Here is a 449,367-nt window from a genome sequence, read left to right as displayed (position 1 = left end):
CGGGCCCGCGACCCTCGACGTGCGGCTCGCGACCACCGCGCCGCAGACGACGATCTGGGCCGTCGTCTCGGACGTCGGCCCCGACGGCGTCCCGCACGCGGTCGCGAGCGGGCGCCTGAGCAGCGACTACCCGCGGATCGACCGCGCCGCCTCGCTCGTCACGGGTGGCCACGTGGTGCAGCCCTACGGCGTGTACGGGGCCCGGACCCCGGCGCCGATCGGCCACGGCCGGCTCTACCACGTGGAGCTGTGGCCGATCGGCAACCGCTTCGCCGCCGGCCACCGCATCCGCCTGCACCTCCTCGGCGCATCGGCGGCGTCCTTGCCCGGGCTGCCCGCGGTCGACACCGTGACGGTCGGCGGCCGTGACGGCGCCCGGCTGCTGCTGCCCGCGCTGCCCGGCAGTGACCTACGCGCCGCCCTCGGGGGCGGCCGGAGGACGGACGTCCGAAGGTAGGGTGCCGGACGATGAGCGAGCCCGAGCAGCTGACCATCGACGCCAACGGCCTGAGCTTCGGGGCTCTGGCCTGGGGCGACCCCGACGCGCCCCTCGCGCTCCTGGTCCACGGCTACCCCGACACGGCCTGGACCTGGCGCCACCTCGGGCCCCACCTCGCCGAGCGCGGCTGGCGCGCCGTCGCCCCGTTCACCCGCGGCTACGGCCCGACCGACCTCGCCCCGGACGACCGCTACTTCATCGCGGACCTCGCGGAGGACCTGCTCGCCCTCCACACCGCGCTCGGGGGCGACGGGCGCTCGGTACTCGTCGGCCACGACTGGGGTGCCGTCGCGACGTACGGCGTCACCGCCCGGGAGCCGCGGCGCTTCGCGAAGTACGTCGCGCTCTCCATCCCGCCGACGCCGGCGATGCTCAAGCCGTGGACCCGCCGCGCGACGCTCGGCATCGGGGCCCGTCAGCTGCGGCTCAGCTGGTACTTCGTCTACAACCAGCTGCCCGGCTCGGTCGGTGGGCTGGACCGCGTCATCCCGAAGCTCTGGCGCGACTGGTCACCGGGCTTCGACGGCCGTGAGGACGTCGACCGCGCCTTCGCGGCCCTCGACTCCCCCGCCCGCCGCCGCGCCGCCCTGCGCTACTACCGCAACAACCTGCAGCGCGGGCTCAAGGCGACGTTCACGCTGCCCGTCGGCGCGCCCGTCCTCTACCTCCACGGCGCCGACGACGGCTGCATGCAGGCGGAGATCATCGAGCACTTCCCGGACTCGCTCCCGGCGGGCAGCCGCCACGAGGTCGTCCCCGGCCTCGGGCACTTCATGCAGCTCGAGGCCCCGGAGCGCATCAACCCGCTCATCGCCGAGTACCTCGGCACCCCGGCCTGACGCCGGCCTAACGCACGGCGTACGTCTGGCCGGCCGCCTGCAGCCGGTCGACGAGCACGTGGCCCATCGCGGTCGACGGCGTGAGGACGCCGGCGGCGGGCGGCAGCCGGTCCTCGTCGAGCGCGAGGGCGAGCGCGGCCTCCCCGAGCATGACGGCGGTCGCCTTGTAGCCCGGGTCGCCCTTCGCCTCGGCGTCGCAGACGAGGCGGGTGCCGCCCGTCGTCTGCGCGTGGACCTCGATCGCGAAGAAGCCGCGCTCGCGGTCACGCTCGGACGGGCCCTCGCCGGGGTCGGGGAGCACGTGGTCGATGACCTTGCGGGTCGGGCCGAAGGACAGGCCGGCCATCAGCGCGCCGACACCGGCCGCGATGCCGCCCGCGATGACCGGGCCGAGCGGCAGGCCGCCGGTCGCCATGAACTCGCGGTAGCGCAGTCCCCGGCCGTAGGCGTGACCCTGCAGCGCGTTGCTCCGGCGGACGACGCGCGTGTTGATCGTGCCCATGACGAACGGGGCGAGGAAGCCGCCGAGCGCCGGGTCGTGCTCGACGCCCATCGGGTCGCGCTGCGGGCCGAGATCCGGCTCGGCCTCGCGGTCCGGGCTGAGCGCGTACGGATCGAGGAGGATCGCGCGGCTCGTGCGGTCGCGGCGCGCCTCGTCGAGCTGGCCGCGGAGCGAGTCGACGGTGCCGCCGCTCACGCCGCCGCGCACCTTCTTCACGACGTACGTCGTGTCGGTGAGCGTGCCGAGCCCGCGCTCGCGGGCGGCCTCGGCCAGGAGGAAGACGCCGAGGTCGGACGGGATCGAGTCGAAGCCGCAGGTGTGGACGATGCGGGCGCCGGTCGCCTGCGCGCGCTCGTCGTGGTCGTCGATCGCGCGGCGCATGAAGAGAACCTCGCCGGTGAGGTCGGCGTAGTGGGTCCCCGCCTCCGCGCAGGCGGCGACGAGCGGCAGCCCGTAGCGGAGGTACGGCCCGACGGTCGTCGCGACGGCGCGGGTGCTCTGCGCGAGCGCGAGCAGCGCGGCCGGGTCGGCGCTGTCGGCCACGACGATCGGCCAGTCGGCCGCCCGCGGGCCGAGGCCCGACCGCACCGCCTCGAGCTTCGCCCGCGAGCGGCCGCCGAGCGCGATCCGCGCGCCCTCGGGGGCGTGGGCGGCGAGATACTCGGCGGTGAGGCGGCCGACGAAGCCGCTGGCGCCGAAGACGACGACGTCGTGGTCACGACCGGTGCGGGAGACGCTCATGGACGCGACCGTACCGGGTCGATCCGGCCAACCTGCGCCCGCTCGCGGCGTTGACGGGGTATGCGCCACCCCTCCCGTCTGCTGCCCGCGGCCGTCGCCGTCGCCGCGATCGCCGCCTCCGCCCTCCCGGCCTCCGCCTCCGCCTCCGCCGACATGATGGGCGCGGACGACTCGATCGCGACGGCCTTCGGGCCGCTCGTCCCCGGCACCCTCTACAGCGGCGCCTTCCGCAGCGACGCGGACACCGACTACCTCGCCTTCGACGTCGCGAAGGCCGGCGACCCCGTCCACTTCGACGTCGCGAACCTCACGCCGTCGTGCCCGTCGCCCGACGCGAACGGGTGCCCCGTGTACGCGACGCTCATCGATGCCGGCGGTCAGCAGGTCGGCGGCGAGGGCAGCGGCGCGGGCACGGGCGCCGTCACCGTCGACGCGCACACCGACGTCATCGACTGGACCTTCGGCGGCCCCGGCCGCTTCTACGTCGCGATGGACTCCGGCGTCGCCGGGACGAGCTACTCGATCCGCCTGAAGCCGCCCGCCGCCGTCGCGCCCGTCGTCAAGCTCCTCCGGACGACCCTCCTCGCGCACGGCCGCGGGGTGAAGGCGCGCCTCGGCCTCGGCACCCCCCTGCGGTCGGCGAAGCTCACGCTCAAGACCAGGACCGGGGCGATCCTCGGCGTCACGCGGCTCGCCGCCACGCCGGCCGGGACGCGCACCGTCACCGTGCGGCTCAGCGCCACCGGGCTGCGGCGGCTGGCGAAGAAGCGGTCGCTCGCCGTGACCCTCCGCGTCGCGGCGACGCCCGTCAGCGGGACGCCGCTGACGGTGACGAAGGCGCTGCGGCTGCGGCGCTGAGGTTCATCGGGTGGTGGCACGCCGCAAGGTGGCCGCCCCCGAAGTCACGCAGCGGGGGCGCCGTCGTCGCGCACTCGTCGGTCGCCAGCGGGCAGCGGGTGTGGAAGCGGCAGCCCTTCGGCGGATCGATCGGGTTCGGCGGCTCGCCGGTCGCCACCGTCCGTGTCCGAGCCCGGTTACGCCGCGGATCCGGGATCGGGATCGCCGACAGCAGCGCGTCGGTGTACGGGTGGATCGGCCGCGAGTACAGCTCGCTCGCAGGCGAGACCTCCATGAGCTTGCCGAGGTACATCACCGCGATGCGGTCGGAGACGTGGCGGACGACCGAGAGGTCGTGCGCGACGAAGACGTAAGCGAGCCCGAACTCCTGCTGCAGGTCGTCGAGGAGGTTGATGACCTGCGCCTGGATCGAGACGTCGAGCGCCGAGACCGGCTCGTCGAGCATGAGGACCTGCGGCTGGAGCGCAAGCGCACGGGCGATGCCGATCCGCTGCCGCTGGCCGCCCGAGAACTCGTGCGGGAAGCGGTTGACGTGCTCGGGGTTCATCCCGACGCGGGCGAGCAGCTCTCGGGTCTCCCCCGCCACCGCGTCCCGCCCGACGCCCCGCAGGCGCAGCGGCGTGGCGAGGATCTGGCCGACGCGCTTTCGCGGGTTCAGTGAGGCCTGCGGGTCCTGGAAGACCATCTGCAGCTCGCGGCGGACCGGGCCGAGTCGGCGGCGGCCGGCGTGGGTGATGTCCTCGCCGCGGAAGCGGATCTCGCCGCCGGTCGCGTCGGTCAGGCGCGCGAGCGTGCGGATGAGCGTGCTCTTGCCGCAACCCGACTCCCCCACGATGCCGAGCGTCTCGCGGTCGGCGAGCGTGAACGAGACGCCGTCGACGGCGTGCACGACGCCGCGGCTGCGGCCGAAGAGCGCCCCGGAGCGGAGCGGGAAGTGGACCTCGAGGTCGCGGACCTCGAGCACGGGCTCGCCGGCGGCCGGCGCGGTCGCGGGGTGGTCCGGGACCGGAGCGCCCTGGGCGGCGCCGTCCGTTGTCATGCGATCACCGTCCCCTCGGTCCGCAGGCCGATGCGGCCGTCGGTCTCGCGCTGCGCCCGCTTGGTCGCGGGCTCGAGCCAGCAGCGATCGCAGTGCCCGGGCGACCCGGGGCTCCGCGCGACGAGCGGTGGCATCTCGCCGCACCGGTCGAACGCCTCCGGGCAGCGCGGGCGGAAGTGGCAGCCCGCCGGCGTGTTCAGAAGCGACGGCGGGGTCCCGGGGATCGCGGGCAGCCGGACGCCGAGCGGCCCGTCGAGCCGGGGGATCGACCCGAGCAGGCCCCACGTGTACGGGTGCTGCGGGTCGTAGAAGAGCTCGTCGAGCGTGCCCTGCTCGACGATGCGCCCGCCGTACATGACGAGGATGCGGTCGGCGATGTCGGCGACGACGCCGAGGTCGTGCGTGACGAGGATGACGCCGGCGCCGGTCTCGTCGCGGAGGGTGCGCAGCTGCTCGAGGATCTGGGCCTGGACGGTGACGTCGAGCGCCGTCGTGGGCTCGTCGGCGATGAGGAGCTGGGGCGAACAGCTGAGCGCCATCGCGATCATCACCCGCTGGCGCATGCCGCCCGAGAACTCGTGCGGGTAGGAACGCAGCCGCTCTCGCGCGTGCGGGATCCCGACGCGCTCCATGAGCGCGACGGCGCGGTCGAGCGCCGCGGCCTTCGGGATCTTCTCGTGGGCGAGGATCTGCTCCACGATCTGGTCGCCGATCCGGTAGACGGGGTCGAGGGACGTCATCGGGTCCTGGAAGACCATCGCGATCTCGGCGCCGCGGACCCGCCGCAGCTCGTCCGCCGACGCGCCGACGAGCTCGTGGCCCCCGAGCTGGGCGGTCCCGCCGAAGCGCGCGTTCGGGGACCGCGTGAGGCCCATGAGCGTCATCGCGGTCACCGACTTGCCCGAGCCGGACTCGCCGACGATCGCGACGATCTCGCCGCGGCCCACGGTGAACGAGACGTCGCCGACGGCCTGGACGATGCCCTCCTCGGTCGCGAAGGAGACCGACAGGCCGTCGACGACGAGCAGCGGGTCGGTCGCGTCCGCCGCGGCCGGAGCGGCGGCGGGTGCGGGATCGGGCGTCACAGGCGGATCCTCGGGTCGAGCAGGGCGTACACGACGTCGACGACCGCGCTGAGGATGACGACGGCGAAGGCCCCGAGCATCGTGATGACGAGGATCGGCGGGACGTCGAGGCGGGAGATCGACTCGGCCGCGTACTGGCCGATGCCGTGGAGGTTGAAGACGGACTCGGTGAGGATCGCGCCGCCGCCGATCGCGGCGGCGAAGTCGAGCCCGAAGAGCGAGATGATCGGGATCATCGAGTTGCGCAGGACGTGCTTGACGAGCACGCGCCGCTCGGTGAGGCCCTTCGCTCGCGCGGCGCGCACGTAGTCCTCCCCGAGGGTGTCGAGCACGGTCGAGCGGAGCACGCGCGAGTAGACCCCGATGAAGAGGACCGACAGCGCGGTCCAGGGCATGATCAGGTGGGTGAACCACCCCCACGGGTCGTCGGTCAGCTTCACGTACCCACCGAGCGGGAAGAGGTGCCACTTGTAGCCGAGGTAGTAGAGCATCACCGCCCCGAGCAGGAAGACGGGGGTGGAGACGCCGACGAGCGCGAGCACGGTGAGGAAGCGATCGAGCCACCGCCCCGCCGAGATCGCCGACAGCAGCCCGAAGACGATGCCGAAGCCGAGCCAGATGACGGCGGCCCCGGTGACGAGTGAGATCGTCGCGGGCGCGTCCGCCCTCACCTCGTCGAGGACGTTCAGCTGCTGCGTGTACGACGTCACCTTGCCGGTGAGGATGAGCTTCATCGTCTTGCCGTACTGCTCGTAGATCGGCTTGTCGAAGCCCCACTGCTCGCGCACGTCCTGCACCTGCTGCGGGGTGGCAAGGCGGCCGGCGAGCCGCAGCGCCGGATCCCCGTTCGGGATCGCCTGGAAGATGAGGAAGGTCAGGACCGAGATCGCGAAGAGGACAGCGACCACGGACGCGAGGCGGTTGACGACGAAGCGTCCCATCTCAGTGCTCCAGGTGGACGGTGGCCCGCGGGTCGAGCGCGTCGCGCACACCGTCACCGAAGACGTTGATGCCGAGGATCGTCAGGACGAGCATCCCGCCGGGCACGAACGTCAGGTGGATCGCGCTCGGGATGAGGCGGATGCCGTCGCTGATCATCGTTCCCCACGACGGGTTCGGGTCCTGGACGCCGGCGCCGAGGTAGGAGAGCGCGGCCTCCAGGAGGATCGCGTTCGCGACGATGAGCGGGACGAAGACGATGATCGTCGAGAGGAGGTTCGGCAGGACCTCCGAGACGAGGATGCGCGCGTGCGAGAGGCCCTGCGCGCGGGCGGCGTCGATGAACTCCTTCTCGCGCAGGCTCAGCGTCTGCCCGCGCAGCGGCTTGGCGACGTACGGGACGTAGACCACCCCGATGATGACCGCGGGGACCATCAGTGAGTTGCCGTGCAGCTGGAAGAGCCCGAGATTGAGCCCGCCGACCGCGATCGTCACCCCCAGCGCGACGCCGAGCAGGACGGCCGGATAGGCCCAGATGAGGTCGAGGACCCGGGCGAGGACGGCGTCGGTGAAGCCGCGGAAGTAGCCGGCGGCGGCGCCCATGAGCGTCGCGAGGATCATCGTGATGAGCGTCGCCACGCCCGCGACCTCGAGCGAGTTGCGCCCGCCGTAGAGCAGCCGCACCGCGACGTCGCGGCCGTTCGCGTCCGCCCCGAGGAAGAAGCGGCCGTGCCACGTCGGGCCGATCGGGATGCCGTCGGTCGAGACGACGTCGGTGAGCTTCCCGCCGACCTTCACCTGGTCGGTGATGTGGTTCTCGGTCGGGCCGGTGTGCGCGATGTGGTGCGCGTACACCGGCGCGAGCAGGCAGAGCACGACCATGAGCACGAAGATCGCGCCGAAGACGAGCGCGACGCGGTTGCGCTTCAGCCGCAGCCACGCGAGCCGGTAGGGCCCGATGCCCGCGGTCCCGGCATCCGCGTCCGCCTGGAGGGCGGACGGGATGCCGGCCGTGAACTCGGTGCCGGCGGCGCCTCGGGCCGCGGGGTTCGCCGACACGGTCCTGCTACCCCCCGACCGACCAGCTGGTCCAGTCGTTGCCGTACACGGGGCTGACGATCGCCGACTTGTAGTCGATCTTCGTGGACATGAACTTCGGGATGACGAGGTAGCCGTAGTTCGCGAAGTACGCCTTCTGCTCGACGTACTTGTCGAGGGCGGCCCAGCGCGGGGCGGCCTTGGCGAGATCCGCGGCCGGCACCTTGTTCAGGTAGGCGAGCTCGCTCTGGATGTGCGGGTCCTTCACCTGACTGAAGTTCTGGTTGTTCGTCTGCTGGATCGAGTTCTTGTCGAGCAGCAGGTAGAAGTCGGACGGGTTCGGGAAGTCCTGGTTCCAGTCGGCGAAGCCGGTCTGGGGGTCGGACTTCAGGTTGCCGATCGTCGGGAAGTACGCGGCGTCGGCGATGAGCTTCGTCGTCGCCTTGAAGCCGAGCTGGTTCAGGACGCTCGTGTAGTAGTCGATGTACTCCTTGCGCGGGGAGCGGTTCTGCCCCCACACCGTGACCTTCGCGCCGAACTCGCCGGACTTCTTCAGGAGCGCGCGGGCCTTCGCGAGGTCGGGCTTGGCGTTCGGGTCGCCGGCCGACGGGCAGGGGCCGTCCGGGTGGCCCTGCATGCCCGGCGGAAGGAAGAAGCAGCCGGGCTGCAGCGTGCCCGAGGAGAGCCGCGAGATCGCGCGCCGGTCGATCGCCATGTCAACGGCCTGCCGCGCCATCTGGTTGTTGAACGGCTTGGTCTGCGTGTTCATGAAGAAGTAGTACGTCGAGACCGCGGGCACCTGGCTGAAGCGGTCGGACGCCTGGTTCTTCGCCTGGGCGAGGAGGGACGGGGGCAGCGTGTCGAAGTTGTCGAACACGTCCGCGGAGTTGTTGAGCACCTGCTCGGCCTCGAGCTGCGTGTTGGAGACGATCTTGACGTTGACCGTGACCTTCGCCGCCGGGATGCCCGGGATGTTCATCTTCGCCCACTGCGGATTCGGGACCGCGGTGAACGACCGGTTCGGGACGACGTCCTTGATCATGTATGGCCCGACGCCGGGCGGCGGGTCGTTCGAGAGGTTCTTCACGGCGGTACCGCTCGGGACGAGTCCGGCGGCGGGAAAGGCGAGGACGTTGAGGAACGCTCCGTACGGCTGCTTGAGCGTGATCGTGATCCTGCCGGTGGCGTCGTCCGCCTTGATGCCGGAGATCGTCTTGCTCTGCTTCTTGTCGAAGGCGTCGGCGCCCTTGATGTTGCCGGTGAAGAACGACTTGCCGCCCCAGTTCAGGCGGATGCTCCGCTCGATCGTCGACGTGAAGTCCTTCGCCTTGACCGGCGTGCCGTCGGAGAACACGAGCCCCTTGCGGAGGGTCATCGTGTACGTCTTGCCGTCGCTCGAGATCTTCGGCAGCGCGTCGGCGAGGCCGGGGATGACCTGCGTGCCGGCGGTGCCGTCGGCGTGCGCATAGGTGTAGAGGCCCGTGTACGTGATCCAGTGCGGCTCGGCGCCCTGGGTCGTATAGGCCTCGCCCGGATCGAGGTAGTCGGGGGCGGTGCCGAACAGGGCGGTGACGCTGCCACCGGGCTTGCCGGTCGCGGCGGGGGTTCCGGAGGACGTGGTGCCGGCGGTGGTGCCCGCGGCGGTCGAGGTCGAGGACGACGAACCGGACCCGCAGGCGGTGAGCCCCAGGGTCAGGCCGGCCGCTGCGACGGCAGCGGCGGTGAGGACGTGCGGACGTGCGGACAAGTCGAGAGGCTCCTTCGGAGGTCGGCGATCGGGGTGCGGAGCTGGCCGGACGGCGGCGGAGTGTCGTTGGTCCGGTGACCAGACCTTCCAATCCTTATCCGGAGATAAACGCGCCGACAAGGCCTACGCGCACGGCACCGACTGAACAAATCGAGGGGCGGTGCCGCTTTTCGGCGATTCTCCCGAGACACAACCGTTCGTATGAGAACGTGCTCGGCGGCCGGCGGTGCGCAGGGTGAGCGGCGACTCATCGCGCGATCGATGAGGATCTCCTTCGTTTCGGGAACATCGGTCGAGCCGCCGTGATCTTCGCGCGCCCATGGTGTCTCCTGGCTGAAGCGGCGTCCCACCTGCCGCCCGAACCGACCGGAAAGCCCCATGCGCAAAACCCTCATCACCGCCGCGACCGCCCTCGTCGCGACCTCCGCCCTCGCCGGCACCGCGTCCGCGGCGACCGTCAAGGGCATCGTCGTCCACACGAGCCGGCACGCCCACTCGTTCGTCGTCGCCGGCCCGGCCGGCCGGCTCACTGCCGTCCACACCACCCGCCACCTGAAGGCCGGCCGCGGGGTTACCGTCCACGGGCGCACGCTCGCCAACGGGACGTTCGGCGCGAGCAGCGTGCGCCTCGGCTCCCGGCTCACCCGCGCCCGCGTCCATGGCGTGGTGACCTTCGCCGACCGGGCCCACCGGCAGTTCGTCGTCTCCGCCCGCGGCGTGTCGCTCGTCGTCACCGCGGCCCGCCACCGCGCGTCGGCTGCGTCGGACCCGGTGCCGCCGGTCGGCACGACCGTCACCGCGACGACGACGATCGACGACCAGGGTGACCTCCAGGCGCAGAAGGTCCAGGAGGACGGGCAGGACACCGGCACGACGGATCTCGAGGGTCAGGTCCTCGCGGTCGACCCGGTGGCGCGCACGCTGAGCCTCAGCGCCGACGACGACGGCGAGATCACCGGGGCGGCGATCACCGTCGACCTCCCGGCGACGTTCGACATCACGCAGTACCACGTGGGTGACGAGCTCGAGCTCGTCGTCACCCCGAACGGGGACGGCACCTACACGGCGGTCGGCGACTCGCAGGACGGGAACGCGCAGCAGGCCGACGACCAGGGCGACGACCAGGGCGACAACGGCGACAACGGCGAGGACGGCTCGGGGTCCCGGACCGGGGCCGCGCCCGGCGTCGCCCGTCCGTCCGGCGACGCCTCCCAGGGCTCCGGCTCGGACGGGGGCGGCGACGACTGACGCACCGCGACCGGCGGCGGCACTACCCTGGCCCGCGTGTCAGGTGCCGCCGCCCGTCGCCCGGCCGGCCTCGTCGCCGGCCTCCTCGCGCTCGCGGGCGCGGCGCTCGTCGCCGCGTCCGGGACCCCCGCCCCCGCCGCGGCGGCCGCGGGGTGCACCGTGCCCGCCGCCGGCACGCCGAGGCTCCGCGTGGACCCCGCGTGGCCCCCGGTGGACCTCCACGTCCCGAAGGGCCTGCCGCCCGGGGTGCGTCCAGCGGTCGTCGTCGTCCTCGGGGGCGTGAACCAGCCGGGCCGGGCGATCGCGCGGCTCACCGGCTACTCGGCGCTCGCCAACCGGCGCCACTTCCTCGTCGCGTACCCGACGGCCCGCGGCGCGCGGCCGGCGTGGGACTTCGCGTCCACGCCCGACGACCCCGACGTCGATTACCTGCGCAAGGTCATCGGGGTGCTGGCCGGCCCCGGCGTCTGCGCCGACCCGACGCGCGTGGTCATCACCGGGATGTCGAACGGCGGCGGCATGACGGCGCGGATGGCCTGCTCGGCGGCCGACCTGCTCGCCGCCGCGGCGCCGGTGTCGGGCGGCTACTCGACGCTTCCGGACTGCACGCCTGCCCGCCCGCTCTCGATCCTCGAGATCCACGGGGCCTCGGACCCGATCGTCCCGTACAACGGCAAGGGCCCGGCCCACGCCGGCGCCGTGCAGACGTATGTCGACGGGTGGCGCGCACGCGACGGCTGCGGCGGCACCCCCGTGACGAAGGCCCTGACGCCGGCCGTCACCCAGGCGCGCTGGGCCTGCAGCACGGGCACGATCGTCGAGAACGACCGCGTCGCGCACCTCGGGCACGACTGGGCCGGCGAGGACTCGCAGCGGCCGTTCAGCGCGACGGTCGCGACCTGGCAGTTCCTCTCCGCGTTCCGGAACGCGGGCGCCGGCCGCTGAGGGCGGGTCGGCCCTCCTCGCCGGCCCCGGTAGCGTCCCGCGGCGATGCCCGCCGCCGTGCCGTTCACCCACCCGCTCCGCGTCCGCTACAACGAGTGCGACCCGCAGGGCGTCGTCTTCAACGCGAACTACGTCGTGTACGTCGACGTCACGATCACCGAGCTGTGGCGGGCGCTGTTCGGCTCCTACCAGCGGTTCGTCGAGGCGACGGGCGTCGACGTCGTCGTCGCCGACCTGCAGCTGCGGTTCCGTGCTTCCGCGCGCTTCGACGACGAGCTCGAGGTGACGCTGACCCCGGCGCTCACGTCGGCGTCGTCGGTCACCTCGCAGATCGCGATCGACCGGTCGGGCACGCGGATCCTCGAGGGGACGATCCGCCACGTGTGCGTCGACGCGCGGGCGCTCACGAAGGTCCCGGCGCCGGCGCTCATGCGCGACGCCCTCGGCGCGGCGGCCGCCGCCTGATCACGGCCGGCCCTCAGGAACCTCTCAGGAAACACGCAGGCTCGGGCCAGCCGCGGGCCGCAGACTGCCCGTCATGAGCAGCCTCTCCCCGCACCTTTTCTGGATCACGAGCCGCGCGGCCGGCATCTCGGCGATGGTCTTCGCGAGCATCTCCGTGGGGCTCGGCCTCTCGATGGCGGCGAAGCTCGGCAAGGGCCGCCTCTCCGACCGCCGCACCCTCCACGAGGCGCTCTCGATCGGCGTGATGATCTCGATCGTCGTCCACGCCGTGTCGCTCCTCTTCGACGCGTACCTGCACCCGAGCGTCGCCGACATCACGATCCCGCTCGTCTCCTCCTACCACACGATCTGGATGACGATCGGCATCGTCAGCGGCTGGGGCATGATCGCGTTCGGGCTGGCCTACTACGCCCGCCGGCGTATCGGCCCGAAGCGCTGGAAGGTCGTGCACCGCTTCACGCTGCTGACGTGGCTCGGTGGCCTCATCCACACCCTCGGCATGGGGACGGACGCCGGGGCGCCGTGGTTCCTCGCGCTCGTCGCCCTGTCCGTCGCCCCGAGCCTCGTGCTGCTCGGACTCCGCGTCGCCCCCGCGCTCCAGGATCGCACCGTGCCGCGCCCCGCCGCTCCCCGAGCCCGCCCCCGCCCCCGCCCGACCACCGTCCCCTGAGCACGGAGTCGGTCCTCACGCTCACAGGAACCTCCCAGCCGGCTCTCAGCCCCCTCCCTCCGACCACCGTCAGATTGACCGTAATGACCTCCACCCCCGCCCCCACCCCCCGGCCCGCACCGCGCCCGCCGAAGCCCGCCGCCCTCGTCCGGAAGGCCCGCATCCGGCGGATGCGGACCCGCGTCGCCGTCGGCGTCACCGCCGCGTTCGTCGGCACCTGGGGCGTCGTCGCGACGGAGGTCGCCGCGTCGCGCACGACGACCGGCACCGCCGTCGCCTCCGCTTCGACGGGCAGCGCGCACGCGGCGTCCACCGGGACGGCGGGCACCGCGCCGGACCCGACGAGCGGCACCACGGCCGGCACGAGCGCGACGAGGAGCGCCTCCCCGAGCCCGGCGGCGGTCACGACGAGCCAGTCCTGACGGCCGGCGCCGCGACCGGTCCCCGCGGCCGGCGGGGATGGATTACGTTTGCGCGATGAACGCCCGGAGCCTCAACGTCTGTGCCGCGGCCGGGGTCATCTCCCTCGTCCTCATCCTCGTCGGCTTCGTCTGCGCCGACTTCATCCCGCCGCCGAAGGCGAGCTGGTCGGCGGACCACCTCGCCGCGTTCTACGGCCACCACACCGACCTCAAGCGCTTCGGCATCCTCGTCCTCGTCGTCGGCACGATGGGCTTCGCGGGACTCGTCGCCGGGATGTCGTCGGTGCTCGACCGCATCCCGGGCGGCGCGACGCTCAGCCGGCTGCAGATGGTCACCGGTGCCGTCGGCACGCTGTGCCTGCTGCTCTTCGCGATGCTCCTCGGCGTCGCGGCCTTCCGCACCGACCGCTCCGCCGAGATCACGCAGGCGTTCCACGACGCCGGCTGGTTCATGGCCTTCCTGTCCGCCCCGCCGTTCGCGATGCAGGCGCTGACGATCGCCGGCGGCGTCATCGGCGATCCGAGCCCGGCGCCGGTCCTCCCGCGGTGGTTCGCCTACGCGAACGCCGCCTTCGGGTCGCTGCTGCTCCCGGGTGCGCTGCTGCTGTTCTTCAAGACGGGCCCGTTCGCGTACCACGGGCTCATCAGCTTCTGGCTGCCGCTCGTCGACTTCGGCGCCTGGATGCTGCTCATGGCGTGGGGCATCCGGCAGCTCGCGCGGGCGGACGCCGCCGTGGCGCCCGCCGTCGCGTAGGCCGTCGCTCAGGCCTTCGCGCCGGCGTGCGCCCCCGCGGGGGCTCTCGCCAAGGGCTGTCGAGCGCTGTCAGGTCCGTGTGTCGGCCCGGACCCACCGGGTAGCCGAACCCTATGAGCCAACGTACGAACCGAGGCCCGATCGGTGCGCTGGTCGGGGCCGTCAAGGAGAAGGCCGGCGAGATCCTCGACCGGGGCGACCTGGCCCGGGAGGGCCGCCTCCAGCAGGAGCAGGGCGCCGCCGACGCGCGTGCGCGGGAGGCCGAGACGCGGGCCCAGGCCGCCCAGGAGCGCGCCGACATCGCCGAGGAGCGGGCCGCCGTGCACGCCGAGGCCGGCAAGCTGCGCGCCGGCGCCCACGAGGATCGCGCCGACGCCGCCGCCGAGGCCGACCGGCGCGAGCAGCACGCCGGCGCGGCAGCCGACCAGGCGCGCGCGGAGCGCGCGGCGACCGCCGAGCGGCGCGCCGCGGAGACCCGCGAGGCCGCCGCCGACCGCCTCGACCCCGATCAGGAGGAGACCGCATGAGCCCCGTCACCACCGTCCCCCGTCACGCCGTGCGCCTCGGGCTCGCGGTCGCCGGCATCCCCGCGCGCCTGGCCGGATCCCCGCCGGCCTACGACCGGGCCGACGCCGCGATCCGCGACACCGCCGGCCGCTGGCTCGGCGACGAGGGCCTGCGCCTGGACGCCCGGCGCAAGCGCGCCGCCGCGGCCGCGCGCAAGGACGCCCGGCGCCTGGACACCGACGCCGACCGTCGCGAGGCCGCCGCGGAGGAGCGCCGTGAGGAGCGCGACGCCCGCGCCGAGGACCTCGCCGCGCGGCGACGCCGGAACGCGGCGGCCGCCGCCGAGGCCGAGCGGGCCGCCGGCGACAGGCGGGCTCGCAGCGAGCGGGCGACCGCCCTGCGCGAGCGGGAGGCCGCGCTCGATGCGCGCGCCGAGGCGCAGCGCCAGGCGGACGAGGCCGACCGCCTCGCCGCCGCCGCCGACACCGCGAAGACCGCCCGCAGGTCGCGCTGAGGGCGCGCGCCGGGCGGCGGTGACCGGCGTCAGGCCACGCCCGCCCGAGCCGCCCGCCCCCCGGCGGCGTGCGGCCAAGTGGGGGGATATGACCCACGAGACCGCACGCCGGGCTTGGGGGGCGGCGGCCGCTCAGGCCTCGCCGAGCGGGTCGACGGCCGGGCCCTCGAGCACCGTGCCGTCGCAGCCGAACCGCGACCCGTGGCACGGGCAGTCCCAGCTCTGCTCGTCCCCGTTCCAACGGACCTCGCAGCCCAGGTGCGTGCACGTCGCCGAACGACGGTGGACGACCCCGTCGCGATCGCGGGCCACCGCCACCGCGCGGCCCCGGACGCGCTCGACGCGACCCTCGCCCGGCGCGAGCGGCGTGTCCGGCGTCCCCCCGCGCAGCAGCGTGGCGAGGCGGTCGCCGACGAGGTGGCGCTGGACCGCGAGGTTGTTCGTCACGAGCGACGCGGCGCCGGCCCGCACCGCGGGCCGCCACGGGCGCAGCACGGACGTCGCCTCGGGCTGCTCCCCGGCGATCGCCTCGTCGAGCGCGGCGGCGGCGCCGGTCCCGGCGGCGAGGCCCCACTTCGCGAAGCCGGTCGCGGTCCAGAGGTGGCTCGCGCCCGGGACGTACGGCCCGACGAGCGGCAGCCCGTCGACCGGCACGAGATCCTGCGCGGACCAGCGGTAGGGCGCGGGGCCGCGCGCGCCGAGGCGCGCCACGGCCCAGTCGGTGAGGCGGCCGTAGCGCCCGTCGTCGGAGGACCGCCCCGCCGGATGGCCCTCCCCGCCGACGACGGCGTAGGTCGTGCCGCCCTCGGTGTGGCCCATCACCGACCGTGACGGCTCGTCGGCGCAGTAGGTCATGGCGGCGGGCTCGTCCGGCACGGGGACGGCGATGGCGTAGGAGCGGATGGCCTCCTGCAGCGCGAAGTGGGCGCCGCGGTCGAAGATCGGCGCGTGCGTCGCGACGACGACGTGCTCGGCCTCGATCTCCGTCCCGTCCTCGAGGACGACGCGGTACGCGCCGCCGCTCCCGCGGAGGGCCGTGACCGGCGCGCCGGTGACGAGCGAGGCGCCGGCGGCGCGCGCGGCCTCGGCGAGCCCTCCGAGGTAGCGGACGGCGTGCAGGCGACCCTGGCCGGGCAGCACGAGGCCGGCGGCGAGCTCGTCGAAGGCGACGTCCGCCGGGCCGGCCGGGCGCACGTCGATGCCGAGCCCCGCGAGCGCCTCGCCCTCCTCCTCGATCGTGTGCGCCTCCGCCGCGCTGCGCACGTAGGTCACCGCGTCGCGGGTCGCCCACGCGCCGTCGATGCGGGCCGACCAGTCGCGCACGAGGTCAAGGCCGCGGCGCTGCAGCGCGACATAGGCATCCATCCGCCCGCGGTCGTGCCTGCGGACGAGCGAGGCGTACCGCGGGGAGTGGAGCAGGCTGACCTTCCCGGTCGTGCAGCCGGTGACGCCGCCGCCGATGCGCCCGCGCTCGAGGAGCAGGACGTCCTGTCCCCGGCGCGCCTGCAGGAGCGCGAGGGTGACGCCGACGATCCCGCCGCCGACGACGCACGTCTGCACGCGGCGCCCGGCGGCCGGCCGCGGGTCCGACGGCGAGACGGGCCCGGTCTCGAGCCAGAGCGAGGTGGTGGCCGTTGGGGCGGCGACGGTCGAGGGGTGGGCGGCGGTCTCCTGGGCGGGCATCGGGACGTCGGATGCCCGTTCCGGCAAAGGTCAACCGCGCCGAACGCGCCCGGTCAGCGCGGGACGGCGGCGACGAGCGTCGCGAGCGCGGCGGTGATGCCCGCCCGGGCGGCCGCGTCGGCCACGAGGCCGTCCGGGCCGATGTCGGCCCGCGTCAGCGGGATCCGCGCGCACGCGGCATCGACCGTCATGGCGCCGGCGTAGCGCAGGACCTTCGCGAGCGAGTCGTGCGCGTCGGCGCCACCGGTCGGCGCCGCCGGGCCCGAGCAGTTGATCCAGGCCACCGGCTTCTCGTAGAGGCCGCCGTCCCCGATCGTCCACTCGAGGACGTTCTTCAGGACGGCGGGCAGCGCGCCGGCGTACTCGGGGGTGCAGACGAGCACCGCGTCGGCGGCGCCGACCGCGCGGCGGAGCGCCGCGACCGGTGCGGGCACCGCCGCGCCGGCGACGTCCGCGTCCGGGCTGAAGTGCGGCAGCGCGTCGATCGCGGCGGCGAGGCTCGCCTCGACGCCGGGCCCCGCGTCGGCCTGCGCCGTGCGGAGGACCGCGGTGTTCGTGGAGCCGTCACGGAGGCTGCCGGAGATGAGGAGCACGTGGATCGGGGGCATGGCCGGCCCCCATCCTGCCGCAGCGGGCGGGCGGGCGGTCGCCGGCGGGGACGGGGCACCGGCCCCGCCGGCTCACACCGGGACGGCGCCGGGCCCCGGCGCGGGGACCGCCCCCGGCACCGGCCCGCCCACGTGCTCGAGCGAGGCCGGCGAACCGCCGCCCTCGTGCGTGAGCCAGCGCGCGAGGCGCCACGCGCAGACGATGCTCGGCGGCATCCACAGCGGCTGCTCGGACGCCTGGCCGGCGTGGCTGTCGTTCAGGACCCGCCGGAGGTAGAGCTCCTCGCCGCCCGCGGCGAGCTTGCCGCGCAGCACCGGGCCCGTCGCCGCGCGGGGGGCGGGGCCTCCGGCCGAGCGGACGATCGCGGCCGCCGCGACGTCGGCCTGCTGCGCCGCGATCCCGCCCTGCTTGACGGTGCCCGCGACCGCGTCACCGGCGGCCCACACGTCGTCGGCGCCGGGGACGGCCATGTCGGACCCGGCCTGGACAAACCCGCGGGGGTCCGTGGCCACGCCGTGCAGCCCGGGACCCTGGACGAGCGGAAGGGCGACGACCGTGTCGGCCAGATCGGACGGGTCGGTCCCGAGGCCGACCGGGCGCCCGCAGTCGGCGGTGACGCCGTGGCGGGCGAGGAACGCGCGGATCTCCGCCTCGGCCCCGGGGCCGAACGCGTCCAGCGGCGTCCGCTCGTCCGTGACGACGCGCACGCTGCGGCCCGGGTGCTCGCCGGCGGTGAGCAGCGCGAGCTCGTAGGCGGGCAGCGTCCAGCTCGTCCGCGGGGGGACGACGATCTCGACGCTCCCGGTCTCGGCCTGCGCGAGCGTGCGCGGGAGGCTCCCGAAGCCGAGCACGCGCGTGAGCGGATAGGGCAGCGTCAGCCGTCCGCCGGGGGCGAGCAGCAGCCGGTCGTAGGGGATCTCCGCGCCGGCGGTCGTCCACAGGCGACGCGCCGCGGTGTCGACCCGGCCGATGCGTGCCGGGGTGAAGCGGGCGCCGAAGCTCGTGCAGAGCTCCACCAGGCCGAGACGCAGCGGCGGGCGGCCCCAGGGCTCACCGAGCAGCTGCGGGCGGAGGCTGAACGACGGGTGCGCGGCGACGACGTGGACGCGCAGGCGTTCCTCACCGAGGTCGCGGAGCGCGAGCACGGCCTCGATGCCCGCGATGCCGCCGCCCGCGACGACGACGTCGACCGGGCGGATCGCGGAGGCACGGCGGAAGCGCTGCGGGGTCATCGGTCCACTCCTGGCTCGGATTCGGCTCGTTCCAGCGTCCCAGCCACGACCGGGCCGGGCGTCCGTACCCCGGTGCCGACCGCGTGCGGGGAACTACCGAGCGCGCGTGCGCGCGCGCCGCACGGACGCGCGGGTTCACGCCGATGGCGCGGCCGCCGCGCGGCTTCAGGGTGTGAGCATGAGCCTCGGACCCGACCCCGAACCCCCCGGAACCCGCATGTGGCACCGTCAGGACGGAGGCCTCGGCGACCTCACCGGGCACCCGGAGCTGCTGCCGCCGGCCATGGCCCTCCATCCGCTCATGCCGTCCGCTGCCGGCCCCGCGGCCGCCACCGACCCCTCCGGCGACCCGGCGGCCCCGGCGGCCCCGGCCCACAGGGCGACCCGCTTCGTCCGCGGCGCGCGCCGCCCCGCGGCGACGACCCCGGACGTGCCGGTCAGCCTGCCCCGCTCCTGAGCGCGACGACACGCCCGCGCCCGCGCCCGCACCGGCCGCGGCGCCCGCCGCAGCGTCCGTCCCCGCCGTCACCGGCCGCGGGACGACGACGAGCGGGCACGGTGCCGAGTGCGCGAGCCGGTCGGCGGTGCTGCCGAGGACGACCCGGCGGACCGCGCCCCAGCCCCGCGAGCCGACGACGAGGAGGTCGAGCGTCCCGGCGGCCTCGGCGAGCACCGCGGCCGGGGCGCCGTGCAGGAGCCGGCCCTCGGTGCCGGCGGGCAGATCCGCGAGGACCGCGTCGAGCCGCGCCTGGGCGGCCTCGCGCACCGCCGCGGTCACGGCCACCAGGTCCACCGTCGTGGCGACGCCGCCGGTGTGGTCGGCCGGCTGCACCGGCGTCTCCCAGGCGGTCAGGACGATGAGCCTCGCGTCGTGGTCGCCGGCGATCCGGGCGGCGAGCTCGAGCGCGGCCGCCGCCTCCGGCGTGCCGTCGTAGCCGGCCCCGACGGTCGTGAGCGGGACGCAGCGCAGGCGCTCGGGCGCGATCGCCACCGGGCACGGCGCGTGGTTGAGCACGCCGCGCCCGACGTCGCCGAGCAGCAGCCGGCCGAACGCGCCGTGGTGGGCGGAGCCGACGACGATGAGGTCGGCTCCGGCCTCCTCGGCGACCTCCTGCAGCGCCCGGGCCGGGGAGCTGTCGGGGACGACGCGGAGCGTCGCGTCGGCCCCCGTGACGAACCGGCAGCCCTCGAGGGCCCGCTGGGTGTCCCGCCGCTGGAGCTCCTCGAAGCCGGCGACCGACCCGCGGGTACGGGCCGGGTCGTGCGGGTAGGCGCCGACGAGCGTGAGGCGGCCTGAGCCGAGCGCGCGCCCGAGGGCGACCGCGGCGCGGCTGCCCTCGCGGCCGTCGACGCCGACGATGACGTGGCCGAACACCGCTACCGGCGTCCCTCGAGGAAGGCGGCGAGGTGCCGGGAGGCGATCTTCGTCTCCTGCGCCCAGGCCTCCGGACCCTCGGCGGACGACGCGAAGCCCTGCTCGCGGCCGACGCGGCCGCCCACGAGGACCGGCGTGCGGCCGGTGAGCAGGAGGCCGCGGAGCTCCGCGCGCACAGGGCGAGGGGTGACGTCGGCACCGGCGGCGCGGGCGATGACCGTCGCGACCACGTCGGCCTGCTGCGCGGCGATGCCGCCGTGCTTGACCGCGAAGTCGGTCGCGTCGCCGGCCGCGTGGACGTGCTCGGTGCCGCGCACGGCGCCGAGCGGATCGACCGGGAGGAACCCGTGGGTCGTCAGCGGCAGGCCGCGGATCCCCGGCCCGACGAGCACGGGCAGGGTGACGACGCGGTCGACGTCGAACGCCTCGTGCCGCTCGGCGACGAGCACGCGCTGTCCCGAGGGGACCTGGGCGACGGCGCCCGTGCGGACGGCGATGCCGGCCTCCTGGAGGCGGGCCGCGACGGCGGCGGAGGCCTCGGGCCCGAAGACGGCGAGCGGCGCGCGCTCGGGCGTGATGAAGGTGATCCTGACGTCGGTGCAGCTGTCGTAGGCGCGCTCGGCGGTCTGCAGCGCGAGCTCGTAGAGCGGCAGCGGCCAGCTCGCGCCGTCCGGCACGACGAAGGCGATGCGGCGCACGTGGCCGGTCTCGACGTCCTGCACGAGACCGCCGAGGACGGTCCCCAGGCTGCGGTCGTCGAGCGTCGTGGCGGCGGGGTAGCTCGGGTGCATCCGGGCGCCGACGGCGATGACGAGCTCGTCGTACGGGAGCGCGGCGCCTCCGGTGGTGTGCGCGACGCGCTCGCCGGTGTCGACCCAGGCCAGGCTGTCGGTCACGTGCGTGGCGCCGGCGTCGCGCAGCAGGCCGCCGAGGTCGTGGCGGGCCGCGGGGGCGCCGGCGAACGGCTCGCGGACGGTCGACGGGCGGTCGACGTAGTCGCCGGCGGGCGCGAGGACCGTCGTCGTGACGCGGTCGCCGGCGAGCGCGCGCAGCGCGAGCGCGGCTTCCAGGGCGGCGGTGCCGCCGCCGGCGACGAGGACCCGGAGGGGCGCGGACGGGGCGGGCGATGGGGCGGCGACGTCGGCGCGGGGCGCGGTGTGGTCGGTCATGGAAGGGACGCTACGCCGCCCCGCCGGGCGCGCCATCCGGAAAGACGCCTCGGCGGATTGCGGGCTTCTACGGTCCCGGCTCAGGTGGCCGGGAGCGTGAGGACGAGCGTCGTCCCGCCGTGCTCCCCGGGCCCGATGGCGAGGTCCCCGCCGCGCAGCTCGGCCCGCTCGCGCATCCCGACGAGCCCGTACCCGGAGGTGCCGCGCACGCGCTCGGGGTCCAGGCCGTGCCCGTCGTCGGTGATGGTGAGCTCGACGGCGCCGCCGGTCACCCGCAGGCCGACGTCGACGCGGGTCGCGCCTGCGTGCTTGGCGACGTTCGTCAGCCCCTCCTGCGCCACGCGGTAGGCGGGCGTCTCGAGCTCGGGGTCCAGGCGGCGCCCGCCGAGCTCGAGGCAGACGTGGACCTCGAGGCCGTGCACGGTGGCCTGCCGCTCGACGAGCGACCGCAACGCCGGCTCTAGGCCGAGCTCGTCGAGGGCGGGGGGACGCAGATCGGCGATGATGCCGCGCAGCGCGGCGATCTGCCGCTCGACCTCGCCGATCGCGAAGGTGATCCGCTCCGGCGCGTCGGCCGGGTCGGCGCGCAGGGCCGCCGAGAGCGCGAGCTTCAGCCCGCCGAGGCCCTGCAGCGTCTCGTCGTGCAGGTCGCGGGCCCAGCGCTTGCGCTCGGCCTCGGCCGCGGCGATCGAGTCCCGCAGCCGCTGCGCCTCGACGCTGCGGGCGGTGGCGACGGCGGTGGCCGCGCTCGCCGCGAAGGACTCGAGCGCGCGTTCCTCGTCCGGGGAGAACGCCACCCCGGACGTGCCGATGTGGTCGAAGGCGGCGAGGACCCCGAGCCCGCGGCCGCGGAAGACGAGCGGGACGATGAGCGCGCTGCGCACCCCGCCGAGGCCGAAGCGGTCGGGGGCGATCGCGAGCACCGAGACGTCGTCGATGCGCAGGGATCGCCCGGTGCGCAGCGTCTCCCCGGAGGTCGACCCCTCGAGCGGGACGGCGGCGTCGGGCGGCGGGGTGGGGTTGCCGGCGTGCGCGGCGATCCGCAGCACGTCCCCGTCCACGAGCCAGATGAGCAGCGCGTCGGCCTCGACGAGGGCGCGGGCGCGCTTGACGATGAGCTCGAGGATACGGCCGAGGTCGGTCTCCCCGCCGAGCGCCAGCGCGATGTCCCGCGCGGCCTCCATCCCCCGCACGGCCCGCTCGAGGCCGACGCGCCGTTCCTCGGTGCTCTTGAAGAGGCGCGCGTTGTCGATCGCGATCGCCGCCCACTGCGCGAGGACGACGATCGCGTCGAGGTCGTCGTCGTCGAAGTCGTCGGCGTCGCGCTTCTCGGTGAGGTAGAGGTTGCCCCACGCCTCGCCGCGGATGACGATCGGCGCGCCGAGGAACCCGCGCATCGGCGGGTGGCCCGGCGGGAAGCCGTAGGAGCGCGGGTGCTGGGAGACGTCCTGCAGCCGGATGGGGACGGGCTGGTCGATGAGGAGGCCGAGGATGCCGCGCCCGCGCGGGAGGTGGCCGATGGCGTCGTGGACCGCACGGTCCTCCCCGATCGTGTGGAACTGGGCGAGGCCGGTGCGCTCGGTGTCGAGGACGCCGAGCGCGGCGTAGCGGGCGCCGCAGATGTCGCGCGCGGTCTCCAGCACCCGGGCGAGCAGGACGTCGAGATCGAGCTCGGCTGTCAGCGACCGACCGATCTCGAGCAGCTGGCGCAGCTTGTCGGGGTGGCTCGGTTCGGGTCCGCCGGACGACGTGGGTGTCGGCATCGTGTGTGAGCGGTGACACTACCGCCGCGGCCCCGTGCCAACCACCCACCCGGTTAGGGTCTGGACCCATGACGCCGATCCGCATCGTGCTCGCCGACGACCACGGTGTCGTCCGCGCCGGCCTGCGCCTCCTGCTCGACACCGACGACGAGTTCGAGGTCGTCGCCGAGGCGGCCGACGTCGACGGCGCCCTGCGCGCCGTCCTCGGCTACAAGCCCGACGTCCTGGTCCTCGACCTCAACATGCCCGGCACCCCGACGTCCCTCGAGGCGATCCCGCGCGTCGCCGAGCGCTCGCCCGGGACGCGCACCGTCATCCTCACGATGCAGGAGGACCCCGAGTACGCGCGCCACGCCCTGCGGGCCGGCGCCGTCGGGTACGTCCTCAAGGAGGCCGCGGACGCCGAGCTCGTCGAGGCGGTCCGCCGGGCCGCGGCGGGCCAGACGTACCTCAACCCGGCGCTGGGCGCGCGTCTGGCGACGACGCCCGAGCAGGCCCCCGGCCCCCCCGGCGACCTCTCCGAGCGCGAGGCGGAGGTCCTGCGGCTCATCGCCCTCGGCCACACGAACGCCGAGATCGGCGAGCAGCTCTTCCTCTCCGTCCGGACGGTGGAGACGCACCGCGCCCACATCCAGCAGAAGCTCGGCCGCTCGAGCCGCGCCGAGCTCGTCCGCTACGCCCTCGACCACGGGCTGCTCGGCGGGTCGTGACGCCCGATGGCCGCGCCCCCGATCCGGTGCGCCGGCCTCACGAAGCGCTGGGGCGCGGCGGTCGGCGTCGAGGCCCTCGACCTCGACGTGGAGCCGGGGTCGGTGACCGGCTTCCTCGGCGCGAACGGCGCCGGCAAGAGCACGACGATCGAGCTCCTCGTCGGGCTGCTGCGGCCGACCGCCGGGCAGGCGCTGCTCTGGGACGTCCCCGCCTCCGAGCCCGCGGCTCGCGCCCGCGTCGGCTACATGCCCGCGGACCCGGCCTTCTACCGGACGCTGAGCGGGCGCCGCAACCTCGACCTGCTCGCCGCGCTCCACCGTCGCGGTGCGCCGGACCGCGACATGGCCGCCGACCTGCTCGGGCTCTCCGGCCGCGACCTCGCGCGCCCGGTCGGCGAGTACTCCGGCGGCATGGTCCAGAAGCTCGCGCTCGTGCAGGCCGTCCAGCACCGGCCCGACCTCGTCATCCTCGACGAGCCCGCCAACCGCCTGGACCCGCTCGCGCACCGCCGCTTCGAGGAGCTCATCCGCCGGATCGCCGCGCGCGGCGGGACCGTCTTCCTCTCCTCCCACACGCTCTCGGAGGTCGAGGACGTCTGCGACACGGTCGCGATGGTGCGCGCGGGGCGGCTGCTCGCGCACCGGCCGGTCGCGGCGCTCGCCGACCTCGCGGCCCGCCGGGTGCGCGCGCTCTTCGACACGACGCCGCCGGCCGCCGTGCCCGGCCTCGCCGACCCCCACGTCGACGGGCACGTCCTCACCGGCCGGGTGGCCCGCGCCGACCTCGAGCCGCTCCGGGCGCTGCTCGCCACCCCCGGGCTCACCGACCTCACCGTCGAGCCCGCGTCGCTCGAGGACACGTTCATCGAGCTCTACGGGGACGGGCGATGAGGCCGTTCGTCGAGGCCGAGCTGCGGGCGCGGGCGCGGATGATCGCGGGCCTCGCGACGGGAGCGTTCACGTACCTCCTCGTGCTCGCCCTCACGTACCACTCGATCGGCGTCGTGGCGCTCGGCAACGCGTTCGGCAAGGACACGCCGCGCATCTTCACCGCGTTCAGCGGGTCGCGCTCGACGGACGTCCTCTCGCCGCACGGGTGGATGGGGCTCGGCTTCAACCACCCGATGCTCATGATCACGTCGCTCACCGCGGCGCTGGCGATCGGGACGGGGTCCGTCGCCGGCGAGGTCGACAGCGGCCGCGCGCAGCTGCTCTTCACCGCCCCGATCGCGCGCGCCCGTTTCCTCGGCGCGGCGCTCGTCGTGTGGGCGGTGGCCGAGGTCGTCATCCTGCTCGCCGCGCTCGGCGGGGCGGTGTTCGGCGGGGTCCTCTCCCCCGACCTGCGGCACGCCGGGCTGGCGAGCCTCGCCTGGGCGCCGCTCCAGCTCCTGCCGCTGACGGCGTTCGTCGCCGCGGTCGGCGTCGTCGCCTCGGCGTACGCGGACACCCGTGGCCGCGCCCTCGGGCTGGCGGTGACGCTCGTCGTCGCGGCCTACCTCGTCTCGGTCGTCGCCGGGCTCTCCTCGGCCCTCGACCCGCTCCGCTGGGCGACGCCGTTCGGCTACTACGACCCCGGGGCGGCGATCACCCGCGGCCTGCGGCCCTGGCCGTTCCTCGCGCTGACGGGCGCGGCGGTCGTCCTGCTGCTCGTCGCCCGACGCCGGCTCGCGCGGCGCGACCTCGCCTGACGCCCGCGTCGGTCGCGCGAGGCGGCGGAACGGGCCGCACCGCGCCACGACGCCGAGCGCCCGCCCACCGGATCGGGGAGGATGGGCCGCATGGGCCTCCTGTCGCTCGCGCTCCTCCCGGCCCGCACCGCGGTCGCCACCGCCGAGCTCGTGCTCTCCGGGCGCGACCTGCTCGCCGCCGACGGCCCGGTGCGCCGCCGCGACGGGCTCATCGACCGCCTCGGGGTGCTGCTCACCGAGGGCGGCGCGCTCGACTCGCTGTCGCGGCTCGGGGACCCGGCCGGGCCGCTCGCCCGCATCGAGCAGCTCGCCCGCCTGACCTCGGACGACCAGCCGCTCGGGCGCGCCCTCGCGCCCGGCGGCCCGCTCGACCGGCTGCTCGCCGACGGCGGTGCGGTGGAGCGCCTGCTCGGGGACGACGGCGCCGTCGACCGGCTGCTGCTCGACGGCGGCCCCGTCGACCGGCTCCTCGCGCCGGGCGGGCCGCTCGACCGCCTGCTCGCCGAGGACGGCGCGCTCGACCGGCTCACGATGCCCGGCGGGACGCTCGACCGTGTCCTCGAGGAGGACGGCGTGCTCGAGCGGCTCTTCGCGGTGGACGGGCTCATCGACCGGCTCCTCGATCCCGAGGGCGCCATCGCGGTCCTGCTCGAGCCCGAGTCGAGCGTCAGCCGCCTCATCGAGCACGACGGCGCGCTCGACCGCCTGCTCGCGAAGGACGGCCCGATCGAGCAGCTCGTCGCCGAGGACGGGCCGCTGAGCGCACTCGCCGGCCTCTCGGTCGAGCTCGGCAACCTCCGCGAGCTCGAGGTCGTGCTCTCGGCCCTCGCCGACCGGCTGCAGACCCTGCCCGAGCTCCCCGCCGACATCCGGGCGGTCGAGCGACGCGTCGCGGCGATCGGCGACCAGCTCGAGCGGGTCGAGCCGTCGCTCGTCACGCTCGGCGCCGTCGTCGAGCGGCTGCCCGGCGGCAAGCGCCGCGCGGCCCGGCTCGGCAGCGGCGGCAGCGGTGGGGACGACGGCGCGCCGGGGCGGCCGCGATGACGCCCGGCCCCCTCGACGGGCTCGGGACCGTCGCCCGGATCCCCGGGCACCTCGCGAGCCTCGCCCGCTTCGTCGCCGAGCGGCAGGACCGCCGGCGGGCGGACGCCGACGCGTTCGCCGAGCTCGCCCGGCGCCCGCTCCACCTCCCCGCCGGCGTCGAGCTCGAGTGGCTCGGCACCGCCGGCTACCGCCTCACCGCCGAGGGACAGACGCTCTACATCGACCCGTACGTCTCCCGTGTCCCGCCGCGCGCGCTGCTCGGCCGCCGCCCCGCCCTCGCCGACCCGCTCCTGCACGCGCGCTTCCTCACGCCGCCCGGCCCGGTCGCCGGCGTGCTCGTCGGCCACACCCACTTCGACCACGCGATCGACGTGCCGGAGCTCTGCCGGCGCACCGGCGCGACGGCGTACGGGTCGGCCTCGCTTGGCCGCCTCATGCACGCCTTCGGCGTCGGCGACCGTGCGGTGCAGGTCGTCCCGCGGCAGGCCTACGAGCTCGGGCCGTTCGTCGTCCGCTTCCACCGCAGCGCCCACTCGAAGCTCCTCCTCGGCCTCAAGGTGCCGTCCGACGGTGAGCTCACCTGCGACCACATCGACGGCTTCAACACCGGCGCGTACCGCTGCGGGCAGGTCTTCGGGATCGAGATCGAGGTCGCCGGCCTGCGCCTGTACCACCAGGGGAGCGCGAACCTCCTCGACGACGAGGTGCCGACCGGCGGCGTCGACGTCTTCCTCGCGGGCATCGCCGGGCGCCGCTTCACCCCCGGCTACTGGCCGCGCATCCTCGGCCGCCTGCAGCCGGACGTCGTCGTGGCGAGCCACTTCGACGACTTCCTGCGGCCGGTCGACGCCCCGACCGGGTTCTCGCTGAACGTCAACCTCGCGGTCTGGCCCGAGGAGATCGCGGCGGTCGGCCGCGACATCGGGGTCGCGGCCCTGCCGGCGCCGGTCAGTGGTGGTCCACGAGCTCCCGCATCCGGCGGTACTCGTCCGACGTGATCTCACGGCCGCCGAGGGTCGAGAGCGCCGGGTCCCCCGCGAGGTAGTCGGGCTCGCCCCGCCGCCAGACCGCGATGTAGCGGTAGAAGGGGACGACCGGGTGCAGGTGATGGACGAGGTGGTAGTTCTGGTAGAGCAGCAGCAGGGACGCCCAGCGCTCGCCGCCGATGCGGTTGCGCGTCGTCTTCAGGCGGTCCTCGCTCGGCTTGTGGTGCAGCCCGTGGTGCGGGAGGTAGTCGAAGGCGTAGGCGAGCCACAGGATCGCCAGCCGCGAGGGGACGAAGAGCACGACGAGCCAGGTGACGACGTTGCCCGTGGCGATGAGCGCGACCGGGACGAGGATGCCGACGAGGAGGAACGCGACGGCCTCGACCTGCTCCTTGCGCTTGCGGGTGCGCAGCCGCGGCAGGTAGAAGGTGACGTAGTGGTAGTCGATCGTGAGCCAGCGCAGCGGCTTCTGCCAGGCCGGCCCGCGCATCGTGTAGTGGTCGGGGTCATCGCCGTCGTCGTGGTTCGTGAAGCGGTGGTGCTGCATGTGGATGAAGCGCCAGACCGGGAAGGCGGCGTGCAGCGCGAAGACCGGCGTGGCCAGGCGCCCCATGAGGTCGTTGAGCCACTTGACGTTCGACGCCGAGTGGTGGCCCGCGTCGTGCGCGACGGTGAAGAGCAGGTAGCCCGCGACGGCGAGGACCGGGATCGTGATCCACGCCGACAGATCGCCGGAGACGTAGAGCACGGTCGTTGCGATCCACGTCGCCAGGCCCGCGACGAGCAGCAGCAGCGTCGGGACCGCGACGGCCGGGACGGGCTCGGCGGGGTTCGGGATCCGGCGGACGGTCACCGGGGGCTCGGCGGTCGACATCAGGGCGTGCTCCTCAGGGGACGGCGGGACAGTACGCACACCGTACGCGCCGGTGGGTCCCGGCGGTAAGGGTGAGTGCGCCCACCGCTATGTGCACATCGCACACCGCCGCGGCGGTGGACGCGCCAGGGCGCGATCAGTCGGCGAGGACGGCGGGCCCGAGGACGTCCGCGAGCAGCAGCGCGGCGTGCAGCTCGGCGGGGCGCTCGGTCGCCGGGCGGCCGCGGAGCTCCTCGGCGCGGCGGACCCGCTGGAGCACCGTGTTGCGGTGCAGCCCGAGCGCGCGGGCGGCGGCCGCGAGGCCGCCCTGCGGGGCGACGACCTCCCGCAGCGCGGCCCGCGCGCGGGCCGCCGCGGGGTCGCCGGCGGCGAGGCCGCCGAGCTCGGCGGCGACGAACGCGCGCGCCGCCTCGACGTCACGCGCGAGCAGGTCGGCGAGCGCGACGTCCGCGTAGCGGGTGACCGACGGCGCCCGGCGTTCGGCGAGCACCGCGATCCGGCGCGCGCGCTCGGCCTGGCGGCGGCTCGAGCGGAAGCCCGCGAGCCCGGCGGCGACCTCGCCGAGCGCGACGTGTGCCTCGGGCGCGGCGTCGCGGGCGGCCGCGAGCAGGAGGTCCGGCGGCGGGACGGCACGCGCGGCGGCCGGCGCCACCCAGCCGCCGAGGGCGTTCGGGCCGTCGGGCAGGAGCAGCGGGCGCGCGGTCCCGACCGCGTGGGCGACGGCGAGCGCCGCGCGCTCGAGCGGCGCCGGGTCGCCCGTCGTCCAGCAGAGGAAGGCGAGCTGCGGGCCGGCGAGCGGGCGACCGAGCGCGCGCTCGGCGGCCGCGACGTCGACGTCCTCCCCCGCGAGCACGGCGCGCACGACGTCCGCCCGGACGATCGCCGCGCGCCGCTGGCGCCGCTCGCGCTCGGCGATGTGCTCGGCCCCGACCCGCGCCGAGATCGAGTCGATGTAGTCGAAGACGAAGGCGGCGGTCTCGCGCAGGGCGGTGACGAGCCGGTCGCGGTCCTCGACGGCGTCGACGAGCGCGGCGCTCCAGCGCTCCCAGAAGAACGCGTGCCCGAGCCGGTAGAAGCGGAGCGTCGCGTCGATCCCGCCGCTGCGGCCCGCCATCTTCCGCGCGTGCTCGAGCGCGGCGACGGGCGCCTCGGTCGCCGACGCCGGGATGCCGTGCCGGATCATCGACAGCACCGCCTCGGTGTTCGACGCGCACGAGGCGAGCGTCAGCCCGGCGATCTCCGGGTCGGCGGACGCCTCCGGGATCCGCGCGGTGAGGTACTCGAACATCTCGCGCGCGATGACGTCGAGGTCGCGCGCCCACGCGCCCGCGAGCTCGCGCGCCTCGCTGATCGTGACCTCGCTCGGGGGTGAGGGGACCGGGCCCACGCGCGGAGCGTCGCACGTCGGGCCGCCGGACGGAGCCGGCGGGGCGCGGCGTCAGCCCGTGGGCGCGAGGACGATGCGGTCGCGACCGCCGCGCTTGGCCTCGTACAGCGCGGCGTCGGCTCGGGCGACGAGCGCGCCCGCGTCCTCACCGCCCTCCCAGCAGGCCAGGCCCACCGAGCACGTGCTGCCCGGGGGGACCGCGACGCGCAGCCGCTCGGCGACCGCGGTTGCCGCGGTCGGGGCGCAGTCGGCGAGCAGGACGCAGAACTCCTCGCCGCCCCAGCGGCCGAGCAGGTCCCCGCCGCGCAGCTCGGCCCGCCAGGCGACCGCGGTGCGCTGCAGCAGCACGTCGCCCGCGGGGTGGCCGTGGGTGTCGTTGTAGGTCTTGAAGCGGTCCATGTCGAGCTGGAGCAGCGCGACCGGGGCAGCCGACCGCTCGGCCCGGCAGTCCATCGCCCGGCGTTCGCCGCCCCGGTGAGCGCGTCGGTCCGGGCGAGCGCGCGTGGCGGCGGAGCCCGAGCTGGGCCTGGGCCGCGCTCGCGAGGATCGACAGCGAATCGAGCTGCTCGGGGTCGAGGGCGCGCGGCGCGGGGTCGTGGACGCACATCGTCCCGATCGCGTGGCCCTCGGAGACGAGCGGGAAGCCGGCGTACGAGCCGATCGTCCCGTCGGTCACGAACGGGTTGGCGGCGAAGCGCTCGTCGGTGCGGGCGTCGGCGACGAGCAGCGGCCGGTCGGGGTCGAGGATCGTCCACGTGCAGAAGGTCAGTCCGCGCTCGACCGCGTCGGCGGGCGTCCCGAGGCCGCGGGCGGCGCAGAACCACAGCTGGTCGGCCCCGACGAGGTTGATCTCGGCCGACGCGCTCGCGCAGATCCGGGGACGTCCGACGAGCGCGACCCCGCCGTCACGGAATACCTCCGCCGGCTCGTCACGGAGCCCGCGCGCTCGGCCTGCAGACGTCATCTGCGGCAGGCGCCGTCGGTCCGCCCGGAGTACGCCGACCTCCTCGTCCGCGCCGGGATCGACGCGATCTCGGCCCACATCGACGCGGTCGAGCGGCGCGCGGCGCCTCGTAGCCGCCGCCGAGCAGCGGTTCGTCCTCGACGCGGCGCGGGCCGGCGGCTAACGCTCGGGCCCGGCGAGCCCGAGGCCCTCGGGAGCGTGCAGCGCGAGCATGTGTCCCCGGGTGCCCGCGGGCGGCTCGCCCCGGAGGGAGACGAGCACCATCGTCGCGAAGGCGATCGGCACGGTGAGGGCCGCGGGCTGGGTCAACAGCGGCCCGGCGCCCCCGGTCGGCTCGCCGAGCGCGAGGCCGGCGAAGATCGCGGCGGTGGCGGACACGGCACCCGCGATCATCCCGCTCGCCGCGCCGCGCGCCGTGAGGCCGGTCCACCAGATGCCGAGCAGGAAGAGCGGGCAGAACGTGCTCGCCGCCAGCGCGAAGGCCCAGCCGACGAGCAGCGAGATGTCGACGTCGCGGGCGAGCACGGCCATGAGCCCAGGGACGACCATCCCGCCGGCCGCGGCGAGGCGGAATCGGCGGAAGCGCTCTCGCGGCCCGGCCCTCCCGCCGCGTGGCGCGAGGTCGTGGCTCAGCGTCCCGGCGATCGAGATGAGCAGCCCGGATGCGGTCGACGTGAACGCCGCGAACGCGCCCGCTGCCGTCAGCCCGGCGAGCAGGTCGCCGGGCAGCCCGGGCCACGCCGCCTGCGGGAGCTTCAGGACGACGAGGTCGGTCGCTCCCGTGACGTACAGCTGCGGGACGAGCGCCCGGCCGAGCAGCGAGTAGACGAACGGGAAGAGGTAGAAGAGCCCGAGCAGCCCGAGGACGCGCACCGTCGTCCGGCGCGCGGCCGCCCCGTCCGGCGAGGTGTAGAAGCGGACGAGGATGTGCGGCAGGCCCATCGTCCCGAGGAACGTCGCCAGCAGGAGCGAGTAGACGAGCAGCGGCGACGACGCGCCCTCAGCCCCGCCGACCGGCCGGGACCACGCGCGCCCCGTGCGCGCCGTCGTCCCCGCCGGAGCCGGGATGGCGGAGCCCGCGGGCAGGACGAGCTCGCCCGGGCCCAGGCGGCGGCGCGCGCCGGCCGCGACCGCGAAGGCGCGCCCGTCGAGCTGCCCCGTCGTCGCCGCCGGGAAGGTCAGCGTCCGCGACTCGCCGAGCTTTACGACGAGGCCGCCCGGCGGCGCCTGGGGGTAGGCCTGGCCGAAGAGCGCCGCCCGCCCCGGCAGGCCGCCGAGATGGATGACGAGCAGGCAGGCGGGCAGCGCGATCGCGAACGTCTTCACCCAGAACTGGTAGGCCTGCACGTAGGTCACCGACCGCATACCGCCGGCGCCGACGTTGACCGCGACGAGCAGCGCGACGACCGCGATCCCCGCCCAGTAGGGCGACCCGGTGATGACTCGCAACGCGAGGCCCGCGCCCTTGAGCTGCGGCACGAGATAGAAGTCGGCGATGAGGAGGACGACGAGCGCGGCGAGCAGGCGCATGCGCGGCGCGTCGAGCCGGGCCTCGGCGAAGTCGGGGATCGTGTACGAGCCGAAGCGCCGCAGCGGCGCGGCGACGAAGAGCAGCAGCGCGAGGTACCCGGCGGTGAAGCCGACCGGCTGCCACAGGGCCGCGGCGCCGCTCTTCATCCCGAGGCCGGCGACGCCGAGGAAGGAGGCGGCCGACAGGTACTCGCCGCTGATCGCGGCGGCGTTCCACCACGGCGTGATCGCCCGCGAGGCGACAAAGAGGTCCGACGTCGTCCGCGCGAGGCGCACGCCGTAGACGCCGACGCCGGCAGCCCCGGAGGTCGCGACCACCACCATCGCCAGCGGGATGCCGATCACGGCGGGGAGACCAGGTCGCGGAATGCCTCGTCGAGCGTCCGCGCGCGCCGCTCGTGGAGCCAGCCGAGCACGAGGAAGAGCGGGAACGGCGGTACCGCCACGAGCAGGACGGCAAGCGGGACCCCGAGCAGCTGCGTGTCCCGCAGCCAGTCCACGCGGAGCACGACGAGCGGCAGCGACCCGACGAGGCCGCCGAACGCGGCGAGCGTCAGCAGGGCAAGCTGCAGCTGGGCGCGGCGCAAGCGCCGGAGGTAGACGTCGCCGTGGGCGGTCGCGTCCGCGAGCTCGTCCCGCGGCGCGCGGCTCTGCGGCATCAGGCGCCGAGCCTCCGCCGCAGCTCCCCGACCTGCCGCCGCGAGATCGGGACCTCGCTGCCGTCGGCGAGCACGATCGCCGCCGTGCCGTTCAGCCGCGAGCGGACCTCCACCGCGCGCCGCAGGTTGACGACGTAGCCGCGGTGCACGCGGACGAACCCGAAGGGCTCCCAGCGCCGCTCGATGTCGGCCATCCGGGCGCGCAGGAGAAAGCGCCCGTCGTCGGCGTGGATGCGGACGTAGTCGCCGTTCGCCTGCAGGTAGAGGATCGACTGGCGCGGCACGAGCCGGGTGCCGCCGCCGCGGACGTTGTCGACCGGGACGACGTCCGCGTCCGCCACGGAGCCGACGCTCCCGGCGCCGCCGGGAGGCCGGGTGCCGGGGATGACCGCGTCGTCCGCGCCGCCGGCCTCCGCGGCGATGCGCTCGAGGGCGGCGTGCAGCCGCGCGCGGGCGACGGGCTTGACGAGGTAGTCGACGGCCCGCAGCTCGAACGCCTCGACCGCCGCCGACTCGTACGCGGTGACGAAGACGACCGCCGGCGGCTGCGCGAAGCGCTGCAGGACCCGCGCCACGTCGACGCCGTCGAGCCCCGGCATCCGCACGTCGAGGAAGAGCGCGTCGTACCGGCCGGCCGCGAGCATGACGAGCGCCTGGTCCCCGTCGCTCGCCGTCTCCACCCGGTCGACGAGCGGCGAGGCACGCAGGACCCGCGCGAGGTCCTCCAGCGCGGGGCGCTCGTCGTCGACGGCGAGCACTGTGAGCCCGGCGCTCAAGTCGCCCGCACCCCGGCACGGAACTTCGGCACCGTCATGACGATCGTCGTGCCGCCGCCGGCCGCGCTGCGGACCTCGAGGCCGTAGCCCTCACCGAACGTCTGCTGCATCCGCCGGTGGACGTTCGAGAGGCCGATGCCGCCGCCCGCCCCCGCGCCCGCCAGGGCGGCGCCGGCGCGCACGTCGGTCATGCCCGGGCCGTCGTCGCGGACCTCGACGACGACGTCGGCGCCGTGGTCCTCCGCCCGGATCTCGACGGTGCCGGTGCCCGGCCGGGACTCGATCCCGTGGCGGACGGCGTTCTCGACGAGCGGCTGCACCGAGAGCACGGGCACGACGGCCTGCAGGGCCTCGGGGGCGATGACGAGCCGGACGACGAGCCGGTCCCCGAAGCGGGCCTGCTCGAGCCGCAGGTAGGACTCGACGTAGCGCAGCTCGTCGGCGAGCGTCACGTACGGCCGCTCGCCGCGGAACGCGTAGCGCGTGAACTCGGCGAAGTCGGTGAGCAGCTCGCGTGCCTCGTCCGGCGCGTCATGGATGTGGGAGGCGACGGCCGCGAGGGCGTTGTAGATGAAGTGCGGCGAGATCTGCGCGCGGAGGGCACGGAGCTCGGCCTCGGCGAGGCGCTCCCCCTGCGAGGCGACGACCGCGAGCTCGACCTGGGCGGCGACGAGGCTCGCCGCCTCCCCCGCCGCGCGCGTGTCCTCGGGCGTGAGCCGGCGACTCGTCGCGGTGAACGTCACGAAACTCCCGACCCGCTCGCCTTGGACGACGAGGGGCGCGACGACCGCGGTCTGCAGGGGGCACGAGGGGTCCGGCCACACCAGGCCGTCAACGACGTGAATGCGGTCGTCCCCGCCGCCGTGCAGCGCGTCGAGGGGCGCGCCGGGCCGCAGGTGTGAGGCGCCGACGCCGGCGGCGGCGAGGATCGAGTCGGTGTCGGTGAGCGCGACGGCGTCCGCGGCGGTGAGGGCCCGCAGGTGCTCGACGGCCTTCTCGGCGCTGCGCCGGTCCAGGCCCCGGCGCAGGTGCGGGAGGGTCGCGGTGGCCGCGTGCAGCGCCGTCTCGCGCATGCCCGCGGCGGGCGACAGGACGCCGCGCGGACGGGCCACCAGGCGCCAGGCGGCGACGGCGGAGAGCGCGACGAGGGCGCCGATGAAGGCGCCGAGCAGGACGTCCATGGGCCAGGTCTCCTCGCCGCCGAGCTTACCCCGCGGTCGAGCGGCGACCGCCCAACGTCCGTTGACCACCGTTCGTCGCGCCGGGCGGTCCGCTCGTCGCGTGGACGGTCGACCGCGAGGGCGGCGCGGGAGGAGCGTACGTGGAGTCCCGCTGCCCGCAGCGTTCCGCACCCAAGGAGAGAGATCGTGCCCCCCACCCCCACCGTCACCGCCGACCAGCTCAACGTCCGGGAGCGCAGCGACCCGCACAGCGGCGCCGCCGCCGTTCCAGCGCCGGCCCCCGCCGCGATCGATCCGGTGAGGATCGCCGACCCGGGCGCCCTCGGCCTCGCCGGCTTCGCCCTCACGACGTTCATGCTCTCGATGGTCAACGCGAACTGGATCAACGCGGGCGTCGAGCCGGCTGTCTTCGGCATGGCCTTGATGATGGGCGGCCTCGCGCAGCTCCTCGCCGGCATGTGGGAGTTCCGCTCCGGCAACGCCTTCGGCGCGACGGCCTTCACCTCGTACGGGGCGTTCTGGCTCTCGTTCTGGGCGCTCGTCCAGTTCTACCTGAAGGACATCCCCGCCGCCCAGGCCGGTCATGCCGTCGGCCTCTACCTCCTGACCTGGGGCGGCTTCACCGCGTACATGACGATCGCCTCGTTCGGCACGACCCGCGCGGTGAACGTCGTTTTCCTGCTGCTCCTGCCGACGTTCCTGCTGCTCGGGTTCGGCAAGTACGGCGCCCACGAGAACATCGTCCACCTCGGCGGCTACCTCGGGGTCCTCACGGCGATCGCCGCGGCCTACGCCTCCTGCGCCTCCGTGACGAACGCGACCTTCGGGCGCACCGTCCTCCCGACAAAGCCGCTCCGCTAGAGGAGACCCCGGTCATGGAGCCCACCACCCTGCCAGCCCGTGAGCTTGAGCAGCGCCTGGAGGCGCTGCTCGACGTGCACGAGGTCCCCGTCCCGTCCGCCTTCGCCGCCGAGGCGCAGGTCACCGACCGCGGCCCGCTCGACGCCGCGGCCACCGCCGACCCCGCCGCGTGGTGGGCCGAGCAGGCCCGCGCGCTCCTCGACTGGCAGGTGCCGTTCACGCAGTCGCTCGACGACTCGCGCCCGCCGTTTTACACGTGGTTCGCCGATGGCAGGCTCAACGCGTCGGCCAACTGCCTGGACCGCCACGTCGACGCCGGCCTCGGCGGCCGCGTCGCCTTCCACTGGCACGGCGAGGAGGGCGAGACGCGCGACGTGACCTACGCAGACCTGCTCGCCGACACCCAGCGCCTCGCGAACGTGCTGCTCGACCGCGGCATCCGCGCCGGGGACGTCGTCGGCATCTTCCTGCCGATGATCCCCGAGGTCGTCGTCGCGATGCTCGCCTGTGCCCGCATCGGCGCGATCCACAACGTCGTCTTCGGCGGCTTCTCCGCCGAGGCCGTCGCGGAGCGGATGGACGTCTCCGGCGCGAAGGCGCTGATCACCGTCGACGGTGCCCGCCGCAAGGGCAAGGTCGCGGCGGTAAAGGCCCAGGTCGACGCCGCGATGGGCGACCTCGCGACGCTCGAGACGGTGCTCGTCGTCCGTCACACCGGCGTGGACTGTCCCATGACGGCCGGCCGCGACCTCGACTACGCCGAGACGACCGCCGCCGCCGAGCCGGTCTGCCCGCCCGCCGAACTCGGCGCCGAGCACCCCCTGTTCATCCTCTACTCCTCCGGCTCGACCGCGAAGCCCAAGGGCATCCTCCACACGACCGGCGGCTACCTCACCGGCGTCGCGTGGACGCACCGGAACGTCTTCGACCTGCGGCCCGACGAGGACGTCTGGTTCTGCAGCGCCGACGTCGGCTGGATCACCGGCCACAGCTACATGGTCTACGGCCCGCTCTGCAACGCGGCGACGAGCGTCATGTACGAGGGCGCGCCCGACTACCCGCACCAGGGCATCTGGTGGGAGCTCGTCGAGCGCTACAAGGCGACGATCTTCTACACCGCGCCGACGGCGATCCGCGCGTGCATGAAGTGGGGCGCCCACATCCCCGACGGCTACGACCTCTCGTCGCTGCGCCTCCTCGGCACGGTCGGCGAGCCGATCAATCCGAAGGCGTGGCACTGGTACCGCGAGGTCATCGGCGGCGGCACGGCCCCGGTCGTCGACACGTGGTGGCAGACCGAGACCGGCGCGATCATGATCACGACGCTCCCGGGCGCCCAGGCGATGAAGCCCGGCAGCGCGGGCACCCCGCTGCCCGGCGTCAAGGCCGGCCTGCGGTCGCTCACCAGCGAGGAGAGGGCCGGCGGCAACGGCATCCTCGTGCTCGAGCAGCCGTGGCCGTCGATGCTCCGCACCCTCTACGGCGACGACGACCGCTACGTCGAGACGTACTGGTCGCGCTACGGCGAGCGGACCTACCTCGTCGGCGACGCCGCGTCGATCGACTCAGGCGGGTACGTCTCGATCGTCGGCCGCATCGACGACGTCATCAACGTCTCCGGTCACCGGTTGTCGACCGCCGAGGTCGAGAGCGCGATCGTCGCCCACCCGAAGGTCGCGGAGGCCGCCGTCGTCGCGCAGACCGACGAGGACACCGGCCAGGCGATCGCCGCGTTCGTCACCCTCGAGGGCGACTACCACGGGGACGACGCGCTCGTCGAGGAGCTCCGCGCCCACGTGGCCGAGCGTATCGGCAAGCTCGCCCGCCCGCGGCGCATCCTGTGGGCCGACGATCTGCCGAAGACCCGCAGCGGCAAGATCATGCGCCGGCTCCTGCGCGACATCGCCGACGGCCGCGCTCTCGGCGACGTGACGACGCTCCGCGACCCGACGGTGATGGCCGCCCTGCAGGCGCAGATCGCCACGGCGCAGGACGACGAGTCCTAGCCCGGACCGGCGGGCCCTCCGTCCCCGGAGCTCAGACCGCCGCGCCCTCGACGGCGACGGCGGTCGCGGGCCGGGCCGCCGCCGCGGTCTGCAGCGCGTCGCGGGTGAGGACGACGAGCGCCGTCCACACGAGCGCGAAGCCGACCCAGCGGCTCGTCGGCATCGCCTCGCCCTGGACGAGCCAGCCGATGAGGAACTGCAGCACCGGCGTGAGGTACTGCAGGAGGCCGACGGTCGACAGCGGCACCCGCGTCACGCACGCCGCGAAGAGCACGAGCGGGACCGCCGTCACCGGGCCGGCCGCGACGAGCAGCAGGAGGTGGCCGGCCCCGTGGCTCGTGAACGTGCCACTCCCGGAGGCGCCGAGGGCGAGCAGGTAGCCCGCCGCCGGGACGACGAGCACGAGCGTCTCGAAGCCGAGTCCCTCGCTCGCGCCGACGTCCGCGAGCTTCTTCATGAGCCCGTACGTCCCGAACGACACGGCGAGGACGAGCGAGATCCACGGGAAGCCACCCGAGTACGCGGTGAGGACGACGACCGCGACGGCGCCGAAGCCGAGCGCGACGACCTGCGCCGGGCGCAGCCGCTCGTGGAAGACGACGACGCCGAACCCGACGCTCACGAGCGGGTTGACGAAGTAGCCGAGCGCCGCCTCGATGACGTGCCCGGTGTGGACGGCGTAGATGTAGACGCCCCAGTTCACCGCGATGAGCAGCGACGCGGCGCCGAGGAGGCGCGCCGTGCGCCGGTCCGCGGCGATCGCCCGGATGCCCCGCAGCCGCCCGGCCGCGGCGAGGCCGCCGACGACGACGACGAGCGACCAGACGACGCGGTGCGCGAGGACCTCGACCGGGCTCGCCGGGTCCAGGAGCGGGAAGTACAGCGGGAAGACGCCCCAGAGGCTGTAGGCGCCGAGGCCGAAGAGGACGCCGGAGCGCATGGGTCCAGCGTACGCGGCGCGCGCCGGCGAGCCTCGTCAGCGGCTGCGCTCGGCGCCGCCCGCGCCCGCCGTCCCCGCGCCGGGGACCGTCCCGTCGGCGCCAGCGCCCGGTCCGTCGGAGCCGGTGGCCGCCTCGTCGGCGGGGTCGGGATCGGGGTCGCGGCCGGACCGCGGCGGCTCCTCGTCGTGCTCGTCGGGGTCGGGCTCCGGGGACGGGCGCATGGCGGCTCTCCTTCGTCGATCGGCAGGTCGTCTCCCCCGTACCCGGGCGCACGCCGCCTCACGCGCGCGCGTGCGTCGCGTGGGACCCGTTCCGGGCCCCCCTTCGGCACCGCCCCAACGTTTCGCGCGCGCCCGTACCGGGCAGCAGCGATCCGTGTCGACGGTCCTTCCCGATCCTGCCGCCGCGCCCACCCCCGAGGCGTGGCGCATGCGCGCCCTCTGCGCCGGTCTGCTGCTCACCGCCGCGGTCCTCATCGGCGCGATCGCCTCCTCGTTCGCCGGCGCGGCCGGGTCCTCCGGCGGCCGGGCGCCGATGGCCGGCGTGCTCATGCCGGACGACGCCGCGTTCCGGCAGATCGCCGCCCGGCTCGTGCAGGACCACCCGGGCGTCCGCCTCGCCTCCGTCCGCATCGAGGGCGACGCCGGCCATGTCACCGTCGTCCGCGCCCGCCGCGGGCAGCCCGGGGTCCGCGCCGCCTACCTGAACCCCGGTGTGGTCCCCGTCCTCGCCCGGGCGACCGGCGCGTCGAGCGACGCGCCGACCACCGTCCGTGAGCTCCGGCTCGCCCTCGACCCGTCGACCGGCCGGCAGCGGTGGTCGCTGACGGGCACGCGCGGCGGGCAGCCGTGGCAGGCGACGGTCAACCCGAACGGGACCGACCTGCGGCACACCGCACCGGCCGCGGCCTCCTGAGTCCCGGATCGACTGCATGCGCTTCTCCGGCCTCGCCCTCGCCGTCCTCCTCTTCGCCGGCGCGCTCGCCGAGGCCCTCACCGGCGGCGGCGCCGGGTGGGACGTCCTCGCCGTCGTGACCGGCGCGCTCGTCGCCGTCGGGGTGTACGACCTCGGGCAGCGCCGCCACTCGATCCTCCGCAACTACCCGCTCCTCGGCCACGCGCGCTTCGCGATGGAGGCGATCCGGCCGGAGCTGCAGCAGTACTTCATCGAGCGCAACTACGACGGCCGCCCGTACGACCGCGACACCCGCACGGCGATCTACGAGCGCGCGAAGGGCCTCAAGGACGAGCAGGCCTTCGGCACCGAGCGCGACGTGTCCGCTCCCGGGTACGAGTGGCTGCTGCACTCGACGCATCCGCTCGACCCGCCCGACGAGCCGCCGCGCGTCCGCGTCGGCGGCCCGGACTGCACGCAGCCGTACGACATGGCGCTGCTGAACGTCTCGGCGATGAGCTTCGGCGCGCTCTCCGGCGCGGCGCTGACCGCGCTCAACCGCGGCGCGGCGGCCGGCGGCTTCGCCCACGACACGGGCGAGGGCGGCCTGACCGACCACCACCTGCAGGGCGGCGACCTCATCTGGGAGCTCGGGAGCGGCTACTTCGGGGCGCGCACCGACGACGGCCGGTTCGACGAGGCCCAGTTCCGCGAGAAGGCCGCGCACGACGCGGTGAAGTGCGTGTCGCTGAAGCTCAGCCAGGGCGCCAAGCCCGGCATCGGCGGCGTGCTGCCGGGCGCGAAGGTCACCGCGGAGATCGCGGAGGCCCGCTCGGTCCCGCAGGGCCAGACGTGCGTGAGCCCGCCCGCCCACACGGCGTTCTCGACCCCGCGCGAGCTCATCCGCTTCGTCGCCCACATGCGCGAGCTCGCCGGCGGCAAGCCGGCCGGCTTCAAGCTCTGCGTCGGCTCGCGCCACGAGCTGCTCGCCCTCGCCAAGGCGATGCTCGAGGAGGGGACCGCGCCGGACTTCATCGTCGTCGACGGCTCCGAGGGCGGGACGGGAGCGGCGCCGGCGGAGTACGAGGACCACATGGGGACCCCGCTGACGGACGGGCTGATGATGGTCCACAACGTCCTCGTCGGCACGGGCCTGCGCGACCGCATCCGGATCGGCGCGAGCGGGAAGGTCGCCACGGGCAGCGACATCGTCAAGCGCCTCGCCCAGGGCGCCGACTACACGAACGCCGCCCGCGCGATGATGATGGCCGTCGGCTGCATCCAGTCCCAGCGCTGCCACACGAACCAGTGCCCGGTCGGGGTCGCGACGCAGGACCCGAAGCGCTCGCGCGCCCTCGACGTCCCCGACAAGACGCAGCGGGTCACCCGCTACCAGCACGCGACGGTCGCCGAGGCGCAGCGCCTCATCGCGTCGATGGGGCTCGAGGACCACCGCGACGCCGGCCCGCACCACCTCATGCGGCGCGTCGACCACGTCACCTCGCGCAGCTACGCCGAGCTCTACGAGTGGCTCGCGCCCGGCCAGCTGCTCGACGAGGTCCCCGAGAGCTGGCTCGTCGACTGGGGCCGCGCCGACCCCGACCGCTTCACGCCCCTGCCCGTCCGACCCTGAGGACCCCTTGCCCACCGTCGCCGAAACGATCGTCACCGCCATCGCCGACCTCGGCGTCACCCATGTCTGGGGTGTCGTCGGGGACGCGCTGAACCCCGTCACCGACGCCATCCGCCGCGAGGACCGCGTGGAGTGGGTCGGCGTCCGGCACGAGGAGGCCGGCGCGTTCGCGGCCGGCGCGCAGGCCCAGCTCAGCGGGACGCTCGGCGTGTGCATGGGGACGGTGGGCCCCGGCTCGATCCACCTGCTCAACGGGCTCTACGACGCGAAGAAGTCCCGCACGCCGGTGCTCGCGATCTGCGGTCAGGTCCCGCTCGCGGAGCTCGGCAGCGAGTTCTTCCAGGAGGTCGACAACGACGCGCTGTTCGCCGACGTCGCCGCCTTCCACGCGACCGTCACGAGCCCCGAGCAGCTCCCGCGCCTGCTCGAGCAGGCGGTGCAGACCGCGCTCGACGGTCCCGGCGTCGCGGTCCTCACGCTGCCCGGCGACGTCGGCGGCCTCGACGCCCCCGGGCCGCCGCCGCGCTTCGCCGCGCCGCCCGCCCCCGCCCCGCCGGACCCGGCGCTCGTCCGCGCGGCCGCCGACCTCGTCGACGCCGCCTCCACGGTCACGCTCCTCGTCGGCATGGGCGCGCGCGAGGCCCGGACCGAGGTGCTCGCCCTCGCGGACCGGCTCGCCGCGCCGATGGTCCTCACGCTGAAGGCGAAGGAGGGCCTCGAGGCCGAGAACCCGTTCGCGGTCGGGCAGTCCGGCCTCATCGGCAACCCGGCCGCCCAGCACGCGCTCGACCACGGCGACGTCCTGCTCATGGTCGGGACCGACTTCCCCTACCCCGACTGGTACCCGACCGGCAAGACCGTCGTGCAGATCGACTCGCGCAGCGCGCACATCGGCCGCCGCACGCCCGTCGATCTCGGGATCGCCGCGGACGCCCGGCTGACGCTCACCGCGCTCCTCGACGCCGTCGCGGCGAAGGAGGACCGCGCGCACCTCGACGCGAGCACGGAGCGCTACGCCGAGTGGCGCACCCGCCAGGAGGCGCTCGCCGACCCGGGCCACGACGAGGACGGCGGCATCATCGCGCGCGTCCGGTCGACGTTCGACAACCCCGACGACCGCATCCGGCCCGAGGCCGTCGCGCGGCTCGTCGACCGCCACGCGTCCGACGACGCGATCTTCACGACGGACACCGGCATGTCGACGGTGTGGCTCTCGCGCTTCGTCACGCTCCGCGGCACCCGGCGCCTGCTCGGCTCCTACAACCTCGGGTCGATGGCGAACGCGATGCCCCAGGCGCTCGGGGCGCAGGCCCTGGACCGCCACCGCCAGGTCGTCGCCTTCTGCGGGGACGGCGGGCTGACGATGCTCCTCGGCGACCTGCTCACCGCCGTCGCCTACGAGCTGCCGCTACGGGTCATCGTCTTCGACAACGGCCGCCTCGGCATGGTGAAGCTCGAGCAGGAGCAGGGCGGCCTGCCGGAGTTCGGCACCCAGCTCGCGAACCCCGACCTCGCGGCGGTCGCCCGTGCCCTCGGGCTGCACGGGGTGCGCGTCGAGGATCCCGCGGGGCTCGACGACGCCCTGCGCGAGGTCTTCGCCCATCCGGGGCCGGTGCTGCTCGACGCGGTCACGAACCCGAACGAGATCGCGCTGCCCCCGAAGCTCCACGCCTCCGACGCCTGGGGCTTCGCGATCGCGAAGCTCACCGAGACGCTCGAGAGTCGTCGCTGATCGCACCGTCGTGCGATCCGGCGGTGGGAAGCCGGCGCGCCGGGTATCCGCTCGGCATGGCCGGCGATCCGTTCGACATGGAGGTCACCGCCCGCCCCGAGTCGGCGGGCACGGTGCGCCGCGCGCTGCTGCGCTGGGCGGGCCACCTCCCCGAGAAGGTCCGGACCGACCTCGTGCTCGTCGTCAACGAGCTCGTCATCAACGCGATCCGCCACGGCCCGGACTTCGGCCGGGTCCGCATCTCGCTGCGGGAGCACGACGACGAGCTCGAGGTCGGCGTGCGCGACGACAGCCTCCCGCAGGTGATCGCGCCCCGCGAGCCGGACGAGACCGGCGGCCGGGGCCTGCGCATCGTCGACACGCTGACGCAGGCGTGGGGCGTCCGCCACAACCCGACCCTGGTCTGGTGCCTGCTCCGCGCGACCGAGCCCGGCACCGGCACCGCGCCCGCCGACGCCGGCACGTCGCCCGGCCGGGAGCCGGGCGACGGCGCGGACGTCAGCTGATCGTGACGGCGGTCCCGACCGGCATGAGCTGGTCGAGGCGCAGGATGTCGGCGTTGCGCATGCGCACGCAGCCGTGGGAGACGCGGCCGGGGATGAGCTGCGGCTCATCGGTGCCGTGGATCCCGATGTAGCCGCCGCCCGGCCAGTCGGTCAGGACGTCGGAGTGGGCGCTCGTCCCGAAGGCGACGGGGCCGTACAGCCCGCTCGGGTCGCGGGGCACGAGGCGGTCACGGACGTAGAAGGTGCCGGACGGCGTCGGACGGCCCGGCGCGCCGATGCCGATCGGCGCCGTGAACACGATGCGGCCGTTGCGGACGAGCGTCGCGCGCAGCCGCCGCCGGCTGATGCGCAGCCACGTCGGCACGGAGCGCAGCTCGCCGACGGCCGAGCGCAAGATCCACCCCGTCGCCCCCGTCGGCCGGATGGGCAGCTGCACCCGCAGCCACGCCTGGCCCGCCACCCGGCGCTGGGCCAGCACGCCGACGAGCTCGTCGGTCCCGTCGCCCGTGCGCAGCGTGAGCCGGCCGACGACGCGGCCGCCACGCCCCGGCCGTGACCGCGCCACCGTGGCGCGGTCGACGAACGCGAACGTCGCGCGGTAGCCGGGGACGGACAGGCGCGGGGCCGGCGTGGCGGCCGTGGCGGCACCCACCGCCGGCAGGGCGGCGGCGGCGAGCACCGCCGCCACCGCCGCGGCGAGAGCAGCGCGGGCGCGCATCCTCACCCGGTGAACGCCGGCGAGACGCCGGAGCGGCTCGAGACCCGTGCCGCCTTCACACGGATCGTCCGGACACCGAAGCACGCGTCGGCCTGGACCGTCAGATGGCCGGCGCGGGACGGACGGATGCGGAACAGCGCGACGCCGTGCCGGTCGCTGTGCTTCGTGACCGTGCCGTCCGGGGTCGTGACGCGCACCGCGGCGCCGCGGATGAGGACGCCGTTCGCGCGGACGATGACGCGGAACGTCACGTGCTCACCGGCGACCGCCCGCACGACCCGCGGCGGCGCGACGCAGCGCGCCGGGCCGGAGCCGGCCGAGGAGCCGACGACCGGGAACGTGTTCGCGGTCGGCGCGGTCAGCGACACAGGCGCGACGGCGGGCGCGGGGGCCGGGGCCGGGGCCGGGGCCGGCGGCGTCGTGCCGGGTGCCGGCGGCGTCGTGCCGGGTGCCGGCGGCGTCGTGCCGGGTGCCGGCGGCGTCGTGCCGGGTGCGGGCGGCGTCGTGCCGGGTGCGGAGGCGGAGGCCGGGGCCGGGGCCGGGCACCTCGCCGGTGCCGGGGCGGGGCTGCCGTTGCCATTCCCGTTGCCGGCCGGGGTCCCGTTGCCGTTCCCGTTGCCGGCCGGGGTGCCGTTCCCGTTGCCGGCCGGGGTGCCGGCCCCGTTGCCGGCCGGGGTGCCGTTCCCGTTGCCGTTCGGCACGACCGGGTCGTCCTTCTTCGCCTGGCCCGGAGGGGTCGCCGGGGCGGCGCGCGTCGCGGCCGGCGGGCAGGTCGCCTGGACCGGAGCCGGGGTGGGCGCAACGACGCAGGCGAAGATCACCATGATGCCGGGGCCTTCGCCAAGGCCGGAGCCGTTGGCCCCGTGGAGCTTTATGCGCAGTCGGGCGCCGGCGGCGGACGCGGCGGTCGGCGTGATCGTGATGTGCGTCGACTGCGTCCCCGACGTGAACGTCACGCGCGCGGGGTCGAACGAGAGGTCGGCGGCACCGTCCTTGAGCACCTTCCAGTCGGCGGCGGGCGCGCCCTTGACCGGGCCCCGCGAGCTCACGTCGAGCGGCAGCACCGTGGGCACGCCCGCGGTCGCGCAGCGGTTGTACGTGACCTTGACGATGCCGTTGCCGTGGCCTTCGGCCACGACCGTGTAGCTGCCGTCCCCCGACGGCGGGACGACGTAGTCGATACGGCCCGCGAACGCCGCCGGCGCGTACGCCAGACCGGCGACCACGGCAGCGCCGAGCGCCGCCGCGGAGCGCATGTTCCGTGACATGGTGAAACCCCCTGTAGAGATGAAGCCCCGCCACCCGATGACCCTGCACCGACGGGGCGGAATGCGTTGTAACCGGATCCCGTCCCGTCGAAACCGCCGTGGTCATGGCACGTTCGCAACGGAACACGGGCCCCCGCCCGCCCCGCCCGCTCCCGCCTCTACGCGCGCCCCGGCCGCATCACGGGTTCAACTTCTCCGCGAGCCCGTCCTTCGCCTTCGCACCGAGCCGCCCGAGCGCGATCCCCATGAGCGGGTCGGCCAGCTTCCGCGCGCCCTTCAGCTCGATCTCCGCGTCGTAGGTCACCTCGCACCCGGTGCCGGACGGCGCGATCGTGATCGTGTCGGTCGAGATCGCGGAGCTGTTCTCGCCCCGGAGGACGATGCGCCCGGGGCGCTCGAGCTCGACGGTCTCGTAGTCCATCGGCGTCTCGTTGCCGAGCATCGACGTCACGACGTGGAACTGCGCGCCGACCTGGATCGGCTCGCCGTCGCTCGTGTGCGTCGCCTCGGTGATCGACGGGTCCCACTCGGCGACCGAGCGGAAGTCCGCGAGGTACGAGAACACCTCGTCGGGCGAGCGGGTCGAGGTGACGGTTGCGTTGTAGTTGGCCATGGGGCCCGGCTACCCGGCCGCCCGGCGCGCACGCGCCGCGAGGGGCCACGAGCGTGCCAGGTTGATTGGGTGCGGCGGTCCCGGGTACCGGTCAGGCATGGCCCTGACGCGCTCCTCCGGCCCGGTCCGCTGATGCTGCGATGTCCCGCGTGCGAGCGTCTGTACGGCGGCGCGACGATGGAGGTCTTCGGCCATTGCCCGCTGTGCCTCGCCGACCACGAGCGCTTCGAGCGGCTCGTGTTCGTCGACGTGACCGACCGGCCGGCCCGCCGCCCCGAGGCCCCGCGGCCCGTCGAGCCGGCGACGCGCGTGGCGATGCCCGGCCCGGCGCCGCTCGCGCCCGTCAGGCGTCGCGGCGCCTGAGCTGCACCGCCGCCGCGAGCACGAGCACCGCGGCGTAGGCGCAGAACATGCCGAAGCCGCCCCACGGCGAGAGGTGGTGCGGGTTCTCGAACGTGCTCGTCGTGACGGGGAAGCCGGCGTTGAGCGGCAGGTACGGGGAGATCGCGTCGGCGGTGGCGGACGGCAGCAGCGCGGTGATGCCGGGCAGGACGAAGAGGAGCCCGACGAGCGTCGCGATCCCGCCCGCCGTGTTGCGGGTCAGCGCGCCGAGCCCGAGGGCCATCGCGCCGAGGACGGTGAGGAACAGCGCGGTACCGACCACCGCGCGCAGCGCGCGCGGGTCGCCGATCGCCCGCTGCACGTGATGGCCGCGGACGATCGCCTCGACCGCGAAGAACGAGATGACCGTCGCGACGAGCATGAGCACGAAGCTCACGACGGCGTAGACGGCGAGCTTCGCGCCGAGCACCGGCAGCCGCCGGGGGACGGCCATCATGCTCGAGCGGATCATGCCGGTCGAGTACTCGGCGCTGATGACGAGCACGCCGAGGACCCCGATCGCGAGCTGCGCGAGGTGGTACCCGCCGACGCCGTTGTCGATCGCGTCGTACGCGATGCGGTCACGGACGCTCAGGTGCGACCAGCGGCTCATGCGGACCGCGGCGATCGCCGGCCCGAGCGCGACCATCGCGACGAACGCCGCGAGCAGCGACCAGCGCGTGGACCGCAGCGACCAGAGCTTCGTCCACTCCGACCGCAGGACCCGCGGGAACGTCACGCGGCCGCGCGGGGTGGCCGGGGCAGGGGCGGCCGGGACCGCGTTCGCGGGGACGGTGCTCATGCTGCGAGCCCCAGGTCGCCAGCGTGCTCGACCTCGATCACCGTCCTCACCTTGGCCCTCGGACCATGATGGCTTCCTGACCGCCGCTCCGGTCAGGTCGTTGTCAGGTGGGGTGGCTAGCGTCGGGGGATATGCGTCCGGCTCTCCTTCCCCTCCGGCGCGCCGGCGCGTCCGCGGCCGTCGCCGTCGCCACCGCCGCGCTGGCCGTGCTCGCTCCGGTGCTGCTCGCGGGCTGCGGCTCGTCGGGGACGCCCAGGCAGGCGTCGGCGCCGGGGCAGGCCGCAGCGGCGAAGACGCGTGCGTCCGCGCCGTCGAGGACCACCCGCGCCGGCGCCGCGGCTGCCTCCGCCGTCCCGCAGCCCGGCCGTGTCCCGCCGCCCCTGAGCCGCCACGACGTGTACGCGGCCGACCATCACGGGCACCTGAGCCCGGTCGTCGCCGGCGACCCCGCGCGCGTCTACGTTCCGAACACGAGGAGCGACACGGTCGACGTCATCGACCAGCGCACGTTCAAGATCATCCGGACGATCCCCGTCGGCCACCTGCCGCAGCACGTGACCCCTTCGTGGGACCTGAAGACGCTGTGGGTCTCCAACGACGAGGGCAACTCGCTCACGGCGATCGACCCGCGCACGTCGCGCCCGCTGCGCACCATCCCCGTGCGGGACCCCTACAACCTCTACTTCACGCCGGACGGGCGCCGCGCGATCGTCGTCGCCGAGGCGCTGCACCGGCTCGACTTCCGCGACCCGCACACGATGGCGCTGCGCAAGTCGGTGCCGGTCGCGTGCCAGGGCGCGGACCACATGGACTACACCGCGGACGGGCGCCGCGCGCTCGTCTCGTGCGAGTTCAGCGGGCAGATGATCCTCGTCGACCTGCGCGCCGAGAAGGTGCTGCGGTACCTGTCGCTCAGCCCGACCGCGATGCCGCAGGACGTGAAGCTCTCCCCGGACGGCCGGCGCTTCTTCGTCGCCGACATGGCCACCGGCGGGGTCTGGATCATCGGTGCCCGGTCCCTCCACAAGCGCTTCGAGGCGACCGGCAGCGGCGCGCACGGCATCTACGTCAGCCGCGACTCCCGCGAGCTGTACGTGAGCAACCGCGGCGAGGGCAGCATCTCGGTCCTCAACGCCGACAGCGGCCGGCGCCTGCACAAGTGGCGGCTGCCCGGCGGCGGGAGCCCGGACATGGGTGGCGTGTCGGCGAGCGGCCACGTCCTCTGGCTCTCGGGGCGCTACGACGCCGTCGTCTACGCGATCAGCACCCACGACGGACGGCTCCTGCACCGCATCCCCGTCGGGCAGGGCCCGCACGGCATGGCCGTCTGGCCGCAGCCCGGGCGCTACTCGATCGGCCACACGGGGATCATGCGATGAGGGCCCGGAACTGGACGGCCGCCGCCGTCGCCGTCACCGTCGCCGCCGCGGCCGGGTGCGGAGGGAGCAGCTCGGCGGACGCCCCAAAGGGCGCCGCCACGAGCGCCCGCCGCGGCGGTGCCGCAACCGCTGCCGCCTCGGCCACGCGCGCCGCCTCCGCGACTCCGCGCCCTGGCCCGCCGCTGGCCGGGATCCCGATCAACCGCTGGCAGGCCCTTCCCCACGCCCTGCTCTCGCGGAGCGAGGTGTCGGCGGCGCGCGTCGGGGACACGGCGTACGTCGTCGGCGGCTTCCGCAGCAACCTGCGCTCGACCGCCGCCGTCGAGGCGCTCGATCTGCGCACCTCGCGCTGGCGGCAGGCCGTCCCCCTCCCCCAGCCCCTGAACCACATGAACGCGGTCGGGTACCGCGGTGCGCTGTACGTCCTCGGGGGTTACACGCAGACCGGTGACACGAGCGCCGGCGCGACCGCCCGCTTCTGGCGCCTGGACCCCACCACGCACCGCTGGCAGCGCCTCCCTGACGCCCCCGTCGCCCGGGCGGCCGCCGGGGCCGCGGTCCTCGGCGACCGCCTCTACGTCGCCGGCGGGCGCAACGACCAGAGCACGACCCTCACGAGCCTCGCGATCTACGACTTCCGCACGCGCCGCTGGAAGGTCGGCCCGCCGCTGCACCGCGGCCGCGAGCACGTCGCCGCGGTCGCCGCCGCCGGGGCGGTCTGGGTCCTCGGCGGTCGCGCGCTCGGCCAGGGGAACTTCACCGACGTCGAGCGTTACGTCCCCGGCGCCCGCGCGTGGGAGCAGCGCGCGCCGATGCCGCTCGCCCGCAGCAGCTTCCAGGCGGTCGTCGCGAAGGGCCGGATCGTCGCCGTCGGCGGCGAGGACGCCGGCAGCACCTTCAGCGAGGTCGACGGGCTGAGCCTGAGGACCGGCCGCTGGCACCGCCTCCCCGACCTGCCCTCGGCGCGGCACGGCCTCGGCCTCGTCGCGGCCGGGCCGCTCGTCTGGGCCATCGAGGGCGGGCCGGCCGCGGGCCTGACGACGTCCGACACCGTGCAGCGCCTGCGCCTCGGGCGCTGAGGCCCGCCCCCGTCCCGCCGAGGCCCCGCCAGTCCCGCCGAGGCCCCGCCCGCCCCGCTCAGCGCAGCCGGGCCAGGAGCGCTCGGGCCTCGCTCGCCGCCTGGGCGCGAGCCGTCGCGTCCGGGCCTGCAGACCGGGTGGCGGTCGGCGCTTCGTGGTCGTCGTCGGACTCGCCGCCGTGGCTGATGAGCCAGCGCAGCGGGCTACGCCCCGCGGCGACCTCGCGGAGCGCGCCCAGCGCGCGGGCGTGCTCCTCGGGCGAGGCGTGTGGCCCGGGGCTCGGCGGTGTCGACGCCGTGCCGCGGACGGCCGCCCAGAGAATCTGGTCCATGACCGCCTGCGGCACGAGGTCGAGGTGGTCGAACGGCATCGCGTCCGACAGCGCGCGCAGCGGGGCGGCGGCGCCGTTGACCTCGTCCAGCGGCTGCGTCGGGCGGACCGCGGTGTAGCGCGTCCCCTCCACGTCGGGCTGCTCGCCGCCGGAGACGAACGCGTCGTACATCGGGACCGCGAGCGCGTCATTCGTCGACAGCGGCGCGAGGCCGGCCATGAGCTCGGCCGTGCGCAGCACCGAGTACTGGTCGTACCGGGTGTGGACGACCGCGCCCCGCCGCGTCCACGGCGAGATGACGAGCGCCGGCGCGCGGTGTGCGTCGACGTGGTCGGCGCCGTCCTGCGAGTCGTCCTCGATGACGAAGATCGCCGAGCTGCCCCAGATCGGGCTGTGGCTGATCGTGTCGACGATCTGGCCGAGGCCGAGGTCGTTGTCGGCGACGAACGCCTGCGGCGTGTAGGCGTTCTTCGTCGTGCCGTTCGAGTGGTCGTTCGGGAGGATGAGGTAGTTGAACGCCGGCACCGTGCCGGTCGCCGCCTGCGCGAGGAAGCTCGCCCGGAAGATGTCGGTCCGGCTCAGGACCCCGGTCGCGGTCCCGAGGGCGTCGGTGCGCCCGGAGTCCTGGAAGCACGAGGCGAGGTTCGCGCCCGGGCCGGCCGCCGCCAGGCAGCCGATCTGCGCCGGCCCCGGGTAGGCGTTGTCGCTGCCCGCGAGGACCTGCGGGTACGTCGGACGGCCGTCGGCGCCGAACGGGAGGATGCCCGCCGCCTGCTCGCCGTAGTTGCGGAACGTGACCTTCTGGCGGACCGCTTGGTCGAAGAGGAAGTCGTTCGGGCCGAAGGAGATCGGCGCGATCCCGAAGTCGTAGGACTTCCCCGGACGGGAGTAGTTCTGCGCGGTGCCCTTCTGGACGTAGTCGTTGGCGATCGTGCCCGCGGTGATGAGGTGGCCGTCGACGGAGACCTCGCTGTCCTCGTAGAAGTTGTCGAGCAGCGGGAAGGTCCGGGTGAGCTTGTGCGCGTTCGGCGTCATCCCGCCGGTGGGGCCCGCGACGCCGTTGTCGTCGAAGACCTCGAGGTTCGGGTCGCCGTTGCCGCGCGGGTCCGAGCCGAAGATCTGGTCGTAGGTGCGGTTCTCGCGGACGATGAGGAAGACGTGCTTGATCGGCCCGCCGCTGCGCACCGGGGTACCCGCCGGCGCGGGGCGGCTGTCGGCCGGGACGGCCTGGGCCTCAGCGGCCTTCGTCATCGCGACGACCTGCCGGTCGGTGGGCAGGGCGAGCCGCCCGAGCCGGCCGGAGAGCGCGTCCAGGACGTACTGCCCGTACACGTCGGTCGTCACCTTCCCGAATGCGCGCTTGTCCCCGGCGTAGGCGTACTGCGGGTTGGGGCCGGCGCCGAACCCCTTCCCGGCGAGCCACAGCAGGCGCGCACCGTCGGGCGTCACCGCCGCCGCCGTCGGGTAGGCGGCCGTCGGCAGCCGGCCGACGAGCGTGAGGGCCTTGAGGTTCGGGACGTACCCCGGGGCCGCCGGGCACGCCCGCACGCGGCGCAGCGCGCCGAGCAGGTGCCGGGCGACGTCGGCGCGGCGATGACGCAGCGCCGCGAGCGCCTGGCGGCGGTAGCGGACGACCTGCGCGCGCGTCGGTCCCTGGCAGGCCCGCAGCGTGCGGCCGCGGTTGGCGCGCGCGGCGCGGCGACGCGCGGCGGCGGAGGCCCGGCGGTCCGCGGCGACCCGGACGTAGCGCTGCAGCGTCGCGACGCTCGGCGGACGCACGACGGTCCGTGCCCGCGTCGCCGCCCCGGGGCCGGGTCGGTCGCGCAGCGCGACGACCGCGAGCGTGTCCTCGTTCGCGTCGGTGACGTACAGGCTCGCGCCGGCGGGATCCACGCCGAGCGCGACGGGCTCGACCCCGAGCGGCTGGCCGCTGCGCGCGACCGAGACGGTGTGCGTCACCTTCAGGGTCGAGAGGTCGACGACGGCCACGAGGTCACGCTGGCTGACCGCGACGTAGAGGCGGTCGGCGACCGGGTCGAGCACCATGCCCTCCGGTTGGCTGTTGCGGTCCCCGCGGGTGCCGCCGAGCCCGTGGACCGTGCCGACGACCTTCGCCGACGCGGGCGAGATGACCGAGACGGTGCCGTCGTAGGCGTTCGTCACGAGCAGCCGCCCGGTGCGGTCGAAGAGGGCGCCCGTGGGGTAGCGACCGACGGCGACGGCCTTCGTCGCGCCGGTCCGCGCGTCGACGAGGACCGCCTGGTCGGCCTGCTGCTCGGCGACACCGACCCAGTGACCGTCCGGCGAGACGGCGACGCCGGCGGGGTAGGCCTTCCGGACGGGCGGCAGCGACTGCACCTGGCCGGTGCCCGTCCCGCTCCCGGCCGGGAGGGTCACCGGATCCTTCTCGGTCGCGTGCCCGCTCGCGGGGTCCACGTCGAAGACGTGGAGGACGTCGCCGGCGCCACCCTTGACGGTGCCGTTGTCGCTCTTCGCGCCGGCGCTCGGCGTGCCGGACACCCAGGCGCGGTGCCCGTCCGGCGCGAACGCGACGCCGCCGAAGGCTCCCGGGAGTGGGAGCACCTGCACGACCTTGCCGGACGCGACGGAGACGATCTGGACGTCATCGCGGCCATGGCCCGAGTCGACGACCCACGCGAAGCGGCCGTCCGGCGAGAGTGCCAGCCCGGTGGGGAAGTCGCCGACCGTCGTGAGGGTCCCGATCGGGTGCAGGACGCGGCCGTTGCCGGTGGTCCGTTCCGCCGGGCCGACGCTCAGCGGCGCGGCGTGGACGGCGGCGCTGCGCCCGAGGAGGAGCGCGAGCACGACGAGGGCGGGAACGACCGGGAGGCGACGCATGTCACTCCATCCATACGTCGACCGCCCGGGCTGGTTCCTTGCCGTCACGAGATCATCACAACGCGCGGCGCCCGGGCGCTCTCATGACCGCGTCAGCGCGGCAAGGACCGCGTCGACCAGCGCCTCGGCGTCCGCCGCGGTCCTGCGCCGGCCGAGTCCGACGGCGTCGAGCACGAGCGGGCCGGCGATGAGGTCCAGGCCCAGCTCGACGTCCGCTGCCGGCGGCAGCTCGCCACGGTCGACCGCCCGTTGCAGCACCGAGCGCAGGGCACGGCGCCGGGGATCGCGAAAGCGGCGGCGGATGGCCTCCGCCAGCTCCGGCGAGCGGCGCGTGTGGGCGAGGACCTCGGAGACGATGGCGGCGACCGTCGGATCGGCGAGGGCGGCGCGCACGGCCCTCACGTAGGCGACGAGGTCGTTCCGCAGCCGCCCGGTGTCGGGCGCCGGGACCCGTTCGGCCCCGGCCTGCGCGATGAGGTCGAGCAGCATCGCGTCCTTCGAGGGCCAGCGCCGGTAGAGCGCGGCCTTGCCGACCCCGGCCCGTGCCGCGACCCGGTCCATGTTGAGGCCGGCCCAGCCGGCCGCGGCCAGCTCGGCGAAGGCGGCGTCGGCGATGGCCTCGGTCTTGTCCGGTCGCAGCACCGCGGCGCCGGCAGGTCGACGTGGTGGCATGCGCGCAGGCTATCAGCGTCGGAACTTGCAAGTTCCGACGCAGGCGCTACGCTGGGACGATGGAACTCACCAGTCTCGACGGTCCGCCCAGTCCCTGGACGGCGCAACAGCGCAGGACCCTGACGCTGACCTCCGTCGCCGCCGTCCTGCTGCTGAGCAACGTCACGAACGTGCTCGTCGCGCTGCCCGCCCTCTCCGGTGATCTCGGGCTGACGCCGGCGGACCAGCAGTGGGCCGTCAGCGCCTACGCCCTGGTGCTCGCCGCGCTGCTGCTCGCCGCCGGCGCCCTGGCCGACGACCACGGCCGCCGGCGGATGCTGCTCGGTGGCTTCGCGCTCTTCGCGGTCACGTCCCTGGCGTCCGGGCTCGCCCCGTCGGCGCTCGTCTTCATCCTCGTCCGCGGGGTGCAGGGCGCCGCGGGGGCGGCGCTGCTGTCCACGGCGATGGCGCTCATCGCCCACGAGTTCCAGGGAGCGGCGCGCCGGACGGCGCTCGGGGTCTTCGGCGCGATGCTCGGGCTCGGGCTCGCCCTCGGGCCGCTGCTGGGCGGCGCCCTGACGCAGTGGCTGAGCTGGCGCTGGGTCTTCCTCGTCAACGTCCCCTTCGCGACTGCCGCCGTCGCGTCGGGTCTCCGGACGCTGCCGGAGTCGCGTCCTGCGCTGCGCGAATGGCCGGACTGGGCCGGCGTCGCCACGCTCCTGCCGGCGCTCTTCCTGCTGATGCTCGCGCTGATCGAGGGCAACGACCAGGGATGGGCGTCACCCGCCACGGCCGCCGAGTTCGGCGCGGCAGCCGTCGCCCTCACGCTCTTCGTGCTCGTCGAGCGGCGCGGCGCGCGGCCGATGGTCGACCTCGGCCTCTTCCGGCTGCGCACGTTCACCGCCGCCGCCGTCGCGGTCTTCGCCTTCTCCGCCGCGGTGCCGGCGCTGCTCGTCTATCTCGTCCTGTACCTCGAGGGCGTCCTGCACCAGGGGCCGCTCGCCGTCGGCGCCGAGCTGCTGCCCTTCGCGGCCGTGTCGTTCGTCGCCGCCCCAGTTTCCGGCGCCCTCATCGCCCGCCTCGGCGACCGGACGCTCATCACCTCCGGCCTGCTCGTCGCGGCAGCAGGGACCTACGCCCTGCGGCGCTCGGGCGCCGACGGCTCGTGGACCGCACTGCTCCCGGGCCTCGTGCTCTGCGGCGCCGCCCAGGGCATGCTCAACCCGCCGATCACGAACGCGGCCGTCGGCGCCGTGCCCCCTGAGCGCAGCGGGATGGCCTCCGGCGTCAACAACACCGCCAGGCAGCTCGGCGTGGCGACCGGCATCGCCGCTCTCGGCGCGATCTTCCACGCGAAGCTCGGTCACCCGGCGCCCGGCCCTGGCGCGGCCGCGGCCAGCGTCGCGGCCCTGCACCTCGTCCTCCTCGTCGCCTCCGCGGTCGCCGCCGCCGGTGCGCTGGCGGCCTTCGTGCTCCTCCGCAACCTGGACGACCGACCGCCGGTCCTCGTCACCCCCTCCGTCAAAGGATCCCCCGCATGACCCCCTCACAGACCGTCCTCATCGCCTTCGACGGCTCGGCCGACGCCGCACGCGCCATCCACGTCGCCGGTGACCTCCTGCCCGGCCGCCCGGCCGTCGTGCTCACCGTCTGGGAGCCGCTGCTCGTCGCCCTGGCGCACCACCCGCTCACGGCACTGGCGCCCGTGCCCTTCTCCGCGGAAGAGGAAGACGAGCGCAGCGCCGACTCCGCGCGGCTCGTCGCCGCCCGCGGCGCCGACCTGGCGCGGTCGGCCGGCTTCGACGCCCAGGCCCTCTCCCGCGCCGACAGCCACGAGATCGCCGAGACGATCCGCGAGACCGCCGACAGCCTCGACGCTGCGCTCATCGTGACCGGCTCACGAGGACTGCGGGGGCGGAGCGCCCGTCACGGCAGCGTCTCCGAGCACGTCTTGGAGCACGCAGGACGCCCGGTGCTCATCGTTCCGTCGAGCGCCACCTGAGGCGGCCGGGCGTCGACGCCGGCACCGTCGACGCGGCCACCGGGCGGTGCGTGGCGTGGGACACCGACAGCGCCTCGGAGCGACGACCGCGAGGCTCGCATCGACGACCAGCTTCACCAGCCGCGACGTCCGGGTGCGGCCGCGGCGACCCCTTTGTGCACCGGCCGACCGTCCTCGAACCGCTGCCACCCCTCGGGCATCAAGTGGCTCCTGCCGCTGCACGCCTTCTGCTGCAACTTCGGCGGAACGCACGCCATCCACCACTTCCTCGTGCTCGACCCCTTCTACCTCCGCGAAGCCATCGCCAAGGACTGCCAGCAGGTCCTCCGGGAAGGCGGCGTCCGGTTCGACGACTACCAGACCTTCCGCCGCGCCAACCGCTTCGGCATCGGCGAAGTCGCCCTCGGCGGCGGCCACGCCGACCACTGATCGCCGGCCGTTGGCGCAAAGGCCTCGTGGCACGCGTTCAAGGCCGCCGCTCGATCGAGCGGCGGCCCGGTCCTCGCCGAAGCGCTGCTTCCGTGTGGATCCACGCGCGCCGGGCGTGCCTGCGGGAACGCCGCCCGCACTTCTCCCTCCGCGAAAAGTCGTGCTCCTCGTGGCGTCCGGGGGCAGCTCGGCGCCGGCGTTACCTCAAGGTTCCTATCGCCTGATGATGTTGTGCACCTCGAGCACCTCCGGCTCGCCGGGGTTGATGCCCACCTCAGCCAGAATCGGACGCAGGCGCTCTCCGAACGCCTCGAGCTGCTCGTGCGAATCCCAGACCTGGCTGACCTTGAGGTTGCCTTCCGAGCCAAAGCAAAGCTCGTAGTCGAGCCCGTCTGCTGGAAACACCCCCGCCTCCGTGAGCCGACGGACAACCTCGTCGTACTGCTCTGCGGTCAAAGACGCGGGCGAGAACCGAATTACCAAGCTCACGATGGGCCTCCTTTTGTGGGGTCACGCTTAGCGTAACCAGGTTCGGCGGCCGATAGCTGTTTTTTCTGTAGGCGCAGCTGGTCATACGGGCGAACGTTGGTGATCACCGGCCAGGCGGGATGGTCGACGTTCGAGGGCTGGACGCCCCGGCTTCGCGTGAACCCGAGCGTCGCGTCACTACCGCCATCTGAGCACGGCGTCGGCGGAGGGCCCCAGCTCAGGATCGTGCCGACGCTCGTGCCGGGCGAACCCGGAGTCCGCGGCCGCGCCACGCGGCGAGCAACGGGGGCGAGTACCACGCGGGCTCGTCGCCCGAGACGAACTCCTCGAGCTGTGGCGTCTGCGGTCGTGCGCCCCCCAGGAGGTAGATCCCGAGCGGTAGGAGCGTGCCGGCGATCGCGAATCCGAGTCCCACCCAGAGGGCGATGCGCGTGCCCGTGACCGGGTCTCCCCCGACGGTGAGCGCGAAGTGCGCGAAGACGGGCGCGATCATGAAGGCGGCGACCGCCCGCAGGAGCTCGACGATCGCGAACACGCGCTGAAGGGTGGCGGACGGGAGCGAGAGGCCGGCGTTGAACAGTGCGGGCGCGACGGTCGCGCCGAGGCCGACGCCGGTCAAGGCTGAGCCGATCAACGTGGTGCCCTGCGTCGCCGGGACCCGGATGAGGAACACCCCGATGCCGGCGGCAAGGAAGCCCATGCCGACCAGCGGCATGTACTGGACGGTCCGCCTGCCGATCAGGTGACCGAGGAGGTAGGCGGTGATGAGGGCGCCCGCGAGCTCGGGCAGGTAGAGCAGCCCGATGTGCAGCGGCCCGAAGCGGTTCACGAGCAGCGCGGCCGTGAGCGCGGTCGCCGAGACCGACGCCGCGGCGGCGAACAGGGCGAGGACGATGCCGGCCACCGGGATCGTGCTCGTCAGCATCGTCCGGATGGTCAGCAGCGGCCGGGAGGAGCGGTACTGGCTCACGATGAGAACGACGATGACCGCGAGGCCGCCGACCAGCATCCCCGCCGTACGCAGCTCGAGGAACCGGTGGGAGGTGAGCTCGGACGCCCCGAAAAACGCTGCGGCGGAACCGACGGCCGCCAGCAGCACCGGCAGCGGGCTGCGCGGTGCCGTCGGGTCGGCGGGCGGGACGTCCTCGAACGTGAGGACCGCGAGAACGAGCGCAGCGGCCGAGACGGCAGCGACGCCCCAGAACAACGGGCGCCAGCCGTGTGACTCCGCCTGGAGCCCGCCGATCGCCGGCCCGAGCGTGACGGCGCCGAAGATGCACATGCTCATGATCATCGCCGTCTCGCGGAAGCGCGAGGCACCGAAACCGAGGGCGAGAGGTGGAACCGCCGCGATGAGCAGGAGGCTCGTGCAGAGGCCCTGAAGCACGTGTCCTGCGATGAACATGGCCGGGTTCTGAGCAGCCGCCGCGAGGACGGAACCGACGACCAACACCGCGACGTAGACGATCATCATCCTGCGCTGGTGCAGCAGCTGGGCGAACTGCACCGCCAGCACGGTGCCGACCGCGTAGGCGGCGTTGGCCATCCCCGACGCGAGGCTCATGCCCTGGTTGCTGATCCCCAGGTCGCGCCCGATGATCGGGGTCACCGGTCCGATCGCCGCCGAGAGCGCAAGGTACGGGATCAAGGCGAACATCACCATCGCTGCCGCGGCGGGATAACGGCCCGCCCACGGACCGCGTCTTGTCAGATCTTCGCTCATGCTCCCGAGCCGTACCCATGAATCGGGTCGCTCAAGCCGTCCCCGCCACTCCGACCGTCCCCGCCGCGGACAAGGGTCGTGGCCGAAGGCCTCGCGCGCTGAGGCGATGACATCGTGCCCCTACCCAGATGACGCGCTGGTCCGCGTGCAGGCAGTCGCCGGGCCGGATGATGCGGGGGCCGGCTGGGTAAGTTCGGGGCGTGCATCTGCCGCCGAGCGTCCTGGGGCCCGGGGTCGTGGAAGGGGTCAGCCGCTCCCCGGAGCATGCGTTCAGCAAGACGAACGTGGCGTGCATCCGTCTGCTGGCCGGACTCGGGGTGGATGGTGACGCCCACTCGGGGCGCACGGTCCGACACCGGTCCCGCGTGGCCCGCGACCCAGGCCAGCCGAACCTCCGACAGGTCCACCTCATCCATGCCGAACTCCACGCCGAGCTGCGCGCGCGGCTTCGAGGTCGGTGCGGGCGCCATGGGTGAGAACGTCACGACGCGTGGGATCGACCTGCTGGACCTGCCGACCGGCAGCCGTCTCAGGATCGGAGACCAAGCGGTCGTGGAGGTCACCGGGCTACGCAACCCGTGCGCCCAGCTGGACCACCTGCAGCGCGGACTCATGGCTGCGGTGCTGGACCGTGACGAAGCAGGCAACCTGGTTCGCAAGGCCGGCGTCATGGCGATCGTCGTCGCCAGCGGCGAGGTGCGACCCCGAGACCCTGTCGTCGTGGAGCTGCCGGCGCCGCCCTACTCGCCGCTGGAACGGGTGTGACGCCGGCCAGAGGGAGTTCGCGTTGTACCCGCGACCGCACCGAGCGTACGACGTCAGAGACCGCGGCCCGTGCCGCGTCCCCTCGCTGTCGAGTGGACCTGCCCCGGCGCGCCAGACGCACGAAAGGCCCCCTGGCGAGACGGGGCGTGACATGTCCGCATCGAGGTCTCAGGCGATCACCGAAGCGACCCTTTGGCGCCACCTCCACCCTGCAGGACTACGAGATCATGCTGCGCCGCCACTTGGTCCCGTTCTTCGGCGCCCGGGCCCTTGAGCGGATCGACGCCCACCTGGTCTCCGAGTACCTGCTGGTCAAGCAGCGCGACGGCCTGGCCTCGAAGACCGTCGGAAACCAGCTGCCGTTCCTGCACGGCCTCTTCCGTCACGCGATGAAAAAGGGATGGGTCTACGCAAACCCCGTCGCCGCCGTGGACCGGCCCCGCGACCCGGAGACCGACGCCGACATCCGCTTCCTCACCCACGAGGAAGTCGAAGCGCTGCTGCGCGCGGTGCCGGCCGACAGCGAGTTCGCCTGGGTCGACCGGCCGCTGTACCTCACCGCGATCACCACCGGCCTGCGACAAGGCGAACTCGTCGCCCTCAGATGGCGTGACGTTGACTGGTCAGCGGGCGTGATCCGCGTGCGGGTGAGCTACTCCCGCGGCGAATGGGGCACCCCGAAATCCCGGCGCTCAAGCCGAGCGGTGCCGATCATCGACCGCACCGCCGCCGAGCTCGAGCGCCTCTATCAGCGCTCCAGCTACCGCGGCGATGACGCCCTCGTGTTCGGACACCCGGTCCTCGGGTCGGTGCTGGACACCTCGAAGCTGCGAAAGCGCTTCAAGGACGCCCTCACGACCGCCGGCGTTAGGCAGGTCCGCTTCCACGACCTGCGCCACACGTTCGGCACCCAGGCCGCCGCCGCGGGTGTCCCGCTCAGGACACTGCAGGAGTGGATGGGGCACCGCGACTACAAGACGACGCTCATCTACGCCGACTACGCCCCCCGCACGCACGAGAAGTCGCTCATGGAACGGGCCTTCGCCCCCACCCCGCGACTCCCGTTCCAGCCGCGGCCCGACCCCAGCCCTCAGCACGATGATGACGCCGACGGGCTGTGATGCTGAGTGCATGCAATACCTGTTCCATGTTCCGGAACATGGAACAAGTAAGGTGGTGGCCGTGCTCAAAGGCCAGGACATCGTCGTGCTCGTGCAGTTGCTCAGCGCACCGCTGGGGTGGACGATGCGCGAGCTCGGCGAAGGCCTCGGCCTCGCGCCCGGACCCGTACACCGTTCACTTGCGCGGCTCGCCGACTCCGGCCTCTACGACGCCGGGCGCCGGCGCGTGATCGCGGGCGCCGCCGAGGAGTTCCTCATCCACGGGCTGCGCTACGTCTTCCCCGCCCGCCCCCAGGGCGAGGTCCGCGGCGTCCCCACCGCCTGGGCCGCCGCCCCGTTGCGCGAGCTGCTCGCATCCTCGGACCCGCTGCCCCCGGTGTGGCCCGCTCCAGACGGCACCGTCAGGGGCCTTGCCCTTGAGCCGCTTCACCCGGCCGCACTGCTCGCCGCCCGCGCCGACCCACTCACCGGCGAGCGGCTCGCGCTGCTCGACGCCCTCCGCGCCGGCGACCCCCGCACCCGCGGCGTCGCCGCCGACCAGCTCCGTAAGCGCCTCGACCCCACCCCCGTGAGTCCAGCATGAGCATCGAGCTGCTCGAACGCGCCGCCTCCGCGCTCGCAGACCTGCGCGACGAGGTCGTGTTCGTCGGCGGCGCCACCATCGTGCTGTGGATCACCGACCCCGCCGCCCCGACACCACGCCCCACCATCGACGTAGACGTCATCGTCGAAGTCACCACCCGCCCCCAGCTCATCCGCTTTGACCAAGCCCTCCGCGACCGCGGTTTCCGCGAAGACCGCGACAGCGGCATCATCGGCCGCTGGAACCACGGCACCGACCTCATCCTCGACGCCATCCCCGCCGACGCATCACTCCTCGGCTTCGAGAACCACTGGCAACGACAGGCCCTCCCCCACGCCCAGACCAGGAAGCTGCCGAGCGGCACCACCATCCGCGCCGTCTCCCCGCCCTACCTCCTCGCCACCAAGCTCGAGGCCTACACCGGCCGAGGCCAAGGAGACCCCTTCGGCAGCCGCGACCTCACCGACGTCCTCGCCCTCTTCGACGGCCGCCACGAACTCACCGCCGAGATCGCCGCCGCCCCCACCGACATACGCACGTACATCGCCGACCAACTCAACACCTTCACCGCGATGCCCCGGTTCCTCGACGCCGTCCACGGCTCACTGGCACCCGACCCCGCCAGCCAGGCACGCGCAGACACCGTAATCCGCCCGCGGATCGACGCTGCACGCCACAAACCGACCTGATCGGCAGGGCGCGGCGCCACCCTCGCCCCGCGGCGAGCCCTGGCCTCGCAGCAGTGCGATCGACGGCGGCTGAGCTACGTGAGACGGGAAGCTGGAACGGCGCGCGGTGACGCAAGCTGAAGTGCTCTATGCACCTGACTCAGCACGGCGAAAACGGCTCGATTTCTGCGGTGAGCGGAGCATCCTGAAGCCACGGTGACTTCGACTTGAGGAGTCGGCATGTCGGCTTCGGTAGGTGTGGATCTCGTTGGTGCTCCGCGGCGTTCGCCCGCAACCGCGCCGGGCTTTCTCATCGGCCTCTACCGGGCCTTCGTGGCCGGCGGCGCCGCCTGCAGCCGCGGGAAGTACGCGCTGACGCCGTTGAACGTCCAGGGGCCTTGCGTCTTGCAGGCCGGGGCGGCACCGAAGGCCGGGACCAGGAGCGGGTTTGCGGTGTTGCGGCAGTCGTAGGACTCCAGGCCGCCGTGCTCGTAGGCGCGCGGAGGGTCCGCGCGGTGCGGGTGGTGGCGTCGGGGAGGGCGATCTTCTGGGTCCAGCGCAGCAGGTTGTGCGCGATCGCGGCGATGACGGTCCAGGCGGCGTTGGCGTTGTACTTGCCCGAAGGGAAGTGCGCGAGCGCTTGGTCTTTGAGGTCGCGGATCGCGAGCTCAACGACGGCGTGCTGGCGATGCTCGGCCTCGACAATCTGGAGGTCGTCGGTGCGGTTGGTGGCGAACGGGTAGTGCTCCCAACTCGGGAGCAACTCGCCCTGCTGGGAGAGCGTGCGAACCCGCCTGACGATCATCCGAAAGTCGCCGATCGTCGTCTCGGCGATCTGCGCGATCGACGTCTTGGGGTAGTCCTCCAACGTGGCCCAGGCGTCCTCGGGAATCGCTTCTACGAGCGCGCGAACATGGGGCTGCATGCGGATCCCGATCGAGAACTGCCAGCCGGCCCGGTCAAGCCGCACGAACGTCTTCTTCGCCCAGAACCCCGAGTCGGTGCGCATGAGCTTCTGGCCGGTGGCGCCGGCGCGGTCAACGCGGGCGATGAGCTCCTCGCAGAAGCGGAGCATGCCGCGGGAGGTGTTCGCCGAGCCCTTTCGCAGCCGGATGTGGAGGACCTCACCGGTGTCCGCGCGGGTCGCCAGGAGTGGGTGGTAGCCGAGCTGGCGGGTGTAGCCGTAGCCCGCGCCCTGCTTCTTGTAGCCGTGGACCTCACCGACGAACGAATCAACGTCGATCACCAGCCGCTGATCGCCCGGGCCGGCGCCCGCCGCCCACGCGCGTTCAAGCGCGAGGCCGAGCACCCGGTCCAGCTGCCTGACGTGCCCGAACGTGAACGCCCGCAGGAACGTCCCCAAGGTCGAGGGCGCCGCAACACGATGCCCGAGCACCGCCGCGGTCTGCCCCGACCGAAGCAGGTCGCAGTCATCGATGCAGTCCGCGCCGAGAACCATCGCCGAGCACATCGTCATGACCTTCCGGCCCGGGTTCGCCGCGCCCGGACGGTCGCCGAGATCAACACAATCGTCGACCAGCGCCTCCAGGCCGAGGCGGCCGGCGAGCAGTGCCGGGAGCATCACGCCCGCGTTCGCCACCGCCCGCGCATCATCGAACACCACGACCGCCGACTCGTTCACCATGAGGGTGACCTCCTGAGCAGAGCCGCGACAGGCGCAATCTGTCGCTTTCAAGCCCTGCTTGGGAGGTCACTTAAGCGAACCGTCCGGCGGAACGGTGGATCAAGGCTCAGCCCTCGAGCCGACCCGCCGCCGTCAGGCCATAGCCGCCGGTGCGGGTCGTCGCGCCCACCCCGGAGACTGACACGCGCGGGTCGGAGAACAGCGTCAGGCCGGCGAGGCTGCCGACGAGCGGCAGGTTCGGCTGGGCGACGAGCGCGCCGTCGACCGCCGCCACGACGGCGTCCACGCCGAGGCCGAAGGCCGTCGCGCGCAGGACCAGCTGCCCGCCGCCGCTGGCGACCGGGCTGACCGCGAACCCGGGTGGCAGGGCGCGCTGCAGGTCGGTCGCCGCGAGATAGGCGGACGCGCGCAGCGCGCCGTGGTCCTCGTGCAGCCGGAGCGCGCGCAGGCGCAGCACACCGTCCTGGAACCGGTCGATCGTGACGTCCGCCGTCCGGGCGTCCTTCGCCTGGGCGAGCAGCGCGCCGACCCGCGCCTGGGAGACGCGCAGGCTCGTCAGGTGGACGTCCACGCGGTCCGCCTGCCCCCACAGGAGCTTCACGGCGGGGAACGCGGAGACGTGGACGCGCGCGACGACGGCCTCCCCCGCGAGGCGGCCCCGGAGCAGGTGCGCGGCGACCTTCGGCAGCACGAGCTGCGCGGCGACGAGCAGAACGAGGAGCGTGCCCGCCACCGCGAGCACGCCCAAGCGCCAACGGTCCACTCAGCCGCCCGTGACGTCGCGGCGCATGAACGAGCTGAACGCGACCGCGAGCGCCGGCACCGCGTACAGCGCGCAGACCCAGGCGGCGCGGACGACCGGCGCGTAGTCCACCGGGGTGCGCAGGAAGCCCTGCCACGCGTTGAACTGCGTCGTCAGCAGGTACGGCTGCAGCGAGCCGAGCCCCGGGAGGATCGTCACGAGCTGCAGGATGAGGGAGATCATCAGCGCCCCGACGACCGCGGCAGCCGAGTTGTGGGTGAGGACGCTGAGTAGCAACGCGATCGCGACGATCCCGAGCAGCGGCATCATGTAGACGAGGAGGCTCGCCGCGATGAGCTCGATGCCCTTCGCGGAGGAGACGGTCGTCCCCGAGAGGGTGACGAGCGGGTGCAGGCCCGAGACGGCGATGCCGGCGAGGAGCGCGACGACCCCCATCGCGGTCAGGGCGACGAACGCATAAGTTGCCGCCGCGAGCACCTTGGCGACGAAGATCCGCGAGCGGTCGGTCGAGCGCGTGAGGATCGTCTTGAGCGTGCCGTTGTGGTCCTCGGCGGCGACGATGTCCCCCGCGACGAGCGACGCGATGAGCGGGAACAGCCAGATCGAGCCGAAGATGAGCAGGACCGGCGGGATCGCGAGGCCGCTCTGGCGGACGTAGCGCCCGAAGGCGACGTCGTTCGGCTGCCCGTTCTGGACGAGCAGCGCGCCGGCGAAGACGAGCGGGACGAGGACGGCGGCGCCGAGCCCGAGGTACGTGCGCTTCTGGGCGAGCAGCTTGCGCAGCTCCCAGGCGTAGACGATGCGCAGCGCCGGCATCAGGCGGCCACCGCATCGGAGTCCGCGGGGGACGATGGCGGGACGGCCGCGCCGTCCTCGGTGAGCGTGAAGAACACGTCCTCGAGCGTCGCGCGGACCGGGGTCAGCTCGAGCAGGCCGAGGCCCGCCTCGACGAGGGCGATCGAGAGCTCGCCGACGGCGGCCTCCTCCCCTTCGAAGCGCAGCGCCCCGGGCGCCGACGGCGTGTCCGGGTCGTGGGCCACGGCGGTGATGCCGCGCTGGGCCTCGACGACGCGGCGCGCCCGCTCGTCCTCCGTCGTGCGCAGCCGCCAGTGGCTGCCGGCCCGCGCCCGCAGCGAGGTGATGTCGCCCTCGTAGACGATCCGGCCGGTGCGGACGATGGCCACGCGGTTGCAGAGCTCCTCGACCTCGGGCATGAGATGGCTCGACAGCAGAACAGTCGTCCCTTCCGACGAGAGGCGCGCGACGAGCGCGCGCATGTCGCGCATGCCGGCCGGGTCGAGGCCGGTCGCGGGCTCGTCGAGCAGCAGCAGCTTCGGGTCGCGCAGCAGCGCGGCGGCGACGCCGAGCCGCTGGCGCATGCCGTGCGAGTAGCCGCCCACGCGGTGCTTCTGGCGGTCGGCCATCTCGACGATGTCGAGCGCCGCGTCGATGCGCCCGGCCGCCCCGTGCCCGTCGAGCGCCGCGAGCATCTCGAGGTTCTTGCGACCGCTGAGGTACGGGTAGAAGCGCGGCGCCTCCACGAAGCCGGCGACGCCGTCCAGCGCCCGCGCGCCCTCCACGAGCGGGTCGCGGCCGAAGAGGCGCGCCTCACCCGACGTCGGGCGGATGAGCCCGAGCAGCATGCGCAGCACCGTCGTCTTGCCGGCGCCGTTCGGACCGAGGTAGCCGTAGACGTCGCCGCGCTCGACGGTGAGGTCGACGCCCGCGACGGCAGTGACGTCGTCGTACTGCTTCACGAGCCCCCGGGCCTGGACCGGAGGCGCGCCCGCGTCGGACATGCTCACAGGCCCCGGGCCGCGGCCTCGGCGGCGGCGGGAGGCACGGACCCGGCGACGACGTACTGCACGCCGCCGCGCTCGAAGCGCAGGACGGTGCCGAGGGCGGTCGCGAGCTCGTCCGCGCTCGTGCCGTTGACGGAGACCTGCGGCAGGCCGCTGCCGCCCTCGCCGTGGTGACGGCGCGCGAGCAGCGGCAGCGTCACGTGCCCGCCGCCCGCGGTCTGGAGGATCGCGATCCCGCCAAGGCCCTTGCCGTACGTGACGAGGGCGCCGCTCTTCCCGTCGCCGAGGTGGACGAGCCGGACCGCCTGGCGGGGCAGGCCGACGAGGGTCGCCGGGGCGCTGAGGGTGAACGGGACGGCGGCCGCGACCGCTTTGGCGCCCGTCGGGTCGGCACTCTTCGACTTGCCGGTTTCGCCGCCGCTGTCGTGGCCACCGAGCTTGGAGGCGAGGTCGATACTCGTGATCTTCGCGCCGGCCGGCGGTGCCACGGCGAGGTCACGCTCGGCGACGGTGCCGTAGCTCAGGTCGGTGATCGCGAGCTCGAGCACCGGGCTCGAGGAGCCCTGCTGGTACACCGCGGCGCGCAGCGGCACGCCGGTGGCAGCGTCCCAGGCGACCTCGGCGGCGCCGACGAGGCCGCCGTCGTGGGCGGGCGCGATCCGGAGCGTGTAGGCGGAGATCCCGTGGACGTTGGACGGCATCGCGCCCGACAGGTCGAGCTTGCCCGCCGCCTCGGTGAGCTTGCGCTCGACGTCCGCGATCGTCGGGACGCCGTGCGCGTCCGCCTTCGCGCCGGAGGGGTGGGCGGCGCCCGCGTCGGCGGGGAGCTTCGCCTCGTACACGGAGTTCGACTGCTGGTCGTAGAGCGTCACCTTGTCGCGACCGACGACGAGCTGCGTGTCGCCGTTGTCGGACTGCAGCTCCAGGCGTACGCGGCCGTCACCGGACGCCCACAGCCGGCCGTTGGCGCCCTTCAGCAGCGGGCTGCCCGTCGGCAGGCTCGAGGAGTCGACGAGCTTGTCGGTGAAGGTGACCCGCGCGCTCAGCCCGGGGACCTTCGGCGCGGTCAGCGCGGCATGGAGGGCGGCCGCCAGCGGCTTCGCCGGTGGCTTGGCGCCGCCGCTCGACAGCGCGCTCGAGGCCAGGACGGCCGCCGCGATGACGAGGACGACGAGGCCGCCCGAGACGGCCAGCAGGCGCTCGGTCGACATGCGGCGCAGTGAGCTCATGTCCTCAACCTAGCCCTCGATCGTGAGGGCTCTCTGACGATTTCGGCGCCGGTGCGCCAGGAAGCCGGATCGTGAACGTGGCCCCGTCGACGGTGACCTCGCCGCCGTGGGCGCGCGCGGCAGCCCGGACGATCGCGAGGCCCAGGCCGGACCCCGGGCGGCCCGCCGCGATCGCGTCCTCGCCCCGCCAGAAGCGATCGAACGCGTCCTCCGCTGCGGCGGACGGCAGCCCGCCGCCCTCGTCGCAAACCGTCGCCGTCACCCCGGCTCCATCGCGCCCGACGGTGACGCGGACCGTGCCGCCGGCCGGGCCGTGCACGAGCGCGTTCCCCACGAGGTTGCCGAGCGCCCGCCGCAGCGCGCCCGCGTCGCCCCGGACCCACGCGGGCGCCGGCGCGTCGATGGTGACGCGCTCGTGGCCCGGCTCCTGCCCGAGGCCCCGGGCGAGCGCGGCGACGTCGACCGCCGCCTCGGCGGCGGGTCCCGGGCCGCCCGCACGGCCGCGTTCGATCGCGAGCAGATCGTCGACCAGGCGCGCCATCCGCCGCGCGTCGGCCTGCAGGTCGGCCACGACCGCCGGGTCCGCGCCGTGCCGCGCGAGGTACTCGGCGTTCCCGGCGAGCGCCGTGATCGGCGTGCGCAGCTCGTGCGACGCGTCGGCCAGGAAGCGCCGCTCGGTCGCCTGCGCCCGGTCGAGCGCCGCGAGCATCGCGTTCAGCGAGTCCGTCAGCGCCCCGACCTCCCCTGGCCCGCCGGCCGGGAGCCTAGCCTCGGCGTCCCCGCGCGCCGCGATCCGCGACGCCTCCGCCGCGAGCCGCCGCAGCGGCGCGAGGCCGCGCCGCGTCAGCAGCGCCGCGGCCGCCGCGCCGGCCGCGCCGGCGAGCAGTGCGAAGACGAGGATGAGGTGGCGCAGCCGCTCGTTGGTCGCGTCGATCCCGCGGGTCGACGCCCCGACGATGACCGCACCCCCCGCCGCCGGGCCGCCGCCGAGGTCGGCGAGGGGCGCGACGAACAGCCGCACGGACTCGCCCGAGAGCCGGCCGGTCAGCGACCCGGTGCGCCCGCGCTCGATCGCTGCGCGGACGAGCGACCCCGTCGGGAGCAGCCGTCCACCGAGCGCCGACGAGCGCGCCACGATCCGCTGCCGCCGGTCGAGCACCTCGACGGTGAGGTCCCGGCCGCCGAACGGCGCGTCGAGTGTTCCCGGCGTCGTCAGCAGCGCCGGCGCCGATGCGCTCAGCCGGGCGACGTCCGTTGCCCGCGCGCGCAGCGTTCCGTCGAGCGTCCGGCGCAGCTCGTGAGAGACGATCGTGCGCGACGCGACGCCCAGTCCCGCGACGGCGACGAAGACCGCAACCGCCGCGGCGAGCGTCACCCGCAGGCGCAGCGAGAGGCCACCGGTCATCCGGCGTCCAGGACGAACCCCACCCCGCGGACGGTCCGGATCACCGCCGGGTCGGCGAGCTTGCGGCGCAGCTGCGCGACATAGCGGTCGACGACGTTCTCTACCGCCGCCCCCCAGATCCGCTCCAGGGCGACCTCCCGCGTGACGACCTGACCGGCGTTGCGCAGCAGCAGCTCGAGCAGGTCGCACTCACGCTCGGTCAGAGCGACCGGCCGGCCGGCGAAGACCACCTGCCGCGCCGCGACATCGAGCACGAGGCGCCCGACCGTCAAGACCGTCGCGGCGTCGGCGGGCCGCGGCCGCCCGCGCCGACCGATCGCCCGCAGCCGCGCGCGCAGCTCGTCGACCGCAAACGGCTTGACGAGGTAGTCGTCCGCCCCCGCGTCCAGGCCGGCCACGCGATCGGCAATCTCGTCCCGCGCCGTGAGCAGGAGGATCGGCGCGACGACGCCGCGCGCCCGCAGTCGGCGGCAGACCGCAAGGCCATCGAGCCCCGGCATCGCGACGTCGAGCACCACCGCTTCGGGTGCGCACCGCTCGACCGCCGCCAGGGCCTGGCCGCCGTCGGCGACGGCCTCGACCTCGTGCCCGTCCGCCGCCAGCGTCCGCGCGAGCATCCGCCGGACCGACGGGTCGTCGTCGACGACGAGGATGCGCGAGCCCACCACCCCAGCGTAGTCCGGGCCGCCGGTGGCTCGCCGGCGCACGCCTCTGCCTCCGCCCGCTCAGGAACTGATCAGGTCGTGGCTGGGAGCCTGCCGCACATGAGCACTGATTCGCGCGAGGTGCCGATTGCGGGGCACCGGCTGTTCGGAAAGAACCTGCTGAACAAGGTTCCCGAGGTGACGATCTACTTCTGGATCATCAAGATCCTCTGCACGACGGTCGGCGAGACGGGGGCGGACAACCTCTCGAGCAGGTACAACCTCAGCGACGCGACGCTTGCGTATTACACGGGCGCGATCCTCGTCGCCGTCCTCGTCTTCGTTTTCGCCTTCAAGAAGTACATCCCGCTCTTCTACTGGGCCGGGATCGTCCTCATCAGCGTCGTCGGCACGCTCATCACCGACAACCTCGTCGACAACCACGGGGTCGCGCTGCACACGACGACGATCATCTTCTCGATCGCCACGCTCGCGAGCTTCGCGATCTGGTACGGCGTGGAGCGGACGCTGTCGATCCACTCGATCGTCACCCTCCGCCGCGAGGTCTTCTACTGGGTGACCGTCCTGTTCACCTTCGCGCTGGGCACCGCCGCCGGCGACTACATCGCCGAGACGAGCGGCCTGGGGTACTGGAAGTCGATCATCCTCTTCGGCGGCTCGATCGCGGTCATCACCGTCGCGCACCTGAAGTTCGGCCTCAACGCGATCTTCGCCTTCTGGGCCGCGTACGTCCTGACCCGGCCGCTCGGCGCGTCGATCGGCGACTACATGTCCCAGGCCAAGGCCGACGGCGGCCTCGCGCCGGGCACGAACACGACGAGCTACATCTTCCTCGGGACGATCCTCGCGCTCGTCGTCTACCTCAGCATCACGCGCGTCGACCAGACGCCGCCCGAAGCCGAGGCCCCCGCCGTCTGAGCTCCGCCCCGGTAGGTGGTACCGCTGCCGGCCCGTCTCGCCCCTCTGTCCGCGCCCTGAGCCCGGTCACCCGCCAAGAAGGAGTCCCGCCGTGAGCACCACCGAGAAACCCGCGCGTATCCTCGTCCTCGCCGACCGCACCGCGACCGACCCGGCCCTGCTGGAAGCGATGCGCGAGCGTGCCGCGCGCGGCCCGGCGCAGTTCCGCTTCGTCGTCCCCAACCCGGCCCCGGCCGAGTGGCACCCGATGCACCCCGAGCGGCGCGACAAGGCCGCCGAAGCCGAGCGAGCGCTGACCGAGGCGCTGCCCGCCATCGAGGAGGCCGCCGGTGGCCCGGTGATCGCTTCGGTGTCGATCCGCCACGACCCGATGGACGTCGTGGACGGCGTGATGTTCCACGAGCCGATCGACGAGATCATCCTCTCGCAGGCGTCGCACCCGATCGAGCGATGGTTCCACGTCGATCTCCCGCACCGCCTGGCCCACCTGAAGGTCCCCCTGACGGTGGTCGACAGCGCGGGCTGATCGGCCGCCGGGACGAGGCCGGCCCGCGCCCCAGCAGCCAACGCTCACGCCGGACCGCGGCGGTGCCCTACGCGACGACCGGCCCCGACGGTTGCGCTCGAGCCTACGCGGCAGCGCCGGCCGCCCACGGGGGCATGGACGCTCGCTCTACAGGTCGCGGAGTTCCTCGACGGCGGGACGCCGCAAGGCACGTAGGGTCACGATCCCGGCGGCGGCGGCTGCGGCGACGGTGAGGCCGAGCACGGTGCTGAGGTAGCCCCAGGGGATCGAGAGGTAGTCCGGTGGCGGATCGAAGACGCCGGTCAGGACCTTGATGAGCATGTCCGTGATGCCGACGGCTATCGCGGCTCCGAGGGCGAGGCCGCCGATCGTCACGAAGGCCGATTCGCCCCAGACGAACGCGCCGAGCTGGCGGCTCTTGGCGCCGAGGGCGCTGGCGATGGCGAAGGACCGTCGGCGCTCGTGGAAGCCGAGGCCGAGGGCGAGGCCGGAGGCGGCGATCGCGAGGATCAGCGCGAAGCCGAGCTCGACCGTGGTCAGGCCGCCGAGCTCGACGGCGGTGAGGTTCGAGCCCACCACTTTGCGCTGGGTGACGATGTCGGTCACCGCTGCGCTGGTGCCGACCTGCTTGCGGATCCGGGCGGCGACGGTCGCGGGGCTGGTGCCGTCGGTCTGCACCAGGAGGGTGCCGACGGCAGCAGAGCCGGTGGTCTTGGCGATGTAGCTCTGGTTGGCGATCAGGAAGGAGTCCTTGGGTGCGGTGGGGAACTCCTTGGCCACGCCGACGTAGTGGAAGGGGATCGTCTTGAGCTGCTTCGTGACGCCGTCCTGCAGGCGCAGGCGGATCGTGTCGCCGGGGCGTAGCTGGAAGTCCTTGACGGTTTCCTGGGAGACGAGCAGGTTGTCGGGGCGGGCCTGCAGCGTACGCATCAGTTGTCTTGCGCTGCCTCCGACGAACCAGCCGTTTTGGAGCTTGCCCGCGGAGAGGATCGACCGGGGCCGTACGCCATAGAGGTCCTGCAGGTCGGCGCCGACGTAGACGTAGCGATGTTGGAGCGGTTCGACGCTCCGCACGCCCGGGACCTTGGCCAGGGCGCTCGCACCGTCGGGGCCGACGAGGGTTCCCGGGGACTCGGTGACGCTGACGTCGGCGCCGTTGGTCAGGCGCGCGTCGGCTTCGGCTTGCTGCTGGTAGGTGGCGTTGAAGACCGAGGTGGAGCCGGCGAAGGCCGCGGTGAGCGCGAGCAGCGTGACGGCCCCGGCCAGCAGCCGTCGCTGGCGGCCCATCGTCGCGGCGACCGTCGGTGCCAGTTGGCCGCCGAGCGGTTTCAGCAGCCGCGCCAGAGGAGTGCGGCCGCGGACGAGGACCAGGTCGGCCATGCGGTAGGTCAGCAGGCCGGCACCGATCCAGCCGAGCACGGGTGCGGCGAGTGCGTACCAGTTGACGGAGATCTGCGGGACGCCTTCGGGGGCGAGGACGAGGTTGTAGCCGTTCTTTGACGCCTGCCAGAACACCAGGCCGGACGCGGCCAGCGCGATGAAGTCCATGCCGTAGCGGGCCCACGAGGGGCTGCGGGCGCGGCGCCCGACGGTGGCGCGCTGCCCGGCCACTGTCAGTGAGCGGGCATCACGCCAGGCGGGCACGGCGATGGCGGCGGAGGCGATCGATAGGCCACCGAGGGCAGCGCCGCCGCCCCACAGCAGCGCGGCGAGCGTTGAGGCGCCGAAGCGCGTTGTTCCGAACGTCGTCGATCCGATGATCAGCGCGGCTGCGAGTCCCGCGGCGACGCCCAGCCCGCCGGCGAGTGCAGTCTCGCCGAGCGCGACGCTGATCAGACGACGGGTGCTGGCGCCGCGGGTGCGTAGCAGCGCGGCGTCACGGCGGCGGCGGTCTGCGCCGGCGGAGGCGATGGAGGCGGTGAGCAGGGCGGCGAGGATCGCGCCGGGGACGCCGAGGAACAGGAACAGCAGCTGGGCGTAGAGGGCGTCCTTGCGTGCCTGGTCCAGGGCGGTGCCGAGGTTGTCGCCGACCAGTCCGGTGCCGGCGAGCTTGGTCTCGAGGTTGCGCGCGTGGCCGGAGACCTGGGTGTATGCCGCGCTGGGCGAGCCTGGGAGCGCCCGCGAGAGCGACGCGTGGATCTGCGTCACCACCAGGTCGGGGCGCAGCCGCGCGACGGGGGCCTCGAGCTGGGCGAAGGTGCGCTGGGGGAGCAGGATGACGTTGTCCGGCGGCGCCTGGGGCTGCGCGCCGACGGGTGCGCCGACCTGCTGGAAGAACGAGTCGGCCTGCGGTAGATCGACGACGCCGTCGACGCGGACGCTCGCCGCCGGGAGGCCGGCGCGTCCGATGCGCACCGTGTCGCCGGGCTTGGCGTGGAGGTTGGCGGCGGTCTGCTGGGCCAGCAGCACGCCGCTGCCGGTGCCCGCGAGCCCGCGTAGCGCGCCCGGGAACGTCTTCGCGTACCCGGCGGGCAGGCCGATGACCTTGCCGGGGCCGGTCTGCTGCGTACTCCGCCGGTGGTGGTGGTGGTGGCGGTCAGGCCGGTCGTGTCGGCGATGGAGACGGGCTTGGCGGCGGTGACGCCGCTGAACTGCTCGACCTGGGTCAGCAGACGCGCGGGGTCGGCGCCCTTGGCGGCCTGGACCTGCCAGTCGACGCTCACTGCGGCGCTGGCGCGGCTGGTCATCTTCGAGGTCGTCGCGGAGAGGAAGGTGCCGATCGATGCGATCAGTGCGACTCCGACGGCGACGCCGAGCGCAGTGGACAGAATGCGGCCCCGGCGGTGCAACAGCAGGCCGCGTAGCCAGGTCAGCGTGACCATGAGGACTCCTCGATCGATGCAGCGGCGGGATCCGAAAGGTCGGCGGTCGTGCGGGTGAGCTGCCCGGAGTGCAGCTGCCAGCAGACGGCGAACCGCTGTGCGATCGACATGTCGTGGGTGCTGATGACCAGTGCTGCTCCAGCGTGGTCGGCGGCCTGCAGCAGCACGTCGGTGACGACTTGGCCGCTCGCGCGGTCGAGCTGGCCGGTCGGCTCGTCGGCGAGGATCAGTGCCGGTCGCCCGGCGAGTGCGCGGGCTACGGCGACGCGCTGGGCCTGGCCGCCGGAGATCTCCTCGGGCAGCTTGTCGGCCAACCCGGCGAGCCCCAGGAGCCCTAATGCCTCACGCGCTGTGGCACGTGCGCGGGCATCGGTGTCGCCATCGAGGATGAGGGGCAGCGCGACGTTCTCGATGACCGTGAGCGGTGCCAGCAACGTCGGGCCCTGGAAGACCACGGCCACGTGCCCGGGCCGCAGGTCGTCTCGGCTGCCGATGGCCGGCCAGGTCACCTCGCCGCGGGTGGGGTCGTCCAGGCCCGCCATGAGGTGCAGCAGGGTGGACTTGCCCGAGCCCGAGGGGCCGACGAGCGCGATGCGATCGCCGGGAAGGACGACGCAGTCGGTCGGCGACAGCGCGACGGTCGCCGTTCGGCCCTGCCCGAACGTGCGGGCGGCCTGGGTACAGCGGACGAGCGGCTCTGCGGGGCTCATGCGGTGACCTCGGGTCGGGGCTCGATCCGCCCGTCGCGCAGGCGGATCTCGCGGTCGGCGGTGGAGGCGACGTCGGGGTTGTGGGTCACGAGCAGGATCGCTTGTCCGGTGTCGGCGCGTTCGCGCAGCAGCGCCAGGATGCGTGCCGCGGTGCTGTCGTCGAGCTCGCCGGTCGGTTCGTCGGCCAACAGCACCAGCGGGTCGTTCGCCAGCGCGACCGCCAGGCCCGCGCGCGCAAGCTCACCTCCCGACAGCTGCGACGGCCGCGCCCCGGCGCGGGCGGCGATCCCGCAGCGTCCGAGCAGCTCATGTCGCCAGGCCGCATTCGTCCGGCGCTGCCCGATCTGCTGCGCCAGCACGACGTTCGCGTCGACCGACAGATGCCCGACGAGGTTGGTGTGCTGATAGAGCATCCCGAGCTTGCGCGAGCGGATGTCCGCGCGGTCGGCTTCGGGACGGCGTGAGAGCCGTTCGCCGTTGAGCGTGACGGTGCCTCCATCTGGCTCGTCCAGCCCCGCCAGGCAGGCAAGCAAGGTCGACTTGCCCGAGCCAGAGGGCCCGGTGACCGCCACGAGGTCGCCGGGCTGCAAGGTCAGTGAGACGCCGCGGAGCGCCAGCGTCTCGTCATCGCCGGCGTGGTAGAAGCGGTAGAGGTTCTCGGCCTCGATCAGCGCGCTCATCGCGTGTACCGCAGTGAGTCGGTGACGATCTTCCACGGGTCGACGTTGTCGGCGCCCTTGGGGCCCGACAGCGTCAGCACCACCCGGCGGCCATGATGGAAGAACACGTAGCGCTCGACCGAGTCGGTGTGCGAGCGGCCGGTGACCGGATCCACGGGAGAAGCCGCCTGGTAGGTGATCCGGATCGCGCTGCCCGCACCCCGCGAGACCGTCGAGACAGTGCCGACCTTGAAACCCGGGACGCTCCTCGCGAGCGCGGGGATCACCGAATGCCGTGCGCCGGCGAGCGTCAACGCCGAGGTCGCGCTCCGTTGCTCCATCCGCACCCGGTTGAGCTTGTCCGTGAACGACGTCACGCCCTTGGCCGGCGTGGTCCGCGCCCACCCTTCGGGCACCTTCACCGAGAACCCCGACCCCGGGGGGCTGTAGGCGACGTACGCCTGGTTGTCGGGGATGTCGCCGGCCGGACTGACCTCAGGTCCGTTGGGGTTGACCGTCTTCGCCTGGCCAGCCCCCGAACTGCTCGATCCCGATGACGAGCCGCAGGCGCTTACCCCCGAGGCGACCATGACGACGGCGGCGAGAGCGAGAAGCGGGGAGCGCATGGGGCCTCCGGGGCCTTGAAGGTGGGACATCACGCCGGAACGGTACGAGCGGCAGGTCACCGCCCGGTCCCGGGAAGGTCAACGCCAGGTCAAACCTCGCGGGCTTCCCGCGAACCGGCGCGGATGGCCCGATACGGTCAGCTGGTGACCGCCGCCGGCATCCTCGTCGTCGAGGACGATGACGCCATCGCCCAGGGCCTGGTTCGCGTGCTCGACGCCCAGGGCTACCGCGTCACCCGTGTCGCTGCGGGCCGGCCCGCCCTCAGCGCCGCCTCGGATGGGACGGGCCTGGTGCTGCTGGACCTCGGCCTCCCGGACATCGACGGGGTCGACGTCTGCCGCCGCCTGCGCGCCGCGCGCCCGGACCTGGCGATCCTCATCCTCACCGCGCGCGACCAGGAACTCGACGTGGTCGCGGGCCTGGACGCCGGCGCCGACGACTACCTCGTCAAGCCGTTCAAGCTCTCCGAGCTGCTCGCACGAGTCCGCGCGCACCTGCGACGCGTCGCGACGGCTCCGGAGGAGAGCGACCGGCCGCCGCTGCTGCACGCCGCCGGAGTGCAGATCGACCGCGACGCCCGCCGCGTGCGCGACGGCGGCCACGACCTGGCGCTGCGCCCCAAGGAGTTCGACCTGCTGCTGCTGCTCGCCGACCACGCCGGACGGGTGGTCACCCGCGAGACGATCATGCGCGAGGTCTGGGACACCGAGTGGATGGGCTCGACCAAAACGCTCGACAACCACATCCTCACCCTGCGCGGCAAACTCACGAACGCCACCGTCACCACCCTGCGCGGCATCGGCTACCGCCTGGAGGCCTGACCGCGTTGCGCCGCAGGCTGACCCTCGCGATCGTCCTGGTAGCCGGCGCGGCGGTCACGCTGTTCGCGCTACCGCTCGGCATCGTCCTGCGCGACAGCTACCGCGACCAGGAACTCCTACGCCTGCAGCGCGACACCGTCGCCGCCGCCCGCCTGATCGACCTGAGCACCACCGCGGGCGACCCGGTCGAGCTCCCGCACGCCAGCGACCGCCTCGCCGTCTACGACGCCGCCGGCCGCCGCGTCGCCTCGGCGCCGGCGGCAGGCGGGCCGCCTCACGCCGACGCCGTGGTGCTCGACGCCGTCTCTCGCCGCCGCCCTACGAGCCGCACCGGCGGCGGTCAACTCATCGTGGCCGTCCCGCTCCTGACCGGCGAGCGCGTCACCGGTGCGATCCGGGCACAGCGAGCTGATCACGCCGTGGCAAGCCGGGCACATCGCGCGTGGCTGACACTCGCGGCCGCCGCCGGGGTCGTGCTCCTCGCCCTGCTCGCGGCGCTGCTCCTCGGACGCCGGCTGGCTCAGCCCCTGGAACGCGTCGCCATGGCGGCGCGACGCCTCGGCGACGGGGACTTCTCCGTCAGGGCCCCCGCGGCGGCATCGCCGAGGTCGACGCCGTCGCCGATGCGCTGGACCTCAGCGCCGCACGCCTCGACGAGCTCATCAGCCGCGAACGCGCGTTCAGCGCCGACGCCTCCCACCAGCTACGCACCCCGCTGGCCGCCCTGCGCCTGGAGCTCGAAGCGCTGCAGCTCACCACCGACGCCACGAGCGAGCTCGACCGGGCCGTCGTCCAGGTCGACCGGCTCGAGCAGACGATCGAGACGCTTCTGACCGTGGCACGCGACGTTCCCCGCACGAAGGTCACCAGCGACATCACGAGCGTCCTGGCGGTCACGGAGGCCCGGTGGCACGGCCCGCTCGCCGCCGAAGGACGACGGCTCACCGTCGACCGGCCGCCCAGGCCCCCGTCCGTCCACGCCGCCCCCGCGGTGATCCAGGAGATCCTCGACGTGCTGCTGGCCAACGCGCTCACCCACGGGTCCGGACCGGTGTCGCTCACGCTCCGCGACATCAACGACGAGTGGATCGCCATCGACGTCGGTGACCACGGCCCTGGATTCCCCGAGCCCGCCGACGCCGCGTTCGAGCGGCGGAGCGGCCGCAGCGACGGCCACGGCATCGGGCTGGCGCTCGCCCGCTCACTCGCGCACGCCGAGGGCGGGCGGCTGGCGATCACCCACACCGGACATCCGACGCTCCTGACGCTGACGCTGCGACGCCGTGGGGCGGCGACGCAGGCCAGCTCCGCCCCGGCGGGCCACCTCACGACGACGGCCGACGACGACCGCCCCCACCACTGACATCAGGCGGCCCAGCGGCGCCTTGCGTACGACCTTCGAGGGATGCCGCCTGCGACCTTGTCGCTAGCGCGCGGCGGCAGGTCCATCCCTGCGGCGCATAGCCAGACGGGGCTTGCGTCTCCATCATCGGTGGCATGATCACCGTGGACCATGTGACCAAGCGCTACGGGGAGCAGCTCGCCGTGGACGACCTGACGTTCACGGTGCAGCCGGGGATCGTCACCGGCTTCCTCGGACCCAACGGGGCTGGGAAATCGACGACGATGCGGATGATCCTCGGGCTTGACCGCCCGACGAGCGGGACGGTTCAGGTCAATGGGCGCTGTTACCGCGACTTCGATGCGCCGCTGCACGAGATCGGGGCGATGCTCGAGGCGCGGGCGGTGCACACCGGCCGCTCGGCGTACCATCACCTGCTGGCGATGGCCCAGACACACGGGATCGGCGCACCTCGGGTGAATGAGGTCATCGACATGGTCGGGCTGCAGAAGGTCGCCCGCAAGCGCGCGGGCGGCTTCTCGCTCGGCATGGGACAGCGTCTGGGGATCGCGTCCGCGCTGCTCGGCGATCCCCAGACGGTGATCCTCGACGAGCCGGCCAACGGCCTGGACCCCGAGGGGATCAAGTGGATCCGCGAGCTCCTGCGGCGTCTGGCGGATGAGGGCAAGACCGTCTTCCTCTCCTCCCACCTCATGAGCGAGATGGCGCTCACCGCCGAGCATCTGGTCATCGTCGGGCGTGGCCGGCTGATCGCCGACACGACCGTCGACGAGGTCGTCTCCCAGGCATCGGCGGACTCGGCCGTCCTTGTGCGCTCGCCGCAGGCCGCCGCGCTGCGCGCCGCGCTCGCGGGACCCGGGGTCAGCGTCCGCAGCGAAGAGGCCGAGGTGCTCGAGGTCCGCGGGCTGGCCGCCGAGCGCATCGGGGAGCTCGCGGCCGCGGCGCACATCGTCCTGCACGAGCTCACGCCGCAGCGCGCCTCACTCGAGGAGGCATACATGCGACTGACCGGCGACGCGGTCGAGTACCGCACGGCGTCCGCACCCGCGGCGGCGGCCGACCTGGAGCTGGTCGCATGAGCACCGTGACCGCCCCGCCCGCCCCTACCACGACGGCCTTCCGCGGCCGTGTCACGCAGGCCCGCGTCGCCCGCGCCGAGTGGACCAAGCTGTGGTCCCTGCGCTCGACGCGCTGGTCGTTGCTGTTCGCCGTCGTGGCGATGGTCGCGCTCGGCATCGGGATCTCTGCCGTGCAGATGAGCCGCTGGGGCAGCATGTCCGCCCACGACCGCGCCGTCTACGACTCGATCGACACCGGCGTGGGCGGCTACCACCTCGCGCAGCTTGCGATCGGCGTCCTCGGGGTGCTCGTCATCAGCGGCGAGTACTCGACCGGCATGATCCGCTCGAGCCTCATGGCGGTGCCCAAGCGCCTGCCGGTCCTGTGGGCGAAGCTCGGCGTGTTCACCGCGGTGACGTTCGTCCTGATGCTCGTCTCCACGTTCATCTCGTTCTTCGCGGTCCAGGCGATCGTCACCCAGCACCACCAGCAGCACGCGATCGGGGACCCGCACGCGCTGCGCGCCGTCGTCGGCACCGCGTTGTTCCTCACCGTCCTTGGCGCGCTCGGCGTCGGGCTCGGTGCGCTCGTGCGCAACACGGCCGGCGGGATCGCGTCGTTCGTCGGGCTGCTCTTCGTCCTCCCGGGCGTGACCGCACTGTTGCCGCACAGCCTCGCCGACACGATCAACCCGTACCTGCCGCTGAACGCCGGCTTCACGGTGACGACGAGCACGTTCGAGAACTCCCACCACCTCTCGACGTGGGGCGGGTTCGCCGTCTTCTGCGTCTACACGGCCGTGGTCATCGCGGCGGCCGCGGTCCAGATGGTCCGGCGCGACGCCTGACGCTACGGTGGACCGGGTGTCGCGCGCGATCAGCCAGGCGCTCCAGCGGGCGGTCGCGTTGCAGCGGCGCCGCCCGATGCTCGGCGACGCTGCGCTCGTCCTGCTCCTCCTGCTGCCGCTCGTCCCGCCGCACGTCGGGGACATGGCGACGACCTCGCACGCGCGCCTCTTCAGCATCGCGCTGACGCTGCCGCTGCTCGTGCGCCGCCGGTGGCCGCTGGGCGTGCTCGTCCTGATCGCGGCGGTGGCCGGCGTGCAGTGGGCGCTCGGCGTTCGCGCCTTCGGGGACGCGGCGCTGCTCGTCGCGCTCTACGGCGTGGCGGTCACCCAGCGGGCCCTCGTGGCGGCGACGGCCACCGTCGTCCTCGAGGTCGGCATCTTCGCGGCGGTGCTGCGCTGGGCCGGATCCGGCGGCGACGGCATGCGCGCCTTCATCGGGCTCTCCGGCCTGGCGGTCGCCGCTGCGGTCATGGGGTCGAGCACGCAGAGCCGTCGCGCCCTCGTGGAGTCCCTGCGCGAACGCGCGCAACGCCTGGAGACCGAGCGCGATCAGCAGGGCCGCCTGTCGGCCGCCGCCGAACGCGCCCGGATCGCCCGCGAGATGCACGACATCGTCGCCCACAACGTGTCCGTCATGATCGCGCTCGCCGACGGCGCCGGGTACGCGGTCTGCGAGGACCCCGAGCGGGCTCGGATCGCCATGGACGCGACCGCCCAGACCGGCCGCCAGGCACTCACCGAGATGCGCCGGCTCCTCGGGGTCCTCCGCGAGGACGAGGGCAGCCGTGACCTCGCGCCGCAGCCCGGGCTCGCACAGCTCGACGCCCTGGTAGAGCAGGTGCGCGCCGCGGGGCTGCCCGTCAGCTTCGAGGTCACCGGGGCCCCGGAGACGCTCCCGGCGGGCCTGCAGCTCGCGATCTACCGGATCGCGCAGGAAGCCCTGACCAACGCGCTGAAGCACGCGGGCGCCGACGCGTCCGCGACCGTCTCCGTGCGGCATCGCGGTGACCGGCTCGAACTCACGGTGACCGACTCCGGCGGCCGATCGCGGCCTGACAGTGGCACCTCGCAGGCGCAGGGAGCCGGATTACGGGGCATCGCCGAGCGCGCCGCGGTCTACGACGGCATGGTTCAGGCCGGACCGCGGCCCTCCGGTGGGTGGCAGGTCGCCGTCACCATTCCGATCGCCTCGGTACCCGACCCGGTGGCCGTATGACCGCGACCTCCAACACGCGCATCCTCCTCGTCGACGACCAGGAGCTGCTCCGCATGGGCTTCCGGATGGTGCTCGAGGCCCAGCCCGACCTCGACGTCGTCGGTGAGGCGCGCGACGGCGCCGAGGCGATCGACCTCGCCCAGCGCCTGCGGCCAGACGTGATCCTGATGGACGTCCGCATGCCGGTGCTGGACGGCGTAAAGGCGACCGGCGCGCTCATCGGCGCCGGCAGCCGCGCCCGCATCATCATCCTCACCACCTTCGACCTGGACGAATACGCCCACGCCGCACTACGCGCCGGAGCGAGCGGCTTCCTCCTCAAGGACGCCCCGCCCGCCGATCTGCTGTCAGCGATCCGCGCGGTCGCCAGCGGCGACGCCGTCGTCGCCCCGAGCACGACCCGACGGCTGCTAGCGACCATCGCCCACCAACTACCCGCACCGGTCGGAGCGCCACGCGGCGATGACGGCCTCGGCGCCCTGACCCCGCGCGAGCAGGAGGTCCTCGCCGCGGTCGCGCGAGGACTCTCGAACGCGGAGATCGCCGCCGAGCTCGTGCTCTCCGAGGCGACGGTCAAGACCCACGTCGGGCGCATCCTCGCAAAGCTCGAACTCCGCGACCGCGTGCAGATCGTCATCTACGCCTACGACCACGGCCTCGTCACTCCGGCATGACCGAATCCCGTCATTTCCCCCTCGGCCGCCCGCCGAGATCGCGGCAGGTTGCCCGACACCGCCCGCAACTCACTTGCCTTGAGCTCTTGCCTCGTCGGCCCCGACAGTCCCGGCCCGGAGCGCGAGAGCGGTGCGGTTCCGACAGTGCTCCCTTGCGCGCGACGAACGGCACGGCGCTGCATCCGCTGTAGGTCGACGCTCGGATCCACGCGTAGCAGCACTTCTCGAAGCAAAGACACCGGAAGGCGGGCGGGCGCTGCGGGCCGGCCGAGCGGAGAGGATCGATGCATCAATTCAGGATGCCCTCGGGGCGGCGACCCAACCCCTGAGCTGGCACATCAGGACGGCCTTTCCGCCGCCATCAGCATCAGGCGCATCGTCCCGGTCCGCAGCGCGAGGGGGATCCGGGCCAGCGAGAACGCGAAGGTGCGGTCCGGATTCGCGGAGCCCAGGAGGTAGCGCCGGGCCTCGCCGTCCGTCGCCAGGCGGCGGCCGAGGCGGCGAGCCACGATGCCCCAGGTCCGCTGCGGCGAAAACGGTGCGAGATCCTCGCTGTGCAGCAGCCGCAGGCCCGCCCCCCGGATGTACCCCTCGTACTCGCTTGCGGTGCAGAGCGTCGGCAGCCGGCCCTCCCGCGCGATCGGCCCGAGCAATCCCCGCCGCTGAAGCACTGACGGCCGCTCGCAGCCCAGCCAGTCCACGAGCACCAGCCGGCCACCCGGCGCCAGCACCCGCGCGGCCTCGCCGAACGCCCGGGGCTTGTCGACCATGTGCGACAGCGACTCGATCGCGATGACCGCGTCTGTCCCGCCGGCCTCCCGGCCGTTCTTGAGCCACGAGCGCACCTCGTACTCCGGGCCACCGCCCCGCTCCCGCGCCCACGCGGCCTGCGCCGCCGAGAGCGTGTACCCCGTCACCGAGCACCCGTGCTCCGTCGCGAGCACGCGTGAGGTCCCGCCGTACCCGCACCCCGCATCAGCCACCGTCGCGCCGGGCTCCAGAGCCGCCCAGCCCGTCACGCGGTCGATCAGCGCGCGCGTCGCCTGAGCCACGCTTTCGTTCCCGCCCGACCACAACCCGTGATGGACGTGCTCCCCCCAGATCTCGCGATAGAACCGGTCCAGCGCGTCGTAATGCCCCGCGACCGAGACCTCATCCGAACCAGCCGTGCCAGAAACGGGCATCCCCCCAGAATAGGACGATGACCACACACCGCCCCAACGGTGGTCTCGCACGTTCGCGGCGGTCGGCGTGAAGCTGTCCGTTTTTCTGTGTAGGCGGGTTGGGTAGTTAGACCATATGGATCGGGCCGTCGCTGGCGGCGGTGGTTCTGAGTCGTCTGTCTGAGGCGGGCGGTAGAAGTGGCCGGTCCCTCGCGAAGGGTCGTGGGGTGACGTTTGAGCTGTGCGGTTGCAGCCGCGCAGCGGCCCACAACCACAGAGGAGGAGACCGGCCATGACGAAGGCTAGAAGCCTCGTTGGTCTGGACGTACACGCCGCGAAGATCGTGGCGGCGGTGCTCGATGCTGAGAGCGGCGAGCTTCAGTGGTTCGCGTTGCGCGGTGACGTGCGTGAGGCGGCCAGGTTGTGCGCCGCACTGCCCAGGCCGGTGCGGGCGGCGTATGAGGCCGGGCCGACCGGGTACGGGTTGGCGCGGGAGCTCGCGGCGCGGCAGGTGTCGTGCGTGGTCGCGGCGCCGAGCAAGATCCCGCGGGCGTCGGGTGACCGGGTGAAGACTGATCGTCGTGACGCCGAACTGCTCGTGCGTTTGCTCTGGGCGGGGAAGCTGCATCCGGTGCGGGTGCCGGGCCACGAGGAGGAGGCGCTGCGCGATCTGATCCGGGCGCGCGAGGCCGTGCGGGTGGACCTGATGCGTGCCCGCCACCGGTTGTCGAAGCTGCTGCTGCGTCACGACCATCGCTTCGATGACGGCAAGGCATGGACGCAGCGCCACCGTGACTGGCTGGATCAGGTCGACCTCGTGTGGCCCGCGGCGCAGGCGACGCTGCTGGACCTGCGCGGCGCGGCCGACGTGCTCGTGCATCGCCGCGATCAGCTCGAGGCGCAGATCACGAGGATGCTTCCGAGCTCACCGTGGGGCGTGCAGGTCGCCCGGCTGCGGTGCCTTCGCGGGATCGACACGCTCACCGCCGCCGGGCTGTGCTCGGAGGTCGGCGACTTCGCCCGGTTCGCCCGGGCCGAGCAGCTCATGAGCTACATCGGCCTGGTCCCTTCGGAGCACACCACCGGCTCAAGTCGCCGCCTCGGCTCGATCACGAAGACCGGTTCCGGGCACGCGCGCCGGCTGCTCGTCGAGGCTGCCTGGCACTACCGCAAGGCGCCGCGGGTCACCAAGGCGCTGAGCGATCGCCACGACGGGCAGCCCGCCGAAGCGGTCGCGATCGCCTGGACCGCGCAGCGGCGTCTGTATCGCACATGGAACCGCCTTGAGCAGCGCGGCAAACGCCGCACGATCATCGCCGTCGCCGCAGCGCGCGAGCTCGCCGGATTCACGTGGGCGATCGGCCAGATCGAGTGACCTGAACCCGGCGACATCCCGTCGGCTGGGTCGGTGGCGGCCCGGCACCGCGCGGGGAACCCGCGGCTGAACTATGAGCAACCCGCCCTCGTCAGGGGGCCGGCCACGCCCGATGTTAGACAGCGGCTCCCCACGACGAACCCCTGGTCCTGCGGTACCCAACCCGCGCATATCAGTCTGACCGCGCGTCGCGCACAGCCTGCCGGACCGCCACCAACCCAGCCGACAGCACAGACACGAACGAGCGCTAATGCGCCACTTCGCCGACCCTACTAGGTTGACGAACGGCCGTCCATATCAGTTCGGGATCCTGTCGCCGGAATGGATCTTGAACGCGAGCAACGCCGCGGGCGCGGTGAGGAGCGGTGGCCGCTGCACGCCACGTCGTCGGGGTGGCGCGTGTCTGGTGACCGGTGAGGGATGCTTCGCCCGTGCGCCCACCAGACCCGCCCAAGGCAGATCACCGTGCCGGCCGAGGGCTCGGGTCGACGGCTCGCGTGAAGATGCTCGTGGGTGCGGGGGCCGGGACGGCCGTCGGTGCGGGTGCGGCCGCGCTCGGGGCCAGTCGAGCCTTTGCGCTGATGGGGTGGGACGCCGCCGCGCTGGTGTTCTGCGTGTGGACGTGGTGGGTCGTGTGGCCGATGGGCCCGGCGGCCACGGCAAACCATTCGCAGCGCGAGAACCCCGGCCGGCCGACGGCCGACCTGGTGTTGCTCGGAGCGGCCGTCGCCAGCCTGATCGCGGTCGGGGAAGTGCTCTTCGGGGCGTCACACGCGCCGGGAAGTCAGCGCTTTCTGCAAGCGGCGCTGGCGGTCGGTTCCATCTTCGTCTCGTGGACGCTCGTGCACACGGTGTTCACGCTGAAGTACGCGCGGGCGTATTACGCCGCTCCTGAGGGCGGCATCGATTTCAACGAGTCAGGCTCGCCGCAGTACAGCGACTTCGCCTACCTGTCCTTCACCATCGGGATGACCTTTCAGGTCTCGGACACGGACTTGGGCGACAAAGAGATTCGCCGGATCGCGCTACGCCAAGCGTGGGTGTCCTACCCGCTCGGTGCGGTCATCATCGCCGCGTCGATCAACCTGATCTCCAATCTGGCCAAGTAGGTACCCCTCTCCGGCACCCCCCACCGACGCTGGCTATTGGCATCAGGACTAGATGGAGAAGCTCATCGCCGACGGCACCCAGTCCTCACCCCGCCGGACTCAAGCCGGCGAAAGTCGCCGCGGCCGGGATGGGACGGCGGCCTCGACACGTTCACGCGACGCGTCCGCGGCACCGAGCTCTCCCAGAAGCGACGACAGCTCATCGAGCCCGTGTTCGCCAACACGAGGTTCAACCGGCGGATGGACCGCTTCTACCGACGAGGACGCTCAGCGGTGCAGACCGAATGGCGCCTCATCGCCACCACCCACAACCCTCCCAAGCCCCACCGGGCCAGCCGTCCGCAGCGCCCCGGATCCTACCCGCCTGACCATCACCGAAGTCAGCTCTACGCGTGGATCATTGGAGTCCTGGGATCACTGGCGCCGTTGCGGGCGTCGGGGACGGGACTCGACGCGACCTATCGGCGGCCGCACGTGGGCGAGGAGGGGACCAAGGTTGCCGTCCGCTGCAGTAGCTTGCTGAAGACACTCATACATCCCGGGGGGTCCCTGTCCAGGGGCTGAGAGGGCGCTTGCAAGCGCCGACCCGACGAACCTGATCTGGCTCATACCAGCGAAGGGAGGACCCATGTCACAGCGCACCACCTTCCCGTCCGACGTCGACTGCCGGACGCAGATGCGGCTGGCCCGCGACGGCGTCGTCTCGCCCGAGATGCGGCGCGTCGCCGAGCGCGAGGAGCTCCCGGCCGAGACGATCCGCGCCGAGGTCGCCCGCGGCCGGATGATCATCCCGGCGAACGTCCACCACACCGCCCTGGACCCGATGGCCATCGGCCTGAAGGCACGGGTGAAGATCAACGCGAACATCGGCAGCTCCCCGACGACCTCGTCCCTGGACGAGGAGGTCGAGAAGCTCGCGCTGTCGGAGCGCTGGGGCGCCGACACGGTCATGGACCTCTCGACCGGCAAGCGCATCGACGAAACCCGCAAGGCCATCCTCGCCGTCGCGACCGTCCCGATCGGCACCGTCCCGATCTACCAGGCGATCGAGCAGGTGAAGGCGGCGGAGGACCTCACCGGCGACGTGCTGCTGCAGGTCATCGAGCACCAGGCGCGACAGGGCGTGGACTACATGACGATCCACGCCGGCGTGCGCCTGGAGCACCTGCCGCTCTGCCGCCACCGCGTCACCGGGATCGTCTCCCGCGGCGGCGGACTGCTCGCGCGCTGGATGGTCCACCACCGCCAGGAGAACCCGCTCTACACGCGCTTCGACGAGATCCTCGAGATCTGCCGCGCGCACGACGTCACGATCTCGCTCGGCGACGGGCTGCGGCCGGGCTCGATCGCGGACGCGTCGGACGCCGCGCAGTTCGCCGAGCTCGAGACCCTCGGCGAGCTCACCGAGCGGGCCTGGGCCCGCGACGTGCAGGTCATGGTCGAGGGCCCGGGACACGTCCCCCTCGACCAGCTCGAGGCGAACGTCCGCCTGCAGCAGGACGTCTGCCACCAGGCGCCGTTCTACACGCTCGGCCCGCTCGTCACCGACATCGCGCCGGGGTACGACCACATCACGAGCGCGATCGGCGCGGCGATCGTCGGCTGGCACGGCGTGTCGATGCTCTGCTACGTCACCCCGAAGGAACACCTCGGCCTGCCCGACGCCGAGGACGTCAAGCAGGGCATGATCGCCTACCGGATCGCCGCCCACGCGGCCGACCTCGCGCGCGGCTCGGCGCGCGCCCACGCCCACGACCGAGCGCTCTCCGAGGCGCGCTTCGCGTTCGACTGGAACCGCCAGTTCGACCTCGCGGTCGACCCCGACACCGCCCGCGCGATGCACGACGAGACCCTCCCCCAGGACCACTTCAAGACCGCCGAGTTCTGCTCGATGTGCGGGCCGAAGTTCTGCCCCATGCACAACTTCCGCGACGTCGACTGGGACGCCGTCGGTCAGGCGATCACCGAGCGCAAGGCAGCACGCGCCCAGACAGGGTGACCGCAACCAAGCGACCAGCGGTGCCACCGGCACACCGGAGCGGTGATCAACGACGGTCCGCCCGTTGAAAACGTCGTCGGGTGTACACGTCAGCGGGATGGTGTGGGGCCGCCCGTGATGATGCCGGTGCGGATGATTGACATAGACCACGACGGCGGCGGCGCGCACGCGGCGCCTGTCGCTGAGCGCAGCGAGCGGCGTAAGCCAGGTGGCGTACCAGGGCAGCACCCACGTGGAAGCGCAAAGCAGCGCCAGGGTCGTCCAGCCCGCGCCGGCAATCCAGTCCGATCCGCGGCGCGTACGGATCAGGCAGACCGCGAGGCAGACCAAGACACCGGCGAGCAGGATGAGACGGACCACGCCGCTGACGGCCGGCTGATGGAGGACTCCGGCGCTGACCTCCGGGACGCTCACGGTGAGTGGCATCCACGTGACGGCCTCGACGATGAGTAGTGCTGTCGAGCTGGAGGTACGACGTTCCCCTCGAGTGCCCAGGGCGCGGCTGTGACCCAGGCCGGGCCGCACGCGCCTGTAGAGCCCGTGGAGGTAGGTGCCCTTGCCGCGGGTTGCGACGAGCGCGGCTTCGTGCAGCGCGATGCCGAGCCACTTCGGACCTTTGCGGGTGCGGCCGGAGCGTCGTCTGGAGGTCTAAGGCAGCCAGAACGCCTCATGGCTGAGGGTGTCGGCTTGCGGCGCGGGACTCGGTTTCGGGTCGATCTCCGTTGGGCCGCGAGCGCTGAGACGCGGCCCGGGAGACGAGGGCGCGGTCGTTGGACTTGCACAGCTAAGTCCCTCGAAAATCCATATCCGGCGCAGCTCCGCAGTCGGTTCGAGCAGTCACGCCGAGAAGGGAGGCATGTTTCGTCGAACCGCCGGCATCGCCGCCCTCTCCATCCTGCTACTCACCGCGGCTTCACCCGCGTCGGCTCTTCGGAGGGCGAGTCACAAGGGTTGGCCGAACATCTCCGGCATGCTGCTGATGAACAAGCACGACCAGACACGACCGCTGGACGCAAGGCCGGGCCAGGACCCGTTCGACGGCACCGACCCAAGCTATCGGTGCGACGGGGAGCATCAGTTCCAGGGGTGCTTTATCCAGGCTGGAGCCTGCCTCGCTCATCTAGTGCATGCTGACCTCTGCCTGCTCGCGCCGGTCGTGGGCTCTGCGCCTGTGCACAATGAACTGCTTGGCGGCGACGAGGACGACACGATCCACGCGGGGCCATGGGGTGACGTGATCTGGGGTGACTTCAAGCCGAGCGGCCAGCCGTCCTCGCAAACGGACGCGCTGTACGGCGGGCCCGGGCCGGACTTCATCTACACGAGCCACGGGACGAACGTGGTCCACACCGGCGGCGGGAGCGACGTGGTGCATGCGCACTTCGGCCAGGGGGAGATCTTCTGCGAATCGCCGACGACGATCGTCTACCTGAGCCATCGGTCGAGCAGGCTCTACGCGCTGCACGGCTGCCGCCGCACGAGCTTCCGTCCGGCCGGCACCGAGCTGGTCCCAGGCACGCGATGACCGGTCGACGGTGTGGCGGACTTCGGGATTTCGGTCGTTCAGATCCAGACGCCCGCCCCTCCGGGGGGCGGATTTCACGCGAAACATGAACAAAAAAGCTGCACAGAACGGAGTTGACTCGGAAAGGAAGAAACTCGAAATGCAAGTCATATCCGTTGGATTCGCTAGGAGAACTTTCGTGCAAGGCTCGATGCTGCTGTTGGCTCAGGGTGAGGGAAAAGCCATCACTTATTGGTGCACGTGCCGCACGCGGCACGCAGCGGGCGCGCGATCGGGCCGACATCTGCGGCGGACGAGGCGTTCGCAGGCCGGGGGCATGCGGCCATGACGAAGACTCAGGCACCGAACGGCCTCGCGACGATCGATTGCGTCGTCGCGGACGATCACGAGATGCTGCAGCGCGGACTGGTGCAGCTGCTCGAAGCCGAGGACGACATCCGGGTCACCGGTCGCGCGTCCACTCTTGCCCAGGCACGGCGTCTGACGGAGTCCCGCAAGCCGCAGGTGCTCGTCGTCGACATGCAGATGCCCGACGGGTCGGGGATCGACCTCTGCGAGACGCTGCGCGGTTCCGCGACGAAGGTCCTGCTCTACTCGGCCCATGACAAGGCAGACCTCGTCGAGGCCGCGCTCGAGGCGGGGGCCCTCGGATACGTGCTCAAATCGGGCCCTCCGCAGGTGATCGTGCAGGCGGTTCGCCTCGTGAACGACGGGGGCCACTACATCGACGCGGTCCTCGCTCCGAAGCTGCTCCGCCGCAGCCAGGAGCGCCGAGCGGTGCTGTCGTTCCGCGAGCGCGAGGTGCTGCAGCTCCTGAGTCAGGGCAGCACGACCGGCGAGGCCGCGCTGCACCTGCACCTGAGCCCGGCGACGATCCGGTCCTACGCCGAGAACGCGATGTCGAAGCTCGGGGTGGGCAACCGCACCCATGCGGTCGCCCAAGCGCTGCGGCGAGACCTCATCAGCTGATGTGGCTGACCACGCCCGTGGAACTTGACGCGTCGGGGATCTTCCGGCGCCTGTTCGACGCGCATCCGCATCCGGCGTGGGTGATCGCCGACCGCGAACGCCGCGTGGTCGCCGTGAACCCGTCGGCGCTGGAGGTCTACGGGGTCGTCCCGACGCCGGCGGTGCCGTTGTTCCTCGGCAGCGAGGGCCCGACGCGCTCGTCGTCGGTGGGGCCCGGGTCCCCGGACGCCGGCGGGGCGATCCGGCGGTATCGGGATCGTCACGGCGCACGGACGTGGGTCGAGGTGGCGGAGATCCCGCTGGGCGAGCTCAGCGGCGAGCGCATCACGCTCGTCTGGGCGCGCGACGTGACCGAGCGGCACCTTGGTGATGATCGGCGGCGCCTGCTGGAGGCGGCCGTCGAAGCGGCGGGCGAGATCATCCTGGTGACGTCCTCGTGGGGCGGCGGCGGCGAGCGTGCGCCCGTCGTCGTCTACGCCAACGGCGCCCTCGAGCGCGTGACGGGATGGTCGGCCCAGTCGCTCCTGGGCCGAAGCATCCTGCGCCTGGTGCATGCGGACACCGACCGCCGCGCGCTGGACGCGATCGGACAGGCGCTGGAGCGCGAGGCCTCGGTCGCCCTCGACGTCCACGTCCGTCACCAGAGCGGCGCGGGATTGTGGATGGAGGTGACCTTGTCGCCCCATCGGGACCTAAACGGCGAGGCCGGGTACTTCGTCTGGACGCTACGCGACGTGACCCGTCGCCGCCTGCTTCAGGAGCAGCTCGTCCACGCCAGCGGGATGGATGCCGTGGGGCGCGTGGCGGGAAGCCTCACCCACGACTTCAACAACCTCCTGACGATCATCGCCGGCTCCACGAGCCTGGCCCAGCAGGCCGCCGCGGGCGACGATGCGCGGCGCGGGTACCTCCACGAGATCGAAATGGCGACCACCCGTGCCCGCGCGCTGACCGGGCAGCTGCTGGCCGTCAGCCGGAGCGGCGGCCGCAACCTCGAGACGCTCGATGCGTCGCTCGTCCTGCGGGACCTCGTACCCCTCATGCAGCGGCTGGCGGGGCCGGAGGTGCTCATCGAGGTCCAGCTCCCGGCGCAGCACCGGGTCATCTGCGTCGACCGCGCGCACCTCGAGCAGCTCATCCTCAACCTCGTCGCGAACGCCCGCGACGCGCTGCCGCAGGGGGGCACCATCAGCGTCCGGCTCGACGTCGAGGGCACGAACGTGCGTATCAGCGTCTGCGACGACGGGTGCGGGATGGACCCGCTGACGCTCGAGCGTGCGCGTGAGCCCTTCTTCACGACGAAGCCGCGCGGAAAGGGCACCGGGCTGGGGCTGTCGACCGCGCATCTGCTGACCGAGCAGTACGGGGGACGGCTGGAGCTCGAGAGCGTGGTCGGTGAGGGGACGGCGGTTGCCGTGATCCTGCCCGCCGAGGCGCCGGCGCCGCCGACCGCGCCGGAGGTTGCCGGCGCGATGGGCCCGAAGGCCGATGCGACGCCGTCGGTCCTGCTCGTCGAGGATGACCCGTCGATCCGGCTGCTGCTCGGGCTGTCGCTCCGCGAATCGGGCTGTCGCGTGCGCGAGGGGGACGGCACCGAGCCGCCGGCGACCCTCGTGGCCGATGGCCCGTACGCCCTCGTGATCAGCGATCTGAACCTCGGGACGGGGACCGCACGCGGCCTGCTGGACCTCGTCCGCGAGACGCAGCCACAGGTCCCGATCCTCTGCATCTCCGGCTACAACGCGGCCGGAGGGCTCGCCGGCGTCGAACCGCGTCCGACGCTGCTTCCCAAGCCGTTCAACCTCACGGAGTTCTCCGGCGCCGTCCAGCAGCTGCTCGTCTCGCGGCACGGGGCCGACTGCGCGCCGCGGGATGCCGGCGTGCCTTCGTGAGCCGCCGGCCACGACCGGCGGGGGCCGGGCGACGACGGTTCCCAAGACGCCGGCCACGCGGTCCCCGGAGCGAGGTGTGAGCCCGGGCAGCGGAGGACATCATGAGGTGATGTTCTCTCGATTCGTGGCTCGTTCGCCGGTGGGCGTCCTGGTCTTCGGGACGGCTGCCGCGGAGCACTGGATGGCGATGTCGGGAGCCTCGTCGCAGACGATCGTCGTGAGCGACCGTCCCGAGGCGCTGCGCGGGTGCGCGGTGCTCGTGGTGGACCTGACGACCCAGGCGGACCCGCTGGCCGCGCTCGCCGCAGTGGCGAAGGCGCCGTCGGCGTCCGTCGTCGCGGTGGTCGACGCCGGATCGCCCGAGCTAGACGCAGAGCTGCGGGAGGCGGGCGCGGACGCCGTGGTCGGCAGCGCCGAGGGAGCGCTGCTGTACGCGATGGCCTGCGGTCTGGCCGTCCGCCTGCACGACGGGCTCGTGCAGTCGCTGACGAGCGCGCGCCTGCAGCTGTCGATGGTCGCCCCCGGCTCCGCGGCCGACACGTCGGCGCTGCAGGCGGTGAGCGAGGCGCTTGACGTCGCCAGCGACCAGCTGTCGGCGGTGGTGCGCGCCCTCCACGCGGTCTTGCAGGCGGCCTGAGGCGCACCCGCGCGCCTGGTCATCGGCGGTGGCGGCGCCGCGTGCGGTCCGCTCGCGCGGACGCCCGGCCGTGCTTGCGACGTGTGGTCGCGGGCCGGCGACCGCGACCCGGGGTCCGATGCGGTCGCGCGGCCGGGATCGACGCCGCCGGGCACGGCTGCACCGGGACGTCGGGCCCGTCGACATCGACGCCGGCGGGCGTGTGCCAGACGACGCGGGTCGCGGCGGGGGTGCCGGGCAACCAGCGCAGCAGCGCGTCGTCGTCGCCGATGGGGACGGGCCCGGTCGCGCTCGGTGGCATCGCCATGGTGGCCGCGCTCGGGACGGTGGCCCAGCCCGCCCCGGACTGCACCTGCACCGTGGCCGTAGTCCCCGCCTGCGCGCCCCGCAGCCGCGCCCACACCCGCGTGAACGGGGTCTTCCCGCGCCTCGCGCACTGGGCGAACGTCGGTGTCCGGAACGCGGTCGCGGCGGGCTTCGGGGTGCCGTCGGCGAACCAGAGGCCCGTCTGCCAGTCACCGAAGGCGCGCATCCTCGGGCCGGCCGGGCCGGCGGGCCGATCCTCGAGCAGGAACTGGGGCCACATCTTCACGCCGGGGGTCGACGTCCCGAGGAACTCCGCCCAGGCGAGCAGGCGCGCCTGGTCGGCCAGCGATGCGAAGCCTTCCGGGTCGGGGGTCTTCGTCTCGTACCCGTACTCGGTGAGGTAGAGGTCGGACGCGTGGCTGCCGACGAGGCGCCCACGCTGCACGAGCGCGACGAGGGTGTCGTGCAGGGCGGCGGTGCGCGCGACCGGGAGCAGGTCGGGGTCGCGGGGAGCGCGGTCGGGGTCGGTGTGGAGCGAGTAGGGGTGGTGGGCCCACCCGTCGCTCGGGACGGGTTTGAAGTCGGCGCAGGCCCCGGTGGTGATGGGCTGCAGCTGCGCGTCCACGCAGGCGAGCTCGCGGAGGAAGCGCAGCGGCGGCACGCCGGATCGGCCCGGCACGGAGGAGCCCATGGACGACGTGCCGCCGATGAGCACGGTCGTGCCCGGGGAGACCGCCTTCACGGCCGGGTAGGCGGCGGCGACCATCGCCCGGTAACGGATCGGCGAATCCGGCTGCAGGGTTCCGTCGCGCTCCCGCCACTGCGGCAGGACGAAGCCGGGGTGGTTGGGCTCATTCCAGAGGGTGTACAGGTCGACGCGCGGCAGCGGGTCGGCAGCGGGCGGCGCCGCGGCGGGCGCGCTCACACGCCGATGGCCCAGGAGGGCGCCGAGCAGGTCGGGAGCGGCGGCGCCGGCCGGCGGGGGGACGACCTGGTCGGCACGCGGCACGTAGTCGCCGCGGTACCGGCGGGCGACGGCGGCGGCGAAGGCGGCGAACTGGCCCGGATCGATGTCCGTGCGGAAGCGCGCGAGCGGATCGTCCTGCGACGCGGTGGCCCAGCGGGGCGCCCAGAAGCCGATGTCGATCATCGGCTTCAGCCCGGCGGCGGCCACGAGCGTCACCGCGCGGTCGAGGTTGTCCCAGGCGTGAGCGGGATAGGCGTCGGGGTCGCTGCCGTCGAAACCCGCAGGGGGCTGCTGATCGAGGGCGTCGGGCGCGATGACCGACCAGCCGGCGGTGAGCCGGATCCGGTCGATCCCGATCGACGCGGCGCGGCGCAGTGCGTCCTGGATCGCCGCGGGGTCGCGGTGGAGGAAGATCGCGTCGTCCTGGAGCACGGTCGACGGGGGCGCGGCACGCCCGGAGTCGGGGATCGCGGCGAGGAGCACCCCGATCACGAACATGGCAGAGACGAGGAGCAGTTTGCGCATGACGGGTGTTCCTGGCAGACGGAGGTGGATGGGCGCGCGAGCGATGCGGGCGGCCCGACGACGTCGTCGGGCCGCCCGCGCGGGGGGCAGTCGTCAGTGGCTCCGCGTGCGGGAGCGGAGGTGGGCCGCGGTCGCTGCGCTGCCGCCGAGGTGGGCGTCGAGGCCGGCGACGATGCCGGCCACCACGTCGGCGGAGGCGCCCACGTCCACGGTGCCGTGCGCCGACACGGACGCGGTCGGCACCGCGTCGAGGGTCTGCGAGATCGACGCGCTGCCTCGCGACATGGTGTCGAGGGTGCTCTGGAGCCCGGCGTCGGCGGTGGCCGTGGCCGCGCCGAACACGGTCCGGACGTGCGCGATGATCGCGGCGCGGACCGCGAGCCCGACGCTCATCGCCTGCACGACCGCCGCGTGGGCACGCCCCGTGAGCTGGTCCAGCGACGCCGAGACGCGATCCATGAGGTCGACGCTGTTCTGGTCGGCTTCGGCCACCGACGCCGCGAGTGACGCGTCCGTGCCGAGATCCGCGCGGGCGGCGAGGCTGGCGTTGACCGATGCGGCGAGGGCGACGTCCTGGCGGACCCCGTTCGCGGCGGCGACGGCGAGGCGACCGTTGGCGCCCTCGGCGACGTCGGCGAGCACGTGCACGTCGTTGTCGACGGTCGCCGAGAAGTGGCTGGCGGTCTGCGCCGCGAGGTCGGCTTGCGCGTGCGCGGCGACACCGGCGGCCAGGGTGGCGGCCTGGCGGAGCTGCGTCTGCGACTCGCGCAGTGCACTGCGCGCCTTACCAGCCGCGGACGCGGCGAGCTGGTCGGCCTTGGCGGTGGACAGCTGTGCGTGCGCCTGCAGCGCCACGGACGCGGAGGCCTGTGAGGCGACGCTGGTACTCGCCGAGGACGCCTGAGCGGTCGCGGTCACGGGCAGCGTGGTCGCGGCGAGCGCGGTGATGAGGCCGGCACGTCGCAGGACGGAGGTGGTGATCAGCATGGAGGAGCTCCTGTTCGTGGCTGGCGGTTACGGTGCGCCAGCCGGGTCACGGTCCTCATCGGTCCTGCGTCCGTCGTCCGGCCACCGCAGCCCTCGCCGAACTTGGCCCCGATCGCCGGGCGGTTCGGCACCGAGGTCGGAGGTGGCCCCACCCGCGGGTGGGGGGAGCGCGCCGACGGGTGCCGGGTGCGCCTACCGCCGTTCTGCGGGAGCCGGGTCCGTCGCGGGTGGCGGCAGCACCGCCGCATGCGGACCGCAACACACCGACGCAGGGGAGCCGAGCAGCGGTCGGTGGAGGTGCTCACCGGGTCGCGATGCGGCCGAAGCTGAGCACGGCGAGAAACCGGATGGTGCGGCGCAGGGCCGCACGACGGTCGCCCGAGGAAACGAGAAGCCGTGTCCATCATGACCCCGCCCCGCACGCCGGCGCCGACCGAGTCCCGTGGCGGTCAGGCGATCGACGTCGCCTACCAGCCGTTCATCGAGTTCCGCACCGGAGCCATGGTCGGGGCCGAGGCGCTCGCGCGCTTCCCGGGCCGGTCGACCGCCCACGTGCTCCGCCGCGCTGAACTCACAGGGCGCAGCGAGGCGATCGACCTCGCGGTCCTCCGGCGGGTCATCGACGAGTTGCAGGGCGACCCCGGGCAGACCCTGCCCGTCTACGTCAACGTCTCGTCGGCGTCGATCCCGCTTCCCGGGTACCTGTCGACGGTGCGTCGCTGGCTGCGGGCCGCGCCCGGCGTCGGGCCGCGCCTGGTCTTCGACGTCACCGAGACCGCTCCGCTCCCGGGCGCCACCGCGGTCCGGCGGTTCGTCGGGGCGATCCGTGAGCTCGGCGCCCGGATCGCCGTGGACGACGTGCCCGCGGGCTACGACCGGGTGTACGCCATCAGCCTGCTGCAGCCGGATGTCGTGAAGCTCGACGGCGACACCCTCCGCCGCTCGCTCGAGGATGCGTCCGAGCGCGTGCGCATCGAGGCGATGACGATCATGGCCCACGACCACGGGGCGACCCTGATCGCCGAGGGCATCGAGGCGCCGGTGCACGTGGAGGCGGCCCTGCGGTTCGGCGCCGCGATCGGCCAGGGCTACCACCTCGGACGGCCGCGATGCTGCCCGCTCGCCGACGTCCACCCGTTCCAGCTGTGATGAGGCGTCGTGCCGCGGGGCGGGGCGTGGCTGCGACCGGCGCACTGCTCACCGCGCTGGTCGCCGCCACGCCCGCTGTCGCGCGCAGGACCGACGATCCACTGCGGGCGACGCAGTGGTATCTCGACGCAACGGGAGCTGATCTCGCGCAGCGTGCCGGTACCGGCACCGGGGTCACCGTCGCCGTGCTCGACACCGGGGTCGATGCGGCCCATCCCGACCTCGCCGGGGCGGTTGTCAAGGGCCCGGACCTCATCGGCGGCGACGACGACCCGTCCGACGCGACCGGTCATGGCACGGCCGTCGCCGGCATCATCGCGGCCCGCGCGCACAACGGCATCGGCATCCAGGGAGCGGCTCCCGGCGCGCGCGTCCTGGCGATCCGGGTGATCGACGCCAAAGGCGGGGGCACGACGGACACGGTCGCGCGCGGGATCGATGCTGCCGTCGCCGGCGGCGCCCAGGTCATCAACCTGTCGCTCGGCGTGGCCCCGGACGCCGTGGCGGCGCTCCTCCCCGACAGCACGATCGTCGAGGCGATGGACCGAGCGGCGAACGCGGGCGTCGTGATCGTCGCCGCAGCGGGTAACAACGCCCAGCCCCTGTGCGCGCAGCCGCTCGTGCAGGTGCGGATCCTCTGCGTCGGCGCCGTCGATCGCCGGCGACGGCTTGCGAGCTACTCGAACTTCGGGCTGCGCGTGGATCTCGTGGCGCCGGGCGGCGAGATCGGCGGGCCGGACGAGGCTATCGTCTCGACGCGGATGGGCGGCGGGTACGCCGCGGTGGCCGGCACGTCCGACGCGGCACCGCAGGTCTCGGCGACCGCGGCGATCCTGATGGGCCTGGGGTTCACCTCCGCCCAGGCCATCGATCGCATCGAGGCGACCGCCCGGGATCTCGGGACCCCGGGCGTCGACTTCACCTACGGGCACGGCATGCTCGACATGGCGGCAGCGGTGCGGGATCTGGGTTTTCCTCCGGCAATGCAGCACCGTCAGCTGCACGTTCCGGCTGACGGAGGCTCCTGTCGGGCTTCGCGGTCGGTCGCCGAGGCGTCGTTGGTCGCGCGGGGCATCAGGATCCGCTGCCGACTTGCATCGACAGCCCGTCGGCGGGTGCGGATCTTCACGAGCCGCGGCCTGACCCTCGGCAGCATCAGCAGTGTGGTGCGCCGAGGGGTTCGGACGACGCTCCTGGTGCACGTGACCGCTCGTCGGCTGTGCACAACGCGATGGCGCAGGACGCGGATACTGCTGTGGCGCGTGTCGGGGTCGCACGAGAAGAGCGTGAACGGGCGCATCAAAGTCCGAGCCGGGGCACATAGATGCAATGCGGAGCCCACCAGGAGCGGGAGCGCCTCAGGGTCGTCGGACGACTCGAGGCGCTCCTCGAGCACTCTGGGTGCATCTCGGAGCAGGTGACGGGATGCCGGGCGGGCCAACAGCATCGCGCGTCGCCGGCCCGCGTTCCATCCCCGGCCCTGAGTCACGTCGCGTGACGAGGCTGTTGCTTAACTCGTCCGGTCTGCGTCGGAGAATTCGGTCATGGCGCAACGGTTTGTGTCGGCCGATCGCGATCAGGAGTGGCTGCTGCCACCGTCGATGCGCGACTGGCTGCCGGAGGGGCATCTGGCGTGGTTCGTGATCGAGCTCGTCGACGAGCTGGACCTGTGCGAGTTCGCTGCGGTGTATCGCCAGGACGGTCAGGGCCGGCCGCCGTTTGATCCGGCGGTGATGGTCGCGCTGCTGGTCCACAGCTACTGCGTCGGGGTTCGGTCCTCGCGGCAGATCGAGCGTCGCTGTATGGAGGACGTCGCCAGCCGGGTCGTCGCCGGTGGCCTGCAGCCGGATCACGTCACGATCGCGCGGTTCCGCTCACGGCATCAGGACGCGTTGGCCGGCCTGTTCTCGCAGGTCCTCGGCGTCTGCGCCAAGGCCGGCCTGGTGCAGGCGGGGACGGTCGCCATCGATGGCACGAAGGTGTTGGCCAACGCGTCGCTGTCGCGGTCGATGACCGTCGAAGGGCTGCGAGCGGAGGCGGAGCGGATCCTCGGTGAGGCCGAGCGGGTCGATGCGGCGGAGGACGCCGCGCTCGGCGAGCATCGCGGCGATGAGCTTCCCGACGAGCTTGCAAATCCACGGACTCGTGCGGGCCGGATCCGCAAGCTGCTGGACGAGGTCGAGGCGGAGCAGCAGGCCGTCAAGGACTCCCGTGCTGAGCGGATCGCTCGTTATGACGAAGCGGTCGCGCGAGGGCGCCGTCCTGAGGGCCGGGTTGTGAGCCGCAACCATGACGAGCGCGAGCTTCGTGTCCTGCGCAAGAAGGTCAACGTGACCGACCCCGACAGCCGGATCGTGCGCAGCCCCCGCGGCCTGATCCAGGGCTACAACGCGCAGGCGACCGTCGGCGAAGGGCAGATCGTGATCGCAGCGAGGATCGCGCCGGGCGCCGCGGACCAGACCCAGCTTGGGCCGATGATCCAGGCCGCCCGCGAGGAGCTCGCCGCGGCCGGGATTCAGCAGACCGTGCAGCGGGTGCTGGCCGACAGCGGCTACTGGAACACGCCCCAGATGACCGCAGCTCAGCAAGCGGGGATCGAGACGATCGTGCCGCCCACCAGCCAGCGCGGTGAGAAGCCCGCCCGAAAGCGCAAGCCGCCACGGGGCGAGCACGCCGACCGGATCAACGGGTTGCTAGCCACGCCGGAGGGCCAACGGATCTACAAGGCCAGGCAGTACACGGTGGAGCCGGTGTTCGCCTACGTCAAGCACCTACGCCGCATCGACCGATTCTCAAGACGCGGCAGGGCTGCCGTGGAAGCCGAGTGGCAGTTGATCACCGCCACGCACAACGTCCTGAAGCTGCACAGGGCGGCGACCGTCGCAACGTGAGACCACGGCACTGGGGCTCGCGAGCGCCAGCGACCGCCACGGTCATGGCCGCGACCGACGGTGCTCCCACATCGACCAAAGGTTGAGCAACAGGCTCCTCACACGACTTGACTGGGGCTGGCTCGGCTACCGGCGTATGGTGGGTGCTGGCTAGGCCGGGTGGGGAGCCGGTCTGGGCGTACGGGGGATGTCTCGTCAACGCATCTGCGGCGATACATCGTGCATGACCTCGTCAGCCGCCCGGAACGCCGCGTACCTCCGCCCGCCTCTTAAGCACGGGAGCGGCCAGCGGCTGTCTCCCCGAGCCAATGCAGGGGATGAGGAGGCGGTCGGCCTTCCGACGATGGGATGTCAGCCGGAGCCGCGGGCGACCGCACCTGAAGATCGTCGCATGCACGTGCGGACCGAGATCGCGCGATCTCCCAGCGGTCTCACGTTGAACGAACTTCGGTTGCGCATCCCGGGTCCTGCAGGACTCGTCAGCGTGGCCCTCATCGAATTGGAGAACGATGGGATGGTGTGGTTGAACGGCACGCGGTGGTCGTTGGTCGCCACTAGATGGTTCGTTCCACGGCGGGGGCGGAGGAGTCGGGTAGGCAGGTGACATAAGCAGGCAGGTCGAAGTCGGCGGTGCTATCTCGCCAACGCCGACCCTGGGGGCCTCGATGGACGCCGACCTCGACCTGCTGCTGATCGCTGTTTACTGCACCTGCGACGATCTCCTGCCTGCGAAGGGCAAGAACGCCAAACGGATCTTGACCGACGCGGAGGTCGTCACGTTGAGCGTGGCTCAGCAGGTACTGCGGATCAGCTCTGACGAGCAGTTCTGGGCGATGGCACCGCATCGCTTGGGGCACCTGTTCCCGCGACTGCCCAAGCGCCCGGGTTTCGTCAAACGCCGCCAGCGCCTGTCGGACAAAATCGAAGCGCTGATCCTCGAGTTCGCCCGCCACACCAACGGCTTTGACGACGACCTGCTCGTGGTCGACAGCACACCGGTCGAATGCGGTCGCTCGGTCGAAACGACGCGCCGCAGCGCCCTGGGCAACGCCGCGGAGTACGGCTACTGCGCCAGCCATTCCCGCTTCTTCTGGGGCTTCCGCCTGCACGGCCTGTTCGCGACCGACGGCACTCCACGCGCCCTTGCCCTGACCTCCCCGAAAACGGGCGAACGAGACGTCGCGCTGGACATGCTCGCCCGCTGCCACCGCAACGGCCCGGTCACCGTCATCGGCGACAAGGGCTACTCCGGCCGCGACTTCCACGCCCAAGCCTCCGCGCTCGGCGCCACGATCGTCCGCCCCCGACGCAAGGACGAGGCCGGCAAAGAGCCGCACCTGGCCCCGATCCGGCAATGCGTGGAATCGATCTTCTGGACATGCAAAGACATGCTCAACCTCGAGGACCACCGCGCCCGCGAGCTCCACACGCTCCGCACCCGCCTGGCCGCCAAGTTCCTCGCTCTCACCGCCGCGATCGCTCTCAACGAACGCCTCGGCCGCCCACCACGCAACCTCACTGCCTACTACGCCTGACCGATCCGTGGAACGAACCATCTAGTCGCAGAGTGGAGTTCCCCCGGTTTCGTGGACATCTGATGGCTGAGGTTGCTCAGCCCGAGAGGATGTCTGCATATGCCCAAGGTCCCGCCGTACTCGTTGGAATTCCGCCTGGAGGCCGTTCGGCTCCTGCGGTCCAGCGGCCGCACCGTCCCGCAGCTGGCGAAGGAGCTCGGAGTCTCGGAAGGGTCGCTGCGCAGCTGGCGCGAGCAGCTTGACGCTGACGAAGGTCGCTCGGAGGGCCTGAGCACCAGCGAGCGCGAGGAGCTGCGGCGCCTGCGCAAGGAGAACCGGATCCTCGCGGAGGAGCGTGAGATCCTAAAAAAAGCAGCGGCCTTCTTCGTGGCAGAGAACAAGAACCGGTGATCGCCTTCCGGTTCGTTCTGGCGAACAAGGCCTGCCACTCGATCAGCCTGATGTGCCGTGTGCTCGCGGTCTCGCGCTCGGGCTATCACGCCTGGATCGTTCGGCCGCCGTCGGCCCGGGCCGTCGCTGACGCGGCGCTCACCGACCAGATCTCGGTCATCCACACGGACGCGCTGAAGACCTATGGCTCCCCGCGGATCCATGCCGAGCTGCGGCTGCAGCACGACGTTCTGGTCGGCCGCAAACGCGTGGAGCGGCTGATGCGCAACGCCGGCCTCTCGGGCCTGCACAAACGACGGCGCGGACGCACCACGATCCGCGTGCAGGGCGTGCGGACCGCACCCGATCTGGTGGAGCGCGACTTCAACCCGACCCGGATCAACCAGCTGTGGGTCGCCGACATCACCTACATCCGCACGTGGGAAGGGTGGCTCTACCTGGCGTCGGTGATGGACTGCTACAGCCGCCGGATCGTCGGCTGGGCGATGGCCGATCACATGCGCGCCGAGCTCGTCATCGACGCGCTGGAGATGGCCGTCGCCAGGCGCCGGCCCGACGGGCGGCCGATACATCACAGCGACCAGGGCGGGCAATACACGTCTCTGATCTTCACCCAGCGCTGCCGCAGCGTGGACATCGACATCTCGATGGGATCCAAGGGCGACTGCTACGACAACGCCGCGATGGAGAGCTTCCACGCGAGCCTGAAGAAGGACCTCATCCACCGCCGCTCGTGGCCGACCAAGACCGAGGCGCGAACAGCGGTGTTCGGCTACATCGAGACGTTCTACAACCGCCGCCGACGCCACTCCCGCCTCGGGATGCTCAGCCCCGTGGACTACGAGAACACCCCTCTACGCGATACGGGAACGGCTTTCTCCCCCTCCCCCGACCAGACCCTGTTGACTACAACAACGGCCGCTCACGCGGCCTAACCCCGACCTGTCCACCAGACCGGGGGACTTCCAGTTCGTGGTGGGTTTGAGGTGAGTCTCGCCACTGCAGTGGCCCCACCGCGGAACGGAGGGATCGGTGGCCACTTTGGCCACGGGGATCACCACCTGCCCGAACCGGGGCGCGGCGCTGCACCCCACCGTCCGCCTGTCCGAAACGATCAAGTAGTCGTCCGCTCGGACCATTCACGAAACGGCTTGGTGCTGGCACGGTGGCCGCATGAAGAACTTCGACGGCAGGGTCTGTGTCATCACCGGCGCCGGGTCAGGGACCGGGCGGGCGCTCGCACTGGAGTTGGCGGGGCGTGGCGCGCGACTGGCGGTCTGGGATATCGACGCCGCCGACGCTGAGGCGACCGCGGCTGCGTGCGCGAAGCTCGGCGCGGACGCGAGGGGCTACGCGCGGGATGTCGCCCAGCGCGACGAGGTCCAGGCCCACGCCGACGAGGTGATGTCCGATTTCGGGCTCGTCAACCTCGTCGTCAACAACGCCGGCGTCGGCGTTACCGCCGAGTTCCTGGATCGCAAGAAGGCCGCGGCATGAGCACCAACGGCACACCACGAACGCCACAGATCGCGATCATCGGCGCCGGAATGTCGGGGCTGTGCATGGCCGCCAAGCTCAAGCTCGCCGGCATCGAGTCCTTCACGATCTACGAGAAGGCCGACAGCCTCGGCGGCACCTGGCGCGACAACAACTACCCAGGCCTGACGTGCGACGTCCCTTCGCGCTTCTACCAGTTCCGCTTCGCCCCGAACCCGGACTGGTCGCAGTGGTTCTCGGCCGGCGATGAGATCTGGCGCTACTTTGACAAGGTTGCCGATGACCTCGACATCCGTAGGCACGTCGAACTCGGCCGCGAGGTCACGGCAGCGCATTTCCAGAACGGCCGCTGGGAGCTTGACTTCGCCGACGGCCGCTCCGCGAGCGCCGACTTCCTCGTCTCCGCCTGCGGGATCCTGCGAATCCCGCGCTACCCCGAGATCGACGGCCTGGACTCGTTCACCGGCGCGGTCTTCCACTCGGCACGGTGGGACCACGACGTCCCCCTCGACGGCAAGCGCATAGCCGTCGTCGGCACCGGGTCGACCGGTGCGCAGATCGTCTCGGGGCTGGCCGGTGTGGCCGGTGAGGTCAAGCTGTTCCAGCGCTCGGCACAGTGGATCTTGCCGATGTTCAACCCGCGCGTCAGCAGCCTGACGCGCTGGCTGCATCGGCGGTTCCCGGCACTGGACAGGGTCGCCTACGACAGCTTGCGGGCAGGTGCTCACCGGGTGGCCCCAGCGCTGACCGCTCCCGGCCCCAAGCGCTCGGCCATCCAGGCGATCTGCCGTCTGCATCTGCGCACGGTCCGCGACCCGGCGCTGCGCGCCGCGCTGACCCCCGACTATCAGCCGATGTGCAAGCGGCTGGTCGCGTCGTCGGCGTTCTACAAGGCAATCCAGCGCGACGACGTCGCGCTGGTGACCGATGGGATCGAGCGCATCGAGCCGGCGGGCATCGTCACGACTGACGGCACGCTGCACGAGGTCGACGTGATCGCCCTGGCGACCGGCTTTGACGCGCACGCGTTCATGCGCCCGATGCAGCTCACCGGCAACGACGGGCTGACGCTCACCGAGGCGTGGAAGGACGGGCCGCGCGCGTATCTGACCGTCGCGCTGCCGGGGTTCCCGAACTTCTTCACGCTGATGGGGCCGCACAGCCCGGTCGGCAACTACAGCCTCACCGAGATCGCCGAGACCCAGGCCGACCACGTCCTGGCCTGGATCGAGCGCTGGCGCGCCGGGCAGCTCGACACGGTCGCGCCGACCGAAGACGCGACCACCCGCTTCAACGCCGACATGCGCGCGGCGATGCCCGGCACCGTCTGGAGCACCGGTTGCAGCAGCTGGTATCTCGGCGCCGACGGTGTCCCCGAGCTGTGGCCATGGACGCCGGACCGCCACCGCGCGATGCTCTCCCAGCCGCGCTTGGAGGACTATGAGATCCATTCCACTGAGCGGGTCGCAACGCCCGCTGCATGATGGCGCTCTGGCACGCGTTCCAGGCGCTCGTGTCGTCCTCGGTCCCGCGGAATGCCGCGGCCGCGCCCTGGGGTGAGCACCCCGGAGCCGAGTTGATAGTTTCGGACAATGCCGAGCGACGGGCAGCCTTCGTGGGATTTCCGGCGCGCCCCGGCCGCGGCACGCATGATCGTCGAGACCGGCGTGGCGCACGACGTATCAGCGCAACGCCTGCTGCGCGGCACCGGCCTTTCGTTGGATGATCTGCACGACGGCGAATCGCTGCTCGAGGCCGGCCAGGAGCTCGCGATTGCGCGTAACCTGATCGGCTGCGCCGGCGACCGCCCCGGCCTGGGCGTCGACGCCGGCCTGCGCTACACCGTTGCGAGCGCCGGCATCCTCGGCTTCGCGCTGCTCGCCAGCCCGACGGTCCGAGCCGCCATCACCGTCGCCCTGCGCTACGTCGCGCTCAGCTCGGCGTTCGTGCGGCTGTCACTGGAAGAGAACGACACCGAGGGACGCATCGTTTTCGCCGACGACGAGATCCCGGCAGACGTCCGCGCCTTCCTCTTCGACCGGGACCTCGCCGCGACCATGCAGATCGCGCCGCTGCTGGTGGGCGACCTCAACCAGGCCTCCGTCCGTGCTGAGTTGCGTGTTGATCGCGCCCGCGGCCAGCCACTCGGCGGTGCGCTGGCCGGCGTCTCGGTCAAGTTCGGAATGCCCGAGAACGCGATCGTGTTCGCGCGCCGGGTGCTCGACCAGTCACTGGCGTCGGCAGACGCCCACACCGCCGACATGTGCGAACGCCAGTGCCGCGAGATGCTCCAGCGCCGCCAGCGGCGACACGGCATGGCCGCGACGGTGCGATCGCGCCTGCTACGCGACCCCGCCGACCAACCCTCGATGCAGGCCGTCGCCCAACAGCTCCACGTCGACCCCAGGACGCTGCGCCGCCACCTCGAACGCGAAGGCACATCGTTCCGCGCGCTCGTCACCGAGGTCCGCGAGACGCTCGCCATCGAGCTGCTGTCCAACACCGGCCTCACCGTCGACGAAGTCGCGACCCGCCTGGGCTACTCCGAGACCGCCAGCTTCACACACGCCTTCAAACGCTGGCGCGGCGCACCACCCAGCCACTTCCGCCGCCGAGCATGACCCGATCGCTGTTGCCACCCGTGTTGCCACCCACGGGGTTCGATCAGCACCGAAAATGCCCTCCAGCACGGGGGGTCTCGGAGCGCGCCGGAGAGCGCACCCAAGAGGATTCGAACCTCTGCTTCCACGGTCAGGCGATCGTCGACTCGACCACGCAGGTGATCGTCGCCGCCCGACGCGTTCGCGATGGCTGCTGACTGCCCGCTGCTTGACCCGATGCTCGAGCAGCTCACCGAGAACCTCGCCGCAGTAGACGCCGAACTGCCCGCCGACGTCGCGTTGACCGCCGATGCGGGCTACTTCTCCGAAGCCAACGTCGACAGCGACGCGGAGCACGACCTGGACGCCTACATCGCGACCGGCCGCCTCAAGCACGACGAGCCACCAGACCCCGAACAGCCGCTCCCGGATCACGCCACAGTCCGTCTCCGTCCGACCGGACGTCTACTGTGAAACGGCGCCCGTCGCGCGTCACCTTCAAGGTGGTTCCCTGAGTTCGTTCTTCGTCCTTCAGCAAGCTGAAGAATCCCTGCTCAGGCGGACAGTTCCGCGGCCCCGATCATCGGGGCCGCACCTGTCTCATGCCCAATCCGGGCTAGACACCACCCAGGACGCCCGTCGCATGCTGACCTGCGGCACTTCGGCCGCCCGCAGCCAGTGGCAGTTCGGATGCGCGATCCACAAACCTCCTCAAACTGCACCGCAACGGCGGCTTGGCGCTCATCCCGACCGGGTAGCGGCCTCCGGACGGGACCCACAGGCCCGCTCACGCCCGACACGGCCGCGCAGCACTCGCGGTGCAGCACCGGACCAGCGCCGCACAGACCACGACATGCTCGCCAGCCTGATCCTACGCTCCGGGCCGGGCGCGACCGCACGCCCACACCCACACGCACCACGAAAGCGCGTAACAACCCACGCACCTAGACTTTCGCTCGATGCCCGCCCGATCGAGACTTCCACTGCTCGCCGTGCTCGCCATGTTGCTCCCAGCCGCTCCGGCGATCGCTGACGGCGACCCCGCGAGCGACACGCTGCCGAGCGCAGCGGTCTTCCTGCCCTATGCGCCCCCCGTGCAGTCGCAGACCGCGACACGGCTTGGGGCACTGTTGCGCGAGGCGACGCGCGAGCGCCTCGCGATCAAAGTCGCCGTCATCGGCTCGCCCGCCGATCTCGGCGCGGTCACGTCGCTGTTCGGGCATCCGCAGGCCTACGCGACGTTCCTGGGCCGCGAGATCCAACCCTACCTCCGAGAGCAGCACTCCAGCCTGCTGATCGCCATGCCGGCAGGCTTCGGGCTCATCGGCCCTGCCGCAACGACGGCGGCTCAACGAGCGCTCGCGGCGTCGAGGCGTCCGATCTCGGCCGACTCAACCACGCTGACCGCCGCCGCGACCGCCGCCGTCGAACGCGTAGCGGTCGCCGACGGTCTCCGCCTCGTCCACCCCGCCCTGACCGGCGCCAGACATGGCGACCACGCGACGCGCACCGCTTACCTGCTGTCGCTGGCGGCCGTCGTCGCCGCGGCAGTTCTCCTCGCCGCGCGCGTTCGCCGCCCGGCGCCCGGCGCGCTTGCCCGATGAGACGCTCCGCGCTCCTCGCGACAGCGATTGCGGTGGCCGTGGGCACCTGGCCGGCCGCGGCCGGCGCGCACGGCCTGTCAAGCCCACCGGGAGTGCCGGTGCCCGGCTACCTGTTCGCGTGGGCCGCGTCGATCGTGCTCGTCGCATCGTTCTGGGGGCTTGCGCGGCTGTGGAACGAACCCCGGCTGGAGGGTGCTCCGTCGCGCTGGGTCGCCAGCCTTCCTGCTGCGCTGGAACCGTGCTGCGGCGCCCTCGGCGTCGCGATGTTCGCGGGCCTGATGTACTGCGGCCTGGCCGGGTCGGCCGACCCGGACGGCAACCTGCTTCCCGCATTTGTCTACGTCGTCTTCTGGATCGCGCTCGTGCCGCTGAGCCTGCTCTTGGGCGACGTGTTTGCGCTGTTCAACCCGTGGCGAGCGATCGCGCGCGGCACGGGATGGCTGACCCAGCGCGCCGGCCCCGGGCGGATCGGCGCCCCGCTGCCCTACCCTGACCGCCTCGGCCGCTGGCCCGCAACCGCGGCGATCTTCGCCTTCGCCTGGCTCGAACTGGCCTACACCCACCGCGGGGACCCTTCGACCCTGGCACAACTCGCACTGACCTACGCCGGCGTGCAACTTGTCGGCATCGCGTTCTTCGGAGTCGACGCCTGGACCTCGCGCGCCGACGGCTTCGCCGTCTACTTCAACCTCTTCGCACGCCTCTCTGCGCTGCGCCGCCTCCCGCGCGAACTGCGCCGCCAGCCGCTGCTCAGCGGGACGACGACGCTCACCGCGGTCCCCGGCACCGTTGCGCTGCTGTGCGTCATGCTCGGATCGACCGGCTTCGACGGGCTCTCGGGAACGCTGCCGTGGCGCGATCTCGCGCCGCACCTGCAACACACCTTCACCCGCCTGGGCCTGAGCCTCCCGACGGCTTCCGAAGCGGCGGCGTCGCTTGGGCTCATCGTCATGATCGCCGTCATCGCCGGCGTCTTCGCACTCGGCGTGCGGGGCATGCGCGCCGAACTCGGCACGCGTCGATCCGTCGCGCTGACGCGCGCGTTCGCGCACTCCCTGATCCCGATCGCATGCGCCTACGCACTCGCGCACTACCTCACGTTCCTGCTCGTCCAAGGCCAGGCGATCGCCGCGCTCGTCTCCGACCCGCTCGGCCACGGCGCGGACCTCCTGGGCACAGCCCACTGGACGATCGACCCGCGCCCGCTTCCGCGCGGCATCATCTGGGGCCTACAGGTCACAGCGCTCGTCTCTGGCCACATCGCCGGGCTCATCCTGGCTCACGACCGCGCCCTCGTGCTGTTCCCCGACCACCGCCGCGCCGCGCGGTCCCAACGCTGGATGCTGGCCGTGATGGTCGGCTACACCAGCTTCGGCCTGTTTCTGCTCGCCTCCGCCGCGAAGTGACCGCGCTGCCGGGACTGCTCTGCGATTGAGTGCGCCGCCTGAGCCCCAACCCCAAGCGGGCGGCGTTCCATGCCCGCAAGCCCACGCCGACGGGCAGCATCCCGATGTCGTCCAACTATGCCGACGTCGGCATAGTTGGACCTATGCCGAGGACTCGGTCCGGGGCAGGCGTGGTGGGGCTCTGCCGGTCGATCGCGTCGGCATGGTCACAGGGCTTCGAGGAAGGCGAGCAGCGTGTCGGGCGGCTGCTAGCGGCCGGGGGCGATGTCGGTCGGGGTGACTCTGGCGAGGGCGCGTTCTTTGATGGTCAGGTCGGCGTGGAGGTAGGTCTGGGTGGAGCGAACGTCGGCGTGTCCGAGCCAGAGCGCGATGACCGTGGTGTCGGCTCCGGCCTGAAGCGACGTCATCGCGCAGGTGTGCCGCAGTACGTGCGGATAAATGTCCTTGCCGGAGCGATGGGCAGCTTTTCGTCGCGGTGGCGGTGTGCAGGGTGATGCTGGGTGTGGACATCCGAAGTGGCGACCTGCCGCGGCTTGAAGAACCGCTCAAGGCTGCGGGTCTCCGCGCACGCTCCTGCTCGACCGACTGAGCCCCCACCAGCGTCAACTGACCTGCGGCGTGCGACCTTGCGAGTCCATGGCGTCGCGGGCGTTGGTCCTCACCCGGGAGCTCGAGCCGCCGCCCACGGTCGGGATCGTCCCCGGCGCGCACACATCTACCTGCGGACCCGGCAGCGAGCGCCGCGCCAGTTCCCGGTCACGGTGTCCAGCACCGCAACCGCCGCCCTGGACACATGCTAATCCAGCCCACCCAGCGACATGGCCGGCGCCCTCCATCGACGTGGTCATCCACCACGCGGTCCACGCCGTCGTGGTGGTCAGTCAAGCCCACGACCTCGCCGGAGGCTCGCCGGCCCTCTACCTTTCCGGGACCCGACACCCACTGGAGTCTGGGCCGCCGGGCGCCGCCGCCGGAGGGTCCGGCGGCGGCTGGCCCGTCGCCCGTCATATCAGACCCGCTGGATGATCGTGCCGGTCCCGAACCCGCCGCCGCAGCACATCGTGATCAGACCGAGTTCGTGGTCGGCCCGCTCGAGTCGTTCAGCAGCGTGGCGGTCAGCCGGGTCCCCGTCGAGCCGACAGGGTGCCCGAGCGCCATCGCGCCGCCGTTGACGTTTGTCTTCTCGAGATCGGCCCCGAGCTCGCGCTGCCATGCCAGGACCACCGAGGCGAACGCCTCGTTGACCTCCATCAGGTCGAGGTCGTCGATGGTCAGGCCGGTGCGCCTGAGGAGCTTCCGCGTGGCAGGGATCGGACCGGTGAGCATGATGATCGGATCGACGCCGACGGTCACCTGATCGACGATGCGCGCGCGCGGGACGAGGCCGAGCCGATCGACGGCGTCGCGCCCCGCGAACAGCACCGCCGAAGCGCCGTCGGAGAGCTGCGAAGACGTGCCGGCCGTGATCCGTCCGTCCTCCTTGAACACCGTGCGCAGAGCGCCGAGGCTCTCCATCGAGGTCGTCGGGCGCAGCCCTTGGTCCAGGGCGACCGTGCCGTGTGGGGTCTCGACCGGAACGAGCTCACGGGCGAAGCGGCCCTCTTCGGCAGCCTGCACTGCCCGTGCATGGGAACCGACGGCAAGCTCGTCCATCGCTTCGCGTGAGATGTCCCACCGATCGGCGATGAGCTCCGCGCTCAGGCCCTGTGGGATGAAGTCGTAGCGCTCCAGCAGGTCCGGAGGCCATGGCGAGCCGTAGAGGTCGGAGACCTTGACGTGGGCGTCGATCGGGATGTGCTGCATGTGCTCCACACCCGCCGCGACGACCACGTCCAGGGTCCCGGACGCGATCATCGCGGCGGCGAACGCCATCGCCGACTGCGCGGAGCCGCACCGCCGGTCGACCGTAGTCGCCGGGACCTCGTAGGGGTAGCCGGCCGCCAGCCAGGCGCTCCGCGCGATATTGCGCGACTGCTCGCCGAACTGGTTCACGCAGCCCGTCATCACGTCGTCGACCTCCGCGGGCTCGATGCCGGACCGGTCCATGAGCGCGGTGAGGCACTCCCGCAGAAGCGTGACCGCGTGCGTGTCGCGGAAGGCGCCCTTTTCGGGATGGGCGCGGCCGATCGGCGTGCGAACCGCATCGACGACGAAGACCTCGCGGCCGTGTTGCAGGAAGGGCGACGTCACGTTGCTCATGGCACTCCACCGTCACTTTCTCGTTGGGTTCCGCGCTTGACGCGGCCTTGGCGCACACCTACCGCCCGACCACGTCCGGCGTGCACTATTCGGTAACGGCCGTTATCGTTGGGACGCGAGCGGAGCGCGAGCCTATCCCGCGTCGGCTGTTACGACCAGGACGCTCCACACATCGAGCGAAGGAGAACGTATGTTCACCAACCCGACCACTGTGACGAACGTCAAGAGGGCATGAGCAACCGCACTTTCGTGGTCGGCGTCGGCATGACGAAGTTCGACAAGCCCGACACCAAGGAGGGCGACTACCCGGACTGGGCCAACGAGGCCGGCGAGATGGCGCCCGCCGACGCCGGCCTTCCCTATGAGAAGGTCGAGCAGGCGTTTGCCGGCTACTGCTACGGCGATTCGACCGACGGTCAACGGGCGATCTATCAACTCGGTCTGACCGGCATTCCGGTGGTCAACGTGAACAACAACTGCTCCACCGGTTCAAGCGCGCTCTACATAGCGCGCCAGGTCATCAATGGTGGGCTGGCCGACTGTGCGTTGGCGATCGGATTCGAGAAGACGGAGCGCGGCTCCCCCGGCATGAGATACACCGACCGCACGCAGGCGATGGACAAGCACATGGAACGCATGTCCGAGATTCGTGCGCCTGAGGAGGTGCCGTTCGCCCCGCAGATGTTCGGGAGCGCGGGCCGCGACCACATGCAGAAGTACGGCTCGACGGCGGACCAGTTCGCGTGGATCGGGTGGACGGACCACAAGCACTCCGTCGACAACCGATACGCTCAGTTTCAGGACGAGCACAGCCTTCAGGACATCAAGGAGGCGCGGATGATCCACGCCCCGCTCACGAAGCTGCAGTGCTCGCCGACGGGCGACGGCAGCGCGGCGACGATCGTCGTCTCCGAGCGCTTCGTCGATGAGCACGACCTATGGGACCGCGCGATCGAGATCGCCGGCCAGGCGATGGTGACCGACCTCTCGTCGACGTTCGACGAGACAGCCGACTGCATCACGATCTGCGGGTCGGACATGAGCGCCGAGGCCGCCCGCAAGGCGCACGCGGAGGCAGAGGTCGATGCTGTCCAGGTCGATGTGTGCGAGCTCCACGACTGCTTCTCGGCCAACGAGTTGATCACGTACGAGGCACTCGGCTTCGCCGCCGAACGCGAGGGACACCTACTCGTCGACCGTGAGGCGACGACGTATGGCGGAGATGGCCCGGTCGTCAATCCGTCGGGGGGCCTGATCTCCAAGGGGCATCCCCTCGGAGCCACCGGGCTCGCTCAGTGCGCGAGCCACCGGCCTCGCTCAGTGCGCCGAGCTCACCTGGCAGCTGCGCGGCACAGCCGACAAGCACCAGGTGCAGGGCGCGAAGATCGCGCTGCAGCACAACATCGGGCTCGGCGGTGCTGCGGTCGTAACGGTCTACAGGCCGGTCTCGTGACCCCCTCGCACGTCGGCCTCTCATGAGCACGCTTCGCGGCAAGACCGCCATCATCGGCTGTGGGCTCTCCCCCGTCGGCCGCGTTCCCGGGCGCAGCCCGCTGTGGCTCGCCGCCGACGCCGCGAACACAGCGCTGGAAGATGCAGGGTTGACGAAGTCCGATCTGGACGGCGTGCTGTCTGCGGGAGCGTTCGCCTCACCGTTTCACCGCTTCAGCGTCGCGCTGAGCGAGTACCTCGGTATCCAGCCGACGTTCTCGAACACGCTTCAGGTCTCGGGCGCGACGGCAGCGACGGCATTCGGTATCGGCGCCGCCGCGATCGCCGGCGGCCTGGCGCGCTACGTCCTCGTCGCTGCCGGGGACAGCCTGCTCACGGGCCTGACGCCGGATCTCGCGCTGCGGTCGATGAGCGAAAGCCGTGACCAGCAATACGAGATGCCGTTCGGGATCCCGGTCGCGAACACGTTCGCGATGACGGCGCATCGCCACATGAGGGATTACGGCACCACGCCCGAGCAGCTCGCGCAGGTCGCGGTCGTCCACCGAGAGCACGCCGCCCGCACGCCGGGCGCTCAGATGACCGCGCCGATCACCATCGATGACGTGCTCTCGTCGAAGATGGTGACGACGCCCTACCACAAGCTCGACTGCTCGCTGATCTCCGACGGCGGTGCAGCGTTCATCCTCGCCTCGGCCGAGGACGCCGCCTCGCTCGGGATCGAGAACGCCGTCTACCTCCTTGGTGCCGGCGAGGCGTACACGCACGAGCACATCTTCCTGATGCCGTCGATCACGTCGACCGGCGCTGCGCTGTCGAGTGCCAAGGCGTACGCGATGGCGGGCTGCACCGCGTCAGACATCGACGTCGCCGGCGTCTACGACTGCTTTACCGGGACGGTCATCATGGCGCTCGAGGATCTCGGCTTCTGCGCCAAGGGTGACGGCGGCCCGTTCGTCGCCGATGGCCACATCACGTACGGAGGCACCGTGCCGGTCAACACCCATGGCGGACTGCTCTCGTTCGCGCACGCCGGCCTCCCCGGGTCGCTGTTTCACTTCCACGAGGTCATCGCTCAGCTCCGTGGCGCCTGCGGTGACCGCCAGGTCCCCGACGCGGAGCTCGGCCTCGTGCACTGCCTCGGCGCCGGCTGGGCGGCGAACGCCACCGTCATCCTCGGCACCGAGGCCACGCGATGATCACGCCCGAGCAGGCCGCCGCGAAACCGCTGCCGATGCCGGACGCCGACACCGCCGAGTTCTGGGCCGGGCTGGCCCGCGGCGAACTGCTGCTGCAGCACTGCCTGTCGTGCTCTGCGATCCATTACTACCAGCAGGGCATGTGCCGGATCTGCGGCTCCAGCCACCTCGAGCACCGCGCAGCGAGCGGCCGCGGAACCGTGCACTCTTTCAGCGTCGTGCACCGGGCGCCGGGACCGGCCTTCAAAGACGAGACCCCCTACGCCGTCCTGCTGGTCGAGCTCGAGGAGGGCCCCCGGATGATCAGCCGGTTGGTCGCGGGGGCAGACCCGAGCGTCGTGGACTTCGACATGACGGTCCAGCTCGTGTGCGTACCGGTGGATGAGGGCGTGACGCTGCCCTGCTTCCGTCCGGCCTGACGGCGGGCGCACCACGCTCCCACGCACGCCAGGGAGGCGCCTTCCGGCGGCCCCCTCCTGTGCTCCCGAGACGGCTGCTGCGTGTTACCTCAGGTGCACCATCGCGTCCCGCCGGATCGGAGCACAGATCAGCGCGTCGTCGGTGGTCACCATAAGGCCCCGTCATGGGTGACATCTCGTGCTGGATCGTGTATCCGTCGACGTCGAAGCCGACCTCTTCGCTGACCTCTCGGAGCCGATCTCGAGCTTGACGGTCGGCTCGCAGCACAGGTTGGTGGCGACGATGGCCTCGCCCCGATCCGTGATGGAGTGCAACCGCTCGACGGAGCTCCGCGTCGGCTGCCGCGCGGGATGCTCGAGCCAGCGCTCTTCCACTGACGCCGTCGGGAACTCGTCGAAGTGCGGCTGGAGGTCCATCGCGGAGAGCACGCAGGACTGCGCCGCGATTCTCAAGCTGAGCACTGCGACCGTCGTGACGTGGGACGTCGGCCGCGTCGGCGTCGACACGTCGGCCGGTCTCGCGGCGAAGACCCTGATGCTCGCCGGCGGCGAAGATCTGCGGCTCGACCTGGACATTGATCTGGACGACGACGAACTGGACGACGGGTCGTCCGTCGCAGCGGTCTCGATCCGCGTCACGACCGCGGCCGAGTGGCGCTCCACCAGCGCCGTGCCGCGGTCCCGATCGACCTGATCGTCACATGACCGCTACGCGGCCGACTCGGCCTCGGCGGGGTCGATCACCGCGAGAATCATCCCCGCCTCGACCTGCTGCCCGGCCTCGACCGGAATCTCCGTGACGGTGCCCGCGACCGGCGCGACGATCTCATGCTCCATCTTCATCGCCTCGATGACCAGCAGCGGGGTCCCGCGCTCGACCGCGTCCCCGGCCTCGACCGTCACCCGCAGGACGGTGCCCGGCATCGGCGAGGAGAGTGACCCGGCGGCCGCCTCGTCCTCGACGTCCGGGAACCGCGGCAGCTCGACGAAGTGGCACTGACCAAAGCCGGTGTTGACCCACCAGTGCTCGCCGACGTGATGGACGCGATAGCGGCGGACGACCCCGTCGACTGCGAGTTCCACGGCGTCCGGCCGGCAGCCATGGACCTCCAGCCCCTCCGGCTCCTCCCCGTCGATCCGGATCCGCCAGCCGGCCCGCTCGAGGCGGTGCTCGACGAGCACCGGCCCCGCAGGGCCCTCCAGAGTGGTCGGCTGCAGCTGCGAAGGGTTGTTGCGAAAGCCACTGGGAACGCGCCGAAGCACCCCCGCCGTGGCGCGCCGTTCGGCCTGTCCCGCCAGCGCGACGGCCACGGCGCACAGTTGTGCCTGCAGACCCGCGAGCAGCGGGGCCCCGAGCACGGATGCTGGGTGGCGCTGCAGGAAGTGGGTGTCGATGTCGCCCGCCAGGAACTCCGGATGCTCGAGCAGCCGCACCAAGAAGTCCCGGTTGGTCACCAGGCCGTGCAGCTCGCTGTCCCGCAGCGCGCGAGAGAGTCGCCGTGCAGCGTCCTCCCGCGTCGTTCCGCGGGCGACCACCTTCGCGATCATCGGGTCGTAGTAGACGCCGATCTCGGAGCCGGAGGCCACGCCGGCGTCGACGCGGATCCCCGGTGCAGCTGGGATCTCGAACCGGTCAAGCCGGCCGGTCTGCGGCAGGAAGTCGCGCTCGGCGTCCTCGGCGTATAGCCGCACCTCGATTGCGTGCCCGGTCAGCTTCGGCTCGAGGGCCGACGGCGGCAACGGGGCACCCTCGGCGACCTGAATCTGCAGCTGGACGAGGTCCAGGCCGGTCACGAGCTCGGTGACCGCGTGCTCGACCTGAAGCCGTGTGTTGACCTCCAGGAAGAAGAACTGACCTCCGGGGGACAGCAGGAACTCGACGGTCCCGGCTCCGACATAGCCGAGCGCCTTGCCAGCCGCCGTCGCGGCGTCGCACATCCGCCGGCGGAGCGCCTGGTCCAGTGCGGGCGAAGGGCTCTCCTCCAGGATCTTCTGGTGGCGCCGCTGGATCGAGCACTCACGTTCGAACAGGGCCACGACGTGGCCGTGATGGTCGCCGAAGATCTGGATCTCCACATGACGGGAGTTCTCGACGTAACGCTCGAGGAACAGCGTGTCGTCCCCGAAGGCGGAGAGCGCCTCTCGCCGGGCCGCGGCGACCGCCGAGATCAGGCCAGCCGGATCACCGACCACCCGCATGCCCTTGCCGCCTCCGCCGGAGGAGGCCTTCGCCAGGAGCGGCCAACCCAGGGCGTCGGCCTCGGCGGTCAGCACTTCAGCGGAGATCCCCTCGGTTACGGTGAAGCCGCCCAGGACCGGGACCCCGGCCGCGGCCATGAGCTTCTTGGCTTCGATCTTCGAGCCCATGGCATCAATCACCTCGGGCGACGGCCCGACGAACGCGATCCCTGCCGTCGCGCAGCGTCGAGCCAACTCGGCGTTCTCGGCGAGGAAGCCGTATCCGGGGTGGATCGCGTCGGCGCCGGTCCGCTCCGCCGCGGCGATGATCGCGTCGATGCGCAGGTACGACTCGGCGGGTGTCGATCCGCCGAGCACAACGATCTCGGTGGCCTCGGCGGCGAACGGCGCATGGCGATCGGGGTCGGAGACCACGGCGACCGTGGCGATGCCGAGCTCGCGACAGGACCGCATGATGCGCCGGGCGATCTCACCGCGATTGGCCACGAGCAGCTTGTCGATGCGGCGAGTGGTGACGGCGGCCACGGGCGGCTGGGTGCGGGGGGTGCGGGGGGTGTCCTCTATGGTCATCTCATCGCTCACATCCGGTAGGCGCCGTAGGTCTCGGCACCTTCGATCGCGTTGTTGTGACACGCCGAGAGGGCCATCCCGAGGATCGCCCGGGTGTCGCGAGGATCGATGATCCCGTCGTCGTAGATCCGGCCGCTGTTCTGCAGAGCGGTGGACTCGACGTCGATCTGCTGCTCGACGCGGTCCCGCATGGCCCGGTCGGCGTCCTCGTCGAAGGCCGTGCCTCTTCCCTTCGCCGCAGCCTGCGCCACGATCGACAGCACACCGGCGAGCTGCTGCGGGCCCATGACCGACGAGCGGTAGTTGGGCCAGCCGAACAGGAAACGCGGACGGTACGCGCGCCCCGACATCCCGTAGTTCCCGGCGCCGTAGGAGGAGGCGGTGTTGAGCGTGATGTGCGGAACCGTGCTGTTGGAGACCGCGTTGATCAGCATCGCTCCGTGCTTGATGATGCCGCCCTGCTCGTATTCCTTGCCGACCATGAAGCCGGTCGTGTTCTGCATGAAGATGAGGCTGGTCTTCTTCTTGTTGGCGAGGAGGATGAACTGTGTGGCCTTCTGCGCCTCCTCCGAGAAGAGGATCCCGCGCTGGTTCGCGAGGACGCCGACGGGATAGCCGTGGATCGAGGCCCAGCCGGTGAGCAGCGAAGTTCCGTAGAGCGGCTTGAACTCGTCGAAGCGCGACCCATCGACCACGCGGGCGATTACCTCACGCATGTCGAACGGGACCCTGACGTCTGCCGACGCGAGACCGAGGAGCTCCTCGGCCTCGTAGATGGGCTCATCGTCCGGCTCCGAAGGTGCCGGTCCGAGCTTGCGATGATTCAGCCGGCGCACGATGTCGCGGGCGATCCGCAAGCAGTCGTACTCGTCGACGGCCATGAAGTCCGCCAGCCCGGACACGCGCGCGTGCATCTCGGCTCCCCCGAGCTCCTCGTCGGTGGACTCCTCGCCGGTCGCCATCTTCACCAGCGGGGGACCGCCGAGAAACACCTTGGCGCGCTTCTCGACGAACACCGTGTACTCGCACATGCCAGGCACGTAGGCGCCGCCGGCGGTCGAGTTCCCGAAAACGAGTGCGAGCGTCGGGATGCCGGCCGCTGACAGCCGCGTGAGGCTGCGGAACATCTCCCCGCCCGGGACGAACATGTCCACCTGCGTCGGCAGATCCGCGCCGCCGGACTCGACGATGTTGATGAATGGAAGACGGTTTTCGCGCGCGATGTCCAGGGCCCGGAACAGCTTGCGAAAGGACCACGGGTTGGACGCCCCGCCGCGGATCGTCGGATCGTGGGCGACGATCATGCACTCGACGCCTTCGACGACGCCGATACCGGTGACCACCGACGCGCCGACCTCAAAGTCGCTGTGGGTCGCGGCAAACGGCATCAGCTCGAGAAACGGCGCATCGCGGTCCAGCAGGAGCTCGATGCGCTCGCGCGCAAGGAGTTTCCCACGCTCACGGTGCCGCGCTACGTACTTCTCGCCGCCCCCGGCCCGCGTGCGCTGGAGTCGCTGCTCGAGTTGCTCGATCATGGCGAGCAGCGCCGCTCGGTTGCTACGGAACTGCTCGTTCTCCACGAGCCGTGATTTGAGCGTGATCACCGTGGCCCCACTTCCCGAGCGTCGACGTGAACCATCGTTATGCGTCTCACGCCGCGGACGATATAGGCTCGTCGGCAGAGCGTCTGAAATCGCGCGCAGAGCGACAGGCGATCGATGACCCGCCAGGTCACCACGTCGCTCAGATGCGTTAACCATCATTGGACCACAGGGGGTTGGAATGGACGGGAATCTGAGTTGGGTGCTGGATCGGGCGACACGGATCGCGGGCGCGAACATCGCCGTCATCGACGGCGACAGGCGCTTCACCTACCGCGAACTGGACCGTCGCGTGGCCGGCCTCGACGCGGGACTGGCGGCCTTGGGCATCCAAGGTGGCGACGTCGTCGGCGTCCTGGCGCTGAACTCACATCGCCATTTCGAACTCTGGCACGCGGTCCCCCGGGGCGGTGCGGTCCTCAACGACCTGAACATCCGCCTCGCCGCGGCCGAGTTACGGTACATCCTCGAGGATGCCGACACCGCGGCGCTGTTCGTCGACGATGCGTTCCTGCAGGTCGGCTCCGAGCTCGCGGCGGAGATCGCGAGCATTCGGCATCTCATCTACGCCGGGGATGGCGTCGCGCCGGCCGGCACACTCAGCTACGAGGAACTCGCCGCGACCGCGCCACGGCCTGCGCCCACCCTCCCGCCCGACGCGCTGGCCGGGATCTTCTACACGGGTGGCACGACCGGCCGACCCAAGGGGGCGATGCTCAGCCACGCGAACCTGCTGGCCAACGCCAAGCACGTGTTGACCGGCTTCGGCTACGAGAGCGACGACCGCTACCTGCACGGCGCGCCGATGTTCCACCTTGCCGACGGCGCCACCACCTACGCGCTGACCTGGGTCGGTGGGACGCATGTGATGGTGCCGACCTTCGACGCCGCGCTCGTCGCGCACACTATCCAGCAGGAGCGGGTGACGATATCCACGCTCGTCCCCACGATGATCAACATGCTGATCAACCTCCCGGACCTGGACACGTACGACCTCTCCTCCGTCAGGCGCCTGAATTACGGTGCGTCGCCAATGCCCGCTCGGGTCCTGACCGACGCAATGGGCAAGCTCGACTGCGAGTGGGCGCAGGCCTACGGCATGACCGAGGCCTCCCCCCTCGTCACGATCTGCTCCACGGAAGACCACCGCCGCGGAGCTGCCGGCGAGGAGCCCTATGCCACGCGGATGCGGTCAGCGGGCCAGCCCGTCGTCGGCGTCCAGGCCGAGGTCCGCCGGCTCGACGGCAGCGCCGCCGAGGTCGGCGAGCCTGGCGAGATCTGGGTGCGCGGACCCAACGTCATGCAGGGCTACTGGCGCCGCGAGGAGGAGACCACCGCCGCGCTCGACGCCGAGGGCTGGTACCACTCCGGCGACGCCGCGTATCTGGACGCGGACGGGTACATCTTCATCGTCGATCGCGTCAAGGACATGATCATCTCCGGCGGCGAGAACGTGTACTCGACCGAGGTCGAGAACGCCATCCACATGCACCCCGACGTACTCGAGGCGGCGGTCTTCGGCATCCCCGACGAACGCTGGGGCGAGCGGGTCCACGCGGTCGTCGTACGCAAGCCCGGCGGGACCGTCGACGAGGCCGGCATTGTCGAGGCCTGCCGCGCGCAGATCGCCGGATTCAAGCTCCCACGATCGGTCGAGTTCTCAGCCAACCCACTCCCCAAGTCCGGTGCGGGCAAGGTGCTCAAACGTGACCTCCGCGAGCCGCACTGGAAGGGCATGGACCGCCGCGTCTCCTGAGCGGGCGTGCGGGCACCGGCGCGGCCGGTGCCCGCACGCGGTCCTATGGCGCGGTGATGACGTCAGACGCCGCGATCAGCGAGGAGGTGTTCTCCTCCACGCGCTCCGGGCTCGACGCGATCGATGGCGTGTACATCATGGCGTGGTCGATGACGCCTTCGTACCGCTTCAGGCCATCCCGGATCTCCTCGGGCGTGGACCCGGTCACGGACATCGCGTCGATCATGTCGTCGCTGACGGCTGCCACCATCGCCGCCATGTCGCGCCGCCCGAATGCCTCGCGGATCTTCTCGCCTTCCGCCGTGAAACCACAGACGTCGAGGATCACGTCGTATGTCTTGACGGACGAGTAGAAGGCGATCTGCGCCGCCGCCTCACGACGTGCCTGCCCGACGTCCGGGTGCAGAGCGGTGATGACCATGCTCGCGACCTCGAAGTTCGCGAGGTCGCGCCCCGCACGCATCGCACCCTCTTCGAGCGCTGGGCGCACCACTTCCTGGGCATACTTGACCGTCATCAACGGGTGTCCGGCGAGGCCGTCGGCGACCTCGCCCGCCGCGCGGACCATCCGCGGCCTCACGCCGGCGATGACGATCGGGATGCTCTCGCGCTGCGGCGGCGCCACCGGACCGACCGGTTTGATGTTGACGTGGTAGAAGCGCCCATCGTGAGACACCGGCCCCTCGTGCAGGCGCCAGATGCGCCGCACGAGCGGCACGAGCTCCTCCATGCGTACGGCCGGCGCGTCGGGATCCTGACCGTGCCAGTCCCGGATCATCGTCCGCGTGCCGTTCCCCAGCCCGAGCACCATGCGCCCGCCCGACAGCTCGTCCAGGTCGCGTGCATCGGTCGCCAGGACCAGCGGCGAGCGGCCGATGCCGTACATGATCGACGATCCCAGCCGGCAGCGTTCGGTCGCGGTGGCCATCGCTGCCAGCGAGATCCCGCCGGAGCGCGTGTAGAACTCACTCGTCCACACGGCATCCAGGCCTGCCGCATCCGCTGCGGCGGCGAGCCGCATCGTTGCGGCCAGCGTCTCGCCGAACACGGAAACCCCGAAGGTCAACCGCCCGCCGCTGTCCGCCCCATTCTCCGTCGTACTCATTCCGTTCCTTTCGTGCACCACGTAAGCGTGCGTTCGCGCGAGAATACGCTGCCGATTATGCAGCGTGAAAGCCTGAAAATACCGTATTTCGCTCGTATCTCGACGTGTTTGCTAACGACTGTTACCATCCCACGATCCAGTCCTTGACCATAGGAGATCCGACGTGAACCCCGCTACGATGACCGACCACGGCCTGCCCTACCTGCCCCTCGTCCCCACGCAGGAAGAGCAGATGCTGCGAGAGTCCGTGTACGCGATCGCGTCGAAGTACGGCCCCGAGTACTACATCAAGCAGACTGCGGCCGACGAGCCGCCGACTGCGTTGTGGAATGAGCTCGGTGAGAAGGGCTTCCTGGGCGTCAATGTGCCCGAGGAGTACGACGGCGGCGGGCTCGGCATGTACGAATTGGCTGCGGTCGGGGAGGAGACCGCATACGCCGGATGCCCGCTGCTGCTCATGGTCGTCTCCCCCGCCATCGTCGGCTCGATCCTCGCGCGCCACGGCACGCACGAGCAGAAGGACCGCTGGCTGCGCGGCATCGGCACCGCTGCGATGAAGATCGCCTTCGCGATCACGGAGCCCGACGCCGGGTCGAACTCGCACAAGATCTCGACCGCGGCGACCAAGACGGACAGCGGCTACGTCCTGAACGGCCAGAAGTACTACATCTCCGGCATGGAGGACGCGGACGCGGTCTTGGTCGTCGCCCGCACCAGCGTCGATGAGGGCACCGGCCGGGGTCGCCTGTCGCTGTTCATCGTCGACGTCGATGCACCCGGTCTGACCCGCCAGCACATCCCGACCGCCATCGAGGCCCCCGAAAAGCAGTGGACACTCTATTTCGACAACGTCGAGATAGGTGACGACCGCCTGATCGGCGCTGCGGACCAGGGCCTGAAGGTCGTCTTCGACGGCCTGAACCCCGAGCGCATCCAGGCAGCGGTCATGTGCACCGGCATCGCCCGCTACGCCCTCGACAAGGCCTGCTCCTACGCCAACGAGCGGGTTGTCTGGGGCGGCAAGAAGATCGGGTCCCACCAGGGCGTATCACACCCCCTGGCCGAGGCGAAGATCGCCCTGGAGCAGGCCCGCGTCATGACGCAGAAGGCGGCCGTCCTTTACGACGTCGGCGCCCCCGGCGCAGGCGAGGCGGCGAACATCGCCAAGTACGCCTCGGCGGAGGCCGGCATCAAATGCCTGGACCAGGCGATGCAGACGCACGGCGGCAACGGCGTGGCGCTCGAGTACAAGCTCTCGAACTACTGGTTCATGGTACGGCTGCTCAGGACGGCGCCGGTCTCGCGCGAGATGATCCTCAACTTCGTCGCCGAGCACTCCCTCGGGTTGCCGCGCTCCTACTGAACGGGTGACCTTTCAGGCGGCGGACCCGCCCGCGGATGTCGTCCGCATCGCGATGCCGACTCCGTGGGCCGTCGGCGTCGTCAACGCATATCTGCTGCTGGGGGAGCCGCTGACGCTGGTCGATGCGGGGCCCAGGACCCCAGCCGCGCTTGCTGCATTGCAGGCCGGGGCGGCATCGGTCGGGATCCGGCTCGAGGACATCGAATTGCTCGTCCTCACCCACCAGCATCAGGACCACATCGGTGCCGCCGCCGAACTGGTCCGGCGTTCTGGTGCGCGCGTCGCCGCCTTCGCGCCGCTCGCCGAGGAACTCCACGACCTCCCCGCCGCGCTCTCGCGTCAGCACGACTACATGTCGCGCGTCATCGTCCGGCACGGCATGCCGTCGGCGGAGATCACGGCCCGACGCCGGCGCCAGGACAGTGATCGTCAGTACGCCGAATCGGTCGCCATCGACGTCCGGCTGCGTGACGGCGACGTGCTACAAGCCGGCGGGCGCCGGCTCACCGTCTATCACCGTCCAGGCCACAGCCCGAGCGACATCATCCTCCACGACCCCGGTGACGGCGTGCTCGTCGTCGGTGATCACCTGCTGCCGAAGGTCTCGTCCAACCCGATCGCGCATCTGCCGCTCGGTGCCCGTGACGTGGAATCGGCGGCGGACGAGCGGACGCGGCCGCGGCCGCTGCTCGACTACCTGGCGTCGCTGGCCGGCACGCGCGAGCTCACCGTCAGCGTCGCCCTCCCGGGACACGGACCGGTGTTCTCCGACCTGCCCACGCTGATCGACGCACGCGTGGCGATGCACCACCAACGGGCGGCTGAGATCCTGGCGGCGCTGCAGATCGAACCCCGTGCCGCTCGCGACCTGGTGGACGTACTCTGGACAGACCTGCCGCCGGACCTGACGTACTTGGCGATGACCGAGGTCATCGCCCACCTGGATCTTCTCGGTCACCAGGGGGCGATCGTCGCCGACGCCGAGGCCGGCGTGATCCGAAGCCGAGCGGCCTGCCCGCGGCACGCCCACCCGTGTAAGTAAGCAGCGGGGCTACCCGCGGATGACTGCGTTGTGGCGCGGTACCGTCTCGCGCTTCTTGTTGGCGTAGTGCCGCATGCGCAGGATCAGCTCGCGTCGCAGCTCGTCGCCGGGAATCACGCTGTCGACGTAGAACTCGGACGCGGCTCGGAAGATGTCGAGGTTGACCAGGTACTCCTCACGGCGTGCGTTGACGAACGCCTCACGCTCCTCCGGGTCCTCAATCGCCTCGATACGGTTTGACCAGATGGCGTTCACCGCGGCTTCCGGGCCCATGATCGCCATCTTCGTCGAGGGCAGCGCGATCATGGCGTCAGGGTCGAACGTGGCCCCGGACATCGCCATGTACGCCGCACCATAGCTCTTGCGCAGCATCACGGAGATTCGCGGGACCGTGCAATTGGCGATCGCACTGAGGTACTTGGCACCGTGCCGGATGATCCCGCCGCGCTCGACCACCGAGCCCACCATGAAGCCCGGGGTATCGGACAGGAAGATGAGCGGGATGCCGTAGGCGTTGCACATCTGCACGAACTGCGCGCCCTTGTCCGAGGTATCCGCGGTGAGGATGCCCCCCTTGAAGTTCGGCTGGCTCGCGACGATCCCGACCGGCCGGCCGTCGAGGCGTGCGAAGGCGGTGATGAGTTCTTTGGCGAAGCGCGGCTTGTGCTGGAAGATCGAGCCCTCGTCGAACAGCTGCGTCAGCACCTCGCGCATGTCGAACGGCTTGACCTGGTTCTCCGGGATGATCTCGTTGAGGCGCGGCCCCTCGGGCGGCTCGACCGGATCCGTAAGCGGCACGGGGTGTTCCCACGACTGCGGCAGGTAGCTGAGGTACGTGCGCGCGAGCTCCAGCGCGTGAGCGTCGTCCTTTGCGAGCTGATCGCCGAGCCCCGAGACGTCGCAGTGCATGCGCGCACCACCCATCTCCTCGGCGGTGACCTCCTCCTTGATGGCCATCTTGACCATGCGCGGGGAGCCGAGGAAAGCCGCGGCGTTGCCGTCGACCATGATCACCGCATCACAGAACGCGGGGACGTACGCCGCGCCCGCCGGCGACGGGCCGAACAGGATGCAGATCTGTGGCGTGACTCCGGACATCCGGCACTGGTTCCAGAAGATGCGGCCCGCGTGCCCGCGGTCGATGAACAGGTCGAACTGCTCGTCTAGTCGCGCGCCCGCGGAGTCGACGAGGTAGACCAGGGGACACCGGCTGCGGGCAGCCTCTTCCTGCATGCGAACGTACTTGCGGATCGTCTGCCGCCCCCACGCACCCGCCTTCACGGTCGGGTCGTTGGCGATCACGCAGACGGGACGCCCGTCGACGGTGCCGAGGCCCGTCACGATGGCGTCCGCCGCAAGCCCCTCGTCCATCGTGCGTGCCAGCAGCCCGTCCTCGACGAACGAGCCCTCGTCGAGCAGCGCCTCCACGCGATCGCGGACGAACATCTTGTTCTGGCGGGCGATCGCCTCGTGGTACTTGGCGGCACCACCGGCCTTCGCCGCCTCCACGCGCGAGAGCAACTCACGCTCGAGAGGGATGTCGAGGGTCTCGGGTTCGGTCGCCATCGGTGTGCTCCTTCGGGCTGAGGTGGCGGACAGGCTCCACCGGTTCGGACGATCGAGTATAAACGCTCGTTAGCACCGATATGAGACAGTCTGGGGAGCAGAACGTGTTCGAGGAACCGGGTCCAGAAGCCGTCGAGATCGCCAGCGGCCTGCGCGTCCGAGGCCTGGTCGTGATCAGCGACGCAGAGGTGACGACGCTGCACCGCGCCGTCGGCGAGGAGTTGCTCGTGTCGCCCGCGCAACGCCGGTGGTTCGCGGGCGAGGACCTCACGCCGCCCTCGGTCGGCGTGGTGCCGGAGGCGCAACTGCGCATGCTCTTCGACGAGCCCCCAGATGCCTGCGAGCTCCTCGAGACGGTGATCGATCGCATGGCCGAGGCGTTCCCTGCCGACATCCAGCCGCTGGACACCACGTGAGTACGGCCGCGGTCGTGTCCGCGCTGCCGCTGGAAGGTCTGCGCGTCCTGGACGCCAGCACGTTCCTCGCCGGCCCGATCTGCTGCTCGCTGCTCGCGGACTGGGGCGCCGATGTCGTCAAAGTCGAACCGCCCGGCGGTGATCCGGCACGCACGCTCGGCGGTCCGGTGGTCGGCCCGGGCATGACGCCGACGTTCGTCAGCGGCAACCGTGGGAAACGCGCGATCGCCGTCGACTACGGTCGTCCGGAGGGCCGCGACGTGGTGGCGCGGCTGGCCGCCTGCAGCGACGTCGTAGTCCACAACCAGCGTGACGACGTCGCCGCGCGGTTGGGCCTTGAGCCAACCGCGCTGAGCGCGCGTGGGTCGACCGCCGTCGTCTGCTCGATCTCCGCCTTCGGGCCAGTCGGCGCCTACGCGGGTCGTCCCGCGCTGGATTCGATGATCCAAGCGATGACCGGCATGGCGACACTCACCGGAGAGACCGCTGGGATCCCGATGCGCGCCGGCCCCCAGGTGATCGACGTCGGGACCGGGATGACGGCGGCCGGCGCGGTGGCGGCGGCGCTGCTCGGACGCGAGCGGACCGGCGTCCCGAGACACGTCTCGGTCTCGCTCTATGACGTGGGATTGCTGTTCAACGCCGGGTTCGTGGTGATGCGCTCCGCTGACGGCCGTACGCCCCCCCGCTTGGCGAACCGCAGTCACCCGCTGCTCGCCGACCAGTTCGCGACCGCGGACGGCTTCGTCGTCGTGGCGGTGTGGGATACGCGGCGCTGGAGCGCCCTCTGCGAGGCGCTCGGCGTGGCTGACATGCTTGATGACCCGGACCTCGCGGACAACGACGGACGGCTGCGCCACTACGACCGTGTGGGCCCGCGGCTCGAGCGGGCAATCCGCGGCTGGACATCCGCCGCGCTCCGCGACGTCCTGGACGACCTCGGTGTCCTGTGCTGCATCACGGCCGACCTGGACGCCGTGGTGGCCGACGCGCACACGCGCACGAGCGGCGCGATCTACGACGAGGCGCGGGTCGGGCCTGAGACGATCCAGATGGCCGCCGGACCCGTGCGGATCGACGGTGCGCGGGCCGTCGCCGGGCGACCATGTCCGCGGCTGGGCGAGCACTCTGTCGAGATCCTTGGGGAATGGCTGCTCGCTGACGACGCCGAGTCGAACGTGCTGCTGGATGATGGCGTCGTCATCCCCGATTCGGCGGACGACAGGATCAGCTGAGCGTCGGGTACCAGAACGTGCAGGAACCGCCCATCGGCGGTGGTGGACCGCCGGGCCTCGCCCCGCAGGCGCAGATGCCGGAGGTAGCAGGCGACTCAGCGCCCTCGTCGTGACGACATGGCAGCGGGGTTCGCCCGGACGTCGGCGACATGCGCATTGTGGCGATGACGCCGGACCTCGGCTCCGCTGCGGTCCACGACCGCCGCGCCCTGCCCGAGGGGAGCGGAGCGCGTATGGCCAAAGACCGGGGCCTGAGCTCTCGAGCTGCGGCCCGTTGAGGATCGACCGCCCAACCCCAGGGAACGGGCCCTGGCACCGGGCTACCCGGCCGCCCGGGAGCGCGACAGGGTGACGCTCACCAAGACGTCCCGCCCTGGAGGAAGCCGACGGACAGGCCGCCGTCGACGGTGAGCGTGGTGCCGGTGACGAACCTCGCGTCCGCCGACGCGAGGAACGCGACCGCCCCGGCGATCTCGTCGAGCCTGGCGACACGCTGGGCCGCGCTGCGCTCCCCGATGTCCTGGAGGAACCCCTCGAACCGCTCGTCGCCCGAGTAGATGACGTTGCGGTCGGACGCGAAGGCGCCGGCTCCGATCGCGTTCACGGTGATCCGTGGACCGAGGTCGAAGGCCAGCGACCGCACGAGCGCCTCCATCGCGGCCTTCGCCGCGCCGAGCAGCCCGTGGCGCGGCATATGGCGGGCGGCATCGATTCCGGAGATGCCGATGATCGAGCCGTCGCCGTTCATCAGCGTCGCGGCGCGCTGAGCACCGAACAGGAAGGCGCCGACCGAGAGGTCGAAGGTGCGTTGGTAGTGGTGGCGGCCGATCTCGGTCAGGGGCGCGAACTTCGTCGCCGCGGCGTTGGCGACGAAGACATCGAGCCGGCCGTGTCGGGCAGCGACGACGTCGAACAGCGCGTCGAGCCCGGCCTCAGTGGAGATATCCCCGCCGCAGAGGCTGACCTGCCCGCCGAGCGCTTCGAGTTCAAGTTGGGCGCTGGCGGCGGTGTCCGCGTCGCGGTGATACCCCAGGACGAGGTCATAGCCGTCTCGTGCGAACCGCCGGGCCGTTGCTAGGCCGAGGTTCCGCGTCCCACCCGTGATGACAGCGACGCGGCGCGGGGCTCCAGAAGTCACGGCGCTCACCGTGGTCGTCCGAAGTCCGGGCGGCGCTTCTCGAGGAAAGCCGTCAGGCCCTCGCGTGCGTCGGCGCCGTCGAAGAGGGCGAGGATCTCCCTGCCTTCGACCTCCAGGCCCTGCTCCAGCGGCAGGTCGCTCGCGGCGTCGACGCAGCGGACGATCGCGGTCACCGCCGATGTCGGCATCTGCAGGAGCCTCTCCGCCAGCGCGCGTGCCCCGGCCTCGCCGCTGACGGGGTCGAGCCGGTCGATCAGGCCCACGCGGAGAGCCTCCTCGGCCCCCGCCGAGCGCCCCGTCAGAAGGAGGTCCAGCGCGGTGCCCCGGCTGGTCATCCGGGGTAGCCGCTGCGTGCCACCGGCCCCGGGCAGAAGCCCGAGCTTGATCTCGGGCACGCCGAGCTTCGCGTCCGGGCCGCCCACGCGGAAGGTGCAGGCGGCGGCCAGCTCCAGCCCGCCGCCGAGCGTGTGTCCGTCGAGCGCGGCAATGGTGACCGCCTGCATCAGCGGGATCCGCTCGATCGTGCCGCGCAGGCGCACCATGTAGTCACCGAAGACGGCACCGTCGGCGTACCCGAGCAACTTCAGGTCGGCTCCTGCGACGAAGAACCCGGGCACCGCCGAGCGGAAGATAGCCACCGGGACTCCGGACTCCTCGATGGTGTCGAGGGCCGCGGCGAGTGCGTCGGTCATCCCCAGCGACAGCGCGTTCGCGGGCGGGTCATCGAGCGTGACGATGGCGATCCGGCCGTCGACCACGACGCTGAGATGGTCGGATGTGAACATGCGTCAGCGTCCCTTCCAGTTCGGCTTGCGCTTCTCCTTGAAGGCGAGCGGCCCTTCTTGGGCGTCCTCGCTGAGATAGACGGCCTCATAGATCCGGTCGCCCTCCTCCAGCGCGTCGCTCCAACCGCGCTCCGCGGCCGCGTAGACGAGTGCCTTGCCCGCGCGGACCGATAGCGGCGCCATATCGGCGATGCGCTCGGCCATGGTCGTCGCCGCCGCGTGAAGCTCCGCGCCGGGAACGACCCGGTTGACGAGGCCGAGCTCGTAGCCGCGCTGTGCGCTGATCGGCTCGGCGGTGACGAGGATCTCCATCGCCACCCGCGGCGGGATCAGCCACGGCAGCGGTGCCGCCCACGGAGCTCCTCGCCCCCACTTCGGCTCTGTGATGGCGAACTTCGCATGGTCCGCCGCGATGCAGAGATCGCACATCTGCGAGAGCAGGAACCCGCCCCCGTAGGCGATGCCGTTGACCGCAGCGATGACCGGCTTGTCGACGGTGACGTTGCGCCCGAGGTACGGGATGAAGTCCTTCGGCGGGATCTTCAGCTGAGTGTCGGCCATCTCCTTCAGGTCGCCCCCGGCCGAGAACGCCTCGTCCCCGGCGGCCGTCAGGACGAGAACGGCGGCGTCGGGGTCGGCAGCGAAGCGCTCGAACCCCTCGCGTACCCCGTCACGCACGGCCTTGTTCAGGGCATTGCGTGCCTCAGGCCGGTCGATCGTCAGCCACGCGACCTTGCCGCGTAGCTCGTAGGACACCTCGCTCATGCTCTGACCCTCCCCTTTGTGACGTCCCATGATAGCGGTCGTTCACCGTGCACCGATCACGTTGAAGGGTAAGGTGAAGCGTGTCGAGCGCAGACGTAGAACGTACGTTAGCATCGCGACATGCACTTCGGATTCAGTGATGAACAGGATGACTTCCGCGCAAGCGTCGCGGCGTTCGCGCAGGCGAAGCTCACGCCGCACTATGCGTCGGACGACCGCAATGCGGCGTTCCGGCAGGAGCTCCTGACTGACCTGACGAGCCAAGGCATCGTCGGACTCCGCATTCCGGAGCAATACGGGGGCCAGGGTGCTGACGCGGTGACCACCGGCATCGCAAGTGAGGAGGTTTCGCGCGCCGACATCAACGCCGCCTACGTGCTGCTGATCGCCTCGCTCGTCGGCGAGATCATCCACACCGCCGGCAACGAGCAGCAGCGCCGTGAGTGGCTGCCGGCCATCGCAGACGGAAACTCGCTCCCGTGTTTCTGCCTCACCGAACCCGACCACGGATCCGACGCGGCCAACCTGTCGGTTCGTGCCGTACCGGATGGCAGCGGCTGGCGCATCACCGGCGAGAAGACGTCGATCTCCCTCGGCATGGACGCGACGACCGCGCTGGTCATGGCCCGCACCGGCGATACCGGCGCGCGTGGCGTAAGCGCGTTCTACTTCCGGCTCGACGAGACGCACCTGCACCGCAGCGCGTTCTCCGACCTCGGCGGCCGCTCGATCGGCCGCGCGTCGCTTGCGTTCGACAACCACCCCGTTCCTGCCGAGGCGCTCGTCGGCAACACCGGCGAGGGCTTCATCCGGACCATGCAGGGCTTCGACTACTCACGTGCGCTCATCGGCCTGATGGTCCTCGGCACCGCCCAGGCGGCCATCGACGACGCGATCGCCTACGCGAAGGAGCGCGTAGCGTTCGGGCAGCCGATCTCGCGCCAGCAGGGCGTGGCGTTCCCACTCGTCGAGGCGGCGACGCAGGTCCACGGGGCCCGGCTGCTCTGCTATGAGGCGCTGTGGCGCAAGGACATGGGGCTCCCCCACGGCCTGCAGGGCAACATGGCCAAGTGGTGGGCGCCGAAGCTCGCGGTCGAGGCATGTCACCAGGCGCTCTTGACCTTCGGGCACGCCGGGTACAGCGACGAGGTGCCCCAGGGTCAGCGGATGCGCGACGCCATCGGCCTTGAGATCGGCGACGGCACGGCCCAGATCGCCAAGCTCGTCACGGCCCGCCACCTTTTCGGCCGTGAGTTCGCTCCGTAGGCCGGGGCAACCGGTGGGCACCGGCCTCGCGCCCTTGCCGCCAACAGCCCGATGACGTCCGACCGCAACTGGGCGACCCAGGCCACAGGATCCCGGGCGGTCAAAATGAGCACGAACTTGGGAGCGTCCTACGCGCCTCGCCCCCCGCGGCGCAAGCGCCGTGATCGGTGCGCGCGAGGCGGAGGCGCCGCTCGACGAGCGACATCGATGCGGTCCTCGTTCGCGTCGGCGTAGCGGCAGAGCTCACCGTCGCAAACGGCCGGCTCAGGGCTGGTGGAAGCCCGAGCCCGACGCGGGCACTCAGCAGCGGATGGGCAGACCCGGCTTCACGGCACACCGTCGTACGCTACGCCGCCGGGTCGCGCCCGCGCCCGCCCTCACGAATGGCCTCGGCGGTCGCCAGCAGCGCACGGGCCTCGCGGATCGCGGGCTCGTCGACCATCCGGCCCTCGAACAACAGTGCGCCGTGGCCGTCCTGCGTCCTGCTCTGCCACGTCGCGAGCATCCGCACGCTACGGCTCAGCTCCTCCTCACTCGGGGAGAAGACGCGGTTGGCCAGCGGCACCTGGCCAGGGTGGATGCACGTCTTTCCACGGTACCCGAGGTCGCGCCCACGCTCGGCGTCGGCCAGGAAGCGCTCGTCGTCGCCGATCGCGACGACCACCTGGTCGAGCGCGAGGACGCTGTGCACGGCGGAGGCGAGCGCTACACGAGAACGGGCGTAGAGCACCTCGTCTCCGGCGACGGTGCGCCGTGCACCGATGTCGGCGGCGTAGTCCTCGGCACCGAAGTAGCAGGCCTCCACCACGGGACCTTCGGCGGCCCCCGCAAGCACCGGTTCGACCTCGAGGACGCCGCGGCCCGACTCGAAGCCGGCGATGATGCTCAGCGGTGGCCCGCCCCGGGCCAGCAGCGCGTCGCGGACCGTCTGAAGGCCGGCCACCGATTCGACCTTCGGTACGACGATGCCGGCGACCCCCGGTGCGAGGGCAGTGGCCACGTCCTCGGCGAACCACGGGGTGTCGACGGCGTTGACACGGACGTAGACCCGCGGGCCGTTCGGGAGACCAACGAGCGCGGCCGCACCGGCGACAGCCTCGACGCGAGCGGCCACCTTGTGTGCGGCCGGGACCGCGTCCTCCAGGTCGATGATCACCGCGTCCGGGCGGCTGCGAGGGAGCTTTGCGACGAGGTCGGGGCGCGTCGCGGGCGCGAACAGCAGGCTGCGCAGCATCAGTTCGGGCGGCAGTGCATCAGGGCGGTGCGCTCGCAGCGTGCCACGAGGTCGCCGGTCTGCTTGAAGCCGCGGTGCTCGAACGTGACGACACCCTGCCCCGGGCGCGAGCTCGAGCGTCTGGCCCTGAGGATCGCGGTCTCGGCGTCCAAGGTGTCCCCGTGGAACACCGGCGCTGGGAACGTCACCGCGCCGAAACCGAGGTTGGCGACCGTCGTACCCATCGTCAGCTCATGCACGCTGATGCCGATGAGGAGCGCGAGCGTGAACATGCTGTTGACGATGACCTGTCCGAACTCGCTCGACGCCGCGTAGTCGGCGTCGAGGTGCAGTGGCGCCGGGTTCATCGTCATGCACGTGAACATGACGTTGTCGGCCTCGGTGATCGTCCGGGTGATCGCGTGGCGGACCACGAGCCCCTCAGTCAGGTCCTCGAACCACATCCCGCTCACGGGACGGTCGCATCTGCGCGGCTCGCTCATACCGGGAAGGCCCCGTGGTGGCGGCCGGCCGGCGGCCGCGTCCACCCGTGGCAGGCGGCGAGCCGGAGACTCAGCTGCAGCCGCAGGTCCTCCGGCTCGACGACGGCCTCGATCAGCAACTCCGATGCGACTCGCAGCACATCCAGCTCCTCGTCCAGGCGCGCGCTCTCCTCACGGATGAACGCCTCGCGCTCCTCGTGATCCTCGATCGCCTCGATCTTGTTGGCCCACACGGCGTGGACCGCCGCGCTGCCCGCCATCGCGCCGATCTGGGCGCCGGGGAGGGCGAGCGTCGCCGTCGGCTCGAAGCCCGGCGAGGACATCGCGTAGTACCCCGCGGCGAACGACTTGCGGATGACGACGCAGAACCGCGGGACCGCGCAGCTGGACATCGCCGCGATCATCTTGGCACCATGGCGGATGATCCCCTGCCGCTCGACGGCCGAGCCGACCATGAAGCCGGGAAGATCGGCCAGGAACAGCAGCGGGACGTTGAACGCGTCGCACAGCGAGATGAAGCGGGTGGCCTTGTCGGCGGAGTCGACGCCGATCGTGCCGGCCCGGACCTTGGGCTGGTTGGCGACGATGCCGACGGAGCGTCCGTCCAGGCGCGCAAAGCCGACGATGATCTCCTCCGCGAAGCGGGCCTTGATCTCCAAGAAGCTGTCGCCGTCGACGATTCGCTCGATGACGGAGCGCATGTCGTAGCTCGCGCGCAGGCTCGCCGGGAGCACGCCCTCCCAGTCGGTGGCCGCCGGAGCCACCGCCGGCTGCGCCTCGGGCCGCCGGTCGTACGACGCGGGCAGGTAGCCCAGAAGCTCGCGACACGCCGCGATGGCGGTGGCGTCGTCGGGGAAGAGCTGGTCGCCCATCCCGGATGTGGTGCAGTGCATGCGGGCACCGCCCATCTCCTCGTGGGTCACCTTCTCGCCGATCGCCTGCTCGGCGACCCGCGGCGAGGCGAGGTACATCGACGCGTTGCCGTCGACCATGCCCACCCAGTCACAGAAGGCCGGCATGTACGCGCCCCCCGCGGCGGACGGCCCCATGAGGCAGCACAGCTGGGGCACCCGCCCGGAGAGGCGCACCTGCAGGTGAAAGATCCGCGCGCCGCCGCGATGCCCAGGATGGAAACCCAGGGCATCCGTGAGCCGCCCGCCCGCCGAGTCGACGAGGTAGAAGACCGGCAGCAGGTACCGGTCGGCGTGCTCGAGTATACGGATCTGTTTCTCGACGGTCCGCGCGCCCCACGAGCCGGCCTTCACAGTCGGGTCATGCGCGATGACGACGACCTGCCGGCCGCCGACCGTCCCGGTACCCGTGAGGACCCCCTCGGCGGGCAGGTGCGCGGGGTCGCGTGCGGACGCGAGCAGTCCATCCTCGACGAACGACCCGGCGTCGAGGAGGACGGCCACGCGCCCACGCACCGGCAGTTTGGTCCCCAGGCGGCCGCGCGCGCCCCCCGCCAGAGATCGGGCGGATACGGCCCGGTGATCGTCGGCCGGGTTCACAGGCCAAGCCGCTTGGCCAGGATCTCCATCTGGACCTCATCGCTGCCGCCACCGATGCGCAGGATGCGGGCGTCGCGATAGTGCATCGCCACCGGAGTCTCCTCGATGTACCCGGCGCCGCCGAAGACCTGTACCGCGTCGTCGACCACCTCGTTGGCCACACGCGCGGCCAGCAGCTTCGCCATCGCAGCGGTCGCCGTCGCCGTCGGATGCTCCTGGTCGAATCGCCCGGCCGAGTGGTAGCTCAGCAGACGTGCGGCCGCGATGTCGGTGGCCATCGCGGATAGGCGGTGGCGAATCGACTGGTAGCTGCCGATCGGCGCGCCGAAGGCCTCCCGCTCGCGCGCGTAGGCGAGTGCCCCGTCGAACGCCGCCTGAGCCAGACCGACCCCCATCGCCGCGAGTAACAGCCGCTCGCGGTCGAACGCGTGCATGATCTGATGGAAGCCACGCCCCTCGGCTCCGAGCAGGCGCTCCTCCGGGACGAAGCAGTCGTCGAAAACGATCTCGCGCGTGTCGGAGGAGTGCCATCCCATCTTGACCAGCGGCTCACCGAGCGTCATGCCGTCAGCGCCGCCGCGGACGATGAACGTGCTGATGCCGTGATGCCTGCTGTCGCGGTCGGTCTTCGCCGCGACGATCAGCGTGTCCGCGAAGCCGGCGTTGGTGATGAACATCTTGGAGCCATTGAGCACCCAGCCTCCGTCGACGCGTTTAGCCTCGATCCACCGATCCATCCGGGGTCTGAAGTGGAGTGACCTCCCAAGCAGGGCTTGAAAGCGGTCGTTCGCGGCGACCGCGGCTCTGCTCAGGAGGTCACCCTCATGGTGAACGAGTCGGCGGTCGTGGTGTTCGATGATGAGCGGGCGGTCGCGAACGCTGGGGTGATGCTCCCCGCGCTCCTCGCGCAGCGCCTCGGGCTTGAGCAACTCATCGAAGAGTGCGTGGATCTCGGCGACCGTCCTGGCGCGGCGAATCCGGGCCGCAAGGTCATGACGATGTGCTCGGCGATGGTCCTCGGTGCGGACTGCATCGACGACTGCGACCCGCTTCGGTCGGGGCAGACCGCGGCGGTGCTCGGGCATCGTGTTGCGGCGCCGTCAACGCTCGGCACGTTCCTGCGGGCGTTCACGTTCGGGCACGTCAGGCAGCTAGACCGCGTGCTTGGCCTCGCGCTTGAACGCGCGTGGGCCGCGGGCGCCGGCCCGGGCGACGAGCGGCTGGTGATCGACGTTGATTCGTTTGTCGGCGAGGTCCACGGCTACAAGAAGCAGGGCGCGGGCTACGGCTACACCCGCCAGCTCGGCTACCACCCACTGCTCGCGACCCGCGCGGACACCGGTGAGGTCCTCCACATCCGGCTGCGAAAGGGCTCGGCGAACACCTCCCGCGGCATGCTCCGCTTCTGCGAGGAGCTCATCGCCCGCGTTGACCGCGCCGGCGCCACCGGCCAGAAGCTCATGCGCACCGACTCGGGGTTCTGGGCGAAGAAGACGTTCGTGCGGCTTGACCGGGCCGGCTGGCAGTTCTCGATCGGGATCCGCATGCAGCCCCATGTTCGCGCGCTCGTCGACGCGATCGACGAGGACGCCTGGGTGACCTTGGAGGACTACCCCAAGACCTCTGTCGCGCAGATCGCCGAGACCACGATCGGCGACTTCCGCATGATCATCCGCCGAGTCAGGACGCTCTCCCAGCAAGGCGAGCTGCTCCCGAGTTGGGAGCACTACCCGTTCGCGACCAACCGCACCGACGACCTCCAGATTGTCGAGGCTGAGCATCGCCAGCACGCCGTCGTTGAGCTCGCGATCCGCGACCTCAAAGATCAGGCGCTGGCGCACTTCCCCTCGGGCAAGTACCACGCCAACGCCGCCTGGACCGTGATCGCCGCGCTCGCGCACAACCTGCTGCGCTGGACCCAGAAGATCGCCCTCCCGGACGCCACCACCCGCACCGCGCGGACCCTCCGCCGGCGGCTGCTTCAGGTCCCCGGACGACTCGCCCGCAGCGGCCGCCGCACGCTGCTGCGGATGCCCGCCCGCTGGCCCTGGCGACAGGACTTCCTCACCGCCCTAGACCTGATCCGGGCGCTGCCGCCACCCGCCTGACACCAGGGGCTCCCGACGTTCAGCCGCAGGACCGCTGGCCTCGGCCTGCCCGCGACCACCAAACTCACGCCACCGCGACGGCCTCAACTGGCCCCACCCGCACTGCGAATCCCTCAGCGCGCTCGATCACCCGCGCCGCCACCCCGAGCTGACCCACTCGGCCGCTGACGCGGCCCACATCAAGGCGAACGGTGGATCGAGGTTTAGCGGTCGTGCGGATGCCCGCCACGTCGGACCCGGCGCCCGGTTCGGTCACCGCGATCGCCAGCACCTCCTCGCCACGGATCATCGGCCCCAGGTACTCCTCCTGCTGGGTCTCGGTGCCAAAGTGCGAGAGGTGCGGGCCCGCCATGTACGCGTCGACCATCACGGTGGCGGTGATGCCGCCGCAGGCCTTTGCCATCTCCTCAGCAAGAAGCGTGCGTGCGAGCATGCCGCCACCGCTGCCGCCGTGCTCCGCCGGGTGTCCGAGTCCGAGTAGCCCGGCCTTGGCCAGGGGCTGGAGCAGCCCCATCGGGAACGTGCCCGAGCGCTCGGCGTCGACGACGAGCGGCATGATCTCGCGTGCGACGAACGAGCGGCAGACCGCCTGGAAGTCGGCATGCTCGTCGTCGAGCTCGAAGCCCAGCGTCGACGACGCCTTCAGGTCCGACCCGGCGATGGCCCTCGTTGTCTCCGTCATCTCACGCAACTCCTCATTCGTCATGGAACCGACCGCTCGGGCGCCCGAGCACTGCGTGGGCCGTCAGCCCTTCTTGGCCTTGATGGCCTCGGTGAGCTTGGGCAGGATCTTGTTCAGGTCCCCGACGATGCCGAGGTCGGAGAACTCGAAGATCGGAGCGTTCGCGTCCTTGTTGATCGCGACGATGTTCTCCGAGGACTGCATGCCGACCTTGTGCTGGATCGCGCCGGAGATGCCCGCGGCGAGGTACAGCTTCGGGGCGACGGTCTTGCCCGTCTGGCCGATCTGACCCGCGTACGGGTACCAGCCGGCGTCGACGACCGCGCGGGTCGCGGCGACGGCGGAGCTGCCACCGAACGCGGCGGCGAGGTCGGTGCAGAGCTCGAAGCCCTCCGCCTTGCCGAGACCACGGCCACCGGCGACGAGGATGTTCGCACCCTCGATGTCGACGTCCGCGCCGCGCTGCTCGCCACGGGTGACGATCGTCGCCTGGGCGGACTGCGGGCTCGCCTCGTAGGAGATGGCCTCGACCGGGGCCGCGCCGGCGCCGCCCTTGACGATCTCGAACGCGTTCAGGCGGCCGATGATGATGCCGACCTCGGAGCGGTACTTGATCTCCGAGATCGAGGAGTCGCCGAGGATCGGGCGCTCGGCGACGAGCTCGCCGCCCTCGGCCCGGACCGTGGTGATCTCCATCGCGACGCCGGCGCCGAGGCGCGCGGCGAGGCCGGCGCCGACCTCGAAGCCGAGGAGGCCGCCGCCGAAGAGGGCGTACTTGTAGCCGCCGCTGCCGATGGCCGCGGCCATCGCGTCGACGACCGGCTGACCGAGGCCGTCGGGGCCCTCGGCGGTGAGGACCTTGGCGGCCCCGTACTCGCCGAGCGACGCGGCGAGGTCCTGCGGGATGTTCTCGCCGACGAGGATCGCGTGCGCCTCGCCACCGAGCTCCTTGGCGAGCTTCGCACCCTCGGACACGGCGCCGAGGGAGTTCTTGTTGATCGCGCCGTCGTAGTGCAGCGCGTAGACCAGGATGTTCGACATGGTGTGAATGTCCCTTTCTAGAGGAGCTTGCGCTCGTCGAGCCAGGCCACGATCTTCTCGACGGTCTCGGCGGTGTCCTCGTCCTCGATGATGAGGCCGGCGGCCTTCTGCGGCGGAGCCTTGGCGGACGTCCACTGCGCGTTGGAGTTGTCGCCACCGACCTTGGAGGCGTCGATCTCCACGTCGCCGGTCCCGACGGTGTCGAGCGGCTTCTTCTTCGCGCCCATGATCGCCTTCAGCGACGGGTAGCGCGGCTCGTTGATCGCGTCGCCGACCGAGATGACGGCCGGAGTCTGGATCTTGACGGTGTCGTAGCCGTACTCGGCCTGACGCTCGCACGTCAGCTCGCTGCCGGCCAGGTCGAGCTTGATGACCTGGGTGAGCGACGGCATCGACAGGTGCTCGGCCACGACGGCACCGATCGTGTAGCACTCTCCGTCGTCGGACTGCTGGCCGAGGAGGACGAGGTCGGGGTTCTCGCGCTTGAGCGTCTGCGCGAGGGCGTAGCCGGTGGCGGCGACGTCGGAGCCCGCGAGGGCGTCGTCGCTCAGGTGCACCGAGCGGTCGGCCCCGAGGGACACGGCCTTGTGCAGCGCGCGGACCGCGGAGCTCGGACCCATCGTCACGGCGACGATCTCCTCGACCTCGACGGCTCCACCCTCCTTGATCTGCATGGCCGCCTCGATGGCGTGGGTGTCGTACGGGTTCAGATTCTTCTCCCCGCCGCGGTCCATACGACCGGTGGACGGGTCGATGCGCTTCTGCACCGCCGCGTCGGGGACCTCTTTAACGAGGACACAGATCTTCACTTCAGGCCTCCTGCTCTCTTCATGGTTGCGTCTCTCCGCACGACATCGCGGGCGCTTCGAGGAACCGCGACTCGCCTGAGTCGCGTCCGACGTCTGCTGGCCCTGCCATGTCGACCTCCCTCGCACGATTGCCGTTAACGAGCGCTTACGTTATCGAATAGACGCCGCAAGCTCGACGTAGGCATCGAGGACCTCGGGGTTCGCGAGCGCGCCCTTCGACGCAGCCTCGTCGGCGGGGGTGCCGGTCAGGATCCGCTTCACCGGGACCTCGAGCTTCTTGCCCGAGAGCGTACGCGGGACGCCCGGCACCAGGTAGAGCTCATCCGGCACGTGGCGGGGCGAGAGCCGCGAGCGCAGTTCCCGCGCGACCAGCCCGCGGAGGGCGTCCTCATCGATGTCGACGGCCGCGACGACGAAGAGCAGCAGCCGGCCGGGGCCGCCCTCGCCGTCCTCGAGGTGGACGACCAGGCTGTCGGCGACCTCGGGCATGTCATCGACGACCGCGTAGAACTCGGCAGTCCCCAGACGGACCCCGCCGCGGTTCAGGGTGGCGTCTGACCGGCCGGAGATCACGCACGCCCCGTCCGCGAAGAAGGTGATCCAGTCGCCGTGGCGCCAGACCCCCGGGTACACGTCGAAGTACGCTGCCCGATAGCGTGACCCGTCGGCGTCCCCGAGGAACCCGACCGGCATCGACGGCATCGGCGTCGTGATGACGAGCTCGCCCTTCTCGCCGATCACCACTTGGCCCTGCTCGTCGAACGCGTCCACGCGCACCCCGAGCACACGGCCCGACAGCTCGCCCGCGCGGACGGGTTGCATCGGCGAGCACCCGACGAACGCCGAGCACACGTCGGTGCCGCCGGAGATGGAGTTCAGCACGAGGTCGCTGCCGACGGCGTCGTAGACCCAGCGGTAGCCGTCGGCCGAGAGCGGCGACCCGCTCGACAGGAGCGTGCGGATGCGCGAGAGGTCGTGCCCGTCCTTCGGGACCAGCCGGGCCTTGCGGCAGCCGATGAGGAACGGGGCGCTCGCCCCGAAGATCGTCGCCCCGGTGGCCTCCGCGACCCGCCACAGCTCGCTCATGTCCGGGAAGGAGAGATCGCCGTCGAAGCAGACCACCGCCGCCCCCCGCAGGAGCGCGGAGACCTGGAGGTTCCACACCATCCAGCCAGTGGTGGAGAACCAGAAGTAGACGTCGTCCTCGTCGAGGTCCAAGGCCAGCGCGATGACCTTCAGATGCTCGAGCGTGATGCCGCCGTGGCCGTGGACGATCGGCTTGGGCAGACCGGTGGTCCCGGAGGAGAACAGTACGTAGAGCGGGTGCGCGAACGGCACCGCCTCCACCTGCAGGGGCTGGCGCTCGGCCAGCAGGGTCGCCCACGGCAGGGCGTCAGGGATACGTGCCGCCGCCCTGTCCGGGTCCAGGTACGGCAGCAGGACGGTGTGCCGCAGGTCGGGAAGGGCCGCGCGGATCGCCCGCACCTCCTCGCTGCGGTCGACCTGCTTCCGCCCGTAGCGGTAGCCGTCGATGACGATCAACACGTCGGGGGCGAGTTGCGTGAGACGGTCGATCACCGAGCGCGCGCCGAACTCCGGGGCGCACGACGCCCATGTGGCACCGAGCGCCGCGGTCGCGAGGAACGCGACGATCGCCTCCGCGATGTTCGGCACGTATCCGGCGACCGTGCTCCCCTTCCCCACCCCCAGCGCCCGTAGGCCTGTCGCGCAGCGCTCGACCTCCTCGAGCAGTTCGTCCCGGGTCAACGAGATGTCCTCACGCGACTGCGACAGCGACACGATGGCGGTGCGGTCACCGGTGTGCTGCAGGCAGTGCTCGGCGTAGTTCAGGGTGCCGCCTGGGCACCACTCGGTGCCGGGCATCTGCGCGGACTCCAGGTAGGCGCGCGGCTGGTCGTGCCACCGCACGCCGAGCTGCTCGCAGACCAGTCGCCAGAAGGCGTCGAGGTCTTCGACCGACCACTTCCAGAGCGCCTGGTAGTCGGGCAGGGGCCGACCCGCCACCCGTTCGGCTGCGTCGGCGAACGCGCCGATCAGCGACGTCGTCCGCACGTCCGCCGCAACTTCGCGAAGGACCTCACCGCGGCTGACGTCGTCGTGGGTCGAACTGGACGCTGAGTTGGCCGAGGACACGGAAGTGTCCTACCAGACTTGCTAACGCGCGTTCAACCCCGGCAAGCGGCGCGCGCGGTCGATCGCGCCGTCCGCACAGCGATCAGGACACGCGCTTCCTCGCTGCCGGAGCACGCTTCTTCGCCACCGCAGCCGGCGCCTTCGGCGCCGACTGCGGAGCGACGCTGCCGGGCTCGGTGACCGCGTTCTCGACGAGATCGACGAGCAGATCAATCGCTCCGTCAGCCGTGATCAGACCGCGCGGCCAGTGCGAAGCGCCGAGGAGCATGCCGATGAGCGCGTACGCCGCCGCCTCGACCTGGGCCTCTGAGCGGGTCGGCATACAGGCCGCGAGCGACTCGGTCCACCGAGCCACGTACGATCGCTGCCTCCGCACGAGCCGACGGCGATGGTCCTTGGTGAGCGCCCGTTCCTCACGCGCATAGATCGACAGAAGCTCCCGATCGGTCAGTGCGAACTCGGCGTGGCCGCGCGCGAGGTTCCGCAGATCCTCCATCGGATCGTGCAGGCGCGTGCCGGTCAGGGTCAGCAGGCGGTCCATCGCTTCGTCGAACAGGGTGGCCAGGATCTCGTCCTTGCCCCGAAAGTGGCGGTAGATGGCCGGGCCGGTCATGCCGGCACCGGCGCCTATCTGATCCACGCCGACGGCCTCAAAACCCTGCTCGGCGAAGAGGGCCTTTGCAGCATCGAGGATGACGCGGTCTCTCACACAGAAAACCCTACCGGGTCCTTGACGTGTACCGGGTCCCTGTAAGAGCGGTGCCCACCCCTGCGAGGCACACAATACGTCAGGACACGATGTCCGGCAACACCGTCACCGCCTCGCTCTCGAAGCTCGCACCGTGACGAGTCGCAGTCCCCCATTCGCCTGATCGCGGGTAGATCTCAGCCCAGGCGGCGACGATACGATCCACCGGTACGTCGACAAACGAACCGTGGTCGCGCAGATACTCCATGTGCCTCCTCCCCGACAGGTCGAGCGGGTGGAACAGCGAGTCCTCGCGCCCGTCGAACTCCAGGGGCTGAACGCCGACCTTCTGGCAGAGCGACAGATTGAACGCCGGAGTGGCCTTCACCCAGCGTCCGTCGATCCAGAGCTCCGCGTAGCCGTGATAGGCGAAGACGTCGGTCCCCATCAGCTCCATCAGCCGGGGACTGGTCATGTGATTGCGGACATCGGCGAAGCCGATCCGCGCTGGGATGCCGGCAGCACGGCCCACCGCCGCGAGCAGCGTCGCCTTCGGGACGCAGAACCCGCCGCCCCGCTCGATGACCGTGCTGGCGCGGAAGCCCGTGGCCGTGAGTTCCAGGCCGTACGGGTCGTACAGAAACCCGTCGCGGACCGCGTAGTACAGCGCGACCGCACGTTCACGAACGTCATCGATACCGGCGCCATGCTCCTGAGCGAGAGCGACGACGGCCGGATGGGTGGAGTCGATCGAGGTGCCGGGCTCCAGGTACGGGCGCAGTTCGTCACTCACCGCAGGCACTCCGGCAGGGTTGCCAGCGGAAAGCCGTCGAAGGCGATCGAGCGATCTGTCGGAACGTTCGTCCACGTGTGGCGGTGGTTGGGAACCGCCCCGTCCACGCGGATGCACGAGCCGGAGATGAACGCAGCCCCCGGCGTCAACAGGAATGTCACCGCGGCCGATACCTCGGATTCGTTGCCGTAGCGCCCGAGCGGGATCTCGTCTCGCAGGCGTCGTAGCTCGGCCTTCATCGCATCATCGTAGGTGTCGAACCCGCTGGAGGCGACCCACCCAGGGGCGACGGCGTTGACGCGAACCCCCGACCGTGCCCACTCGCAGGCCGTCGTCTCGGTCAGGTTGAGCATTCCGGCCCGGGCGGCACCGGAGTGCGCCATCGTCGGCATGCCCCCCCATATGTCGGCGATGATGTTCACGATACTGCCTCCGTGCTCGGCCATCGACTGCTTGTAGGCCTCGCGCGAGACGATGAAGCCGCCGGTGAGGTTGTTGCGGATGACCGCGTCCCACCCCTTGACCGAGAGCTCCTCCGCCGGCGACGGGTATTGGCCGCCCGCGTTGTTGACCAGGCCGAAGATCGGGCCGTGCGCCGCGATGATCTCCGCGATCGCCGCCACCACCGCAGCCTCGTCCCGGATGTCGAACGCGTGGCAGGATACGGCGCCGCCCACGTCCTCGATCTCGGTCCGCACGGTCTCCAGCCGCTCGATCCGGCGTCCGGTGATCGCGACGTGCGCGCCGAGGCTCGCGAGCTCGTGGGCGATGCAGCGGCCGATACCGCTGCCACCCCCCGTGACGATCATCAAGCGTCCGTCGAACAACCCTGGGGCGAACACCGAGCGATAGCCGTCGGCCATCGTCAGCTGCCCTTCGTCGACGGGAACACCGGGGCGCGCTTCTCCTTGATCGCCGCAACGCCCTCGACGACGTCCTCGTCGAAGAACGAGAGCATCTCCATCGCCAGCGAGGCATCAAAGATCGGGCTGGCCTGACGAAGCCAGTTGTTCATCGAGCGCTTGGTCCAGCGCAGCGCCGCCTGCGACCCTTGGCCGAGCCGGTCGGCGACCTCCAGAGCGGTATCGAGCACCTCGGCCGTCGGGACGCAGCGGCTCACGAGTCCGATGCGCTCGGCCTCCTTGCCATCGACGAACTCCGCGGTCATGAGGTAGTACTTGGCCTTGGCCATCCCGCAGAGCAGCGGCCAGATGATCGCCGCGTGGTCGCCGGCACCGACGCCGATCCGCAGGTGGCCGTCGGTGAGCCGCGCATCCTCCGCGATGATGCTGATGTCGGCCATCAGCGCGACGGCCAGGCCTGCCCCGACGGCGACTCCGTTGATCGCCGAGACGACCGGCTTCTTGCAATCGATGATGTTGTAGACCAGATCGGCGGCCTCGTTGGAGATCGCGTGGATCTCCTTGAAGTTGCCGAGCTGACCCTCGAGCATCGAGAGGTCGCCGCCGGCGGAGAAGGCCTTGCCGGCACCGGTGATCACGGCGACGCGCGTCTCGTCGTCGTCGCTGATGTCGAGCCAGACACGGGAGAGCTCCCAGTGCAGCCGGGCGTTGGTGGCGTTGAAGACCTCGGGGCGGTTGATCGTGATCAGCAGGACGCCGTTCTCACGGCGTTCGAAGAGCAGGTGCTCGTACTCGGAGTAGTCCATGTGGTTCCTGGCTTCTGGTTGTTTGATGTGTGGTCAGCGCTGGCTGAAGCGGCGCCCGATGACCTCACCGGCCAGCACGTTGCGCATGATCTCGGTGGTCCCGCCGCCGAGCCCCATGCCGCGGACGTCGCGGTAATAGCGCTCGACCGGCAACTCACGGCAGTATCCCGCGTGCCCATGCAGCTGGACGGCCTCGTCGCAGATGAACTTGCCCGCCTCGTTGGCGTAGATCTTCGCCATCGCGGTGTAGCGGGTGATCGGGAAGCCGCCCTCGTCGGACGCGGCGGCGCGGTGGTTCAGTGCCCGGGCGGCGTCGAGCGCGATCGACATGTCCGCGACCTTCCACTGCAGGCCCTGGAACTCGGCGAGCTCCTTGCCGAACTGCTGGCGCGTGCGGAGGTGCAGCAGCGAATCCGCCAACGCGGCCCTGGCGACGCCGACGCACATCGCGGCGTTACCGCAGCGCTCGGGGTTGAACTGCCGCAGCATGATCGCGGCGCCTTTGCTGGACGTCGGGTCCGCCGGGACGATCACCGCGCCGGGCTCGATGCGAATGCCGTCGAACCCCAGCACCGCCTCGCCGACTCCACGGCCGCCCATCTTCGGCTGGGTCTGTGGCTCGGCGAAGCCGTCCTGGCCACGCTCCACGATGACCGCTCCGATGCCTTTGGCGCCGGTCGTCCCCGCCAGTCGGCAGAACACGAGGTAGGTGTCCGCGCGCATCCCGCCGGTGATGTAGCACTTGCCTCCGTGGAGGCGGTAGCCCTCACCGTCGGGCTCAAGGCGCGTCTGAAGCTCCGTGGCGGACGAGCCTGCCTGCGGCTCGGAGATGGCAATCGACCAGTACCGCTCGCCCGTCGGCGTGCCAGGCAGATACTGCCGACGTTGTGCCTCCGTGCCAAGCGCGAGGACGGCCCGCGGCGGCCCGTTGAGGTACATCTGGGCGACCATCGCGGAGGACATGCAGGTGACCGACAGCTCCTCGAGCACGATGCAGGCCTCGAGGACGCCGAGGCCCTCTCCGCCGTAGGCCTTGGGGACCGTGAGGCCGAGAAGGCCGGCGTCGCGCATCCGGATCCATGAGCTCTCCGGGAAGATCTCCTCGTCGTCCCAGCGCTGCGCGTCAGCGAGGTTCGCTGCCGCGACGTCGGCCGCGCGGACGCGGATGACCTCGAGTTCCGGGCTCAGTTCCGGCACGAGCGAGGGGATCTCTGGCGTGCTCGCGGATGCCGCCGGGCCGGAGCCGTTGGTGCCCGGCCGGGACGGGCGCTGGTCGAAGCGGCGACCGAGGACCTCGGCGGCGAGGACGTTGCGGTTGGTCTCCAGCGTGCCGCCGCCGATGGCTAGGCCGCGCGCGTCGCGGTAGTGACGCTCCACCGGGAGATCTCGGCAGTACCCCCAGTGGCCGTGGATCTGCATCGCCTCTCGGCAGATGAACTCGGCCGCCTCGTTGGCGGCGATCTTCGCCTGCATGACGAGCCGCGTGACCGGAAAGCCGCCTTCCTCGGATGCGGAGGCGCGCGCGAGCAGCAGTCGCGCCGCGTCGAAGCGGGTGGCCATGTCCGCGAGCTTCCACTGGATGCCCTGGAACTCGCAGATCTCCCGGTGGAACTGCTGCCGCTCGCGCGAGTAGCCGATCGCGCGCTCGAGCGCGGCGCGGGCGATCCCGAGTGCCATCGCGGCGTTGCCGCAGCGCTCGGGGTTGAACTGGCGCAGCATCTTCATCGCCGCGGCGGAGGACGTCGGGTCCGGCGTCAGGACGACCGCCTCGGGGTCGATACGAACGCCGTCGAAGGTCAGGACGGACTCGGGGATCGCGTTGCCGCCCATCTTGGCCGGCATGATGTCGGTCGTGAAGCCCTCCTGGCCGCGCTCGATGACGACGGCACCCAGGCCCTTGGAGCCCGTTGTGCCCTGAGCCCGGCAGAAGACGAGGAATGCGTCAGCCCGCATCCCGCCGGTGATGTAGCACTTGCTTCCGTGCAGGCGGTAGCCGTCACCGTCCGGCTCCAAGTACGAGGTCAGCTCGGTGACGGCCGAGCCGGCGTGCGGCTCGGACATCGCGATCGAGAAGTAGCGGCTGCCGTCGGCGACGCCGGGTAGGTAGCGCTGGCGGATCGCCTCGTCGCCCAGGCGATAGATGGCCCTCGGCGGCCCGTTGACGAACATCTGGCAGATCGCGGCACCCACGCCACACCGGTAGGCCAGCTCCTCCAGGACCACGCAGGCCTCGCGGACCCCCTGCCCCTCACCGCCGTATTCCACCGGCACCGTCAGCCCGAGAAGGCCGGAATCACGAAGGCGGTCGTACAGCTCTTCGGGGAAGACCCGCTCCTCTTCCCAGCCCGCGACCTCGTCGTCGGTGAACACCGATACCGCGGCAGCGACGCGCGCGCGTAGGTCGTCCAGGTGGGGTTCCTCGGGCTCGATGAGCGCGGGGATCTCGTGCGGCGGCGGTGCGGTGGTGCTCATACGTAGCTCCTCTGCTTGGTGCGCTAGCGGGGTAGGCCGAGGACGCGCTCAGCCACGATGTTCTTCTGGATCTGCGTCGTGCCGCCGGCAATCGCCATGCCGCGCGCCATGTAGGACATGCGCTGCCAGCGGCCGTCACCCTGCATCTCGGCGCCCGGCGCCACGCGCGCATCCAGGCCCCCGAGCTCGAGCGCGAAGTCGGCGATGTCCGACGCGAGGGGGGTCATGAACAGCTTGCCCACCGACGACTCTGGCCCTGGCGCGCCGGTGCCGAGTTGGGTCAGCGCACGGGCGCCGTTCAGGCGGTGCACGAGGGCCCGGCCCCAGAGGTCGGCGACGCGAGCGCGAACCGCGGGGTCCTCACCCTGCCCGGACTCGCGCACGAGCTCCATGAGCTCGCCCAGCCACTTCTGGATGTTCATCCGGCCGGTCGCGATGACCACGCGCTCGTAGCCGAGGGTCGCCTTCGCCAGGCGCCAGCCGTCACCGACGCGCCCGAGGATGCACTCGTCGGGCACGAACGCGTTCTCGAGGAAGACCTCGTTGAACTCGGCGTCCCCGGTGATCTGGGTCAGGGGCCGGATCGTGACCCCCTCCTGCTTCATCGGGAAAAGGAAGTAGGTGATGCCGTCGTGGCGCTTGCCGCTCGTGCGCGCCAGGAGGATCGCCCAGTCGGCGATCTGCCCGCGACTGGTCCACACCTTCTGGCCCGTGATGCGGTAGCCGTCGCCGTCGCGCTCGGCGCGACATTGCAGCCCGGCGAGGTCGGACCCGGCCCCGGGCTCGGAGAACAGCTGGCACCAGATCTCCTCGCCGCGCAGGATCGGCGCAAGGAAGCGTGACTTGTGCGCGTCGGTGCCGTGCTCGATGATCGTCATGCCGGCGAAGCCCTCGCCGATGCCGTTGACGCGGTCCGGAGCTCCGGCGCGATCGAGCTCCTCGGCGAAGACCGCCTGCAGCCCGAGGCTCGCCCCACGGCCGCCGTACTCGGCCGGCCACGACAGCCCGGCGTAACCGGCCTCGTGCACGAGGCTCTGCCACTGGCGGAAGAACACGAGCCGATCCTCGAGGCCGGCGGGCTCGGGCCAGGGCAGTGTGGGAAGCGTCGCTTCCAGCCACGTGCGGACCTCGGCCCGGAACTGCGCCTCTTCCTCGGTGTCTCCGAAGAACATCAGAATTCCTTTGCCGTCATGGGTCTGCAGAGCGTACCCGATTCGGTGAACGTCCGTTCTCACACAGCGGACTCCGTGCACGGCGGCCGCCAGCGTGATGCTCACGCGTCGGATGCTCGCTCGTGCCGGCGCCGCAGCGACCACATCTGCGAGCCTCGCTCGGCGTCCAGCGCCACGTCCCACGGCACTGCCGGAGGGCCGAGCTCCTGCCGCGCGGAGCGGATCGTCCGGCGCGCGAGCTCCGGGTCAGCGCCGGCCCGCGCCGCGACCTCCTGGGCGCGGGCCAGGACCTGCTCCGAGGGCAGGGCCTCCCAGGCGATGCCCAGCTCCACCGCTCTCAGTCCGCTGATCGGCTCTCCGAACACGCTCGCCGCCATCGTGGCCTCACGCCCCGCCAAGCGACCCGACAACGCGAAATGCCCTCCGCCGGGGTGCAGCCCGATGCGAAGGAATCCCGCCAGGAGCTTGGCGTCGTCGGCGACGATCCGCAGATCGGTCGCATAGGCGAGGTTGACGCCCGCCCCGACCGCGCCACCGACGATCGCCGCGATCGTCGGTGGCGCGAGCCGGCCCACCCGCGCGAAGCTCTCGTAGATCGCACCCATCTGGCTGAACGCCGCGGGGGAAGCCGGCTCCACGCCGGCGCCCGCGAGCGCGTCGCGGTGGGCCCCGGCGCAGAAGTACCCGCCCGAGCCGTGGACGACGACCGCGCCGACGGCCACGTCACCGTCGATCTGCTCGCACGCGTCGATCAGGTCCTGCGCCATCGCGACGGTGAGTGAGTTGCGCCGGTCGGCCGCGGTGAGGGTGAGCGTCGCGACGCCGTCGAGGATCCGTAGGTCGACGTCGCTCACGTCGTGGCACCCGACGCGACCGGTGCCGCGGAGCGGCTCGTGTCGGTGATCATGGTCCACGTCGCGTTCCCCCCGGCAGTAAGCGCTCGTTCACCAAGTCGGCGCGCCCAAATGGCCTCGCTGCCGTACTCGTCCCGCCAGGCCCATAGGCGGCGTGTCAGGTGGTGGAGCCGATGCTCCCGCGTGAACCCGATCGCGCCATGCACCTGGTGAGCGATCTCGGCGGCAGATCCTGCGGCCTCTCCCGCCCGGACCTTGGCCGCCGCAATCTCGTCGACGCCGTCGCGGCCGGCGTCAAGCGCGGCCAGGGCCAGTTCGACCGCCGCGTTCGCCGCAGCCTCCTCGGCGGCGAGCAGCGCGAGCTGTTGACCGACCGCCTGGAACTTCGCGATCGGCCGGCCGAACTGCTGACGCTCGCCTGCGTAGATCACCGTGAGCCGGGTCGCCGCGGTGATCGCACCGGCGATCTGCGCCGCGCGCAGCAGCGCGCCGCGACCGTCGAGTGCCGCGCGAGTGACCTCGGCGGCGGCCCGGGCATGGTCGCCAGCCGCGATCTCCACGCCATGGAACACGACCGAGTCGCGCGGCTCGCCGGCGACGTTGCTGCCGACCTCGACGGTCCCGGCCGATGGCTCGACCGAGCAGACGTGGAGCCCGTCCGCCCCTTCCGCGAGCACGGCGATCCTCGACGCCACCCGGCCCCAAGGCAGCCGGTCGGCGCGTCCGGACAGGACGCAGCGCCCACCGTCAAGACGAACCTCGACGCCGGTCCAGGCTGCCGCCAGTGGACCGGACGGGACCGCGAGGCCAGCGGTCGTGAGCAGATGCCCGGCGAGCAGTCCCGTCTCGCCGAGTGGGAGCGGCGCCGCGTATGACGCGGCCAGACGCGCGACCGTGAGCGCGTCAGCGACCGTCGCGCCGCCACCGCCCGCGGCTTCGTCGACCGCAGCCAGCGGCAGGCCTGCCGCCTCCACCACGCGCCACAGGTCCGCGGGCCAGGAGCCCTCGGCCGCGCCGACAACGTCGGGACCGCAGCACTCGGACAACATCCGCCCGACGGTGTCGAGCAGGAGATGACGGTGGTCGCTCATGGCGTGGCCTTTCGGGTGGTGGGCAGCGTGCCTCGCGCGTAGGGTCTTTGCGTCCATCGCGCCGGGATCATGCGGTCTCCAGCGAGCGCGCCACGATCGTGCGCAGGATCTCGTTTGTCCCGCCGCGGAGCGTCCCCGCCGGCGCGCTGAGGACGGAGTCGGCCAAGCGCATCGCCAACACGTCGTCGCTGCCGAGGTCCGGCTCGCAGGGGAGGAGACGGCGGGCAGTCGCCGTGACGGTACGCTCGAACCGCGTGCCGAGGTCCTTCACCAGCGCGGCGTCGACGGCCGGATCATCACCCGCCGCGATCGCCGCGGCGACAGACATCGAAAGCCGCCGCAGGGTCATCAGGCCGGCGACAAGCTCGCCGATAGCGGTCGCCTCGTGCGGGCCCGCGGTCTTTGCGAGCCGGTCGATGAGGACCGTGAGCAGCGGCAGCGTCGACAGGAAGCGCTCGGGTCCGCTGCGCTCCAACGCGAGCTCCGACGTCACCTGGCGCCAGCCGTCGCCGACCCGCCCGACCACCATCGCGTCGGGCACGAACGCGCCGTCGAGGATCACCTCGTTGAAGTGGTGCTCACCGGTCATCGAGATGATCGGGCGGATCTCCACGCCCCTGGTGTGGCCGAGGTCCAGCAGCATCTGCGACATCCCCGCGTGCCGGTCCTCCCCGCGTGGGGAGGTGCGGCAGAGCACGATGGCCCACTGGCAACGATGGGCACCGCTCGTCCAGACTTTGGCCCCGTGGAGGGTCCAACCGCCGTCGACGCGCTCGCCGCGCGTCCGCACCGCTGCCAGATCCGACCCGGCGTCGGGCTCGCTCATGCCGATCGCGAAGTAGAGCTCGCCGCGGATCATCGGCGGCAGCAGCTCCACGCGCTGCGCCTCGCTTCCGAAGCGCAGCAGCAGTTGGCCGGTCTGCCGATCGGATACCCAGTGCGCGCCGACCGGCGCACCGGCCGCCAGCAACTCCTCGGTGACGACGTAGCGCTCGAGCGGCGAGCGGCCGCCGCCGCCGTATCTCGTCGGCCAGGTCATGCCGAGCCACCCCCGAGCACCGAGCCGGCGGCTGAAGTCCGGATCGAATCCCGAGAGCCATGAGTCCACGCGCGGCTCCCACCGGCGCTCGCGGAGCTCGTCGGCGAGGAACTCTCGGACCTCGCTGCGCAGGGCGTCGGCATCGGGCGGCAGTTGCAGGTCGGGCAGGCGCATCAGCGGCTCCTTGGTTTCACGCGGCGACGTGGGCTGTGTGGTCGGCCGACATCACCGCGATCTCAAAAACGGTAGTCAGTGAGCGGGAAGTTGGTACTCGCCCTGCGCGCGGCAGTCGACGAGCAGGGGCGGATGGACGGTGTGACCCCGGTCAGGGAGGTCGGTCCTTGCCGTCGCCGCCATGTGCAGCTCGGGTCAGGCCCAGGCGTCAGGCCGCTCATGTGATGGCAATAAACTAACGTTAACCGACGTCATTCCACAAGCGTCAAACCAGAGAACTCGATACTGCCCTGCATCTTCTGGCCGGCACACGACCCCGATGACGATCACCGGACGCGCGCCCGTCTTCGATGGAAGCGCCCGCCTCTTCCATGCCCTCGAGTACCGGTGCCCGACCCCGAACCGGGCGCTGCGGTGGCGCGCCTGGAGTACACGAGCGCCGCAGCTCGGGCGCGCACCACCGGCGCGGCGAGGATCCTGTGGTCGAGGGACCCGCCCAGACGGCCGGGGTGCTCCTCGGCCATGAGACCGTCGGGCGCATTCACGCGCTCGGCGCCGGGTTGACCCACGATTCCCTGGGAACACCGCTGGCGCTCGGAGGCGCCGAACCGACCTGCCGATGCTCGCGCTGCTCACGCGCAACATCTCGGTCATCGGGGTCGCGCTCTACGACCCGCGCATCCTTCAGGAGATCGGGCCATGTGGGGCGACCTGCGCGGGGACCCGACGCTCGCCGCGTCGACTCGCGGGCGATCCCACCCACCGGGGCGCCTCGACGACGGCTTCACCGACCTGGCCGCGAGCGATGACGCGGTCCGAACGGTCATCCAGATGTTCGCCTCTGCCCGGTGACAGACGCCGACCTGAAGACGGTCGCGGAGACCGCCTTCTCCCGGGATCTCCTTCAACCAGGGCGAGATGTGCACCGCCGCTCACGACTGCTCGTCAAGCGGTCCGCCCACGCCGGCCTCGTGGAGGCGATCATTCAGCGGTCACGGAACTTCGGCGTGCGCTTCTCGGCGAACGCCAGGGTTCCCTCGCGGTGGTCTTCGGTCGCCGTGGCCAGGAACTGTCCCTGCATCTCGGTGCGCAGCGTGGTCGCCAGGTCGGCGCTCCCGGCCCGGCGCAACGCCGCCTTCGCGAGCCGGACGCCGAACGGTGCCCGCTCGGCGATCTCGGCCGCGAGGGCGAGCGCGCCGGGCAGCAACTGCTCCGGGGCATGGACGGAGTCGACGAGCCCAAGGCGCAACGCCTCATCCGCCTCGACGTACGCCCCCGAATAGAGCAGACGCGCGGCGTGCCCGGGTCCGACGGTCCGGGGCAGCGTGTACGAGACACCGTAGTCCGGACCGAGCCCGACACGGACGAACGCAAAGCCGAGCCGCGCCTCTGCCGAGGCGAGACGCATGTCACAAAGCAGCGCCATGCCGACCCCCGCGCCGGCGGCCACGCCGTTGACTGCGGCGATCAGCGGCTTCGGGAAGTCCCACACCGCCTGGATGGACGCGATCATCGGCGCTGCCCGACGCAGGCGCTCGACGGTGCCCCACTCCCGCCGCGAGGCCTGATCCTTCACGTCGCCCCCGGCCGAGAACGCGACGCCCTCGCCGGTGAGGACAACCACGCGCACGCTGTCGTCGGCGGCCGCGCGCTCGAGCACGGTCGCGATCTGCGCGATCTGCCCCCACGCCACCGCGTTGCGGCGCTCGGGGCGGTTCAGCGTGAGGATCAGCGTGCCGCGGTGCTGCTCGAGGCGCAGCCATGGGTCGATGCCTTCAGCCAGTCCGCCGGTCGGCGCCGCGCTGGCGCCTTCGGTCACGGTCATCTCGTCTCCAGTATTCGTGAACCGTCGTTACTGTACAGCGGTGCGCAACGACCGATCGCCCCGCTCCGCAGAACCCGCTGCTGGCCCACCCCTGCCCACGCTCGCAGGCCGCACGATCCTGGTGACCGGGGCCACGCGCGGGCTCGGCCACGGGTACGTGCTCGACCTGAGCGCGCGTGGCGCCGCGGTGGCCATCAACGGCCGAGACGGCGACCGCGCACACCATGTCGCCGAGCAGGTCATCGCGCAGGGCGGGCGGGCCGTGGCCGTGCCCGGCGATGTCGGCCACGCCGACGAGGCGGCCGCGATCGTCCGTCGCGCCTGGGACGAGCTCGGACCGCTCGACGCCGTCGTGAACAACGCCGGCCTGACCCAGGACCGCACCGTCGTCCACATGGACGATGAGCAGTGGCGGCGGGTCATCTCCGCCTCCCTTGACGGCACCTTCTTCGTCTGCCGCGAGGCGGTGCGCGCGTGGCGTGAGGCCAGCCGTCCTGGCCGGATCGTGAACACGAGCTCGGTCGCCGGCCTGCACGGCAACGTCGGGCAGGCCAACTACGCCGCGGCGAAGGCCGGGGTCATCGGGTTCTCCCTGAGCCTCGCGAAGGAGGTCGGCCACCATGGGATCACGGTCAACGTCGTCAGCCCCCGAGCGGTGACGGACATGACCGAGAGCATCCCGAAGGCACGCCGTGAGGCGTTCTACGCGCTCCAGTCCCGCATCAACACCCTCGGTCGCCCGGGAACCCCGCAGGACGTGGCACCGCTGATCGCGTTTCTCTGCTCCGCCGAAAGCGGCTACATCACGGGCCAGACGATCGTCGCGACAGGCACGACTGGCGCCGGTGTCGGCTGACAGGCTAGGATCTCGTAAACCGTTGTTCACCATCGAGCCGAGGACGATGACGATGCCCGAGACCGAGACCGAGACGACGTACACCGACATCCAGTTCGATGTGTCGGACGGGGTGGCCACTGTGACGATCGACCGGCAGAACCGGCTGAACGCCTTCACCCCGCACACCCTCCGCGAGATGATCGACGCCTTTAACCGCGTCCGCGACGACGGGCAGGTCGGAGTCGCGGTCCTGACGGGCGCCGGAGGCCGCGCCTTCTGCGCCGGCGGCGACATGGAGTGGGAGAAGGATGGCGGACTCGAGGAGCTCAAGGTCGACAACGTCATGGTCGGCCTCTACGACGCCATGCGCGATTGCCTGAAACCGGTCATCGCGCGCGTCGACGGGTACGCCATCGGCGGCGGCAACCACCTCGCCTATCACTGCGATATCACGATCGCTTCGGACCGCTCGACGTTCGGGCAGAACGGCGCCCGTGTCGGCAGCCCGGCGTCGGGCTCGATCGTGTCCTACCTCGCCCGCAACCTCGGTGAGAAGCGCGCCCGCGAGATGTGGCTGATGTGTCGCAAGTACACGCCCGCGCAGATGCTGGACTGGGGTCTCGTCAATGCCGTCGTCCCAGCCGACGCGCTCGACGTCGAGGTCCGCAAGTGGGCCGACGAGATGCTGGCGCTGAGCCCGACGGTGCTGAAGGTGCTCAAGAAGTCGTTCGACGATGAATGGGCGCCGCTCCGCGCCCGGCAGGACGATGCGGACTTCCTCGGCGAGATCAACCCCGGCTTCTTCGAGTCCGGCGAGCAGCAGGAGGGCGCCACCGCCTTCCTGGAGAAGCGCGTCCCCGACTTCTCCGCGTGGCGCTGAGGTAGCGCGATGATCTTCGCACTGACCGACGAGCAGGAGATGCTGCGCGCAGCCGTTCGCGGCGCGCTCGAGCGCTCAGCGCCGGCCACGACCGTCCGCGAGTGGCTCGAGGCCGGTGACGGACGCCCCGCCACCACCGTCGCCGTCCAGCAGGGCTGGACCGGCATCGGCGTGCCGGACACGGTGGACGGCGGGCAGGGCGGCGGCCTCGTCGAGCTCGTCCTCGCGGTTGAAGAGCACGCGCGCGCGTCAGTGCCTGGGGCGCTCCTCGCCCACACGGGCCTGGCCGTTGCCGCGGTGCTTGCCGCAGGCGGGGTCGCCGACCCGCTGCTCCAGGAGTTGGCGGCCGGGGAGCGTCTGGCCGCGCTCGCCGTCGATGCCGGCAGCCCGCTGGCGGCGGCGGTCATCGACGTCGCGCCGTTCGGCGACGAATGGACGGCAAGCGGCACCGTCGCGCACGTGCTCGGGGCGCAAGCCGCCGACGTGATCCTCGTGCCCGTCGACGTCGACGGCGATGTGCGCCTCTTCTGCTGCGACTGCTCGCAGGCGACCGTCACCCCGACGCCATCCGCGGACCCTGGCCGGGACCTCTCGACCGTCACGCTCGCGGACGCCCGTGTCGTCCGCGTCGGGGCGTCCCCCGTCGACTTGGCCGTGCTGGGACCCCGCGCGGCGATCCTCGTCGCGGCCGACTCGCTCGGTGCCGCCCAGAAGATGCTCGACATGACCGTCCAGTACATCGGGGAGCGAGAGCAGTTCGGCGTCCCCATCGGCAAGTTCCAGTCGCTCAAGCACACGTCGGCAGAGATGCTCGTGGACGTCGAGGTCTCCCGATCAGCGACATATTTCGCCGCCTGGTCCGTCGACAACGGCGAGCCGGACCTCGCGCTGCACGCCTCGGTGGCGAAGTTCGTCAGCGGCGATGCCGCCTCCCGCGTGGCCGACAACGCGATGTCGTTGCACGGCGCGGTGGGATTCACCTGGGAGCACGACCTGCACTTCCTCTACAAGCGCGCGAAGGTCAACCTCTCCTTGTTCGGGTCGCCGTCCAAGCACCGTCAGCTGATCGGAGACTCCCTGCCGCTCCGTGTCAGCGCCGGCGTACCGGCGTAGCAGCCGCCGCACCTACCCGTCGAGGAGCGTGGCCAGCTCGCGGCGCGTGGCACGCCACTGCTTCTGCACGCCGTCCGGTGGATGCCCGAGCAGCGTCAGGACCGCCATGCCTCGGGTGGCGCTCAGCGCGAGCGCCCAGCGGCGGCCCATCGTCGGGAACGCGGTGATCGCGTCGCCGAACACCGCCTTCGACGTAGCGTAGATCGCACGGTTGATCGCCGCTTCCTGCTCGGTCACCACAGCGTGCACCTCGGGGTCGGCGCGCGCGGCCAACGCCAGCTCGAGGATCAGTCCGAACAGCGGGCCGCCGTACTGTTGAAACAGCACGTCCAAGATGCGCTCGGTGCGCTTCGGCCCGCGGGCCACCGCTGATACACGCGCCTCGAGCTCGGCCATCTGACGGTCTGCGAGCTCGCGGACCGCCGCCGCGAGAAGCTCGGCGCGGTCACTGAAGTGATGCTGCTGCGCACCACGCGAGACACCGGCCCGCTGCGCGACCGCCGCCGTGGTCAGGCGCGCGTAACCCTGTTCCAGTAGGACGTCGACGGCGGCATCCAGCAGCCGCCGACGTGTCGCATGGCTGCGCTCCTGCTTCGGCTCGAGGCTCAGGACTGCATCCCCAGGCCGATACCTCCGCTGATGTTGATGACCTGGCCGGTGACGTAGTTACTCCACGGCGAGCAGAGGAAGGCGATGCCGCCGGCCGCTTCGGCGGGCGTCCCGCCGCGACCCATCGGGATCATCGCGCTCATCATCGCCTTTGCCTGCTCGGGTATGCCGATCTGTACCTGGCGGCCGTCGATCTCGGCGACGGAGTCGCTGGTCTTGGCCTGCGTGAGACGGGTCTCGATCACGCCGTACGCCACGGCGTTGACGTTGATGTTGAACGACCCCCACTCGCGGGCGACGGTCTTGGCCAGCGCAATCGACCCGGCCTTCGCCGACGAGTAGTTCGCCTGCCCGGCGTTACCGTAAGCCGCCATCGAGGAGACGTTCACGATCTTGCGGAAGGTGACGATGCCCTCGGCCCGCTCCCGCTTGGCGGCTTCGCGCATATGCGGCGCCGCGGCGCGAATCAGGCGGAACGGCACGAGCGTGTGGATGTCGAGCATCGACTGGAAGTCGGCGTCGTTCATCTTGTGGACCGGCGCGTCCAGGGTGTAGCCCGCGTTGTTGACGAGGATGTCAAGCTTGCCGAAGCTGTCGATGGCGGTGGCGATCAACCGCTCCGCCGCTCCGCCGCCGGCGAGGTTGCCGGCCCAGACGGCCGCGTTGCCGGCCCCGAGCTGCGCCGCGGCATGCTCGGCCGCATCCTTGTCGAGATCGGCGATGACGACCCTGGCACCGCCCGCCACCAGAATCTCCGCCGCAGCGTATCCGATGCCGCGGGCCGAGCCGGTGATGACTGCCACTTTGTCCTGAAACATAGACGTCCTTCCGAGGGTGAACGGAGCCTCACAAAAAAGAGTCGGCGCCGACGGTTTTGGTAGCTTACCCTCATGATCGAAGACACCATCGTGGGGCGCGACCTGGGGACGATCACGTTCCCGATCGACCGCTCCAAGCTCATGGAGCTCAGCCGCAGCTTCTTCGACACGGACCCGACATGGCACGACCCAGAGGCCGCGGCAGCGCAGGGCTTCGCTGAGGTGCCCACCCCTCCGACCGTCACGACGCTCGTCGATCACTGGCGTGCCGGCGGAGCGCTGGAGACAGCAGCCTCGATCGGCGCGGACCTGAACCGCCTGCTCCACGGTGAGGCGTCCTGGGAGCTGCTGGTCCCCGTGCACCTGGGCGATGTCCTGACGACGCGCGGGTCCATCACCGACGTCACCCGCCGCGAGGGGAAACGCGGTGGCACGATGACGATGGTCACGATCCAGACCGAGTTCGTCAACCAACGTGGGGAGCTCGCGGCGCGCCGCACCGACGTCCTCATCGAGACGGGAGCCTGACAGTGAGAACCGCTGCGTCCACCCTCCCCGTCGCTCCCGTCGCGCTGATCGCGGGCGGCGCGATGCAGTCCGACACGATCGGCCCGCTCTCGCGCACCGACTTCGTGCGCTACGCCGGTGCTGGCGGCGACTTCAACCCGATCCATCACGACGAACTGATGGCGGCCGGCGCGGGACTGCCATCCGTCTTCGGCATGGGCATGCTCCACGCCGGGGTCCTCGGCAGCCGCCTCGCCCGCTGGGTGGGCCCGGACAACGTCCGCGCCTTCAGCGTCCGCTTCACCGGTCAGGTCTGGCCTGGGGACGAGCTCACGCTCACGGGCGTCGTCGACGCCGTCAGCGACGGTGTGGCACAGATCAGCATGAAGGTCACCCGGCAGACCGGCGATGTGGTGTTGACCGCGAAGGCAACCGCGGTCGTGATGGCGTAACGCCCGCTTCCCGGCCGGGGCGGTCCGCAGTGCGGTCGCCCCGTGTCGTGGCGCGGGCTATGCCACCGCCCGCTCCGCCTGGGCCGCCCACGAACGTGTGAGCCCATCGACGGTCTCCATCCGAATACGCCCTTCGTCGAGCAGCAGATCGAGGTGCGCGATCACCTCGGCCACCCCGAGCCACAGCACCTCGTCGCTGAGCCCGTCCCAGAGAACCTCGACCAATTGCCGCGCAGTGCGCGGACCGGCCGCGAGAGCCTGGCGGATCTCGTCGGCGCGCGTGCGGTGAAGCCGGATGCGATTCTCGATCAACGCCCCGGGTTCACCGAACACGGGGCCATGTCCCGGGAGAACGAGTTGTGCACCGAGACGCCGGGTGCTCGTCAGCGAGGAGATGTAGTCGAGCAATGGCCGCGCCCGCCGGTCTTCCGCGCTGGCTGCCACGGAATCCCGTGCGCCGAGCGCCGGGTGCGAGAGCGGGTTGGACGAGATCTTGGCGAGGAGGTGGTCCCCGGCGACGAGCAGGCCGTCCAACTCGTCCAGCAGCACGATGTCGCTCGGGCTGTGGCCCGGTCGGTGATGAACCGTCAACCGGCGGCCACCGGCAACGAGCACCTGACCATCGGCCAGCCCCAGGTCGATCCGAAACGAACCGCCGCCATAGCGCTGGTCGCGAAGGTTGTTCGCCTCGAGTTGTGCGCACTCGTGAACGGGCATGCCGTGCCGGGTCATCAGCGCGGCGGTGAACTCCCCGATGCGCGCCCACATCGCAGGCACGTCGGCGAGTTCCCCCGCAAGCCCGTGGTACGCGGCCACAGTCGCGCCCGACTGCTCCACCAGCCACGCCGCCTGGCCGATGTGATCCGGATGCTGGTGGGTCAGGACCAGCAGCTCGATGTCGGAAGGCTTCAGGCCCTGGGCCGCGAGACCGTTCACCAGCGCCGCTCGTGCCTCGGGCATCGCCGGCCCGGTGTCGACCAGTGTCAGCGGGTCGCCGTGAAGGATGTAGGCGTTGACTGGTCCCACGAGCCACGGCGTGGGTAGGACGAGCTGCGTAACGCCAGCCGGCAGTTCGATGCGCATGCGATGATGATAACAATCGTTTACTTGCGGCGAACGCGAGCAGGTCGACCGTAGGAATGTCGAACGCACCCGGTGCGCGGCGCCGGGTTCGTCCGCACGAGCGGCGACTGACCGCCCGATCCGTCGGCTGCGCCACCCAGCGCGCGGGACGTCCGCGGCGAGGTTCAGCCCAAGTGTCACGCCGGCTCCCTGGGGCGGTGGAGCGGCGGCGGCGCGTGCAACTACTCGAGGGCGACGATCGGGTCACCCTCGTTGATCGACTGCCCTTCCTCGCATAGCAGCTTGGTCACCGTGCCGCCCTGCTCGGCTTCTACCGGCATCTCCATCTTCATCGACTCGAGGATCGCGACCGTGTCGCCTTCAGCGATCGTGTCTCCGACCTTGCACTCGATCTTCCAGACGGTACCCGTGATGTGGGCGTCGACGGTCGGCATGCGAACTCCTTGTGGGGTGGCGGGGATTTGGCGAGCGGCACAAAGGTGCTGAGACGGGCTCGAGGACTCGCAACTCAGGGATGCATGTAAAGGCCGCCGGAGATCGTGTGGACCTCGCCGGTGATGTACGACGAGTCGTCGCTGGCGAGGAACAGCGCGAGCTTCGCGATGTCCTCCGGCTTTCCGAGGCGCTTCAGGGCTGAATCGTCGGCCATCGCCTCCAGCGAGCCGGCCGGGTAGATCCGGCTGAGGAACGGGTTCATGATCACGCCGGGCGCGATGGCGTTCACCCGAACTCCCTTGGGTCCACACTCAGCGGCGGAGGCACGCGTCAGACCCATCACGCCGGCCTTCGCGGCGCAGTACGCCGCCTCGCCCATATTGGACGCGATGTACCCGGCGACAGATGCGACGTTGACGATCGATCCTGATCCGCGCTCGAGCATGCCGGGAAGCACGGCCCGCATGCAGCGGAACGGTCCGTCGAGGCAGATGCCCATCACCTTCTCCCAGGTGGCGTCGTCGATCTCCCAAACCGGCTTGAGCTCGTTGATGCCCGCGTTGTTGAACAGGACGTCGATCTGGCCGAACCGCTCGAGCGTCGTGGCGACAGCGGCGTCGATGTGCTCCTGGTTACGGACATCGAGTTCCAGCCCGAGCACCTCGCGGCCGACGACCTCGCCGATCTCGGTGCCGGCTGTAGCCGCTCGTCCGCCGTGCGCGTCGGTTACGACGACCTCCGCGCCCTCGCGCGCGAACTGCTCGGCGACGGCGCGGCCGATCCCAGCGCCAGCGCCCGCCGTGACGAGTGCGACCTTCCCGTGCAGTTTGCCGCCGGCGGTCGGGGTCTCGCGGGCTTCCTCTTGTGCGGTCATGCTCATCCATCCTTCGGTCGGCACATGAAAAGACCTAGGGCATCGATCCAGCCTGGCCTCGTGTGAACGGTTGTTACCGTACCCGATCGCATCCGCCCCTATCAACTGCCGCTGGTCGCCCGCGTCTGGGTGCGGCGCGTAGGGGCCGAACGCGAACGGTCGCCGCGGATCCGACTCAGATCACGGTTCCGCCATCGACGCAGATGGTCTGGCCCGTGATGTAGGACGCATCATCCGATGCCAGGAAGGCGAAGGTCCCGACGACCTCCTCCGGCTCTGCGAATCGACCCATGGGGATGCGGGCACGCATCAACTTGGCCAACTTCTCGTCCGTCCGGATCTTCTCGGTCATCGCGGTCACCGCGAGCGGTGCCACGGCGTTGACGGTGATCTGACGCTTGGCGAGCTCCTTGGCCCCGGACTTCGTCATACCCAGAATCGCCGCCTTCGCGGCGCTGTAGTTGATCTGCCCGATGGTGCCGACGAGCCCGGCCGCCGACGTGGAGTTGATGATCCTCCCCGTCCCGTCCTCCGGCAGGTGCGGCAGAGCCGCCTGCATCGTGTGGAACGTGCCTTTGACGTGGATCTCGAGGACGGCGGAGAAGTCGTCGGCGTCCATCTTGGCGAGCATCGCCGGCCGGATGATCCCGGCGTTACTGACGACGATATGCAAGGCGCCGAAGGCATCGACGGTCGCTGCGATGGCCGCTCTGATCGCGGTCGCGTCTGCCACATCGGCCTCGAGACCGATGGCACCCTCCAGGCCACGGGCGACGGCAAGGGCAGCACTCTGGTCGCGGTCGACCACGGCAACGCGGACGCCTTCATCGACAAACCGCGCCGCGAGCGCGGCGCCGATCCCCGCACCGCCGCCCGTCACGAACGCGACCCGGCCGCTCAGCCCGCGCACCGCCGGACCCCTCCCACAGCGCCCCTGGGAAGCCACCCTGCCTGCCGCGCTCGATATTCGCTCATCACATGGTCCCATCTGCTCGTCGACGCAAAGGCTTCGCGGGTACGGTACCTGCATGACCGTCGGCCGGAGCCAGGTCGACGCTAGCAGAATATGTGAACGAGCGTTATGCACCGCGGCGTGGCTGTTGGCTCAGCAGCACAAAGCGCGAGACCGCGTCCGCGCGGTTCTTCGGCGGAGCCGCGCAGGATGTGGGCGACGTGCGACTTGACCGTCCCTTCGAGCGCACGAGCGTCCGCGCGATCGTCTCACCCGCGGCCATCAGTGCGGTGACGCCCATTTGACCGGCCGTGAGGACCTCGTCCAGCCGGGCGTCACCGACCACGAGCACCCGTGCGGCCGAGCTTGCGGCCGCCAGACCGTCGTGGTCTCGGCTTCCCAACTCCAGCGGGCCGGGCACTGACCTCGTCCATCACGGCCAAGACCAGCGCTCCTCCAGGCGGCGGTGGACGCTCATGGTCCCGGACACGAGGCGCGAGGCGCCGGCCCCGGCGCCGTAGCGCAGCGCGGTCTCCGCGGCGGGCTCGCGCACCCGCTGGTGCTCGGCGAGCCCGAGGTATCTGTCGGAGCAGAGCAGCAGGACGGGCCTGCCGTCCGGCACGACCCGGGAGCCCTGCGGCCCGGAGACCAGCCGCATGCGGCGGCGCAGGCCCTGCTCGTCGAGCTCTCCGCCAGGCGCTGCTCCAGGTCGCTCACGGCCCCCGGCCCCGCCTACAGGCGGTGCGGCAGGCCGCTGGTGGTGAGCGCGTCGTCGGTGCGGTCGTCCGGCCCGCCCGGCCAGCGGTTCTGGGCGCCGTCGGGGCGTGGGGGGATGAGCTTCTCGCGCTTGGCGAAGCGCAGCTGCGAGGCGGGGTCCCAGAGCTTGATCTCGATCCCGGCGGCCTCGGCGTCCGCGCGCGTGTCCACGTAGGACTCGATGACGTCCGGGGTCTCACCCGCGAGCCAGCCGGAGCGGTTGTCCGGCCGCGGGCTTGAGCCGTTGTCCGGCTGGCGGGCGATGTTCAGTCCCAGGTCGGTGAACATCTTGCGGTCCTGCTCCGGGGTGTTCCCCAGGGTGGTGAGGAAGTTGCCCATCATCACCCCGTTCAGGCCGGCCTTCACCGCCAGCGGCTGCAGGTCGCCGATGTTCTCCACCCGGCCACCGCACAACCGGAAGAGCGCCTCGGGGAGGATCAGCCGGAAGATCGCGATCCACTTCACCGCCTCCCACGGATCCAGATACTCACGGTCACCGAACTTCGTGCCCGGCCGCGGATTCAACAGGTTGATCGGCACCGACGTCGGGTTGATCGACGCGAGCTCGAACGCCATCTCCACGCGCTGCTCGTCGGACTCGCCGAGGTTCAGGATGCCGCCGACGCAGGTCTCGAGACCCGCCTCGCGGACCGCGTCGATCGTGCGCAGCCGCCCCTCGTAGCGGACGGTCGTGGAGACCTCGGGGTAGTAGGACTCCGCCGTCTCCACGTTGTGGTGGACACGCTGGATCCCGGCGTCCTTCAGCTGAATGGCGCGGTCGACGGACATGTGCCCGACCGACGCGCAGCGCTTGAGGTTCGTGTGCTCAGCCACGAGGCGGGCGCCGTCCAGGATCTTCTGAAAATCACGCTTCGTCAGCCCCTGACCCTGCGTGACCATGCAGAAGCGGTGCGCGCCCGCCGCCTCCGCCGCCCTGGCATGCTCGAGGATCTGCTCGGGCTCCATCATCGCGTGCATCGGCGTCTCGGACTCCGCGAACCGCGACTGCGCGCAGAAGCCGCAGTCCTGCGCGCACCCGCCCGACTTCGCGTTCACGAGCGAGCACAGGTCGGTGCTGTCGCCGAACGTCGCCACCCGCGCATCCCACGCCCGCTCCACCAACCGCCCGATCGCACCACGATCAGTCAGGGCGCCCAACACAAGGGCCTCATCACGAGAAATCAACGACGGCATGCCACGACCGTAGGCGATGACGTCGGGCAGTGCCAGCGCCCTGGGAACAACTGAAGCCGCCGGGCGAACGTTCAGATAGTGAAAAATCCCCCGACCCAGATGAGATTGTGGTACGAATATCGTCTCACTGTTGATCGTTCGGCGGTCCTCGAAGGGAGAGGTCATCAGAGTCAGTACACCGGCGGCCGCACGGGCCTCGCCGACGAAGCGGCTCGCGCCACACGACGACGGAACAGCGGGTCATCGACGCGGGAGGGTGGGCGCGGCGATCCTCGCACTCGTGGCCGCGGCCGTCGCGCTGACCATCGTCCTCGCGAGCGGGGGGTCGTACGAGCTGCACCTGCGCACGATCAACGCCAGCCAACTCGTGAAGGGCAACCTCGTGCAGGTGGGCGGGGTGAAGGTCGGCATCGTCCGCGGGCTCGCGTTGGCCGCCGACGGCACCGCCGACATCCGCATCCAGATCACCGATGCGCACCTTGTCCCGCTGCACGCCGGGACGACGGCGACGATCCGCGCAAGCTCGCTGTCCGGCGTGGCGAGCCACTACGTCGCGTTGAGCCCCGGGCGGAACGACGGGCCCGAGATCGCCGACGGCGCGGTCCTCCCCGCCGAGAACACGAGCGCGGCGGTCGAGCTGGATTCGATCATCAACACGTTCGACGCCGAGACCCGCGCCGCCCTCCAGCAGCTGGTCGCGGGTGGTGCGCAGGTCTTCGACGGACGCACACGTGCAGCCAACCGGGCGCTCGAGCGCCTCGACCCGGCCCTGGCCGAGAGCGAGCAGACGCTCGGCGAACTGACTCACGACCAGACCGCGCTGCGCGAGTTCGTCACCCGGTCGGCGACCACGATGCGCGCCCTCGCCGCACACGAGCCAGCACTCCGTCATGGATTGCGCAGCGCAGCGACGGCCGCGTCCGCCGTGGCCGCGGAGCGCCGGGCGCTGAGCTCGTCCCTCCGACGAGCGCCGGCCACGCTCCGCCGGGCGGGGGCCACCGCACGGGAAGTACGCGCCGCAGCAGCAGATCTCGTCCCCGCGCTGCTCGAGGCCCAGCCCGTCGCCCGCAGGCTACCGCCGGTGGTCAACAGGCTGCGGTGGACGCTGACCGCCGCCGCACCCGCCCTCACGGCGCTGACCCGCCTCACCCCGGACGTCGGCGCGCTTCTGCGCGACCTCCCGCAGGTCACGCGCCAGGCTCTGCCTGCCTTCGCCGACACGGCGCAGGCCGTGAACAAGCTCCTCCCGATGGCCGCCGGGCTGCGTGAGTACGGACTCGACGCGATCCTCGGGGCGACCAACGGGTTCGGCGGCACGCAGGCCGGCTACTACGACGCCAACGGCGGATATGTCCGCATCAACCTCGTTGCCAACCAGGCGTCCCTGGCCAACACGGCGAGCCTCCTGCCCGTGCCCGACAACATCCCCGGCCTGACGATCTCCAGGCGGAACACCGCGCGCTGCGCAGGCGGAGCGCGACGGGCACCCGACGGCAGCCTCCCCGTCCCGTCCACGTCGATACCCTGCACCCTCTCGCAGACCCTGCCGTGAGATCGCGACGCATTCTCACGGCGGCAGTGTCGGTGCTACTGGCATCGATCGCGGGCGTGGCGCTCGCTGCTTGCGGCCAGACGGCCGACGGGCGGGTACGGCTCGACGCCGTCTTCGACACGGCGGATGGCCTGACGGCCGGCCAGGACGTTCGCATCGCCGGTGCCACCGTCGGCTCGGTCCGCGACATCCGGCTGACAGCGCGCCGCAAGGCCCTTGTGTCGATGGACGTGGACCGCGCGTTCGCACCCTTCCGAGCCGACGCCGACTGCACCATCCAGCCGCAATCCCTCATCGGCGAGAAGTTCATCCAGTGCACCCCGGGCACGCCCCGGGCCGCGCCGTTGCGCAACGGCCCCGGGGGCACGCCGACCGTGCCCCTGGCACGCACCCACGCCCCGGTCGACCTGGACCAGGTGCTCGCCGCCCTTGGCCAGCCCGTGTCCACACGGGTGGCGTTGCTGGTCAGCGCCCTCGGCGGCGGGCTCGCCGGCCGCTCGGACGACCTCAGCGCGTCGATCCGACGTGCCAACCCCGCGCTCGGTGCCCTCAACCGCGTGCTCGGCGATCTGCAGGCCGACCGCGCCCGCCTGCACCCCCTACTGACGCAGTCCGACCGCATCGTCGCCGCCCTCGCGCGGCGGCGGTCAGACGTCGTCGCCTTCGTAGCGCGCTCTGCGAACGTCACCAGCACCACCGCCGCCCGGGCCGGCCGGCTACGCGCGGCCGTACGCGGGCTGCCGGGGCTCCTTGCCCAAGCCGAGCCCGCCCTCGACGACCTCGGCCGGCTGGCCGAGGCCGGCTCGCCCGCCGCGGCCGCGCTGCGGCGCGCTGCTCCCGGAGCCGAGCGGCTCACCCGTGCGCTGGCGCCGTTCGCCCGGGACAGCCGCGGCACGGTGCTCGCGCTCGGCGCGCTCTCCAGCCCCGGACGTCGCGCGATCCGCGCCACTCGCCGTGTGCTGCCGCGGCTGGACCGCCTCACCGCACGGTCGGGCCCGGTGGTGGACCTCCTGCAGCCGCTCACCGAGAACCTGCGCGAGCGCGGCGCCATGGAGGGTCTCATGCGCTTCTTCCTGTACCCCACGCGAGCACTGGCGCGCTACGACCGCAACGGCCATTACACCGGCGCCTACCTCCTGCCCGCGCCCACGTGCGAGCTTTCGATCGAGGATCCGGCCAACTGCTCGGCCCACTTCGACGACCGCCCGGCGATGTCCCCGACCCGCCGGGCAGCTCCGCAACCGCGAGCGTCGCGCCCGGCGGGGACAGGACACCAGGCGCCTCCCGGCACGGCGCCGATGTTGACGTCGACGGGGTCGCAGCCCGTGACCCCGTCTCCCGCGATCCCACCGGGCTCGCCGCCGGCTGCCACCGGCGACGTCAATCCGGTCACCTCCCTGCTCGACTTCCTGCTCGGCTCATGAGGCGAACACGACACGCGCTCTCCGGCAACCCGGTGCTCGTCGGCGCGACGACCGTGCTCGTCGTCGTCGTCGCGGTGTTCCTCGCCTACAACGCGAACTCGGGCCTGCCGTTCGTCCCCGTATACCACTTCACGGTCCAGCTGCCGGATGCGGCCGAGCTCGGGGCGGGCAACGACGTCCGCGTCGCCGGCGCCCTCGTCGGGCGGGTCAACTCGATCCGCGCGACGGTCGTCGGCGGACGGCCGATCGCCCGCGTCGCCGTCCAGGTCGAACGGTCGCTCCAGCCGCTGCCCCAGGACACGACGGTGCGCGTCCGCCAGCGCTCGAACCTCGGATTGAAGTACCTGGAGCTGACGCCCGGGCACTCGCCCGCGAGCATCCCCCCGGAAGGCACCCTCGATCGCTCCCACGACACCCCCGCGGTCGACCTCGACGACGCTTTCGCGGTCCTCGACCCGCCGACCCGGGAGGCGGTCGGGGTGATCGCCGGCAACGTGGGCGGCGGCCTGGCCGGACGCGGGGCCGACATCAATCGCACCCTCGCCACCCTTCCGAGCACCCTCGCAGGGCTGGGACACGTCGCAGGCGCGCTCAGCGGTACGGCGAACCTCGGTCGGTTCGTCCGACGTGCGGCCGCGGCCGCCGACCGGCTCGCCCCCGTGGCCCCCGCCCTCGGCCACCTGCTGGCCGCAGGCGCCCGTACCGCGGCGTCTCTGGACCGCGTGCGCCACGAACTCGCCGGCACCATCGACGAGGCACCGTCCACCGAGCGGGTGGGGCAGCGCGCGCTCGCGGCGCTGCGTCCCGTGCTAGGGCAGACCACGGATCTGCTGCGCACCGCCCAGCCAGGCCTCGACCGGATCGGGGAGGCGAGCAGCGCGCTCGGAGGCGCCCTCGCCGACGCGCGACGCCCGTTGCGCCGCGCCGCGTCCATCCCCCGCCGCCTCCAGCCCGTGGCGGTCGCGCTCGGCCGGCTGTCAGCCGAGCCGGCCACCGCCGGCGCCCTCCGTCGCCTCACCGATGTCGTGGCTCCCCTCAAGCCCGTTCTCGAATCGGTGAACCCGATGCAGATCCGGTGCAACTACCTCGCCCTGTGGTTGCGCAACGTGCCCGACATCCTCAGCCAGGGTGATGCCTTCGGGACGTGGTTCCGGTTCACCGTCGTCGCTCGCCTGGACGAGATGGTCGGCCAGCGCGCCAAGCCGTCTCCCGATCTGCACGTCGACCCTCAGCCGGACGTCGGCATCAACGGCGAGTGCGAGATGGGCAACGAGCGGTACGAGCCGGGACGGCAGGTCATCGGGCCCGTCCCTGGGCGCCAGCCGGGGACGACGGAGCTGACCTCGCAGCCGCCGAGCGTGGTGCAGCCGTGACGCGCCGGGCCGCCCATGATCCCGCGGCGTTCCGGTACGGCGTGATCACGCTCATCATGCTGGTGGTCGGCATCGGCGCGGCGCTGATCGGGCACGTGCCCTTCCGCCACGGCTACGAGATCCGCGCCACCTTCGGTACCGCCGCCGGCGGACTGCGAAGCGGCTCGCCCGTGCGTATCGCGGGCGTGAACGTCGGAAAGGTCACGCACGTCGGCCGTGGGCCGGGCGGCACCGCGTTGGCCACCTTGCGGATCACCGACGCGGGCCGTCCGATCCACCGCGACGCGACGATGAGGCTGCGTCCCCGGCTGTTCCTGGGCGGGAACTACTTCGTCGACGTGCACCCCGGGACACCGTCGAGCCCGGAGCTCGAGGCCGGCGGCACGGTTCCGATCGCCCAGACCGCGGTGGCCGTCGAGCCCGACGAGGTGTATTCGCCGCTAGACGCCGACGGACGGCGCGGGCTGCAGTCGATCGTGCGGACCACGGGCGGGGCCCTGAGCGATGGCGGCGCGCGCGCGGTCAACCGCAGCCTCCGATCCTGGCCGGGGGCGCTCGACGGCATCGCCGTGAGCATGCGCGCCGCCCGCGGCCGCCGACCGGGAGACCTCAGCGGCTTCGTGGCGTCGCAGGCGCGCATCTCCCGCGCGTTCGCGATCCGTGATCGCCGTCTGGCGGGGCTCGTCGAGGGCTTCGCCGGCACCGCAGGGGCGCTCGCGGATCGCCGCGAGGCGCTGCAGTCGACCCTGCGACGTCTGGACCGCCTCCTGCGGACCTCGCCCCCGGCCCTGCGCGAGATCCGCGCCGCGCTGGCTCCGGTGCGAAAGCTGGCCGGCGCGCTCCGCCCCGCGCTGCGCGCGGCGCCGTCCACCATGGATCTCGCGGTCCCCTTCCTGGATCGTGCCCGCCCCCTCGTGGCACCGGACGCGCTGGCGGCGCTAGCGGCCGACGCCCGCCCCGTCGTTCGTGACCTCGACAGGCTCGTGCCGCGCGCCGCAACGCTCTTGGGGCTCGCGGCGCCGATTGCGCGGTGCGTGCGCGACAACATCGTCCCGACACTGGACTCCGTGGTGCCCGACGGGCCGATGACGGTCGATCAGCCAGCGTGGCAGGAGCTGCTGCACGCCTTCGTGGGGATCAACGCCTCCACAGGGAGCTTCGACGGTAACGGACCAGGGATCCGCTTCCTCCTCGGCGTCGGCGACAACGCGATCCGCACGAACACCGACGTCGCCGGCCCGGTGACCCAGATGCTCACCAAGGACCGCCTGCTCGGGACGAGCCCGTACTACCCCGCGGACAAGGCGCCGCCCTACCGCCCCGACGTGCCCTGCGAGTCACAGCAGCTCCCGGTCCTCGCCTCCCGCCCCGCGCCGCCGCTGCCCGTCCAGCGGCGGCTGCGGCCCGGTCGTGGGGCGGTGCCGTCCCTGGCCGACGCCCTCGCGACGGTCCGGAAGATGCGGACCCTGCTGTCCCAGGCCCCGCCCGCGAAGCGTGGACGATGACGGTGCCGACGCGTCTGCGCCCACACCTGGTGACCATCGCGGCGATCACCGCCCTCGGACTGATCGCGCTGACGGTGGCCACCTACATCCTGATCCATCAGCGCGTGCACCTGCCGTGGGAGGACCGCTACCGGATCTCGGCCGACTTCGGGAACGCACAGGCCGTCATCCCGGGCCAGGGTCAGGAGGTGACCGTCTCGGGCGTCAAGGTCGGCGAGATCTCGTCCGTCCGTCTGGTCGACGGCCGCGCACGCGTCGAGATGACCATCCAGCGCGACGATCTCGCCGCAGTCCATGCCGACGCCCGCCTGCTGCTGCGCCCGAAGACCCCCCTGCAGGACATGTCCGTCGATCTCGATCCGGGCGGACCTCCGGCCCGCGTGCTCGGTGAGGGTGACGTGCTCGGCGTCGCCCGCACCCGGCCGAGCGTCAACCTCGACGAGGTGCTCGCGTCCCTCGACGTGGACGTGCGCGACTACCTCAAGATCCTGCTCGGCGGCGGCGGCCGGGCGCTGGAGGGACGCGCCGCCCAGTTGCGGCGCGTCTTCCGGGCGTCGGAGGCCACCGCCGCCCGCACTCGGGCGGTGACGCTGGTCATCGCCGACCGCCGCCGCGAGCTCAGGCGGACCGTGGCGAACCTGCGCAGCCTGACCGAGGTCCTCGGGCCGCGCGACGCCGACCTCTCGCGCCTCGTCGAGGGCGGCGACACCACCCTCGCCGCAGTCGCGGCCGAGGACGCGGCACTGCGCAAGGGGCTCGCTCGGCTCCCGGCCGTGCTCGACTCCGCCGACAGCGCGCTGCGGCGCTCGCGGCCGTTCGCCCGGAACCTCCGAGCGGCGGCCACCACCCTGCTCCCGACAGCCGAGCGCCTCCCCGCCGCAGTCACCGGGGTCCGGCCGCTGCTGCGCAGCGGCGCCCCGGCCCTGGCCAGGCTCACGACGCTCGTCCGCGCAGCGCGGCCCCTCGTCCGCGAGCTCCGCACACCGGTGCGGCGCCTGCTGGCCCAGACGCCACCGCTGACGAAGGTGCTGCACGACGCGCGGTACGTCACCAACGAGCTCGCGTTCAATCCGCCGGGCCCCGAGGACGAGGGCTACCTCTTCTTCGCGGCCTGGTTCGCGCACAACTTCAACAACTTCCTGTCCAATCAGGACGCGAACGGGCCCTACTGGCGCGGTGCGCTCACGCTCAGCTGCACGACGACGGAGCTCCTGTCGCCCACGCTGCCCCTGCTCGAGGCGCTCTACGCCACGCCGCTGAAGCAGCTGTGCCCCAAGACGAACCCCGAGGCCCCGTGATGGAAGGTCCCACATGAACAAGCGTGCCCTCACCCCGGCGCGGCTGGGGACGATGGTCATCTTCGCCCTCAGCTGCTTCGGGCTGCTGCTCTTCTTGTGGATCTCGTTCGGGGGGACAACCCCGCTGCAGCCGAAGGGGTTTCGCTTCACCGTCCCGTTCAGGGACGTCGGCCTGCTCTCGACGCAGGCCGACGTGCGGATCTCCGGGATCTCCGTCGGCAAGGTCATCAGGATCGATCGAGTCGGCCGCGAGGCGCACGCCGAGATCGGGCTCGACGCACCGTTCGCCCCACCCCCGGACGATATCCGCGCGATCCTGCGCAAGAAGACACTGCTCGGCGAGACCTACCTCGAGCTGACGCCGGGCACCCCCGGGGCACCACGCCTGGCCGAGGGGGGGATGCTGCCACGGGCACGCGTGGAATCGACCGTCGAGATCGACCGCCTGCTCTCGGCGCTGGACCGGCCGACGCGCGCGCACCTCGGTGCGTGGCTGCGGTCGTGGTCGCGCGCGGTCCGCGGGCGGGGGCCCGACATCTCGGCCGCGACGGCGACGCTGCCGCCAACGGTCGAGGCGGCCGATGACCTGCTCACCGTCCTCGACGGGCAGCGACGTTCGATGCGAGGCCTCGTGCGCGACTCCGGGACGGTGTTCGCGGCCGTCGGGGACCGCAACTCCCGGGTCGGGGAGCTCGTGACGGCGGCCGACCGGGTGCTCACGACGACCGCAGCCCGGCCGCGCGACCTCGAGGCGACGGTGCGGGTCCTCCCGGGCTTCCTGCGGGACCTGCGCGGTGGGCTCGCCTCGGCCGAGCGCGTCGGGAACGCGCTGGGGCCGGTGGTGCGTGACGCACGGCCCGCCGCGCCTGCACTTGCCCCGACCCTCGCCGCCGCGACCGCCGTCGCCCCCGAGTTGCGATCGGCGAGCCGCGCCTTGGGGGGCCTCGTAGCCCCGGCCGATCACGCCCTGCCGCAGCTGGTCCCGGTCCTCGCCGCGGCCCGCCCGCTCGTCCGCGAGCTCCATCCGCTCGCCCGCGAGCTCGCGCCGCTGGCCGGCATCCTGCCGGCCTACCGCCGCGAGCTCGTGTCCTCCTGGCCGAAGATGGTCGCCGCCACCCAGGCACGTCAGCGTGACGCGGGCACGGGACGCCCCGTCCACTACCTGAGGATCGTCCTGCCGCTCTGGAATGAGGCGCTCGCCGGCTTCCGGCAACGCCCGCCGAGCGCACGCACGGCGCCGTATCTCCGCCCCGGCGGCCTGGGCGACCTGGCGCAGGGACTGAAGGCCTACAGCTGCTCGAACGTCCACAACCCGACCACGGTTCCACTGATCGGCACGGCCCCGCCGTGCGTCGAGCAGGGGCCGGTCGAGCTCCAAGGCCGCCCGGAGTACTTCCCTCAGCTGCGCCGCGCGCCGCCGTGAGGTGGACAACCCCGCCGGAAGGAGTACGATCCACGCATGGCCGTTACAAAGCTTGATCCAGCGTCTCATCGTTTCATCGCTGATGACGAGCCGCCGCCGTCCCGAGACCACGTCCGCGTCGCGATCATCGGGGCCGGCTTCGGCGGCCTCGGCGCGGCGATCCGACTCCGCGAGAGCGGGATCGACGACGTCGTCGTGCTCGAACGGGCCGAACAGGTCGGCGGCACCTGGCACCAGAACACGTATCCCGGGTGTGCCTGTGATGTCCCGTCGCACCTGTACTCATTCTCGTTCGCGCTGAACCCGGACTGGAGCCGGATGTTCGCGCCGCAGGCGGAGATCCTCGACTACCTTCGCCGGTGCACCGACGAGCACGGCCTCAGGGAGATCATCCGCTTCGGCACCGACGTGCGCTCCGCGCACTGGGACCCGGAGCACGGCCACTGGCGGCTCGAGACCTCCAAGGGGCCGCTCACCGCCCAGTGCATCATCTCGGCGTCCGGTCCCCTGAGCCAGCCGGCCCGACCCGATATCCCCGGGCTCGACTCCTTCGCGGGGGCGGTGTTCCACTCCGCGCAGTGGCGTCACGACCATTCCCTGCGCTCGGGGCGGGTCGCGGTCATCGGCACCGGGGCCTCGGCCGCGCAGTTCGTCCCTGCGGTGCAGCAGGAGGCGGCGCAGCTCGACGTCTACCAGCGGACCCCGGGCTGGGTGATGCCCCGCCCGGACCGCGCGCACAGCAAGGCGGAGCGGCGCCTGTTCCGGCGCCTGCCCTTCGTGCAACGGGCGCTGCGCTCGTCGATCTACTACACGGCGGAGACGCTGCTCCTTGGCCTGATACACGACCAGCGCCTCCTCGCCCTCCCGGAGGCCCTGGGACGCTGGCACCTGCGCCGGCAGGTCCGGGATCCGGTTCTGCGCGCGAAGCTCCAGCCGAAGTACCGCATCGGCTGCAAGCGCATCATCCTCTCCAACGACTACCTGCGTGCGCTCGACCAGCCGAACGTCGAGCTCGTCACCGCGCCGATCCGTGAGGTGGTGGTAGACGGGATCGTGACCGCCGACGGCGTCCATCGCCGCTGCGACACGATCATCCTGGGCACCGGCTTCCGCATCTTCTCGGTCCCGGTGATGGAGCGCGTGGTCGGCACGGACGGGCGATCCATCGCCGATGTCTGGGCCGGCAGCCCTCAAGCGTACGTGGGCACCGTGATCGCGGGGTTCCCCAACCACTTCCTGATCATCGGGCCGAACACCGGGCTCGGCAACAACTCGATGATCAACATCATCGAGGCGCAGCTCGTCTACGTCATCGACGCGCTCCAGGCGATGGATCGCGAGCGCCTCCAGAGCCTCGACGTGCGGCCCGACGTCCAGCATCGTTACAACGCCGACATCCAGGCACGCCTGAGCGGCACGGTCTGGGTCGACGGCGGCTGCAAGAGCTGGTACCTCGACGCCCAAGGCGTCAACCGCACGCTGTGGCCCACCTTCTCGAACGCGTTCAAACGGCGCCTTCGCGAATTCGACCTCGCCGACTTCAAGACCGCACCGGCCGCACCGGCCGCGCCGGTGCCCGACACCGACGGCGCGCCGCGCACCCACCACGACAAGGAGTACGTATGAGCACCACCATCACCCCCGACGCCCTCACCCCGCCGCGTCTCGTCGTCACGACCGGCGGCCGTCCCGTTCCCGGTTCGCGTGCGCCCGGCTGGCTGCAGACCGCGGACTTCCTGCGAAGCCCCACAAGCTTCCTCGAGCGCAACCGGCGCCGCTACGGCGACATCTTCTCGGCGAAGCTGCACGGGTTGGCCACTGGCCGGATGGTCATGGTCGCCGACCCGAAGCTCATCGAGGAGGTGTTCAAGGCCGACCCCTACATGCTCAAGGCCGGCGAGGCCGCGTACACCACGATCGCCCCGATCGGCGGTCCAAACTCGCTGCTCGTCCTCGATGCCCCAGAGCACCTGGAGGACCGGCGCCTCCTGCTGCCGCCGTTGCACGGCGAGCGCCTACGCGCGTACGCCGACGTCATCGCGGAGGAAACCGACCGCTCCGTGGCCACGTGGCCGATCGGGAAGCCCTTCCCCATGCGTCGCCCGATGGCGGACATCACCCTCGACGTGATCATGCGCGCGGTCTTCGGGCTGGAACGCGGCGGGCGCTACGACGCACTGCGCCAGGCCCTGGTCGACTCGACCTCGGGTGAGACGGCCATCAGCCTCGGACTCATGGTGCCCGCGTTCCGCCGCGACCTGGGACCGTTCCGCGCGTGGTCGGAGTTCGAGGCGGCCGTCGCCCGGACCGACGCGCTCCTCTACGCCGAGATCGCCGACCGGCGCAAGGCGGACGACCTCGAGCAGCGCCCAGACATCCTGTCGATGCTCATCCTCGCTCGGCGCAAGAACGGCACGCCGATGACGGACCACGAGCTCCGCGACGAGCTGGTGACCCTGCTTCTGGCCGGGCACGAGACCACGGCCACCGGCCTGTCCTGGACCATGGAGCTCCTCTACCGTCATCCCGCCGTGCTCGCGAAGCTGCGGGCCTCGGTGGCGGCCGGGGATGAGGAGTACCTCGACGCCGTCATCCACGAGGCGCTGCGCGTGCGACCGGTGATCCCGTTCGTCTTCCGGGTGCTCACCCGGCCGATCCAGCTCGGCGGCTACGCGCTCGACGCCGGGGTGACCGTCGTCCCCGCCGTTCACCTCGTACACCGGCGCGAGGAGCTCTACCCCCAGTCCGCCGAATTCCGCCCGGAGCGCTTCCTCGGGCGCAGCCCGGGGACGTACGAGTGGCTGCCCTTCGGCGGCGGCACGCGACGGTGCATCGGGGCGAGCTTCGCCCTCATGGAGATGCGGGTGGTGCTGCAACGCGTGCTGGCCCAGACCATGCTCGAGCCCGCCGGCAAGCGGCCCGAGAAGACCCGTCGTAGGGCCTTCACGCTCGTGCCGGCTCGGGGAGCCATGACGATACGGCGACGCTGAGCCTGCCCGCCAGGCGAAAGCACGGGCTGGGGCGGTACGCGTCGACCACCAACCCCGCGACGACGATGGTGCTCTCACCGATGCGGCATGCCGGCGGCCACCGCCGTGAACGGCCGCTCATCAACGCCTGACCCCTGCGCGCGGGACGCAACGTCTTTTTACCGAGCAGCTATTAGCAGCGGCATAGCGACCTCAGGGACTCTCGTTTGCTGGCCGTTCGCCCCGGCCAGCTTCTGCCCACCGATGGTTCGTCTTTGCTTTCTGGGTGAGTGATCGTTTAGGTTCGTTCCGGGATGGCGCCGCACACTCGATCACCGGCCGCGGCGTGCGCGGCAGCTGCGCTGGCTTGCGCAGCGGTCGCCGCCGTGGCTCTTCTTGGCGGGTCCAACGCACAGCACTTCGACTTGCGGGTGGCCAACGCCGGGCAACTCGTGAAGGGCAACCTCGTGAAGGTCGGCGGCTTCAAGGCCGGCCTTGTGGAATCAATCGATCTGGCCTCCGACAACCAGGCCATCATCCGGATCAAGGTCGATGACACCGACGTGCTCCCCCTGCACGAGGGGACGCGTGCGGAGATCCGCCTCAGCTCCCTGTCGAGCGTCGCCGGTCGGTACGTGTCGCTCCTGCCCGGCCCGAACAACAAACCGAAACTCGACGACGGGGCCACCCTCGCGGCGACGGACGTAAGCGCGCCGGTCGAGCTGGACCAGCTGTTCTCCGTGCTCAACGCCGAGACCCGCCGGGCGTTCCGCTCAGCGCTCAGCGGATCGGCGACCATCTACCGCGGCCGGGCCGCCGACGCCAACCGGGCCCTGCGCGCTCTGAATCCCGCGCTCACCGAACTCGCGACCACCGCGCATGAGGTCGGCCGTGACGACGCCAACCTCGAGCGTTTCCTCGTGCAGTCCGCCAGCGTCATGACCGTCGTGGCCCAGCACAACCCGGAGGTGGACTCCGCGCTCCGGGATGCCTCCACCACGGCCACGACGCTAGCTGCGAAGCGACGCGATCTACAAACCGCGCTCCGGCGGGCCCCCGGAGCGTTCGGCCAGACCACCGCCACGCTCGAACGTCTCGACGCCACGGGCCGGGAGCTACAGCCCACGCTCCGCCTCGCGCGCCCGGTGGCACCCCGTCTCGCCACACTCATCCGGAACCTGCACACCCTCCTTCCTCCGGCTCGGACGGCCCTTGCCTCCGCGGAGCGGCTCGTCCCGCTGACCATGACGACGTTGCGCACCCTACCCCGGCTCAGCCGCACCGGGGCGCCCGCCCTCCGTGAGGCCGCGCGCGCGCTCACCGACGTCGCGCCGATCGTCGCCGGCACGCGGCCGTACGTCCCGGATCTCATCAACGCCTTCACCGGCACGTTCGGCGGCCGGAGCTTCGGGTACTACGACGCCAACGGTCATTACGGACGGGTCCGGCCGATGATCTACGCGGGCTCTACCCAGACACCGGGCATCCTGTCGTCGCTGCTGGGTGTGTCCGTGGCCGGGAAGTCCGAACGGCGCAACCAGTTGGCGCGCTGCCCGGGCGCCGCTACGGGCCCGGCCGCGGACGGCTCGAACGCCTCATTCGCGAGCCCGGGGGTCCCTTGCGACGCGGGGTTGTTCCCGTGAGGAGCCGGGCGATCCCCGTCATCGCCATCGCCGCGACGGTCGCCGCCGCGGCCTGGCTGCTGGCGACGGGCTCCTCCCACGAGGCCTCGCGGGCCGGAGAGGTCGCGGCGACCTTCGACAACGCGCAGTTCGTCGTGCCCGGCGAGGACGTCAAGCTCGGAGGGGTCGCGATCGGCCAGATCGCCTCGGTGACGCTCGACCCGTCGATGCGCGCCAGGGTGGTCCTGAAGCTGGACCCGCGCTTCACCCCGTTCCGCGCTGACGCCACCTGCAGCATCGAACCGCAGTCCCTGATCGGAGAGCGCTTCATCCAGTGCACCCCGGGCACGCCCACCGCGCCGCAGTTGCCCGTGATCGACGGGCTCCCGACGGTCCCGGTGCAGCGAACGAGCGCTCCGATCGACATCGATCTCGTCCTGGCCACGTTCAAGGCATCGCGGGCGGAGCGACTTCGCCTCGTGCTCAACGAGCTCGGAGCTGGGTTGGCCGGCCGAGCCGACGACGTGAACGCCGTGGTCCGCCGCGCCAACCCTGCCCTGCAGCAAACGCGCCAGATGCTCAAGGTGATCCAGGGACAGCGAGCGCGGATCGCCCCGCTCATCCAGGACGCGAATGACACCCTCACGGCGCTGGACCGCGGGCGCGACCACGTCGCCGCCTTCGTCTCCTCCGCCCGGCGGACAACGGAGATCACCGCCCGGCGTCAGCGTGATCTGCGGTCCGGGTTGCACGGGCTACCGGCGCTGCTGCGCACCTGGCGGCCCGCCCTGAGCCGATTCGGCGACACCGCCCGCGCCGTGCGCCCGATCGTCGCGGACCTGAGCGCCGCCGCCCCCCAGCTGAACCGTCTGGCCATCAGCCTGCCCGCCTTTGCGCGTGACGGGCGCCCGGCGCTGGACCGTCTGGCCTCCGCATCGGCTGCCGGACGCCGGGCGATCGCCCCGTCGCGGCCGATCGTACGCCGCCTGCGGACCTTCGCCCGCACCGCGCGCCCGGTCGCGGAATCGCTGCGTGTGCTGGGCGAGAACCTTCGCACCCGCGGGGTTCTGGAGGGCGCGACGGAGTTCCTCTTCAACGCCACCGGGATCCTCGCCCGCTTTGACAAGGTCAGCCACATCGCCGTGGCCGAGGCCATCCTCAACCCGTGTGCGGTCTACGTCGCCTACCCGACCCCCGGGTGCGACGGGCACTTCGGCGGCGACGTCCGTGGCCAGCCACGACGCACGCGAGAGCGGCCCTCTCGGGTGCCCCCGGCAACCGTTCCCGCACGCCCGCTGGCCACCGTCAAGCAGTCGGCCGCTTCCCCGCCGTCGGCGCAACAGCCGCCGCCCTCGCAGCTCAGGATTCCGGGGCTGCCCGACATCCCGCTGCCACCGCGGATCAGTGACCCTGCCAATGCGGTCGGCGACCTCCTCGACTACCTCCTTTCGCCATGAGACGTCGCCCGGGGTCCTTGTCCATCACCGCGAATCCGGTCCTGGTGGGTGCCGTCACCGTGCTCGTCGTCGTCGTCGCGGTCTTCCTCGCCTACAACGCGAACAACGGCCTGCCGTTCGTCCCCTCCCGGCAGCTCACGGTCAGCCTGCCGGATGCCGACCGGCTCCTAGTGGGCAACGAGGTCCGCATGGGGGGGCAGCGGGTGGGGATCATCAAATCGCTGAGCCCGCAGGTCGACTCCCGCGGCCGGGTGTCGGCGAAGGCCGTTCTCAGCCTCGAGACCGGAGCCGCACCCTTCGCCCGCGACATGGGCGTCCGCGTACGGCTGAAGTCACCGCTCGGGCTGAAATACCTGGAGCTCACCCCCGGCACCGCACCCGGTGACGTCAAGCGCCTGGACCGTCGCCACCAGGCGCGCCCCGTCGAGCTGGACCAGGTGCTGAACACGTTCGACGCCAGGACCCGCCGCGCCACACAGGGTCTCCTCCACGAGCTCGGAGGCGGCCTGGCCGGACGCGGCCCCGACCTCAACCTCGCGCTCTCCGCCTTGCCGCGCGCCGCGCGCGGCCTCGCGCGCGTCACCCGGGGGCTGGCGCGTCCGTCCACCGACCTGGGCGGCTTCGTGGTGGGCCTGGCCGACATCACCCGGACGTTGGCGCCCGTCGCCCCGAACCTGGCTCGGACCTTCGCCCACCTCAACCGGACGCTCGAGGCGGTCGCCACCGAGCACGGGTCGCTGGACGCGACCCTGCGGGAGTTGCCGCCGACGGAGGTCGTCGGAACCCGCGCGTTCGCGGTCGCCGCTCCGGTCCTCTCCCGGACCGCACGCCTGGCGAGAGCCCTCCGCGGGGCGACGCCATTGCTGCGGCCCGCGGCCGGCCGGCTCGCGGACGTGACCACCTCTGCTCCCGCGCGCCTGCGCGCGTCGCTCCCCCTCTCCGCCGAGCTGTCCCATACGTTCACCAGCCTTGACGAGCTGGCCAGACGACCGGCCACGCTCGGTGCCGCGCGCCGCCTTCAGCCGGTCGTGCGGGAGCTGCGCGGGCTGCTCCCGGACATCCTGCCGTTCCAGATCGACTGCAACTACCTGGGCCTGTGGATGCGCAACGTCGACTCCGGCACCACGGAGGGCGATCGCAACGGCAAGTGGTTCCGCTTTGCACCGGTCGCCCCGGTCGACGAGATGCTCCAGCAACCACGTCCGGTCGCCAACCTGCACGTCAACCCGTATCCGACGATGCGCACGGACGACTGCGAAGCCGGCAACGAGCCCTACCTGCCGGGCCGCCGGATCGGCACGCTCCCCGGAAACCAGGGGCCGACGGAGCTCACCTCACGACCGGCCTCGGTGCGCGGCCGATGAGACGCCACGGACAGGGCGCGAGCCCGTTCCGCGTCGGTCTGCTCGTGATCGTGATCGTGATGGCGGGCTCCTACCTCGCCTACACCAAACGCTTGCCGTGGGCGCACGATTGGCAGGTCTCTGCCGTCGTCAGCGACGCTCAGGAGCTCACCAAGGGTGCACCGGTCCGCATCGCCGGCGTCAACGTGGGCAAGGTCGCCTCCGTACGCCGCGGCCCGGCCGGAACCGCGCTGGTGACCATGAACGTCCAGGCCAGCGGGCGACCGCTGCACCGTGACGCGACCCTGACGATCAGGCCGCGGCTCTTCCTCGAGGGCAACTTCTTCGTGGATCTGCGTCCCGGCAGTCCAAGCGCCCCGCAGCTCAACGAGGGCGACACGATCCCCCTGGCCCAGACCGCCACCGCAGTGCGGATCGACAGCGTCCTGCGAATTCTGGGCACCGACGTCCGCAGCCAGCTGCAGGACGGCGTCCGGGAGTACGCGGCCGGCCTCAGCCATGGCGGAGCCGCCGGGCTGAATCGGGCCTTCCCCGTCGCCGAGCCGGCGCTTCTGGGCCTTGCCCGAACCGCGTCGGCGCTTCGCGGCGAGCGACGGGACGACCTTCCGACCTTCCTGCGCGAGTCGGGCCGACTGGCGTCAGGCCTGGCGCGCAACGAGGCCGCCCTTGGCGCCCTCATCTCCGGGTTTGCGCGCACCGTGAGGACCACGGCCGTGCACCAGCAGGCCCTCGGAGAATCGATAAGCGAGTTCAACCTCCTGGCTTCGCAGGCACCGCCCGCGCTGGTGGCGCTCACTCGGGCGCTGCCCACGGTCCGGCGCCTGGCCATCGACCTGCGCCCGCCCCTGCGCGCCGCCCCAGGTGCACTCGACGCCTCACGGCCGTTCCTGCGGCAGGTGTCCGGGCTCGTCCAGCCCTCCGAACTCGCCGGGCTCGAGCGTGACCTCAGCCCTGCGCTGCGCCAGCTGCAGGCGATCGCGCCGCCGCTCACCGGCCTGCTGGGGAAGGTCGGCCGCGTGAGCTCGTGCGTCAGCGACCACGTCGTCCCGGTCCTGCGATCCAAGATCGACGACGGTGACCTCAGCAGCGGCGTCCCGGTCTGGCAGGACCTCGTCCGCGGCGCGGTCGGGATCAACAGCGCGGGGCAGAACTTCGACGGCGACGGTCCGGATGTGCGCTTCAGCCTGTCGGAGGGCGACCAGACCTTGTCGCTCGGCCGCGGTCCGTCGACCGGGGATCTCTTCGCCCGGGGCCCGCGTCCGCTGATCGGCTCGCGCCCACAGATGCCACCGGCGCTGCCGCCCCAACGACCCGACGTCCCCTGCCGCGGCCAGGACGTTCCCAACCTCGCCACCAGTGTGCTGCCCACTCCTACCGCGCCCCCGACGGCCGCACCGGCGCTATCGGGTAGGCAGATCCGGTCGCTGCGCGCGCTGTTCGCCGGGAAACAGCGATGAAGGTCATCCGCGACAACAAGCTCATGGTCTCCGCGATCGTCGGCCTGGTCGCGGCCGCCGCGGTCGTCGGCGGGTACATCCTCGTCCATCAGCGCCTCCCCCTCCCCTGGAAGGACACCTACAAGCTCAACGCACGGTTCATCTCCGCGCAGGCGGTCACACCAGGCCAAGGACAGCAGGTCGCCGTCTCAGGCGTGCCGGTCGGTGAGATCAGCCGGGTCAGTCTCGACAACGGTGTCGCCGTCGTGCAGATGACCATCGAGCGCAGCAAACTGAAAGCCGTCCACGCCGACGCCACCGCGCTCCTGCGCCCCAAGACACCACTGCAGGACATGCAGGTCCAGCTCGACCCCGGCAGCCGCCGAGCCCCGACGCTCCCCGACGGCGGCACCCTGCCCGAGCGTGCCACCACCCCCCAGGTGCAGCTCGACGAGGTCCTGGCCAAGCTCGACGACGACACCCGCGCCTACGTGACCGTGACCGTCGACGCCATCGGCCGCGGACTGCATCACCGGGGCGAGAGCCTGCGGCGCCTGCTGCAGACCGTCGGCCCCACCCTGCAGGCCACCAAGGACGTCACCACCGCCGTCAACGCCCGCCGCACCGACCTGCGCCACCTTGTCGGGGCGCTGCGCCGCGTCACCGAGCGGCTCGGTCCCAAGGACGGCGAGGTCGCCCGGCTCGTGACCGCGGCCAACAAGACGTTCGGGGCGATCGGCACCGAAGACGCTGCGCTCGGCAGCTCGATCGACCAGCTCCCGGCCACGCTCCGGGAGACGCGGCGAGCCCTGGCCCAGGCCCGGCCGCTGGCCCTCGAACTGCCCACCGCGGTGCGTCGCCTGCTCCCGGTCACCCGGGCGTTCACGCCTGCGCTACGCCAGGTCCAGCCGCTGCTGCGCGACGGTGCGCCCGACCTGGCCAAGCTGCGCGGCTTCGTGCGCGATGCGCGTCCGCTGGGTCGCGAGGCGACCCCCGCGCTCACCGATCTCACGGCCCAGACCCCGGACCTGACCCGCACGTTCGGCGTCGTCGAGGAGCTCGCCAATGAACTCGCCTACAACCCGGCAGGCAAGGAAGAGGGGTACCTGTTCTGGCTGGCCTGGTTCGCGCACAACGCGTCGTCGTTCGTCTCCACCGGTGACGCCAACGGCGCCGTCTGGCGCGGCATGATCGCCGTTTCGTGCAGCAGCGCGGACGTGTTCCCGAAAAATCTGCCCACGGTCGTCGGGGCGTTGCTCGACGCGGTCCGCGTCTGCCCGGACGCGGCGAATCGCTGATGCAGAAGACACCGTTCAGCACCGCCCGGATTCTCACGATCGTGGTGTTCTCGCTGAGCTGCTTCGGGCTCCTGCTGTTCCTCTGGATCAGCTTTGGCGGCTCGACTCCACTCCAGGCCCGCGGGTACCGGGTCACCGTCGACATCCCCGAGGCTGCGACGCTGGCCAGCCAGGCCGATGTGCGCATCTCGGGTGTCAGCGTCGGCGAGGTGGTGAAGCTCGAGCGGTCCCGTGACGCCACCCGGGCGACCCTTCAGATCCTGCCCCGCTACGCCCCCCTGCATCAGGACGTACGCGCGACGCTGCGCTTCAAGACGCTGCTCGGCGAGACCTTCGTCGAGCTCACGCCCGGCTCCCGGTCAGCGCCGCCGATCGCCGAGGGCGGGCGCATCCCGAGGTCGGCGGTCCTGCCCACCACCGAGGTCGACGAGGTCCTGAGCACCTTCGATCTCCCCACGCGCCGGAATCTGCGCGCCTGGCTGACGGGCTGGTCGACGGCGGTCCGCGGGCGCGCCGGCGACATCCAGGGCTCGGTGGCCGGCCTGGCGCCGCTCGCGCAGGACGGCGGGGACGTCCTGGCCCGCCTGGACGCCCAGGGCCGTGCCCTGGACTCCCTGGTCCGAAATGCGGGGGCGGTGTTTCGCACCGTCGGCGCCCGCGAGCAGGAGACCCGCCGGCTGGTGCTCGCCTCTGAGCAGCTGTTCGCCGCGACCGCCACCCGGGGCCCCGACCTGCGGGCCACCCTCCGGGCCGTGCCGCCGCTGCTGCGCGCCGCGCGCCCGGGGCTTGCCGCCCTGGAGGGGATCTCACGAGAGGCCGACCCCGTCGTCCGGGCCTTGGAGCCGGTGGCGCCGCTCGTGCGCCCGGTGCTCGCCGGGACGATCCGGACCGCCCCGCAGGTCCAACGGGTCATCGGCGACATCGGGCAACTCTCCCGCACCGGGCCGAGGGACCTGCGAAGCCTGCGTCCGGTCCTGCGAGCGGCCGGACCGCTCACCGGCGCGCTCTACCCGTTCGCCCGCGATCTGATCCCTGTTGCGCAGTACGCATCGCTCTATCGGCAGGAGCTCATCTCAAGCTGGCCGGCGATCGCCGCATCGTCCCAATTCGTCACCCAGCGACCGGGCCAGAAGCCGCTGCACTACTTCCGCGCCGTGCTGCCGATCACTGACGAGAACTTCGTCGTCGCCGCTCAGCGCTCAGGAACGACCCGCCCCAACGCCTACGCCCCGCCCCGCTGGCTCGATGGGCTCAGCACCGGGCTGACGTCGTTCGACTGCCGGCACGCATCCAACCCACGAGGGTTCGTCGGCACCGGGAGCCCGCCCCCCTGCGTGACCGCGCCGCCGACCCGGTTCCAGGGGCAGCTGAAGTCGTTCCCGCAGCTGCAACGTGCCGCGCCGTGAACGCGACCTGCAGGGTTCCGGACCGCCGACGCGCCCGCGGGCGCGGGTCGACGCCTTCCCGGTCAGCCTCAGCGCGGCGGCGCACCGGAGCCGGGCGCCGGCGTCCACGGCTCCGCCGCCCCGGTGCGCCAGCTCAGCGGTCGCCCGCCCGGCCAATAGCCCATCGACAGGAGCGCGACGCTGGCCAGCCAGCCGATGTAGAGCGCATCGCCGACCGCCAAGAACGTCCCGGTGACCGCGGCCAGCAGACCCCACGTACCCAGGAACGGCGTGATCAGCCCGGCACGGTTCGCACGCAGCGACGTCATCGCAAGCCACGAAGCGAAGAGCAGCCGCGACCCGATATCCAACCAGCGCGAGACGGTCAGCACCGAGCTCGCGTCGAGCGCCGCCTTCTCCGTGCGGCCACGGTAGCCGCCCTCGACGTACGAGACGGCGGCGTGGTGCAGTCCGACCCACCCGATGATCGTCGAGGCCGCGATCACTGCCGAGGCGAGCAGGCCGACGGTGAGCAGGCCCCGGGGGACCCCAGGATCCCGGGCGCGGAGCACGGAGTGGAAGAAGGAGATGATCGGGATCGTGGCGAGCACCGAGACGCTGCGAAGGAACGCGGCGACGAGCTGGCGCGTGGCGTGAGCGTCGAAGACCTTCAACGTGCCGCTCCCCGACGGGTCGCGCGCTGCCGCGGCAGACGCGAGCACCGAGACCAGCGTGAGCACGATGGCGACGAACGCGAGCGCCCCGACGATCCGCCCGACGCGGCGCTCGCGCATCAGCCGGCGATTCACGCATTGCGACGACGTTCCGGGGATCGACGTGCTCATCTAGCGGTTGTCCGTGCGATGCGAGGCCGGTCGGGTGGCGTCACACGTTTCGGAGCTGACGCAAGCGCCGCGGCGAACGCTGGGACCAGTGCCAGCGCGAGGGCGGCGGCCGACACGACCTCGACCGCGGCCAGCCCGCCGAACTGGCGCAGCACCGGCACCGGGCTGATCAGCAGCACGCCGAAGCCGAGCCCGACGGTGCTCGCGGAGACGAGAACCGGCGCACCGACCCACCGAACGGCGGTGCGACCTGCCTCTTGAGGATCGGCTCCGAGTCGGCGTTCAACCTCCATTCGCCCCTCGACGAGGATCGCGAACTCGATCGTGATGGCGACCAGCAGCGGCTCGAGACTCGCTGAGAGCGGCGACAATGAGACGCTGGCCGCGGCCATAATTGGTGATGAGGCCCCCGCAGCGGTCGCGGCGGGGAGCACGACGACGAGCGCGCGTCTCACGCCGTATCCGAGAAGGAGCAACACGACTGCGATCATCGCGATGGCGGCGAGCAGAAGCCAGGGCCGCCCGCCTTCGATGCCGCGTACACCGGCCACGACCGTCGGCGCCAGCCCTCCGGCTGTCGCCTTCACGCCGGCGGGGGCCGACGCCAGCACCCGATCCACCCGGGTTTGCAGCCGGTCCAGCCCAGCGGCGTCGGTGACCGGTGCGCCGAAGCTGAACTCGGTCAGGCGATGATCGCGTCGCAGGATCGCGCCGACCAGATCGGGCGGCGCGACGCGCAGCAGCTGCGCGGTCCGTGTCCCGTCCGGAAGGCGACCCCCGGCGGTGGCCAGGTCCGAAAGGCTGGGGCCCGCGCGGAGCCGTGGGTCGATGCGCTCCACGCGCTGCGCCGCCCCGCTCATCCAGCGCACCACCGCCGGGCTGGTCACGTCATTGGCGCGGACCGCAACGCGAATCTGGCCGCTGGAGCCGAAGACGCGACCGGCGCTTTGGGCGCGCTCGAGCTCCGGCAGCCCACGACTGGCGAGCTGATTCGGATCACCGGAGATCCGGACCGACGACGCCGACGCCATACCCGCCACCGACACCACCGCGGCGATGCCCACGGCCAGGATGCTCCCCCGCCTGGGCCACCGCAGCACCGAGGGCATGGTCAGCGTGGCGGACCCCAGCCCCGGACGGTCGAGCACCAGCAGCAGCGGGGGGGCGAGCGTGAGGGTGGCGATCAGGGCGCAGATCGCACCGATCGCGAGCACGGCACCGAGCCGCTGCACCAGCGGCACGGGACTGAGCAGCAGGACGCCGAAGCCCGCGGACATCGCGATTGCCGCTCGCGCGAGCGTAGAACCGAGTCGTGTCACTGCCCCGCGGATCGCTTCCGGCGGTGCTGCGTTACGTCGCTCGATGCGGTAGCGCGCCTCCAACTGGACGACGAAGTCCACGCCGAGTCCCAGGATCACGGGAAGCGCGGCGAGGGTCGCCGGCGTGAGCTCCAGGCCCAGTGGCCAGCCCGCGGCCGCTGCGCCCGCGGCGGCCGCCAGGCCCGGGAAGAGCAGCAGCGCGCGGCGCTTTCCGGCCCGCTGCACGAGCACGAGCACGAGCATCATCACCAGGGCGACGACCGGCAGCAGAACGAGCAGTTGTCGGCGGAGCTGATGGGCCACCGCAGCGGCGACCAGCGGCGCGCCGGCGACCTGCACCGACAGCCCCGAGCGGTGCGCCGCCGCGGCAGCGGACTCCAGGCTGCCGGCCACGCGGCGCACCTGAGTCTCGGAGAGCCCACGCTTCAGGCGGACGACGACGACGGCGTGGCCGCGGTCCGGGAGGAGCCACCGCAGCCGGCTCTTCGGGGCGCCGCCCGGTCCGAGGGTGAGCGCCTGAACGAACACGCTGTTGGTCAAGGACGGCAGGCCGAGGAACCCGAACTGCGCGAAGAGCTTCTCGTATTGCCGGCGCATCGGCCCGAGGGTGGCCAAGCGGACCTCACGGTCGGCGGCGTCGGCGGTCGCCGCGTTCGCGTGCAGACGCTTGGCCAGCGCGCGGGCTCGGTTGGCGGCGCGATCGGCCCTTGCGGCCACCGGGCCCAGTTCGACCCGGACGATCCGTGCGATCTGCTCGATCGTCGCGGTGACCAGCGTCGCGGGCCCGAAGACGCTCGAAACCCCGCTGAGCCTCCGGACGCGGCGTTCGAGGACGTCGAGCGCGGCCATGCCCTTGGCCGCGAGCGTCTGCTGCAGATCACCGGTGACGACGAGCGCCACGGGCTCGCTACCGAACGCACCTTCCAGCTCGGAGGTGGCCCGCCCGGTCGGACTGCCGGACTGGGTGAAAAGCGCCGGCGAGGCGTTGGAGTGCAGCTGGCTGGCCGCGAGCGCGCACAGCACCACGACGATGACGCCCACCCCGAGCGTTCGCCGTGGGCTCGCGCTCGCCAGCCGCGCACATGCCACCCGCACCACGAGGCGTCGAGGTTTCAGGGCAATGCCTGCACGCGCGTGTACTTACCGTCCGAGCGGGGCGGCGCGTCCGCGCTCCCGGGCGGCGGGTAATAGTTGGTCCGCAGCCCGCCGATCTCCTTCAGCACGCCGGTCTGCAGGAGTGCGTCCTCGAGCTTGACCAGCTCCGGTGGGGTGGCGGCCAGCGACGCAGGGCTCACGAGCAGCTGGACGCGCCCGGAGTTGATTTCGTGATGAGGTCCCTGGACGTTCGGTGGCTCCAGGCCACCATAGAACTGGAAGAGTGAGCCCATGTTGGCGGCGAGCGCGGAGAGATCCCGCCTGTACGGCTCGAGGTAGTTGAGCATCGGCACGACCTGCCGGAGCACGGGTCCGAGCGCGTCGGTGACCGGGGTGGCCGCGCTCGTGAACGAGCGTAGCTGCCTAAGGAGGGGGTCGGTGGCGTCGAGAGCTGCCGGCAACCTGGCGGCCAGGCGGCGGGCGTCGGCCGCGGTTGGGCCGAGGTCTCGGATCACCGGCTGTAGTGCGACTGCCGCGGTCAGGAGGTTGTCGGAGACCGGGGTGGCGGTCTTGGAGAGGTACTGGACCGCTGTGACGGTCTTGCTCACCTGTGGGAGGGTGGGCCTCAGTTGGGTGATGGAGGCGCGGAGCGCGGCGTCGCGGGCTGAGACGGCGCTGGCGGTGCGGTGCATGGAGGTGACGAGCGACCGCAGTTGGTCCTGGCGCCGGCCGAGGGCGTCGAGCACTTGGGCGCCCTGGTCGATGACCGCGACCAGGTCGCGGCGTTGCGCGCGCAGGTCGGAGACCACGGGCACACCCAGGTCGACGGCGTCGCCGAGGTCGGCGAAGGTGCGGTTGATGTCATCCCCGCGCCCGTCGAGTCCGCGGCCCATGCCGCGGATGGTGCCCTGAACGGCCTTGCGGGTGGTCGGATCGAGCGTGTTGAGGATCTTGTCCAGTGGCACGGTCTCACGGCTGGCTTCGGCGCTCAGCATGCCGTTGGCTGGGACGCGTCCCGCGGCCGGTGTGCCCGGGTCGACGTCGAGGTAGCTCTCTCCGAGGAGTGTGCGCAAGCGCGTCTGCACGCGGGCGTCGCGGTAGATGTGGTCGTGTTCGCGTTTCAAGGCGATCGTGATCAGGGACCGCTGGCCGCGCGGCTGGATGTCGTCGATCGTGCCGACCTTGACGCCTGATGTCCGCACGTCTGATCCGGCGATCAGCTGCAGCGGCTCGTCGACGAGCACCGATACCTTGTAGGGCTGCGCGGAGATGCCGGCGATGCGGCCGCCGGCCAGCAGCGTGTACATCCCGGTGAAGATGACGATCACCACGACGAAGAACGTGCCGAGTGCGACGATCTTCGGGATCCGCTGACGGGGGCTCATTTCGTGCCTCCGGCGGCGACCTTGCCGTAGCACGGGCCGAGTTTCTTCCAGCCTGGCTCGTTGACGGACGTGCCGATCGCGAACAGGCCTTCGCCCGCGGTGGCGCGTGCGACGACGCGATAGCCGTCGTAGAACTTGGCGAGCGACATGCTGTTGGCGAAGAAGTTCTCGATCGGGACAAAGCACGGAGGGAGCTTGGCGGTGCTGTGGTCCAGCGACGGGGTCTCCCTGCGGAGGACCTTGACCGCACCGGTGACATCGCGGGCGGTGGCCGGCAGGATCTTCGCCACGGCGCTCAGGCGACGGACTGGGTTGGCCAGGGCGTGAAGGGCCGGCGTGCCGCTGTCGCTGAGCTTGATGAGCGCGTCGAGCGCGGGCTTGAGGTCGTCGGCCGGCGGGACGAGCGCGCGCAGCGCAGGGTCCAGGTGGTTGCGGGCCTGCTCGAGCGAGCCCGTGGCGCGCTGCAGCGCGTTGATCGTGCTGGGGAGGGCGCGGATCGTCTGGTCCAGGGGCCTGTCACGGTGGGCGAGCTCGGTGAGGACCGCGTTGCCGTGGCTGATCACGCCGGAGACCTGCTCGTCGCGGCGGGCGAGCTCGCGGCCGAGGATCCCGGTGTTGTGCACGAGCCGTTTGAGCTGGACGTGACGGTCGGCGGTGATCTCGGTCAGGCGCTGCAGCGCCCCGAAGAACGGGGTGAACTCGGCGAGCGCGGCGCGCAACTGATGCCCGTTGTCCGGAAGCCCGCGGCCGAGCTCGTCGATCAGTTGCGCCATGCTTTGGCGGGTCGGCACGTTGAAGACCTCCAGCACCCGGGAGATGTCGACCGGCGAGGCCGTGCTCGAGGCCGGCAGCACGGTCTCACCGGTCAGCCGTCCGCTCGCCGGGGTGCCGCGGTTCTCGACCTCGACGTACTTGTCGTCGAGGGGCGATACGGGGCGCAGGCGGAGTTTGGCGTTGCGGTAGAGCGGCCCGTGCTTCTTGTCGATGCTGAGGGTCAGGACCGCTTGGTCCCCGCGCAGCACGGCCTTAGTGACGACGCCGATCTTGATGCCGGCCAGGCGGACCTGGTTCTTGCCCGGGGACACGCCCTTGGCGTCGGTAAACGCGGCCCGGACGGTGTAGGTCTGCTCCCAGGGCTTCTGGAAGGTCAGGTTGCGGAAGAGTCCGACGGCGGCGACCGCGGTCAGGACGAAGGCGATCGCGAGGAGCAGCAGCGGCGTTCGAGCGCGCTTGAGCTCCAGGCGGATGCGGTCACGGTTGAACGGCATCTGCTCAGCCTCCTGTCGTGACGGCCGGATCGTTCTGGGGATCGCGGACGAGCTGGTGACCGGGCTGGGTGAAAAGCGTCGCCAGGTAGTCCTTGAGATCCTGACACACGACGAGCTGCTTGGCGGTGGGATCGGTGAACATGGTCTTGCACGGCAGGGCGGGTGCCGCCGCTTCGCCCGCCCCGGCTTCGAACTGGACGAAGGCGCCTTGGGCGTCGGTGGTCGCCAGGAACGCGGATCCGGCGGAGAGCGTCGGGCCCAGCAGCTCATAGACCTTCATCTTCAATGCCTTGTTGTCGCGCTCCAGGAACGGCAGGACCTGGTCGTGGACCCGGGCGATCGTGGGCTTCAGCCCGGTGAAGGTCGCGCTCGCCTCGGGTGCGAAGCGGCCACCGACCTCGGTCAGGGCCGGGTTCAGGCGTCGCAGGAGCGTCTGCGCGTTGCGCAGGACCGGGGTTGCGGTGTCGAACAGCTGCCGCGTGGTGGTCGCTGCCTCGTCCAGGCGGCGGGCGCCGGGTCGCAGGCGCGCCGTGACGTCGTCGAGCGTGGGCAGTGTCGTGCGCAGGTTGATCATGGTGCGCCGGGTGCTGTCCAGGGCCGCGGGGGCGGTGTCCAGGATCGTGCCGATGTCCGCGGCTCGGGCGGCGGTGACGGCGAGCGTGGTGCGGCCTGAGTCGATGAGCCCAGCGAGGTCCGCGCCGCGCCGGTCGATGGCGTGCATCCACTTCGAGGTCTGGGCCACGAGCACCGGGAGGTCCCCGGGGTCCTGTCCGCGGATCGGGGGCAGCCCGTTCGCGATCGGCGGCGAAGCCTTCGCCAGGGCGTCGAGAGCGTTCGTGGCGTCGTCGCCGGCGAAGCCGCCGTCGGTGGCGCCGATGATGCGCTTCAGCCCGGTGCGACCGGTGGCGTCCAGTGGGCTCAGCGCCTGGTCGAGCTCGACCTGGTTGCTGGTGTGCGCCCGGGGTATCGGGCCGTTGAGTGTCGGTGCGCTCGGCGAGCCCGGATCCAGGTCGACGTAGAGGTTTCGGCCGAGCAGCGTTCGCCACCAGATCGCCGCGCGAGCGTCGTCGTGGAGGCTGACCTTGCCGTCCTGCAGACGCAGCTGGACCATCCCGCCGCGTCCGGAAGACGGCTGCTGGATCTTCGAGACTTTGCCCACCGGGATGCCGGCGACGCGAACCGGGTTGCCGACGCGCAGGGAGGAGACGTTGTCGAACTGAGCCCAGACCGTCGTGCCGCTCTTCGGCCAGAACGGCAGACCGCGGTTGACGGCGGCGACGATCAGCAGGATCAGCGTGAAGAGGGCGATCGTGCCTTTGAGGATCTCCCGCGGACGGTGCTGACCGGGTCGGTGGACGAAGCGACGGGGGCGGGGGCGTGTGCCGGCGGTCATTTGTTCTTCAGGAACTCGTAGCCGGCTTCGCATGGCGCCGGGTAGGGGTTTGAGTGCGTGAGCGGCTGCTTGTCCTTGTAGGTGCCGAGGGCCTCGTCGTTGCCGATGGTCACGGTGGCGCGGAGGTAGTTGAGTCCTTCGTCTCCGAGGGCATCCATGCCGGCCCAGTGGCCGAGGAAGTTGCGGAAGTCGCAGGTTCGCGGCCCGAGTGTCGTGACGATCGGCAGTGCCGGTTTGAGGGTGGCCGACACCAGTGGCAGCTGGGCGTTCAGGTGTGCGGCGAGCGTGACCGTCGGGTCGGTCGCTGCGCGGGCGAGCTTCAAGGTCGGCGGGACGCGTCGCAGTGCGGGGCGTGCGGTCCGCATGAACGCGCCGGTGTCGCGGAAGGCGGCCGGTGCGGGCTTCAGCGTGGCAGTCAACTGATGCGTCAGTCGGCTGATGCTGACCAGCAGCGGGTCGGTGGCGCGCAGCCCGTTGCGGACGGTGCTCAACGTCACCGGCGCCGCCTGCAGGGACGCGCGCCAGTCGTCGGCGCGATCGGCGAACGGGGCGAAGGACCGGGCTGAAGGGTCCAGTGACGCGGCGAGGTCGGGGGCGACGGGTGCGAGGCCGTCGAAGGCGCGGGCCGCTCCGTGGACGAACCGGGCCGGTGAGCCTGGTCGCGCGTTGACGGCGGCGGCGGTGACGGCGATGTCGTCGACGTATCCCGGGGCTTGGGCGAGGAGCTTGTTGACGTCCTCGCCGCGTCCGGCGACGCCCTTACCGAGTTCGTCGAGGAGGGTCTGGGCGCGGGTGCGGGTGCGGCGGTCGAAGGTCGAGAGCACGTCGTCCAGCTGCACGGTGCTGCTGCTGCTGTTGCCGACGCCGCTACCGATCCGTGCCCCGTCGGCCAGCAGCGCGCCGTGCTGGCCCGGGACGATCTCGACGTAGACGACGCCGAGCAGGCCACGTGGACGCACACGCAGGATCGAGTCCGTGCGCAGCGGCCGGATGCTGGTGTCGAGTTGGAGTTCGGCGACGGCACGGCCGTTCTGAATGCGCGCGTGAAGCACCTGGCCCACGCGCTTGCCGTCGAGCTTGACGTCCGTGTGGCTGACCAGGCCGTCGGCTCGGGCGAACTGACCCTGGAGGGTGTAGTAGCTGTGCAGCGGCAGGCCGTTCGGCGCGAAGTAGCCGATCAGGGCGAGCGCGAGGAGCACGACGACGCCCGCTGCCCCGGCCGCGAGGACCACCCACCGCGGCGTGGTCTTGCTGACTTCCCGCCGGCGTGGGGAGTGGCGTGCGAGCCTGGCGATCATGAGCCGAAGAGGTAGTCGAGAAGCGCGGGGATGTCGGAGCCGGATGTGGCGCCGTCCGGTGCCTTCGGGTCCGGCGCTGCACCGTGCTTTGCTCCGCTGAGCAGTCCGCTGACGGCGTCGCCGAGAGCCTTCTTGGGCGTGGGCTTCGGCGCTGGCGGCTGCCCGTTACACGCGCCACCGCCGGGCAAGGCGGCGGGCGGCCGCTTGCCGCCGGTGAGCTGACCGAGGACGCCGTTCACGCCCTTGGTGACATCGCCGAGGGCCTTGCACACCAGCGGCTTGACCGCGGGCAGCTTGGGCTTCGGGATCAACGATTGGGGCGTGGAGGTTGGGGATGACGCGGGAGCCTGCGGGCGCCCGTTCTTGCGTTGCTGCGGCGGGTCGTTGGCGTTGCTGCCGGAGAGGACGCGGTCGGTGATCATCCGCACGGTGTCTTCGGTGATCGTGATCTGGGCGCCGAAGAGATGGCTGAGGCCGTCGGATCGGGCGGTGACGCGCGCCCAGGTCTGCAGGAAGTACAGCGCGTCGTCGGCCAGGCCCTTGTCGAGCCCTTGCACGAGCGGGTCGGCCTGCGCAAGCGTGGCATGCAGCTTCTTGGCGACCGGTTGGAGCTTCCGGAGGGTCGGCTGCACGCCACGGGCGAGCTTGGCCAGGTCGGGCGCGGCCGCTCGGGCCTTGTCCAGTGTCGGGGTGGCGTCGCGGCTGAACTGCGGCAGGGCCTTCAGGGTGCTGCCGATGGGTGCCGCGGAGCGCCGCAGTTGGTCGGCTGCGGGCTGCAGGTTGGTCGACGCCTGCTCCAGGAGGCCGAGAGATCGACGCAACTGAGCGAGGGCGGAAGGTGCCTGTCCGACCGCTGCGCCGAGCGCAGCACGACGATCGGCGGTCGCCTGCAGGGCCCCGTCGGCCTCCTGAACGAGCTGGCCGAGCTCGTGCCGGCGTGGGGTGAGGGTCGAGATGACGCGGTCGCCGGCGTTCACGACGCGCTTGAGGCCGGCGGTGTCGGCGGTGGCCTGATCGAGGACCTGCCCGAGCTGGTTCATGCCGTTCGGGAGTGAGATCAGCAGACGCCGAACGGCGTCGCCGCGGCCGGTGAGGGCGGTGCCGCCCTCAGCGAGGATGATGCGCAGCCGTGCCCGGGTGCCTGAGTCAAGGGTGTTGAGCACGTCGTCGAGGTCGACCGGGGCGGCCGCGTCGGCTTTGACCCACGTTCCCGACGGCGCGGGCCGGTCGGTGTGGCCGGGCTGCATCTCGATGTACTTCTCGCCGAGGACGCTGACGCTGCGAATGCGGGTCCGGGCATCGAGCCCGACCGGGGCGGCGGACGGGTCCATCTGCATCGTGATCTCGGCCGTGTCGTCACGCGCGAGTTTGACGGCGGTCACCTTCCCGGCGCGCACGCCGTCGATCTTCACGTCTTGGTCGGCGACGAGGCCGTCGGCGGTCGCCACGCGCATCTTCAGCGTGTACGCCGACTTACCGGAGCCGGCGAGGACGATGATCGCGGCGAGCACGGCGAGCGCGAGCAGGAGCGGTGCGAGGAGCCGGCTCATCTGGTGTGCTCCGGATCCTTTGTGGGATCGAGGCCCGCTTCGGTCACGCCGCACTGCGGCAGGAACCACGGCTTTCCAACGCCCAGTCCCGGCGGTCGGGGCATGGCGTACTTCTTGCCGAGCGCCTCCTGGATCTGGCTGGAGGTGCCCTTCGGATACGCGTGGAAGCTGGTCGGGCTACCCTCGACGAGCACGCGGGCATAGTGGTCCTGCGCCTCGTGGAAGCGTCCACCGGCGAGCTTGGGGTTGTAGTTCTTGGTCCAGCTCCCCCACAGGACCGCGACCCCGGCGGCCTCTGGGGTGTAAGGCCGCAGGCACTCGAGCATCGGCTCCGCCCGGGTGAGGATCGAACGCGTGTTGGCCATCAGCGGCTGCCCGGCCGCGAGGGCGCGGGTGAGCTGCGGGGCGTCGGTCCGCAGCTGGTCGGTGACCTTCATGCCGAGCCGCGCGGTCGGGCGCAGCGCGGCGAGCGTCGGGCCGGCGGAGCGCGCGAAGTCCGCGAGGGTCCTGGCTCCCGGTCGAAGATCGGTCACCAGGTCGCTGACCTTCGCCACGCTCGAGTCCAGCCGGGCGAGGGTCGTGCGCGACTCCTGCAGCGTGCCCGGGAACTTCGTGATGGAGGCCTGCAGCCGACTGGAGTGGTCGGCGAACGTCGCGAGTGTGCGGTTCGCGACGGTGACCAGGTCACTGATCGCCCGCTCGTGCGGGGCCAGACGCCGCATCACCCCGGCGGTCGAGCCCACCAGGGTGCGCAGCGTGGCACGATCCGCGGCCAGGTCGCCGGAGACATCGCGGTAGGCGCCGACCGCTTCGTCGAAGCTCCCGAGAGCCTTGCGGACCGTGGCGCTGTTCTCGCCGAAGGTCTTCGCGGTGTGCTGCAGTCCCCTGCGCAGATGCGTCCGCGTCGGCATGTCGAAGGTGTTGAACACCTGATCGATCTCGACGGGGGTCGCGGCGTCACGGCCGGCGATGATGCCGCCCTCAGGAAGCGGTGGTGCCGGGCTTGCCGCCGGGCTCAGGTCGACCTTGCGCGTGCCGCTGCCGGCCGGGGTCGGCCAGCGCAGCGTGGCGGTGGTGCCGCGTCGCAGCGGCCAGAAGCGTCCGTCCTTGATCCCGAGAGTGACTTCGGCTCGCTCTCCGACGAGCTTGACCGAGGAGATCTTGCCGACGTCGAAGCCGTCGATCTGCACGTCCAGGCCGGGGACGACGTTGACGGCGGCCGCGAAGGAGACGCGCACGTGGTGCGGCTCGCTGCGGGTGCCGATCGCCCAGATCGTGAACGGGATCGCGGCGGCGACGACGATGAACAGCCAGGGTCGACCGGCGAGCTCCCAGCGGAGCGCACTGAGCTTGCGAGACACGGTCAGCCTCCGATCGGGATCCGGGGGTCAAAGCCCCACGCGAGCATGGTCAGCAGCGCGTTGACGGCCATCACCTGGATCAGGTTCAGGCTCATCGAGCGGGCGGTGGCCGTCCCCACGCCGACGGGTCCGCCGCTGGCGTAGTACCCGTAGTACATGCCGATCAGGACGACGAACGTCCCCATCGTAAAGAACTTGAACAGGCTGACGAACATGTCGTAGGGCGTGATGAACGCCCAATGCACCTGGGCCCAGCCGCCGAGCGAGACCTCGCCGATCTGGATGATGATGACGAAGTACTCGCCGAGGAAGTTCAGGGCCATCCCGACGAAGAACCAGAACGGGATCACGAGCCACGCCGCCAGCAACCTGGTGCTGACGATGTAGCGGATCGAGCTGATGCCCTGCGCCTCCATCGCGTCGATCTCCTCGTTGATCCGCATCGTGCCGATCTCCGCGGCGAGCCCGGCGCCGATCTTGGCCGAGGCGATGAAGCCGAACATGAACGGCCCCGCCTCGCGCAGGCCGCAGAGGGCCGAGAACGCACCGGTGTACACCGACGCACCGAACCCGCGCAGGACGTAGTTGCCTTCGGTACCGCATTCCAGTCCGATGACGAACTGCAGCGCGAGGAGCACCACCGAGGATCCGACGAGCAGGACTCCGGCCTGCTTGAGGATCTCGGCGCCGTAACGCCAGGCGAGCGGGATCTCCGCGAACGCCCGGAACATGAAGTTGGCCATCCGGCCGGTCTCCTGCAGGAGACCGCGAACGGGGTCGGCGAGACTGCGCCCGACACGACGGGACACGCCGCCGCTCGTGTTGAGCAGGAGCTTGCCGTCCGGCCCGGTCGGGGTGCTCGTCTGTGCGGTCGAGGCTTCCATGGTTCAGCGCAGCGACAGGGTCTGGGGAAAGGCGGCCAGGAGCGTCGCGGTGAACATGTAGTTGAAGACCCAGATCGCGACGAACGCGATCACGACGGCCTGGTTGACCGCGCGGCCGACGCCGACCGACCCGCCCTTGACGTTCAGGCCCTTGTAACAGCAGACGACGGCGACCATGAAGCCGAACGACGAGGTCTTCAGGACGCTGCCGAGCAGATCCGGGAGCGTGAAGTTCAGCGTCATCGTCGAGACGTAGCCGCTCGTCGTCTCCCCGAACAGGAGCACGGCCGCCCCCCATCCCCCGATGAGCGAGACCGCGATCGCCAGCAGGTTCATCGTCGCAGTGAGCACGCCGATCGCCAGGAACCGCGGCACGACGAGGGTCTTGATCGGATCGAGGCCGAGCACCGCGAGCGCGTCGAGCTCCTCCCGGACCTTGCGCGCCCCCAGGTCGGCGCACACGGCGGTCCCGGCGACTCCGGCGACGATCATCCCGGTCGCCCACGGCCCGGCCTCCCGCGTAGCGAGGGTGGCGAAGAACGCACCCAGGCGATCCACCGAGCCGAAGATGTTCAGCAGGTTGCCGCCCTGGATGCCACCGGCGCCGAAGGTCAGCGCGATCACGCCGAAGAACGTGGGGATCATCGTGCGCCGCATGAAGATGACGCTCTCGATCAGGAACTCGTCGACCCAAGGGAACGGCGGCGTGAACATCGCCCGGAGCGTGGCGCCGGTGAGCAGCAGCATCCCGCCGAGCTCCTCGAGCAGCGCGGCAGCCATGCTGGCGCCCTTGCCTGCAACACCGCCGGCCTGCGGCGAGCGGAACTTCCCGCCGCGCGCACGCGGGATCGCGGGTGCGCCTGATGCGCTGTCGACGGCCATGCTCTCTCTCCCTTGCCCGGCCGCGGTGCTGAACCGTCAGCCGATCGTCCTCCCCCGGTGGCCCCATCGGAGCCACGGTCACCGTCCCACACGGTGTTCCACCAGGGCTACTCGGATTTAGGGGGATACACCCCCCCCTAAGGAGGTCATTCCATGCCGAGGGGTCCCCGGCCCTGCCGGTTGAGGAATTGGCGCACGAACGGGTTCGGCGAGTCGAACATGTGATCGCGGTCGCCGCTCTGCACAATGCGCCCCCGCCAGAGCACACCGATGTACTGGCCGATCTGTCGGGCGGTGGCGATGTCGTGGGTGATCAGGATGTACGTCCCGCCGTACAGGTCGTGCATCTGCTGGATCAGCTCGCAAAGCAGCGTGGTGCGGACCGGGTCAAGCCCCGAGTCCGGCTCGTCGAACATGACGATCTGAGGTTCCATGACGAGCGCGCGGGCAAACCCCGCGCGTTTGCGCATGCCTCCTGAGAGCTCGTTGGGCATGCGGCCACCGGCGTCGGCCAGACCCACGTCGTCCAGGCGCGCCATCACGGTCGCGTGGATCTGTGCCTCGGACTTGTCGGTGTGCTGGCGCAGCGGGAAGGCGACGTTGTCGAACACGTTCATCGACCCGAACAGCGCACCGTCCTGGAAGAGGATTCCGAAGCGCCGGCGCATCTCCAACAGCTCGGGCTGGGTCATGTGCGGCACCGACTGGCCGTGGACCAGGATGTCGCCCTTGTCGGGGAACATCAGGCCGATCAGGTGCTTGAGCAGGACGCTCTTGCCGGTGCCGGATGGACCGAGCACGACCGTGATCGTTCCCTCGGGGATGCAGAAGTTCAGACCCTGGAGGACGGCGAAGCGCCCGAACTTCTTGTGGACGTTCACGCATTCGATCGACCACAGCTCGCCGGGTGTGCGCTCCTCATACTCCATCGCGCCCTCGTGGTACTGAAACTCCGCGGCCGCATCCAGCAACTGCCGCTGCTCGTCCGGGACGGTCGGTGAACTCGACGCGGTCATGATGACTCTCCTTCGATGCCTTCGAACTCGCATCGGGGGCTGGCCAGAGCGATCAGGATGGGCAAGACCCGCAGGAACTCGCGCACCGGACCGGTGAAGCTCGCGCGTCCGTCGATCAGCGCCACCGCGAGCCGCGCGGTGCGGTCCAGCACCTGTGTCAGCAGCGCCTCCGGGAGCACGATCTCGGCGGCAACCGGATCGTCGGCATCGTGATCGAGGGCGATCGGGGTGGCGCGGTCGAACAACAGGACCGCGCCCTCGTCGGGCGCATCGCTCACCATGATCCTGACGGTCATGCCGGTGGCCGCAAGCCTCGCTGCGCTCTCGGGCACGGCGGCCGCCTCGCTCACGGCGGCACGCAGGCGCGCCCCGGGGCCGGTTTGTGCCCGGATGGCTTCGGGGGACGTCGGCATCGGACTCCTCATTCGAGCGGTGCTCCTACGGGTGCGGACAGAGCGGACAGGTCTTCATCGGGGTCGAAGAGGCGGCGGGCCTTCGACGACAGGTCCCACAGGCTTCGAACGGCGTCGGCGAGCCACTGAAGCTCCTCGGCCTCGCAGGGGACACCGTCCAGTGTCCTGAGGGCGAGCGTGCCGGCGTCCGTCTGCAGGGCGGCGACCCTCGTCCGACTGTCGGCCACCGCCTCGTCCCGCGGCACTTCCTCGAGCAGCAACTCGATCGCGGTCGGCAGCCCGAGGGCCGCGAGTCGTGTGCGGCGCGCCCCGAGATCTCCTGCCACACGCAGAATGAGCTCGTCGGCCTCGAGCAGCGGGATGCGTCCGGCGAGTACCGCCGAAAGCGCCTCGGCCGGAGGCATGCTCGAATGCCAGTCCGCGGCGTTCGGCGTCGTCAGGGCGATCGCGTCCGCGAACCGCCCGCGGGCGACCTCGTCGGCCGAGCCGGCGCCGATCCGGATGCGACGCGCCGCGGCGACGCCGATCTCGGGCAGTGTCGGGTCCCCGACCGCCACGCGATGGGCGCGGATCGCGGTGTTGGTCACCAGCACCGCCGCCGTTACGAGTTCCTCCTGCAAGTCCCGATCGCCGCGGACGGTGTCGAGCGCGGCACGGGCGCTGCGCTGATCCCGGCGCACGTGGTCTCCACGGAGGTAGGTGATGCGTGTGAGCCATACGGGGTCCGCTGCGTCGTCGCCGCGTACCGGTCGGGCACGACGACGCAGCGGCAGCCGCCGCTCGGGCAACAGCGGCGCCCCGACCTGGGAGATCACCAGCACGTCTGCGCCGCGGTCAGCCACCGCCCCGGCCGTGAGTGCGGTCGAAGGACGAGCGCTGTCGGGTCGTGCCACCACGTAACGCCCGGGGACCGGGCCGAGTTCGCGTGTGAAGTCAAGGCCTACGCCGACGAATCGCTCCTCGCCCGTCAAGCCGTCGGCAGACGGTTCGCTCATCCTGGAGGCCTCGTGCCCATGCAAACGATCGTACACCGAGGGGTCGGCAGCGGCGCGGGTACCAGGATCGACCGTCGTCGGTGCGTCGACGACCACGACTGCGTCACGTTGCCGCGGCCGGACGGGATGCGGTCAGACGCTCGTAGATCGGGATCAGCGGCTTGGTCGCCGGGACCAGCTTCAGGACGGCATCGATCGGACCGCTTGCGCGGACCTGCCGCTTCACCATCGCCATCGGGATGTTCAGGGTTCCGCGAAGAAAGCGATCAGCGTCGTCCGCCTTCAGGTATAGGTGGATCTCCGCGCTTTCGCCGTCGTCGCCGGTGATGACCTCCACCGGGTCGGCCAGCCGGATTGTGATGGCCGCGTCGGGGTCGGTGCAGTGCATGCAGAGAGTCGAGCCGACGGCGGCGAACTGCGCGGCGATCTCCGGTTGTGCGGCTGCTTCGCGGAATGCTCCTCCGACGTAAGTGTAGACCTCGTCGGCGCTCCCATAGACCGGCATGTGTCTCTCCTGGTTCTGCTCCACCATCGCGGCACGGGATCCGTGCCCTTCTGTCACAATGGCCTGAGCGATCGTTCACGACGTTAGACCGAGCCAGGGAGCACGCGCTATGAGTCATCAGGGTCAGATTGCTCTCCCGGAAGGGGTGGCCGCCGGGATCGCGCCCGTCGAGCGCGGCGATGAGGCGGCGCCGGGCCCGTCGTGGCTCATGGGCGTTCGGCGAGCGCTCGCCGAACTCGAGCCGGTGGACGACCGCGCGCGTCTCCTGGACCGCGCGCCGCGGGCCCTCTGCGAGAACACGCTGTTCGAGCGGGCGATCGTCACCCTCGTGGAGGACTCGTCGCTGGTCTTCGTCACCATGCACATGGACGACGAGGTGCAGGGCAAGCTGATCCGCGACCTGTGGCGTGCTGAGCCTCCCGCCCTCGGCCATCTGCTGATCGAGTCCGAGGTCGTCCGGCGTCGTCGGGCGATCCTCGTCCAGGACGCGCTGGCCCACGAACGGACCCATCGTCCTTTGGGCCGGGTGACGAGGACCACCTCGTATGTCGCGGCGCCCCTCACGTTCAACGGCGAGGTCGCCGGCATGATCCACGCCGATCGGCCCGTCACCGGCGCCGCTGTCGGTGCGCTTGAACGCGAAGCCCTCTGGGTCTTCTGTCAGGGCCTCTCGCTGGCCTGCGAGCGGACCGACCTCCTGCGGCAACTGAACGACCAGCGCGAGGAGGTCCGTCGTCATCTGCTGGCCCTCGGCGCGGTGCTCAGCAACCACGAGCTGCCGCAGCGACTGGGACACCGACTCGCGGACGCATCGGACATGGAGCTCGCGGCCGCCGGCGTCGTGCTCGCGCCCGAATCGCGGATCGCCGCACTGCTGACCAATCGCGAGTTGGAGGTCCTGCAACTGATGGCGGAGGGCGCCACCAATGCCGAGATCGCCCGGCAGCTGGTGATCACCGAGGGGACGGTCAAATCTCACGTCAAACACGTGCTGCGCAAGCTTCGGGCCGGCAACCGCGTGGCCGCGGTGTCGCGGTACCTGAAGATCATCGGCACCGAACAGCGGGCCAACTGACCCGCAGCCCCGCTGCTGACCTGCCAGGGAGCCGCCTGGCGTGGAGCCCTGAATCGAACGAAGGACCGCCGCGCGATCACGTGGCGCGCCCGAGCGCCGCGGCCCAGAGCAGCTCGAGCGTCTGCATCAATGCGTCCTCCTCGACCTGGGGGGCGAAGAGGTGCTCGGTGAAGCAGCGCTCGGTAGCCCAGACGAGGGCGAAAGCCCGTGCGGCCGCCAGGTCGTCGGGAAGGTCCGGCAACCCGCGTCGCAGCCGCCCGCGAGCCGCCTCGGCGAAGCGCTCGTGGAGAGCTCGCCAGTACGCCGCGACCTCTTGATCGTAGGTCGCTGCCTCCACGAGGGCCCCGAGCGTGGACCGGTGGGCGGCAAAGACGCCGAGCGTCGCCTCCAGCGTTGGGCGCAGCTCACCGTTGCCGTCGGCGAGCCACTCGGCCACGGCCTCGCCGATGGCCTCCTCGAGGATCTCTCCCAGCCGCAGGGCGAGGGCACGCTTGTCCTCGAAATAGGCGTAGAAGGTCGGACGCGAAACCCCGGCCTGACGGGCCAGGGCCTCCACGCTCAGATCCGCGTAGGGCGTCCCGGCCGCCAACAGCTGCCGCGTGGCCTCCAGCAGCGCTGTCTCGGTGCGCCGCCGCGAGCGGGCGTTGGCCGCCGTTCGGCGCGCTAGCGGCGTCATCGGAGCACCGGTCCTTGGGGACCCTGCCGGGCGCCGTCGCCGACGCAGCTCGAGCCGGCGGCGGGCCCGACCCCGACGGCCATCCGTGCCCGATGACGGTCTGCGCCGTGCCGCGGCCTGCACCCGCAGGTCGCGGCACGGCTGCCGGTCATCCCTGGAGCTTGACGGGGAGGGTCTTGAGCTGGCTTGAGAACTGGGACAGGATATAGGTCGGCTCGCTCGCGATGGTCATGTCCGGGAAGCGCCTGACGGTTTCCTCCACCAAGATCTTCAGCTCCAACCGCGCCAGCGCCGTGCCGAGGCAGAAGTGCCGGCCGCCGGCCCCGAACGCCTGGTGCTCGGGGTTCCGGAGCACATCGAACGTGTGCGGGTTTTCGTACCGCTCCTCGTCGCGGTTGGATGACGGGTACCACAGCGCGACCTTGTCGCCCTTCTTGATCGGGCAACCGCCCAGCTCGGCGTCCTTCGTGGCCGTGCGGCGGAAGTGCGCGAAGGCCGGGAACATGCGCAGCGCCTCCTCTACTGCACCCGGCACGAGCGACAGGTCGTCGACCAGCAGGCGTCGCTGATCCGGGTTCTCCATCAGCGCCCGCATGGTGCTCGTGTACGTCGCCTTCGTCGAGTCGTTGCCCGCGGCCATCATCAGGACGAAGCCGGCGAAAATCTCATCGTCGGTGAGCGTGTCGCCGTCGATCTCGGCGAACACCAGCACGCTGAGCATGTCCTCGGTCGGGTTGGCACGCCGCGCCTCGACCAGGGCCATGCACCGCTCGTACATCAGCGGGACGTCCTCCATGATCAACGCCTCCAGGCCCTTGGGGTTGAGCCCCGGGTCCCCGAATCCGAGCAGGGTGTTGATCGCCGTCGCCCACGGCTCGTCGTCCGCCTCATCAAGCCCCATGAAGCTCCCGATGACCCGTGAGACGACCGGCTGCGCGACCTCGGTCACCAGGTCACATGTCTCGCGACCCGCGAGGCCATCCATGACGCCCCCGGTGATCTCCCTGATCGCGGTCTCGTGCGCGGCGATGGCCTTGGGCGTGAACGCGCGCTGGAACAGCGACTTGATGCGATCGTGCTTCGGCGGGTCCATCCCGATGAACATCCCCTGCACCAGATCCACCGGGATCGCGTGGTCGTTGATGATGATGTTCTGCGCCGACGAGTAGGTCTGCCAATCGCGGCTCACCGCCAGGATGTCGTCCGCCTTCGTCACCGACCAGAACCCCGCGTCCTCGGGGGACTGCGAGATCCCGGAGCTCCAGTGCACCGGGCATTCGGCCCGCAGCCGAGAGAACGTCTCGTGCGGCGGGCCCTCCGCCCACAGCTCGTCGTCGCCGACGCGTAGATCTTCGATAGCTACAGGATGACTTGACATACCGTAAAGACTACCCGATCCGTCCCGCGTTCGTCAACGCACGTTTACGGCAGAAAGGACCAGCTGATCGCAGCATCCGGTGGCCCGGCCGCCGCCCCGGACGCGAGCAGCGCATCGATCTCCTCGGACGCGAGACCTGCCTGCTCGAGCACCGCGACGGTGTGCTCCCCCAGCGACGGGGCCGGGAGCCGGCCGGGGTCGCCGGGCGTGTGCGACATGCGGACCGGGACACCGAGCATCCTCACCGGCACCTCGGCTCCGGGCTGGTCGATCTCCACCACCATGCCGCGCGCCAGCACTTGCTCGGAACCCAGTGCCTCGTCGAGTTCGAGGACGGGCTCGACGCAGCAGTCGTGCTCGACGGCGAACGCGGTCCACTCGGCCCGGGTCCGGGCGGCGAAGATCGCGCAGATTTCGGCGTGCGCGGCGCTGCCGGGTTCCTCGAACTGGGAGTCGACGAGTTCCTCGCGTCCGACGCCGTGACACCAGGCGGCGAAGAACTTGGGTTCGACCGCCCCCATGGTGACCCACCCATCACGGCAGCGGTATGGCCGGTAGCACACCGCATTACCGCCGAGCGTGAGGCGGCCGCGCCGGGGCGGCTCGCCCATCAGAGCAGCGGCGGCGTCCATCCCGAGCCACGACAGCGCCCCGTCGGCCATCGCGATGTCGACGAACTGCCCCTCCCCGGTCCGGTCACGGTGGCGCAGCGCGGCCAGGATGCCCACGACGCCCATGAGCGCGCCTCCTCCGATGTCGGCAACCGGCGCCCCGGGTGGCACCATGTCGCTGTCGACATCGCCGGTGAGGGCCAGCAGACCGACCCGGCCGAGGTAGTTCATGTCGTGGCCGGCCCGCTGCGCCATGGGACCGTCGGCCCCGTAGCCGGAGATCGCGCAGACCACGAGCCCGGGGTTCTGGGCGCGAAGGACCTCGTGGCCCAGACCGAGGCGTTCCAACACACCGGGGCGAAACGACTCGAGGACGACGTCCGCCTGCCCGACGAGCGTCAGGAACGCCGACTTGCCCCCCTCGGACTTCAGGTCCAGCCGCACGGAACGCTTGTTGCGGTTGAGCGCCAGGAACCGCGCGGACCGAGCGCTCCTCTCCACCCCTGGCACTGCAGGACCCGACCAGCGCACGTAGTCCCCCATGCCGGTGTCTTCGACCTTGATCACGTCGGCGCCGAAGTCGGCGAGCATGAGGGAGCAGAACGGTCCAGGCAACAGACGGCTGAGGTCCAGCACCGTGATTCCGGCAAGCGGCAGCACGCTCATCTGCTCCTTCAGCGCCCGAGGAGTTGGCGCGCAACGATGATCTTCCGGACCTCGTTCGTTCCGGCGCCGATCTCCAGCACCTTGCCGGCGCGGTAGAGCCGGTTGACCTCGGTCTCCCACATGAAGCCGCTGCCACCGTGTATTTGTACGGCCATATCGGCCACCTGCATGAACGTCCGCCCCGCGAGGAGAGCGAGCGAGCCGGCTCGCAGCGAGAGCTCCGCGGGGGCCGCGCCATGCTCCAAGCCGTTCGCCTCGTGCGCCACGTCCATCGCGAAGCTCCGCAGCGCCTCGACCATCGTGTACATGTCGGCGATCATGCCCTGAACAAGCTGGAAGCTGCCGATCGGCTGGCTGAACTGCTCACGCGACCGCGCGTAGTCGATGGCGATCTCGAGGGCACGCTCGGCCATCCCCAGGACCATGAAGGCGATGCCGATCCGCTCCAGGTCCAGTCCGTTCATCACGACCGCGACGCCGTGGTTCTCTCGTCCGAGCATGTTGTCGGCCGGGACGCGGCAGTCGTCGAACACGAGCTCACCGGTAGGGCTCCCGCGAAGGCCCATCTTCACCAGCTTTTGCGCGACATTGAACCCGGGCCGGTCGCGCTCGACGACGAACGCCGTGATGCCCTTGGCACCGAGTTCGGGAGCGGTCTTGGCGTACACCAGCACCACGTTGGCGATCGGACCGTTCGTGATGTACAGCTTGGTTCCGTTCAGGACGTACTCGTCGCCGTCGCGGCGTGCGGTGGTGCGCATGCCCCCAAGGGCGTCCGAACCCGCTCCGGGCTCGGTCAGCGCGAGCGCGCCGACCAGCGTCCCATCGCACAGGCCCGGAAGGAAACGCTGCTGCAGCGGGGCCGCGGCGTTGGCGACGATGTTGTTGACGCAGAGGTTCTCGTGAGCCAGGTAGCTCAACGCCGCGGCCGGGTTCCAGCGGGCCATGGCCTGCCCGATGAGCAGCGCCGTCATCGCGTCCAGGCCGGCACCGCCGAGCTCGGTCGGCGCGGTGACGCCGAGGTAGCCGTTGCGACCGAACTCGGCGAACAGGTGCTCGGGCCACCACTCCTCGTTGTCCATGCGCTCCTGCAGCCCGTGGAGCTCGCGGCGCGAGTAGCGGTCGACCTGGTCGAAGATTTCACGCTGCTCGACCGTGAGGTCGCGCGTTGCGCCATTGGACAGCCTGGTGGTGGTCGCGGTCTCGCTCATGTCGCTGATGCTATAGCGAACGACCGTTTACGCACGCTGCGCGATACGTATGACCTTGGTAGCACCCGCTGAGACGGCATGTTCAACCCCGCCGTCGTCAGGCCGCGGCGGCCTCGGACCAGCGATGATCGTCTCCGCGCTGCGCCTTGGCATCCAGCCGGAGGTGGTCGAGATGGGCGAGCGTCTCCATATCGGCGAGCATGTCGTCGACCGGTCCCTCGCGGACGGGGAAGATCACGCGCGAGAGCTCGCCCACGGTCCGCGGCTCCCGCCGTAGCTCGGCGACGATGCGCTCCAGTCGTCGTTGGTGGAATGCCCGCAGCGCTGCGGCTCGCCCGACGTGGTCGACGTAGGGCTCGCCATGGGAGGGAAGCACGAGCGTCACCGGCAGGTCTGAGAGGCGGTCCAGCGACGCAAAGAAGTCGCCGAGTGCGTCGGGGCGCCCGGCTGCCGGTTGGATGTTCGGCGTGTTGTCCGGCAACAGGGCGTCGCCGCACAAGAGCACGCCGTCGGCTTCGCGAAAGAGGCAGATGTGTCCGGGATCGTGCCCGGGAGTCCAGACGACCTTCCAGTCGCCGATCGTGTCGCCATCGTCGATCGCACGGACTCGAGGCGGCTCGCCCACGCTCAGGGTACGGAAGGCCGCAAACGCCGCCGCCACGGTCTTGGGTTCGACGACCCCTTCGTCGTGCTCACCGAACACGTTGTCCCTCTGGTAGGTGAAGTCCAAGGAACTGGCCGTGGTCGGGTGCGCGAGCACTTCGTGCGTCAGGGTGCTCGCAAGGCCCCAGTGATCGATATGCCCGTGCGTGACCAGCACGCGGTCCGGCGGCGAGCCGGCCGCCTCGAGGCCGGCGCCCAGCGCCGCCTCGGATCCGCGCATGCCGGTGTCCACCAACAGCGAGGTCCCGCCCGGCATGTCGAGCAGGAAGCAGTGGATGTGATCCGGCGCCGAGAGGCTCAGGGGAAGGGTCATCCGACGTACCCCGGGGGCGATGTCGCGGAGCACGCCACCGTCCTTCCCGCTGACCGCCCGGGGGTTGGGATGGAGGTCCATGATCAGTAGGACCGGGGGAGCCCGAGCGAGTGCTCGGCAACGAAGTTGAGGATCATCTCGCGGGAGACGGGGGCGGTGCGAAGCAGACGCATCACGAACCACAGGTCGGCAAGCCCGTACTCCCGAGCGAAGCCGTTGCCGCCGTGTGTCTGCATCGCTTGGTCCAGGACGCGGATGCCCGCTTCGGCGGCGGCGTACTTGGCCATGTTGCTGGCCTCCCCGGCGGACACCCCGGCGTCGTACTCCGCGCACGCGCGCCGCGTCATCAAGCGTGCGAGCTCGAGCTCCACCTTCACCTGGGCGAGCGGATGCGAGACGCCCTGGTGCGCGCCGATCGGAACGCCCCACACCTTTCGCTCACACGCGTACTTGGTGGCCTTGGCCATCGCGTAGTCGGCGATGCCGATGCACATCGCGGCACCCATGATGCGTTCGGGGTTGAGCCCCTCGAAGACGATACGCAGGCCGTTGCCCTCCTCCCCGATCCGGCGGTCCTCGCTGACCTCGACGTTGTCGAAGAAGAGCATCCACTGGCTCTCGGGCGCTTCGAGAGCGGTTTCGATGTACTGGCGCTCCAACCCAGGGTCATCGGCGTCGACCATGAACAGTGAGAGCCGGCCCTTTCCGGTGCTGTCTTTGTCGGTCCGAGTGACGACGAGGATCGCCTCGGCGTCCTCGACACCGGAGATGTATGTCTTGGTGCCGTTGAGCCGGTACCCGGACGCGTCGCGGGTGGCCACGGTGGAGATGTTGTGCGAGTTGGATCCTGCGTCCGGCTCGGTGATCGCGAAGGCGCACTTGGTCTCGCCGCTGGCGATGCCGCGCAGCCAGCGGTCCTTCTGGTCGGTCGTCCCGAACTTCGCGAGGACGTTGCCGACGATCGCCGGCGAGACCACGAGCAGCATCAGGGGGCATCCGGCTGCGGCAAGCTCCTCCGCCACGGCGGCGAGCGCCCACAGCCCCAGGCCGCCGCCGCCGTACTCCTCCGGAAGGTTCACCCCGAGGTATCCGGCCTCGGCCATCGCCTGCCAGAGATCCTGCGTCGGCTTGCCCTCCTGGACGCACTTGGTGAAGTAGCTGTGCCCGAAGCCCGACGCGATGCCGGCCACCGCTTCGCGGATCATGGTCTCCTCGTCGGATCGCTTGAGCGGGAGCGAGAGGATCGCGTCGGTGCTGGAGTCCTGAACGGCCATCGGATCGTGTCCTTTGTCTGGGGTGTGAGGTGTCGGCTAGACGCCGAGCAGGGTGATCGAGGCCGCCGCCGGGCCGCCGCCGATCCAGCCGCCGGCGTTTTCGGCGAGGGCGACCCTCGGCGTGCCGGACTGGCGTTCGCCGGCCGCCCCGCGTAGCTGCTCGGTCAGCTCGACCAGTTGCGCCGCACCGGTCGCGCCTACCGGGTGCCCCTTGGAGAGCAGACCGCCGCTGGGATTGACGCAACACCGTCCGCCGATGGCCGTGTGGCCACTGGCCAGCAGCTCGCGGGCCTGTCCGGGCTCGCAGAGCCCGAGCTCCTCGAAGGCCATGAGCTCCGCGGGCGCTGCGGCGTCGTGCAGCTCCACGACATCCACCTCGGACGGACCGATTCCGGCCTGCTCGTAGGCCCGGCGCGAGGCGAGAGTGACCGGGCTGATCTGATCAGGGGCCCCCGTGCCGGAGAGGACGACGCTCGCGAGGACGCGAACGCCCGGCGTCGCGCCGAGCCTGACCATCCCGGCATCCGACGCGACCACGAGCGCGGCCGCGCCGTCGCCGATCGGCGAGCACATCAACAGACGCAGGGGGTCGCTGACCAGGCGACTGTCCAGGACCTCGTCGAGGGTGACAGGCCGGCGGAACTGCGCCTTGGGGTTGAGGGCCGCGTTGTCGTGGCTCTTGACGGCCACCCGAGCGAAGTCCTCCACGGTCGCGCCTGACGCCTTCATGTAGTCCCGCGTCATCTGCGCGTAGATGTCCATGAACATCGACTTCTCGCCCGTGTTGGCGAAGGGCGGGTGCTCGACGTCGACACCCGCCTCGAACGCGGCGAACGAGCGGGCGCGATCGTGGTGGCTCAGCTTCTCGGCCCCGATGGCCAACACCACGTCAGCTGAGCCGGCGTTGATCGCCATGCACGCGAGGTTGAAGGCGGTGGAGCCAGATGCGCACGCGTTCTCCACGTTGACGATGGGCTTACCAAGCAACTCGGGAAGGTCGCGCAGCGCCGTCTGCCCGCGGATCATCTCTTGGCCGGTCAGCAGGCCGGCCGCAGCGTTCGCGAAGAAGATGGCGTCCACCGCGTCGGCCGTCGCGCCGCAGTCGGCCATCGCGGCGCTGACCGCCTCTTCGGTCAGCGACGCCAGCGGACGGTCGACGAACTTGCCGAAGCTCGTCATCGCCGCGCCCGCGACATACACGTCGCGCTGCATCGGGCGACCTGGTCCGGTGGGGACGTTCATGAACGCCAGTGTCGATCTCGCGGCCCTCAAGCACCACTTCTCATTGGAGGTGGTTATTCACTCCGATCGAGAGTCGCGCCGACCGGCGATACGTTGACAAGGTGGCGTTCCGACGATGAGGAATCGATGACGAACGCCCCCACCGATACCACCGAACGCGACCGCGAGGACACGGACACGAAAGCCGTCCGCGTCGAGCAGCGGGGACCGGTCATATGGATCCACCTCGCGCGTCCCGCCGCGATGAACGCACTCAACGACGCGGTCCTCGACGGCATCGAAGCCGCCCTGCATCGTTCTCTGGAGATCGGCGCCAAGAGTGTGGTCATCACCGGCGAGGGGCGGGCGTTCTGCGCGGGCGCCGACCTGAAGTTCGTCCAAGGCGCCCTCGCTGATCCGACGTCGCTCACCAGCTTCCTGGAACGGGCCGGATCGGTGTTCCGAGCGGTCGAGACGCACCGCCTGCCGGTGATCGCGGCCGTCAATGGCCTGGCGATCGCCGGCGGCCTGGAGCTCGCCCTCGCGTGCGACTTCGTCGTGGCCAGCGCCAGCGCCAAGCTCGCGGACGGACACGCCACGTTCGGGCTGTTCCCGGGAGCCGGCGGAGCCGTTCGCCTACCGCGGCGCATCGGCTCGGCGCGTGCCAAGCTGCTGCTCTTCAGCGGCCAGAGCCGCACTGCAGCCGAGCTCGAGGCGTGGGGCCTGGTCGACGTTGTTGCCCCCGACGATGCCCTCGAGCAGACCGCGCAGGCCCTGGCCGAGGAGATCGCCTCGCGCAGCCCGGTCGGTGTCGCGCGGATGAAGCAGGTCGTCAACGAGCAGGACACACTCCCGATCGATCGTGCACTGCGGCTCGAGCTCGACGCCTGCCAGCTGCATCTCGGCTCCGAGGACGTGGCCGAAGGGCTGGCCGCGTTCGCCGAGCATCGTACGCCGCAGTTCCCCGGACGCTGAACAACCCACAAGAGAGACTCGCATGCCTCCCGCCACCGCCTCCACACCGTCCGACGTGACGGCCTACCCGCTCCTTGCCACCGACGAGCACGAGCTGTTCCGCGAGAGCGTCCGCGGTTTCGCCCGTTCGCGGCTGGCCAACGGGTACCTGGAACGCGCCGAGTCGGACGAGTTCCAGCTCGAGGTCTCGAAGATGCTCGGCGCCCAGGGCCTGCTCGGGCTCCTGGTCTCCCCGGAGCACGGCGGCCAAGGCGCTGACGAGATCGCCGTCGGCATCGCCTGCGAGGAGCTCGGGTGGGCGGACTTCAACGCCTGCTACCTGGCGTTCTCGGCGGCGGTCTGCGGGCGGCTGCTGGACGAGCACTGCGCGGTTGGCGCCGAATGGCTCCCCCGGGTCATGGACGGCACGGAGTTCGTGGCCCTTGGTCTCACCGAGCCCGGGACCGGTTCCGACGCGGCGGCCCTGACCACCCGGGCCGAGCGGGTCGAGGGGGGCTGGCGCCTGTACGGCGAGAAGAGCTCGATCACCGGCGCCGCCCACGCGACTGGTGCGATCACCTTCGCCCGCACCGGGGGGCCGGGCGCCCGCGGCGTGACGGCCTTCCTCGTGCCACTGGACGAAAGTGTAGTTCGCCAGACCTTCCGTGACCCGGGCTTCCGCCCGCTCGGACGCGGCGCCCTGAGCTTCGACGGGACCTTCGTGCCCGACGATCACATCGTCGGGGAAGAGAACCGCGGATTCCACCTGGTGATGCAGGAGTTCGACTTCACCCGCGCCCTCATCGGCCTGATGGCGATCGGCGCCGCGCAACGAGCCTTGGACATGACGATCGCGTACACCACCGAGCGGCACGCCTTCGGCAATCCGATCGCCCACTACCAGGGCGTCTCGTTCAAGGTCGCCGAGCACGACACGATGCTCGAGGCTGCCCGCGCACTCAGCTACCGGGCGCTCGCCCTCCGCAGCGCCGGCCGCCCCCACACGAAGGAGGCGGCGATGGTGAAGTGGTGGGTGCCCCGGCTCGCGTTCGACGCGATCCAGGACTGCATCGTCCTCCACGGTCACGTGGCTTGGTCGGACGAGCTGCCCCTGCAGCAGCTGCTCCGCGACGTCAGCGGTATGCAGATCGGTGACGGCACGCCGCAGATTCAGAAGCTCGTCATCGCCCGCCACCTGTTCGGGCGCGAGATCCTCGACGGATCATCGTCGTGAGCACCAATCAGTTCGAAGCCCTGCTGGACCTGACAGGCCGCACCGCACTGATCACCGGAGCCGGCCAGGGCGTCGGGCTCGCGACCGCCCGCATGCTGGCAGGACAGGGCGCACGCGTCGCGATCAACGACTTCCACGGCGACCGTGCCGAAGCGGCCGCGACGGCACTCCGCGAAGACGGCGCGGACGCATTCGCCTGGCCGGCTGACGTCACCAATGCGGAGGCTGTGGTGGAGATGGTCGACGCCGTCGAGTCCGGCCTCGGTCCGATCGACATCCTGGTCAACAACGCCGGGAACGCCGGCCCGAATGAGTCCCCGCTCACGCCCACCCCGCCGTTCTGGGATGTGCCCGTCGCCGACTGGGGCAAATGGCTCGGCGTGAACCTGTTCGGCGTCATGCACTGCACACACGCCGTGACGCCACGGATGATCGAGCGCGGCGGTGGCCGCGTCGTCACCATCATCTCGGACGCCGGGAGGGTCGGCGAGCCGCACCTGGTCGTCTACTCCGGCGCGAAGGCCGGCGCCGCCGGCTTCATGCGCGGCTACGCCAAGGCCGTCGCCCGCCACAAGATCACCGCGAACTGCGTTGCGCTCGGCGCGATCATGACCCCGCCTGTTGCCGAAGCGCTAGCGGACGACGCCACCCGCGCGAAGGTCGAGCGATCCTACCCGCTCCGTCGCCTGGGGCAGCCAGAAGATCCGGCTGCGCTGATCACCTTCCTGGCCTCCGACGGCGCATCGTGGATGACAGGGCAGACCATCCCGGTCAACGGCGGCTACTCCATGGCGGTCTGACCGGTGCGGCCGGCGCCCCCGGGCCTGAGGCAGGACGACTTCGGCCTCACCGTCCAACACGTGCTGCACCGAGCGGAGACCGTCAACGGGTCCGCGAGCGTCGGGAGCACTTCCGACCCGCGCAGAGTCCTCTACTCACCCCCGCGCGATCGCGCTACGCACGATGGGCCTGTGCGCCGCCGATTCCGTCGGCCCGGGCTTTCGCGCCCGGATCATGCCCGTCGTGCCGATGTTCCACGTCAACGCCCGGGGCGTGCCCTACGGATGCGCGATGCCCGGAGCCGCCCTCATACTCCCGGGCCGACACATCCAGTCCGAACGGCTCGCGCACACGGTCGAGACCGAGCAGGCGGCGCTCACCGGTGGCGTGCCCACGATCTGGATGAACGTCCCGCGGTGGGCTGACGAGCACCGCCCCGACCTCAGCAGCCTGCGAATGGTCATATGTGGTGGCTCCGTCGTACCCCAGGACGGTTGCCCACCCGCCCATCAGGCCTGGGCGCCGAGACCCACGCCCGGCACCAAGTCAGCCAAGGACGGCTGGTGCCCTGGGTCGAGGCGCGCTCGACCGACGATGAGGACCAGGCGATCGCGTGCGACGGCACGTCGACCGGAGAGCTCGAGGTCCGCGCCCCGTGGGTCGCCTCGGCGAACTACGACGACGCGGACGGCGACTCACGCTTTCACGACGGGGGGTTGCGCACCGGCAACATCGCCGCGATCGCACCCGACGGATACCTCTTCCTCCACGACCGGGCCAAGGACGTCATCAAGTCCGGCGGCGAATGGATCTCCTCCGTCGAGTTGGAGAGCCACCTCATGGCTCACCCCGACATGGACGAGTGCGCCGTCATCGCCACGGCCGGATGAGCGCTGGAGTGAGCGTCCGCTTGCGTGCCTCGCCGCCCGCGCGGGCATCGACCCAAACGCCAACATCACCTTCCTGAAGGCGCGCGTCGCCCGCTGGTGGCTACCGGACGCCGTCGCAATCGTCACCGAGCTTCCGAGGACCGGAAGAGGAAAGTTCGACAAGAAGGCTCTGCGCAAGCTTCTCGGCTATCGGAGGCTGACCGGGACGCTGGCCGGACGATTGACGAACAGCGATGGGACACGGACAGGGTCGGTGATGAGCCGCATCCGCGGGAAGCGTCGCAGGGTCTCCTCCACAAGGGTGTTGAGTTCCAGGCGAGCGAGCCACGCTCCGACGCAGGTCTGCGGCCCGCCGACGCCGAACGCCAAGTGGTGGTCGAGTTCTTTGCGGGTCATGTCGAACTCGTCCGGCGATCGGAAGACCGTGTCGTCTCGATTTCCCGACAGGTACCACAGCAGCAGCCTGTCACCCTGCGCGATCTGCCGCCCTCGAAGCTCGACGTCGAGCGTGGCGGTACGCGCCGAGCATGAGACCACTGGGTTCATCCGAAGCGCCTCCTCGACAGCGCGCGGAACCAGCCGCATGTCATCGAGCACCAGATCACGCTGACCCGGGTTACGCAGGAGACTGATCTGCGTATTCGCGTAGCTCGCGCCGATGCTGAGGTTCCCGGCCGACAACAGCAACACGAAAAGCTTGACGAACTCGGCTTCGGTCAGCCTGTCTCCACCGACGCCAGCGTGCACCAGGGTGGTGAGCAGGTCATCCGCAGGCTCCACGATACGCCCGGTCCTGATCGCCGATGCGTATTTCTCGCAGGCCACAGAACTCGGCGGCCACCTCACCCTCGGCCGGGCATTCACCGTGTCCGAAGAGCTGGCACGGCTCGAACTCCGTCAGCATGGTGGTCCAGCGGACGAGTTTCTGGTCGTCCGCCGGCGGCATCCCGAGCAGTGATCCCAGAACCCGGGCGGGAACCGTCTGGGCAACGTGTCCGACGAGGTCCGCCACGTCCCGGACGGCCAGTTCCTCAAGACAGGTGACCACGATCCCGCGAATGCGCTCGGCCTGATGCATGAGACGGCGCGCGGAGAACACGTTGCCGACCACCGCCCCCAAGAGGTCGTGCCGTACCGGATCCGTTGCGATTGTGCGCTCCTGGCGTCCGCGCGGCGACACATCGGCGGCCATCTCGAACCCAGTGTGCGTGCGCTGAGGCGAGAACGTCACAACGTCGGAGCCAACGCACGCGATGTCGGCGTGCCGGGTGAGCGACCAGACGCCCCGCACCTCAGGCCCATGCCCCGGTGGGCTCCAGTGCACCGGAGCCTCGTACCGGCAGTGAGCGAACAGGTCCCACGGGACATCATCGACCCATAACCGGATGTCCGTGAGGTCGATGTCGGTAATGGCCATGGTGACGGAGCGTGGCCGCGTGTGGAGGAGTCAGGACGAAGGTCGAGCGTCGTCGGAGAACGCCCCGACGACGGCCCGTACGGCGTCCATGCCGCCGAACGCGGGGGGCCACAGCAAGGTGTGCTCATACACTCCCGCCCACCGTTCGGCGTACCGTTCGCGGACCTCCTCGGCGGTGCCAGCGAGGGCGATCGCGTCCAGCATCTCATCCGGAACGGCCCGCACGGCAGCGGCGAAGTCGCCGCCGACCCACCGCTCGCGGATTCGCTCAGCGTGGTCCTCCCAGCCGTGATGACGGTGGATGACGCGGTAGGTCTTGACGGTCGAGTTGAACGCGACCACGACACGGGCCGCTTCACGCGCCGCGTCGCGATCCTCGTTGACGCTGCACGTCAAGTACCCGGCGATCGGGACGGCATGCTCGCGACCGCGACGCTCGGCTCCGATCCGCAGGGCCGGACGCGCGACGTCGCGGACATATTCGGGCGTGAACAGCGGATGGCCGACGAGACCGTCGCCGACGGTCCCAGCGGCCTGGATCATCCGCGGATTCACGCCCGCCAGGTAGATCGGCAGGTCCGTTCGCGGCGGGGGCCCGACGGGAACCGTGGGCGACACGTGCAGGCGGTAGAAGCGACCGTCATGCGCGATCGGGCCCTCGTGGAGACGCAGCAGTCGCCTCAGCAGCGGTACGAGTTCCTCCATTCGCGGCGCCGGATGTTCGCCGTCCAACCCGTGCCAGTCCTGCTGCATGCGGCGGGTGCCGGTACCCAGACCCAGGATCAGGCGCTTGCCAGTCAGTTCGTCCAGATCGCGTGCCTCGGCGGCCCAGACCAACGGCGTCCGACCGAAGGCGTACGCGATCGCTGTGCCCAGCGTGATCTTCGTGGTGGCAGCCGCCATGGCCGCCAGGGAGATGGTCGCCGACCGGTCGTAGAACTCGGTGGTCCAAGCGGACGCGAAGCCGGCCTCCTCAGCCAACCGAGCGGATTCGGCGATGTCCGCGAGGCCCCCTCCCCCGTTGATGAGCAGCGACGGAGCATCGACGCGCCGCTCACTCATCGTGACTTGTCCCCCAATGTCTTCCACCCGTCGGGCAACGGCTCACCGGACGACTCCCAGTGCGAGAGGTCAATGTGGATGAACAGCGCTCGGGCCTCCGCAACAAGCGAATCACCCTGTCGTGCCTCGCCGTGGAAGTGCAGTTTGCGACCGTCGATTCGCTCGCACCACGCCGTGAAATCAAGCTCCCGCCCGAGGAAGGCCGGCGCGCGGTAGTCGACGTTCAGGTTGGCATTCGCCGGCCCGCATCCCATACACATCGGGTCATGGCCTCGCATCGCGACCGGCGCCGGGAACCCCGCGCTGTGCAGTTCGGAGAGGGCGCCCGCGGTAGTCGGGTTGGACATCCCAGAAGCGTACCGGATTAGCCACCATTCGGAGAGGAAAACCCCTTCGGTCGGTGCGATACTGTTCCCGAAACGATCTGGAGAAACCCGTGAAGCGAAAGACCCTCGAAGAGCGATACGACGCCACCATCGCGCACCACATGCTCACGTTCGGCAACGACATGCCCGGCCTCCCGCAGTACGTCGGCGTTCGATTGGTGCGCTTCGAGGCCGGGCAACTGTGGTGCGAGGCGGACCTCAGGGAAGAGCTCGTGACGCCTTCGGGGAACGTGCACGGTGGCGCGGTTGCCGCGATCATGGACCACATCACCGGGGCGGTCATCTACCCGCTCATCCCGCAGGGATACTGGGGCGCGACGACCGAGCTCAAGCTGAACTACATCGCTCCGGTTCCGGCGGGCAAGCTCGAAGCCACAGCAACCGTGCTCGCGATGACCAACCGCAGCGCAGTAGTCCGCGGCGAGGCGCACGCCGGTGGGCGCCTGGTCTGCGCAGTCCAGGGCACGATCTCGATCGTCGCCCCGCGCCAGGGCCCGCCGCCGGCCGCATGACGGACGCGAAAGCGCTCACCAGCAAGGGAAAGCGAAGCGCCGGGCGGGTCCTGCAAGCGGCCACAACGGTCCTCGCCCGCGACGGCTTCGGCGGGGCGACCCTGAGCCGCATCGCGGACGAAGCAGGGTTGGACAAACGCACCATCCTGTACTACTACGGCTCGCGGGAGGCATTGCTCGTCCGCGTCGTGCAGACCGTCGGCGAGCGGATCGTGGCACATACCGAGGCTGCCATCGCCGACGACGCGGACCCGGCACAGATGGCGGAGACCGCTGTCGAGACGCTCTGGGCCGGAGTCACGTCAGCGCCCGAACTCGCTCGGGCGTACTTCGCGCTCATCGGCGGTGGTGCGGGCGCGCCCGTGGTCGAGGACGCACTGCGAACCCTCAAGCAGGCGTACCTCGACCTCATCCTCCGGCAGCTTCACAACATCGAAGCGGCACACGGACGCCGCCTCGGGGACAGCGACGCCGTGGCGACGTTTGCGCTGGCCCTTCTTCGCGGCCTGCTTCTCGAGTGGACCGAAGCCGGCGACAGCGAGGAGGTCCAAGCGGGGCTCAGGCGTTTCAAGCGCCTCGTAGCGCGCGAACTGGCCCTGGCCCCGGGGTGAACGCGGCGGCATCGCGCTTGCGCCCAACGGGCGCGGCGGTCCTGCCTCATCGCCGCGTGTAGCACCCGAACGCTTGACGACATCACACCCATATGGGCCAACCCGCCAAGAGCAAGAACCCCGAACTGGCGCTGCGGTCCGCGCCCGGCTACATGACGCACAGCTGACGGCGTCCGCCGCCCTGGCGACGAAGGACCTCCAGCACGCGCTTCCTCCGCAGCTGACGATGAACGCCCGTCGGGGCTCGGCCGGCCACCTCGTCGTCCGCACCACTGCTGACATCCTCGGCGCCCAGGTCGGCATCGACGCCGTCGTGTCCGCCCAGGACGGCGCGCTCGTGGCCAGCCCCACCCTCCCGCTCCTCGGGAACCTCCTCACCTTCACGCTGTTCTCCGATCCACGGATCGCGATCGAGTCGATCCGCACCACCCCACGCTCTGACGGCTACCACGTCACCCTCGCCGCCCGCGTACCCCGCGGATAAGCCCATCGCGGTGAGAAGCGTTCGCGCCACGCTCAACCGGACCGGATCACCTGAACCCCACCGTTCAGTACATTCCCACCGGACGGCCGACCGCCGCAACAAGGACCACGCGCTTCCCGCCATCGCTCCGAGATTCGTCGGAGCCGCGCCGTGTCCCGTCAACCGCGATGAACACGGCCCCGGACAGCGCACCAGCACGGCATCGCGCGACCTCGGGCGCCCGGTCACGACCGGCGTTGTCGTCAGCCGTGAGCCGCGACGTTCACTGCGGAGTCCGACGGACGCGCGACCCGCGAGCGTCGACTGCAAGGAGCTGTGATGGCTGATCTCACCTATGCCTCCGCCGCCGGCCCACGACCGGCTCACCTCGCAGTCCCTCCCGGCGACGGACCGTGGCCCGGCGTCGTCGTCGTGCACGACGCCCTCGGCCTCAGTGATCCGTTTGGCGTTCTTGCCCTTCGCAGGCAGGAGATCGTCGCAGGTGCAGTAAACAGCGATCAGCAGCAGGTCGAGGTCGGCGTCCATCGAGGCCCCCAGGGTCGGCGTTGGCGAGATAGCACCGCCGACTTCGACCTGCCTGCTTATGTCACCTGCCTACCCGACTCCTCCGCCCCCGCCGTGGAACGAACCATCTAGGATCGAACGAGCCAACCCGCAGCACTTCTGCGGAGCGGTGCACCGAGACGTAGGTTGCAGAGTCGCCGGGCAGCGTGAGGAAGGCCGACGAGTGGGTTGCGACTAGCAGCGGGGCGTGGCGCCGAGCTGCCAGTTCGCCGAGCCACTTGGCCGCCTCACGCTGCAGCCGGGGCTGAAGGTGGCGCTCTGGCTCGTCGACAACGAGCAACCTCCGATCTCGGCTGCCGCGTCGCGTCCAATCGTCGCCCGGCACGTCTTGGAGCGCGTGCTCGAGATCACCGCTAACCCAGCCGTCCCCGGTGCTGGCCTCGAGGGCTTTGAGCTCGTTCACCACGGCGTCAAATCTGCGCTCCGAATCCCGTGCCGCCTCGTTGGCGGCGTCGCCGTCCTCGCCGCGGCCCTCCTGATACGCATGTGACGCCTCGATGTGCTGGTCGTAGACGTCCCCAGCAACCTCTCCGAGCAAGCGGGTTACCCGGCTGGCGTCCTCCAGAGCATTGAGAAGAGCCAGCTGCACCCAAACGCGGTAGCCGTCGGCTACATCCTCGATCGGGAAGTCTTCGATCAAGCCCACAGGGGACGGGGGTCGCATCATCACCCGGAGCGGGTCAGCGGCGAACCATTCGTCGACGTCAGCGATCACCACTTCGATGCGATAGCGGTCAGCCAGGAAGGACGGCAGGAGTCGCGTCGCCGCCCTGGAGACGAAGTCGGCCGCGGCTATGGCTTCGTCCGAGAGGCCAACCCAGCCATCGCGCTCGTTGAGCCACGCACGCGGTGCGGCACGTCCGGCCTCCTCCTGAGCGTCGAACTCGTCGTCCCTCGACGCATCGTCGATGCCGCGGACCATCATGTTGATCATCGCGGTGGAGCTGGTGCTGACGGCGTCACGAAGCTCGGCGAAGTCGGCGGGGGCTACGAGGCCACTAGGCATTCCGACGCTCGACAGGGCGCCAAGCGAAGCGATCGCAACCGGGGCCCCAGGGACGTAAAGGTGCGACGGGGTCCCGTGAAAAACGCGGTAGGTCCCCACTCCGATGGCGCTGAGACCACCGGCTTCCTTCTCGCGACGCCGTTTGTAGGGCTGGACGTCCGACGCATTGACGGCGGCGGAATCGTCGTGGTCGAGCTCGTCCAGGTTCGGCAGGCACCAATAGGCGTTCCAGACGCGCAGGCCGCCGTCGTTCCGCCCAGCGCACTCGATTGCGAGGATCCGCGAAGTGCTTAGCCGCGCGACGATGCGATCTCGGACCGCTGTGTCATTCGTCGCACGTTGCCCGAGCAGGTCCAGCAATCTCTCGCGGGTCAGGTCGTCCTCGTCCTTGACCGACCACAGTCCACTCTCCCAGGGCGGGCGCTGCGCGCTTCGGACCTCGCCATGCCCTCCACGCCGGCGCCACTGGCTTCCTTCGCGGATGACGGCGTTCAGATCTTCGTCGGAGACCTCGACGTAGAAGACCCCTCCGATGAGCGTATTTCGCTCGGCGTCCGCGCCGAAATGACCGCCGGCCAGGTCGCGCACGATTGCGCGCAAGATTGTGCTTTTGCCGGAGTCGTTGGGACCGAGCAGTACGGTCAACTCGCCCAGCGGGATGAACGCCTCGCGGACAGGCGGCTCCGGGTGACGACACGCATAACCCATCAACCTCATTGCTGGCCCGCTGCCGCTCGGACCGCACCAATGACTCTCACAATATGACCGTAACGGAGCCGCCCAACCGTGGGTCGCCGGCTGCGCTAGACGTGGCATGGACCCCGTCGGTGTTGTCGCTCGGGCCGCAGGCAAAGTGCTGCTCCCGCGTGATCTCAGCGTTTTGGGCGCGGCGCACCCGCCGCCTCGAGCTGGACCATGGTCGGTAGGCGCGAACCGCTGATTACGAGTGCCCGTCCGGCTTCCGCCTGCTGAAGGGCAGCCGACGTCACGCGGTGTCTCCCCCGTGAGTTGTCCGTGTTGGTCTCCTCCCCGAGGTGAGCCGTCCCGGTTTCACGGAGACTTGTTGTTTGGGTTTCCTCTCTCGTCAGTGGGAGAGGGGTGAGCCGGACCGTATCGCGTAGAGGGTCTCGAATTCGACGGGCGGGATGTGACCGATCGCGGAGTGCAGGCGGTCGTGGTTGTACCAGCCGACCCACTCCACAACGGCGAGCTCCAGTTGGGTGCGGGTTTGCCAGACGCGGTCGCGGATCAGCTCGGTCTTGAAGCTGTCCACGAAGCTCTCGGCCATCGCGTTGTCGTACGCGTCACCGGTCGAGCCGAGCGAGCCGAGCACGTCGTTGTCCAGGAGCGCTTGGGTGAAGTCGAAGCTCGTGTATTGCGATCCCCTGTCCGAATGATGGATAAGTTGTAGATCGGCGCCGTGTCGGCGGGTGCCCAAGGCCATCTTCAGCGCGTCGAGCACGAGGTCGGTGCGCATGTGGCCGGCGAGCTGCCAGCCGACGACCCGGCGGGAGTAGACGTCAAGGACGAAGCTGAAGAACCCCACGCCCTCCCACGACTTTAGATACGTGAAGTCGGCGATCCACAGCGCGTCCGGCCGGGTCGCGGTGAACTGGCGGTTGACCAGGTCCGGTCGCCCTGAGCCGGCCGGGTCAGCGACCGTGGTCTTCCACGCTCGGCCGCGGCGCTTGGCCCCGATCAGACCGTCCGCTGCCATGAGCCGCTCAACGCGGCCGCGGCCGACCTGCACGCCCTGACGGCGCAGCGCCTTCCACACGCGCAGCGATCCGTACGCCTCGTAGTTGGCGCGGTACACCGCCCGGATTTGCTCGAGCAACACGGCGTCTTCCTGCGCGCGGGTCGACAACACCCCGGTCGCGCGCTGGTAGAACGCCGAGGGCGAGGTCCCGAGGGTGCGGCAGGTGAGCTCGACAGCGAAGCCGGCCGCCCGCTGCTTTTCGATGAAGGCGCTCACCTCCGCGGGGTCCCGTCGAGCTCCTTGGCGAAAAACACCGAAGCGGCCTTGAGGATCTCGTTCTGCCGCCGCAGTTCCTTGACCTCACGTTCGAGCAGACGCATCCGGTCGCGCTCGACCGTGTTCAGCACGTCGCTGCGCGTTCCGGCGTCGGCCTCGGCGAGCCGCACCCAGTTCCGAAGCGACTCCTTGTGCACGTCCAGGTCGCGGGCGACCTGCGCGATCGGACGCCCGGACTCCAGCACCGTCTTGACGGCCCGCTCACGCAACTCCGGCGGGTACTTCCTTCCACGAGCCATATGACCACGTACTTCCTCTCAACAGACCGAATGCCTGTTTCAGAAGTCCCCGTCGATCCCGGGACGGCTCAAGGAGGTCGGTGATGTACGCGCGTGTCGGGGCGTCCGTGATCGATCCCATGAAGAGCTTGGCGGAGGAGTTGGCGAGGATGGTCTCGGCGCCGTGGCCGTGGCGCTCGCGCATTTGAGCTAGCGATTGCCAGATGGTGGCGATGCGGACGCCGTGTCCGGCGGCTTGCGAGAGCATGCGCGGGAGGTCGTGCAGTGGGGCGATGTTGGCGGCCTCGTCGAGCAGGATCCGCAGACGCCGATCGGCGTTGCGGAACTCGCCGGACTCGATGGCTGTGTGGATGAGCGACGAGATGAGGGAGACGATCACGGGCGCGAGCAGTGCTTGGTGGCGCTCCGCTGCGATCAGGAACAACGTGTCGTCGCGGGAGCCGAGAAAGGCGTCTACGTTGAAGTCGTGGCCGAGGTGGCGGGCGACTTCGGGGTAGCGGTAGGCGGCGAGGACGGACCCGGCCGACATGTAGGTGGTGCCGCGGTTGCGGGGGTCGAGGTCGGCGACGGCGCGGAGCTGTCGGGCGGCGGGCATCGCTCGGGCTCCGGCGAGCAGCACCATCGGTGCCTGGGTGTCCTGTGTGTCGACCCATTCGAGGACGCGGTCGAGGTCGGCGTGCTCAAGCGCCGCGGCGTGGAGCAATGGCGCAAGGAGCTTTGCCGCTTCGCCTTGCCAGTACCGAGCGACTGAGGAGTCGCCGTCGGTCGTCGCATCGGCGAGCCACTGTCCTTGACGAAGGGCGTGGGACCACTCTTCGCAGCCGGCGATCGGTGTCCATGACGTTGAGTCGTCGGAGAACGGGTCAAAGACCCAGACCTTCCGCTCCTCGTGGGCGCGACCGGCGGCGAGTTCGAGCACGTCGCGTTTGGTGCTGGTGACGACTGTCGGGCCGTCGTGTTCGAGTAGCCATGGCACGACGCATCGTGTGGTCTTTCCCGCGCGGGTCGGGGCGATCACGGTGACGTGGGCTTCCTCGTCGGTGAAGAGCGGGCGGCCGTCGATGCGGCCGACGGCGAAGCCGCGACGAGCCCCGCCGTGCGCGCCGGCACGGTGGTCGCGGGGGCGCGCCCACGCGCGCGGGCGTGACCCGCGCCAGTCGTAGGGGCGTCGTCCGAGTCGATCGCGCGCCATCGCGGGTTCGACCTTCGTCACGAGCGCTGTGACGACGCAGCCGCATACGACGACGAAGGCCCCGGCGGCCGCCCACCAGGCGGCGGCGGTCGGCATGCGGGTCTGGGTGAGAGCTGGGTACGCCGATGCCGGGTCGGCGAGGTGTCCGCCCGCGAGCAGACGCAGGCCAGCGCCCCCGGCTTGGAAGACGCTGAGGTGTGGCCCCTTCCCGACGTACGCGAGGGTGACGGCCGCCGGGATGAGCCAGGCGACGATGAGCGCCCCAACGACGACGGCGGCGATAGTTCCGAGGCCTTCGATCGGTTCGGGGTCGTTCTTCGTGGTCATCGCTGGTGGCCTGCTCGTGGTGGTGGTGGTGGTGGGCTGTGGGGCGCCGCGTCGATGCGGAGGCCGAGGGATGCACCGATCAGAAGGACGACGCAGACGGCGATCGCGACCTCAAGGCGAGCGACGAGGGCCAGTGCGGTGCAGAGCACGACCGCGCAGATCGCCGCCCGGGGATGGAGCGCCGCGAGCGGAGCAGTGAGCAGAAGGCACCCGAGCGCCGCGCGTCTCATCGTGCGCCTGCCAGGGTTTGGACCCAGGTGACTGGGCGTGCGCCGGGTGGGGCGGGTGCGTGTCGCCAGGAGAGGTGCAGGTGGTTGCCGCGCCCGTGTCCGGGGTCACCGTCGTAGCCGACCCAGCGGAACGGTGGGCGCGGTCGGTTCTGGATCGGTTCGGCCCAGTGCGCGAGTGCGTCGATGTCATCCCAGCTTCCGCCAGGGCCGGGGACGAGGTCGACGGCGAGCCCGAGCGGGTGCTCGCCGTCTGCGGCGTGCCCGGTCGGGGCGTACCCGGCGGTGACTTTGAAGCGGTAGCGGGCTTGGAGCGCGAGGAGGTCCGGGAGGATGCGCTCGTCGACGGTGATACCCGCCGCGCCCGGGATCGGCACGAGTCGCCCGCCGCCGAAAACGCGATGCACCGGCCCGCCGATTGCCACCGGAGCCGTCCCGCACGTCTCCGCGATCACGGGGCTCGCGGACGGGCCCTGGGCGGTGAGCTGCCTGGCGGTGTTGAGGACCTTGGTGACGTACCAGTCGGCGTGGTTGTAGCCGAAGAGCGCACGGTGCCAGTCACCGGGGGCGCCGAGGTGGCGGAGGTAGTTCGCGGTACTGTAGATCGCGTCGGCGGCGTCCTGCGGGTCGCGTCGCCCGTCGCCGTCGGCATCCACGCCGTAGGTGCGCCAGGTGTCGGGGAGGAACTGCGTCCAACCCACGGCGCCGGCGCTCGATGTCGACCGGTTGCGCCCGAAGTCAGATTCGACCTTGGTGAGCCCGGCGAGGATCGCCGCCCCGTCCGGGCCGAAGCCGTACTGCGCGGCGGCGCCAGCGAAGATCGGCGCGAGCTCGGCCGGGATCTCGTCGCTCTTGAGGGACGCGGTCTCCGCGCACCCCGCGTTGCCGGTGGCGCCTGCGGCGAGGAGAAACCAGCCGCCAAGCATCACCGCGGACAGCCCGAACCCGGCGACGACAACCACCGGGACGATGAGGGAGGCGCGTCTCATCGTGGGCGGTACACCCCCTCCCCCGCGCGGCGCCGGCGGCGCTCGTCGCGGATACGTGCGCGGTGCTCGGCGGTGCGCCGGCGGAGCTCGTCCGGATCGACCCACGGCATCCCGCCACCACAGTTATGCGGCTCGCCGCCGGCGGCGGCGTGCTGCGCGCGCTCGCGCTCAAGGTGCCGGGTGACCTGCTCGGTGAGCTCGGTGCGAACCTCCGGCGCGGCCGCCGCGAAGTCCGCTGAGTCGATCCCTGCGGCGGCGACGTGACGGGGGTCTGTCGGATCGGCCGCAGCGTCGAGCTCGCGCCCACGTCGCGCACGGTAGACCTCGAGGTCGCGCTGCGAGACGGGCTCGCCGGTGAGCGTTTCGGTCCGCCGCCGGTGCCGCACCAGCTGCGCGGCCTGCTCGACCTCTGGAGCCGCGAGCAGGTCACGAAGTTCGGTCCGCCGCGCCAGCAGCGCGCGCTGCTCGGCGGTCGGCGTTGGAGCGCTGGCCTTCGTCGCCCGTGCTGCCGCCAGGCCTTCATCGAAGCCGCGGAGCCGGCGGTCGGTGGCGGCGAGCTCATGCTGGAGCGCGCCGCGCCGCTCGGTGATCTGCTCGGCCTCCGCGTGCTCCGCACCGAGGGCACGTCGCCCCTGGGCATCGAGGTGCTCGCTGGCGATGTCAGCGCGCGCCGCCGCGGTCGCTGCCCGGTCATCTCGCCGGCTGGCGACTGCGGCTCGCGCGGCGCCGCGCGCCGGGCTCAGGGCCATGCCGGCTCCGTGGCGCAGGTTGCGGCCGAGCATCCAGGCGTAGTAGCCCTGCGAGAGGGTGTGACCGGTGCCTTCGCCCCGCACGGAGGGTGCGCCGGCTGTCACGAACCCGGTGAGGTCGTGGCGTTTGAGGAAGACGCCCCACCAGAACGCGCCGAGCATGAGCCAGGTGCCAAACCAGCCGAGGTCAAGGCCGGTGAAGACCTCGCTGGCCGCGAGCACGACGGTGAGCAGGACGGCGTAGACGAGCTTGGCGATGATCGCGCCGATGAGCCGCTGGCCCCAGGCGATGAACGTCTTGCGTCCGCTCTGGCCGAGCGCCGGGGCGATGAGCATCGCCGGGGCGATCAGGAGCAACAGCAGCGTCATCGCAGCGGCGAGCAGCAGCTTCAGCCCGATGTAGGCAAAGAGGGCGACCGCGCCGAGCAGCCCGACGGTCACGGTCCCGAGGAGCGCGATCCGCGGGAACGTGCCGCCGGCCTCCTGCATCTTCGCCGCCTCCGGGTCGCGCCGGACGAGCTTGGTGACACTGTCTGGGAGCTTGCGGTTGTCGGTCATGCCGAGCACGCTCTTCGCCGCCCCGATCGGGTCAAAGCCGCCGCCCTTCTTTGGCGGCTTCATCGCGCCGTGGAGGCGGTCGCGCTGCCAGGACTGCGCGGGGTAGGCGAGCCACAGCTCGGCGGTGGTCGGTCGCGCGGGATCGTCGAGGCGTGTGTCGCAGTAGTTCACGGAGCCGAACTCGAGCGCGCACCACGGGTTCCGCACCGTGTTCTGAAAGACCCCGCGCAACGCGCCTGCGAGCGCACGGCGCGGCTGGTCGACGGTGCCGGTCGTCCCCGCCGCAAGGACGCTGAGCCCGGCGTCGTTTGACCACGCGGCGGCGCGGCCGACCGTCTCGGCGGGCCGGCTGATGACCACGAGGCCGAGGACGAGCAGCGCCACGGTCGCGGCGACGCCTCCGAGCGTCTCGACCGCTCGACGCTGCACGAGGCCGTGCCACATACCCCAGAGGCCGGTGAGGGTGATGGCGAGCATGAGCCACGGATCGCCGAACACCTGTCCCTGCAGCCGGGCGAGCGTCCGTCGCGCGGAGGGCATGGCCTGCCGTGTGAGGTCGAGGGAGAAGGCCCACTCCAGCAGTAGCAGGACCGCCTTCATCAGATACAGCAGACCCATCCACAGTCCGGCACCGAGGCTTTGCAGCGCGCCCATGAACGTCTTTCCGGGGTCGGTGACGGAGAAGCCGATCCGCACGTCGAGCCCGTAGGCGCTGAGTGGGTGGGGCTGGGCCGGGGACCCGCTCGCTCGGCAGGCCCGGCGGCTCTCGGCGTCTAGCGCGTAGGCGCACGTCGGTGACTGCGCGCCGAGCGCCCGCGATGGGTCTCCGTAGGCGGCGTCGGCGGTGCTGTCCTCCCCACCCCCGACCGACACCGTCGGCGCGACGGCTGGAGTCGCTGGTGTCGAATGCGCATGTGGTGCCTTTGAGGGGTCTGCAGGCACGGTCCGCAGCTGTGCGGCGCCGGCGATCGCGATCGGCGAGCTCAGCAGGACCAGGGCCGTCACAAGTGCGGTGCGTCTCATCGGGCCGCGCGCCGGGGGGTGGTGTCGAGCGCGTCGAGGAGGTGGGGATCGGCGAGGTCGACCTGGATCGGTGAGACGCGCCCTTCGTAGTCGCGCATGAGGCAGCGGCCGCGACGGAAGGACCGCAGCTGGCCGCGGAGCCCCGGGTCCTCCGGGTCCAGGCCCAGGAGCGTGAGGACGCGTCGCGCTTCTGTGTCGGTCTCGACCCCGAACGCGAAGAAGCAGCCGACCATGTCGGCGACGGCCGCGACGTCGTCGACGACTTGGGTGACGAGGATCGGTGTGGCGTTCTGGCTGCGGCACATCCGCACGATGCGCTGGATGAGCGCGAGCCCGATCGCGTCGCCGACGAGCTGCGAGAGCTCTTCGACGATCACGACCTTGTGCCGCGACCAGTCGCTGCCGGCAAGATGCAGCGCTTGGACCGCGAGGAGCCGCAGCAACGCGCGACCGGTGCGCTCCTCCTGGGTCAGGTCGATCTTCGGGGTACCGGGACTTGGGAGCGTGAGGTTGGCGATCCGCAGGCTCACCACCGGACGCGTGCCGAGCGCGGCGGCCTCGGTTTCTCGGGCCGCGAAGCCGAGCTGAAGGAGGCCTGAGGCGGCATGAACCTCGATGGCGTGCGCGGCGGCCCGGGCGTCCTCGCCGCCGCGGTCAAGCGCGTCGAGGACCAGGCCGCAGCTCTGGCCGCCGTCGCCGGCGACCTGGGCGACGGCCGCGCGGATCTCGGTCTGCCACTGCGGCGGGACCGGCGCCGGGAGCAGCTCGGTCAGGAACGAGTAGGCGAGCTCGACGCGCAGGTCTTCCGGTGCGATCCGCAGCGGGTCGAGCATCCCGCGGAACTCACCGGACGCGGAGAGCTCGACCTCCTCGACGTGCTCGGCGCCGACGAGGCTCGCCAGGTGATGGTCGCCCTTCGGATCGAGGTCCACGACCTGGGAGCCGCACGTGAACGCTTGGTAGGCGAGCAGCTGCGCAGTCACCGTCTTGCCCGACCCAGGAGTGCCGGTGCACAGCACCGCCGGCGGTCGTGAGGTCCGCGAACCCTCGGTGACATCGAACAGGACAGGCTGCCGTGACCCCGAGAGCGTGTGCCCAACGAGCAGACCAGCGCGGGCACCGACCGCGTGGGTCGCGGTCGGGACCATCGCCCCGAACTGCTCGGGCAGCAGCACGTCGTCGTACCGGCGAACCGACGGGCGCTGGGCCGGCAGGTGACCCTGCCAGAGCCGTAGCTGCACGTCCTTTGGTCGGTGCAGCGCGATCGGCGCGAACTCGCGGCGCAGGAGCCGGACGCGGTCATCGAGCTCGTCGATGCTCGGCGCGCTGACCGCGAGGCTGAGCTGCGCGCGCAGCAAGGGCGGGCGCGCGGTGCTGCTGAGCTGCTCCTCGAGCTCACGCGCGAGGTCCGGGCGCTCTGCCGTCCGGGCGGTCGGCCCGTGGTCGCCATGGCTCTCGTCGCGGAACGCGTGGTCGGCGTCGACGATGCGCTTACGCACGAGTGCCAGAGCCCGTTCGTTGCTTAGGACCCTGGCGCTGAAGCTCGCGTCGACCGGGAAGCCCACACCCTCAAGCGGGCTGAACAGCAGCTCGGCCTGACGACCCGGAAAGACCGTGATCTCGGGGAGTGCACCCGCGATCAGGACGGTCTGGACCGCCTCCCCGATCTCCAGGTGGTCGCGCCGTTCGGTCATCGGGACGTCGAGCAGCGACACGAGGTCTGCGTGGGTCGGCTCAAAGCGCAGCCCGCCGTCCTCGTCATCTCGGTCGAGGATGAGCGCCTGCGGGCGCCAGAAGCGGTCAAGCCACGGCTCACCCAGACCACGCAGCGCGGTACGCCGGAGGAGCCACTGAAGCTCGTGGGTCGAGGCGCGCTCGACGTCCAGGTAGTCCGCCGCGCGTCCGAAGGCGTGGCGCTCGCGATCCAGACAGTCGGTCAGCTGCGCCGCCGAGATGCCGCGCGCGTCGGCAAGCCCGACGGCGCCGGCGAGCCGCTGGGCGATCCCGCGCAGGCTCGCCGACTGGACTTCCGCTGCAAGGCTCACGACGAGGAAGACCTCGGGCCGTGCGGCCGCGTCGTGGGCCACCGTGCGGGCGTGGCCGTCGATGAGGTCCTCGAGCTTCGCCGGGAAGCCGTGGAGCTCGTCGAGCGTCGCGCGTGCGGCCTCGGCGTAGTCGGCGCCTGACCATGTCCGCGTAACTCGGAGGATCTGGAAGTCCGACTCCACCGCCGACGCGAACGCGGCGAGCCGCCCGAGCTGCTCGATCTTCGCCGCCGTAGACAAGCCTGCGTAGGTGCTCGTGTGGACGCGAAAGAGCGCCCAGGCATCGCGCGCATCGCGACCGAAGAGGACGTTGCGGTACGCGAAGGTCAGCGGCTGGCTCACACGACCACCAACCGCTGGCCTTCGCGTAGCCGCAGCTCCTGCGGTACTGGGAGTGGCTGATCGCCGAGTGGCGCGAGTCGTGCCGCGGTGTGGCCGAGCTCGACGCGCGCCGGCTGACGCAGCGCGACGGCGGCGGGCCCGCGCACCACCCCCGCGCGATACACATCCGTGCGCTCGTCCGGCACGCACGGAACCGCTACCGCCGGGGGTGCGGCTCGGCACAGTGCCCGCAGGCCGACCCGGTGGTGCCGGCGTGCGAGGAAGGCCACCCGTGCCAGCAGGCACTCGTGGATCGGCCGACCGTCTGAGCCTTCACGACAGAGCAGGTGCGCCGCCAGCCCGGGGACGAAGATAAGGCGCAGCGGCCAGGGCAGCCCTGCCAGCACCGCGCCCACCCCCGGTAGTCCGGAGGCGAGCACCATGAGCACAAGGACGCCTGTCCCCCACCCGAGGGCGGTCAGCGGCAAGCCGTAGGGCAGCGGGATCTGGAAGGTGTCGATCCGATGGATGCGACGCTCAAGCTCGAACGCGAGCCGGTAGGACCTGAGGCGAAGGCGATCGTCTTCCATGGCGGCCTGTCAGACGACCATCGAGCGCCACAGGGACACGATCACCTGCTGCACGCTCCCCTGGGCGAACACGAACCCACCGAGCACGATGACCAGGAGAGCGAGGACGACGCCGCCATTGACGTCGCGGCGGCCGAGCACCGGCAACGCGACGAGGCCCGCGACCGCGAGGAACAACGCGACCGCGAGGCCCTTCGCCTGTTCGCCGAGGTTGTGTCCGAAGTTCGTGGTCGAGGCCGCCGCGAGGACGGAGGCGAGCTGGCTGGTCATCTGGTCTGCTCCTTGGGATTGGGGGTGGTGAACACGGCGGAGACGAGCCACCGCCCGCCGCGGCGGACGACGGCAAGCTCGTAGCGAAAGGTCAGCCGCAGGCCAGCCGGGCCCGTGGTCTCGACGACCGCGGCGACTCGACGCGAAGGCACGACCCAGGTGACCGCGTCGACCGTCGCCAGACGCCAGCCCGCGGCGGGCAGCGCCGGCGACGCGCCAGCGACGAGGTCGGCTTCGAGATCGCTGCGATCCCCGGCCAGGTAGTGGCCGACGACGCGAGTCGCGACCTGCTTCAGGCCCGAGTCCTGGACCTCGTCCTCGCTCGGGGCGAGCGGGTCGGACTCGACCGGAGGGGGCCCCACGACCGCCGGGCTCGTCGGGACCGAGAGCCGGCCCGACGCGCTGCGGACCGGCACCGCGAGATATGTCCAGTCCTGCCCGTCGTCGATACCGACGGTGACGCGTACGACGCCGCCGCCTTCCGGGACCGCAGCCAACACGACGGTCGAGACCACACGCCGGATGACGCGTCCCGCCCGGTCTTCAGCCACCTGCGGATCGGCGAATCCGAGTGCCGCAAGCCGACGGTTCCGGACGTCTTCGCGCCCCGGCTGGAGCGTCAGGTACGCCATCGCAAATCGCTGAGCGAGACCTTCTTGCGCGACGTAGCCGCGGGGCCCGACGGCGACCGTGCGGATCGTCCGGGCAGCAGGCGGCGACACGAGGCGCAGCGCGCCGCCGACGGTAAGCACCGCGCAGGCTGCGAGCAGGGCGACACGGGGGGCCCGGCCACTCGCACGGACGACGCGAAGCGGGATCTGCGGAAGCGCGTCCATCTCAGAAGAACTCCCGATCGATCACGCCACCGCGTACCCGGGGCGCGGCGGAAGGCGGCGGCGCCGGCGAGCGCGGGGCCTGCGGCGGAGCGATAGGCGGCGCGGGTGGTGCGACCGGCAAGATCGGGCGCGCCCGTCGGACCTTGTCCGGCTCGGGCGTGGCTCGCTGGCGTCGTGGCCTCCGGGGCGCGTGACGTCGCGGGCGCCGCCCGCCCCGGCGACGGCGGTTCGGCACGACCCGCGGGTCGTGCACCACCGCGCCGGTGATGACCGGCGCCGCCGGGGACGTCCGCGAGTCCGCCACCCGAGCGGTCGTCCCGGGCCCATGCCGGAGGACGACGCTCCCGAGCGCGACAGTGCCCGCCACAAACCCGACGCACAGCACCCCGGCCGCGATGCTCGACAGGTCGGGACGCCTGCCGGGGAGCGTGAGCGGCTCAAGCGCGGCGGGCTGACCGCAGATCTCGACAGTGCGGAGGTAGCGAGGACCGAGGTGAAGCATCGGAGGTCTAGGCGTGCGAGCGACCAAACACCCCAGGGTGACTTTGCGACCCCTGTCGGCTATCTGACAACGGCGGGCCCCGGGCCGCGCCTACCGGGGGCTCAGCGGGGCCAGCGCGTCGACTGCTGTGCCCGAACGTCGGAACGCGGCTCGCGGCGATCTGGCCTCGTCGCGGCACCGGTGCTCGCGCCCCCCTGGTCCCGCGCCGTCTGGGTATCTCGTGCACCGACGTGCCCCACAGCCGGCGCACCAGAGCGCCGCTCCAGCTCGCGCGGTTACCGCGCGATCGGTCTGGGCTCCCCCATCGGTTCGCGTATCGGGCCGGCAGCGAGCCGCGCGGGTTCTCGCCGTTGAGGATGTCGTTGTGGACGACGTGGGCCGGGAAGGCCGGCGGCGCCGCGGGACGGCACCTCCGGCCTAAGCGTCGTCGCGCGGCTCAGCAGGCGACGATGAGATTGAAGGGAAGGTCGGCCGGCGCGCCGGCCGCGTCGTAGGTCTGGACGCCGATCATGCCGCCCTGCACGCTCGTGGTGACGCGTCCCGCTGGGACCACGGTCGCGTCCGTGGACCCGAGGGAGGCGGTCACCGCACACGCGGTCGTCGGCGCGGCGAAGGCGACGGTGTAGGTCCCCGGCGACCCAGCCCGGCCGCCGCTCACGGCCGTCCCCCGTATGAGGGCTCCCGCCCCACTGACGACCTCGAAGTCGCGCGCCGCCGGCGGTCCCGTAGGGCCGGCGGGGCCGGCGGGCCCTATCGCGCCGCGGAGTGCGCGCTGCGCGCCGCTGCTCATGTCGCGGAGCGCGACGGAGTGGTTGCGGATCTCGCTCGAGCCGACCGCTCCGGTTCGGATCTGATTGGTCCCAACGCTGTTGCGCGGCAGCGAGAGTGCGGCGTACGAGCTTCCACCGAGCGCGACGAACAGCGCGATGCTCGCAGTCACGTTGGCGTAGGTCAGTCGGGACTTCAGGCGCGTCATGAACGTCTCCTCATCGTCAGACACCGCGGACCCGGACGCGGACGATCCGCGATCCACCTGCGGCAAAGGGATACCCCGCCTCACGCGGGAGAGCGGCGCGGAACCGATACTGCTGCAGACCACGCGTCCCGTCGAAGCGATAGTCGTACCGCCAGCGGCCACGCCGCGACGCGTGAGTCGTTGCAAACGTCCGCCACCGGCCGCGGACCAGCACCTCGAGCGCCACGAGCTTGCCCTTCTCCGGGATCCGTCCCGTGCGCACGCGCCCGGTGAAGCGCACCGTCTCGCCGTTGACGAACGAGTGACGGTCCGGCCGGATCGACGTGGCGGCCCGGACGTTCAGAATGACCTGCTGCGTCGCGCTGCGGATCTGCGCGGCGCCGGCATACCTGATCTGGATCGAGCGGCTCGGACCGCGACGGACGAGGAACGAGAAGCGCCCGGTCTTCGACGTCGTGACTGTCGCGATGAGCCTTGGCGGCGACGTGGCGTCGCGGACCCGGCTGTATGCCTGGACCGGCACACCCTGCATCGGGTTCCCCTCCGGCGTCGTCAGACGTCCTCGTACTCGGACGAGCCGTCCGTAGCCTGCGTACGCCGCGCGCACCAGACGGACGTGATGCCCCGACCGCTGCACGACGCCCGCGCGCAGCCGCGTCTTCAGCCGCAGCGGCAGCGTGATCTGCGCTGGTTGGCCGCCGGTGAACGTCGTGGCCGCTCGCTGGTTACCGGCCGCGTCCTGAGCCACCGCCTGCAGTTCGTAGGTCCCGTCAGCGAGGTGCTCGTCGTCGAGGCGCGCGGCGAGCGCGCCGCCATCGACGGTCGTGGGAAGTGCGGTCCAGGTGGTGGAGCCCATCCGCCGGATCGAGATCGTGCCGCCGGCGATGCCCGACCCGGAGTCGGTGGCCGGGGCTGTGATGAGCGTCGGGTCATCGGCACTCAACGGCTCCAGCGCGACGACCGGGCTCGTATCGTCAAATCGCAGCGTGACCGGCGGAGCCGCCAACCGCTGATCCTGGTTCCCGGCAGCATCGACGAGCCAGACACTCAGCGTCCAAGCTCCCGGCGCGGGGACCCGGAGGCCGGTCAGCGATGTGATGTCGGCGCCCGCCTGGGTGCCCTTCACGCAGCCCGTCGTCGCTCCCGTAGGACACAGCTGCCAGGAGGCTGCGGCGATCGGCGCCGCCGCCTGCGGTGCCGGCGCCGTCCAGTGAACGTCGAACGAGTTCGTCTGGCGCCAACCGTCACCACCATCGACCGTGAGGGCGGACGGCGCGTCCGGAGGAGTGTTGTCGATATGCACCGTGCGGCTCACCGTCGCAGCGTTGCCCGCAGCATCGGTCGCGCGCAGAACTACGACGTGGTCACCGTCCGCCCCAAGTCCCGCGGTCGGGAACGTTTCATTCACCGTCGCCTGCGGGCAGGGCGAGCGCTGGGTGAAGTCGCACCTCGCGCTGTGCTGGGCGACGGTCTTGCCGTCGAGGAGCACGGTTGCCTCCTGGACCCCGGACCCGTCGTTCGCGTCGAAGCCGACGCTCTGCGTTCCCGAGAGCCAGCCGTCGGAGGTCATGAGCGCACCGCGCCCGTTCGCGAACGAGGGCGCGGCACCGTCGGTCATGTGCACGACGACGTTGCGCAAACGAACCGCCGCGACGCCGCTGCGGGAACACGACGCCGCCCCACAACGGACTTCCATCCGCAGCCGGCTGGCCCCACGCTCGCGGACCATCGGTTCGGGAAGAAGTTCCCCTCGCCCGGTGTCTCGAAGCTGTCGCATCCTTGGCCGGGACCCGTACCCCAGACGTCGTGCCCTCCCAAGTCCGGCCCGCTGGCGACGAGCGCGACGTTGTACGAGCAATCGTGACGCTGATAGCCAGCGTCGAAGTCGATCGACCCGATGCTGGTCCCGGTGGGGGCGTCGAGGATGAGATACGCACCCTGGAACGCGCTGGTCGTGCCGCCGTCGTAGACGTTCCGAACGACCATGCCCTTCCCGGCCGGGCATTCGCTGTACGCGGTCATCCCAGGATCGGCGACCGCGGCAAACGCGTTATTGGCCGGTGAGCTCCAAGTGGCGTCGCAGGCGTGGAGGTCGTAGCCGTTGGCAGAAGCCGGAGGCGCGGCGACCGCTACGGGCAGAAACAGCGCGATGAGGAACAGCAGGACGGTGATGGTGCGACGAAGCATGTGGGCCTCCGAGTCGATCAACACCTGTCTAGTAGTGCTCCGTTAGGTTGTTGCAGGAGGTTATGGAGTCTTGGCGAACTTCTTGTGCATGAGTTCGTCGGCGGGGCAGGTCAAGATCGGGTCGGTGGCCGGTCTCTCGGACAAGCAGCTGGCGCGGGTGCGGCCGCGGCTTGAGGCGTTCGCGGAGGACATGTTCGAGCCAATGGTGCGTCGCGATCAGCGGCGGTGGGGCGGCGTGTATCTGCGGGGGTTGATGCTCGATGGCAAGCGCAAGAGCATCGAGCCGATGGCTGCCCGCCTGGAAGATGGCGATGAGCAGTGCTTGCAGCAGTTCGTCAACCAGTCGCCGTGGCGGTGGGAACCGGTGCGTAAGCGCTTGGCGGTCCGGCTCAGCGAGGCGATCGTGCCGGCGGCTTGGGTGATTGACGACACCGGCTTTCCGAAGTTCGGCGACAAGTCAGTCGGCGTGGCGCGCCAGTACTCCGGCGCTTTGGGGAAGGTCGGCAACTGCCAGATCGGGGTCTCGATCACCGCCGCCACCGTGCACGCGTCGTGCCCGATCGACTGGCGTCTGTTCCTGCCCGAGTCGTGGAACGAGGACCCGCGCCGCGCCGGCTGCAAAGTCCCCGACGACGTCGTGCATCGGCCGAAGTGGCAGCTCGCGTTGGACATGATCGACGAGCTTCAGGCGTGGGGGCTGCAGGCTCCGCCGGTGCTCGGCGACGCCGCCTACGGTGACGTGACGGAGCTGCGCATCGGCCTGGAAGAGCGCGACATCCGCTACGTGCTGGACGTCAAGGGCACCACGTCGGCGCTCCCGGCCAGCACCGAGCCGCAGACGCCGACCTACGCCGGCAAAGGACGGCCGCCCGCGCCGCGCTACCGCCGACCGTTCAGCAGCGTCGCGGCTTTGGCGGCCGAGGTCGGCGAGGACGCCTATCTGCGGATCTGCTGGCGCCAGGGCACCAAGGGCGAGCTGGCCTCGCGCTTCACCGCGATCCGCGTGAAGCTCTGCAACATCAAGCTGCGCAGCGCCCACGCAGACGGCAATCTGCCGGTCCGGTGGCTGCTGGCGGAGTGGCCCGAAGGCAAGAGCGCCCCGACCGACTTCTGGATCAGCGACCTCCCCGACGACACGCCGATCGCGGACCTCGTCGCGCTGGCGAAGCTGCGCTGGCGGATCGAGCAGGACTACCGCGAGCTCAAAGACGCCCTCGGCCTAGACCACTTCGAAGGCCGCTCCTGGCCCGGCTGGCACCACCACACAACCCTCGTCTCCGTCGCGCACGGCTTCCTGACCCTGGAACGACTGCGGCGACCTCAACGCCGGGCGGCCGCCTGACCTCACTGTTCGAGGTCGTTCGGGAGCTGCAAACGCTCTTGGCCTGCTGGCACGGGACATGCCCGACCTGCCGCAGACGGCTGCCGCCCGACACCCCCTACCTCAACGACACCTAACGGAGCACTACTACGCTGTCACGGAGCAAACTCCCCACCCCCATTTGCTGGTGCGGCGGCCGGAATCGGCGTATTTGGTGCGCTCCCTGACGTTCCGGGACCGAATTCGGTCGTCCCCGCCGGCACGGGCGACGGCGCCGCCGTCGCCGCCGGCGAACTCACCGGCGTCTCCTTATGCCGTACCGCGGCCCGCGCCATCACCTGCGCATGCGTCGGCCTCACCTGCGAACCGGTGACGGGCTGCGAAGTCGTCGACGCGACGACAGGCATCACGCGGGGTCGAGCCACATGGTGAGGAGGCACCGAACGGTCCGGCTTCCCCACGTCCGTCGGAAGCACTTCGTGGATGCACACGGCGGCCGTGCCACCGAGCGCGATGCACGCCGCAACCACCTTCGCCGCACCACCGAGTCCCAGCGCGCCCGCCAGACCTCCGCTCGCCTGCTCCACAAGAGGACCGGCCGACGGGCGCGCCGGTCCACCCCCGGGGAAGACATCACGCGCCGCGGCGACCGCGCGATCAGCCCAGTCAGCGATAAAGCCGAACGGCCGCCGCTTGTGCTCGACCTCCTCGACACCCGGCGGCAACGGCAGCGCCGCAGCGACATCGCGCAGCGCCGCGCGCATCGACCGCAACATCGCCCGGCAGCGCGGATCGCGCTGGACCATGAGCCGCGCCTGCTCGATCTGCGCCGAGGAGGCGATGCCCATCTCGCACACGAGCAGCAGGCTCCGCTGTCGTCGCTGCCACGGGGTCTCGCCACTTGCGTCGGGAAGGACCTGCTCGCGCACGGCCTTGTAGGCACGGGTGACGAGTTGCTCGTAGACATACGAGCTGACGCCAAGCCGCTTCTGGATCTCGGGACCGGTGAGCTGCAGTTCGAAGCGCATCTTCAGCACTGCGGCTTCGCGCGGCTCGAGCGAATCGATGACCGAACGTAGGGCGTCCGCGTCGAGGTGTGTTTGAGCCTGATGCGCCACCGACGAGGCGTCGTCCTCGGCAGACGTGAACACGGCATCCGCCGGATCGACCGGCTCCGGCGGCGGACGGCGTCGCGCATCGTAGGCGCGGGACACCGCGATCTCCCGCAGGAGCGCCCGCGTGTTCTCGATCTTCTCCCCACGCGCCCGCCGCTGCAGCAGCTCCAACCACGCCTGGTGCAGGATGTCCTCGCGATCCAGGCTCGGCGGGAACCCCAGCCGCAACGTCGTCAACACGGCGTCGCGGTGCCCCCGATACTCCGCGTCCGCGGCGGCCTCACGCAGCGGCGAGGGCGAACGGTCCGGGTTCAGCACCCCGACCGCCTACTCGCCTATCGCGTTGTCATGGAGCACTGGCGCCACCCCTGCCGATTTGCAGGGGCGAGTATCGCCACGGTGCACGCGACCGAATCCCATGGCTGATCGCATACCGACAGTCGGGTATCAGGCGTGTCGCAAAAGCCACGCGGCGGCCTCCACCGCAGGATGCGCATCACCGCGGGCGACGCGCGACGCTCTGAATAGCTCCACCCCACGCCGACCAACGCTGGCGCCGCGCGCCGGAGCAGCGGGACCTCCACGGGCGTCTGGCCCACCCGCCATGCCCGCGACTCGGGCTCCACGGATAGATCTACAACGTCGTCAGCCGCGGACAAACGGTACATCAACAGTACACGGCGCCCGGCCATCTTCACCGCCACAGAACGACGAAAGCCCCGCATTTGCAGGGCTTTCGTGTGATCGGGGAGACAGGATTTGAACCTGCGACCGCCCGGCCCCCAGCCGGGTGCGCTACCAGACTGCGCCACTCCCCGTGACGAGCGGGAGTGTACCGACGGGGTTCGCGGGCGGTCGTGAGGGTCAGGTCCCCGGCGTCTGGTGGGAGAGGTCGAGGCGGCCGAAACCGTAGTCCGGGTCGCGGCCCGGGGCCCCGGCGTCGGCGGTCGCGTGGTCCAGGCGGGTGCGGATCGTGGAGGCGGACGCGCTCGGGTCGGCCGACCAGATGAGGGCCGCGGCGCCGGCGACGTGCGGGGTCGCCATCGAGGTCCCGGACTCGCGGACGTAGCCGCCGCCGATCCGCGCCGAGAGGACGTCGACGCCGGGGGCGGCGAGCTCAACGTCGGCGTTGCTGTTGGAGAACGGGGCGTGGGCGCCGGCGTCGTCGACCGCCGCGACCGAGACGACCTGCGGGAGGCCCGCCGGATACTCGACGCTCGTGTTCCCGTCGTTGCCGGCGGCGGCGACGATGAGCGAGCCGCCGCGCCCGCCCCGCGCGTACGCCTGCGTGACGGCGGCGGCGAGCGTCTTCGACGCGGGGCCGCCGAGGCTCATCGAGATGACCTTCGCGCCCTGGTCGTGGAGCCAGGCGACACACGCCGCGACGTCGGCGGTCGTCCCGCCCCCGTCCGCCGTCAGCGCCCGGCAGACCATGAGCGGAGAGTCGGACGCGACGCCCGCGATCCCGGCGCCGTTGCCGGTGCGGGCGCCGATCGTGCCCGCGACGTGGGTGCCGTGCCCCTCGTCGTCGGCGCAGCTCCCGGCGGCGACCTTGCCGTCCTGCGCCGTGCCACAGGCGGCGATGCGGCCGGCGAGGTCCTCGTGCCCCGCGTCGATCCCGGTGTCGACGATCCCGACCGGGACGCCGCCGCGGTCGGGGAAGCCGCCGAGGTTCAGCGCCGTCCACGCGTAGGGCGCATGGATCGCGGCGAGGTCGGGCTGCTGACGGAGGAGCGGGTCGTTCGGCGTCACCTCGGGCTCGGGCGCGGGCGCGGGCGCCGCGGCCGCGCGCGGTCCGGCGGCGGCGCTCGCCCGCAGCAGGACGTTCGGCTCCGCCCAGCTGATGCCGCGGCGGCGCTTGAGCCGAGCGGCGACCACGCGCGGGTCGCCGTCGACGCGGACGAGGCGCGCGCCGCCCGGGAGCTGCGCGACGGTCCCCGCGACGTCGGGGCTCGTGGCGAGGGCGTGGGCCCCGCGCGCGCCGCTCGGGTGGACGAGGACGGTGTCGGGTGCGATCGCGCCGGCGGCGGCCGCCGGGGTCGTCGGCGGGGCCGCGAGCGCGAAGCCGAGGCCGAGGGTGGAGAGGACGGCCGCGCGAACGGCGATGCGGGCAGAGACGACGGGCATGAAGGGCGCTCCGGGTCGGGGTGGAAAGGTGATGCGGCGGATCCTGCGGCCGGCGGGGGACCGGTCGGCCGCGTCGCGCGTCTTCCGTCACGCCGGCGGCGCAGGGCTGTCGCAGACCACGCGTGTTGCGTCGCACGCTCCGTTCGGCCTCGACCGCGATCGCGCCGAACCGCACGTCGGCGCGAGGCCGATGTGGGAAGGTCGGGCGATGGTCGTCCGCCCCCGCGCCGCCCGTCCCGGCCCGATCCTGAACGCGGTACTCGCCGCCCTCGCCGTCGCCGCCGCCGTCGCGCTCACGCCCGCGACCGCCGCGGCGCAGACGACGACCGCGCCGGCCCCGGCCTCCCCGACCGCCGCGTGCACGCCGCTGAGCCCGATCGCGGCGCCCTGCACCCTGCTCGGGAAGTTCGCCGACGCGGCCGCCGCCGAGTGCCGCGCCGCCGGGGTCCCCGACACCGACTGCACCCTGCCGCTCGCCCACGTCGTCACGCAGCACGCGCGCGACGCGTACCTGCAGTCGGCCGTCCACCGTGCCGCCGTCCTGCAGTACCGGCTCGGTGACGCCCTGCCGCTCGGCCAGGCCCCGTGGGTCGGCACGCACAACTCGTTCAACGCGATCGCGAACGGCCCGACCCTCTCGCGGTCGGACTCGAACCAGCAGCTGACGCTCACGCAGCAGCTCGACGTCGACGTTCGCTCGATCGAGCTCGACCTGCACTACCTCCCCCGCGCCGGCGGCCGGCAGGTCATCGTCTGCCACGGCCAGGGGCCGGACAGCCTCGACGCCGGCTGCACGACCGAGCCGCCGTTCACCCAGATCCTGCCGGAGGTCGTCACGTGGCTGAACGCGCCGGGCCACGAGAACGAGGTGCTCCTCCTCTACCTCGAGGACGAGATGAAGAGCGCCGCGGCGTACGCGTCGGCGATCTCGACCCTCGACACGCAGCTGCGCGGCACCGACGGGCGCTCGCTCATCTACCGGCCGGACGCCGCGGCGCGGGCGGCCAACGGCTGCACGCCGCTCCCGCTCGACGTCACCCGGGCCCAGGTCCGCGCGTCGGGCGCCCGCGTCATCCTCGTCGGCTCGTGCGCGAAGGGCTGGGCCGGCGACGTCTTCGACTGGAACGCCGATCACGTCGAGAGCGGCAGCGTCGCCCGCTACCGCCCGTACCCGGCGTGCGACGCGAGCTACGCCCGTGCGACGTACCACGCGAAGCTCGTCCGTTACTACGAGGACTCGACGCTCGTTGCCACGGTCGTGGACCCGACCCGCGCCCCCGTCGACCCCGAGGCCCTGACCCCCGCGAAGGTCGCCGCCATGACGGCGTGCGGCGTGAACCTCTTCGGCTTCGACCAGCTGCTGCCCGACGACGGGCGGCTCGCGGCGACGATCTGGAGCTGGGCCGACGGGCAGCCCGCGGCCCCCGGGTGCGCGCGGCAGCGCGGCGACGGGCGCTGGGCCACGGGGTCGTGCGCGGTCCGCCGCCGCGCCGCGTGCGTGACGCCGGCACCGTCGGGCGTCCCCCGCTGGCGCCTCACGCGCCGGACGGTCACCTTCGCGCAGGCGCGAAAGGCGTGCTGGGCCCGCGGCGCGCGCTTCGCCGTCCCCCGCTCCGGGCTGCAGAACGCGCAGCTGCGCGACGTCGCGCGGCCGGGCGAGGGCGTGTGGGTCGCCTACCGCGTGCGGCGGGCGCGCTGAGGCCGCCGGGTGCCGCTCCGCCGCCGCGCGCTCGGCCTCCTCGTCGCCGTCCTGCTCGCCGGCACGGGCGTGGCGCTCGCGACGCGCCACGGCCACGGCGACGGCGACCGCGGGGCCGGCACGACGGCGGCGCCCGCGCGCGTGGCGACCACGGGCACGCCGCCGCCACCGGGCAGCACCGCGCGCGTCCTCCTCACCCTCGGCGCGGGGCCGGCCGGGAGCGCACCGGTCACGCTCGGCGCGTGGCACTACCGCGGCGACCCCGGCGACCGCGGTGCTGCCCGCCACTGGGCCGACGGCCACTTCGGCGGGCGCGTCGTGACCGTGCCCTACTCACCGAATGCGCGCCACGTCACGGGGCCGGGGGCCGAGCGTGCCTACGCGGGCTCGGTGGGCTGGTACGCGCGGACGATCGACGTGCCGGTCACCGCCCGCTACTCGCTGGGCTTCGCGTCCGCGCACTTCGCGGCGACCGTCTACGTCGACGGGCTTCGCGTCCGCCGCCACGTCGGCGCGTACGAGCCGTTCACGGCGGGGGCGTCGCTCACGGCCGGCGTCCACACCGTCGCCGTCCGCGTGGACTGGCGCGATCCGCTGGCCCAGGTCGCAGCGGGGTACGCGCGCGGCTGGTTCAACTACGGCGGGCTGAACGGGCCGGTGACGCTCACGCGCCTGGGCGAGAGCGAGCTCGGCGCGCTCCGCGTACTCACGCGGCTGCGCGGACGTGACGCCGTCGTCCGCGTGAGCGCCCGGGTCCGCAACCGCCTGGCGGGGCCGCGTCGGCTCGCCGTCACCGGGGTCCTCACGCGGGACGGCGTCCGCCTCCCCGTCCGCTTCCGTGCGGTCCGGGTGCCGCCGGACGACTCGCGTCCCGTGCACGCGACGGTCATCGTGCGCGGCGCGGCGCTGTGGTCGGCCGCCCACCCGCGGCGCTACGCGCTCACGCTCGGCGTCCGGCGCCAGGCGACGCTGCGGACGTACGTCGGCCTCCGCGAGCTGCGCTGGTGGGGCGCGAAGCTCCGGCTCAACGGCCGGACGCTGCGCCTGCAGGGCGTCGGCCTCCCCGCCGACATCGAGGGCCACGGTGACGCGATGACCGCCGCCGACGAGGCACGGACCGTCCGCGAGCTCGTCGCCACCGGCGCGAACGCGACCCGCTCGCAGCTGCCGCTCAGCGCCTCGATGCTCGACCGGCTCGACGCCGCCGGCATCCTCGTCTGGCAGGAGCTCGGGCCGTGGGAGACGCCGTCGGGCTTCCACGCGCGGAGCGTCGGCGCGGCGACCGATCGCGCCCTGCGGACCGCCGAGCTCGAGCAGGCACACCCGAGCGTCGTCGCCTGGACCCTGACGAACGAGGTGGCCGGGAACGGGCGCCCGCGGCAGGTCGGCTACGTCGTGCGGACCGCCCGCACGCTCCACGCCCGCGACCCGGGCCGGCCGGTCGCGATCGACCTCTGGGGCCGGCACCTCACGCGGACCGGCGGGCCGATGTTCGACGCCGTCGACGCGCTCGGGGTGACCGACTACACCGGCTGGTACGAGGGGACCGACCTCGGGCGGCGCGCGCAGGCGCACGAGGTCCGGGCGAGGCTCGCCGGGCTGCGCGCGCTCTTCCCCGGCAAGCCGATCGTCGTCACCGAGCTCGGCGCCGCCGGGACGCGGCGGGTGCCCGCGCAGCAGTTCGGCGGCGTCGGCTTCCAGGCGGACCTGCTCGCGCGTCGCGTCGCCATGCTGCGCGGGCTGCCCGGCATCAGCGGCGAGCTGCTCTGGCTCCTCCGCGACCACGCCCTGCGGCCCGACTTCCGCGGCGGCTCGGTGCTCGACGCCCACCCGGGCCTCGTCCTCACCCCCGGCCTGAACGAGAAGGGTCTCTACGACTACGCCGGCCGGCCGAAGCCCGCGCTCGCCGCGGTGCGGGCGGCGTTCCGCGGCGCCCGCCCCTGACCGGCGCCGCGCCTGCGCGCCCCGCCCCCGCACCGTCTACCATCCCCTCCAGCGCGCGGGTGTAGCTCAGTTGGTAGAGCGTCAGCCTTCCAAGCTGAATGTCGCCGGTTCGAACCCGGTCGCCCGCTTGTACGAAAGCCCCGCTGCTGGCGGGGTTTTCCTTGTTCGGAGGACTGCCGGGACGCCGAGCTTCACCGCGTGCGCCAAGGCGCTACGCGCCCGTGATGCCCGACGCGGTTTGCGCGGGTCGCGCGTGGGCCGACCGCCGCGCGGCAGGCGTACGGCGATCGAGGGTCACGATCGCGTTCTCCTTGGGGATCAGGATGATGTTCGCCCGCCCGATCGATTCGGGCGGCGTGTCGACCGCGCGGAAGCGCGCCTGGCGCACGATGGTCGCGAGGATCACCCGCATCTCCGCGATCGAGAACGCCCCGCCCATGCAGCGCCGCGAGCCGCCGCCGAAGGGGGTCCAGGTGTACGTCCCCGGCCGCTCGTCGACGAAGCGCTCGGGCCGGAACTCCTCGGGCGCGTCGTACACGTCGGGGTCGCGCATCATCGGGCCGAGCATCGGTGCGAGCACCGAGCCGGGCTGCAACGTCAGGCCGTCGTCGAACGTGAACGGCGCGACCACCCCGCGGAACGTGAACACGCCCGGAGGCCGCAGCCGCAGCGTCTCCGTCACGACCGCCTCGGCGTAGGAGTCGTCGCCGCTGTCGACGGTGTCCTCGAGGCGCTGAAGGACTCGTGGCTCGCGGGTGATGAGGTTCGCGGTCCAGCCCAGCGTCGTCGCCGTGGTCTCGAAGCCGGCGATCAGAAGCCCGGCCATCGTGTTGTGCAGGAACACGTCCGAGAACGCCTCGCCGTCCTCGGTCCGGGTATCGAGGAGCAGTTGCAGGACGTCGGGCTGGTCCGGGAGGTTGCCGTTGCGGCGATCACGGATCTCCGCGGCGACGACGGCGTCGAGCGCCGCCCGGGCCGCCACGATGTCGGAGTAGTTCCCGTCCCATACGCCCCCGCGGGTCGTCGCCCACACCGTCTGCAGGGCGAACTTCGTCGTCGAGATCGCCTTGAGGAGGTCCTGGGCGCGCTCGCGCAGGACGGAGAGGCGCGCCGGGTCCGTGACGCCGACGATCGTGGTCAGGATGATCTCGAGCGCGATCGGGGCGACCATCGTGCGGAACGGCACGGCCGTGCCGTAGGGCCAGCGTGCGAGCGCCTCCTCGGTGCGCAGGCGAAACGCCTCCTCGTAACTGGCCAGCGCCTTGCCGTGCATCGACGGGGCGGCGAGCCGCTTCATCGAGTAGTGCTGCGCGCCCTCATATCCGATGATCGAGTCCTCGCCGAAGATCTCCGCGTGCGGGAAGAACTTGCGGCTCACCGAGGTCATCGTGAGCGTCGATGCACCCGTCGTGAAGACCTGCTTGATGTCGTGGGGGTCACGCAGGCCGATCATCGTGCCGGCCCCGGGGAGGTCGAGCGTGAAGCGCTTGGGCGCATCGATGCAGCGGCGGATGAACCGGTCCGGACGGGCCCAGTACTCGGCGGCGTGAACCACGCCCATCCCTCGTCGAAGCGTGCCCGGCAGCAGGCCGGGAACCAGCGGCGAGTGTTCGAGCGCGCCGGCGAGATCGCCGACCGCGCCCGGACCCTGGAGGCGCGGAGGGAGCGGCGTGTCGAGCGTGGCGGTCATGTGTGTCTCCAGTGATCGTGACTGTGTTGATCAGGCATCGAGCGGCGTGGGTCGTGCCCGCGACCGGGGCGCGGTGCGTCAGGTCGCGACTGCCGCCTCGGCTGCCGGACTCGACGCCCCGTCTGTCGGGGCCCCGTACTCGTAGTGATCGAGGTCGAACGTGCGGCTTCGCCACCACATCTCCGCCCCGCTCGCCGGGCGCAGAATCGGCGCGTCGCCGTGACGATCGAAGTAGTAGCTCATGGCCGAGCCGCAGTTGTTGTTGAGGAAGACGGTGCCTTCCTGGCGCTCGAGGATGTCCGCGAAGTACGCGTCGTGGGCCTCGGGGCGGACCTCGACGGTCGCCGCGTTCCGGCGGCCCGCCTCGGTGATGCAGCGCAGCGCGTGGCGCACATGCGTCTCGATCATGAAGATGTACGACGGCCCGCCGAGCGCGTAGGGCCCGCTCATGAGGAAGAGGTTCGGGAAGCCATGGACGCTGACCCCCTCATAGGATTGGTAGCGCTGCTCGTCCCAGAACGGGCCGAGGTCGACACCGTCACGCCCGACCACCGGCATCGGCGGCGCGCCGCCCAGCTCGAAGACCTTGAACCCCGTCGCGAGCACCAGGGTGTCGCAGCGATGCAGGCGCGCGTCGACGGTCACGACCCCGTCCGCGGTGACCCGCTCGATGCCCTCGGTCACCAGTTCGACGTTGTCGCGCCCGAACGCCGGCAGGTACGCGTTGGACATCGTCGGCCGCTTGCAGCCGAAGCCGTAGGTCGGCGTCAGCTTCTCGCGCAGCACGGGATCAGCGACCTGCTGCCGGATCCACCACCGCCCGAGACCCTCGATCGCGCGGACGACCTGCGCCATCGTGCGGTAATGCGTCGCCGCCCGGGCGAAGATCACTTCGCTCGCAGCGCCGGCCCCCATCCGTAGGAGCCACTGCGTCACCGGCAGCGTCCGGAAGAGGAACCTGGCTGCCGCGGGGACCGGGAGGTCAAGGCGCGGAAGCACCCAGACGGGCGTGCGCTGGAAGACGCTCAGATGGGACACCCGAGGAGCGATCGAAGGCACGAGTTGCACCGACGTGGCGCCCGTCCCGATCACCGCGACGCGGCGGCCGTCGACGTCGGTCTCATCCGTCCAGGCCGAGGTGTGCAGCATCTCGCCGGCGAACTCGTCGAGCCCGGGGATGTCCGGAAGCTTTGGCTGCACGAGCCCGCCCCAGGCACCGATCACGAACCGCGCCGTCACGGTCTCGCCGCCGGCCAGCGTGAGTGCCCACCGCTCCGCCGTCTCGTCGAAGGTGGCGGCGAGGACCTCGGTGCCCAACCGCAGATGCGGGCGCAGGGCGTACTTGTCGGCACAGTGGTCGACGTAGGCCTTCAGCTCGGCGCCCGGGGCGTACACCCGCGTCCACTGCGGGTTCGGCTCGAAGGAGTAGGAGTAGCTCACGGACGGGATGTCGACCGCCACGCCGGGATACCGATTGGCCTGCCACGTGCCGCCGATGTCGTCAGCGGCATCGAAGATCACGAATCGCTGCCCGGCCTCGCGGAGCTTGATCCCCGCGCAGATCCCGGCGAGTCCGGCGCCGATGACGGCGACGTCAAGCTCGTCGGCGGAACCCATGCGGTGCATGAGAAACAAACTAACAGTTTCGTCTCTCTATCGCTACGTATTACGACAGAGGCCCCGGACCGCGGCTTTCGAGCCGGCGGTGGTCGGTCAGGCCGGACGGTTGATGATCAGCGGCACGATGAACTCGCGCGCGAAGGCGCGGGACTCGTCCTCGGTCTTGCCGGGGAGCTCACCGAACGGCATGAGGATCGTGGTGTAGAGCAGGCGCAGGATGAACTCCGCGATTCGCGACGCCTCTCCGGGACGGATGTCGCCCGCCTCGATCAGGGTCGTGATCCGCGTCGCGAGGATGTGCTTGATGAGCTCGAACTCGGGCTGCCCCTCGACCGTGAGCGCGGTGAGCAGCGTCTCGGGGTCAGATCGCAGCACGGTGGTCAGCAGCGGGTGCCGGCGGAGTTCCATGACCGACAGGGCGGTCGCGTCGGCGAACCGCTCGGCGGCCGGGCCATCGCCGAACAGGACTCGGTCGAACCGCTCGACGAAGTCCAGGACGTCCGCCATCACGACCGCGCGCACCAGCGTCGTCTTGCTGTCGAACCGGCGGTAGACGGTGACCCGTGCGACGCCGGCACGCCGCGCGATCTCTTCCATGTTGGCCCGGCGGATGCCGTAGCGCACGAACTCCTCACGCGCGGCGGCGACGACATCGCGGCCGATCTCGTCGATCGCCCCCTGGTCGACGGGGGCCTGTTCGTTGCCCGCGCTCATGCCTGCAAGTCTAGGACCGCTCGCGGGCGGTCCTTGCTTCGACGTCGTCGGTTCGGCCGCGGACGTCCGGCTCCCACACCCGACGCAGGGCCATGGCGACGACGGGCGGCCAGGTCATGAAAGCGCAGGGGCCGCCGGCCGACGGCGTCACGCGCGCTCGGACTCGTCGCCGCTGAGCAGGCGCACCTTGACCCGTAGCGCAAGCCGACCCACGCGGGCGCGCAGACAAAGAGGTCAGGCCCGCCGAGCCCGCGTCCGAGCCCGCATCCGCGTTCGGACTCACCTGATCAAGGTTCGGTCGTGTTCCTGCCGATGTGTCCTCGGTTCAGGCTTTCCGCGCCCCAACCGTGACTCTTCTCACCGGTTGGCTGTCTGCGCAGCGACCCGGAACCCAACGCCGAAAGACGTAGCTCATGTCTCGACTCTCCGCTTGCTCTCGTAAGCGCCTGCTTCCAGCAGCCGGCCTCGGTGCCGCCCTTTCGGCGTTGGCGATCGGGGTGCCCTCAGCGGCAGCCTCGACCACCTACGGCTGTACCGGAGCTGCCCAGAACGTGACCGTGCCCAACGGCGCGGTCGCAGCGACCATCACCCTGCGAGGTGCCGCCGGACAGGGGAACGAATTCGGCGTCACCGGCGGCCACGGCGACAGCGTCAACATCAACATGCCGGTCACCTCCGGGCAGCAGCTGCAACTGCAGGTCGGCTGTGCCGGCGGTTACGGCGGCGGCGGCGCTCCGTCCAACAGCTACGCCGGCGGTGCGGGCGGCGGCGCGAGCGCCATCTCGGAGAACGGGAGCTCACAGCTGTACGCCGTCGCAGGCGGCGGGGGCGGCGCCGGTGGCCAGCTCGGCACCGCCGCGCAAGGCGATTACTACGGCGCGGCAGGCGCCGGCGGCGACGCGGACATGACCGGCGGTGACGGCACCGCCATGCGCAGCGACCCCGCGGCGTACGCCGGCAACGGCGGCGTACGCGGCTCCGCCGGCGGTCAGGGCGGCCAGGGCGGCGTGAACCCGCAAAGCGGCAACGGTATCGACGGCGGCACCGGCAGCTTCCTGCAGGGCGGCGGCGGCGGCGCGGCCGGGCCCGGCGCCAGCACCCTCGGGGGCGGTGGTGGCGGCGGCGGATTCAACGGCGGCGGTGGCGGCGGCGGCGGCAGCATGTGGAGCGCCTATGACGGCGGCGGCGGCGGTGGCGGCGGCTCCAGCTACGTCAACGACGCCGCCGGCGTGACCATGTCCAGCGCGTCAGCGACCGTCACCGGCGATGGTTCGGTGACGGTGACCTACAGCTATTCCGGTGCGGTGATCGTCAGTCCCAGCCCGGTGCAGTTCGGCAAGGTCCTGTCGGTTTCCGGTAGCAGCAGCACGCAGACCGTCACGCTCACCGACGTCGGCTCCGGAAGCGACGGGCCCGTCACGCTCCGGACCGTGCACATCGGCAATCCCGGCACGTTCGACATCGTCGGCGACGCCTGCAGCGGCCAGAGCCTGAACAGTGGTCAGAGCTGCGCGGTACAGGTCAGGTACACCCCCGTGCTCGGCAGCGACGGAGACGAAGCGAACACGCTCGTGTTCCCGTCCAACTCCATCAGCGGCGACATCGTCACGGGCCTTGACGCGACGGCCATATTGCCCGCCGACCTCGCGGTACTGCCCGGCTCGGTGGCCTTCGGCTCGATGAGCACCACGAGCACCGCAACGCAGACCGTCGCGGTGTTCAACACCGGAGACCAGCGGCTGAACGTCTCAGCGCCGAGCCTCGGCGGCCCGGACGCTGACCAGTTCACGATCGTCGCGCAGCAGAACCTCTGTCCCGCGCGGCTGCCCGCCGGCGGCTCCTGCACCCTGCAGGTGCGGTTCTCCCCGACGCGTCCGGGCGACGCCGAGGCGACCCTGCTGGTGAGCTCCGACAATGCCTACTTCCATCCGACGGTCGCCGTGCCCCTCACCGGCACCGGAACCGCGCCGGCACCCGGGCCCACCAACGGTGTCGATGGGACGAACGGGATCAATGGCACGAATGGTGTCGCCGGGACCAACGGCACCAACGGCACCAACGGCGTCGACGGCGCCAAGGGGACCAACGGCACCAACGGGACCAACGGCATCGACGGCGCCAAGGGGACCAACGGCATCGACGGGACGAATGGCGTCGACGGCGGCACCGGACCTCGCGGTCCGGCCGGCCCGGCCCGGCCAACGGAAGAGCTCAGCGCCGTGACGTTGCGCTCCCGCTCGCTCACAGCCTGCATGGACTGCCGCTCGACCGGCCTGGTGCTCACCTACCGGCTGGCCCGCGCCGGCGGTCTGCACCTGACGATGCAGCGCAAGACCGCACGGGGATGGCGCCCGGTGGGCAGCGAAACGGTGGCAGCATCCGGCGGCCGTCACAAGCTGGCGCTCGGCGCCACGTTCGACGGCCACAAGCTGCGCGGCGGAAGCTATCGCCTCGTCGTCCAGGCGCAGAACAGCACGACCAGCTCCAAGGCCGTGACCCTGAATTTCCGGGTCGCGACCTCACGCGCGGGCACGCTCACCCTCCGCTAGGCCCGCGGGCGACGTGACCGAAAGGCGCCGGGGTTCCATCGCGGAACACCGGCGCCCGTCGTCGTTCACACCTAGAACGCACGCCGCGCGCTCGCGCCTGACCGCCGCGCAAACCGCGCCGGGCCCGGCGGATCGCGCACGTCGTCTCCGGCAGAAGACAGGCCGCATGGCGCCCCCGCGGTGGGTCCGGCGGAGGCCGAGGGCCGGCCGGCCGGTCAGCCGGTCGCCGGGCCGAGCGTCATCTGGTCGGGCGTGATCCCCGGCGCGCCCGCGCAGGCGTAGCTGCCCGGATGTGCCGCGTACAGGAGGCCGAGGCAGTCGCCGAGCGCCTGCTGGCCGAACGCGTCGGGATGGAAGACCTCCTGGGTCTCGCCCTGGGTGATCGTGCTCGCGCTGAGCGCCCGGCCCCACTCGGAGGTGCTCGCCGACGGCGGGGCGAGCGGGCTCACGGCGGCGTCGTGGACGCTGCAGAACTCGTGCCCCTGGAAGGCGCTGCGCAGGTCGAGGGTGGCGACCCCGCGCGACGCGGCGGCCGCCTTCACCATCGACCCGATCGCGGGCGCCGCGACGTCGTGGCCCCACGTCATGTCGACGTCGTAGAACGGGCAGCCGTAGACGGTCCGCTCGGGATCGGCCTCCAGGTACCGGGCGTCGCTCGCGCGCGGGATGACGGACGGGTAGGTCTGCAGCACGAGCCGGTAGTCCCCGTCCGCGTAACCGGCCTGGCGCATGACAGCCCGGATCTCGTCGATCGCCTTGGCGACCTTCGCCTGCGCGACGGCGAGGGCGTCCGGGGTCAGCCGGTATGCCTCCGTCTGCGAGCACGGCGCCGTGTGCTCCTCGTACGCGGTGAAGCACGCCTGCACGATCGACGCGAACCCGAGGTCGTTGCCGCCGACCGCGACGATGATCATGCGCACGCGGTTCTGCTGGGCGATCGGCAGCAGCTGATCGGCCTGCGGCGGCTCGCCGTGCGCCGACGTCCCGCCGTTCGTGGAGCGGTAGAGGTCGCTGCTGACGCCGCCCGAGCAGGCGATGTTGATGCGCCGGTCCACCGCGAGCCGGGCGGAGCGGACCTCCGCGACGTCGGAGCGATGGCAGCCGTCGGCGGCGGTCCCGTCGAGGTAGACCATGCTCTCGTCGTAGCTGCTGCACACGCCGAGGGTGAAGACGCAGGCGCGGTCGGTCCCGTCCCGGCTGCCGGCGTTGTCCGGGCTGTTGCCGAGCCACCGCCCGCCCTCGCCGGAGATGTACGAGTCCCCCATCGACACGACCGCGGTCGGCGGCGGCGCGGCGGCGGCGCGGCCGGGCAGCGCCAGCGGCATGAGCACGGCGAGGATGGACAGGACGCGGCGCCTCCACAGCATCTCGCGACCATAACCGAACTTTCGCGTTCGCGTTCGCGATGCACCGCGTCCGCGATGGCCGATCACCGCGACCGCGACGCTCGACGCCCGATGCCACCCCGGGCGGCCGGCGATCACGACCCCAACGCAGCGCTAACACGAGCCCCACCGAAGCCAAGGCGACGTCGGCGACCATGGAGCCCATGCCCTTCCCGGTGAGGCCCGCGTGACCGGCACGACCGCCGCACGGCCTCGTCCGGTCGCGTCGCCGGTCAGCCGGTCCCGTGGCGCAGTGCCGCCCGCGGGCAGCGGTGGTCGTCCGTGGGCGGCACCGGTGCTCGTCGCGCTGCTCGGCGCGGCGCTGCGCCTGTGGGACTTCGGCCGGGTCGGGGCGAATCCCTACTACGACGCGGCGGTCCGCAGCATGGGCCGCTCGTGGCACGCGTTCTTCTACGGCGCCTACGACCCCACGGGGCAGGTCTCGATCGACAAGACGCCCGTGGACCTGTGGCTTCAGGTGGCGAGCACGAAGCTCCTCGGCTTCACGCCCGTCGCCCTGCGCCTGCCGGAGGTGACCGCGGGCATCCTGGCCATCCCGCTCCTGTACGACCTCGTCCGCCGGCTCTTCGGGCGGCGTGCCGGCCTCGTGTCCGCGTCGGTGCTCGCGGTGCTGCCCGTGTCGGTGATGACGGCGCGCAGCGACACGATGGACTCGGTGATGACGCTGCTGATCCTCGCCGCGGCCTGGCTCGTCGTCCGGGCCGGACCGCGCGGGCGGCTGCTGCCGCTCGCCGGAGCCGGCGCGGCGATGGGCCTGGCGTTCGAGGTGAAGCTCTTCGAGTCGCTCGTCGCGCTGCCGGGGCTCGCCGTCCTCGCGCTGCTGCTCTCCGAGGCGCCGTGGCGCCGCCGCCTCCTCCACCTGCTCGCCGCGGGCGGCGCGATGGTCGCGGTGGGCCTGTCGTGGCTCACGGCGGTCAGCGTCATGCCGGGGCCGCGCCCGTTCCCGATCGGCTCGACGAACGGCAGCGTCTGGGACGTCACGTTCGGCTACAACGGGCTCGCTCGGCTGCGTGTGGGGCCGACGCCGGCGCTCCGCCGGCTGGACCCGGCCGGGCCCGCCCGTCTGTTCGCGCCGGGGGGAGCGCTCGAGGGCCGCCTCGTCGGCTCGGTGCTCCTGGCCGCGCTCCTGCTCGGGGCGGCGGCGGCGACCGCCGGCGTCGTGCAGCGGCGGCGGACCGGGGCCGGGCGTCCGGAGCGCGACGCGGCCCGGTATGGCGCCGGCGTGTGCTTCCTGGCCGTCTGGCTGCTCACCGGCTTCGTCCTCTTCAGCCACGTCGGCCGGCTGCATCCGCGGTACCTCGAGGCCTTCACCCCGGCGATCGCGGGGACGATCGGCGTGGCCGTCGCGGCCCTCACCTCCGCCCGGCGGGCCGGAGGAGCGGCGCGCGCCTCGCTGATCGCGGCGCTCGCGGTCACCGCGGGGCTCGGACCGTTCGTCGCCGGTGCGGGCGCCGGCGTGGCCGCCGGCGCCGTCCTCCTCGTCCTCGTGACCGCCGGGCTGCCCCTCGCCTTCGCGGCCCGCGGCGGGCGCACGCGCGGGCCGGTCCCGGGCGCCGCCGTCGCCGCCTTCGCGACGGCCGCCGTCCTGCTCGTCCCGCTCGCCGGCAGCATGCAGCTGGTCCGCACCGGCGCGGCCGACTCGGGTCGTCCGGGGTACATCGCGCCCGCCCGCGTCGCCGCGCTGAGCCGTTTCCTCCTCGCCCGCCAGCACGGCGCCCGCTACGAGACGGCGAGCACCGCGCCGGCCGAGGCCGGCCCGCTGATCGTGCACGACGGCCGCCCGGTCCTCATGCTCACGAGCCTCTACGACCGCCCGCTCCTGACGCCCGCCGCCCTCGCCGCGCAGGTCATGTCGGGCCACGTGCGGTACGTCCTCATCGACCCGAGCGCGTGCGCGGCGACGTCGACCCGCTGCGCACCGGTGATCCGCTGGGAACGGCGCCACGCGGTCGACGTCAGCGGCGCCGCCGGCCAGCCTCCGGGGACCCTGTACCGGCTGAGCGCCCGCGCGAGCTCCTAACACGATCCCCACACCGGCCCCGCCCGGCCCAATGCGCGGTGCGGCAGCCTCCGGAGCATGGCCACCCGAGTCTCCGCCGTCGCACCCCCGGCCCGGGCACGGCCGCTGCGCCTCGAGCGCCACGCGCTCGGCCCGCGGCTGCACGTGCTCGGCCGCCGCATCCACGAGTGGCACGCGGGCCTGGTGGTCGCGGTGAGCGCCCTCGTCGCGTGGTCCGTCGGCGTCTGCGGCACGACCCTGGCCCTCGTCGCCGGTGCGGCCGGCGCGTACCTCGTCGCCAAGGACTGGCGCGACCTTTTCCCGGGCACGCGCGACAGCGGCGCCTGGTCGGTCGGGCTCCACCGCCCGCCGCGGCCGCTGCGGCCCGCGCACCGCGCGGCGTGGCTCCCGCCCCTCTCGGCCTGGCTCGTCGGCGGGGTCGGCGCCGTGAACATCGTCTCCGCAGTCACGCCGGAGCTCCCCGGCCGCCTGCACGTGATGGCCGCCGCCCTGCCGGCGGAGCTCATCGTGAGCGCCCACGCGCTGACGCTCTCGGCCGGGCTCGGCCTCGTGGCCGCCGCCGCCTTCCTCCGGCGGCGCCGGCGACGCGCCGCCACGCTCGCGATCGTGCTGCTCGTCACCGTCGGCGCGCTCGACGTCGTCCGGGGCCTCGACGTCGAGGAGGCGCTGCTGAGCTGGGCGCTCGCCGGACTGCTCGTGTGGGGTCGCAGCGCGTTCGCGGTCGCCCAGGACCGGGTGCCGCTGACCGTCGCCCGCGAGGCCGTCCTCACCGCCGCCGGCGCGGTGGCCACGGGGGCGGCCGTCGTCACCGGCGCGCTGTGGACGGCGCCGGGCCGCTCCGCCGCGAACGTGTGGCACGAGACCGTCGCGCTGCTCACCCTGAGCCACGGCCCGTTCTCGTTCAGCGGTCCCTTCGCGTCGATCCCCGCGATCGTCGGTGCCGTCGCGATCATGGCCGCGGCGCGCATCGCCCACCTGCTCCTGCGAGCGCCGCGGGCCGCCGCCCTCCCGTGTGCCGAGTCGCGGCAGGCCCACGAAGTCGTCCTGGCCCACGGGCGGGACAGCCTGAGCTTCTTCAAGCTCCGGGAGGACCTCCCGCGCCTGTTCAGCGCCGACCGCCGCGCCTTCGCGGCCTACCGCATCGAGGGCGGCGTCATGCTCCTCGCCGGCGACCCCGTCGGCCCGGCGGACGCGCTTCCGGGGCTCCTGCGGGAGGTCTGCGCGCACGCGGAGCGCCACGGGCTGCGGCTCGGCGCCGTCGGGGCGAGCGAGACGTTCTCCGAGCTCGCCCGTGACGCCGGTCTGCAGCGCTTCTACGTCGGCGACGAGGCGCTCGTCGACACCGCGGCGTTCACGCTCACCGGCAAGCCGATCAAGAAGGTCCGGCAGGCCGTCTCCCGCGTCACCGCGGCCGGCTACACCGCGGAGGCGACGACGGTCGGGGCCGCCGACGCCGCGACGCTCGCCACCCTCGAGGGCATCTCGGCGCGCTGGCGCGACGGCGCGGCCGAGCGCGGCTTCTCGATGGCCATGGACACGCTCGCGAACCCGGTTCTCGCCGACACGCTGCTCGTGCTCGCCCGCGACGAGGCGGGAGCGGTCCGGGCCTTCCTGCACTTCGTCCCGTCGGCCGACGGCCACACGCTGTCGCTCAGCGCGATGCGCCGCGACCGCGACACGCCGAACGGCCTCACCGACTTCCTCGTCGTCCGCTCGATCGAACTCGCCCGCGAGCGCGGCATCGCCGAGGTGTCGCTGAACTTCGCCGCGTTCGCGCGCGTCATGCAGGCCCCCGCGGGCGCCCTCGACCGCGCGCTCGGGCGCGTCATGCGGTGGGCCAACCCGTACTTCCAGATCGAGAGCCTGTACCGCTACAACGCGAAGTTCTTCCCCCGCTGGCAGCCGCGGTACCTGCTGTTCGAGGGCGTGGCCGCCCTCCCGCGCACCGCCCTCGCCGCGATGTGGGCGGAGGGTCAGCTCCCGAAGCCGGCGCTGCGCCTCCCCCGCGCCGTCCCCGCCGCCGCATGAGGCCGTCCGGGGGCGCCGGGCCGGCGGCCGGCGCCGTGCCGGCGGCGGTGACGGAGCGGAGCCGGTGTACGGTCTGCGCCGATGGTCGACTCCACGATGCGCATCCTCATCTGCGACGACGAGTCGGCGCTCCGCGAAGCCCTGCGTGAGTCCTTCGAGCGGGAGGGACACCAGGTCGTCGCGGTCGCCGACGGCCGGGCGGCGCTGGACCAGGCGACGACCGGCGCGTTCGACGTCCTGCTGCTCGACATCTCGCTCGGACCGGGAAGCCCGGACGGCTACGAGGTCTGCCGCGAGCTGCGACGCCGGCGGAACGTCCTGGCGATCATCATGCTGACCGCCCGTGACGGCGAGGTCGACGCCGTGCTCGGCCTCGAGGCCGGCGCCGACGACTACGTCGTCAAGCCGTTCCGCCCCGCCGAGCTGCGCAGCCGCATGCGGGCGGTGCTCCGCCGCGGCGGGTCCCAGGCCCTCGGCGGCGAAGTCCTGCAGGCCGGGGACATCGTCCTCGACATCCGCCGCCGTGAGGTGCGACGGGCCGGCCAGGAGGTCGCCCTCACCTTCTCCGAGTTCGAGGTCCTGCGCGCGATGATGCTCTCGCCGGGCACCCTGTTCAACCGCCAGGAGCTGCTGCGCGCGATCTGGGGCGACAGTGCGTACCGCGATCCGCGCGGGATCGACGTCCACATCCGCCACCTGCGCGAGAAGCTCGAGGACGCCCCCGAGGACCCGCAGCTCATCCTCACCGTGCGCGGGGCCGGCTACCGGATCCGCGAGCGGTAGCCCGGTGCTGCGCGGCCTCCGCGGCCGGCTCGTCGGCGCGCTCGTCCTGGGGAGCGCCGTCACCCTCGCCGTCGCCGCGGTGCTCCTCCTCTCGCCGCTCGAGTCGCGCCTGCTCCAGGACGGCACCGACACCCTCGTGGCCGCGGTCGGAGCCCAGCGCGCGACGCTCGAGCAGCTCCCGCTCTCCGACGTGCGTGGCGGCGGCGCGGCGCTGCTCCCCGCCGCCCGCGAGCTGCGCCGGCAGACGGGCGCGGAGATCACGATCCTCACCCTCCGCGGGAAGGTCGTGGCCGCGACGGACCCGGACGACAGCGCCGAGCGACGCGTCCCGCCGGCCGCGCTGCGGACGAGGAGCACGACAGGCACCGTCGTGGGGTCGGGCCCGACCGTCATGGCCCGGGTGCTGCTCCCCGTGCACATCGGCGGCATGCGCCTCGTCGTCGTCGCGGAGCGCCGGCTCAACGACGTCCGTGACGCCGCCTCGGTGGTCAAGCGGGCCTTCCTGAAGGCGGCGGTCATCAGCCTCGCCATCGCGCTCCTGCTCGGCCTCCTGCTCGCGGGACGCCTCGTCCGGCGCCTCCGCGCCCTGCGTGACACCGCCCTGCGCGTCGCCGAGCTCGGCCCCGTCGTGGAGATGCGCGCCGACACGACGCGGGACGAGGTCGGCGACCTCACGCGCGCGCTCGCGACGATGCAGGACCATCTCCGGGAGGAGGAGCAGGCCCGGCGCTCGTTCGTCGCCACCGCTTCCCACGAGCTGCGCACGCCGCTCTCGTCGCTGCGCCTCATGCTCGACCTCCTGCGCGACGACCTCCACAGCGACGCGCCCGACCTCGCCGACGCGCGGCGCCAGGCCTGCGGGGCCGAGGCCCAGGCCGAGCGGCTCGGCCGGCTCGCGAGCGACCTGCTCGACCTCAGCCGGGTGGACGCCGGCATCCCCGTCCGCCGCGAGCCGGTGAACGTCGGCGAGGTGGCGCGCTCGGTCGTCGCCGAGTTCGCGCTGCGCGCGGGCGAGGCGGACAGGGCACTCGCGCTCGACGCCCCCGACCAGGTGTGGGCGTCCGGAGACCCGGGGGCGGTCGCACAGGTCATCCGGATCCTCGTCGACAACGCCTTCTCACACGGTCCCGAGCGCGGCGGCGAGATCGCGGTCGCCGTCGCGTCGCGCGGCGACGGCGCGGTCGAGGTGACCGTCGCCGACGACGGTCCCGGCATCGCCCCGGAGGACCGCGAGCGCGTCTTCCTCCGCTTCGAGCGGGCGTCGCACGCGACGCCCGGGTTCGGGCTCGGCCTCGCCATCGGCCGGGAGCTCGCACACCGCATGGACGGGGACCTCACGCTCGCGCCCGCCGACGGGCGGACCGTCTTCCGCCTGACCGTCCCGGCCGCCCCGACGCCCTGATCGATCAGGCCGCACACGGGATCGTTACGTGGCGCTCACGTTCGACGACGAGCCTGGATCCGGTGACCGGTGAGCAGGAGCGTGACCCCCGTGCCGCGACACCGCCCGGCCACGACGCCGCGTGCGAGCAGTGCGGAGGCCGCGATCATGCCGCCTCCCGCCCGCCGCGTGTCCGTGCCCGTCCGACCCTTGCGGGCGCCTGGCTGTGCGACGCGTGCTACGCCGCCGAGGGCCCTCGGCTCGCCGACGCCGCGGACCACCCCGGAGCCGGCGCCTAGCGCCGACCGGACGGACGGCGGCGCCGTCCTCCTCGTCGACGGCCGCCGGCGCGGACGTCGGCGAGCGGCGCGGTGACATGTCCGCCCGGCGCGGTCGACGCCGCGGTCGGCCGCCCGCGTTAGGACGACGTTGGGATCGTGCTGGCATCCGCCTAGGATGCCGCCCCGAGCGTCGAACGAGCCCCGCGGGCGGGCATGCTGCACGGATGTCCGTCTCGCCGATGGCCACGGGGAGCGTCGCCGCGCTGCTCGCGTGCGGCGTGGCCGGCTGCGGCTCCGGCGGCGCCGCCCACGCCCCCGTCGGCCCGCTCGCGACCGTCCCGGCCCCGCACGTCGCCGCGGCTGCAGCCCGCGGGTGCGGCGGGGCCGTCGTCCGCGAGGAGGCCGACGTCGCGCGGCGCGTGTACCGCCAGGCGGTCCGCGGGGCCGGCGTCGTCGACGCCGTCCGCCGGCTGCAGCACTCGACGGCGCTCGCCGGCGCGGTGGCGTCGGGCGGCCGTGCGGCGATCGCCGCGGCCTTCCTCCCGATCCGCCACCAGATCGTCCGGATCCAGATCTACCGCGGCGGGCGCAAGATCTACGCCTACGGCACGCCGCCGACCTTCGCCCCCGTCGGCGGCCGGCTCCTCGGGCCCGGCGGCGCGGAGGTCGGCCGGTTCGTCCTCGCGGCCACCGACCAGCGCGCCTACGCGGGCTTCGTCCGGCGGCTCACCGGCGCGACGGTGCGCTTCCGCCCGGCGGCCGCCGGCACCCGGACCGACGCCGCCCCCTTCTCGGCGACGCTCGCCACGAGCACCTACCCGGCCGCGCGCCCGCTCGTCATCGACCTGCGCTTCGCGAGGCCCCCGGCCGCGCTCTGCGCGCCGACCGCCGCCGCCACGCGCATGCGCACCGTGACCGCCGTGGCCGCGCGCATCCTGCGGGCGGAGGGGAGCAGCCGTGCCGTGGCCCAGACCCTCCACCACATCGCCCGCGACCCGGCCTTCCGCCGGGCGACCGCCGCGGACGACGTCGCCGCGATCCGCGCGGCGATCATCGACGACTTCTTCCGCGACCACAGCCTCCACGTCGTCCGCGTGCGCGTGCTCCGCGGCCCCCGGCTCATCTACGACCTGGGCGGCGACTTCGTCCTGCAGCCGGTCCACGGCACCGTCCGCAGCCCCGACGGCCGCAGCCGCGCGACGTTCCTCGTCGCGGTCCAGGACGACACCGGCTACATCAAGCTCGTCCACCGCTTCACGGGCGCGGACGTCCAGCTGCGGTCCCCGCTCGGCCGGGTGCCGGGCAGCAACCTCCCGCCGGGGCTCGTCCACGTCCCGCCGTCCGGCGTCGTCCACCGACACGGCAGCACCTACCTCACGGCGAGGCTCACGGGGACGGCCTTCCCGTCCGGCGCCCTGCACGTCCTGCTGCTCCTGCGGCAACCGAGGACGGCCCGGCGGTGACGGGTCGGCTCGCGGCCGCGCGTCGGCCGGCCCCCACCCTCGCGATGGCCGGCCGCGGGGTGGCGTACGCCTACGTCCCGGCCCTCGCCGTCGTGGCCGCGGTCCGCGGCTTCACGGGCCTCGACCTCGCCCACCGGTGGGCGAGCAGCCCACGGCTCGTCGCCGAGGGACGGGTGTGGACCCTGCTGAGCAGCGCGCTCGTCCTCGACCGCGTGCAGGCGCTCCAGCTCGTGGCCGTGGCCATCCTCACCGCGATCCTCATCCACCGGCACGGACCGGGGGCGTGGTGGACGGCGCTGCTGCTCGGCCACGTCGGCTCGACGCTCGTGGCGTACGCCGGCACCGGCGTCCTGTGGGAGGTCGGCGGCGCCTTCCGTCACGCGGAGGTCAACGCCGACTTCGGCATCTCCTGCGTGTGGATGACCATCGTCGGGCTGCTCGTGTGCGACGGCGCGCTCACGCTGTCGCGATCGCGGCGCAGCTGGACGGTCGCCTTCGCCGCGACCGTCCTCGCGCTCGCGGTCACGGTCGACGCGGCCTCGACGATCTCCGAGGTCGAGCACGCCCTGGCCGCGATCGCCGGCTTCGGGACGGTCGTCTGGAAGCGGCGCCCGGTCACTCGCATGAGGCTCGCTCCGGCGGCGGGTCCCGCCGCGCAGCCGGCGACCGCCTGACGGCCCCCGGGGCGGGCCGGGCCGCGGCGCCCCGGGGGCGACCCCGGCCTCACCCCCGCCGGCGCGGGCCCCGGACGAGCTCGGCGGCGATCCCGTCCAGCGACAGGCGACGGGTCTTCTTCTCGGCGCCGGCGGGCTGCGCCTCGCCGATCGGGACGCGGTGGGCGGCGGGGCGCGCGAGGCGCGGGACGATGAGGGAGAGCACCCCCTTGTCGAGCGCCGCGGTGATCGCGTCGACGTCGGCGTCGGCCGGGAGGCGCAGCGTCCGCTCGAACGTGCCCGCCGGCCGCTCGCGGTGGGCACGACCGGACCCCTCGCCGGGCCAGGCGGGCCGGCGGCTGCCGCGGACGGTCAGGAAGCCCTCGTGGACCTCGACCGCCAGGTCGCCGGGGTCGACGCCGGGCACGTCGAACGCGGCGACGATGTCCCGCTCGCCGATCGCGACGTCCGCGGCCGGCACGTACCGCCCGCCCGCTGCCCCGCGCCCGCCGGCCGGGGTGTCCCAAGATGTCAACGCCATGTCGAAACCTCCTCGAAGACTGATGGACAACTCGTGGCGGCAGTGTGCGAAACGCGTCAGCGGTTGTCAAGATCTTCCATGCCGCGACTGAGATTTCCTCTTGTGTCCTGGCGCGCGGGACCTCCCGCGTGTGGCGCCATCTCGCCCGGGGTACATCCTGGCCCGTGCCGTCAGCGAACCCGCCCCAGGCGCCGGACGCCGCCGCCGTCCAGCACGCGTTCGCGAGTTTCCTGAGGCGGACCCACCTCAGCTCCCCCTCGGCGATCGCCCGGATCGTCGCCGAGGAGTCCGCCACCCTCGGGGGCGAGCACGTGCAGGTCTGCCTCGTCGACCACGAGCAGGAGATGCTCATCACGGTGCCCGAGCACGAGGGTGCCGAGTCCGTCGAGCACTCGATCGACGGCACGCTCGCAGGCCGGTGCTTCGCCGCCACGACGATCGTGCACGGGCAGCCGGACGCAGATGGTTGCGTGCGCCTGTGGGTCCCGCTGCTCGACGGCACCGAGCGCCTCGGCGTCCTCGGCATGACCGTGCGCGCCGCCTGGCTCGACGACGAGCTCATCACCTCGTGGGAGCGCTTCGCGCACCTCGTGGCGGTGACCATCGTCGCCAAGCGCGCCTACGGCGACGTCTTCGCCCGGGTCCGGCGCCGCGCGCCGATGACGATCGCCTCGGAGCTGCTCTGGAGCCTCGCGCCGCCGCTCGTGTTCGCGACGGACGACCTCGCCCTCGCAGGTCTGCTCGAGCCCGCCTACGACAACGGCGGGGACGCGCTCGACTACGCGGTGAACGGCCGTACGCTCCACGCCGGCGTGTTCGACGCGATGGGCCACGGTCTCCCCGCCGCGGGCGTCGCCGCGTTCGCCGTCTCGGCCTACCGGCACAGCCGCCGCGCCGGCCTGGACCTCGAGGCCACGTACGAGGCGATGGACGCCGCCGTCGGCGAGCAGTACCCGGACCGGCGCTTCGTCACGGCCGTCATCACCGAGCTCGACCTCGACGCGGGGCACCTGCGGTGGATCTGCGCCGGGCATCCGCCGCCGGTCATCATCCGCGACCGCCATCCCGTGCTCCCGGCGACCACCCCCGTACCGCCGCTCGGCACCCGCCTGCAGCACCGGCCGCCGGCGGTCGCCACCGCGGCCCTCGAGCCGGGCGACCTCGTCCTGCTCCACACCGACGGCCTCACCGAGGCCCAGAACCCGGCGGGCGAGCGCTTCAGCCCGGAGCGGGTCGTCCGCTTCATCATCCGCGAGGCCGCCGCGGGACGGACCGCGCCCGAGACGCTGCGGCGCATGCGGCACGCGCTCCTGCACCGCGAGCAGGCCGAGCTGCGCGACGACGCCACGGCGCTGCTGCTCGAGTGGCGCAGCGGCGGCGAGCTGCGGATCCTCCCGCCGACGGTCGCCGGCTGAGCGAGGCGCCCGGGGGGCGGCGGCGCGGCGTCAGTGCGCGACGGGCGCGAACGGCAGCGTATCGCGCAGGCCGGTGACCGCGAAGACCCGCTCGACGGCCGGGCTCCCGGGGACGATCGTGAGCTGTCTGCCGGCCGCGCCGGCGAGCTCGTGCAGCTCGAGGACGACCCCGAGCCCGGTCGAGTCGATGAACGTGCACCCGGAGAGGTCGAGGACGATCCGCGGGCACCCGGCGTCGACGGCGTCCTGCACGGCCGCCGAGAACACCGGCTCGTGGCTGAGGTCGAGCTGGCCCTCGACGATCACCCGGGCCTCGCCCGGGGACTCGTCGCAGCGCACGACGGGCGGCTCGGGGCGCGGCGTGACGGGCTCGGCGGGCACACGACGGTACATACCGTCAGACGCGCTTCCCAAACCACGGGCGGTCGCCACCACGACACGGCGCCCGTGGCCCGCCGCCTCACGCAGGCGGGTCGTACGTCACCCACACGCGGGTGATCCCGTCGTGGTCGACCCCCCAGTCCGTGCTGAGGGCCGCGACGATCTTCAGTCCCCGCCCGCCCTGCCGGCGAGCAGCGGCGGCGGACTTCAGCCGGAACCGGCCCCCGTCGTCGCAGACCACGATCCGGCAGCCGCCGCGTGCGGCGCGTCCGACCTCCACGACGATCCTCGCGTCGTCCACCAGACCGGCGTGGAGGACGCTGTTCGTCACGAGCTCGGAGACGAGGATCCCGACGTCCTCGGCGGCCCGGCCGTCGAGCCCGAGCGTCGCGACGGCCCAGCGGCGGGCGACGCCGACGGAGTCGGCCACCGGCGGGAACTCCTCGCGCGCCATCGGCTTCGCCATACCGGACGGTTGCCCGGCGGCAGCCCGCTCGATCAGGGCCGGTGTCCATACCCACCATGGAGAGGCCGGCGCCGCCGCCGGTCCGGTCCCCGGTCGCGCGGCCGGCCGGAGGCTCAGGGCCGGCACGGGCGCTACCTCCCGGCCTCGCCCGTGACCCCGCCCTCCGCCCGCGCGTAGGCGAGCTGCAGGACGTCGGCCGCGAACACCGCGCACAGGACCGAGCACACGAGCCGGGTCAGCCGCGGGGCGACGAGCAGCGCCGCCGTGAGCGCGGAGGCGATCCACGGCCCCAGGCAGTACGGGCAGACGAGCAGCTCGCCGATGGCCCGCGGGACGCCGCGGCGCCGCGCGGCCTCCTCGACCTCCCCGGGCCCCGCGTCGTGCTGGACGCGCGTGAACGGCGCCCGGACCGCGGAGGTCACGCGGTCCTTCGCGATGATCCGCGCCGCCTTGTGGGTCGCGACGGCCACGAGCGCCAGATCCCGCCCGGCGACGGTGTCCGGGAGCCGGCGCCCGGACCGCCGGTACCAGAGCGCGAAGGCCGTGTTGGCCGCCGAGAACACCGCCGTGAGCACGAGGTACCCACCGAGAGCACGCTCCTGGCCCGGCGAGTGACCGCGGTATCCGGGCCGGTCCTGGAGCGGGACGACATCGCGGGGGGTCAGGAGATGGAGGGGCATCCCCGGAGTTCTTCCCGGCGCACCGCCGCGCAACCGTCGCGGCCGGCGACCCGGTGCCGCTCCGGCCCGGGGTTCGTGGTTGGCGACGTCGGTCCCGGGCACCCCTCCGCCCATGGCCTCGCTCTACGACCACGGCTACGCGCGGCTGGCCGCGGCCGTGCCGGAGGTCCGCCCCGCGGACCCGGCGTTCAACGCCGAGCGGACGCTCGCCCTCGCGCGGCGGGCGTCGGACGACGGCGCCGCGGTCGTCGTCTTCCCCGAGCTCGGCATCAGCGGCTACGCGATCGACGATCTCCTGCACCAGCGCGCACTGCAGGAGGCCGTGCTGCTCGCGCTCGCCGACATCGTCCAGGCGAGCGCCGAGCTCGTCCCCCTGCTGCTCGTCGGCGCGCCGCTGCGCACCGAGCAGGGCCTCTTCAACGCCGCCGTCGCCGTCCACCGAGGGCACGTGCTCGGCGTCGTGCCCAAGAGCTTCCTGCCCGAGTACCGGGAGTACTACGAGAAGCGCCAGTTCCGGGCCGCGCGCGACCGGGTCCGCGACGAGCTGACGCTCCTGGGCTCGCGCGTGCCGTTCGGGCCCGACCTCCTCTTCACCGCCGACGGGCTGCCGGAGCTCATCGTCCACGCCGAGATCTGCGAGGACCTCTGGTCGCCCGTGCCGCCGAGCTCCCTCGCCGCCCTCGCCGGCGCCACGGTGCTCGCGAACCTCTCGGCGAGCAACATCACGATCGGCAAGGCCGACCACCGCCGCCTGCTGTGCCGGTCGCAGTCCTCGCGGGCCGTGGCCGCGCACGTCTTCGCCGCGGCCGGGGACGGCGAGTCGACGACCGACCTCGCGTGGGACGGGCAGGCCCTCGTCTGCGAGCACGGCGCCGTCCTCGCCGAGGGCGAGCGCTTCGCGACCGAGGAGCAGCTCGTCGTCGCCGACGTCGACCTCGAGGCGCTCGTCGCCGAGCGGGCCCGGATCAGCAGCATCGGCGACGCGATCCACGACCACCGCGCGCAGCTCGCCACGATGCGCCGGGTCCCGTTCGCGTTCGCCCCGCCCGCCGGCGGGCCGGTCCTCCGGCGCACGGTCGAGCGCTTCCCCTACGTCCCGGCGGACGCACGCCGGCGGGCCGAGCGCTGCGAGGAGGTCTACAACATCCAGGTCCGCGGCCTCCAGACGCGGCTGCGCGCGACGAGCCTCGACAAGCTCGTGATCGGCGTCTCCGGCGGCCTGGACTCGACGCACGCGCTCATCGTCGCCGCCCGCGCGATGGACCGGCTCGGGCTGCCCCGCGCGAACGTCCTCGCCTACACGATGCCGGGCTTCGCGACGAGCGGCCACACGCTGCACAGCGCCCACCGCCTCATGGAGGCCCTCGGCGTGAGCGCGACCGAGATCGACATCCGCCCGTCCGCGGAGCAGATGCTCCGCGACATCGGCCACCCCGCCGCGGACGGCGAGCCGGCCTACGACGTCACCTACGAGAACGTCCAGGCGGGCGAGCGGACGTCGCACCTCTTCCGCCTCGCGAACCTCCACGGCGGGCTCGTCGTCGGCACGGGCGACCTCTCCGAGCTCGCCCTCGGCTGGGCGACGTACGGCGTCGGCGACCACATGTCCCACTACGCCGTGAACGCCTCCGTCCCCAAGACGCTCATCCAGTTCCTCCTGCGCTGGGCGATCGACTCCGGCCAGTTCGGCGAGGACGCCGGCGCCGTCCTGCAGACGGTCCTCGACACCGAGATCTCCCCCGAGCTCGTCCCGACCCAGGACGACAAGCCCGTGGCGGCGAGCGAGAGCGTCGTCGGGCCGTACGAGCTCGCGGACTTCTTCCTCTTCCACACCCTCCGTCACGGGATGGCGCCGAGCCGCGTGCTGTACCTCGCCGAGCACGCGTGGCGGGACCGCGACGCCGGCGTGTGGCCCGACCTCATCCCGGACGAGCGCCGGACCGCCTACACGCGGGAGGAGCTCGAGCGCTGGCTCGGCGTGTTCCTCGACCGCTTCTTCCGCACGAGCCAGTTCAAGCGGTCGGCGATCCCGAACGCGCCGAAGGTCGGGTCGGGCGGCTCGCTCTCCCCGCGCGGGGACTGGCGCGCGCCGAGCGACGGCACGGCGCGGGCGTGGCTCGACGAGCTGCGGAGCACCGCCCCGTGAGCACTGCCCTGATCGTCATCGACATGCTCAACCGCTACGAGCACGAGGACGCGGAGCCGCTCATGCGCTCCGCCCGCGCGGTCGTGCCGAACATCCGCGAGCTGCTGCGCGCCGCGCACGCGGCCGAGGTCCCCGTCGTGTACGTCAACGACAACCACGGCGACTGGGCGGCCGGCCGCGCCGAGCTGACGGCGTGGGCGCGCGAGGGTTCCGGCCCGGAGCTCGTCGACCCGATCGCGCCGGGGGAGGAGACGCCGCTGCTCGTCAAGGCGCGGCACTCCGCGTTCTACGAGACGCAGCTCGAGTACCTCATGCACGAGCGGAAGGCCCGGCGCCTGATCCTCACCGGCCAGGTCACCGAGCAGTGCGTGCTCTACACGGCCCTCGACGCGTACGTCCGCCACTTCGACGTCGTCGTGCCGCGCGACGCCGTCGCCCACATCCACGAGGACCTCGCCGACGCCGCCCTGCGGATGATGGAGCGCAACATGCGGGCCACCGTCACGACGACGGCCGGCCTGTGTGACGAGCTCGGCTGACCGCCGGCGTCGACGAGGGACGGCGCCTCGCCCACACCGCCTGACGTTTGGCGCGTTCCCCGGTGCGCGCCGGATATGGTCGCTCGGACGCGTCCCACCGCACCCCGGAGAGCCGACGAATGAGCGACACGCTCGACACCCCCCGCGACCCCCTCCACCTCGACCTTCAGCTGGAGCCGGGAGCCGACGGACGTGAGGCCCCGACGATCGTCGTGCGCGGCGAGCTCGACCTCGGCGGGGCCGAGCGGATGCGCGCCGCGGCGGACGCCGCTCTCGCCGCGACCGCCGCCGGCCCGATCGGGCTCGACCTGGCCGACCTCACCTTCATCGACTCGGTCGGCCTCTGGGAGCTGCTGCGGCTGCACCGGCGCGCCGGCGAGCAGGGGCGCGAGGTGCACGTCGTCGCGTGCTCCACCCTCGTCCGCCGCATGATCATCCTCGCCGGCCTGGAGACCGTCCTGCGCCTCCCCTGCGAGCCGACCGCCGGCTAGCGGCTAGCGGCTAGCGGCTAGCCGATCGCCGCCTCCGGCGCGGAGGCGGTGCCCATCGGGGCAGGCGCCGGGCCCGACCCCGCCCGGACCCGCGTGACGGTGACCGCTCCGGCCTTGAACAGCGGCTGCTTGGACACCGCGTCCCAGTCGGTCCGGACGAGCTCGTTCGCCGCCCGCTCATGGCCGCGGCCCGGCGCGTCCCAGTAGCCGTAGTGGAACGGGACGAAGACGGCCCCCTCCCGCACACCGCTGATGCGGGCCGGCGCCTCGACGGTGCCGCGGCGGCTCGTCACGCGGACGACGTCCCCCTCGGCGATCCCGCGCGCCGCGGCGTCCGCGGGCGAGAGCTCGACCCAGACGTCGGGGGCCGCGGCCTGCAGCTCGGGGACGCGCCCGGTCTTCGTGCGGGTGTGGAAGTGGTAGACCGTCCGGCCGGTGATGAGCAGGAGCGGATGGTCCGGGGTGGCCGGCTCGCGCGGGGGGACGTGCGTGGCGGCGCGGAGCATCGCGCGTCCCTCGGGGTTGCGGGCCCGGTAGCCCTCGGCGCCGACGGGCTCGCCGGTGACGAGGTCCTTCGTGTAGGTCTCGCAGGCGTCGGGGTGCGCCCACGGGAACCGCCCGTCCGCGTAGAGCCGGTCGCCGCCCCACTGCACGCCGCTCGCGCCGCGCAGGTCCTCGTAGGAGATCGCCGTATAGTCGCACGGCCGGCCCGCCGAGCACCGCTGCCAGGCGCGGTAGGCCTCCTCGGGCTCCCGCCACGTGACGAGCGGCCGGCCGTCGCGGTCCTTGAGGCCCATCCGGCCCGCGAAGTCGACGAAGATCTCGAGGTCGCTGCGCGCCTCGCCCGGCGGGTCGACCGCCTGCTCGGAGAGGTGGGCCGTGCGGTCGGCGTTCGTGAAGATTCCGGTCTTCTCCCCCCACGTCGCCGCGGGCAGCACGACGTCCGCGAGCGCGGTCGTCTCGGTCGGGAAGATGTCCTGCGCCACGACGAAGAGCCGTTCCTGGCCGAGGATCGCGCGGATGCGCGCGAGCTCGGGGAGGGAGACCGCGGGGTTCGTCGCCGAGATCCACAGGAAGCGGATCGACCCCTCCTCGCAGCGGCGGAAGATCTCCATCGCGTCGGTCGGCGGGCCGTCGTGCGGGATGACGGACGGGTCGACGTTCCAGACCTCCGCGAGCTCCTGCACGTGGTCGAGGTTCGCCCAGTTGCGGAAGCCGGGCAGGTCACCGTTGGCCCCCGTCTCGCGCGTGTTCTGCGCGCTCGGCTGCCCGTTCATCTGCAGCAGTCCCGCCCCCGGCCGGCCGAGCATCCCGCGCAGCAGGTGCACGTTGTTGATCTGGCACGCGGTCGCGGTGGCCTGGGGCGCCTGGTAGACGCCCTGCAGGACGGTCGACATGAGCGCCTCGCAGGTGCCGAGGAGCTCGGCCGCCGCCTCGACCTCCGCGACGGTGAGCCCGCAGGCGGACGCCGTCCGCTCCGGCGTCCACGGCGCGACCGCCGCCTCGAGGTCGGCCCCGCCGACGGTGTGCGCGTCGACGTAGGCCCGGTCGACCCAGCCACGGGCGATGAGGAGGTGCTGCAGGCCGAGCAGCAGCGGGAGGTTCGTCCCCGGGCGCAGGGCGAGGTGGACGTCCGCCACCCGCGCGGGCACGGTGCGGCGCGGGTCGACGACGAGCAGGCGCGGGCGGTCCGGCCCGAGCAGCCGGTCCCGCATCCGCATCCAGAGCACGGGCTGCGTCTCGGCGACGTTGTGCCCCCACAGCGCCAGCGCGTCGCAGTGGTGGACGTCCTCGTAGCTGCCGGGTTGCCCGTCAGAGCCGAAGGACTCCTTCAGCGCCTCGCCCGCGGTCGCCGTGCACAGGCGCGTGTTGCCGTCCAGGTGGGGCGTGCCGATGCCGGCCCGCGCGATCGTGGCGAGCGTCCAGTACTCCTCGGCGAAAAGCTGCCCCGACGTGTAGAAGCCGATCGACGTCGGCCCGTACTCGGCCAGGAGCGTGCGGCAGCGGTCGGCGACGGCGCCCATCGCCTCCTGCCACGAGGCCGGCCGCCCGGCCACCGTCGGGGTCAGCAGGCGATCGGGCGAGGCGTTCGCCTGCCAGCCGAACAGGTCCTTCGGGCCCAGGCGGCCCCGGTTGACGCGGTCCTCCGTGCGGCCGCGGACGCCCACGATCCGGCCGTCGATCGTCGCGATGTCCATCGCGTCCCCGTCGGAGTGCAGCAGCGACGCCGTCTGCGTCCAGGCCTGCACGTCCTCCTCCCCGACCCCGTCGGCGAGCTGGACGTCCCGGCGCGGCGGCCACGGGGCGCCGCGCGGGGTCGGTGAGGCGGTGCCCCAAGGGTCGTCGATCCGGCCAGGGGCGGTCATATCGTGATGCGATACCCACCAGGGCCGCCCGTGACGCACGCCGCGCCGGATCCGGCGCGGATGCGCGCGGCCGTCGCCGGGTATGCGCCCCGGCCATGCTCCTCCGACCCACCCCCGCCGCCACATGACGCCGGCCGTCCGCGCGGCGGTCGCCGCCGTCGTCCTCGCCCTGCTCGGCGCCGCCTACGTGGGCTCGTACCTCGCCGCACAGGCCGACCCGGCACCGCACCACGTCGCGGTCCGGGTGAGCGGCTCGCCCGCCCGGACCCGGGCGGCGCTGCTCGCGCTGCGTCGCACGACACCTGGCGCGTTCGACGCGGTCGCCGCCCCGAGCGGGGCGGCCGCCCGGGCGGCGGTGCTCGGCGGGGAGGCGTCCGGCGCACTCCTCCTGCGGACCCCGCCCGTGCTCCTCGTCGCGCCGGCCCGCGGCGCGAGCACGGCCCGGGCGCTCGGGCGCCGGCTGCCGAAGGCCGCCGGCGTCAAGGGGGTCGTCCGCGTCGCGGTGCTGCGGCCCCTCCCCCGCCGCGACCCGCAGGGCTCGGCCCTCGGGCTGACGCTGCTGCCGCTCGCCGTCATCGGGGTGCTCATCACGCTCGTCCTCGCCGCCCTGGCCCCGGACCTCACCGTGCGGGCGCGCGTCGTGGTCGTCGGCGGCTTCGCGCTGCTGAGCGGGACGGCGGCGGGCCTCGTCGCGACGGTCGGCCTCGACGTCCTCCCCACCCCGCCCGTCACGACGTGCCTCGTCCTCGCCGCGCTCGTCGCCGCGATCGCGCTGCCCACCCTCACGGTCATCGCCGCCATCGGCCCGATCGGCGTGCTGGCGGGCTTCGTCACCTTCCTCGTCGTCGGGAACGTCGCCGCCGGCGCCACCGTCGACACCGCGCTCATGCCCCAGCCGTGGCGTGCCGTCGGCCCGCTCTTGCCCCCGGGCGCGGCGACCGACCTGCTGCGCGGGCTGGCGCCGCACGACCCGACCGGTACCGGGCGCCCGCTGCTCGTGCTCGGCGCCTTCGTCGCCGCGGGCCTCGCCGGGACGCTGGCGCTCGGCGACCGGCGACCGGCGCCGCAGGGCGACCCGGAGGGGCCGACGAGCGACATGGGGCCGAGCGGCGAGCTCACCTGAGCAGGCGGCCGGGCGCGGGCAGCAGGTGCGCTTGCGCACCCCGGCGCGGATGAGGTCCATGACGCCGTCGCCGACGAGCTCGCTGTGGATGCCGAGGTCGCGGTGTCCGGCGAGCGCGGCGCAGACCGCGTCCGGGACGCTGCCCACGCCGAGCTGGATCGTCGCGCCGTCGGGGATGCGCTCGACGACGGCGGCCGCGATCGCGTGGTCGCGGGCGTCGGACGCGCGGTGCTCCGGTTCCGCGAGCGGGCGGTCGACCGCGTACCAGCCCACGCAGTCCGCCAGGCGGATGCGGTGCGCGCCGGCCGTCCGCGGCATCTGCGCGTTCACCTCGACGAAGAACGGCACCCGCCCGATGAGCGCGGCGCTGTAGTCGGCCTGGGTGCCGAGCGTGCACCACCCGGCGGCGTCGGGCGGGCTCGCGGCGACCAGCGCGAGGGACGGTGCGACGTGCTCGAGCAGGAGCCGCGGCAGCGCCGAGAAGTCGGTCGGGACGAACGCGCACTCACCCGCGTGGTACGCGTCGCGCGTGGCGGCGGTGAGGAAGTAGGTGACGTGCCGCAGGTGGTCACCGCAGCGGCCGTCGATGTGCGACCGCGGGCGCAGGGCGTGCATCTGGTGCAGGCGGACGCCGTCGAGGAGGAGGTGCTCACGCTCGAGGGCGTCGACCGCGGCCGACGCCTCCCCGTTGGCCATGCCGAGCACGAGGTCCGCACCGGGCCCGACGAGGTCGAGGACGTCGTCGGGACTCCCGCCGCCGCGTCCGTTGGGCCGAACCGAGAGCACGCCCTGAGCCTCGCGTCCCGCGGCGAGGCCGTCACGCGGCCCGCCGGTGTACCGCGGCGCCCGATCGGGCACAACCGCGGGGTGCCCCCCACCGCCGAGACCCCGCCCGCGCCCGCCGCACGCCACCGCGTGGTGATCATCGGCTGCGGCTTCGCCGGCCTGTTCGCGACCCGCCGCCTGCGCCGCGCCGACGTCGACGTGACGATCATCGACCGCACGACCCATCACCTCTTCCAGCCGCTGCTCTACCAGGTGGCGACGGGCATCCTCTCGGAGGGCGAGATCGCGCCCGCGACCCGGGAGGTCCTCCGGCGCCAGCGCAACGCGCGTGTCGTCCTCGGCGACGTCACCGACATCGACCTCGCCGCCCGCACCGTCACCTCGGCCGGCGGCGGCCGCCGCCGGGTCACCCCGTACGACAGCCTCATCCTCGCCGCCGGCGCGGTGACGAGCTACTTCGGCAACGACCGCTTCGCCGAGCACGCCCCCGGCCTGAAGAGCATCGACGACGCGCTGCACGTCCGCAGCCGCATCTTCACCGCCTTCGAGATGGCCGAGCTCGAGGAGGACGAGGCCGCCCGGCGCGAGTGGCTCACCTTCGTCGTCGTCGGCGGTGGCCCGACCGGCGTGGAGATGGCGGGCCAGATCGCCGAGCTCAGCCACCGCGCGCTGCGCGAGAACTTCCGCCGCATCGACCCGTCGAGCGCGCGCGTGCTGCTCGTCGACGCCGCCCCCCGCATCCTGAACGGCTTCCACGAGCGCCTTGCGGCGAAGGCGGCCGCGCAGCTGGAGCGCCTCGGCGTGCAGCTGCGCCTCGGCCCGCTCGTGAAGGCCGTCGACGCGCACGGCCTCGACGTGGAGACCGACGGCGCGCGCGAGCGGATCGACGCCCGGACCGTCGTGTGGGCGGCCGGGGTCAGCGGGTCGCCGCTCGGCGCGCAGGTCGCGGCGCAGGTGCCGGGCCTCGAGCTCGCCCGCGGCGGCCGCGTGCCGGTCCAGCCCGACTGCACGCTCCCCGGCCATCCGGAGGTCTTCGTCGTCGGCGACCTCATGGCCCTCGACGGCCTCCCGGGCGTCGCCGAGGTCGGGATGCAGTCCGGCATCCACGCCGCGCGCCAGATCCGGCGCGCCGTCGACGGGGAGGCGGAGGTCAGCCGCCCGTTCCGCTACCACGACCTCGGCACGATGGCGTCGATCTCGCGCCACTTCGCGATCGTGGAGCTCGGCCCGATCCGGATCGCGGGCCGCCTCGGCTGGCTCATGTGGCTCGTCGTCCACCTCACGTTCCTCACCGGCTTCAAGAACCGCGTCAGCGCGCTCTTCCACTGGATCGTGAGCTTCCTCGGCCGCGCGCGGGCCGAGCGGACGTTCACCGTCGCGGACGCAGAGCCCGCGGCCGGTGACGAGGAGGATGTCGCGCGCGACCGGGAGTGGGCGGCATGACCCGCGCCGCCGCCGCTGCCGCCGTCGCGAGCGAGTCCGACACGGCGACCGCCGCGACCGCCGACGTCCTGGTCATCTTCGGCCTCACCGGCGACCTCGCGCGGAAGATGACGTTCCGCGCGCTCTACCGCCTCGAGCGCCGCGGCCTGCTCGACTGCCCGATCATCGGCGTCGCCGCCGAGGACTGGAACATCGAGCACCTGCGCGAGCACGCGCGCGCCTGCATCACCGCCGCGGGCGAGCAGCTCGAGCCGCGGTCTTCGACCGGCTCGCCGGCCGGCTGCAGTACGTCGCGGGCGACTTCGCCGACGCCGCCACCTTCGCCCGGGTGAAGGACGCGGTCGGGGACGCCGCGGCGCCGGTCTTCTACCTCGAGATCCCGCCGGGGCTCTTCGCGCCGGTCGTCGCCGGCCTCGCCGCCGCCGACCTGCTCCCGCCCGCCGCGCGGGTCCTCGTCGAGAAGCCCTTCGGGCACGACCTCGCCTCCGCCCGCCGGCTCGCGTCGAGCCTGCACGAGCACCTCGACGAGGCGCAGCTCTACCGGATCGACCACTTCCTCGGGAAGATGGGCCTTGACGAGATCCTGTACCTGCGCTTCGCGAACGAGCTCTTCGAGCCGCTGTGGAACCGGCGGCACATCGACCACGTCCAGCTCACGCTCGCCGAGAGCTTCGGCGTCCAGGACCGCGGCCACTTCTACGACCCCGTCGGCGCGCTGCGCGACGTCGTCGTCAACCACCTGCTCCAGATCCTGGCGATCGCCACGATGGAGGCGCCCGCCGCCCGCGACCCGGCCACGATCAAGGACGCCAAGCGCGCGGTCCTGCGGGCGATCCCCGCCGTCGATCCGGCGGCCTGCGTTCGCGGGCAGTACGAGGGCTACCGCGACATCGACGGGGTCCGGTCGCGGTCCACGACCGAGACGTACGTCGCCCTGCGCCTGGCCATCGAGAACGGCCGCTGGGCGGGGGTCCCCGTGTTCATCCGGGCCGGCAAGCGCCTGCACGCCACGCAGACCGAGCTGCGCATCGTGTTCCGTGCGGTCCCGCCGCCGACCTTCCTGCCCGCCGGGAACCGGCCGCCGCAACCGAACCACCTCGTCGTCCGGATCGACCCGGACACCGGCATCCGCCTCACCGTCGACGCCCGCCGCGCCGACGCCCGCGCGCCGGAGCCCATCGACCTCGGCATGGCCTTCGCCGACGCCGGCGGCGAGGGCCCGACCGCGTACGAGACGCTCTTCCACGACGCGCTGCGGGGCGACAGCTCGCACTTCACCCGTCAGGACATCGTCGAGGAGACGTGGCGGATCGTCGCCCCGCTCCTCGACCGGCCGCCGCGCGCGGAGCCCTACGCCCCCGGGTCATGGGGGCCCGCCGCGGCGGACGCGTTGACGGCCGCGCACGGCGGCTGGGACGCGCCGGGCAGCTGACGCGCGCGCCGCGGGCGTCAGTCCGTCTCGACGACGAAGTCCCAGGTCGCGACCGCGGCGCCGCCCCGCGGGGCGAGGCGGACCTGCCCGTCCCCCGTGGGAAGACGCGCGCGCAGGACGAGGCGGACGGGGCGCACGAGCGACAGGCGCGCCGGCACCGGCCGCCCGTCGCGCATCGTCAGCGACGCGCGCTGCCGCCGGCCGTGCTCGTCGACGATCGTCACGTCGCGGGCCGCGAGGCGGACCGGGCCGCGGCCGGCGGCGACGGTGAGGTCGAAGCGAGCGGGGGCGACGGCGGCGCCCTGGGCGGCCGCCGGGACGGCCGGCCCGACGAGCGTCACGCGGGCCCGGACGTCCGGGGTGTCGACGGCCACCGTGTCCCCCTCGACGACGAGCACCGGATGCGCCGCGGTCGCGGTGAGGACGCGGTGCACCGGGAGGCGCGCCTTCGGCAGGTACGCGGGCGGCGTGCCGTAGGCGGCGCGGCTCGCCCGCGTGCGGCGAAGGGCGGTGGTGACCTGCCGGTGGACGGCCTCCTGCTCGGCGCGGACCGCCGGATCCAGCGGCGCCGCCGGCGCCGCCGCCATCGTCGGCGGCGCGGCGCCCACCCCGGCCGCGGGCGCGCCGTCGTCCTGCCCGCACGCGGACAGGACGACGGTGGCGCCGAGCGCGACGACGCCGGCGAGGAGGGCCGGCGCCCGCGTCAACGCCGGCGCTCCGGCCTGTCCGGGCCCCGGTTGCCCCCGGGCGCGTTGAACACGTCGCGACCGAACGGCGCGAGGCCGGGCTGCGCGGCGAACCCGAGGTGGCCGCGGCCGTCGACGCCGGGCGCGGTGGCCCCGACGCCGTAGAGGTCCTCGACGGTGCGCAGCCAGCTGTAGTGGTTGTAGGCCACGTCGCTCGTCGTGCCCGGGCGGATGTACGGGCTGATGAGGACGGCGCCGACGTCACCGCCGCCGGGCGTCGCGCCGGTCGCGGTGTACAGCGGGTCGGTCTGCGGCGTCTCGCCGCCGAGCGTCACCCCGCTCACGGGGCCCGTCGTCACGAGCGGCTGCCCGTCCGCGTCGACGAGCCCGAACGCTCCGGTCACCACGATGCCGCCGCTCTGCGCGGGTGCGGTCGCGGTGACGCCGGTGTTCGTCACCGGCCCGACGAACGCTCCGGCGGGGATGCCGGTGCCGGTCACGGTCCGCCCGCGGTCGGTGATGACCGCGCTGTTGTCGCTGACGGACGACGCGCCGGCCGGGGCCGTCGCGCCGCTGTCGAGCCGCGGCCCGGGCGGGTGGCCCGCACCGCCCTGCAGGCAGGTGCCGGCCGGCTGCAGCGGGACGGTCTGCGCGACGCACGAGACCGGGCGGTCGATGAACGCGTTGTAGCCCGGCCCGGGGTACAGCTGGTTGCCCGAGGCGTCCTGCGCGAGCGGCGTGTTCGGGCCGGTCGGCTCGGTGTCCGCCCGCTCGCCGAAGAGCGTCTCGCCCGCCGCGTCCGACTCCAGCGCGGTGAGGAAGTTCGCCGGCTTGCTCGTCGAGTTCGCGAAGCTGTTCCCGGTGTAGGTGAAGGGCGGGTTCGCCTCGTCGAAGGTGACGTCGATGAGGCCGCCGTCCTTGAACGCCGGCGACGCCTCGATCTCGGGGATGACGTGCTCGAGGAAGAGGTCGGAGGCGTAGAGGCCGCCGGTGTAGTTCACCGGGGGCTTCGGCGTGTCGGGATCGGAGAACCCGCCGGACAGGTTGTTGCCGCGACAGACGGCGTCGTGCGCGTCGCTGCAGTTGTTCGGCGTGATGTAGCTCACGGCCGGTGTCGTCGACGCGTGCTGGAGGTCGTGGTAGAGCCCGTTGCTCGCGTCGAAGACGTCGGCGATGTGCTGCGCGTCGCAGTCACCGGCGTCGCGGATCGACTGGAACCACGGGAACGGGAAGTGCTTCGGCACGTACTGGTCGGTCGCGTTCGCCGCGCCGGGGTTCGGCTGCGCGGTGCTGCCGGTCGCGCCGGGCGTCTTGTACGGGGCGCCGCAGTATTCGGCGCCCTGCGAGTGCGTGGGGCCGCTCGCGTCCGGGTTGTCCAGGTCCTGCGCGTAGCCCTTCCAGCTCACGCCGGCGCTGTCGAGCTGGTTGAACAGCGTCGGCACCGTGCTCGGGTAGACGCAGCCGTTCTGCCCGGGGGCGGCGTTCGGCCCGGCGGCGTTCCTGATCTGGCCGTAGTCCGGGTTCGTCGCCGGCGTCCCGGAGGTGTCGATCGTGCCGGAGATCGCGTCGTAGTTCGGGCAGTCGGAGTTGAGGTCGAAGTTCGTCCCCTGGCCGCTGACCATCGAGGTGTAGTTGCCCTGGCTGAAGTGGCTCGTCCCGTAGTACTGCTTGAGCAGCACGCCCTGCGACGGGAGGGTCTGCCACAGGTACGTGTTGTCGTTCAGCCCGGTGAACGTCGCGTCGTAGGACTTGTTCTCGAGCATGATCACCCAGAGGTGCTTCACCTTGCCGGGGGTGATCCCGAGCCCGTCGAAGCGGTGCGCGGCCGCCGGGTCCTTGCCGGACGGCGGGGTCGCCGTCGCCGTTCCCGTCGCGCCGAGCGCGAGGATCGCGAGGCCCGCCGCGCCCGTCCCGAGCAGCCGGCGTCCGCGCCTGCGCGCAACGGTCAGGTCGCGTCGTCCCCCGGGGCGTCGGGGGTGTGGGGTCGGGTCGGGCATGGCGATCCTCTCGGGCAGGGGCGGTGGGCAGGAGCCCGCAGCCTGCTTCCGTACGCGCGACGAGTTGTCGTCGATCCGTGAAGCGGCGCCGTACCTGGGTGTCTTCTCATCTTCGGCGCCGGACGGTGTGTTCGCGAACGGCTACTGACCGCCGCCCTGCGCGCTGCCGGCCGCGTCCGGCTTCGTCGTCGTCCCGTCGGGCTGGGCGCCCGCGCCGGTCGGGGTCGTCGACGGGACGCCCGACCCGCTCGGCACCGTCGTCGGCGTCGTGCCGCTCGGCACGACCCCGCCGCTGTGCCCGCCGGTGGACCCGTCACCCCGGCCGCAGCCCGCAGACGCTGCGGCGAGGAGGAGGGCGGCCGCACCGGCCGCGAGGACACGCTGGAGTCTCATCCCCCTCACCTACCCGGCGCGGCGATCCCTACCGCCGACATGAGCGAACGCTCACGACCGGCGGGTCGGCCGCCTCGCGTGATCCACCCGGCGCGCCGTGGCGTAAGCTCGATCGGTGCGCCTGAAGGGAACCCACCCAACCGGGACCGCGTCCCGCGCACGCGCATGAGGACCGGCGTTGCCGCACACCACTGCGGGTACTTCCACGAGGCCGCGTTCTACGACTCCGACGACGGGCTCGCGGACATCGTCGTCCCGTTCCTCGTCGACGGCCAGGCGGCCGGCGAGCCGACCCTCGTCACGCTCGACGCGCGCAACACCGCGGTCGTCCGCGCCGCGCTGCCGTCGCTCGCCGGCATCGAGTTCGTCCCGAGCCCGGAGCAGTACCGCAACCCCGCGCAGACGATCGCGGACTACCGCCGCCGGTTCACGCGGCTCGTCGACGAGGGCGCCGAGCAGATCCGGGTCGTCGGCGACGTGCCCCATCCGGGCACGGGTGGCTCGTGGGACGCGTGGTCACGCTACGAGGCCGCGGTCAACCACGCATACGCCGAGTTCCCCCTCTGGGGCATGTGCCCCTACGACGTCCGGGTGACGCCCGAGCACGTGCTCGCCGACGTCCGCCGCACCCATCCGCACGAGGCGCTGCCGGCGGGCGCGCACCGGGCGAACCCCGCGTACGAGGACCCGGCCGCCTACCTCGCGACGCGCCCGCCGCCGCCGCTGCTCCCCGAGCAGCGCACGCCGCCGGTGCTCGGCCTGATCGACCCGAGCCCGGGCCACGCGCGCCGTGCCGTCGGGGGGGCGGTCGGCGCGCACCTCGCGCCCGCCGTGCGCGACGACGCCGTGCTCGCCACCTCCGAGCTCGTGACGAACGCCTGGCGCCACGGCCGTCCGCCGATCACGCTCACCGCCTGGGTCGGCCCCGGCCGGCTCGTCCTCACCGTCGAGGACCACGGCGACGGGCCGCCGGACCCGCTCGTCGGCCTCCTCCCCCAGTCCGGCCGCGCCCAGGGTGACGGCGGCCTCGGACTGTGGATGGCCCACCAAGTCTGCGCCGACGTGCGCCACCTGAGCGCCGGCACGCACACGGTGCGGATCGTCATCGAGGACCCGTCCGCGCACTGAGCGCCGGCCGGAGGGACGCGGGCGCCCGCCCGCGAGGTTTCGCCGCGCGACGGGCCGGGCAGCCGCGCCCGGCACGTCTCACCCGTCCTCACCCGCCACCACGGAGCCTCGATGCCCCTCACCCGCCTGACCGCCGCCTGCCTGGCGACGGCCGCCGCCCTCGCCCTGCCGGCCGCCGCCGACGCGGCCACCTCCACGTCCACCCCGTCCAAGCCGCAGCACCTGACCACGCGGGTCCTCGTGAAGAAGTTCGTCGTCCGCAAGACGGGCCTCACCGCCCTCGGCACCGCGGCGACGACCGTCGGCGGCAACTCCACGCGGCAGGTCGTCGCGCTCCAGGCCCGGACCGGCGCCACCTGCGAGGTCCTCACGCTCCGGCTCGACCGCCTGAACCTCGCGCTGCTCGGACTGCGCCTCGACGTGAGCGCCGTCAACCTGCGGATCACCGGCAACCGGGCGCGGACGCTCGGCGCCCTCTTCTGCAAGCTCGCCACCTCCACGCGGCTCGGCAACCTCGCGTCCACGCGCGCGGCCGCCGCGAGCCTCAACCGCCGCCTGCGCGCCCGGCCGCTGCAGATGATCGGGTTCAACGCCGCGCTCTACCCGAAGACCGCCGCCGCCCCCGCGGCGCCCGCCGGTGCCACCACGCGGCAGACCTCGACCTCGACGACCCCGCCCGCGTCCGCGCCGACCGGACCGACGTGCCCCGTGCTCGACCTCACGCTCGGGCCGCTCAGCCTCGACCTGCTCGGCCTCGTCGTCGACCTCTACGGGCAGACGAACCGGGACCCCGTCCGCGTCACCGCGGTCGCCGACCCGGCCGCCGGGATCCTCGGCAAGGCCCTCTGCCAGATCAGCACGCAGGCGCCCGCGGCGTAGCCGCACCCCGACCGCCCGCCGCAGCTCACTCCAGCGCGAGCCGGAGCTGCGGCGAGGCGTCGTCCCCGGACGCGTCGCCCGCGGCGCGCTCGTGACGCTCGACGTGCTCGAACGCGCCGAGCCGCACGCCGAGCAGCCGGACCGGCTCGGGCGGCCGGTGCTGCTCCCAGAGCCGCACGGCCTCCGCGGTGATGAGCGCCGCGTCGTCGGTGTAGTCGGGGAGCGTCGTCGCGCGGGTGTACGTCCGCCAGTCGCCCGTGCGGATCTTCACGGCGACGTTGCGCCCGCGGAACGAGCGGCGGCGGGCCGCCTCGGCGACCTCGGCGGCCATCTTCTCGATCTGCTCGCGCAGCGGCGCGGGCGCTCCGGTGCCGGTCGCGGGGTCCGGCCCCACGTCCTCCTCGAAGGTGTGCTCGCTCGAGATGCTCTTGCGGCGGCGCACCGGCTGCAGCGGCACGTCGACGCTGAGGTCGGCGACCTGGGCGAGCCAGCTGCCGCGGCTCTCCCCGAAGGTCTGCAGCAGCATCGCCGGGTCCGCGCGGGTGAGGTCCGCGAGCGTGCGGAAGCCGAGCTGCGCGAGGGTCTCGGCCGCCTTGGGGCCGATCCCCGGGACGATCGACAGCGGCCGCCCGGCGAGACGCTCGAGCGCCTGCTCGCGCGAGAGGACGACGAACGCCGCGGGCTTCTCGAGGTCGGAGCTGATCTTCGAGATGAGGCGCGACGGCGAGATCCCGGCCGAGAGCTGGATCCCCGTCTGCTCGCGCACGTCCGCGATGAGGCCGCGGAGGAACGCGAGCGGCTTCTCGATCTGCACGAGCTCGGCGTACGCCTCGTCGATGCCGGCCTGCTCGAGGTGGGCGATCGGCCCGTCCTCGCCCTCGTACACCGCGCCCGCGTCGAGCAGCGCCGCGCCGACGAGCTCCCAGACGCGGCGCGACGTCGTCGTGTAGAGCTCGCGGTCGGGCGGGATGACGACGGCGCCGGGACACAGGCGCAGCGCCCGGCTCATCGGCATCGCCGACCCGACGCCGAACCGCCGCGCGGGGTACGACGCCGTCGTCACGATCGACCGCGGGCCCGACCCGCCGACGATGACGGGGCGGCCGCGGAGCGACGGGTCGAGCAGCTCGTGGCAGGTCGCGTAGAACGCGTCGGCGTCGAGGTGCGCGATGACGCGGCGGACGGCCATCGTCCCGAATGTACCGGCGGCGCCCGACGCGCCCGACGCGCCCGACGCGCCCGATGCGGTCGCGGCGGCGCCCTGCCGCGCCCGGAAGGCGCCCGGCCGCCGCGACGCCCGGCCACGCCGGCGTCACGCCGGGACGAGCAGGCCCGGGTCGGCGGCGACGACCTCGAGGGCGAGGGTGCGGTAGCCGACGGTGTCGAAGGCGACGGTGACGGTCGCCCCGTCGAGCCGGCCGACCGTCCCCTCGCCCCACGCCTGGTGGCGGACACGGTCACCGGTGGCGAACGGCGTGTCGGCGGCGGGCCCGTCCGCGGCGGACGCCGGCCGCTCGGCGCAGTTGTCGCACGCGCCGCACGGCGGTTCGAAGGGCTCGCCGAAGTAGCCGAGGACGAACGCGCGCCGGCAGCCGCTCGTCTCGGCGTACGCGCGCATCATGTCCACGCGCGTGCGGTCCATGGCCTTGCGCTGCGCCTCGCCGCTGCGGCCTGCCGCCACCGCCTCCTCCAGCGGCGGGCCGTCCGGTGCCGGCCGCACGCGCCCGTCGTCGAGGACGTCCGCGAAGCCGATGCGGTCGAAGCGCCGCAGGCTCGTGCCGAGCTTCGTGTCCGAGAGGTCGAGCTCCTCGGCAAGCGCCCGCGGCCCCGTCGGCCCCCGGCCCGCAGGAGGGCCCGGGCGACGCGCTCGAGCTCGGCCCCGCGCACGCGCCCGGGGAGAAGAACTGCCGCAGCCCGAGGTCCTGTGCCCGGAAGAAGAGGACGACCCGCGCGGGCTCGCCGGCCCGTCCCGCGCGGCCGATCTCCTGGTAGTACGAGTCCACCGACGCGGAGACGTCGTGGTGCGCGACCCAGCGCACGTCGGGCTTGTCGACGCCCATCCCGAAGGCGATCGTCGCGACCATCACGCGGACCTCGCCGTCCGGCGCCATGAAGGCCGCCTGCCGGCGGTCGCGCGTCCGGGCGCTCAGCCCGCCGTGGTAGGCCGCGGCCGCCACGCCGCGCCGCGCCGGCGGAGCGCCCGGGCCACCTCGCCCGTCGCCCTCTTCGTCGCGCAGTAGACGACGCCCGGCCCGTCGGCCGCGGCGGCGTAGTCGACGACCGCGCGCCGCTTGTGCGCGGCGTCGTGGAAGGCGCGGACCTCGAGGTGCAGGTTCGGCCGGTCGAAGCCCTTGACGACGATCGCCGGGTCCTCCGTGCCGACGAGCTCGACGATCTCCTCCCGCACCTGCGGTGTCGCGGTGGCCGTCAGGGCGAGGACCGGCGGCCGGCCGATCGCGCGGGCCGCGCGCCCGAGGTGGAGGTAGTCGGGACGGAACTCGTGCCCCACTGCGTCGCGCAGTGCGCCTCGTCGACGACGAAGAGCCGGACGTCGGCGCCGGCGAGCACCTCGATCACCTCCTCGTCGGCGAGCTGCTCGGGGGCGAGCAGGAGCATCCCGATCTCGCCGGCGGCCGCCGACTCGAGGAGCTCGGCCCGGCCGGCCGCGCCGAGCGTCGAGTTGAGCATCGCGGCCGCCGGCACCGCTCCTTCGAGCTGGTCGCGCTGCAGGGCGATGAGGGGTGACACGACGATCGTCATGCCGCCCCGCGCGAGGCCGGCGAGCTGGTACACCGCCGACTTCCCCGCGCCCGTCGACATGACGCAGAGCGTGTCGCGACCACCGGCCGCGGCCCGCGCCGCCTCGAGCTGCCCCGGGCGCAGCGCCTCGAGCCCGAGGCGCTCACGGGCGAGCTCCTCCAGGCGGACCGTGATCGACATGGCCGGCTCGTGCCCGTCGCCGGGGCGGCCGGACGGCCCCGCCCGAACCGGGCACGGCGGGTCGCCCGGGGCGGCCGGCCGGGCCGGATCCGGCGCCACCGGCCAACCTCGGAGGACCCGGCGCGTCCTACGAGGCATGCATACCCGCACCGCACTCGCCGGCCTCGCCGGCCTCGCCCTCATCCCGTCTGCCGCCCTCGCCGCCAAGCCGGTGAAGCCGAAGCCGACGGGCGGTGCACTCTCGCTCACGATCTCCGGCACGCCGATCACGGTGCCCCACGCGGTGACGATCTCCGGCGCGCTCACGGGCGTGGCCCCGGTCGCCGGGGTGACCGTGACGCTCGAGCAGGACGACACGCGTCCGTACGGCGACAGCTACAAGCCCACCGGCGTGAAGGCCGTGACGACGGCGGCCGGGGCCTACACGTTCACGCAGCACCCGGCGAAGAACACGCAGTACCGCGCCGTCGCGAAGGCGTCGCCGACGGTCACGAGCGGTCCGCGCCTCGTCAACGTCCGGCCCTTCGTCGGCATCAAGGCGTCGACCCGCACGCCGCGCGCCGGCCGGACCGTCCGCTTCTCCGGCCTCGTCAAGCCCGCCCGCAACGGCGCGAAGGTCCTCCTCCAGCGCCGGACGGCCACGGGCCGCTTCGCCACCGTGAAGACCGGCGTCCTGCGCGCGTCGACGACGAACTCCGTCTACACGATCCGCGTCCGCGTCACGCGATCCGGTGCCTACCGCGTGAAGCTCCCGGGTACGACGGAGCTCGTGAACGGCTTCAGCCGCACGCTGTCGCTCAGGACCCGCTGACCGGCCGCCCGTCCGTCCCGCGTCGCCGGCCTCCGCCGGCGACGCACGCCCATTCCCTCTGACCCACCCGGAGCGCCCATGAGCACCCAGCCGCCCCATCCCGACGAGCAGCCGACGACCCGCATCCCCACGGCCCCGCCGCCCGTGCGCGCCCGCGTGCCCGCGGGGCCGCCGGTCGCTGAGACCGCGGTCGTCGACGCGCTGGCGGTCGACCGGCTCGCCGCCGCGATCAGCTCGCTGCGCACGATGCTCGCGATCGTCGGCCTCGTCAGCCTCGTCGCGCTGGCGCTCGGCGCCTACGCGCTGCACAAGGCCGGCCAGGACCACGGCAAGGGCGCGAGCCGTGCCCGCGTCGCCCGGCTCGACGACCGCGTCACCCGCCTGAGCCGCCAGGTGCAGAGCACCCGCGCGAGCTCCGGCACGAGCGCGAGTGCGTCCGAGGTCTCGGCCCTCCAGAAGCAGGTCAGCGGCGCCGCGAAGGCGTCCGACCTGCAGAAGGTCAGCGACGCCGTGGCGAAGCTCTCCGCCGCGTCCTCGAGCGGCGGCTCCGGCACCGACCAGAGCACGGCGATCACGACGCTGAGCCAGCGGGTCGACAAGCTCTCGCAGCAGGTCCAGGCCCTCCAGCAGAGCTCGGGATCGCAGTCGCCGACGCAGACGACGCCGTAGCGCGGCGCCACCCTGCGCCGGATGCCCGACGTCTCGATCATCACCGCGGTCGCGCCGCGGCCCGCGAACCGGCTCGACCTCATCCACCGCGCGCTCGACGCGGCCGAGGCGAGCTGGGAGTGGCTCCTGCAGATCGACGGCGACGAGGACGGCGGCGCCCTGCCGCCGGACGTGCGGGCCGACCCGCGCGTCCGGGTCCAGGCGAACGGGCGCCGGGAGGGCATCGCCCTCACCCGCAACCGGGCGCTCGCCCGCGCCCGGTCCCCCCTGTTGCTGAACGCCGACAGCGACGACGTCCCGGTCGCCGGGGCGCTCGATCGGCTCGCGGCTGCGTTCGCCGACCCGGCGGTCGGCCTCGCGTTCGGCGACTGGGTCGAGCAGTGGCCCGGCGGCGACGAGTGGCGGCCTCAGGCGCGCTTCGCGCCCGGTCTCCAGGCGCCGGGCACGATCGGGCGCATCTGGGCCGCCGAGCGCTGGGTGCCGCTGCACCTCGCCGGCGCGATGTGGCGGACGACCGCGGTCCTCGCGGCCGGGGGCTGGACCGCGCTCGCGGGCGGCTCGGACATCGGGCTCATGCTCGGCGTCGACGCCGCGTGGGCGAGCTGGTACGTCCCCGGCGAGACGTTCGTCTACCACCACCACGAGCACCAGGTCACCGCGGGCGACCGCTGGCGCGGCCTGTTCGAGCAGGACACCGAACTGCTCGCCGCCCGGGCCCACGCGCTCGGGTTCACCGTCGCGCGGTAGGCGCGCCGACGAGCCGGGGGGATCGTCCGCGCGGCGACGGATCCTGCGCAGCCCGAGCCGCGACGTTCTAGGGTTTGCGGCATGCGCCGAAGCCTGCTCACCCTCGCCCTGTCCCTCGTCGCGCTCGCCGCCGCCGAGCAGGCGACGCACGCGACCGCCTGCGGCACCACGCAGAAATGCGCCGGACACGAGTTCTGGCCGACGATCGCGAAGCAGAACATCCAGATCGCGCACGGCGGCGGCGTGACCTTCCACGGCGCGAGCAACGCGAGCAACGAGCTGCTCGGCTACCACGGCTCCGACACGCTCTACGGCGGCAACAAGAGCGACGTGCTCTGGAGCGACTACATCGGCACCGGGCAGCCCGCCACGCAGGTCGACAAGCTCTACGGCGGCCGCGGCAACGACTTCCTCTACTCCTCGCACGGCGTGAACACGATCGACGGCGGCCCCGGCAACGACGCGATCAAGGCCCGCTACGGCCGCGGCACCGTCAACTGCGGGGCCGGGCGGGACATCGTCTACATCCCGAGGTCACGCAAGTCGCGCTGGAAGTTCAAGAGCTGCGAGAAGTTCGAGTACCGCAGCGAGTCCGCCCTCGGGCACGGGCTCAAGCCGCTGCCCTGACGACGCGGCGCGCCGCGTCGTCAGGACGCCCGCGCCTTCTCCAGGCTCGCCTTCAGGGACTTCATGATGTCCGGCGAGGCGGTGCTCTTCGGCGCCCTGCCCCCGCCGTCCGCCGCGTCCTCGTCGTCCACCTGCTCGACGCGGTCGCTGCCCTCGACGGCGGCCTGCAGCCGCACCCGGTGGCGATCCTCGTAGTCGCCCGGGTCCCAGTCGGCGGCCATGGCCTCGATCGCCTGCACGGCGGCCTTGAGCTTCGCGGCGCTCGGCCTGCGGGCCCCGCCCGTGTCGACGTCCGCAGCCGGCCGCAGCTCGTCGTGGAAGCGCATCGTCGTCAGCGCGAGCAGGCCGTCGCGGGCACCGACGGTCACGAGCTGCTCCTTCGCGCGCAGGACGATCCGGCCGAGGGCCACGCGACCCGACGCCTCGATGACCTCCGCGAGCAGGCGGTAGGCGCGGCGCACGCCGTCGGTCTCCCCCGCCGGCAGCAGGATGTACGGGTGGTCGAGGAGCAGCGGGTCGATCTCGCCGGCGTCGACGAAGGCGTCGATGTCGATCGTGCGCGACCGGCGCGGCGCGGCCGCCTCGAGCTCCTCGTCGGTGAGGACGATCATCGTCCCGTCGTCGGTCTCGTAGCCGTGGGCGATCTCGTCGTAGCCGACCTCCCTGTCCTCCTCCGCGCAGAAGCGGCGCGTCTCGATCGGCGCCCCGTCCTTCTCGTGCAGCTGGCGGAAGTGGACGTCGAGGTCGCGGACGGCGCCGACGAGCTGGACGGGGACGTTGATGAGCCCGAACGAGACGGACCCGCTCCACAGCGGGCGCGCCACCGGTCAGCCCTGCTTCTTCTTCGTCTTCGTCTTCGCCGGTGTCTTCCGCTTCGCGCGGGCCGGGCTGCGGCGGCCGGAGCCGCTCGGCTTGGCGGCGGCCTTCGGGGCGGCCCGGCGGCGGCGCCCCCCGTGCCCGCGGTCGGCGAGGCTCGCCTCGAGCGCCGCGGCGAGGTCGTCCGGGGTCTCCACGTCCTCGGCCTCCGGCACCTCGATCTCCTCGCCGGCGGCCTTCGCCTCGATGAGCTTCATGACGAGCGCGCGGTGCTCGTCCTCGTGGTCCTCGGGACGGAAGGGCTCGTGGAGGGCGTCGATGAGCTGACCCGCCATCTTCCGCTCCTTCGCCGTGGGGGCCCGCGGCGCGTCCTTGCCCTCGTCGGGCCGCAGCTCGTCGAGGTCGACGACGGTGTCGGCGGGGCGGAGCGTCTGCAGCACGAGGACGCCGTCATGCGGGAGGACGGCGGCGAGCCGCTCGCGGTCGTGGAAGACGAAGAAGGCGATCCCGGCGCGGCCGGTCTTCACGAGCGCGTCGTGCAGCAGCCGGTAGGCCGCGCCTGCGTCGTCGCCCGCGCCGAGGTGGTAGGCCTTGTCGCGAAGGATCGGGTCGATGTCGGCGGCGGGGACGAACGCCTCGATGCGGATCGTCCGGTCGCCGTCCGGCGTGGCGGCGGCGAGCTGCTCCGGCGTGAGGACCGCGTACTCGCCGTCGCGGATCTCGTGCCCCCTGACGACCTCCTCGTAGGGGACCTCCTTGTCCTCCTCGGTGCAGAAGCGCCGGTGCTCGATGCGGGCGCCGTCCTTCGCGTGCACCTCGTGGAAGTGGACGCGCTCGGAGGTCGTGGCGGTGTGGAGCTTCACGGCGACGGCGACGTCGCCGAATACGACGGCGGCGTTCATGAGCGAGCGGGGCATGGTGCTCGTTGTGCCCGGGCGGCCGCGCTTCACACCGCCCGGACGAGGTGACGATTCCGGCCGGTCGTTCAGGCCGCGGCCTTCGCGCGGCGGCGCGCCGGCGTGGAGGTGCTGCGTCCGGACGTCGTGCTCTTCTTCGTCGCGGACGAGGTGCGGCTCGTCGTCGTCCGGCGGCGGGCCGGCGTGGCACGCTCCTCCTTCGGGACCTCGTCCTTCATGACGTCCTTGACGATCTTCGGGATCTCGCGGGCGAGGAAGTTCTGCATCTTCTCCTCCTCGCGCCGGTGGCGGCGGGCGAGCTGCGCGGTCTCCTTGTCGCCGAGCGCCTCGGCGGCCGCCTCGATGACGTTGTAGTGCGCGATCTCCTCGGCCTCGTTCCAGAAGCAGTCGCGGACGTTCCGAAGCTGGTTGTCACCGGGGCTCGTGCCGCGCAGGGCCTGCAGCGGGCCCTTGGCGGTGGCGATCGCCTTGTTCGCGACGGCGGCCGCCGTCGTCGCGACGTCGGAGACGGCGTCGGGCCCGGGAAGGTCGGGACCGCTGACGGCGGTGCCGCCGAGCGCCTTGATCCGGGCCTTGAGCGCCCGGCTCTGCGCCTTCGTCACCTTCAGGTGGTCGGTGAGCGCGCGCTTGAGCGTCGGCCGCTGCGCGAGCGCGATCTGCGCCTTGAGGGCCGTCTGGAGCTGCTCCTCCTTGCCGTACGCCTCGTTGAGGTACTTGACGAGGACCGCGTCACGGATGGGGGTGGTGCTCTTGGCCATGCGGTTTCGTGCTCCTTCGGACGGGGACGGTCCCGGTACCGCCTGCCCGGAAGCCGGGACGGCAAACGGGACCCTGCCGTCCGCGGGTCACGTCGCGCGCGCGTCGGCCCCGATGCGCCTGCGCCCCGCCTCCAGGTCCTCGTCGCGCTCGTGGGTCAGGATGCCGACGAGCCGCCCTTCCCGGGTGTAGCGCGCGACGAACGCGCCGCCGGGGTGCGCCTCGAGCTCGCAGGCGTCGTGCCCGTCGCCCCACGCGGCGTGCTTCAGCGTCCGGTTGCCGATCGTCGACCAGAAGCCGGGGACGGTGTCCCAGCGCGCCTCGTCGTCCTCGGCGGCCACGCGCCCCGCGATCTCCCCCTGGGCGAGCGCGTCGCCCCAGTGCTCGACGGGGAGGACGCGGCCCGCCACGGCGTGCCGGGCCGCGGCCACGTCACCCGCCACGAGCAGCCCGGGCATCGCGGTGCGCATCCGCGCGTCCGCCGGGACGCGGCCGCCGTCCAGGCCGAGGGCCGCGTCGCGCGCGAGCTCGGCACGCGGGGTCGCCCCCGCGGCCACGACGACGAGGTCGCCCCGGGCGCTCGCGTCGCCCGCCCGCACGACGAGCGCCGGCCCGTCCCGGCGGATCGCGTCGACGGCCGTCCCGAGGACGAGGCGCACCCCCTCCTCGCCGAGCCAGGCCGCCAGCCGGCGGCCGACCTCGGGGCCGAGACGCGCGCCCTGCGGCAGCGTCTCGTCGGAGACGAGTGTCACCGCCTGCCCGCGCCGGGCCAGCGACGCGGCCAGCTCGCAGCCGACGAAGCCCGAGCCGACGACGACGACGGGGCCGCCCGGCCGCAGACGGGCCAGCAGCTCGCGGGCGTCGTCGAGCGTGCGCAGGGAGAGGACGCCGGGGTCGTGGGCGCCCGGGACCGGGAGGCGGACCGGCCGCGCGCCGGTCGCGAGCAGGCAGCAGCGGTAGCCGACCTCGCGCCCGTCGTCGAGGACGATCGTGCGATGGACCGCGCGCAGGTGGCGCGCCCTCCCGGTGACGAGCGCCACGTCGTGCTCGGCCCACCAAGCCGGCGGCTCGAGCGGGAGCTCGCCGGCGTCGACGTCCCCCCGCAGCAGCTCCTTCGACAGCGGCGGGCGGCGGTAGGGCGCGCGACCCTCCGCGCTGATGAGCATCACGGGCCCCTCGCCGCCGGCGGCCCGGTAGGCGCGGGCGCAGGCCATCCCGGCGGGTCCGCCGCCGATGATCGCCAGCTCGGTCTCGATCGCGTCCATGGGGGCCGGGTGCCCGGCGCCCCGCCGCGGTACTACCCGTCGTGCGGCCCCTGCTCGTGGCCGGGACGGCCGTGGGTGCGGCGGTCCTCCTTCATGCGGGCCTCGTGCTCGTGGCGGCGCCCGTCGGTGAGCGCGTCCCGCACGCGCCGCTCGTGGTCGCGGAACGTCGCGTAGTAGCCGTCGTCGAACTCCTCCACGAGCTGGAAGGTCCAGCGGCCCTCGATGACGTTGCGGCCGACGAGGTCGGTCTGCACGGCGTCGGCGAGGTCGTCGCGGCCCGCCGTGCGCAGGGCCTCGATCACGTCGTCGAGGCCGAGGTCCGCGGAGCCCACGAGCTGATGGAAGTCGTAGAGGTGCCCGCGGGCCCGTTCGAGGGTCTCCAATGCCTCGGTCATCCGCCCTGCCGCCTCGATCGCCGCGTCGTCCATGGCGTCCGTCATTGCCGGGTGGGCGCGGCCGGAAACGTTCCGGGCGCGTCCGCCACATGGCCGTCCCCGCCCGCCCCTCGCGCGTTTGTGGGTGACGCCGCCGGGTAGCCCGGGCCTGCCATGCACGAAGCCCTCCGGACCCCTTCCCGCCCGCGCCGCACCGTCTCCGTCTGCCTGCCTGCGCGGGACGAAGCGCCGACGATCACGGCGATGGTCCGGATGTGCGTGGACCTGCGGGACGCCGGCGTCGTCGACGAGGTCGTCGTCGTCGACGAGTCGAGCGACGGCACCGCGTCGCTCGCCGCCCGGGCGGGCGCCCGGGTCCACCGCCAGTCCGAGCTCATGCCCGAGTACGGCCCCGTGGCGGGCAAGGGCGACGCCATGTGGCGCGCGCTCTCGGTGCTGGCCGGGGACATCGTCGTCTTCGTCGACGCGGACACCACCGATCCGGCGCCGCGGCTCGTGACCGGGCTGCTCGCGCCGATGCAGCATGATGCTCGCGTCCGCTTCGTCAAGGGCCGCTACCGGCGCCCGTTCACCGGCGCCGGCGGCCACGTCACGCCGCACGGCGGGGGCCGCGTGACCGAGCTCACCGCGCGCCCGCTCCTGCGGCGCTGCTTCCCGGAGCTCGCGGCCATCCGCCAGCCGCTCGCCGGGGAGATCGCCGTCGACCGCGACCTGCTGTGCGCGCTGCCCTTCCACCTCGACTACGCCGTCGACGTCGGGCTGCTCATCGACGCCTGGCGGACGTGCGGCGCCGACGCCCTCGCCCAGGGGGACCTCGGCGTCCGCCGCAACCGCCACCAGCCGCTCGACGCGCTGCACGTCATGGCCTGCGCCGTGACGGACGCGATCCTCGACCGCGCCGCCGGCGAGGGCGCGGCGGCCGCGCCGATGCGACCGCCGATGGCCGCGCTCGCGACCGCCGAGGTGGCCGCATGACCCCCGCCGTCACGCTGACCTTCGACGACGGGCCCGACCCGGTCTGGACGCCGGCGGTCCTCGACGCCCTCGACGCGGCCGGGGCCCGGGCCACGTTCTTCGTCATCGCGCCGCGCGCCGCCGCGCACCCGGCGCTGCTCGAGCGCATGCACCGCGCCGGGCACACGGTCGAGCTGCACTGCGACCGCCACGTGCGGCACACCGAGCTGCGTGAGGACCAGCTCGCGGCCGACACCGTGACGGCCCTGGCGCGGCTCGACGAGCTCGGCGTGCGGCCGCGGCTGTGGCGGGCGCCGTGGGGCATCACCACCCCCGCCTCGGAGGCCGTCGCCCGCGCGCACGGCCTGCGGCTCGTCCACTGGACCGCCGACACCGAGGACTGGGCCGGCCACGCTCCCGACACGATGCTCCGGCGCGTGGAGGACGCGATCTGCGACGGCGCGGTCGTCCTCGCCCACGACGGGCTCGGCCCGGGCGCGACCCGCACGGGCTGCGCGAACACCGTCGCGGTGATCGGGCCGCTCGCCGCGCTCGCCGCGGACCGCGGGCTGCGCTGTGAGCCCTTGACCTCCGGCGCGGTCGCGACACCATGAGCCTCACCGACATGCCGCCGCCCCTCGCCGGACCCGGATCCGACCCCGACCCCGCCCTCGTCGAGGCGCTCGCCCTCGCGATGGACGCCCACGACGCCGCGCGGGACGGCGCGTTCCCCGAGGCGGCGTGGGCCCTGCTGGACGCCGCCGGCCTCGCGGGCTTCAGCACCGACGGCGTCCCGGTCGCCGACGAGCTCGCGGCCGTCCGCGCCGCGGGCCGGGCCGACGTGAGCCTCGGGCGCCTGCTCGACGGCCACCTCAACGGCGTGCAGCGCCTGCTCGTCCAGGTCGACCCCGCCGTCGCGGGCCCCGAGCTCGCCGCCGTCCGCGACGGGCGCGTGCGGGTCGGGGTGTGGGGCGCGGACCCCGGCCCGGGTGAGGGCGAGCCCGCGCGGCTGCGCGCCGGTGCCCCCGTCCTCGACGGCGTAAAGACGTTCTGCTCCGGCGCGGGCGGCCTGCAGCGCGCCTTCGTCCTCGCGCGCGGCCCCGGGGACGAGCGGCCCGTGCGCCTCGCCTACGTCGACCTCACGGCGGGCACGACCGTCGACCGGGCGTGGTACGGCGGCGAGGGGATGCGGGGCAGCGCCTCGCACCGCGTCTGCTTCGACGGCGCTCCCGTCCTGTGGACGGCGGACGCGCCCGCCGCCCTGATGGCCCAGCCTTGGTTCGCCCAGGACGGCCTGCGGACCGCCGCGGGCTGGGCCGGCGGCGCCGACGCCGTCGTCGACGGGACACTCGCCGTGCTCCGCGCCAAGGGCGGCGCCGGCCCGGTCGAGGAGCTCGCGGTCGCGCGGCTGCTCGCCGCCCGGCGCGCCACCGACCTGTGGCTCGCCGCCGCGGCCGAGGCCGTCGAGACCCGCGCGACCGACCTCGCGGACACGACCCTCCTGGCCCGCAGCGAGATCGCCGCCGCCGTGCGGGCGATCCTCGACGAGTCCTCCCGCGTCCTCGGCGCGCGCCCGTTCGCGACCGGCGGCCGCATCGAGCGCGCCCGCCGCGACCTGCTCACCTACCTCCTCCAGCACCGCCTCGAGCCGCCCCTGACGGCGCTCGGCCGGCGCACGCTGGACGCGGACCCTCCCGCGTGAGCGTCCCGGCCGCGCACTTCGAGGCGCTGTACCGCGCCGACCCCGACCCGTGGGGCTTCACCGACGACCCGTACGAGCGGGCGAAGTACGCGCGCACGGTCGCGGCGCTCGGCGGGGCGCGCGCCCGGCGGGCGCTCGAGCTCGGTTGCTCGATCGGGGTCCTCACCGCCGCGCTCGCCCCGCACTGCGACGCGCTCGTCGCCTGCGACGCGGCGCCCACTGCCGTCGCCGCCGCGCGGGCGCGGCTCGCCGGCACGCCCGGCGTCGAGGTCCGCCGGGCCGTCCTGCCCGACGAGCTGCCCGCCGGACCGTTCGACCTCGTCGTCGCCTCCGAGGTCCTCTACTACCTCGACGGTCCTGCGCTCGCGCGGACGCTCGACGGACTCGAGGCGGCGCTCGCGCCCGGCGGCGTCCTGCTCGCCGTCCACTGGACCGGGCACGCGCCGTCGCATCCGCTGCACGCCGACGAGGTCCACGACCGGCTGCGCTCGCGTGCCGCGCTGCGGCTCGACCACGAGGAGCGCCACGACGGCTACCGCCTCGACCGGCTGGTGCGCGCGTGAGGGCCTGCGTCGTCGTCCCGGCCCGCGACGAGGAGGCCCGCATTGGCGCCTGCCTCGCCGCGCTCGCCGCCCAGCCCGAGGCGCGGACGGACGGCCTGGACGTCGTCGTCGTGCTCGACGCGTGCCGCGACCGGACCGCGGACGTCGTCGCGCGGGCGCCCGCCGCCCTGCGCGTCCACGCCCTCACGGGGCCGGGCGCGGGGCCCGGGCCGGCCCGGCGGCGCGGGCTGGCGCTCGCGCGCGAGCTCGTCGGCCCGGGCGGCGTCCTGCTCTCGACGGACGCGGACACCCGCGTCGCGCCCGACTGGCTCGCGGCGCACCGCTCCGCGTTCGCGACGGGCGCGCAGGCCGTCGGCGGGCGTATCCTCCTCGACGACGCGGAGGCCGCCGGGCTCGCCCCGGGCGTCGTCGCGGCCCGTCGCGCCGCCGCCGTCGGCCGCCTCGCAACCGTGCGGCGGTTCGCTCCCGACGCCGAGCACCACCACTTCAGCGGCGCGTCGCTCGCGCTCACCGCGACCGCGTACGACCGCGTCGGCGGCCTCCCGGACGTGGAGACCCTGGAGGACGAGGCCCTCGAGCGCGCGCTCCGCGCCGCGGGCATCCCGATCCGCTACCTCGAGGCCGTCCGCGTGAGCACCTCCGCCCGGGTCGACGGCCGCGCCCGCCGCGGGCTCGCGGACGCGCTCGCCGCCTGGGAGGCCGCCGCCCGCGGCGACGCCCTCCCGCTCCCCGCCCCCGACGCCCCCGACCCCGGAGCCGCCCGTGCCGCGTGACCCGAAGCCCCCGCCCGCCGCGATCCTCGACATCGACGGCACGCTCATCGACACGAACTACCAGCACGCGCTCGCCTGGTACGAGGCCTTCCGCCAGCACGGTGTGCACCTCCCCGTGTGGCGGGTGCACCGGCACATCGGGATGGGTGGCGACCAGCTCGTGGCCGCCCTCACCGACGCCGCGTTCGACGCGGCCCACGGGGACGCGGTCCGTGCGGCGGAGGCGGCGCTGTACCTCGCCGCGATGCCGACCGTGGCGCCGCTCGAGGGCGCGAGCGACCTCATCGACGTGCTCCGCCGTCGCGGCCACGCGATCGTCCTCGCGAGCTCGGCGAAGGCCCCGGAGGTCGACCACTACCTCGACCTCCTCGACGCCCGCCCGCGGATCGACGGCTGGACGACGTCCGCCGACGTCGAGCGGACCAAGCCCCACCCCGACCTCGTCGCCGCCGCGCTGGAGCAGGTCGACGGCGATGCCGCGGTGATGGTGGGCGACACCCCGTGGGACGTCGAGGCCGCGGCGCGGGCCGGCGTGCCGGCGATCGCGGTCCGCACCGGCGGCTTCGCCCGGGACGAACTCACCGAGGCCGGCGCGGTGTGCGTCTTCGACTCGATCCCGGAGCTCGCGGCGGCGCTCGACGACACACCGCTCGGCGCCGGCCGCTGAGGCGGGGCCCCTCCGGCCGCGGCCGCCGCCCCGCGGCTCAGCTGTCCCGGCCGCGCGTGAACTCGCTGAGCCGCTTCTGCCAGAGGGCGCGCCGGGCGCTGTCGACCTCCGGGCCGGGGTCCCGCTCGACCGCGGCGGCCGGGGTGCGCACCTTCCCGCCGCTCTCCGTGCGCGCGCCGTCACGGCCCCGGTCGGCGAGCAGGAGGCGGACGGCGTGAAGGGCGGGACGAGGCAGCGGCTGGTGGTACATGGCGGGGCTCCGGGCTGGGTGATGACGACGCCGCAGCGGATACCCGGCGTCCCGCGCGGCGAACGCGAGCGGCTGTCGCGGTTCGCACTCACCGGACCGGGCACACGGTCACCATGTCGCGCAACGAGATCCACATCGACGCCACCCCCGAACGCGTCTTCGCCGTCCTCGCCGACGGCCGCAGCTACGGCCACTGGGTCGTCGGGTCCAGTGAGATCCGCGAGATCGAGCCGGGGTTCCCGGCGGTCGGGACGCGATTCCACCACAAGGTCGGCTTCGGCCCGTTCAAGGTCGCCGACCACACCCGCGTCGAGGTGTCCGACCCGCCGCGCCGCCTGGAGCTGCGGGCGAAGGCCCGACCGCTCGGGACCGCGAAGGTCGTCATCGAGCTTCGCCCCGACGACGGGGGGACGCGGGTGATCATGGTCGAGGACGCAGCCGACCGCCTCACCGCGCTCGTCTTCAACCCGCTGACCCACCTGCTCGTCCGCGGGCGCAACGCCGAGTCGCTGCGCCGCCTGCGCGAGCTCGCCGAGGGCCGCGGTCCGAGCATGGAAGACGCCGCGGCGGCCTGATCGCCCGGCCCCGCGCGACACATGCCCGACGCAGTCGTCATCGGCAGCGGGCCGAACGGCCTCGCCGCCGCGATCCGCCTCGCCGAGGCGGGGCGCGACGTCGTCGTGCTCGAGGCGTCGGATCGCCCCGGCGGCGCGGTCCGCACGGAGGAGCTGACCCTTCCCGGCTTCCACCACGACACGTTCTCGTCGGTGTACCCGGCGGCGGTCGCCTCGCCGGTCATCCGCCGGCTGCCGCTCGACCGGTACGGCCTGGAGTGGGTCCACCCCGAGGCGTGCATGGCCCATCCGTTCCCCGACGGCAGCGCCGCCCTCCTGTACCGCGACCTGCACCGCACCGCCTCCGGCCTCGACGCGCTGCACGCCGGCGACGGCGAGCGCTGGGCCGGCTTCGCCGCGCCGTACCTGGAGGCCTCCGACGCCGTCCGCCACACGATGCTCGCCGGCTTCCCCCCGGTGCGCGGCCCCCTCGAGCTGCTCCGTGACGCCGGCCCCCTCCGGACGCTCGCCTTCGCGGCCGGCCTGCCCGCCCCCGCGACGCGCCTCGCCCGCCGGCTCTTCCACGACGAGCGCACGCGGGCGTGGTTCTACGGCCCGGCGATGCACGGCGACACCCCGCCCCACTCCCCCGGCAGCGCGATCGCCGCGTTCTACCTCACGCTCCTCGGTCACGCCGTCGGCTGGCCGAGCCCCCGCGGCGGGGCCGGCGCCATCGCGGCCGCGCTCGTCGCCCACCTCGAGGCGCTCGGCGGCGAGGTCCGCTGCGACGCCCGCGCGACGGCCGTCACGTCCGCCCACGGTCACGTCACCGGGGTCCGGGTGGCCGGCGGCGAGCACGTCGCGGCGCGGACCGTCGTCGCCACCGTCCTGCCCGGGGCGCTCCTCGACCTCGCGGGCGACGCACTCGGCGGCTGGTACGCCGCGGGCCTGCGCCACTTCCGCATCGGCCAGGGCACGATCAAGGTCGACTGGGCGCTCGACGGCCCGATCCCCTGGACGAACGCCGACGTCCGGCAGGCCGGGACGGTCCACGTCGTCGGCGGCGAGACGGCGTTCCTCGACGCGGTGAAGACGAGCGAGGAGCACCTCCCCGATCGCCCGTTCGTGCTCCTCGGGCAGCAGAGCCTCGCCGACCCCTCGCGCGCACCGGCGGGATGCCACACGGCCTGGGCGTACACCCACGCGCCCGCCGATCTCCTGGACCCCGCCGGCCCGCGGGCCGCCCACGTCGACCGCGTCGAGGCCCAGGTCGAGCGCTTCGCGCCCGGCTTCCGCGAGCGGATCCTCGCCCGGCACGTCATGGGCCCCGCGGACCTCGAGGCCCGCGACGCGAACCTCGTCAGGGGCGACATCGGCGGCGGCAGCTACCGCCTGCGCCAGCTCGTCTTCCGCCCGCTCCCGAAGCTCGACCCGTACCGCACGCCGCTCGACGGCCTGTACCTCGGCAGCGCCGCGACCTTCCCCGGCGGCGCCGTGCACGGCGTGCCCGGCGACGCCGCGGCGCGTTCGGCGCTGCGGCACGACAGGCGCTGACCCTTGCCGGCGAGGGGTCACGCCCGCGCCGCGCCGGCCGGCGGCCGCCGCCTAGGATCCGGCGGTGCCGATCGACGTCCTCGCGCGCGCCTCGCCGGCCGCCAACCTCGCGCTCGTCGGGACGGTCCTCGTCGACACGGGCGGCGGCGTGAGCGACAACGCCGACCGCGTCGAGCGCTTCCTCGCCGGGCGCCCGGTGGAGCTCATCGCGCTGACCCACGGGCACCTCGACCACGCGGGCGGGGCCGCGGAGCTGCGCGACCGGCTCGGCGCGCCGATCGCGCTCCACCGCGCCGACCTCGCGACGCTCGCGCGGGACGCCGCCCGCCTGCACCAGCCGCTGACGCCGTTCACCGTCGACCGCGTCCTGGAGGACGGCGACACGCTCCCGGGCGGGATCGAGGTCGTCGGCGTCCCGAGCCAGACGCCCGGCCACGTCGCCTACTGGGTCCCCGCCGAGCGGACCGTCCTGACCGGTGATCTGCTGCAGCGCGACGATGTCGCCTGGCTGCCGCCGGACGACGGCGTCATCGACGCCGCGATCGCGGCGATCGGGCGGCTCGCCGCCCTGCGCCCGGTCCGCGGGATCCCCGGGCACGGCCCGGACGTGACAGACGTCCCCCGGGCGGTGGCGGCGACGATCGCGCGGTACGAGCAGTGGCGCGAGCACCCCGACCGCCAGGCGTGGCACGCGGCGCGCCGGATCGCCGCCGGGCGCCTCTCGCTCGAGGACCCGCGCCCGGACCTCGCGGGGGCGACGGAGCTGCTCGCCGCCGTCCCGATGCTCGCGGACTTCGGCGCGGTCCTCGGCCTCGGCGCCGGGGCGCTCGCCGCGGAGGTCCTGCGGCAGCTCGTCGGCTCCGGCGCGCTCGGCGACGACGGCGGCCCGCTCGTCACCCGCTTCCCGCACGAGCCCGCCGCCTGAGCCCTGCCCCGAGCTCGCCGCCCGAGCCCCTGCCCCGAAAACGTCGCCGACTGACAGCTGACGCAGCGGGGTCCTGCGTCAGCTGTCAGTCGGCGCGGACGCCGGCCGTGGCGGCCTCGCGCGCGGCCTTCCGCGCGCGCTGCGGCTCGACGGTGTAGCGGGGGTCCTCGGCCGAGGTCATCCCGGCGGCGAAGATCCCGAAGCGCGTGAGCGCCGACCCCGCGACGAGGGCCGCGCCGCCGACGACGGCCGCCGTGCGGCTGCGCCCGCCGAGCGTCCCGGCGACGATCGCGCCGCCCGCCGCCAGCGCCTTGGCGGCCTTCAGGCGACGACCGGCCTTCCCGGTGTGGAGCGTCTCGGCGACCATGCCGAGCCGCCGCTCCATGAGGCGCTCGGAGGCGAGCTCCGCGACCGCGCCCGCGACCGCGAGCCGCCGCGCCGGACCGGTCTGCGCCAGCGGCGCGGTCATAAGGGCGAAGCCGCCCGCCGCACTCGCCGCCGACCCCGCGAAGAGGAACGGCAGCTCCCGGTGCCCGTCGTGCCAGGCGGGGACGGCGGTGTTCGCGATGAGTGCCGCGGTGTAGGTGCACACGCCCGCGCCGAGCCCGGCGGCCCCGAGGCCGCTCGCCCGCCCGAGCGGTCGCGCGACGCCGGTCACGTCACTCGCCGTGGCCGCGATCGCGAGCGGCGCGTACGCCGACAGCAGCCAGACGCCGACGCTCATCGGCGAGCTGGGCTTCGCGACCCGCAGCATGTGGAGGAAGCGCTTGGGCCGGCCGAGGTCGTGGACGAGCGCGACGAGCGACAGCGTGATCGCCGTCGTCGCGCAGGCGCCCGAGCGCCGCTCGACCGCCGGGCGGCCGGTGACGCTCGCGCCCGCGGCGAGGATCGACGACGCGCCCGCAAGGCCGCCGAGGAAGAGGTACCCCGCGACGTCGAGCTCCTTCCACGTCGGGGCGTTGATGATCGGCCGCCCGTAGTACGAGCTCGGATACTCCTGCGGGCGCTTCACGACCGGTCCCCCCCGCCGAAGCAGAGCGCCGCGCCGACGAGCAGCGCGCCCGCCGCCACGGCGACGCGGTTCCACATCGCGGGCAGGTCGCGCGTCGTGACGACCGGGTCCGGCGGCATGCCGTAGACCTCGGGCTCGTCGAGGAGGAGGAAGAACGCGCCGTCCCCGCCGACGCCGTCCGCCGGATCCTCGCCGTACAGCCGCGCCTCGGTGACGCCGGCCTCGTGGAGCAGCTCGACGCGGCCGGCCGCGCGCTCGCGCAGCTCCTCGAGCGGGCCGAACTGGATCGACTCGGTCGGGCAGGCCTTCGCGCACGCCGGCTCCTGCCCGGCGCCGAGGCGGTCGTAGCAGAGGGTGCACTTGTGGATGCCGCCGTCGGACTCGCGCTTGTCGAGCACGCCGTAGGGGCACGCCGGGACGCAGTAGCCACAGCCGTTGCAGATGTCGTCCTGGACGACGACGGTCCCGAACTCCGTGCGGAAGATCGCGCCCGTCGGGCAGACGTCGAGGCACGCCGCGTGCGTGCAGTGCTTGCACACGTCGGAGGCCATGAGCCAGCGGAAGCCCTCGTCCGCCCCGCGGCCGATCTGCTCGTCCTCGCGCGGCGCGGCGACGCGCTGCTCGACGAACGCGACGTGGCGCCAGGTGTCCGCGCCGAGATGGCGGGTGTTGTCGTGCGAGGAGCCGAGCCAGTCGAGCCCGTCCTCGGGCACCTCGTTCCACTCCTTGCAGGCGACCTCGCAGGCCTTGCACCCGATGCAGATCGACGTGTCGGTGAAGAAGCCCATCCGCGGCGGGGCGTCCTCCCACCCGGCCTCCGTCGCCGGGTCGCCGCCGCGCATCATGACGTTGAGGATCCCCTCGCCGGAGGCGCTCATCCGTCCGTCCCCGAGCGCGCGGTGACGCCGGCGGCGTCACGGTGGTCGCGGACGTGCTGCGTTCGGGCGGCGCCGCGCGGGCGGCGCCCCGGCCGGATGTCGACGGTCAACGCCTTCACCTCCTGGATGTGGGAGCTCGGGTCGAGCGCGATGGCCGACAGCTCGTTCATCGCGTCCCCCCGCGCGTAGCCGTTCGGGCCCCAGTGGTAGGGCATGCCGATCTGGTGGACGATGCGCCCGTCGACGCGCAGCGGCGTCATCCGGTCGGTGACCATGACGCGCGCCTCGATGACGCCGCGGGCGGTCGTGAGCGTCGCCCAGCCCGCGTGCTCCAGCGCCCGCTCGGCGGCGAGCTCCGGCGACACCTCGCAGAAGAGCTCGGGCTGCAGCTCGGCGAGGTACGGCGTCCAGCGCGACATGCCGCCGGCGGTGAAGTGCTCGGTGAGCCGGTAGGTCGTGAGGACGAACGGGTAGGCGTCCGCGCCGGGCTCGTCGGGCGCCGGGTGGTAGCGGTTGTCCTCGTGTTCGTAGAGCTGCCGCGCCGGGTTGCGCTGGTGGCGGTGCAGCCGGTTGCGGACCGGAGAGTCCTGCGCCTCGTAGTGGGTCGGCAGCGGCCCGTCCCCCACGCCGGCCGGCGCGAAGAGCCAGCCGCGCCCGTCGGCCTGCATGATGAACGGGTCGTCGCCCGCGATCGCGTCCGGGCCGGTGGCGCCCTCCGGCGGCCGGTAGGACGGCGGCTTGTCGGCCTGGAAGTCGGGCACGTCGTAGCCGGTCCACTTCCCGGCCTCCGCGTCCCACCAGACGAGCTTCTTGCGCTCGCTCCACGGGCGCCCCTCGGGGTCGGCGGAGGCGCGGTTGTAGAGGATGCGCCGGTTCGCGGGCCACGCCCACGCCCAGTCCTCGCCGAGCCAGCTCTGCTCACCGCGAGGCCGGCGGCGCGCCGTCTGGTTCACGCCGTCCGCGTACGCGCCGCAGTAGATCCAGCAGCCGCTCGCCGTCGTGCCGTCGTCCTTCAGCTCCGTGTACGACGAGAGCTGCGTGCCGTCCGCGCCGCGGCCGCTGATCTCGGCGAGGACCGCTTCGGCGCTCGGCTCGTCGAACGGGCCCTCGGTCGGGTACTCCCAGGTGAGCTCGAGCAGCGGCCGGTCGCGCGCCTGCCCGGAGTCCGCGAGCCGCTCGCGCAGCCGGCGGCCGAGGTGGTACATGAACCACAGCTCGCTGCGCTGGTCGGCCTTCGGCTCCTGCGCCTGGTGGTGCCACTGCACCATCCGCTGCGTGTTCGTGAAGGTGCCGTTCTTCTCGATGTGGGCGGCGGCGGGGAAGAAGAAGACCTCGGTCGCGACATCCTCCGTGCGCAGCTCGCCCGACTCGATCTCGGGGCCGTCCTTCCACCACGTCGCGCTCTCGATGAGCGAGAAGTCCCGGACGACGAGCCAGTCGAGCTTCGACATCCCGAGCCGCTGCATCCGCGCGTTCGCCGACCCGACCGCCGGGTTCTGCCCGAGGAGGAAGTAGCCCTTCACCTCGCCGCGGACCTGCGCCATGACCGTGTCGTACGTGCTCTCGTTGCCGGTGAGCCGCGGGAGGTAGTCGAAGCGGTAGTCGTTCTCCGCGTTCGCCGAGTCGCCCCACCACGCCTTCAGCAGGCTGACGGTGTAGGCGCGCATGTTGCCCCAGAAGCCCTTGTCGGGCGCGTCGGCGGCGATGAACCGGTCGAGCGTCTCGTGCCCGTGCGCGTGGGGCATCGGGATGTAGCCCGGGAGCGTGTCGAAGAGCGTCGGGATGTCGCTCGAGCCCTGGATCGACGCGTGCCCGCGCATCGCCATGACGCCGCCGCCCGGGCGCCCCATGTTGCCGAGCAGCAGCTGCAGGATCGACGCCGCGCGGATGTACTGCGAGCCCGTCGTGTGCTGCGTCCAGCCGACGCCGTGCACGAACGCCGCCGTCCGCTCGCGCCCGGAGTTCTCCACGAACAGCTCGCAGACCCGGGCGAAGACCTCGGGCGGGACGCCGCAGACCCGCTCGACCATCTCGGGCGTGTAGGAGGCGTAGTGGCGCTTGAGGATCTGCCAGACGCAGCGCGGGTGCTGCAGGGTCTCGTCGAGCGTCGGCTCGCCGCGGGCGCCTTCGGTCTCCTGCCCGGCGCCCTCGTGCCCGACGCCCTCCAGTTCGGTGAGCTGGTCGCGCTGGCCGGAGGCGGCGGCGACGAACGCCCCCTCGTACTGCCAGCTCGCCGGGTCGTACTTCATCTTCTCCGGGTCGTAGCCGGAGAAGAGGCCGTCGGCGCCGGCCTCGTCGAAGTCCTCGCCGATGATCGTCGGCGCGTTCGTGTAGGCGAGGACGTACTCGCGGAAGTCCGACTCGGTCTGCAGGACGTGGTTGATGATGCCGCCGAGGAAGGCGATGTCGGTGCCCGCGCGGAGCGGGACGAAGAGGTCGGCGAGGGCGCTCGTGCGGCTGTAGTGCGGGTCGATGTGGACGATGGTCGCGCCGCGCGCCTTCGCCTCCATGACCCACTGGAAGGCAACCGGATGCGCCTCCGCCATGTTCGAGCCCTCGAGCACGATGAGGTCGGAGTGCTGCAGGTCACCCGGGAGCGTGCTCGACGCGCCGCGCCCGAACGACGTGCCGAGGCCGACGACGGTCGAGCTGTGGCAGACCCGCGCCTGGTTCTCGATCTGCGTGATCCCCAGCCCCGTGAAGAGCTTCTTGATGAGGTAGTTCTCCTCGTTGTCGAGCGTCGCCCCGCCGAGCGCGGCGATGTTCGTGCAGCGGCGGGTCTTCTTGCCCTCGTGCTCGTCCTCCCAGCCGGCCTCGCGGGTCGCGATGATCCGCTCGGTCACCATCTCCATCGCGGTCTCGAGGTCGAGGCGCTCCCAGTCGGCGGCGTACGGCGCGCGATAGAGGACGTGCTGCTCGCGCGCGTCGCCCGTCGTGAGCTGCAGCGTCGCCGAGCCCTTGGGACACAGCCGGCCGCGGCTGTGCGGCGCGTCGGGATCCCCCTCGATCTGCACGACCTGCTCGTCCTTCACGTAGACGTTCTGCGCGCAGCCGACCGCGCAGTACGGGCAGACGGACTTCACGATCCGGTCGGCGGTGACGGTCCGCGGCTGCAGCTCCTTGCTCACGCGGGACTTCACGGCGGCCCCGCGGCCGAGGTGGTCCTTGCCCCGGAGCTGCCGCAGCAGCGGCCAGTCCGTGACCTGCGCGCGTTTCGCCATGGGCGACTCCTGCCCGGCACGGTTCCCGGCCAATCCTGCGGGTCGCGCGCCTAAGGTGTTTCTCACGGGACGTGCGCCCACCCGCGCGGGTCGCGTGTGCCCGCGGCGGCGTCCGGGCAGACCCCCGCCCCATGACCAGGATCGGCTACACGATGATGTGCGAGCAGGCGCCGCCCGACGCGCTCGTCCGGGACCTCGTCCGTGCGGAGGCGGCCGGCTTCGACTTCTCCGTCATCAGCGATCACTACCAGCCGTGGCTCGAGGAGCAGGGCCACTCCCCCTACGCGTGGGCGGTGCTCGGCGCGGCGGCGTGGGCGACGGAGCGCATCCCGCTCATGACGTACGTCACCTGCCCGACCCTGCGCTACCACCCGGCGGTCATCGCGCAGAAGGCCGCGACGGTGTCACTGCTCTCCGGCGGCCGCTTCCGCCTCGGGCTCGGCGCGGGCGAGAACCTCAACGAGCACGTCGTCGGGCAGCGCTGGCCGATGGCGGGCGAGCGCCACGAGCTGCTCGCCGAGGCGGTGCAGATCATCCGGCCGCTGCTCGCGGGCGAGACGGTGAACCACCGCGGCAAGCACTTCGACGTCGAGACGGCGAAGCTCTGGGACCCGCCGAAGGCACCGGTCGACGTCGGGATCGCCGTGTCCGGGCCCGACTCCTGCCGCCTGGCCGGCGAGCACGCGGACCTCATGGTCGCGGTCGAGCCGAAGGCCGAGCTCGGTGAGGCGTTCGACGCCGCGGGCGGCGCGGGGAAGCCGCGCGTCGGACAGGTCGCGATCAGCTACGACCCGGACCGCGAGGAGGCGGTCCGCCGCGCCCACGAGCAGTTCCGATGGTTCGGCCTCGGCTGGAAGGTGAACGCCGACCTGCCCGGGCCGAGCGGATTCGCCGCCGCCACGCAGTTCGTCACGCCGGAGGACGTCGCGGACGGCATCTCCTGCGGTCCCGACGTCGAGGCGCACGTCGAGGCGGTCCGCCCCTTCGTCGAGGCGGGCTTCGACGAGATCGCGCTCGTGCAGATCGGCGGCGAGCACCAGGAGGCGTTCACCGACTGGGCGCAGGCGGAGCTGCTGCCGGCGCTGCGCTCGCTGTGACGGTGGCGGCGGCTGCGGCCGCCGCCGGTCAGCCCTGGTAGCGCAGGCCGTCGAGCGCGACGCCGAGGAGGCGGTCGACCTGCTCGGGGGCGGTCGCGATCTTCACGATCCCGACGACGAGCTGGATGAGCTCGCCGATGGTGATGTCGCGGCGGACGACGCCCGCCTCCTGGGCCCGCACGAGCAGCGGCTCGCCGGCGCTCCACAGGCACTCGCGGCTCGTCGCGAAGAGCGCGGCGTCGGTGTCGAGGTAGTTCATGAGCTCGGCGGCGAGCGCACGCTTGGTCCCGATGTAGGCGACGAGGCGGCCGATCCAGCCGGTGAGCGCCTCCCACGGCTCGGCCCCGGCGAACTCCTCCGTCGAGCGGCACAGCTGCTCGACCTCCCCGAGGTAGAGCGCCTCGAGGAGCGCCTGCCGGTTCGGGAAGTTGCGGTACAGCGTGCCGATGCCGACCCCGGCGCGGCGGGCGATCTCCTCGAGCGCCGTCGCCTCGCCACCCTCGGCGAAGGCCTCGCGCGCGGCCGCGAGGACCTTCTCGTAGTTGCGCAGCGCGTCGGCGCGCTTCGGGCGCTTCAGGAGGTCGGTGGGGATCGCGTCGGCCGTGCTCATGGGACAGGTGTTGACAAACCGGAGGGCGCCTCCGTATAGTTCCGGAAGGAAGCGGAGGCAGCCTCCATATGTATTGGAGGCGTCCTCCAGTTTAGCTCCTCCCGTATCAATCTCAAGTCGTCTGGAATTCCCGTGACCAGTTCCACCTCACCCACACCGAGCCGTCCGTGGGCGATGCTGTTCGTCGTCTGCCTCGCGCAGCTCATGATCGTGCTCGACGCCACCATCGTGAACGTCGCGCTCCCCACCATCCAGGACGACCTCGGGTTCTCCGACTCGGGTCTCACCTGGGTCGTCAACGCCTTCCTCGTCAGCTTCGGCAGCCTCCTGCTCCTCGCGGGCCGGCTCGGAGACCTCGCCGGGCGCCGGGCGATCTTCCTCGGCGGCGTCACGGTCTTCACCGTCGCGTCCGTGCTCTGCGGGCTGGCGCCGTCCGGCGGCGTCCTCGTCGCCGCCCGCTTCCTGCAGGGCATCGGCGCCGCCGCCCAGGCGTCGGTCATCCTCGCGATCATCGTGACGAACTTCTCCGCGGGCGCCGAGCAGGCCCGCGCGATGAGCGCGTACGTGTTCGTCTCCGTCGCCGGCGGCTCGCTCGGCCTGCTCGCCGGCGGCCTCCTCACCGAGGCGCTCAGCTGGCACTGGGTGTTCTTCATCAACGTGCCGATCGGCATCGCGACCGTGCTGCTCGGCCGCCGCTTCGTCCCCGCCGACCACGGGCTCGGCTTCGGCCACCACGTCGACTGGACCGGCGCGGCCCTCGTCACGAGCTCGCTCATGGTCGGCATCTACGCGATCGTCCAGGTCAGCACCCACGGCTGGCTGTCCGAGCCGGTGCTCGTCCTCGGGGCCGTCTCCGTCGCGCTCATGACCGCGTTCGTGTCCGTCGAGCGGCGCGTCGCGGCGCCGATCATGCCCTTGCGCATCCTGTCCGTTCCCGGCCTCGTCCGGGCCAACACGGTGCGGGCGCTGCTCGTCACCGGCATGTACAGCACCTTCTTCCTCGGGACGCTGTACCTCGAGCGGGTGCGCGGCCTGAGCGCGATCGAGACCGGGGCGGCGTTCCTGCCCTGGACCCTGACCGTCGCCGTGCTCTCGCGCGGCGTCACGACGCGGACGGTCGCCCGCTTCGGGCCGCAGCGCGTCCTCGTCGCCGGCATGGCCAGCGCGAGCGCCGGCCTGCTGCTGTTCAGCACCGCCGGTGAGCAGACGGCGTTCTTCCCGACGATCTTCTTCGCCTGCTTCGCCATCGGGCTCGGCATCGGCAGCGCCTTCCAGCCGCTGCTGTCGCTCGCGATGGCCGAGGTGCCGAGGGAGGACGCCGGGCTCGGCTCCGGCCTGGCGAACGTGAGCCAGCAGCTCGCCGGCGCCTTCGGCGTGGCGGTGCTGAGCACGCTCGCCGACAACCACACGAAGGGCCTCGTCGAGACCGGTCACGCCACGGCGCCCGCGCTCGTCTCGGGCTACCACCTGGCCTTCCTCGTCGCCGCGGCCATCACCGCCGGCGGTGCCGTCCTCGCCACCGCCCTGCTCCGCCCCCGGCCCGTCGTCCGCAACGACATCGCCCGATCCCTGGGGACCGCATGACCCCCGTCACCCGCAGCACCCCATCCACCACGGCCCGCCGCCGGGCCGCCTCCGCCGCCCACCGGGCGGCGGAGGGCACGGTCACCGCCTACCTCCGCGACATCTCCGCCGCCCGGCGCCGGGCGCCCGCTCCGGTCCTCGCGCCGTCGACGCCTCAGTCGTGCCGGGCCACGAGGGCCGGCGTCCCGAGCAGCCGCTCGACCGTGACCTCGAGGACGACCCGCGCCGGGTTCTCGCGCGGCGCCTGGTAGCGCTCCGCGTAGCGCGCGACGGCGTCCGCCACCCGTCCCGGGTCCTGGCTCACCCGCACCGCCCCTTCGAGCGTGAGCCAGCGCCGCCCGTCGACCTGGCACAGCGCGGCGCGGCCACGGCCCGCGGCGTTGCGCGCCTTCTGGCTCGTCCCGCTGCAGATGACGCGGGCGAGGCCCGCCTCGGCGTCCCACGTGAAGCCGACCGGCGTCACGTGCGGCGTGCCGTCGGCGCGCAGCGTCGTGAGCGTCGCGAGGTGCCGGTCGGAGAGGAACGCGAGCCCCTCGGGGGTGAGGTCGGCGGGGGCGCGGCGGCTCGTCACCCGCTGCACTCTCGCACGTGCCAGGTCCGTAGTCTCCCGCCGCCGCCACCGTCGCGGCGGCTGGCCCGTGGCGTGCCCGTGGATCTCGATCCAGTCACCCGGGTGCGCGATGCCGTTGTGCTTGTCCATGTCTCCTCCGTCGGTCGAGGTCGGCGGGCGAGCTCGCCCGCAGGTCAAGCTTCCGGCGCGCGCAGCGGCCCGGCATCCGCAGAAGCCCGGGCTTCGGGTCCGGGATAACCCGCGGGCCGGCGGACGCGCGATCGCCCGGGGGCGGGCCGCACGGGGCGGCCGGCCTCCCGCCGGGCTCGGCTCAGGCGAGCTCGAAGCGGTCGAGCTCCATGACCTTCGCCCACGCGGCGACGAACGCGTGCACGAACCGCTCGCGGGCGTCGTCGCTCGCGTAGACCTCGGCGAGGGCGCGCAGCTCGGAGTTCGAGCCGAACACGAGGTCCACGCGGCTGCCCGTCCACTTCACCGCGCCGGAGGCGTCGCGGGCCTCGAACGAGCCCGCGTCGTCCGCCGTCGCCGACCACGTCGTCCCGAGGTCGAGGAGGTTGACGAAGAAGTCGTTCGTCAGCGCCTGAGGCCGCTCGGTGAGCACGCCCTGCGTGGAGCCACCGGCGTTCGCGCCGAGGACCCGCAGGCCGCCGACGAGGACCGTCATCTCCGGCGCGCTGAGCGTCAGGAGGTTCGCCCGGTCGATGAGCAGGTACTCCGCGGTGAGGTGGTGACGGCCCGACAGGTAGTTGCGGAACCCGTCGGCGACCGGCTCGAGCGGCGCGAACGAGTCCGCGTCGGTCTGCTCCTCCGTGGCGTCCGTCCGGCCCGGCGTGAAGGACACCTCGACGTCGACGCCGCCGGCCTTCGCCGCCTGCTCGACCGCGGCACCGCCGGCGAGCACGATGAGGTCGGCGAGCGACACCTGCGCGCCGCCCTTCGCGTTGAACGCCTGCTGGATGCCCTCGAGCGCGCTCAGCACCGTCGCGAGCTGCTCGGGGTCGTTGACCTCCCAGCTGCGCTGCGGCTCCAGGCGGATGCGCGCGCCGTTGGCGCCACCGCGCTTGTCGCTGCCGCGGAACGTCGAGGCCGAGGCCCAGGCGACCGACACGAGCTGCGCGACCGACAGGCCGGAGGCGAGCACGTCCGCCTTCAGCGCCGCGATGTCCGCGGCGCCGATCGGGTCGCCGGACGGCGCCGGCACCGGGTCCTGCCAGACGAGGTCCTCGGCCGGGACCTCGGGGCCGAGGTAGCGGGACTTCGGGCCCATGTCGCGGTGGGTGAGCTTGAACCAGGCCAGGGCGAAGGCGTCCGCGAGCAGGTCGGGGTTCTCGTGGAAGCGGCGCGAGACCTTCTCGTACTCCGGGTCGACCCGGAGCGCGATGTCCGTCGTCAGCATCGTCGGCACGCGGGGCGGCGAGTCCGGCGCCGGGCCGGGGATCGTGCCCGCGCCGGCGCCGTCCTTCGCGACCCACTGGTTCGCGCCGGCCGGGCTCTTGGAGAGCTCCCACTCGTAGCCGAAGAGGTTGTCGAAGTAGCCGCTGGACCACTTCGTCGGGGTCGACGTCCACGTCACCTCGAGGCCCGAGGTGATCGTGTCGGCGCCCTTGCCGGTGCCGTACGAGTTGCGCCAGCCGAGACCCTGCTCCTCGAGCGGGGCGCCCTCGGGCTCGGGGCCGACGTACTCGTCGGGGTCGGCCGCGCCGTGCGTCTTGCCGAACGTGTGACCGCCGGCGATGAGCGCGACGGTCTCCTCGTCGTTCATCGCCATGCGGGCGAACGTCTCGCGGATGTCGCGCGCGGAGGCGAGCGGGTCCGGGTGCCCGTTCGGGCCCTCCGGGTTGACGTAGATGAGCCCCATCTGCACGGCGCCGAACGGCTTCTCGAGCTCACGGTCGCCCGTGTAGCGCTCGTCGCCGAGCCACTCGGTCTCCGGGCCCCAGTAGACGTCCTCGTCCGGCTCCCACACGTCGGCGCGGCCGCCGGCGAAGCCGAACGTCTCGAAGCCCATCGACTCCAGGGCCACGTTGCCGGCCAGGACGATGAGGTCGGCCCAGGAGAGGTTCTGGCCGTACTTCTGCTTCACGGGCCACAGGAGGCGACGGGCCTTGTCGAGGTTGCCGTTGTCCGGCCAGCTGTTCAGCGGGGCGAAGCGCTGCTGCCCGGCCCCGGCGCCGCCACGACCGTCGCTGATGCGGTAGGTGCCGGCGCTGTGCCAGGCCATCCGGACCATGAACGGGCCGTAGTGGCCGAAGTCCGCGGGCCACCACTCCTGGGAGGTCGTGATGACCTGCTCGATGTCCTGCTTGACCGCCGCGAGGTCGAGGGCCTTGAACGCCTCGGCGTAGTCGAAGTCCGGGCCGAGCGGGTCGGCGACCGCCGGGTTCTTCGCGAGGATCTTGAGGTTCAGGCGGTCGGGCCACCAGCCGCGGTTGCCGCCGCCCTGGGTCGGGTGGGGCGCCCGCTCGTGGCCCACGGGACAACCGGACGCGGTGGGCGTCGCCACCCTCGCGTCATCGTTCATCTCTCCAACTTCGGCGTCAGGCTTCTCGGACAAGGGGACCCTTTCGGGGTTCAGGGGTGTGGTCAGGTGCTGCGGGTGGTGGTGCTGCAGGCGGGGCACAGGCCCCAGAACACGACCTCGGCCTCGTCGACCGTATAGCCGTGGTGGTCGTCCGCGGCGAGGCACGGGGCGGAGCCGACGGCGCAGTCGACGTCGGCGATCGCGCCGCACGACCGGCAGACGAGGTGATGGTGGTTGTCGCCGACCCGGGCCTCGTAGCGTGCCACGGAGCCCGGCGGGTAGATGCGGCGGACGAGGCCCGCGGCCGTCAGCGCGCCGAGCACGTCGTAGACGGCCTGCTGGGAGACCTCGCCGAGGCCGGCTCGCACGCTCGCGGTGATCGCGTTCGTGTCCGCGTGCGGGTGGTCGTGGACGGCGGACAGGACGGCGACCCGGGGGCGGGTGACGCGCAGGGAGGCCCCGCGCAGCATGCGCTCGAGTTCCGCGGTCGCCGGCACTGGGGGCAGTATGCCACGCGTTCTGGAACGGGTCCAGAAAAGCCGCCCACCTTGTGACGGAGCGGGTGCGGTATCTCCACAGAGCGCGCAGTCGCGCCGGGATCCTGAGCGACGGGGCTAGGGTCCCGCGCCATGCCCGTCCGGCCGGATCTGCAGCTCCGACATCGCCGGCGCCAGGATGCGACACGCGCACGCATCCTCGGCGCCGCCCGCGAACTCGTGGAGGAGTACCCCTGGCGCGCGGTCTCGATCGACGTCGTCGCCCGGCGGGCGGGCCTAACCCGCAGCGCCTTCACCGAGCACTTCGCCGACCGCCGGGAGCTGCTGCTCGCGCTCCTCGAGGAGGTCGGCGCCCACCTGCAGCTGCTCGCGCTGCCGTGGATGACGAGCAGCGCCGCGGACGGGCCGGCGGCCCTGCGCCGCGTCCTCGCGGACCTGGCCGACGCGTACGTCGCCGACGGCCGCCTGATGCGCGCGCTCGCCGACGAGGCGACGCAGGACGCCGACCTCGGCCGGCTCTACGCGTCGCTCGGGGCGCAGATCGCGGATGACGTCGCGGTCCGGATCCGCCGCGACATCACCGCGGGGCGCAGCGCCGTCGCCGACCCGGCGGCCGTCGCGACCGCCCTCGTCTGGCTCAACGAGCGGTTCCTCATCAGGCGCTTCGGCCACCGTCCGCTCGGCGACCCCGCCGAGGCCGCCGCCGCGCTCGCGGAGATCTGGCTCGGCGCGCTCTACGGGACCACGCGGGGGTCCGGTAGCGTCGGGCCATGACCGCCCCCGCCCTCTCCTACGCCCATGGCGCGTCCCCGACCCCCCTGCTCGGCGAGACGATCGGCACCTGCCTGGAGCGCATCGCCGCCGCCCACCCGGATCGCGAGGCGGTCGTCTCCTGCGAGCAGGGCGTCCGCCTGACGTACGCCGAGCTCGACGCCGCCGTCGACCGGCTCGCGTGCGGGCTGCTGACCCACGGGATCGGCGCCGGCGACCGCGTCGGGATCTGGGCGCCCAACTGCGTGGAGTGGATGCTCGTGCAGTACGCGACGGCAAAGGTCGGCGCGATCCTCGTGAACGTCAACCCGGCCTACCGCACCCACGAGCTCGCCTACGCGCTGCGCCAGTCCGGGGTCCAGCTGCTGTTCAGCGCCTCCGCGTTCAAGACGAGCGACTACCGCGCGATGGTCGCCGAGGTCACGGGCGAGCTCTCGGGACTGCAGGACGTCGTCTTCCTCGACGACGTCGCGTGGGGCGCGCTCGCCGCGACGCCGGTCGACCCGGACGCGCTCGCCGGGCGGATGGCGTCGCTCGCCTTCGACGACGCCATCAACATCCAGTACACGAGCGGCACGACGGGCTTCCCGAAGGGCGCGACGCTCACCCACCACAACATCCTCAACAACGGGTTCTTCGTCGGCGAGCTGTGCTCGTACACCGAGGCCGACCGCATCTGCGTCCCCGTCCCGTTCTACCACTGCTTCGGCATGGTCATGGGCAACCTCGCGGCGCTGAGCCACGGCGCGTGCGTCGTCATCCCCGCCGCGGGCTTCGACCCGGCGGCGACGCTCACGGCGGTCGCGGCCGAGCGCTGCACGTCGCTCTACGGCGTCCCGACGATGTTCATCGCGATGCTCGCCGACCCGGGCTTCGACGGGCACGACCTCTCGTCGCTGCGGACGGGGATCATGGCCGGCTCGCCGTGCCCCGCCGAGGTCATGAAGCGCGTCGTGCGGGACATGCACATGAGCGAGGTGTCCATCTGCTACGGGATGACGGAGACCTCCCCCGTCTCCACCCAGACGCGCAAGGACGATCCGCTCGAGCGGCGCGTCGGCTCGATCGGCCGCGTGGGGCCGCACGTCGAGGTGAAGATCATCGACCCGGTCACGGGCCGCACCGTCCCGCGCGGGGAGACGGGCGAGTTCTGCACCCGCGGCTACTCCGTCATGCGGGGCTACTGGGAGGACCCGGAGAAGACGGCCGAGGCGAAGGACCCGGCGGGCTGGATGCACACCGGCGACCTCGCCACGATGGACGCCGAGGGCTACCTGAACATCGTCGGCCGCTCGAAGGACATGGTCATCCGCGGCGGCGAGAACGTCTACCCGCGCGAGGTCGAGGAGTTCCTCTACACCCATCCGGACATCGCGGACGCGCAGGTCATCGGCGTGCCGGACGAGAAGTACGGTGAGGAGCTCTGCGTGTGGGTGCAGCTGCGCCCCGGCGCGGCGGAGCTCGACGCGGCGGCGCTGCGCGAGTTCTGCACCGGGAAGCTCGCGCACTACAAGATCCCGCGGTACGTGCGGTGCGTCGACGCCTTCCCGATGACCGTCACCGGCAAGGTCCGCAAGAACGTCATGCGCGAGGAGTCCGTCGACCTGCTCGGGCTGCACGACGCGGCCGGCGTGCGGACCGCGTGACGGGGACGCGGAGGCGGAGCCGGCTCAGCCGAGGCGGCGGCCCGGGCCCTGGTCGACGCTGCAGCGCGACGGCTGGACCGGGTCGCTGCAGGCCGGGTACGGCGGCTTCTCGCCGGCGTACGTCTGCTCCCGGCCGTGCGAGTCGTAGAGCCAGTAGCGCTGCCGGCCGCCGAAGAGGTCACGCCCGAGGACGACGAGCTTCGCCCCGATCGACGTGGACTTCGCGACGAGCGTGAGCTTGCTGCGCGAGCGCCGGCCGTCGGGCGGGACGAGCAGGTAGACGAGGTCGTCGTAGGCGGGCCGCAGGGCGACGGCCCGCAGGCTCGTGACGAGCCGCAGGCGGAGGACCGCCTCGCCCGGCACGCGGCCGTCGGCGGTGGGCCCCCACGCCCGCAGGTCGTTCCTGTGCGAGACGAACCAGGTCAGCGCGGAGGTGAGCGCGGCCTCGTCGGCGGCGAGCGCCTGGCGGTTGCGGTCCAGCGAGTCGAGGCTCCGGCGGTAGAGGGCCTTGCGGGTCTCCGGGTCGAAGCCGACGACGACGTCGTCGAGGACGTAGCCGAGCGGCTCGGAGACGACCGCGCGGCAGCCGTTCGCGCCGGCCGCGACGAGGCCGGCGGCCCCCGGCGCGGGCACGTGGACCGTCTCGGTCGCCGGGTCCGGCGAGACGACCTCGTCGTACTGCCGCGGGTCGCCGGCCGCGAGGCCGCCGAGGTCGAGGTCGACGATGTCGCCGCTGCAGGCGATCGTCACGCGCACGGCGCCGGGCAGCCGCAGCCGCCAGCCGAGCGCGCCGGTGGCACCGCTCGCGTCGAGGGCGATGTCGTCCCCGCGGATCGTGACGCGGACGTGCGAGCCGCGGTAGGTGCGGTCGACCGCCTGGGCGGCGACCGGGGCGGGCGGCGGGGGCGGCGCCGGAGCGGGTGCGGGGGGCGGCGGGGCCGGGTCATGGGCGCGGGCCGGAGCCGTCACGAGCGCCCCGGCGGGCACGGCGAGGAGGACGGTCGCCAGCAGCGACACGCCGGCACCGCGAGCCCCCTGTCGCCGCCGCATACCGCCGAGCCTACACCCCGCGGAATCCCGGCCACGGGCGGGCCACGGGACGCGCCGGAGCCGGCACGCGGACAACCTTTGCCTCCCCTTGACCGACCTCTCATGGTTCTCCCAGACAGCCGGTCTACGGTCGGTCGTCGAGGCTCGAGGACCCGAACGCCACGGCCGGCCCGGTCGCCCTCGCGCCTCCGCGCGCCTCGGCCGCCCGGCGAGCGCCGTCCGCGCCGCCGACGACCGGCGTGCGCAGCCCCGTCGCGTGGCTCGTCGCCGCGGTCCTCCTCGCGAACCTCGCGGTCGTCGTCGACCTCTGGCTGCACGGCGGCGGCCTGACGAAGGCGCACACGACCGCCGACCGGCTGACGAGCGCCGGGCGCATCACCGGCCTGCTCGCGGCGTACAGCGCGCTCGTGCAGGTCGTCCTCCTCGCGCGCATCCCGTGGTTCGAGCGCCTCACCGGGTTCGACCGCCTGACCGTGTGGCACGGGCGCAACGGCAAGGCGTGCATCCTGCTCCTGCTCGCCCACGTCGGGCTCATCACCGCCGGCTACCAGCAGACCGACCAGATCCGCCTCGGCGCCGAGATCTCCTCGCTGCTGAAGGACTACCCGCACATCCTCGCGGCGACGATCGGCACGGGCCTCATGGTGCTCGTCGTCGTCACGTCGCTCGTCATCGTCCGGCGGCGGGTCCGGCACGAGGCGTGGTACGCGGTCCACCTGTCGGTCTACGCGGGCATCGTCCTCGGCTACCTCCACGAGGTGCCGACGGGCAACGACCTCACGCTCCCCGGTGCCGCGCAGACGTACTGGTACGTCCTGAACGCCGCGACGCTCGCGCTGCTCCTCGCCTTCCGGGTCGTCCGCCCGCTCCTGCGCGGTGCCGTGCACGGCCTGCGCGTGACGCGTGTCGTCGAGGAGGCGCCGGGCGTCGTCTCGATCCACCTGACCGGACGCCGCCTGCACCGCCTCGGGGCCCACCCCGGCCAGTTCTTCCTGTGGCGCTTCCTCGACGTGCGCCGCGTCTGGCAGGCCCACCCGTACTCCCTGTCGGCCGCCCCCGACGGCCGGTCGCTGCGGATCACGGTCAAGGGCACCGGGACGTTCTCGCGGCGCCTGGCCGACCTGCGGCCCGGGACGCGGGTCCTCGCCGAGGGGCCGCTCGGGAGCTTCACCGCCGCCCGCCGCCGGGCCGCGTCGGGCAAGGTCCTGCTCGTCGCCGGCGGCATCGGCATCACGCCGCTGCGGGCGCTGCTGGAGACGCTCGACGGCGACGTCGTCCTCGTGCACCGCGTCGTCGAGGCCGGCGACACCGGCCTGGAGGACGAGCTCGCCGCGCTCGTCGCCGCCCGCGGCGCGACGCTCCACGTCCTGGCCGGCGACCACCGCGACCCGGACGCCGCCCACCTTCTCTCCCCCGCCCACCTGCGCGAGCTCGTCCCCGACGTCACCGACCGCGACGTCTACGTCTGCGGCCCGCCCGCGATGGCCGACGCCGTCACGCGCAACCTCCGGACCCTCGGCGTCCGCCGGCGTCACCTCCACACCGAGCGCTTCGCGCTCTGACCCCCACCACCCAGGAGCACCATCCCATGCAGACCCGCCGCATCCACGCCGCCCTCAGCGCCGGCGCCCTCGTCGTCATGCCCCTCAGCGCCGTCGCGAACGTCGCCCCCGCGTTCGCCGCCACGTCGAAGAAGGTCTCGGGCCCGACCGTGAACATGCGGTGGGGCGCGGTGAAGGTGAACATCTTCGTCCGCGGACGGAAGATCATCGGCGTGTCGGCCACCGCGCCGACCGAGCGCCCGCGGTCCGCGCGCATCAACGCGAACGCGCTGCCGATCCTCCGCCAGGAGGTCCTCAAGGCCCAGAGCGCGCGCATCCACGGCGTGTCCGGCGCCTCGGACACGAGCCGCGCGTACGACACGTCGCTCGCGTCCGCGATCCGCAAGGCCGGGCTCTGAGCCGGGCCGCGTCACCCGCTCCGGGCGCCGCCGAGGCGGCGCCCGCCTGCGTGCTGCGGCACGTCATGGGCATGCCCGTGGCGATCGACGTCCGGGACGCGGTCGTCCCGCGCGCCGCGGTGGCCGAGGCGTTCGCCTGGCTCGAGTGGGTCGACGCGACGTTCTCGACCTACCGCGCCGACAGCGAGATCGCCCGGCTGAACCGCGGCGAGCTCACGCTCGGGGGCTGCGACCCGCGGGTGGCCGAGGTCCTCGCCGCGTGCGACGCGCTGCGCGAGCGGACCGGGGGCGCCTTCGACGCGGCGGCGGCCGCGGCGATGCCCGGCGCGCGCGAGCGGCCCGGCTGCGGCGGGCACCCGGGCGCCGTCGAGCCCGCGGGCTACGTGAAGGGCTGGGCCGCGGCCCGCGCGTGGGACATCCTCGCGGCGGCGGGCGTCCGCAACGCGCTCGTCGACGCGGCGGGCGACATGGTCGTCCGCGGCCGGCCCGCTCCGGGTGAGCGCTGGCGCATCGGCATCGAGCACCCCCTCGAGCGCGACGCCGTCGCCGCCGTCCTCGAGCTCACCGACCTCTGCGTCGCGACCTCCGGCACCGCCCGCCGCGGGGAGCACATCGTCGTGCCGGCGACCGGTGCGCCGCCCGCGGGCGTCCTCGCCGTCACCTGCGTCGGCCGCGACCTCGCGGTCACCGACGCGCTCGCCACGGCCGCGTTCGCGATGGGGCCGGCGAGCGCGGAGTGGCTCGCCGTGCAGCCGGACGTCGAGGCGATGGTCGTCCTGGCCGACGGGACCGTCCGGCTCACCCCGGGCTTCGACGCGCTGCGCGTGAGCTGAGCGGCGGCGTGCGGTCTGGTGGGGGTATATCTCCCAGTTGGCCGCACGGCGACCCGTGCCCGCCCCGGCCGCCGAGCGGCGTGCGGTCTCGTGGGGGCATATCCCCCGGTTGACCGCACGCCGCCGGGGCTCGCTCCGCGCTACAACCCGACCGGGTGCCGCGCGTGGAAGCCGGCGCGGCGGCCGATGACCGGGCGCCAGCGGACGCCGTCCCGGCCGCCCGGGTCGCCGACCGGGCTCGTGTCGAAGCGCAGCCCGGCGACCTCCATGTAGACGTGGCCCGCGTTCGCGTAGACCGAGACGTGGCGGCCCGCGCCGGCGGCGAAGGTCTTCGCGAGGTCACCGCTGACCATCGCCGTGCCGAGCTGGCCGGCCTCGATGAGCGCGTAGCTCACCGCGCCCGAGCAGTCGTAGCCCGTGTCGCGCAGGCGCGCGTGCCCGCCGCCCCACTTGTACGGCTTGCCGACGATCGTGTTCGCCGCGCGGATGATCGCGCGCACCGCCGCCGGGGCGTCGTGGGGGACGGCGGCGAGGCCGTCCGTCCGGAGCTTCGCGACCCTGCCCTTGACGATCGTCAGCGTCGTCGTCGTGACGGCGACGGGCGGGAGGAACCCGGGGTCCGGCAGGAGCGGGTCGGCGGTGCCCGGGTTCTCGCCGGTCTGCGTCGTCGTCTGGCCGGCGGGGTCCGCCCCCTGGGAGACGGGGAGCACGGGGCCGGCGACCTCGCTCGGGCCGCCGGCGCCTTCACCAGACGAGTGGTGGCGGTGGTGGGCGCTCGCGGGGGCCGCCGGCGCGAGCAGCAGTGCGGCGGCGAGGAGCGGGGCGGCGAGGCGCTTCATCCCACCCGGGATCGACCCGGCCCGTGCGCCGCTTGAGACGCGGGGTCCGCCCCCGGACGGGGGTTCGGATCGGCGCCGGACGGATGTCCGACGCCGGGTGCCCCCGCTCAGCCCTCGGCGGGCTGGGCGCGCAGGCCCGCGCCGTGCGGCAGATGCGGGTGCGGCAGGTGCCAGTGCTCGCCCGGCTCCTGGATGTCGTTCTTGCGCGCGGTGACCCAGGCGACGAGCGCGAAGAAGACGATGAGCATGAGGCCGCTGGCGACACCGTCGCCGAGCCCGAGGCCGGTGGCGTCGTGCGGCTTGCCGAACCAGTCGGCGAACGAGGCGCCGAGCGGGCGGGTGACGATGTACGCCGCCCAGAACGCCGCGATCGGGTTGAGCTTCCCGCGCCACCAGAGCAGGCCCGGGATGATGATGATGCCGCCGAACAGCAGCGCCGACGGGAAGAAGCCGAGCTTCAGCTGGATCGCGGTCCAGTCGCCCGACGCCGTGCCGAGCGCGAAGGTCGCCAGCACCGCCGACCAGTAGAAGACCTCGCGGCGGCGGGTGACGATCGAGTGGATCGAGAGCGTCTTCTCGCTGCGGTACCAGCGGACGAAGACGGCGGCGGTGACGATCGAGAAGATGACCGTCGCGACGCTGTAGGACATGCCGGCGCCGTCTCGCAGGCCGTCGGAGACCATCGTGCCGAAGATCGCGACCATCCAGACGCAGAACCAGTAGACCGGCGCGCGGTACTCGGTCGCGCGGAACTGCAGCCGCAGCCCGAACCAGATGCCGAAGATGCCGATCGCGCCTGCCGCCGGGACGCTCTGCTGGCCGAGGAAGTCGGACATCGCCTCCCCCATGCCCGTCGTGATGATCTTGATGAGCCAGAACATCGCGGTGATCTCGGGCACCTTCGGGGCCAGCGGCTCGGGACCGCTGAAGAGGCGGGGGCGTGTCATACGGATCCTTTCTCCCGGCGGCATCGGGCGGGCGAGGGCGGAGGGGCGGAAGCATGCAGGGAACCGCACCGCACCTGAATCGCACCTGAACGGGCCCGCCGGTACCGTGCGGGGCATGACCGATCCGCTCGCCGGCGAACGCCACCTCGGGCACCGCACCGGCTGGCTGCGGGCCGCCGTCCTCGGAGCGAACGACGGCATCGTCTCCACCGCGAGCCTCGTCCTCGGCGTCGCCGCCTCCGGCGCTTCCGGCAGCGCGATCATCACCGCGGGCATCGCGGGGCTCGTGGCGGGCGCGCTCTCGATGGCGGCGGGCGAGTTCGTCTCGGTGAGCTCGCAGCGGGACGCCGAGCACGCCGACCTCGCGCTCGAGCGACGTGAGCTGCGCGAGGACCCGGCCGGCGAGCTCGACGAGCTCACCGCGATCTACGCGGGGCGCGGGGTGCCGGCCGCCCTCGCGCGCGAGGTCGCCGTCGCGCTCACCGAACGGGACGCGCTGGGCGCCCACGCGCGCGACGAGCTCGGCCTCGAGACGGACGGGGGCGCCCAGCCGCTGCAGGCGGCGTGGACCTCGGCCCTCTCGTTCTCGATCGGCGCCGCGGTGCCGGTCGTCGCGGTGGCCGCGGTCCCGAGCGGCGTCCGCGTCGCCCTCTGCGTGGCGGTGACCGTCCTGGCGCTCGCCGCCCTCGGCGCGGTGGGCGCGCGCCTCGGTGGCGCCGACCAGCGTCGCGGCACCGTCCGCGTCGTCGTCTGGGGTGTCATCGCGATGGCCGTCACGTCCGCCATCGGCGCCGTCGTCGGCAGCGCCGTCTGACCCGGGCCGGCCGAGCGCCGCGGGCCCGGCCGGCGCCGATCGCGCGTCCGGACGAGGCCGCGAGGAGGACGTCGCCGCTCACGCGACCTCGAGCGGGCGGCCGAGCCGCCCCCACGCCGGGACGCCGCCGCCGACGACGTGGAGGACCTCGCGGGCGCCCGCCCGCCGCAGGAGGCTCGCGGCGGTCGCCGCCCGCTGGCCCGAGCCGCAGAGGACGGCGATCGGCCGGGCGGGGTCGAGCCCGCCGGGGAGCGCGTCGATGTCGTGCCACGGCCGGAACGCGGCCCCGGGGATGTGCCCGGCGTCCCACTCGGCCTGCTCCCGGACGTCGAGCAGCTGGAGACCGGGGTCGGCGTCGACCCGGGCGGCGAGGTCCTCGAGCTCGACCCGCGCGGTGGTGTCGGTCGGGTTGCCCTCCTGCCGCCAGCTCGTCATCCCGCCGGCGAGGAAGCCCGTCAGCCGGCGCAGCCCGATGGCCACCGCGAGCGTCGCGGCGTGCCGCCCGTCCTCGTCGTCGCGCCCGACGAAGACGATGTCCTGGTCGTGGTCGGCGACCCACGCGAGCTTCGAGCCGAACCCGGCCCGCAGCATCGGGATGCAGACCGCCCCGGGGATGTGCGCCTCGTCGAACTGCAGGTCGGTGCGGACGTCGACGACGAGCGCGCCCGCCGCGCGCTGCTGCCCGACCTGGCGCGGCGCGAGCGGGAGGACCTCGACGCCCGCCGTCAGCAGCGGACCGCGGTTCAGCGCGACGATGTTCCGGAAGTTCGGCGGCTGCGGGCCGAGCTTCGCGAGCGACTGCGCGACGAACTCGTCCTCGTCGGTGATCCGCAGCACCGGGTTGTGCGCGCGCTCGTAGCCGATCGTCGAGGAGATCTTCATGTCCATCCCCGGCCCGCCGCACATCGAGCCGCCGAGGTGGCCGGGCCAGACCTCGCACGTGTCGGGGAGCGTGAGCAGCTTCTCGGTGAGCGAGCGGTGGATGCCGCGAGCGCCCTCGGACTTCTCGATCGCGAGGTCCGGGCGGGCGACGTCCCCGACGAAGAGCGTGTCGCCGCTGAGGACCGCCCACGGCTCCGGGCCGCGGGCGGTGTCGACGAGCGCGAACGCCGTGTGCTCCGGACGGTGCCCCGGTGTGTGGAGGGCGCGCACGGTCAGCGTGCCGAGCTGCAGCTCCCAGCCGTCGTCGAAGGGCTCGTGCTCGTAGTCCGGCGCCGCCTGGCGGTGGACGTGGATCGTCGCGCCGGTCGCGGCGGCGAGGCGCCCGTGGCCCGACACGTGGTCGGCGTGGTCGTGCGTCTCGAGGACGTGCTCGATGTGCACCCCCATGTAGCGCGCGAGCTCGAGGTAGACGTCGATCTCGAACCGTGGGTCGACGACGGCGGCGGCGCCGGCGTGCTCGTCCCCGATGAGGTAGGACGCGCAGCCGAGGTCGTCGTGGGTGATCTGGCGGAAGATCATCGGGCGGGCTCCAGCGGTCGGTGGCGGGCGGGCACGGCGACGAGGGTGGCGAGCTCCTCGGGCAGCGGACGGGGGACGTCCATGACCTGCATGCAACTACGCGGCCATCCGGTTGTCACGCCGTCGCATCGCCGCTTGTCCCCTGAGAGCCTTCTCATTGACCCTCCGTGCCCGGATGGCGCCGCCGTGCATACCCGCTCGCCCCCCGGGTAGCTTCGCCCGCATGCCCACACTCAAGTCGCTCACCGAGCCGAGCCACCCCCCGCCCGTCGCCCTCGCCCTCCTCGCCGCCGCGGCCGTCGCCGTCGCCGTCGGAGGCCTCGAGCACGCCCGCCTCTTCCACCGCGGCTACGCCGAGGTCGAGATCGTCGGGCCGCTCTTCCTCCTCAACGCGATCGGGTCCGCCGTGACGATCCTGCTGCTCATCGCCCGCCGGACGGCGCTGTTCGTGGCGGGCTCGCTGGCGATCAACGTGGGCGCCCTCGTCTCGATCCTCTTCTCCCACAACTCGAGCTTCTTCGGGTTCTCCGAGGGCGGATACGACGCCACGGCCACCATCATCGTCGTCGCCGAGGCCGCCGCGGTCCTCCTCACCGGGCTGGCCCTGGTGGCGGGCGGCGCGGGCGCCGGCGCCGGCGTCCGCGGCCGGACCGAGGTGACGGCATGACCCCCGTGCGGACGGCGCTCGCCGCGCTCGTCGTCGTCGCCTTCGGGCTCGCGATCGCGGGCGCCGGCATGGGCGGCCCGCCGGCCGGTGACCCCGCGCCGAAGACGGCGGCCGTCACGGTCGCCAAGCAGGCGATCGCCCGCAACGCCACCGCGGCGGAGGGCGCGAAGGAGTTCGAGTCCGAGGGCTGCGACGCCTGCCACGCGATCGCGGCCACGGGCGCAAAGGGCAAGCTCGGACCGCGCCTGGACACCGACTCGGACCCCGTCCGCGAGACGGCCGGCAACGTCACCGACCCGCGTACCGATATCGCCGAGGGCTACGAGGCGAAGCTCATGCCGACCGACTACGCCTCCCGGATGAGCGCGGAGGAGATCAGGGCGGTCGCGACGTTCATCCACACCGTGTCGGCGGCGGGCGGCGGGAGCGGCGGCAAGAAGGACGGCGACGGCGGGTGAGCGGCCCCACCCCGGAGCCGCTGCGCCGCCGCCCTCAGCTGCCCCGGATCTCGCGCCAGGTGTTCTGGATGATGCCCGCCGAGCCGTAGCTCTTGACCGCGCGGAAGGCGGACTGCGAGAGCTGGATGTTGACCTTCGAGGAGCCGGCGATCGTCTGGCCGTCACCGTCGACGAGGACGCCGCCGATGACGTTCGTGTTGCCCTGCAGCTGCAGGACAGGCCCGGTGTCGTTCGCGAGGTTCGCGTGGTAGAGGACGCCGTTGAAGACGGTCGTGCCGCCGAGGTAGAGCGTGCCGGTCGCCATCAGGACCATGCCCGGGTCGGTCGCGGAGTTGAAGACACTGTTGCCCGTGTAGGAGCAGTTGCCCGCCTCGATGTAGACGACGTGGCCGGTGAGGGTCGGCGGGCAGCCGGTGAAGTAGGTGCCGTCGGCGATCGCCGTCGCCTTCAGCCGGGCCCGTGCCTCCGGCGTCATCGCCGGGCCACCGGCGTAGCCGGTCGTCGTGACGTTCGGCGTCAGCTGCTTGCCGAGATAGCTCGCGAGATCCGCCACGGTGTTGCCGATCGGCGGCTGCCCGACCGGGTGCCCGAGGCATGCGGTCGTCTCGTTCGGCGCGGGGACGCAGCGCACGGTCGCGGTCGCGACGCCGGCGCCCGCACTCGCGTCGATGATCGTCTTGTTCCCCATGTTCGAGATGCTGAGACGGCCCGTGATGAGCGCGGCGTGCGGGATGTCCTCGTCCTGCTGGTCGGCACGGACGAGCGCGACGACCGTCCGGCTCTTCCCCTGCGCCGTCGCGGTGGCGCGGACCCACAGCTGCCCGTCCTTGTTCGCGTCGTAGGCCGGCTGGGCGAGTACGAGCGCGTCGGAGTAGAAGCTCGCCGTGCCGGGCGTCCCGTTGTCGCGGACGACCGTCTGCCACGTCGCCCCGGTCGCGTCCGCGGAGGGGATCAGGCTCGTGATCTGGCTCGTCGTCGGGCAGCGGGACGAGGAGACGGAGCCACTGCAGACCGGGTAGGGATTCGCCGCCGCCCCCGCCCCGGGCCAGTCCCGTGCGAGCGAGAAGATCTGCCCGTTCAGGCCGGCCTCCGCGAGGTTGAACGCCGTCTCCCGGACCCGCTGGACGCGCGCCTGTCCCATCTGCACGTTCGTGATGCTCAGGACGCTCGCCGAGATGACGAGCATCATCGCGAGCATCATGATGCTCGTCACGAGCACCCAGCCCCCGTCGTCACCGGAGCGGGGACGGCGCCGCGGGCTCATCCGACCACCGCCTGGACCGCGGAGGTCGCCGTGAGCCCGGCCGGGTCGGACACGCGGACGCTGAGGTTGTGCGTCGTCCCCGTGGTCACCTTGTACGTCAGCGTCACCCCGGTGCCGACCGCCGTCCCGTCGTCGAGCCACGTATACGTCAGGGACTGGCTCTCCGGGTCGACCGACGCGCTCGCGTTGAGCACGATGCCCTGCGGGGTGGCCGCGGCCGTGAACGCCGCGGAGGGCCGGCGGTTCTGGTTGCGGAGGAACGCACCGCTTGAGACGGGGCTCTCGAGCGCGTCGACGCGCCCGTTCGCCCGCACGAAGAGGTCGACGTGCACCTGGGCGATGTCGGTCAGGACGGTCGAGTCGTAGGTGAAGAGGGGCCGTGAGGCGCCGTTCGTCAGGCGCTCTGCGACGACCCGGGTCGAGCCCCAGCCCGTCCCGGGGCAGGCGGCGACGGACGGCATCGCCGGCACGGCCGCCGTGGTCCACGTCTGGCGCTGCCCGTACAGCGTCGTGCCGCTGAGGCACCAGCGCTCGCGTCGCACGTTGGCGGTGTTCGCGCCGCTGTTGGGCCCGAGCGGGTCGACGTCCTGGAAGACGAGGTCGAACGGGGTGGCGCGGTCGATGGCCTGCGGCTGATCAGGCGTCGGGCTCGCGAGATTGCGCAGGGCGGCGGTGATCTCGTCACCCGCCGCGCGTGCTGAGTCCTGGCTGTCGTTGCGGGCCGTCGTCGCGAGGGCATTGGCCTCGGCACGGTCGAACGTGTCGAGCACCGACACGAGGATGCCAAGCGACAGGACCGTGGCGATGAGGAGCCCGAGCAGCGAGATCTCGCCGCGGTCGCCGCGCGGATGCCGGGCGGACGTCATACGGTCACCGGACCCAGGGCGACCGACTCGGCGAGGTGGGTGTCCACGGCCGTGACGTAGTACGTGTGGGTGGCGCCGTCCACGTGGGTGTCGGTCCAGGTCGTCGCCGAGGCGTCGGCCGTGCGGTCGTACCGATAGGCGTAGGTCGTGCCGTCGCGGTAGATGACGTAGTGGTCCACCGTGTCGCCGGGATCGGGGTCGGCGGCGCCTGCCGTCCACGTCAGGACGGTCGTCCCGGACGACGAGGTCGCGACGAGGTTCGTCGGCGGGGGCGGCGCCGTGTTCGACGCCGGGACCGCGACCGGGGGCGCCTGCGCGCCCTCGCGCGCGTCGCCCGCCGGGTTCTTGTCCACCGCGACGACCGTGTACGACGGCGTGCCGGTCGCGGGCGGCGAGGGGTCCTCGCAGGCCACGCCGGTGACCTCGCAGACGAGGGTCCACCCCGTGCCGGTGCTCCGGTACGCGCGGTAGGAGATGAGGTCGCGCTCGGGGCTCGGCTGCCACTCGAGATCCACCGCGGTCCCGTTGCGGCCGGCGAGCAGCCCCTGGGGGGCGTACGGGGCGCGGCGGTTGAGGATGACCGTCAGCGACCGGGTCTGACCGAACTGCCCGTGGCTGTCGGCGGCGCGCATGCCGAGGAGGTAGCTCCCGTCGACGACCTCGCCGGCCCCGGGCTGGTCGCCCGTCGAGACCGTCCCGAGCGGCCAGATGAAGCTCCAGTTCGCGCCCGACGGCGTCGCGCTGCCGATCTGGGTCCCGTCGAGATAGGTGGACACGACCGCCGCGGGGGCCGAGACCGTCCCCGTGAGCGGGAGCGAGGTGACGTCGGTGCTGATGACCGGGAGGGTCGCCGAGGTCGTGACGCTCGTCACCGCGGGGGCCGCGGAGAGCCCCGGGTTCGCGATCGTGGTGCCCTCCAGGACGTAGCGTGATCCCATCCCGCGGTCCCAGCGCACGAGGACGACGACACGCTTGACGTCGGCCGGGCTCGTGTCGCAGTTGCTGCTGCAGCTCGTCGCCGAGGTGCTCACGAGGCCGTCGGTCTGCCCGTCGCCGTCGACGTCGAGCCCGCAGTCTCCGAGGCCGGCGTTCGCGGAGGCCGAGACGCCGGCCCCGGGCAGCCCGACGAGCCCCGAGGATTGGAGGAGCGCGCTGCACTGGGCGGCGCTCGTGCCCGTCGCCCCGGTGGCGCAGAACTGCCCCGCGTCGTGGCTCCCGAGGCCGTCGCGGGAGTCGTCGACCGCGCACACGCCGACCGACACCGTGAACATCGCGTTGCCGCTCCGGATCTGCCAGCCGGGGGTTGCGGCCTGATCGTCCGCGAGCGCGGCCCGCGCCTGGACGGCGGGCACGAGGTTCGCGGTCACGAGCTGGTCGTAGGGGACCGAGCGAGCGACCTCGGTGACCTCGCGGGCGATCGCGAGCCCGGTCGTGCGGGACTGCGTCGAGAACGTCGCCGACTGCGCCTGCGTGATGCACGTGAGCACGGCGAGCATGCCGGTCACGAGCACGAGGGACGCCACCATGACCTCGATCAGGGTGAAGCCCTGCTCGTCCTTAAGCACTTGGCGATCCATTCCCTTCTCTCCATCGGTCGCCGGGTCCCGCCGCCCCTGCTGTCGGGCCCCGCGTCACCGAACGGACGATGGTGCTCCCCCGCTTCTCGGTAGGTCCGCCTGGACGGTCGGTCGATGCCGCTCGAAGGCCGCCTGGCCGTGTGATGGTTCGTGCAGCAACCGAGCGCCGCCACCGGCCAACCTCGGTGGCGGACATGCGTTCTAGCTGTCGTGCAGGCCTGCGGTGCGAACAACGGCAGTTTCCCGGCTCCCGGCCCATGCCCGCCCCCGGGCGCGCAATACTCGGTGGGTGGAGCCGATGACGCTCACCGCGCCGGAGCGCGCCGCCCCCGGGCGGCGACTGCGGGCTGCGAGCGATGAGCGCCTCGTCTTGGGGCTGCGCCGCGGCGACGCCCGGTGCTTCGACGTCATCTACGACCGCTACCACCGGCAGCTGCTCTCCTTCTGCCGCCACATGCTCGGCGGCCGCGAGGAGGCAGAGGACGCCCTGCAGCACGTCTTCGTCGCGGCGCACGGTCAGCTCGTGGCCGACGGCCGGTCCGTCGAGCTGCGCCCCTGGCTGTACGCCATCGCCCGCAACCGCTGCCTCTCGATGCTCCGGGCCCGGCGCCAGACCGTCGCCCTCGAGGATGTGCCCGAGGCGTCCGGTGACGGGCTCGCCCTCGCGGCCGAGGTCGAGCAGCGCCAGGACCTCCGCGACATGCTCGGCGACCTCGCGCGCCTGCCCGAGGACCAGCGCGCCGCGCTCGTCCTCGCCGAGCTCGGCGACCTCTCGCACGACGAGATCGGCGTGGCCCTCGACGTCCGCTCCGGCAAGGTGAAGGCGCTCGTGTTCCAGGCCCGCGAACAGCTCGTCGGGTACCGCCAGGCGCGGCAGGCCGACTGCACGGAGATCCGCGAGCAGCTCTCGACGCTGCGCGGCAGCGCGCTGCGCAAGGCGCCGCTGCAGCGCCATCTCGCCGTCTGCCCGGCCTGCTCCGAGTTCAAGGCCGAGGTCACGCGTCAGCGCGCGGCCCTCGGCGCCGTCCTTCCGGTCATCCCGGCGATCGGCCTCCGCGACCAGATCCTCGGTGCGGTCCACGCGTCGCACTCCGCCGCCATGGCGGGCGCCGGCGCGGTCGCGACCGGTGGCGTCGTCGCGAGCACCGGCGGTGCGGGTGCGGGTGCTGCCGCCGGCTCGGCCGGCGTCGGCGGCGCGCTCTCCGGCGGGTCGGGCCTCGCCGCGGCGGTCGGCTCCGCCGGCGTCGTCGCGAAGTCGATCGCCGTCATGGCGGTCGTCGCGGCGGCGGGCAGCGGCGCCGTCGCGGTGTCCGGGCACCACGGTTCCCCGGGCTCGGCCTCGCCGGCCCGGACGATCCCCGCCTCCGCGCCGAAGGGCGCCGTGTCGGTGTCCCCCGTCCCCGGTGCCGCCGGACCCACGCGCACGAAGATCCTCGGCCACCGCGCCGCGGCGACGCCGGGCGCGCTGAGCGGCCGCACGAGCGCCGCCTCGGCCAAGGCCGCCGGGCAGGCGGCCGCCGCCAAGGCCGCGCGGGGCACCGCCGGCGCCCACGGGGCCGCCACCTCCGCCGCCCATCGGTCGGCGCAGGGCGCCCGGAACAGCGCCGCCGCGGGCCAGAAGAGCCCGAGCGGGACGGCGAAGAGCACGCCCTCCGCCTCGGCCACCGGCCAGGCGCATCGCGCGACGAAGCCGGCGACCACGCCGACGCCGAAGCGGGCCGTCCGGATCCCCTCGAAGTCCGTCTCCCGCGTCCCCGCCGCGACGAAGACCACGAAGACGGCGCCCGTCGTCCCGCCGCACCGCGGCAACACCGGTTCGACGACCGACACCAGCGTGACGACACCCGCGGCGGGCGCCGCGGACGGCACCCCGACGCCGTAGCGCGCGCCGAGTGACAGCTGACGCAGGACTGTCCTGCGTGAGCTGTCACTCGGCGCGCGGGTCCCACCTTCCTGCCTCGTACATCCGCCGATCCGGGCTTAGAAGCAGGGCATACCGGGCACAACACAGGGACAAGCCGCGCCCTACCGGTCGGCACGTCAACCCCCGAAGCGAGGTTTCCATGCAGCTCGGTACGTCCATCTTCCTCATCGCCGTCGGCGCCATCCTGCGGTACGCCGTCACCACCACCGCCACCGGCTTCTCGATCCACACCGCGGGCATGATCCTCATGGTCGTCGGCGTCATCGGCCTCGTCCTGTCGCTCCTGCTCACGAGCATCTGGGCCGGCCGCCGCGACGACGTCGTCGCCCGCCGCACGGTCGTCCGCGACCGCGAGGTCCTCTAGCCCGTCATTCCAGCAGGTCGGCCGCGGGGCCGTGCCGCGTGACGACGAGCCCCAGCGGGCCGTCGGCCGCTGCGGCCCCCGCGGTCAGCCCCTCGAGCCGGCGGTGGAACGCGGCCGCCACGCGGAGCGCGTGGGCCTTCGCCTCCTCCGCCGTCGGCCCCGCGAAGAGTTCGTCCACCGTGGTGCGCCACAGGACGAGCCAGCGCTCGAAGTGCCCCTTCTGCAGCCGCACCCGGGCATTGAGCTCGGCGTGCGGCCGGAAGGCGCCCCCGCCGTACGAGCGGGCGCCGAGCAGCACGGTCTCCCAGAACGACGCGATGACCGGCACGTGCGCCTCGAGGTCGAGGTGCGCGACGTCGGTGAAGATGAACCCGATGATCGGGTCCGTCAGCGCGCGGCCGTAGAACGCGCGGACGAGGCGCTCGCAGTCCGCGCGCGTCTCGATGTCCGGGAGGGGAGCGGTGGCGCCCATGGCCTCCACTATGGCAACCGCCTCCCCCGGAGCGGTCGCCCGCCCTCCGAGCGGCGGCTCCCCCGGAGCGGTCGCCCGTCCTAGAGGCCGGCGCGCTCGGCCGCCGTCGCGAAGCGCCGCATCTGCTCGAGACGATCGTCGATCCCGTCCGCGAGGATCGACACGAGCAGCTCGTCCACCCCCGCCGCCTTGAACGCCGCGAGCCGGTCCGCGACGGCGTCGACGGGGCCGCAGAGCCCGACGCGGTCCAGGAGGTCGACCGGCAGGGCGGCGGCCGCCTCGTCCTTGCGCCCGTCGAGGTAGAGGTCCTGGACCTCGCGCGCGGCATCGCCGTAGCCGTACCGCACCATCTGCGCGTTGTAGAAGTTCTTCTCGCGCGAGCCCATGCCGCCGACGTACAGCGCGGTGACCTCACGGGTCGCGTCACGCGCGGCGTCCGCGTCCTCCTCGATCCGCCCGTAGACCGTCGGCGCGACCTTCACGTCCCTGGCCTCCCGCCCGGCGTTCGCGAGCCCCTCGTCGACGGTCGCCCGGATCTCGCCGACGTGCTCGGGCGAGAAGAAGATCGGCAGCCAGCCGTCGGCGATCTCGCCGACCATGCGCGTCGCGTTCGGCCCGATCGACGGGAGGTAGATCGGGACGCGGTCCTGCTGCGGGGCGATCATGAGCTTGATCGCGCGCTGCCCGCCGCCAGGCAGCCTGATCGTCTCGCCGTGGTAGCTCAGCGGCTCGCGCCGGAGGGCGGCGCGCACGACGTCGACGTACTCGCGCGTGCGCTTGAGCTGCGGGTTGAACGTCTGCCCGTGGAACCCCTCGGCGACCTGCGGGCCGGACGGCCCGAGGCCGAGCGCGAGCCGGCCACCGGAGAGCGTGTCGAGCGTCGCCGCCATCATCGCGGTGCCCGCGGCCGTCCGGCCGGGGATCTGCGCGATCGCCGTGCCCAGTCCGATCGTCGTCGTGTGCGCGGCGATCCAGCCGAGCGTCACCGCGACGTCCGAGCCGTACGCCTCGCCCACCCAGAGCCGCCGGTAGCCGAGCCGCTCGGCCGCCTCGGCGAGCGGCACGAGCTCCGTCGGTCCGGGGCCGACGCCCCAATAGGCCAGGTGCAGGCTGACGCGCATGGCGGCGACCCTAGCGAGCGCCGGCCGGGGGACGCCGACAACCTCGTCAGGAGAGGCGGCGCGTGGCGGTCGCGTGCGCCGCGGGCTCCTGCGCGGAGGTCCACCGGAGGCGGATCTGCGGGCGCCGGGCGCGCTGCGCGGCGGTGAGCCGCAGGCGCGTGGTGACGGTCCGCCGCGAGCGCGTCGTGACCGTCCGGGCGGCGAGCGTCCGGCCCCCCGCGACGGCCGTCACGCGGAGGGCGCCGCGGCCGGGGACGCGCGCCCGCGCGGTAGCGCCCCGGCCGGTCGCGGCGACGCGCACGGCGGTGAGCCGCGGGGTGTCGGCGTCGACGACGGTGACGGTCACCGTGGCGGCGGCGAGGCGCAGGGTCCCGGACGCGGTGAGCCGGACGGTGAGCCTGCGCGGCGCGCGCCAGCCGGCCGTGTGCGGGACGCGCAGGCGGAGCACGCCCGCACCCGGGATCGTGGCCCTCTTGGTGGCCACGCCGGGCGCCTTCGCGGTCACGGTGCCGCTCCCGCCCGCGGAGGCCAGCGTGAGCTTCAGCACCCGGCCCTCGGTGACCCGCGACGGGCCGGTGACGGTCACCGCCGGGTCGAGCGGGCTGACCGTCGCCCGCGCGGTCGCGTCGTCGCCCGCCCCCGCGCTGGCCGCGAGGACCGACACCGTCCGCGCCGCGGTGACCGCGCTGCGGACGACCGGGCCGGCGGCGTCGCCGTACGTGCCGTTGCCGTCGAGGTCCCACGCGTACGTCGCGTCCGGCCAGGGGCTCGAGGCGGTCAGGGTCACCGTGGCGCCCTTCGCCGGCGTGGCGGGGCTGACCGCGATCTGCGGGCGGGCGAGGACCGTGCGCAGCCACGCGGCGGTCGCGCCCTCGGTGACGCGCTGGTACACGGCGGGGGTGCCGTCGCCGCAGTTGTCCGAGCCGAAGTCGACGGTCCCGAGGAGCAGCGCGGCCGGGCCCTCGGCGCCGAGGGCGAGCGGGCCGCCGGAGTCGCCGTTGCACGAGTCCTGCCCCTTCACCGCCCCGGCGCAGATCATGCTGTCGGCCACGAAGTCGCGCCCGTAGCCCGCGCAGGCGGACGGGTCGAGGATCGGCTGGTCGACCCGCTGGAGGGACGTGCTCGTCGTGCCGGACGCGGTGACGCCCCAGCCGAGGACGGCCGGGACGGCACCGGTGACGGCCGCGCCCGCGTCCCCGAGCGCGACGGGGGTGATCGGCGGCGCGGCGGCGAGGTGCAGGAGCGCGACGTCGCCGTACGTCACCCCGGAGCGGAAGGCGGGGTCGATGCGCACCCCGTCGACGGGGGTTCCCGGATCGGCGCTCGTCGGTGGCGCGAGGCCGGGCGTCCCGATCCGGACGCGGAAGGCGGAGCTCCCGAGCGGCAGCCCCGCGACGTCGCTCACCGCGCAGTGGGCGGCGGTGAGCACCCACCGGCCGGCGACGAGCTCGCCGCCGCAGAGGCCCGTGCCGGTGAGGTCCTGCACCCAGACCTGCGACATCCACCGGGGCGTCGAGGCGCCGGTCCCTCCGACGACGCGGACGCTCGCCCGGGAGGCGGCCGCCGCGGCGCGCGCCGGCACGGCGCTGCTGAGGCCGCCGAGCGCGAGCGCGAGCGCGCAGAAGGCGGAGACGACGACGGAGACCCGGTTCACACGACCCACGACACATGAGGATGCCGGAAGTCGGCGGACCGTGGGCCGGCACGCGAAGCCGCTGCGATCGGACGGCCCGCCCGCACCCCGGGGCTACGCCACGGCCTCGTCGCCGAGCTCCTCGTCGACGGTGCGCGCCCACAGCACCGCGGCCACGACGCGACGGTTCGTCGCGTCGTCGTCGGCGAGTCCGAACTTCATGAAGATCGAGGCGATGTGGCTCTCGACCGTGCGGACGCTGAGGTACAGCTGCAGGGCGATCGCCTGGTTCGACTGGCCTCGGGCGATGAGGCGCATGACCTCGCGTTCGCGTCGTGTGAGCTCGTCCATGGCGAGGACTGTCGGGGACGGCACGGAGGCGATCTGTGACGGGGCGCACCGGAACGGCGCCCCTGCGTCAGACGACGCTCAGGGGGGAACAGCCGGGCGGGGCCGGCGGTCGGGGGTACACCAACTTTCGGTGGAGTCTCCGCATCCGCAGAAGAGGGGAAAACGGCGGCACGTCCAGCGGGGCCCGGACGGTCCGGCGTAAGTTCGCGAGCCATGGGAGGGGGACCGAACGTGCTCGAGGTCGACGGCCTCGTGGTGACCTATGGGCGCTCGGTCCTCGCGCTCTCCGGCGTGAGCCTGAACGTCCCGCGCGGGGGCGCCGTCGCGCTCCTCGGCGCCAACGGCGCGGGCAAGACGACGCTGCTCCGGGCCGTCACCGGGCTGCTCCCCCTCTACGACGCCGAGGTCCGCGGCGGGACGATCCGCTTCGACGACCGGCCCGTCATCGGCCGCGACGCCTCGGCGCTCGTCCGGGCCGGGATCGCCCAGTCGCTGGAGGGGCGCCGGATCTTCCCGGAGCTCACGGTCGAGGAGAACCTGCGCGTCGGTGCATTCGCCGTCCGCGACCGGGCGGCGATCCCGGCCCGGCAGGCCGAGCTGCTCGAGCTCTTCCCCCGGCTCGGCGAGCGCCTGCGCCAGCCGGGGGGCCTGCTCAGCGGCGGCGAGCAGCAGATGCTCGCGATCGCCCGGGCGCTCATGGCCGGCCCCGAGCTGCTCGTCCTCGACGAGCCGTCGCTCGGCCTCGCGCCGCTCGTCGTCGCCGAGATCGGGGCCGCGCTGCGGACGGTGACCGACCGCGGGACGGCGGTCCTGCTCGTCGACCAGGGCACGGCGCTCGCGCTCGGCGTGACGCACGACGCGCACCTGCTCGAGCACGGGCGCATCGTCGCGAGTGGCCCGACGACGACGCTCCTCGCCGACGACCGCGTGCGCGAGGCGTATCTCGGGACGCGCGCGGGCGCCGACGTCGTCGCCGCCGAGGCGGGCGCCTGATGGCGCGGCCCCGCCCCACGGGCCCGATCCTCGAGGCGCGCGACCTCACGCTGCGCTTCGGCGAGGTGACCGCGTTCCAGGACGTCGCCTTCGCCGTCATGCCCGGCGAGCTCTTCGCGGTCATCGGCCCGAACGGCGCGGGCAAGACCTCGCTCTTCAACGTCCTGTCGCGTGTCTACACCCCGACCTCAGGCCAGATCGCGCTCGACGGCCGCGACCTCACGGCGCTGCGCCCGCGGGACCTCGCGGGGGCCGGCGTCGCGCGGACCTTCCAGAACCTCGGCCTCTTCGGCCCGCTCAGCGTCCTCGACAACGTCCTCGTCGGCCGCCACCACCTCATGCGCGCCGGGGCGCTGCGCGCGGGCTTCGGGCTCCGCTCCGCCCGCGCCGAGGAGCGCGAGCACACGGCCGCGGCGATGGCCGCCCTCGAGCGGACCGGGATGGCGGACGTCGCCGGGGTCGCCGTGGAGAACCTCGCCTACGGCGACCGCAAGCGCGTGGAGATCGCCCGCGCCCTCGCGATGCATCCGCGGCTGCTGCTCCTCGACGAGCCGGTCGCCGGGATGAGCGCCGACGAACGCGTCGAGATCACCGAACTCGTCCGGGCGCTGCACGCCGACGGCGACCTCACGATCCTCCTCGTCGAGCACGACATGGGGATGGTCATGCGCGTCGCCCAGCGCATCCTCGTCCTCGACTTCGGGCGGCCGATCGCCGTCGGCTCCCCCGCCGAGATCCAGGCCGACGAGGCCGTCATCCGCGCCTACCTCGGCGCCGCCCCGGAGGCCGCCACGGCATGACCGAGTTCTTCCAGCTCCTGTTCAGCGGCGTGGCCCTCGGCGCGGTCTACTCGCTCATCGCGCTCGGCTTCACGGTCATCTACCGGGCGAGCCGCGTCATCAACTTCTCGCAGGGCGCGTTCATCCTCGTCTCGGCGTACGTCATCTCGTGGCTCGCGACGGACAAGGGCGTCCCCTTCTTCCTCGCCGTCGCGCTGTCGATCGTTTTCGCCGTCGCGGTCGGGGTCGCCTTCCAGCTGCTCGTGCTCCGCCACCTCGTCGGACGCTCGGCCTTCGTCGCGGTGATGGTCACGATCGGCGCCTCGATCGCGATGACGGCCGCCGTCTCCGCGATCTTCGGGCCCGACCAGAAGCTCCTCGGCGACCCGTGGGGCTCCTCGGCCGTCCACGCCGCCGGGATCACGTTCACGTGGGTGAAGCTCTGGTCGATCATCGTCGTCGCGGCGGTCCTCTACGCCCTCTACCTCTTCGACCGCCACTCCCGGTACGGCCTCGCGATGCGGGCGACGGCCTCCGACCACATCGCGGCGCTCGCGGCCGGCGTGCCCGTCGGCCGGGTCCACGCGATCGCCTGGGGCATGGCGGCGACCCTCGGCACGATCGCGGGCATGTTCCTGGCGGGGTTCCCGAACTCGCCGAACCTCGGCCTCGGGGATGCGTCCTTCCGCGCGTTCCCGGCGATCATCCTCGGCGGTCTGGAGTCCCCGAAGGGCGCGGTCGTCGGCGGCGTGAGCATCGGCGTCGTCGAGATCCTCACCTCGGGCTACAGCCCCGGCTGGGCCGGGACGAACTTCTCGGCCGTCGCGCCGTACATCGTCATGATCGCCGTCCTGCTCGCGAAGCCCTACGGGCTCTTCGGCAGCGTCCCGGCCGAGCGCATCTGATGGCCGCGCTCGCCCGCCTCCCGGTGCGCCCCGGCGTCCTGGCCGCCATCGTCGTGGCCCTCGTCCTCCCGTTCGGGGCCGACAGCGCGCAGCTCAGCACGTGCGTCTTCATCGTCATCGCGGCGATCGGCGCGGTCGGCCTCAACGTCCTGACCGGCTACACGGGTCAGATCTCCCTCGGCCATGCCTTCTTCCTCGCGATCGGCGCGTACACGGCGGCGGTGCTCGGCGGCGATCACGGCATCAGCGCGCTCATCTGGATCCCGGCGTCCGGCCTGACCGCGGCGGCCTGCGGGCTGCTCGTCGGACCGACGGCGCTGCGCCTGCGCGGCCTCTACCTCGCGATCGTGACGCTCGGGCTGCTCTTCATCGGCCAGCACCTGTTCTTCAACCTCGACGGCATCACCGGCGGCCCGCAGGGACGCGCCTTCCCCGCCGTCCAGCTCGGCTCCTTCGACTTCTCACCCGGCCAGCAGCTGACGATCGGCGGCGCCGTCATCGACCACGACGGCCTCTACTACTACCTCGCGCTCATCATCCTGCTCGCGTCGCTGCTCTTCGTGCGCAACCTCGTCGCCTCGCGGCCGGGCCGCGCGATGCAGGCGGTCCGCGAGCGCGAGCTCGCCGGCGCGGTCCTCGGCGTCGACGTCGCGCGGACGAAGCTCATGGCCTTCGGGGTCTCGTCGTTCTTCGCCGGCGTCAGCGGGGCGCTCTTCGTGTCCTACCTCTCGTTCGCGCAGCCCTCGCAGTGGGACCTGCTGCTCTCGATCCAGTACCTCGCCGCGATCACCGTCGGCGGCATCGGCACCCTCTACGGGCCGGTGCTCGGCTCGATCGTCGTGTTCGCGATCCCCGACCTCGCGAAGTCGCTGCCGTTCATCTCCGACGACGGCACGGGCCTCTCCCCCGGCAACTTCAGCTCGATCCTCTACGGGGTCCTCATCATCATCTTCTTCGTCGTCGAGCCGCGCGGGGTCGCGGGGCTCGGGCCGCGCCTGTCGGCGTGGCTCAGGCGACCAGGGGCAGCGACCACCCCCATGGGTCGGGTCGCGGTGCAGTCCATCGATCAGGAGGAGGCAGGATCGCGATGAACAGTCGCCACATGACGGTGGCCGCGCTCGCGGCCGCCGGCGCGCTCACGCTGAGCGCGTGCGGTACCGGCAGCAGCAGCAACAACTCCGGCTCGTCCGGCTCGTCGAGCGGCTCGGGGTCGGCTTCCGGTCAGGTGACCGGCGGCCCCGGCATCGACACCGCGGGCAAGACGATCCACATCACGTCGATCACCGCGCTCTCGGGCCCCGCCTCGGCGCTCGGGATCCCGGCGCTCGCCGGCGCGAGGACCGCCCTGAAGGCGATCAACGCGGCGGGAGGCGTCGACGGCTACAAGATCAAGATGTCGGTCAAGGACTCGGGCTACGTCCCGCAGAACCACGTCCAGGCCTACAAGGCGACGGTCGGCGACAGCGCCATGATCCAGTCGTTCGGCAGCCCGACGACGAAGGCCATCCAGCCGCTCTTCGACCGCGAGGGCATCGTCGTGCAGCCGCTCTCGTGGGACTCGGTGTGGTCCAAGGACCCGAACCTCGCCCCCGTCGGCGTCCCCTACGCGACCGACGTGAAGAACGGCCTCGAGTACCTCTCGAAGCAGAAGAAGCTCGGCACGAAGGTCGGCATCGTCTACCAGGACGACGAGTACGGCGCGGACGCCCTCCGCGGGTACAAGGAGGCCGTCAAGGCGGGCGGGCTGGACGACGTCGCCCAGGCGCCGTTCAAGGTCGGTGACACCGACTTCACCGCCCAGGTACAGAAGCTGAAGTCCAAGGGCGCGCAGATCGTCCTCGTCACCGCGCTCCCCAGCGCCTCGGCGCCGATCGTCGGCACCGCCGCGTCCCTCGGCTACAACCCGACGTACCTGTTCCAGGGCCCGGCCTGGCTCGAGCAGATCTTCACGAAGGACGGGACGAAGAGCGGCAAGCCCACCCCCGTCGCCGGCGCCCTCGCGAAGCAGACGTACGTGCTCGCGTTCGCGGCCCCGTGGGGCAGCGACGTCCCGGGCATGGCGCAGATGCTCGCCGACCAGAAGCAGTACGCGCCGAAGCAGATCCCGAGCGAGTACTTCACGTTCGGGTACGCCCAGGGGAAGATCATCGGCGCGATCCTGAAGAAGGCGGTCCAGAACGGTGACCTCTCGCGGGCCGGCATCCTGAAGGCGAAGGAGAGCCTCGGGTCGGTCGACCTCGGCGGGCTCGCGCCGAGCCCCGACTACACGAGCGGCGGCTCTCCGGTGTCGACGAAGTCGATCATCGCCCGGGTCGACAAGAACACGACCGGCTTCCTCAAGCCCGTCGCCTCCGGGGTCACCGGGCAGTAGCGGACGGGCGGCATCGCCTGCGTGGCCCGCGGGCCGCGCAGGCGACCGCCCGGATCCCCATGCGCGTCGCGGTGGTCTGCGACCACGTCTTCGCCGCCCGCGGGATCGCGGGCGTGGTCCGCGACGCGCTCGCCCCCGTGACCGTCGAGCCGCTCGACGACCCCGCGGACGCCGTCCACCGGCTCGCGCGGCAGGCGACCGACCTCGTCCTGCTCCACGTCGAGCGCACGTCGCACCACTCGCCTGCGGCGCTCACGGCCGCGATCCTCCGCCATGCGCCCGCGACGCCGGTCGTCGTCGTCATGCCGCTCGCGCGGATGCCGGAGATCGAGCACTGCCTCTCGGTCGGCGCGCGCGGGTGCCTGCTCACCGACCCGCCCGCCGGGGACCTCGCCGCACGCCTGCGCGCCGCGCTCGCGGGCGGTCCGGCAGACGCGCGGCTCGCGGCCGTCCTCGCCCGCGACTTCCAAGCGGTGCTGCAGGGTCGCCGCCTCGTCGTGAGCCTCACGCGACGCGAGCACGAGACGCTCGCGCTCCTGGCCGAGGGCTGCTCGAACCGGGCGATCGCCGCGCAGCTCGACGTGGGCGAGGCGACCGTGAAGAGCCACGTCAGCCGGGTCATGCGCAAGCTCGGCGCGCGCTCCCGGACGCAGGCGGTCGCCCGTGCCCGCGAGGCCGGGATCCTCTAGAGGAGCCCTTCCTCGCTCGCGCGCACGACCGCGTGCAGGCGCGAGGTCGCGTCGAGCTTCGCCATCACCGCGCCGACGTGGTCCTTCACCGTCGCCTCCGCGATCGACAGCCGTTCCGCGATGACGTGGTTCGAGCAGCCCTCGGCGAGCAGGCCGAGGACCTGGCGCTGGCGCTTGGAGAGGCGGACGACCGGCGCGTCGCCGCGCAGCACCCCGATCGCGTCGCTCGCGATCCGCTGGGCGATCCGCGGGTCGATGATCGTCTCCCCCGCAACGATCGCCCGCAGGGAGCCGGAGAGATCGACGTTCGACGTGTCCTTCAGGAGGCAGCCGTGCGCGCCGGCGACGAGGCACTGGCGGATGTCCGGCGTGCGGGCGAACGCCGTGACGATGACGATCCGGGCGCGTGGCGCGACGGCGCGGAGCTGGCCGCAGAGCGTCGGGCCGTGCGGATGCTGCGGGAGGTCGAGGTCCATGAGGACGAGGTCGGGGTCGAGCGCCTTCGCCGCGCCGATCGCCTTCGCGCCGCCGTCGACCTCGACGATCCGCTCGACCTCGAACGTCGCCGTGACGACCGCGCGCAGCCCGTAGCGGGCGATCGGGTGGTCGTCGACGATGATCGCCCTCACGGGAGCTCCAGGCGCAGCACCGCGGCGCCCTGCTCGCCCACCGAGAGCGAGAGGCCGCCGCCGAGCTGCTCGGCGCGACGCACGAGGATGTCCAGGCCGCTGCCCGCCGCGAACCCGCTCTGCGGCCGCGTGAACCCGCTGACCGCGCGCAGGCCCTCCGCCTGCACGGTGAGCGTCACGCCGTCGGCCTCGTAGCCGACGTGGACGACGGCGATGCGCGCGTCCCCGTGCTTGCACGCGTTGCGCAGCCCCTCGCGGGCGACGTCCACCATCAGGGCCTGCGCGAGGTCGGTGAGCACCCGCGGCTCGCCGTCCCCGGTGACGACGACGTGGCACCCGCTCTGCTGGCGGAACAGGCGTGCCTCCGCCTCGAGGACCGCGTCGAGCGCGAGGCCCGGCAGCGGCTCGCTGAGGCGGGCGAAGACGTCCCGCAGCTCGGCGCGCGCGCCGGCGGCGGTCGCCTCGATCTCGCTCAGGGCCCGGGCGAGGACGTCGGGGTCGCGCTCGCGCTGGGACTGCTGCGCGCTGACCCCGATGGCGAAGAGCATCTGGGCGACCGAGTCGTGCAGCGCGAAGGCGATCCGCTGGCGCTCGCGGAGCACCTCGAGGTCGATGCTCCGTCGCCGCTCGGCGAGCCGATGGAGGCTGAGGGCGGCGACCTCGGCGACCCGCTCGAGCGTCTCGGTCGCGCGGTCGCCGGGGGCGGCCGCGTCGTTCATCGCGCCGTAGAGCAGGACGCCGGGGCCGCCCACGACCCCGGCCGCGACGCAGGCGATGCCGTGGAGCCCGGCCTCTCGGACGAGCTGCTTGTAGTGCCCGCTGATCGTCGTCTCGGTCGTGTAGTCGTCGACGCCCACGGGCCGGCGCTCGCCGAGGACGCGGCCGCCGAGCCCGATCCCGCCGGAGATCGTGATCCCGAGGAGCCCGTCCCCGACGACGTTCTCGGCCGCCCGCATCGTGTAGCTGCCCCCGTCGTTCGTGACGGCGCCGAGCATCGCGTCGACGCCCGTCAGGTGACGGCCGACCTGCAGGGCGGTCGCGAGCGCCTCTTCAGGGGTCTCGCAGACGCCGATGTTGACGAGGTCCTGCATCGGTCACCTCCCCGTGCCCGCGTACCGGCCGACTCTCCTGCGTCGGCCGGGCGCTGTCAACCCGGTCACGAGGTGTGCTTGACCGCCTTCTTCTTCTTGGGGCCGGGCATGCGCGCCTCGCCCTGCTTGATCGCCTCGCGGATCCGCGGGTAGGTGCCGCAGCGGCAGACGTTGCGGATCTTGTCGAGGTCGGCGTCGTTGACCTTGCGGCCCTTGGCGTGGACCTCCTCGACGAGCGCGACGGCCGCCATGATCTGGCCGGGCTGGCAGTAGCCGCACTGGGCGACGTCGACGTCGAGCCACGCCTCCTGCATCGGGTGCAGGTCCTTGCCGACGCGCTCGGGCAGGCCCTCGATCGTCGTGATCCTGTCGCTCGAGCGCAGCGACGAGACGGGCGTGCGGCAGGGGTTGAACGCCTTGCCGTTGATGTGGCTCGTGCAGGCCTGGCAGACGCCGAGGCCGCAGCCGTACTTGGGGCCCCGGACGCCGAGGACGTCGCGCAGGACCCAGAGCAGCCGGACGTCGTCCTCGACGTCGACGGTGACGCGCTTGCCGTTGAGGATGAAGGTGTGGTTGGGCATGGGGTGTCTCCTCAGCCGGCCTTGTGGGTCGTCTTCTTCTTGGTGGTCTTCTTGCGCGGCCGCTTGATGCCCGCGCGACCGAGGCCGTCGACCGGCGAGGCCGGGATCGGCGGGACGGTCGGGAACGGCTCGAAGGTCAGCGGCTCGTGCTGGTTGATCGGGAACTCGGTGGGGAACTTCCCGGTCGCCCGGTAGTACGCGCAGGCGACGGCGGCCATCGTCGTGCCGACGCCGAACTCGCCGGCGCCGCCCGGCTCCCCGGTCGTCGGGGGCATGACGATGACGTTCACCTCCGGCGGGGTGTTCCACTGCCGCGTGTAATGGGCGTCGTCCCAGCTGCCCTCGAGGAAGCTGCCCTTCTCCAGGTGCAGCCCGTAGGTCAGCGCCTGGGCGATGCCGTCCATCGCGCCGCCCATGATCTGCGCCTTCAGCCCGAGGATGTTGATCGGGAGCCCGACGTCGACGGCGTAGGTCACCTTCGTGACGCGCGGGCCGGTGTATGCCTCGCGGATCTTCCGGTTGACCGTCTGCGGCCGGCAGTCGATCTCGACGAGGCAGGCCGAGCGGCCCTTGTACTCGCTGTGGATCGCGATGCCCTGCGCGGTGCCGGCCTCCATCGTCCGGCCCCAGTTCCCCGCCTGGGCGACCGTCCGCATGACCGCCTTCATGCGGTCGTCCTTCGCGTTGTCGAGACGGAACTGGAGCGCGTCCTTGCCGATGTCCTTCGCGACGCGGTCGACCATGAGCTCGGTCGACGTCGCGACGTCGGGGCTGTAGACGTTGCGGACGCTCGAGGTGTTGAACGTGTTGAACGTGTAGATCTCGTTCAGCAGCTGCGAGACGGCGCCGAACTGGTAGGGCACGTTCGCGGTGAACGTGAACACCGTCTCGGAGAACTGCAGGAAGTTCTGCCCGGGCTGGCTCGTGTCGAGCGACGTGAAGATGTCGCCGAGGCCCTGGGTGAAGTCGCAGGCGACGCCGGTGTGGCGCTGGTCCACGGCGATGACGTTGCTGCCCTGGCGGGTCATCCGGACGCGCGAGATCGCCATCGGATGGCTGCGGCCCTGGCGGAAGTTGTCCGTCCGGTGCCACATGAGCCGCACGGGCTTGCCCATCTTCTGCGAGATCGAGGCCGCCTCGAACGCGGCGTCGCAGAAGAGGTGGCGCCCGAACGAGCCGCCGCCCTCGACGACGTGCACGGCGACCTTCTCGGGGGCGAGCCCGAGCGCGAGGGCGATCTGCTGCTTGGCCCAGATCGGCGACTTCAGGCTCGACCAGATCTCCGCCCGGTCCTTGCGCACGTCGGCGACCGCGCAGTTGGGCTCGAGCGCGTCGCCCGGCCGGAAGTTGAAGATGAACGTCTCGTCGATCGTCGTGCCCGGCAGCGCCGGCGTCAGCGGGATCTCGGACTTCTTCAGGTCGGCGAGGACCGACGCGGAGGACTTGTCGTCGACGGTCCCGCCGCCCCACTTCACGTTCAGCGCGCGGACGGCGTCGAAGCACTGCCCGAACGTCTTGGCGCGGACGGCGACGCCGCCGGGCGTGAACTGGTTGTGGGGGACGATGACGACGTCGGTGACGCCCGGCATCGCCTTGACGTCGGGCGCGTTGAGGATCGCGAGCGCCTTGCCGTTGATCTTGGGCGGACGGCAGACCATCGTCGGGAGCGCGTTCGGGACGTCGAGGTCCATCGCGAACTCTTTGGTGCCCGTGACAGACGCACGGGCGTCGATCCGCTTCTGCTCGGTCCCGACGTACCGCAGGCTCGCCGCGGACTTCAGCTGCGTCTTGACGGTGCGGGTCGAGCGCACCGCGGCCTTCTCGGCCAGGGACCCGTATGTCGCGGTGCGGCCGTCGGGCGTCGTGAAGACGCCGTCCGCGGCCCGCAGCAGCGCTGCCGGAACGCTGAGCTCGTCCGCCGCGGTGGCCCGCAGCTGCCCGCGGGCCGTCGCCGCCGCCGTGCGGATTGGCGTGTAGAGGGCGTGCATCGTGTTCGAGCCGCCGGTCAGCTGGTTGAACTGCAGCTCCGGCGTGGCGTCGGCGAGCGTCACCTTCACCTTGTCGATCGGCAGGTCCATCTCGTCCGCGATGACCATCGTCACCGCGGTCGTGATGCCCTGCCCGACCTCGGCCCGGGGGAGCGCGAAGTGCGCCACGCCCGCGCTGTCCACCGTGATCTTCAGCAGGCCGAAGGTCGGCGCCGCCGCCGCCGTGAGGATGTCGCTGAGGTCCGCGAGGTCCGTCGGGCCCAGCGAGGGCACCGCCGCCTCGGCGGGGTCGGCGCCGAAGCGCGCCGCCGCCACGAGGGTCGGAGCCGCCAGGAGGTAGCCGATCATCCGCCGGCGTGAGATGCCCCCGGGCGCTTCTTCGGACGGGACGAGGCCATCAGCCTCGCCGGCCGCGCCAGGGCGGCGGTTCCCGAGATCAGTCATACCTGCTCCTCCATCGTCGACCGTTGACCCTGCGTCGAGGCCCCCTGCGCGGAACCCGATCCGCCGACCCTCACCTAGGTATGACACCGCGTCAAGGGTTGCGGCGCGCCATCACACCGTGGCTCCGACTTTGGTGGGAGTCCGCCGTCCTTCCTTCGGCGCGATCGAGCCCGGCGACGCCGTTGCCCGTGACGCGCCTAGGTGTCGGCGCCCGGCGCGGCCCCGCCGACGACGCCGGCCGCGCGGGCCTCCTCCTCGCGCTGCCGGGCGGCGGCCTTCGCGGTGAGCCGCACCTTGCGCTCGTCCGCCTCGTTGCGCGCCGCGATCTCCGCGCGGCGCCGCGGGTCGGCCGAGACCCAGAACCCGTGGATCGCGGACATCAGCGGGATGAGGAGGATGCCGACGAAGAACGCCCCCAGGGGGACCACGGCGAAGCCGGCGGCGTTGAACGTGTTCGTCCCGAGGTTCGAGAAGAACCGCGTGCCGAAGTAGAAGAGCACGCAGAAGACGCCGCCGAGCACGATCGAGAACGCGCGGCGCGCGTAATCACTCGGAAGCGTCCTGCCGACGTCCTTCTCCATGCGGCCGAGTGTAATCCAGGCCCGGCCGCGTACCCCCCGATCGACCGGGGAAGACCAGCCGCCGGTGGTTGTCAGCCCGGTGACCCCGCTCCCGGGACGCGGCGCCTGCGCTCCGTTAGCGTCGCGCAGCGCGTGATGAGCACCGACGACCCCGCCACCCTGACCGCCGTCGACCCCACCGTCTACGTCGTGGTCCAGGACGAGCGCCGCGGAGCGTGCCTGCCCGTCGGGGTCTACTCGACCGAGGCGAAGGCGCGCGCCGCCGCCAGCACGGTCGACCGCTTCTACGGCGAGCCGCGGATCCACGCCGCCCGCCTCGACGCCGCCCCCGCCCCACGGGGCGGCGCCATGTGACCCGCGCGACGCCGAGGGCGCCACGTCGTTGCCGCGTCACCGGCGCGCCGCGATAATCCGGCGTGATGGCGACGGACACGGCCGACGACGTTCCTGCGACGCGGTTCGAGCGGCGCGCCCCCGCCGTGCCCATGCAGGTCACGCGTCTGCGTGCCGAGCTCGACGCCTGGACGGGCGAGCTCGGGCTCGATCGCAACCACCGCGACGCCGTGCGCCTCGCGGTGAGCGAGGCGCTGACGAACGCCGTGATGCACGCGTTCACGGGCCGTGAGCCGGGCACCCTGCACCTCGTCGCCGAGCAGGGCGAGGGCGTCCTCGTCGTCCGGGTCGGCGACGACGGCATCGGCATGGGGCCCCGGCACGACTCGCCGGGCATGGGCATGGGCGTCCCGATCATCGGCAAGCTCTGCCAGACGGTCGACCTCACGCCGGGTCCGGGCGGGCAGGGCACCGTCGTCCGGATGGTCTTCGCCGTCCCCGGGCTGCACGCGGCGTCCCCTCCGGCCGGTCATGCCGCGGCCGACATCCTCGCGACGCTCACGCGGATGGGCAGCGGCGACGCGTTCGAGCCCGGCGACATCGTCGCGCTCGCCGACCTGCTCGTGCCCGGGCTCGCCGACCTCTGCAGCGTCTCCCTGGCCGACGGGTCGGGCACCGGGCGGCGGGTCGGGGCCCGCGTCGCCCGCCCGGACGGGACGCTCGACGAGGCCGCGAGCGCATGGGTCATGAGCTTCCCGCTCACCGAGCCGGACTCGCCGTCGCTGACGGCGGCGCAGACCGGCCGCACGTCCGTCGCCGTCGTCGACGAGGCGTTCGCGCACGCGGTCTCCCCGGACGCGCTCCGGGCCCAGGAGCTGCTCGACCTCGGCCTCGCCTGGTGGGCGGCGGTGCCGCTCGTCTCCGGCGGGCGGACCGTCGGCGCGATCTCGGTGGCCGGCCGCGCCGGCACCCCGGACGCAGCCGTCGCGACCGTCGAGCAGGTGACCGCGCACGCGGGCGGGCTCGTCGCGACCGCCAGCCTGCTCGAGAGCCTCCGGCGCACGCAGGGCCGGCTCGAGCGCATCCTCGCGGCGCTCGCCGAGGCGGTCACGGTGTCCGACGACGACGGGCGCATCATCTTCGCGAACCCGGCTGCGGTCGGGCTGCTCGAGGCACGCGACGCGGAGGAGCTCATCCGTGCCGCCCCCGGCGAGATCAGCGCCCATTTCACCATCACCGACGAGCACGGCGAGCCGGTCGACGTCACGGCCCTGCCCCCGCGCCGGGTCGTCGCCGGCCAGGACGCCCCGCCGCTGCTCACGCGGTCGGTGAGCCGGGCCAGCGGGCTCACGCGCTGGCTGCGGACGACGTCCACGCGCCTGGAGGACGGGCCGCTCGTCGTGAACGTCATGCAGGACGTCACCGCCGTCAAGGCCGCCGAGATCCGCCAGACGCTCCTCGCCCGCGCGAGCGAGATCGTCGCCGGCGGCAGCTCGGCGCCGGACGCCACGGCGCGGATCGCGGCGCTGACCGTCCCCGCGATCGCCGACGGCTGCCTCCTCGACCTCGCGGGGGACGACGGGACGCTCGTGCCCGCGGCGGTGAGCCACATCGACCCCGAGCGGCTCCGGCTGCTCGAGCGCCTGCGTCGCGCCCCCGGCCCGGAGACCGAGGCCGGCGACGACGACGGCAGCCTTCTCCCCCACCTCGCCGCGCCCGTCGTCAACGACCTCACCGACGAGCTCCTGCGGCTCGGCGCCCGCGACGAAGCCCAGCTCGCCGCGCTCCGCGAGCTGGGCGTGCGGGCGGTGGCGACCGTGCCGCTGACCGCCGACGGGCGCGCGATCGGCCGCCTGACCCTCGTGGACGACGTGAGCCGGCGGGTGTTCTCGCCCGACGACCTGGCCGCCGCGCACGAGATCGCGCAGCGCGTCGCCGCCGCGGTCGAGAACGCCCGCTTGCAGGCCGAGGCGGCGCGCTCGCAGCAGGAGCTGCGCGACTCGCTCGCCCGGATGCGGCTGCTCGCGGACGCCGGCTTCGGCGGCCTCATCAGCGGGGTCGGGAACCGGATCGTGGAGGCGAACTCCACGTTTTTGGCGATGCTCGGCTACGAGCGGGTCGAGGACCTGCCGCCGTGGCCGCAGATGACGCCGCCGGAGTGGGCCACGGTCGACGCCGCCGCCGTCCGGCAGATGCGGGACGCCGGCACCTCGCCGATCTTCGAGAAGGAGTACCTGCGGCGCGACGGGACCCGGGCGCGGGTCATCCTCGGCTTCGCCGTGACCGACCCCGAGCGGTTCGAGTGGATCGGGCTCGTCGTCGACATGTCGGGCCGCCGCTCGCCGGACGTGCGGGCGGCGGCGGGGATCGACCGGCTGACCCTCGAGACCGGCGCGCCGTCCGGCACCGAGGTCGCCGACGTCGTCAGCGGGCTGGAGGCGGCGATCCTCATCCAGCGCCCGGGCAAGGGCATCGTCTACGCGAACCAGGCGGCCGCGGAGGCGATGGGCATGGCCGCCCCGCAGGACGTCGTCGCCGCGACGCCCGAGGAGATCGCCCGGGGCTGGGACACCTTCGACGAGCACGGGGTCCCGCTCGTCGCCGCCCGCTATCCGTCACGCCGCATCCTGCTCGGCGAGCGCGACGTGGAGCCTCTCGTCGTCCGGACGATCAACCGCGAGACGGGGCGCGAATACTGGCGCCAGATCCGCGCGCGGCCGGTCCTCGACAAGGCCGGTGAGCTGACGATGATCGTCTCGATGACCGAGGACATCACGGCGATGCGCCGGGCGATGCTCACGCAGCACCTGCTCGCCGAGGCGGGCCGGGTGCTGTCCTCCTCGCTCGACTACGTCGGCACGCTGCAGGCCCTCGCCGACCTCATGGTCCCCGACTTCGCCGACTGGTGCTCGGTCTCGCTCCCCGACGAGCACGGCGGCATCGGCGCGGTGGCCATCGCGCACACCGACCCCGCGAAGGTCCGCTTCGCGTGGGACTACGACCGCCGCTACCCGAGCACCGTCCACGACGAGGACGGCGGCGCCGCGATCCTCCGCGGCGGGCCCGCCGTGCTCATCCCCGACATCCCCGACGAGCTGCTGGAGGAGCGCGTCGCCGACCCGGAGCAGCGCGAGCTGCTGCGCGGCATCGGGATGCGGTCGGTCCTCCAGGTGCCGATCGCCCCGCCCCACGGCTCCCCGATCGGCGTGCTGACCCTCGTCAACGCCGAGTCCGGGCGCGTCTTCCGGGACAGCGATCTCGTCCTCGCCGAGGAGCTCGGCCGCCGGGCCGGCACCGCGGTGCAGAACGCCCGCCTCCACGCCGAGCGCGCGCGGATCGCCGCGACGCTCCAGGCGAGCCTCCTGCCGGCCGAGCTCCCCGAGGTCGACGGCTGGGAGCTCGCGTCGAGCTACCGCGCGGCGGGCGCCGAGAACTGGGTGGGCGGCGACTTCCTCGACGTGTTCGCCTGCCCGGGCGGGTGGATGCTGCTCGTCGGGGACGTCGCGGGCCACGGTGCGTCCGCCGCCGCGCTGACCGCCCAGGCGCGCCACACGCTGCGCGCGATCGGCGAGGCGACCGGCGACCCGGTCGCCGCGCTCGGGCACCTGAACCGCCAGCTGCTGCCGCGCGTCGAGCCGGCCCTCGTGACCGCGTGCCTCGCCGCGATCCGGGAGGCGCCCGACGGCCGGGTCACGGCGGTCGTCGCCTGCGCGGGGCACCCCCCGCCCTACCGCGTGCGCGACGGCGTCCCGGAGAGCATCGGCCGCCCCGGGCCGCTGCTCGGCGCCTGGGAGGAGGCGGTCTTCACGGCCACGGACGTCGAGGTGCGCCCGGGCGACCTGCTCGTCATCTACACCGACGGCGTCCTCGACGCCCGCCGGGACGACGAGCGCTTCGGCGAGCGGCGGCTCGTCGAGACGCTCGCCGGCCCGCCCGGCGCGGCCGAGGCCGTGCGGGCGGTCCAGCACCGCCTCGACGCCTTCCAGACCGGTCGGCAGGCCGACGACACCGCGATCCTCGCGGCGCGCCGCCGCCCGGCCGGCTGAGCCGGGTCAGCCCGCGCGCCCGAGCGCGGTCGTCGTGCCCCCGCTGAGCAGCGCGCCCGGGAGCGGCCCCTTGAACGGCTCGGTGCCGTGCTCGAGGGCGACCGCGCCGAACGGCCCGTGGGCGCTCGCGTAGGCGAGCTCGCGGGGGAGGTCGCCGACGCCGTTCTCGCCCGGAAGCGGCAGGAGGCCGAGGGTGGAGAGGACGCCGAGGGCGTGGCCGCTCGCATCGAGGAACGCGCTGCCGGAGTCGCCGGGGATGCCGGGCGTGATCGTGAAGACCTCGTGGCTCCAGCCGCCGCCGGCGTTCTGGAGGAGGAGACCCTGCTTCGGGCTGAGGGCCGTGATCCCGGCGCGCAGCTCGGAGTTGCCGTAGCTGAGCACGGTGCTGCCCGTGGCCGGGGCCGTCGTCGCCAGGCCGGCCGGGCCGCCCCAGAAGGGGACGGTCGGGTTGACCTTGCCGACGTCCGCGGCCGCGACCTTCACGAGCGCGAGGTCGTTGTAGGCGCAGGTGTCGGGGTCCTTCTCGCCGCGGGCCTGCATCGTGAGCCAGGACGAGTAGACGAGCGTGCCCGGCTCGGAGCCGCCGATGTCGACGGGCGTCCCGAGCGGGAGCGACGGCGACGTGCAGCCGTCGGTCTGCGTGGACGAGCCGGTGCCGGCGCAGTGCGCGGCCTGGCCGAGGAAGACGTCGCCGGCGGCGTCGGAGTACACGAAGTTCGCCGTGCACTGGGCGCCGGCGGTGAACGTCTGCACGCCGGGGTGGATCGTCGCGGTCGAGGCGGGAGCGAAGCTCGGCGACGCGGACGCCGCGGTCGGGCCCGCCAGCCCGACCGTGCACGCGCAGGCGAGCACGACAGTGCGTAGGGACATGCGCGCACGTTACCCGACCGTCGCGCTGATGAACCCCGGCGTTCAGATCAGAGGCCCGGCGGGTGCCGGACGACGAAGCCGGCGAGCGAGCGCGGGGCGGTGTTCCAGCGGGTGCCGAGCGGGCCGCCACGACCGCTCGTGTCGTAGCGCAGGCCGTCGACGTACATGAACGTGTGCCCCTCGTTCGCGTAGATCGTGATCCACCGGCCGGGGCCCTTCGCGCCGGTGCGGGCGAGCTCGCCGGACGTTTTCGGCGCCGTGAGCAGGCCACCGGCGGCAAGGGCGTAGCTCACCGAGCCGGAGCAGTCGTAGGCGGTGTCGACGAACGACGCGTGGCCGCCGCCGTAGACGTACGGGTACTTCGCGATCGCGTTCGCCCCCGCGACGACCCGCGCGATGACCTCCGGGACGCCGGGCGCGACCTTCGCGGTGCCGTCCGGCTCGAGCGAGATCCCGTGCCCGTTGCCGCCGGCCTTCGCCTGCCGGCGCTGCACCGCCTCCATCTGCTTCAGCTCGCGGGCGATCTCCTCGTCCGACGGCGCGCCGGGCGAGATGAAGTTGTCCTTCGTCGCGCCGCCGGTCGCGCTGTCGGTTCTCGCGCGGCTCGACGACGCCTTCGCCTCACCAGGGGCCGGCGGCTTCTTCGTGAGCTTCACGCCCGCCGGGGTCGCGAACGCCTGGTCGGCCTCGACGTCGTCGGAGACCGGGCGGACGGACGGCTTCGCGACCACCGCCCTTGCGACCGGGGACTTCACGGCCACCGCCTTGACCTGCGCCCGGTCCTGGGGGCGCTCCTGCGCGGACGACCCGCACCCCGCGAGCCCCGCGCCGCCGAGGACGAGCGCGGCCGTGGCGGCCGCAAGGGCTGCGTGGCGCTCGCGCATTGGCGCAGGGTACCGGGCGCCCGGCGCCGGTGCGGCGGCACGGTCGGCGCGCCGACGCCGGGCCGCCGGCGACGCGGCGGAGCGGTCCGCGCACCCCGTTCACCGCGCGCGGAGCGGGAGTCCGTAGGGTGGCCGCGTGGCTCGGCAGACCGCAGGCGACACCGCACCGGACGCGAGCCCGCCGGACCTGACGACGGTCCTCCGCGAATGGGGTCGCATCGGCTGCCTCGGGTTCGGTGGGCCGCCCGCCCACATCGTCCTGTTCCGAGCGCTGTGCGTCGACCGCCGCCGCTGGCTCACCGCCGAGGACTTCGAGGACGCGATCGCGACGACGAACCTCCTCCCCGGTCCGGGCTCGACGCAGATGGCGATCTTCTGCGGGTGGCGGACGGCCGGCGTGCCGGGCGCCATCGTGGGCGGGCTCGCCTTCATCGTCCCCGGGCTCGTCCTCATCATCGCGCTCGCCGCGCTCTTCCTCTCCGCCGCACCGCCCGCGTGGGTGCGCGGCGCGGGGGCCGGCGCGGGCGCGGCCGTCGCGGCCGTCGCGGTGCAGGCCGGCGGCACGCTGCTCACGCCGGGCTGGGCGCGGGTGCGGGACGCCGGGGCGGCCCGGGCGCGCTGGGTGCTCTACCTCCTCGCCGGCGGGGCGGCGGCGGCCCTCGCCGGGCCGTGGACCGTCGTCGTGCTGCTCGGGTGCGGCGCCGCGGAGCTCGCGCTCGCCGGCGCGCCGGGGGTCCGGCCCGGGGGCGGCTCCGCCGGCCCGCGCCTGCACGCGTGGCCCGTCCTGCCCGCCGTGTTCGCGGCCGCGACCGCGGGCGGCGGCCTCGCCGCTCTCGCCTGGGTTGCGTTCAAGGTCGGCGCCCTCTCCTACGGCGGAGGCTTCGTCATCATCCCGCTCATGCAGGCCGACGCCGTCGGCCACCACCACTGGCTCACCGGCGCCCAGTTCACGAGCGGCGTCGCGCTCGGCCAGGTCACGCCGGGGCCCGTCGTCCACACGGTCGCGGTCGTCGGGTACGCGGCCCGCGGGGTCGCAGGCGCGCTGCTGGCCGCGGCCGTCGCGTTCGCGCCGTCGTTCGCGTTCATCCTCATCGGCGGCGCCCGCTTCGACCGCCTCCGGGCCGACCCGCGCGTGCGCCGCTTCCTCGCGGGGGCGGGGCCGGCGGCGATCGGGGCCATCCTCGGCTCGGCGGTCCCGCTCGCGCTCGCCCTCGCCGAGTGGTGGCAGGCCGCCGTCCTCGCCGCGGCGGCCGTGGCGCTCTTCGCGCTGCGCCGCGGGGTCGTGTCGACGCTCGTCCTCGCGGGCGTGACGGGCGCCGCCGTCGGGCTCGCCGGCGGCCCGCTCCCCGTCTGATCGCGCGCCCCGCCGCCTCCCGGCCTGCCCGGTTCCTGGCGCGCAGGCGCTCGCAGACCCGGGTCTTCCGCATTTCTCCGACGGTCCGTCTACCGTTGATGGCGATGAACGCTTTGCTTGACGGGGCCGATCGCGTCTACTGGTGGCTACGCCAGAGGCCGCCGGTGGCCGCCGCGATCGCGGTGGCGATCGCCGCGCTGATCGTCGTCCTCGCCGTCACCGGCGGCGACAGCAGCACGAAGAAGGGGATTCCGGCCTCGGCCGTGGCGACGGTCGGCGGCGCGCCGATCCAGAAGACCGACCTCGCGCACTGGCAGGCGGTGTACGTCAAGAGCTCGACCGGCGCGACGACGAAGCCGACGACCGCCCAGGCCAGGCAGGCGGCCTTCGAGCTGCTCGCCGGGTCCGAGTGGATCACGAAGGAGGCCGAGCGCCAGGGCGTGAAGGTCACCGACGCCGAGGCGAAGAAGGCGGCCGACACCTACCTCAAGTCCGCGGCGACGCAGGCCAAGGTCAGCCAGGCGCAGGTGCTGCAGCAGCTCGGGACCGGCTACGCCGACGTGCAGTTCCAGCAGCGCGTCGCGCTGCTCGCCCAGCGCCTGCAGCAGAAGGTCGTCAAGGCGCTCCCCGCCCCGACCGCCGCCGCGATCCAGCGGGCGTACACGACCGAGCCCGGACGCTGGGCCACGCCGTCCACCCGCGACGTCGAGGCGATCATCGCGAGCTCGAAGGCGAACGCGGCCGCCGCGCTCGCCGCGGTCCAGGGCGGCACGGCCTTCGCGACCGTGAGCCAGAAGTACGAGACGAGCCAGGCGCTCGCGCAGACCGGCGGCAAGATCACCGGGCTGAAGCCGGGCACGACCGACGCGGCCGTCGAGCGACCCGTGTTCTCGGCCCCGGTCGGCTCCTGGCAGGGCCCGGTCCCCGTCGGCGGCGGGGGCTACCTGGTCTTCAAGGTCGACAAGTCCGTCCCCGCGCCGAAGCAGACGCTCCAGCAGGCGACCCCGGCGATCAAGGCGAACCTCAGCGCCGTCGCCGCGTCGACCGCCACGACGAACTTCCTCGCCGGCCTCAGCAAGCGCTGGAAGCCGCAGACGCACTGCGCGACGGGCATCGTCAGCCCGCAGTACTGCGGGCCGAAGGCCTGAGCGGGCCGGCGCAGACCGTCCGCCGGGCCGCGCCGCGGGCGGCGGCCGACCTCCCCCGCAGCCGGACCGATATCCTCGCTCGCTCGCCCCCGGGGGAATGAGTTAATGGCTATGCGCGCGGTCTCCAAAACCGTGAATCCGGGTTCGAATCCCGGTTCCCCCGCCTCCTGAGAGCGCCCACCGCCCGGCGGCGGGCCGCTGCGCCCCGCGGGACCCCTGGCCAGCCCGGGCGGGCACATCCGGCGTGCGGGACACCAAGCTGGTTCCCGTCCCCCGAGGACCGCACCTCTCACGGGACGGGCGTATGCAGCCAGGCCGCGAAGTCGGTCGAGCCCCCGATTGTCAGAATTCGTGCGGCATATGACACACAAATCGGCTGTGTCGCGGTTCATAGAGACTTATTTGCGACTTGAACAGACCGCGTTCGGGTAGCATTCCGTGCTATACGCGCCGGGCTGGCGCACCAGAGGATCGAGCCACAGGGGGCGGCTCGGACTCTGCAAGGAAAGGCTCACCATGTCTCATCCGGGAATGCCAGGGCACGGCTGGGGATCGCGGCGCTGCCGCCTCATCACCATCGCGGCGACCACGCTGGCCTGTATCGCGACCGGGGCATCCGTCGCAGAAGCGATCGCGCTGCCGACACCGGACCCGAATCAGGTGCAGTTCACCCTCGAGGGATGCCGTCTGCCCGCGGGCGAGACGCTGCCGAACACCACGACGCCGGCCTACGCGGGGCAGTACATCTGCGACGACGCCGACTACACCACCGGGAACCTCGGCAAGCGCTGGAACGAACTCGACCTCGTCCCCCATCGCCTGACGGCGAGCGCCGGCACCGCCCAGACGTATGCCGTCACGATCGCGGCGGACAATTTCACGTCGGGGCACCTCGGCTACGACGTCATCTCGGTGCCGACGGTCAACGCCGCGCTCTCCTCTCCCGGCTGCGCCGTGACGGCCGGACCCCAGAGCATCGAGATGCCCGGACAGGGCGGGGCCGACAAGTCGATCTACAGGGTGCTGACGATCACGCAGCCCGCAGGGTCGACGTGCGTCTTCGACTACTACCAGCGACTCGCGCTGGGCTCTCATGAGTACCCGGGGTCGTCGTTGCACTCAAACCTGCTGAACCAGAACCTCACCACCTCGGGCATCGGGTCCAAAGAGGTCTCGATCCCGGTGAAGGAGATCCTTCCGCAGGGCCTCTCGAAGACCATGACGGCCACGACGGGCAGCACCGCCTCATGGAACGTCACCAAGGACTCGGCTCCCGCCCACCTGCAGTTCGACACGTGCGCCACGAATCCCGCGTCGCACGCTCAGGGCGTCACGATCACCGTCAACTGGACGAAGACCACGGTCGACGGGGCCCAGGTGACGACGGTGTCGAACATCACGCTCGACAACCCGGCGAGTCGTGAGATCACGGCGACCGTCCAGGACAAGATCTACGAGGGCACGAGCCAGGTGACGCCGGTCGGAGTCACCTACGACTCAGGGGCCGTCGTCGTCGGGCCGAACTCGACCCGAACGGTCACCGACACGCAGACGTTCCCGGCGACCCCCGGGGTGACGCACTACAACGACGTGGCCACCGCGACGTACACCGACCCGGTGGTCGGCCCCGGCGTGCCGATCCTCGGCACCACAACGGCCTCGGCCGGCGCGGACGTCGTCGCAGCGGGCGGCAACGCGAACGACCCGGTGACGATCAGCGACACGGAGCAGATGACGGGCGCCAGCCTGACCTTCGCCATCGACTCCGTGAGCCTCGCCGGCGGCACGTTCGCGCCCGCTTACACGCCGGGAGCAACGGGCAAGGTCACCGGGCCGATCACCTGGACGCTGCCGGGCGTGACCGCTGGTGGCTCGGTGGTGTTTCAGAAGACGGTCTCGGTGGCGCCCGGCCAGGTCGCCACGACCGGGACGCTGGCGGACGTCGCCAAGGTCGTCGATGCCGGCGGCGCCGCGCTGGCGACCGCGAACGCGGCGACATCGATCACCGCGCTGGCGTGCCCCGTCGTCGGCGGCGGTTCCGGCGGCGGTGGTACCCCGCCGCCCCCGCCGACCGCTCCGGCCCCGGCCCCGGCCCCGGCCCCGGCCACGGCCACGACGACCATCACCGGCCAGAAGTTCAACGACCTCAACGGCAACGGTGTGCGTGACGCGAACGAGCCAGGACTGGCTGGGGTCACGATCTACCTCGACGTCGACGGCGATGGGACGTTCGGCGCCGGCGAGCCCTCGGCGGTGACCGGACCCGACGGGAGCTACACCATCTCGGTGAGTTCCTCGACCACGCGGCCCGGATCGTACCTGCTGCGTGAGGTGCTGCCGGCGGGGCAGGTGTGCACGGCGCCCGCGGGGCTGTGCGCGCACACCATCGTGGTCGGCACCTCCGACGCAACGATCACCGGGCAGGACTTCGGCAACACCACCCCCGTCGCCGGCCCGGTCACGGCGACGAGCACCCCGCCGGTGACGCCCCCGGCCGTCGCGGTCAAGGACACGAAGGTCTCACAGGTGCTCTCCGGCCGAGCCGCCCTGTACGGCGGCCCGAAGCGCTGCGTGAGGAACAACTTCGTCGCCGCGGTGACCGGCCGGCAGATCGCCAAGGTCCAGTTCTACGTGGACAACCGCCCGGTGGCGACGAGGACGAAGCGCGTCCGGGGCCGGTACTCCTACACGATCAAGGCGTCGTCGCTGAGCTTCGCGGTGCACAAGCTCACGGCGAAGGTCACCTACGTGGCGGCGGCCAGGACGAAGGCGAAGACGATGAGCTTCACCTTCAGCCGCTGCGCGAAGGCGGCGGTGAGCAAGTTCACCGGCTGACCCGCAGGGGGCAGCGGGCTTGACCCGGGGCCGGCGGCGCCACTCGCGCCGCCGGCCCCGTCCGGTCGCTAGAGGATCTCGACCGGGGTCCCCAGCGGCATGATCCTCGCCAGCTGGGAGATGTTCACGTTGCGCATGCGGATGCACCCGTGTGAGGGCCGTCCCGGGATGAGCTGCGGTTCGTTCGTCCCGTGGATGCCGATGACCCCGCCGCCCGGCCAGTCGCTGAGGACGGAGTAGTCGGCCGTCCCGAAGGCCCACGGGCCGTAGAGGCCGCCACCGCCCAGGTTGCGCAGCCGCTCACGCACCCAGAAGAGCCCGGGCGGCGTCGGCGTGCTCGCCTTGCCGACGCCGATGTCGGCCTGCCAGACGAGGTTTCCGTCCTTGAAGAGCGTCGCCTTGAGCGTGCGCCGGTTGATCCTGAGCTTCGTGCGGACGAGGTGCAGCTCGCTCAGCGACTGCGCCAGGACCCAGCCGGTGCGGCCGTTCGGCCGCCCCGGGACGCGGAGGTGGATCCAGGCCCGGTTGCGGCCGTCGACGTGGCTCTCGAGCGCGAGGTAGATCTCGGGCCGCCCGTCCTCGGTGAGGAGATGCAGGTGGGCGAACGCGGGCGCGTGGGTGAACGGGGCCACGCGGATCCGCGCGCGGGAGACCGGGTTGACCCAGCGGGTGACGGTCTTCTCGTTCGAGAGCAGCTCGTCGCCGCGGAGCGGGCTCGTGTCCCCCGGCGCGCGAAGCGCGGCCCCGGGTGCGCGCAGCGTCGCCGCCGGCGCCGGCGCCGCGGCGACCGCGAGCACGCTCGACGCTGCGGCGAGGGCGAGGAGGCCAACCCGGGGCACCCCCGGATCATCGCATCATCGTGTCGGAGATCACGCCGGTCCCCGGGGTGTTCCGTCGTCCTCCGTCCACATCCACTCAACTCCATGCGGGCGGAGGGACTCGAACCCCCACGGCTTGCACCACGAGGACCTAAACCTCGCGCGTCTACCAATTTCGCCACGCCCGCTCGGGCCGCCGCGCACGAAACTGCTGCACGACGCCTGCGCTGAATGTATCGTCGCTCTGCCATGGCTGCGGACAGAGACGTCATCATCGAGCACCCGAATCGCGAGAAGGCGAGCAGCAAGTCCACGAAGGCCGTGGTCATTCTGCTTCTCATCGCGTCCTCGGCGCTCGTCCTCATCGTGACCGTCGGCGGGTGGGACGCGACGGCGGGCGCCCAGCCCGTCTCGCTCTTCTTCGTCGCGATCTACCTCGTGATGGCGTTCTACGTCGCCCAGTGGAACCGCGGCGTCCTGCCGGTCTCCGCCGCCCTCGCGATGATCCTCGCGATCTTCGCCGCCGTGTCGGTCTCCGGCTGGTACGACCGCAACGCCCCGGGCTACACCGACCCCGCGCTCGGCGCCGGCCTCCTCGGCACGCTGACGCTCATCATCGTGCCGGTCCAGATCGCCCTCATCGCCTTCGCGATGCGCGGCTTCCAGCAGGCGTGGAACATCGAGGTCGAGCGGCTGTCCGACGGTTCCACGCGGGCCATGCCAACCTGAAGACGCAGCACACCGCCCCGCGCGGCACGCCCGGATGGTGGAACGGTAGACACGGCGGCCTCAAAAGCCGCTGCCCTTACGGGTGTGTGGGTTCGAATCCCACTCCGGGTACTGCAGGTCAGCCGGCGGGCTCCACGCGCGCGAGCAGGTCGGCCCCGATCTGCGGCGCCGCGGCGAGGACGCCGGACGGGAGCGCGCCGCCGCCGGCGAGGGCGTGGAGCTCCCGCCCGCTCGCCGCGCAGAGCAGGACGCCCGCGGCGATGTCCCACGGCTTGACGCCGAACTCGTAGTAGCCGTCGAGCCGGCCGGCGGCGACCCAGGCGAGGTCGAGCGCGGCGCTGCCGGCGCGGCGCACGTCACGGACCTCGGGGAGCAGCGCGGCGACGATCGGCGCCTGGGCGGCCCGGATCTCTCGCGCGTAGCCGAAGCCCGTCCCGACGAGCGACTCGGCGAGTGTGGCGGGCGCGCTCGGGACGAGCGGCACGCCGTTGCACGTCGGGGGCGCCCCGGGGGCCGCCGGGCTCGCGAAGAGCTCGCCCGACAGCGGTGCGAACACGACCCCGGCGAGGCCCTCGCAGGCGACGCTCACGCACCAGGCGTCGAGCCCGTAGAGGTAGTTGATCGTCCCGTCGAGCGGGTCGACGATCCAGCGGCGGCCGGACGTGCCGGGGGTGTCGTCGCCCTCCTCCCCCATGACGGCATCCGCGGAACGCTCCTCGGCGAGGACCGCGCGGATCGCCGCCTCGGCGGCGAGGTCGGCCTCGGAGACGAGGTCGGTGGAGGTCGACTTCGACGAGACCGTGCCGATCGCCTCCGCACCGGCGGTGAAGCGCTCGAGCAGCAGGGCTCCCGCGGCGCGGGCGGCGCGCTCGGCGGTCGCGAGCAGCGCGGCCGCGTCCTCCGGAGGCCCGCTCACGGTCAGCGGCGCGCTCATCGCCCGTACTCCGGCCGGCGCGCGGCCCACGGGCGGGCGGCCTCGACCTGGGCGCCGAGGCCGAGCAGCGTGGCCTCCCCGTGAGGCCGCCCGACGAGCTGCACCGAGAGCGGCAGGCCGTCGCCGTCGAGCCCCCAGGGGACGACCGCCGCCGGCTGCCCGGTCGCGTTCCAGATCGGCTGGAACGGGACCCGGCCCGCGATGCGGTTGAACGTGCCGACGGCCCCGCGGCGCTGGTAGGCGCCGACCCGCGGCGGTCCGGTCGCGGCGCCCGGCGTGAGCAGCACGTCGACGTCGTCGAAGATCGAGGTCACGCGCGCGGTGAAGGCGGCCTCGGCGGCGCGGACGGCGCCGATGCGACGGTCGCTGACGAGCCCCCCGAGCCTCGCCATCGCGCGCGTCCGCGCTTCGAGGAGCTCGGGGTGGGGCATCGTCGCGACGTCGTCGCGGATGCCGCGCAGGTACCGCGGCATGAACTGCGCGGCGGCCCCGTCGAGCGGGTAGTCGGGATCGCGCTGGACGACGTCGTGCCCGAGCTCGCGCAGCAGCGCCGCCGCCTCGCCGAAGGCGGCGCGCTGCGCGCGGCCCACGCGGCCGAGGACGCCGGGCGGGAGCTTCGCGCTCATCGCGATGCGCAGGCGGCCGGGCGCCTGGCGGACCGCCGCGGCGAAGCCGCCCTCCGGGAGGTCGTCCGCCGTCGCGTCGAGGAACAGCGCCGCGTCCTCGACCGTCCGGGCGAGCGGGCCGTTGACGCTCAGGCCCTGCCAGGCGCCGTCGTGCGGGGCGAGCGGGACGCGGTCGCGCTGCGGCTTCAGGCCGAAGAGCCCGCACCACGTCGCCGGGATGCGGATCGACCCGCCGCCGTCGGACCCGAGGCCGAGCGGGACGAGGCCGGCGGCGACGGCCGCCGCGGTCCCGCCGCTGCTGCCGCCGGGGGTGCGCGAGAGGTCCCAGGGGTTGCGCGTGGCGCCGAAGGTCAGGCTCTCGGTGAACGGCCAGATCGTCATCTCCGGCACGTTCGTCTTGCCAACGACGACGGCACCGGCGGCGCGCAGGCGGCGGACGACCTCGGCGTCCGCGGTCTTCGCGGGGCCGTGCGCGCTCGTGCCCCAGGCCGTCGTCTGGCCGGCGACGTCGGCGTCGTCCTTGATCGCGACCGGCACGCCGAGCAGCGGCGCCCGCTCGCCGGCGTCGAGGCGGGCCTGGGCGGCGGCGGCCTCGGCCCGGGCCTCGCCGTCCAAGACGACGCGGAAGGCGCCGAGCTGGTGGTCCAGGCGCGCGATGCGCTCCAGGTGGAGGTCGAGGAGCTGCGGCGCGGTGATCGCACCCGCCGCGAGCATCCGGCCCTGCTCTGCGGCGCCCGCGAAGGCGATCTCGGTCGGGTCCATGCCGCGCACCCTAGCGGCGGGCGCGCGGCGGGCCGCGCCCCCGTCGCGCCGGGCTCGCCGGGGCGCTGCCGCACGGCGTCGCGCCCGCCGGGTACCGTGCCGTGGCCTTGGCCGCGACCCCGGACCCCCAAGCGATCCTCGAGCGCCTGGCCGCGATCCCCGACCGCGGCTCGTGCTCGGACGGCGAGCGGCTCGCCGCCCGGCAGGCCGCCCGCGAGCTGCGCGCCTTCGGGCGGACCGGCGTCCGCACGCAGACGTTCTGGGTGCGCCCGTCCGGCGAGCTCGTCGCCATCGCCCTCGCGCTCGCGGGCGTCGCCGCCACCGTGGTCTCCGTCGACCACCCCGCGACCGGCCTGGGCCTCGCGGCCGCCGCCGTCCTCCTGCTCGCGGGTGACCTCTCCGGCCGGCTGCCGCTGCTGCGGTGGCTGACCGTCGCGCACGCGACCCAGAACGTCGTCGCGACCGGCGGCCGGCCCGAGGCGGCGGTCCGCCTCGTCGTCACCGCGGCGCTCGACACGCCGCGCGGCGGCCTGCTCGACGGCGACGGCCTCGTCTCCCGGGCGGTCGGGCGCCTGCGCCGGCGGCTCGGCGGCCGCCTCCCCGGGCGCTACGGGCTGCTCCTCCTCGCGCTCGTGGCGACCGCGGCGGGCGCCGGGGCCCGCCTGGCCGGCGGCGACAGCACCGTGCTCGGCGTCGCGCAGCTCGCCGCCTGCGTCCCGCTGCTCGTCCTCATCGCGCTGCTCGCCGACGCGGCGACGGTGCGCGCGGGCCGCCCCGGGGCCGGCGCCAACGCGTCCGCCGCGGCCGTCGCGCTGGCCCTCGTCGCCGAGCTCGACCGCCGGCCGCCGCGCGCGCTCGCCGTCGACCTCGTCCTCGCCGGCGCCGGGGAGTGCGGCGCCCTCGGCATGCGGCGCTGGGTCGCCGACGCCCGCCGGGCCGGCACGAAGGCCGAGGACGTCGCGGTGCTCCACGTCGCCGCGTGCGGCCGCGGCACGCCGGTGTGGTGGACCCGCGAGGGCCGGGTCCTCGCGCTGCGCTACCACCCGCAGCTCGTCGCCGCGGCCGCCCGCGCGGCGGCGGACGAGGCGCACCTGCGCGCCCGGCCGCACGCCTCGCGACGGGCGACCGGCGGCCGCGCGGCCCGCGCGGCCGGCTGGCCCGCGATCGCGGTCGGTTGCGTCGGCCCCGCCGGGATCGCGCCCGGCGGCGGCCGCGACGTCGACACGGCGGACACGATCGACCCGGACGCGCTCGACGGCACCCTCGAGCTGTGTCTCGGCCTCGTCCGCGTTCTCGACGCGGAGCTGTCGGCGCGCGGCCTGGACGACTGACCCACGCCGGGAGGGGCCGGCTGCGCCCTGGGTCCGCCCCCGGGCGGGCGGGGCTCAGCCCGGGCAGCTACCGCTTCTCCGGCAGCCTCACCGCTCCCGTCGTGCACGAGGCGGCGGGCATGCGGGCCACCCTCACCGTCACGGGCTGACCACCGCCGGGCGGTTGTGCCCGTCCGCGCCCTGCTCTACAACTGGCTGGCCCCCGTCCTCCCGAGAGGCCCCATCGTGCCAAGCAGCATCGTCTACGACGCCAGTCCCGCCGTGGAGCGCAGCCGGCTCACCGTGTTCTTCCGGGTGTTCCTGGCCATCCCGCTGTACATCGTCCTGTGCGTCTACGCCATCGGGCTCGTCGTCACGGTCGTCATCGCGTGGTTCGCGCTGCTCATCACCGGGCGCTACCCCACGGCCCTCTACGGCTTCGCCTGCGGCGCGATGCGCTACACGGCCCGGGTGAACGCATACCTCTACCTCCTCGTCGACGCGTATCCGCCGTTCGACCTCGGCGAGCACCCGGAGTACCCGGTGCGCCTCGTCATCGCCCCGCCGCCGGCGGCGTTCAGCCGGCTGAAGGTGCTGTTCCGGGCCATTCTCTTCATCCCGGTCTACATCGTCATGTACGTGCTGGGGCTCGTGCAGTACCTCCTCGCGTTCCTCATCTGGGTCATCGCCGTGATCCTCGGCCGCACGCCCGAAGGACTCCTCGACGTGCAGCGCTTCTGCCTCTCCTACACCGCGCGGGCGAGTGCGTACGGGTGCCTCGTCACCGAGGAGTGGCCACCGCTGACGCAGGACGCGAGCCCGCCGCCGCCGACGTTCAGCTCGCCGGGCTTCTCGCCCCCGGGCGATCTCGGCAGGCATCAGGCCGGGTCCGTGCCCCCGCCTCCGCCGCCTCCGGGCGGGTTCACGGCGCCGAGCCCGCCGCCGCCGCCACCCCCGCCGCCGCCCGGCCCGAACCCCTTCGGCGGCTGACGGCGCCCATGGATCTCCCGCGCGGCGGTTGGTGGGCCCGGGCCGGTGCCTCGATCATCGACGCGCTGATCCTCGTCGCGGTCGGGATCGCCGTCGGCATCGTCGCCGCGCTCGCCGGGGCGAGCGGGGACGGCTCGACCATCGCGATCTACGGCTTCGTCTTCGTCGCCACGATCTTGTACTCGCCGTGGCTCATGGCGCGGGAGGGCGACGCGAACGGCCAGACCGTCGGCAAGCGCGCGATGGGCATCCGCGTCGTCCACGCCGAGGGCGGCCCGATGACGTTCTCCCGCGGGATGATGCGCGACGGCGTCGGCAAGCTCGTCCTCGGGATCATCCCCTTCTACACCTTCGTGGACGTGCTCGTCCCGCTGAGCGACGCGCGCAAGCAGGCGATCCACGACAAGGTCGGCAAGACGTTCGTCGTCCTCGCCGACGCGCAGCCCGCCCGGAGCGGCCCGGGCCTCGGCGCGTTCACGCCCCCGCCCCCGCCCCCACCGGCACCGGCACCGGCGGGTGAGCCGCCGGACCTCGGGGCGTTCATGCCGCCGTCGGCGCCGACGCCCTCGCCGCCGTCACCACCGTCCGCACCGGACGACGACGGGGAGCCCCCGCGCGGGCCGTTCGGTCCGCGTCACGACTAGACGGAGCGCCCCCCGCGCCCCACGGCACGGCCGACGTGCGAAAGTCACGGCCGATGACCGAGACCGCCGCCCCGCCCGTCCTCTGGAAGCCCTCCGCCGAGCGCATCGCCGGCGCGAACCTCACGGCCTACGCGGCCTGGCTCGCCCACGAGAAGGGCGTCGTCACCGAGGGCTACGACGCGTTATGGCGCTGGTCGATCGACGAGCTCGAGGCCTTCTGGGCGTCGATCTGGGAGTACTTCGACGTCATCGGCCACACGCCGTACGAGCAGGTCCTCGGCGGCCGCTCGATGCCCGGGGCGCAGTGGTTCACCGGCTCGACGCTGAACTACGCCGAGCACGTCTTCCGCGGCCGCGACGAGGACGCCCTCGCGCTGCAGCACGCCTCCGAGCTGCGCGAGCTCGCTCCCTGGACGTGGGGCGAGCTGCGCGCGCAGACCGCCGCGATCGCCGCGGGCCTGCGCGCGGCCGGGATCGGTGAGGGCGACCGCGTCGTCGCCTACCTCCCGAACATCCCGGAGGCGATCGCGGCGTTCCTCGCCTGCGCGTCGCTCGGCGCCACGTGGTCCTCGTGCTCCCCGGACTTCGGGGCGCGGACGGTCGTCGACCGCTTCGCCCAGATCGAGCCGACGGTCCTGCTCGCCGTCGACGGCTACCGGTACGGGGGCAAGGACTTCGACCGCACTGGCGTCCTCGCCGGCCTGCAGGAGGCGCTGCCGACGGTCCGCACGACCGTCGTCCTCCCCTACCTCGCCGCGGCGCCCGACCTGTCCGGGCTGCGCGACGCGCTGCTGTGGGACGACTTCGTCCGCGCCGGTGAGCCGCTGAGCTTCACGCCCGTCCCCTTCGACCACCCGCTGTGGGTCCTCTACAGCTCCGGCACGACGGGCCTCCCGAAGCCGATCGTCCAGTCGCAGGGCGGCATCCTCCTCGAGCAGCTGAAGAAGCTCCACCTCCACCTCGACGCCCACGAGGGCGACCGCGTCCTGTGGTTCACGACGACGGGCTGGATGATGTGGAACTTCCTCGTCGGCGTCCTCCTCACGCCGGCGTCGGTCGTCCTCTACGACGGCAACCCCGGGACGCCGAGCCTCGACCGGCTGTGGGACCTCGCCGCCGAGGCCGGCGTCACGACGTTCGGCACCGGCGCCGCCTTCATCGCCTCGTGCCTGAAGGCCGGCGTCGAGCCCGGGGAGGGGCGCGACCTCTCGCGGCTCACCGCGGTCGGCGCGACCGGCTCGCCGCTCTCGCCGGAGGGCTTCCGCTGGGTGTACGAGCACGTCGGGGCGGACACGTGGCTCTTCTCGACCTCCGGCGGGACGGACGTCTGCACGGCGTTCGTCGGCGGCGTCCCCACCGAGCCGGTGTACCTCGGGGAGCTGCAGGCCCGCTCGCTCGGCTGCGACGTGCAGGCCTGGGACGAGGAGGGCCGCGAGGTCGGCCCCGGCGTCGTCGGCGAGCTCGTCATCACCCAGCCGATGCCCTCGATGCCGGTCTTCTTCTGGGGCGACGCGGACGGCAGCCGCTACCACGACAGCTACTTCGCGATGTACCCCGGCGTGTGGCGCCACGGCGACTGGATCGAGTTCTCCGAGCGCGGCACGGCGGTCATCCACGGCCGCAGCGACTCGACGATCAACCGCGGCGGCATCCGCATGGGCACCGCGGAGATCTACGCCGCCGTGCTCGGGATCGACGAGATCCTCGACGCGCTCATCGTCGACGTGCCGAAGGAGGGCACGGAGGGCTTCATGCCGCTGTTCGTCGTCCTCCGCGAGGGCGCCGAGCTCGACGAGGACCTCGTGCGGCGGATCGCCCGGCGCGTGCGCGAGGACTGCTCGCCGCGCCACGTGCCGGACGTCGTCGAGGTGGTCGCGCAGATCCCGCGGACGCTCAGCGGCAAGGTCCTCGAGGTCCCGGTCAAGCGGATCCTCATGGGGCAGCCGGCGGACCAGGCGGCCTCACGCGACTCGCTCGCGGACCCGGCGTCGCTCGACTGGGTCGTCGACTACGCGCAGCGCCTGCGCGCCTGACTCAGTCGACCGGGCGCACCGGCGGCAGCGGTGCCGGGCCGCCGCCCGGCGGCCGTCCCGCCCCCGGCGGCGGCTCGTCGGGCACCGGGGTGCTCGGCCGCAGCCCGACGGTGAGCAGCGCGGCCGTCGCGCCGGCGAGCAGGAGCGGCCACCAGCGCAGGTCCCCGCGGCTCGCCAGCAGCACGAACGCGAGCAGCAGCGCGCTGCCGACGACGACGTTCCCGCGCTCGTCGTCCGCGGCGCCGGCCGAGAGGATGCCGATGCCGCCCGCGAGGACGACGAGCGTCCAGCCCGTCGCGGGGTGGAAGGTCCCGCCCCCCTCGCCGCCCAGCAGCCGCGAGGTGAAGAGCCCGAAGACGAGGTCGACGGCGAACGTCGCCGCGATCGCGAGGAGCACGAGCCCCGCCGCGTTGAGCAGCTGCACGCCGTGCGCCGGGCCGCGGATGCGCTGCCAGAGGGCCATGAGCCCGAGCGCGACCGCGTCGGCGAGCAGGAGGTAGCGGAACGGCGTCACGCCGTCCGGCGAGAAGACGAACCGCAGCAGGGCGAGCGAGGTGACGACCCCGGCGATCGCGCCGAGCAGCGTCCCGCTCGCCGAGTCGCGGTCGCGGGACATCCACGCGCCGAGCGCGGTCAGCGCGGCCCCGACCCACACGACGGTGCCCGCGCCGCCGTGGCTGCCGAGCACCTGCGCGAGGTTCACGAGCGCCGCCCCGGCGAGCAGGAAGCCCGTCACGTAGAGCGTCGAGTGCCACGCGGGCGGCCCGCCCTCCTCCGCCGGCGCGGCCGCGGCCATGCCGAGCACGAGCGCCGCGGCGGCGGCCGCGTACAGGAGGTGGACGCCGTCGCCCCAGTCCCCGCGGAAGCGCAGCTCGAGCAGCAGCACGAGCACGGTCAGCACGACGGTCCCGGCCGCGACCTGGTCCCCGCGGAACGGCTTCGGCCTCAGGAGCTCCAGCATCCTGCGCGACGCTACCGGCCGCCGCGGCGCCCGCGCACGTCCCGGCCGGGAACTACCGCCACTCGACCGGTCCGGCGACGAGCGTGTGCGAGCCGAGCGGGCGGCCGAGCACCTCGGCGACGGCACGGGCGGCGGCGAGGACCGATGGCAGGTCGACGCCGGTCTGCACCCCCATCTCGTGGAGCATGCTCACGAGGTCCTCGGTGGCGATGTTCCCGGTCGCCCCGGCGGGGACGGGGCAGCCGCCGAGCTCACCGAAGCTCGACTCGAACGACGTGCAGCCGGCCTGGAGCGCCGCGACGGCGTTCGCGAGCCCCTGGCCGCGGGTGTTGTGGAAGTGCGCGGTGAGCAGGACCTCGCCCGAGAAGCGGGCGATCGCGTCGGTGAAGAAGCGCCCGACCTGGACGGGGTTCGCCATGCCGGTCGTGTCGCCGAAGCCGATCTCGGTCGCGCCCGCGTCGATGAGCCGGCGGACGATGCCGAAGACCTTCTCGGGGTCGACGTGGCCCTCGTACGGGCAGCCGAACGAGGTCGCGATGACCGCCTCGACCTTGATGCCCTCGGCGAGCGCGCGCGGGACGAGGGCGTCGATCCCGGCCAGCGACTCCTCGATGCTGCGGTTGACGTTCTTGCGGTTGTGCGTCTCGGACGCGCTGCAGAAGACGCCGATCTCGTCGAACCGGTCGCGGTGCGGGAGCGCGTTGTCGAGACCGCGCTCGTTCGGGACGAGCACGCTGATGCTCACGTCGTCGGGGACGTCGATGCCGTGCAGGACCTCGACGGCGTCGGACAGCTGCGGGATGACGTCGGCGCGCACGAACGACGTCGCCTCCAGGCGCTTGACGCCGGTCCGCATGAGCTGGTCGATGAGCTCGATCTTCTTCGCCGTCGGGATCGTCTCCGGCTCGTTCTGGAAGCCGTCCCGCGGGCCGACCTCGCGGATCTGGACGGTGGCGGGCAGACCGGAAGGGAGCTCAGGCGACATGGGCCCCGAACTATAGGATCGCCCGCGTGTCCCACGAAGTCATCTCGATCATCGGCGGCTCCGGCGCTCTGGGCTTCGGCCTCGCCGTCCGCCTCGGCCAGGCCGGCGTCCCGGTCGTCATCGGCTCGCGCGACGCGGGCCGCGCGCAGGAGGCGGCCGCGCAGGCCGCCGAGCTCGTGCCCTCCGGCAGCTTCAGCGGCCAGGACAACGCCGGCGCCGCGGCGGCGAGCGAGATCGTCCTGCTGAGCGTCCCGTTCCGCTCCCAGTCCGAGACCCTGACGAACCTCAAGACGACGCTCCGCGAGGGGCAGCTCGTCGTCGACGCCACCGTCCCGCTGGCCGCCGCCGTCAGCGGCAAGGCGACCCGGACGCTCGGCGTGTGGCAGGGCTCCGCCGCCCAGCAGGCCGAGGAGATGGTCCCGGCCGGCGTGCGCGTCATCAGCGCGCTGCACACGATCTCCGCCTCGAAGCTCAAGGACCTCACCCACGAGCTCGACGAGGACGTCCTCGTCTGCGGCGACCTCAAGGCCGACAAGGAGCGCTTCGGCGAGCTCATCGAGCTCATCCCCGGCCTGCGCACCGTCGACTGCGGCAAGCTCGAGATGGCCCGCCTCACCGAGCAGCTCACGCCGCTGCTCATCGGGATCAACATCCGCTACAAGACCCACGCGGGCATCAGGATCTCGGGCCTTCCCGAGGCGTAGATGGCCGTCGTCGTCCTCGCCGGGGGCACCGGCGGCGCGAAGCTCGCCCGCGGGATGGCCGACGTCGTCGGTCCCGCGGAGCTCATCGTCGTCGCGAACACGGGGGACGACGTCGAGGTCTACGGCGGGCACGTCTCGCCGGACCCGGACCTCTGCACGTTCTGGCTCGCGGACACGATCAACGACCGCGGCTGGGGCATCGACGGCGACACGTTCGCGGTGATGGACGGGCTCCGCGCGCTCGGCGTCGACGTCTGGTTCAACCTCGGTGACCGTGACCTCGCCCTCTGCCTCGAGCGCCGCCGGCGCCTCGACGCGGGCGAGCGCCTCACCGACGCCCACCGGGCGCTCACCGCGGCGCTCGGCGTCGAGGCGACGGTCCTGCCCATGTGCGACGAGCCCGTCCGCACGGTCGTCAAGGCGGCGGGCGAATGGTGGCCCTTCCAGGACTTCATGATCCGCCGCCGCGGCGAGGGCCCGGTGGAGGACGTCCGCTTCGAGGGCGTGCAGGCGGCGAGCGCGTCCCCCGAAGTCCTCGACGCGATCGCGCACGCCGACGCGGTCATCGTCGGCCCGTCGAACCCCGTCATCTCGATCGGGCCGATCCTGGCCGTGCCGGGCATCGCCGACGCGCTGCGGCGGACGGCGGCGCCGGTCGTCGCCGTCTCCCCGATCGTCGGCGGCCAGGTCGTGAAGGGGCCGACCGCGAGCTTCATGGCCGGCCAGGGCCTGACCGTCGACGCGGAGGGCATCGCGGAGGCGTACTCCGGGCTGCTCGACGGGCTCGTCGCCGACGAGGAGGCCCCCGGCGCCGGGCTGCCTGTCATCGTGACCGACACGATGATGGGCGATGCCGCCGCACGGGCCCGGGTGGCCCGCACGACCCTCGACTTCGCCCGCGGACTGGCGGCGGCCTGATGACGACGTTCGCCGTCCTCCCCGTGAAGCACTTCGTCGCGGGCAAGACGAGGCTCGCCGACGACCTCGGCAAGGGCACGCGCAAGGCGCTCGTCGAGGCGATGGTCACCGACGTGCTCATCGCCCTGCGCCGCTCCGAGCGGATCGACCACACGCTCGTCGTCACCGGGGAGGCGGCGATGGAGGCGATCGCGCACGGCTACGACGCGCAGACCGTCCTGGACCCCGACGACGCCGGCCACAGCCAGGCGGCGATCATCGGCATCGAGGAGGCGATCACGCGCGGCGCGCGGCGCGTCATGCTCGTCCCCGGCGACTGCCCGGCCCTGCACCCGAAGGAGCTCGACACGTTGCTCACCCGGGCGCCGGCGCCGACCCCCGAGGTCGTCATCATCCCCGACCGACACGGCACCGGGACGAACGGCCTGGTCCTCACCCCGCCGGACATCATCGCCCCGTCCTTCGGCCCCGGCTCCTGCGAGCGGCACGTCGAGGCCGCGAAGGCGGCCGGTGCCCGCGTCCGGATCGAGGAGCTCCCGTCGCTCGTCCTCGACGTCGACACGATCGAGGACCTCGCCGCGCTCCGCGAGGCGCTCGGCGGCGGCCACGGCAACGCGGCCCACACCCGCGGCATGCTGAACCGGCTCGCCCGCCGCTAGCCGCGCGATGGCGCTCACCGTCACGGCCGTCCCCGGGCTCGGCGAGATCGCCGAGGGGGACGACCTCGCCGCGCTCATCGCCGCCCGCGTGGAGACCGCCGCCGGCGACGTCCTCGTCGTCGCGCACAAGGTCGTGAGCAAGGCGGAGGGCGCGGTCGTCCGGCTCGGGGACGTCGTGGTGACGCCGCGGGCCGAGCGGATCGCCGCCCGCCAGGGCCGCGACCCGCGGCACGTGCAGGTCATCCTCGACCAGTCCGCCGCGCTCGTCCGCGAGACCGACCGGGTGCTCATCTGCCGCACGCACCACGGCTTCGTCTGCGCGAACGCCGGCGTCGACGCGTCCAACGCCGCGCGGCCCGACGACCTCATCGTCCTCCCGGCCGACCCCGACGCCTCGGCGCGCCGGCTCCGCGCCGCGCTGCCCGGCCGTCCGGCCGTCCTCGTCACCGACTCGTTCGGCCGGGCGTGGCGGCAGGGCCAGGTCGACGTCGCGATCGGCTGCGCCGGCCTCGCGCCGACCGACGACTGGCGCGGACGGCGGGACGCGATGGGCCGCGAGCTGCAGGCGACGTGGATCGGCGTCGCCGACCAGGTCGCCGCCGCCGCCGACCTCGTGCGCGGCAAGGACTCGCGCGAGCCCGCCGTGCTCGTGCGCGGCCTCGAGCGGTACGTCACGGCGGACGACGGGCCGGGCGCGCAGGCCCTCCTGCGCCCGCCCGGCGAGGACCTCTTCCTCTAGGAGGCTGTCTCGCCGCCGATCCGGTCGACGGTCATCTCGCGCGTGCCCCGGGGCGTGTCCACCGAGATCGTCTGCCCCACCTTCGCCCCGATGAGCGCGACCGCCACGGGCGACTCGGCGGAGAGCTTCCCGGTCTTCGCGTCCGCCTCGGTCGGCCCGACGATCGTCCACGTGTTCGTCCGGCCGGACTGCACGTCGGTGACGGTGACGGTGGCGCCGAAGCCGACCGTGTCGCTCGCCTCGTCGACCTCGACGATGACCGCGGCCCGCAAGCGGGCCTGCAGGCGGAGGATCTTCGTCTCCAGGTGCCCCTGGTCCTCCTTGGCGATGTGGTACTCAGCGTTCTCCTTCAGGTCGCCCATCTCGCGGGCGACGGAGATCCGCGCGGCGATCGCCTGGCGGGCGGGACCCTCCAGCTCCGCGAGCTCGGCCTTCAGCGCCACGAGGCCGGCGGCGGTGATCGCCTCGCCCTGCTCCTGATTGCTCATCCGCTCACCCTACGCGGTCGCCCCTCAGACGCGGCTGGAGAGCGGGTGCTGCTCGCGGACGCCGTAGAGCGTGCTGCGCTCGGCGGCGGGGCGGCCGGCGGCGTGCGCGGCGGCGATGAGCTGCGGGGGGTCCAGGCGCACGCCGTGGTGCGACCCGGCCATGCGGCTGATCGACTCCTCCATGAGCGTGCCGCCGAGGTCGTTGACGCCCCAGCGCAGCGCTTCGGTGGCGCCGTCCAGGCCCATCTTCACCCACGACGCCTGGAGGTTCGTGATCGACCGGCCGAGGGCGAGGCGGAAGACGGCGGTGTGCTTGAGGTTCTCCTCGATGGAGATCTCCTCGACCCCGTGGGTGCGGCCGAGCAGCGTGTGGAACGGGATGAACGAGAGCGGGACGAACTCGGTGATGCCGCCGGTGCGCTCCTGGAGCTCGCGGATGACGCGCATGTGCTCGGCGAGCTCCCACGGCTCCTCGATGTGCCCGAACATCACCGTCGACGTCGACCGCAGCCCCGCGCGATGGGAGGCCTCGATGATCTGCACCCACCGCGCGGCGGGCAGCTTGTTCGGCGAGATCCGCGCGCGCACGCCGTCGTGGAGCACCTCCGCCGCGGTCCCGGGCGTGGAGTCCAGGCCGGCCTCCCGCAGCGCCGCGAACAGCTCCGGCAGCGGCAGGCCGGAGATGTCCTGCATGTGCGCGATCTCCATCGGCGAGTACGCGTGCACGTGCAGCTCCGCGCCCGCGCCGGCCGCGGTCTGCTTGATGACCCGCAGCCAGTGCAGGTAGTCCTCGAGCTGCCAGTCGGGATGGATCCCGGACTGCATGCAGATCTCGCTCGCGCCGAAGTCGATCGCGTCGATGACCCGCGCCTCGAAGTCCTCGCGCGAGTGCTCGTACGCGTCGGGGGAGCGCTTGCCCTGCCCGAACCCGCAGAACGCGCACCCGACGATGCAGACGTTCGACACGTTGATGTTGCGGTTGACGACGAACGTCACCGTCTCCCCGGTCAGCTCGGCCCGCAGCTCGTCCGCCGCCTGCCGCAGGTCCTCGATGACCTCCGGCCGCGTCTCCGCGAAGAGCGCGGTCAGCTCGTCCGGCGACAGCCACGCGCCCTCGCGCCCCTTCTCGATCGCCCCGGCCGCGAGGTCCGGGCGCAGCGGCCTGGGCGGCTCGGTCCGGCCCGAGCCCGAGCGCGGGATGAACGACCAGAACTTCGCCGTCAGCGTGTTCAGCACGCCCTGCGCCATCCACTCGGGGTCGATGTACTGCGGGTAGACGCACAGGCGCTCGGTCAGCGCGTAGCCCTCCGGGGCAAGCGTCTTGCGGACCTGGTGCGGTGAGGGGAACGGATGCTCCGGCGAGATGTGGTCGCCGTTCGCCGACAGGCCGCCGAGGTCGGTCGCGCCCGCGGCGACGAGCTGCGGCCACCAGTCCGCGAGGTTCGGGGGCACCTGGATCCCGACGCCGGGCATGAGCTCCTGCGTGTGCGCGATGAGCTCCTCCATCTCGCGGATCGACACCGGTGTCGCCCACGCCGGCAGCTCGAGATGCGGCTGGTCCCCGATCCCCGTCGCCCAGTAGCGCCGCGCGGCCTCGTCGGCGATCTGTGCCGGCTCCTGCCCGTAGTAGGAGTCGTGCGGGACGAAGTTCTGCAGGATGACTTCCTGCAGGTGGCCGTACTCCGCGTGGACCTCCGCCAGCGCCTGCAGCGCGGCGACGCGGTCCTCCGGCGTCTCGCCGATCCCGACGAGGATCCCGCTCGTGAACGGGATCCTGAGCTCGCCCGCCCAGCGGATCGTCTCCAGCCGCCGCTCGGGCGACTTCGTCGGCGAGCCCTGGTGCGCGACGAGGTCGTCGCGGACCGACTCGAGCATCAGCCCCTGCGACGCGGTCACCTCGCGCAGCCGGCCGAGGTCCTCCTTGGACAGGACCCCGAGGTTCGTATGCGGCAGCAGCCCCCGCTCCAGTGCGCGCTCGCACGCCCACACGACGTACGCCGTGAAGTCCCGGTGCCCGTACTCCGCGAGCTTCGCCCGCACCCCCGCGTTGACCTCCGGCCGCTCGCCGGTCAGGACGAGCAGCTCCTTCACGCCGCGGCGCGCCGCCGAGTCGATGAGCTTCAGGACCTCCTCGGGCGTGTGCAGGTGCGCCTGGTGCGTCTTGAACGCGCAGTACTTGCAGTAGCACTGGCACGTCCGCGACAGGGAGAGCGTGACGTTGCGCGAGAAGGTGACGCGGCGACGCATCGCGCCAGTGTATGAGGCCCGCCCGCCCGTAGGATTCGGCGCCGTGTCACGCCTGCGCCCGTTCACCGCCGTCGCGCTCGCCGCCGCGGGCCTCCTCCTCGCGGGCTGCGGGACGGGCTCCCCGGACTCGGGACGGCCGAACGAGTCGGCGGCGCTGCTGCTCGACGCCCACCCGAACGGCCTGCACGCCGGCATCTACCTCGCGCTCGCCCGCGACTTCACGGGGGCGGAGGGCGTCACGCTCCAGGTCCAGATCCCGGGCGCCGGGACGAGGCCGATCACGAACCTCACGAGCCGGCGCGCGCAGTTCGCGATCGTCGACATCCACGCGTTCGCGGCGGCGCAGGAGGCCGGTGCGGACGTCGTCGCGGTCCTCGCCATCGCCGACGAGCCGCTCGCGGCGATCGTCCCCCGCACGACGCGGCTCACGCCCGATCCGGGCGCGCGCCGCGTCCCCGGCACCGACCTCGTCGCCGGCGCCGACGCCTACTTCCGCGCCGCCGGGCTCGACGCCCGCCCGAAGCTCGCGGGGTCCCGGGTCCTTCGCGCCGGCGACCGCGGGACCCCCGTCTACCCCGAGCTCGTCCTCGTGACGACGCACGCGACCGTCGACGACGACCCGGCGCTCGTCCGCGCGACCGTCACGGCCCTGCAGCGCGGCTACCACGCCGCGGTGAACGACCCCGAGTCGGCCATCGGGGCGCTCACGAGCGCGGTGCCCGGCCTCGACCCCACCCGCGCCGCGGCGCAGCTCGACGCCGTCTCCCCCGCGTTCCAGGCGCCGAGCGGGCTCGTGGGCACGCTCGACCTCGACGCGCTGCGCACCTGGGCGCGCTGGGAGCGGCACATCGGCGCGGTCCCGCGGGTCCCCGACGTCGCGAGCATGTTCCTCCCCCGCTTCGCCGCCGCGGGGGCGCGCAAGGCGCTCGAGGACGACGGCTGAGCGACGGGGAGGGCGGCGGCGGGACCGCGACCGCCTACTGCGCGTGGAGGCGGCGCTGCTCCTGCCGGACGGACTCGGGGCGGCCCCACATCTGGGTCACCTCGACCCGGCCGGAGCGCACCTCGCGCACCGCGAGCTCGCCGGTGATGCCGGCGTCGTCCAGCAGCGTCAGCGACGTGCTGATGGCGCTCGGCGCCGCGGCGTGGCCGAAGCGGTGCGCGCAGAGCAGGCGCCAGTGCCAGTCGTGCTTGGAGTACGGCTGGGCGTTGCAGATGACGAGGTAGACCGCGGCGTCGATGTAGCGCTCCTCGTCGAAGATGCGCAGGTCGAGCTCCAAGTCGGTCCAGTCGTCCGGCAGGGAGTCGACGACGGCCCGGAACGTGTCTGCAAGCGCCATGGCCCGCAGTCTACGAGAAGCGCGGGCGGCCAGACCTCCCGCGCGCCCGCGTCAGCTGAAGAACGTCTGGTAGAGCAGGAAGGCGTTCAGGAGCGAGATGACGCCGGCCACGATGGACGCGGCGACGGTCGTCACCCGGCGGTTCACGAGGGGCCCCATGATCGCCGGGCTCTTCGTGATGAGCACGACCGGGACGAGCGCGAACGGGATGCCGAAGCTCAGGACGACCTGGCTGATGACGAGCGACCGGGACGGGTCCAGCCCGACGGCGAGGACGACGAGCGCCGGCGCCATCGTGATGCCGCGCCGCAGCACGACCGGGATCGTGCGGCGGATGAACCCCTGCATGACCACCTGGCCCGCCTGGGTGCCGACGCTGGAGGACGCCAGCCCCGACGCGAGCAGGGCGGCCGCGAAGGCGAAGGCGGCGCCGGGTCCCACGAGGTCCCGGAAGCCCTGGTGCGCGCTCTCGATCGAGCTGACGTCGAGGCCCGTGCCGTGGAAGAGCGAGGCGGCGATGAGCAGCATCGAGAGGTTGACGAGGCCGGCGAGCGTCATCGCGATCGTCACGTCGATGCGGTTGAAGCGCAACATCCGCCGGCGGTCGGCGTCGTCGCGGAGCGGAATCCGGCCCTGGGTCAGCGACGAGTGCAGGTAGATGACGTGCGGCATGACCGTCGCCCCGAGGATGCCGGTGGCGAGCAGGACGCTGTCGGTGCCCTGGAAGCCGGGAATGAAGCCCCTCGCCGCCGCGCCGCCGTCGAACCCGATGTGCAGCGTGTCGTAGAGGAAGCCGAGGAGGATGACCCCGAGGAAGCCGATGATCACCTGCTCGAAGCGCCGGTAGCCGCGGGTCTGCAGCGCGAGGATGCCGAAGGCGACGGCGGCGGTGATGAGGCCCGAGACGAAGAGCGGGACCCCGAAGAGGAGGTTGAGGGCGATCGCCGCGCCGATGAACTCCGCGAGGTCGGTCGCCATGGCGATGAGCTCGGCCTGGATCCACAACCCGACGGACACGCGGCGCGGGAAGTGCTCGCGGCACAGCTCGGCGAGGTTCTGGCCGGTCGCGATGCCGATCTTCGCCGTGAGGTTCTGGATGAGCATCGCCATGAGGTTCGCGGCGACGATGACCCAGACGAGGAGGTAGCCGTAGTCCGCGCCGCCCGCGATGTTCGTCGCGAAGTTGCCGGGGTCGACGTAGGCGATGCAGGCGACGAACGCCGGGCCGAGCATCGGGAGCAGGCCGCGGATGCGGCCGCGCGCCCGGAGCTGCTGCAGCTCGCTCGGGCCGGTGGCCGGCGGGCCGACGGGCTCCGCGCGGAGGGCCACCAAGCCCGGGGTCATCGCTGGCATGACGGGAAGTGTGGCATGTCTAAATCGATTTCGCATCCCCCGCACGAATCGGATCACCGAGCAGCGCGATCCCGCCGCGCTACCGTGGCCGTATGGGCACTCCGGCGAACCTCACCGACCCCGGCTACGACGCCCTCGTCAGCGGCTGCGGCCTGCTCGACCGCTCGGAGCTCGGCAAGCTCGCGCTCACCGGCGGCCAGGCCGGCGCGTTCCTCGGCGGCCAGGTCTCCAACGACACGGAGGGCCTCGAGCCCGCGACCGGCTGCTACGCCGCGCTGCTCGACAACAAGGGCAAGATGCTCGGCGACCTGCGGGTGCTACGCACCCCCGACGGCACCGAGCTGCTGCTCGTCTGCGAGCGCGCTTCGCTGCAGGCCCTCTTCGACGTCCTGCGGCGCGCGATCATCGGCTGGGACGCCGAGCTCCACAAGCGGACGGTCCAGCAGGGCCTCGTGAGCCTCATGGGGCCCGCTGCCCGTGAGCTCGCCGGCGCCGCGGACGCGGGCCTCGGCGCCTCCGAGCACGACAGCGCCGTCGCGAGCATCGGCGGCGCCCGCGTCCTGCTCGTCGCGACCGACACCGGCGTCGACGTCGTCTGCGAGGCGGCGGACACCGGCTCGGTCGTCGCGGCGCTCACCGAGGCGGGCGCCGTCACCGTCGGCGAGACGGCCGCGGAGATCCGCCGCGTCGAGCTCGGGCGCCCGCGCTTCGCCGCCGACCTCGCCGGGGGCGTCATCCCCCAGGAGGCGGGCCTGAACGAGCGCGCCGTGAGCTTCACGAAGGGGTGCTACGTCGGGCAGGAGACCGTCGCCCGCCTCTTCTACCGCGGCAAGCCGAACCGGCACCTGCGCGGCCTGCGCCTAGCCGAGCCGGTCGCCCCGGGGGCGGAGCTGCACGCTGCGCCCGCAGAGGACGGCGCGGAGCCGGGCCGCCTGCTCGGCCACGTGACGAGCGCCGTCGTCTCCCCCGCCCACGGGCCGATCGCGCTCGCGCTCGTCCGGCGGGAGGCCGCGCCCGGGGACACCGTCACGGTCGGGGACACGACCGGCGTCGTCGCCGACCTGCCCTTCTGACGGCGGCTACCGGGCGAGGGCGGCGGGGTCCGTCATCGCCGCGGCGACCGGGGGTCATGGCTGATCTCGAAGAGCTCGAACTGGACGGGATCGGCCCCCGCCCGGGCCATGCCCCCATCGTGCTCCCCGCTGACCGGCTTCACGCTGCCGGACCGCCGGGCGCGTGGCCCGGCGGCGGGCGGGAGCGCCGCGCTCGGGGTCGGGGTCGGGGCCGGCGCCGGCGCCGCGTCCGCCGGCGTCTCGGCGGGGAGCCCGGCGGCGGCGGCCGCGCGGCGCACGGCGGCCGCCGAGGGCGGCGGATCGAGCGGCAGGCACGGCGGCTCCTGCGCGGCGCGCCACGTCGCCACGATACGCGCCTGCGTCACGTCGTCCTCCGTGAGGTGGCAGGGCCCGCCCGGCCGCAGGCCGCCCGCGCCGAGCACCGCCGTCGTGTGCGCGTGGAGCTCGGCCGCCGAGCGGACGACGGCATGCCGCGCGATGCGGCCGGCCACGAGCCACACCGCGTCGGCCTCCCCCACGGGGAGGCTCGGGCCGAGGACGAGCTCCGGGCGCGCGTGCGCGGCGGCGACCGCCGAGCCGAGCCGGTCCAGGAGCACGGCGAGGCGGTCGCGGCGACGGCGCAGCCACGCGGCCCGCTCGAAGGCCTGCTCCGCCGCCGCCGCGCGGACGAGCGCGTCGACGTGGTCGAGCACCCCCGCGCCGCCACCGGGGCCCGCGAAGAGCGCGAGCGCCTGGTCGAGCCGGCCCCGGTACGCGTTCGGATCCAGGTCGCCGAGGCACGGGGAGAGGCAGCGGCCCATCTGCCCGTACGCCGACGGCCACGGCCGGCGCCGCAGCGTGCGCCCGCAGTGGCGCAGCCCGAAGAGCGAGTTCAGCTGCTCCATGAGCTCGACCGCGGCGTGCTGCCCGCGCAGCGGGCCGATGTTCACCGCGAGCCCGTCCGCCGGCTCGGCGGCGACCTCGAGCACCGGGAAGGCGATGTCCAGGCGGCAGCGGAGGAAGACGTACTGGTCGCGCTCGTGCTTGCCCCGCGCGTTGCCGGGCGGGCGCAGCCGGCGGATGAGCCGGTGCTCCTCGAGGAGGGCGCCGAGCTCCGACGGGGTCTGGACGTGGTCGGCGACCTCGACCTGCGTCACCCACCCCGTGTCGGGGGAGGACGGCGCGAAGTGCGACCGCGCGCGGGCTCGCAGCCGCACCGACTTGCCGACGTAGAGGGGCTGCCCCGCGTCGTTGCGGAAGATGTAGACCCCGGGCGCGTCGGGCAGCCCGCGCAGGTCGGGCGCGCGGCGGCGCAGCCCGGTCATCGGGACGCCGCCGTCGGTGCGGCCGCGATCCGGCACCCGCCCGCGTGACCCGCGGCCCGCCCGTGGGCGCGCGGGCCCGAGGAGGGCGACGGCCTCGTCGACGGTCGTCGCGCTCGCGCACAGGCGGGGCAGCAGCGCGCAGAGGATCCGGGCGCAGGTCTCGGCGTCGGCGAGCGCGCGGTGCGTCACCTCGACCGGGACGCCGAGGGCGTCGGCGAGGAGCGCGAGCTTGCGCTGGCGGACGAGCGGCGCGAGGCGCCGGGCGAGCGCGACGGTGCAGAGGACCGGTGGGCACGGCCACGCGAGCCCGGCGCGGGCGAAGGCCTGCTCGAGGACGCGCCGGTCGAAGGATGCGTTGTGCGCGACGAGGACCCGGCCCTCGAGCAGCTCGGCGAGCTCCGCGAGCGTGAGCTCGGCCGCGGGTGCCTCGTCCACCATCTCCTGGGTGATCCCGGTGAAGCGCTGGATCGACCGGCTCAGCGGTGCGCGGACCGGGACGAGCGCCTCCCAGCGGTCGTGCAGCTCGCCCCCGCCGACGAGCACGGCACCGACCTCGGTGAGCTCGCAGCGCTCGCCGCCGAGGCCGTTCGTCTCCGTGTCGACGACGAGGAACTCGGCGGTGCGGAGCGGCACCGCGCCCAGAGGCGGGCGCGCGGCGGCGGGGACGGACGACGGCGAGACGGCGGGCATCGCCTGGTTCTACGCCTCGGGCAGGACGGCCTGCAGCGGCGGTTGCACCCGGACGGTCACCGGTGCCGACCGGCGGCCGATCTACGCTTGTTCCTACGCACGACGACGCCTGGAGGCAGCCCCGTGAGCACCTTTGCCGCTGACGAGCACGTGAGCCACGTCCGAGACGAGCGCGAGCTCGCCGCGTGGGCGCTCTACGCCGACACGCTGCGGGACCTCGGCCCTACGGCCTACGCGGTCGCCGAGCCGCCGGCGTGGGAGCACCTGCAGGAGGTCCTCGCCGAGGTCGGCCCGGCACCGGGCGCGTCCACCGGCGAGGCCGCCGCCGCGTGAGGGTCCGTCCGCGACGATTGACGAAAGGACCCTCCCGTCGGTTAGGGTTCGGCCGGGCCCTCATTCGGGGTCCGGGTCGAGAGATGGAGCACGCACTGCACACCAGGATGCGACGGACCGCGACGGTCGGGCTCGGCCTGCTCACGCTCGCGATCGCGGGCTGCGGCGACAACAGCACGTACAAGAACCAGAACCGGCCGCCGGCGCCGATCACGGTGACCGCGTCGATCTCGGACAAGAACGTGTCCGTCTCGCCGTCGAAGTTCGGGGCGGGCCCGGTGAACCTCGTCATCGCGAACGAGTCCACCGCCGCCCAGCGCGTGACCTTCGAGTCCGAGGGCAGCGCCGCCGGCTTCCGCCACCAGACCGGCCCGATCAACCCCGGTGCGCCGACGACGCTCGTCGTGGACGTCCCCACCGGCGGAGCCGTCCTCCGCGTCGGCGACAGCTCGATCGAGCCGGCGCACGTGACGGTCGGCGCCGAGCGCCCGACCGCCCAGAACCAGCTGCTCCTGCCCTAGCCGCCGTCACGCCGCGGACGCCAGTGCCCTTGCAGCGCTGGCGCCGGCGGGGGCGGGCGGGCCATACTCGCGCGATGCGGGTCCTGCCCACGTGCCTCGCGCTGTCCGCGGCCGCCGCCGCGACGCTCGCCCTCGCGACCGGGAGCGGGGGCGCCGCCGCCGCGACGACGACCACGACGGCCGGCACCGTCTCCACCCCCGCCGGCAGCGCGAACCCCGGGCAGGCGTTCTTCCACGACGCGCTCATCGCCGACGCGAAGACGCTCGCGGCGGTCCGGCGCGGACTGCGGTCGGGCGCGGTCATCGTCGACCCGGCGACCCAGTACGACGACCTCACCGGCGACGGCAAGCAGGACGCCGTCGTCCGCGTCCACAGCACCGGCGCCGCGGGTGTCACCGCGGTCTACGTCTTCTCGACCGACGGCTCGACGTCGAAGAAGCTCCGGGTCGTGTTCCGGTCGCAGATGCTCTACCGGACCCTCACGATGATCGCCGACGGCCACCGGCTCCAGATCGACCAGCCGCTCTACCAGGCGGGCGACGACGTGTGCTGCCCCGCCAAGCTCACGCGGCGCCGCTACCGGTGGAGCGCCAGGAGTCACGCGTTCACCCGTACGTCGCTCGAGACGATCGCGCTCTGAGCGGCGGCGGGCGGTGCGCCGGCCCCCGTCGGGCGGCTGCCGCAGATCCCGCACGACGAGTAGTCTTACCCGCCCCCGGCGCCGTTCGCGGCTGCGCGGGTTCTGTCCTTCGTCATCGACTTAGAAGAGAGCGCGAAACCGCACATGGCAGTGGATGTCAGCCAGATCTCGCAGGTGTCGACCGAGCCCGGAGAACTCCCGGCCACGATGGCCGCATGGGTCATCCGGGAGGAGACCCAGGGCGAGCCCCGAGATGCCTTCAAGCTCGAGGAGATCGAGGTCCCCGAGCCCGCCGCGTTCGAGGTCATCGTCCGCGTCATGGCCGCCGGCGTGAACTTCAACAACGTCTGGGCGGCGCTCGGCATCCCGATCGGCGTGTGGCGCTCCGGCGACCACCCCGAGTACGGCCACCACATCGGTGGCTCGGACGCGTCCGGCGTCGTGTGGAAGGTCGGCCCCGGTGTCACGCGCTGGAAGGAGGGCGACGAGGTCGTCATCCACTGCAACCAGGCCTCCTACGAGGATCCCGAGGTCCACGGCCTCGACCCGCTCGCCGCGCCGTCGCAGCGGATCTGGGGCTACGAGACGACGTGGGGCTCGTTCGCGCAGTTCACGAAGGTCCAGGCGCAGCAGCTGCTGCCCAAGCCGAAGGCGCTGACCTGGGAGGAGGCCGCGTCCTACGGCCTCACGTACTTCACCGCCTGGCGCATGCTCATGACGCGCTGCAACCTCCAGGCGGGCCAGAAGGTCCTCATCTGGGGCGCCGCGGGCGGCCTCGGCGTGTTCGCCACGCAGATCTGCAAGGCCGCGGGCGCGGAGTGCGTCGGCGTGGTCAACTCCGACGAGAAGGGCGAGCTCGTCAAGTCGCTCGGCTGCGTGGACTACATCAACCGGAACGAGTTCGCCGGGATGATGCGCAAGGGCGGTGAGACCGAGGAGGAGGAGAAGGTCCGCTTCGCCGAGATGCGCAAGTTCGACAAGCGCGTCAAGGAGCTCTTCGGCGGCGACAAGCCCGACATCGTCTTCGAGCACGTCGGCGCCGCGACCTTCCCCACGTCCGTCTTCACCGTGAAGCCGTTCGGCAAGGTCGTCATCTGCGCCGGCACCACGGGGTACAACCTCGACTTCGACGTCCGCTACCTGTGGATGAAGCAGAAGGAGATCATCGGCTCGCACTTCGCCAACGCGTACGAGTGCATGAAGGCCAACGAGCTCATCGAGTCCGGTCAGATCCGCCCGGTGCTGTGGAAGACCTATGGCTTCGACGGTGTCCCGCACGCGCACCAGCAGATGCGCGACAACGAGCACCTCGGCAAGATCTCGATCCTCGTCGGTGCCGAATCCGAGGGTCTCGGCAAGACCGCCGACGGACCCGGCGCGATCTACGCTGAGGTAGGCTGACCCCATGGCCGGAGCTGTTCACATTCCCTGGTACGCCACGGGCTTCCGCGGCGACAAGCTCGAGGCGGCGGTGACGGAGTTCGCGGCCGTGTCGCTGCGCTACGGCGCCACCGCGTACTCGGTGTACCGCGGCCGCGACGACCGCTACAAGATCCTCCAGGTCGTCGAGTTCGAGAACAAGGCCGACTGGGAGGCCTACTGGAACGGTCCCGAGGCCATCCGCTTCCGGACCACCTCGTCGAGCTGGTACCAGGTGCCGGTCGTCTACGCCTGGCAGGACGTCGTCTCGAAGGGCGCGATGACGCCCCTCGCCGAGGACGACGCCGCCTGAGCGACGTTCCCCTCACCGCTTCGTCGTTCGCTCTCGCGCCCGGCCTCTGGTCGGGCGCGGTGCGTTGTGGGGCGGTTTGTCCGGCGGCGGCGCACGCGCTCGCCCGTGACGCCCCTCCGACCACGGCGTCCGACGGTGGGTCAGCCCTTCTCGAGGGGGGCCATCGTGAGGCCCGCGTCCTGCAGCTGACCCCAGTAGTGCTCGGCGAGCTCCTGGTGGCCGGACCAGACGATGGCGAGGCCGGTCTGGTGGATGCGGTCGGCGATCTGGTAGCCGCGGGAGGTGTCGATGCCAGGGATGAGACGGGCGAGCGTCAGCGCGACATGGTCGAACGTGTTGTGGTCGTCGTTGCGGACGATGACACGCCATGCGCCGCCGAGCGCTCCGTCCGGACCTGACGTCCGGGGAAGCTCGATGGTCTGGGACATACGGCACGGACCTTACCCGGCGGGAGGCCCCGGCGGAAGGGGCGCGGACGCACTTCGCGCGCATTCCGGCGCTAGGTTGGGCCGGCGATGGAGGAGCTCACCGCCGACGAGGCCCGCCGCCTGTCCCTGCGCGCCCAGGGGATGATCGGCGCGCCGGACCGCCGCGGCGGGGTGCCGGCGCTGCTGCAGCGGCTCGCGGCCGTCCAGCTCGACACGATCAGCGTCCTCGCGCGCTCGCACGAGCTCGTCGCGTACGCCCGGCTCGGAGCGGTCGGGCGGGCCGCGGTCGACGCCGCGTACTGGTCCGGCGACGCCTTCGAGTACTGGGCGCACGCGGCCTGCGTCCTCCCCGCCGAGCAGTGGCCGCTGTTCGCGTTCCGCCGCCGCCACTACGGGGAGCGCGGCTGGCGCTGGCACGCCGTCGAGCCGTCCGTCTGCGACACCGTCCTGGCCCGGCTGCGCGACGAGGGCCCGATGACCTCGACGGACCTCGGCGGCGCGAAGCGGGGCGGCGTCTGGTGGGACTGGTCGGACGTGAAGATCGCCGTCGAGTACCTCCTCGACACCGGCGCGGTCGTCTGCTCGGAGCGGCGCGCGTGGAAGCGCGTGTACGACCTGCCCGAGCGCGTCCTCCCGGCCGAGGCGCTCGCGGTCGGCGACACCCTCGACGACGCGGAGTGCCGCCGGCGCCTCGTCGCGATCGCCGGCCGGGCGCTCGGGGTCGCGACGCTCGCCGACCTCACCGACTTCCACCGCCTCAGGCAGGCCGACGTCGCGGCCGTCGTCGGCGGCAGCGGTCTCGTCCCCGTGACCGTCCGGGGCTGGGGCAAGGCCGCGTGGGCGGACCCGGACCTGCTCGCCGCGGGCCTCCCGAAGGGTCGCCACCGCACGACGCTCCTCTCCCCCTTCGACACGCTCGCCTGGGACCGCGCGCGCACCGAGCGCATCTTCGGCTTCGTCCACCGCCTCGAGGCCTACACGCCCGCGCCCAAGCGCGTCCACGGCTACTTCGCGATGCCGCTGCTCGCGGGCGGCCGGCTCGTCGGCCGCGTCGACCCCGGGCGCGACGGCCGCACGCTCGTCGCCAAGACCCTCACCGTCGAGCCGCGGGCGATCGACGCGATGGCGACGGCGCTGCGCGAGGCCGCCACGTGGGTCGGCTGCGACGCCGTCGCCCTCGGCGAGGTCCGCCCGGCGTCCGCGGCCCCGGCGCTGCGCGCGGCGCTCGCATGACGGCGCCGGGCGCCGCCCCGGACGGACGGCCCGAGTCGCCGCCGCTCCCACCCGGCCTCGCCCTGCGCGGCGGCCCGACGGCGTCTGGCGCGACGCGCTGCTCATGGACCTGCCGGCCCGCGAGCTGGCCTGGGTCCTACGCGCCCGCCGCCGCCTCGCGCTCGGCCTTCTTCGTCCAGTAGCGGTTCATGCCCGCGAAGAGCGTCGACGGCGGATTGGCCTGCTCGTAGCCCCGGCGCGCGACGGGGTCCGTGACCTCGCCCTCGATGTAGCTGCGGACCGCGTCGGCGTACGCGGACTCGTCGGACGTCCGCGCGACCTCACCCCAGTGGGTGATCTGGCGGCGCATGGCGTCGAGGTGCGCGTCGACGTCGGTGTAGCGCCCGAAGTGCGTCAGCGCGAGCGCGGCGGGAGCCCACGACTGCACGAGGTCGATCGACTCCCGCCAGAGGTCGAGGTCGATGTCCGGCGGCGGCGTGGGCGGGAACGCCGGGCCGTCGAGGATGCGCACGCCCGCGACGTCCCCGGTGAACGCCGTGCCGGTGCCGTCGTGGAGGTAGCTCACGTGGTGGGACGCGTGGCCCGGCGTGTACTGCACCTGCCAGCCGGGGAGCGACTCGGTGCCGGTGAGGATGCGGACGTTCTCCTGCGGGAGCGGCAGGACCTTGCCCCAGAGGCGGTCGAAGTCGTCGCCGTAGATGCGGGTCGCGGAGGCGACGAGCTTCGTCGGGTCGATGAGGTGGCCGGCGCCGCGCTCGTGGACCCAGACCTCGGCGTTCGGCCAGCGCTCGAGCAGGCGGCCGGTCGCGCCCGCGTGGTCGAAGTGGATGTGCGTGAGGAGGATCGTCGTCGCGGCGAAGTCCTCGGGGAGGGCGGCGAGCAGCGTCTCGTGCGAGACCTCGGGGCCGGGGTCCACGATCCACCCCTCCTCGACGTCCGCGTAGGCGCAGATGGCGTGCTCCACGCCGCAGTGGTGCAGATCGATCTCCTGGATGCTCACGCCCGGCAGCCTAGTGGGGTCGCTCCGCGCAGAGGATGTCCTGGTAGCTCGTGAACGCGGCGCGGCCGCACCACGAGCCCGGGTGGCGCCCGGCCTCCCGCAGGCCGTGGCGGGCGAGCGCCGCCCCGACCCACGCCGTGGCGAAGGCGACCGCCTCCTCGGGGATCTCCGGGTCGACGACCGCGTGGTTTTCGTCCCCCGGCGGCAGGCCGTCGCTCCGCGCGTCGAGGCGGAAGGCGAGCGACGAGCGGCCGGCGGCGACGAGCGCGCGCGCCTCGTCGTCGAGGAGGAAGAACGTCGCGAAGAGGCGGCCGCCGGGCGCGAGGACGCGCGCGATCTCCGCGAGGTAGTGGTCCACGTCCCCGGGCAGCAGGTGGGTGAACACGCTCGTGAGCAGGACGAAGTCGAAGGCGCCGTCCTCGTAGGGGAAGCGGAAGGCGTGCGCGGCCAGCGCGCCGCCCGGGTTGTAGCGCGGGTTCGCGACGTCGACGGCCTGGAAGCGGAAGCGCGGGAAGGCGGCGTAGTGCTCGCGGCACCAGTCCACGCCGGAGGGGTCGATGTCGAAGCCGTCGTAGCTGCCGTCCGGGCCGAGCAGCGCGGTGAGCGGCCGCGCCATGCGCCCGATGCCGCAGCCGACGTCGAGGACGCGGTCGGACGGCCGCAGGCCCCCGAGCGCGACGAAGTGGCGGGCGAACTCGTCCCCCGTGGCGACGAAGTCGCTGTGGCCGATGTGCTCGAGGCGCCGCGGCGGCACGAGGGCGTCCGCCCGGCCGGTGACCCGGTCGCGGAGGTCGGCCGTACGCAGACGGAGGCTGAGAGCGGCACGGGCGAGCATCGGACCGCGGACCGTACCGCCCCTCCCACCGCCGAGACCCGATCGCTGTCCCCCAGTTGGGCTCTTATCGGGCCTCGGCGCGGAAGTTGCGCTTGCAATGATCACCAGAAATGCAATACTTGCTTTCATGCAAGCAACCGATGCGCGTGCGGAAGCGACCGGTGCCGCCCTCGCCGAGGATCTCGTGTGGCTCTTCCACGAGCTCATGCGCGGGACCGGCGGTCGCGTCGTCGAGGCGCTCAACGCCCACGACCTGTCGCTCACCGAGATGAAGACGCTGCACACCCTCAACGACGCCAACGGCGGCGAGCACTCCGTGAAGGACCTCGGCGCGTGCCTCGCCATGTCGCTCCCCGCGGCGAGCCGGACCGCGGAGGGCCTCCTCCAGCGCGGCCTCGTCGCCCGCCGCGAGGACCCCTCCGACCGCCGCATCAAGCGCCTCACGATCACCGCCGAGGGCAGCCGCGTCCTGCGCGAGCTCGAGGCCGTCCGCCTGGCCGGCGTCGAGACGTGGGTCGGTGGGCTCACCGACGCCCAGCGCGACGCGCTCCACGCCGCCCTCCTGACCCTCCGCGCCGACGCCGGCGCGACCACCCCGGAAGGACCCGCACATGCCTGACCGCCTCCGCCTCACCGACGACAACCGCCGGTGGTGGACCCTCGGCGCGATGTGCTTCGCGCTCTTCATGATCATGCTCGACAACACGGTCGTGAACGTCGCGCTGCCGACGATCCAGCACGACCTGCACTCGTCCGTCTCGGGCCTGGAGTGGACGGTCAACGCCTACACCCTGTCCTTCGCCGTCCTGCTCGTCACCGGCGGGCGGCTCGGCGACATCTTCGGCCGCCGCCGGATGTTCCTCTCCGGCGTCGTCGTCTTCGCGGGCTCGAGCGCGATGATCGCCTTCGCGCAGTCGACCGGCTGGCTCGTCGGCTGGCGCGCGGTCCAGGGCCTCGGCGCGTCGTTCATGATGCCCGCAACGCTCTCGATCATCTCGAACGCGTTCCCGCCCCACGAGCGCGGCAAGGCGATCGGGACGTGGGCCGGCGTCAGCGCGATGGCGCTCGCCATCGGCCCGGTCCTCGGCGGCTTCCTCGTCGAGCACGTCTCCTGGCAGTCGATCTTCCTGCTCAACCTCCCGGTCGCCGCCGCGGCGGTGGTCGTCACCCTCTTCGCCGCGCACGAGTCGCGCGACGAGAGCGCCCCGCGGACGATCGACTACGCCGGCCTCCTCGCGCTCTCGACCGGGCTCACGGCGCTCATCCTCGCCCTCATCGAGGGCAACTCGTGGGGCTGGGGCTCGGGCCGGACCGTCGGGCTGCTCGCCGCCTCCGTCGTCCTGCTGACGGTCTTCACGCGGGTCGAGGCCCGCGTCGCCGCCCCGATGGTCGACTTCTCCTTCTTCCGCTCGCGGGGCTTCCTCGGCGCGAACATCGTCGCGTTCCTCGTGAGCTTCTCGATGCTGGCGACGTTCTTCTTCCTCGCGCTGTACCTGCAGAACGTCCGCGGCTACTCACCGCTCCAGGCGGGCGTCCGCTTCCTCCCGATGACGGTGATCATCATCTTCGCCGGGCCGATCGCCGGGCGCCTGGCGGACAAGGTCGGTCCGCGGCCGCTCATCTCGGCCGGCCTCTTCCTCACGGGCGTCTCCCTCTTCTGGCAGGGCCACCTCGCCGTCGACACCGCCTACGGGCAGCTCCTCGGCGCCTTCATGGTCATGGGCGCCGGGATCGGCCTCGTCATGTCGCCGATGAGCACCGCGGCCATGAACGCCGTCGACCCGACGAAGGCCGGCGTCGCCTCGGGCACGCTCTCGATGAGCCGCATGGTCGGCGGGACGTTCGGCGTCGCGGCGATGGGCGCGCTCATCAGCGCCCTCGGCCGCAGCCGTCTGGACCACCTCCTGCCCCAGCTCCCCCAGAGCGCCCGCAGCCGCATCGTCGACGGGCTCGGCGCCGGCGGCTCCACGTCGGTCCCCGGCGCCGTCGGCGACGCCGCCCGCGACGCCTTCCTCTACGCGCTGAACGACGGCCTGCGGATCTCCGGCGCGGTCGCCGTCCTCGGGTCGGGCCTCGCCTGGCTGCTCATCGACAAGCGCGTCCCGGCGCACGCCCACGCCGCCTCACTGGCCGCCGAGGAGAGCGCCGCCGCCGCGGGCACCCCGCTCGCCGACGTGCCGGTCGCCGTCGAGGCCTGAGGCCGCCGCGACTGACAGCTCACGCAGGAGGGGTCTGCGCGAGCTGTCGGTCGGGACGCCCGACGGCGGGAAGGTTGCGTCCCGCTACGGACGGGCCGGAGGCGCGGGCGCTCACGTAGAATCCGCGCCATGTCCGACACCGAGCACCGCCTGCCCGAGCGCGACCGTCCGTGGATGATGCGGACGTACGCGGGGCACTCGACCGCGAAGAAGTCCAACGAGCTCTACCGGTCGAACCTGAGCAAGGGCCAGACCGGGCTGTCGATCGCCTTCGACCTGCCGACGCAGACGGGCTACGACGCCGACCACGAGCTCGCGCGCGGCGAGGTCGGCAAGGTCGGGGTGCCGGTCGCCCACAAGGGCGACATGAAGCAGCTGCTCGACGGCATCCCGCTCGACAAGATGAACACGTCGATGACGATCAACGCGACGGCGGCCTGGCTGCTCGCGCTGTACATCGTCACCGCGGAGGACACCGGCGTCGACCAGCAGCTCCTCCAGGGCACGACGCAGAACGACATCATCAAGGAGTTCCTCGCCCGCGGGACCTACGCGTTCCCGCCCGGCCCGTCGATGCGGCTCATCGCGGACATGGTCGCCTACACGGTGACCGAGGTCCCGAAGTGGAACCCGATCAACATCTGCAGCTACCACCTGCAGGAGGCGGGCGCGACGCCGGTCCAGGAGATCGCCTACGCGATGTCCAACGCGATCGCGGTCCTCGACGCCGTCCGCGAGCGCGTCGAGGAGGACCAGATGGGCAGGGTCTTCAGCCGCATCAGCTTCTTCGTGAACGCCGGCGTCCGCTTCGTCGAGGAGCACGCGAAGCTCCGCGCGATGGGCATCCTCTGGGAGGAGCTCGGCCGCGAGCGGTACGGCGTCACGGACGAGAAGCAGCTGCGCTTCCGCTACGGCGTGCAGGTCAACTCGCTCGGCCTCACCGAGTCCCAGCCGGAGAACAACGTCCAGCGCATCGTGCTCGAGGCGCTCGCGGTGACGATGGGCCGCAACGCCCGTGCCCGTGCCGTCCAGCTCCCGGCCTGGAACGAGGCGCTCGGCCTCCCCCGCCCGTGGGACCAGCAGTGGGCGCTGCGGATGCAGCAGGTGCTCGCCTACGAGACCGACCTGCTCGAGTACCCCGACATCTTCGAGGGGTCCGTGGTCATGGACGGCCTCGTGAGCGAGCTGCTCGAGGGCGCCCGCGCCGAGATGGCCGTCGTCGCCGAGCACGGCGGCGCCGTCGCCGGCGTCGACTACATGAAGGCCGCGCTCGTCGACTCCCACCGCGAGCGCATCCACCGCATCGAGGCGGGCGAGCAGATCGTCGTCGGCCTGAACAAGTACACGGAGACCGAGCCGTCGCCGCTGATGGACGAGGAGGGCGGCATCATGACCGTCGACCTCGGCGTCCAGCAGGAGGCGATCGAGGCGCTCGCCGCGTGGCGCGAGAGCCGCGACCAGGCCGCCGTCGACGCCGCCCTCGCCGAGGTGCGGCGCGTCGCCCTCACCGACGAGAACATCATGCAGGCGACGATCGCCGCCGCCCGCGCCGGCGTCACGACCGGCGAATGGTCGCAGGCGCTGCGCGACGCCTTCGGCGAGTACCGCGGCCCGACCGGCGTCGGCGAGGCCGCGGCCGGCGCCGACGACCAGGACATCGAGGCGCTCCGCGAGGAGGTCGACCGCGTGAGCGACGCGCTCGGCCGCCGGCTGAAGATCCTCGTCGGCAAGCCCGGTCTCGACGGCCACTCGAACGGCTCCGAGCAGATCGCCGTGCGCGCCCGCGACGCGGGCATGGACGTCGTCTACGAGGGCATCCGCCTCACGCCCGCGCAGATCACGCAGAGCGCGCTGCAGGAGGGCGTCCACGTCGTCGGCCTCTCGATCCTCAGCGGCTCCCACCGCGAGCTCATCCCGGACATCGTCACGTCGCTGCGCGAGGCGGGCGTCGACGCCCCGGTCGTCGTCGGCGGCATCATCCCCGAGGCCGACGAGCAGCCGCTGAAGGACGCCGGCGTCGCGGCGGTCTACACGCCGAAGGACTTCGACATGCGCCGCATCATGCGGGACATCGTCGCCCTCGTCGCCGAGCACAACGGCATCGCGGACCCCGCGGCGGCCGGCGCGGCCTAGGAGCGTCGGGCACCGATGGCCGCGGCGGGCCCGCCGGACGGCGCCGCGCTCGCGGCGCGCCTGCGCGACGGCGACCTCGCCGCCGCGCCGGCCGTCCTGAACCTCGTCGAGAACCGGGGCGCGGCGGCCCGGCCCCAGATCGCGGCGCTCCTCGGCGGCGTCTCCCCCACCGCGCTCGGCGCGGAGGCGGCCGGGCACGTCATCGGCGTCACGGGCCCGCCCGGCGCGGGCAAGTCGACGCTCCTCAGCACGCTCGTCCGCGAGTGGCGTGGCCAGGACCGCAGCGTCGCGGTCCTCGCCGTCGACCCGTCGTCGCGGCGCAGCGGCGGCTCGCTGCTCGGCGACCGCGCGCGCATCACGTTCGACCCGCACGACGCCGCGACGTTCATCCGCTCGACGGCGGCGGGCACCCGGCTCGGCGGCCTCGCGCCGGCGACCCGGGCCGCCGCCCACGCGCTCGCGATCGCCTTCGACGTCGTCGTCATCGAGACCGTCGGCGTCGGCCAGTCCGAGACCGAGATCAGCGAGGTCGCCGACACCGTCGCGGTCATCGTCCAGCCGGGGTCGGGCGACTCGCTGCAGTTCCTGAAGTCGGGGATCATGGAGATCCCGGACGTCCTCGTCGTCACGAAGGCGGACCTCGGGCAGATCGCGCTGCGGGCGCGGCGCGACCTCGCCGCCGCGCTGCGGTCGGCGGGATCCCGCGACACCGCCGTCGTGGCCGTCAGCGCCGTCGCGTCGCCGCCCGTCGGCATGGCGGAGCTGACGCAGGCACTCGACGCGCATCGCGCGACGCTCGACCTGCCGGCCCGTCGCCTCGCCTCGCGGCGGGCGAGCGCCCTGGCGGACTTCGTCGTCGAGCACGGCGAGCGCGGCCTGCGCGCCGTCGGCGGCCGCCGCGACGCCGGGCGCCTGCTCGCCGCGCAGGACCCCGGCGACGACATCCCGACGCTCGTGGCGGCGCTCGAGGCCGCCGCACCCGGCATCATGGGGACCGCATGAACGCCCACCGCCGCACCGACCTGCTCATCGTGCTCGGCGCCTTCGCCGGGGCGACGCTCGTCGCGCTCGCGGTCGGCGCGACGAACCTCGGCACGGCGATGACCTTCGGCCAGCTCGGCTTCGCCGCGGCGCTCGTCCTCGTGCTCGTCCGGCGCTAGCCCGCCCGGCGCGGGCCGCCGGGCCACCCGGCGCCCGGCCTCGCCTAGAAGAAGCGGAAGCGCGACGCCTTCGCGGCCGCCCGTCGCGAACCGGCCGGATCGTCGAGCGACGCGATGCGCCACTGGCCCGCGATGCGCTCGAGCTTCATCGTGTCGTCCGACGGGGCCTGGCCGACGGCGGTCGTGTGGACCTTCGCGTACGCCACGTTCCCCCGGACGGTCACGCCGTCGATCCGCAGGTCGGCGCCCTTCACGGCGCCGAGGCCCTTCTTGAACGCGAGCTCGCACGGGAGTCCGAGCTCCTCGACATGGTCCGAGAGGGACCGGGCGACGAGGCGCGTGCAGATCAGGCCGTAGTCCTTGTTCGCTGTCGCCCGGCCGAAGCTCTCGACGATCACGCGGACCTGCGCCTCGGGGGTGAGCGCCTTCACCTCGGGCTTGTCGCTCGTGCGCCCGCCGCACCCGGCCAGCAGGATCGCGAGGCAGCCGGCGACGGGGACGGCCCGGCGGGCGCGCGGACGGGCGGGACGGCGAACGACGGTCATCGCGTGCCAGCGTACGTCATCGCAGTAGGCTTGACGCCGTGACCACTTTGCCGCGCACACCCCTGGTCGACGGCCACGGGCGCCTCATCCAGGACGTGCGCGTGTCGGTCACCGACCGCTGCAACTTCCGCTGTCAGTACTGCATGCCCGCCGAGGGCCTGCCGTGGCTCGAGCGCTCGTCGGTCCTGACGTTCGAGGAGATCGAGCGCCTCGTGACGCTGCTCGTCGCGATGGGCGTCCACGACGTGCGCCTCACCGGCGGCGAGCCGCTCGTCCGCCGCGACTTCCCGGCGCTCGCCGCCCGCCTCGCGCGCATCCCCGGGCTCCAGGACCTCAGCGTCACGACGAACGGCTACCTCCTCGCCCGCGACGCGGACGCCCTCGTCGCCGCCGGGGTGCACCGCTTCAACGTCTCGATCGACTCGCTGCAGCGCGACCGCTTCTTCGCGCTCACGCGCCGCGACGCCCTTCCCCAGGTCCTCGAGGGCATCGAGAAGCTCGCCGCCCACCCGCAGGCGCACCCGATCAAGATCAACGCGGTCGCGATGCGCGGGTTCACGGAGGAGGAGGCCCTGCCCTTCGCCCGGTTCGCCCGCGAGTACCCCTACGAGGTGCGGTTCATCGAGTTCATGCCGCTCGACGCCGACCGCAACTGGACCCCGGACAGCGTCCTGTCCGGCGCCGAGATCCGGGCCGCGGTCCACGCCGTCTACCCGCTCGAGGAGGTGCCGCGCGAGCCGTCCGCCACCGCACGCGTGTACCGCTTCGCCGACGGCCAGGGCCAGCTCGGCTTCATCGACCCGGTGAGCGACCCGTTCTGCGGGGACTGCAACCGCATCCGCCTCACCGCCGACGGCAAGCTCCGCACCTGTCTCTTCTCGCACAACGAGACCGACCTGCGCACGCCGCTGCGCGACGGCTCGAGCGACGCCGAGGTCGAGGCGATCATCCGCGCCGCGGTGTGGAAGAAGGAGCTGAAGCACCGGGTGAACGAGCCCGGGTTCGTGCAGCCGCTGCGCTCGATGAGCGCCATCGGCGGCTGACCCGCTTCCGGGTCCGCCCGGACCTGGCGCGCAGCAGTTCATCCAAACGCAAGCCCGCTGCGAAAGCATGCGAGAAGTGCTCGTCCTCGCCTTCTTCGCCCTCATCGCCGGCGCGGGTACGGCCGTCAGCCCGTGCGTGCTGCCGGTCCTCCCCGCGCTGCTCTCCGCCGCGGGCTCCGGCGGCCGCCGCCGGCCGCTCGGGGTCGTCACCGGCCTGACGGTGACCTTCACGGTGACGATCGTCGGGCTGTCGAGCGTCGTCGACGGCGTCGGCCTCGGCGACTCGTTCACCCGTGACATCGCGATCGTCGCGCTGCTCGGGTTCGGCGCCGTCGTGCTCGTGCCGAAGCTCGCCGACCGGGTCGAGGCCCCCCTGTCCCGCCTGGCGCGCTTCGGCCCGCAGCAGACCGGCGACGGCTTCGTCAGCGGGCTCGGCGTCGGCGCGGCGCTCGGCTTCGTCTACGCGCCGTGCGCGGGCCCGATCCTGGCGGCGGTCATCGCGGTCAGCGCCGCCACCGGCAAGACCGTCGTCGTCGGGTTCGCCTACGCGGTCGGCTCCGCGGCGGTGCTCTTCGCCCTCGCGCTCGGCGGCCGCGGGCTCCTGGACCGCGTCCGCCGCGGCGGCCGCGGGGCGCAGGTGCAGCAGGCGCTCGGCGCGGTCATGGTCCTCACGGCGGTCGCGATGGTCTTCTCGCTCGACACGCGCTTCCAGACCGCGATCGCCAACCACCTGCCGAACGCCGTCGTCAACCCGACGGAGGGCCTCGAGAAGTCCTCCGCGGTGAAGAAGCGCCTGGCCGACCTCCGCGGGAAGTCGCGCTTCGAGGTGGCCCAGGAGCGGGCCGACAAGACCGCCTCCGCGACCCCCGTCGCTCTTGCCGCCACCGACGGCGCGGTCACCGGCTCGTCCGACGCGACGCCGACGCCGAGCCAGGCCGGAGCGGGCGGCGGCCCCGGCCTGCCGGGCGTCACGACGCCGAAGCTCGCGAAGCTCGGCGACGCCCCCGACTTCGCCGGTGACGGGCACTGGTTCAACACCGCGGACGGCCGGCCGCTGACGATGGCGTCGCTGCGGGGCAAGGTCGTCCTCATCGACTTCTGGACGTACACCTGCATCAACTGCATCCGCACGCTGCCCTACCTCAAGGCCTGGGACGCGAAGTACCGCAGCAAGGGCCTCGTCATCGTCGGCGTCCACTCCCCCGAGTTCGACTTCGAGAAGAAGACGTCGAACGTCGCCGCGGCGATCAGGCAGAACAAGCTCCGCTACCCCGTCGTGCAGGACAACGACCTGAAGACCTGGAACGCCTGGGGCAACCAGTACTGGCCGGCCGAGTACCTCGTCGACGCCAAGGGCCAGGTGCGCCGCGCGCACTTCGGCGAGGGTGAGTACAAGCAGTCGGAGGCGGCGATCCGCGCCCTCCTCGCCGAACGCGGCGACAAGGACCTCGGCGCCGGCGCGACGGCGACCGGGACGATCTCGGTGTCCAAGGGCCAGATCACCCCCGAGACGTACCTCGGCACCGCGCGGGCCCAGGGCTGGGTCCCCTCCGGGCCGCTCGACGGCCCCCACGACTACCGCGCGGCGACGGGCGCCGACCTGCCGCTCAACAGCTTCTCCTACGGCGGCCAGTGGGCGATCGACAAGGAGTCGGCGACCGCCCGCAGGGCGGCGACGATCGACGTCCACTTCCTCGCGCAGCACGTGTACCTCGTGCTCTCGTCGCGGGGCGGCACCGCCCGGACGGTCGGCGTGACGCTGGACGGCGCGCCGCGCAGCGGCGTCACCGTCACGGGCCAGCGCCTGTACACGATGGTCGACCTCCCCGCCCCCGGGGAGCACGAGCTGCACCTGAAGCTCCCGCCGGGCGTCACCGGCTACGCCTTCACCTTCGGGTAGCCGACGGGCCCGCTCAGCGCTCGCGGGCCGCGAGCAGGGCCTCGGCGCGGCCGACGTCCTCCGGGGTGTTGACGTTGAAGAACGGCGTGGCGTCCTCGAACGGGACGACGGCGGCGCCGAGCCCCATGACGACGTCCTGCGCGCGGGCGTCCTCGCCGCGGGCGCGCAGGCCGGGCAGGGCCGCCGGCCGGTAGAGCGCGCAGAGCACCTGCAGCTGTCTGCCGGTGCGGGGGACGACGGCCGGCGCGCCGGGGGCGAGCGCGGCGGCGACGAGGATCACCCGCAGGGTCGCCGGGTCCAGCAGCGCCAGGTCGGCGGCGCAGACGAGCACCGGGCCCCCGGCCCGCTCGAGGGCGTGGACGACGCCCGCCAGCGGATGGCGGACGCCGTCGGGCTCGTCCACCCGCGTCACGCCCTCCGGCAGCGGCGGCAGCGCCGAGTCCGTGCGGGCGACGACGGCGACCGGTCGCGCGACCCGCGTGACGGCGGCGAGCGCGTGCAGCAGGAGCGGGCGCCCGGCGACCGGGACCGTCGCCTTGTCGCCGCCGATGCGGCGCCCGGCGCCCCCGGCGAGCACGGCGCCGGCGCACGGCAGCGGTGCGGGGTGACGGGGGGCGGCCATCGCCGGCACTCTACGGCCGCGGGCGGGGACGCAGGCACGACTCTATGATCGACAGGGCATGAGCAACGACGAACCCCGTCCCTGGCTGCGCTGTTACCGCTGCTGGTCCCAAGAGCTCGAGGTGCAGGTGCACTACGAGGGGATCCATCGCATCGATCCCGAGACCGGTGAGCGCGCCGAGGTCGTCGACGAGCTCCAGGAGGCGGTCGTCCAGTGCCTGGACTGCATGCACGACCAGCCACACCTCGCGTTCGTCGGCGGCCGCGTCGACCGCATCGAGGACCGCTGGGAGCGGATGGTCGCCGGCACGCCGTGGGTCGCCTCCTGCACCGTGTCCGTCGACGCGGAGGACGTCGAGACGTGCTCCGGTCCGGAGGCGGGCGACGCGCTGAGCTACGCCGCGTTCGGCGAGCACGGCACCCGCGAGTTCTTCACCCATGTCCGCTTCCACAAGCACGAGGAGGACACGATCGTCGTCCACCTCCTCGTCGAGCTCTACGCCCGTTCCGCCGAGGAGGCCGGCGAGGTCCTCATGGAGGCGGCGCGCGGCGCGCTCGCGATCACGTCCCTCGCCGAGGAGTCCCGCCCGCCGGCGGCCACCGGCGGCGGCGGCGGGCACTGAGCTCCGCCCCGTGCCGAGCGGCCACGACCTGACGCCGGCACCGGCCGACCCCGGCGCGCCGCCGCCCCCGCCCGCGCCGTCCCCCGCCGAGGAGGCCCGGACGCTCGTCGCGGGCGCGGCGGTCGGGACGCTCGCGACGCTGTCCGACGACGGCGGGCCGTGGGCGTCGACGGTGACGTACGGGCTCACGCCGCAGGGCTTCCCGGTGCTGCTCGTCTCGACGATGGCCGAGCACGGGCGCAACCTCGCCCGCGACCCGCGTGCCTCGCTGGCGGTCACGGTCGCGACGGGCGCCACCGGCGCCGAGGAGGCGCTCGACGCCGCCCGCGTCACGCTCGCGGGCCGGGTCGTCCGGCCCGAGGGCGCCGCCGCCGACGCCGCGCGGGCCGCGCACGTGGCGGCCGTCCCGAGCGCGGCGGGATACGCCGGCTGGGACGACTTCAGCCTCTGGGTGCTCGAGGTCGAGCGCGTGCGGTGGGTCGGCGGCTTCGCCCGTATGGCCTCGGTCGACGGCGCGGCCTACGCCGCCGCCGAGCCCGACCCGACGGCGCCCGCCGCCGCCGGCGCGATCGTCCACCTGAACGCCGATCACGCCGACGCACTGCTCGACATGGCGCACGGCCTCGCGGGCCGGCCGGACGCGACGGCTGCCCCGTGCGTGCTCATCGACCGCTACGGCCTCGTCCTGCGGGTCGAGGGACCCGCCGGGTCGCGGCCCACCGACGTCCGTCTCGCCTTCGCCGAGGTCGCGACCGCCCCCGGCGACCTGCGCGCCGCGACGGTCGAGCTCACGCACCGCGCCCGCGCTCAGGGGTAGATGCCGCGTCGCGCGCCCGCGTCGGCGACGCGGCGCACCGCGACGGTCAGAGCGGCGGTCCGCAGGTCGACGCCGTGCTCCTCCGAGCCCTCCCAGACCTTGATCGCCGCGGCGCGCATCATGCGGCGCAGGCGCTCCTGGAGCTCGAGGCCGTCCCACGAGTAACGCTGGTGGTCCTGGACCCACTCGAAGTAGCTGACGGTGACGCCGCCGGCGTTCGCCAGCACGTCGGGGACGACGCGGATGCCGCGGCGCGCGAGGATCGCCTCGGCCTCCGGGGTCGTCGGGCCGTTCGCCGCCTCGACGACGAGCCGGCACCGCAGGGCGTCGGCGTTCTTGGAGGTGACCTGGCGCTCGAGGGCGGCGGGGACGAGGACGTCGCACTCGGTCTCGAGGATCTCGGCACGACCGACGGCAGGGGCTCGCGGGTAGCCGGCGAGCGATCCGTGCTCGTCCGACCAGGCGGCGAGGTCTTCGACGTCGAGCCCGTCGGGGTCCACGACGCCCCCCGAGACGTCCCCCACGCCGACGACGGTCGCGCCGATGGCGTGGAGCTCGCGGGCGGCCACGCGGCCGACGTTGCCGAAGCCCTGCACGACGAAGCGCTGGTCACGCAGGACCCAGCCGAGCCGCTCGAGGATCGCCTCGATGACGTAGACGCAGCCGAGGCCCGTGGCGGGCTGCCGGGCCTCGAGGCCGCCGAGGACGACCGGCTTGCCGGTGACGACGGCCGGCACCGCGTAGCCCATCGCCTGCGAGTACGTGTCGTAGAGCCACGCCATCTCGCGCTCGCCGGTGCCCATGTCCGGCGCCGGGATGTCGCGGTCGGGACCGATGACGGGGATGAGCTCGGCCGTGTAGCGGCGCGTGATGCGCTCGAGCTCGCCGGCGCTGAGGGTCGTCGGGTCGCAGCGCACGCCGCCCTTGGCGCCGCCGAACGGCAGCCCGAGCAGCGCGCACTTCCACGTCATCCACATCGCGAGCGCGGCGCACTCGCCGAGCGACACGACCGGGGCGTAGCGGAAGCCGCCCTTCGTCGGACCCATCGTCAGCGTGTGCTGCACGCGGTAGCCGGTGAACTCGCGGACCGACCCGTCGTCCATCCGGATCGGGAAGTTGACGGTCAGCGCGCGGCGCGGCTCGAGGAGGCGCGTGCGGTGCTCGGGGTCGAGATCGAGGACGTCCGCCGTGGCGGCGAACTGGGTGGCGGCGATCCGGTAGAGCTCGCTGACCCACTCGGAGCCTTCGTGGACGCCGGCGACCGCATGCATGTCCAGGGCCATGAGCCGACCCTACCCGCGAGCGTGGGCGCCGGCGTGGCGTCCATGCGTCCAGCCGACCGGCCCCGGCGAGGCCTGAGCGGCCGCGCCGGTCCCTGCCGGTCGCTCGGGCGGCGCCGTGCCGCCCGGGCGATCCGTCGCTAGCCCAGCGCCGCCTTCAGCGCGTCGAGCTGCTTCGTCATCTCGGCGGGAAGGTGGTCGCCGAACTTCGCGAGGAACTCCTCGACCTGCGGGAGCTCGGCCTTGACGGCCTCGGTGTCGACGGCGAGCAGCGCGGCGACCTCCTCGTCGGAGATGTCCAGGCCCTCGGTGTTGAGGGTGCCCGGGGCGGGGACGTTGCCGATCGGGGTCCCGACGGCCTCGACCTCACCGTCGACGCGACGGAAGATCCACTCCAGGACGCGCGAGTTCTCGCCGAACCCGGGCCACAGGAACTTGCCGTTCTCGTCCTTGCGGAACCAGTTGACGTAGAAGATCTTCGGGAGCTTGTCCACGTCGGTCCGCTCGGCCATCGAGAGCCAGTGGCCGATGTAGTCGCCCATGTTGTAGCCGGCGAACGGGAGCTGCGCGAAGGGGTCGAAGCGGAGCTGGCCGACGGTGCCGAAGGCGGCCGCGGTCATCTCCGAGGACATCGTGGCGCCGAGGAACGTCCCGTGCTCCCAGCTTGTGGCCTCGCGGACCAGCGGCACGACGGAGGCGCGGCGGCCGCCGAAGAGGAAGGCGTCGATCGGCACGCCGGTCGGGTCCTCCCACTCGGGGGCGATCGACGGGCACTGGCCGGCGCTCACCGCGAAGCGGGAGTTCGGGTGCGCGGCCGGCACGTCGGACTCGGGGGTCCAGTCGTTGCCGTGCCAGTCGACGAGGTGGGCGGGCTTCTCCTTCGTCATGCCCTCCCACCAGATGTCGCCGTCGTCGGTCAGGGCCGTGTTCGTGAAGACCGTGTTCTCCGTGATGGAGGCCATGGCGTTCGGGTTCGTGTCGTACCCGGTCCCCGGGGCGACGCCGAAGAAGCCGGCCTCCGGGTTGATGGCGTAGAGGCGACCGTCCTCGCCGATCTTCATCCAGGCGATGTCGTCGCCGACGGTCTCGACGGTCCAGCCCTCGAGGGTCGGGACGAGCATGGCGAGGTTCGTCTTGCCGCAGGCGCTCGGGAAGGCGCCGGTCACGAACTTGACCTTGCCCTCGGGCGAGGTGAGCTTGAGGATGAGCATGTGCTCGGCCATCCAGCCCTCGTCGCGGGCGATGACCGACGCGATGCGCAGGGCGAGGCACTTCTTGCCGAGCAGGGCGTTGCCACCGTAGCCCGAGCCGTAGGACCAGATCTCGCGCGTCTCGGGGTAGTGGACGATGTACTTCGTCTCGGCGTTCGTCGGCCAGGCGGTGTCCGCCTCGCCCTCGGCGAGCGGGGCGCCGATCGAGTGCACGCAGGGGACGAACTCGCCGTCCTCGCCGAGGACGTCGAGCGCCTTCTGGCCCATGCGGGTCATGACGCGCATCGAGACGGCGACGTACGGCGAATCCGTGACCTCGACGCCGATGTACGACTTGTCGGAGCCGAGCGGGCCCATCGAGAAGGGCAGGACGTACATCGTGCGGCCGACCATGGCGCCGTCGAACAGGCCGTTCATGACCTCGCGCATCTCGGCGGGCTCGCGCCAGTTGTTCGTCGGGCCGGCCTCCTCGGCGGTAGCGGCGCAGATGAACGTGCGGTCCTCGACGCGGGCGACGTCGGACGGGTCCGACCAGGCGAGGTACGAGTTCGGGCGCTTCGCGTCCGAGAGCCGCTTGAACGTGCCGGCGTCGACGAGGCCCTGACAGAGGGACTCGTACTCCTCGGCGGACCCGTCACACCAGTGGATGGCCTCGGGGCGGGTGAGAGCGGCGATCTCCTCTACCCAGGCCAGCAGCTTGGCGTTCTTCGTGGGGGCGGCGGCGGTCTCGCTCACGTGCATGAACTCCTGTGTGACAGGTCGGTTGATACGGCCATGGGAAAAACGAAGTCCCCGGCGCGTCAGGCGGCCGGGGCGATCGGTGAAGACTATCGGGGCATTGTGCCGGAAGCGTCCCGGCGACTCGAGGCAGCAGACACCTGCCCGGCTCCAGGAGGTTCAACACCAGACGGGCCGTCAGGTGACGCCCGGATGTCCGTCGAAGAGCCTGCACACCGCGGCCCCGGAAGGGCGTGGCGCTGTGGCAGGGTCCTGCCGCACATCGGGGTCGGGGACCCGGGTGGCAGCGAACCCCACCCATCTCGTGGGGGTTCGCTGCCGGTCGGCGGCCGCTCAGGCGCCCGGGTTCTTCTTCGGGACGAGGACGAGGCGCTTGAACTCGGCGACGAGGACGCCGTCCTGGTTGAGGACCTTCGTGTGGACCTTCACGACGCCGCGGTCGGGCTTGGACGCGGAGGCCTTCTTCGAGAGGACCTCCGTCTCGACGAACAGCGTGTCGCCGTGGAAGACCGGGTTCGGGTGCGAGAGCTCCTCGGTCGCGAGGTTCGCGATGGCCTTGCCGGAGATGTCCGACACGCTCATGCCGAGCGCGAGGGAGTAGACGAGCGGCCCGACGACGACGTTGCGCTTCTGCTGGGACTGCGCCGCGTACACGTCGTTGAGGTGCAGCGGGTGGTGGTTCATCGTGATGAGGCAGAAGAGGTGGTCATCGGACTCGGTGACCGTCTTGGCGGGCCAGTGCTTGTAGACCGCGCCCTCCTCGAACTCCTCGAAGTACCGGCCGTAGGCGTGGCCGCCGCTGGCCTCGCGCTCGCGCTGGTCGGTGGTGAAATCGTCGGACATGTGGGTCTCCTGCGTCTCAGGGGGTCAGCTTCGGAAAACGGCGGCGGATTCTAGGTGGAAGCCCGCCTGAGTCGCGGCGTGGCACGGCGACGGGGTGTCAGGCCCAGCGGCGGCGGAGCCGCAGGAACGGCTGCTCGATCCCGAAGTAGCTCACCGCGGTGACGGGGGCGACGATGAGGACGGCGAGCAGGAGCGTGAGCTTGAAGGACATCCCGTCGCCGATCGTGACGAGCGCCCCGCCGACGACCTTCACGTGCGTCCCGGTGAGCGCCTGGATGATCGGCACGTGGACGAGGTAGAGGCTGTAGGAGGCGACGCCGACGACCGCCAGCGGCCGCCACTCGAGCGCCTTCACCGCCGGCCCGGGGCGCAGCGGCAGCACCGCCGCGCCGACGACGAGGAAGCCGGCGAACGGCAGCAGCCGCGCCTGGAAGAGCTGGTCGTGCCTCGCCATCACCGCGTACAGCAGGACGCCCGCGGCGAACCACGCCGTCGACCAGCCGAGGACCGGGAGCCGCAGCCACGAGGGCACCCCGTCCCGTTCGATCCACACCCGCGCGACGGCCATGAGCATGCCGCTCGCGAAGAGGTACATGAGACCCGGCAGCGAGTAGAGGCCGTAGAGGACGCCGAGCGAGTCGCGGGTCTCCACGCCGTGGGCCCGGAGCCGGTAGCTCACCGCCGCGCCCGCGAGCAGCAGGACCGCCGTGAGCCCGAGCGAGCGCCGCGCGACGAACGCGAGCGCGAGGGCCACGAGCGGCAGCACGAGGTAGAAGTGCATCTCGACCTGAAGCGACCAGACCGGCGAGTCGGGCAGCGTGATCGACTGGCCCGAGTAGTTCTGCACGAAGAGCATGAACCGCCACCAGTCGGAGATCTGGCCGCCGAAGGGGCGCACGACGCTGAGCGCGGTGACGACCACGACGTACAGCGGCAGGATCCGCAGCACCCGGTTGCGGGCGTAGTCGGCGAGCTTCACGCGGTCCCGCGTCCCGAGCTGCGCGCGCAGGAACGGCAGGAAGAGCAGGTAGCCCGAGAGCGTGAAGAAGAGGAAGACGCCGAGACCGCCCCCGACGAGGAGCTGGTTCTTCGTCCCCTCGAAGACACCGGGCCGGCTGCCGAACGAGAGCGCGAACGCGTGCCCGACGAAGACGGCGAGGGCCGCGAGCGCACGCAGGGACTCGATGCGGGCGCTCCGCCGCTCCCCTGCCTGCTCGATCCGGTCAGCTGACTCGATCTCCGCCAAGACCGGCAGCCTAACCGCGGGCGCCCCGCGGTAAGTTCCCCCGTCTATGCGCAGCCCCAAGGACTTCTTCAAGCCGCTCTGCGTGGGCGCTCCGGATCCCGTTCGCGAGATCCCGTTCCCGCCCTCGCGGATGATCCACTTCTTCGACGCGTCGAACGAGAAGATGGTCGCCAAGCTCCCCGACACGGCGGCCCAGGCCGACATCGTGCTCGGCAACCTCGAGGACGCCGTCCCGGTAGACCGCAAGGTCCCGGCGCGCGAGGGCCTCGTGAAGGTCGGCAAGGAGCTCGACCTCGGCTCCACGCAGCTGTGGACGCGCGTCAACGCGCTCGACAGCCCGTGGGTCCTCGACGACCTGACGACGCTCGTCACCGAGATCGGCGACAAGCTCGACGTCATCATGGTTCCGAAGGTCGAGGGCCCGTGGGACATCCACTACGTCGACCGCCTGCTCGCCCAGCTCGAGGCGAAGGCCGGCGTGAAGAAGCCGATCCTCGTCCACGCGCTGCTCGAGACCGCTCAGGGCGTCGCGAACGTCGAGGAGATCGCCGCGGCCTCCCCGCGCATGCAGGGCATGTCCTTCGGCCCGGCCGACCTCGCCGCCTCGCGCCGCATGAAGACCACCCGCGTCGGCGGCGGCCACCCGGGCTACGTCTCGATGTCCGACCCGGAGATCGCGGACGGCCAGATCGTCGAGGGCCAGACCCGCATCACCGCCCAGCAGGACCCGTGGCACTACTCGATCGCCCGCATGGTCGACGCCTGCACGATGAACGGCCTGCTCCCGTTCTACGGCCCGTTCGGCGACATCAAGGACGTCGTCGCCTGCGAGGCGCAGTTCCGCGCCGCCTTCCTCCTCGGCTGCGTCGGCGCCTGGTCGCTGCACCCGGTCCAGATCGGCATCGCGAAGAAGGTCTTCTCGCCGCCGGTCGACGAGGTCCTCTTCGCCAAGAAGGTCATCGAGGCGATCCCGGACGGCGCGGGCGTCCACATGATCGACGGCAAGATGCAGGACGACGCGACCTGGAAGCAGTGCCAGGTCATGGTCACCCTCGCCGAGATGCTCGCCGAGAAGGACCCGGAGCTGAAGGAGGCGTACGGCTTCTAGCCGTATCCGCGGGGCGGCCGCCCCGTCGCGGCGCCGGGGGCCGGGGCGATGAGCTTCGGATCCCTGGCGCTCGTCATGGCGGGTGGCCTCCTCGGACCGGTCCTCGCGGGGTTCCCCCGCCTGACCGTCCCGCTGGTCGTCGGCGAGCTCCTCGCCGGCATCCTCATTGGCCGCACGGGCTTCGGCTGGGTCGACCCGTCGCGGCCGGAGCTCGCCTTCCTCGGCGAGATCGGCTTCGCCGTCCTCATGCTCATCGCGGGCACCCATCTGCCGCTCCGCACGCCGGGGCTGCGGGGGGCGCTGCGGTCCGGGGCGGTGGGGACCGTGCTCGCCGCCGTGCTCGCGATCCCGGTCGCGATCCTGCTGCACCGCGTCACGCCGCTGCACGACACGGGCATCCTCGTCCTCCTGCTGGCGACCTCGTCGGCCGCGATCGTCATGCCGGTGCTCGCCGACGGTCCCGAGGGGCCGGCGGGCATGGCGCTCGTCGCGGTCGCGTGGGTCGCGTTGGCCGACGTCGCGACGGTCATCGCGATCCCCGTCGTCCTCGCGAACGGACACGTCGGCCGGGTCGTCCTCGGCAGCGTCCTCGTGCTCGTGGGCGCGACGGCGGTGTACGTCGTCGTCCGGATCACGGACGCCCGCAACTGGCTCGAGCGGGCGGAGCGCCGGTCGCTCGAGCGCGGCTGGGCGCTGCGCCTGCGGCTCTCGCTCGTCGCGCTCTTCGCCCTCGCCTGGCTCGCGACCGAGTACGGGACGAGCATCCTCATCGCAGGCTTCGGGATCGGCGCGGTCATCGCGCTGCTCGGCGAGCCGCGGTCGATCGCCCAGGAGCTCATCGGCGTCGGCGAGGGCTTCCTCGTGCCGGTGTTCTTCGTCCTGCTCGGCGCCCGCCTCGACGTCCGCGCCCTCTTCAACGACCCGGCGAACCTCGGGCTGCTCGCCGCCCTGCTCGCATCGATCGTCGCGGTCCACGTCGCCGTCGCGCTCGTCACGCGGGCGGGCCTCGCCACCGGCCTGCTGACGAGCGCGCAGCTCGGGGTCCCTGCGGCGATCACGTCGCTCGGGCTGTCGAACGGGTCCGTCCAGCCCGGTCAGGGCGCGGCGATCGTCACCGCCGCGATCGGGAGCGTCGGCGTCGCCGCGATCGGGGCGCAGCGGCTGCGGGCGGGTGCCGCCACCGATGCGGTCGGGGCCCTCGTGCCCGCGGAGGTCGCCGGGGCCGGTGGCGGCGACCCCGGTGAACGTCCGTGAACGCCCGCGGACGGACGAGCGGACGCCCGCGCGGAGCACTCAATAGGGTTCTCCCTCGCCATGAGATTCTTCGAATACGAGGCGCGCGAGATCGTCAAGCGCGCCGGCATCCCCGTCACCGACTACGGCTTCACGACCGACGCGGCGGAGGCGAAGACGATCGCCGCGCGCATCGGCGGCCCGACGGTCATCAAGTCCCAGGTCCTCACGGGCGGGCGGATGAAGGCCGGCGGCGTGAAGTTCGCCGACACGCCCGAGGAGGCCGAGGCGCACGCCGCCGACATCCTCGAGCTCGAGATCAACGGGCACGAGCCGCGCGGCGTCCTCGTCGACCCGAAGGCCGACGTCAAGCAGGAGTACTACATGGGCGTCGTCTGGGACGGCGCGGCGAAGAGGCCCCTCATGCTCTTCAGCGACATGGGCGGCATCGACATCGAGCAGGTCGCCGAGGAGCACCCCGACCACGTCGGGCGCGGCCACTTCTCGACGCTCGACCCGTTCAGCGACTTCATGGCCAAGCAGGTCATCGCGGACGCCGGCGTCACCGGCAAGGCGCTGCAGCGCTGCACGCCGATCCTCGCCCGCCTCGCGCAGCTGTTCCTCGACAACGACATGCTGCTCGCGGAGATCAACCCGATCGCCGAACTGCACGACGGCACCTTCGTCGCGCTCGACGCGCACATGGAGATGGAGAACGAGGGCATGGGCCGCCAGAAGGCGCTCATCAAGGCCCTCGGCATCGGCGCCGAGGAGGGCACCCGCGAGACGTACGTCCCCTCCGCCTTCGAGGAGGCCGTCAGCGCGGTCGACGCCGCCGACCACCGCGGGGTCATCCAGGGCAAGGACAACGGCTTCGACGGCACGATCGGCCTCATCATCGGCGCCGGCGGCGGCTCGCTGACGCTGACGGACGCGGTCCGCCAGCAGGGTGGCAAGCCCGCGAACTACTCGGAGATCGGCGGCAACCCGTCGGTCGCCAAGGCCTGCGGGCTCGCCAAGGCCGTCCTCGCGAAGGACGGCGTCGAGAAGATCGCCGTGATGATGTCGATCGTCTCGAACACCCGCGTCGACATCGTCGCCCGCGGCGTCATCAAGGCCTGCCTCGAGCTCGGCAAGGACCCGGCCGAGACGATCGCCATCTTCCGCATCCCCGGTGCGTGGGAGGAGGAGGGCTTCAAGATCCTCGACAAGTACGGCATCGAGTACTGCGACCGCTCCGTCTCTCTCTGGGAGGCCGCCGGCCGCGCCGTCGCCAAGATCCAAGGGGAGGCTGCCTGATGTCCATCCTGATCGACAAGGACACGACGTTCATCATCCAGGGCATCACCGGGCGCGAGGCCGTGAACCTCACCCGTGAGTGCCTGGACTACGGCTCGAAGATCGTCGGCGGCGTCACCCCCGGCCGCAAGGGCCGCGAGGTCCACGGCGTTCCCGTCTTCGACACCATCGCCCAGCTCGTGGAGCACAACGGCGGCGTCGTCCCGGACGGGTCGGTCGTCACCGTCCCGCCGGCCGGCACGAAGGACGCCGTCTTCGAGGCGCTCTACGCCGGCATCAAGACGATCGTCATCGTCACCGAGCGCATCCCCCGCCGCGACGTCGCGGCGATGGTCGAGCTCGCCGATCGGAGCGGCGCGCGCATCATCGGCCCGAACTGCCTGGGGCTCATCGTCCCCGGCGTCGCGAAGATGGGCGGCATCGGCGGCCCCGCGAAGAACGCGGCCGTCGCCTACCAGCCCGGCTCGGTCGGCGTCATGTCCCGCTCCGGCGGCATGACGACCGAGATCTCCTCGACGCTGACGGCCGCCGGCCTCGGCGTGTCGACCGCCGTCTCGATCGGCGGCGACGCGATCATCGGCTCGACGTACGCCGAGCTCATGCCGTACTTCGAGGCGGACGAGCAGACGCAGGCGATCGTCATCTACACCGAGCCCGGTGGCCGTATGGAGGCCCAGCTCTCCGCGTGGGTGAAGGAGAACAACTCGCGCCTGCCGATCATCGCCTTCATGGCCGGCAAGTTCATGGACGACGACGAGATGCAGGGCATGTCCTTCGGGCACGCCGGCACGATCGTCGAGGGCAAGGAGGACTCCGCCACGGAGAAGATCGCCCGCCTCGAGGAGGCCGGCATCCCCGTCGTGCAGCGGATCGACGAGATCCCCGACCTGGTCAAGGCGAAGATCGCCGAAAGGAGCGCAGCCTGATGCGGAAGGACGCGATCTTCATCGGCGTCGAGGTCAAGGACGAGTACACGTCCGACCCGGCGCTCGGTGCGAAGCTCAACGAGGTGTGCCCGGTGAACATCTACCGCGGCACGGAGACCGGCGTCGACATCGACGAGGCCGCGATCGACGAGTGCGTGCTGTGCGGCCTCTGCTACGACGCGGCGCCCGAGGGTGCCGTCGCCGTGCTGAAGCTCTACGAGGACGGCGCCGCCCTCCGCTAGGAGGCCGGCCGCTCGGCCGCTCGGCCCGCCCGACATGCCCGAGCTGCCTGAGGTCGAGACGGCGCGCGCCCTCATCGAGGCGTGCGCCCTCGGCCGCACCATCGCCGCCGTCGACGACGGCGACACCTACGTCTGCCGCCCCCACGTCCCGGGCGACATCGCGAGCGCGCTCGTCGGCCACGAGCTCACGAGGGCCGGCCGCATCGGCAAGTCGATGTGGCTCGAGACCGACGGCGGGGACGGCCCGTCGCTCGGCCTGCACCTCGGCATGGCCGGGCGGATCGTCGTCGTCGGCGCCGAGGGCGCCGCCGAGAGCACGGCCTACGGCGGGGATCCGATGTCCCCCGCCGAGGCGAAGGCCGCCGCCGCGACGGGCGCGGGCGCGGGCGGCCACCCCGATCCCCGCCTGTCGGGCAACCCGGTGTGGACGCGCTTCGCCCTCGACTTCGAGGACGGCGGGGCGCTGCTGCTGTTCGACAAGCGGCGGCTCGGCCGCGCCGTCCTGAACCCCGACCTCACCCACCTCGGCCCCGACGCGCTGCTCGTGTCCAAGGCCGAGTTCCGCGCGCGCGTCGGGGTCGGCGAGGCGCCGCTGAAGGCGCGGATCATGGACCAGTCGGTCATCGCCGGGGTCGGCAACCTGCTCGCCGACGAGGCGCTGTGGCAGGCGCGCCAGCCGCCGCTGCGCCCGGCCGGCGACCTCTCAGGCGACGAGCTCGGCGCGCTCTGGACGGCGCTGCGCAAGGCGACGAAGGCCGCCATGAAGCGTGGCGGCGTCCACACGGGCGACGTCATCGACTTCCGCCGCCGGGACGCCGCCTGCCCGCGCTGCGGCGCGCCGATGGTCAAGGCCGCCGTCGGCGGGCGCACCACGTGGTGGTGCTCGGCCGAGCAGGCTTGGCCGCACTGAGCGCCCCGCGCGACCCAGGCCGCGGCGGGCGGCGTGCGGCCTCGTGGGACATATGACCCCACTTGACCGCAAGCCGGCCCACGGGTCTACGGCACCGGCCCCGCGGGGGTGCGCCCCGGGTCCGCGAGCGACGCGTACGCGTCCGGGCGCCGCGTCGTGAGGAACGGGAAGAGCGTCAGCCAGTCCTCGCGCTGGTCGAGGTCGAGGTCGGCGACGAGGACGGCGGGTGCGTCGCGCGGCGCCTGCACGAGGATGCGGCCGTAGGGGTCGGAGATGAACGAGGAGCCGTAGAACGTGATCGCGTCGCCACCGTCGACCGCCTCGGTCCCGATCCGGTTCACCGCGACCATGAAGGTCCCGCTCGTGATGCCGTTGCCGACGATGACGTGCTGCCACAGCGGCCGGGTGTCGAATCCGGGATGGTCGGGCTCGGAGCCGATGGCCGTCGGGTAGACCAGGACCTCCGCGCCGGCGAGCGAGTAGGCGCGGGCGAGCTCCGGGAACCACTGGTCCCAGCAGGTCGGGAAGCCGAGCCGCGCGCCGGCGAGCGGCACGACCGGGAAGGCCTCGTCCCCCGCGGGCCCCGGGCGGAAGTACTTGTCCTCGAAGTACCCCTCGGTCACCGGGATGTGGAGCTTGCGCGTGCGGGCCACGAGCGACCCGTCGGGCGCGACGACGATCGCCGTGTTGAAGCCGAGGCCGTCGGGCCCGTCGGCGCGCTCGTAGAGGGACGCGTGCACGTGGACGCCGTGCTCCGCGGCCAGCCGTGCCGCGAGCGCCGACGTCGGGCCGCCCGGCAGCTCCTCGGGCGCAGCGCCGGCCGCCGACGGCCCGTCCGGCGTGATGGCGAAGTACGGCGAGAGCGTCAGCTCCTGCAGACAGACGAGCTGCGCCCCCTGTGCGGCGGCGAGCGCGACCCCCTCCGAGAGGGACGCCGCGTGCTCGGCCGGGTCGGCATACCACTGCTGCTGCACGGCGCCGACGCGCAGCGGGGGCCGGCGGGGACCGCCACCCTCGACCCGGGCGAAGGAGACGGGGAGGTCGCCGACGGCGGTGACGAGGACGAAGTCGGAGCCCACCGGCGCAGTCTAGGGCCACCCCACCGCGATGTTCCGAGCCGCCCGGCGAGGAACTCGCCGTTCGCTACCGAGGCGCAGCCGAGGCAGCGGACGGGACCTGCTGCGTGATGCAGTGCGGCCCGCCCCCGCCCCAGGCGATCACCTCGGCGCGGACCCCGACGACCTCGTGGCGCGGGTAGGCCGCAGCGATCCGCGCGAGCGCCTCGTCGTCGGCCTCGACGCCGCTCGTCGGCACCACGACCGCCCCGTTGACGATCGTGAAGTTCAGGTAGGACGCGCCGATCTCCTCACCCGCCACGGTCGGCCGGGCGAGCAGCGGGAAGTCGACGACCTGCAGGCCCGCGGCACGCGCCCGCTCGCCGTTCTCGGCGGTGGACTCGTGGTTCGGGTCGCCCGGCGGGCAGGCCTGGAGGAGGACGATGCCCGGCGCCGTGAACGCGGCGATGAGATCGACGTGGCCGTCCGTGTCCCGGTCCTCGACGAGGCCCCGGCCGAGCCAGATCACCTCGGTGACCCCAAGGTGGTCCTCCAGGAGGACGGTGATCTCGTCGCGCGTGAGCAGCGGGTTGCGCGACGGTTGCAGCAGGCACTGCTCGGTCGTGAGCAGGCGGCCTGCGCCATCGACCGTGAGCGAACCACCCTCGAGGATGAACGGAGCACGGAAGAGCGGGTCGCCGAGGTCCTCGACGAGCAGCGCGCCGACGGCGGCGTCACGGTCCCACGGGTGGAACTTCTCGCCCCAGGCGTTGAAGCCGAAGTGGACCCCGGCGCGGCGCCCCGCGGCGTCGCGGACGAAGATCGGGCCGCTGTCCCGCAGCCAGGAGTCGTCGATCGGGTGTTCGACGATCGTGACCTCGGCGCTCAGCGCCGCCTGTGCGTCGGCGGCGTCGCCCCCGTCCGCGCAGACCATCGTCACCGGCTCGAAGGCGGCGATCGTGTTCGCCACGTCCGCGTACTGCGCCTTCGCCGCCGCCAGCTGCGCGCCCCACATGTCGCGCCGGCACGGCCACGCCATGAGCGTCCGTTCGTGGGGCTCCCACTCGGCCGGCATGCGGAAGCCGGCAGCGGCGGGGGGCCCGGCGAGCGTCGTCATCGCGGGCGCACGGTCAGTGCGGCCGCGGGTGCTTCGGGCGGCGCAGGCGGTCGCGCTCCTCCTGCTTCTCCACGACCGTGAGGATGAGCTTGAGGTACTGCTCGACGCCGCTGGCCTTCGCCTTGCCGTCGTAGAACGCCTCGCGCCAGTCGGCGACCTTCGCCCCGTGCTCGACCATGAGGTTGAAGAACTCGCGCCGCATCTCGACGCGGATCCGCGCGTCGGTCGCCATGTCCTTCGTGACCTCAACCTCGGGGAGCTGGAGGCGGAACTGCTGAAGATCCGAGCGGCCGCCGACGAGGTCGAAACCGACGACGAGCTTCATCGGCTTGAGCGCCGGGACCTCCTCGAGGAAGGACCGCACCGCGGTCTCGATGAGCTGCTTCGCGTCGCCTGACATTGGGTCTCAGCCTACTGGGTGGGACGAGCGGCGAGCGGTCGCCCGGAACCCCTTGCGCCGGAGCCCCGATTGGCATATAGTTGCACATGCAATCAGTTTCCCACCGCGAAGAAGGCACGCCATGACCGACACCACCCTGCGCCTGGAGGGGCTTCACCACATCACCGCGATCACGGCCGACGCGCCCGCGAACGTCGACTTCTACGCCCGGCTCTTCGGGCTGCGGCTCGTGAAGAAGACGGTGAACTTCGACGCGCCCGACGTCTACCACCTCTACTACGGCGACGAGCAGGGCACGCCCGGGTCGATCCTCACCTTCTTCGAGTTCCCGGGCGCCGCCGTGGGCCGCGCCGGCGACGGCATGGTCCACACGATCCTCTGGCGCGTCCCCTCCCCCGCCTCGCTCGAGTTCTGGGACGCCCGCCTCGACGCCGAGGGCGTCGCGCACGCCTTCACCGCCGACGGCGCGCTGCGCTTCACCGATCCCGAGGGCCTCGCGCACGAGCTCGTCGTCACCGATGTCCCCGACCGCCCGCTCGTCGCGGACGCGTCCGACATCCCCGCCGAGCACGCGCTGCAGGGCTTCGCCGGCGTGCGCGCCTACGCGTCCGCCCCGGAGCGCAGCGCCCCGTTGCTCCAGGCCCTCGGCCTCACGCTCGAGGACGCCTCGGACGCCGCGACGTGGACGGCCGCCGGCGTCGCCCGCCGCGCGACGATCACCTACGAGCCACCGCTCGCCGGCCGCGGCCGCCCGGGCGCCGGGACGATCCACCACATCGCCTGGAGCGTCGCCGACGACGGCGAGCTCGAGGCCTACCGCGGCAACGCCCGCGCGGGCGGCGCGCAGCCGACGCCCATCATCGACCGGCAGTACTTCCACTCGGTCTACTTCCGCGAGCCGAGCGGCGTCCTCTTCGAGCTCGCCTCGCGCGACATCGGCTTCGACGTCGACGAGCCCGCCGAGACGCTCGGCAGCGAGCTGAAGCTCCCGCCCCAGTACGAGGCGCGCCGCGCGGAGCTCGTCGTCCGGCTCACCCCGATCGTCAACCCGCGTCAGGCCGAGGTGACCGCATGAGCCTCGTCCGCGTCGTCCGCGAGCCGGCGGCGGGAGCCCCGCCGGCCGGCAACCTCGTCCTGCTCCACGGCCGCGGCGCCGACGAGCACGACCTCTACGGGCTGTTCGACGTCCTCGACCCCGAGGGGCGCCTGCGCAGCATCACCGTCGGCGGGCCGCTGACCGACATCGCCCCGGGCGGCCGCCACTGGTACGTCGTCCCGCGCGTCGGCGTCCCGGAGCCCGAGACGTTCGGCGCGTCCTACCGCGCGCTCGGCAGCCTGCTCGACGACGAGCTCGGCCTCGACTGGTCGCGGACCGTCGTCGGCGGCTTCTCGCAGGGGACGGTCATGTCGTACGCGCTCGGGCTCGGCGAGGGCCGCCCCGCCCCCGCGGGCATCCTCGCGTTCAGCGGCTTCGTCCCGATCGTCGACGGCTGGACGCCGGACCTCGCCTCGCGCGCCGACACGAAGGTCTTCGTCGCGCACGGCCTGCAGGACCCCATCATCGGCATCGGCTTCGCCCGCGACGCACGGGCGCTGCTGACCGAGGGCGGCCTCACCGTCGAGTACCACGAGACGCCCGCCGCCCACCACATCGACCCCCGCGTCGTCCCCGCCGCGCAACGCTGGCTGAAGGCGACCACCACGACAGGAGCCCCGATCGCATGAACCCCATCCCCACCCGTGTCCTCGGTCCCGAGCGCGTGCCCGTCGGGGCGATCGGGCTCGGCTGCATGGGAATGAGCTGGGCCTACGGCGAGGCGGAGCGCGACGACGAGCGCTCGGCCCGCGTCATCCACCGCGCGCTCGACCTGGGCGTCACGCTCCTCGACACGAGCGACATGTACGGCCCGTTCACGAACGAGGAGCTCGTCGGGCGCGCCATCGCCGGCCGCCGCGACGAGGTCGTCCTCGCGACGAAGGGCGGCCTCGTCGTCGGCGGCGCCCCGGACGCGCGCACCGGCGACGCCCACGCCGCCTACGGCATCAACCGCGTCGGGCGCCCCGACCACCTGCGCGGCGCGATCGACGCGTCGCTCGGGCGGCTCGGCGTCGACCACGTCGACCTCTACCAGCTGCACCGCGTCGACCCGGACGTCCCCCTCGAGGAGTCGTGGGGCGCGATGGCCGAGTTCGTCGCCGCGGGCAAGACCCGCGCGATCGGGCTCTCGGAGGTCTCCGTCGAGGAGCTCGAGCGCGCGCACGCGATCCACCCGGTCGCCTCGGTCCAGAGCGAGCTGTCGCTGTGGACGCGCGACGCGATCGACGGCGGTGTCCTGGCCTGGTGCGCGGAGCACGACGCGACGTTCATCCCCTTCAGCCCGCTCGGCCGTGGCTTCCTCACCGGTTCGATCACCGCCGCGACGTTCGAGGCCGGCGACTTCCGCGCGCGGAACCCGCGCTTCCGCGACGAGGCCCTCGCCGCGAACCTCGCGCTCGTCGACGCCGTGAAGGAGGTCGCCGCCGGACTCGACGCGACGCCCGCGCAGGTCGCCCTCGCCTGGGTCCTCGCCCAGGGCGAGCACGTCGTCCCGATCCCGGGCACCCGCCGCGTGGAGCGGCTCGAGGAGAACGCGGGCGCGGCGCTCGTGGACCTCGACGCCGCGGCGCTGGCCGCGCTCGACGCCCTGCCCGCGCCGACGGGCGCGCGCTACTAGCGCCCGATGAAGACGACCACGCGCCTGCCGGCGCGCACGGTCGTCCCTGCCGGCGGGGAGATTCGGACGACGCGGCCGGCCCTGGCCGCCCTCACGCGGCGGAGGCTCACGCGGGGGCACCTGGCCTTCGCGAGCCTGGCCCGGGCGGTCGTGAGCGTACTGCCCCTTGCGATCGCCGGCACCCGGCACGTGGCGCGGGCCACCTTGATCGTGACGAGCGTGCCCGTCTTCACCGTCGTCCCGGGTCCGGGAACGGTGGTCAGGACGCGTCCAGGTCTCACGACGGTGGTCGTCACCCGCCGGACCTTCGTTCGGACGCAGCCGGCGTTCGCCAGGCGCCTGCCCGCCTGGGACAGGGTGAGCGCCTTGGTCGCCGGGACACGGCAGCCGCGCGGGGTCCCGGGCGCGAGCGTCGGCGTGAGCGGCTGCGGCGGCGGCAAGGTCGCCGCGCGCGGCGTGACCTGGAGGGCCACGCTCGTGGTGGGCGAGGTCGCGATCCCGTCGGTCGCCGTGTAGCTGAAGCCGTCGGACCCGCTGAATCCGGCATCGGGGACGTAGCGATATGTCCCATCCGGGGCAAGCGTCAGGGTCCCGTGCACGGGGCTGCTCGCGCGCGTGGCGGTCAGGGGGTCGCCGTCCGGATCTGTGTCGTTCGCCAGGACCGACGGTCCGTTCAGGGGGGTGTCCTGTGGGGTCTGGGCGCTGTCGGCCGACGTCGTCGGCGGCCGGTTCGAGGAGACGGTCGCCGACTGCCCGTCCGGATTCGTCACCCGGAACGTGCACGGCCCGGGCGACGATGCGACGACATCGGCGACAACCCGCGTGGGCGTGACATCGGTGACGGTCGCGCCCCCGGGGACACAGTCACCCGTGAGCGTCAGGCGCGCCGGGAATCCGGCGCCGGGATCGAAGAAGCCCGAGCCGCTGACGACGACCCTCGTCACCGCTCCGCCGCCAGTCAGCGTCCGAGGTGAGGCGGCCGTCGCGACGGGTGACGGGGCGAGGAGACGCGTGATCCGCGTGCCGTAGAGGTCGGGTGCGGCGGTGTACTCCTGCACCGACCACATGGTCTGGTCGTCGACGGGGTCGACGGAGACGAGGGAGTAGTCGCCCCAGCGCCGGCCTCCGCTCCCCCCGGGGTCCCCCGGCGGGTTGTAGGGCGCGCTGGCAGCGGTGGCGAGCGTCGGCGGGTCCATGGCGCCGACGGCGTCCGTGGCACGCCGACTGGTGAAGAACGCGTTGATGTAGGCCGACGCTCCGGCCACCGTTCCGCCCATGGCGACCGTCCCCTGGCCGTTGACGTTCACGGTCGGGAGCGTGTAGCTCAGCGGCGCGGAGGAGACGGAGGTGTCGGCGACGGTGCCCGAGTCGGCGAGGACCGGAGATCCGGACGACACGTCGAAGTCGTACCAGCGCGCGCCATCCCGGTCAGGCGCCGAGGAAGCCGCTCCGGTGCGATCGATGCCGATGCTCTGCGCCGTCCAGAGGTGTCCGCCTCGCAGCGTCGCGCTGTAGAGACGGTCGTCGATCGCATCGATGTAGCCCGCGGGGCCGGCGGTGTTTCCGAGATGGGGGACCGGCGCGGGGAATGCCGTGCCGGGCACGCTGACGGTCGCCGACAGCAGCGACGGGCTGCCCCCGGGGTCGACGACCTTCCGGAAGTCGATCGTGCCGAACGTCGTCTGGTCGACGCCGGCGAACCATCCGCTCGCGCTCGAACCGGTCCGGTCGTCCGCGCCCTGCGGTGTGAAGAGCCCGCTCGTCGCGTCGCCGGTCGCGAACTTCGTGACCACCACCGGGCCCGCGCCGAGGACCGAGCTCTTACGGACGACATAGGCACGGCTGCCGGCGTAGGCGCCGTTACCAGCGCCCACCGAGGTGCCCGCGACGAAGAGGTTGACTCCGATGTACAGGGCGTTCGCATCGACGGCGAGGGTCGGGTAGTCGGCGAACCGGGAGTCGCTGCCGCCGCCGAGGTCCTCGGACCATTGGAAGAACGTCCAGCCGGTCGCGGTGACGTTCGGGCCGTCGGACACCGCGAGCATCAGGCGATTCGGAGTGTTGCCCTGCCTCCCCGGCACGTCGATCATCACGATGAACCAGCGCTGGCTGAGACGGTCGTAGCGGATGTGCGGGTCGGTCGTGAAGTTGTCGGATGTGGGCGGCGTCATCACGGTCGCAAAGAACGCGCTCGAGTCGGCGTCGAGCGCTCCGTCCGGCTGCCCCGTGGTCTTGTCGTACGAGCGGAAGCGGCCGTTCATCGTCACGACGTACTGCCGCGGGCCGACATCGCCCTGCGTGTCCGGCGGGAACGCGTGCGTATCGGCGTAGGTCGGGCCGGGGAACCCGAAGGAACCGGTGACGGCGCTGCGCGCAGACCGCAGCAGCGTGCGCCGCGGTCGCGGGGTCGCGGGCGAGGCCGGGTTCGGTCGGGGCTCTGTCAGCCGACCGCCCTCGCGGTTCTGCGCACCGGCGACGTCATCCCTCCGGCCCGCCTCCTGCCGGCCGGCGGCACCCTCGATGGCGCTCTCACGGTCGAGCGGTGCCGGCGGAAGCGCACCGAGCGATGTCGCCGCGTACGGCATGCCCGCGCTGCCGGAGGTCCCGGCCACCGGGGTGCCGTCGGGCACGTCCGCAGCCCGCGCGGGGTCGCCTCCCCCGCCGGCCAGCAGGAGCAGCGCGCTCATCGCAGCGAGCAACGGTGCCCGACGCAGGCGGGACGTCGGGGGCGGGCAGGCAGCGTCCATCACCTGTCTTATCGGCAGCTCCCGCGCGGACACGAGTGGCGAGGTCGGCAGCAGACGGTCTTCGGTGGGCGTCCCCGCTCAGCCGAGCAGCGACGTCCCGGTCATCTCCGCGGGCTGCGGGATGCCGAGGAGCTCGAGGACCGTCGGCGCGACGTCGGCGAGGACGCCGCCGCTGCGCAGCGGTCCTACGTCCTCGTCGGTGACGATGAGCGGGACGGGGTTGAGCGAGTGGGCGGTGTTCGGCGAGCCGTCCGGCTCGAGCATGTGGTCGGCGTTGCCGTGGTCGGCGGTGATGACGAGCGCGCCGCCGGAGCGCTGCACGGCGAGGACGATGTCCCCGAGGCAGCGGTCGACGGTCTCGATCGCCTCGACCGCGGCGGGGATGACGCCGGTGTGGCCGACCATGTCCGCGTTGGCGAAGTTGATGACGCCGAGCTGCGGGGCGTCCTGCCCCCAGGCCGCGAGGAACGCGTCGGCCGCCGCGCGCGCGCTCATCTCGGGCTTCAGGTCGTAGGTCGCGACGTCCCGCGGGGAGGCGACGACCTCGCGCCGCTCACCCTCGTAGGGCACCTCCTCACCGCCGTTGAAGAAGTACGTCACGTGCGGGTACTTCTCCGTCTCGGCGGCGTGCACCTGGCGGCCGCCGCCGTCGGCGATGACCTGCGCGAGCGTGATCGCCGGCCGGTCGGGGCCGAAGGCGACGGGCCACTCCCACGTCTCGTCGTACTCGGTCAGGCACGTGTAGCGCGCGACCTTCGGGGCGAGCGCGGCGGTGATCTGCCGCATCCGGTCGGGCCGGAAGTTGAAGGCGAGGACCGAGTCCTCCGGGCGGATCCGCGAGTCGCCGCCGACGGTGGTCGCGGTGACGAACTCGTCGGTCTCGCCACGCTCGTAGGCGGCGGCGACCGCGGCCTCGCCGGTGTCCGCGTGGTGCTCGGCGGTCCCGTCGGCCATGAGATCGAGCGCGGCGCCGGTCCGCTCCTCGCGCTTGTCGCGGTCCATGCCGAAGTAGCGGCCGATGACGGTCCCCACGCGGGCGGCGGTGCCCTTCGCGGTCGCGTCCGCGCACCAGCCGTCGACGGTGGCGAGGAACCCCGCCCCCGCCTTCGGCAGCGTGTCGCGGCCGTCGGTGAAGGCGTGGACGACGAGCTCCTTCACCCCGAGCGAGGTGCCGAGCTCGATGAGCGCGCCGAGGTGCTCGAGCGAGGAGTGCACGCCCCCGTCCGACACGAGTCCGACGAGGTGCACGCGCTCGAAGCCCTCGAAGGCGGCGCGGAGCACGTCGTTCGCCGCGAGCGAGCCGTCCGCGACGGCGTCGTCGATCCGCGTGAGGTCCTGGCGGACGATCATGCCCGCCCCGAGGTTCAGGTGGCCGACCTCCGAGTTGCCCATCTGCCCCTCGGGGAGGCCGACGGCCCGCCCGCAGGCGGTGAGCTGCGTGTGCGGGTAGCGGTCCCACAGCTCGTCGAACACGGGCGTGTGCGCGAGCGAGACCGCGTTGCCGGGACCCTCCGGCGCCAGCCCCCAGCCGTCGAGGATGACGAGGCAGACGCTCGGATGGCTCATGTCAGATGCTCCGGTTGGTGGTGGTGAAGACGCGACGTTCCGAGGCGCAGCCGAGGAACTCGCAGTGGATGCGGGCGACCGGTCGACGCAGTCGACTCAGGCGGCCGCATCCACGATGTCGCCGAGCGAGTCCGGGTCGAGCGAGGCGCCGCCGACGAGCGCGCCGTCGACGTCCGCGAGGGCGAGGAGCTCCTTGGCGTTGTCGGGCTTGACCGACCCGCCGTAGAGCACGCGCACCTTCTCGGCGGCGTCCTTGGAGAAGTGGGCGACGAGCGCGCGGCAGAACGCGCAGGCGTCCTGCGCCTGCTGCGGGGTCGCGGTGAGGCCGGTGCCGATCGCCCAGATCGGCTCGTAGGCGATGACGACCTCGCCGAGGCGGTCGAGCGGGACCTTCTCGAGGCCCTCGAGGATCTGGTGGCGGAGCTTGCGCTCGGTGTCGCCGCGCTCGCGCTCGTCCTCGGTCTCGCCGACGCAGAGGATCGTCGTGAGGCCGGCCGCGAGGGCGACGGGGACCTTCTTCTGCAGCGCCTCGTCGGTCTCGCCGAAGTACTGGCGGCGCTCGGAGTGGCCGAGGACGACGCCCGTCACCTCGAGCTCGGTGAGCATCGGGGCGCTCACCTCGCCGGTGTACGCGCCCTGGTCGGCCCAGTGCATGTTCTGGGCGTAGACGCCGACGCGCGAGCCGCGGGTCGAGTCGACCATCGGCGTCAGCGCCGTGTACGGGACGCAGATCCCGACGTCCACGGCGTCCGCCGCGTAGACGCGGGGAAGCAGGCCCTGGATGAACTCCTCGGCCTCCTCGACCGTCTTGTGCATCTTCCAGTTGCCCGCGATGAAGGGGGTGCGACTCATGACGAAAGAACCTCGACTCCGGGAAGGCGCTTGCCCTCGATGAGCTCCAGGGAGGCGCCGCCTCCGGTGGAGAGATGGGTGACCTGATCATCCAGGCCGAACTGCTTCAGGGCCGCTGCGCTGTCGCCGCCGCCGACCACCGTGGTGGCCGACGTCCTCGCCATCGCCTCGGCGACGGCCCGGGTGCCCGGCTCGAACGGCTCGAGCTCGAAGGCGCCCATCGGGCCGTTCCAGAACACGGAGCCGGCGGCCTCGATGATCGCCGCGTACTCCGCGGCGGTCCTCGGGCCGACGTCGAGTCCCATCCAGCCGTCCGGCGTCTCGGTGCCGTCGACGTGCTGCGTCTCGGTGTCGGCCGCGAACGACCGGCCGAGCGTCAGATCGACGGGGAGCCTGAGCTGCCCCTCCCGGGCCTTCACCAGCACCTGCCGCGCCGGTTCGATGCCCTCCTCCTCGCAGAGCGAGGACCCGACGCCGATGCCCTGGGCGGCGAAGAACGGGAAGCACATGGCGCCGCCGACGAGGACGGTGTCCGCGCGGTCGAGGAAGGCCTCCAGGACGCCGATCTTGTCCGTCACCTTCGACCCGCCGACGATCGCCACGAGCGGGCGGCCGGGGTTCGCCAGGATGCCGGTGAGCGTCTCCACCTCGCGCTGCAGCAGGAGGCCGGCGGCCGAGGGGAGGAGCTTCGCGACGCCGTGGTTCGACGCGTGCGCGCGGTGTGCGGCCCCGAAGGCGTCGTCGACGTAGACGTCGCCGAGCGCCGCGTAGCGGGCGGCGAGGTCCGCGTCGTCCTTCGTCTCCCCCGGGAAGTAGCGGACGTTCTCGACCATGACGACGGGGCCGTCGCCGAGCTCGTCGCGCTCCGGCTCGGAGGCGAGCGGCACGTCGAGGCCGAGCAGCTCCCCGAGGCGGGCGGCGACGGGGGCGAGCGAGAACTCCGGCTCGCGCGCCTTCGGGCGCCCGAGGTGGGCGAGCAGCACGATCTGCGCGGCGCCGCGCTCGCGCAGCGCGGCGATCGTCGGCAGCGCCGCGCGGATGCGGGTGTCGTCGGTGATCCGGAGGCCGTCGAGCGGGACGTTGAAGTCCACGCGGACGACGACGCGCGCGCCGTCGAGCTCCAGGTCGTCGAGGGTCCGCATCCGCGGAGCTTCCGTGCCGTCGCCCACTGCGTCCTAGAGGATCTGCTGGACGAGATCGACGACGCGGTTCGAGTAGCCCCACTCGTTGTCGTACCAGGACACGACCTTCACGAGGCGGCCGTCGATCTGCGCGGTGAGCAGCGAGTCGAAGATCGAGCTGTGCGGGTCGGTGACGATGTCGCTCGAGACGATCGGGTCCTCGGTGTAGGCGAGGATGCCCTTCATCGGGCCGTCCGCCGCCGCCTTGACCGCGGCGTTGATCTCCTCGACCGTCGTCTCGCGCGCGGTGCGGATCGTCAGGTCGACGACCGAGCCCGTCGGGACGGGGGCGCGGACCGCGAAGCCGGACAGCTTGCCCTTGAGCTCCGGAAGGACGAGGCCGACGGCCTTCGCGGCGCCGGTCGACGCGGGGACGAGGTTCGTCGCGGCCGAGCGCGCGCGGCGCAGGTCGGCGTGCGGCGCGTCGAGCAGGCGCTGGTCACCCGTGTACGCGTGGATCGTCGTCATGAGGCCGTGCTCGATGCCGACCGCGTCGTTGACCGCCTTGGCGAACGGCGCGAGGCAGTTCGTCGTGCACGACGCGTTGGAGATGATGTGGTGCTGCTCCTTGTCGTACTGGTCGAAGTTCACGCCCAGGACGACCGTGATGTCCTCGCCGCTCGCGGGCGCGGAGATGACGACCTTCTTGACCGAGCCGCCCATGTGGGCGCTCGCGGCCTCGGCCTTCGTGAAGAAGCCGGTCGACTCGATGACGATGTCGGCGCCGACCGAGTTCCAGTCGATCTTCGCCGGGTCCTTCTCCTCGAAGACGCGGATCTCCGTGCCGTCGATCACGATGCCGGCGTCCGACGCCTCGACGGTCCCCGGGAACGGCCCGAGGATCGAGTCGTACTTCACGAGGTGCGCCAGCGTGGCGTTGTCGGTGAGGTCGTTGAACGCAACGAACTCGATGTCGGCGCCTGCCGCCTTGGCAGCGCGGAAAACGTTGCGGCCGATGCGGCCGAAGCCGTTGATGCCGACGCGTACGGACATGTGATCGGACCTTCCTGGAGGGTGGTGAATCGTGAGCTGGGGACCCGCTCAGCTGGCGACCCGGGCGCTCGACAGTGCGCCGGACCTTACTCAATGCGCCCCGGCGACGACCTCCACGCGGACCCCGTCGGGGTCGCACAGGTAAGCGGCGTAGTAGCGGGAGCCGTACTGCGGCCGCGGGCCGGGCGGGCCGTCGTCGGTGCCCCCCGCGGCGATCCCCGCCTCGTACGCCGCGTCGACCGCGGCCTTGCCGACGGCGGTGAGCGCGACGTGCCCCCACGACGCGGCGCCCGCCTGCGGGACGGCGCCGCCGCGCTCGACGATCCACAGCGACGCGCGGGTGCGCCCGTAGGCGATCGCGCGCGGCGACTCGTGCATGCGGCGGCCGCCGAGGCGGTGCATGATCGCGTCGTAGAACGCGGCGGAGCGGGCGAGGTCGGAGACCTCCAGGCCGATGTGGTCGAACATCAGCCCGGAATCGTCGCCGGTGCGGCGGACGGTCAGGGCTGGGCCCTAGGGCTTCGCCCGGTCGGCGTCCCGGTGGGCCACCTCGACGAAGAGGTCCTCGCGATCGCGGTAGCGCGCGGCGAGGTGCTCGGCGATCGCGACCGACCGGTGGCGGCCGCCGGTGCAGCCGACCGCGACCATGAGGTGCGACTTGCCCTCGGCCTGGTACTGCGGCAGGAGGAAGTCGAGCAGCGGGATGAGCCGCTCGTAGAAGTCGGCGAGGTGCCCCTCGCGGGCGACGTAGTCGACGACGCGCTGGTCGCGCCCCGTGAGCATCCGCAGGTCCGGGACGTAGTGCGGGTTCGGGAGGAAGCGGACGTCGAAGGAGAGGTCGGCGTCGCGCGGCGGGCCGTGCTTGAACCCGAAGGACTGGAAGGTGACGGCGAGGCGGCCGGCGCTCTGGCGCGGCAGGTACTCGGCGGCGATGCGGCGCCGCAGCTCGGCGGCGCTGAGGCCCGTCGTGTCGACGACGAAATCGGCCCGCTGCTTGAGCGGCTCGAGGACCGAGCGCTCGGCCGCGATCCCGGTCGCGATCGACGAGTGCGGCGCGAGCGGGTGCCGGCGGCGCGTCTCCTTGTAGCGGTTCATGAGCGTCTGCTCGTCGGCGTCGAGGAAGAGCAGGCGGTGGGCGACCTCGAGCGTCGCCATCCCGTCGACGACGGCGCTCAGCGTCTCGAAGAACTCACCGCCGCGGACATCGGAGACGACGGCGGCGTGCTCGACCTTCGACCCCTCGTGCATGAAGAGGTCGACGAGGCTGCGGATCATCTCCGGCGGCAGGTTGTCGACGCAGAAGTAGCCGGCGTCCTCGAACACGTTCATCGCCGTCGACTTGCCGGCGCCACTGAAGCCGGTGATGACGACGAGGTCCTGGAGCCGCGAGGGCGTGGCGTCCGGCGCGGGGGTCGCCGTGGCCGGCGGGCCGGGCGCATCCTCGGGGGTGGGGACCATGCCCTGCATGATGACCGGCCGGGCCGGGCGCCGTGGCGGGGCCGTTCGCGCACCACTACGCTCGACGCGTGCCGTCGCCCGCCCAGCCGCGCCCGCTCCCGGGGGTCCGTCACGAGCGGCCGGCGCGGTTCGTCCCGCGCTTTCACTGGGAGCTGCTCGTATGCGGGACGAGCGGCCACCTGCTCGTCGGCCTCGACGCGCGGCGCCTGCGCCCGGAGGACGCCGTCCTCGCCGAGGACCGCGACGGCGTCCGCTGGCACCGCTGCCTGCGCTGCGACTCGTGGCTGCCGGTCGCCGAGCACGGCGTGGGCGGGGTGGGCGGTGTTCCACGGACCCGCGAGTTCCCGCCCGACCGGGACGACATCGAGCTGCCGCTCCGCGGGCGCCCGCTGCGCGACCGCATCATCCTGCGGCTCATCGCGGTCGACCGCGCGCTCCACTTCCTCGTCCTCGCGGCCATCTCCGGCGCGATCCTCCTCTTCAGCGCGAACCGCGCCGACCTGAAGCACACCGTCTACCGGGTCGTCACCGACCTGCAGGGCGGCGTCGCGAGCGACGCGCACGCGAAGAGCGGGCTGTTCCACGACGTCGACCGGCTCTTCTCGCTGCAGTCCTCGCGCCTGCATCTGTTCGCCGTCGTCGCCCTCGTCTACGCGCTCGTCGAGGGCGTCGAGGCGGTCGGCCTCTGGTACGCGAGACGCTGGGCCGAGTACCTGACGCTCATCGTCACCGCGTCGCTCCTGCCCGTCGAGGTCTACGAGCTCGCCCACCACCTCACGGTCTTCAAGGCGGGCGCGTTCGTCCTCAACGTCGCGGTCGTCGTCTACCTCCTGCTCGCCAAGCGCCTCTTCGGGCTGCGCGGCGGGGTCGCCGCCGAGCACGCGCTGCGCGAGGCGGACGTCGGGTGGGCGGCCCTGGAGGCCAGCGCGCCGAAGCGGTCCTAGGGGCCGTCCGGGTCGGGCAAGGCGCCCGGAGGCGGTCCCCCGCCCCCGGCCTCAGCCCGAGGTCCGGTGCAGGAAGGTGAAGACCTCGCGGGCGGTCTTCCCCGGCAGGCCGGGCACCGCCTCGAGGTCCTCGCGGGAGGCGCTGAGCACCGCCTCCGGGGAGCCGAAGTGCTTCAGCAGGACCCGCTTGCGCGCCGGGCCGACGCCGGGCAGCGAGTCGAGCGCGCTCGTGAGCATCGCACCGTCGCGGCGGATGCGGTGGTGGCTGATCGCGAACCGGTGCGCCTCGTCGCGGACCCGCTGCAGCAGCTGCAGCTCGGGCGTGTCGTGCGCGAGGCGGATCGGCTCGCGGACGCCGGGCGTGAAGACCTCCTCGATGCGCTTGGCGAGCGAGACGATCGCGACGCCGCGCTCCCGCCAGCCGTCGAGCGCGCGGAGCCCGGCCGCGAGCTGCCCCGGCCCGCCGTCGATGACGACGACGTTCGGGAGCGTCGCGAAGGACTCGTTGCGGTTCGGGTCGTGCGGGCTGAGGTCCTGCTGGGCCTCCCACTGCTTCAGCCGCCGCGAGAGCACCTCCTCCATCGCCGCGAAGTCGTCCGGCACGCCCTCGGTGTTCCCGCGGATCGTGAAGCGCCGGTAGTCGGACTTCTTCGGCGCGCCCCCCTCGAAGACGACCATCGAGGCGACGGTGTGCGTCCCCATGAGCGTCGAGATGTCGAAGCACTCGATCCGCAGCGGCAGGACGTCGAGGCCGAGCGCGTCCTGCAGGCCGTCGAGCGCCTCGACGCGCTGCTGGCGCTTGCGCTCGGACTTCAGCTTCTCCTGGTCGAGCGCGAGCTGCGCGTTGCGCTCCGCGAGGTCGAGCAGCCGCCGCTTGTCGCCGCGCTCGGCGAGCCGCACCTCGACCTTGGACCCGCGCCGCTCGCTCAGCGCGCCGGCCGTCGCCTCGGCGTCCTCGAAGCCGCCCTGGACGACGATCTGCGGCGGGATCGCGATCGCCCCCGCGTAGTACTGCAGGACGAACTCGCGCGCGACCTCGCCGATCGGCGACTCGGTGAGGTTCTCGAGGTAGAAGGACTGGCGGTCGGAGAGGACGCCGTCGCGGATCTGGAAGACCTGCGCGTTCGCGTCCGTCCCCTCGACGGCGATCGCGACGCAGTCGAGCGTGCCGACCGACTCCTTGGAGACCCGCTGGCGCTCGAGCAGCGACCGCACCGCGCGCAGCCGGTTGTGCTCGACCGCGGCCTGCTCGTACTCCTGCACCGCGGCGGCGTCCTTCATCCGCTGCTCGAGCTCGAGCTCGATGTCGCGGTAGCGGCCGGAGAGGAAGCGGACGACCCCGTCGATCCCCTCCCGGTACTCCTCCTTCGTGACGTAGCCGACACACGGCGCCCCGCACCGCTTGATGTGGAAGTCCAGGCACGGCGACCCGCTGCGCCGGCCGGGCTCGGGCCCGGTGCACGAGCGGATCATGAAGACCTTCCCGAGCGTGTCGAGCGTCGACCGCACGCGCTTCGCGTTCGAGTACGGGCCGAAGTACAGCCGGCTGCGCCGGTGCCGCTCCCGCGTGAAGTACACCCGCGGGTAGTCCTCGTCCATCGAGATCGCGATGTACGGGTAGCTCTTGTCATCCCGCAGCCGGATGTTGAACCGGGGCCGGTACTGCTTGATGAAGCCCTGCTCCGCGAGCAGCGCCTCGGTCTCGGAGGAGACGAGGACGAACTCGACGCTGTCGATGACGTCCGTCATCTCGACGGCGCCACGCGTCACCGGGTTCGAGAAGTGCGACGACACCCGCTTGCGGATGGAGATGGCCTTCCCGACGTAGATGACCTTCCCCTTCTCGTCCCGGAACAGGTAGACGCCGGGACCATCGGGGAGCTTCTTGCGCTGTGCGGCCAGGCGGGCCCTGCGACCCTCTGATTGCCCGTTGGAACTCACCGTGACCGAGGATAGGGTCAGAGGCATGGGCGAGACCGTGAGCGTGCAGACCTGTCCCCTGTGCGAGGCGACCTGCGGACTGCAGGTGACCGCCGTCGACGGGCGGGTGACGAAGATCCGCGGCGACGAGGACGACGTCTTCTCCAAGGGCTTCATCTGCCCGAAGGGCGGCTCGCTCGCGGCGCTCCACGAGGACCCTGACCGCCTGCGGGTCCCGCTCGTCAAGCAGCCCGACGGGAGCTTCGGCGAGGCGACGTGGGACGAGGCCTTCGCGGAGATCGACCGCCGCCTCTCCCCCATCCTCGCCGAGCACGGCCGGGACGCGGTCGCCGCGTACCTCGGCAATCCCGGCGCGCACAACCTCTCGCTGCTGCTCTACACCCGCGTGCTGCTCAAGGCGCTCGGGACGAAGAACATCACCTCCGCCTCGACCGTCGACCAGTACCCGAAGCAGCTCGCCTCGGGGCTCATGTTCGGCACCGCGCTGAGCGTCCCGATCCCCGACCTCGACCGCACCGACCACCTCCTCATCCTCGGCGCGAACCCGCTCGCGTCGAACGGCTCGCTCATGACCGCGCCCGACGTGCGCGGCCGGCTGCGCGCGATCCAGGAGCGCGGCGGCAAGGTCGTCGTCGTCGACCCGCGGCGCACCCGTACCGCGCAGGTCGCCGACGAGCACGTCTTCGTCCGTCCCGGCACCGACGCCCTCCTGCTGTTCGCGATGGTCAACGTCCTCGTCACCGAGGGTCTCGTCGCGCCGGGCGAGCACCTCGACGGCCTCGTCGACGGCGTCGATCGCGTCGTCGAGCTCGCGGAGGGATTCCCGCCCGAGGAGGTCGCCGCCGCCTGCGGGATCGACGCCGGCACGATCCGGCGCCTCGCGCGTGAACTCGCCGCCGCGCCGTCCGCCGCCGTCTACGGGCGCATCGGCACCACGACGACCGCTTTCGGGACGACGGCCTCGTGGCTCGTCGACGTCCTGAACGTCCTCACCGGCAACCTCGACCGGCCCGGCGGGGCGATGTTCTCGACCCCCGCCGTGGGCTCGCCCAACACGAGCGGCGCACCCGGTCGCGGACGCGGGGTCCGTACCGGTCGCTTCAGCTCGCGCGTCCGCGGGCTCGGTGAGGTCTTCGGTGAGCTGCCCGCGTCGGTCCTCGCCGAGGAGATCCAGACGCCCGGTGCCGGCCAGATCCGCGCGCTCATCACCGTCGCCGGCAACCCGGCCGTCTCGACGCCGAACAGCGACCGGCTCGCGAGCGCCCTCGGCGAGCTCGACTTCATGGTGGCGATCGACATCTACCTCAACGAGACGACCCGCCACGCCGACGTCATCCTGCCCGGCCTGTCCCCCCTCGAGCGCTCCCACTACGACGTCGCGCTCTACGCGTTCGGGGTGCGCGACGTCGCGAACTACTCGCCGCCGCTCTTCGACCCGCCGGAGGGCACGCCCACCGAGTGGCGCACCCTCCTGCGCCTCGTCGGCGTCGTCACCGGCCAGGGGCCGGACGCGGACGTCGGCGCGATCGACGCCTTCGTCGCGGGCGAGGCGGTGCGCCGCGAGGCCGGGACGACCGGTTCCCCCATCGCCGGCCGCGAGGTCGACGAGATCCTGGCGGCGCTCGCCCCGCGCGTCGGCCCCGAGCGGCTCCTCGACCTGCTGCTCCGCGTGGGCCCGTACGGCGACGGCTTCGGTGCCGGCGACGGGACCCTGTCGCTCGCGGCGCTCGAGGCGGCACCGCACGGCATCGACCTCGGGGCCCTCAAGCCGCGCCTTCCCGACGTGCTGCGGACGCCGTCGGGAAAGATCGAGCTCGCCCCCGAGGCCCTCGTCGCCGACGTCGACCGCCTCCACGAGCGGCTCGTCGCCTGGGCCGCCGAAGCGGACTCCGACGCGCCCGACCGCCCGCTCCGCCTCGTCGGGCGGCGTGACCTGCGGTCGAACAACTCGTGGATGCACAACCTCGAGCCGCTCGTGAAGGGCAAGGACCGCTGCACCGTCTGGGTCCACCCCGACGACGCCGCCCGCCTCGGTCTCACCGACGGCGAGCCGACGATCGTGAGCGCCCGGACCGGCACGATCGAGGTCCCCGTCCAGGTCACCGACGACGTCATGCCGGGCGTCGTGTCGATCCCCCACGGCTGGGGTCACGACCAGCCCGGCACCGCGATGGCGGTCGCCACCGCACACGCCGGCGTGAACTCGAACGTCCTCGCCGACGACCAGGACCTCGAGCCGCTGAGCGGGACCGCGATCCTGAACGGGATCGCGGTGACCCTGGCGCCGGTGGCGGTCGCGGTCGGCGCCTGACCCGATGCGTGACGCCGGATGCACCGATGAGGTGCATCCGGCGTCGAGCATCGTCGCTCGCGCGTCATCTGCCGCAACCTTCCGGAATTCTGCTTGTCGGGCCTTGGTCGCCGGGCGTATCGTCGGCGCGTAGGCGCTCTTCAGCCACGTCCGACAGAAAGGCCTCCCGTCATGCTCGCTCGAGTCACCGCCTGGGAGGGCGGCAGTGCCGATGCCCTCCGCGCCGCCGCCGCCGAGATGCAGCAGCGTGCCCCCTCCGGGCCGCCGGAAGGGGTCGTCAGCACCGGGTTCACGATGCTCGTCGAGCCGGACGCCGGCCGAGCGCTCATGATCGGGCTCTTCGCCAGCGAGGCCGACCTGGACGCGAGCGAGCCCGTGCTGCAGTCGATGTCCCCGCCCGACGGCGTCGGCTCGATGGTGAGCAAGCACGTCTACGACGTCGGCATCGACGTCCGGATGTAGGCGCCCCGCCCTCCCGCGCATCCCTGGCCGGCCGCCGGGCGCCGGCGGCCTCATCGCACGAGCCTCACCGCAAGCGTCGCCGCGCCGGCGCCGGACGGGTCGCCCGCGCCGTGGAGCAGCCCGAGGATCGCGGCGACGTACGCCTGGGTCTCGGGGATCGGCGGGATGCACCCGCACGCCTGCACGCGCTTCGGTCCCGCGTTGTACGCCGCCAGCGCGAGCGGCACCGAGCCGAACTGCCGCAGGAGGTCCCGCATGAGGTGGGCCTGCGCCTCGATGGCCGCCGGCGCGTCGAACGGGTCGATCAGGCCGTACTGCGCCGCGGTTCCCGGCATGAACTGCGCGATCCCCTGCGCACCCGCCCCCGACCGGGCGAACGGGTTGAACCCGGACTCCTGGTACAGCTGCGCCGCGAGCAGCGCCGCGGAGACGTTCCACCGCTGCGCCGCCCGTGCGAGGAGCGGGGCGTACCGCGCCGGGACGAAGCTCGGCAGCGAGGTCCGGCGGTCCGCGACCCCCACGCTCGTCGCCCCGCGCGCGCTCGACGAGGCGTTCAGCGTGTACCCGAAATGCCACGGCTCCCACGGGTACCGGCGCACGAAATGGTAGTCGCCGGCGTGCGCGTCGAGCCAGCCGTAGGCGGTCGCCGGGCCGAGGTCGAGCTCGGTGCCGAGGCGGTGCAGCGACGTGCCCGGCGGCGCGACCCACTTCGGGTCCGGATGGGCGGCGAAGAGGACGGCCTGCTCGGCGTTGCTGCGGTAGCCGCTGACGACGTAGAGCGTGATGCCGGCCCTCGCCGCCCCGGCCGCGAGCCGGTCGAACGCGACGGCCACGTCGGGGCGCATGGGCTTGCCCGAGCGGTAGGCGTACGGCCCCGGGTACTCCCCCTGCGCCGCGTCGCCCGACGCGTAGCCGAGCGTGCCCGCCGGCACGAGCTCGGCGTCCGCGCGAACGCCGCCGGCCGGGCCGGGGTCGACGTCGGTGGGTTCACCGGACACCGTGAGGTCGTCGAGCACCCGCACGCGGACCCGCACCGGGGCGGGCGAGCGGTCCCCGTCCGGGTAGGTCACCGCGACCTGCTGCACCCCGTTGCGCCGAGCGGTCCGCTCGGCGGCGCGGCGGCCGAGCGCGAGGTACTGCTCCCGCTCGAGGTGGTTGCGGTTCGGCAGGCCGTCGACCTCCGTGGGCTCGAAGACCGTGCGGGTAGGCCTCCTGGAGCGCCCGCGCGGCCGCCAGGGCCGCGAGGTCGGCGGCCTGCTGCTGGTCGCCGCGTCCGCCGAGCCCGGTCGCGACCCCGCCGAGCACGAGCGCCCCGACGAGGATCGCGGCGAGCAGCCCCACGAGGAGGACGGAGGCCTGGCCGCGGTCCTCACGCATCGGGGCCGTCCAGGGCGTCGACGATCCGGCGGACGAGCGGCCGGTGGCGCAGCGGACGGGGGAGCGCCGTCCCCGGGACGGCGACCGTCACGACCGCGGCGCCGGGCGCGAGGGCACCGAGCGCCTCGACCGCGAGAGCCTCCAGGCCCGCGACGGCGTCGGCCGGGAGGACGAGCGCGATGACGTCCTGATCGGCGAGGACCCGGTCGAGGGCCGCCGGCCGTGGCGCGCCGACCACGAGGACCAGCGAGGCATCGCCGCCCGCGGCCGCGCGGACGTCGCCGAGCGCCGCCACCGCGGACGACGGGTCGGCGGGCAGCACGACGACGATCCCCGTGCCTCCGGCGGTGACGGCGCCGGCCGACAGCACCGGCAGCGCGGCGAGCTCCACGGCCAGCCGCTCCGCGCGGGCGATCGCCGGGCCCCGTGGCGCGGCGGGGGCGGGACCGCCCCAGACGGCGGTCACGGCGACGCGCCGGCGCTCACGGGTGGCCACCGCCCGCGCGACGTCGACGGCGAGCGGACCGGCGGCGCCACCGCCGCCGAGCAGCGTGATCTGCGCCGACGGCGGGGTCGAGGCTGCTCGCCCCGCGGCCCGCGCTTGCGCGTCCCGGTCGCCCGCGATGGGCGGCAGGGCGGCAGCGAGGTCACGACCGTCGTGATCGTCGCGGTCGCCTGCCGCCTCGCCGGCCGCCGGGAAGGCCGGAGCGACGAGGAACGCGGCGACGCGTGCGGCGAGCGCGCTCACGGCGCCTCGCCGTCGACGCGTGAGGATGAACCGGCGCGTGCCGCCGCGGCAGCCGCGTCGCCGTGGTCGGCGGCGGGCGCCGCGCCGGGGTCGTCGCGTGTCGGCGCCGACACGGCGCCGAGCGCCGTCGGCGCAGGGCCGCGCGCCCCGCCCGGACCCGCGCCGGCCGCGGGCCCCGCGTCGGCCCGTGCCTCCGACGCCAGCGCGCGTCCCGCCCCTGGGAAGACGGTGACCGGCGTGAGCCGCACCCGGACCTCGCGGCCGCGGACGACGACGCGGACGGCACCGCGCGCCCACCCCGGCAGGGCGGTCCGCACGGCGTCGCCCGCGTCCTCACCGTCGGCGAGCGCGATGGCGCCGTTCTCCGCCGCATGGGCGGCGAGCTCACGCGCGACTCCCGCGGCGAGGAGCTGCGCGGCAGCAAGTGCGACGACGACGACGAGCGGCAGGAGCGCGACGAGCTCCACGGTCCCCTGCCCGGCCTCCCGGCCGTGCGAAGCCCGCACCTCACCCCTCCTGCGGGCGGAAGCGTGCCCGCGCGGTGACCGACACCAGCCGGTGGTCGCCCACGACGGTCGGGACGCGCAGCCGCAGGCGCACCCCCCCGTCCGGCTCGGGCTCGGCACGCAGGCCGCGTCTCAGCGCGGGCGGGAGCGTGGCGCGGGCCGCGGCCGCGGGGTCGCCCCCGACGGCCTCGGCCCGGGCGGCGGCACGGGCAGCCGTCCCGGCGAGCCACACCGCCTGTCCCGCGACCACCGCCTGCCACAGCAGCACCACGAGGGCCGCGATGAGCGGGAGCAGGCCCGCGAGCTCGACGCTCGCCTGCCCCCTGTCGTCCCCGTGTCGTGCCATGGGACGACGATGCCGCGGGGGCCTGTTACAGCGCTACCCCGTTCCTGTGCGGGCTCTGCGCGGGGAATGCGACGGAAGTGCGCGGGCCGGCGGAGCCACCACGCTGGTCGAAGGATCGGGGGTGCCGGTCGACCGCGGATTCCCATCCACCGCGCCGGTGCACCGGAACGAGCACCAGCCGCGCGCCCCGAGGCGCCGCCTCAGATGTTGTAGGCCTTGAAGTTCCGGTAGACCGTGACGAACGCGAAGATCGCGCCGCCGACGAGGGCGAGCCAGAGGATCACGCCGGGGCCCGAGCCGCGAAGCAGCTTGCTCGCCCCGGCCGCCGCGAGGACGACGCCCGCGACGCCGCCGTAGAGCAGGGCGCGGTCCTGGTCCCCGAGGGCGTAGAGCGCGACGCGGTTCTCGCGATACATCCGCCAGGCGGCGAAGACGAGCGACGCGAGGATGAGCGTCGAGAACAGGCCACCGATGAGCGCCGCGGTGTTGCCGCCGCCCGGCAGGGCGACGATCGCCAGGGCCAGGACGGCGATGATCCCGAAGTTCCGCAGACCGTTGTTCACACCGTCAGTCTACGGCGCGGCGAGGTGCGTCAGACCGGCGAGGCCTGGCGCGCCGGGGCAGGCGCCGCAGCGGGCTCGGCGGCGACGATCGCCCCGGCCTCCGCGTCCCCCGGGAGCGTGTCGTCCGCAAGCTCCGGCGAGAACCGGTAGCCGACGCCGAAGTGCGTGTGGATGTAGCGCCAGCCGGGCGAGGCCTTCTCGAGCTTCTGCCGCAGCTTGCGGACGAAGACGTCGACCGAGCGGTCGCCGCGGGCCATCGCGTAGCCCCAGACGCGCTGGTAGATCTCCTCGCGCTCGAGGACGCGGCCCTCGGCGGACGCGAGCAGCTCGATGAGCTCGAACTCGCGGCGGGTGAGGTCGATGGAGAGGCCGTCCACGAAGGCCTGGAAGCGGTCGGCGCGGATCTCGATCTCGCCGGCGGCGATCGGCCCGGCCTCGACGCGTGCCTCGGAGCGGCGGCGACGACGCACGACGGCCTCCACGCGGGCGATGAGCTCCTCGGGGTGGCACGGCTTCTGCAGCCAGTCGTCGGCCCCGAGCCGCAGGCCCCGCACGCGCTGGGCGACGGTGGACTGCCCCGTGCAGACGACGACCGCGAGGCCGGGCATCTCGGTGGCGACCTTCTCGAGGTACTCCCAGGCCTGGGGCCCGAGCACGCTCAGATCGATGACCACGGCGCCGAGGCGCATCGCGACCATCGTGTCGGTGGGGACGCCGCTCGCGAGGACGCGGTACTCCCAGCCGAGACGATCCAGACGCTTGGACAGCACCTGCAGGAATCCCGAATCCGTGTCGATCACGGCGATCCGCAGCGGCGCAGCGCCCGGGTTGGTGGCCGGACGCTCGGCGTCGGCACCGGTGAAGACCCGTTCCGTCATGTCGAACGAGTGTACGCCAGCCCCGGACGATGGATACCTCAGCGCGAGCTTAAGTCACAGGAAAATCACACCCACGGGTCCCCTTACGGCGGTCCGCACAAGCCAGCATCGACGGTCAGACCGGAAACAGGATATCCGTCACGACCGGCAATTTCCCGTCCGCGGCGCCGGCATCGGCTGCTCGGTGCGGTCCGCGCGGCCACACGGGCAACTGACGACGCGACCGGACGCCACGTTCGCGGAAGGCCCATTCCGCGCCGTCTAGACTGCGGCGGATGGACCTGCTGGACCGCCCGGCCGAGGCGGCCGCCACACCGCCGAGCGCCGTCGCTGGATCGCCCTCGGCGTCGTCTGCCTCGGGCAGCTCATGATGGTGCTCGACGCGACGATCGTGAACGTCGCCCTGCCCGCGATCCAGTCCGACCTGCGCTTCAGCAACTCCTCGCTGACGTGGATCCCGAACGCCTACCTCATCGCCTATGGCAGCTTCCTGCTGCTCGGCGGCCGGGTCGGCGACCTCATCGGCCGCACGAAGATGTTCCTCGCCGGCCTCGTCGTGTTCACGCTCGGCTCGGTCGCCTGCGGCCTGGCGGGGAGCGCCGCGGTCCTCATCGTGGCGCGCTTCGGCCAGGGCGTCGGGAGCGCGATCGCCGCCTCCGCGATCCTCGCCCTGATCGTCATCGAGTTCCCCGACCCGCGGGAGCGCGCGCGGGCGATGGGCGTCTACACGTTCGTCAGCGTCGCCGGGGGCTCGACGGGGCTCCTGCTCGGCGGCCTGCTCACGCAGTCGTTCAGCTGGCACTGGATCTTCTTCATCAACGTCCCCATCGGGATCGCCGGCCTCATCCTCGGCTGGCGGGTCCTCGAGCGCGACCGCGGGCTCGGGATGGGCGAGGGCGTCGACGTCCTCGGCTCGGTCCTCATCACCGTCGCCTCGATGTCGGGCATCTTCGCGATCGTCAACTCCGAGGCCCACGGCGCGGGATCGCCCGGGACGCTCGCGACGGCGGGCGTCGCGCTCGTCCTGCTCGTCGCCTTCTCCCGCCTGGAGAGCCGCCTCGACAACCCGATCCTCCCGCCGCGGATCATGCGGCAGCGGACGCTCGTCGTCTCCTGCCTCGTGCGGTCGATGCTCGTCGTCGGTATGTACTCCTCCTTCTTCCTCGGGTCGCTCTACTTCGAGCGCGTCCGTGGCTACGGCCCGGTCGCCACCGGCGCGGCCTTCCTTCCCCAGACGCTCGTCGTCGCCGCGCTCTCGCTCGGCCTGACGAACCGGCTGGTACGGCGGATCGGCGTCCTCCCGGTCCTCGTCGGCGGGATGGCGACGCTCACCGTCAGCCTCGCGGTGCTCGGCCTGACGACCGGGGCGCAGACCCCCTACGCGCCCGCGATGCTCCTCGCCTACATGGCGCTCGGCGTCGGGGCGGGCACCTCGTTCCTCACGCTCATCACGGTGGCCCTCGCCGACGTCGCGCCCGAGGACGCGGGCATCGCGTCCGGCATGGTCAACGTCTCGGTGCAGATCGGCGGCGCGATCGGGCTCGCGCTGCTCGGGACGATCGCGGCCGCGCGGACGAAGGCGCTCTCCCACCACGGCGTCGCCGAGCACATCGCGCTCGCCCACGGCTACCGGCTCGCGTTCCTCCTCGGCGCGGGCGCCGTCGCGATCGGCCTGGGGCTCGCCCTGCGGTTCCTCTGGAGCCCGGCGCGGCGCGCCGCCGCCGCTGCTGCCGCCACTGCTTGACGGGCCGTTCGCCCGGGTACACCGCAGGTGTGCCAGGTCCCACCGGCCTCTCGTCCGCCGACGCCGGCGACGACTTCCTCCGCGCCCGCCGGAAGCAGGCCTTCGCGCGGCTTACCCGGCGCCTGCAGGGTGGGCCCGACGTCGGCGCGATCCTCCCCTTCGACGAGGTCGTCGCGGCGCTCGGCCGCACCGGCGAGCGGGACGCCGGGCTGCAGACGATCGACCTCGACACGATCGCCGGCACCGTCGGCCGCACGCAGGCCGGCTTCGACCGCGCCTTCCGCCCGACGACGCCCGCCGTCCGCGTCCGCTGGGAGCGGATCGCGAAGATCATGCGCGAGGGCGGGTCGCTGCCGCCGATCTCCGTCTACCAGGTCGGCGACGTGTACTTCGTCCGCGACGGCCACCACCGCGTGTCGGTCGCCCGGGCGCTCGGCCGCGACGCCATCGACGCGTCGGTCGTCGAGGTCGTCACCCGCGTCGGGGCGGACCACCGCCTGACGCTCGCCGACCTGCCCCGCAAGTCCCACGAGCGGCTCTTCCGCGAGCGCGTGCCGCTCGCGCCGGAGCGGGCGGCCCGGGTCGTGCTGAGCGACGCGCTGCGCTACGGTGCGCTCGCCGAGGGCGTCGAGGCGTGGGCCTTCCGCGCGCAGCAGACCCGCCCGGACGTACTCGACCGCGAGGACGCCGCGGCGCTGTGGTTCGCGACCGAGTTCGAGCCGGTCGTCGCGATGATCGTCGAGGCCGGGCTGCGCGGCGGCGGCACCGAGGCCGACGCCTACCTCGAGGTCGGGTGCGAGCGCTACCGGCTCGCGCTGACGCACGAGTGGAGCCCGGAGCTCCTCGAGCGCGTGCGTCGCGAGCGCTGAGACCTGGCCTCCTCCCACATCGGCGCGGTGAGTGACAGCTCACCCGCGCCCACCGCAGGTCAGCTGTCACTAACGGCCGATCGCCGCGCCGTCCTGCGGGTTGAAGAGGTGCAGGCGCGCGGTGTTCATCCACAGCTTCGCCTTCGTCCCCGAGCGGATGTCGGACTCCGCGCTCAGGCGGGCCGTGACCCGCGCGTCCCGCCCGCCGCCGAGGTCCGCGACGCCGGTCTCGGCCGCGAGCTCGGCGAGCTCGTCGGCCTGGGCCGCGGCGCCCTCGAGCTTGAAGTACGCGTAGCTCTCCGAGCCCATCGCCTCGACGAGCTCGATGTCCGCCTCGAAGACGTGGCCTTCGTCGCGGTGGCGCTCGTCGACGATCGCCGCGTCCTCCATGTCGCCGGGGCGCAGGCCGGCGATGAGCTCGCCCGCCGCACCGGAGGACTCGAGGCCCTTGCGCAGCCCGTCGGGGAGCGGCACCTCCCCCATCGGGAGCTTCAGCGTCTCGCCGTCGACGTGGGCGGGGAAGAAGTTCATCGCCGGCGAGCCGATGAAGCCGGCGACGAAGAGGTTCACCGGGTGCTCGTAGAGCTCGCGGGGCGTGTCGACCTGCTGCAGGACGCCGGCGCGCATGACGGCGACGCGGTCACCGAGCGTCATCGCCTCGGTCTGGTCGTGCGTGACGTAGATCGTCGTGACGCCGAGGCTCTGCTGGATCCGCGAGACCTCCGTGCGCATCTGGACGCGGAGCTTCGCGTCGAGGTTCGACAGCGGCTCGTCCATGAGGAACGCGGCCGGCTCGCGGACGATCGCCCGGCCCATCGCGACGCGCTGGCGCTGGCCACCGGAGAGGTTCGCCGGCTTGCGCTCGAGATGCTCGGTGAGGTCGAGCGTCTTGGCGGCCTCGTCGACCTTGCGCTTGATCTCGGCCTCGTCGACCTTCGCGAGCTTCAGCGCGAAGCCCATGTTCTCCCGCACGGTCATGTGCGGGTAGAGCGCGTAGTTCTGGAAGACCATCGCGATGTCGCGGTCCTTCGGCGCCTTGTCGTTGACGCGCCGGCCCCCGATCTCGAGGTCCCCCTCGGAGATGTCCTCGAGCCCCGCGACCATCCGCAGCGCCGTCGACTTCCCGCAGCCGGACGGCCCGACGAGGATCATGAACTCGCCGTCCTCGATGTCGAGGTCGAGGTGCTTGACGGCCTCGTAGCCGTCCCCGTAGCGCTTCGTGACGTCCTTCAGCTTGATGCTGCTCATGGTTCCCTCGGTTAGCCCTTGACGGCGCCGGCGGTGAGACCCGCCACGATCCGGCGCTGGAAGAAGAGGACGACGATGATGATCGGGATCGTGACGACCACCGCGGCCGCCGCGATCGAGCCGATCGGCGCGGTGAACTGCGACGCGCCGGTGAACTGCGAGATCGCCGCGGGGACGGTCTGCGCGTTGCCGGTGGACGTCAGCGAGATCGCGAAGACGAAGTCGTTCCACGCGAAGATGAAGACGAGGATCGCCGTCGTGAAGATGCCGGGCGCGGCGAGCGGGAGGATGACCTTCCGGAACGCCTGGCCCGGGGTCGCGCCGTCCATCTGCGCCGCGTGCTCGAGCTCCCAGGGGATGTCGCGGAAGAACGCGCTCAGCGTGTAGATCGCCAGCGGGAGCGTGAACGTCATGTACGGGATGACGAGGCCGGCCTTCGTGTCGAAGAGGCCGAGGTCGCGCCAGAGGTTGAAGAGCGGGCCGACGATCGAGATCGGCGGGAACATCGCGATGGCGAGCGCGCTCGTGAGGATGAGGCGCTTGCCGGGGAACTCCAGGCGCGCGATCGCGTAGGCGGCCATCGACGCGAGGACAACCGAGATGACGGTCGCGATAGACGCGATGACGACCGAGTTGACGAGCGCGTCGGTGAAGATCGACTGCTTGAAGATGCCCGTCTTGCCGAAGTAGTTGTCGAACGAGAACGACTTCGGGATGAGGCGCCCGTCGGCGACGTCGCCGCTCGTCTTGAGCGAGAGCGAGAGGATCCACAGGACCGGGAAGAGCGCCGACGTCAGGACGATGAGGTGGACGACGGTCCAGCCGGCGTAGCGCGTGCGCATGGTCATTTCGAGGCCCCCGTCTGCTCGTCGAGCGACGTGCCGAGGCCCTTGACGAAGGCCGCCGCGATGAGGATGACGCAGAGGAAGATCAGCACCGAGACCGCCGACCCGAGACCGAGGTTCAGCCGGTTCAGCAGCGTGTTGTAGCCGAGCACCGAGACGCTCTCCAGCGGCCGGTTCACGCCGTTGTTGGAGATGACGTAGACCGAGTCGAAGATGCGGAAGGCGTCGAGCGTCCGGAACAGCAGCGCGACGAGGATCGCGGGCTTCATGAGCGGGACGGTGATCCGCCAGAAGCGCTGCCAGGCGCTCGCGCCGTCGACCTTCGCCGCCTCGTGCAGCTCGTCGGGGACGAGCGCGAGGCCGGCGAGGAGCAGCAGCGCCATGAACGGCGTCGTCTTCCAGACCTCGGCCATGATCGCGACGAGATACGTCGTGCTCGTCTGGGTCAGCGGGTCGGTGGAGAGGTGCAGGAGCTTCGGCACGAAGCCGCCCTCCGAGCCCGACCACGCGAGGCGCCAGGCGAACGCCGCGACGACGGTGACGATGCCGTACGGGACGAGCGCGGCGGTGCGGAGCAGGCCGCGGGCGAAGAGCGCCCGGTGCATGACGAGCGCGAGCAGCATGCCGAGGACGAGCTCGAGGCTCACGGACGCCACGGTGAGCACGACGGTGTGGAAGACGTCCTTCCACCACAGGCTCGAGGAGAGGACCGTGACGTAGTTGTCGAGCCCGATGAACGCCTTCTTGTCCGGGAAGCGCAGGTCCGACCGCAGCAGCGAGAGGTAGATCGCGTCGAGGATCGGATACGCGGTGACGGCGAGCATGACGATGCCCGCCGGGGCGCAGAGGAGGAGCCCGAGCTTGCGCTCGGCGCGGGCGCGGTCGGTCAGCGGCTTCTTCGCGGCGCGGGCCATGGCTTACAGCAACCCCTTGCTCTTGAGCGCGTCGCCGATCCGCTTCTGCAGCGTCTTCACGACGCTCTTCAGGTCGATGTTCCCGGGCGGCGAGACGGTGGTGTAGACGGCGAGCGACACGTCGGCGTAGAGCGGTGTGACCGGGCGGACGCCCGCGTGGTCGAGCTGCCTGCGCACGAGCGCGGCGAACGGGTAGTCCTTCTTGAACTTCGGGTCGGCGTACAGGGACGAGAGCGTCGGCGGCAGGCCGCCCTTGATCGCGAACTCGCGCTGGTTCTGCGCGCTGCGCAGGCAGGTCGCCGCCTCGAACGCCTGCTGCGGGTGCTTCGTGTAGGAGCTCACGCCCCAGTTGAAGCCGCCGATCGGGGCCTTCGCCGGGACGCCGTCCTTGACCCCCGGGTACGGCGCCCACCCGATCTCCTTGAAGAGCTTCGGGTTGTTCGCCTTCGCCGACGGATAGATGAACGGGTAGTTGACCTGGAAGGCGGCCTTGCCCTGCTCGAAGGCGAGCCGGTTCTGGTCCTCCTTCTGGTTCTTCAGCGACGGGTCGGCGGCCTTGGAGGTCGCGAGCCGGTGCATGATCCGCGCGGCGGTCGCGAGCGCGGCCCGGTCGGACCCGACGGTCGTCGGCGAGTCGAGGATCTTCCCGCCGGCCGACTCGACGAGTGCGTTGAACCAGACCATCGTCCCCTCGTAGGCGGCGCCCTGGATCTCGATGCGCCCGGCCTTGGGCAGCTTCACGGCCGCGTCGATCATGGCGTCCCAGGTCTTGGGCGGGGACTTCACGAGGTCCTTGCGGTACCAGAGCAGCTGCGTGTTCGAGTTCGCCGGGGCGGCGTAGAGCCTGCCCTGGTACATCGCGGTGGCGAGCGGGCCCGCGAGGGTCCCCTTCTTCACCTTCGCGGCGAAGGACGCGGGCCACGGGCGGATCCAGCCGGCCTGGGCGAACTCGCCGGTCCAGACGACGTCCATGCTCATGAGGTCGATCGAGGAGTCCTTCGCGGCGAGCCGGCGGACGAGCGACTGTCGCTGCGTGTCCGCATCGTTGCCGAGGGCGTTGAAGGCGATCCGGTAGGCCCCGTGCGACTGCTTCGTGCAGCGGTCGGCGGCGTCCCGGAAGGAGCCCGACGGCTCGTTGTACGCCCACCAGTTCAGCGTGACCGTCCCGCCCTTCGACGACGACGAGCCACCGCAGGACGCGAGCACGAGGCAGGCGACCGCGAGGGCGAGGAGCAGGGTGGGCGTCCGGACCACGGACCCATTAGTGCCCAACGGCACGAACGCCAAACCATTTCCCTCCGAGGTCGGTCGGGCGGGGCGCCGGGCGCTATGCGGCGAGAACCGCGGCGGCTCGTGCGGGGAGCGTGCGACCGTCGCCGCCGCTGACGAGCACAGCCTCGCCGGTGAGCGCCAGCGGCCGGGCCGAGGCGTTGACGACGAGCGCGTGGGCGCCGCGCCGGACGCGCAGGACGCCGTCCTCGGCGGTGAGCGCGTCGACCGGCCCGGCGAGCTCCCGCCGCAGGGCGATCGCGTCGCGGTGCAGGCGCAGCGCCGAGCCGGCCCGCTCGCGCTGGACGTCGGCGGGCCCCTCGGGCGGCGCGACGACGGGGAGCCACGGCGTCCCGGTCGTGAAGCCGTGCGCGGCGTCCTCCGCCGTCCACGGGAGCGGGTGCCGGAACGGGTCGCGGCCGTTGCGGTCGTAGGGCGGGTCCGTGCTCACGGGGTGGCCGGGGCCGTCCGGGAGCCCGAGCTCGTCGCCCTGGTAGACGCAGGCGACGCCGGGCAGGAAGAGGAGCAGCAGCGCGAGGGCGCGGGCGGCGTCGGGCCCGAGCCGCGTCGCCGGACGCGAGAAGTCGTGGTTGCCGCCGGTCCACGCCATCGTCCCGGCGTCCAGGCCGCCCCGGATCGCCCGCGCGAGCGCATCCGCCTCCAGCGGCGCGAAGAGGAGGTCGAACGAGAACGCGGCGTCGAGCTGCCGCAGGTAACGGGGCAGCCGGGCCGCGGGGAGGTAGACCTCGCCGACGAGGACCGCGTCCGCCCCCGCCCCCTCGCGCAGCGCCTCGAGCGCCGCCTCGGTGACCCCGGGCGCGTCGCCGGAGTGGACGAGGTCGAGCGCGGCGACGGCGGGCGGGACGGGGAGCGGCGGCGGCGCGGAGGCCGGCGGGTCGTCGCGCAGGGCCGCGTCCTTGCCCAGGCGCTGCAGCGCGTCGAGGCGGAACCCGTCCACCCCGCGGGTCCGCCAGCCGCCGAGGATCTGCGCGAACGCCGCGCGCACGTCCTCGCGATGCCAGTCGAGGTCCGGCTGCTCGGGGTAGAACGAGTGCAGGTACACGCCACGGCCGGCCGGGTCCCGCGACCACGCGGGACCGCCGAAGGCCGCCGCCCAGTTGTTCGGCGGGCCGGTGGCCGCCGCGCCGCCCGGCGCCCACACGTAGCGCTCGGGATGGTCGCGGAACCACGCGTGCGCGATCGACGTGTGGCAGGGGACGACGTCGAGGAGGACCTTCAGCCCGAGGGCATGGGCGCGGGCGATGAGCGCGTCGGCGTCCGCATCGGTCCCGAAGGCGGGGTCGACGGTCGTGTAGTCCGCGACGTCGTAGCCGCCGTCGGCCATCGGCGAGGGGTGGATCGGCGAGAGCCAGAGGGCGTCGACGCCGAGCCACGCGAGGTGCTCCAGGCGCTGCGTGACGCCGCGCAGGTCGCCGACCCCGTCCCCGCTCGAGTCCTGGAAGGAGCGCGGGTAGATCTGGTAGACGACCACGCCGCCATCATGCCCGGCCGGGGTCGCCGCGCACCATGTCGACGAGCAGCGCCGACCAGCCGAAGTCGCGAGCCGCCATCCCGGCGCCGTCCCGCGGGTCGTAGTACTCGCGCAGGCCGTCCCGCAGCGCCGCCGTGACGTGGCCGCGGACGATCGCGTCGGCCGCCTCGACGAAGCCGAGCTCGCGCAGCGCCGGGACGAGCAGCCACGCGGTGTTCACCCACGACGGGCCGCGCCAGCAGCGCCAGCGGTCGAAGCGCGGGTTGAAGGACGGCTCCTCCATCGCGACCGACGGGATGCCCACCGCCGCCCCGTAGCGCCGCGGGTGCAGGACGTGCTCCTCGACGAGGCGGTGCTTGACGTCGTCGGGGATCCCGGGCAGCGCGAGCGGCGCGAGCGCCGTCCACGTCGACACGCGGACGGCCTTCTCCTGGCGGCCGGCGAGGTCGAGGAAGAGGCCGGTCCCCGGGTCCAGGCACTTGTCGAGCAGCGCCTGCTCGGCGCGGGCGGCCCGGCGGGCGTAGTGCTCGTCCCCCGTCATCCGTGCCATCGCGTGCAGCGACAGCGCGTAGGCGACGGTGACGAGGACGTCCTCGACGTGGAGGTCGGTCGACGCGATGACGCGGCGGCTGTCCCACCCGAAGCGGCGTGCGTTCTCGATGAGGAGGAAGGAGCCCATGCGGTGGTGGGCGTAGCGGCCGTAGACGGGGTCGTACTTCGGGGAGTCGTCGACGCCGGACTCGTCGGGCAGGAGGATCGTGAGCAGGCCGTCGCCGTCCGGGTCGCGATGGTGCTCGAGCCAGTCGAGGTGCCGGGCGAGGAGCGGCAGTGCCTCGGTCGCGAAGCCGGGGTCGTCGGTCGCGCTGACCGCGGCGACGCGCTCCCAGGCGACGGCGAGCAGGGGTGGGTCGATCGTCTCGGTCCGCGTGCTCCCGAGCACGTGGCGGGTCGCGTAGAACGGGGCGCGCCGCCAGCCCACGGGGTGGTTCCAGAAGACCGTGTGCGGGAGGAAGCCGTCCGGGTCGGCCGTCCGCAGGACGGTGCGCAGCTCGGCGCGGGCGCGGACGGGGTCGAGGCCCGCGCGGGCGATCGCGTGGAAGCACGAGTCCCAGTGCCACATGTGGCGGTAGCGCGGCGTCGACGGGCACGTGTAGGCGAAGGGCACGCCGTCGCGGCGGCGCACGCCCTCGCGCCAGTTGCCGTCCAGGACGCGCTGGGCCTCGGCGCGCAGGGCGGCGGCGTCGGCGGGCGCGATGGCGGTCGTGGTGGTGGTCGTGGAGGTGGTGGTCACGCGCCGCGCTCCGGCGGCGGCAGGGCTCACGCGGGGACGGCCGCCAGCTCGTCGTACGTCACCGCGGTGCGGCGGCCGGCGCGGCGGAGGACGGCCTCGGCGGCGGCGATCCGGCCCGGCTCGTCGAGGTCGGCGGGATGGAGGTCCAGGCGCAGCAGCGGGCCGGCGAGCAGCGCGCTCGCCCGGACGCCCCAGGGCGTCGTCAGCCGTCCGCCGATCATCCGCGTCCCGCCCGCGCCGACCGTCATCGACGGGAGGTAGCTCGAGCAGCGCCCGTGGTCGGTGAAGAGCCGGTGCAGCGACGCCCACCAGTCGAAGGACGGGGCGAGCGCGCGCTCGAGCCCGGCGGTGTAGGCGTAGGCCGGGGCGACGAAGCCGCGCGGCGTGATGCCGGCGAGCTTCAGGACGCGGCGGCCTGCGTGGACCGCGCGGCGCGTCTCGGCGTCGTCGAGGCCGACGAACTCCGGGCAGCCGGGGCCGCGGGCGTGACCGCGGGTGATCGTCCGGCGCAGCCCCGTCGGAGGGTGGGCCTGGCGCAGCTGGAAGCCGTTCTGCGCGACCGCGTCGCCGCCGCCGGAGCGCTCTGCGAGCCACTCGGCGAGCTCGGGGCGCCGGTCGTGGAACGGGTGCAGGTCACTCGCCGGGACGACGAGCAGCGTCACGCGGTCGACGTCGTGGTCGTCGAGCCAGTCGCGGATGAGGGCGCAGCGCTCGAACGTCGCCGGCTCGATGCCGTGGAGGGCGACCGCGATCCGGCGCGGGGCCCGGAGCGCGCTCACCGCACGAGCTCCCGCATGGACTCGAGCTCCTGGGCGAAGCGGCGCGGCCAGGCGTAGCGGCGCGAGAGGGCGATCGCCTCGCCGTGCTTCACGGGGGCGGCGCGCGCGTAGGCGATCGCCTTCGCGAGGCCCTCGACGTCCCCGGGCGCATACACGTGCGCGAGCTCCCCGATCGCCGCGCCGCTGGGGGCGGTGTGGCAGCAGACGACGCGTGCCCCGCTCGCGGCGGCCTCGAGGCCGACGAGGCCGAACGTCTCGTGGGCCCCGGGCATGACGACGCAGCGGGCGGCGGCGTACGTCCGCGCCAGCGCCGCGCGGTCCGCGACGAACTCGTCGAAGGCGACCCGGTGCGCGATGCCGAGGCGCTCCGCCCGCGCCTGCAGCGGCTCACGCGCGGGGCCACTGCCGACGAAGCGCAGCGGCCACGGCGCGTCAGCCGCCGCGGCGGCGTCGAGCAGCGTGAAGACACCCTTCTGCCTCGCCAGGCGCCCGACGTAGAGCGTCTCGTCGCCCCGTGCGACGCCGGGCTGCGGGCGGAAGGCCTCGTGGACGCCGAGCCGCAGCGGGATCGTCGCGGGGCGGCCGCAGTCGGGCTCCGGGTCGGCGACGGACATGAGGGCGTCGACCCCGGCGTAGGCGCGCCGCAGCCAGGCGCGGAGCACCGGCGCGTACACGGCGTGCGGGCCGGGGATGCCGCGCGCGTCGAGCTCGCTCGAGCCGTGGCAGACCGCGACGACGCGGGCGCCCACCGCGCGCGCGGTGCTCGTTACGCCCAGCGGGCCCCAGAACGGGTCGTGGAGGAGGACGACGTCCGGCCGCAGGTCGGTGAGCGTCCGGTGCAGGCGGCGGACGCCGAGCGGCAGGCGATAGCCGTTGGCGGGGCCGACGCGCAGGCCGGGCAGCTCGTGCCGCCCGCCCTCGTGCCGCTCGACCGGTCCGGGCGTGATGACGTGGTGCTCGTAGGCCCGTGTCCGCGCGTGGTCGGCGATCTTCGCGTCGAGGTATGTGCGGATGCCGCCGCTGCGCTCGCCGTAGAACATCGTCACGTCGACGATCCGCAGCGGGCGGTCGGGGACGGCGCGCAGGCGCCGGGTGACCGCGCGCTGGGCCTCGGCCGCGGTCGCCGCCCGGGCGCCCGCGGTCGCCGCCCGGGCGCCCGCGGTCGGCGGGCGGCGGTCGAGCAGGGCCTCAGGCGACACGACGGCCCGCCGTGTGCGCGGCGGGGCCGAGCGTCCGGTGGTACCCGTCGGCGAGCCGGCCGAGCGCGCGCTCCCACGTCCGCTCGCGGACCGCGGCGAGGCCGGCCCGGGTGAGACGCTCGCGGAGCAGCGGCGAGCTCGCCACGTCGATGAGCGCGTCGGCCAGCGCGTGCCGGTCGGCGTCCGCGAGCAGGCCGGTGACGCCGTGCTCGATGATCGAGCACGGCCCGCCCTCGTTCACGGCGATGACCGGGAGCCCGGAGGCCTGCGCCTCCAGGAGGACCTGGCCGAAGGTGTCCGTCCGGCTCGCGAAGAGGAAGGCGTCGGCGCTCGCGAACGTCACCGCCAGCTCCTCGCCCTCCTGCCAGCCGAGGAATGTCGCGTGCTCGCCGAGGCGGGCGCGCAGCTGCTGCTCCTCCGGGCCGCCGCCGGCGAGGACGAGGTGCAGGCGCTCGTCACGGGTGCGGGCCGTGAGGAAGGCGTCGGCGAGGAGGTCGGCGCCCTTCTCCTTCGTCTGCCGCCCGACGTAGAGGACGTTCACGCGGTCCGCCGGGGCGTCGAGGGCGGCGAACACCTCGGGGTCCCGCTTGGCCGGGTCGAAGCGCGCGATGTCGACGCCGCGGTCCCAGCGGCCGATGCGCTCCTCCGGGATGCCCATCTGACGCAGGACCTCATCGCTCTGCGGGCTCGGGGTGAGGACCTGGCGGCACTGCCCGTAGAACGCGGCGACCGCCATCCGCGCCATGACCTCGAGCTGCGGGTCGGCGCTGCGCAGGCCCGCGTAGGCGGCGAGCTCGGTGTGGTAGCTGCCGAGGATCGGCAGGTCCATGATGCGCGCGATGATCGCCGCCGCCGCGCCGGCCGGGCCGGGCGAGCAGAGGTGGACGACGTCGTAGCGGCCCTCGGCGAGCGTCTCGACCACCTGCGGCAGCGACGGCACGCCGACCTTCAGCCCCGCGTAGTAGGGGATGTCGATCTCGGCGACGGCGCTGAGGCGGCGGTCGACGTTCGCGTCCGTGCCGACGACCTCGACCTCGAAGCCGGGGACGCCGCGCTCGCGGATCTCGTCGAGCGTGTGGGTGACCCCGTGCATGCCGCCGACGCCGTCGGCGACGAGCGCGACGCGGAGGGGCTCGCCGTCGCGGCTCACGAGCTTCCCCTTCTCCTTGCCGAGGAACGCGGCCGCCGGCGCGTACGGGATGGCGGCGATGCAGGCGTCGAAGAGCTTGCCCGCGGCGCCGAGGTAGTCGGCTCCGGCGATCGGCTGCTCCGCCAGCGCGGCGATCTCGTGGACCGTGGCCGCGAACTTGCGCTCGTGCTTGCGGCGCGCGCGGCGGAAGAGGCCGGAGTGCTGGAAGTCCTCCGCCTGCAGGTAGGCGAGGAGCTCGGGCTCGGTGAGGTCGAGGTCGATCGAGTCGAGCCAGGCGCGGAGGATCGCGCGGGCGTCCTCCGGTCCGAGGTCGGCGCCGATCGCGCCGCCGCGGACGTCGCCCTCGCGCATGACCCGCTCGACCATCGTGAGCACGGCGGCGGGGTTCGGCTTCGGCGTGAGGCCGGCGGGCGGCGTCCCGAGCGCGCGGGTCGCGAGGCCCATCGCGGCGTGCGCCCACTTCTCGGCGCTGCCCTGCTCGCCGCGGGCGGAGGCGCGGCCGGCGCGGATGTTCGCGAGGAACTCCTGCCACGTGGCGGCGCGCGGCGTCTCGGTGAAGGTGCGGCCGATGTCGACGCCCGCGTGGTCGTCGCTGCCGCCGATCCCGATGCCGCCGTGCGTCTCGATGTAGACCGCCGAGGGCTGGTTCAGCTCGCGGGCCCGGGAGCCGTTGCGCGTCTCCCACACCGGGAAGAGCTGCGCGAGGCGGCGGCGGTGGCGCGGGGTCAGCGGCGCCTCGACCGCGTAGAAGGGGTGCGCGAGCGCCGAGGTGATCTCGTGCTCGCGGAGGTATTCGGCGCAGGCCTCGACGTCCCGGTTGTGCGCCTGCAGCCAGTCGTGGTCGTCGGGGGTGATGCCGTAGCAGAGGACGTGCACCGCCTGGGGCTCGCCCTTGAACCAGGCGGTGAGCTCCTCGCTGAGGAACACGCGCGGGTCGTCCTCGATCTGCTGGGCACCGACGATCGTGTCGTGGTCGGTGATCGTCACGAAGTCCATGCCGCGGCGGGTCGCCAGCTCGAGGACGTCCTCGGGCGGCGTCGCGCACTCCGGGAGGCCGAGGGAGCGCTGAACCCCGAGCTTGGAGAGCACGCTGGCGGTGGAGTGGCAGTGCAGGTCGGCCCGGCTGGTCTTGCGCTGCGGGAGGGTCATCGGTGCGCCTCGCTGATCGTCGTCGATGGGATTCACGCGATGGAGATTCGCCTGCGTAGCCGGGCCTTCTGTGACGATCGCGCCAACATGCTGTGACCGGGTGGTGAAGGCCCGGTCAGGTCGGTCGGAAGGCGGCCAAGATGGGTCGCAGATGCCCGCCACCGTCGTCGCCGCGCGTGAGCGCGTCGTGCTCTCGCGCGGCCCGCTGGAGCTCGAGGTCAAGCTCCACCCGCTCCGGATCCACCTGCGTCGCGACGGGCGGCGCCTGCTCCGCGGCCTGCACGTGTGGGCCTGCGAGGGGACGGTCGAGGACCGCTTCCTCCAGCTCACCGAGGGTGTCATCCCGAAGGAGACGCGCGGCTTCCCGGAGCGGGCGGTGACCGCGTCGGTGGCCGAGTCCCTCGCCGACGGGGTCGTCCTCGCGCTCACCCTGCAGGGCGGCCGGCACGCGGAGCTGCGGCTCACGTTCCCGGCGCCGCACGAGCTCGCGCTGGAGCTCACCGCGGACGACGACGGGTCGCTGCTGCGCCTCGCCGCCGAGTGGGACCTGCGCTCGGAGGAGCGCTTCGGCGGGCTCGGCGCGCACCACGCGCACACCGTCGACCACCGTGACCGCGAGGTCCAGCTCGGCGCGGACCGCCGCTACACGGGCCCGGACTGCCCGCCGGACATGCTCGAGCTCGGCGGCATCCCGCAGGGCGACTACGCGCCGGCGCCGTGGCTTCAGTCCTCCCGCGGGTACGGCGTGTGGTGCGACACCTACGGCAACGGGACGCGCTTCGACATCGGCGGTGTGCGGGCCCGGACCGCGGTGAGCGTCCGCGCCTCGAGCGGGCCGCTGCGCCTGCACGTCTTCACCGACCGCACGCCCGCCGCGCGGCTGCGGCGCTACCTGCGACGCACCGGCGTCCCGCCCGTCCTCGCCGAGTGGGGCTACGGCTTCTGGAAGTCGCGCGATGTCTACGAGCACCAGGACGACGTGCTCGAGGACGTCGACGGCTGTCGCTGGCACGGCATCCCGCTCGACGCCGTCGTCCTCGATTCCCCGTGGGAGACGCAGTACAACACCTGGATCCCGAACCCCCACCAGTTCCCCGACTTCTCCGGGATGGTGGCGCGGATGCGGGCCGGCGGGGTGCGGACGGTCGTGTGGGTCGTGCCGTGGACGAACCTCGACTCGCTCGACGGGCAGATCCCGCCGGACCCGGGGTCGCGCCGGCTGCACCGCGCGCCCGCGTCGAACTACGCGGACGGGGTGCGCGCCGGTGCGTTCGTCCGGGCGGCCGAGGTGGATGAGCCGTACGTCGCGCGCTGGTGGATGGGCACGGGGTCGCCGGTCGACTTCACGTCGCCGGCCGCCGAGTCGTGGTGGCGCGAGCAGGCGAAGAGCGCGCTGCGGCTCGGCGTCGAGGGCATCAAGGCGGACGACGGCGAGGGCTACTACTTCCCGGACGACGTGCGGCTCGCCGACGGCACGACGGGCGCGCAGTCCGCGTGGCGGCTCGGCGACGGCTACCGGCGCTCGATGCAGGCGGCGCTCGACGACGTGCACGGGCCGGGCAACGGCGTGCTCTTCGGGCGGTCGGGGTGGTCGGGTCAGCAGGCCACCGGGATGCTCTGGGCGGGCGACCAGGCGTCGGACTTCTGGTCGCTGCGGGCGCTCGTCGCCTGCACGATCTCGGCCGCGGCGTCCGGCTTCTCGAACCTCTCGCACGACGTCGGCGGCTACCTCGGCGAGGGCGGCATCCGCCGCTGCCCGAAGGAGCTGCTGCTGCGCTGGGTCCAGCTCGGCTGCTTCACGCCGCTCATGCAGGCCCACGGGCGGCTGCAGCAGGAGCCGTGGACGTACGACCCGCAGACGCTCGCCATCTACCGCGCGTACGTGCTGCTCCACGAGCGCCTCGTCCCCTACGTGCGGGCCGCCGCGGCGACCTGCGCCCGCACCGGCGTGCCGATCGTCCGCCCGCTCTCGCTCCTCGCGCCGGGCGACGACGGGGCGTGGGCGGTCGCCGACGCCTTCGGGTACGGGCCGTCGCTGTGGGTCGCCCCCGTCGTCGAGGAGGGCGCCCGCGAGCGCGAGGTCGTCCTCCCGCCCGGCCGGTGGATCCAGGCGTGGGACGGCGAACGCGTGCGCGGAGGCCGCGAGGTCGTCGCCCCCGCTCCCCTGGAGACGATCCCGGTGTGGGTCCGCGAGGGCGCGATCGTCGTCACGCTGCCGGCCGGCCACGTCGCCCGCGGCCTCGGCGACGTCCCCGAGGCCGAGCGGCCGCTGGAGGCGACGCTGTGGGGCCGCCCGCGCTGCGGCCGGGCCTCCGCGCTCCTCGCGGACGGGACGCGCGTGACGTGGTCGGCGTCCCGCGGCTGGTCGGTCTCCGCCAACCGCACGGTGACCTTCACGGAGCGCTGAGGGGGGGCGAATCCGACGGCGTGCGGCCTAGTAGGGGATATGCCCCCACCACGCCGCACGCACAGTGACCGCGACCTGTTCAAGCTCGCCAACCGCCAGTACGGCCTGCTCACCCACGCCCAGCTCATCGCCCATGGGCTCGAGCAGCATCACATCCAGGACCGCCTGGCCACGCACCGGCTGACGCGCGTCGGGGCCGAGGTGTACGCCTTGGGGCACACCGTCCTTCGCGACGAGGGTCACTGGCTCGCAGCGCAGTGGTCGTGCGGTCACGCCGATGTCCTCTCGCACCACACGGCGGGCGCGTTCCACGGATGGCGTGTCCCGGCCGCGGACCGTCGGATCCACCTCAGCACGACCGACGAGACGACGACCCGTGGCGCGCTCGTCGTCCACCGCGTGAAGAGCCTGCCGCGCGCCGACACGTTCCGCCGGGGCCCGTTCCGGGTGACGACCATCCCGCGGACGCTCGTGGATCTCGCCGACGTACTCGACTGGAGCGCGTTCCGGCAACTTGCCGACGACCTTCCGACCCTGGACCTCGTACGGATTCGCGACGCCCAGGATCGGGCGCCCGGCCGGCGCGGACGCGGCCGCGTCCGCCGCCTCATCGAGGCCGACGACGCCCACACGAAGTCGGAGTTGGAGCGGCGATTCCAGCGCTTCCTCGTCGCGCGGGGGCTTCCGCGACCGACGGAGCTGAACCAGGTCGTGGCCGGCCACCGAGCGGACTGCATCTACCGGCCCGAGCGGCTCGTGATCGAACTCGACGGCCGCGCGTACCACGAGCGCCGTGCTCAGATGCGCGCCGACCGCCACCGTGACGGGGACTACCAGCTCGCGGGGTACCGGATCTTCCGGCTCGTCTGGGACGACCTCCACGCCGACGAGGCCGGCCACACCGCCCAGCGCATCCGCCGGCTCCTGGCGGGGACCACCCGCTGACCACGCACGCCCCACATCGGCGCGGCCGGCGTGCGGCCTGGTGGGGACTATTCCCCCACGGGACCGCACGCCCCAGATGGGCGCGGTCGGTGTGCGGCCTGGTGGGGACTATTCCCCCACGGGACCGCACGGCGCCGTCGGGGGCGCGGGCGGGAGGCGGGAGGCGGCGGGGTCAGGCCCCGGTGCGCTCCATGTGGGCCTCGAGGGCCTCGTACGCCTGCTCGACCGCGCGCTTGGCGGCGGTGTGGCGGGCGGTCGACTTCTGGGTCTCGTAGGGGGTCGCCCAGGCCTCGGGCCCCGCGAGCTCCTCCTCCAGCACGACGAGCGCCGCCTCGGCGTCCTCGACCGCCTTCTCGAGCTTCGCGAGCTCGCGCAGCGCGTTCTTGGACGGCGCAGCGGCCTTCACCGCAGCGCCCGCGCCGGCGCCGCCGTCAGCGACGGAGCTCCCGTTGCGCCCCGCGGAAGCCGCCCCGGCGCCGGCACCCCCACCCCCGTCTTTGCCGCCGTTCAACCCGCCGCTGGACCCCGCCCCGGAAACCGCACCACCGGCTCCCGAAGCCGAAGCCACCGCAGCCGCCCCGTCCGACCGCTGGATCGCGCGGCCGTCGGCGTCCCGCTCCTCACGCCCGGCGCCGAGCGGGTTCAGGCGCGGCGTGGGCATCGGCGGGGACGGCAGGCCCAGGGCCCGCCGCTCGTCCCGGATGCGCAGGTACTCGGGCCAGCCGCCGACGTAGGAGTGCAGGCCGTAGTCCTGCACCGCGATCGTCCGGGTGCCGACGGCCTCGAGCAGCGCCCGGTCGTGCGAGACGAGCAGGATCGCGCCCTCGTAGCCCTTCAGCGCGTCCTCGAGCGCCTCGCGGGACTCGATGTCGAGGTGGTTCGTCGGCTCGTCGAGGATGAGGACGTTCGCGCCCGCGGACACGAGGATCGCCAGCGAGAGCCGCTGGCGCTCGCCGCCGGAGAGCCCGTCGAGCGGCTTCTCGGCCTCCTCGCCGCTGAAGAGGAACCGTCCGAGGAGCGCCCGCGCCTGGTTCGGCGGCAGGCCCGTCCGCTTGACGCACGCCTCGACGACCGTCCGCGCACCGCCCCAGCCGAGCTCGTCGCCGTGCTGCGACAGGTAAGCGAGCTCGACGTTGTGCCCGAGCGAGAGCTTGCCCTCGTCGAACGGCCGCCGCCCCGCCAGTGCCTCGATGAGCGTCGTCTTGCCCGCGCCGTTCGGCCCGACGAGCGTCACATGCTCCCCGCGCTCAAGCCACATCTCGGCGTTGTCGACGAGCGTCTTCGGCGGATCGGCGGGTACCGCGAGGTGCGCGCCGGTCAGCTCGAAGATGACGCGGCCGGACCGCGCGACCTTCTTGAACTCGAACTCGAGCGCCGCGCCCGCCTTCGGATCGCGCTCGATCTTGTCGATCTTCTCGAGCTTCTTCACCCGCGACTGCGCCTGCTTGGCCTTCGTCGCCTTCGCGCGGAACCGCTCGACGAAGCCCTCCAGACGCGCGATCTCGGCCTTCTGCTTCTCGATCGCCTTGCCGAGGGCCATCTCGCGCATGGCCTGCTCGCGCCGCCACTGGTGCCAGGTGCCCTTGAAGTACTTCGCGCGGCCGGCCTCGAGGTCGAGGACGTGGGTGCCGACCGCCTCGAGGAACCAGCGGTCGTGGGCGACCATGATGATCGCGGTGTCGAGCGTCGTCAGCGTCTGCTCGAGCCACTCGAGCGACTCGAGGTCCAGGTGGTTCGTCGGCTCGTCGAGGAGCAGCAGGTCGGGCTCGGCGGCGAGCGCGCGCGCCAGCGAGGCCCGCGTCAGCTGCCCGCCGGAGAACGTCTCCAGCGACCGCTCGAGGTCGGCGTCGACGAACCCGAGGCCGTGGATCATCACGCCGGCGCGGTCGCGCCACCCGTACCCGCCGACGGTCTCGAACTGCGCCTGGACCTTCGCGTAGCGGTCGAAGACCTTCTCGTCGCCCTCGCCCATCTTCTGCTCGAGCCGCGCGAGCTCCGCCTCGAGCTCCAGCGGCTCCTTGCACGCGGACAGGACGTACTCGCGCAGCGACATGCCCTGCTCGCGCGGCGGGCGCTGGTCGTGGAGGGCCATCCGGGTGCCCTTCGCGAGGATGAGCTCGCCGACGTCGATCCCGGTCTCCCCCGAGAGCATCCGCAGCAGCGTCGTCTTGCCCGCGCCGTTGCGGCCGGCGATCGTCAGCCGCTCACGCCGCTCGACCTTGAACGAGACCCCGCGGAGCAGGGGCTCGCCGGCCATGTCCTTCCCGAGATCCGATGCGATGACGACCGCCATGCCCACAGGGTAGGTCGTCCCGCCCCCGGGGCACCGCGCGGCTGCCAGGCCCCCCTCCTACTCGGCCAGGGCCGCGTACCCCTTCTTCGCCTTGGCGATCTCCCCGGTCTTCACCATCGTCGCGAGCTTCGCGGCGATCGTCGTGCGGTCGGCGTTCAGGCCCTTGGCGACCGCGCCCGCGGTCGACTCCGGGTGCGCCTGCAGGAACGTGATGATCTCCGAGGCGACGTCGGGCTTCAGGTCCCGCGCCGCGTGGCGGCGGTTGGACGCGCGCGCGGCCGTCCCCCGGCGCACCGCGCGCTTCGGCGCCGGCACGGGCCCGGGAGCCGCCGACGGCGGGCGACCGGCCTGCTCCTCCTGCTCGGCCCGGAACTCCTCGATCTTCTTCTCGATCCACACGACCCGCTCGAGCAGCTCGGCACGCTCGGCCTCGAGGGTCTCGATGATCTGCTGCATCCGTGGCATCGCGTGGCGTCCTTCGGTCGGTACGGCGGAAAATGGGACTGACGGCGACCGACCCTACGCCACCCGGGCCCCCGCACGGAAGGCCTGGGCGGTCACTCCCGCCCGGCGCCCTGCGGCAGCCCACCGCCGTCCCGCTGGAAGGCGACGAGCGCGGCGTTCTCGTCCGCGACGTGCGCCGCGATGGACGCGTACGCGTGGAACTTCCGCTTCAGCCCGCGGATCCCCGGGCCGTTGTTCGCCGCGACCGCCCGGGCGAGGTCGACCGCCGCCGCCTCCGCCTCGTCCGCGGCGACGACCCGCGACGCGAGGTGCAGCGCCGCCGCCTCGTCCGCCCCCACGACCCGACCGGTGAAGACGAGCTCCTTCGCGATCGCCAGGCCGACGAGCGGCGCCAGCCGGGCGGGGCCGACCGGCACCCCGAGCCGCGCGCCCGCCCACGCGAGCTTCAGGTTGTCGCCCGCGACGCGCAGGTCGCAGCCGGCGACGAGCTCCGCCCCCGCGCCGACGCAGTTGCCCACGGCGACGGCGACCGTCACCGCCGGGAAGGCCTCGATCGCGCTGTAGAAGCGGGCGAACGCCTCCATCCGCTCGACCCCCTCGGCCGCCGTGAGCGTCTCCCCCACGTCCGCGCCCGCGCACAGCGCCCGGACGTTCGTCGTCGAGACGACGAGTACGCGCAGCTCCTCGTCCGCCGCCAGGGCCGCGAGCGCCGTCTCGAGCTCCGCGAGCAGCGCGCGATCCATCGCGTTGCGCACCTCGGGGCGGTTGAGACGCAGGACCGCGATCCCGGCGTCCGGACGCTCGTGCTCGAGGAGGCTCATAGGCCCGTCGTTCTATACGATTGCCGGGATGCGCCGACTCCTCCTGACCTGCACCTCCCTCATCGTCTTCTGCGCGCTGACGGCGCCGATGGCGATCGCCCAGAACTCCGGTCAGGGCGCGATCGGCGAGGCGGACGACAAGAAGGTCACGAACGCGGGCTTCATCCTCATCGCGTTCTTCCCGATCTTCATCTTCTGCATGTCGATGCTCCAGGGCCACCTGGAGAAGCGCAAGGACGCCCGCAAGGCCGCCACGAAGGCCCGCGGCTCCAGCACCGTCTGGAAGGGCGGCTGGTAGCCAGACCCCTCCGCCGGCCGGGCCCCGCCTGGCTCGTCGTCCTCGGCGGCTGCCTCCTTGCGCTCGCGGGCTGCGGCGCCTCGACGAGCGAGCACGACCGCTTCGCCGCCGCCGCGGGCCGCATCTGCGCTCGGGCCGACCGGGCCGCGACCGTCCTCGAGGCGAAGATCGCGACCGCCCAGCGCGCGAGCGACCCGGCCGTCGTCTATCGCGACGTCGCCGTCCTCACGCGTGCCCGCGCCGCGACCGCCCGGCGGTACCTCACGAGCCTCGATGCGCTGACCCCGCCCGAAGGCGATCATGACCGCGTGAAGGAGTGGATCGCTGCGCAACGGCGTGGTGAGGAGCTCGTCGTCGCCCTCGCGTCAGCGTTCGCGCGCCGGGATGACGCCGGGATCGCCGCGCTGGCACAGCGGATAGACCGGCTCGCCGAGGTCAACGCACGCTTCGCCCGACGCTACGGCATCGAGGGGTGCGTGCGCGCGACGGGCTGATGTCGCGCGCGTGCACCGGGCCGTCGCCCTAACGCCGAGCGGCCTTCCTCGCCTGCTTGCCCTTCTTCGCCTGCTTGACCGGCGCTTTCGAGGACACCGTCCGCGAGGCGAACTTCCCTCCGGGAAGGACCGCGACCACCGTGAACCTCGTTCGCTTGTTCTTGAGCAGGCGCCGCCCGGTGCTGTCGAGCTTCACGTTCTTGGTGAGCGTGCCGCGCGCAGGAACGACGAGCAGCGCGGACGAGCCGCGGACGGCGGTGCCCTTGTACGCGATGAGGATCGTCTTGCAGGTGTGCGCCGACGAGCAGGCCAGGACGACTCGGATGCGGCCGTGGGCGCGATCGACCTTGAGGCTCGACAGCCGCGCCGCGCCGACCGCCGCCGATGGCGCACCGGCGCCCCCGCCGATGGTCGTCGTCGTCGCCACCGGCTTCTTCGGGGAGGGGGGCGTGGCCGCGGTGGTCGCCGGCTTCGGCGCCAGCTGGGTCGACAGCTTCGCGCTCTGGTCGGCGACCGGCTTGGGAACCCCGGGCGTGGCGGCGATCGACCCGAGCGTCGACGACAGCACGGTGAGGAGATCGTTGGTCACGCCGTTGTCGCCGAGGGCGTCCACCTGGTCGGCGAGCGTGTTGAGCGCATCGGCGAGCGGGGTCCCCGCCAGGGCGGTGGCGACCTGACGCAGGAGGGCGGTTACCGGCGCGAGCGCGTTCCCGGTCGGTACCGTACCCGCCGGCAGCCCGTCGACCGGCAGCCCGTCGGACAAGCCGGTGAGATCGGGGAGCGCAGACGTGAGAGCGGACAGCGAATCGCTGCCTCCGATCGGCAGAGCCGGGAGCGTGCCCGAGAGCAGCGTCGGGTCGCTGCCGCCGACCACCGGCACCGTGCTGAGAACGCTCGTCAGAGCGTCCAGCCCGGGGAGCGTCGGCAGCGTCGTCGCGACTGTCGAATCCCCGACGATCGGCACGGTCGAGAGCAGGCTGTCGACGACAGGCAGCGTCGACGTCGGCAGACCGAGGAGATCCCGCTGGCGTTCGGCAGCGGAGGCCCCGGTCGGCAGCGCCGCCAAGGCGAAGATGGTGGCTGTTGTGGCGCTTGCGACGAGCGCGTGACGGTGGGACGACATTCCTGCCTCCTAGGGCGGTGTTCTTCCGGACGATCGGGCCGCAAGCCGGCCTCCCTCTCCGACGCAACGGTGCCCCTTCCTTCGGCATCCCGCTCCCGGGCGCGGACCCCGCACCGTCAGCACGGACGGATGTCGTACCCACTCGTCCGGTTCAGCCGGTCGTCGTCTCGGCCGCGCGGGCCGTGTGGCCGACCATCATCTCGCGGTGCACCGAGCGCGGCTCGGGCCGGCCGGGATCGGCGCTGATGCGCGTCCAGCCGCCGTGGGGCCCGAGCGTCCACGCGTTCGTGTCGTCGGCGAGGCAGCGCTCCACCGCGTCCATGACGTCCGCCCGGAGGTTCGGGTCCTCGATCGGCGTGAGCAGCTCCACGCGGGTGTCGAGGTTGCGCGGCATGAGGTCGGCCGAGCCGATGTAGACCGTCGTCTCGTCCCCGCGCTCGAAGGCGAAGACGCGCGAGTGCTCGAGGAAGCGCCCGACGACGGACGTCACGCGGATCGTCTCGCTGACCCCGGGAACGCCGGGCACGAGGCAGCAGACGCCGCGGATGTTGAGGTCGACCGGGACCCCGGCCCGCGACGCCTCGTACAGCCCGCGGATGCACCGCTTGTCGACGAGCGCGTTCATCTTCATGACGATGCGGGCGTGCTCGCCGCGCTCGTGGGCGGCGATCGTGCGGTCGATCTCGCGGAGGATCCCGTCGCGCAGGTGCGCCGGGGCGACGAGCACCTTCCGGTAGCGCCGCGGCCGCGCGAAGCCGGTGAGGAAGTTGAACATGTCGGCGACGTCCGCGGCGATCTGCGGGTCGCACGTGAAGAGCCCGAAGTCCGTGTAGAGGCGCGCGGTCTTCGCGTGGTAGTTGCCGGTGCCGACGTGGACGTAGTGTCGGACGCCGTCACCCTCGCGCCGGACGACGAGGACGCACTTCGCGTGGGTCTTCAGCGCGGGGTGGCCGTAGACGACGTGGACCCCCGCCTCCTCCAGCTTGCGCGCCCAGGTGATGTTCGCGCGCTCGTCGAAGCGGGCCTTCAGCTCGACGAGGGCGACCGCCTGCTTGCCGCGCTCGGTCGCCTTCACGAGCGCGGGCACGAGCGGCGAGTCGTCGCTCGTCCGGTACACGGTCTGCTTGATCGCGAGGACGTCCGGGTCGGCGACCGCCTGCTCGACGAACCGCTCCACGGAGGTCGCGAACGAGTCGTACGGGTGGTGGACGAGGACGTCGCCGTGGCGCATCGCGCCGAAGATGTCCCCGCGGGCGCCGTCCTCCCCCTGCAGCCGCGGCTGGGTGACGGGGGCGAACGGCGGGTCGCGGAGCTCCGGGTAGCCCGGCACCTTCACGACCTGCCACAGGTCGTTGAGGTCGAGGAGCTTGTCGACGACGTAGATCTGACGTTCCTCGACGTCGAGGGCGCCCGTGAGCTCCTCGCGCAGGTGCTGCGGCATGCGGGCGTCGACCTCGACGCGGACGACCTCGCCGAAGCGGCGGCGGCGCAGCTCGGCCTCGATCGCCTGCAGGAGGTCGTCCGCCTCGTCGCTCACCTCGAAGTCGGCGTCGCGGGTCACGCGGAAGTAGCCGTGGTCGAGGATCTCCATCCCCGGGAAGAGCGCGTCGAGGTTCGCCGCGATGACCTCCTCGAGCGGGACGAACGTCGCCTCGTCCCCGCGGGCGTCGCCGACGGTGACGAAGCGCGGCAGCATCTCCTTCGGCACCTTCACGCGCGCGAAGAGCACCGTCTGCGTGACCGGGTCGCGGACGAGGACCGCGAGGCTCAGCGAGAGGTTCGAGATGTACGGGAACGGCCGTCCGAGCCCGACGGCGAGCGGCGTGAGGACCGGGAAGATCTGGCGGCGGAAGCGGGCCTGCACGTCGGCGCGCTGGGCCTGGTCGAGGTCGTCGACCGAGAGGATGCGGATGCCGTGCCCGTCGAGCGTCGGCCGCAGCTCCGCGAGGCAGCGGTCCTGGCGCTCGCTGAGCTGGACGACGTGCGCGCGGATCGCGTCGATCGTCTCGGTCGGGCGGCGGCCGTCCGAGCCGCGGTCGTTGAGGCCGGCGTCGACCTGGTCGTGCAGGCCGGCGACGCGGATCATGAAGTACTCGTCGAGGTTCGACGTGAAGATGGCCAAAAACTTCACCCGCTCGAGCAGCGGGACGCCGGGGTCCTCGGCGAGCTGGAGGACGCGATCGTTGAAGTCGAGCCAGCTGAGCTCGCGGTTGAAGTAGAGCGCCGGGGCGTCGAGATCGACGTCCGCCTCGCCGGCGGCCACCGCGGGATCGAGCTGATCGGTCATCGTCTGAACGAG

411 protein-coding genes, 5 tRNA genes, 11 pseudogenes and 1 riboswitch (1 of these 428 running past the window's edge) are annotated in these 449,367 nt (G+C 72.7%); of the genes and pseudogenes, 203 read left to right on the top strand and 224 right to left on the bottom strand.

The features are described 5' to 3' along the window. Positions 1 to 457: the end of a CocE/NonD family hydrolase gene (locus NBH00_RS09055; protein ID WP_254573012.1), read on the top strand. Its footprint begins 1,283 nt before the window's first position; 457 of the gene's 1,740 nt are visible here — the last part of the coding sequence; its start codon lies beyond the left edge, outside the window; its stop codon occupies positions 455 to 457. A gap of 11 nt (positions 458 to 468) precedes the next feature. Next, a complete protein-coding gene (locus NBH00_RS09050; RefSeq protein ID WP_254573011.1) occupies positions 469 to 1,338 on the top strand; it encodes an alpha/beta fold hydrolase in 870 nt (289 codons plus the stop codon). 7 nt (positions 1,339 to 1,345) lie between these two features. Here NBH00_RS09050 and NBH00_RS09045 read toward each other — a convergent pair whose 3' ends face one another. Then, positions 1,346 to 2,581: a saccharopine dehydrogenase family protein gene (locus NBH00_RS09045; RefSeq protein ID WP_254573010.1), complete on the bottom strand. Its 1,236-nt coding sequence runs from the start codon at positions 2,579 to 2,581 to the stop codon at positions 1,346 to 1,348. 60 nt (positions 2,582 to 2,641) lie between these two features. Between NBH00_RS09045 and NBH00_RS09040 the strand changes: the two genes are divergently transcribed. Beyond that, positions 2,642 to 3,439: a hypothetical protein gene (locus tag NBH00_RS09040; protein WP_254573009.1), complete on the top strand. Its 798-nt coding sequence runs from the start codon at positions 2,642 to 2,644 to the stop codon at positions 3,437 to 3,439. Here the strand turns inward: NBH00_RS09040 and NBH00_RS09035 are convergent. From NBH00_RS09035 to NBH00_RS09015, 5 genes are read right to left on the bottom strand one after another with little or no spacing between them, the layout of a single operon-like run. After that, positions 3,390 to 4,478: an ABC transporter ATP-binding protein gene (locus tag NBH00_RS09035; RefSeq protein WP_254573008.1), complete on the bottom strand. Its 1,089-nt coding sequence runs from the start codon at positions 4,476 to 4,478 to the stop codon at positions 3,390 to 3,392. The two genes, NBH00_RS09040 and NBH00_RS09035, sit on opposite strands and share 50 nt — an antisense overlap. Beyond that, a complete protein-coding gene (locus NBH00_RS09030; RefSeq protein ID WP_254573007.1) occupies positions 4,475 to 5,563 on the bottom strand; it encodes an ABC transporter ATP-binding protein in 1,089 nt (362 codons plus the stop codon). Before NBH00_RS09030 ends, NBH00_RS09035 begins: the two co-directional genes overlap by 4 nt. Next, positions 5,560 to 6,504: an ABC transporter permease gene (locus NBH00_RS09025; protein ID WP_254573006.1), complete on the bottom strand. Its 945-nt coding sequence runs from the start codon at positions 6,502 to 6,504 to the stop codon at positions 5,560 to 5,562. The genes NBH00_RS09030 and NBH00_RS09025 overlap by 4 nt, the downstream gene beginning before the upstream one ends. Position 6,505: 1 nt before the next feature. Continuing rightward, entirely contained in the window at positions 6,506 to 7,561 is a 1,056-nt protein-coding gene (locus tag NBH00_RS09020) for an ABC transporter permease (RefSeq protein WP_254573005.1), read from the bottom strand. Between the two features lie 7 nt (positions 7,562 to 7,568). Then, positions 7,569 to 9,287 carry an ABC transporter substrate-binding protein gene (locus tag NBH00_RS09015; protein ID WP_254573004.1) on the bottom strand — a complete coding sequence of 573 codons (1,719 nt, stop codon included), beginning with the start codon at positions 9,285 to 9,287 and terminating at the stop codon, positions 7,569 to 7,571. A 378-nt stretch (positions 9,288 to 9,665) separates the two neighbouring features. On the opposite strand from NBH00_RS09015, the gene NBH00_RS09010 reads away from it, so the two are divergent. The 8 genes from NBH00_RS09010 to NBH00_RS08975 all read left to right on the top strand — a co-directional run bounded on the left by NBH00_RS09010 (position 9,666) and on the right by NBH00_RS08975 (position 14,812). After that, on the top strand, positions 9,666 to 10,535 hold the full coding sequence (locus NBH00_RS09010) for a hypothetical protein (RefSeq protein WP_254573003.1): 870 nt from the start codon (positions 9,666 to 9,668) through the stop codon (positions 10,533 to 10,535). Positions 10,536 to 10,571: 36 nt separating this feature from the next. Next, the gene (locus NBH00_RS09005; protein ID WP_254573002.1) at positions 10,572 to 11,480 is read left to right on the top strand and encodes a CE1 family esterase; all 909 of its coding nucleotides are present in this window, start codon (positions 10,572 to 10,574) and stop codon (positions 11,478 to 11,480) included. A 45-nt stretch (positions 11,481 to 11,525) separates the two neighbouring features. Continuing rightward, complete coding sequence (locus NBH00_RS09000; RefSeq protein WP_254573001.1) at positions 11,526 to 11,945, top strand: acyl-CoA thioesterase; 420 nt, start codon at positions 11,526 to 11,528, stop codon at positions 11,943 to 11,945. Between the two features lie 73 nt (positions 11,946 to 12,018). Beyond that, on the top strand, positions 12,019 to 12,615 hold the full coding sequence (locus NBH00_RS08995; protein ID WP_254573000.1) for a ferric reductase-like transmembrane domain-containing protein: 597 nt from the start codon (positions 12,019 to 12,021) through the stop codon (positions 12,613 to 12,615). An 83-nt stretch (positions 12,616 to 12,698) separates the two neighbouring features. Next, positions 12,699 to 13,037 (top strand): hypothetical protein, encoded by a 339-nt coding sequence (locus NBH00_RS08990; RefSeq protein WP_254572999.1) that lies wholly within the window; start codon positions 12,699 to 12,701, stop codon positions 13,035 to 13,037. Positions 13,038 to 13,092: 55 nt separating this feature from the next. Continuing rightward, positions 13,093 to 13,791, top strand: a complete 699-nt coding sequence (locus NBH00_RS08985) for a hypothetical protein (RefSeq protein WP_254572998.1) — start codon at positions 13,093 to 13,095, stop codon at positions 13,789 to 13,791. A 113-nt stretch (positions 13,792 to 13,904) separates the two neighbouring features. Then, the gene (locus NBH00_RS08980) at positions 13,905 to 14,318 is read left to right on the top strand and encodes a hypothetical protein (RefSeq protein WP_254572997.1); all 414 of its coding nucleotides are present in this window, start codon (positions 13,905 to 13,907) and stop codon (positions 14,316 to 14,318) included. After that, positions 14,315 to 14,812: a hypothetical protein gene (locus tag NBH00_RS08975; RefSeq protein ID WP_254572996.1), complete on the top strand. Its 498-nt coding sequence runs from the start codon at positions 14,315 to 14,317 to the stop codon at positions 14,810 to 14,812. Before NBH00_RS08980 ends, NBH00_RS08975 begins: the two co-directional genes overlap by 4 nt. Positions 14,813 to 14,944: 132 nt before the next feature. Here NBH00_RS08975 and NBH00_RS08970 read toward each other — a convergent pair whose 3' ends face one another. The 6 genes from NBH00_RS08970 to NBH00_RS08945 form a co-directional block, all read right to left on the bottom strand. Beyond that, the gene (locus NBH00_RS08970) at positions 14,945 to 16,495 is read right to left on the bottom strand and encodes an FAD-dependent oxidoreductase (protein ID WP_254572995.1); all 1,551 of its coding nucleotides are present in this window, start codon (positions 16,493 to 16,495) and stop codon (positions 14,945 to 14,947) included. Between the two features lie 53 nt (positions 16,496 to 16,548). After that, the gene (locus NBH00_RS08965) at positions 16,549 to 17,103 is read right to left on the bottom strand and encodes an NADPH-dependent FMN reductase (protein ID WP_254572994.1); all 555 of its coding nucleotides are present in this window, start codon (positions 17,101 to 17,103) and stop codon (positions 16,549 to 16,551) included. A gap of 72 nt (positions 17,104 to 17,175) precedes the next feature. After that, entirely contained in the window at positions 17,176 to 18,336 is a 1,161-nt protein-coding gene (locus NBH00_RS08960) for an NAD(P)/FAD-dependent oxidoreductase (RefSeq protein ID WP_254572993.1), read from the bottom strand. After that, positions 18,224 to 19,711, bottom strand: a complete 1,488-nt coding sequence (locus NBH00_RS08955; RefSeq protein ID WP_254572992.1) for a universal stress protein — start codon at positions 19,709 to 19,711, stop codon at positions 18,224 to 18,226. Before NBH00_RS08955 ends, NBH00_RS08960 begins: the two co-directional genes overlap by 113 nt. Before the next feature lie 2 nt (positions 19,712 to 19,713). Next, complete coding sequence (locus tag NBH00_RS08950) at positions 19,714 to 20,880, bottom strand: FAD-dependent oxidoreductase (RefSeq protein WP_254572991.1); 1,167 nt, start codon at positions 20,878 to 20,880, stop codon at positions 19,714 to 19,716. 80 nt (positions 20,881 to 20,960) lie between these two features. Continuing rightward, positions 20,961 to 22,643 carry a sensor histidine kinase gene (locus tag NBH00_RS08945; protein WP_254572990.1) on the bottom strand — a complete coding sequence of 561 codons (1,683 nt, stop codon included), beginning with the start codon at positions 22,641 to 22,643 and terminating at the stop codon, positions 20,961 to 20,963. Between the two features lie 68 nt (positions 22,644 to 22,711). Here NBH00_RS08945 and NBH00_RS08940 point away from each other — a divergent pair, with 68 nt between their 5' ends. The 5 genes from NBH00_RS08940 to NBH00_RS08920 all read left to right on the top strand — a co-directional run bounded on the left by NBH00_RS08940 (position 22,712) and on the right by NBH00_RS08920 (position 27,083). Next, complete coding sequence (locus NBH00_RS08940; protein WP_254572989.1) at positions 22,712 to 23,353, top strand: response regulator; 642 nt, start codon at positions 22,712 to 22,714, stop codon at positions 23,351 to 23,353. A 6-nt stretch (positions 23,354 to 23,359) separates the two neighbouring features. Next, complete coding sequence (locus NBH00_RS08935; protein ID WP_254572988.1) at positions 23,360 to 24,244, top strand: ABC transporter ATP-binding protein; 885 nt, start codon at positions 23,360 to 23,362, stop codon at positions 24,242 to 24,244. Continuing rightward, entirely contained in the window at positions 24,241 to 25,041 is an 801-nt protein-coding gene (locus NBH00_RS08930) for an ABC transporter permease subunit (RefSeq protein ID WP_254572987.1), read from the top strand. The genes NBH00_RS08935 and NBH00_RS08930 overlap by 4 nt, the downstream gene beginning before the upstream one ends. Positions 25,042 to 25,131: 90 nt before the next feature. Further along, on the top strand, positions 25,132 to 26,085 hold the full coding sequence (locus tag NBH00_RS08925; RefSeq protein WP_254572986.1) for a hypothetical protein: 954 nt from the start codon (positions 25,132 to 25,134) through the stop codon (positions 26,083 to 26,085). Continuing rightward, positions 26,082 to 27,083, top strand: a complete 1,002-nt coding sequence (locus NBH00_RS08920) for an MBL fold metallo-hydrolase (protein WP_254572985.1) — start codon at positions 26,082 to 26,084, stop codon at positions 27,081 to 27,083. The genes NBH00_RS08925 and NBH00_RS08920 overlap by 4 nt, the downstream gene beginning before the upstream one ends. Here NBH00_RS08920 and NBH00_RS08915 read toward each other — a convergent pair. The 8 genes and pseudogenes from NBH00_RS08915 to NBH00_RS08885 form a co-directional block, all read right to left on the bottom strand. Continuing rightward, entirely contained in the window at positions 27,034 to 27,945 is a 912-nt protein-coding gene (locus NBH00_RS08915) for a fatty acid desaturase (protein WP_254572984.1), read from the bottom strand. The genes NBH00_RS08920 and NBH00_RS08915 overlap by 50 nt on opposite strands. A 136-nt stretch (positions 27,946 to 28,081) precedes the next feature. After that, complete coding sequence (locus tag NBH00_RS08910) at positions 28,082 to 29,332, bottom strand: RsbRD N-terminal domain-containing protein (protein WP_254572983.1); 1,251 nt, start codon at positions 29,330 to 29,332, stop codon at positions 28,082 to 28,084. Positions 29,333 to 29,383: 51 nt separating this feature from the next. After that, the gene (locus NBH00_RS08905; RefSeq protein ID WP_254572982.1) at positions 29,384 to 29,785 is read right to left on the bottom strand and encodes a GGDEF domain-containing protein; all 402 of its coding nucleotides are present in this window, start codon (positions 29,783 to 29,785) and stop codon (positions 29,384 to 29,386) included. 85 nt (positions 29,786 to 29,870) lie between these two features. Beyond that, positions 29,871 to 30,296 (bottom strand): annotated as a pseudogene (locus NBH00_RS25470) (GAF domain-containing protein); the annotation flags it as partial. Positions 30,297 to 30,455: 159 nt separating this feature from the next. Continuing rightward, the gene (locus NBH00_RS08900) at positions 30,456 to 32,171 is read right to left on the bottom strand and encodes a sodium/solute symporter (RefSeq protein ID WP_254572981.1); all 1,716 of its coding nucleotides are present in this window, start codon (positions 32,169 to 32,171) and stop codon (positions 30,456 to 30,458) included. Beyond that, positions 32,168 to 32,485, bottom strand: a complete 318-nt coding sequence (locus NBH00_RS08895; protein WP_254572980.1) for a hypothetical protein — start codon at positions 32,483 to 32,485, stop codon at positions 32,168 to 32,170. The genes NBH00_RS08900 and NBH00_RS08895 overlap by 4 nt, the downstream gene beginning before the upstream one ends. Continuing rightward, on the bottom strand, positions 32,485 to 33,261 hold the full coding sequence (locus NBH00_RS08890) for a LytR/AlgR family response regulator transcription factor (RefSeq protein WP_254572979.1): 777 nt from the start codon (positions 33,259 to 33,261) through the stop codon (positions 32,485 to 32,487). Before NBH00_RS08890 ends, NBH00_RS08895 begins: the two co-directional genes overlap by 1 nt. Continuing rightward, positions 33,258 to 34,442, bottom strand: a complete 1,185-nt coding sequence (locus tag NBH00_RS08885; protein WP_254572978.1) for a sensor histidine kinase — start codon at positions 34,440 to 34,442, stop codon at positions 33,258 to 33,260. The genes NBH00_RS08890 and NBH00_RS08885 overlap by 4 nt, the downstream gene beginning before the upstream one ends. Before the next feature lie 186 nt (positions 34,443 to 34,628). On the opposite strand from NBH00_RS08885, the gene NBH00_RS08880 reads away from it, so the two are divergent. Together NBH00_RS08880 and acs are read left to right on the top strand one after the other, a co-directional pair. After that, positions 34,629 to 35,303, top strand: coding sequence for an acetate uptake transporter (locus NBH00_RS08880; RefSeq protein WP_254572977.1), 675 nt, complete (start codon positions 34,629 to 34,631; stop codon positions 35,301 to 35,303). A gap of 14 nt (positions 35,304 to 35,317) precedes the next feature. Beyond that, positions 35,318 to 37,309, top strand: coding sequence for an acetate--CoA ligase (acs, locus tag NBH00_RS08875; protein ID WP_254572976.1), 1,992 nt, complete (start codon positions 35,318 to 35,320; stop codon positions 37,307 to 37,309). Between the two features lie 31 nt (positions 37,310 to 37,340). Here acs and rarD read toward each other — a convergent pair whose 3' ends face one another. Together rarD and NBH00_RS08865 are read right to left on the bottom strand one after the other, a co-directional pair. Next, a complete protein-coding gene (gene rarD / locus NBH00_RS08870) occupies positions 37,341 to 38,249 on the bottom strand; it encodes an EamA family transporter RarD (protein ID WP_254572975.1) in 909 nt (302 codons plus the stop codon). A gap of 36 nt (positions 38,250 to 38,285) precedes the next feature. Then, the gene (locus NBH00_RS08865; RefSeq protein ID WP_254572974.1) at positions 38,286 to 38,471 is read right to left on the bottom strand and encodes a hypothetical protein; all 186 of its coding nucleotides are present in this window, start codon (positions 38,469 to 38,471) and stop codon (positions 38,286 to 38,288) included. A 154-nt stretch (positions 38,472 to 38,625) separates the two neighbouring features. Between NBH00_RS08865 and NBH00_RS08860 the strand changes: the two genes are divergently transcribed. The 4 genes from NBH00_RS08860 to NBH00_RS08845 are packed head-to-tail and all read left to right on the top strand — an operon-like array spanning position 38,626 to position 43,015. Beyond that, positions 38,626 to 39,165, top strand: a complete 540-nt coding sequence (locus tag NBH00_RS08860; protein WP_254572973.1) for a hypothetical protein — start codon at positions 38,626 to 38,628, stop codon at positions 39,163 to 39,165. 16 nt (positions 39,166 to 39,181) lie between these two features. Beyond that, on the top strand, positions 39,182 to 40,777 hold the full coding sequence (locus NBH00_RS08855; RefSeq protein ID WP_254572972.1) for an FMN-binding glutamate synthase family protein: 1,596 nt from the start codon (positions 39,182 to 39,184) through the stop codon (positions 40,775 to 40,777). A 7-nt stretch (positions 40,778 to 40,784) separates the two neighbouring features. After that, positions 40,785 to 42,509: a thiamine pyrophosphate-dependent enzyme gene (locus tag NBH00_RS08850; RefSeq protein WP_254572971.1), complete on the top strand. Its 1,725-nt coding sequence runs from the start codon at positions 40,785 to 40,787 to the stop codon at positions 42,507 to 42,509. 56 nt (positions 42,510 to 42,565) lie between these two features. Beyond that, positions 42,566 to 43,015 carry an ATP-binding protein gene (locus NBH00_RS08845; protein ID WP_254572970.1) on the top strand — a complete coding sequence of 150 codons (450 nt, stop codon included), beginning with the start codon at positions 42,566 to 42,568 and terminating at the stop codon, positions 43,013 to 43,015. Here NBH00_RS08845 and NBH00_RS08840 read toward each other — a convergent pair. The 3 genes from NBH00_RS08840 to NBH00_RS08830 all read right to left on the bottom strand — a co-directional run bounded on the left by NBH00_RS08840 (position 43,008) and on the right by NBH00_RS08830 (position 45,614). Beyond that, positions 43,008 to 43,733, bottom strand: coding sequence for a L,D-transpeptidase (locus tag NBH00_RS08840; protein ID WP_254572969.1), 726 nt, complete (start codon positions 43,731 to 43,733; stop codon positions 43,008 to 43,010). The two genes, NBH00_RS08845 and NBH00_RS08840, sit on opposite strands and share 8 nt — an antisense overlap. A gap of 2 nt (positions 43,734 to 43,735) precedes the next feature. Further along, positions 43,736 to 45,001 carry a hypothetical protein gene (locus tag NBH00_RS08835; RefSeq protein ID WP_254572968.1) on the bottom strand — a complete coding sequence of 422 codons (1,266 nt, stop codon included), beginning with the start codon at positions 44,999 to 45,001 and terminating at the stop codon, positions 43,736 to 43,738. Positions 45,002 to 45,179: 178 nt separating this feature from the next. Next, positions 45,180 to 45,614 carry an SRPBCC family protein gene (locus NBH00_RS08830; RefSeq protein WP_254572967.1) on the bottom strand — a complete coding sequence of 145 codons (435 nt, stop codon included), beginning with the start codon at positions 45,612 to 45,614 and terminating at the stop codon, positions 45,180 to 45,182. Positions 45,615 to 45,746: 132 nt separating this feature from the next. Between NBH00_RS08830 and NBH00_RS08825 the strand changes: the two genes are divergently transcribed. Beyond that, positions 45,747 to 45,977, top strand: coding sequence for a hypothetical protein (locus NBH00_RS08825; RefSeq protein WP_254572966.1), 231 nt, complete (start codon positions 45,747 to 45,749; stop codon positions 45,975 to 45,977). Here NBH00_RS08825 and NBH00_RS08820 read toward each other — a convergent pair. Beyond that, positions 45,958 to 46,797 (bottom strand): ABC transporter permease, encoded by an 840-nt coding sequence (locus NBH00_RS08820; protein WP_254572965.1) that lies wholly within the window; start codon positions 46,795 to 46,797, stop codon positions 45,958 to 45,960. The two genes, NBH00_RS08825 and NBH00_RS08820, sit on opposite strands and share 20 nt — an antisense overlap. A gap of 131 nt (positions 46,798 to 46,928) precedes the next feature. On the opposite strand from NBH00_RS08820, the gene NBH00_RS08815 reads away from it, so the two are divergent. Both NBH00_RS08815 and NBH00_RS08810 read left to right on the top strand, forming a co-directional pair. Then, positions 46,929 to 48,176: a YncE family protein gene (locus tag NBH00_RS08815; protein ID WP_254572964.1), complete on the top strand. Its 1,248-nt coding sequence runs from the start codon at positions 46,929 to 46,931 to the stop codon at positions 48,174 to 48,176. Next, entirely contained in the window at positions 48,173 to 49,255 is a 1,083-nt protein-coding gene (locus NBH00_RS08810; protein WP_254572963.1) for a Kelch repeat-containing protein, read from the top strand. Before NBH00_RS08815 ends, NBH00_RS08810 begins: the two co-directional genes overlap by 4 nt. A 58-nt stretch (positions 49,256 to 49,313) precedes the next feature. On the opposite strand, the gene NBH00_RS08805 is transcribed toward NBH00_RS08810, so the two are convergent. Together NBH00_RS08805 and NBH00_RS08800 are read right to left on the bottom strand one after the other, a co-directional pair. Then, positions 49,314 to 52,445, bottom strand: a complete 3,132-nt coding sequence (locus NBH00_RS08805) for a bifunctional YncE family protein/alkaline phosphatase family protein (protein WP_254572962.1) — start codon at positions 52,443 to 52,445, stop codon at positions 49,314 to 49,316. 81 nt (positions 52,446 to 52,526) lie between these two features. Then, positions 52,527 to 53,117: a TetR/AcrR family transcriptional regulator gene (locus NBH00_RS08800; protein WP_254572961.1), complete on the bottom strand. Its 591-nt coding sequence runs from the start codon at positions 53,115 to 53,117 to the stop codon at positions 52,527 to 52,529. 59 nt (positions 53,118 to 53,176) lie between these two features. On the opposite strand from NBH00_RS08800, the gene NBH00_RS08795 reads away from it, so the two are divergent. From NBH00_RS08795 to NBH00_RS08785, 3 genes are all read left to right on the top strand, one after another. Beyond that, the gene (locus NBH00_RS08795; RefSeq protein ID WP_254572960.1) at positions 53,177 to 54,637 is read left to right on the top strand and encodes an MFS transporter; all 1,461 of its coding nucleotides are present in this window, start codon (positions 53,177 to 53,179) and stop codon (positions 54,635 to 54,637) included. Continuing rightward, positions 54,634 to 55,098, top strand: coding sequence for a universal stress protein (locus tag NBH00_RS08790; protein ID WP_254572959.1), 465 nt, complete (start codon positions 54,634 to 54,636; stop codon positions 55,096 to 55,098). The genes NBH00_RS08795 and NBH00_RS08790 overlap by 4 nt, the downstream gene beginning before the upstream one ends. Before the next feature lie 153 nt (positions 55,099 to 55,251). Then, a complete protein-coding gene (locus tag NBH00_RS08785; RefSeq protein WP_254572958.1) occupies positions 55,252 to 55,527 on the top strand; it encodes a hypothetical protein in 276 nt (91 codons plus the stop codon). 213 nt (positions 55,528 to 55,740) lie between these two features. Here NBH00_RS08785 and NBH00_RS08780 read toward each other — a convergent pair whose 3' ends face one another. Further along, positions 55,741 to 56,016 (bottom strand): hypothetical protein, encoded by a 276-nt coding sequence (locus NBH00_RS08780; protein ID WP_254572957.1) that lies wholly within the window; start codon positions 56,014 to 56,016, stop codon positions 55,741 to 55,743. A 217-nt stretch (positions 56,017 to 56,233) separates the two neighbouring features. Then, on the bottom strand, positions 56,234 to 57,739 hold the full coding sequence (locus tag NBH00_RS08775; RefSeq protein ID WP_254572956.1) for an MFS transporter: 1,506 nt from the start codon (positions 57,737 to 57,739) through the stop codon (positions 56,234 to 56,236). A gap of 221 nt (positions 57,740 to 57,960) precedes the next feature. On the opposite strand from NBH00_RS08775, the pseudogene NBH00_RS08770 reads away from it, so the two are divergent. The 4 genes and pseudogenes from NBH00_RS08770 to NBH00_RS08755 all read left to right on the top strand — a co-directional run bounded on the left by NBH00_RS08770 (position 57,961) and on the right by NBH00_RS08755 (position 60,897). Beyond that, positions 57,961 to 58,504: pseudogene (locus NBH00_RS08770) on the top strand (MOSC domain-containing protein). Positions 58,505 to 58,731: 227 nt separating this feature from the next. Continuing rightward, on the top strand, positions 58,732 to 59,625 hold the full coding sequence (locus NBH00_RS08765; RefSeq protein ID WP_254572954.1) for a tyrosine-type recombinase/integrase: 894 nt from the start codon (positions 58,732 to 58,734) through the stop codon (positions 59,623 to 59,625). Positions 59,626 to 59,686: 61 nt separating this feature from the next. Beyond that, positions 59,687 to 60,208 carry a winged helix-turn-helix domain-containing protein gene (locus NBH00_RS08760; protein ID WP_254572953.1) on the top strand — a complete coding sequence of 174 codons (522 nt, stop codon included), beginning with the start codon at positions 59,687 to 59,689 and terminating at the stop codon, positions 60,206 to 60,208. Beyond that, a complete protein-coding gene (locus NBH00_RS08755; RefSeq protein WP_254572952.1) occupies positions 60,205 to 60,897 on the top strand; it encodes a nucleotidyl transferase AbiEii/AbiGii toxin family protein in 693 nt (230 codons plus the stop codon). The genes NBH00_RS08760 and NBH00_RS08755 overlap by 4 nt, the downstream gene beginning before the upstream one ends. 289 nt (positions 60,898 to 61,186) lie before the next feature. On the opposite strand, the gene NBH00_RS08750 is transcribed toward NBH00_RS08755, so the two are convergent. The 7 genes from NBH00_RS08750 to NBH00_RS08720 form a co-directional block, all read right to left on the bottom strand. Further along, on the bottom strand, positions 61,187 to 62,521 hold the full coding sequence (locus NBH00_RS08750) for an IS1380 family transposase (RefSeq protein ID WP_254572951.1): 1,335 nt from the start codon (positions 62,519 to 62,521) through the stop codon (positions 61,187 to 61,189). Between the two features lie 106 nt (positions 62,522 to 62,627). Beyond that, positions 62,628 to 63,269, bottom strand: coding sequence for a hypothetical protein (locus NBH00_RS08745; protein ID WP_254572950.1), 642 nt, complete (start codon positions 63,267 to 63,269; stop codon positions 62,628 to 62,630). A gap of 15 nt (positions 63,270 to 63,284) precedes the next feature. Further along, entirely contained in the window at positions 63,285 to 64,100 is an 816-nt protein-coding gene (locus NBH00_RS08740; protein WP_254572949.1) for an ABC transporter permease, read from the bottom strand. Beyond that, complete coding sequence (locus NBH00_RS08735; RefSeq protein WP_254572948.1) at positions 64,100 to 65,083, bottom strand: ABC transporter ATP-binding protein; 984 nt, start codon at positions 65,081 to 65,083, stop codon at positions 64,100 to 64,102. The genes NBH00_RS08740 and NBH00_RS08735 overlap by 1 nt, the downstream gene beginning before the upstream one ends. 2 nt (positions 65,084 to 65,085) lie before the next feature. Further along, positions 65,086 to 66,315: a hypothetical protein gene (locus tag NBH00_RS08730; RefSeq protein WP_254572947.1), complete on the bottom strand. Its 1,230-nt coding sequence runs from the start codon at positions 66,313 to 66,315 to the stop codon at positions 65,086 to 65,088. 4 nt (positions 66,316 to 66,319) lie between these two features. Then, entirely contained in the window at positions 66,320 to 67,720 is a 1,401-nt protein-coding gene (locus NBH00_RS08725) for a sensor histidine kinase (protein ID WP_254572946.1), read from the bottom strand. Further along, entirely contained in the window at positions 67,717 to 68,385 is a 669-nt protein-coding gene (locus tag NBH00_RS08720; protein ID WP_254572945.1) for a response regulator transcription factor, read from the bottom strand. The genes NBH00_RS08725 and NBH00_RS08720 overlap by 4 nt, the downstream gene beginning before the upstream one ends. Positions 68,386 to 68,484: 99 nt before the next feature. Between NBH00_RS08720 and NBH00_RS08715 the strand changes: the two genes are divergently transcribed. Together NBH00_RS08715 and NBH00_RS08710 are read left to right on the top strand one after the other, a co-directional pair. After that, the gene (locus NBH00_RS08715; protein ID WP_254572944.1) at positions 68,485 to 69,303 is read left to right on the top strand and encodes a COG4705 family protein; all 819 of its coding nucleotides are present in this window, start codon (positions 68,485 to 68,487) and stop codon (positions 69,301 to 69,303) included. A 91-nt stretch (positions 69,304 to 69,394) separates the two neighbouring features. Further along, positions 69,395 to 69,829: a hypothetical protein gene (locus NBH00_RS08710; RefSeq protein ID WP_254570036.1), complete on the top strand. Its 435-nt coding sequence runs from the start codon at positions 69,395 to 69,397 to the stop codon at positions 69,827 to 69,829. A gap of 147 nt (positions 69,830 to 69,976) precedes the next feature. Here NBH00_RS08710 and NBH00_RS08705 read toward each other — a convergent pair whose 3' ends face one another. The 4 genes from NBH00_RS08705 to NBH00_RS08690 form a co-directional block, all read right to left on the bottom strand. Further along, complete coding sequence (locus tag NBH00_RS08705) at positions 69,977 to 72,238, bottom strand: ABC transporter permease (protein WP_254572943.1); 2,262 nt, start codon at positions 72,236 to 72,238, stop codon at positions 69,977 to 69,979. 400 nt (positions 72,239 to 72,638) lie between these two features. Continuing rightward, on the bottom strand, positions 72,639 to 73,361 hold the full coding sequence (locus NBH00_RS08700) for an ABC transporter ATP-binding protein (protein ID WP_254572942.1): 723 nt from the start codon (positions 73,359 to 73,361) through the stop codon (positions 72,639 to 72,641). Further along, positions 73,358 to 74,041: an ABC transporter ATP-binding protein gene (locus NBH00_RS08695; protein WP_254572941.1), complete on the bottom strand. Its 684-nt coding sequence runs from the start codon at positions 74,039 to 74,041 to the stop codon at positions 73,358 to 73,360. Before NBH00_RS08695 ends, NBH00_RS08700 begins: the two co-directional genes overlap by 4 nt. Then, on the bottom strand, positions 74,038 to 74,610 hold the full coding sequence (locus NBH00_RS08690) for a hypothetical protein (protein ID WP_254572940.1): 573 nt from the start codon (positions 74,608 to 74,610) through the stop codon (positions 74,038 to 74,040). The genes NBH00_RS08695 and NBH00_RS08690 overlap by 4 nt, the downstream gene beginning before the upstream one ends. Positions 74,611 to 74,769: 159 nt before the next feature. Here NBH00_RS08690 and NBH00_RS08685 point away from each other — a divergent pair, with 159 nt between their 5' ends. The 6 genes from NBH00_RS08685 to NBH00_RS08660 all read left to right on the top strand — a co-directional run bounded on the left by NBH00_RS08685 (position 74,770) and on the right by NBH00_RS08660 (position 80,627). Next, a complete protein-coding gene (locus NBH00_RS08685; RefSeq protein WP_437126609.1) occupies positions 74,770 to 75,468 on the top strand; it encodes a response regulator transcription factor in 699 nt (232 codons plus the stop codon). Positions 75,469 to 75,910: 442 nt separating this feature from the next. Further along, on the top strand, positions 75,911 to 76,831 hold the full coding sequence (locus tag NBH00_RS08680) for a sensor histidine kinase (RefSeq protein ID WP_254572938.1): 921 nt from the start codon (positions 75,911 to 75,913) through the stop codon (positions 76,829 to 76,831). 134 nt (positions 76,832 to 76,965) lie between these two features. After that, entirely contained in the window at positions 76,966 to 77,910 is a 945-nt protein-coding gene (locus NBH00_RS08675) for an ABC transporter ATP-binding protein (protein WP_254572937.1), read from the top strand. Next, positions 77,907 to 78,737, top strand: coding sequence for an ABC transporter permease subunit (locus NBH00_RS08670; RefSeq protein WP_254572936.1), 831 nt, complete (start codon positions 77,907 to 77,909; stop codon positions 78,735 to 78,737). Before NBH00_RS08675 ends, NBH00_RS08670 begins: the two co-directional genes overlap by 4 nt. Before the next feature lie 16 nt (positions 78,738 to 78,753). Continuing rightward, positions 78,754 to 79,953 carry a sensor histidine kinase gene (locus NBH00_RS08665; RefSeq protein WP_254572935.1) on the top strand — a complete coding sequence of 400 codons (1,200 nt, stop codon included), beginning with the start codon at positions 78,754 to 78,756 and terminating at the stop codon, positions 79,951 to 79,953. Then, positions 79,950 to 80,627, top strand: coding sequence for a response regulator (locus NBH00_RS08660; protein ID WP_254572934.1), 678 nt, complete (start codon positions 79,950 to 79,952; stop codon positions 80,625 to 80,627). Before NBH00_RS08665 ends, NBH00_RS08660 begins: the two co-directional genes overlap by 4 nt. A 338-nt stretch (positions 80,628 to 80,965) precedes the next feature. Here NBH00_RS08660 and NBH00_RS08655 read toward each other — a convergent pair whose 3' ends face one another. Continuing rightward, a complete protein-coding gene (locus tag NBH00_RS08655; RefSeq protein ID WP_254572933.1) occupies positions 80,966 to 81,838 on the bottom strand; it encodes an SAM-dependent methyltransferase in 873 nt (290 codons plus the stop codon). A gap of 244 nt (positions 81,839 to 82,082) precedes the next feature. Here NBH00_RS08655 and NBH00_RS08650 point away from each other — a divergent pair, with 244 nt between their 5' ends. The 4 genes from NBH00_RS08650 to thiC all read left to right on the top strand — a co-directional run bounded on the left by NBH00_RS08650 (position 82,083) and on the right by thiC (position 86,273). After that, positions 82,083 to 83,165, top strand: a complete 1,083-nt coding sequence (locus NBH00_RS08650; RefSeq protein ID WP_254570847.1) for an IS110 family RNA-guided transposase — start codon at positions 82,083 to 82,085, stop codon at positions 83,163 to 83,165. A 503-nt stretch (positions 83,166 to 83,668) separates the two neighbouring features. Continuing rightward, positions 83,669 to 84,274 (top strand): DUF1345 domain-containing protein, encoded by a 606-nt coding sequence (locus NBH00_RS08645; RefSeq protein WP_254573713.1) that lies wholly within the window; start codon positions 83,669 to 83,671, stop codon positions 84,272 to 84,274. 36 nt (positions 84,275 to 84,310) lie between these two features. Continuing rightward, positions 84,311 to 84,838, top strand: a complete 528-nt coding sequence (locus NBH00_RS25465; protein ID WP_367401292.1) for a transposase — start codon at positions 84,311 to 84,313, stop codon at positions 84,836 to 84,838. Continuing rightward, a riboswitch (TPP riboswitch) is annotated at positions 84,804 to 84,913 on the top strand. Its footprint overlaps the gene before it by 35 nt. Next, complete coding sequence (gene thiC / locus NBH00_RS08640; RefSeq protein ID WP_302182722.1) at positions 84,903 to 86,273, top strand: phosphomethylpyrimidine synthase ThiC; 1,371 nt, start codon at positions 84,903 to 84,905, stop codon at positions 86,271 to 86,273. Its footprint overlaps the riboswitch before it by 11 nt. 156 nt (positions 86,274 to 86,429) lie before the next feature. Here the strand turns inward: thiC and NBH00_RS25735 are convergent. After that, positions 86,430 to 86,699 (bottom strand): annotated as a pseudogene (locus NBH00_RS25735) (hypothetical protein); the annotation flags it as partial. A 544-nt stretch (positions 86,700 to 87,243) separates the two neighbouring features. On the opposite strand from NBH00_RS25735, the gene NBH00_RS08635 reads away from it, so the two are divergent. The 4 genes from NBH00_RS08635 (at position 87,244) to NBH00_RS08620 (ending at position 91,296) form a co-directional block, all read left to right on the top strand. After that, positions 87,244 to 87,798, top strand: a complete 555-nt coding sequence (locus NBH00_RS08635) for a hypothetical protein (protein ID WP_254572932.1) — start codon at positions 87,244 to 87,246, stop codon at positions 87,796 to 87,798. 324 nt (positions 87,799 to 88,122) lie between these two features. After that, positions 88,123 to 88,767, top strand: coding sequence for a response regulator (locus NBH00_RS08630; RefSeq protein WP_254572931.1), 645 nt, complete (start codon positions 88,123 to 88,125; stop codon positions 88,765 to 88,767). Beyond that, on the top strand, positions 88,767 to 90,659 hold the full coding sequence (locus NBH00_RS08625) for a hybrid sensor histidine kinase/response regulator (RefSeq protein WP_254572930.1): 1,893 nt from the start codon (positions 88,767 to 88,769) through the stop codon (positions 90,657 to 90,659). The genes NBH00_RS08630 and NBH00_RS08625 overlap by 1 nt, the downstream gene beginning before the upstream one ends. A 109-nt stretch (positions 90,660 to 90,768) precedes the next feature. Next, a complete protein-coding gene (locus tag NBH00_RS08620; RefSeq protein WP_254572929.1) occupies positions 90,769 to 91,296 on the top strand; it encodes a histidine kinase in 528 nt (175 codons plus the stop codon). Positions 91,297 to 91,315: 19 nt separating this feature from the next. Here NBH00_RS08620 and NBH00_RS08615 read toward each other — a convergent pair whose 3' ends face one another. Continuing rightward, positions 91,316 to 93,094, bottom strand: a complete 1,779-nt coding sequence (locus tag NBH00_RS08615) for a glycoside hydrolase 5 family protein (RefSeq protein WP_254572928.1) — start codon at positions 93,092 to 93,094, stop codon at positions 91,316 to 91,318. A 93-nt stretch (positions 93,095 to 93,187) separates the two neighbouring features. Next, a complete protein-coding gene (locus NBH00_RS08610) occupies positions 93,188 to 94,081 on the bottom strand; it encodes a hypothetical protein (RefSeq protein ID WP_254572927.1) in 894 nt (297 codons plus the stop codon). Between the two features lie 405 nt (positions 94,082 to 94,486). Between NBH00_RS08610 and NBH00_RS08605 the strand changes: the two genes are divergently transcribed. The 11 genes and pseudogenes from NBH00_RS08605 (at position 94,487) to NBH00_RS08555 (ending at position 107,153) form a co-directional block, all read left to right on the top strand. Further along, positions 94,487 to 95,230: an EAL domain-containing protein gene (locus NBH00_RS08605; RefSeq protein WP_254572926.1), complete on the top strand. Its 744-nt coding sequence runs from the start codon at positions 94,487 to 94,489 to the stop codon at positions 95,228 to 95,230. A gap of 26 nt (positions 95,231 to 95,256) precedes the next feature. Continuing rightward, entirely contained in the window at positions 95,257 to 96,651 is a 1,395-nt protein-coding gene (locus NBH00_RS08600) for a S8 family serine peptidase (protein WP_254572925.1), read from the top strand. A gap of 123 nt (positions 96,652 to 96,774) precedes the next feature. Next, positions 96,775 to 98,121: a transposase gene (locus NBH00_RS08595; RefSeq protein WP_254570003.1), complete on the top strand. Its 1,347-nt coding sequence runs from the start codon at positions 96,775 to 96,777 to the stop codon at positions 98,119 to 98,121. Positions 98,122 to 98,786: 665 nt separating this feature from the next. After that, positions 98,787 to 99,656 (top strand): IS982 family transposase, encoded by an 870-nt coding sequence (locus NBH00_RS08590; RefSeq protein WP_254569017.1) that lies wholly within the window; start codon positions 98,787 to 98,789, stop codon positions 99,654 to 99,656. Positions 99,657 to 99,755: 99 nt separating this feature from the next. Further along, a pseudogene (locus tag NBH00_RS08585) lies at positions 99,756 to 100,891 on the top strand (IS3 family transposase); the annotation flags it as partial. Between the two features lie 328 nt (positions 100,892 to 101,219). Continuing rightward, complete coding sequence (locus NBH00_RS08580; protein ID WP_254572924.1) at positions 101,220 to 101,543, top strand: SDR family NAD(P)-dependent oxidoreductase; 324 nt, start codon at positions 101,220 to 101,222, stop codon at positions 101,541 to 101,543. Continuing rightward, a complete protein-coding gene (locus tag NBH00_RS08575; RefSeq protein WP_254572923.1) occupies positions 101,540 to 103,027 on the top strand; it encodes a flavin-containing monooxygenase in 1,488 nt (495 codons plus the stop codon). Before NBH00_RS08580 ends, NBH00_RS08575 begins: the two co-directional genes overlap by 4 nt. A gap of 165 nt (positions 103,028 to 103,192) precedes the next feature. Further along, on the top strand, positions 103,193 to 104,164 hold the full coding sequence (locus tag NBH00_RS08570; protein ID WP_254572922.1) for an AraC family transcriptional regulator: 972 nt from the start codon (positions 103,193 to 103,195) through the stop codon (positions 104,162 to 104,164). A 216-nt stretch (positions 104,165 to 104,380) separates the two neighbouring features. Beyond that, entirely contained in the window at positions 104,381 to 104,617 is a 237-nt protein-coding gene (locus NBH00_RS08565) for a hypothetical protein (RefSeq protein ID WP_254572921.1), read from the top strand. Between the two features lie 485 nt (positions 104,618 to 105,102). Next, the gene (locus NBH00_RS08560; RefSeq protein ID WP_254572920.1) at positions 105,103 to 105,747 is read left to right on the top strand and encodes a hypothetical protein; all 645 of its coding nucleotides are present in this window, start codon (positions 105,103 to 105,105) and stop codon (positions 105,745 to 105,747) included. A gap of 98 nt (positions 105,748 to 105,845) precedes the next feature. Further along, positions 105,846 to 107,153 carry a fenitrothion hydrolase gene (locus NBH00_RS08555; protein ID WP_254572919.1) on the top strand — a complete coding sequence of 436 codons (1,308 nt, stop codon included), beginning with the start codon at positions 105,846 to 105,848 and terminating at the stop codon, positions 107,151 to 107,153. A gap of 248 nt (positions 107,154 to 107,401) precedes the next feature. On the opposite strand, the gene NBH00_RS08550 is transcribed toward NBH00_RS08555, so the two are convergent. Then, positions 107,402 to 107,560, bottom strand: a complete 159-nt coding sequence (locus tag NBH00_RS08550; RefSeq protein WP_254572918.1) for a site-specific integrase — start codon at positions 107,558 to 107,560, stop codon at positions 107,402 to 107,404. Between the two features lie 602 nt (positions 107,561 to 108,162). Continuing rightward, a pseudogene (locus NBH00_RS08545) lies at positions 108,163 to 109,352 on the bottom strand (thiolase family protein). 231 nt (positions 109,353 to 109,583) lie between these two features. On the opposite strand from NBH00_RS08545, the pseudogene NBH00_RS08540 reads away from it, so the two are divergent. From NBH00_RS08540 to NBH00_RS08530, 3 genes and pseudogenes are all read left to right on the top strand, one after another. Then, positions 109,584 to 110,805 (top strand): annotated as a pseudogene (locus NBH00_RS08540) (thiolase C-terminal domain-containing protein). 22 nt (positions 110,806 to 110,827) lie between these two features. Beyond that, entirely contained in the window at positions 110,828 to 112,003 is a 1,176-nt protein-coding gene (locus tag NBH00_RS08535) for a thiolase C-terminal domain-containing protein (protein WP_254572915.1), read from the top strand. Beyond that, positions 112,000 to 112,422, top strand: a complete 423-nt coding sequence (locus NBH00_RS08530) for a Zn-ribbon domain-containing OB-fold protein (RefSeq protein WP_254572914.1) — start codon at positions 112,000 to 112,002, stop codon at positions 112,420 to 112,422. The genes NBH00_RS08535 and NBH00_RS08530 overlap by 4 nt, the downstream gene beginning before the upstream one ends. Before the next feature lie 162 nt (positions 112,423 to 112,584). Here NBH00_RS08530 and NBH00_RS25460 read toward each other — a convergent pair whose 3' ends face one another. Next, a complete protein-coding gene (locus NBH00_RS25460) occupies positions 112,585 to 112,839 on the bottom strand; it encodes a hypothetical protein (RefSeq protein ID WP_367401310.1) in 255 nt (84 codons plus the stop codon). A 118-nt stretch (positions 112,840 to 112,957) separates the two neighbouring features. On the opposite strand from NBH00_RS25460, the gene NBH00_RS25455 reads away from it, so the two are divergent. Further along, positions 112,958 to 113,116: a hypothetical protein gene (locus NBH00_RS25455; RefSeq protein WP_367401291.1), complete on the top strand. Its 159-nt coding sequence runs from the start codon at positions 112,958 to 112,960 to the stop codon at positions 113,114 to 113,116. A 14-nt stretch (positions 113,117 to 113,130) separates the two neighbouring features. Here the strand turns inward: NBH00_RS25455 and NBH00_RS08520 are convergent, their stop codons facing one another. Together NBH00_RS08520 and NBH00_RS08515 are read right to left on the bottom strand one after the other, a co-directional pair. Further along, a complete protein-coding gene (locus NBH00_RS08520) occupies positions 113,131 to 115,146 on the bottom strand; it encodes an ATP-binding protein (RefSeq protein WP_254572912.1) in 2,016 nt (671 codons plus the stop codon). 53 nt (positions 115,147 to 115,199) lie between these two features. Further along, complete coding sequence (locus NBH00_RS08515; protein WP_254572911.1) at positions 115,200 to 116,795, bottom strand: acyl-CoA carboxylase subunit beta; 1,596 nt, start codon at positions 116,793 to 116,795, stop codon at positions 115,200 to 115,202. A gap of 178 nt (positions 116,796 to 116,973) precedes the next feature. Here NBH00_RS08515 and NBH00_RS08510 point away from each other — a divergent pair, with 178 nt between their 5' ends. Beyond that, positions 116,974 to 118,548 (top strand): long-chain-fatty-acid--CoA ligase, encoded by a 1,575-nt coding sequence (locus NBH00_RS08510; protein WP_254572910.1) that lies wholly within the window; start codon positions 116,974 to 116,976, stop codon positions 118,546 to 118,548. A gap of 43 nt (positions 118,549 to 118,591) precedes the next feature. Here the strand turns inward: NBH00_RS08510 and NBH00_RS08505 are convergent, their stop codons facing one another. Then, positions 118,592 to 119,653: an LLM class flavin-dependent oxidoreductase gene (locus NBH00_RS08505; protein ID WP_254572909.1), complete on the bottom strand. Its 1,062-nt coding sequence runs from the start codon at positions 119,651 to 119,653 to the stop codon at positions 118,592 to 118,594. 202 nt (positions 119,654 to 119,855) lie between these two features. Here NBH00_RS08505 and NBH00_RS08500 point away from each other — a divergent pair, with 202 nt between their 5' ends. Next, entirely contained in the window at positions 119,856 to 121,016 is a 1,161-nt protein-coding gene (locus NBH00_RS08500; RefSeq protein ID WP_367401309.1) for an acyl-CoA dehydrogenase family protein, read from the top strand. Positions 121,017 to 121,020: 4 nt separating this feature from the next. Beyond that, complete coding sequence (locus NBH00_RS08495) at positions 121,021 to 122,058, top strand: MBL fold metallo-hydrolase (RefSeq protein ID WP_254572907.1); 1,038 nt, start codon at positions 121,021 to 121,023, stop codon at positions 122,056 to 122,058. Between the two features lie 9 nt (positions 122,059 to 122,067). Here the strand turns inward: NBH00_RS08495 and NBH00_RS08490 are convergent, their stop codons facing one another. After that, positions 122,068 to 123,624 carry an acyl-CoA carboxylase subunit beta gene (locus NBH00_RS08490; protein WP_254572906.1) on the bottom strand — a complete coding sequence of 519 codons (1,557 nt, stop codon included), beginning with the start codon at positions 123,622 to 123,624 and terminating at the stop codon, positions 122,068 to 122,070. Between the two features lie 104 nt (positions 123,625 to 123,728). Here NBH00_RS08490 and NBH00_RS08485 point away from each other — a divergent pair, with 104 nt between their 5' ends. Next, complete coding sequence (locus NBH00_RS08485; protein ID WP_254572905.1) at positions 123,729 to 124,040, top strand: hypothetical protein; 312 nt, start codon at positions 123,729 to 123,731, stop codon at positions 124,038 to 124,040. A gap of 14 nt (positions 124,041 to 124,054) precedes the next feature. Then, positions 124,055 to 125,275: a CaiB/BaiF CoA transferase family protein gene (locus tag NBH00_RS08480; RefSeq protein ID WP_254572904.1), complete on the top strand. Its 1,221-nt coding sequence runs from the start codon at positions 124,055 to 124,057 to the stop codon at positions 125,273 to 125,275. 355 nt (positions 125,276 to 125,630) lie between these two features. Here the strand turns inward: NBH00_RS08480 and NBH00_RS08475 are convergent, their stop codons facing one another. Genes NBH00_RS08475 through NBH00_RS08465 form a run of 3 tightly spaced genes read right to left on the bottom strand, consistent with a single transcriptional unit; the run spans position 125,631 to position 127,963 of the window. Then, the gene (locus NBH00_RS08475) at positions 125,631 to 126,413 is read right to left on the bottom strand and encodes an SDR family oxidoreductase (RefSeq protein WP_254572903.1); all 783 of its coding nucleotides are present in this window, start codon (positions 126,411 to 126,413) and stop codon (positions 125,631 to 125,633) included. A gap of 5 nt (positions 126,414 to 126,418) precedes the next feature. Beyond that, positions 126,419 to 127,171, bottom strand: coding sequence for an enoyl-CoA hydratase/isomerase family protein (locus NBH00_RS08470; protein WP_254572902.1), 753 nt, complete (start codon positions 127,169 to 127,171; stop codon positions 126,419 to 126,421). A gap of 30 nt (positions 127,172 to 127,201) precedes the next feature. Continuing rightward, on the bottom strand, positions 127,202 to 127,963 hold the full coding sequence (locus tag NBH00_RS08465) for an enoyl-CoA hydratase/isomerase family protein (RefSeq protein WP_254572901.1): 762 nt from the start codon (positions 127,961 to 127,963) through the stop codon (positions 127,202 to 127,204). A gap of 120 nt (positions 127,964 to 128,083) precedes the next feature. Here NBH00_RS08465 and NBH00_RS08460 point away from each other — a divergent pair, with 120 nt between their 5' ends. Then, a complete protein-coding gene (locus NBH00_RS08460) occupies positions 128,084 to 129,229 on the top strand; it encodes an acyl-CoA dehydrogenase family protein (RefSeq protein ID WP_254572900.1) in 1,146 nt (381 codons plus the stop codon). Between the two features lie 346 nt (positions 129,230 to 129,575). Here the strand turns inward: NBH00_RS08460 and NBH00_RS08455 are convergent, their stop codons facing one another. From NBH00_RS08455 to NBH00_RS08440, 4 genes are read right to left on the bottom strand one after another with little or no spacing between them, the layout of a single operon-like run. Beyond that, complete coding sequence (locus NBH00_RS08455; protein WP_254572899.1) at positions 129,576 to 130,463, bottom strand: HpcH/HpaI aldolase/citrate lyase family protein; 888 nt, start codon at positions 130,461 to 130,463, stop codon at positions 129,576 to 129,578. Continuing rightward, a complete protein-coding gene (locus tag NBH00_RS08450) occupies positions 130,463 to 130,906 on the bottom strand; it encodes a MaoC family dehydratase (protein WP_254573712.1) in 444 nt (147 codons plus the stop codon). The genes NBH00_RS08455 and NBH00_RS08450 overlap by 1 nt, the downstream gene beginning before the upstream one ends. A gap of 35 nt (positions 130,907 to 130,941) precedes the next feature. Then, the gene (locus tag NBH00_RS08445; RefSeq protein WP_367401289.1) at positions 130,942 to 132,456 is read right to left on the bottom strand and encodes an acyl-CoA carboxylase subunit beta; all 1,515 of its coding nucleotides are present in this window, start codon (positions 132,454 to 132,456) and stop codon (positions 130,942 to 130,944) included. Next, complete coding sequence (locus tag NBH00_RS08440) at positions 132,453 to 133,193, bottom strand: acyl-CoA dehydrogenase family protein (protein ID WP_254572897.1); 741 nt, start codon at positions 133,191 to 133,193, stop codon at positions 132,453 to 132,455. Before NBH00_RS08440 ends, NBH00_RS08445 begins: the two co-directional genes overlap by 4 nt. 87 nt (positions 133,194 to 133,280) lie before the next feature. Between NBH00_RS08440 and NBH00_RS08435 the strand changes: the two genes are divergently transcribed. Next, complete coding sequence (locus tag NBH00_RS08435) at positions 133,281 to 134,564, top strand: IS1380 family transposase (RefSeq protein WP_254572896.1); 1,284 nt, start codon at positions 133,281 to 133,283, stop codon at positions 134,562 to 134,564. A gap of 64 nt (positions 134,565 to 134,628) precedes the next feature. On the opposite strand, the gene NBH00_RS08430 is transcribed toward NBH00_RS08435, so the two are convergent. From NBH00_RS08430 to NBH00_RS08370, 13 genes are all read right to left on the bottom strand, one after another. Next, complete coding sequence (locus NBH00_RS08430) at positions 134,629 to 135,270, bottom strand: acyl-CoA dehydrogenase family protein (protein ID WP_254572895.1); 642 nt, start codon at positions 135,268 to 135,270, stop codon at positions 134,629 to 134,631. A gap of 39 nt (positions 135,271 to 135,309) precedes the next feature. Further along, complete coding sequence (locus tag NBH00_RS08425) at positions 135,310 to 136,287, bottom strand: electron transfer flavoprotein subunit alpha/FixB family protein (RefSeq protein ID WP_254572894.1); 978 nt, start codon at positions 136,285 to 136,287, stop codon at positions 135,310 to 135,312. Between the two features lie 17 nt (positions 136,288 to 136,304). Continuing rightward, the gene (locus NBH00_RS08420) at positions 136,305 to 137,096 is read right to left on the bottom strand and encodes an electron transfer flavoprotein subunit beta/FixA family protein (RefSeq protein WP_254572893.1); all 792 of its coding nucleotides are present in this window, start codon (positions 137,094 to 137,096) and stop codon (positions 136,305 to 136,307) included. A gap of 150 nt (positions 137,097 to 137,246) precedes the next feature. Beyond that, positions 137,247 to 139,250: an acetoacetate--CoA ligase gene (locus NBH00_RS08415; RefSeq protein WP_254572892.1), complete on the bottom strand. Its 2,004-nt coding sequence runs from the start codon at positions 139,248 to 139,250 to the stop codon at positions 137,247 to 137,249. A gap of 82 nt (positions 139,251 to 139,332) precedes the next feature. After that, complete coding sequence (locus NBH00_RS08410) at positions 139,333 to 139,959, bottom strand: TetR/AcrR family transcriptional regulator (protein ID WP_254572891.1); 627 nt, start codon at positions 139,957 to 139,959, stop codon at positions 139,333 to 139,335. Positions 139,960 to 140,038: 79 nt separating this feature from the next. Beyond that, complete coding sequence (locus tag NBH00_RS08405; RefSeq protein WP_254572890.1) at positions 140,039 to 140,731, bottom strand: transglutaminase-like domain-containing protein; 693 nt, start codon at positions 140,729 to 140,731, stop codon at positions 140,039 to 140,041. Next, positions 140,728 to 141,594, bottom strand: a complete 867-nt coding sequence (locus NBH00_RS08400) for an SDR family oxidoreductase (protein ID WP_254572889.1) — start codon at positions 141,592 to 141,594, stop codon at positions 140,728 to 140,730. Before NBH00_RS08400 ends, NBH00_RS08405 begins: the two co-directional genes overlap by 4 nt. 2 nt (positions 141,595 to 141,596) lie before the next feature. After that, positions 141,597 to 142,400: an enoyl-CoA hydratase/isomerase family protein gene (locus tag NBH00_RS08395; RefSeq protein ID WP_254572888.1), complete on the bottom strand. Its 804-nt coding sequence runs from the start codon at positions 142,398 to 142,400 to the stop codon at positions 141,597 to 141,599. A gap of 33 nt (positions 142,401 to 142,433) precedes the next feature. Further along, positions 142,434 to 144,872, bottom strand: a complete 2,439-nt coding sequence (locus NBH00_RS08390) for an acyl-CoA dehydrogenase family protein (RefSeq protein WP_254572887.1) — start codon at positions 144,870 to 144,872, stop codon at positions 142,434 to 142,436. A gap of 23 nt (positions 144,873 to 144,895) precedes the next feature. Continuing rightward, positions 144,896 to 146,044: an acyl-CoA dehydrogenase family protein gene (locus NBH00_RS08385; RefSeq protein WP_367401308.1), complete on the bottom strand. Its 1,149-nt coding sequence runs from the start codon at positions 146,042 to 146,044 to the stop codon at positions 144,896 to 144,898. A gap of 101 nt (positions 146,045 to 146,145) precedes the next feature. Continuing rightward, positions 146,146 to 146,898, bottom strand: a complete 753-nt coding sequence (locus tag NBH00_RS08380) for an enoyl-CoA hydratase-related protein (protein ID WP_254572885.1) — start codon at positions 146,896 to 146,898, stop codon at positions 146,146 to 146,148. After that, positions 146,895 to 147,989 (bottom strand): acyl-CoA dehydrogenase family protein, encoded by a 1,095-nt coding sequence (locus NBH00_RS08375; RefSeq protein WP_254572884.1) that lies wholly within the window; start codon positions 147,987 to 147,989, stop codon positions 146,895 to 146,897. Before NBH00_RS08375 ends, NBH00_RS08380 begins: the two co-directional genes overlap by 4 nt. A 67-nt stretch (positions 147,990 to 148,056) precedes the next feature. Continuing rightward, complete coding sequence (locus NBH00_RS08370) at positions 148,057 to 149,202, bottom strand: acyl-CoA dehydrogenase family protein (RefSeq protein WP_254572883.1); 1,146 nt, start codon at positions 149,200 to 149,202, stop codon at positions 148,057 to 148,059. 699 nt (positions 149,203 to 149,901) lie between these two features. On the opposite strand from NBH00_RS08370, the gene NBH00_RS08365 reads away from it, so the two are divergent. Beyond that, positions 149,902 to 150,054, top strand: coding sequence for a hypothetical protein (locus NBH00_RS08365; protein ID WP_254572882.1), 153 nt, complete (start codon positions 149,902 to 149,904; stop codon positions 150,052 to 150,054). Between the two features lie 133 nt (positions 150,055 to 150,187). Here NBH00_RS08365 and NBH00_RS08360 read toward each other — a convergent pair whose 3' ends face one another. Further along, entirely contained in the window at positions 150,188 to 151,027 is an 840-nt protein-coding gene (locus NBH00_RS08360) for an enoyl-CoA hydratase/isomerase family protein (RefSeq protein ID WP_254572881.1), read from the bottom strand. Positions 151,028 to 151,148: 121 nt separating this feature from the next. Here NBH00_RS08360 and NBH00_RS08355 point away from each other — a divergent pair, with 121 nt between their 5' ends. The 3 genes from NBH00_RS08355 to NBH00_RS08345 are packed head-to-tail and all read left to right on the top strand — an operon-like array spanning position 151,149 to position 153,858. Continuing rightward, a complete protein-coding gene (locus tag NBH00_RS08355; protein ID WP_254572880.1) occupies positions 151,149 to 151,883 on the top strand; it encodes an SDR family oxidoreductase in 735 nt (244 codons plus the stop codon). Between the two features lie 52 nt (positions 151,884 to 151,935). After that, positions 151,936 to 152,745, top strand: coding sequence for an enoyl-CoA hydratase-related protein (locus NBH00_RS08350; RefSeq protein WP_254572879.1), 810 nt, complete (start codon positions 151,936 to 151,938; stop codon positions 152,743 to 152,745). Between the two features lie 9 nt (positions 152,746 to 152,754). After that, positions 152,755 to 153,858 (top strand): acyl-CoA dehydrogenase family protein, encoded by a 1,104-nt coding sequence (locus tag NBH00_RS08345; protein ID WP_254572878.1) that lies wholly within the window; start codon positions 152,755 to 152,757, stop codon positions 153,856 to 153,858. A gap of 12 nt (positions 153,859 to 153,870) precedes the next feature. Here NBH00_RS08345 and NBH00_RS08340 read toward each other — a convergent pair whose 3' ends face one another. The 3 genes and pseudogenes from NBH00_RS08340 to NBH00_RS08335 form a co-directional block, all read right to left on the bottom strand. Next, positions 153,871 to 154,254, bottom strand: coding sequence for a hypothetical protein (locus NBH00_RS08340; RefSeq protein ID WP_254572877.1), 384 nt, complete (start codon positions 154,252 to 154,254; stop codon positions 153,871 to 153,873). Positions 154,255 to 154,290: 36 nt separating this feature from the next. Next, positions 154,291 to 154,416: pseudogene (locus NBH00_RS25445) on the bottom strand (helix-turn-helix domain-containing protein); the annotation flags it as partial. A gap of 47 nt (positions 154,417 to 154,463) precedes the next feature. Further along, complete coding sequence (locus NBH00_RS08335; RefSeq protein ID WP_254572876.1) at positions 154,464 to 155,270, bottom strand: SDR family NAD(P)-dependent oxidoreductase; 807 nt, start codon at positions 155,268 to 155,270, stop codon at positions 154,464 to 154,466. Between the two features lie 87 nt (positions 155,271 to 155,357). Here NBH00_RS08335 and NBH00_RS08330 point away from each other — a divergent pair, with 87 nt between their 5' ends. After that, entirely contained in the window at positions 155,358 to 155,813 is a 456-nt protein-coding gene (locus tag NBH00_RS08330) for an FAS1-like dehydratase domain-containing protein (protein ID WP_254572875.1), read from the top strand. A gap of 62 nt (positions 155,814 to 155,875) precedes the next feature. Beyond that, a complete protein-coding gene (locus tag NBH00_RS08325) occupies positions 155,876 to 156,244 on the top strand; it encodes a MaoC/PaaZ C-terminal domain-containing protein (protein WP_437126616.1) in 369 nt (122 codons plus the stop codon). 57 nt (positions 156,245 to 156,301) lie between these two features. Here the strand turns inward: NBH00_RS08325 and NBH00_RS08320 are convergent, their stop codons facing one another. The 6 genes from NBH00_RS08320 to bioB form a co-directional block, all read right to left on the bottom strand. Beyond that, entirely contained in the window at positions 156,302 to 157,327 is a 1,026-nt protein-coding gene (locus tag NBH00_RS08320) for an MBL fold metallo-hydrolase (protein ID WP_254572873.1), read from the bottom strand. A gap of 221 nt (positions 157,328 to 157,548) precedes the next feature. Then, positions 157,549 to 157,761, bottom strand: coding sequence for a biotin/lipoyl-binding carrier protein (locus tag NBH00_RS08315; protein WP_254572872.1), 213 nt, complete (start codon positions 157,759 to 157,761; stop codon positions 157,549 to 157,551). A 74-nt stretch (positions 157,762 to 157,835) separates the two neighbouring features. Then, complete coding sequence (locus NBH00_RS08310) at positions 157,836 to 158,642, bottom strand: SDR family NAD(P)-dependent oxidoreductase (protein WP_254572871.1); 807 nt, start codon at positions 158,640 to 158,642, stop codon at positions 157,836 to 157,838. Positions 158,643 to 158,811: 169 nt separating this feature from the next. Then, positions 158,812 to 159,546, bottom strand: a complete 735-nt coding sequence (locus tag NBH00_RS08305; RefSeq protein WP_254572870.1) for an SDR family NAD(P)-dependent oxidoreductase — start codon at positions 159,544 to 159,546, stop codon at positions 158,812 to 158,814. A gap of 475 nt (positions 159,547 to 160,021) precedes the next feature. Further along, complete coding sequence (locus NBH00_RS08300; RefSeq protein WP_254572869.1) at positions 160,022 to 160,246, bottom strand: hypothetical protein; 225 nt, start codon at positions 160,244 to 160,246, stop codon at positions 160,022 to 160,024. A 74-nt stretch (positions 160,247 to 160,320) separates the two neighbouring features. Further along, positions 160,321 to 161,703 (bottom strand): biotin synthase BioB, encoded by a 1,383-nt coding sequence (gene bioB, locus NBH00_RS08295; RefSeq protein WP_254572868.1) that lies wholly within the window; start codon positions 161,701 to 161,703, stop codon positions 160,321 to 160,323. Positions 161,704 to 161,818: 115 nt separating this feature from the next. Between bioB and NBH00_RS08290 the strand changes: the two genes are divergently transcribed. The 14 genes from NBH00_RS08290 to NBH00_RS08225 all read left to right on the top strand — a co-directional run bounded on the left by NBH00_RS08290 (position 161,819) and on the right by NBH00_RS08225 (position 181,665). Further along, entirely contained in the window at positions 161,819 to 163,090 is a 1,272-nt protein-coding gene (locus NBH00_RS08290; protein ID WP_254572867.1) for an MlaD family protein, read from the top strand. A 56-nt stretch (positions 163,091 to 163,146) separates the two neighbouring features. Continuing rightward, positions 163,147 to 164,514, top strand: coding sequence for an MlaD family protein (locus NBH00_RS08285; protein WP_254572866.1), 1,368 nt, complete (start codon positions 163,147 to 163,149; stop codon positions 164,512 to 164,514). Next, a complete protein-coding gene (locus NBH00_RS08280) occupies positions 164,511 to 165,887 on the top strand; it encodes an MlaD family protein (RefSeq protein WP_254572865.1) in 1,377 nt (458 codons plus the stop codon). The genes NBH00_RS08285 and NBH00_RS08280 overlap by 4 nt, the downstream gene beginning before the upstream one ends. Continuing rightward, on the top strand, positions 165,884 to 167,392 hold the full coding sequence (locus NBH00_RS08275; protein WP_254572864.1) for an MlaD family protein: 1,509 nt from the start codon (positions 165,884 to 165,886) through the stop codon (positions 167,390 to 167,392). Before NBH00_RS08280 ends, NBH00_RS08275 begins: the two co-directional genes overlap by 4 nt. Continuing rightward, positions 167,389 to 168,690 carry an MlaD family protein gene (locus NBH00_RS08270; RefSeq protein WP_254572863.1) on the top strand — a complete coding sequence of 434 codons (1,302 nt, stop codon included), beginning with the start codon at positions 167,389 to 167,391 and terminating at the stop codon, positions 168,688 to 168,690. Before NBH00_RS08275 ends, NBH00_RS08270 begins: the two co-directional genes overlap by 4 nt. A 13-nt stretch (positions 168,691 to 168,703) precedes the next feature. After that, positions 168,704 to 170,113, top strand: a complete 1,410-nt coding sequence (locus NBH00_RS08265; protein ID WP_254572862.1) for an MlaD family protein — start codon at positions 168,704 to 168,706, stop codon at positions 170,111 to 170,113. A 36-nt stretch (positions 170,114 to 170,149) separates the two neighbouring features. Beyond that, a complete protein-coding gene (locus NBH00_RS08260) occupies positions 170,150 to 171,739 on the top strand; it encodes a flavin-containing monooxygenase (RefSeq protein ID WP_254572861.1) in 1,590 nt (529 codons plus the stop codon). Further along, positions 171,736 to 173,103, top strand: a complete 1,368-nt coding sequence (locus tag NBH00_RS08255; RefSeq protein WP_254572860.1) for a cytochrome P450 — start codon at positions 171,736 to 171,738, stop codon at positions 173,101 to 173,103. The genes NBH00_RS08260 and NBH00_RS08255 overlap by 4 nt, the downstream gene beginning before the upstream one ends. A 293-nt stretch (positions 173,104 to 173,396) precedes the next feature. Then, a complete protein-coding gene (locus NBH00_RS08250) occupies positions 173,397 to 174,725 on the top strand; it encodes an MlaD family protein (protein WP_254572859.1) in 1,329 nt (442 codons plus the stop codon). Then, complete coding sequence (locus NBH00_RS08245) at positions 174,722 to 176,161, top strand: MlaD family protein (protein WP_302182720.1); 1,440 nt, start codon at positions 174,722 to 174,724, stop codon at positions 176,159 to 176,161. Before NBH00_RS08250 ends, NBH00_RS08245 begins: the two co-directional genes overlap by 4 nt. Further along, positions 176,158 to 177,525, top strand: coding sequence for an MlaD family protein (locus tag NBH00_RS08240; RefSeq protein WP_254572857.1), 1,368 nt, complete (start codon positions 176,158 to 176,160; stop codon positions 177,523 to 177,525). Before NBH00_RS08245 ends, NBH00_RS08240 begins: the two co-directional genes overlap by 4 nt. Next, positions 177,522 to 178,982: an MlaD family protein gene (locus tag NBH00_RS08235; protein WP_254572856.1), complete on the top strand. Its 1,461-nt coding sequence runs from the start codon at positions 177,522 to 177,524 to the stop codon at positions 178,980 to 178,982. Before NBH00_RS08240 ends, NBH00_RS08235 begins: the two co-directional genes overlap by 4 nt. Next, positions 178,979 to 180,259 (top strand): MlaD family protein, encoded by a 1,281-nt coding sequence (locus NBH00_RS08230; protein ID WP_254572855.1) that lies wholly within the window; start codon positions 178,979 to 178,981, stop codon positions 180,257 to 180,259. The genes NBH00_RS08235 and NBH00_RS08230 overlap by 4 nt, the downstream gene beginning before the upstream one ends. Beyond that, complete coding sequence (locus NBH00_RS08225) at positions 180,163 to 181,665, top strand: MlaD family protein (RefSeq protein ID WP_254572854.1); 1,503 nt, start codon at positions 180,163 to 180,165, stop codon at positions 181,663 to 181,665. Before NBH00_RS08230 ends, NBH00_RS08225 begins: the two co-directional genes overlap by 97 nt. A gap of 68 nt (positions 181,666 to 181,733) precedes the next feature. Here NBH00_RS08225 and NBH00_RS08220 read toward each other — a convergent pair whose 3' ends face one another. From NBH00_RS08220 to NBH00_RS08155, 14 genes are all read right to left on the bottom strand, one after another. Then, positions 181,734 to 182,489 (bottom strand): DUF4386 family protein, encoded by a 756-nt coding sequence (locus NBH00_RS08220; protein WP_254572853.1) that lies wholly within the window; start codon positions 182,487 to 182,489, stop codon positions 181,734 to 181,736. Next, positions 182,486 to 184,849, bottom strand: a complete 2,364-nt coding sequence (locus NBH00_RS08215; protein ID WP_254572852.1) for an MMPL family transporter — start codon at positions 184,847 to 184,849, stop codon at positions 182,486 to 182,488. The genes NBH00_RS08220 and NBH00_RS08215 overlap by 4 nt, the downstream gene beginning before the upstream one ends. 71 nt (positions 184,850 to 184,920) lie before the next feature. Then, on the bottom strand, positions 184,921 to 186,288 hold the full coding sequence (locus tag NBH00_RS08210; protein ID WP_254572851.1) for an MlaD family protein: 1,368 nt from the start codon (positions 186,286 to 186,288) through the stop codon (positions 184,921 to 184,923). Further along, positions 186,285 to 187,556, bottom strand: coding sequence for an MlaD family protein (locus tag NBH00_RS08205; RefSeq protein WP_254572850.1), 1,272 nt, complete (start codon positions 187,554 to 187,556; stop codon positions 186,285 to 186,287). The genes NBH00_RS08210 and NBH00_RS08205 overlap by 4 nt, the downstream gene beginning before the upstream one ends. A 4-nt stretch (positions 187,557 to 187,560) precedes the next feature. Next, positions 187,561 to 188,949, bottom strand: a complete 1,389-nt coding sequence (locus NBH00_RS08200; protein ID WP_254572849.1) for an MlaD family protein — start codon at positions 188,947 to 188,949, stop codon at positions 187,561 to 187,563. Beyond that, on the bottom strand, positions 188,946 to 190,247 hold the full coding sequence (locus NBH00_RS08195; protein ID WP_254572848.1) for an MlaD family protein: 1,302 nt from the start codon (positions 190,245 to 190,247) through the stop codon (positions 188,946 to 188,948). The genes NBH00_RS08200 and NBH00_RS08195 overlap by 4 nt, the downstream gene beginning before the upstream one ends. Further along, on the bottom strand, positions 190,244 to 191,758 hold the full coding sequence (locus NBH00_RS08190) for an MlaD family protein (RefSeq protein WP_254572847.1): 1,515 nt from the start codon (positions 191,756 to 191,758) through the stop codon (positions 190,244 to 190,246). The genes NBH00_RS08195 and NBH00_RS08190 overlap by 4 nt, the downstream gene beginning before the upstream one ends. Positions 191,759 to 191,793: 35 nt before the next feature. Beyond that, entirely contained in the window at positions 191,794 to 193,158 is a 1,365-nt protein-coding gene (locus NBH00_RS08185) for an MlaD family protein (protein ID WP_254572846.1), read from the bottom strand. 2 nt (positions 193,159 to 193,160) lie between these two features. Further along, positions 193,161 to 194,042 carry an MlaE family ABC transporter permease gene (locus NBH00_RS08180; protein WP_254572845.1) on the bottom strand — a complete coding sequence of 294 codons (882 nt, stop codon included), beginning with the start codon at positions 194,040 to 194,042 and terminating at the stop codon, positions 193,161 to 193,163. Between the two features lie 3 nt (positions 194,043 to 194,045). Then, the gene (locus tag NBH00_RS08175) at positions 194,046 to 194,924 is read right to left on the bottom strand and encodes an ABC transporter permease (RefSeq protein ID WP_254572844.1); all 879 of its coding nucleotides are present in this window, start codon (positions 194,922 to 194,924) and stop codon (positions 194,046 to 194,048) included. Positions 194,925 to 195,070: 146 nt separating this feature from the next. After that, the gene (locus NBH00_RS08170) at positions 195,071 to 195,940 is read right to left on the bottom strand and encodes an ABC transporter ATP-binding protein (RefSeq protein ID WP_254572843.1); all 870 of its coding nucleotides are present in this window, start codon (positions 195,938 to 195,940) and stop codon (positions 195,071 to 195,073) included. Next, positions 195,937 to 196,353 carry a hypothetical protein gene (locus tag NBH00_RS08165; protein ID WP_254572842.1) on the bottom strand — a complete coding sequence of 139 codons (417 nt, stop codon included), beginning with the start codon at positions 196,351 to 196,353 and terminating at the stop codon, positions 195,937 to 195,939. Before NBH00_RS08165 ends, NBH00_RS08170 begins: the two co-directional genes overlap by 4 nt. An 8-nt stretch (positions 196,354 to 196,361) precedes the next feature. Beyond that, positions 196,362 to 197,444: a hypothetical protein gene (locus NBH00_RS08160; protein ID WP_254572841.1), complete on the bottom strand. Its 1,083-nt coding sequence runs from the start codon at positions 197,442 to 197,444 to the stop codon at positions 196,362 to 196,364. A gap of 7 nt (positions 197,445 to 197,451) precedes the next feature. After that, positions 197,452 to 197,880 carry an SCP2 sterol-binding domain-containing protein gene (locus tag NBH00_RS08155; protein ID WP_254572840.1) on the bottom strand — a complete coding sequence of 143 codons (429 nt, stop codon included), beginning with the start codon at positions 197,878 to 197,880 and terminating at the stop codon, positions 197,452 to 197,454. Positions 197,881 to 197,998: 118 nt separating this feature from the next. On the opposite strand from NBH00_RS08155, the gene NBH00_RS08150 reads away from it, so the two are divergent. After that, positions 197,999 to 198,928, top strand: coding sequence for a LuxR C-terminal-related transcriptional regulator (locus NBH00_RS08150; protein ID WP_254572839.1), 930 nt, complete (start codon positions 197,999 to 198,001; stop codon positions 198,926 to 198,928). Between the two features lie 76 nt (positions 198,929 to 199,004). Here the strand turns inward: NBH00_RS08150 and NBH00_RS08145 are convergent, their stop codons facing one another. The 7 genes from NBH00_RS08145 to NBH00_RS08115 form a co-directional block, all read right to left on the bottom strand. Then, positions 199,005 to 199,604 (bottom strand): TetR/AcrR family transcriptional regulator, encoded by a 600-nt coding sequence (locus NBH00_RS08145; protein WP_254572838.1) that lies wholly within the window; start codon positions 199,602 to 199,604, stop codon positions 199,005 to 199,007. A gap of 148 nt (positions 199,605 to 199,752) precedes the next feature. Continuing rightward, complete coding sequence (locus tag NBH00_RS08140; RefSeq protein ID WP_254572837.1) at positions 199,753 to 200,982, bottom strand: cytochrome P450; 1,230 nt, start codon at positions 200,980 to 200,982, stop codon at positions 199,753 to 199,755. A gap of 44 nt (positions 200,983 to 201,026) precedes the next feature. Beyond that, positions 201,027 to 202,259 (bottom strand): CaiB/BaiF CoA transferase family protein, encoded by a 1,233-nt coding sequence (locus NBH00_RS08135; protein WP_254572836.1) that lies wholly within the window; start codon positions 202,257 to 202,259, stop codon positions 201,027 to 201,029. Between the two features lie 8 nt (positions 202,260 to 202,267). Next, on the bottom strand, positions 202,268 to 203,470 hold the full coding sequence (locus tag NBH00_RS08130) for an acyl-CoA dehydrogenase family protein (RefSeq protein ID WP_254572835.1): 1,203 nt from the start codon (positions 203,468 to 203,470) through the stop codon (positions 202,268 to 202,270). A gap of 97 nt (positions 203,471 to 203,567) precedes the next feature. After that, positions 203,568 to 204,527, bottom strand: coding sequence for an MBL fold metallo-hydrolase (locus NBH00_RS08125; protein ID WP_254572834.1), 960 nt, complete (start codon positions 204,525 to 204,527; stop codon positions 203,568 to 203,570). A gap of 2 nt (positions 204,528 to 204,529) precedes the next feature. Beyond that, complete coding sequence (locus NBH00_RS08120) at positions 204,530 to 205,720, bottom strand: acyl-CoA dehydrogenase family protein (protein ID WP_302182719.1); 1,191 nt, start codon at positions 205,718 to 205,720, stop codon at positions 204,530 to 204,532. 36 nt (positions 205,721 to 205,756) lie between these two features. Next, positions 205,757 to 206,932, bottom strand: a complete 1,176-nt coding sequence (locus NBH00_RS08115; protein ID WP_254572832.1) for a thiolase family protein — start codon at positions 206,930 to 206,932, stop codon at positions 205,757 to 205,759. Positions 206,933 to 207,088: 156 nt separating this feature from the next. Between NBH00_RS08115 and NBH00_RS08110 the strand changes: the two genes are divergently transcribed. From NBH00_RS08110 to NBH00_RS08095, 5 genes and pseudogenes are all read left to right on the top strand, one after another. Next, positions 207,089 to 207,916 (top strand): enoyl-CoA hydratase/isomerase family protein, encoded by an 828-nt coding sequence (locus NBH00_RS08110; RefSeq protein WP_254572831.1) that lies wholly within the window; start codon positions 207,089 to 207,091, stop codon positions 207,914 to 207,916. 22 nt (positions 207,917 to 207,938) lie between these two features. After that, positions 207,939 to 209,129, top strand: coding sequence for an acyl-CoA dehydrogenase family protein (locus tag NBH00_RS08105; protein WP_254572830.1), 1,191 nt, complete (start codon positions 207,939 to 207,941; stop codon positions 209,127 to 209,129). Next, entirely contained in the window at positions 209,126 to 209,929 is an 804-nt protein-coding gene (locus NBH00_RS08100; RefSeq protein ID WP_254572829.1) for an SDR family NAD(P)-dependent oxidoreductase, read from the top strand. The genes NBH00_RS08105 and NBH00_RS08100 overlap by 4 nt, the downstream gene beginning before the upstream one ends. A gap of 163 nt (positions 209,930 to 210,092) precedes the next feature. After that, positions 210,093 to 210,389, top strand: a pseudogene (locus NBH00_RS25440) (AMP-binding protein); the annotation flags it as partial. A gap of 83 nt (positions 210,390 to 210,472) precedes the next feature. Then, positions 210,473 to 210,799, top strand: a complete 327-nt coding sequence (locus tag NBH00_RS08095) for an acyl-CoA synthetase family protein (RefSeq protein WP_254572828.1) — start codon at positions 210,473 to 210,475, stop codon at positions 210,797 to 210,799. Between the two features lie 186 nt (positions 210,800 to 210,985). On the opposite strand, the gene NBH00_RS08090 is transcribed toward NBH00_RS08095, so the two are convergent. Genes NBH00_RS08090 through NBH00_RS08075 form a run of 4 tightly spaced genes read right to left on the bottom strand, consistent with a single transcriptional unit; the run spans position 210,986 to position 213,625 of the window. Beyond that, positions 210,986 to 211,579, bottom strand: a complete 594-nt coding sequence (locus NBH00_RS08090) for a cytochrome P450 (protein WP_254572827.1) — start codon at positions 211,577 to 211,579, stop codon at positions 210,986 to 210,988. Beyond that, the gene (locus NBH00_RS08085; protein ID WP_254572826.1) at positions 211,563 to 212,216 is read right to left on the bottom strand and encodes a cytochrome P450 family protein; all 654 of its coding nucleotides are present in this window, start codon (positions 212,214 to 212,216) and stop codon (positions 211,563 to 211,565) included. Before NBH00_RS08085 ends, NBH00_RS08090 begins: the two co-directional genes overlap by 17 nt. Positions 212,217 to 212,246: 30 nt before the next feature. Continuing rightward, on the bottom strand, positions 212,247 to 213,278 hold the full coding sequence (locus tag NBH00_RS08080) for an LLM class flavin-dependent oxidoreductase (RefSeq protein ID WP_254572825.1): 1,032 nt from the start codon (positions 213,276 to 213,278) through the stop codon (positions 212,247 to 212,249). Beyond that, positions 213,275 to 213,625 (bottom strand): acyl-CoA thioesterase, encoded by a 351-nt coding sequence (locus NBH00_RS08075; RefSeq protein WP_254572824.1) that lies wholly within the window; start codon positions 213,623 to 213,625, stop codon positions 213,275 to 213,277. The genes NBH00_RS08080 and NBH00_RS08075 overlap by 4 nt, the downstream gene beginning before the upstream one ends. Positions 213,626 to 213,714: 89 nt before the next feature. Between NBH00_RS08075 and NBH00_RS08070 the strand changes: the two genes are divergently transcribed. The 3 genes from NBH00_RS08070 (at position 213,715) to NBH00_RS08060 (ending at position 215,271) form a co-directional block, all read left to right on the top strand. Beyond that, positions 213,715 to 214,176, top strand: a complete 462-nt coding sequence (locus NBH00_RS08070) for a PaaI family thioesterase (protein WP_254572823.1) — start codon at positions 213,715 to 213,717, stop codon at positions 214,174 to 214,176. Then, positions 214,173 to 214,787, top strand: a complete 615-nt coding sequence (locus tag NBH00_RS08065; RefSeq protein ID WP_254572822.1) for a TetR/AcrR family transcriptional regulator — start codon at positions 214,173 to 214,175, stop codon at positions 214,785 to 214,787. The genes NBH00_RS08070 and NBH00_RS08065 overlap by 4 nt, the downstream gene beginning before the upstream one ends. 226 nt (positions 214,788 to 215,013) lie before the next feature. Further along, the gene (locus tag NBH00_RS08060; protein ID WP_254572821.1) at positions 215,014 to 215,271 is read left to right on the top strand and encodes a hypothetical protein; all 258 of its coding nucleotides are present in this window, start codon (positions 215,014 to 215,016) and stop codon (positions 215,269 to 215,271) included. Positions 215,272 to 215,857: 586 nt separating this feature from the next. On the opposite strand, the gene NBH00_RS08055 is transcribed toward NBH00_RS08060, so the two are convergent. From NBH00_RS08055 to NBH00_RS07990, 14 genes are all read right to left on the bottom strand, one after another. Continuing rightward, the gene (locus NBH00_RS08055; protein ID WP_254572820.1) at positions 215,858 to 217,486 is read right to left on the bottom strand and encodes an AAA family ATPase; all 1,629 of its coding nucleotides are present in this window, start codon (positions 217,484 to 217,486) and stop codon (positions 215,858 to 215,860) included. Positions 217,487 to 217,925: 439 nt separating this feature from the next. Further along, on the bottom strand, positions 217,926 to 218,816 hold the full coding sequence (locus tag NBH00_RS08050; RefSeq protein WP_254569052.1) for an IS3 family transposase: 891 nt from the start codon (positions 218,814 to 218,816) through the stop codon (positions 217,926 to 217,928). Continuing rightward, positions 218,813 to 219,115: a transposase gene (locus NBH00_RS08045; RefSeq protein ID WP_254569053.1), complete on the bottom strand. Its 303-nt coding sequence runs from the start codon at positions 219,113 to 219,115 to the stop codon at positions 218,813 to 218,815. Before NBH00_RS08045 ends, NBH00_RS08050 begins: the two co-directional genes overlap by 4 nt. Beyond that, positions 219,078 to 220,634: a type IV secretory system conjugative DNA transfer family protein gene (locus NBH00_RS08040; RefSeq protein ID WP_254572819.1), complete on the bottom strand. Its 1,557-nt coding sequence runs from the start codon at positions 220,632 to 220,634 to the stop codon at positions 219,078 to 219,080. The genes NBH00_RS08045 and NBH00_RS08040 overlap by 38 nt, the downstream gene beginning before the upstream one ends. Further along, the gene (locus tag NBH00_RS08035; protein ID WP_254572818.1) at positions 220,631 to 220,864 is read right to left on the bottom strand and encodes a hypothetical protein; all 234 of its coding nucleotides are present in this window, start codon (positions 220,862 to 220,864) and stop codon (positions 220,631 to 220,633) included. Before NBH00_RS08035 ends, NBH00_RS08040 begins: the two co-directional genes overlap by 4 nt. Continuing rightward, on the bottom strand, positions 220,861 to 221,850 hold the full coding sequence (locus NBH00_RS08030; protein ID WP_254572817.1) for a lytic transglycosylase domain-containing protein: 990 nt from the start codon (positions 221,848 to 221,850) through the stop codon (positions 220,861 to 220,863). Before NBH00_RS08030 ends, NBH00_RS08035 begins: the two co-directional genes overlap by 4 nt. Next, the gene (locus tag NBH00_RS08025; protein ID WP_254572816.1) at positions 221,847 to 223,853 is read right to left on the bottom strand and encodes a hypothetical protein; all 2,007 of its coding nucleotides are present in this window, start codon (positions 223,851 to 223,853) and stop codon (positions 221,847 to 221,849) included. Before NBH00_RS08025 ends, NBH00_RS08030 begins: the two co-directional genes overlap by 4 nt. A 323-nt stretch (positions 223,854 to 224,176) precedes the next feature. Next, positions 224,177 to 226,567 carry an ATP-binding protein gene (locus NBH00_RS08020; protein WP_254572815.1) on the bottom strand — a complete coding sequence of 797 codons (2,391 nt, stop codon included), beginning with the start codon at positions 226,565 to 226,567 and terminating at the stop codon, positions 224,177 to 224,179. Then, a complete protein-coding gene (locus NBH00_RS08015) occupies positions 226,564 to 227,136 on the bottom strand; it encodes a TcpE family conjugal transfer membrane protein (RefSeq protein ID WP_254572814.1) in 573 nt (190 codons plus the stop codon). The genes NBH00_RS08020 and NBH00_RS08015 overlap by 4 nt, the downstream gene beginning before the upstream one ends. Positions 227,137 to 227,145: 9 nt before the next feature. Beyond that, on the bottom strand, positions 227,146 to 227,406 hold the full coding sequence (locus NBH00_RS08010; protein WP_254572813.1) for a hypothetical protein: 261 nt from the start codon (positions 227,404 to 227,406) through the stop codon (positions 227,146 to 227,148). After that, on the bottom strand, positions 227,403 to 228,242 hold the full coding sequence (locus NBH00_RS08005; RefSeq protein WP_254572812.1) for a conjugal transfer protein: 840 nt from the start codon (positions 228,240 to 228,242) through the stop codon (positions 227,403 to 227,405). The genes NBH00_RS08010 and NBH00_RS08005 overlap by 4 nt, the downstream gene beginning before the upstream one ends. Before the next feature lie 938 nt (positions 228,243 to 229,180). Then, positions 229,181 to 229,720: a hypothetical protein gene (locus NBH00_RS08000; RefSeq protein ID WP_254572811.1), complete on the bottom strand. Its 540-nt coding sequence runs from the start codon at positions 229,718 to 229,720 to the stop codon at positions 229,181 to 229,183. A 16-nt stretch (positions 229,721 to 229,736) separates the two neighbouring features. After that, on the bottom strand, positions 229,737 to 231,338 hold the full coding sequence (locus tag NBH00_RS07995; RefSeq protein WP_254572810.1) for an Ig-like domain repeat protein: 1,602 nt from the start codon (positions 231,336 to 231,338) through the stop codon (positions 229,737 to 229,739). Then, positions 231,335 to 231,928: a hypothetical protein gene (locus tag NBH00_RS07990; protein ID WP_254572809.1), complete on the bottom strand. Its 594-nt coding sequence runs from the start codon at positions 231,926 to 231,928 to the stop codon at positions 231,335 to 231,337. Before NBH00_RS07990 ends, NBH00_RS07995 begins: the two co-directional genes overlap by 4 nt. Before the next feature lie 67 nt (positions 231,929 to 231,995). Between NBH00_RS07990 and NBH00_RS07985 the strand changes: the two genes are divergently transcribed. After that, positions 231,996 to 233,249, top strand: a complete 1,254-nt coding sequence (locus NBH00_RS07985; protein ID WP_254569724.1) for an IS701 family transposase — start codon at positions 231,996 to 231,998, stop codon at positions 233,247 to 233,249. Between the two features lie 134 nt (positions 233,250 to 233,383). Here the strand turns inward: NBH00_RS07985 and NBH00_RS07980 are convergent, their stop codons facing one another. The 3 genes from NBH00_RS07980 to NBH00_RS07970 all read right to left on the bottom strand — a co-directional run bounded on the left by NBH00_RS07980 (position 233,384) and on the right by NBH00_RS07970 (position 236,470). Further along, a complete protein-coding gene (locus NBH00_RS07980; RefSeq protein ID WP_254572808.1) occupies positions 233,384 to 234,661 on the bottom strand; it encodes a sigma-70 family RNA polymerase sigma factor in 1,278 nt (425 codons plus the stop codon). A gap of 426 nt (positions 234,662 to 235,087) precedes the next feature. Continuing rightward, a tRNA-Pro gene (locus tag NBH00_RS07975) sits at positions 235,088 to 235,161 on the bottom strand. A 46-nt stretch (positions 235,162 to 235,207) separates the two neighbouring features. Continuing rightward, positions 235,208 to 236,470, bottom strand: coding sequence for a S8 family peptidase (locus NBH00_RS07970; protein WP_254572807.1), 1,263 nt, complete (start codon positions 236,468 to 236,470; stop codon positions 235,208 to 235,210). A 208-nt stretch (positions 236,471 to 236,678) separates the two neighbouring features. Between NBH00_RS07970 and NBH00_RS07965 the strand changes: the two genes are divergently transcribed. The 3 genes from NBH00_RS07965 to NBH00_RS07955 all read left to right on the top strand — a co-directional run bounded on the left by NBH00_RS07965 (position 236,679) and on the right by NBH00_RS07955 (position 240,241). Next, positions 236,679 to 238,169, top strand: a complete 1,491-nt coding sequence (locus NBH00_RS07965) for a phosphoinositide-specific phospholipase C-related protein (protein ID WP_254572806.1) — start codon at positions 236,679 to 236,681, stop codon at positions 238,167 to 238,169. A 9-nt stretch (positions 238,170 to 238,178) separates the two neighbouring features. Next, complete coding sequence (locus NBH00_RS07960; RefSeq protein ID WP_254572805.1) at positions 238,179 to 240,113, top strand: glycoside hydrolase family 2 TIM barrel-domain containing protein; 1,935 nt, start codon at positions 238,179 to 238,181, stop codon at positions 240,111 to 240,113. 55 nt (positions 240,114 to 240,168) lie between these two features. Continuing rightward, positions 240,169 to 240,241: transfer RNA gene (locus tag NBH00_RS07955), tRNA-Gly, on the top strand. Positions 240,242 to 240,324: 83 nt separating this feature from the next. Here the strand turns inward: NBH00_RS07955 and NBH00_RS07950 are convergent. The 3 genes from NBH00_RS07950 to NBH00_RS07940 all read right to left on the bottom strand — a co-directional run bounded on the left by NBH00_RS07950 (position 240,325) and on the right by NBH00_RS07940 (position 244,137). Next, positions 240,325 to 241,803 carry a cytochrome P450 gene (locus NBH00_RS07950; RefSeq protein WP_254572804.1) on the bottom strand — a complete coding sequence of 493 codons (1,479 nt, stop codon included), beginning with the start codon at positions 241,801 to 241,803 and terminating at the stop codon, positions 240,325 to 240,327. A gap of 78 nt (positions 241,804 to 241,881) precedes the next feature. After that, on the bottom strand, positions 241,882 to 243,420 hold the full coding sequence (locus NBH00_RS07945) for a flavin-containing monooxygenase (protein ID WP_254572803.1): 1,539 nt from the start codon (positions 243,418 to 243,420) through the stop codon (positions 241,882 to 241,884). Between the two features lie 96 nt (positions 243,421 to 243,516). After that, entirely contained in the window at positions 243,517 to 244,137 is a 621-nt protein-coding gene (locus NBH00_RS07940; protein ID WP_254572802.1) for a TetR/AcrR family transcriptional regulator, read from the bottom strand. A gap of 551 nt (positions 244,138 to 244,688) precedes the next feature. Here NBH00_RS07940 and NBH00_RS25220 point away from each other — a divergent pair. Further along, positions 244,689 to 246,686 (top strand): choice-of-anchor D domain-containing protein, encoded by a 1,998-nt coding sequence (locus NBH00_RS25220; protein ID WP_302182717.1) that lies wholly within the window; start codon positions 244,689 to 244,691, stop codon positions 246,684 to 246,686. A 215-nt stretch (positions 246,687 to 246,901) separates the two neighbouring features. On the opposite strand, the gene NBH00_RS07930 is transcribed toward NBH00_RS25220, so the two are convergent. After that, positions 246,902 to 248,053 (bottom strand): SGNH/GDSL hydrolase family protein, encoded by a 1,152-nt coding sequence (locus NBH00_RS07930; RefSeq protein WP_254572801.1) that lies wholly within the window; start codon positions 248,051 to 248,053, stop codon positions 246,902 to 246,904. A 271-nt stretch (positions 248,054 to 248,324) separates the two neighbouring features. On the opposite strand from NBH00_RS07930, the gene NBH00_RS07925 reads away from it, so the two are divergent. The 6 genes from NBH00_RS07925 (at position 248,325) to NBH00_RS07900 (ending at position 256,722) form a co-directional block, all read left to right on the top strand. Beyond that, positions 248,325 to 250,112 carry a glycosyltransferase family 39 protein gene (locus NBH00_RS07925; protein ID WP_254572800.1) on the top strand — a complete coding sequence of 596 codons (1,788 nt, stop codon included), beginning with the start codon at positions 248,325 to 248,327 and terminating at the stop codon, positions 250,110 to 250,112. A gap of 57 nt (positions 250,113 to 250,169) precedes the next feature. Further along, positions 250,170 to 252,140, top strand: coding sequence for a bifunctional lysylphosphatidylglycerol flippase/synthetase MprF (locus NBH00_RS07920; RefSeq protein ID WP_254572799.1), 1,971 nt, complete (start codon positions 250,170 to 250,172; stop codon positions 252,138 to 252,140). Positions 252,141 to 252,221: 81 nt separating this feature from the next. Then, positions 252,222 to 252,923 carry a response regulator gene (locus NBH00_RS07915; RefSeq protein ID WP_254572798.1) on the top strand — a complete coding sequence of 234 codons (702 nt, stop codon included), beginning with the start codon at positions 252,222 to 252,224 and terminating at the stop codon, positions 252,921 to 252,923. Positions 252,924 to 252,927: 4 nt separating this feature from the next. Beyond that, a complete protein-coding gene (locus tag NBH00_RS07910; RefSeq protein WP_254572797.1) occupies positions 252,928 to 254,325 on the top strand; it encodes a sensor histidine kinase in 1,398 nt (465 codons plus the stop codon). Between the two features lie 484 nt (positions 254,326 to 254,809). Further along, positions 254,810 to 256,048: a hypothetical protein gene (locus NBH00_RS07905; protein ID WP_254572796.1), complete on the top strand. Its 1,239-nt coding sequence runs from the start codon at positions 254,810 to 254,812 to the stop codon at positions 256,046 to 256,048. A 44-nt stretch (positions 256,049 to 256,092) separates the two neighbouring features. After that, positions 256,093 to 256,722, top strand: a complete 630-nt coding sequence (locus NBH00_RS07900) for a hypothetical protein (protein ID WP_254572795.1) — start codon at positions 256,093 to 256,095, stop codon at positions 256,720 to 256,722. A gap of 49 nt (positions 256,723 to 256,771) precedes the next feature. On the opposite strand, the gene NBH00_RS07895 is transcribed toward NBH00_RS07900, so the two are convergent. Continuing rightward, entirely contained in the window at positions 256,772 to 257,242 is a 471-nt protein-coding gene (locus NBH00_RS07895; protein ID WP_254572794.1) for an Hsp20/alpha crystallin family protein, read from the bottom strand. A 164-nt stretch (positions 257,243 to 257,406) separates the two neighbouring features. Between NBH00_RS07895 and NBH00_RS07890 the strand changes: the two genes are divergently transcribed. Next, complete coding sequence (locus NBH00_RS07890; RefSeq protein ID WP_254572793.1) at positions 257,407 to 258,657, top strand: PP2C family protein-serine/threonine phosphatase; 1,251 nt, start codon at positions 257,407 to 257,409, stop codon at positions 258,655 to 258,657. A gap of 30 nt (positions 258,658 to 258,687) precedes the next feature. Here NBH00_RS07890 and NBH00_RS07885 read toward each other — a convergent pair whose 3' ends face one another. From NBH00_RS07885 to NBH00_RS07875, 3 genes are all read right to left on the bottom strand, one after another. Continuing rightward, positions 258,688 to 259,038: an STAS domain-containing protein gene (locus tag NBH00_RS07885; protein WP_254572792.1), complete on the bottom strand. Its 351-nt coding sequence runs from the start codon at positions 259,036 to 259,038 to the stop codon at positions 258,688 to 258,690. Between the two features lie 79 nt (positions 259,039 to 259,117). After that, complete coding sequence (locus NBH00_RS07880) at positions 259,118 to 259,492, bottom strand: ATP-binding protein (RefSeq protein ID WP_254572791.1); 375 nt, start codon at positions 259,490 to 259,492, stop codon at positions 259,118 to 259,120. A gap of 143 nt (positions 259,493 to 259,635) precedes the next feature. After that, entirely contained in the window at positions 259,636 to 260,184 is a 549-nt protein-coding gene (locus NBH00_RS07875) for a DUF1360 domain-containing protein (protein ID WP_254572790.1), read from the bottom strand. Between the two features lie 112 nt (positions 260,185 to 260,296). On the opposite strand from NBH00_RS07875, the gene NBH00_RS07870 reads away from it, so the two are divergent. The 3 genes from NBH00_RS07870 (at position 260,297) to NBH00_RS07860 (ending at position 263,360) form a co-directional block, all read left to right on the top strand. Continuing rightward, positions 260,297 to 262,330: an NAD(+) synthase gene (locus NBH00_RS07870; protein WP_254572789.1), complete on the top strand. Its 2,034-nt coding sequence runs from the start codon at positions 260,297 to 260,299 to the stop codon at positions 262,328 to 262,330. Continuing rightward, positions 262,327 to 262,869, top strand: a complete 543-nt coding sequence (locus NBH00_RS07865; protein WP_254572788.1) for a cysteine hydrolase family protein — start codon at positions 262,327 to 262,329, stop codon at positions 262,867 to 262,869. Before NBH00_RS07870 ends, NBH00_RS07865 begins: the two co-directional genes overlap by 4 nt. Before the next feature lie 119 nt (positions 262,870 to 262,988). Beyond that, complete coding sequence (locus NBH00_RS07860; protein WP_254572787.1) at positions 262,989 to 263,360, top strand: STAS domain-containing protein; 372 nt, start codon at positions 262,989 to 262,991, stop codon at positions 263,358 to 263,360. Between the two features lie 17 nt (positions 263,361 to 263,377). Here NBH00_RS07860 and NBH00_RS07855 read toward each other — a convergent pair whose 3' ends face one another. Continuing rightward, positions 263,378 to 265,726: a molybdopterin oxidoreductase family protein gene (locus NBH00_RS07855; protein ID WP_254572786.1), complete on the bottom strand. Its 2,349-nt coding sequence runs from the start codon at positions 265,724 to 265,726 to the stop codon at positions 263,378 to 263,380. 124 nt (positions 265,727 to 265,850) lie between these two features. Between NBH00_RS07855 and NBH00_RS07850 the strand changes: the two genes are divergently transcribed. Next, positions 265,851 to 266,849 carry a hypothetical protein gene (locus NBH00_RS07850; protein ID WP_254572785.1) on the top strand — a complete coding sequence of 333 codons (999 nt, stop codon included), beginning with the start codon at positions 265,851 to 265,853 and terminating at the stop codon, positions 266,847 to 266,849. 58 nt (positions 266,850 to 266,907) lie between these two features. Continuing rightward, on the top strand, positions 266,908 to 267,222 hold the full coding sequence (locus NBH00_RS07845) for a hypothetical protein (protein WP_254572784.1): 315 nt from the start codon (positions 266,908 to 266,910) through the stop codon (positions 267,220 to 267,222). Here NBH00_RS07845 and NBH00_RS25730 read toward each other — a convergent pair. Then, positions 267,198 to 267,545: pseudogene (locus NBH00_RS25730) on the bottom strand (propionyl-CoA--succinate CoA transferase); the annotation flags it as partial. The gene NBH00_RS07845 and the pseudogene NBH00_RS25730 overlap by 25 nt on opposite strands. A gap of 171 nt (positions 267,546 to 267,716) precedes the next feature. On the opposite strand from NBH00_RS25730, the gene NBH00_RS07840 reads away from it, so the two are divergent. Beyond that, positions 267,717 to 269,078: an NAD(P)/FAD-dependent oxidoreductase gene (locus NBH00_RS07840; RefSeq protein WP_367401307.1), complete on the top strand. Its 1,362-nt coding sequence runs from the start codon at positions 267,717 to 267,719 to the stop codon at positions 269,076 to 269,078. After that, positions 269,075 to 270,510 (top strand): annotated as a pseudogene (gene zwf, locus NBH00_RS07835) (glucose-6-phosphate dehydrogenase). Before NBH00_RS07840 ends, zwf begins: the two are co-directional and overlap by 4 nt. 17 nt (positions 270,511 to 270,527) lie before the next feature. Here zwf and NBH00_RS07830 read toward each other — a convergent pair. Both NBH00_RS07830 and NBH00_RS07825 read right to left on the bottom strand, forming a co-directional pair. Further along, the gene (locus NBH00_RS07830; protein WP_254572782.1) at positions 270,528 to 271,217 is read right to left on the bottom strand and encodes a hypothetical protein; all 690 of its coding nucleotides are present in this window, start codon (positions 271,215 to 271,217) and stop codon (positions 270,528 to 270,530) included. Further along, positions 271,214 to 273,193 carry an alkaline phosphatase family protein gene (locus NBH00_RS07825; RefSeq protein WP_254572781.1) on the bottom strand — a complete coding sequence of 660 codons (1,980 nt, stop codon included), beginning with the start codon at positions 273,191 to 273,193 and terminating at the stop codon, positions 271,214 to 271,216. The genes NBH00_RS07830 and NBH00_RS07825 overlap by 4 nt, the downstream gene beginning before the upstream one ends. Between NBH00_RS07825 and NBH00_RS07820 the strand changes: the two genes are divergently transcribed. Then, positions 273,192 to 273,341: a hypothetical protein gene (locus tag NBH00_RS07820; protein WP_254572780.1), complete on the top strand. Its 150-nt coding sequence runs from the start codon at positions 273,192 to 273,194 to the stop codon at positions 273,339 to 273,341. The two genes, NBH00_RS07825 and NBH00_RS07820, sit on opposite strands and share 2 nt — an antisense overlap. Here NBH00_RS07820 and NBH00_RS07815 read toward each other — a convergent pair. Further along, positions 273,335 to 273,586 carry a hypothetical protein gene (locus NBH00_RS07815; protein WP_254572779.1) on the bottom strand — a complete coding sequence of 84 codons (252 nt, stop codon included), beginning with the start codon at positions 273,584 to 273,586 and terminating at the stop codon, positions 273,335 to 273,337. The genes NBH00_RS07820 and NBH00_RS07815 overlap by 7 nt on opposite strands. 165 nt (positions 273,587 to 273,751) lie before the next feature. On the opposite strand from NBH00_RS07815, the gene NBH00_RS07810 reads away from it, so the two are divergent. Together NBH00_RS07810 and NBH00_RS07805 are read left to right on the top strand one after the other, a co-directional pair. Beyond that, the gene (locus NBH00_RS07810) at positions 273,752 to 274,714 is read left to right on the top strand and encodes an anti-sigma factor RsbA family regulatory protein (RefSeq protein ID WP_254572778.1); all 963 of its coding nucleotides are present in this window, start codon (positions 273,752 to 273,754) and stop codon (positions 274,712 to 274,714) included. 111 nt (positions 274,715 to 274,825) lie between these two features. Then, entirely contained in the window at positions 274,826 to 275,593 is a 768-nt protein-coding gene (locus NBH00_RS07805; protein WP_254572777.1) for a hypothetical protein, read from the top strand. A 25-nt stretch (positions 275,594 to 275,618) separates the two neighbouring features. Here NBH00_RS07805 and NBH00_RS07800 read toward each other — a convergent pair whose 3' ends face one another. The 5 genes and pseudogenes from NBH00_RS07800 to NBH00_RS07785 all read right to left on the bottom strand — a co-directional run bounded on the left by NBH00_RS07800 (position 275,619) and on the right by NBH00_RS07785 (position 278,533). Beyond that, positions 275,619 to 276,782 (bottom strand): Y-family DNA polymerase, encoded by a 1,164-nt coding sequence (locus NBH00_RS07800; RefSeq protein WP_254572776.1) that lies wholly within the window; start codon positions 276,780 to 276,782, stop codon positions 275,619 to 275,621. A 123-nt stretch (positions 276,783 to 276,905) separates the two neighbouring features. Further along, positions 276,906 to 277,313: a RecQ family zinc-binding domain-containing protein gene (locus NBH00_RS07795; protein WP_254572775.1), complete on the bottom strand. Its 408-nt coding sequence runs from the start codon at positions 277,311 to 277,313 to the stop codon at positions 276,906 to 276,908. A gap of 298 nt (positions 277,314 to 277,611) precedes the next feature. Beyond that, positions 277,612 to 277,770: pseudogene (locus tag NBH00_RS25430) on the bottom strand (helicase-related protein); the annotation flags it as partial. Further along, the gene (locus NBH00_RS07790) at positions 277,740 to 278,000 is read right to left on the bottom strand and encodes a hypothetical protein (protein WP_254572774.1); all 261 of its coding nucleotides are present in this window, start codon (positions 277,998 to 278,000) and stop codon (positions 277,740 to 277,742) included. The pseudogene NBH00_RS25430 and the gene NBH00_RS07790, both read right to left, overlap by 31 nt. A 20-nt stretch (positions 278,001 to 278,020) precedes the next feature. Beyond that, a complete protein-coding gene (locus NBH00_RS07785) occupies positions 278,021 to 278,533 on the bottom strand; it encodes a DEAD/DEAH box helicase (RefSeq protein WP_254572773.1) in 513 nt (170 codons plus the stop codon). 136 nt (positions 278,534 to 278,669) lie between these two features. On the opposite strand from NBH00_RS07785, the gene NBH00_RS07780 reads away from it, so the two are divergent. From NBH00_RS07780 to NBH00_RS07765, 4 genes are all read left to right on the top strand, one after another. Then, positions 278,670 to 279,344, top strand: a complete 675-nt coding sequence (locus tag NBH00_RS07780) for a hypothetical protein (RefSeq protein WP_254572772.1) — start codon at positions 278,670 to 278,672, stop codon at positions 279,342 to 279,344. Positions 279,345 to 279,422: 78 nt separating this feature from the next. Continuing rightward, a complete protein-coding gene (locus NBH00_RS07775; RefSeq protein ID WP_254572771.1) occupies positions 279,423 to 280,013 on the top strand; it encodes a hypothetical protein in 591 nt (196 codons plus the stop codon). Positions 280,014 to 280,034: 21 nt separating this feature from the next. Next, entirely contained in the window at positions 280,035 to 280,760 is a 726-nt protein-coding gene (locus tag NBH00_RS07770) for a glycosyltransferase family 2 protein (RefSeq protein WP_254572770.1), read from the top strand. Positions 280,761 to 280,841: 81 nt separating this feature from the next. Then, positions 280,842 to 281,387, top strand: a complete 546-nt coding sequence (locus tag NBH00_RS07765; RefSeq protein ID WP_254572769.1) for a calcium-binding protein — start codon at positions 280,842 to 280,844, stop codon at positions 281,385 to 281,387. A 20-nt stretch (positions 281,388 to 281,407) separates the two neighbouring features. Here NBH00_RS07765 and ku (NBH00_RS07760) read toward each other — a convergent pair whose 3' ends face one another. From ku (NBH00_RS07760) to NBH00_RS07740, 5 genes are all read right to left on the bottom strand, one after another. After that, complete coding sequence (ku, locus tag NBH00_RS07760) at positions 281,408 to 282,211, bottom strand: non-homologous end joining protein Ku (protein WP_254572768.1); 804 nt, start codon at positions 282,209 to 282,211, stop codon at positions 281,408 to 281,410. A 3-nt stretch (positions 282,212 to 282,214) separates the two neighbouring features. Further along, positions 282,215 to 283,120, bottom strand: a complete 906-nt coding sequence (ku, locus tag NBH00_RS07755) for a non-homologous end joining protein Ku (protein ID WP_254572767.1) — start codon at positions 283,118 to 283,120, stop codon at positions 282,215 to 282,217. A 68-nt stretch (positions 283,121 to 283,188) separates the two neighbouring features. Next, positions 283,189 to 283,878: a DUF892 family protein gene (locus NBH00_RS07750; RefSeq protein ID WP_254572766.1), complete on the bottom strand. Its 690-nt coding sequence runs from the start codon at positions 283,876 to 283,878 to the stop codon at positions 283,189 to 283,191. Between the two features lie 87 nt (positions 283,879 to 283,965). Next, positions 283,966 to 285,141, bottom strand: coding sequence for an NAD(P)/FAD-dependent oxidoreductase (locus NBH00_RS07745; protein WP_254572765.1), 1,176 nt, complete (start codon positions 285,139 to 285,141; stop codon positions 283,966 to 283,968). A 32-nt stretch (positions 285,142 to 285,173) separates the two neighbouring features. Further along, positions 285,174 to 285,569 carry a hypothetical protein gene (locus NBH00_RS07740; protein ID WP_254572764.1) on the bottom strand — a complete coding sequence of 132 codons (396 nt, stop codon included), beginning with the start codon at positions 285,567 to 285,569 and terminating at the stop codon, positions 285,174 to 285,176. Between the two features lie 120 nt (positions 285,570 to 285,689). On the opposite strand from NBH00_RS07740, the gene NBH00_RS07735 reads away from it, so the two are divergent. Genes NBH00_RS07735 through NBH00_RS07710 form a run of 6 tightly spaced genes read left to right on the top strand, consistent with a single transcriptional unit; the run spans position 285,690 to position 290,195 of the window. After that, positions 285,690 to 286,511: a glucosyl-3-phosphoglycerate synthase gene (locus NBH00_RS07735; RefSeq protein WP_254572763.1), complete on the top strand. Its 822-nt coding sequence runs from the start codon at positions 285,690 to 285,692 to the stop codon at positions 286,509 to 286,511. After that, a complete protein-coding gene (locus tag NBH00_RS07730) occupies positions 286,508 to 287,104 on the top strand; it encodes a polysaccharide deacetylase family protein (protein WP_254572762.1) in 597 nt (198 codons plus the stop codon). Before NBH00_RS07735 ends, NBH00_RS07730 begins: the two co-directional genes overlap by 4 nt. After that, entirely contained in the window at positions 287,101 to 288,192 is a 1,092-nt protein-coding gene (locus tag NBH00_RS07725) for an acyl-CoA dehydrogenase family protein (RefSeq protein WP_254572761.1), read from the top strand. Before NBH00_RS07730 ends, NBH00_RS07725 begins: the two co-directional genes overlap by 4 nt. Further along, positions 288,189 to 288,755 (top strand): methyltransferase, encoded by a 567-nt coding sequence (locus tag NBH00_RS07720; RefSeq protein ID WP_254572760.1) that lies wholly within the window; start codon positions 288,189 to 288,191, stop codon positions 288,753 to 288,755. The genes NBH00_RS07725 and NBH00_RS07720 overlap by 4 nt, the downstream gene beginning before the upstream one ends. Next, complete coding sequence (locus NBH00_RS07715) at positions 288,752 to 289,528, top strand: glycosyltransferase family 2 protein (RefSeq protein ID WP_254572759.1); 777 nt, start codon at positions 288,752 to 288,754, stop codon at positions 289,526 to 289,528. Before NBH00_RS07720 ends, NBH00_RS07715 begins: the two co-directional genes overlap by 4 nt. Beyond that, positions 289,518 to 290,195 carry an HAD family hydrolase gene (locus NBH00_RS07710; RefSeq protein ID WP_254572758.1) on the top strand — a complete coding sequence of 226 codons (678 nt, stop codon included), beginning with the start codon at positions 289,518 to 289,520 and terminating at the stop codon, positions 290,193 to 290,195. The genes NBH00_RS07715 and NBH00_RS07710 overlap by 11 nt, the downstream gene beginning before the upstream one ends. Before the next feature lie 37 nt (positions 290,196 to 290,232). Here NBH00_RS07710 and NBH00_RS07705 read toward each other — a convergent pair whose 3' ends face one another. Then, positions 290,233 to 290,445, bottom strand: coding sequence for a hypothetical protein (locus NBH00_RS07705; RefSeq protein WP_254572757.1), 213 nt, complete (start codon positions 290,443 to 290,445; stop codon positions 290,233 to 290,235). Between the two features lie 113 nt (positions 290,446 to 290,558). On the opposite strand from NBH00_RS07705, the gene NBH00_RS07700 reads away from it, so the two are divergent. From NBH00_RS07700 to NBH00_RS07690, 3 genes are all read left to right on the top strand, one after another. Further along, entirely contained in the window at positions 290,559 to 291,020 is a 462-nt protein-coding gene (locus NBH00_RS07700) for an SRPBCC family protein (RefSeq protein ID WP_254572756.1), read from the top strand. 21 nt (positions 291,021 to 291,041) lie between these two features. After that, a complete protein-coding gene (locus NBH00_RS07695; protein ID WP_254572755.1) occupies positions 291,042 to 292,553 on the top strand; it encodes a phytoene desaturase family protein in 1,512 nt (503 codons plus the stop codon). A 64-nt stretch (positions 292,554 to 292,617) separates the two neighbouring features. Then, entirely contained in the window at positions 292,618 to 293,478 is an 861-nt protein-coding gene (locus tag NBH00_RS07690) for an MBL fold metallo-hydrolase (protein WP_254572754.1), read from the top strand. 85 nt (positions 293,479 to 293,563) lie between these two features. On the opposite strand, the gene nrfD is transcribed toward NBH00_RS07690, so the two are convergent. From nrfD to fdh, 3 genes are read right to left on the bottom strand one after another with little or no spacing between them, the layout of a single operon-like run. After that, positions 293,564 to 294,490, bottom strand: a complete 927-nt coding sequence (gene nrfD, locus NBH00_RS07685) for an NrfD/PsrC family molybdoenzyme membrane anchor subunit (RefSeq protein ID WP_254572753.1) — start codon at positions 294,488 to 294,490, stop codon at positions 293,564 to 293,566. Next, positions 294,487 to 295,332 (bottom strand): 4Fe-4S dicluster domain-containing protein, encoded by an 846-nt coding sequence (locus NBH00_RS07680; protein ID WP_367401306.1) that lies wholly within the window; start codon positions 295,330 to 295,332, stop codon positions 294,487 to 294,489. The genes nrfD and NBH00_RS07680 overlap by 4 nt, the downstream gene beginning before the upstream one ends. Before the next feature lie 32 nt (positions 295,333 to 295,364). Continuing rightward, a complete protein-coding gene (fdh, locus tag NBH00_RS07675; protein WP_254572751.1) occupies positions 295,365 to 298,589 on the bottom strand; it encodes a formate dehydrogenase in 3,225 nt (1,074 codons plus the stop codon). A gap of 131 nt (positions 298,590 to 298,720) precedes the next feature. Between fdh and NBH00_RS07670 the strand changes: the two genes are divergently transcribed. Further along, positions 298,721 to 299,686 carry a TIGR03557 family F420-dependent LLM class oxidoreductase gene (locus NBH00_RS07670; protein WP_254572750.1) on the top strand — a complete coding sequence of 322 codons (966 nt, stop codon included), beginning with the start codon at positions 298,721 to 298,723 and terminating at the stop codon, positions 299,684 to 299,686. Between the two features lie 28 nt (positions 299,687 to 299,714). On the opposite strand, the gene NBH00_RS07665 is transcribed toward NBH00_RS07670, so the two are convergent. Then, a complete protein-coding gene (locus NBH00_RS07665) occupies positions 299,715 to 300,296 on the bottom strand; it encodes a TetR/AcrR family transcriptional regulator (RefSeq protein ID WP_254572749.1) in 582 nt (193 codons plus the stop codon). 132 nt (positions 300,297 to 300,428) lie between these two features. Between NBH00_RS07665 and NBH00_RS07660 the strand changes: the two genes are divergently transcribed. Beyond that, a complete protein-coding gene (locus NBH00_RS07660) occupies positions 300,429 to 301,880 on the top strand; it encodes an MFS transporter (protein WP_254572748.1) in 1,452 nt (483 codons plus the stop codon). A gap of 154 nt (positions 301,881 to 302,034) precedes the next feature. On the opposite strand, the gene NBH00_RS07655 is transcribed toward NBH00_RS07660, so the two are convergent. The 3 genes from NBH00_RS07655 to NBH00_RS07645 all read right to left on the bottom strand — a co-directional run bounded on the left by NBH00_RS07655 (position 302,035) and on the right by NBH00_RS07645 (position 305,442). After that, positions 302,035 to 302,451, bottom strand: a complete 417-nt coding sequence (locus NBH00_RS07655; RefSeq protein ID WP_254572747.1) for a pyridoxamine 5'-phosphate oxidase family protein — start codon at positions 302,449 to 302,451, stop codon at positions 302,035 to 302,037. A gap of 310 nt (positions 302,452 to 302,761) precedes the next feature. Continuing rightward, positions 302,762 to 304,972, bottom strand: a complete 2,211-nt coding sequence (gene katG, locus NBH00_RS07650; protein ID WP_367401287.1) for a catalase/peroxidase HPI — start codon at positions 304,970 to 304,972, stop codon at positions 302,762 to 302,764. A gap of 62 nt (positions 304,973 to 305,034) precedes the next feature. Next, positions 305,035 to 305,442 (bottom strand): Fur family transcriptional regulator, encoded by a 408-nt coding sequence (locus NBH00_RS07645; RefSeq protein WP_302182715.1) that lies wholly within the window; start codon positions 305,440 to 305,442, stop codon positions 305,035 to 305,037. Between the two features lie 159 nt (positions 305,443 to 305,601). Between NBH00_RS07645 and NBH00_RS07640 the strand changes: the two genes are divergently transcribed. After that, complete coding sequence (locus NBH00_RS07640) at positions 305,602 to 306,243, top strand: TetR/AcrR family transcriptional regulator (RefSeq protein WP_254572745.1); 642 nt, start codon at positions 305,602 to 305,604, stop codon at positions 306,241 to 306,243. Beyond that, positions 306,240 to 307,886: an AMP-binding protein gene (locus tag NBH00_RS07635; RefSeq protein WP_254572744.1), complete on the top strand. Its 1,647-nt coding sequence runs from the start codon at positions 306,240 to 306,242 to the stop codon at positions 307,884 to 307,886. The genes NBH00_RS07640 and NBH00_RS07635 overlap by 4 nt, the downstream gene beginning before the upstream one ends. A 24-nt stretch (positions 307,887 to 307,910) precedes the next feature. Here NBH00_RS07635 and NBH00_RS07630 read toward each other — a convergent pair whose 3' ends face one another. Then, on the bottom strand, positions 307,911 to 308,936 hold the full coding sequence (locus tag NBH00_RS07630; protein WP_254572743.1) for a hypothetical protein: 1,026 nt from the start codon (positions 308,934 to 308,936) through the stop codon (positions 307,911 to 307,913). A gap of 239 nt (positions 308,937 to 309,175) precedes the next feature. On the opposite strand from NBH00_RS07630, the gene NBH00_RS07625 reads away from it, so the two are divergent. The 3 genes from NBH00_RS07625 (at position 309,176) to NBH00_RS07615 (ending at position 311,729) form a co-directional block, all read left to right on the top strand. Next, positions 309,176 to 310,498: a ferredoxin reductase family protein gene (locus tag NBH00_RS07625; RefSeq protein WP_254572742.1), complete on the top strand. Its 1,323-nt coding sequence runs from the start codon at positions 309,176 to 309,178 to the stop codon at positions 310,496 to 310,498. A 26-nt stretch (positions 310,499 to 310,524) separates the two neighbouring features. Beyond that, positions 310,525 to 310,896 carry an FMN-binding protein gene (locus NBH00_RS07620; protein WP_254572741.1) on the top strand — a complete coding sequence of 124 codons (372 nt, stop codon included), beginning with the start codon at positions 310,525 to 310,527 and terminating at the stop codon, positions 310,894 to 310,896. 71 nt (positions 310,897 to 310,967) lie between these two features. Next, positions 310,968 to 311,729, top strand: a complete 762-nt coding sequence (locus tag NBH00_RS07615) for an FAD:protein FMN transferase (RefSeq protein WP_254572740.1) — start codon at positions 310,968 to 310,970, stop codon at positions 311,727 to 311,729. Positions 311,730 to 311,869: 140 nt separating this feature from the next. Here the strand turns inward: NBH00_RS07615 and NBH00_RS07610 are convergent, their stop codons facing one another. Continuing rightward, positions 311,870 to 312,568 (bottom strand): C40 family peptidase, encoded by a 699-nt coding sequence (locus NBH00_RS07610; protein ID WP_254572739.1) that lies wholly within the window; start codon positions 312,566 to 312,568, stop codon positions 311,870 to 311,872. A 107-nt stretch (positions 312,569 to 312,675) separates the two neighbouring features. Then, entirely contained in the window at positions 312,676 to 313,515 is an 840-nt protein-coding gene (locus tag NBH00_RS07605) for a COG4705 family protein (RefSeq protein ID WP_254572738.1), read from the bottom strand. A 115-nt stretch (positions 313,516 to 313,630) separates the two neighbouring features. Here NBH00_RS07605 and NBH00_RS07600 point away from each other — a divergent pair, with 115 nt between their 5' ends. Further along, entirely contained in the window at positions 313,631 to 314,329 is a 699-nt protein-coding gene (locus NBH00_RS07600) for a VIT1/CCC1 transporter family protein (protein ID WP_254572737.1), read from the top strand. A gap of 78 nt (positions 314,330 to 314,407) precedes the next feature. On the opposite strand, the gene NBH00_RS07595 is transcribed toward NBH00_RS07600, so the two are convergent. After that, a complete protein-coding gene (locus NBH00_RS07595; protein ID WP_254572736.1) occupies positions 314,408 to 315,790 on the bottom strand; it encodes an MBL fold metallo-hydrolase in 1,383 nt (460 codons plus the stop codon). A 223-nt stretch (positions 315,791 to 316,013) separates the two neighbouring features. Here NBH00_RS07595 and NBH00_RS07590 point away from each other — a divergent pair, with 223 nt between their 5' ends. Both NBH00_RS07590 and NBH00_RS07585 read left to right on the top strand, forming a co-directional pair. Then, positions 316,014 to 316,457 carry a hypothetical protein gene (locus NBH00_RS07590; protein ID WP_254572735.1) on the top strand — a complete coding sequence of 148 codons (444 nt, stop codon included), beginning with the start codon at positions 316,014 to 316,016 and terminating at the stop codon, positions 316,455 to 316,457. Continuing rightward, positions 316,454 to 316,915 carry a c-type cytochrome gene (locus NBH00_RS07585; RefSeq protein ID WP_254572734.1) on the top strand — a complete coding sequence of 154 codons (462 nt, stop codon included), beginning with the start codon at positions 316,454 to 316,456 and terminating at the stop codon, positions 316,913 to 316,915. The genes NBH00_RS07590 and NBH00_RS07585 overlap by 4 nt, the downstream gene beginning before the upstream one ends. A 34-nt stretch (positions 316,916 to 316,949) precedes the next feature. Here the strand turns inward: NBH00_RS07585 and NBH00_RS07580 are convergent, their stop codons facing one another. From NBH00_RS07580 to NBH00_RS07570, 3 genes are read right to left on the bottom strand one after another with little or no spacing between them, the layout of a single operon-like run. Further along, positions 316,950 to 318,179 (bottom strand): hypothetical protein, encoded by a 1,230-nt coding sequence (locus tag NBH00_RS07580; RefSeq protein WP_254572733.1) that lies wholly within the window; start codon positions 318,177 to 318,179, stop codon positions 316,950 to 316,952. Next, the gene (locus NBH00_RS07575; RefSeq protein ID WP_254572732.1) at positions 318,176 to 319,045 is read right to left on the bottom strand and encodes a hypothetical protein; all 870 of its coding nucleotides are present in this window, start codon (positions 319,043 to 319,045) and stop codon (positions 318,176 to 318,178) included. Before NBH00_RS07575 ends, NBH00_RS07580 begins: the two co-directional genes overlap by 4 nt. Beyond that, positions 319,042 to 320,622, bottom strand: coding sequence for a prepilin-type N-terminal cleavage/methylation domain-containing protein (locus tag NBH00_RS07570; protein ID WP_254572731.1), 1,581 nt, complete (start codon positions 320,620 to 320,622; stop codon positions 319,042 to 319,044). The genes NBH00_RS07575 and NBH00_RS07570 overlap by 4 nt, the downstream gene beginning before the upstream one ends. A gap of 298 nt (positions 320,623 to 320,920) precedes the next feature. On the opposite strand from NBH00_RS07570, the gene NBH00_RS07565 reads away from it, so the two are divergent. Continuing rightward, positions 320,921 to 322,504 (top strand): sigma-70 family RNA polymerase sigma factor, encoded by a 1,584-nt coding sequence (locus NBH00_RS07565; protein ID WP_254573711.1) that lies wholly within the window; start codon positions 320,921 to 320,923, stop codon positions 322,502 to 322,504. Positions 322,505 to 322,685: 181 nt separating this feature from the next. Beyond that, positions 322,686 to 322,910, top strand: coding sequence for a hypothetical protein (locus NBH00_RS07560; protein ID WP_254572730.1), 225 nt, complete (start codon positions 322,686 to 322,688; stop codon positions 322,908 to 322,910). A 4-nt stretch (positions 322,911 to 322,914) separates the two neighbouring features. Here the strand turns inward: NBH00_RS07560 and NBH00_RS07555 are convergent, their stop codons facing one another. The 4 genes from NBH00_RS07555 to NBH00_RS07540 form a co-directional block, all read right to left on the bottom strand. Next, entirely contained in the window at positions 322,915 to 323,382 is a 468-nt protein-coding gene (locus NBH00_RS07555) for a group III truncated hemoglobin (RefSeq protein ID WP_254572729.1), read from the bottom strand. Between the two features lie 80 nt (positions 323,383 to 323,462). Further along, positions 323,463 to 324,503 carry an LLM class F420-dependent oxidoreductase gene (locus NBH00_RS07550; RefSeq protein ID WP_254572728.1) on the bottom strand — a complete coding sequence of 347 codons (1,041 nt, stop codon included), beginning with the start codon at positions 324,501 to 324,503 and terminating at the stop codon, positions 323,463 to 323,465. Between the two features lie 46 nt (positions 324,504 to 324,549). Continuing rightward, a complete protein-coding gene (locus NBH00_RS07545; RefSeq protein ID WP_254572727.1) occupies positions 324,550 to 326,157 on the bottom strand; it encodes a S1 family peptidase in 1,608 nt (535 codons plus the stop codon). 93 nt (positions 326,158 to 326,250) lie between these two features. Continuing rightward, on the bottom strand, positions 326,251 to 326,487 hold the full coding sequence (locus tag NBH00_RS07540) for a helix-turn-helix domain-containing protein (RefSeq protein WP_254572726.1): 237 nt from the start codon (positions 326,485 to 326,487) through the stop codon (positions 326,251 to 326,253). 213 nt (positions 326,488 to 326,700) lie between these two features. Between NBH00_RS07540 and NBH00_RS07535 the strand changes: the two genes are divergently transcribed. Genes NBH00_RS07535 through NBH00_RS07510 form a run of 6 tightly spaced genes read left to right on the top strand, consistent with a single transcriptional unit; the run spans position 326,701 to position 332,224 of the window. Beyond that, a complete protein-coding gene (locus tag NBH00_RS07535) occupies positions 326,701 to 327,480 on the top strand; it encodes an ABC transporter ATP-binding protein (protein ID WP_254572725.1) in 780 nt (259 codons plus the stop codon). Continuing rightward, positions 327,480 to 328,280, top strand: a complete 801-nt coding sequence (locus NBH00_RS07530) for an ABC transporter ATP-binding protein (RefSeq protein WP_254572724.1) — start codon at positions 327,480 to 327,482, stop codon at positions 328,278 to 328,280. Before NBH00_RS07535 ends, NBH00_RS07530 begins: the two co-directional genes overlap by 1 nt. Next, positions 328,277 to 329,164: a branched-chain amino acid ABC transporter permease gene (locus NBH00_RS07525; protein ID WP_254572723.1), complete on the top strand. Its 888-nt coding sequence runs from the start codon at positions 328,277 to 328,279 to the stop codon at positions 329,162 to 329,164. Before NBH00_RS07530 ends, NBH00_RS07525 begins: the two co-directional genes overlap by 4 nt. Next, the gene (locus tag NBH00_RS07520) at positions 329,164 to 330,255 is read left to right on the top strand and encodes a branched-chain amino acid ABC transporter permease (RefSeq protein ID WP_254572722.1); all 1,092 of its coding nucleotides are present in this window, start codon (positions 329,164 to 329,166) and stop codon (positions 330,253 to 330,255) included. Before NBH00_RS07525 ends, NBH00_RS07520 begins: the two co-directional genes overlap by 1 nt. Continuing rightward, entirely contained in the window at positions 330,252 to 331,535 is a 1,284-nt protein-coding gene (locus NBH00_RS07515) for an ABC transporter substrate-binding protein (protein WP_254572721.1), read from the top strand. Before NBH00_RS07520 ends, NBH00_RS07515 begins: the two co-directional genes overlap by 4 nt. A gap of 59 nt (positions 331,536 to 331,594) precedes the next feature. Then, complete coding sequence (locus NBH00_RS07510) at positions 331,595 to 332,224, top strand: helix-turn-helix transcriptional regulator (RefSeq protein ID WP_254572720.1); 630 nt, start codon at positions 331,595 to 331,597, stop codon at positions 332,222 to 332,224. Here the strand turns inward: NBH00_RS07510 and NBH00_RS07505 are convergent. The 5 genes from NBH00_RS07505 to NBH00_RS07485 all read right to left on the bottom strand — a co-directional run bounded on the left by NBH00_RS07505 (position 332,221) and on the right by NBH00_RS07485 (position 337,538). Beyond that, entirely contained in the window at positions 332,221 to 332,853 is a 633-nt protein-coding gene (locus NBH00_RS07505; protein ID WP_254572719.1) for a response regulator, read from the bottom strand. The two genes, NBH00_RS07510 and NBH00_RS07505, sit on opposite strands and share 4 nt — an antisense overlap. Further along, complete coding sequence (locus NBH00_RS07500; RefSeq protein WP_254572718.1) at positions 332,850 to 333,944, bottom strand: GAF domain-containing sensor histidine kinase; 1,095 nt, start codon at positions 333,942 to 333,944, stop codon at positions 332,850 to 332,852. Before NBH00_RS07500 ends, NBH00_RS07505 begins: the two co-directional genes overlap by 4 nt. Positions 333,945 to 334,009: 65 nt before the next feature. Beyond that, positions 334,010 to 334,525 carry a (2Fe-2S)-binding protein gene (locus NBH00_RS07495; protein ID WP_254572717.1) on the bottom strand — a complete coding sequence of 172 codons (516 nt, stop codon included), beginning with the start codon at positions 334,523 to 334,525 and terminating at the stop codon, positions 334,010 to 334,012. An 11-nt stretch (positions 334,526 to 334,536) separates the two neighbouring features. After that, positions 334,537 to 336,957 carry a molybdopterin cofactor-binding domain-containing protein gene (locus tag NBH00_RS07490; RefSeq protein WP_254572716.1) on the bottom strand — a complete coding sequence of 807 codons (2,421 nt, stop codon included), beginning with the start codon at positions 336,955 to 336,957 and terminating at the stop codon, positions 334,537 to 334,539. Positions 336,958 to 337,154: 197 nt separating this feature from the next. Then, on the bottom strand, positions 337,155 to 337,538 hold the full coding sequence (locus NBH00_RS07485; RefSeq protein ID WP_254572715.1) for a hypothetical protein: 384 nt from the start codon (positions 337,536 to 337,538) through the stop codon (positions 337,155 to 337,157). Positions 337,539 to 337,673: 135 nt separating this feature from the next. Between NBH00_RS07485 and NBH00_RS07480 the strand changes: the two genes are divergently transcribed. Together NBH00_RS07480 and NBH00_RS07475 are read left to right on the top strand one after the other, a co-directional pair. Then, positions 337,674 to 337,892: a hypothetical protein gene (locus NBH00_RS07480; protein ID WP_254572714.1), complete on the top strand. Its 219-nt coding sequence runs from the start codon at positions 337,674 to 337,676 to the stop codon at positions 337,890 to 337,892. 65 nt (positions 337,893 to 337,957) lie between these two features. Then, the gene (locus NBH00_RS07475; RefSeq protein WP_254572713.1) at positions 337,958 to 341,917 is read left to right on the top strand and encodes a SpoIIE family protein phosphatase; all 3,960 of its coding nucleotides are present in this window, start codon (positions 337,958 to 337,960) and stop codon (positions 341,915 to 341,917) included. Between the two features lie 6 nt (positions 341,918 to 341,923). Here NBH00_RS07475 and NBH00_RS07470 read toward each other — a convergent pair whose 3' ends face one another. Together NBH00_RS07470 and NBH00_RS07465 are read right to left on the bottom strand one after the other, a co-directional pair. Next, positions 341,924 to 342,787, bottom strand: a complete 864-nt coding sequence (locus NBH00_RS07470; protein WP_254572712.1) for a serine protease — start codon at positions 342,785 to 342,787, stop codon at positions 341,924 to 341,926. 47 nt (positions 342,788 to 342,834) lie between these two features. Beyond that, positions 342,835 to 343,671, bottom strand: coding sequence for an NlpC/P60 family protein (locus tag NBH00_RS07465; RefSeq protein ID WP_254572711.1), 837 nt, complete (start codon positions 343,669 to 343,671; stop codon positions 342,835 to 342,837). A gap of 136 nt (positions 343,672 to 343,807) precedes the next feature. Here NBH00_RS07465 and chrA point away from each other — a divergent pair, with 136 nt between their 5' ends. From chrA to NBH00_RS07445, 4 genes are all read left to right on the top strand, one after another. Then, positions 343,808 to 345,025, top strand: coding sequence for a chromate efflux transporter (gene chrA, locus NBH00_RS07460; RefSeq protein WP_254572710.1), 1,218 nt, complete (start codon positions 343,808 to 343,810; stop codon positions 345,023 to 345,025). 104 nt (positions 345,026 to 345,129) lie between these two features. Further along, complete coding sequence (locus NBH00_RS07455; protein ID WP_254572709.1) at positions 345,130 to 346,173, top strand: peptidyl-prolyl cis-trans isomerase; 1,044 nt, start codon at positions 345,130 to 345,132, stop codon at positions 346,171 to 346,173. A gap of 91 nt (positions 346,174 to 346,264) precedes the next feature. Next, positions 346,265 to 346,336, top strand: a tRNA-Trp gene (locus NBH00_RS07450). Between the two features lie 497 nt (positions 346,337 to 346,833). Continuing rightward, complete coding sequence (locus NBH00_RS07445; protein WP_254572708.1) at positions 346,834 to 349,008, top strand: hypothetical protein; 2,175 nt, start codon at positions 346,834 to 346,836, stop codon at positions 349,006 to 349,008. A gap of 68 nt (positions 349,009 to 349,076) precedes the next feature. Here the strand turns inward: NBH00_RS07445 and NBH00_RS07440 are convergent, their stop codons facing one another. Together NBH00_RS07440 and NBH00_RS07435 are read right to left on the bottom strand one after the other, a co-directional pair. After that, the gene (locus NBH00_RS07440; protein ID WP_254572707.1) at positions 349,077 to 349,847 is read right to left on the bottom strand and encodes a L,D-transpeptidase; all 771 of its coding nucleotides are present in this window, start codon (positions 349,845 to 349,847) and stop codon (positions 349,077 to 349,079) included. An 85-nt stretch (positions 349,848 to 349,932) separates the two neighbouring features. Continuing rightward, a tRNA-Leu gene (locus NBH00_RS07435) sits at positions 349,933 to 350,014 on the bottom strand. 61 nt (positions 350,015 to 350,075) lie between these two features. Here NBH00_RS07435 and NBH00_RS07430 point away from each other — a divergent pair. Together NBH00_RS07430 and NBH00_RS07425 are read left to right on the top strand one after the other, a co-directional pair. Next, on the top strand, positions 350,076 to 350,555 hold the full coding sequence (locus tag NBH00_RS07430; RefSeq protein ID WP_254572706.1) for a hypothetical protein: 480 nt from the start codon (positions 350,076 to 350,078) through the stop codon (positions 350,553 to 350,555). A 28-nt stretch (positions 350,556 to 350,583) separates the two neighbouring features. Then, positions 350,584 to 350,666 (top strand) — tRNA-Leu (locus NBH00_RS07425). Positions 350,667 to 350,673: 7 nt separating this feature from the next. Here the strand turns inward: NBH00_RS07425 and NBH00_RS07420 are convergent. Beyond that, entirely contained in the window at positions 350,674 to 351,489 is an 816-nt protein-coding gene (locus tag NBH00_RS07420) for an inositol monophosphatase family protein (protein ID WP_254572705.1), read from the bottom strand. Further along, positions 351,486 to 352,877, bottom strand: a complete 1,392-nt coding sequence (locus NBH00_RS07415) for an amidase (RefSeq protein ID WP_254572704.1) — start codon at positions 352,875 to 352,877, stop codon at positions 351,486 to 351,488. The genes NBH00_RS07420 and NBH00_RS07415 overlap by 4 nt, the downstream gene beginning before the upstream one ends. 107 nt (positions 352,878 to 352,984) lie before the next feature. On the opposite strand from NBH00_RS07415, the gene NBH00_RS07410 reads away from it, so the two are divergent. From NBH00_RS07410 to NBH00_RS07390, 4 genes are all read left to right on the top strand, one after another. Then, positions 352,985 to 354,208 carry a hypothetical protein gene (locus tag NBH00_RS07410; RefSeq protein ID WP_254572703.1) on the top strand — a complete coding sequence of 408 codons (1,224 nt, stop codon included), beginning with the start codon at positions 352,985 to 352,987 and terminating at the stop codon, positions 354,206 to 354,208. A 225-nt stretch (positions 354,209 to 354,433) separates the two neighbouring features. Next, complete coding sequence (locus NBH00_RS25215) at positions 354,434 to 355,177, top strand: DUF4389 domain-containing protein (RefSeq protein WP_302182714.1); 744 nt, start codon at positions 354,434 to 354,436, stop codon at positions 355,175 to 355,177. Positions 355,178 to 355,185: 8 nt separating this feature from the next. Then, the gene (locus NBH00_RS25210; protein ID WP_302182713.1) at positions 355,186 to 355,821 is read left to right on the top strand and encodes an RDD family protein; all 636 of its coding nucleotides are present in this window, start codon (positions 355,186 to 355,188) and stop codon (positions 355,819 to 355,821) included. Positions 355,822 to 355,874: 53 nt separating this feature from the next. Further along, complete coding sequence (locus tag NBH00_RS07390; protein ID WP_302182712.1) at positions 355,875 to 357,854, top strand: acetoacetate--CoA ligase; 1,980 nt, start codon at positions 355,875 to 355,877, stop codon at positions 357,852 to 357,854. A gap of 1 nt (position 357,855) precedes the next feature. On the opposite strand, the gene NBH00_RS07385 is transcribed toward NBH00_RS07390, so the two are convergent. Next, on the bottom strand, positions 357,856 to 358,815 hold the full coding sequence (locus tag NBH00_RS07385; protein ID WP_254572702.1) for a hypothetical protein: 960 nt from the start codon (positions 358,813 to 358,815) through the stop codon (positions 357,856 to 357,858). A 52-nt stretch (positions 358,816 to 358,867) separates the two neighbouring features. Next, positions 358,868 to 359,800, bottom strand: coding sequence for a hydroxymethylglutaryl-CoA lyase (locus NBH00_RS07380; RefSeq protein ID WP_254572701.1), 933 nt, complete (start codon positions 359,798 to 359,800; stop codon positions 358,868 to 358,870). Positions 359,801 to 359,826: 26 nt separating this feature from the next. Between NBH00_RS07380 and npdG the strand changes: the two genes are divergently transcribed. From npdG to cofE, 4 genes are read left to right on the top strand one after another with little or no spacing between them, the layout of a single operon-like run. Next, positions 359,827 to 360,504 (top strand): NADPH-dependent F420 reductase, encoded by a 678-nt coding sequence (gene npdG / locus NBH00_RS07375; RefSeq protein ID WP_254572700.1) that lies wholly within the window; start codon positions 359,827 to 359,829, stop codon positions 360,502 to 360,504. Next, positions 360,505 to 361,422: a 2-phospho-L-lactate transferase gene (cofD, locus tag NBH00_RS07370; protein ID WP_254572699.1), complete on the top strand. Its 918-nt coding sequence runs from the start codon at positions 360,505 to 360,507 to the stop codon at positions 361,420 to 361,422. Beyond that, on the top strand, positions 361,422 to 362,081 hold the full coding sequence (gene cofC / locus NBH00_RS07365) for a 2-phospho-L-lactate guanylyltransferase (protein ID WP_254572698.1): 660 nt from the start codon (positions 361,422 to 361,424) through the stop codon (positions 362,079 to 362,081). Before cofD ends, cofC begins: the two co-directional genes overlap by 1 nt. Before the next feature lie 7 nt (positions 362,082 to 362,088). Beyond that, the gene (gene cofE / locus NBH00_RS07360) at positions 362,089 to 362,820 is read left to right on the top strand and encodes a coenzyme F420-0:L-glutamate ligase (RefSeq protein WP_254572697.1); all 732 of its coding nucleotides are present in this window, start codon (positions 362,089 to 362,091) and stop codon (positions 362,818 to 362,820) included. On the opposite strand, the gene greA is transcribed toward cofE, so the two are convergent. Then, positions 362,817 to 363,308: a transcription elongation factor GreA gene (gene greA / locus NBH00_RS07355; RefSeq protein WP_254572696.1), complete on the bottom strand. Its 492-nt coding sequence runs from the start codon at positions 363,306 to 363,308 to the stop codon at positions 362,817 to 362,819. The two genes, cofE and greA, sit on opposite strands and share 4 nt — an antisense overlap. A 24-nt stretch (positions 363,309 to 363,332) precedes the next feature. After that, the gene (gene cofH / locus NBH00_RS07350; RefSeq protein ID WP_254572695.1) at positions 363,333 to 365,555 is read right to left on the bottom strand and encodes a 5-amino-6-(D-ribitylamino)uracil--L-tyrosine 4-hydroxyphenyl transferase CofH; all 2,223 of its coding nucleotides are present in this window, start codon (positions 365,553 to 365,555) and stop codon (positions 363,333 to 363,335) included. Between the two features lie 43 nt (positions 365,556 to 365,598). Between cofH and NBH00_RS07345 the strand changes: the two genes are divergently transcribed. Next, a complete protein-coding gene (locus tag NBH00_RS07345) occupies positions 365,599 to 366,498 on the top strand; it encodes an ABC transporter substrate-binding protein (protein WP_254572694.1) in 900 nt (299 codons plus the stop codon). A gap of 34 nt (positions 366,499 to 366,532) precedes the next feature. Here NBH00_RS07345 and NBH00_RS07340 read toward each other — a convergent pair whose 3' ends face one another. Both NBH00_RS07340 and NBH00_RS07335 read right to left on the bottom strand, forming a co-directional pair. After that, complete coding sequence (locus tag NBH00_RS07340; protein WP_254572693.1) at positions 366,533 to 366,895, bottom strand: hypothetical protein; 363 nt, start codon at positions 366,893 to 366,895, stop codon at positions 366,533 to 366,535. Positions 366,896 to 366,946: 51 nt separating this feature from the next. Continuing rightward, entirely contained in the window at positions 366,947 to 368,239 is a 1,293-nt protein-coding gene (locus NBH00_RS07335) for an Nramp family divalent metal transporter (RefSeq protein ID WP_367401305.1), read from the bottom strand. Between the two features lie 101 nt (positions 368,240 to 368,340). Between NBH00_RS07335 and ygfZ the strand changes: the two genes are divergently transcribed. Then, positions 368,341 to 369,321 (top strand): CAF17-like 4Fe-4S cluster assembly/insertion protein YgfZ, encoded by a 981-nt coding sequence (ygfZ, locus tag NBH00_RS07330; RefSeq protein WP_254572691.1) that lies wholly within the window; start codon positions 368,341 to 368,343, stop codon positions 369,319 to 369,321. 32 nt (positions 369,322 to 369,353) lie between these two features. On the opposite strand, the gene NBH00_RS07325 is transcribed toward ygfZ, so the two are convergent. Beyond that, a complete protein-coding gene (locus tag NBH00_RS07325) occupies positions 369,354 to 371,315 on the bottom strand; it encodes an exonuclease domain-containing protein (protein WP_254572690.1) in 1,962 nt (653 codons plus the stop codon). A gap of 123 nt (positions 371,316 to 371,438) precedes the next feature. On the opposite strand from NBH00_RS07325, the gene NBH00_RS07320 reads away from it, so the two are divergent. The 5 genes from NBH00_RS07320 to NBH00_RS07300 all read left to right on the top strand — a co-directional run bounded on the left by NBH00_RS07320 (position 371,439) and on the right by NBH00_RS07300 (position 374,542). After that, positions 371,439 to 371,648, top strand: a complete 210-nt coding sequence (locus tag NBH00_RS07320) for a hypothetical protein (RefSeq protein WP_254572689.1) — start codon at positions 371,439 to 371,441, stop codon at positions 371,646 to 371,648. 107 nt (positions 371,649 to 371,755) lie between these two features. Next, a complete protein-coding gene (locus NBH00_RS07315) occupies positions 371,756 to 372,169 on the top strand; it encodes a hypothetical protein (RefSeq protein ID WP_254572688.1) in 414 nt (137 codons plus the stop codon). A gap of 74 nt (positions 372,170 to 372,243) precedes the next feature. Then, positions 372,244 to 372,810 carry a hypothetical protein gene (locus tag NBH00_RS07310; protein WP_254572687.1) on the top strand — a complete coding sequence of 189 codons (567 nt, stop codon included), beginning with the start codon at positions 372,244 to 372,246 and terminating at the stop codon, positions 372,808 to 372,810. Positions 372,811 to 372,954: 144 nt separating this feature from the next. Next, positions 372,955 to 374,211, top strand: a complete 1,257-nt coding sequence (gene ccrA, locus NBH00_RS07305; RefSeq protein WP_254572686.1) for a crotonyl-CoA carboxylase/reductase — start codon at positions 372,955 to 372,957, stop codon at positions 374,209 to 374,211. A gap of 4 nt (positions 374,212 to 374,215) precedes the next feature. Continuing rightward, positions 374,216 to 374,542 (top strand): hypothetical protein, encoded by a 327-nt coding sequence (locus NBH00_RS07300; RefSeq protein ID WP_254572685.1) that lies wholly within the window; start codon positions 374,216 to 374,218, stop codon positions 374,540 to 374,542. 140 nt (positions 374,543 to 374,682) lie between these two features. On the opposite strand, the gene NBH00_RS07295 is transcribed toward NBH00_RS07300, so the two are convergent. Then, positions 374,683 to 374,970: an ATP-dependent Clp protease adaptor ClpS gene (locus NBH00_RS07295; RefSeq protein ID WP_254572684.1), complete on the bottom strand. Its 288-nt coding sequence runs from the start codon at positions 374,968 to 374,970 to the stop codon at positions 374,683 to 374,685. Between the two features lie 87 nt (positions 374,971 to 375,057). On the opposite strand from NBH00_RS07295, the gene NBH00_RS07290 reads away from it, so the two are divergent. After that, positions 375,058 to 376,203 carry a winged helix-turn-helix domain-containing protein gene (locus NBH00_RS07290; protein WP_254572683.1) on the top strand — a complete coding sequence of 382 codons (1,146 nt, stop codon included), beginning with the start codon at positions 375,058 to 375,060 and terminating at the stop codon, positions 376,201 to 376,203. A gap of 136 nt (positions 376,204 to 376,339) precedes the next feature. On the opposite strand, the gene NBH00_RS07285 is transcribed toward NBH00_RS07290, so the two are convergent. Then, a complete protein-coding gene (locus NBH00_RS07285) occupies positions 376,340 to 377,203 on the bottom strand; it encodes an MBL fold metallo-hydrolase (RefSeq protein WP_254572682.1) in 864 nt (287 codons plus the stop codon). Between the two features lie 10 nt (positions 377,204 to 377,213). Continuing rightward, a complete protein-coding gene (locus NBH00_RS07280; RefSeq protein WP_254572681.1) occupies positions 377,214 to 378,038 on the bottom strand; it encodes a class I SAM-dependent methyltransferase in 825 nt (274 codons plus the stop codon). Positions 378,039 to 378,165: 127 nt separating this feature from the next. On the opposite strand from NBH00_RS07280, the gene NBH00_RS07275 reads away from it, so the two are divergent. The 5 genes from NBH00_RS07275 to NBH00_RS07255 all read left to right on the top strand — a co-directional run bounded on the left by NBH00_RS07275 (position 378,166) and on the right by NBH00_RS07255 (position 383,529). Continuing rightward, positions 378,166 to 378,657, top strand: a complete 492-nt coding sequence (locus NBH00_RS07275) for a MarR family winged helix-turn-helix transcriptional regulator (RefSeq protein WP_254572680.1) — start codon at positions 378,166 to 378,168, stop codon at positions 378,655 to 378,657. After that, on the top strand, positions 378,650 to 380,236 hold the full coding sequence (locus tag NBH00_RS07270; RefSeq protein WP_254572679.1) for an MFS transporter: 1,587 nt from the start codon (positions 378,650 to 378,652) through the stop codon (positions 380,234 to 380,236). Before NBH00_RS07275 ends, NBH00_RS07270 begins: the two co-directional genes overlap by 8 nt. A gap of 129 nt (positions 380,237 to 380,365) precedes the next feature. Then, a complete protein-coding gene (locus NBH00_RS07265) occupies positions 380,366 to 382,369 on the top strand; it encodes a protein meaA (protein WP_254572678.1) in 2,004 nt (667 codons plus the stop codon). 15 nt (positions 382,370 to 382,384) lie between these two features. After that, a complete protein-coding gene (locus NBH00_RS07260; protein ID WP_254572677.1) occupies positions 382,385 to 383,371 on the top strand; it encodes a GTP-binding protein in 987 nt (328 codons plus the stop codon). Next, positions 383,368 to 383,529: a hypothetical protein gene (locus NBH00_RS07255; protein WP_254572676.1), complete on the top strand. Its 162-nt coding sequence runs from the start codon at positions 383,368 to 383,370 to the stop codon at positions 383,527 to 383,529. The genes NBH00_RS07260 and NBH00_RS07255 overlap by 4 nt, the downstream gene beginning before the upstream one ends. A gap of 44 nt (positions 383,530 to 383,573) precedes the next feature. On the opposite strand, the gene NBH00_RS07250 is transcribed toward NBH00_RS07255, so the two are convergent. Continuing rightward, positions 383,574 to 384,074 carry a nuclear transport factor 2 family protein gene (locus tag NBH00_RS07250; protein WP_254572675.1) on the bottom strand — a complete coding sequence of 167 codons (501 nt, stop codon included), beginning with the start codon at positions 384,072 to 384,074 and terminating at the stop codon, positions 383,574 to 383,576. 38 nt (positions 384,075 to 384,112) lie between these two features. Between NBH00_RS07250 and moaA the strand changes: the two genes are divergently transcribed. Then, the gene (gene moaA / locus NBH00_RS07245) at positions 384,113 to 385,117 is read left to right on the top strand and encodes a GTP 3',8-cyclase MoaA (protein ID WP_254572674.1); all 1,005 of its coding nucleotides are present in this window, start codon (positions 384,113 to 384,115) and stop codon (positions 385,115 to 385,117) included. Between the two features lie 67 nt (positions 385,118 to 385,184). After that, on the top strand, positions 385,185 to 387,017 hold the full coding sequence (locus tag NBH00_RS07240) for a cytochrome c biogenesis protein DipZ (RefSeq protein WP_254572673.1): 1,833 nt from the start codon (positions 385,185 to 385,187) through the stop codon (positions 387,015 to 387,017). Between the two features lie 13 nt (positions 387,018 to 387,030). Here NBH00_RS07240 and mobA read toward each other — a convergent pair whose 3' ends face one another. Next, complete coding sequence (mobA, locus tag NBH00_RS07235; protein WP_254572672.1) at positions 387,031 to 387,639, bottom strand: molybdenum cofactor guanylyltransferase; 609 nt, start codon at positions 387,637 to 387,639, stop codon at positions 387,031 to 387,033. A 58-nt stretch (positions 387,640 to 387,697) separates the two neighbouring features. Between mobA and NBH00_RS07230 the strand changes: the two genes are divergently transcribed. Both NBH00_RS07230 and NBH00_RS07225 read left to right on the top strand, forming a co-directional pair. Then, positions 387,698 to 388,261: a hypothetical protein gene (locus NBH00_RS07230; protein ID WP_254572671.1), complete on the top strand. Its 564-nt coding sequence runs from the start codon at positions 387,698 to 387,700 to the stop codon at positions 388,259 to 388,261. A gap of 10 nt (positions 388,262 to 388,271) precedes the next feature. Next, positions 388,272 to 389,078: a HugZ family pyridoxamine 5'-phosphate oxidase gene (locus NBH00_RS07225; RefSeq protein ID WP_254572670.1), complete on the top strand. Its 807-nt coding sequence runs from the start codon at positions 388,272 to 388,274 to the stop codon at positions 389,076 to 389,078. Here NBH00_RS07225 and NBH00_RS07220 read toward each other — a convergent pair. The 4 genes from NBH00_RS07220 to NBH00_RS07205 all read right to left on the bottom strand — a co-directional run bounded on the left by NBH00_RS07220 (position 389,069) and on the right by NBH00_RS07205 (position 394,396). Continuing rightward, positions 389,069 to 390,361: a Glu/Leu/Phe/Val family dehydrogenase gene (locus NBH00_RS07220; RefSeq protein WP_254572669.1), complete on the bottom strand. Its 1,293-nt coding sequence runs from the start codon at positions 390,359 to 390,361 to the stop codon at positions 389,069 to 389,071. The genes NBH00_RS07225 and NBH00_RS07220 overlap by 10 nt on opposite strands. 137 nt (positions 390,362 to 390,498) lie before the next feature. Continuing rightward, positions 390,499 to 392,310 (bottom strand): phosphoenolpyruvate carboxykinase (GTP), encoded by a 1,812-nt coding sequence (locus tag NBH00_RS07215; RefSeq protein WP_254572668.1) that lies wholly within the window; start codon positions 392,308 to 392,310, stop codon positions 390,499 to 390,501. Between the two features lie 330 nt (positions 392,311 to 392,640). Continuing rightward, positions 392,641 to 393,150, bottom strand: a complete 510-nt coding sequence (locus NBH00_RS07210) for a MaoC family dehydratase (protein ID WP_254572667.1) — start codon at positions 393,148 to 393,150, stop codon at positions 392,641 to 392,643. A 97-nt stretch (positions 393,151 to 393,247) separates the two neighbouring features. After that, entirely contained in the window at positions 393,248 to 394,396 is a 1,149-nt protein-coding gene (locus tag NBH00_RS07205) for an acyltransferase family protein (protein WP_254572666.1), read from the bottom strand. A 46-nt stretch (positions 394,397 to 394,442) separates the two neighbouring features. On the opposite strand from NBH00_RS07205, the gene NBH00_RS07200 reads away from it, so the two are divergent. The 6 genes from NBH00_RS07200 to NBH00_RS07175 are packed head-to-tail and all read left to right on the top strand — an operon-like array spanning position 394,443 to position 400,114. Next, entirely contained in the window at positions 394,443 to 395,504 is a 1,062-nt protein-coding gene (locus tag NBH00_RS07200) for an HpcH/HpaI aldolase/citrate lyase family protein (protein WP_254572665.1), read from the top strand. 48 nt (positions 395,505 to 395,552) lie between these two features. Continuing rightward, the gene (locus NBH00_RS07195) at positions 395,553 to 396,758 is read left to right on the top strand and encodes a cation:proton antiporter (protein ID WP_254572664.1); all 1,206 of its coding nucleotides are present in this window, start codon (positions 395,553 to 395,555) and stop codon (positions 396,756 to 396,758) included. Between the two features lie 60 nt (positions 396,759 to 396,818). Continuing rightward, positions 396,819 to 398,036: an ATP-grasp domain-containing protein gene (locus NBH00_RS07190; RefSeq protein ID WP_254572663.1), complete on the top strand. Its 1,218-nt coding sequence runs from the start codon at positions 396,819 to 396,821 to the stop codon at positions 398,034 to 398,036. After that, complete coding sequence (locus tag NBH00_RS07185; RefSeq protein WP_254572662.1) at positions 398,036 to 398,962, top strand: succinate--CoA ligase subunit alpha; 927 nt, start codon at positions 398,036 to 398,038, stop codon at positions 398,960 to 398,962. The genes NBH00_RS07190 and NBH00_RS07185 overlap by 1 nt, the downstream gene beginning before the upstream one ends. After that, a complete protein-coding gene (locus tag NBH00_RS07180) occupies positions 398,962 to 399,204 on the top strand; it encodes a 4Fe-4S dicluster domain-containing protein (RefSeq protein ID WP_254572661.1) in 243 nt (80 codons plus the stop codon). The genes NBH00_RS07185 and NBH00_RS07180 overlap by 1 nt, the downstream gene beginning before the upstream one ends. Positions 399,205 to 399,238: 34 nt before the next feature. After that, positions 399,239 to 400,114: an Fpg/Nei family DNA glycosylase gene (locus NBH00_RS07175; RefSeq protein WP_254572660.1), complete on the top strand. Its 876-nt coding sequence runs from the start codon at positions 399,239 to 399,241 to the stop codon at positions 400,112 to 400,114. An 86-nt stretch (positions 400,115 to 400,200) separates the two neighbouring features. Here NBH00_RS07175 and NBH00_RS07170 read toward each other — a convergent pair whose 3' ends face one another. The 3 genes from NBH00_RS07170 to NBH00_RS07160 form a co-directional block, all read right to left on the bottom strand. Continuing rightward, entirely contained in the window at positions 400,201 to 401,193 is a 993-nt protein-coding gene (locus tag NBH00_RS07170) for a nitrilase-related carbon-nitrogen hydrolase (RefSeq protein WP_254572659.1), read from the bottom strand. A 64-nt stretch (positions 401,194 to 401,257) separates the two neighbouring features. Then, a complete protein-coding gene (locus NBH00_RS07165) occupies positions 401,258 to 402,286 on the bottom strand; it encodes an agmatine deiminase family protein (RefSeq protein ID WP_254572658.1) in 1,029 nt (342 codons plus the stop codon). Between the two features lie 13 nt (positions 402,287 to 402,299). After that, positions 402,300 to 402,686, bottom strand: a complete 387-nt coding sequence (locus NBH00_RS07160) for a hypothetical protein (RefSeq protein WP_254572657.1) — start codon at positions 402,684 to 402,686, stop codon at positions 402,300 to 402,302. 121 nt (positions 402,687 to 402,807) lie between these two features. On the opposite strand from NBH00_RS07160, the gene NBH00_RS07155 reads away from it, so the two are divergent. The 3 genes from NBH00_RS07155 to NBH00_RS07145 are packed head-to-tail and all read left to right on the top strand — an operon-like array spanning position 402,808 to position 405,400. Further along, positions 402,808 to 403,761 (top strand): VOC family protein, encoded by a 954-nt coding sequence (locus NBH00_RS07155; RefSeq protein WP_254572656.1) that lies wholly within the window; start codon positions 402,808 to 402,810, stop codon positions 403,759 to 403,761. After that, the gene (locus NBH00_RS07150; RefSeq protein ID WP_254572655.1) at positions 403,758 to 404,411 is read left to right on the top strand and encodes an alpha/beta hydrolase; all 654 of its coding nucleotides are present in this window, start codon (positions 403,758 to 403,760) and stop codon (positions 404,409 to 404,411) included. The genes NBH00_RS07155 and NBH00_RS07150 overlap by 4 nt, the downstream gene beginning before the upstream one ends. Further along, the gene (locus NBH00_RS07145) at positions 404,408 to 405,400 is read left to right on the top strand and encodes an aldo/keto reductase (RefSeq protein ID WP_254572654.1); all 993 of its coding nucleotides are present in this window, start codon (positions 404,408 to 404,410) and stop codon (positions 405,398 to 405,400) included. Before NBH00_RS07150 ends, NBH00_RS07145 begins: the two co-directional genes overlap by 4 nt. Here the strand turns inward: NBH00_RS07145 and NBH00_RS07140 are convergent. The 7 genes from NBH00_RS07140 to rapZ all read right to left on the bottom strand — a co-directional run bounded on the left by NBH00_RS07140 (position 405,397) and on the right by rapZ (position 414,197). Further along, positions 405,397 to 408,087, bottom strand: coding sequence for an Ig-like domain-containing protein (locus tag NBH00_RS07140; RefSeq protein WP_254572653.1), 2,691 nt, complete (start codon positions 408,085 to 408,087; stop codon positions 405,397 to 405,399). The two genes, NBH00_RS07145 and NBH00_RS07140, sit on opposite strands and share 4 nt — an antisense overlap. A 138-nt stretch (positions 408,088 to 408,225) precedes the next feature. After that, complete coding sequence (gene gpmI, locus NBH00_RS07135; RefSeq protein ID WP_254572652.1) at positions 408,226 to 409,713, bottom strand: 2,3-bisphosphoglycerate-independent phosphoglycerate mutase; 1,488 nt, start codon at positions 409,711 to 409,713, stop codon at positions 408,226 to 408,228. Between the two features lie 96 nt (positions 409,714 to 409,809). Further along, positions 409,810 to 410,565 (bottom strand): triose-phosphate isomerase, encoded by a 756-nt coding sequence (gene tpiA, locus NBH00_RS07130; protein ID WP_254572651.1) that lies wholly within the window; start codon positions 410,563 to 410,565, stop codon positions 409,810 to 409,812. After that, the gene (locus NBH00_RS07125) at positions 410,562 to 411,707 is read right to left on the bottom strand and encodes a phosphoglycerate kinase (protein ID WP_254572650.1); all 1,146 of its coding nucleotides are present in this window, start codon (positions 411,705 to 411,707) and stop codon (positions 410,562 to 410,564) included. Before NBH00_RS07125 ends, tpiA begins: the two co-directional genes overlap by 4 nt. Before the next feature lie 33 nt (positions 411,708 to 411,740). Further along, positions 411,741 to 412,739, bottom strand: coding sequence for a type I glyceraldehyde-3-phosphate dehydrogenase (gene gap, locus NBH00_RS07120; protein WP_254572649.1), 999 nt, complete (start codon positions 412,737 to 412,739; stop codon positions 411,741 to 411,743). A 90-nt stretch (positions 412,740 to 412,829) separates the two neighbouring features. Further along, positions 412,830 to 413,207 carry a VOC family protein gene (locus NBH00_RS07115; protein ID WP_254572648.1) on the bottom strand — a complete coding sequence of 126 codons (378 nt, stop codon included), beginning with the start codon at positions 413,205 to 413,207 and terminating at the stop codon, positions 412,830 to 412,832. A 45-nt stretch (positions 413,208 to 413,252) separates the two neighbouring features. Beyond that, positions 413,253 to 414,197 (bottom strand): RNase adapter RapZ, encoded by a 945-nt coding sequence (rapZ, locus tag NBH00_RS07110; protein ID WP_254572647.1) that lies wholly within the window; start codon positions 414,195 to 414,197, stop codon positions 413,253 to 413,255. 68 nt (positions 414,198 to 414,265) lie between these two features. Between rapZ and NBH00_RS07105 the strand changes: the two genes are divergently transcribed. Next, complete coding sequence (locus NBH00_RS07105) at positions 414,266 to 415,141, top strand: DUF2127 domain-containing protein (protein ID WP_254572646.1); 876 nt, start codon at positions 414,266 to 414,268, stop codon at positions 415,139 to 415,141. Positions 415,142 to 415,192: 51 nt separating this feature from the next. Here the strand turns inward: NBH00_RS07105 and uvrC are convergent, their stop codons facing one another. Then, positions 415,193 to 417,082 (bottom strand): excinuclease ABC subunit UvrC, encoded by a 1,890-nt coding sequence (gene uvrC, locus NBH00_RS07100; protein WP_254572645.1) that lies wholly within the window; start codon positions 417,080 to 417,082, stop codon positions 415,193 to 415,195. 25 nt (positions 417,083 to 417,107) lie between these two features. Between uvrC and NBH00_RS07095 the strand changes: the two genes are divergently transcribed. After that, positions 417,108 to 419,393 (top strand): molybdopterin-dependent oxidoreductase, encoded by a 2,286-nt coding sequence (locus NBH00_RS07095; protein WP_254572644.1) that lies wholly within the window; start codon positions 417,108 to 417,110, stop codon positions 419,391 to 419,393. A 171-nt stretch (positions 419,394 to 419,564) separates the two neighbouring features. Then, the gene (locus NBH00_RS07090) at positions 419,565 to 419,855 is read left to right on the top strand and encodes a hypothetical protein (protein ID WP_254572643.1); all 291 of its coding nucleotides are present in this window, start codon (positions 419,565 to 419,567) and stop codon (positions 419,853 to 419,855) included. 50 nt (positions 419,856 to 419,905) lie between these two features. On the opposite strand, the gene NBH00_RS25205 is transcribed toward NBH00_RS07090, so the two are convergent. The 6 genes from NBH00_RS25205 to NBH00_RS07055 form a co-directional block, all read right to left on the bottom strand. Continuing rightward, positions 419,906 to 421,228: a transglycosylase SLT domain-containing protein gene (locus NBH00_RS25205; protein WP_302182711.1), complete on the bottom strand. Its 1,323-nt coding sequence runs from the start codon at positions 421,226 to 421,228 to the stop codon at positions 419,906 to 419,908. Continuing rightward, positions 421,225 to 421,980 carry a hypothetical protein gene (locus NBH00_RS07075; RefSeq protein WP_254572642.1) on the bottom strand — a complete coding sequence of 252 codons (756 nt, stop codon included), beginning with the start codon at positions 421,978 to 421,980 and terminating at the stop codon, positions 421,225 to 421,227. Before NBH00_RS07075 ends, NBH00_RS25205 begins: the two co-directional genes overlap by 4 nt. Then, positions 421,977 to 422,486 (bottom strand): hypothetical protein, encoded by a 510-nt coding sequence (locus tag NBH00_RS07070; protein ID WP_254572641.1) that lies wholly within the window; start codon positions 422,484 to 422,486, stop codon positions 421,977 to 421,979. Before NBH00_RS07070 ends, NBH00_RS07075 begins: the two co-directional genes overlap by 4 nt. A gap of 1 nt (position 422,487) precedes the next feature. Beyond that, entirely contained in the window at positions 422,488 to 422,832 is a 345-nt protein-coding gene (locus tag NBH00_RS07065; RefSeq protein ID WP_254572640.1) for a hypothetical protein, read from the bottom strand. A 200-nt stretch (positions 422,833 to 423,032) separates the two neighbouring features. Next, entirely contained in the window at positions 423,033 to 423,395 is a 363-nt protein-coding gene (locus NBH00_RS07060) for a hypothetical protein (protein WP_254572639.1), read from the bottom strand. Positions 423,396 to 423,424: 29 nt separating this feature from the next. Next, the gene (locus NBH00_RS07055; RefSeq protein WP_254572638.1) at positions 423,425 to 424,273 is read right to left on the bottom strand and encodes a response regulator transcription factor; all 849 of its coding nucleotides are present in this window, start codon (positions 424,271 to 424,273) and stop codon (positions 423,425 to 423,427) included. 334 nt (positions 424,274 to 424,607) lie between these two features. Between NBH00_RS07055 and NBH00_RS07050 the strand changes: the two genes are divergently transcribed. Next, the gene (locus tag NBH00_RS07050; RefSeq protein ID WP_302182741.1) at positions 424,608 to 426,017 is read left to right on the top strand and encodes a DHA2 family efflux MFS transporter permease subunit; all 1,410 of its coding nucleotides are present in this window, start codon (positions 424,608 to 424,610) and stop codon (positions 426,015 to 426,017) included. A 29-nt stretch (positions 426,018 to 426,046) separates the two neighbouring features. Further along, positions 426,047 to 426,886, top strand: a complete 840-nt coding sequence (locus tag NBH00_RS07045; RefSeq protein WP_254572636.1) for a ParB N-terminal domain-containing protein — start codon at positions 426,047 to 426,049, stop codon at positions 426,884 to 426,886. Between the two features lie 69 nt (positions 426,887 to 426,955). Here NBH00_RS07045 and NBH00_RS07040 read toward each other — a convergent pair whose 3' ends face one another. The 9 genes from NBH00_RS07040 to NBH00_RS07000 all read right to left on the bottom strand — a co-directional run bounded on the left by NBH00_RS07040 (position 426,956) and on the right by NBH00_RS07000 (position 438,222). Continuing rightward, positions 426,956 to 428,134, bottom strand: a complete 1,179-nt coding sequence (locus NBH00_RS07040; protein ID WP_254572635.1) for an ABC transporter ATP-binding protein — start codon at positions 428,132 to 428,134, stop codon at positions 426,956 to 426,958. Positions 428,135 to 428,145: 11 nt separating this feature from the next. Further along, positions 428,146 to 428,982 carry a carbohydrate ABC transporter permease gene (locus NBH00_RS07035; protein WP_302182710.1) on the bottom strand — a complete coding sequence of 279 codons (837 nt, stop codon included), beginning with the start codon at positions 428,980 to 428,982 and terminating at the stop codon, positions 428,146 to 428,148. Then, positions 428,979 to 429,893 carry a carbohydrate ABC transporter permease gene (locus NBH00_RS07030; RefSeq protein WP_254572634.1) on the bottom strand — a complete coding sequence of 305 codons (915 nt, stop codon included), beginning with the start codon at positions 429,891 to 429,893 and terminating at the stop codon, positions 428,979 to 428,981. The genes NBH00_RS07035 and NBH00_RS07030 overlap by 4 nt, the downstream gene beginning before the upstream one ends. Positions 429,894 to 429,896: 3 nt before the next feature. Next, on the bottom strand, positions 429,897 to 431,147 hold the full coding sequence (locus NBH00_RS07025; RefSeq protein ID WP_254572633.1) for an ABC transporter substrate-binding protein: 1,251 nt from the start codon (positions 431,145 to 431,147) through the stop codon (positions 429,897 to 429,899). A gap of 73 nt (positions 431,148 to 431,220) precedes the next feature. Beyond that, positions 431,221 to 432,654: an alpha-amylase family glycosyl hydrolase gene (locus NBH00_RS07020; RefSeq protein ID WP_254572632.1), complete on the bottom strand. Its 1,434-nt coding sequence runs from the start codon at positions 432,652 to 432,654 to the stop codon at positions 431,221 to 431,223. A 7-nt stretch (positions 432,655 to 432,661) separates the two neighbouring features. Then, the gene (locus NBH00_RS07015; RefSeq protein ID WP_254573770.1) at positions 432,662 to 433,945 is read right to left on the bottom strand and encodes an MGH1-like glycoside hydrolase domain-containing protein; all 1,284 of its coding nucleotides are present in this window, start codon (positions 433,943 to 433,945) and stop codon (positions 432,662 to 432,664) included. 26 nt (positions 433,946 to 433,971) lie between these two features. Next, positions 433,972 to 434,724, bottom strand: coding sequence for a DUF2334 domain-containing protein (locus tag NBH00_RS07010; protein WP_254572631.1), 753 nt, complete (start codon positions 434,722 to 434,724; stop codon positions 433,972 to 433,974). Continuing rightward, entirely contained in the window at positions 434,721 to 435,923 is a 1,203-nt protein-coding gene (locus NBH00_RS07005) for a glycosyltransferase (protein ID WP_254572630.1), read from the bottom strand. Before NBH00_RS07005 ends, NBH00_RS07010 begins: the two co-directional genes overlap by 4 nt. Further along, entirely contained in the window at positions 435,913 to 438,222 is a 2,310-nt protein-coding gene (locus NBH00_RS07000) for a glycosyltransferase (protein ID WP_254572629.1), read from the bottom strand. Before NBH00_RS07000 ends, NBH00_RS07005 begins: the two co-directional genes overlap by 11 nt. 151 nt (positions 438,223 to 438,373) lie before the next feature. On the opposite strand from NBH00_RS07000, the gene NBH00_RS06995 reads away from it, so the two are divergent. After that, complete coding sequence (locus tag NBH00_RS06995; protein WP_254572628.1) at positions 438,374 to 440,629, top strand: glycoside hydrolase family 31 protein; 2,256 nt, start codon at positions 438,374 to 438,376, stop codon at positions 440,627 to 440,629. Between the two features lie 39 nt (positions 440,630 to 440,668). Beyond that, positions 440,669 to 441,574, top strand: coding sequence for a DUF559 domain-containing protein (locus NBH00_RS06990; protein WP_254572627.1), 906 nt, complete (start codon positions 440,669 to 440,671; stop codon positions 441,572 to 441,574). Between the two features lie 172 nt (positions 441,575 to 441,746). On the opposite strand, the gene NBH00_RS06985 is transcribed toward NBH00_RS06990, so the two are convergent. The 3 genes from NBH00_RS06985 to NBH00_RS06975 form a co-directional block, all read right to left on the bottom strand. After that, positions 441,747 to 443,867, bottom strand: coding sequence for an ABC-F family ATP-binding cassette domain-containing protein (locus NBH00_RS06985; protein ID WP_254572626.1), 2,121 nt, complete (start codon positions 443,865 to 443,867; stop codon positions 441,747 to 441,749). Between the two features lie 57 nt (positions 443,868 to 443,924). Next, positions 443,925 to 444,332: a hypothetical protein gene (locus NBH00_RS06980; RefSeq protein WP_254572625.1), complete on the bottom strand. Its 408-nt coding sequence runs from the start codon at positions 444,330 to 444,332 to the stop codon at positions 443,925 to 443,927. Between the two features lie 92 nt (positions 444,333 to 444,424). Further along, positions 444,425 to 445,153 (bottom strand): enoyl-CoA hydratase/isomerase family protein, encoded by a 729-nt coding sequence (locus NBH00_RS06975; RefSeq protein WP_254572624.1) that lies wholly within the window; start codon positions 445,151 to 445,153, stop codon positions 444,425 to 444,427. A 28-nt stretch (positions 445,154 to 445,181) separates the two neighbouring features. Between NBH00_RS06975 and NBH00_RS06970 the strand changes: the two genes are divergently transcribed. Both NBH00_RS06970 and NBH00_RS06965 read left to right on the top strand, forming a co-directional pair. Next, a complete protein-coding gene (locus NBH00_RS06970; RefSeq protein ID WP_254572623.1) occupies positions 445,182 to 445,451 on the top strand; it encodes a hypothetical protein in 270 nt (89 codons plus the stop codon). 308 nt (positions 445,452 to 445,759) lie between these two features. After that, positions 445,760 to 445,945, top strand: coding sequence for a hypothetical protein (locus NBH00_RS06965; protein ID WP_254572622.1), 186 nt, complete (start codon positions 445,760 to 445,762; stop codon positions 445,943 to 445,945). A 28-nt stretch (positions 445,946 to 445,973) separates the two neighbouring features. On the opposite strand, the gene NBH00_RS06960 is transcribed toward NBH00_RS06965, so the two are convergent. Together NBH00_RS06960 and ppk1 are read right to left on the bottom strand one after the other, a co-directional pair. Then, on the bottom strand, positions 445,974 to 447,068 hold the full coding sequence (locus NBH00_RS06960; RefSeq protein ID WP_254572621.1) for a hypothetical protein: 1,095 nt from the start codon (positions 447,066 to 447,068) through the stop codon (positions 445,974 to 445,976). 151 nt (positions 447,069 to 447,219) lie between these two features. Then, the gene (ppk1, locus tag NBH00_RS06955; RefSeq protein WP_254572620.1) at positions 447,220 to 449,355 is read right to left on the bottom strand and encodes a polyphosphate kinase 1; all 2,136 of its coding nucleotides are present in this window, start codon (positions 449,353 to 449,355) and stop codon (positions 447,220 to 447,222) included. Positions 449,356 to 449,367 lie beyond the last annotated feature (12 nt).

This window comes from Paraconexibacter antarcticus (assembly GCF_024220175.1).
GTDB lineage: Bacteria > Actinomycetota > Thermoleophilia > Solirubrobacterales > Solirubrobacteraceae > Paraconexibacter > Paraconexibacter antarcticus.
The sequence above is the reverse complement of the archived record's forward strand: the minus strand, read 5'-3'. Positions and strand labels throughout refer to the sequence as shown.

Bases quoted from the DNA above. Each gene is read 5' to 3' on its own strand.
- NBH00_RS09050 (WP_254573011.1), top strand. From the start codon at position 469: ATGAGCGAGCCCGAGCAGCTGACCATCGACGCCAACGGCCTGAGCTTC.
- NBH00_RS09045 (WP_254573010.1), bottom strand. From the start codon at position 2,581: ATGAGCGTCTCCCGCACCGGTCGTGACCACGACGTCGTCGTCTTCGGC.
- NBH00_RS09040 (WP_254573009.1), top strand. From the start codon at position 2,642: ATGCGCCACCCCTCCCGTCTGCTGCCCGCGGCCGTCGCCGTCGCCGCG.
- NBH00_RS09035 (WP_254573008.1), bottom strand. From the start codon at position 4,478: ATGACAACGGACGGCGCCGCCCAGGGCGCTCCGGTCCCGGACCACCCC.
- NBH00_RS09025 (WP_254573006.1), bottom strand. From the start codon at position 6,504: ATGGGACGCTTCGTCGTCAACCGCCTCGCGTCCGTGGTCGCTGTCCTC.
- NBH00_RS09010 (WP_254573003.1), top strand. From the start codon at position 9,666: ATGCGCAAAACCCTCATCACCGCCGCGACCGCCCTCGTCGCGACCTCC.
- NBH00_RS09000 (WP_254573001.1), top strand. From the start codon at position 11,526: ATGCCCGCCGCCGTGCCGTTCACCCACCCGCTCCGCGTCCGCTACAAC.
- NBH00_RS08995 (WP_254573000.1), top strand. From the start codon at position 12,019: ATGAGCAGCCTCTCCCCGCACCTTTTCTGGATCACGAGCCGCGCGGCC.
- NBH00_RS08990 (WP_254572999.1), top strand. From the start codon at position 12,699: ATGACCTCCACCCCCGCCCCCACCCCCCGGCCCGCACCGCGCCCGCCG.
- NBH00_RS08985 (WP_254572998.1), top strand. From the start codon at position 13,093: ATGAACGCCCGGAGCCTCAACGTCTGTGCCGCGGCCGGGGTCATCTCC.
- NBH00_RS08980 (WP_254572997.1), top strand. From the start codon at position 13,905: ATGAGCCAACGTACGAACCGAGGCCCGATCGGTGCGCTGGTCGGGGCC.
- NBH00_RS08975 (WP_254572996.1), top strand. From the start codon at position 14,315: ATGAGCCCCGTCACCACCGTCCCCCGTCACGCCGTGCGCCTCGGGCTC.
- NBH00_RS08970 (WP_254572995.1), bottom strand. From the start codon at position 16,495: ATGCCCGCCCAGGAGACCGCCGCCCACCCCTCGACCGTCGCCGCCCCA.
- NBH00_RS08965 (WP_254572994.1), bottom strand. From the start codon at position 17,103: ATGCCCCCGATCCACGTGCTCCTCATCTCCGGCAGCCTCCGTGACGGC.
- NBH00_RS08960 (WP_254572993.1), bottom strand. From the start codon at position 18,336: ATGACCCCGCAGCGCTTCCGCCGTGCCTCCGCGATCCGCCCGGTCGAC.
- NBH00_RS08950 (WP_254572991.1), bottom strand. From the start codon at position 20,880: ATGACCGACCACACCGCGCCCCGCGCCGACGTCGCCGCCCCATCGCCC.
- NBH00_RS08945 (WP_254572990.1), bottom strand. From the start codon at position 22,643: ATGCCGACACCCACGTCGTCCGGCGGACCCGAACCGAGCCACCCCGAC.
- NBH00_RS08940 (WP_254572989.1), top strand. From the start codon at position 22,712: ATGACGCCGATCCGCATCGTGCTCGCCGACGACCACGGTGTCGTCCGC.
- NBH00_RS08935 (WP_254572988.1), top strand. From the start codon at position 23,360: ATGGCCGCGCCCCCGATCCGGTGCGCCGGCCTCACGAAGCGCTGGGGC.
- NBH00_RS08930 (WP_254572987.1), top strand. From the start codon at position 24,241: ATGAGGCCGTTCGTCGAGGCCGAGCTGCGGGCGCGGGCGCGGATGATC.
- NBH00_RS08925 (WP_254572986.1), top strand. From the start codon at position 25,132: ATGGGCCTCCTGTCGCTCGCGCTCCTCCCGGCCCGCACCGCGGTCGCC.
- NBH00_RS08920 (WP_254572985.1), top strand. From the start codon at position 26,082: ATGACGCCCGGCCCCCTCGACGGGCTCGGGACCGTCGCCCGGATCCCC.
- NBH00_RS08915 (WP_254572984.1), bottom strand. From the start codon at position 27,945: ATGTCGACCGCCGAGCCCCCGGTGACCGTCCGCCGGATCCCGAACCCC.
- NBH00_RS08905 (WP_254572982.1), bottom strand. From the start codon at position 29,785: ATGGACTGCCGGGCCGAGCGGTCGGCTGCCCCGGTCGCGCTGCTCCAG.
- NBH00_RS08895 (WP_254572980.1), bottom strand. From the start codon at position 32,485: ATGCCGCAGAGCCGCGCGCCGCGGGACGAGCTCGCGGACGCGACCGCC.
- NBH00_RS08885 (WP_254572978.1), bottom strand. From the start codon at position 34,442: ATGGACGTCCTGCTCGGCGCCTTCATCGGCGCCCTCGTCGCGCTCTCC.
- acs (WP_254572976.1), top strand. From the start codon at position 35,318: ATGGAGCCCACCACCCTGCCAGCCCGTGAGCTTGAGCAGCGCCTGGAG.
- rarD (WP_254572975.1), bottom strand. From the start codon at position 38,249: ATGCGCTCCGGCGTCCTCTTCGGCCTCGGCGCCTACAGCCTCTGGGGC.
- NBH00_RS08865 (WP_254572974.1), bottom strand. From the start codon at position 38,471: ATGCGCCCGTCCCCGGAGCCCGACCCCGACGAGCACGACGAGGAGCCG.
- NBH00_RS08855 (WP_254572972.1), top strand. From the start codon at position 39,182: ATGCGCTTCTCCGGCCTCGCCCTCGCCGTCCTCCTCTTCGCCGGCGCG.
- NBH00_RS08845 (WP_254572970.1), top strand. From the start codon at position 42,566: ATGGCCGGCGATCCGTTCGACATGGAGGTCACCGCCCGCCCCGAGTCG.
- NBH00_RS08840 (WP_254572969.1), bottom strand. From the start codon at position 43,733: ATGCGCGCCCGCGCTGCTCTCGCCGCGGCGGTGGCGGCGGTGCTCGCC.
- NBH00_RS08835 (WP_254572968.1), bottom strand. From the start codon at position 45,001: ATGTCACGGAACATGCGCTCCGCGGCGGCGCTCGGCGCTGCCGTGGTC.
- NBH00_RS08830 (WP_254572967.1), bottom strand. From the start codon at position 45,614: ATGGCCAACTACAACGCAACCGTCACCTCGACCCGCTCGCCCGACGAG.
- NBH00_RS08825 (WP_254572966.1), top strand. From the start codon at position 45,747: ATGCTGCGATGTCCCGCGTGCGAGCGTCTGTACGGCGGCGCGACGATG.
- NBH00_RS08820 (WP_254572965.1), bottom strand. From the start codon at position 46,797: ATGAGCACCGTCCCCGCGAACGCGGTCCCGGCCGCCCCTGCCCCGGCC.
- NBH00_RS08815 (WP_254572964.1), top strand. From the start codon at position 46,929: ATGCGTCCGGCTCTCCTTCCCCTCCGGCGCGCCGGCGCGTCCGCGGCC.
- NBH00_RS08810 (WP_254572963.1), top strand. From the start codon at position 48,173: ATGAGGGCCCGGAACTGGACGGCCGCCGCCGTCGCCGTCACCGTCGCC.
- NBH00_RS08805 (WP_254572962.1), bottom strand. From the start codon at position 52,445: ATGCGTCGCCTCCCGGTCGTTCCCGCCCTCGTCGTGCTCGCGCTCCTC.
- NBH00_RS08800 (WP_254572961.1), bottom strand. From the start codon at position 53,117: ATGCCACCACGTCGACCTGCCGGCGCCGCGGTGCTGCGACCGGACAAG.
- NBH00_RS08795 (WP_254572960.1), top strand. From the start codon at position 53,177: ATGGAACTCACCAGTCTCGACGGTCCGCCCAGTCCCTGGACGGCGCAA.
- NBH00_RS08790 (WP_254572959.1), top strand. From the start codon at position 54,634: ATGACCCCCTCACAGACCGTCCTCATCGCCTTCGACGGCTCGGCCGAC.
- NBH00_RS08775 (WP_254572956.1), bottom strand. From the start codon at position 57,739: ATGAGCGAAGATCTGACAAGACGCGGTCCGTGGGCGGGCCGTTATCCC.
- NBH00_RS08765 (WP_254572954.1), top strand. From the start codon at position 58,732: ATGCTGCGCCGCCACTTGGTCCCGTTCTTCGGCGCCCGGGCCCTTGAG.
- NBH00_RS08755 (WP_254572952.1), top strand. From the start codon at position 60,205: ATGAGCATCGAGCTGCTCGAACGCGCCGCCTCCGCGCTCGCAGACCTG.
- NBH00_RS08750 (WP_254572951.1), bottom strand. From the start codon at position 62,521: ATGGTGAACGAGTCGGCGGTCGTGGTGTTCGATGATGCGCGGGCGGTG.
- NBH00_RS08740 (WP_254572949.1), bottom strand. From the start codon at position 64,100: ATGCCGGCGCTGCGCATCGTCTACGCCTGGGAGCTGCGCAAGCTGCTC.
- NBH00_RS08735 (WP_254572948.1), bottom strand. From the start codon at position 65,083: ATGTCCGACGCGGGCGCGCCTCCGGTCCAGGCCCGGGGGCTCGTGAAG.
- NBH00_RS08730 (WP_254572947.1), bottom strand. From the start codon at position 66,315: ATGAGCTCACTGCGCCGCATGTCGACCGAGCGCCTGCTGGCCGTCTCG.
- NBH00_RS08725 (WP_254572946.1), bottom strand. From the start codon at position 67,720: ATGACCGGTGGCCTCTCGCTGCGCCTGCGGGTGACGCTCGCCGCGGCG.
- NBH00_RS08715 (WP_254572944.1), top strand. From the start codon at position 68,485: ATGAGCACTGATTCGCGCGAGGTGCCGATTGCGGGGCACCGGCTGTTC.
- NBH00_RS08700 (WP_254572942.1), bottom strand. From the start codon at position 73,361: ATGAGCCCCGCAGAGCCGCTCGTCCGCTGTACCCAGGCCGCCCGCACG.
- NBH00_RS08695 (WP_254572941.1), bottom strand. From the start codon at position 74,041: ATGAGCGCGCTGATCGAGGCCGAGAACCTCTACCGCTTCTACCACGCC.
- NBH00_RS08690 (WP_254572940.1), bottom strand. From the start codon at position 74,610: ATGGTCGCCTCGGGGGTAAGCGCCTGCGGCTCGTCATCGGGATCGAGC.
- NBH00_RS08685 (WP_437126609.1), top strand. From the start codon at position 74,770: ATGGCCCGATACGGTCAGCTGGTGACCGCCGCCGGCATCCTCGTCGTC.
- NBH00_RS08675 (WP_254572937.1), top strand. From the start codon at position 76,966: ATGATCACCGTGGACCATGTGACCAAGCGCTACGGGGAGCAGCTCGCC.
- NBH00_RS08670 (WP_254572936.1), top strand. From the start codon at position 77,907: ATGAGCACCGTGACCGCCCCGCCCGCCCCTACCACGACGGCCTTCCGC.
- NBH00_RS08660 (WP_254572934.1), top strand. From the start codon at position 79,950: ATGACCGCGACCTCCAACACGCGCATCCTCCTCGTCGACGACCAGGAG.
- NBH00_RS08650 (WP_254570847.1), top strand. From the start codon at position 82,083: ATGACGAAGGCTAGAAGCCTCGTTGGTCTGGACGTACACGCCGCGAAG.
- NBH00_RS08645 (WP_254573713.1), top strand. From the start codon at position 83,669: ATGCTCGTGGGTGCGGGGGCCGGGACGGCCGTCGGTGCGGGTGCGGCC.
- thiC (WP_302182722.1), top strand. From the start codon at position 84,903: ATGTCACAGCGCACCACCTTCCCGTCCGACGTCGACTGCCGGACGCAG.
- NBH00_RS08635 (WP_254572932.1), top strand. From the start codon at position 87,244: ATGCTGCTGATGAACAAGCACGACCAGACACGACCGCTGGACGCAAGG.
- NBH00_RS08630 (WP_254572931.1), top strand. From the start codon at position 88,123: ATGACGAAGACTCAGGCACCGAACGGCCTCGCGACGATCGATTGCGTC.
- NBH00_RS08625 (WP_254572930.1), top strand. From the start codon at position 88,767: ATGTGGCTGACCACGCCCGTGGAACTTGACGCGTCGGGGATCTTCCGG.
- NBH00_RS08620 (WP_254572929.1), top strand. From the start codon at position 90,769: ATGTTCTCTCGATTCGTGGCTCGTTCGCCGGTGGGCGTCCTGGTCTTC.
- NBH00_RS08615 (WP_254572928.1), bottom strand. From the start codon at position 93,094: ATGCGCAAACTGCTCCTCGTCTCTGCCATGTTCGTGATCGGGGTGCTC.
- NBH00_RS08610 (WP_254572927.1), bottom strand. From the start codon at position 94,081: ATGCTGATCACCACCTCCGTCCTGCGACGTGCCGGCCTCATCACCGCG.
- NBH00_RS08605 (WP_254572926.1), top strand. From the start codon at position 94,487: ATGACCCCGCCCCGCACGCCGGCGCCGACCGAGTCCCGTGGCGGTCAG.
- NBH00_RS08595 (WP_254570003.1), top strand. From the start codon at position 96,775: ATGGCGCAACGGTTTGTGTCGGCCGATCGCGATCAGGAGTGGCTGCTG.
- NBH00_RS08590 (WP_254569017.1), top strand. From the start codon at position 98,787: ATGGACGCCGACCTCGACCTGCTGCTGATCGCTGTTTACTGCACCTGC.
- NBH00_RS08580 (WP_254572924.1), top strand. From the start codon at position 101,220: ATGAAGAACTTCGACGGCAGGGTCTGTGTCATCACCGGCGCCGGGTCA.
- NBH00_RS08575 (WP_254572923.1), top strand. From the start codon at position 101,540: ATGAGCACCAACGGCACACCACGAACGCCACAGATCGCGATCATCGGC.
- NBH00_RS08570 (WP_254572922.1), top strand. From the start codon at position 103,193: ATGATCGTCGAGACCGGCGTGGCGCACGACGTATCAGCGCAACGCCTG.
- NBH00_RS08565 (WP_254572921.1), top strand. From the start codon at position 104,381: ATGCTCGAGCAGCTCACCGAGAACCTCGCCGCAGTAGACGCCGAACTG.
- NBH00_RS08560 (WP_254572920.1), top strand. From the start codon at position 105,103: ATGCCCGCCCGATCGAGACTTCCACTGCTCGCCGTGCTCGCCATGTTG.
- NBH00_RS08550 (WP_254572918.1), bottom strand. From the start codon at position 107,560: ATGACGTCGCTTCAGGCCGGAGCCGACACCACGGTCATCGCGCTCTGG.
- NBH00_RS08535 (WP_254572915.1), top strand. From the start codon at position 110,828: ATGAGCACGCTTCGCGGCAAGACCGCCATCATCGGCTGTGGGCTCTCC.
- NBH00_RS08530 (WP_254572914.1), top strand. From the start codon at position 112,000: ATGATCACGCCCGAGCAGGCCGCCGCGAAACCGCTGCCGATGCCGGAC.
- NBH00_RS25460 (WP_367401310.1), bottom strand. From the start codon at position 112,839: ATGGACCTCCAGCCGCACTTCGACGAGTTCCCGACGGCGTCAGTGGAA.
- NBH00_RS25455 (WP_367401291.1), top strand. From the start codon at position 112,958: ATGCTCGCCGGCGGCGAAGATCTGCGGCTCGACCTGGACATTGATCTG.
- NBH00_RS08510 (WP_254572910.1), top strand. From the start codon at position 116,974: ATGGACGGGAATCTGAGTTGGGTGCTGGATCGGGCGACACGGATCGCG.
- NBH00_RS08505 (WP_254572909.1), bottom strand. From the start codon at position 119,653: ATGAGTACGACGGAGAATGGGGCGGACAGCGGCGGGCGGTTGACCTTC.
- NBH00_RS08490 (WP_254572906.1), bottom strand. From the start codon at position 123,624: ATGGCGACCGAACCCGAGACCCTCGACATCCCTCTCGAGCGTGAGTTG.
- NBH00_RS08465 (WP_254572901.1), bottom strand. From the start codon at position 127,963: ATGAGCGAGGTGTCCTACGAGCTACGCGGCAAGGTCGCGTGGCTGACG.
- NBH00_RS08460 (WP_254572900.1), top strand. From the start codon at position 128,084: ATGCACTTCGGATTCAGTGATGAACAGGATGACTTCCGCGCAAGCGTC.
- NBH00_RS08455 (WP_254572899.1), bottom strand. From the start codon at position 130,463: ATGCTGCGCAGCCTGCTGTTCGCGCCCGCGACGCGCCCCGACCTCGTC.
- NBH00_RS08450 (WP_254573712.1), bottom strand. From the start codon at position 130,906: ATGTGGTTCGAGGACCTGACTGAGGGGCTCGTGGTCCGCCACGCGATC.
- NBH00_RS08440 (WP_254572897.1), bottom strand. From the start codon at position 133,193: ATGGATCGGTGGATCGAGGCTAAACGCGTCGACGGAGGCTGGGTGCTC.
- NBH00_RS08435 (WP_254572896.1), top strand. From the start codon at position 133,281: ATGGTGAACGAGTCGGCGGTCGTGGTGTTCGATGATGAGCGGGCGGTC.
- NBH00_RS08430 (WP_254572895.1), bottom strand. From the start codon at position 135,270: ATGACGAATGAGGAGTTGCGTGAGATGACGGAGACAACGAGGGCCATC.
- NBH00_RS08425 (WP_254572894.1), bottom strand. From the start codon at position 136,287: ATGTCGAACATCCTGGTCTACGCGCTGCACTACGACGGCGCGATCAAC.
- NBH00_RS08400 (WP_254572889.1), bottom strand. From the start codon at position 141,594: ATGGCCGACGGCTATCGCTCGGTGTTCGCCCCAGGGTTGTTCGACGGA.
- NBH00_RS08395 (WP_254572888.1), bottom strand. From the start codon at position 142,400: ATGGACTACTCCGAGTACGAGCACCTGCTCTTCGAACGCCGTGAGAAC.
- NBH00_RS08390 (WP_254572887.1), bottom strand. From the start codon at position 144,872: ATGAGCACCACCGCACCGCCGCCGCACGAGATCCCCGCGCTCATCGAG.
- NBH00_RS08385 (WP_367401308.1), bottom strand. From the start codon at position 146,044: ATGTTCTTCGGAGACACCGAGGAAGAGGCGCAGTTCCGGGCCGAGGTC.
- NBH00_RS08375 (WP_254572884.1), bottom strand. From the start codon at position 147,989: ATGAGCGACCACCGTCATCTCCTGCTCGACACCGTCGGGCGGATGTTG.
- NBH00_RS08370 (WP_254572883.1), bottom strand. From the start codon at position 149,202: ATGCGCCTGCCCGACCTGCAACTGCCGCCCGATGCCGACGCCCTGCGC.
- NBH00_RS08365 (WP_254572882.1), top strand. From the start codon at position 149,902: ATGTGGGGCGACCTGCGCGGGGACCCGACGCTCGCCGCGTCGACTCGC.
- NBH00_RS08360 (WP_254572881.1), bottom strand. From the start codon at position 151,027: ATGACCGTGACCGAAGGCGCCAGCGCGGCGCCGACCGGCGGACTGGCT.
- NBH00_RS08350 (WP_254572879.1), top strand. From the start codon at position 151,936: ATGCCCGAGACCGAGACCGAGACGACGTACACCGACATCCAGTTCGAT.
- NBH00_RS08345 (WP_254572878.1), top strand. From the start codon at position 152,755: ATGATCTTCGCACTGACCGACGAGCAGGAGATGCTGCGCGCAGCCGTT.
- NBH00_RS08340 (WP_254572877.1), bottom strand. From the start codon at position 154,254: ATGGCCGAGCTCGAGGCGCGTGTATCAGCGGTGGCCCGCGGGCCGAAG.
- NBH00_RS08330 (WP_254572875.1), top strand. From the start codon at position 155,358: ATGATCGAAGACACCATCGTGGGGCGCGACCTGGGGACGATCACGTTC.
- NBH00_RS08325 (WP_437126616.1), top strand. From the start codon at position 155,876: ATGCAGTCCGACACGATCGGCCCGCTCTCGCGCACCGACTTCGTGCGC.
- NBH00_RS08320 (WP_254572873.1), bottom strand. From the start codon at position 157,327: ATGCGCATCGAACTGCCGGCTGGCGTTACGCAGCTCGTCCTACCCACG.
- NBH00_RS08315 (WP_254572872.1), bottom strand. From the start codon at position 157,761: ATGCCGACCGTCGACGCCCACATCACGGGTACCGTCTGGAAGATCGAG.
- NBH00_RS08310 (WP_254572871.1), bottom strand. From the start codon at position 158,642: ATGAGCATGACCGCACAAGAGGAAGCCCGCGAGACCCCGACCGCCGGC.
- NBH00_RS08300 (WP_254572869.1), bottom strand. From the start codon at position 160,246: ATGCGGCTGGTCTCCGGGCCGCAGGGCTCCCGGGTCGTGCCGGACGGC.
- bioB (WP_254572868.1), bottom strand. From the start codon at position 161,703: ATGACCTCTCCCTTCGAGGACCGCCGAACGATCAACAGTGAGACGATA.
- NBH00_RS08280 (WP_254572865.1), top strand. From the start codon at position 164,511: ATGAGGCGAACACGACACGCGCTCTCCGGCAACCCGGTGCTCGTCGGC.
- NBH00_RS08270 (WP_254572863.1), top strand. From the start codon at position 167,389: ATGACGGTGCCGACGCGTCTGCGCCCACACCTGGTGACCATCGCGGCG.
- NBH00_RS08265 (WP_254572862.1), top strand. From the start codon at position 168,704: ATGAACAAGCGTGCCCTCACCCCGGCGCGGCTGGGGACGATGGTCATC.
- NBH00_RS08260 (WP_254572861.1), top strand. From the start codon at position 170,150: ATGGCCGTTACAAAGCTTGATCCAGCGTCTCATCGTTTCATCGCTGAT.
- NBH00_RS08255 (WP_254572860.1), top strand. From the start codon at position 171,736: ATGAGCACCACCATCACCCCCGACGCCCTCACCCCGCCGCGTCTCGTC.
- NBH00_RS08250 (WP_254572859.1), top strand. From the start codon at position 173,397: ATGGCGCCGCACACTCGATCACCGGCCGCGGCGTGCGCGGCAGCTGCG.
- NBH00_RS08240 (WP_254572857.1), top strand. From the start codon at position 176,158: ATGAGACGTCGCCCGGGGTCCTTGTCCATCACCGCGAATCCGGTCCTG.
- NBH00_RS08235 (WP_254572856.1), top strand. From the start codon at position 177,522: ATGAGACGCCACGGACAGGGCGCGAGCCCGTTCCGCGTCGGTCTGCTC.
- NBH00_RS08230 (WP_254572855.1), top strand. From the start codon at position 178,979: ATGAAGGTCATCCGCGACAACAAGCTCATGGTCTCCGCGATCGTCGGC.
- NBH00_RS08220 (WP_254572853.1), bottom strand. From the start codon at position 182,489: ATGAGCACGTCGATCCCCGGAACGTCGTCGCAATGCGTGAATCGCCGG.
- NBH00_RS08210 (WP_254572851.1), bottom strand. From the start codon at position 186,288: ATGAGCCCCCGTCAGCGGATCCCGAAGATCGTCGCACTCGGCACGTTC.
- NBH00_RS08205 (WP_254572850.1), bottom strand. From the start codon at position 187,556: ATGCCGTTCAACCGTGACCGCATCCGCCTGGAGCTCAAGCGCGCTCGA.
- NBH00_RS08200 (WP_254572849.1), bottom strand. From the start codon at position 188,949: ATGACCGCCGGCACACGCCCCCGCCCCCGTCGCTTCGTCCACCGACCC.
- NBH00_RS08195 (WP_254572848.1), bottom strand. From the start codon at position 190,247: ATGATCGCCAGGCTCGCACGCCACTCCCCACGCCGGCGGGAAGTCAGC.
- NBH00_RS08180 (WP_254572845.1), bottom strand. From the start codon at position 194,042: ATGGAAGCCTCGACCGCACAGACGAGCACCCCGACCGGGCCGGACGGC.
- NBH00_RS08175 (WP_254572844.1), bottom strand. From the start codon at position 194,924: ATGGCCGTCGACAGCGCATCAGGCGCACCCGCGATCCCGCGTGCGCGC.
- NBH00_RS08170 (WP_254572843.1), bottom strand. From the start codon at position 195,940: ATGACCGCGTCGAGTTCACCGACCGTCCCGGACGAGCAGCGGCAGTTG.
- NBH00_RS08165 (WP_254572842.1), bottom strand. From the start codon at position 196,353: ATGCCGACGTCCCCCGAAGCCATCCGGGCACAAACCGGCCCCGGGGCG.
- NBH00_RS08155 (WP_254572840.1), bottom strand. From the start codon at position 197,880: ATGGTGGAGCAGAACCAGGAGAGACACATGCCGGTCTATGGGAGCGCC.
- NBH00_RS08145 (WP_254572838.1), bottom strand. From the start codon at position 199,604: ATGACGCCGCTAGCGCGCCGAACGGCGGCCAACGCCCGCTCGCGGCGG.
- NBH00_RS08140 (WP_254572837.1), bottom strand. From the start codon at position 200,982: ATGTCAAGTCATCCTGTAGCTATCGAAGATCTACGCGTCGGCGACGAC.
- NBH00_RS08135 (WP_254572836.1), bottom strand. From the start codon at position 202,259: ATGAGCGTGCTGCCGCTTGCCGGAATCACGGTGCTGGACCTCAGCCGT.
- NBH00_RS08130 (WP_254572835.1), bottom strand. From the start codon at position 203,470: ATGAGCGAGACCGCGACCACCACCAGGCTGTCCAATGGCGCAACGCGC.
- NBH00_RS08125 (WP_254572834.1), bottom strand. From the start codon at position 204,527: ATGGACCTCCATCCCAACCCCCGGGCGGTCAGCGGGAAGGACGGTGGC.
- NBH00_RS08120 (WP_302182719.1), bottom strand. From the start codon at position 205,720: ATGGCCGTTCAGGACTCCAGCACCGACGCGATCCTCTCGCTCCCGCTC.
- NBH00_RS08115 (WP_254572832.1), bottom strand. From the start codon at position 206,932: ATGCAGCGCGACGTGTATGTCGCGGGCGCGGCGATGACGAGCTTCGGC.
- NBH00_RS08110 (WP_254572831.1), top strand. From the start codon at position 207,089: ATGACGAACGCCCCCACCGATACCACCGAACGCGACCGCGAGGACACG.
- NBH00_RS08105 (WP_254572830.1), top strand. From the start codon at position 207,939: ATGCCTCCCGCCACCGCCTCCACACCGTCCGACGTGACGGCCTACCCG.
- NBH00_RS08085 (WP_254572826.1), bottom strand. From the start codon at position 212,216: ATGGCCATTACCGACATCGACCTCACGGACATCCGGTTATGGGTCGAT.
- NBH00_RS08080 (WP_254572825.1), bottom strand. From the start codon at position 213,278: ATGAGTGAGCGGCGCGTCGATGCTCCGTCGCTGCTCATCAACGGGGGA.
- NBH00_RS08075 (WP_254572824.1), bottom strand. From the start codon at position 213,625: ATGTCCAACCCGACTACCGCGGGCGCCCTCTCCGAACTGCACAGCGCG.
- NBH00_RS08065 (WP_254572822.1), top strand. From the start codon at position 214,173: ATGACGGACGCGAAAGCGCTCACCAGCAAGGGAAAGCGAAGCGCCGGG.
- NBH00_RS08060 (WP_254572821.1), top strand. From the start codon at position 215,014: ATGAACGCCCGTCGGGGCTCGGCCGGCCACCTCGTCGTCCGCACCACT.
- NBH00_RS08045 (WP_254569053.1), bottom strand. From the start codon at position 219,115: ATGGCTCGTGGAAGGAAGTACCCGCCGGAGTTGCGTGAGCGGGCCGTC.
- NBH00_RS08040 (WP_254572819.1), bottom strand. From the start codon at position 220,634: ATGACCACGAAGAACGACCCCGAACCGATCGAAGGCCTCGGAACTATC.
- NBH00_RS08035 (WP_254572818.1), bottom strand. From the start codon at position 220,864: ATGAGACGCGCGGCGCTCGGGTGCCTTCTGCTCACTGCTCCGCTCGCG.
- NBH00_RS08030 (WP_254572817.1), bottom strand. From the start codon at position 221,850: ATGAGACGCGCCTCCCTCATCGTCCCGGTGGTTGTCGTCGCCGGGTTC.
- NBH00_RS08015 (WP_254572814.1), bottom strand. From the start codon at position 227,136: ATGGAAGACGATCGCCTTCGCCTCAGGTCCTACCGGCTCGCGTTCGAG.
- NBH00_RS08010 (WP_254572813.1), bottom strand. From the start codon at position 227,406: ATGACCAGCCAGCTCGCCTCCGTCCTCGCGGCGGCCTCGACCACGAAC.
- NBH00_RS08005 (WP_254572812.1), bottom strand. From the start codon at position 228,242: ATGGACGCGCTTCCGCAGATCCCGCTTCGCGTCGTCCGTGCGAGTGGC.
- NBH00_RS08000 (WP_254572811.1), bottom strand. From the start codon at position 229,720: ATGACGCGCCTGAAGTCCCGACTGACCTACGCCAACGTGACTGCGAGC.
- NBH00_RS07995 (WP_254572810.1), bottom strand. From the start codon at position 231,338: ATGACCGACGGTGCCGCGCCCTCGTTCGCGAACGGGCGCGGTGCGCTC.
- NBH00_RS07985 (WP_254569724.1), top strand. From the start codon at position 231,996: ATGAGTTCGTCGGCGGGGCAGGTCAAGATCGGGTCGGTGGCCGGTCTC.
- NBH00_RS07970 (WP_254572807.1), bottom strand. From the start codon at position 236,470: ATGCCCGTCGTCTCTGCCCGCATCGCCGTTCGCGCGGCCGTCCTCTCC.
- NBH00_RS07965 (WP_254572806.1), top strand. From the start codon at position 236,679: ATGGTCGTCCGCCCCCGCGCCGCCCGTCCCGGCCCGATCCTGAACGCG.
- NBH00_RS07950 (WP_254572804.1), bottom strand. From the start codon at position 241,803: ATGACCGCCACGCTCGACACGCCGCTCCCTCCGCGCCTCCAGGGTCCG.
- NBH00_RS07945 (WP_254572803.1), bottom strand. From the start codon at position 243,420: ATGGGTTCCGCCGACGAGCTTGACGTCGCCGTCATCGGCGCCGGACTC.
- NBH00_RS07940 (WP_254572802.1), bottom strand. From the start codon at position 244,137: ATGAGCGCGGGCAACGAACAGGCCCCCGTCGACCAGGGGGCGATCGAC.
- NBH00_RS07930 (WP_254572801.1), bottom strand. From the start codon at position 248,053: ATGCTGTGGAGGCGCCGCGTCCTGTCCATCCTCGCCGTGCTCATGCCG.
- NBH00_RS07920 (WP_254572799.1), top strand. From the start codon at position 250,170: ATGGCCACCCGAGTCTCCGCCGTCGCACCCCCGGCCCGGGCACGGCCG.
- NBH00_RS07915 (WP_254572798.1), top strand. From the start codon at position 252,222: ATGGTCGACTCCACGATGCGCATCCTCATCTGCGACGACGAGTCGGCG.
- NBH00_RS07905 (WP_254572796.1), top strand. From the start codon at position 254,810: ATGTCCGTCTCGCCGATGGCCACGGGGAGCGTCGCCGCGCTGCTCGCG.
- NBH00_RS07900 (WP_254572795.1), top strand. From the start codon at position 256,093: ATGGCCGGCCGCGGGGTGGCGTACGCCTACGTCCCGGCCCTCGCCGTC.
- NBH00_RS07895 (WP_254572794.1), bottom strand. From the start codon at position 257,242: ATGGCGTTGACATCTTGGGACACCCCGGCCGGCGGGCGCGGGGCAGCG.
- NBH00_RS07880 (WP_254572791.1), bottom strand. From the start codon at position 259,492: ATGGCGCGCGAGGAGTTCCCGCCGGTGGCCGACTCCGTCGGCGTCGCC.
- NBH00_RS07875 (WP_254572790.1), bottom strand. From the start codon at position 260,184: ATGCCCCTCCATCTCCTGACCCCCCGCGATGTCGTCCCGCTCCAGGAC.
- NBH00_RS07870 (WP_254572789.1), top strand. From the start codon at position 260,297: ATGGCCTCGCTCTACGACCACGGCTACGCGCGGCTGGCCGCGGCCGTG.
- NBH00_RS07860 (WP_254572787.1), top strand. From the start codon at position 262,989: ATGAGCGACACGCTCGACACCCCCCGCGACCCCCTCCACCTCGACCTT.
- NBH00_RS07855 (WP_254572786.1), bottom strand. From the start codon at position 265,726: ATGACCGCCCCTGGCCGGATCGACGACCCTTGGGGCACCGCCTCACCG.
- NBH00_RS07850 (WP_254572785.1), top strand. From the start codon at position 265,851: ATGACGCCGGCCGTCCGCGCGGCGGTCGCCGCCGTCGTCCTCGCCCTG.
- NBH00_RS07845 (WP_254572784.1), top strand. From the start codon at position 266,908: ATGACGCCGTCGCCGACGAGCTCGCTGTGGATGCCGAGGTCGCGGTGT.
- NBH00_RS07820 (WP_254572780.1), top strand. From the start codon at position 273,192: ATGGCGATCCTCTCGGGCAGGGGCGGTGGGCAGGAGCCCGCAGCCTGC.
- NBH00_RS07825 (WP_254572781.1), bottom strand. From the start codon at position 273,193: ATGCCCGACCCGACCCCACACCCCCGACGCCCCGGGGGACGACGCGAC.
- NBH00_RS07815 (WP_254572779.1), bottom strand. From the start codon at position 273,586: ATGAGACTCCAGCGTGTCCTCGCGGCCGGTGCGGCCGCCCTCCTCCTC.
- NBH00_RS07810 (WP_254572778.1), top strand. From the start codon at position 273,752: ATGAGGACCGGCGTTGCCGCACACCACTGCGGGTACTTCCACGAGGCC.
- NBH00_RS07805 (WP_254572777.1), top strand. From the start codon at position 274,826: ATGCCCCTCACCCGCCTGACCGCCGCCTGCCTGGCGACGGCCGCCGCC.
- NBH00_RS07800 (WP_254572776.1), bottom strand. From the start codon at position 276,782: ATGGCCGTCCGCCGCGTCATCGCGCACCTCGACGCCGACGCGTTCTAC.
- NBH00_RS07785 (WP_254572773.1), bottom strand. From the start codon at position 278,533: ATGTCGATCACGGTCCGCCTGGAGGAGCTCGCCCGTGAGCGCCTCGGG.
- NBH00_RS07780 (WP_254572772.1), top strand. From the start codon at position 278,670: ATGCATACCCGCACCGCACTCGCCGGCCTCGCCGGCCTCGCCCTCATC.
- NBH00_RS07775 (WP_254572771.1), top strand. From the start codon at position 279,423: ATGAGCACCCAGCCGCCCCATCCCGACGAGCAGCCGACGACCCGCATC.
- NBH00_RS07770 (WP_254572770.1), top strand. From the start codon at position 280,035: ATGCCCGACGTCTCGATCATCACCGCGGTCGCGCCGCGGCCCGCGAAC.
- NBH00_RS07765 (WP_254572769.1), top strand. From the start codon at position 280,842: ATGCGCCGAAGCCTGCTCACCCTCGCCCTGTCCCTCGTCGCGCTCGCC.
- ku (WP_254572767.1), bottom strand. From the start codon at position 283,120: ATGCCCCGCTCGCTCATGAACGCCGCCGTCGTATTCGGCGACGTCGCC.
- NBH00_RS07750 (WP_254572766.1), bottom strand. From the start codon at position 283,878: ATGGCCAAGAGCACCACCCCCATCCGTGACGCGGTCCTCGTCAAGTAC.
- NBH00_RS07745 (WP_254572765.1), bottom strand. From the start codon at position 285,141: ATGGACGCGATCGAGACCGAGCTGGCGATCATCGGCGGCGGACCCGCC.
- NBH00_RS07740 (WP_254572764.1), bottom strand. From the start codon at position 285,569: ATGGACGACGCGGCGATCGAGGCGGCAGGGCGGATGACCGAGGCATTG.
- NBH00_RS07735 (WP_254572763.1), top strand. From the start codon at position 285,690: ATGCACGAAGCCCTCCGGACCCCTTCCCGCCCGCGCCGCACCGTCTCC.
- NBH00_RS07730 (WP_254572762.1), top strand. From the start codon at position 286,508: ATGACCCCCGCCGTCACGCTGACCTTCGACGACGGGCCCGACCCGGTC.
- NBH00_RS07725 (WP_254572761.1), top strand. From the start codon at position 287,101: ATGAGCCTCACCGACATGCCGCCGCCCCTCGCCGGACCCGGATCCGAC.
- NBH00_RS07705 (WP_254572757.1), bottom strand. From the start codon at position 290,445: ATGTACCACCAGCCGCTGCCTCGTCCCGCCCTTCACGCCGTCCGCCTC.
- NBH00_RS07700 (WP_254572756.1), top strand. From the start codon at position 290,559: ATGTCGCGCAACGAGATCCACATCGACGCCACCCCCGAACGCGTCTTC.
- NBH00_RS07695 (WP_254572755.1), top strand. From the start codon at position 291,042: ATGCCCGACGCAGTCGTCATCGGCAGCGGGCCGAACGGCCTCGCCGCC.
- NBH00_RS07680 (WP_367401306.1), bottom strand. From the start codon at position 295,332: ATGCGCGGCGGCGACCCGGCGACGGAGGCCGGGTGGGAGGACGCCCCG.
- fdh (WP_254572751.1), bottom strand. From the start codon at position 298,589: ATGGCGAAACGCGCGCAGGTCACGGACTGGCCGCTGCTGCGGCAGCTC.
- NBH00_RS07670 (WP_254572750.1), top strand. From the start codon at position 298,721: ATGACCAGGATCGGCTACACGATGATGTGCGAGCAGGCGCCGCCCGAC.
- NBH00_RS07665 (WP_254572749.1), bottom strand. From the start codon at position 300,296: ATGAGCACGGCCGACGCGATCCCCACCGACCTCCTGAAGCGCCCGAAG.
- katG (WP_367401287.1), bottom strand. From the start codon at position 304,972: ATGAACGATGACGCGAGGGTGGCGACGCCCACCGCGTCCGGTTGTCCC.
- NBH00_RS07645 (WP_302182715.1), bottom strand. From the start codon at position 305,442: ATGCTGCGCGGGGCCTCCCTGCGCGTCACCCGCCCCCGGGTCGCCGTC.
- NBH00_RS07640 (WP_254572745.1), top strand. From the start codon at position 305,602: ATGCCCGTCCGGCCGGATCTGCAGCTCCGACATCGCCGGCGCCAGGAT.
- NBH00_RS07635 (WP_254572744.1), top strand. From the start codon at position 306,240: ATGACCGCCCCCGCCCTCTCCTACGCCCATGGCGCGTCCCCGACCCCC.
- NBH00_RS07630 (WP_254572743.1), bottom strand. From the start codon at position 308,936: ATGCGGCGGCGACAGGGGGCTCGCGGTGCCGGCGTGTCGCTGCTGGCG.
- NBH00_RS07620 (WP_254572741.1), top strand. From the start codon at position 310,525: ATGCAGACCCGCCGCATCCACGCCGCCCTCAGCGCCGGCGCCCTCGTC.
- NBH00_RS07615 (WP_254572740.1), top strand. From the start codon at position 310,968: ATGCCCGTGGCGATCGACGTCCGGGACGCGGTCGTCCCGCGCGCCGCG.
- NBH00_RS07610 (WP_254572739.1), bottom strand. From the start codon at position 312,568: ATGAAGCGCCTCGCCGCCCCGCTCCTCGCCGCCGCACTGCTGCTCGCG.
- NBH00_RS07605 (WP_254572738.1), bottom strand. From the start codon at position 313,515: ATGACACGCCCCCGCCTCTTCAGCGGTCCCGAGCCGCTGGCCCCGAAG.
- NBH00_RS07600 (WP_254572737.1), top strand. From the start codon at position 313,631: ATGACCGATCCGCTCGCCGGCGAACGCCACCTCGGGCACCGCACCGGC.
- NBH00_RS07595 (WP_254572736.1), bottom strand. From the start codon at position 315,790: ATGATCTTCCGCCAGATCACCCACGACGACCTCGGCTGCGCGTCCTAC.
- NBH00_RS07590 (WP_254572735.1), top strand. From the start codon at position 316,014: ATGCCCACACTCAAGTCGCTCACCGAGCCGAGCCACCCCCCGCCCGTC.
- NBH00_RS07585 (WP_254572734.1), top strand. From the start codon at position 316,454: ATGACCCCCGTGCGGACGGCGCTCGCCGCGCTCGTCGTCGTCGCCTTC.
- NBH00_RS07580 (WP_254572733.1), bottom strand. From the start codon at position 318,179: ATGAGCCCGCGGCGCCGTCCCCGCTCCGGTGACGACGGGGGCTGGGTG.
- NBH00_RS07575 (WP_254572732.1), bottom strand. From the start codon at position 319,045: ATGACGTCCGCCCGGCATCCGCGCGGCGACCGCGGCGAGATCTCGCTG.
- NBH00_RS07570 (WP_254572731.1), bottom strand. From the start codon at position 320,622: ATGGATCGCCAAGTGCTTAAGGACGAGCAGGGCTTCACCCTGATCGAG.
- NBH00_RS07565 (WP_254573711.1), top strand. From the start codon at position 320,921: ATGACGCTCACCGCGCCGGAGCGCGCCGCCCCCGGGCGGCGACTGCGG.
- NBH00_RS07560 (WP_254572730.1), top strand. From the start codon at position 322,686: ATGCAGCTCGGTACGTCCATCTTCCTCATCGCCGTCGGCGCCATCCTG.
- NBH00_RS07555 (WP_254572729.1), bottom strand. From the start codon at position 323,382: ATGGGCGCCACCGCTCCCCTCCCGGACATCGAGACGCGCGCGGACTGC.
- NBH00_RS07550 (WP_254572728.1), bottom strand. From the start codon at position 324,503: ATGCGCGTCAGCCTGCACCTGGCCTATTGGGGCGTCGGCCCCGGACCG.
- NBH00_RS07540 (WP_254572726.1), bottom strand. From the start codon at position 326,487: ATGGACGAGCTCACACGACGCGAACGCGAGGTCATGCGCCTCATCGCC.
- NBH00_RS07535 (WP_254572725.1), top strand. From the start codon at position 326,701: ATGGGAGGGGGACCGAACGTGCTCGAGGTCGACGGCCTCGTGGTGACC.
- NBH00_RS07530 (WP_254572724.1), top strand. From the start codon at position 327,480: ATGGCGCGGCCCCGCCCCACGGGCCCGATCCTCGAGGCGCGCGACCTC.
- NBH00_RS07525 (WP_254572723.1), top strand. From the start codon at position 328,277: ATGACCGAGTTCTTCCAGCTCCTGTTCAGCGGCGTGGCCCTCGGCGCG.
- NBH00_RS07520 (WP_254572722.1), top strand. From the start codon at position 329,164: ATGGCCGCGCTCGCCCGCCTCCCGGTGCGCCCCGGCGTCCTGGCCGCC.
- NBH00_RS07515 (WP_254572721.1), top strand. From the start codon at position 330,252: ATGAACAGTCGCCACATGACGGTGGCCGCGCTCGCGGCCGCCGGCGCG.
- NBH00_RS07510 (WP_254572720.1), top strand. From the start codon at position 331,595: ATGCGCGTCGCGGTGGTCTGCGACCACGTCTTCGCCGCCCGCGGGATC.
- NBH00_RS07500 (WP_254572718.1), bottom strand. From the start codon at position 333,944: ATGCAGGACCTCGTCAACATCGGCGTCTGCGAGACCCCTGAAGAGGCG.
- NBH00_RS07495 (WP_254572717.1), bottom strand. From the start codon at position 334,525: ATGCCCAACCACACCTTCATCCTCAACGGCAAGCGCGTCACCGTCGAC.
- NBH00_RS07490 (WP_254572716.1), bottom strand. From the start codon at position 336,957: ATGACTGATCTCGGGAACCGCCGCCCTGGCGCGGCCGGCGAGGCTGAT.
- NBH00_RS07485 (WP_254572715.1), bottom strand. From the start codon at position 337,538: ATGGAGAAGGACGTCGGCAGGACGCTTCCGAGTGATTACGCGCGCCGC.
- NBH00_RS07480 (WP_254572714.1), top strand. From the start codon at position 337,674: ATGAGCACCGACGACCCCGCCACCCTGACCGCCGTCGACCCCACCGTC.
- NBH00_RS07475 (WP_254572713.1), top strand. From the start codon at position 337,958: ATGGCGACGGACACGGCCGACGACGTTCCTGCGACGCGGTTCGAGCGG.
- NBH00_RS07470 (WP_254572712.1), bottom strand. From the start codon at position 342,787: ATGTCCCTACGCACTGTCGTGCTCGCCTGCGCGTGCACGGTCGGGCTG.
- NBH00_RS07465 (WP_254572711.1), bottom strand. From the start codon at position 343,671: ATGCGCGAGCGCCACGCAGCCCTTGCGGCCGCCACGGCCGCGCTCGTC.
- NBH00_RS07455 (WP_254572709.1), top strand. From the start codon at position 345,130: ATGAACGCTTTGCTTGACGGGGCCGATCGCGTCTACTGGTGGCTACGC.
- NBH00_RS07430 (WP_254572706.1), top strand. From the start codon at position 350,076: ATGGCTGCGGACAGAGACGTCATCATCGAGCACCCGAATCGCGAGAAG.
- NBH00_RS07420 (WP_254572705.1), bottom strand. From the start codon at position 351,489: ATGAGCGCGCCGCTGACCGTGAGCGGGCCTCCGGAGGACGCGGCCGCG.
- NBH00_RS07415 (WP_254572704.1), bottom strand. From the start codon at position 352,877: ATGGACCCGACCGAGATCGCCTTCGCGGGCGCCGCAGAGCAGGGCCGG.
- NBH00_RS25210 (WP_302182713.1), top strand. From the start codon at position 355,186: ATGGATCTCCCGCGCGGCGGTTGGTGGGCCCGGGCCGGTGCCTCGATC.
- NBH00_RS07390 (WP_302182712.1), top strand. From the start codon at position 355,875: ATGACCGAGACCGCCGCCCCGCCCGTCCTCTGGAAGCCCTCCGCCGAG.
- NBH00_RS07385 (WP_254572702.1), bottom strand. From the start codon at position 358,815: ATGCTGGAGCTCCTGAGGCCGAAGCCGTTCCGCGGGGACCAGGTCGCG.
- NBH00_RS07380 (WP_254572701.1), bottom strand. From the start codon at position 359,800: ATGTCGCCTGAGCTCCCTTCCGGTCTGCCCGCCACCGTCCAGATCCGC.
- cofD (WP_254572699.1), top strand. From the start codon at position 360,505: ATGGCCGTCGTCGTCCTCGCCGGGGGCACCGGCGGCGCGAAGCTCGCC.
- cofC (WP_254572698.1), top strand. From the start codon at position 361,422: ATGACGACGTTCGCCGTCCTCCCCGTGAAGCACTTCGTCGCGGGCAAG.
- cofE (WP_254572697.1), top strand. From the start codon at position 362,089: ATGGCGCTCACCGTCACGGCCGTCCCCGGGCTCGGCGAGATCGCCGAG.
- greA (WP_254572696.1), bottom strand. From the start codon at position 363,308: ATGAGCAATCAGGAGCAGGGCGAGGCGATCACCGCCGCCGGCCTCGTG.
- cofH (WP_254572695.1), bottom strand. From the start codon at position 365,555: ATGCGTCGCCGCGTCACCTTCTCGCGCAACGTCACGCTCTCCCTGTCG.
- NBH00_RS07340 (WP_254572693.1), bottom strand. From the start codon at position 366,895: ATGGCGCTTGCAGACACGTTCCGGGCCGTCGTCGACTCCCTGCCGGAC.
- NBH00_RS07335 (WP_367401305.1), bottom strand. From the start codon at position 368,239: ATGACCCCGGGCTTGGTGGCCCTCCGCGCGGAGCCCGTCGGCCCGCCG.
- ygfZ (WP_254572691.1), top strand. From the start codon at position 368,341: ATGGGCACTCCGGCGAACCTCACCGACCCCGGCTACGACGCCCTCGTC.
- NBH00_RS07325 (WP_254572690.1), bottom strand. From the start codon at position 371,315: ATGCCCGCCGTCTCGCCGTCGTCCGTCCCCGCCGCCGCGCGCCCGCCT.
- NBH00_RS07315 (WP_254572688.1), top strand. From the start codon at position 371,756: ATGCGACGGACCGCGACGGTCGGGCTCGGCCTGCTCACGCTCGCGATC.
- NBH00_RS07310 (WP_254572687.1), top strand. From the start codon at position 372,244: ATGCGGGTCCTGCCCACGTGCCTCGCGCTGTCCGCGGCCGCCGCCGCG.
- ccrA (WP_254572686.1), top strand. From the start codon at position 372,955: ATGGCAGTGGATGTCAGCCAGATCTCGCAGGTGTCGACCGAGCCCGGA.
- NBH00_RS07300 (WP_254572685.1), top strand. From the start codon at position 374,216: ATGGCCGGAGCTGTTCACATTCCCTGGTACGCCACGGGCTTCCGCGGC.
- NBH00_RS07295 (WP_254572684.1), bottom strand. From the start codon at position 374,970: ATGTCCCAGACCATCGAGCTTCCCCGGACGTCAGGTCCGGACGGAGCG.
- NBH00_RS07290 (WP_254572683.1), top strand. From the start codon at position 375,058: ATGGAGGAGCTCACCGCCGACGAGGCCCGCCGCCTGTCCCTGCGCGCC.
- NBH00_RS07280 (WP_254572681.1), bottom strand. From the start codon at position 378,038: ATGCTCGCCCGTGCCGCTCTCAGCCTCCGTCTGCGTACGGCCGACCTC.
- NBH00_RS07275 (WP_254572680.1), top strand. From the start codon at position 378,166: ATGCAAGCAACCGATGCGCGTGCGGAAGCGACCGGTGCCGCCCTCGCC.
- NBH00_RS07270 (WP_254572679.1), top strand. From the start codon at position 378,650: ATGCCTGACCGCCTCCGCCTCACCGACGACAACCGCCGGTGGTGGACC.
- NBH00_RS07265 (WP_254572678.1), top strand. From the start codon at position 380,366: ATGTCCGACACCGAGCACCGCCTGCCCGAGCGCGACCGTCCGTGGATG.
- NBH00_RS07260 (WP_254572677.1), top strand. From the start codon at position 382,385: ATGGCCGCGGCGGGCCCGCCGGACGGCGCCGCGCTCGCGGCGCGCCTG.
- NBH00_RS07255 (WP_254572676.1), top strand. From the start codon at position 383,368: ATGAACGCCCACCGCCGCACCGACCTGCTCATCGTGCTCGGCGCCTTC.
- NBH00_RS07250 (WP_254572675.1), bottom strand. From the start codon at position 384,074: ATGACCGTCGTTCGCCGTCCCGCCCGTCCGCGCGCCCGCCGGGCCGTC.
- NBH00_RS07240 (WP_254572673.1), top strand. From the start codon at position 385,185: ATGCGAGAAGTGCTCGTCCTCGCCTTCTTCGCCCTCATCGCCGGCGCG.
- mobA (WP_254572672.1), bottom strand. From the start codon at position 387,639: ATGGCCGCCCCCCGTCACCCCGCACCGCTGCCGTGCGCCGGCGCCGTG.
- NBH00_RS07230 (WP_254572671.1), top strand. From the start codon at position 387,698: ATGAGCAACGACGAACCCCGTCCCTGGCTGCGCTGTTACCGCTGCTGG.
- NBH00_RS07220 (WP_254572669.1), bottom strand. From the start codon at position 390,361: ATGGCCCTGGACATGCATGCGGTCGCCGGCGTCCACGAAGGCTCCGAG.
- NBH00_RS07215 (WP_254572668.1), bottom strand. From the start codon at position 392,310: ATGCACGTGAGCGAGACCGCCGCCGCCCCCACGAAGAACGCCAAGCTG.
- NBH00_RS07210 (WP_254572667.1), bottom strand. From the start codon at position 393,150: ATGTCCGACGATTTCACCACCGACCAGCGCGAGCGCGAGGCCAGCGGC.
- NBH00_RS07200 (WP_254572665.1), top strand. From the start codon at position 394,443: ATGCGCAGCCCCAAGGACTTCTTCAAGCCGCTCTGCGTGGGCGCTCCG.
- NBH00_RS07195 (WP_254572664.1), top strand. From the start codon at position 395,553: ATGAGCTTCGGATCCCTGGCGCTCGTCATGGCGGGTGGCCTCCTCGGA.
- NBH00_RS07190 (WP_254572663.1), top strand. From the start codon at position 396,819: ATGAGATTCTTCGAATACGAGGCGCGCGAGATCGTCAAGCGCGCCGGC.
- NBH00_RS07185 (WP_254572662.1), top strand. From the start codon at position 398,036: ATGTCCATCCTGATCGACAAGGACACGACGTTCATCATCCAGGGCATC.
- NBH00_RS07180 (WP_254572661.1), top strand. From the start codon at position 398,962: ATGCGGAAGGACGCGATCTTCATCGGCGTCGAGGTCAAGGACGAGTAC.
- NBH00_RS07175 (WP_254572660.1), top strand. From the start codon at position 399,239: ATGCCCGAGCTGCCTGAGGTCGAGACGGCGCGCGCCCTCATCGAGGCG.
- NBH00_RS07165 (WP_254572658.1), bottom strand. From the start codon at position 402,286: ATGACGACGCTCGCCGGGCCCCCCGCCGCTGCCGGCTTCCGCATGCCG.
- NBH00_RS07160 (WP_254572657.1), bottom strand. From the start codon at position 402,686: ATGTCAGGCGACGCGAAGCAGCTCATCGAGACCGCGGTGCGGTCCTTC.
- NBH00_RS07155 (WP_254572656.1), top strand. From the start codon at position 402,808: ATGACCGACACCACCCTGCGCCTGGAGGGGCTTCACCACATCACCGCG.
- NBH00_RS07150 (WP_254572655.1), top strand. From the start codon at position 403,758: ATGAGCCTCGTCCGCGTCGTCCGCGAGCCGGCGGCGGGAGCCCCGCCG.
- NBH00_RS07145 (WP_254572654.1), top strand. From the start codon at position 404,408: ATGAACCCCATCCCCACCCGTGTCCTCGGTCCCGAGCGCGTGCCCGTC.
- NBH00_RS07140 (WP_254572653.1), bottom strand. From the start codon at position 408,087: ATGAGCGCGCTGCTCCTGCTGGCCGGCGGGGGAGGCGACCCCGCGCGG.
- gpmI (WP_254572652.1), bottom strand. From the start codon at position 409,713: ATGAGCCATCCGAGCGTCTGCCTCGTCATCCTCGACGGCTGGGGGCTG.
- tpiA (WP_254572651.1), bottom strand. From the start codon at position 410,565: ATGAGTCGCACCCCCTTCATCGCGGGCAACTGGAAGATGCACAAGACG.
- NBH00_RS07125 (WP_254572650.1), bottom strand. From the start codon at position 411,707: ATGCGGACCCTCGACGACCTGGAGCTCGACGGCGCGCGCGTCGTCGTC.
- gap (WP_254572649.1), bottom strand. From the start codon at position 412,739: ATGTCCGTACGCGTCGGCATCAACGGCTTCGGCCGCATCGGCCGCAAC.
- NBH00_RS07115 (WP_254572648.1), bottom strand. From the start codon at position 413,207: ATGTTCGACCACATCGGCCTGGAGGTCTCCGACCTCGCCCGCTCCGCC.
- rapZ (WP_254572647.1), bottom strand. From the start codon at position 414,197: ATGGTCCCCACCCCCGAGGATGCGCCCGGCCCGCCGGCCACGGCGACC.
- NBH00_RS07095 (WP_254572644.1), top strand. From the start codon at position 417,108: ATGGGCGAGACCGTGAGCGTGCAGACCTGTCCCCTGTGCGAGGCGACC.
- NBH00_RS07090 (WP_254572643.1), top strand. From the start codon at position 419,565: ATGCTCGCTCGAGTCACCGCCTGGGAGGGCGGCAGTGCCGATGCCCTC.
- NBH00_RS07065 (WP_254572640.1), bottom strand. From the start codon at position 422,832: ATGGCACGACACGGGGACGACAGGGGGCAGGCGAGCGTCGAGCTCGCG.
- NBH00_RS07055 (WP_254572638.1), bottom strand. From the start codon at position 424,273: ATGACGGAACGGGTCTTCACCGGTGCCGACGCCGAGCGTCCGGCCACC.
- NBH00_RS07040 (WP_254572635.1), bottom strand. From the start codon at position 428,134: ATGAGCAGCATCAAGCTGAAGGACGTCACGAAGCGCTACGGGGACGGC.
- NBH00_RS07035 (WP_302182710.1), bottom strand. From the start codon at position 428,982: ATGACCATGCGCACGCGCTACGCCGGCTGGACCGTCGTCCACCTCATC.
- NBH00_RS07030 (WP_254572634.1), bottom strand. From the start codon at position 429,893: ATGGCCCGCGCCGCGAAGAAGCCGCTGACCGACCGCGCCCGCGCCGAG.
- NBH00_RS07000 (WP_254572629.1), bottom strand. From the start codon at position 438,222: ATGACCCTCCCGCAGCGCAAGACCAGCCGGGCCGACCTGCACTGCCAC.
- NBH00_RS06995 (WP_254572628.1), top strand. From the start codon at position 438,374: ATGCCCGCCACCGTCGTCGCCGCGCGTGAGCGCGTCGTGCTCTCGCGC.
- NBH00_RS06990 (WP_254572627.1), top strand. From the start codon at position 440,669: ATGCCCCCACCACGCCGCACGCACAGTGACCGCGACCTGTTCAAGCTC.
- NBH00_RS06985 (WP_254572626.1), bottom strand. From the start codon at position 443,867: ATGGCGGTCGTCATCGCATCGGATCTCGGGAAGGACATGGCCGGCGAG.
- NBH00_RS06980 (WP_254572625.1), bottom strand. From the start codon at position 444,332: ATGCCACGGATGCAGCAGATCATCGAGACCCTCGAGGCCGAGCGTGCC.
- NBH00_RS06975 (WP_254572624.1), bottom strand. From the start codon at position 445,153: ATGAGCCTCCTCGAGCACGAGCGTCCGGACGCCGGGATCGCGGTCCTG.
- NBH00_RS06970 (WP_254572623.1), top strand. From the start codon at position 445,182: ATGCGCCGACTCCTCCTGACCTGCACCTCCCTCATCGTCTTCTGCGCG.
- NBH00_RS06960 (WP_254572621.1), bottom strand. From the start codon at position 447,068: ATGTCGTCCCACCGTCACGCGCTCGTCGCAAGCGCCACAACAGCCACC.
- ppk1 (WP_254572620.1), bottom strand. From the start codon at position 449,355: ATGACCGATCAGCTCGATCCCGCGGTGGCCGCCGGCGAGGCGGACGTC.